Below are 461,373 nucleotides of genomic sequence, written 5' to 3' on the forward strand. Positions count from 1 at the left end.
GCCGAAAGGCTCCTTTTTGCGTTATTCGTGCTGATTGGCTTCAAGGTTCAGAGCTTCGACTTCGGCCATGAATTGTTTAAATTCTTCCCGTGACTCTCTGGATTTGGTAAGTAGCCAATGACTGTATTCTACCATTGCATTTCCCATGGATTCTTTGTCCTCATCCGACGCCGCTCGGTAAAATGCGAGCCATTCCTCGTTGGCTTTTGTGAGAGCAGGCATCGTTTTTGCGTCATACAAGGCTTGCGTCAACTCTTCCTTTTTCATCGCTTTCATGATCGTTATTTCGATTGTCTTAATACCTTCTCTAAAATCTCTATGTCTTCATCCAGTAAGCGCAACTCATCGAGAAGTTGATTCTGGGCTTGCTCTGTTAGTTTGTCGACTACCAGCAGATTACTTAAAGCAAATTTGATTTCAGCTTTTTTGTAAATCTTCACGGCAATGGGATGCCTTACTTTTTCTTTCATAAACTGATAGTGCATGTGAATCGTACCTAAATTTAATCACCTTTCACTTCTAAATCAAGCCACTTCAAATCGCCAAAAGGTTACAATTTTCAAAGACTCCATTTCGTAAATCCCGAAACATGAGGTATTTTTATAACGTTTTTGAAATTATCTGCATCATCAAAAATTCGTTTTGAAACAATTCCCTATCGTGAGATCTGCGTGGTGTGCTGCGTGCCTTTTTATTTCCCTTTCATTCCAAGGTTTTAGTCAAGTTGTTGATTCATTGGTAGTTGTTGATCCCGATAGCGCCTATGCGGCATTGTCGGAGACAGAACGGCGATTTTCGCGTAATGCCGTAGCCGGCGTGCAGGCGGCGGCCGGGCTCGAAGCGACACTCTTTGCCTCGGAACCGAATGTGATTAACCCCATCAACATCGATGTCGACCATCGCGGGCGCGTGTGGGCGTGCGAGGCGTACAACTACCGGCCGGCCGTGAATGGGAAATCGGAGCTCGGGCAGGGCGACCGGATCGTGATCATGGAGGATAAGGATGGCGATGGTAAGGCAGATGTTACCAAGGTCTTTTACCAGGGCCCTGAGCTCAATGCGCCGCTGGGCATTTGGGTGATGGGCAATAAGGCGATTGTTTCGCAAAGCCCGTACGTATGGCTTTTTACCGATACCAATGGCGATGATAAAGCCGATACGAAAGAAGTTCTGTTCAAAGGAATTGGCGGAACACAAAATGATGCCGGTGTGCATTCATTTGTGTTCGGGCCGGATGGAAAGTTTTATTTCAACTTCGGTAATGCCGGTCGGCAGTTAGTGGATGGCCAGGACCGCCCGCTGCTCGATAAATATGAGAGGCCCATTGATTTCAGGCAATATAAGCAAGGCGTAGTCTTCCGCTGCGAGCAGGATTTCACCAAAGTCGAGATCATGGCCGAAAACTTTCGCAATGGTTGGGAAGTGGCTGTGGATAGCTACGGCACGATGTGGCAGTCGGACCAGGAGGAGCCGGGCAATGGGGGCGATCGAGTGTCGTATGTGATGGAGAATGGTAATTTCGGTTATATCGATGAAATAACCGGTGCAAGCTGGCGTCTCAACCGCACAAATCTTGAAGATGAAATTCCGCGCCGCCACTGGCACCAGAATGATCCCGGCGTAGTGCCCGATTTGCTGGAAACGGGTTCCGGTTTTCCAATGGGTATGACGATTTACGAAGGCGATTTGCTGCCACGCCGCTATTGGGACCAGATTTTGCTCGCCGATGCCGGTCAGGGCTATGTGAGTGCTTTCCCCGTGCAGAATGATGGTGCAGGTTATAAATCCACCGGCATTATTCCCGTTCTGGAAGGCAAACGCGATAAATGGTTCCGGCCCACTGACGTTTGTGTTGCGCCGGACGGTTCACTCATCATTTCGGACTGGTATGACCCCGTGATCGGCTCCAATAAAATGAAAGACCGCAGCCGGGGCCGTATTTTCCGTGTTGCGCCAACGGGGACGCCTTACAAAATTCCGGTATTCGACCTGTCGATACCCGAGCAAGCAGTAAAAGCGTTGCAAAGCCCGAACTTGTCGCAGCGTTACCTGGCCTGGAATGCGTGTGTGAAGCACGGCTGGGCGGCAGAGCCGTTTTTGGAAGAGCTTTTCAGATTATACAATGGTAACCCCAAACTCCGGGCCCGTGCCCTGTGGGTGTTGAACCGCATCGAGGGTTTCAACTACCGAAACCTCGACATCGGTTTTCGTGAATTGAACCCAAACCTGCGCATTACTGCCTTGCGCGCCGTACGCCAGCGCAACAGCGATCCAACGGAATACATTAAGCGGCTAACCTCCGATCCCGATCCTCAGGTACGTCGCGAGTGCGCATTGGCCATTAACCATAACCATACCTATGAGGCTTTGGACGTGTGGCTGCAATTGGCAAAACGATACAAAGGCAACGACCGCTGGACGGTCGAAGCGCTCAGTATCGGAGCCTATGACCAATGGGAACGACTGTTTCCGGCCTGGCTGGAAAGGTCGGGGCCGAAACCGTGGATGACCGACGCGGGAAAAGACATTATCTGGCTCGCCCGCACGCGTAAGGCTATTCCATATTTGAGTGAACTGGCGGCTGACACCTCGGTTAGTTTCAAAAGCAGGCTGCGCTATTTCCGCTCCTTTGACTTCTTCCACGCAGGTTATGAGAAAACCCAGGCGCTATTGAGTGTTTTGAATGTGCCCTCCTCCGACCGGATCGAAGTAAGTAAACTGGCCTTGCTGCATTTGGATAAATCATTTGTAACCAACTCGCAACAAGGGTTGACGGCGCTGAACAAACTTCTCGACGAAACTTACGGTACTGAGCACTATATCGACCTCATGACACGCTATGAGCTCGAATCTGAAAACGACCGGTTGTTAAAGCTGGCTTTGAGCAAGTCCGACGAGGTGATCGGTCGCGACGCAGGCGCGCTGCTGCTCGAACAGGCGGGAATATCGTACGTTACCCAGAAACTCGCCGGTATGAATGAGACGAAAAAATCGGCCTTGCTGGCTTCCATTCAGACAGTCGGCAGTTCAGAATCTATTTACCTGTTAAGATCGACGTTATTAAATGCAGGAGAACCGATCAGCGTGCGGAAGGATGCCGCGCGATACCTGGGCGCGAGCTGGCCGGGGGAGGAAGCGGTTGTGAAGTTGCTCATAGCCAACCAGATCGATGGCGAGGTGAAAGAAGCGGCATTGGAAGGCGTAAAGAATGCATTCCGGGAGGAAATCAAGGCGCAGCTGGCCCCATATTTCCCCAAACCTCCCGTGGAGGAGGTGGTCGCTACACCGGAAGAGCAACCTAAAAGTGGTAAAAAGGAGCGTCGGAAACGGAGAAAGAACCAATAGGACGAAGATTCAGGGGCGATTTTGGGGTATATTTCCGGACTGTACATCTTTACAATCTGAAACAAAAACATCGAAACATTTATGCTCCGCAGAAATTTTGTAAAATCTACCCTTGGTTTGGCTGGTGCCGCAATCGTAGCAGGGGATGCATTTGCCTCCGCTCCGATGGCCAAAAACAAGTTTAAGCTAAAATACGCTTCTCACTTCGGCATGTTCCAGAACAGCGCCGGAAAAGATGTGATCGACCAGCTTAAATTTATGGCAGACCAGGGATTCATGGCATTGGAAGACAATGGTATGATGGGCCGTCCGGTGGAGCAGCAGGAGGCCATTGCCAAAGAAATGAGCCGTTTGGGTATGGAAATGGGTGTGTTTGTGGTAGATAAGGGCGGCAATGGCGCCAATACGCTTGCTGCGGGCAAAAAAGAATATATCGATATCTTCCTCAATGGCTGTAAAAAAGCGGTGGAAGTGGCGAAACGCGTAAATGCGAAGTGGATGACGGTCGTACCGGGCGATTTTGAAAGAAACCTGCCCATCGGTGTGCAGACAGGCCATGTGATCGATGCATTGCGACGGGGAGCGGAAATCCTGGAACCACACGGGCTGGTAATGGTACTCGAACCGCTGAGCGACTCACCGAATTTGTTCCTGAGAACTTCTGATCAGACTTACGAGATCTGCCGCGGTGTGAACAGCAAGTCGTGCAAAATCCTGTACGACATTTACCACATGCAGAAAAACGAAGGCCGCCTCATCTACAATATCGACCGGACGTGGAGCGAGATCGACTACTTCCAGATCGGCGACGAGCCCGGCCGTAAAGAGCCGACAACCGGCGAGATCAACTACAAAAACATCTTCAAATACATCTACGACCGGAGCAAAAAAGAAGGAAAGTCGTTCATCATGGGTATGGAACACGGCAATTCTCAGCAAGGAAAAGAAGGAGAGGAAGCGCTGATTAAAGCATACGTGGAGAGCGATAGTTTCGCGATATAGCTTTAAGCTGTAAGCTATAAGCAATAGGCTTAATATAACTATAGGCATTAAAAAACCGGGAAATGCTTCCCGGTTTTTTGCTTATGGCCTAAGGCCTAAAGCTTACAGCCATTAAAGTACCACCACCGAATTCTCGGTAGCGTCAACGCCTGCGGGAACGTATTTGTCTGCTTCCCAGTCATTTTCCCACTTCTCACCGTCGAGGATATAACGGAACTGATATTCTCCGGCCCCCAGTTCGAGGCTGGTTTTAAAAGAACCGTCTTTTTGTTTTTTCAATGCGATGGCTTCTTCCGGGTTCCAGCCATTGAACTCGCCCACAAGAGCAACTTTCTTCGCTTCCGATGCCGCCTCAGCAGGAACTGTAAACGTTACCTTGTAAACAGATTTACTCTTTACAAACTGTTTTGCTAATGCCATAATAAGTAGTGTTAATTAGTTGATGGCTCAAAGATACAATCAAAAATTATTCAAATCAATGAATATCAACATGCTAAATGTTTTCGATCTTTGAAAAGTCATATAATAACATTTCTTTCGACATTTTTCGTTAAGGCGCCTCCGCCTCATCTGAGCGTGTACCTGACCCCCAAAAATGCCCTTATGCCCTGGTTTGGCGCAAAAACATAGGATGGGTCGAAGGTTAATCGGTAGGGGTTGTCGGGCGTGGCAATTACCTGTCCTTGCTCGTCGAATTTTACGTTTTTGTCGAACGGATCATTCGCGCGGGCGATCGAATTGGCGGGCGGCGTGAAGTTGAGCAGGTTTTTGACACCCCCGTAAATTTCCAGTCCATTATCAAATTTTTTGGTCATCTGGATGTTCTGCAAAGACCATACCGGCGAATTCGCGGCGCGCGGATCGTCGTCGCTCAGGATCGGCAGGCGCATAGGACCGTAGATGTTACCGGTATAGTCGAACGAGAGCCCGGCCTTCTGCATTTCGTAGGAAACCGACCAGGTACCGGTGAATTTCTCGGTAAGAACGGGCCTGAAACGCACGCCGTTTTCTTTCTGGTAGTTATCCATGTAAGTACCGCCCGCAATGATCTTCAATGGGAAGGGGAAATTGAAATCGAGGTTGAGACTAATGCCTTTGGAAACCGCGTAACCGTCGAGGTTATCGTAAATAATCTCGTTAGGGTTGGTATCGTAATCGGGCAGGATGCGGTTAGTGAAGTGTGTATAAAATACCGAAGCGTCGATGCCGATAAACGAATTGCCGGTAACGATCTTCTTGACGAAGTTGATATTTCCATTCCAGCTTTGTTCGGGTTTCAACGCTTCCTTCAAAATCACCTCGCGCGAGCCGGTCAGCGCGGCATGATCTTCGGTAAACAGGTTCACGATCCGGAAACCGCGGCCGATATTCAGCCGGACTACATCGGTTTGATTAAATTTATATTTATAGGCCGCTCTCGGAGTGAAAATGCTTCCATGACGACTATTGTAGTCGTAACGCGCGCCTAACAGAATGGAATGCGGACCACTTTTAATCTCGTCCTGGATAAATATGCCGGGCAGGTAAATCTTGTCGGCGTGGTCCTGGCCGTCGGCGTAACGGGTAGCTGGCGTATTATCATTATAAAATGTGTAGCGAAATGGAGTCCCCATCAGCAGGCTGTGCTTCCCTATCTCTTTGTCCCACAAAAACTGCGCGAATACGATTTTCTGGTCGGCATTGAAAGGAACATGGCCATATGCCGAATTCTGGTTATGGGAGCTAAAAGAGTATTGGAGCGTCACTTTTTCCGTCGTCGGGAGCTGATAGTTGCCGAGCAATTCAAAACGTTTGGTATAAATACTCTCTCCATAAACCTGGTCACCACCCCGGTACGACCGGTTCCATTGCATTTGCCCGCCCCAGCGGTCCTCATAATAGTAACGGGCCGCCACATTGGCCTGCCGGTTGTTTTTCAGGTCGAACGACCATTTGTTGAAGATCGAAATGCGGTTCTGAAGCGTGAGATCCGTGAAGCCGTCGTTATTATTGTCGACCGGGTTTTGATAGTTAAAATAGTTGATACCGAGCAACGAACTGCTTTTTTCGCTGGGAGTAAACTTGATACCAAGATCCACATTGTAATCGCGCCAGGTGGTGCTGAAAACGTCGGCAGATAAGAGGGGCGCTTTGGATGGATTTTTGGTGATAATGTTGATCAGCCCGCCTACCGCCTCCGAACCATACAGTGTAGACGCCGGCCCTTTCACGATTTCTACACGCTCGATCAGGCTGTTTGGGATGCCCGAAAGACCGTAAACCGTCGAAAGTCCGCTTACCATCGGCATGCCGTCGATCAGTACCATGGTGTAGGGACCTTCCAGCCCGTTGATGTGGATATCACCGGTGTTGCAGACGTTGCAGTTCAGTTGCGGCCGCACGCCATTTACGTAACTTAATCCTTCAAATATGCTGGGAACCGGGTTTTTGTAGAGGAATTTGGAGGTAATTATATCAACCGGTACAGGGCTGTCGAGTTTCGAGACTTCCTTCATTGTACCAGTCACAACCACCTCTTCCAATGCATTGGCGCCCGATTTCATGACAAAATTCCTTCTGAGGTCCCGGTCGATCCGCACATTCTTTTCGGTGATGGTGGGCAACGAAATGTAGCTGACGCGAATCGTATAGCTACCCTTAGGAATGCCGTTCAGGCGAAAATAGCCTGCAGTATCCGCCGTTGTTCCGGTTTTCAATTCATCGATATAGATCGACGCGCCGAATGCCGGATCACTCTGACCTTCCAGTGAAATCTTTCCGGAAAGTGAAAACTGTGCGCAGACGGTAAATGGCAAGCAACTGAGCAATAAGAGTATGCGTAGTATCATAGTATGGTCGAATTATTAATTTCCTTTTCTCTGAATATAAATTTAGACAAACCTAAAAATAAAACTTGATATATGAAAATTAAAAATTCGGTTACAGGAAACCGAATGGGAAACTATCTTCGGCACGGCATTGGTTGTAACCTTTGCGAATTCATTGATAAACCAAATTAACTCACTATGCTTAAAAGATTTCTGAGACCGATTAAACTGCCTGGATCGGTGGATTGGGCTGTTCTGATCCTGCGGGTTGGGGTTTCCTGCCTCATGCTGACGCACGGTTATGCCAAGCTTACAACGTTCCTTAGCGGCGACCATTCGTTCGCCGACCCGATCGGGATTGGTGAGGAACTTTCGTATGTACTCACAATTTGTGCCGAGTTCGGTTGTTCGATCCTGATTATCCTCGGCCTCGGAACACGTGCGGCACTCATTCCGCTGATAGTCACAATGATTGTGGTCGTGGCGATTGTGCACGCCAAAGACCCGTTCGATATGAAAGAACACGCGCTGTTGTTCCTCATTCCTTATATTACGTTGTTCCTTACCGGCCCCGGGCGGTTTTCGGTCGATAGCAAGTTGTATCGTTAAGGATTCCGCGCATTCAAAAACAAAATGCCTTCCGGTGGTGGAAGGCATCTTGTTTAAACAGCTATTGCGACCATTTGGTAGGCTGGCGGTCCCAGCGGTGGGCTTTCATTTTTTCGGCCACTGCCGGATCGAGCTTCGTGCCATCGCTCACGGCAACGTTGGCGCGTACATTTTGAAGTCTGCGCATGCCCGGGATCGTCGTATGCACGTCGGGGTTGTTAAGGATGAAACGCAAAGCGAGTTCTGCCATCGTCATGCCTGCCGGAATGTCGGCGCGCAATGCTTCCGCATGATCTACGCTCGCATTCAGGTTTTCAGGCACGAAATAGGTCGAGCGCCAGTCGTTGGCGGGGAAAGTGGTTTCTTTGGTCAGCGTTCCGGTCAACGTTCCCTCGTCGAACGGCACGCGGGCAATCACGCCGATGTCGAGCTTCCGGCAGAGGGGGAATAAATTATCCTCCGGCGCCTGGTCGAAAATGTTATAAATCACCTGCACGGCGTCGATCAGGCCAGTTTCGAGCGTTTTCAATGCATTGTCCGGCTCCCAACGGTTGATACTGATACCCCAGGCACCTACTTTTCCTTCTTTCGTCAACTTTTGAATGGCTTCTTTCCATTCGTCTTCCTCCGCCCAGGCGTCTTCCCATACGTGGAATTGCAGGAGGTCAATTTGCTCGGTACCGAGGTTTTGAAGGCTTTTTTCGGTGTATTCCACAATGTAATCGGCAGGGAATACGTCTTTCAACGTGAATTCGGGGCGCGATGGCCATTGGCGGTTTTTAGGTGGAATCTTGGTAGCGGCGTAAAGCTTCTTGTCGGGATAGCGTTTAATCAGCTCGCCGAGGATGCGCTCGCTCAGGCCTTCGCCGTAGCCCCAGGCGGTATCGAAGAAATTGACACCTGATTCGACGGCCAGGTTGAGAGAGTCATCCGTTTCCTTGCGGTCGGAGCCCGTCCAGCCCGCCAGTCCCCACATTCCATAACCTACTTCGCTGATTTCCCAGCCAGTTCGTCCAAAACGACGTTTTTGCATTGTAATCTGTTTTTAGTGTTTGACCAATAAAGAACTTCTCTGCATTTATTTAACATAGAACGGGTACCTTTGCAAGGCTTTTTTATTAGTGAGCCTTCTCGCTATCGTTCTTCAAAACAAGGTTTAAGTGAAAGAAAAAGGGTTGATTAATGTATTGTTGATGACGTTTAAAAGAATTGCCGGGATTGTGTTGGTGATCTGTATGGCCGGTTTGACAAACCAGAGTGAATCTTCCGATAAAATTGCGGAATACTGTGCAGTTTTCCATCAGATCCAGATGGATATCCGCGATAATGTGATCACCCCCGACTCGGCGCGTGCGGCATTTGGAGCTGTAATGCGGAACCTCAGGGCTGAATTCAGAAGGGATACTTGCAGGTCAATTGACTCATCCTATTTCGTTTATCCCATAAGGGGTTATACGGCCAGGGAGTCGGTAGGAGCGGGAGGCCGCGGCTACCGCCCCAATGGTTTTGATCTTTTCGATATGAATGTGACCGGCAGCCATCCCGCCCACGATCTTTTTGTACGCGACAAAGACCAGGACGTACTCGACGACCGGACCTGGCAGCCGATCGACGTGCTTGCATTCACTTCGGGTCTTGTCGTAGCCACCGAAACAAGCTGGAAGTACGACAGCGAGTACCGCGGTGGCAACTGGATATGGATTTACGATCCATGCCTGGACGGTCTGTTTTACTATGCGCATAATAATATTGTGGAGGTACAACCTGGTCAGTGGGTCAATGCAGGCGACAAGATTTCGGAAATGGGCCGCTCGGGCTACAATGCGTATCAAAAGCGTTCGCCGACGCATTTGCATTTGATGTTCCTTCAACTCGATGTCGACGGGCTGCCTATGCCCGCCAACACCTACGAATGGTTGAAACAGGCGACTGTAAACGACGGTTTAGGGGCTGAGTAGTTGGGTTTGAAGTAGATATTCAATATATTGTACTTCACTCCAATACTATTCCTTAAATAAAATTTTATGAACAACCGCCGTTCTTTTTTCCGGAAGAGTGCTGCCCTCGGTATGGGTGCTTTCGGGATCAACAGCCTTTTCAATCAGCTTCACGCCGAACAATTCCTCGAAGCAGAAAAAATTTGGAACCCAGCCAGCGAAAGCAACGAAGAGTACTGGTCCGTAATCCAGGATGCTTACACAGCGAGCAAAAGCGAAATCATTATCCTCAACAATGGAGGCGTTTCTCCCTCGCCGACCGTAGTACAGGAGGCTTTGGACAAATATAACAAAGCTGCTGCGCAGGGCCCGTCGTACTATATGTGGCGCATTATCGACAAAGGGCGCGAACCGCTCCGTCAGCGCCTGGCGAGGCTCGCAGGTACCGATGCGGAGGAAATCGCGATCAACCGCAATGCGACCGAAGCATTGAATACCATTATTTTCGGTCTGCCGCTCGAAAAAGGCGATGAAGTGATAGGTACTCTGCAGGACTACCCGAATATGGTGCAGGCATACAAACAGCGCCAGATGCGGGATGGCATCGTCTACAAGCAGCTGTCCTTCGATTTCCCCATTGAAAATGACGAGCAGATCGTGAAAGCCTATGCTGATGCAATTACGCCAAGGACTAAAATCATTCACGTAACCCACATTATCAACTGGGTGGGCCAGATCATGCCCGTGAAAAAGATTGCCCAAATGGCGCACACCAAAGGCATCGAAGTAGTGTGCGACGGCGCGCATACATTCGGTTTGCTCGATTATAAAATCCCTGATTTGGAATGCGACTATTTCGGCACCAGCCTGCACAAGTTTCTGAGCGCGCCGGTAGGGAGCGGCATGATGTGGATCAAGAAGGATAAAATCGAGAAAATATGGCCGTTGCTTTGTAACAGCGAACCGAAAAGTGGCAATATCCGCAAGTTTGAAACGCTCGGTACGCGCAGCTTTCCGATCGAGCAGGCCATTGGGGAAGCAATCAATTTCCAGGAAGGCATTGGTAGCAAGCGAAAGCAGGACCGGATCCATTACCTGAAAAAATACTGGGCTGAAAAAGCCGCGCAAATTCCGGGCGTGAAAATCCATACCTCCCTAAAACCGGAATTTTCCTGTGCGATAGCCGGTGTAAGTATCGAGGGTATGAAACCCGAGGAGCTCGACGGCAGGCTGATGAAAGACTATCAGATCCACACAGTGGGTATCAACTGGGAAAACATCCATTGCGTGCGCGTGACGCCGCACGTGTACACGAAAACGAGCGACCTGGATAAGCTGGTAGGCGCGATCGAGAAAATCGCGAAAAAGGCCTGATATTGTTATTCATTAATGTACATTGAGCATAGCTGGCTGAGTTGCCGGTTATGCTCAATTTTTTTTGCCGCCTGTAAGTCCGTAGGTTACGATATCCACCGGAAAAACCATTGACACGATTCATGGCCCTGCGGCAGTTTTCATGCATTACTTTTGAGAAATCCTCAACAGAAAATCAACATTATGATACAGTTACGAAAGGGTTCTTTTATCAGGAAGGTGAAAGATATCAGCATGGGCGGTGCATTGGCGCTGGCATTGCTGTCGGGAACGGCGCTTGTTTCCTGTTCTTCGAATGATGACGAATCAGATTACAGTTATGAAGAGACGACTTACGGAAAGGGGATCAGGTCACATATCAAAGAAGTAAGCCCGGGCGAATTCAAGATCATCAGCGAAGAAAACGTTCCGGCAGATAGTTCGATGGCGATCGTTTCCTACCTGGATGGCCACAAAGATACGCTCAACCCCATGGCAGCCAAGGCGTTGATCGACCAGGAAATCCGGTCGAACCCGCACATGGGTTATCACAGCGGACTTTCGAGCATGCTGCTTTATGGCGGAATGGGGTACCTGCTCGGCCGGAACTCTTCCTATTCTTATATGAACAACTACCGCGACAGGATGGGCGCGGAGCGAAGCAGGTCGTATTACGCTAACCCCGGCGCGTGGGCGAGCTCACGCAGCGCAGCGTTGGGCGTGGAAACTTCTCGCTCCGTGCGGACAGTCACGACGAGGCCTGCGGGAGGCCGTAAAGGTTTCTTCGGAAGGTTGTCGGGGCGAAGTGGGGGCTAGGAAGTTTAGAGTTTATGAGTTAAAAGTCCATGCGTTAACTGTTCATGGACCTATCGCCTTACTCATAAACTCATTAACCCTAAACTCATCACGCTTGACTTTATGAACTTTAAATTCCAACGATGGTAAAATTGAAATCACTGCCCAATCCGCCACAGGATGCATTGCAAAAAGCCGGCTGGGACTGGGCGCTTGGTACAGACACGACACCTTATGTGGTGAATGATATGGTCGTCGTAACCGAGCAGCAGGCCGAAAGCTATTATGAGGCGGCGGGTACATTATATGATATGCTGGTTGAGGCGGGGCAGTATGCGATCGATCAGGATCTTTTCAAAGAAATGGGGATCCCTGAGAACCTCATTGATCTGATCAAAGTCTCGTGGAGCGACGACCGGCAAATCCATCTCTATGGTCGTTTCGATCTCGCCGGAGGCTTTGACGACGAGCCGGTCAAGCTGATAGAGTTCAATGCCGACACAGCTACCTGCATTCCTGAAACGGCGGTTGTGCAATGGGCGCATTTGCGTATGAACGGAATGGACGAATCGAAGCAGTTTAATACGGTTTTTGAAACGTTGGTAGGCCAGTTTGTTTATTTAAAAGAAGAAAACGCCGACCTCAGCCCTTCAATGTTATTCTCGTCAATGCGCGGTTATCCCGAAGACGATACCAATGTTGCTGTGCTGATGGGGGCGGCGAAGGAAGCTGGATTCGACGTCGAATTCGCCTATGTCGAGGATGTAGAGTTTTCCAATGGCGAGGGGATATTTTACCAGGAAGCGGAACACGGGCATTTTGTCCGGTTTGATTTCTGGTTCAAACTGGTGCCATGGGAGTACATCGGCACCGACGAGCCGGAATTGGCGGCAATGCTGACGGAAATCGTAAAAAACAGAAAGGCAGTGGTTCTGAACCCGGCCTATACATTGTTGTTCCAGTCCAAATACATTCTGAAAATCCTGTGGGACCTTTACCCATATCATCCATTACTGCTACAAACCGAACGTTACCTGCTATCGCACAAAAAATCGGTGAGCAAGGTGTTGCTGGGCCGGGAGGGCGCTAATGTTGCCATTCACGACAAAGGCGGCGAGGTGTTGGAAACTGCGGCGGGAGAATACGACGGGCAATCACGCATTTACCAGGAGTATGTTGAACTGCCAACTGACGCTGACGGCCATACCTATCAGGCAGGGGTGTTCTACGCGGGCGAAGCGTGCGGGCTTGGGTTCAGGCGGGGCGGGAAGATTCTGGACAACACCGCGCAATTTGTGGGACACGTAATTGATTAAGGCAATGCGTAAATTTACTTGCCTATCAATCAGATCGTTACCGAAGGATCATTGAATCGACCGTTTACTAATCAATTTGCCGGAATGTCCATGGCAGCAGCGAAGTTTGTACAAGTTTTTCAAGCGCTGCTGGTATGAAAGTTTTAAGGAAGCCGGAAACTTGGTCAGCAGTTCAGCATATTCATCGATCCTTAATTGTTAAAAAGACAGTCATGATTCACGAGAAAATTTTCCAACTAAAAAGCGGCAGGGAGGTTAAAGTCGTCGTAAAGAGTTACTTCCTCCACGATAATCCGCAGCGCGATACCGATTGCGAGATTTTAATCCGCGAACCCAAAGAGAAGTACTTTCGCACACCAATCGGGGTTAATCACCCTCAATACTGGAAAATGAAGCGGTCCAGCGCACAACAGGCCAAAGTCATTCTGATGGAATACAGCGGAATCACGCAACGTCAGATCAACCAGGCAATTACCGAATTTAACCGTATTCTCAGCTACCCGCCAGCACACATCGGAATGCAATATGAAAGCGAGCTGGTTTAAAGCAAAGGTTAAGTTTTTTTACATCAGGCACTGAATAGGAGATAAATAACGCACACACTGAATACCGGGCAAGGTTGGACATGATAGTCTGATTATTGCCCGGTTCTGTTTTTATATATACCCGAACTCTTTCGCTTCGCGAATCACTGAATTTGCTAACTTAACCCCTTATGTATCTTTTCCGGGGTTTTATGAAATTAAAACGTGTTTTGCTCATCGCGGGGCTCATATTGACCGCTACCTTAGTAATCTATTTTATGCGGTTCTCCTCGCTTTTTAAACCGGACAGTTACTCCAAGGATGTGCTGAATGCCGCTTTTGCAGAGCAGCTGGTGGGATACATCAATCGGGCGGATTCTTTTGGGGTGAGTAATCCGGGTCTCCACCATATTTCAATTCAGCTTCACCCAAATACCACAGATGCACCACTTGCTGCGGCATTGAAAGGCCTCGCTGAGGACAAGGACTTGTTGCTAACGGTCGTGGCCGGACAGGAAGGCGCGCTGGGTATGGTAGCAGATGGTGAATTTGATGACGCGCTGCGCTCATTGTGCGGGCTTCTGCCTTCTACAAAACGTGTTTACCTGCGCTGGGACCCTGATATGGAGGTGCCCGTGCAACGCTATTCATGGCAATACCAATCTCCAGCCGATTACATAAAGGCATTCAGGCATGTTGCCAAAACTTGCAGAAATGCAAAGCCTTCGGTACAAATCATGTGGTCGCCAGCCGGTTATCCGGGGACGGAGGAATACTGGCCGGGAGATGATGTGGTCGATGCCATCGGAATTTCGATAAATGGCCAGAGTGAACTCTCGGCGACAGCTTTTCCAAAGGATCCCAACCGGCGGACGGAACTCCGGAGAAAATTAATCCGGACGAGGTTTATGAATAAACCGGTTTGGGTGTTGGCTTCCGGTGGCGATAGTCTTGTGAATGGGCTGCAAGTCGATCTGAAAGCAGCCTCAAAAGAGAACCAGGGCGATTCTGCGTGGCTTTTTCAAAAATATGTGATTAATCAACCAAAAGGCAGGCCCGCAAATGCGTTGCCGCTTTTGGGAGTGTATGATCCCAGGCAGGCACTGACGGGTTCCAAAGACGTGCGGGTGGAGCATTTGTTTGTCGACCTGGTGAATATTCAAACAGGCAGCTTCGAGAGGGATTTCGATGCGGTTGTGCGACGCGGACATCAGGTAATCGTGTCGGTAGAGCCCTGGCGGGACGGCAAGGCCCGAAAGGACTCCGCCGTGTTGCAGAATACTGTTTTGGGTGTTTACGACGAGGAGTTCAAATCGCTGTTTCGTACGATATCGAGGACTAATGTCCCGGTTTACGTTCGTTTTGCTCATGAAATGGAAATACCGATTCACAGGTATTCATGGCAAAGCCAGGACCCTGTTTTGTATATCAAAGCCTTCCGGCATTTTATGGAACTCGGAAAGGGCATTGAAAACGTGAAAAAAGTTTGGGGGCCTGCTGGTGACCGGGGTTCCATGGAGTGGTATCCGGGCGGTGATGTAGTCGATTTCGTCAGTATCGCCATTTACGGCCTGCCCGACAAGAATATTACCGATCCGGCAAGGCAGGAATCTTTTCAGAGGATTTTCGATCGCAAGGCGTGGCGTATGCGTTTTGCCTCTAAACCCATTTTTATTACGGAATTCGGTGTAAAAGGCCCGGAAGACTTTCAGGCCGAATGGCTCGAACAAGCCGCAGTGACATTGACAGCCCATCGGGAGGTTGTAGGTGCGTGCTATTTCAATCTCGCTGATAATCCAAAAGTTTGGGGGGATATACCCGCGCCGGATTGGGGGATCAGCAAGTCCACGTTTAACCGCTTTGTGCGTGCACTGGAATCCGGACGTTAATCAACCTGGGACTTTTGCGCCGGTTCCAGCGGTGTATTCAGCTGTGATTTGATGATCTCACTCACCTTCTCTCCTTGTAGCACGTACAGGTACAACTGATAGAGGGAAGGATGTTTCGGAATGGTCAGAGTCAATCGAGCCCCGTTCCCGACATCGGTCATTTCGACGGGATTGTTAAAACCATCCGTTCTGACAAGTTTCCATTCAAACCGAATACCGTTCGTTGGCCCCTTAAGGACTTTCCATTGGCCATTTTGCCGCATAATCGCATGGTAGTCCTGCATGGAGCCTTCAAATGTACCCACGGCTGGTTTGAGGATTTTGAAATGTGGGGCAGGTGACGGACTATCTCCCCCGTTCCATATTGATTTCAGCATTTGCAACGAATACTTCGGCCGACCCGCATAGTCGTGCAGGCCATCGAAACTTACGTGCTCAACGATCTTTTCGTCCTGCCAGTTGGAAATAAATGTCCCGGCCTGCCATTCGCGAACACCCGCGAATGGCTCAGCGCCAATGTAGCTGAAATAGCAAGGGGCATTGATCTTCCGTAGGGTGGCTTCATCGGGTTTCTTTTGATTATCCGTCAAAACAAGCCCTAATCCATCGATTCCAGGCGCTACCTGCCTGATCAGATAGGCAAGCTTTTGTGTTTCGGCATTGAGTACAATGTCTACAGTGACCGGGCGAGAACCGTCGATCCTTTTTATGGCTTCGCTGGTTCCTTTTAACCAATATAAATATTGCTTTTGCTCCGCGGTACTTTCTGAACGGAGATGGCGTTGAATGGCCGCATTACCAATGTTCCAGGATTCAATGTGCTTTTGATATCGGAGGCGGCTCACAGTGGCCAATATCTCGCTGGCAAAATCTTCGGCGCCGTCTTTGTCCGCTGCAAAATCAAGTGTTTCGGGTACCCAAAAAGTATAATGCACCCGGATTCCGGCTCGTCTTGTGGCCCTCAGGATATTGTAGTCATAAATACCGGGGCCGAAATGCCGGATCGCGTTGATGCCTGTCTGGCGCATTTGAGCGAGGTCCGCTTCGAGCTCATGCTTTGTAAATGCCGGGTAACGACGCGACCAGTTGTGGCCTTTGGTATAGTTCACCCCCCGCGTTCCTTTGAAAAATGCGATGGATTTTTGTGAACTTGTTGTGTCCGGCTCACGAACCCCCATTGCGCGAAAGAGAGCCGGAATGTCAGGTTGCTGTGGTGGACGTTTTTTTAGGCTGAGCGCGTATGCCTGGTTTTCGCTGGCGACGGCCAGACTATTTTCAAACTGGGGATTGAAACGTCTGAAGTAAATAATGAGGCTGATAAGCAGTAGAGTGATCAGGAAGGCCGAGGTTCGCACGCCACTGTAAATGCGCCGACGCAAAATCCAGAAATTGCCCTTCAATTCCTTGATCGCCGCGAATGCGGAGTTTAGGAAACGCGAGGAGCCTGAAAATTGACGGAGTTGCTGCTGCCGGCTCGCTGCGATGGTGAAGCACATGAAGAAACAGTTCAGCCCCGCAAACCCAGCCATAATCAGGTTGTAGGGGTTCAGGTCCTGATACAGGCCGTAGACAATGGCCAGTAAAGATGTGCCCAATACCACCAGGTTAGGGATATTCAAAGGCCAGTTGTTGGCTTCATTACCATCCTTAGGCGTAGGTACATAAGGGATTTTTTTGCCCGAAATCGTGTACAGAACGCCCAGAATGAAAATCCACCACGTTCCGATCATCAGCAGACCGCCTACCACGTGAAATCCGCGTTCTTCATCCTCCATTACCCACCATTGCACGAAATGCCGGATGAGGACGATGCAGGAAACCATCGGCAGACTGGCCAGAAGGAAGTCGGTGAGATCGAAATGCATCGGGCTTACGTCGAATACCAGCGCCAGAAGAGGGATAAGGAAATTGGCCAGGAAAACAAAGCCGGATAAATAATGCAACGGTATCGTACCGTAATGAAGGCGCTGTCTCCACGTGAACTTCGAGAAGAGTTTCGGATACACGTGGACAAAGAGGTCGAACACCCCTCGCGACCATTTAAGCTGCTGCTTGTAATAGGCCGACAATGTCGAAGGTACCAGCCCGCGTGCCAGCACGGCAGGTACATACGCCGACTGCCAGCCCTTTGCATGCAACTGCATCGAGGTATGCATGTCTTCTGCCAGTCCCGCCGCATGGCCACCTATGGATTCCAGCGCAGTCCGGCGGAAAGTACAGTTCGCCCCGATGGCCAGCACCGTCCCGTAGTGATTCATGGTCATCATCATCGGGCCGTAAAACTGGTAGGTCTGCTGGGCGGCACCTTTGGCGATAAGACTTTCGTCGTGATTCTTATAGGCTTGCACAACTTGCACGTAGCCGATTTCGGGGTTGTCGAAATGCGAGACGATCGGATCGAGGAAATTGGGGAAGGGGACGTGATCCGGGTCGAGTACCACACAAAGTTCTCCTTTGGAAATGCTTAATGCATTGTTGATATTCCCGGCTTTGGCGTTCCGCTTGTCCGTGCGCGTTACGTGATGTACACCCAGTTGCGCGCACACGTCCCGCAGGTAAGGATCGTCGGCTTCGTCGCACAAGTAAGTTTCGTGCGGATAGGTAATAGCCTGAATAGCAGTCAGCGTCTCGACGATCATTTCATAAGGCTCTCCGGCGCAGAAAGTCGTGAAAATGTCGACCGTGTACCGGCGAGTCAGCGGTGGCGTTGGTGGAACGGTGATGAACAGGTAATGGTACCATTCATGCAATACCTTCAGGCAGGTGAAAACGAACGTCACAACGAGCATCCAATACAAAGGCGCATAGCCCCTGACTGCGCCAGAGAGGATACTGGAGAGAAAAAATCCCATCGAGACCAATCCGAAGAAGATCATCAGCCGCAACATGACCAGTTGCTTTCGGGTGGGAGGTTTTACATATAATGCTTGCTTCATAGCGCCCCTACGACATAAAATGGAGTGTTACACGAAGCGAAATTTCCCTCATCGTCATAAATCGTTGCAAAAATCCGGTATGGTCCTTCCTGCGGTGGCGTCGGAAAGGTCAGCCTTAGATTTTTTCCCGGGCTTTCCGCCGTAGCGATCGGGATCAGTTTCCGGGTGCTGTTGATCTGGTTTTCGCGGTACCAGTCTTCCCGAAAGACCTGCCAACGGATCGAACGGATGCGGTCGTGTCCTTTGAACAACAGCACTTCCGCCGATGCGGGAACCGACGGGTTCAGCAGCACATTATCTCTCGCGCCCTGGCCATTTAGCAGCATATATTTTATCTCGGGATAAACAACCGGCGACGGCTTGCCGGTCCATAGCGCCTCCATCGCACCTACGGTCGCCGAAGCATTGCCGTTTTCATCGAAAATGCTGAACCACGTATGGGTAGTTTCCTGCTTGTGTCCCCAGAAGAAAACACAGGCGCCCAAAAAACGCGGGTCTTTCAGGGGCATGTACCGTCGGTAACGCTCCTTATAAATATCGGCTTTCTTTTTGCTGGTATCTTCGATGTATGCGCCCCAGGCAGTCTGTTCCGTTCCCTGCCATGGGCCGTTGATACCCCATTCGAGCAACATGTAGGGGCCTTTCCAGAACCAGGCCAGATCCTCGAGATTTCCGCGCAGCAATGGCAGCGTGCTGAAAATATTGAAAGAGATCAGATCGACGTCGCACCGGAGCAGGATATTGAAAATGTATTTTTTGTTGAAATTCAGGACGGTGGTTGTGACCGGGTGGTCGGGATCCTCCGTGTGGATCATATCGGTAAGCTCGTTGAACGAGTTGTAAAAATCTCCGTATGTCCATTTATAAGGGAAGTCCAGCTCATTCCCGAGGCACCACATCAGTACCGCAGGATGGTTTCTGAACCGTCTGATAACCGATTGTATGGCCCGGTACCGGGTTTGGGTAAATTGAGGATTATTATAAAAAGAGATATCGCCGCTATTGGGTATCGGAAGGCCAACGATCACTGCCACATTATACCTTTGGGCACTATCAAGAATTTGTTCAAGGTTTGTGGTATCCCAGGTTCGGAGGGTATTTCCGCCGGCGGCGTGGAGTTCACGGAAATGCGAGTACCCTCCTGCACCCCTGATATTGTAGGGTTTTCCGTTTCTGATAACAGTATACCGGCCATCGTGCTGGTCGATATATACTTTGGCGGATTTGTTTGGTTGTTTTTCGCTCCAACAGCCCGACAACACAGTTGAAAGCATTAAAGCCAGCAGCAGCAATGATGGGGCAGGGATGAACAAGATGGAGTGTATTTGTAACCAGGCGAAATTCTGATAGTAAAATACGGTAAAAATGGCTTAAAATTGAAATAGTTTCCAAAGTATCTGTAGAAGTACATGGATGCTATACAGATTCAGAAGTTTATGATTATTGCTTACCTTTATACGAATATTTTGGTTTACTAAATTTTGAATTATTGTTTACATTGGAATGAAAGAAGACTCACTTTCGAACAGAGCATACACAGAATTGCGGAAAAAGATCCTTTCAAACCAGCTCACCTCGGGAACAAGGCTCAAAGAGGATGAATGGTCCAAAAAGTTGGATGTCAATAGGATGGCTATCCGGGAGGCATTGACGCGGCTTTTGGGAGAACAGCTGATCGTGCAGGGGGAAAAAGGCGGTTTTTTTGTAAAGACATTAACCCTTGAAGATAGCCACAAAATCCGTGAGCTTCGTGAGATCCTGGAAGTGGGTGCATTGCGGTTGCTGATCCAGAAGGTAACAGCCGTGCAAATTGCCGAACTCGACCGTATTTGTGACGATTTCTCTTCTATGGTTGAACGGGGATATTTCGGCGGGGCGTGCGAGGCAGATGTTAAATTTCATGAAACTTTAATAGAATGTGCTGATAATGAGAGGCTTGTTGAGTTGTATCAGGCCAGTAATATTCCTTTGTTCCACCAAAAACTGGGCAAAACCCAGACACATATGGACGACTACGAACTAACGGATCAGGAGCATCGCGAGATCGTGGCGGGGATAAAGGATCGTGATATCAAACGCGCAGAGGAAGCGCTCATGAAGCACCTGATACGCGGTGAAGTAGCGTCGCTCGATCTGGCGTAACAGTTCAATTAGCACATTTTATACTTCAATAGGCCTGTTTCAACCTCTGAAACCGGCTTTTTTGTGCCATAGGAATTTCTGCCGGATAGGGCAACAGTCGACAGGTATTTTGCAGGCGACCATAAATGCGATAGATCGTTTGCTTCAAATCAGAAATAATAATTTTTTCTGAATTTTTTTGTTGACAAAAAAATAATATATTTGTTGACATTATTTGATAGCCTCTTGCACACTGACCCCAATCGGGGATCGGTGGTTTCATTGCCCTGTTAAACCCATTACTGTTCCGAAATCTTCGTTTATGAAAAAATCTCTAAAATTCCTGGAATCCCTTCCTTCCGAGATTCCTTTGCTGCGGTTTTGTTTACGTAGCCGCTTTCGGGTTCTTTCGCTGCTGATATGTATGGTTGCAGTTACTGCCCATGTCGGTCAGGCCTACGCACAACAGAGTAAAAAGATCACAGGGAAAGTCATCGATCAGAAAGGTGCGCCGGTGCCCGGGGCGTCTATCGTGGTAAAGCACTCTACGCTGGGTGCCATTGCCGATTCGGACGGGCAGTTCGATATTACGGTGCCCGGGGATGCAACTGCCATCGTCATCTCGTACATCGGGATGAAAACACTGGAAGTGCAGATCGGGAATCGGAATGAATTAGGGAATATTACCCTGGCCGATGATGCGATGGGCCTGCAGGAAGTGGTCGTGACGGCGCTGGGTATCGAGCGGGCAGCCAAGACGCTGACGTACGCAACCCAGAAAATAGGTGGCGACCAGGTGAATGAGGTACGCGATGCCAATTTTACCAATACACTTTCAGGAAAAATTGCCGGGCTTACGATCACACCGTCTGCTAACGGCCCTGGCGGTGCCACCAGGATCGTTTTGCGCGGTAACCGGTCGATCCAGGGATCGAACAATGCGCTGATCGTCGTGGACGGTGTGCCTATCGACAACTCTACGCCTGCCGGCCAGGTGGGCTACGACGCGGGCGGGCACAGCGGCAGCGACGGGGCGTCGAGCATTAACCCTGACGATATCGAGTCGATCAACGTGCTGAAAGGCGCCGCCGGCGCCGCACTTTACGGCAGCCGTGCCGCGAACGGGGTGATTATGATCACGACCAAAAAGGGAAAAAGCGGCAAAATTAATGTGAATGTCAATTCGGGGGTAACCATTGACAAGGCACTTGTTACACCGTCCCTGCAGAATACTTACAGCCAGGGTTCGGGCGGTACGTACTCTTTGCTGACTAACGGAAGCTGGGGTGCCCGCATTACCGGTCAGAGTGTGCAGGATTGGGCAGGAAATACCGTTTCGCTCAAAGCATATCCCGACAATATCAAGGATTTTTTCAAAACTGCGATATCCACCAACAACTCCGTGGGGGTGAGCGGCGGTTCGGAAAACGTGCAAACGTATTTTTCCTATGCCAACAACTATATCAATGGCATCGTCCCGCATAACCGTCTGGCCAGGAATACTTTCAACGCAAGGCTTAGCTTTGATATCACGAGCCGGCTTTCGACGGATGTTAAGGTGACCTATATGCTGCAGAATATTTTCAACAAGCCGGGCGTGGGAGGTGATGGTATGGTGGTAGCCAATACATACCGGATGCCGCGCAGCGTTGATCCCGAAACACTTAAATCTTACAAAAAGGTAGATGTTTCGGGCGTGGAAACACCTACTTTCTGGACTACTCCCGATGCCGTTTATATGAATCCTTACTGGACAATCAATAACACGCATCGCGATGAAAATCGTAGTCGCGTTACAGGATTGTTTGTTTTGAGATATAAACTGACCGATTGGCTGAATATCCAGGGACGAGTGAGTTCGGATAGTTACAATGACTTTATCACCCAGAAATACGCCAACAACACCGTCAACTATGCCCGCCAGCCCGGGGGATATTATTCAGAGGGCAATGATTATATCGCGGAGCGTAATGCCGATCTTTTGCTGACTGGCACGGACAACATTGCGCCGGACCTGAAAGTGACGTATAACCTTGGGGGTTCGATACTGAACCGGAGTATGCGGCACCGTATCAATGCGGCGGACGGGCTCGGTTTTGCCAATAAATATGACCTGAGCTACGCAACGACACTCAAAACGGAGACCGCGACGGCAAAAAGACAGTTGCAGTCCGTCTACGGAACTGTACAGTTCGGATATAAGGATTACCTCTTCCTGGACCTTACTGCCCGGAACGACTGGTCGAGCACGTTGCCTTCGCCGTATTCGTACTTTTATCCTTCGGTAGGTTTGTCGGCCGTCATCTCCGAGATGGTCAAGCTTCCGCAATGGGTAAATTTGGGCAAGGTGAGAGGATCGTTTACAAAAGTCGGTAATGATGCGGATCCTTATCTGCTCGGGCAGACGTATACCTATATCCGTGGGGGTTTTGGAGGGTACATTAGCAGCAGTAGCATCAAAGCGATTGCCAATTTGAAGCCTGAACTAACCCAGTCGATTGAGTTTGGTACTGAATGGAGGTTCTATAATAATCGTCTGGGCGTCGATTTGACCTATTACAAAACAAACTCCAAAAACCAGTTGATCAGAGTGGCATCGCCGGCCTCGTCAGGCTATTCGACATTGAATATAAATGCCGGGAACATTCAGAACAATGGGTTTGAAGTGGTATTAAGTGCGAAACCGATTGTTGTAAAGAATTTTACCTGGAATATGGGGCTCAACTATGCTTTGAATAAAAGCAGGGTGGTGGAATTGTATGACGGGGTAAGCCAACTGTACCTGGGGTCGTCTACGAGCGTGCGCACGGCAACCCCGCTGATCAAAGAAGGCGGTGCGTTCGGAGATTTGTATGGTTTTAAATGGAAAACACTGAATGGAAAGTACGTGGTGACCGATAAAGGGGTGCCAGTTAAAACGGATGCGATCGAGAAGTTAGGTAATTATAATCCAAAGTTTTCGGCAGGTTTCAGCAACAATTTCAATTACAAAAACTGGACGCTGAATGTACTCGTGGACGGCAAGTTCGGAGGGGTGATCACGTCTGGTACTGCTGCACAAATGGCCGCTAACGGAACGGGTATCGATACTGAAAAGTACCGTGATGCAGGCTCATGGGTAATCGAGGGTGTAACAGCCGAGGGCGCTCCCAATACGGTACCGATCAATGCGGAGGCGTTCTGGCAGACGGTCGCGCAGGGGGATTACTCGTGGGGAGAGTTTTTTACCTACCACGCCACCAACGTCCGTGTACGCGAATTGTCGCTCGGTTATGATTTCAAAAACCTGCCTGGTTTACTCAGTTCGGCGAGGCTGTCGATCGTTGCCCGCAACCTTTTCTTCATTTACCGCGGCAATGCGATTCTCGACATCCCGGGCATTGGCAAACGGAAAATGGATTTCGATCCTGAAATGAGCTTTGGTAACAGCAACTATCAGGGCATCGAATATTTCAATTTGCCATCGACCAGGAACATCGGATTGAACCTCAAACTATCATTCTAAAAACAGCTCATTATGTTGACCAGGATTAAAAATATAGGTCGGGGACTCACGAAAATGCTGCCGGTGGCCATTGTGGCTATGCTGGCCGGCTGTACCGACAATTTCGATTCGCTGAACACCGACGCTACCAAGATCAGCAGTGTTGGCAGCAAGGAATATCCGTTCATGTTCGCCTATGCGTTGATGAGCCCAACCCTCAGTCCCGACAACTTCGAGGTAGGTGAGGGGACGATCGCTTCGGTGTATTCGCAGTTTTTGTCGCAAGCCGCGCATTCATTCCCGACCGACCGCTATGTGATCCGGCAGGACTGGATGCCTGCGTGCTGGAACCCGGTGTATACGGCGGCGGCTCCCCAATTGAAAACGATTATGGCCGGAACGGAAACCCAGAGTGCGGAGAATGCATTGGCGAATATCTGGTGGGTCTGGATGTTTCATAGGGTTACCGATTATTTCGGCCCGATACCTTATTTCGATGCTGCTTCGGGTAAGCGTTATGTCTCCTACACGCCGCAGGATTCTGTTTACTATGATTTTTTCAAACGCCTCGATGCGGCCTCCACGGTCCTTAAATCGCACTCCGGCGAAAAGCCATTTGGCGCTTATGATCTGGTTTACAACAAAAATGCGGCGCCGGCGACAGCCTGGATGAAATTTGCCAACACCCTTCGCCTGCGATTGGCGCTGAGGATATCGAAGGTCAATCCGGAAATGGCCCGGCAGCAGGCCGAGGCGGCGGTTGCGGCAGGTGTGCTCACCGAGATCACCGACGACGCTTATATGCCGAAATCGACGACAACTTATGCCGAATACAATGGCCTGGCCGTTACTGCTGGCTGGGACGATGTGCGGATGAGCGCCTCGATGGAGTCGATTCTGAAAGGATACGGAGATCCGCGGTTGCCTGTCTATTTTCAGCCGTCCGTTTCGACGGGCACTTACGAGGGTGTCCGCAATGGGTTGTTTACTTCTGAAAAAATCGTCGATATCAATTCGCGGCTTTTCAATTCCAATATGGGTACCCGCTGGGCCAACTGGGTGGGCAGCGATTGGAAAACTACCTACAATGTGCCCCAGGACATCCTGCATGCGGCCGAGGCTTATTTTCTTCGGGCGGAAGGGGCGCTTAATGGCTGGAATATGGGCGGAACGGCGGAGGATTTTTACAAAAAAGGCATTCAGGCTTCCATGGCACAATGGGGTATTTCCGACCAGGCGGCTATTGCAAAGTACATTGCCAACACAGCCGTGCCCATCGCCCCAAAGGATGGCATGAATTCGCCGGCGGTAAACGACTATCCCGTCAAATGGAGTGCGTCGGAAAGCATGCAGCGGAAACAGGTAGCACAGCAAAAATGGCTTGCATTGTTCCCGGATGGCATGGAAGGCTGGGCAGAGGTGAGAAGGACAGGGCTTCCAAAGCTCTATCCTGTCGTTCACAGCGAGAATTCCGATCTGCCGGAAGGTACATTCATCCGTCGTATGCCTTTTCTGGATACCGAAAAGCAAACGAATGCAGCCGAGGTAGAAAAAGCTGTCAAAATGCTTGGCGGGCCTGATAACGCCGCTACGCCGCTTTGGTGGGACAAGAATTGAAAGTTCACGAGTTCAGAGGTAATGAGTTCAGAGTTAATGAGTTTAAAGTTAAAAATGAATTGATTACTGTGGACTCTGAACTCTAAACTCATACACTCATAAACTCTGAACCCAAAACTCAAAACGATGTTGCTTCGCCTGCTGTTCGCTTGCCTGCTTATAAATCCTGTTTTTGCACAAAATACGCCTGTGCTTCTCCCGCAACCGGAAACGATACGCTATACGGGGGAAAGATTCCCGGTGTCGCAGCTGACCGTTTGGGTCCCTGCATCCGCGCCAAACGAGGTACGGTTTGCTTTGCAGGAATTGAAAACGGCGATGGGCGAGCGGGCAGGGCCAGGTGTCAAAAATGCGTCGTCTACCGCTTCGGCAACATTTCAGTGGGTTGTCCGGGCGGAAGGCGGTGCATTGCCGGAAGTTTCAGAAAAGAACGGCCGGAGTGAAAGGGAGCATTACAAGCTGACCATCTCGCGCACGGGGGTTCGTGTGGATGCGCAAACTTCCGCGGGATTGTATTATGCCGTGCAAACGTTGCGGCAGCTGGTAACTGGCGAAGGTAAAACTGCATTCATCCCCGGAGCCGTGATTGAAGATCGCCCGAAAATGACTTACAGGGGAGTCATGATGGATTTCGCACATGGGGGTTTGCCTACTGTCGCCGAAATCAAGCGGCAGATCGACTTTCTTGCGAGGTGGAAGACCAACCAGTATTATTTTTATAATGAGGTTAGTATTGAGTTGAAGGGCTATCCGACCATCGGGTACCGCTCGGGTTACACTCAGGCGCAAATCCGCGACATTATCGCTTATGGAAGGCAGCGTCATATGGATGTGGTGCCGTTTCTGAACCTGTACGGGCATCTGCACGAGCTGCTGAGGAGCGAGCAATATGCCGATCTGGCTATCGGACAGTATGGCCACGAGCTCGACCCGCGCAAGCCTGCGACAAATGCACTGTTAAAAGATTGGATCGGCCAGTACGCGGATCTTTTCCCGGGGCCATTTATCCACGTGGGGTTTGACGAAACCTGGGAAACGAAGCGCATTGGAGATGATCAGGGCGCTCGTATCAATTCGGAAGACCTCTGGGTGCAGCAGCTTACATTCGTACAGGGCGAGTTAAAAAAATATGGTAAAACCGTGCTGGCCTGGACGGACATGAACAATTATTATCCTGACATTATCAGGAAAATTCCTCAGGAAGTAATCCCGGTCTTGTGGGAATACAAACCCGATACCGTCGAGATAAACCGGTTTCTTAACCCGATTTTAAGGGAGAAGAAGCCGTTTTTTATCCAACCTGCCGTGTCGGGCTGGGGGCATATTTATCCCGACGCCGACTATACTTACAACAATATCGATCTCTGCCTGCAAGCCGGGATGAAACATCATGCCCTCGGGTTCATTCATTCGGTATGGACAGATCCGGTAGAGCCGTTTGTGCGGGCTTCGTGGCTTTTTATGGCATATGGCTGCATTGGAGCTTGGCAGGGAACGGTGCCTGAGAAAAGGAGTTTCACCCAAATGTACAGTCGCGTAATGTATCCGCAGGTACACGGGGAGATGCAGAAAGCGTTCGATCACCTTGCTGCTTCCAATGCTGCGCTCAATAAATGTCTCGGGCGCAACACCAATGGCATGCCCCGCGGGACAATCGTCGAAAGCTGGTCGAACCCGTTTTTGCCGTATTATCTCAAAAATACGAACGCGCACACCTCCGATTTCCGGAGTGCGCGTAAATCAGGCGAGGCAGCGCAGGCGGAATTGATTGGGGCGTTGGCAAAATGCAGCCCTAAGGACACGGCGTTCATCCACTCCATGATCGTTACCGCAAAGTTGATGGCCTACACGGCAACACGTTTTCTGTGGGCAAAAAGGGTGTGCGACCGGTGGAATGAATCGATGCTGGTGCGGAAGAAGAACGATTTCGTGGCTTACGACCTCGCGTATCCCTGCCATGGCCTGCTGGTGGATGTGATGGACGAAGCTGGTGAGCTCAAAACGGCCTATTCCGAAGCCTGGCGTTCGGAATACATGCCCTACCGGCTCAATACCATGCTCGGCAGATTTGATGTGGAGTATGGTTTATGGCAAAAGCTTTATCTTAAGGTTATCGGCTACCGGATCGAGAATAAATCGGATCACGTCGCAGACGAGGCTTTTGAAACATTGTTCAAGCCTGACTTTTAAGCTCTTGAGTAGAAAAATAGCCAGCCTGTTGCTAGGGTTGTCTTTATGAATTTGCCATTGAGAATTGGTAATAAAAGAAGTCTGAAAGTTTTTTGTAAACTATTTTGTATAAATTTTGTAAACAAAAAATTAATCAATACTTTTGATCAACAGCCTGTCCTGAACCTCCGTTATGTTATTCGACAATCTGAACTATCCATCGATCCGGGCATTGATTGAAGACGTGGTGGTAGTGCTTCCACTGGGGGCTACCGAGCAGCACGGGCCACATATGGCGGTGTCGACGGATACGGATATCGTTACGCATCTCGCCAGAACGGCCGAAGCGTCGCTGCCCGACCGGATATTGCTCTGCCCGGCATTGCCATATGGTTCAAGCCATCATCACTTGTCATTCGGCGGGACGATCAGTATCAATCCGGCATTATACACACAGGTAATTGTGGATATGGTGGGTATGTTGCTGCAAAACGGCTTTCGAAGGATCGTGTTGCTGAACGGGCATGGCGGTAATATCACGCCCGTGAAACAGGCCCTGGCGATCCTCAGCAAGGATCTCGATCAGACGCCCCCCGCGAATATCGCATTGGTAACCTATTGGGAGCTGGCGGGCAAGCCATTCGCGGGCGAAGCGCCGATGGAAAGTCCCGCGCTGAGCCACGCCTGCGAGTACGAAACGAGCATGATGCTCCACCTTTTTCCCGAAAAAGTATGGATGGAAAATGCAGTACGCGCACGACGGCCTGCCAGTAACGGCTACATTGCTTGGGAGGACGACGAACCCTACCGTGGCGTAACGCTCTTTAAGCAAACCGCTTACATTTCCAGCAATGGCAGCAGCGGGGAGCCGCAGAAAGCCACGGCGGAAAAGGGGGCACATTTGATTGGCAAGGCGACAGAGGCGTTGGTGACGTTTTTGGAAGCATTCGCCGGGTGGGAGGTAGGCGGGAGGCTTTAAGCTGTATGCTATATGCTGTAAGCTATATGCTATAGGCGTTAAGCTTTTCGGGTCAGAATTGTTCAGTTTTTTAATAGCCTATGGCTTACAGCCTACGGCATAAAGCATCGTCATTCAAATGCCCAAACAAGAAATCAAGCACCCGGATAAAAGTGTCAGCACCGGCGCATATTCTGCCGGTGTTTTGAAAAACGGCCTGTTGTTTGTGAGTGGACAGGGGCCACTCGACCTGACCACCGGAGAGGTGAGGCAGGGTACCATCGAGGAGGAGACACTACTCACCCTCGAACACGTGAAGAAGGTGGTGGAAGCAGCGGGAGGCACGGTCGATGACATTATGAAATGCACCGTGCATTTAAAGGATATCAATGATTTTGACCGCTATAACGTGGCTTACGCCTCATTTTTCAAGGGTATTCTGCCCGCCCGGACGACCGTTCAGTCGGTATTGGCGGACGGGATCAAAATCGAGATCGACGCCATTGCGCTGATCGGCTAGTTCACGCATTCAGTTTTTGTATTGATAAAATGAGTTTCAAGCAACGTATCGGTACAGTCGGCCTGGGGTTAATGGGTAGCAGCATTGCAACCTGTATTCTCGCAGCCGGACATGAGGTTACCTCCCTGGTGAAGGAGCAAAACGAAGCCGCGCCGGCGCGTGCCCGTGTCCTGGGCTTCCTGATGGAGTTGCATGCCGAAGGAATGCTGAAAGAGCTCCCGGAAGCGGTGGCGCAGCGCATTACCATTACGGCCGACGTGGCGGAACTGGCGGGGCACGAGATAGTGATCGAATCCATTACGGAGGATGTGGAAGCCAAGAAAACAGTTTATAATGCATTGGAAATGGTGCTTTCGCCTACCGCCATTATCGGCAGCAATACTTCTGCAATTCCGGTTTCGGTTTTGCAGGACGGATTGCAGCACCCTGAACGCCTGCTGGGCATTCATTGGGCGGAACCGGCACATATTACACGGTTTATGGAAGTGATTTGTGGAAAAGATTCGGAGCTGAAATACGCGGAGCAGATCGTGAAGCTGGCCGAAAGCTGGGGTAAGGAGCCGTCGCTGCTACGCAAGGATATTCGCGGGTTTATTACCAACCGTATTATGTATGCCATGTTGCGCGAGGCATTCAATCTGGTGGAAAACGGCTACGCGACGGTCGAGGACGTCGACCGCTCGCTGCGCAACGACCTGGGTTACTGGATCACATTCGCCGGGCCGTTCCGGTTTATGGATTTGACGGGCATCCCGGCTTATCTGACGGTAATGAAGGATCTTTTTCCAGACCTCGATAACCGGCAGACGGCCCCTGAAATGATGGAAAAACTGGTAGCCTCGGGTGCCAGGGGCGTGAGCAATGCGCAGGGATTTTACCCCTATAATAAAGAGAGCGCCGAGGCATGGGAAAAGGCATTTATTGAATTCAGCTACGACATCCGGAAGCTGGCTGAAAAATACCCGCAGGAATGACAACAATCGTATCGGTCCGCGCCACGGAAGTGATCGTGCCGGCCAGGCCCGGAAGCCTGAATTCCGAAACGGTACTGGATAAGGACAGCGCATTTGCACAAAAATTCCTCACCGGCGAAAGCTGGACGGAGTTTGCCAATCAGCCCAAATGGATCGTCGAAATGACCCTCGCCAACGGGCTCACCGGCATAGGTGAAACTTACCGCAGCGCTTCCGGCGACCTTCTTCGCGAAAGTATGGGGGAGTTCGTAGGCAAGGATGTGCTGAAACTAAACTGGCGTCGGCTGCCCGTGACCGACCAGCGCATTTACGAGGCATTCGAAAGCTGCGTGCTGGATTTGGCCGGAAAACTGCTTCACGTGCCGGTGTACCAGTTGCTCGGAGGTGGCTATCGCGACACGGTCGATTGCATGGGCTGGACAGGCCGGCGAACACCCGAAGATGCCGCGCAGAAAGCATTCGAAGCGATGCAGAGAGGGCATAAGGTATTCAAATTCAAATGTTCCGACGAGGATCCCGTGCGGCTCTGGACGGAGGAGATCAAAAAGAAATGCGGTGACGGTATTAAAGTCCTCCTCGATCCGAACCAACGCTGGAACGATGTCGGCACGACGATGAAACTGATGGAAGGAGTCGAAATGGGGGTAATGCTGGGGCTGGAAGACCCTGTTCAGCACGCAGATGTGGAAGGATTTAAATATCTCAAAAAACATCTTGGCATACCACTGTACCGGCATATTTCGCTCCCGTACACGCAGGACATCCGCGACATGATCACGTTCGTGCGTGCAGATGCGGCCGACGGGTATAATTTCAATGGCTCCGCGTACAATTGCCTGCTGCTGGCAGAGATCGCGCACCTGGAAGGTAAGCCTTGCTGGCGAGGGTCGGAAGTGGATTTGGGGATTTCGGAAACGATGGGCCTGCATATTGCGGCCGCTAGCATCAACTGTACCATTCCGTCGGATATTTTCGGGGAGCTGGTGCGGGTAGACGATCTGCTAGCCGAACCGATTGCATTTGAAAACGGGGCCGCAAAAGTGCCGCAGGGTGAAGGACTGGGCGTTGCGCTGGATTACGAAGCACTCACAAAATATCAAACCGGGAAAATCCTAACCGCGCATTTATGAAGAAAGCCTTCTTTTCGTGGACGATCCTTTTCCTGTGCAACCTGATCTGGTCGTTCCACTTCACGTGCATTAAGCTGACGCAGGACCAAGTGGGGCCTTATTTTACCGTGTGGCTGCCGATGTTACTGGCCACGATTTTCCTCGCGCCCTATGCATGGAGGGATTTCAAAAAGGGAAATAAAAAGATCAAGGACGTACTCATTTTCGTGCAGCTGGCGGCCATCGGGGCATTTCCTTCACAGGTACTCATGACCTGGGGAACGCAATATTCGCTCGCCAGCAATGCGGCAATCCTGATCCTCGCATTACCGGTCGTGACGGCGGTTTTCGCATTTTTCATTTTAAAGGAAAAGATGAACCGCATCCGGTGGATCAGCTTCGCGATCGCGATTGTGGGTGTGCTCCTCTGCTCAACCGACGATATCCGCAATATGGATATGAGCTCGCAATATGCGGTGGGTAACCTGCTGATATTCCTTGCGATACTAGGCAACGGCTATTATAATGTCGGCTGCAAGAAAGTCGCCGAGCAATACAGCGAAATGGAAATGGTGTTTTACACTTACCTCGTGATGGTGATCCTGCTTGCGCCGCTGGTCTGGTATTACGAGCCTGAAATGTTTTCCGTGATCCCGGATTACACCGCCAGGACCTGGACCGGTATGATTGCCTTGACGCTCTTTCACAACTTCCTGTCGATGCTGCTGTTCTTCAAAGTGCTCAGGTACCTCGATGCCACGCAGGTCGCATTGTCCAATTACCTCATTACGTTCATGGGATTGCCTATCGCGGCTTTCGTTTTGGGCGAAACATTGAAGACCCAGGCTATTATCGGCGGCGTTCTGGTACTCGCTTCCACATTGATCCTCACGATTGTGGACAGCAGGGCCGCGCGCCAAAAAAAGGAGGAAGAACTGGTTAATGTCAATCCATAAAAACCCTAAGAGTATGAATGCAGATAGCGAACTGTTCGGCGTCGTGCCTATTATCCCGACGCCATTTACGGAAAACGAGGAGATTGATGAAGCAGCCCTTCGGGACCTGATCGACTTTGCCGTTTCGTGCGGGATCGAGGCGGTATGCCTGCCTGCTTATGCCAGCGAATTTTACAAGCTGACCGACGATGAAAAATTGCAGGTCGTGCGTGTGGCGGTAGCGCACGCGGCCGGGCGGTTGAAGATCGTCGCGCAGTCTAACCACCCGTCGCTGAAACAGGCGATCAGGCTGGCGCAGGCGAATGTGGCGGCGGGAGCGGATGTGGTGTCGCTGGCGGTGCCCCGGATTTTCAGCTTGCCGGAAGAATCGCTCAAAATCTATCTTTCCGAATTTTTACAGGCCATACCCGATACACCGGTATTAATTCAGGATTTCAACCCGGGCGGCGCCTCAATCAGCGTCGGTTTCATCAGCGAATTGATGGCCGAAAACGCAAATTTCAAATACCTGAAACTCGAAGAGCCGCTTTGTGCGCCGAAATTTGAAAGCATTATCAGGGAAACGAGCGGTAAAATCGGGCTTTTTGAAGGCTGGGGTGGTTTGTACATGCTCGAACTGATCCCGCTCGGCATTCGCGGCGTGATGCCGGGGCTTGCGGTATCGGATATTTTGCAGAAAGTGTTCACCCTTCGTAACCAGGGCGCGCACCAGAAAGCATTCGACCTGTTCGAAAAGGTTATGCCGCAGATATTCTTTTCCCTGCAAAATATGGAGCTCTTCCATTATGCGGAAAAGGAGCTGCTGATGGCGCGCGGCATCCTTAAAAACAGTATTGCCCGTAAAGCGGCGTATATACCGGACCCTTCTTCGGTTTCCTATATCAAGGAACTGAATCAGAGAATTTTGGATGTGATCAACGACGAAACGTGGGAAATCAAATCATTGGAAACAACCCTGTTAAAAGCGTGATAAAAAACGGAGAAAAAAGTACTTTTAAAACCAGCAAGGCTAAGTCCACATCTAAACGCGCTGGTAAAATGAACACTTTCGAGCATCAGGTGGCCGTCATTACGGGTGCCGCTTCCGGTTTGGGTCTCGTGATAGCCCATAAGCTCCTGAATGAAGGCGCCAGAATAGGGTTGCTTGATTTGAACGAGCAGGCATTGAACGATGAGTTCGTAGGAAATGAGGAGCACGAAGAGCTTATCGGCGTGGATGTTACCGACGAGCAACTGGTTGCAAAGGCGGTGGCGCGGGTGGCGGAGCGTTTTGGCAAGATCGACATCCTCATCAACTGTGCCGGGATAACGGGCGCTACCAATATCAAAAGCCACGAGGTCGATACTGCCAACTTGCAGAAAGTGTTCAATATCAATTTTATGGCCAGCTTTTATACGGCCAAGGCGGTGCTTCCCTACATGCTTCAAAACAACTACGGCCGGATTTTGCACATCGCGTCGATCGCCGGAAAGGAAGGAAATGCCGGGATGCTGGCCTATTCGGCCTCGAAGGCGGCGGTGATCGGGATGACGAAAGTCCAGGGGAAAGAATATGCCGAGACCGGCATTACCGTTAACGCGCTGGCGCCGGCGGTTATCCGGACGCCCCTGGTGGACGCGATGCCCGAAGAGCAGGTGAAGTATATGACCGACAAGATCCCCATGAAACGCTGCGGCACGCTCGAAGAAGCTGCTAATATGGCCGCATTCATCGTTTCGCAGGAGAATAGTTTTACTACGGGGTTCACGTTCGACCTCTCGGGAGGCAGGGCGACCTACTAACGATTTTCATCATGCAGAATACCCCACTCAACTTCATTGCTCCCATTGAAGGAGATGTTCTCCATGCCTTTGACGGCGGTTTTTTGGAGGGTAAATTGAAAATTACCGTAAAGATAGCGGCACCGGAAAATGCTGAATTAGTCGTAAACGACGTGCCGGCTTTGCGTGCTGACGGGCATTTCGAGGCGCGGGTTGTTTTGGAAGGATATGAAAACAGACTGGAAGCGGTAGACCAGCTGAGTGGAGAAAAAACAGCAATCCATGTTTTTTTACTCCCAAATTTCGCAGGGTATTACCGGTTGTCGATCGATGATAATATCTGGTTTTTACGTGATATTCAGCAAAATAAAGCGCATTATCACTCACTTTTCGATAACCCGTACCTCGGTTTTTTGAAACAGGTCCATGCGGAATATGGGACCAAAATCCACCTGAATTTATTTTACCAGACCGACGGTTTCAACCTCTCCGATTTCACGGACCAATACAAAAATGAATGGAAGGCGAATGCGGACTGGCTTCGGTTGAGTTTCCACGCATTGCAGGAATTTCCCGATATGCCGTATGTGCATGCCGGTTATGACGAGGTAAAACGCGATTGCGACCTGATTATGAATGAGATTAGAAGGTTTGCGGGAGAAGAAGTCATGCATTCGGTAACCACCATTCACTGGGGCGAGGCGACGGTCGAAGGTTCGCGGGCGATGCGCGACGCGGGCTACGTAGGGCAAGTGGGGTATTTCAATGTAGATGACAACCTGCCTTCGGCTTCCTACTACCTTACCGAACAGCAGCGGAGGCATCTCAAAAAGCGTTTTGTGTGGCGCGATACCGCCGAGGATATCACTTTTGTACGCGCCAGCATCGTGATCGATACTAAAAGGCTGGAAGACATTCGTCCGCACCTGAATTCGCACGGGAAAAGTGGTCACAAACCTCCTTACCTCGATCTGCTGGTGCATGAGCAGTATTTCTATCCGTTTTATTTCAATTACCAGCCTGATTTTCGGGACAAAATCCTCACGGCAGTCCGCTGGGCGAAAGAAAATGGTTATACACCGCAGTTTTTGAGTGAATCCATTTCTAATGCATAGCCTATACCATCGATGAACCAGCATCGCAGAGATTTTATCAAAATGACAGGCCTTGGATTGGCATCGGCCGCATTGCCATCGGGTACTACCGGAATGCCGTCGGCACCCGCGACCAATCCGCAGCCATTCAATATGTGCAATTACTCGGCTCCGAAACTGGAAACGGTGCGGGTGGGCTTTATCGGCCTGGGTAACCGGGGAATGGCGGCGGTGGAACGTATTAACAAGATCGCCGGGGTGGAAATCAAAGCGGTTTGCGATTTAAGGGAAGGGAAGGTTGATGAGGCAATAAAACTCGTCGCCGGAAATGGCCATAAGCCCCAGGGGTATCATAGTCATGCAGATGCCTGGAAAAAACTGTGTGAACGCAGCGACCTCGACCTCGTTTACATTGTAACGCCCTGGGCATTGCATACACCGATGGCCGTGTTTTCAATGAACCATGGCAAGCACGTATGTGTGGAGGTACCTGCGGCCAAGACGATCGACGAATGCTGGGAACTTGTCGAAACTTCGGAAAAGACGCGTAAACATTGCATGATGACCGAAAACTGTTGCTATGACTTTTCGGAACTGCTTACATTGAACCTGGCGCGCAACGGGTTTTTCGGAGAGATCGTCCATGCGGAAGGTGCTTACATTCACAATTTGCAGGAATATGTGTTTGACAAAGAGCGGTTTTATCAGTTTTGGGAATTGAAAGAACTTTCACAAAGAACTGGTAACCTGTACCCTACGCACGGTCTCGGGCCTATTTGCCAGGTGATGAACATCAACCGGGGCGACGCCATGGATTACCTGGTGTCGATGTCGAATAATGATTTCGTCATGGCTGATACAGCCCGGCGCCTGGCGGCAAATGATCCGGATTTTAAACCGTTTGTCGGAAGGCCGTTCAATGGAATGATGAACACCTCCACGATCCGCACTAAAAAAGGCAAAACGATCATGGTACAGTTCGATGTCGCGTCACCGAGGCCATACTCCCGCATTCAGCTCGTGAGTGGTACCAAAGGCGCTGCATTGAAATACCCGGAGCCGGCCCGCATTTCCAAAGGCCACGAATGGCTTTCGCCCGAAGAATACAAAGCGCTCGAAATTGCCCATACACCGCCAATTGTGAAGAAAATAGGGGAGGTGGCCAAACAAGTAGGTGGCCACGGCGGAATGGATTTCCTTATGGACTGGCGTACCATCGACTGCCTGCGCAACGGCCTTCCGCTGGACCAGGACGTGTACGACGCCGCGTTATGGAGCTCAATCGGCCCGCTTAGCGAATGGTCGGTAGCGCACCGTTCCAATTCCATCGACGTCCCCGATTTCACGCGGGGCGCCTGGAAAACCAATGCGCCCATCGACATTTCCATGGAAAAAGGCGGAACAACGGCTGTGAAACTCTGACGTTACGACTGCGCTTTTTCGAGCTCGATAAAATCCTGGCGTGCCGGGGTGAAGCAGTCGATTACCTTGCATTGCGTATGTGCGATCGCCGAATGCGGCGCGTGCGGCGGAATGTGGGCCGTCATACCAGGAGTAAGGAGCATGGTCTCGCCGTCGACGGTGAATTCCAGTTCTCCTTCCAGCACATGGCACCACTGTTCGTGAAAATGGCTGTGCTCGGGAAGTATCGTTCCGGCATCGATCGTGAAATGCCCGAAAGTCTGCTGCTCCGAATGGCCCAGCGTGCCGTAGATACCATCCCAGACTTGGACTACTTTGTTGGTTTTGAAATTGACGAAAGGCATTATTTTGACTTGCTTAATGAGTTTTTGATAGGGCAAATGTAAGTTTTAGGAAGGCAAGGGCAATAAATAATCGGTGTGTGCCAAAATTTTTGCCTGACGACTCGCCAATTTCATTGCCATTTCTATACATTTGTATAAACTGCATAAAATTTCAATATTTCAACATTGCGCAGGATCATTTCCATATTGCTGCTGGGGCTGTTGCTTTACAATATGGTAGGCTATTCGATAGTCTACCTGTCGGAGGAGCGCTATACCATCGCGTCGGCAAGCAGGGGCCTGGTGGAGCAAGCGGCAGGTTCTGCGGATATTGTGATCAAAGTGCCCGTTGCAGTGCCTTATCAGAACAACTGGGACGCGCCCGAGCCGGCCCAGGGGCAGATTGAGCACGAGGGGCAGTTTTACCAGATGAAAAGTCAGCAGCTGATCAACGATACCTTATATGTGCATTGTGAGTTTGACCAGAATGCGCGTGACCGTTTTTCAGACCTCGTTTCTAAAATAAACGATCAGATAACCGGCCAGGCATCGGATTCCCGGAATGATGCGCATTCAAGCATTTTAAAGAACTTCCTTAAAGAATACATGACCGCTGGTCGCCAGCATACTTTTTATGTGCTGGAATGGGAGCCATCCAAGGATTTGGCCCCGCAATTTCCCGTCAGATCTATTCTGCCTGAAAAATATTCTTCTATACCATCCCCGCCGCCAGATCTGGCTTAGTTAATCTTTTACTTTCTTCCTGGTAATTGCTTTGCGTTCCCGCGTGTGCGTTGTATGCATCCGTTATGCGTATATACACATGGTTGCACATAGGAACGCCCGCGTGCAGGAAGAAAAACTGATTTACTAACCTGAAATCTTCCTTCCAATGGCGCATATATCCCTACCCGACGAATCGCTGCCTGGCATTGTCGGACTATTTAACTTCCGGCCTGAAACGGCTGGCCCGCTGCAATTGCTGGCAGAAACGCTGCTGCGCGGCGAATCACCGCTCACAAGTGGAGAGCGCGAACTGATCGCTTCTTACGTGTCGCTCCTCAACGACACCCATTTTTGTCATACATCCCACGGTTCGGCCGCGATGGCGCATTTGGGCTATGACCTTAGCCTGATTGACGATATTAAAAATGGCTTCCAGGTGATCGAAGTATCCCCTAAACTCCGCGCGTTGCTGAATATCGCTGCCAAAGTGCAGAAAAGCGGCAAAGCTGTGACTGACGAGGATATTGCAGCCGCCCGCGCAGAAGGTGCCGGAGACAGGGATATCCATGACACGGTACTCATCGCCGCGGCATTTTGTATGTTCAACCGCTATGTGGACGGACTGGGCACCTGGGCGCCGCAGAGCAATGAGGCATATCGTGAAATGGGGCAACGTATGGCGTTTACGGGATATGTCCGGTATCCCGTGAAGCAAGATGCCGTCGGGGTGTAGTATCGTCAGGCGTGGTCAGTTATGGTCAGGTGTAGTCAAGTATAGTCAGGAATGGTCAGATGTGGTCATTTCTAGTCATTTGGTTCAATTGTTTTTCTCAAAAAACATGACAATACCTAACCATTCTGACAACTTCTAACCATCCTGACAACTCCTGACCATCCTGACAACTTCTGCCCACCCTTGACAACACCTGACCATTCCCGACCAGCACCAAATCGTTCATACAACACAGAAACGTACCATGCCACACATCCCACTACCGGAGCATTTGCCCGGCATTACCGGTTTGCTCGAATACAGCCGCGTGACGGCCGAGCCTATTCGTCAGTTGACGCAATTTATTTTGCGAGGCGATAATTCGCTGACGCCTGCGGAGCGAGAGCTGATCGCGACCATTGTGTCGCATCACAATGAATGCCGGTTTTGCACTGCTGCACACACCGCTGCCGCCGATCTGCTGCTGGGCGAAACCGAAACTTGCGAGAGCATGAAGCAGGATATTGACGCTGCGCCGGTTTCCGACAAAATGAAAGCATTACTTAAAATAGCGAAGCAAGTGCAGGTGAGCGGTAAGGCAGTGACGCCCGAATCGGTGGCAAATGCCAAAGCGGAAGGGGCCACGGATGTCGAAATCCACGATACGGTGCTGATTGCCGGGCTTTTTTGCCTTTACAATCGCTATGTCGATGGTATGGCGACTGTCGCCCCTGCTGACCCGCAGTTTTACACCGGCCTCGGCGAACGTTTAGTAGAGTACGGTTACAACCGCCTGCCGAACGGCTATGACCATTTGAAAAAGCAAAATCAACCTTCCTGATCGATAAAAACCGAACTTATGAAAAGACTTTTACCCATCCTCTATATCATCATTCATTTGTGTTTCGCGCAGATCGCAGTCGCGCAGATGACTAAAATTTCAGGTTATATCTTCGATAATGACTCCCAAAAGCCTGTTTCTGGTGTTTCGGTTTCCGTCAAGGGAAAGAACACCGGTACCATTACCAATGCGGAAGGTTATTTTGAATTAAAAACCAATACACCTGCGACGTTGCTCATTTCACTTGTGGGTTATGCAAGACAGGAAAAAGAAGTGGCTTCTTCCCAAAGCCTGCGGATTAATCTGGTACCTGCCATTGAAGAACTGAGCCAGGTGGTGGTAACGGCTTCCAGGGTGGAGGAAAGTATCCTGCGGTCACCGGTGAGCATCGAGAAAATGGACTCCCGCGCTATTCAGCAGACGCCTTCTGCCAATTTTTATGATGGTTTGGTAAACCTGAAATCGCTCGATATGGTAACAAGCAGTCTGACCTACAAGCAAATCAACACCCGGGGGTTCAATACGACCGGCAACAGCCGTTTTTTGCAACTCGTGGATGGCGTCGATAACCAGCCGTCCGGACTGGGTTTTGCGATGGGCAATCTTTTCGGACCGCACGATATCGACGTCGAAAGCGCGGAATTGATCCCCGGCGCCGCTTCTGCATTGTACGGGCCGATCGCATTCAACGGAATGCTCAATACACGCACCAAGAATCCTTTTGAATACCAGGGACTGAGCGCCCAGACGAAGTTCGGGATCAACCATCTGGGCGATGGCACCGACCTCGGAGCGAAACCGCTTTACGACCTGGCCATCCGATATGCGAAAGCCTTCAACAACAAACTGGCATTTAAAGTAAACGCATCTTACCTGAAAGGCACCGATTGGTATGCCAACGATTACACCGACATTGACCCGAATACCAATCCTGAAAACCGAGGGCCCAACAACCCTGGCCGCAATGCGTTGAACATCTACGGGGACGAAGTGGCTCAGGCATTGCCGAACATCGGCCGGGTGTCGCGCACGGGTTACGAGGAAAAAGACCTGGCTACTTATGGTGTTTACAGCCTCAAACTGAGTGGCGCGCTCCATTACCGCATTAACGACAAGCTGGAAGCGATTTATCAGGGTAACTTCAACCAGGGAACTGCCCAGTATACCGGTTCGAACAGATTTGTGATCAATGATTTCAAATTCGTGCAGCACCGGTTGGAACTCCGCGGAAGCAATTTCTACGTGCGTGTCTACACGAATCACGAATATTCCACCAATTCTTATAACACCCGGGCGCTGGGCCAGCAGATCAACCGTACCTGGGTGAAAGACCTTGCAGGCAATACCGTAGCGCCAAACAAGGCCGACTCGACCTGGTTTGCACGTTATGCGGCTGCTTACAATGGCGGGATCACCGGTGTGACGCAGCAAAACCATACCGCTGCACGCGCATTCGCGGACGAGGGACGTATCGCTCCGGGATCCGATGCATTCAATACGGCCAAAGACCAGTTGATCAAAACGCGCGGACTGGCCGGAGCGGGCATTCTCAGCCAATGCAGCCTGAACCACGTGGAGGGAATGTATGATTTCAGTTCGCTCCTGAAAGTGGTCAATTTCCAGGTCGGCGCTAACTACCGGAAGTATTTTCTCAATACCGGCGGGACGCTTTTCGACGACAAGGATAAAAACCTGACCAATGAAGAATACGGGGTTTTTGCCCAGGCTTCGAAATCGTTTTGGAAAGACCGTTTAAAACTGACTGTCTCGGGCCGGTACGATAAGAACGAGAACTTCGATGGCCGTTTCACGCCGCGGGCTTCCGCCGTTTTCTCCCCCAACGAAAACCACCATTTCCGTGCATCTTACCAGACAGGCTTCCGCAATCCGACGATCGGCGATCAGTATATTAAGCTGAATGTGGGTCCGATCATCATTCTTGGCGGAGCACCCGTGAATTCGGCCGGTATGAATGCCTATTCAAACTCGGTGACGATCGCATCGTTCTCCGCATTCGCTTCGGCATTCGGTGCCGACATGCAAAAGGGAGTTCCGTTCCCACAGGCCGTTGCGAACAACAAGGATAAGCTGGTGAAATCCAATGTGCCTTACATCAAGTCTGAAAAGGTGAAAAGCTATGAGGTAGGTTACAAAGGGCTGATCGCGAAACAGCTGTTGCTGGACGTGAACTACTATTACAGCCAATATACCGATTTCATCATTAATACAGTAGTGGCGGCCGCGCCTGCGAACATCCTTGCTGCCGACGGATCGGTGAGCCAGGATGCTGCAACTCAGTTGTTGGGAGCGGGACGGCAGTTATATCAGTTGTATACCAATGCAAAAGACAAAGTGTCGATCCAGGGTGTAAGCGCCGGTTTGACCTATTCCCTACCTAAAAATTACAAAGTATCGGCCAATGCGACCTGGATAGATTTCAACATGGGCGAGGCCGATCCGAATAATATTCCTGCATTCAACACGCCGAAATGGAAAACCAATGTCATGTTCGGCAATGCACGCCTGACCGATCGCTTCGGGTTCAATGTAGCCTGGCACTGGCAGGAGGCATTCGACTGGTACGGCACATTTACGGAAATGCGTCCGGGGCGTGTGAATGCCTACAACTTGCTCGACGCGCAGGTCAGCTACCACATTCCCAGCCTGAAAACGGTTGTAAAGCTGGGCGGTTCCAATATCACCAACAAATATATCGTGCAGGCCTACGGCTCACCGGCTGTGGGCGGGCTGTATTATGTAAGTCTGAACTTTGACGAACTTTTCCGCTAAACAGCTATGGAAACATTGGAAATAACCCATTCAGAATCTACCAGCGTAAGCCGGAAGTGGCTGGCATTCGCGCTTTGCGTGGTCGCATACACGCTGAGTGGTACAGTATCGACGCTGATGTCGGTGTACCTGCCGGTAGCCATTCCGGAGCTGAAAGGCTCGGCGGTGAGCGAGGCGGAACTGGGCGAAATAGGCGCTTATGTGAATGCGGTTTACCTCTATGGCTGGATGTGCGGCGGGTTACTGTTTGGCGTGGTAAGCGATCGCATCGGCCGTAAAAAGTCATTGACGCTCGTGACCGCTTTGTATGGCGTTTCGACTTGCCTGGTAACGCTCGTACCTGACTGGTATTCGCTTCTGGCAATCCGTTTTGCCGCGGGGATGGGCGTAGGCGGCGTTTTGCTGATCAGTACGGTTTACATTTCTGAAATATGGGAAGACCGGAGCCGCGCTGTAATCCTGGGCGTTCTGGCGGTATGCTTCCCGATCGGCATTGTGGCTACCGGCAGTCTGAATTTATTGTTTTCAAACTGGCGCACGGCGTTTGGTATCGGTTTAGTACCTGTTGCTGTCGCATTGCTGATCTTCCTGCTTTTACCCGAATCAGACCGCTGGAAAGGTGTCGGAATGGTCAGGAAAGATCAGGGAAGTATTTTCGATGCTCAAAACGGGCCGAATGTGGTCCGTGGCTCCCTGATTTTTGGAGCGGTACTGATCGGCCTCTGGGGCATATTCTCCTGGCTTCCCACCTGGGCGCAGTCGTTGCTCGCGAGCGGGGAGGACGGTCAGAAGGAACGCGGATTACTGATGATCCTCCTTGGAATGGGCGGCATAACGGGCGGTATTTTTTCCGGCATTCTGATGAACCGCTTTGGCAAGAAAAATACGTTGATGGCCACATTCACCGGCTGCGTGGTACTATGTGGCGTCCTGTTCATTACCAACCGCACTTTTTCCAATATTATTTACATCGAAACCGCGATGCTTGCCTGCTGTTTCGGCATTAGCCAGGGCGCATTGTCGAGCTACATTCCCGAGCTGTTTCCCGTTGCGGTACGTGGCACGGCCACAGGTTTTTGTTTCAACGTTGGGCGATTCTTTACCGCTACGGCTGTGTTTTTCATTGGCTCTCTGGTGACGGTACTCGGAGGTTTCGGAAATGCCTTGCTGGTATTCTCGTTGCCTTTCCTGGTAGCTTTACTGGTCACATTCAGAAGCAAATGAGTTGGTTTTGCGTATTATCATAGGTTAATATATTGGGCAAACGGGTTCGCCGCTTGGCGAACCCATTTCTTACAAGTCTTTGGGTGCATTGCACCTTTTCCGCTGACGTTTTATCGAGATAATATATATGAAGAAATTGTTTTACGGGGGCATTACCGGCATTATCCTCTACGAAATCGCGAAGGTCTACTTCATCATGCCCATGCCGGGAAGTCAGCAGATGAACAGCATTGATGCAGCCTATATACTTCATACCTGGCGCTGGCCGCTGCGGATATTGTTCTGGGCAATGATCGTGATCGGTTCATTTTCAGTGTTTTCTGGTAAAATGAAATGGCTGCCCGCCATTTTCCTGCTATTGGCGGCAGGTATCACCTACGCAATGAACTTCGAAATGGCGGCGGACACGATGTTTTACCAGCCCTCCGCGGTAATCCAGCACGATGCAGCCAGCAACAAAGTAGCAAAGGACCGCCTGGTGATCGGCGTGGAGGCCAATGGCGAGGCAAAAGCTTATCCGATACAGTTTATAGGCTATCACCACCAGGTGCGCGACGTACTGGGGGGTAAGCCGATTATGGTAACCTATTGCACCGTATGTCGCACAGGCCGCGTCTTTGAGCCGGTTGTCGATGGTAAACCGGAGGTTTTCAGACTGGTGGGAATGGACCATTTCAATGCGATGTTCGAAGACGGGGAAACCGGTAGCTGGTGGCGGCAGGCCAATGGCGAAGCAATCGCCGGTCCGCTGAAAGGTAAAATGCTCCCTGAACTGGCCAGTACCCAGACTTCATTGAGCCAATGGCTGAAACTACACCCGGATAGCAAGGTCATGCAGCCTGATCCCGTTTATCAGGCCAAGTACGACTCCATGAGCCGGTACGAATCCGGCCGGGGAAAGTCCGCACTCACCAAAACCGACACCGTATCGTGGAAAGAGAAATCGTGGGTGGTCGGAATTCAGGCCGGCGGGGCAGCCAGGGCATTCGACTGGAACCGGCTTAAAAAGGAACGGATCATCAACAGCCAGGTAGGGGCAACCCCCGTTGCATTGGTACTCGGTGCCGACAACAACAGCTTTTTCGCATTCGGCAAATCAACCGCCGAGCCATTCACATTGAGAAACGACACGATTTTTACCAAAACCGGGGCCCACGACCTGCTTGGCAAACGCCTTACCGGCACCGGGAACGACCTGAAACGGATCAATGCCTACCAGGAGTTCTGGCATAGCTGGCGCACTTTTCATCCCGGTACTGAAAAGTATTGAAGGTTATCAGTGCCTGCTGGCAGATACAAAGTACAAACGCTAGCAATGAAACGACTATTTACAACAACTATCCTCCTGTCAGGCTTATTAAGTTTCCAAACTGCCCGGGCTCAGGAAAAGCAGAAAGAATACGATAAAGTTCTTGACCTCAACGAAGTAACGGTGGGAGAGCGCAAGAATACCATCCACACGGAACGCCTTCCGGATGTACACAATACCTACATTATGGCGGGCAAAAAGAGTGAAGTGATCCAGATTGAAGGCGTAAACGGCAACATCGCCGAAAAAACCGGGCGGCAGATTTTTGCCAAAATCCCGGGGGTATTCGTGTACGATATGGACGGCAGCGGCAACCAGGTCAACATTTCCACCCGCGGCCTCGACCCGCACCGTTCCTGGGAATACAACATCCGCCAGAACGGCATTATCACTAACTCCGATATGTACGGCTACCCTGCGAGCCATTACAGTCCTGCGATGGAGTCCATTCAGCGCGTGGAGCTCGTAAGGGGAACGTCTTCATTGCAATACGGCGCGCAGTTCGGCGGGATGATCAACTACGTCACCAAAAGCCCGGACACGACCAAAGCATTTGCATTCGAAACCATCAATTCCGCCGGTTCTTTCGGTCTTTTCAGTTCCTATAACGCCATTGGCGGCAAGGTGGGCAAGCTGACGTATTCGGCCTATTACCAAAAGCGCCACTCCGACGGTTACCGCAAGGGCGCGAAATCCGATGCACAATCACAATATGTGAGCCTGATGTACGAATTCAGCAAGTCGTTCCGCGTTAAAGCGGAATTGGGCCGTTCGGAATATGTATACCGGATTCCCGGGCCGCTTACCGACGCGATGTTCAGGGAGGACCCGCGCCAGGCAACCCGTTCGCGTAATTATTTCAATCCCAACATTTACGTGCCGTCGATCGTTTTGGACTGGAAACTCAACCCAAATACACAATTAAAACTGACTACTTCCGGCGTCTATGGCGCGCGGAACAGCGTCATGTTCGATGCATTTGCCAATGTGCCCGATACGATCAGTCGCGTTACCAATGCCTACCGGGCGCGCCAGGTGGATATCGATAATTTCAAAAGCTTCACTTCCGAGCTGCGGCTTGTACACCAGTACGATTTCCTGGGTTTGCGCAATGTCGTTTCGGGCGGGATTCAGTATATGCACAACAAGCTCCGCCGTCGCCAGCTCGGCAAAGGCACCACAGGCAGCGATTTCGATCTCACTGTCACCGATCCGCAGTTTGGTCGCGATATGTGCCTGACGACCGATAACCTAGCCATTTTTGTCGAAAACCTCATTTTTATAACCCCGCGCCTCAGCCTTTCGCCGGGAGTCCGCGTGGAGAAAGGCGGTACTGACATGACCGGCAGGATCACTTACTATGATCCGCAAAACCTGCCCAACACCATTAAACATAGTTTTCCGCTCTTCGGGATCAGCTCGCAGTATCAGCTAGGCAAGAAGAGCAGGGCTTACGCGGGTTTCTCACAAGCTTACCGACCTGTCGTGTTTAAAGATATTATTCCCGGATCGGTTTTAGAAAGAGTTGATAAAAACCTGAAAGATGCCACCGGCTATAACCTGGAAGCGGGTATAAGCGGAAATATCGGGGATATTTTGAAATACGATGTCGGGTTATTCCAGGTGATGATCAATCACCGGATGGGAACAGTGTCGATGAAGGATGAAAACGGGACTGCCTACCTGTACCGCACCACCACCGGCGACAGCAAAACACGCGGCGTAGAAGCGTATCTTGAATACACTGCATTCAGGCGATACAATGGTGGCGAACCCCAGACCGAACTGTCTTTTTTCACTTCCACATCCTATTTCGACGCCAAATACGTCCGCGGGACCGCCGTGCAGAACAACGAAAACAAAAGTGTAGCCGGTAACCGCGTAGAGGGTGTCCCGACCTGGATTTCAAGAAATGGCATTCAATTTCAATACAAAAAGCTCTCGGTTACTGCTCAATACAGCTATGTAAGCGCCAACTTCGCCAACCCGTTGAACACCGTGGAGCCGTCTGCGAATGGTACCATTGGCAAAGTACCGGGTTACGGCCTGCTCGATCTGAATGTTACCCTCCACCTTGGCCAGCATTACAAATTGCGTTTCGGGGCAAACAACATTACCGATAAGCAATACTTTACCAAACGCCCCACCATGTATCCCGGTGCCGGGGTATGGAGCTCGGATGGGAGGAGTCTGGGGATTTCGTTTGGGATTAAGATTTAGTTATGAATGACTGAATGACTGAATGATTGAATGATTGAATGGGCCTCCGTGGTACGGGGAATGATTTGAATGTAAATCTTTATAGTGAGATCGTAAATGCCGCCAGGCATGCAATCTTGGTAGCAAGTTCGTGGCCTCCGAATGGCGATCAATGCCCTTGGGCATGTAACTGACTGGCAGCGTTACCCCCGGCGTTATTTTTGGAGTTACATCCCTGCCGGGATTTACAATACCCTGATCCTGTTCCGTTGCTACCAATGTTACATCGCTACGCGATTTAATTCGGAATAGTAGAATCGCCGGATGTAATTATTAGGTAGTAAGCAGTTATCCAAAGGCCTCTGGCCGGTCCTACATGCGGGACCAGCCAGAGGCCTTTGGACATTATGCACGAAGCGGAGCTTCGCGCCATTCGGGTTTGTAACCGGTTTTGTATCAGATTTGAGTTTAATGATTTTATAATCAGTGTGTTATGATGATTAAAAAGAAAATATTTTTAAATTAATAGTGACTTTTCCCTCTTCTTCACGACTTACCCATGCTAACAGAAATCGGTTCTCCGGATTTTCCATTGATCCAGGCTATCAAAAACGGCAATGAAAAGGCCCTCGAGCTTTTTTACAAGGACAACTTTGGCAAGATCCTACACCTGGTCCTGAAAAACAGCGGAAGCGACGACGACGCACGCGATGTGTACCAGGATTGCATGATGGAGGTCGTTTTGCAGATCAGGAGTGGTCGGCTGGACCAGTTGAGCAGCAGACTTTCTACCTATTTGTACTCGGTTTGCTATTACAAGTGGATCGACCGGCTGCGGCAGAAGGGAAAGTTCATGCAGACGGGTTTTGATGATGATCTGGAAACGGCGGTGATCGAGGAGGAGGACGGCCCGCCATATCTGCCCGCGCTGGAAAAAGTGCTGGCGCAGATAGGCGAGAAATGCATGATGCTGCTGAAAGCCTTTTACTACGAAAAGCTGACGATGACGCAGATCGCTTCGATGCTTGGTTTTGCAGATGACAATTCTGCCAAAAGCCAGAAGAACAAGTGTATGGACAAAGCGCGATTTCTGGGAAAAAATGTGCTGAAACAATATTACAGCTGACCCATGGAAAACGAAGACCCAACCGAGCGCATCGACCGCTACCTCGACGAAGTGCTCTCACCCGAGGAAAAATTCGCATTTGAGAACGAAATGGCCGCAGATCCCAACTTCCGGCTGGAAGTAGGGGCGCAGGAAGCTGTTCGAAGCCTCATTAGCAGTCAGGCTGAAAAAGAGGACCTCCGGAGCTTGTTTGCCACATTCCATTCCGAATTAAAGCCGGTACCAGTTGCCGCGGATGAAGAAGAAGACGGCAGTTCGAAGCGGAAAAAGGGCATTCAGCGCAAATTGCAATGGGGCAACTGGTCGTATAAGGCCATTGCAGCCTCTGTGGCGATCCTGATCATCGGCGTGTGGACAGTTTGGAATAACCTGAATCAGACCGGTAGCGATGTGACCAGCGGCCAGGAAATCCGTGTGGATGAACGCAACGAGGTATTCCGCGTGCCCTTGCTAAGCTGGAAAACTGTCGATTTCAAACCCGTTTTACAAGATAAGCAGATGATCGACGCTACGATCATCAGAAGCAAGGAGTACCGTTCGCATTACCGCTTCACCGACATTCTGGAAATATACTCCGACAAGCTGACTGAAAAACAGCAGAAGATCAGCATCGCGTACGATGTGGTCACGAAGCAATACCGCCTCCATATCGGGAATAACAGCTACCCCATCCGCAAAACGGACGAGATTACACCTTTGACGCAACCCTGAGAACATTTAGCCCATCTCTACCATGAGTTCGCAGAAATTACGCATCGGCCGCAAGCCGGATAATGATATTGTAGTGGACCATCCGAGCGTGAGCGGGTACCACGCCCTGGTAACCCTCGGGCCCGACCATTCCGGTATCCTGGAAGATAATGACTCGTCGAACGGCACATTTGTGGACGGCGTCCGCATCCGGAAGACGCAGTTTACCCCTCGCAGCAGCATTCTGCTCGGCAAAATGCCTTTTGAAGCCAGCAAGATATTCCGTTTCGACAAGCAGCCCGACGACTACGTATTTGAATTCAGGGAAATGCAGCCTGTCTGGCAAAAGCTCGAAAACGACCGCGTCGCGATGATCGATATTCAGAAGAAGATCGATGTGATGTTGGCCATACCCTACATCGGGCGGTTGATTATTTTACTCATGAACAGACATTACGGCCTGGAAAACCGGCGCGTGAAATGGAAGGAAGATATGCGCCGCCTGTGGGTATGCCCGGCTTGCCAGCAACCGCTTCGGGACTACGATTGGCTGACATGGAATGACTGCGAGCACCTCAAAAAGTGCCCGAAATGTAAAGCGAGATGGTTTTAGAAATTTTTTCAAAAAATCGGTGACCTTCCGGACGAGGCTCCGATAAAGGTTCAAACGATCTAAAACTTCTAAAATCTAACGACCATGTCAGAGCAAACACAGATTATCGAAGAAAACAGCGAGCTGTTGCAGGATGCACCGGCTACCCCCAAAAAATCAAAAACCAAAGCAGGTGCTGCCGTCGCTGCGGGCGTTGCTGTCGGCGCGGGCGCGATCGCGTACGATGCATATGCGGGGGACGATTCTAAAAAGGATGAAACGCCGTCGGGCGGTGTTCCGTCCGACGGCGCGCCGGCTGGTGATAACGAAGAGAAGTCGGATAGTACCGAATCCACCGTTTCCTCGGATTCGGTGGTTGCACAAAATAATCCGGTACAGGACTCGGTTCCGGCCAGCCAGCCTGATGTTCTTCTCATCCCCGATCACCTCAGCATTGTGAATGCACCCGATGATATGAGTTTTAATGAAGCATTCGCATGGTCACGCGAAAAAGCGGGGCCGGCGCAGCTTTTCGAATGGAAGGGCGAATTGTACCACACCTGCCATCCCAACGAATATGCGGCATTACCGCAGGAAATGAAGGAGATTTTTCAGGATATGTGGCTGGATAACGCATTCGGGTATTCCGAACTGCCTGCCGAAGGCTCCATGGTAAGCTATGACTACGAAATGGGCCCCGCTGTGGAAGAGGTGGCCGACGTGACAACCGATACCACCACGACGAGTCCGACCGACGCAGTTGTGGCCGAAGACGATAGCGTGAGCATGGATACCGACGAATACGACATTGTGTACACCCAGGAGGATTACGACAGTGATTTCGACGGGCTGGACGAGTGGGTAAACCCCGAAGACATCGCGTAATAGCCACATTCAACCGCAATAGTTATGATCGTTGTTTGTCCATCGTGCCAGGCGAGGCTGAGGGTTAATGAAAAAGCATTGTCACCGCAGAATCCTGTGATTGCCTGCGTCCGCTGCCAGTCGCCTGTTCGCATTGAGATGCCCGTGACGGAACGTCTGGCTTCCGAAGAGGCGACCCTTATTTTCGAGCCCGCCGAGGTAGGCTGGGTGATCGTCCACGATGAATACACCGAATCGCAGACACTTCCTCTGAAACCCGGCTTGCAGATTGTGGGCCGGTTTTCGGAGAGCAAACCTTGCGAGGTGATGATCCAATCACAGGACCGGTACATGAGCCGACGGCACCTGGTGATAGAGGTCGTCAAAAGTAGGGAAGGTGTGTACAAATACTGGGTCTCCGAACACCCCGATTGCACCAATCCTACATTTATCGATACCTATCCGCTGAAACGCGGCACGACCGTCGAGCTTGTCGATGGGGTCATCATGCAATTGGGTAAAACCAAAGTGGCATTAAAAACTGCCGCCGCTGCCGGAACTGCCCGCAAGGCGACCGAAACCGTGGTCAATACTGATTTTGCCAAAACAGTACTTTTCTGACGACTTATGAAAATCCAGATAAATCAGCCCGTTCCGGTTCACGGATTGGGCAAACGGGCCAATAATGAAGATAACCTTTTCCCCCCGCCTGGCGCGGCGGCTACCGGCGACACATTGTTTATGGTGTGCGACGGGGTAGGAGGCAGCGAAAAGGGTGAAATAGCGAGCGACCTGGCTTGCCGCTCCGTTGCGGCGTATTATCAGCGTCACCGCATTACCATGAGCGACGATGCTGCTGTCCATAATGCCGTGGCATTTGCCCAGTCGGAGATCGAACGGTACGGGAGGGACAATCCGGGTTCGCAGGGAATGGCAACCACGCTCACGCTCCTGCACCTGCACGAGCGCGGGGCCACGGTGGCGCATATAGGCGACAGCCGCGTGTATCATGTGCGCAATGGGAAGGTGCTCTGGTGCACGCGCGACCATAGTTATGTGAACGACCTCGTCAAAGCGGGCGTGATCACCGAGGAGCAAGCCCTTACGCACCCGCGAAGGAACGTGATCATGCGCGCGCTGCAAGGCGGCGACCCCGACATGCAGGCCGATATCCACCACATTACCGACCTGGCCGCAGGGGATTATTTCTTTCTGTGCTCGGACGGCATTCTCGAAAGTGTGGACGCAAATGCGTTGCTGGAAATCCTTTCGGCGCCAATGTCGGACAATGCTAAAATGGAGGAGGTGCGGAAGCTTTGCGAGCAATTCAGTAACGACAATTTCACTGCCTACCTCGTCCCGATCCATTCGGTTGAAAAGCTGACGGTGGAATTGTTGCCTTCCGAAACAAATGCACAAAACAAGCCTGCGAAAAACGAATCTGCCCCTAAATCTTCCGGGATGAATGTGTGGATTGTATTCGCGGTGCTGATGTTTTCCTCGGGCTGGTATTTCTGGCATTATCGTGAACCGGCCGCCGTGCCGGCGAAGCCAAAACCAGCGCATGTGGTCGTTGCGAAAGATTCGGCGATCGCATTGCATCCGGTGAAACCCGCGAAGTCCGTCAAACCGGTTAAGGCCAAGGGGCATTCGAAAAAAGATAAAAAAATGCGGTGACCTCCCGCCGGAACCTCCGATAAAGGGCAAAAGAACTTCAAATCCCTACGATCATGACTTACGAAGAATTTTTGAAACGATACGAGTTCGATACCCAGGACCAGAAGGCAATGCTCGGTGCGGGAGGTTTCGGCTCGGTTTACAAGGCCTTCGATTCAGTGCAGAAACGGTTTGTAGCTATCAAAGTGGCCGAGGTGAAGCATGAAAAATTCAATTTGCTTTATGAGAAGCAGATCGTCGACGAGCTCGACTCACACGAGAATGTGGCGCGTTACGGCAATTGCTATCGGTTCCAGTTTATGCCCGTCCGTTACGATTTTGCGGTCCTTACCTTTTATCAGGAAGGCAACCTGGCCGATGTTCTGAAGAAGTACGCATTAACCATTCCTCAAAAATATCAGATACTCGAAGGTGTCCTCAAAGGCGTAGGCCATTTGCACAGGCACCACATTATCCACCGCGATATGAAACCGCAGAATGTGCTCATGGACCGGCAAGGCGACCGATGGGTGCCCAAGCTGACGGATTTCGGGCTAAGCAAGCTGGCGGATACGAACACACGCTCGGTAGAAAACTCGTCGATTGGGCTGTCCGTTGCTTATGCCGCTCCCGAGCAAATCCAGAACCGCGAGATCAGGCATAATGTGGATTTGTGGGCGGTCGGGATCATTGCTTACCAGATGTTCGTAGGCGATCTGCCGTTCGATGCTTCGCGTTCGATGAGCCAGGAGAGCTGGAACCTCGAAGTGAGCAAGCTGATCGTAAAAGGCAAAGTTTCCGAAAAAATTAGCCAGGTACCAGAGCCGTTCAGGACCATTATCAAGAAATGCCTGATGCCTGATAACGCGAAACGGATTCAGCGGGCAGAGGAGTTACTGGAAATCCTGGGTAGCCCCGCCATTCAAATACAAAAAGAAATACCCGCCAACGACGAAAATACCATCCGGATCGACGAGCCTTTTGCCAATACCAGAGAGCTGACAGCCCGCGCCGATCACTTAGTTCAATTGGCCGAATCAAAAACCGGTCTTGAAAACGAACAGGCATTGCGCGATGCCATCGGGTTGTATGAAGAAATCCTGAGGCTCGATCCGGCACATATGCATGCCCGGTACCAGATCGTGCAATGCAATATCAAATTGAAACAGAAACCGCCCTTCGAAATACCCAGGTTACTCTCTAAAAAAGGAATGATCGCAGCTGCGGCAGTGATGGTCGGGATGGGCCTGGTGTATTTTTTTTTATGGCGCTCTACTGCCCGTAAAGAACTGGCTTGGGCGAAGTCTACCTACTATGCGAGCATTCCTTATGCCGATACTGCAAGGACGTACGCGCAGATTTACCAGATATTCGACAAGTATGCAGGCACATTGGCAATGGACGATACTACCAACAATCTGCTCGGCTATTTCCACCAGTTGGGCCGGGGCGGAGCGGAGCTTGACTATGATAAGGCGATGGGTTTCTTTGAAAAGGCAGGCGATTACGAATGGGCCAAATACAATATTGCCTACTTCAATTTTTGGGGCCTCGGAAGGATCAAAAACTATGAAACTGCTGCGGAATATTTCAAAGAGGCTTATGACAAAAAGCAGCTCGTGGGGGCGGCCGACTACCTGGGCTACATTTATAAAGAGGGTGGTTACGGACTTACCAAAGATTACAATCTCGCCAAAAGCTGGTTTGAGAAAGCCGTAGCAGGGAATTCAAGTTACAGCCAGTTCGAGCTTGGGAAAATGTATGAGATGGGCAAGGGAATGCCCGTCAATGAAGCCCGCGCTAAATACTACTACAACCTCGCTGCCAACCAAGGCAATCGAGACGCCCGGCAGGCATTGAACAACCTCAATCGCGGCCGTTCGAATGAAGCATTAGCGCAGGCAGGCACGCCCTATCAGGCCAACACCAAGCCGAAACAGCAGCGACCCAAAAGCAATGCCGGCGCATTCTGGGAAAAAGTAGGTACCGAATTATTCAAGCAAGCTGCGGGAAGATGATTACCTAAACTGAATCGATCACTTTAAGACTTTTACTACAATGAAAAATATAACCAACATCCTCATTTTCGTCGGTGTGGCCATCGGGATATTCTATGGATACAAATGGCTGAAAGGCGCGAACTTCAACGGAAACCAGGGAAGTACATACGCCGTAGTTGTCGGAATTTCTGACTACCTCAACGGCTCGGACCCTCAAAGCGGCGTCCAGGCGCAGCTCAACGATCTGCGGTTTTGCGACGACGATGCCCGAATTTTCTATGATTTTTTGAGAAGCGAAGCCGGAGGATCGGTACCGGCCGAGAACATCGCGCTGCTGATCGACAACCAGGCGGGTAAGCGGGATATCATCAGTCAGATGGAAACGTTTTTCGCTAAATCCGGTCCGGACGACCGCGTCATATTCTACTTCGCCGGCCACGGTGCCAACGGTTTCTTTGCAAGTTATGATATCGATATGCGCGATATGAATACGAGTCTAGGACATAAAGACATAAAAGAAGTGTTCCGGAAATGTCGGGCGAAAACGCGGCTGTGCTTTGCGGACGCATGTATGTCGGGAAGCATGAAGAACCGCGCGCGGGATATCGTCGAGGTAAAACCGGTGCCGGTTTCAGTGCGGTCGTTCGAGGATGAGCAATCGGGACTGGTGGTGCTGATGGCTGCGCGTTCTTACCAATATTCGAGTGAAAATGTGAGCATAGGTCACGGTTATTTTACCAAATTCCTCGTCGACGGCCTGCAAGGCGGGGCTGATAAGAACAAGGACGAGCTGGTAACCATTAAAGAGGCATTCGATTATTTGTACCTGCACCTGGCATCGCTTCCAAAACACGGCCCGGAAGATAAGGGACAGGTTCCCGTGATTTTCGGGAAATACGATCCCGATATGCCGGTGGCGAGGTTGAAGGGCGCGGCGTAGGGGCCGTAGGCGCGAACGTCCACGTTCGCGCTATTTATTCGTAGGCCTCTGGCCGGTCTTGCATTCCTGACCGGCCGGAGGCCTACGAACAGTAGGCACGAAGCAGAGCTTCGCGCCATTTGATCGGCGGTCCGTTGTCATTTGACCAGAAACCTCAGCGACACTTGCATATTGGGAGTTTTAACACTTTTGAATCCCTTTAACGACAAGTTCGATACAGGAAAGGTCGTCATCCAGGCAAGCTGTAATCGATTATTAAATACACTGGGTGAATGGACTAGTATCCCGGCACGGATGTTCCATTGATGCGGACGGATATATGATTTTAACGCGTCCTGGCTTTTTGCGGCCAAATGCTTTTCCGTCGTGACGAAGCCTGTGGAGTACTCGACTTCCCTGAGAAGGAATGCGGATGAATATTTGGCGTAGGAGACACCACCCACCAACGAAAACTCGGAGAATACCCGATATTGATATTGGAGGGAAAAATTCATTCCGAACGATTTGATGAAATTGGTATTGTAACGATTAACAAAGTAGGTCGAATCCGACATACGAAGCGTGTCGAGGCGTTGAGCGACGCGCTCTTTATCACCAAAGTAGGAGTGCAGCGGATTGAAAATGAACGTTGCAGTATGTTTGTTCCAGCTTCTGGAAACAAATATCCCGGGAATCGCCAGCCGGGCGGGACGTTTGATACTGTCGGCGTTGGTGAATATGTAATCGGTCGAAACAATAGACCGGTTGATGTTCCATTCCGGCCCGAAATGAATGTCTTGCCATATCGAACTGCGGGCTTTGGCCGGCGGTTGCGGTGCATTTATCACCTTCGGCTTCTTAACAAGCCTGCCCAGGTCATTATTCCTGCTTTTAAAGTAGCCGGAGAGTGGTTCCAGGCTGTTGAGCGACATGTTTGCCATTGCCGCATTGTTATTTTTTTCAAGGCTAAAAGATGAGACTGTTTCTTGCGTGGACTGTGCGGCGCCCAATCGGTTTGTGGGGGATGCCGCTTCGGTTTGTCTGGTAGCAGGGCTGGACAATGCGCCGCGCCCATTAGCACCCGCGTTTGCTGATATGTGTGTGTCACTTGTGCGGGTAACGCCGGCTTGTGTGTTGCCAAGCAGCTGACCGGAAGGACGTTGGCCGCCAGACCGCTGGTCACCGGATTGCGTAGTGCCCGATCGCGTGCCGCCCGATCGCGGGTCGCCCGAATGCGGGTCGCCTGTGCGAGCGCCTTCCGAACGTGTACCGTCCGTCCGCGTATCACCCGTGCGCGAGATGCTTGTATGCGTGCCGTGCGTACGCGTATTGACTGTATGCGTGCCTCTTGCACGCGTGCGGCGGGAGCTGGTCGCGGCGGTTGGCGAATGTTTGCTTTCTGCTTCGATGCGTTCATCTTCTGAAATGACGGGATCCGCAGAGGCTATGGGGTTTGGAGCGTCGGCAGTCTTTAATGATGCAGTTTCGGATGGAGTGCCAGCAGCGCCGAAATGGGTTGAGTCAAGTTGCAGGGCAGGAGTTTTGATATCTATTTTTGCCTGCGCTGAATCTTGAATTTTTGAACTGATAGAGGAGGTGTTTGAGTTAACGGGTTGATTATTAGTTAATTTTTGATCTTTTGTTTCAGCATTCAAAACAATTAATAAAACCACCGCAGACGTTACCCCCAACGAAACGCCGATCAGTAATCCTTTGAACTTACCTAACGACTTCCACAGCCTTGAAAGCTGGCCCTGACCATTTGCTTCCTGGCCTGTGGTAGTGTCCAGCATATCGCTCATACCCGCCCACGCGTCGTCCGCCGGAACTTCGGGGTCCGGGAGCGGCTCGTGGAGAAATTTGTTGATATGTTTGTCTTTCCTTTTCATCAGAGAGGGTTTTCAAAAATTACTTTCAACCTGTTCCTGCTCTCACTTAAATGCCACTTGACCGTGCCTTCGCTGATGGCCAGTGAACCGGCTATTTCTTTTACCGAAAAACCATCCATATAATACAAACTGCAAATGCGGCGTGTGGCGACGGGTAGTCGCATCAGGTACAAGTGGATGTCGTTTGCTGAGAGTTGCTCAAATGGGTTTTCCTGTGAGACAAAACCCATTTTATCCTCGATTTCAACGTAGTCGAATGCCTGCGTTTTCCGGTCCCGGAGCATGGTGAGTGCGGCATTGCGGACGGTGGTGTACATCCAGTTGAAAAATTCTCCCTTAGCAGCGTCGTATTGATCGATATTCGCGAACACTTTCAACATACCGTTGTTGATCGCGGTGACGATGTCGTGTTTATCCTCAAAAAAGTTCTTGCAAAGCGCGAACAGGACAGGATAAAATTGCTTGTACAATTTTTCCTGACTCTGGCGCTCCCTCCGCCTGCAACCCGCCAATATCTGGTTTAATGGATCCAAATCATTGTGAAATGCATGACCGGCAATTTGCTTGGCCGGCCATGCTGGTTTATGTCTAATAAAACGTTAGAACGGCTTTTGTAGCCGCCGCGGCAACTTTCAATGAATGGTTTTGAGACGGACCAAAGCTTTGGGAAGAGAGGATTGAAGCATAGCATTCAGGCTATCCGAGAAAGAACTGTCGGCGATGGTACTGTCCCGAACGATCGTGTCCGGGAAAATGCTGTCTTTCCCAATGCTATCCTTCCATATACTATCTTTTATGATCGTATCCGGGGGAATACTGTCAAGCCTTGTACTATCTGCCCCCGTCCTTGCCGAAACGGGCACCGGCGCATTTTCTTCCATTTTTCCCCGTTCGCAGGCGACCAGCTGGATCAGCAACAATGCAATGCATAATACCAGCCATTTTTCTGTTTTCATCACCATCAGTGTTTAAATTTAAAAAGATGTAAAAGCAGGTGGCCACCCGTCAATAAAATAAACTGCGTCGGAAGGCGCGAAGGTTGGGTCGCTTTGGAAAAAATATTCGCGATGTCGATTAACGGATGCTTTGCCAGTAAATACCGGATATTTACGCGTTTTATTTTGAAATGAATACCCCAAATACTTCTCATGAAACGAATAGCCCTTTTCTGCATTCTGCTTATTACCCGCTATCCGGTGTTGGCCCAGAACTATGACGAAGCGAAAGTCCCGCATTACACGCTGCCGGATGTTTTGAAAACCACGTCGGGCAAGACCATACGTAACGAGGAGAAGTGGGAGAAGCTGAGAAGGCCGGAAGTACTGAAACTGTTTGAGGATCATGTTTACGGGCAAATGCTGACCGATTACGACAGCATCCGCTACGCGCTGACAGAAGACGACGGGCCGGAAATGGACGGTAAGGCGGTTTTGAAACAGATTGGCGTTACTGTATTCAGAAAAGGGAATTCGGTGCAGATCAACGTTGTGCTTTTTGTGCCCACGCAGGCGAAGAAGCCGGTGCCGGTATTTTTACTGATCAATAACCGCGGAAAAGAGAATACCGACCCGACGAGAGCAAAAAAGAGCGAATTCTGGCCAGCGGAAATGGTCATAGACAGCGGTTTCGCGATCGCGGCATTTCATGTGAGCGACCTTGCGCCTGACAATAAGGATACATATATGACGGGCATTTTGCAAAAACTCTACCCCGAACAATTGAAAAAGGACAATGGCATGAAGGCGATAGGCGCCTGGGCATGGGGCGCCAGCCGGGTGATGGATTACTTTGAAACGGACAGAGACATCGATGCCAAAAAAGTGATCGTGGTTGGGCACTCCCGTGGAGGAAAAACATCTTTGTGGGCGGCAGCGCAAGACCGGCGCTTCGCGGCTTGCATTACCAATTGCTCGGGAAATACGGGCGCGGCATTGGCCCGGCGTCAGTTTGGAGAACGGATCAGCCGCATCAATGCGACCTTTCCTCATTGGTTTAACAATAACTACAAGAAGTACAATGACAAAGAGAATGCCCTACCCGTAGACCAGCACATGCTGATCGCGCTTATCGCGCCGAGGCCCGTATACGCGACCAATGCTTCCAAAGACCTCTGGGCCGACCCGAAAGGCACATTTCTGGCGTTGAAGGCGGCGGAACCTGTGTATGCATTGTACAAAATCAAACCGGAGTTGCCAAAAGATCCTCCGGGAATCGGGAAGCCTGTTATCGGTCCGCACTTCGGGTACCATAATCGGGAAGGGGAGCATAACATGACAGCCTACGACTGGGGGAATTTTATCCGGTTCGCAAAAAGATTCTGAGGTTTTGACTGGTTAATATTGATTAAGTGCAACGGTTTAAATTAGATTTAGCTCTAAGTAACCGATACATCTCTATTTACCTCTATCACCTTCAGTACTTATGTTTCAAAAGTTTACGATCGCTTCGCTGTTCGGGCTGTTGCTCATTGCGGGTTGTGCCCCGAAAATCAGGACAAACATTTCTCAAAAGTACCAGCCGCTTGACTACAACGAAGAGGTTTGGGTGCTTCCCAAAGACTCGGCCGGCGTGGGTTTGGCAGAAATCCTGGGAACCGTGAAAGTCGGCGATGCCGGCATGACGACCAATTGCAGCTACACAGTCGTGTTGGAAAAGGCCAAGGAAGAGGCCAGGAAGTCGGGCGGTAATGCAGTGCGGGTGATTGAACATAAAACCCCTGATTTTATGAGTTCGTGCCACCGCATCACAGCGGAGGTTCTACGGATTAACCAGGATCAGATTGCGACACTTAAAAACGTCGAAACAGAAACCGATTCACTCATCGACCATGCTATTCTTTACATTTACCGCAGTGGGGGTGCCGGGGCGCTGGTTAGCTACAATCTGAATCTCGGAGACTCGGTAATATGTCGTGTTACGAATAAATTCCACCAAAAAATTGAAATCCGGAAGGAGGGAATGCAGGAACTCTGGGCCAAAACCGAATCGAAAGCGTCGGTACCTATCGACATCAAAAAGGGCCGTACCTATTACGTGCGTTGCGGTGTGGGAATGGGCGTGGTCGTAGGCCGCCCGACCCTCGATCTGGTCGATAGCCGGACTGGCAAGGTCGAATACATTGGCAAAAAACGTAAATAGGCCTCCTGATGAAACACTTTCTTTTAGCAATCCTGATCGGTCTGATCGGGGCTAACGCCGCTTATGCGCAAGACCTTATTGTTACCACCGCGGGTGACTCCATTCCATGCAAAATCACGCGTGAACGCGACGGTTATGTGTATTTTACCTACAAAAAACTTGGTGTGCCGACGAAAACCCTGATAGCCACCACCAATGTTGCGGATAAGCGCATTGACTTTTATGATACTCCTCTCGAAATAGCCTCGAAGCCAACATTCAGCCGCTGGCAATATCGTTTTCAGGGAGGCTATTCACGACGCATCGCCCGGACCAGCGACCAGGTTCCCTCAGGCGCCAGGAGCTACATTAATAAGATGAAGTCCGGCTACACATTGGGCGGAGATATTCACTACTTCATCTCGGAGCCGTTTGGGTTAGGTGCGAAGTACAGCCATAGTCATTATCAATACAAAGCGGATGGCTTCGAAGACAAGGTTAATCTCAACTATTTCGGATTGTCCGGGCTGAACAGGTTCATTCTCAGGTCAGGAAGCGAAGTGTATATGGGTGGAAATATTGGTTACCAGGCTTATAAAGATCGGTTGAGTGCCAACGGTGCATTGGTAAATATTACGGGTGGAACTGCGGGTGTTGGACTGGAAGTCGGTTATGGGATGAAGGTTAGCGACGGGTCGAAGTTGTACCTGAATCTTTCGCTGCTGAGCGGCACCATTATGAAGGTAAAGGTGGACGATGGAGGAAGGAAGGAGACCATAAAGCTTGAAAAAGAAGAATATGAAAGCCTGTCCAGGCTGGAACTGACGCTCGGCGTTGTTTTCGGTCATTGATTAGCGCGGGCATAAAATTTGAAGGTAATGAGTAAAGGAGGGCAGAAATGCCTTCTTTTACTCATTACAAACGGCAATGATGAAAGATATGAAGCTTCCCGAAGACCAATCGCTGGTTTTGTTTACCGACATGAACGGCATTCCCCGTGAAGGCACTTATAAAAAGGCTTCGAAGGCATTTATTGAAGCCATCGGAGATGAAGGTCCCGAGGATACCGGCAACATTTACCCGGAAGAGGACATCGTATCCTGGGAATATCTCGATAAAAAAGACCGGCCTAACCCGGACATTATGATAATCCTTTAAAAAGCCAGCAGGGCTTTGCTGGTTGCAGAGGGTAATTTCGCCGGGCGTGACGACTTTCGGACGATCAGGACATTGCCCGGATCGGCGGGGTCGATGTCTACTGTAATCACTTTCCCCGTCATCAATTCGCGCCATTCCGGATAAGAGGCGTCGTAGCCAAACTCGACGACAAGTGGCTTCTCTGCCAAAATCTGCACCTTCAACCTGATATTTTCCGTGTTGAATATCGAAGGCTTGATCGACCGGGCGTCGAGGATGAGCGCCTCATATTCCCTGCCGTTTCTTAATACCCGCGTCAATTTTCTGTTTTCGCGGATCCGAAGCCATTTGCCGCCGCCGATAAGTATTAATGCTGCCAGTACGAGCGACGCGATCGTGTAGAGTGTGAGCATAGTCATTTTGTGGATAGTGTAAAGGTTCGCGAAGTTGCAGTCTGTGTGGGGTAATGGCAAGAAACAGTTAGTGAACGGAGCTTTTGGGATATTTTTGGGGAGGTGTCAAGATGGTTGGGAATGGGAAAAGCACCTTTTTTGGAGGTGCTTTTTTTGACCCGGACGAGAGATCCTGTAATGTTTGTTCTATTGAACCACTAGTTTGCATACCGAGTGGTCGTTTTTCGCTCGTAAGTCCACAATGTAGATTCCTGGATGCAGCTTCGAGATATTTAATGAAGTCTCAGCAGTCTCCACCGTCAGTAGTCGGATCAAATTCCCATTTTTATCAAACAGGCGGGCCTCTACTGGAAAATTCCATTCACCATCCAGACTGAGTGTGACTGATTCGGAGGCTGGATTGGGAAAGATTCCAGCCGAGCTGATCACCTTTTCGGGCCTTTGGTAAGCAGCTCGTTTCTTGGCGGAATAGGTAAATGCGACAGCCTTTCCAATGAAAGCAGGTTTGCTCAGATCGACCGTCGTACTTTGACTGGAAGGGTTTAATGCAGTGAGCAAGCTTCCCTTTTGAGAAAAAGTGAAGCCTTTGTGCGGCTGACTCAGGTCTTGTAATTGTGCATTTGCCTTCAATGAGATCAGCACTAAGGTAACGGTGATGAAAAGCGACAGTAAAGTTTTCATAGGCGTCCCGTCACAAGACGAAAGCCAGTTTTGCCTTGATTTCGTTGTCGAAAGCTATTTTCGGTTTTCAAAATTGACATTTGAATAAGCTTCCCTGCAAAAGCCCCCCCAATGACAGGGCCGTTATCCGCTCAATTTCACCTTTCAATACCATAGCGGTATCAATATCTTCGCTTAAATTATCTTGTCGTAATACTTGATGAAAATCTTGTCCATCTTAGGCATCAGTTCCTTATCAAGCCCGTCTTTATAGCACTTTGTGGCCCTTTGCTCCATGTCGTTCCTTACGACAGAAATGATCATGTTGTCGATGTCCGATCGCTGCCTACATAGTTGGGCCAGTTCGCTGTACTCATTAAGGAAGGTCTATCCGGCCTGTCGAGCTCTTCTGAGCTGCGCTTAAAACCGATTGTCGACGGCCTTGTGGGAACTGGTGTACCATACTGACCGCTGGAAAAACCGCAAAATTAACGTGAATAAATCGAGTCGTAAATTGATGTTATGTGCACCAACTAAAAAAGCACCTAGCTTTTTATTGCTAAGTGCTTCATTTCCTATTGTGGGCCCACTTGGAATCGAACCAAGCACCTACTGATTATGAGTCAGTTGCTCTAACCGAATGAGCTATAGGCCCTTTTCCAAACCTGTGTTTGGAGTGCAAAATTAGCGAATCGGTTCAATTCTCCAAATGAATACAACAAGATTAGCTTCTTTTGTCCGTTGGTTGTTTATTACTTTTGCCAAAAAATTGATTTTGAATAAAAGGAAAATCATTAACGATCCGGTCTACGGGTTTATATCCATCGCGTCGGATCTGCTCTATGATCTGGTCGATCATCCTTACTTCCAGCGCCTCAGGCGGATAAGGCAGCTTGGCCTGGCCGATATCGTTTACCCCGGTGCCCTTCACACACGTTTTCATCACGCGCTCGGCGCCATGCACCTGATGAGTCAGGCATTACGGACTTTGCAGGAAAAGGGGCATATGATCTGGGAACCCGAATCGGAAGGCGCACAGGCGGCTATCCTGCTGCATGACCTGGGCCATGGGCCGTTTTCGCACGTGCTGGAAAGCGTGGTAATACCTGGCGTCCCGCACGAGTCCATCACATTGACAATGATGAAGGATCTCAATCGCCAGATGAACGGGCGGCTCGACATTGCGATCCAGATGTTTGAAGGCACCTATCCGCGCAAGTTTTACCACCAGATGATTTCAAGCCAGCTGGATATGGACCGGATGGACTACCTGAACCGAGACAGCTTCTACACGGGAGTAATCGAAGGTTCTATCGGTGCAGACAGGCTCATTAAAATGCTGGATATCAGTCACGATCAGCTGGTTGTGGAGGAAAAAGGGCTTTTGAGTATCGAAAACTTCCTGCATGCGCGTAGGCTTATGTACTGGCAGGTGTACCTGCACAAGACGCTCCTGAGCGCGCAGGCGATGCTCACGCAGATCATGCACCGCGCCCGCGAACTTGCCGCAGCAGGTGAGCAGCTTTTTGCCACGCCCGATTTCGCCCGATTTTTATACAATCGGTTTACACTTGCGGATTTTGACAGCGAACCCGATTTACTGGCGGCATTTAACGGGTTGGACGATAACGACGTATGGGCATCTGTGAAAGGCTGGAAAACCCATCGCGACCCCGTTTTATCGACGCTTTGCGAGATGCTTTTGAACAGAAACCTGTTTAAAATCACCTTTTTTAATGAACCGCCGGGCGAAGAAATGCTGGCACCACTCCGGGAGCGTCTGAAGGCGGCCGGTGTTTCCGATAACGATATGCAGTACTTTCTGGTCACCGGCGAAACCACCAACTGGGCCTACGCAAAGGAACAGGACCCGATCCGGGTGAAAATGAAAAAGGGGAATTTAGTGGATATTGCCGATGCGTCCGACATTCCGACCATCGAGGCCCTGACTAAGATTGTACGCAAGTACTATGTATGTTGGGGTAAAAATGTATCTTTGCGTGGTTAATCAGGACGCTAAAAAGAAAGCCGGATTTAATAATTTTTACGACGTACTCGAATACTATTACCTGAAATTAGCCGATAAAATATGAAATTTACTGTCAGCGAGATTGCTCAAATGCTGAATGGAAGTGTTGTTGGAGATGATCAGATTACAATTATTTCGGCTGCAAAAATTGAAGAGGGCCTGCCGGGTTGTATATCTTTTCTGGCCAACAGCAAATATGAGCATTATATCTACTCCACACAGTCTTCGGCAGTAATTGTCAATAAAGATTTTGTTCCTAAAAAAGATATTTCTGCGACGTTGATCTACGTCGATAATGCCTACACCGCCTTCACGATACTACTGGAAGAATACCAGAAACGCATTGCCGGCAACAAATCCGGTGTTGAGCAGCCCAGTTTCATCGGAGACAACAGCAAGATAGGGGAGAACTGCTATCGCGGAGCCTTTTCGTATATCGGCAAAAATTGCGTGATCGGAAAAGAAGTGAAGATTTACCCGCAGGCCTGGCTGGGCGACGGCGTTGAAGTAGGCGATTATTCGGTGATCCATCCGGGCGTAAAAATCTATGACAACACGGTGATAGGGAAAAACGTCACCATTTTTGCCAACACGGTGATCGGCAGCGACGGTTTCGGTTTTGCGCCGCAAGCCGACGGTAGCTATAAAACGATACCGCAGCTCGGAAATGTGATCATCGAGGATAATGTGAGCATCGGTGCGAATGCGACGATCGACTGTGCGACGATGGGTTCGACCATTATCCGCCAGGGAGCGAAAATAGATAACCTGGTTCAGATCGCACATAATGTAGAGATTGGAAAAAATACCGTAATTGCGGCCCAGTCCGGAGTGTCTGGTTCCACTACCATCGGCGAGCAATGCGTAGTTGCCGGCCAGGTTGGTATCGTTGGCCATATTACGGTAGCAAACAATACTAAGATTGGGGCACAAAGCGGCCTGGGCAAATCCATTAAAAAGGAAGGCTTGTCGCTGTCCGGCTCCCCCGCCAGGGACCTGAACGAACATTTACGGTCCATGGCATTGGTGCGAAGGCTGCCTGAGTTGGAAGAACGACTGAAGGACCTGGAACGTAAGCAGGAAACCTCTGATTTTCAGTAATCCCGGTCATGCCCGATCGCACCTTATTTAGAAAAGGAAATAGATATAATGAACGAAAAACAACAAACCATTTCTAAGTCTGTATCCGTAACTGGAGTGGGTTTACATACTGGTGTTGTCGCCACGATGACATTCGTGCCGGCACCAGCCAACCACGGATACAAGTTCCAACGTGTTGATTTACCCGACCAGCCGATTGTAGATGCAGATGTCGATAATGTGGTGGACCTTTCCCGCGGTACTACCATCGAGCAGAACGGCGCGAGGATCCACACGGTTGAGCACACACTTGCCGCCCTTGTAGGTTTGCAGATCGACAACGTGCTGATCCAACTCGACGGCCCTGAGCCCCCGATCATGGATGGCAGCTCGATCAAGTTCGTCGACGCATTGCTGGATGCAGGTATTGAGGAGCAGAATGCTTACCGCAACTATTTCGAGGTTCCGGAATACGTACATTATAAGAATAAGGAAAAAGATACCGAACTGGTTGCACTTCCGCTTTCGGACTACCGTCTTACGGTGATGGTTGATTATAACTCTACCGTAATTAGCAGCCAGCACGCATCCCTGAACGATATCACGCTTTTTAAAGATGATATCGCAGCCTGCCGCACGTTTGTGTTCCTTCACGAGCTGGAAGCACTTTACAAGCAGAACCTTATTAAAGGGGGTGACCTTACGAACGCGATCGTGATCGTGGACCGGGAGGTGAAGGATGGAGAACTGGACCATCTGTCACAGCTTTTGAACAAACCAAAGGTGAGCGTCGACAAATCCAAGGGTATCCTTAACAATGTAGACCTGCATTATTCCAATGAAATGGCGCGTCACAAGCTACTTGATCTGATAGGAGATCTTGCATTGGTTGGACGGCCTATTAAAGCGCAGATCCTGGCAGCGCGCCCGGGCCATGCTGCTAACGTGGCATTGGCGAAAAAGATCAAAAAACTGATCAAATCCGGCAAAGGAGATATTCCGCAATACGATCCTAACAAGGCTCCGGTTTTCGATATCAATCAGATCGGCCAGTTGCTGGCTCACCGCTATCCGTTCCAGATGATCGACAAGATCATCGCTCTGGATGAAAACAGCGTGGTGGGTGTGAAAAATGTGACGATTAACGAACAGTTTTTTCTTGGACACTTCCCGGGCAACCCGGTAATGCCCGGCGTACTGCAATTGGAGGCGATGGCGCAGACCGGCGGCATCCTTGTACTATCCAGCGTGCCGGACCCCGACAATTACTGGCCCTACCTGATCGGGATCGACGCATGCCGCTTCAGACGCAATGTTTTCCCCGGTGATACGGTTATTTTTAAATGTGAATTCACATCTCCGATGAAGAGGGGAATCGTCAAAATGAGTGGCCGGGGATACGTAGCCGGACAGCTGGTGTGTGAAGCCGATATGATAGCAAGCCTGGTAAAGAAAAAATGACTCAATCATTAGCATATATCCATCCTGACGCTAAGATTGCTCAGAATGTTGAAATTGAACCGTTTGCAATGATCCATGCCGATGTTGAAATCGGGGAAGGATCCTGGATAGGATCACACGCGGTAATCAATTCAGGAGCGCGAATTGGCAAAAATTGTAAAATCTATCCCGGTGCCGTCGTTTCGGCTACGCCACAGGATTTAAAATACAATAACGAATACACCCTGACCATCATTGGTGATAATACGACGATCCGCGAGTATGCTACGATCAGCCGTGGTACCGAGGAACACTGGAAAACCGTTGTCGGCTCCGACTGCCTGATCATGGCGTACGCTCACGTAGCGCACGATTGCCGGGTAGGAAGCAACTGCATTATAGGTAATAATGTGCAAATGGCAGGCCACGTGCATGTGGGCGACTGGGCGATTGTAAGCGCATTAAGTGCCGTACATCAGTTTGTCAAGATAGGTATACACGCATTTGTTTCGGGTGCATCGCTGGTTCGCAAGGATGTTCCGCCTTTTACAAAAGCCGCCCGCGAGCCTATTTCTTATGTAGGTATCAATTCAGTAGGTTTACGGAGAAGGGGATATAGCAACGAAAAAATTGTCGATATCCAGAATATTTACCGCTACATCTATATGAAGGGCTATAACAACGCCGAAGCGCTTCAAAAGATCGAGTTGGAAATGCCGCCTTCGAACGAGCGCGACGAAATCATCAACTTTATCCGTAACTCGGAAAGAGGTATCATGAAAAGCCCTTTTCAGACAACGGGCACCAGCGAGACGGAAGCCCAGTCTTGATAAAGTATTGGTTTATAAGTAAAAAGGTCCGCTAGCGGACCTTTTTTGCTATTCAAGGATCGTAAGCCGGTCACCTACTTTCAGTTCTCCGAAATCCTGCGCAGTTACATTTTGCCCGAACAGTATCTTATTGCCATTTCGCCGGTACGTTGCCAGGGTTTTTAGCGGCTCTGCACCTTTCTCGGCGGTTTCCGGGTTAATGGTCGTGAGCACGCAGCGTGCACATGGCTTCACCACTTCAAAATGCAGGTCACCGATGGTAATGCGCTTCCATTGATCTTCGGCAAACGGCCCGGTGCCGGTGATGACGAAATTGGGGCGGAAACGTCGCATTTCAATCGGCTCGGCCAGGCGGCCGTTCAGATCGTCCAGTGAAGCCTGTGAAATGACAAGGTAAGGGAAACCGTCGGCAAAGCTGACATTCTCATGATGGTGCGCGTAACGCGGGTCCGCCTTTCTTTCGGTCGAATCCGGCATTACCACCAGCCGGAGGTTGAGGCCGAGCTGCCGGCTGAGCCATGCATCGGCTTTGTCGGAAACGGTGAGCGCACCGGCGGTATCGTCCCATACTTTTACCGTGACGGGCAGCGCGGTGACTGGTTGGTAGGGCACCAGTACAAAATCGTCCGGATCGGCACGCAGGAATATTTTCAATCCCTCGTCCAGTAATGCGACGTCGATCAGCGCCATTTTCTGATGCGCACGCTGTGTGATAAATACGTTTTCGTCATCGATGATCATCCACCGGCGATCGTATTGTAGTCCTCTTTCTTCTGTCAATGCTTTGGTAAGCCTGATCCCGCCGAGCGACTTGACAGGATAGACCCAGATTTCTGATAATATCATGGCCATGATTATTCGATGGTCAGCTTGCGTATACGTTGGTTGGCTGAATCCGTAACAAAAAGATTTCCGTCTTTGTCCAAAGTGCATCCCTGCGGATGTTTAAAAAGGGCATTTTCTCCGGGACCTTCCTCATAACCTTCGATCCCGCCCTTGCCTGCGAGCGTAGTAACATACCCGTCCGGATACACGAGGCGGATGCAATGGTTCCATAGGTCGTTCACATAAAGATTACCCAGTTTGTCGATCTGGATGTTGCAAGGCTGGTTGAACATCGCCTGGCCCGCTTCCCCATCGCGGTAGCCGTTTTTGGTGGGAGTTCCGGCAAATGTTGTTACCATGCCGTCGGCTGCGATTTTCCGGATGCAATGGTTGTGCTTGTCGGCGATGAACATGTTGCCTTTTATGTCGAAATTTAAATAGGAGGGCATATAGAACTTCGCTTCCAGGAGTTTGCCGTCGGCATATCCCGGCGTACTTCCTGCAAATGTGGAAACCTGGCCTTCGCGTGAGACTTTTCTGATCACGCCGTTTTCAGTGTCACAAATCCAAAGCGTACCTAGCTGATCGAATTTTACTCCATAAGGGGCTTTAAAACGCGCTGTTGCCAGGTTGCCGTCCACGAGCCCGGGGCGTTCGGGGTGGCCGGTGACGGTTGTGAGCATCCCGTCCGGAGACACTTTTCTGATGGCGTGGTTTTGATGGTCGGCAATGTAGATAGAGCCGTCGGGTGTGAGTTCAATACCGATCGGGAACTTCATTAATGCCTGATCGCCCTTGCCGTCCTTGAAGCCCGAATGCGGCGAACCGACCACGGTGGAAGTGCTGCCGTCGGTTTCGATGCGCCTCACCAGGCAATTGCCCAGGTCCGCGGCGAACATAATGCCCTCGACATTGGTAGCAATGTTATACAGCGTACCGAATTTTGATTTTTGCGGTGTTCCATCCTCATACCCGGCCTCACCGCCTGAAAAATAGCTGGTAGTAGCCGTATAGAGATAGCGGAATGCCGCCTCCGAGGTGACTTCCTTGCTGTTTACAGTTAAAACCACTTTTCCCAAACCGCATTTGTCGGGCACAACGGCAGTTATTTCCGTATCGGTAACTGCATTAACGACCGCTTTCAGCCCATTGATTTGTAGCAAAACTTTCGAAGCATCGCCCCCGAAATGCTTGCCCTGGATCTTGATAATAGTCCCTTTCTTGCCCATTGCGGGGGTGAAACCGGTCAGTTCAGGCGCTTCATTGCCACCTGCTCCGGGGGGTGTCGGGGAAGGCGAGTCGCCGCACGACAGGCATACAGCCGAAATAATGATGAATGCAAGCCGGACAATTGTTTTCACGGGACGATAAATCTGGTGGTAACCTGGTGTTGCTGTGACTCGACTTGGAGCAGATAAGTCCCCGCCGGAAGTTTTGACACATCCAGCTCCGTTTTGCCGTTTATTATTCTGTTTTCGCGGATCACCGCGCGGCCGACCATGTCGGCAACGGTCATTTGCACATTTTGCTGCATTAATGGCCCGTCAATCTGCATTTTGCCGTGGACCGGATTCGGGTATACCGTGAACGCATTGCGCGTCGGTTCCAATGCGGTGACCACTTCTTTTGGAAAACTGATTTCCCATATCTGTCCCTGGCCTTCCAGCACATATAATTTGTTATCGACGATCTCCGCATCCGTAGGCTGGAAAAAATCGGCGGCAATGCGGTAGGCATTCAATGTATAATCGTCGCCGGCTGCATTTTTCTTTAAATCCAGCATCAACAAGTCCTGGCCGGGGTCTTGCATCGGTCCATAAGTGGCAGAGCCTTCCTGAAAGTTCAGCACAAATCCCTTGCCTTTGTACTCGCCTCCAAAACCGGATTTTGTGTCAAAAACCAGCCCCAGTGGCGATCTGTGAGCGGTAAATGTGCTGATGGACCCGCCCGTTTCGCTCGCGTCCATCACTTTTCCGGTTGCAGCGTCGCGGTACTTGTCTGCATCCGGACCGGCGTTTTGGATCGGTTTGTAGAAAGTCAGGTTCTGCGGTTTTTTAGGATATTGTTTGTCGTCATGAAATGCACCGATCTGGTAGGCTGTGTAATTGCGGTTGATAAGCTTGTCGTCAGCTGGCTGATAGCCTGCAAACTGCATAGGGGTATCATTTCCACCCATTTCCCAGGGGAAGCCGTAATGCGCGCCGGGCCTGATCCAGTTCATTTCCTCGGGATCGTCGCGGTCGCCGGAATTCTCCACACTGAATAGGTCGCCGTTGGCCGCGAATGCGAGGCTAAATGCGTTGCGCACCCCCCGCGCGTGCACATAAGGCGCGAGCGCAGCCGAGTCGTTGGGAAGGAGCAGGTTTTGGGTATTAGCGGGTATTTTGAAAATGCAGGCGGTCAATGGTACTTCGCGCAAGCCGGGGTATCGGCCTTCATTGTCCTTTACTTCGCCATGATCGGTGCGCGAGCCGCTGGCAATGTACATATCCTTACCGTCGGGCGAAAAGCAAACGGCGCTGAACGCGTGGTCGAAAAGCGTTTTGGAAGAAGCGTGTTCCGCTGTTTTGAAGATCTCGGTCCAAACGAGTTGGCCGCCTGTCAGCCTGGCTTTGACAGCCTTGCCATAACCCGAAACTCCTTGCGCAATTACCACATTCCCTGCCAGGTATACGTTACCGTCGTGTAACGCGAGTCCTTGCAGGTAGTTGATACCGTGGTCCTCCGCCGACGCCAGCCTGGTGACACTATAATTTCCCGAGGCGTTCAGGGTAAGGCGGAACAGGTCGCCGTTCCAGGCAATGGTGTAAAACGACTTGTCGGAAGCGTCGTATGCGATCCGGGTTTGCGTATCGGTGCCATCGATGCGGAAAAATGGCTTGATCGCCAGGTCGTTGCGGAGTACGCGTGCCGTTTGTGAAAAAAGCGGATTGGTTATGCCCGTCAGGATCGAAAGAAATAAAATGCCCAGGCAAAAGTGTTTCATACAATCCCGTTTAGGTTAGTAATGCTTCAAAACTCCATTCTTGCAAGCGGGCTGACGGTCTGGTCGCAGAATTGGCCGGCTTCAAACTTGTAATGTGCCGCAATGGCGATCATGGCCGCATTGTCGGTACAATATTCGAAAGCAGGAATATACACATTCCAGCCGAGCTGGTCGCCGAGTTCTTGCAGCGATTTGCGCAAACCTGAGTTAGCGGATACGCCGCCTGCGATTGCGATTTCCTTTATACCCGTTTCGCGAGATGCTTTTTTTAGCTTTTTCAGTAGAATATCAATCAATGTAAACTGAATGCTTGCACAAATGTCGGCGATATTTTCCCTGATAAATTCCGGGTTCTGACGGACCTGTTTTTGCAGAAAATACAAAAAGGATGTTTTGATACCACTAAATGAAAAGTCCAGTCCCGGAATTTCCGGAAGCGGGAATGGATAGGCTTGTGGATTTCCCTGGGCGGCATATTTATCGATCAGCGGGCCGCCGGGATAGGGCAGGTCGAGGAGCTTGGCTGTTTTGTCAAAAGCCTCACCTACGGCGTCGTCGCGCGTTTCTCCGATGATTTCCATGTCGAGCGGGCCGGTAACTTTCACGATCTGCGTATGCCCGCCGCTCACGGTAAGGCACAAAAACGGAAAGGCTGGCTTGGGCGCGTTGATGAAGTGCGCGAGCACGTGCGCCTGCATGTGATTGATCTCGATCAACGGAATATCCAGGCCCAGCGCCATTGATTTCGCGAACGAAGTGCCTACCAGCAATGCACCCAACAAACCCGGCCCCTTGGTAAAAGCAATGGCATCCAGGTCTTTTTTTGCTATTTTTGCGTCATTCAATGCTTTGTCCACCACAGGCAGAATGTGTTGCTGATGCGCCCTCGAGGCCAGCTCGGGAACTACGCCGCCGTACTGGGTGTGGATGAGTTGCGTAGCAACAACATTGGAGCGGATATTCCCGTTTGTTATAACAGCTGCGGAGGTCTCGTCACACGACGATTCAATTGCGAGGATATTCATACTGTGGAAAATATTCGCAAAATTAAGCATTAACAATAAGATAAGCAGTATCCCGCTGCGAAGCTGTATATGTTAAAATTCCTGAAGGCGCTTGGTAATGGTCTGATCGTGGTTGTCATCTTCGCGCTGCTGGCGCTTGGGATTGCTACCACCGCATTGCAGCTGCCTTCGGTTCAAACCTGGGCCGTAGGGTACGTAACGGCCGATATATCAGGTAAACTCGGGTATCCTATCACGATCGGGAAGGTCAATATCAAATGGTTTGATGTGGTTTCGCTTGAAACCGTTTCAGTGAAAGACTCTTCGGGCGCGGATATGATCGATGTCGGCCGGATCGATGTAAATCTGAATGTCAATAACATCATCCGAGACTCGGCGAAAGAGATATTTCTCGATGAGGTCAACGTCTTTCAGCCGAATGTGCATCTGATCATTGTCCCCGAATCGGGCGACCTGAACATCGACGGTTTTATAGCCCGTATCAACGAACTGACTGCTCCCGCGGTACCCAGGCCGCCCAATGCGCCCGAAAACAACACCCCTTTCATCATCGGTAAAGCGAAGGTTATTGACGGAACCTTCGGCTACGACGATCCCCGCCAGCCCCGCGACCGTGGCTCGAGGGTGTTCGACTACTCACATTTCAGCCTGAAACACCTCTACGGCGAGCTGAGCGATTTTCTTGTTCAGGGGGATACGATTGCCTTTCGTGCCAAAAACCTGAAAACGATCGATAAGCAAACCGGTCTGGAAATGCATGACCTGGATACGAAATTCCTTTTTTGCCAGAAGAAAATGGAGTTGAAGGAGCTCGATGCGCACATCGGTAACTCGCATTTAAAGGACGAAGTAATATTCTACTACAACCGTTCAGGAGAGTTAGGCGATTTTAACCATAAAATACGGATGAAGGGGCACCTGGTCGGCAGTCGGGTGGATTCGCAGGACCTGGGCCTGTTTTCGAGTTATATTGACGGGTTGGATGAAACCTGGCAAATATCAGGTGATTTCAACGGCAAGGTCGACGATTTCCTACTCTCCAATACGGACCTGCATTTTGGGAAGAACAGCAGGCTCATCGGCGATATTGGCTTCAAAGGGCTTCCTACGATCGAGGGGGTGTTAATGGATATCCGGTTATCGGTTTCTAAAATCGATCCGACCGACCTGGTGCAATACTACCCCGAATGGGACATGCACCCCGATTTGCAAAAATTTGGGTATACGCTGCTGGATGGCACATTCAAAGGAACGCTGAAAGATTTTGCCGTGAATGCATCGGCGTCGTCCGAGCTCGGCGAACTATCGGGAAACCTGGTATTCCACATTGCGGATGCGAAATCGACTACCTATTCAGGGGAAGTAAAAACGTCCTCTTTCGGGTTGGGAACATTATTGGAAGATGAGGATAACTGGCAGGAGCTGGATTTTGAAGGGGAAGTGTATGGAAAAGGGTTGGAGCTGTCGGTCGCTTCCGCGGATATGAATGCGACCGTTCACCGGGTTGGCTTTCGGAGTTATGATTACAAAAACATCCGGTTGAAGGGCAATCTGCAAAATCAGTATTTCAATGGTCTCGTAAGCTCCCGCGACAGCAACCTGGTCGTGAACCTTGACGGTGAGTTCGATCTTTCCAAACAGCAGAACATGTTTGATGTCAGAGGACTGATCGAAAGGGCTAACTTGAAAGAACTAGGTTTCAGCACGGACCCGATCACCCTTAGGACGCAGTTGAATATCAATGTAACGGGGAATACAGTCGACGAACTGGTAGGCGATGCCAAACTGCTCAATACCTATCTGGTAATGACGAATAAGGAGCGCAACCTGGTAGTGGATACGCTCGTATTTTCTTCAAGAAATCAGCTCGGTAAGCGTCGGTTGCAGCTCGATAGCGAGTTCCTGACAGCCAGGGTGGAGGGTAACTTCCTGCCAACGCAGGCATGGAACGATGTGAGTAGGGTTTTGGAAGAATATAAATTGTATTTCTTTGAAAACGAGGCCAGCAGGAATGAGTATTATGCTAGAAAGCCCTTGAAGATGCTATCGCGCAGGTATGAGATCGACTATTCGGTGGAAACCCATAATCTGTCGCGCTTCCTGGCATTCCTTAGCCCGGATATTTATGTATCGCGGGGGGCGAAGGCCGAGGGGATTTTCAGGATGGACAACACGGCCGTATTGACTTTCAATGCCGTGTCGGATACGGTGAGTTATGGTAAAAATCAGTTTATGAAAGCGGAGGTGGACGTTACTACCTCGAAATTCGTCAACAGTGCCGAAGTACTCGCCTCCATTCTCGTCACGTCCGACAAGCAGCAGATCAGCAAGATGGTGCCAACAGAGAAGATGGAGCTGGAAGGTACCTGGGACGTCGACCACATTGATTTCAACGGTGCCATTCACCAGGTCAAAAGCACCAACCTGGCGAACCTCGCAGGTGAGATACGGTTCCTGCCGGCAGGCCTGGATATCGGTTTCAAAAATTCCAAACTCAATCTGCTCGACGAAGAGTGGAATGTGCCGTCTGAAAGTCTTATTTCGATTGTCGGCAATGACTTTACGATGTCGAACCTTGGTCTGGTGAGCGGAAAGCAGCGCATTTTCCTCAGCGGTACGGCGTCCGAGGATCCGGACAAGAGCCTTTTGCTCGACATTAAGAACTTTAAGCTGGCAAGTTTAAACCCCGTTTTTAACACAAAACTATCGGGGATCATGGACGGCTCTGCTAAGGTGAAGGATATTTATAACAGCGTGATTCTCGATGCAAACTTTGCCATTGAAGGTCTCGGTTATGGTCAGTATGAGTTCGGAAACCTGCTCGGTACGGGCGACTGGGACCAGACCACCAGCGAGTTGCAGGTGGATGCCCAGCTTAATAAGAATGCGAGGCGTGTATTCAGCCTCGTCGGTTCGTACCGCCCGAAACTGGAAACAAATACGCTGAACCTGAAAGCGATTTTCAACCAGGCGGATTTTAAAGCGCTCGAACCGTTTGCGGAGGGCTTGGTGTCCGATATCAGCGGTACAGCGCAGGGAGTTGTATCGATCAGGGGTGTTGTTGATGCGCCGGTTCTGGAAGGATCGCTTACGGTAGACAAGGGCCGGATGAAGTTCGATTATCTCCAATCGGTATTTACATTCAGCGACAAAATCAATTTTACGGAAAGTGAAATCACAGGCAACAATATCCTGGTTACCGACTCCGACGGCAATACAGCCACGCTGCGCGGAGGGGTTTTTCATGATGGTTTCAAGTACTTCTCCCTCGGTTTCAATGCCGACCTACGCAATTTCAAGATATTGAATACCAATGCGAGGGATAATGATATGTTCTACGGAACAGCTTACGTAACCGGCCCTGTGGCAGTTTACGGCCCGATCGACAACCTGAATATCGAAGCCAATGTAACCAGTAATAAAGGCACGCGCATCTACATTCCGCTGGACGGTGCCACCGAAGTGGTGACGCAGGATTACATTCAGTTTGTAAGTAAAATGGCGCCGCCCGACAGTACGGCCGGCGTCCCCGTCGATTCCATCGCCCGGAGCCAGATCGCCGGCGGGATCAAAATGGATTTCAATTTCAACCTTACACCCGACGCGACTTGTGAGATCATCTTCGACAGGCAAACCGGCGACGTGCTGCGCGGCAACGGTAGCGGCCGTCTCAACCTGAATATCGATACCCAGGGCGATTTTACGATGGCAGGTACTTATGAAATTGAAAAGGGAGAGTACAATTTCACATTGCAGAATGTCATCAACAAAAAGTTTAATATCAAGCCGGGCAGCAAGATCGTCTGGGCAGGCGATCCGTACGCCGCACAGCTTGATGTAAAGGCTGGCTACACGCAGATGGTGTCGCTGGCAGGCGTACTGCCGAATACCAGCAACCTGGGTACCGGCAGTGGGGATGCATTATCAAGAAGGTATCCGGTGGAGGTTACCATCGGCTTGTCGGAGCGGCTGATGTCGCCGACGATCCGGTATGATCTTAAAATCCTCGATAACCCTTCATTGAGCACGTACCGGGGTCAATTGGAAGCATTTCAGAACAAGCTGAAGTCCGACGAACAGGAGCTGAGCCGGCAAGTTAGCAGTCTGTTGGTGGTGAACCAGCTTTTGCCCGAAACCAGTCTGGCAACGGTTGGGGGTCAGAACTTCCTCGGAAGCAGTATCAGCGAACTGGTATCGAACCAGATCAGCCGCTGGGCTTCGGGGATCAATGAAAACCTCGAAGTAGGGGTTTCGGGTCTGTCGCTGGACCAAAATGCTTTGAATAACTTGCAGTTGCGCTTCTCGTACCGGTTCCTGAATGACCGCTTCCGGGTAACGCGGGACGGGCGCTTTACTTCCGGCACACAATCGCAAACCGGCGCCTCGCAATACGACGCCGCGAGCTTACTGGGCGAATGGACATTGGAATACTGGCTGAATGCCAAAGGTTCGGTGCGCGTAAAAGCCTATAACCGGAATATCCAGAACAACCTCATGTTCACCAGCGGTACCTTCACGACCGGTGGCGTGAGCATGCAGTTCACCCACAGTTTCAACCGTTTCACCCGCGCCCCGAAACCGGGCGTGCGGGTACCTTTCCTGCCACCGGATTCTACCAGGCAGGATACGACGGGGAAATTGATCTCAGAAAAAGATACTACGCATTAGCGTCCGCCGCAAGCTCCTGCTTGATCGCGTGGATGCGGTCGTTGAAATGCAGGTTTGGGAAATCGAGGCCCGGTACGCAGGTTGCGCCCAGGTAGTCCATAACTTCTTTCGGGTGTGGTACGCGCTGCCCGGTGGAAATGCTGATATGCTTGGAAGTAGTCCAGAGTACGGTTTTAAGCTCGGTACGCAGGTCGTTGGTCATAAAGTACTCTGTCACCATCGTGTCTTCATTGTAAAAGATCACACGCGATGTGATACGTACCCACTCGCTGATGCGCGCGGGCCTTACGTACGCGATCTGGTGCTGGTACACGACCCAGCTCGTACGCAATTCGCGGAACATCGCTTCAAAACTGAAACCATACAACTTAGAAACCTGGTCTTCCCGTGCATTGAAGAAGTAATCGAAATACTTGGAGTTGTTCAAATGCATCAGCGGGTCGCAATCCTGAAAACGGATAATCACCCTCGATTCCGCCTCGACAGGCATGTCGGATAGTTTGGCAGTAAACAGCATGGTTTTTCGTTTATCTTGTTAGAAGTGTTATTCTCCACGATACCGCACAGCCAATCCGCTCAGCATATAGCCTTCCTTGTTCACGCTCGTGTAGTATTTATATTTGACATTGATAATCGCGTCAGCCCCGATTTTCTGTGCTTTCATAACCAGGCGCGCGGTCAGGAGCTCCTTCGTTTTGGCATCATTTCCCCGGAACATCATCCTTTTATCTTTCGTCTGGTCGGCCGTCAGCGAATCCTCGCTGCCGATCTCCACCACCGCGAGTTCTGAATAGGGGCGTTCCAGCGGTTCATTGTCGTACAAAACCTCGATTGGGTATTTGGTATTGGATGAAATTGGTATGCCGGAGCCGGCACAGGCGGACAGCACAACAGCTGCCAGGAAGGAAAACAAAAGCGGGGCCTTTTTAATCTTGATCATTCTCTTTCAATGAGGGACATATTTAAAAACTGTTAGTGGCACCGGATAATTCCTGAAAACCAATCGCGGGTGACCATTGCATGCAACCCATACACGCCGGATACGACATTATGTTGCAACGTATATTATTTTGCCATTTGTCACCAATCGATTGTTAAATGTGATATTGTACATTATTTTCAAGGATTGTAAATCTAAACTAATTGATTTTAATATGGTCATGAAATCTGGAAGAACAAATTTGTTCAGGCGGAGCTCGCTCGCCGGAATCGTGCTTGCCTTGGTGCTGGCAATGCCTTCCGAAGCACAGCAACTACCGAAGGGCGTCACAAAAGTGACATCCGTTGAGGGAATTACGGAATACAACCTTGAAAACGGCCTCAAAGTACTGATGTTCCCCGACCCGTCGAAGCCGACGATTACCGTGAATGTGACCTACCTCGTGGGGTCGCGTCATGAGGGTTATGGAGAAACCGGTATGGCCCACTTGCTGGAACACCTTGTATTCAAAGGCACGCCGAAGCATACCAACATCCCTCAGGAGCTTACCGAGCACGGCGCGCGCCCGAACGGCACGACCTGGTACGACCGCACCAACTATTTTGAAACCTTTTCCGCTTCCGAGGAAAACCTCAAATGGGCGCTGGACCTGGAATCCGACCGGATGGTGAACTCGTTCATCGCGAAAAAAGATCTCGACAGTGAGTTCAGCGTCGTCCGTAATGAGTTTGAATCGGGGGAAAACAGCCCGTTCCGGGTACTGATGCAAAGGGTCATTTCAGGAGGTTACCTGTGGCACAACTACGGCAAATCAACAATCGGTAACCGTTCCGACATTGAACGCGTTCCTATCGATAATTTGCAGGCATTCTATAAAAGATATTACCAGCCCGACAATGCCGTGCTGACCGTCGCCGGAAAGATTGATGAACCCAAGACACTGGCGTTGATCAACGATTATTTTGGTAAAATCCCGAAACCGACCCGCATTCTTCCGCAATCGTATACGGTGGAGCCTACCCAGGACGGCGAGCGCTTTGTGGAGCTGAAAAGGACTGGTGATGTGCAAATGCTGATGGCGATGTACCACATTATGCCTGGCTCGCACGCCGACTATCCTGCCATGGAGGTGCTGACCGAAGTGCTTACCACCGAGCCAAACGGCAGGTTGTACAAAAATCTGGTGGATACCAAGAAAGCGTCGTCGCAATTCGGATATACTTTCCAGTTGTACGACCCGGGTTTCGTTTTGTTTGGGGCTGAAATCCTGAAAGAGAAGTCGTTGGAAGAGGCGAAGAAAGCATTTACGGCTACGCTGGATTCGACAGCTATGATCAAATCTTCGAAGGAAGATGTTGAAAGGGCGAAAACGACGATCCTTAAAAACTGGGACCTCGAATTCCGGAACTCGGAAAGGGTAGGGCTAAGCATCAGCGAAGCCATCGCTACGGGTGACTGGCGCCTTGCATTCCTCTTCCGTGATAATATTCGCAAAGTGACGCCTGAGGACGTGGCCCGGGTTGCTCAGTATTATTTCAAACCGTCCAACCGTACACTCGGAACGTTTACGCCGGAATCTAATCCGGTAAGGGCGGAAATCCCCGAGGCGCCGAAAGTGGCTGACCTGGTAAAAGATTACAAAGGCGAAGCCGTGGTAGCCGAAGGCGAAGCATTTGATCCGTCGCCCGCGAACGTGGAAAGTCGTACCGCGCGGGTAGAAAAGGCCAATACCATCGAAACAGCATTGCTTCCCAAAAAGACACGCGGCAACGTGGTAGCTGCACGCATTACCTTGCGTTACGGGGACGAAAAAAGTCTGCAAAACAAAACGGCCATCTCCGACCTGACGGGCTCGATGCTCGACAAAGGCACGAAAACCAAGACCCGCCAGCAGGTCAAGGACGAATTCGATCGCCTGAAAGCGCGTGTAAGCTTCTTCGGAGCAGCCAACCAGGCGGGGGCAAGCATCGAGACAACCAAAGAAAATCTGCCTGCGGTAATGAAACTGGTGGCCGAAGTTTTGAAAACTCCTGCATTCGACGAAAACGAGTTTGAAAAACTGAAACAGGAAGAGCTCGCAGGCATCGAATCGCAGCGCAGCGAACCGCAGGCTATTGCATTCAACCAGTACCGCCGCCTCGTGTCCCCATATCCGAAAAGCGATATCCGGTATGTAGGTACGTTCGACGAGGATGTGGAGAGTATTAAAACTACCACGATCGATCAGATCCGCCAGTTCCACAAAGATTTTTACGGAGCAAATAATGCATCGGCAACAGTGGTGGGTGATTTTGACAAAGATGCGATCCAGAAAATCCTGAACGACGAGTTCGGAAGCTGGAAGAGCGCCAAACCATTTACACGTATCGCATCGCCATACCAGGCCGTGAAATCCGAAAACAAATCGATTGAAACACCCGACAAGGCGAATGCCATGTTTGTGGCAGGTTTGAATATGCCATTGCAGGATACCGATCCCGATTATCCGGCGCTCATCATGGGCAACTACATGCTCGGCGGTGGCTTCCTGAACTCACGTCTGGCCACACGCATCCGTCAGAAAGAGGGATTGAGCTATGGCGTAGGGTCGCAATTCTCGGCGAGCCCGCTGGATAAGAATGGTACATTCATGTCGTATGCTATTTATGCCCCGCAAAATGCCGAAAAACTGGAAGCGGCATTCAAGGAGGAAATCGATAAAGTAATGAAAGAAGGGTTCACAGCCGATGAATTGAAAGCCGCGAAATCGGGTTACCTGCAATCTCGTCAGGTGGCGCGCTCGCAGGATGCTTCGTTGACAAACACCCTTACCAGCAACCTTTATCTGAACCGTACCATGCAGTGGGACGCGGATTTCGAGAAAAAGATCGAAGCGCTCACACCGGATCAGATCAAGGCGGCATTCAACAAGCATATCGATTACAATAAGCTCGTGATCATCAAGGCGGGGGATTTTGAGAAAGCTAAAAAAGGTGCCCAGTCAGCCGGCGCACCGGCCCAGCTCGGCGGAAGCGATAAAAAGTAAGATTAAAATTAAATTAAGATTCAGGAAGCCGGTCGTGAAAAGCACGCCGGTTTTCTGCTTTTAAACGTAGTACATCTTTATCTTTGCCGAGTACTTACACGGAACCTTACTGCTGTCAATAGCATCACCATGAAATTGATCTACCATCCGCTTCTCAGAGTTTTGTTCGCCGGGCTCGTTCTCAGTCAACCGGTTTTTAGTCAAACCAAATCTAAAACGGCTCCCGAAGCCGCTAACAAACTGACCAGGCCCAAACTGGTAGTGGGCATGGTTGTTGACCAGATGCGCTACGATTACCTTTACCGCTATTACGACAAATACAAGGAGGGCGGTTTGAAACGACTGATCAATGAGGGATTCAATTGCCGCAACAACCACTATCATTATGCGTTGACGGTGACTGCGGCGGGCCATTCGGCGGTTTACACCGGCTCGATGCCAGCCATGAATGGCATTGTAGGTAACGATTGGTACGATGCCGCACAGGCCAAAAATGTGTATTGTACCGATGACAATACCGTTGCGACGGTCGGTAGCAGCAATGTGACGGTAGGCAAAATGTCGCCGAAAAACCTGCTGGTAACCACCGTGACTGATCAGCTGCGGATAGCCACAAATTTTCGGTCCAAAACTATCGGCGTTGCGATCAAAGACCGGGCGTCTATTCTGCCGGCAGGTCATGCGGCCTCTGGTGCCTACTGGTTTGATTCCAAAACCGGGAATTTCGTAACGAGTACCTATTATATGAACAGCCTGCCGCAGTGGGTGACTGATTACAACAGTCTGAAAAAGCCCGCCGAATACATGGGGAAAGGCTGGAATACGTTGCTGCCGATTGCAGAATATACCCAAAGCTCACCGGACGACGTGCCCTGGGAAGGGAAACTTTCAACCGCCACGAAACCGGTATTCCCGCACGACCTCACGGGCAATGCAGGCGATGCGTACGGTCCGATGACGACCTCTCCCTGGGGCAATACGATTACGAAGGAAATGGCCATTGCGGCGATCAAAGGAGAAAATCTGGGGAAAGGTAAAGAAACCGACTTCCTGGCCGTAAGCTTCTCTTCTCCTGACCGTATCGGGCACATGTTCGGTCCCAACTCTGTGGAACAGGAAGACGATTACTTGAAGCTCGACATGGAATTTGCCGATTTCTTCAACTTCCTCGATAGCTGGGCCGGAAATGGCAATTACACCGTATTCCTCACCGCCGACCACGGTGCAATGGACGTGCCTGCATTCTGGCAGGAGCATAAATTACCTGCCGGATTGATGAGTGCCACCACTTTGACGCGCACCATCGTAAAGGCATTGAATGACGCATACGGAGAGGCTGAATATGTTTCTGCATTTGAGAACTATCAGATATATCTTAACAAAGCGGTCCTGAAAGAGAAAAAAATTACTGTTGCGGATGTGTATCAGACATTGCGTGATGCATTACTTGCCGTTGATGGCGTGGCTGATGTGATTAACCTTCGTGACATGGGCAAAGCGCCGTTGAACACTTACCAACTGGAGTTGTTCAAGAACAATATCAATGCGAAACGGAGCGGCGATTTGCAGGTATTGTTGCAACCAGGCTGGTTTGCCTCCACGATGAGCACCGGTACCGACCACGGCACACCTTACAACTACGACACGCACGTGCCTTTCCTGCTTTATGGCTGGGGTATCAATAAGGGCGAAACGCTTCGCCGTACTTCCATTGCCGATATTGCGCCTACCATTTCTGCATTGCTGCACATCCTGCCGCCGAGCGGAAATGTCGGTAATCCCGTACAGGAAGCATTGAAAAAGTAGTCTCAAAAGAATATCCGCCGCGGGGCCGTATGGTGCTCCGCGGCTTTTTGTTTTATCTAAACCCCTTAAATTGTGAGAAAACTCGCTTGCTGGGTATTAGCAGCAATGGCTACAACGGCCGTTTCTGCGCAAACTCCCAAGAAGGCCGCAGCCGCGAAGGCCGCCGCCGCGAAGGCGTCGACCATTGCCCGTCCCAAACTGGTTGTAGGAATTGTAGTGGATCAAATGCGTTACGATTACCTGTATCGCTACTATGACCAGTATACCGAGGGCGGTTTCAAAAGAATGATGAATGAGGGTTTTAACTGCCGCAACAACCATTACAGCTACGCACTTACCGTGACGGCCGCCGGGCACGCTTCGGCATACACGGGCTCAGTTCCAGCAATCAACGGGATCGTTGGCAATGAATGGTACGATCCCATTGCGAAGCAGGATGTGTATTGCGTGGAAGACAGCACGGTGAAAACCGTGGGTAGCAATAATGTAGCAGTAGGCAAAATGTCTCCGAAAAACCTGCTTGTTAGCACGGTGACCGACCAGCTCCGCATTGCTACCAATTTCCGTTCTAAAACCATCGGGGTAGCCATTAAAGACCGCGGTTCGATCCTTCCTGCCGGCCACGCAGCCAATGCGGCATACTGGTTCGATTCGAAAACCGGTAACTGGGTGAGCAGCACCTATTATATGGATGACCTGCCGCAATGGGCCAAGGATTATAATGCAAAGAAAAAGCCTGCGGAATATGCGCAAAAGGGCTGGGATCTTCTTTTGACTGCCGATGCTTACACACAAAGCTCTCCCGACGATGTGCCCTGGGAGGGGAAACTGCCCGGAGCGAAAAAGCCGGTATTTCCTTACGAACTCGTGGGAATGTCGGGCGATGCATTCGGCATTGTGACTGATACGCCGTGGGGTAATACGATCACCAAAGAAATGGCGATCGAAGCGATCAAAGGCGAGCAACTCGGGAAAGGCAACGATACCGATTTTCTCGCTATCAGCTTTTCTTCGCCGGATAAGATCGGGCACCGGGTTGGCCCGAACTCGATCGAGCAACAGGACGATTTTCTGCGTTTGGACCGTGAATTTGCGGATTTGTTCAACTTCCTGGATGGCTGGGTAGGAAAAGGAGAATACACGGTGTTCCTCACAGCCGACCACGGCGTGGTGGATGTGCCTGGTTTTGCAAAGGAACATAAACTGCCTTCGGGCCTTGTAGACCGTAAATTGCTGACCAATGCCGTTACCGACGCGCTGAACGAGGCATTTGGAAAAGACAAATATGTGGTGGCCACGGATAATAACCAGCTTTATCTCGACCACAGCCTTTTGAAAAAGAAAAATATTACCCTTGCCGCCGTACATAACGTGGTACGGGACGCCGCATTGACGGTACCGGGCATCGCCGACGTGATCGATCTCAGCGACATGGGCAAGGCGCCGCTGAATACCTATCAGCTGGAATTGTATAAAAACAATGTCAATGCGAAACGTAGCGGTGATTTGCAGGTGATTTCGCAGCCCGGTTGGTTCTACGGAACTTCCACGGGGACGTCGCACGGCACGCCTTACAACTATGACACCCAGGTGCCGTTTGTCATGTTCGGATGGGGAATCAATAAAGGGGAGACCGTTAAAAGGACTTCGGTTTGCGACATTGCGCCTACCATTTCCGCATTGCTGCATATCCTGCCAGGCAGTGGAAATATCGGGCTTCCGGTAGAAGAAGCGCTGAAAAAGTAATTTTGATCAGGAATAAAAAAGCCGTGAGCACGACCCGATCGTGTTCACGGCTTTTCGCTTTTATGTATTTCAGGTCAGGATTCTTCCACTATCAGGACAATCCCTTCTGTTTTCTTGATAACAACTTTGCTACCGGCCGGAATATTCCGGTGGTTCTCGGAAATAGCCTTCCATTCAGCGCCGCGATAGTAAATGCGACCTTCGCCATTGCCGGGAATGTCGCGGATCACCATGGCGGTTTCGCCTTCAAACTCGTTATATTCCGCTGCTGAACGTCGTTCGAGCAACCTGCGGGCATGTTTGCGTAGTACAAGCAACGAAAAGAGGGAAATCGCCGAAAAGGCGAGTATCTGGCTTTCGGTGCTGGGCAGCAGACCGATGGAGGTAAGGAGGGAAGTTAACAATGCGCCTGCCGCGAAAAAGACGAACACGAGCATGACGCTGACCAGTTCTGCCAGGAGCATCACCAGTCCTACGATGAGCCAAATTTGTGGTAAGGTCAAATCCATGATACTAGTGCTTCTGTTCAGACGATTTGACTACGGTTAATGCGGTGGCGATCAGCGAACCCATGTCGGCCAGGTTGGCAGGAAGGATCAGTGTATTGCCTGCTTTGGCGATCTTGCCGAACTGCTCTACATAATTTTCGGCCACTTTCAGCTGCACAGCTTCCGCTCCACCTTCTTCGCGGATCGCCTTTGCTACCAGCCGGATACTCTCGGCAGTAGCCTCTGCAACCGATTTCAATGCCGATGCCTCACCTTCTGCTTCGTTGATTTGCCGTAAACGAATACCTTCCGATTCCAGTACCACTTTCTGTTTTTGCCCCTCGGCTACATTGATCGCCGCCTGCTTTTCACCATCCGATTGCAGGATCACCGCCCGCCGTTCACGTTCCGCCTGCATCTGTTTTTCCATCGCAATCAGTACGCTTTGCGGAGGTGTGATATTCTTGATCTCGTAGCGGAGCACCTTCACGCCCCAGCCTGTTGCGGCCTCGTCGATGGATTCCACGACGGCACGGTTAATGGTCATACGTTCTTCAAATGTCTTGTCCAGGTCCAGCTTGCCGATCTCGCTCCGCATGGTGGTTTGGGCTAGTTGAATGACGGCAAAAGTGTAGTCAGAGATACCGTATGCCGCTTTTCTCGGATCGATTACCTGGATAAATATAACCCCGTCCATACGCACCTGCACATTATCGCGGGTGATACAGATCTGCTCGGGAATGTCGACGGCCGCTTCTTTCAGCGTGTACTTGTAGGCAATCCGGTCGAAAAAGGGAATGATGAAGTTAACGCCCGGTTGAAGCACCGCGTAAAATTTTCCCAAACGTTCCAGAATGTAAGCACTTTGCTGCGGGACAACCTTGACGGTCATCAGAATGGAGAGTACAACCAGTACGAGCAGAACAATGAAAGGGGTCATAACAAGTCGGTTTAAGGTCTATGGCGAAAATAACACGAAGGCACCGTCATTCCTACCGGTCTCGGACTAATGTAAGGTAACGGTGCCCGTCGGTCGAACCGCCGGATAAATGGTTCCCTGGCTAGGGGATTAAAACCCTTTGCCTGCCGAGGTCTTCACTTTCCTTTCCGTACAGTCGAATGACATACACGCCCGAAGGCAGCCCGATGATTTCAAATGAGAGCCTTGGAGTGGAAATTGCCCTGACCGCGACGCCCATTTCGTTGTAAAGCCTGGCGGTGTAACGTGAGCCTTGATTATCTGCACCGTTTTGAAATATAATCCGGTAGGTATGACGGCCCGCCGGGACCACAAACCAATCCACTTGCTTGCAACGCAGCCTTGCGAATCGGATGGACGATCTTTCGAATGTGCCGTCGACGTCTACGATCCGGAGGCGATAGTAGTTGGTCAGGTTGGGTGAAGCGTCGTCAAAAACGTAATGCAGGGCTGTTTTGGAAGTTCCGGTTGCTTTAACCCTGCCAATCTCCCTGAAATCCCGTCCATCTGTACTCCGCTCGATAGAAAAGTAATCTGCGTCGGTTTCCTCGGAGGTGTTCCACCGCAGCCTGAGGTTGCAATCGGTGGTTTCTATTTCAAATTTTTCCAGACGTACCGGTAACGCCTCGTTGACAATGCTGCTGAAAAATGCAAAGACCGCCGCGGTAACACTTATTTCCTGCACGGTAAATTCGGCCATTTCCACGGCCTGGCGTGCATCGGTGTATCGCCGCAGCACAGGATAAGGATCTTCTTTACGATAGCCTAGCGGGTATCGGTTCTGCGGGTCCTGAATAGCAAAGCTGGAAGGCCTGTTCATCAGCAGTGAGGCCGCCGGCCCGAATACCGGTACGCCAGGGACCGGCTCGGGGAACTTGCCGGGCACCGTCGACCAATGCAGCGGGTATTTGGGAGAATACTTGCCTGCGCCGGTAATGAAGCATTGCGAGAGTGGGTTAACGCCGAGCGGAATATCGAGTTGAATTTTGGCATAATCCAGCAATTCCGGCTTTTGGAGCAACGAAGCAAAGAGGATGTAATCGAATGCATAGCTCTGTGCCATCCCGAACGAACCGTACCCGATGTAGCCTTTGAAATGGTGGTAGGCACCGTGGTAGGCGTGGATTTTCATCGTGCGATTAAAATAATTGACTAGTACTTCGCTGTTCAGTATGTTTTTGAACTCATCCACCAATGCCGCATTCACAGTAAAAGACGTGGTGGCATAGGCCCAGGCGGCTTTGAAAGTGTGCTGCTGCCAGCTCATAGTCGCGTGGAACTGGTGTGGGATCTGCCCATACCACTCGTTGAAATCTGTATTGTAGAGGTTTTCTCCCGTTGTTTTGTAAAGCTCCGCGGCTGCCCAGGCCCGGTTATCCGCATCGATCGGATCGGGGTAGGGACCTGCATTTATACCGGGCACATTAACCGGCGGGGTCGGTGTGAGATGATCTTTCAGGAACGCCCATGCACTGCGGGCTTTTTCGAGGCAGGACGAGGCGTAAGTCGCATCGAATTTCTTGAAGTTCCGGGCAGCCATAGCCATCGATGCGGCGAAGAGCGCGGTGGATTGCGTAGTTTTTTCGGAAACATATAATGTATTGTGCTCGTCGCCGGGCAGGCCTTGCGACCATGTTGCCGGGGTGACCCGAAAGTATACCCCGCCGTCCGGTGCCTGCATTTGCATGAGCCAGTCGGTTTCATATCTGGCCTCATCAAGCCAGTCGGGAATTCCGTTGCCGCTTTCCGGGGAGTTCAAATGCTTGTCGGGGAATTTTTCAGGATAGAGTTCAAATGCTGTGAACAGAATGAATAATGCGCTCGCCGCTGTGGGTACGTAGCGCCCGTAGTCGCCCGCGTCCAGCCACCCGTATTGCATAGGAATATTGGTTCCGGGCGGATAGTCTGAAGCGGAATGTAGGGGAGAATTGAAATGTGAGCTATGAATTTGCGCCGTTTGGGATGGTAAGCCTTCGCGTGCCCATGTACCCGCATGTGCCGCTTCGAGCTTCCCCGATCGCTGGTAGTACAATGCTCTAGCCGTGTTATAATAAAGGTCATTGTAACAATCGGCGGATATGCTAAAAGTCTCCGACCTGCCATAGCCAGGGATGTAGATATAGTATTGACCGGGCGTTTGCCATGACGAAAAATCGATTTCAAATACCCGTTCTCCACTGAATGCGGAGTCGGATTTGAGATATTGGCAGGTCCCGCTGAAAACGGATTGCTGGTCGGTCCCGATAAGCTGGAATGCCGGCGGTGAGATGGTATCGACAGGCATGAACGAGGCGTCGCCCAGAAACCTTCCCAATTTCCCTAATTTCGGGCTCTCCGGCAGGTATCCGACCTGATTTGCCTTCACGTTGCCACGGATTTCGGTATCATTGAAAGTAACTGTGGTATCAAGGTCCGTTTCATTGCCGTCGGTATCGCGTATCGTACCGGCTTGCAGGCGATAGGAATTGCCGTTTTTGAATGGTTTGTCAAAGATCAGGTATAGTTCAAAAACAATGTCCGGCTCGCCCGCAGACGAAAGCCCTTTTACAAAACTATGCAGACCAACAAGGACCGGATTAGAAGTGGTTTGGTAACCTGGGTCCATCGTTGAATGCACCGAGTAACGATTTGTGTCGTGGCATCCTGTGGTATCGAATCTTTCGCTGATTGTCAGCAGCATAACGCGGTCGGAAACCGGTGAAGATGTTATGGACGGATTTCCGGGCAGTGAGCCGGCTTGCCACGCATTTGCACTGCCGGCCACCAGCATAATCATCAATAAAATCGCTCTTCCCATCACATTTCATGTTTAGTTCAGGATAGGTAGAAGCAATACCTGTGCCGTTTTAACAGTAAAATGAATGAGAGCTTCCAACCGGCGATGCTTATTTATCAGCCGGTTGGAATAATAAAAACAATACCTAGAAGGAAAGTGAAGGAGATTTCTGAACGGGCACTTAGTTCCTCAGTATCTCCTTGGAAATCACTATTTTCTGTATTTCGCTCGTGCCCTCACCGATGGTGCAGAGCTTGCTGTCGCGATAGAATTTTTCGGCGGGGTAGTCTTTAACGAAGCCATACCCTCCGAAGATCTGCACCGCTTCATTGGAAACGCGCACTGCTGTTTCCGACGAATGGTACTTGGCCACCGAACTTGCCAATGTTACTTTTTCGCCTGCATCTTTCAATGCGGCGGCATGGAAAGTGAGCAGCGAGGATGCCTGCACATCGGTATACATATCGGCCAGTTTGAATGCAATAGCCTGAAAATCACAGATCGCTTTGCCGAATTGCTTACGCTCTTTGGAATAGGCCAGTGCAGCCTCATACGCGCCCCAGGCCGTGCCTACGCCCAATGCCGCAATAGAAATGCGGCCGCCGTCCAGCACTTTGAGCGACTGGATAAATCCGTCGCCGATTTCACCAAGTCTCTGGCTGTCGGGAATGCGGCAATCCTGAAAGAGCAGTTCTACAGTTTCGGAGGCGCGCATTCCGAGTTTGTCTTCCTTGCGGCCCGGGCTGAAGCCCGGGGTTTTGCTGTCGAGTACAAATGCCGTGGCGCCATGTTTGTCGCCGGGTTCGCCGGTTCTGGTCATGACTACGAGCACATCGGCGCTTTTGCCGTTGGTTATGAAGTTTTTAGACCCGTTAATGACCCAGTCGTTGCCGTCGCGCACGGCCACTGTTTGCATATTGCCCGCATCGGAGCCGGTATTTGGCTCGGTCAGGCCCCACGCGCCTACCAACGAGCCAGTTGCGAGGCCGGGGAGGTACTTTTGCTTTTGTTCGTCGCTACCGAACATGTATATATGATTGGTACAAAGTGAATTATGCGCCGCCATAGACAATGCAACCGACGGATCCACCTTGGCCAGCTCGACAATCGCCGTAACGTATTCGCGGTAGCCGAGGCCCGCGCCGCCCAGGTTTTCCGGAATGAGCATTCCCATGAGTCCGAGCTCCCCCAATGCCTTGAAAAGTTCTTTCGGAAAATGTTGCTCCTCATCCCAGGTGCGGATGTGCGGCTTGATATGCAGCGCGGCAAAGTCCCTGACCGTGTGTTTGATAAGGTTACAAATTTCGTCGGAAGGGTTTGCAGTCAGGTCTTTTTCTCGTGTGTCCATAGATGTTGATGCTTATATTTGTGTGAGTACCCAATGATAGTGAGAATGCGACAAAATCGCTAGCCAGTAACGAACAAATCCAAATGGCAGCGGTGTAGATTCACTTAAAAAAATTACTTTTGCAACCGTCCCGACGTACTGGACTTAGTTAAGTACAATTCCCGGATTTTATTTACGAGTGCCAAAACAGCTATATAATAATTAACCGTTTATGAAAATTGCAGTAGTAGGAACAGGATACGTTGGTTTGGTGACGGGTACCTGCTTTGCCGAGACCGGCAACCAGGTGACTTGCGTCGATATCGATGTCAGAAAGGTTGAACGCCTTCAAAAAGGAGAAATACCCATTTATGAGCCAGGTCTCGACGTTCTTTTCGACCGCAACGTGGCCGAAGGACGCTTGGTGTTTACGACCAACCTGGCCGAAGGTATCAAGGATGCGCAGGTGATATTCCTCGCATTGCCAACGCCTCCGGGCGAAGACGGCTCCGCCGACCTTAAATATATTCTCAAAGTTGCCGACGACCTCGGGCCGATCCTGGACCAGTACGCGGTGATCATCGACAAAAGCACGGTTCCTGTCGGAACAGCTGAGAAAGTACGGGCCGCGATCGCTAAAAATGCGAAAGTGGATTTCGACGTGGTATCCAATCCGGAGTTCCTGCGCGAAGGCGTAGCTGTGGAAGATTTCATGAAACCTGATCGTGTAGTGGTAGGTACAACCTCGGAAAAAGCCAAAAAGGTGATGGAGAAATTGTACGCGCCGCTGGTACGCCAGGGTAACCCGGTTATCTTCATGGACGAACGCTCGGCCGAGATGACCAAATATGCAGCGAACTCGTTCTTGGCGATGAAGATCACCTTTATGAACGAAATCGCGAACCTTTGCGAGAAAGTAGGTGCCAATGTGGACGATATTCGTCGTGGTATCGGGACCGACAGCCGTATCGGCAAGCGCTTCCTGTTTGCGGGTATCGGATATGGCGGTAGCTGTTTTCCAAAAGACGTTCAGGCCCTGGCCAAAACTTCACTGGATTACAATTACGATTTCCGTATCCTGAAATCGGTGATGGATGTAAACTACGATCAGAAGAAGAAGTTGCTTCCGATGGTCGATAATTATTTTGCAGACGGCCTGAAAGGAAAAACCATCGCGGTTTGGGGATTGGCTTTCAAGCCTTATACCGACGACATCCGCGAAGCTCCCGCATTGGAGAACATCGAAGCATTGCTGGCAGCGGGCGCGAAGGTGACTGTTTACGACCCGGAAGCGATGAACAACGTGAAGGGTGTTCTGGGCGACCAGGTTACATTCTGCCACACGCCTTATGCGGCTTTGGATGATGCGGACGCATTGATGATCTTTACAGAATGGCCTCAGTTCCGCACGCCGGAATTTGAAAAAATGGGTAAACTGCTGAAAAACAAAGTGATTTTCGATGGCAGGAACCTGTACGAACTCGACCAGATGCGCGAAATGGGCTATACCTATTACAGCATTGGGCGCGAGAAAGTAGTACCGGCCTGATCATAAACTAATAGATACTTTAACTTACTCATCTTAATGAAACGTGTTTTAATTACGGGAGCAGCAGGTTTCCTGGGTTCGCACCTCTGCGAGCGTTTTTTAAAGGAGGGAATGTATGTGATCGGGATGGATAACCTGATCACCGGCGATATGCGCAATATCGAGCACCTGATGCCAAACCCGAATTTCGAGTTTTATCATCATGATGTGACCAAATATGTGCACGTACCGGGCGAGCTCGATTACATTATGCACTTTGCTTCTCCCGCCAGTCCGATCGACTATCTGAAAATTCCTATCCAGACGCTCAAAGTAGGGGCAATGGGAACGCATAACCTGTTGGGACTGGCCCGTGCTAAAAAATCACGTTTCATTATTGCTTCCACTTCGGAGGTGTACGGCGACCCGCTGGTGCACCCACAAACCGAAGATTACTGGGGCCATGTAAACCCGATCGGGCCGCGCGGCTGCTACGATGAGGCGAAACGTTACCAGGAGGCGATCACGATGGCTTATCACCGTTACCACGGCCTCGAAACCCGTATCGTCCGTATCTTCAATACCTACGGCCCACGAATGCGCCTCAACGACGGACGTGTGCTGCCAGCATTCATGGGTCAGGCGCTGCGTGGCGAGGACATTACCGTGTTCGGCGACGGTACGCAAACCCGGGCTTTTTGTTATGTGGATGATCTGGTGGAAGGTATCTACCGCCTGTTGATGAGCGACTACTCGTTGCCTGTCAACATCGGTAACCCCAAGGAAATTACGATCGGCCAGTTTGCTGAAGAGATTATTAAGCTGACAGGTACCGACCAGAAAGTGGTCTACAAGCCGCTTCCGCAAGACGATCCGAAACAGCGCCAGCCGGATATATCGAAAGCGAAAGAAATTCTTGGCTGGGAGCCGAAAGTATCCCGTGAAGAAGGCCTGCGCATTACTTACGACTACTTCCGCAGCCTGCCGAAAGAGCGGTTGTATGAAGAGTCGAACCACAGGGGATTCGAAGGATTCTCGGCGAAAAAGTAGTTAGTACTTCGGCTGTCGGCAGTCGGCTATCGGCCTTTTTAGTTCGATAACCGACTGCCGTCTTTTTTTACACCCCAAAAAAGCCGACTGCCGAAAGCCGACAGCCGAAGTATAAAAAAATCGACCGCCGAAAGCCGACAGCCGAAGTTTGGTTAAGGTAGGGAATCAGTCTATACTTCCATGATCTCCTTTTCCTTCACGGAGAATATCTGCTCGATTTTTGAAATGTAGCTGTCGGTCAGTTTCTGGACGCGGTCCTCGCTGGATTTAACCAGGTCCTCGGCAACGCCATCTTTCGTCAGCTTACGCAGTGAGTTGTTCGCATCCTGACGGATATTGCGGATGTTGATCTTCGCTGTTTCGATCTCGTTTTTAGCACGTTTTACGAGTTCGCGGCGGCGTTCTTCATTCAATGGAGGAACAGAAATCCGGATCAGATCACCGTCGTTGGAGGGCGAAAAGCCCAGGTTACTGTTGCGGATCGCCTTTTCGATATCGTTGATGATCTTTTTCTCAAAGGGCTTGATCGCCAGTGTCCTCGCGTCGGGCGTGTTGATCGTCGCCACGTTCTGGATAGGTGTCATTGAACCATAGTAATCGATCTGAAGACCTTCCAACATTTGAGGGGATGCTTTTCCGGCGCGGATTTTACCCAATTCAATAAGAAGGTGTTTGATCGCACCGTCCATGGTATCCTTGGCGACGTCCAGATATAATTCTATTTCTTCCATTGTTATATAGTAAGCTGTATTTTCTGTTAATTCGAGATCAATGTGCCGACTTCGCCACCCATTACCAGGTCATAAAGATTGCCGGGTTTGTTCATATCGAATACAATGATCGGCAGATCGTTTTCCTTGCACAATGTGAATGCGGTAAGGTCCATGATCTTGAGGTTTTTGGATAATGCCTCGTCAAATGTGATTTTTGAATACTTCGTGGCCGTGGGGTCTTTCTCGGGATCGGCTGTGTAAACGCCGTCGACACGTGTCCCTTTCAAAACCACTTCCGATTCCGACTCGATGGCACGGAGGCCTGCGGTAGTGTCGGTTGTAAAATAAGGATTGCCGGTCCCTGCTCCGAAGATCACCACACGTCCCTTTTCGAGGTGACGAACGGCGCGGCGGCGGATCAATGGCTCGCAAACCTGCTCCATTTTGATTGCCGACATCAGGCGCGTGTTCATTCCGTGTTTTTCCAGTGAGCTCTGAATAGCCATCCCGTTGATCACGGTCGCCAGCATACCCATATGATCGCCCTGAACCCGGTCGATCCCTGATTTTTCCACGGAAGCCCCGCGGAATATGTTTCCACCACCAATTACGATTGCAACCTGCACGCCGACCTCGGTAATCCTTTTGATTTCCTTGGCATAATTATCGAGAATATTGAAGTCGATGACCTGGGCTTTATCGCCCCCGTTGAGTGCTTCTCCGCTGAGTTTCAGTAATAAACGCTTGTATTTTGGTTCCGGCATGGTTGTGATGTGGTGTTTTGATCCGTAAAAATAAGCGGACGAAGTTCAGATTCACAAGTAATTTAGTGAAACTCCAATAATACCTGGTTTTTTTCCACAATCTGTCCGGGCATCACTTTCAGCGTTTTAATAACCCCGCTCCCTGAGGATTTGATTACATTTTCCATTTTCATCGCTACCAGCACGAGCAGGTTGTCGCCTTTCGCAATACTGTCGCCCTCAGCCACCGCAATGGACTGGATCAGCCCGGGCATTGGGGCTTTCACATGATTGATCTTCTGGGAGGAATTGTTCTGCATTCCCATTTTTTCGAGCAAGAGGTCAAGGTCGTCCTTCGCTGTGGTGTGGTAATGCTGGCCGTTGATGAGTAAATGCGTCGTTTTATCGGCCGGGTTCCGGTCGAGGACTTCGATATTGTAGGATTTGTTTTTCCAGATTATGTGGAAATGGTTATTGCCCAGTGTCGCAATGTCGCCGTCGAAGGCTTTGCCATCAATAAACCAGCCTTCCTTGCGCGGATCAACTTCAAATGTGCTGGCCTCTTCCGGCTGTTCGCCTAGCGGCTTATTACCCACATGTACTTTCAGCATACCATTTCGCTGTAATCGTTGGAGATTTCTTTGAGGATGCTGTCGAGTTCGTCGAACGTTGGTGCTTCCACGAGGCGCATTCTGTAAGGTTTGAAGTGTTCCAGCCCTTTAAAATAGTTGGTATAATGCCTTCTCATTTCAAAAACACCTGCAACCGGCCCTTTCCAGCGGATAGAGAATTCGAGGTGCCTGCGGCAGACATCCACGCGCTGCTCCATCGTAGGCGGCGGCAGTTTTTCGCCCGTTTTAAGATAATGCTTGATCTCGTTGAAGATCCATGGGTTGCCGATCGTCGCACGACCGATCATAATGCCGTCGACGCCGTAGCTGTTTTTGTATTCCAAAGCTTTCTCGGGCGTATCAATATCGCCATTGCCAAAAATAGGAATGGTAATGCGCGGATTTTCCTTGATTTTCGCGATCAGCGACCAGTCGGCGGAACCTTTGTACATCTGCACGCGCGTGCGGCCGTGTACGGATAGGGCTTTGATGCCGATGTCCTGCAAACGCTCCGCTACTTCCTCGATATTTTTGGTGTTCTCGTCCCATCCCAAACGTGTTTTCACGGTCACCGGCAAATGCGTCGATTTGATCACCGACTCCGTCATTTTGACCATTTTGGGGATGTCCTGCAGCAATGCAGCACCCGCGCCGCGGCAAGCGACATTCTTCACCGGGCAGCCGTAGTTGATATCGATCAGGTCCGGGTTCACGCGTGACGCGATCTCCGCACACGAGCCCATCGTTTCCACATCGCTGCCGAAGAGCTGGATGCCCACCGGTCTTTCGTACTCGAAAATATCCAGTTTCTGAACACTTTTGGCAGCATCCCGAATGAGCCCTTCCGACGACACGAATTCCGTGTACATCAAATCGGCCCCATTTTGTTTGCATACCGCACGGAAGGGCGGATCGCTCACGTCTTCCATTGGTGCCAGCAGCAACGGAAAATCACTCAGTTCTATATTTCCAATCTTAACCATAATCCTTCAACACCGCTTCGCAGTAATATGTCCCACGGGGCACCTCCGGAGAGGTAACCCTTCGAGCCGGGTCGCCGGGCCGGTTTGCGAAGCCCTTATTTATAAATTGATAATAAACTGTAAATTTACACCAATTATGCAAAATAGTAACCCGAATCTGGTTGTTTCCCGTGTACCCGGCACCTGGGGCAGTTTATTGGTATTGGTCGGCTTCATGCTCATCGGTATGGCTGTGGGTAACGTACTGGCGGTTATGGTCCTCGCCATTTACCTTGGCGCGGACACGGAAAGTGTAACTGCGCTGCTTACCCAGCTTTTTGCCCAACCCGAAAAAATACCAAATGGATGGAATGCACTGATGATCATGCAGGGAACTGTTCATTTCTTTTCCTATCTGCTTCCGACGCTTATCTACTGGTTCTATATCGAACGCCGGACGATCGGCGACCTGAGTACCCATCGGAAACCCGCATGGCCTATCTGGGTGCTGGCCTTTGTGCTCGTACTGGCATTTATCCCGGTGAACAGCAAATTCATCGAGTGGAATGCGGCGATGGACCTGCCCGATGCACTCTCGGGGCTCGAAAAGTGGATGCGGGATAAGGAAGACCAGCTTTCGGTCATGACGGAGTTTCTGACGAGTTATAAAAGTTTTGGTCAGCTGCTGATCGCATTATTCGTCGTGACGCTGCTGCCGGCCTTGGGGGAGGAGATGCTTTTCCGCGGGGTAATCCAGACGAAGCTTTTCCAGGAATTGCGTAATATCCATGTCGCGATCTGGCTGTCGGCGGCTATTTTCAGTGCTATTCACTTTCAGTTTTACGGCTTTTTGCCACGGATGATGCTTGGTGCATTGTTCGGCTATCTGTATTATTGGACCGGCAATTTGTGGGTTGCAATCCTTGCACATTTCGTCAATAACGGTTTTGTGCTGGTAATGATGTACTTGCACAATGTGGGGCTTGTCAAGATCAATATCGAAGAATCGAAATCGATGCCGTTCGTGCTCATTCTGGCTTCGCTGGTGGTTTCGACAGCCATACTCGGGGCGATCAGGAGGAACGGACAAGTGGCGGGACCAGGTGTGCCCAACAACTTTTAAGATAATTTAACATTTCAAAATAATGGATGATAATTGGGCGAAGGCCTACCAGAGCGGACAGGCGATCCGGGCGGAAATAGCCCGCGAAATTTTGGAACAGAACGGGATCGGAGCGGTGATTGTGAACAAGCAGGATAGCAGCTATCCCATCTTCGGAAACTTTGAAGTGCATGTGCCCGCGGCTGATCTCGAGAAGGCCCAAACAATATTGACGAATGAAGAAGCGCTTAAACAACCTGAGTAATTTACAGCAAAGGACCATCACCGGGTTAGCGGGCGTATTTGTCATCATTACTTGCATTGTTTATAGTGAATGGTCGTTTCTGCTCCTGTTTTGCGCCATCAGTTCGCTCACGCAGCTCGAATTTTACAAACTGCTCGGCCTCGACGGCAACCAGCCCCTCACTTATTACGGCACGTTCTGTGGCACAGTCATGATACTTCTTGCGTATTTGATTGAGCAGGACATTGTGAAGTTTGAAAATTACTTCATTATCAGCCCCTTGCTGTCGATGATCTTTTTTATCAAACTATACAAAAAGAACGACCTGAAACCTTTCACAAACATCGGTTTTACGTTCCTGGGCATTATTTACGTGGCATTGCCGTTCGCAATGATCATCGTAATGGCCCTGCGAGGTGGAACGTACAATTACGAGATCGTGCTGGGAAGTTTATTGTTGCTTTGGGCGTCGGATATCGGAGGGTATTTTGCCGGTACCAAGTTTGGGAGAAGGAAGCTTTTCGAGCGTATTTCACCTAAAAAATCCTGGGAAGGATCGATGGGAAGTGCGGTTTTTGCGGGCATTATCGCGTTTGCGCTGGGGTATTATTTCCGTACCTTCGAACCCTGGAAGTGGTATTGCATCGGTGCGATTATCGTCGTGGTAGGCACTTATGGCGACCTGGTGGAGTCGCTGTTCAAACGGAGCATCGCGATCAAGGATTCGGGAAGTAGTATTCCCGGTCACGGCGGTTTTCTCGATCGTTTCGACGGGCTTTTACTGTCGGCACCATTTATTGTTACATTTTTGAAGTTATTTTCCTGAGTAAAATCGCTTTGTATCAAACGCAGAGCAATGCCCGGTTACTCGGGGCGTTTGTAAAATAAGGAACGGAATTTTTACAAGCTTTCGGCAGACACTATTTGAAGGAAATTTATCATCGTGCTAATCAAAGTCTCCGGGTGTTTCGGAGCGTAATCTGGAAGGAATGAAACGGAGTCTTTTAATATTTTTCCTCGTGCTTGCGGGAATGTTAGGTGGGCGGGAAGCAGTTGCTCAAGGTGAACAGAAAGCGATTATCTTCTCGGGGGTAGTCGTTGGAGGTAAAACCACCGAGCGCCTGCCGGGTGCTACCATTTTTATCGTGAACGCGGGACGGGGAACGCTTGCCAAAGCGAATGGTGAGTTCACGATTCCGGTTTTTCCTGGCGATAGCATCGTGTTTAGTTATGTGGGTTATAAAAAACAATATCATATTGTTCCCCGAAACTACAATGCGGAACTCTATTCGGCGATTGTCGCCCTGCGGGAGGATGTAGTGACCCTTTCCGGCGTGACGATCTATCCTTATTCCACCGAAGAGGAATTCAAGAAGGCTTTCCTTGCACTTAAATTGCCTGATCAGGCGGACCGTGACGCATTGGCAAGGAGTACGGACCCGGATTATATTAACCGGCTTGCCGCTCAGATGCCCAACAATGCACAAACCAACTACCGGTACTCGATGGATCAGCTGATGTTCGGACGTGAGTCCGCGGCCAATAAAGGCTTTGCGACCAGCTTTCCATTCCTGAACCCATTCGCATGGGCCAAGTTTATCAAGTCGGTAAAAAACGGGGATCTGAAGCAAAAGGATTGGAGCAAGGAATTGAATGCTACCCCGCGTGAGAATATCACGAAGCAGGATTTCATTCAGCCTAGCCAAAGCGAAGTGGAGGCGGCCAAGAAAAGGAGCAATAATTAAGCTAGCCCAGCGCCGGTTCGTACTTCTTTAACTGCACATTATTCCCATCAAATACCGCATAATGCTGCTGGGTGACCCATTCGCCGAGGTTAATATACCTTGATTGTGCACCGACGTGCATATCCAGTACGAGATGCCGGTGCCCGAAAATGTAGTAGTCGTGATGCTGAGACGTCTCGACTTCCCTGCAGTATTGGAATAACCATTCATTGTCGGCGCCTAAAAACCGCTCTTCGCCCTTGTTTACGTTGGCCAGCCGGCTGCGTTTCGACCATTCGGAGGCGATCCACATGCCCATATCCGGGTGCACGACGCGGAAGAGCCATTGGAAAAACTTATTTTCGAATACTTTCTTCAAAAACTTGTACGTATGGTCGCCCGGCCCCAAGCCGTCGCCGTGGCCGACAAGCAACTTCTGCTGCCCTGTTTTTGACGTAACGGTAAAATTCACCGGATTGCGATAAATAGGAGCGCCGAGTTCTTCCGTCAGGTAGCCCGACATCCACATATCGTGGTTTCCTGTAAAAATAACCAGCTCGATCCCATCGTCGGCCAGCTCGGCCAGTTTACCCAGCAAGCGCACAAAGCCCTTCGGGACTGCCCGGTTGTATTCAAACCAGAAATCAAAAATATCCCCCACCAGAAAAATCACCTGCGCATCGTGCCGGATGGATTCCAGCCAGCTTACAATTCTTTTTTCGCGTTCACGGCTCGCGGAAGCGGTGGGCACTCCGAGATGGAAATCCGAGGCGAAGTAAATGCGCCGCCCGGGGGCAAGGGTAATGTTTTTTTGCTGGAATAAAAGACTCATGTAGGTATGACAAATGCCGTGCAATTTACAACGTTCGAGTCAAATGAGTGCATAGGCGGGGACGTGACCAGTAACTCAATTAATAATCAGCTAGTTCTGATAAATGTGTAAATTTAGTATAGTGTTCACCCCATTCAATTATGCACATGAAGAAGATAGCAAACTGGGTTACCGGCGTCGTTCTGATGCTGGCTGTAACCCCGGCGGTTTCTGTTGCGCAAGTAAGGATCAACGATCCGGGCCGGGTGGTTGAAAGGCAGGCTGAGAACCGGGCGAACCGGAAGATCGATCAGGCGGTAGACAAGGGTTTGGATTCGGTAGAAGAGGGAATTGGGAATTTATTTAAAAAGAAAGATAAAAAAACAGCTGAAACGCAGCCGAAACCGAGCGGGCAGGCGGGTAATGCAAATGGTAATGCCGACAACGATCCGGCAGGCAACGGCGACAACGCAGCTAATGCCGATGCAGACGGAAAACCAGCTAAGCCGACGCTCAAATCATACAGCAAATTCGACTTTATTCCGGGAGAAAAAATTGTGGCCATCGAGGATTTCTCCCAGGATGCAGTCGGGGATTTTCCCGCCAGATGGAACACGAACTCGTCCGGCGAAGTGGTGACGATAGAGGGCACCGAGGGGAAATGGCTTATGCTTGGGCCGGAAGGCGTGTTTCATCCCGAATTCATAACGGCATTGCCGGAGAACTTCACCCTGGAATTCAACCTAGCTACCACTACCGAATTCAGCTTCTACTCGGGCTATCTGAGAACGGTGATCGCCGAAGTGGCGGTACCGGCGAAGGAGTTTACCAACTGGAAAGGGTTTGACGGCGGCAAAAAGAACGGACTGGAAATTGCTTTGCACCCCAAGGATGCGGGCGGCAGCCAGGGACTCTCAGCATTTAATGTGTTTGGCGAGGACGGCGCTTCCATGATGAAGAATGAAAAGAGCATACCCGCATTTCACACGCCCGACCATAATGTCGTGAAAGTATCGGTGTGGCGGCAGAAAACAAGGTTGCGGGTGTATGTCGACGATTACAAAGTCTGGGACTTACCCCGGGCTTTCGACGCCACGCGCAAGTACAATTTCATCGCCTTCTCCAATCAGGGGTACCACGAAGAGGCGAACCGCTATTTTGTTTCCAATCTGAGGCTGGCCGTCGGGGCGCCGGATACGCGCAGCAAGCTTATCACGGAAGGGAAATTTTCCACCACCGGCATTCATTTCGACGTCAGTTCAGCGACCATCAAGCCGGAGTCTTATGGTACACTGAAAGAAATAGCGGCCGTGCTGACGGAAAACGCCGGCGTGAGCGTGAAAATCATTGGTCATACCGATTCGGACGGGGATGATGCGGCCAATTTTGCATTGTCAAAAAAGCGTTCCGAGGCTGTCAAAGCCGCATTATCCGCTGATTTCGGGATTGATGGTTCAAGGATGGAAACCGATGGCAAAGGGGAAGCCGAGCCGGCCGCACCCAACACGACGGCCGAAGGCAAAGCTGGCAACCGGCGCGTCGAATTCGTGAAAATGTAGGGATGGTATGGTTTTTCAGCACGCTCTTTCTAGCTTGCATCCATTTTAAAGAACCTGCGAAATGAAACGTTACCTATTTGTTTTGATGCTTTCAATATGCCTTTTGGCAGTACTGTCTCCCGCATTTGCCCAGGCCCCGAAGAAGATGCCAGCCGATAAACAGCGCGTAATGCTCTGGAAGCCCGACAAAGGGCAGTACTATTTCAGTCACGCTTTGGTTTTTAATTATCAAAACAAAGCCGACAAGAGTACAGGCACGATTAAAGTACATCTGGACCCGGTTACCGGCGCGATGTGTTTCGTAAAAGAGACCAGCTTCGGTCAGGGCGGTAAGAGTTTCGATTTCGTGATCGGTTTCCCCGACGGGAAGTACATTTTCTGCGGTACCGACGAGGATGGGAAGAAAGTCAGGGTTAATGAGCTGGTGAAGGAATTCAAACCTGATGTGGATACCAAAAAGCAGCAGCAGGACGATTTCAAAACGTACGTTGTGCCAACGGAAAACAAACGGGAGGAGTTTGGCCTGACCAGTACAGAATACGATCTCACATATGCGACCTCGGGCACGCAGGAGAAAATCTGGCTCACCAAAACGCCATTCAGCGTGTACCCCCTCTATGGTCTCGAATTTGTAGAAAGCGCCGTAAGCCTGCCGGTTTCGTTCGACTATATGAACCTGTTGCCTTCGGATCTGCTGCTTTCGGAGATCAACTCGAAGGATGTGGTCTTGAAATTGAAGAGTTTTGGGAAAGACCCTTACACGGCGAATGCGAAGGGGTATACTACGTTAAAAGTTAATGACTAGTGTCGGATGTATTACCCTGAGCATTTTTTGTCACCCTGAGCGCAGTCGAAGGGCATGCACGTTACTGCCTTACGGACTGTCTTCGACTGCGCTCAGACTGACATTTTTCATGCTAAGGGTGCCACAGAATTATGCATTCTCAGTTTGTACACTTTCAGTCGGTGCGCTCTCTACCGGCACAGCTTCGGCTGCTGCATTCTCGGTTTCCGCGCGCCCAGCCATCACTTCGGAGAGCGGCCGCATATTGGCCGGGATTTCGGGTTCCTTATCTTCATCCGCCGAGTACGGGAACACGTCGAGGATCGGTGTCAGGTTAATATCCGTCACTTCGTAAGGGATCAGGAAGTTGCGCATACTTTCGTTGATCCGGTCCAGGGCCTGCTGGATACCTTCGGAGTTCACCAGCATATAGTTCACGATCTTTTTCTCCTTGCCGCTTTTCTCGTCAACCGAGAAGTAAATAACCTTCGCTTTAAACCATTGTTCGCCGTCTTCATAGGCGAAAAGGTCGGCCAGACGCATTCTGCTGATGGCGGTTACGCTGAAATCGCTGGCGTCGGTGACGATTTGCTTGTACAGCCTCGCTTCCGACTCGGTGTATGAAACGGCATCTACCAGATACGTCTCATTGATCGTTTTCAACCTTCCTGCTTCATCTTCTTTTTGATACCGAATTTTTCCTAAATACCAGCTGGCCATTGTTCGTGTTGATTGGGTGAAAATTAGAGTGTGCAAATGTAGATGCTGGCTTGAAAGCACGCAAAAAAATAACACCAGAAACTAATAATCCCTGCCCGGGGTATGCGTTGTGATACCTACTGTTTAACTTGCGTAAAATACATTGGAATGAAAAAACACATTTGGATGGCCGTAATCGTACTTGTTGCGACTGTAATTACAAGTTGCGGCGTGAGTCGCCAGGTTTCAGAAGCGAAGGTTTTTGGAGATTGTAAATATGATATTGCTTCGGTTGACAGCGTCTACCTCGCCGGTATCGACATTCGTGAATTCAGGAATCTCAGAAGTTTCAATGATTTCGACCTGGCCAGATACCCGGGACTGGCTATGGGCCTTTTAAGAAAGAATGTCCCGTTGAACCTGCGGGTGAATGTCGATATTACCAACCCCACCCGTAAGCGAGCGGCTATCAATCAATTGGAGTACAAAGTATTGCTTTCCGAGAGCGAGATCTTTAACGGATATTTGAGCCAGCTGATCGAAGTGCTGCCCGGCACGGCGCCTACCCGCGTGCCCGTGAGCCTGCAAACGAATGCGTACCAGCTGCTTTCGAATGACCAGACGCGCGACCAGTTTATCAATATGATCCTCGCGCTGACAGGAAAATCCGACGCTAAACCATCGAAATTCGTTGTTAAAGTGAGACCGACACTGGATATTGCCGGAAAGCAGGTCAACTATCCCGGTTATATTACATTTGAAAAAGAAATAACGAGTAAGATGATCACCGGAACGCGGTAGTTTCCGGCAGGCTCAATCAGTTCCCAAATACCACAAAGTTTTGAAGCTATTTCTAGAAGATCCTCATTTGTTTGAGTATTACAGCGTCGTCGTTGCCTTGCTGCTGCTGTTTGGAGCTACGTTTTTGATTGATAAAATTGAACGCTGGCGGCAATGGATCGGAGTCGGCCTGGTCGCGGCACCTGTCGTTTATTTCTTTATCCTGCTCGACGCACACCTCGTCAACATTCCATACACCGACGATTTCAACCTGCTCGAAACGGTTCAAAAGCTGCGCAACTCGGGAAGTTTCGTAGAAATGCTGAAAGCACTTTTTGAACAGGTCAACCAGCATCGATTTGGCTTCGAGCGCATTGTAATGCTGATCATGTTCGTGCTCACGGGCACGATCAATATCAAAACACAGATCATCATCGGGGACCTTTTTATGCTGGGAATTGGGTATTTGCTTTACCTGAGCCTGAAAAAAGAGCACATTTCGTGGTATTGGTTCATACCTGTTCCCTACATACTGTTCAATCTCGTTTATTTTGAAAATGCCTATTGGGGAATTGCCGCACTGCAAAACACGCCGCTGATCTTTTTTGCCATGCTTACTGCCTACGGCCTCGCGCGGGAGGATGAAAAGGGTTTCCGGATCGCGCTGATCGCCGCATTACTCACCACCTTTACGAGCGGCAGCGGATTGCTCGCGTGGATCGTTGGAATGATGATACTGGCCTTTCAAAAACGTTTCAAAGGATTGTTGTGGTGGATTGCAGGTAGCGTCGCGGTGCTGCTTTTCTATTTCTTTTTCGATTACCAGTTTATCAGTTCACAGGGTGAAAAGGTTTGGGATCACCCTGTTTTCAATGTGATCTTCGTGTTGGCATTCTGGGGAAATGCATTGTTCCTGGACACCCGTCATCCGCTGGTACCGGTGTTTCACAAGGACATCATCGCATGTGTCGTGCTTGGGGCCGGTATTGCTCTGGTGTTTGTGATTTGGGCGGTCAGGATATTGATGGCACGGAAGCCTGGCCGGGCAGACTGGTTCCTTTTGGGAGCGATGATGTTCATCATGGGAACAGGAGCGATGTTCGTCATAAGCCGGCCGATCAACAACTATGTCATGTACGGCGGTACCGCGTTTTCAAGGCGGTATATGATATTTGGCGTCGTACTTGCGGCCGTCTGCTATGTATGCGTAGTAGTGGTTTTAAAGAACTTCAAGCCATGGAAAAACCTCGCTGCGACGGCGGCGATGTTATTTTTTGTCGGATTGAATTTTGTAAGTTACTTCACTTCCATTGCATCGATCAGGAAGCTGCATGATGAACTGGTGATTGACAGCTATTTCTGGAAGAATTATAAGACGTTCCTCACAGTAGGAGAGTTGTTTAAGGACATTCCGTTCTGGAACCACCCAACGAGGATGCGCGACCTGATCATCGGGCTCGAATCGCAGGGAATCACGGACTTCTACCAGTTTTACGACATGCCGGCACAGGAAGAGCTGATCAGCAAAACAGCTGTAAAGGGTGTTTTTACGGGTACGTTCGACGCTCAGTTCCAATACAGGAACGGCGATTACAACCGCTACATGAAGTATTTCAAATTTTCAGTTACACCGGAAAACGATCAAAAGGTGCCCTTTTACATAGTCCTCCAATCTGCCAGGCATAGTGTAGTGCTCCCGGCGGTTCCGGTGCCCAACGCGGTTTTCGATTTTTTAAAAAAAGGCTCATATTACAGTAACAATTATCAGTACGCGCTTTATAAACCAAAGCTCCCGGAAGGGAAATACCGTGCCTGGATTATGTCCCGCGGCGGCTCCGGCCAATGGGAATCCCTCTATACCGGAAAGCAAGTGCTGTTTTACTAAGCCGCAAACGGCTACCCTCATTTATGCAAATACTTACCTACAATCTGAACGGCATCCGCGCCGCATTAAAAAATGGTCTGCTCGACTGGCTTCAAACGACACCGGCCGATATCCTTTGTTTTCAGGAGGTAAAAGCAACCCCGGATGTAGTCGATCTGTCGGGCTTCCGGGCGCTGGGTTACGAGCTGGCGGGCTGGCATGCGGCGGAGAAAAAAGGTTATAGCGGCGTGGCCATATTTTCCAAAATCAAACCTGATAACGTCGTCGCCGGTTGTGGGATTCCGGCATATGATTCGGAAGGCCGTGTATTGCGTGCGGATTTCGGAGATATCACCGTGCTGAACTGCTATTTTCCGTCCGGTACCAGCGGAGACGTAAGACAGAGCGTTAAAATGCGCTTCCTGGCCGATTTTTATATTTGGGTAAATGAATTGAAAAAAGAGCGGCCTAACCTGATCATTTGCGGAGACTATAATATCGCCCACACTGAAATCGATATTCACGACCCGATCCGAAACCGCAAGTCGTCGGGTTTCCTGCCTGAAGAGCGCGCCTGGATGAGCGAATGGTTTGCGAACGGCTACACCGACGCATTCCGCTTCATGAACCCGACGCTGCGCCAATATTCCTGGTGGACCTACCGCGCCGGTGCCCGCGGCAATAACAAGGGCTGGCGTATCGATTACATTTCCGTCGCCGAGCCGATCAAAGACCGAATCATCGCCAGCCGCCAGTACAACGACGCCGTCCATTCGGACCACTGTCCGGTATGGTTGGAAATTGAGTAGGGCATTGGTCCTAATGCGGTTTTCAATAGCGCCGATATTTGTTTAAATTTGATAGAGGTAAAAACCAGATGTTCCAATACTTCCTCATCTACAAGCCTTTCGGAATGCTCTCGCAATTCTCCCGCGAGGGTGATCATCAGACGTTAGCCGATCTCGATTTTATATTTGCCAAAGACATTTACCCCGTTGGCCGCCTCGACGCGGATAGCGAAGGGCTTTTGCTTTTGACCAATGACAATTTCCTCAAAACAAAACTCCTCGAACCTCGCAACAGGCATACACGCACGTATTATGTGCAGGTCGAAGGCGAGGTGACCGACGAGGCTTGCCGCCAGCTTTCAAGTGGAGTGACGATCTCCGTCAATGGAAAACAATACAAGACGTTACCCGCGACGGTGTCGAAAATAGAAGAACCCCAGCTGCCCGAGCGCAATCCGCCGATCCGTTTCAGGAAGAGTATCCCTACTTCGTGGCTGTCGGTTACATTGCATGAAGGCAAGAACCGGCAGGTCCGGAGGATGACGGCGGCGGTCGGTTTCCCGACGCTCCGGCTGCTGCGATGGTCTATCGGAAAAATTTCATTGGCGGATAAGGGAACAAATTTTCCTAAACCGGGGGACGTATGGGAAGTTACGCCAAAAGAGGCTAAACTTTTTTATGAAAGGACCTTTTGACGAGGCTATAAATCATTTGCCCTGACTTGCCAAACCGGAGAGAAGGCTTAATTTTGTACAAATCCTTGTTCTTAAAATTAGGCTGATAATTGGCAAAGGCACACAAAGAAACTCCGCTTAATAAACAATACAATCAGATCAAAGCCCAATACCCGGGAGCGCTCCTGCTTTTCAGGGTTGGTGATTTTTATGAGACTTTCGGGGAGGACGCGGTAAGGGCTTCCAAAATTTTAGGCATTGTGCTTACGCGCCGGAATAATGGCGGCTCGCATGAAGAGCTGGCGGGGTTCCCACACCATTCACTGGATAATTACCTGCCCAAACTCGTCCGTGCCGGCGAGCGCGTGGCCATTTGCGACCAGCTCGAAGACCCCGCAACGGCAAAGGGCATCGTGAAACGCGGTGTTACCGAACTGGTAACTCCGGGAGTGTCTTTCAACGACAATGTACTCGATATCCGCAAAAACAATTACCTGGCGGCTATTCATGTCGGTTCCGACGGCCTTTACGGGATCGCTTTCCTCGATATTTCGACGGGCGAGTTTATGGCTTCCCAGGGCAACGCAGCCTATATTGATAAAATGTTGCAGGGCTTCGGTCCGGCAGAAGTGCTTTACTGCAAAAAGCACAAGCAGGAATTCAACGAGTTGTTCGGAGGTAAATACCATACTTTTCACCTGGAAGACTGGTGCTTCGGCTATGATTATGGTTATGAGCAGCTTACCGGGCATTTTCAGACGTCGACTTTAAAAGGTTACGGCATTGAATCGCTGCCGCTCGGCATCATCGCTGCCGGCGTGATACTGCATTACCTGCGCGAGACCGAGCACAGAGAAGTGGCGCATATCAGCCGCATTACGCGGTTGGAAGAGGAGAAATATGTGTGGCTCGATCGTTTCACAGTACGTAACCTCGAACTTGTATATGCCCAGCAGGAAGGCGGTGTTCCACTGATCGATATCCTGGATTATACGGTGACGCCGATGGGTGCCAGGCAGCTACGGAAATGGATGGTGCTGCCGCTGAAAGACAAGGCGCCAATTGAAGAGCGCCTCGGCGCAGTTGCACATTTCCTCACACACGAGGAGCTTCATGAATCGCTTGTAGGGTATTTCAAACAGATCGGCGACCTGGAACGCCTGATTTCCAAAGTGGCGGTGAGGCGTATCAATCCGCGGGAATTGGTTCAGCTTAAAAAATCCCTGAAACAGATCGCGCCCGTGAAAGACCTTTTGGCGGGCGGTATACTGGACAAGTTCGCCGATCAGCTCGATGCCTGCGAAGCATTGGTCGGGAAGATCGAACGGGAGCTCCGCGAAGACGCACCTGTGCTGTCCAACCAGGGCAGGATGATACAAAGCGGCGTGGACAGCGAATTGGACGAATTGCATGCTATTTCCTACGAAGGCAAGGATTATCTGATCAAACTTCAGAATCGGGAGATCGAGCGGACGGGCATTGGCTCCCTTAAAATCGCGTACAATAAGGTTTTTGGCTACTACCTCGAAGTTACCCATGTTCACCAGAATAAGGTCCCTTCCGATTGGATCCGCAAGCAGACGCTCGTGAATGCGGAACGATACATTACCCCCGAGCTGAAAGAATACGAGGAAAAGATCATGAATGCGGAGGACCGTATTTCGACGATCGAGTTCAGGATATTCAGTGAAATTGTTCAAAAGGCCTCGGAATATGTGGCAGCTATTCAGCAGAATGCGCAGATGATCTCCGCGCTGGATGTGCTGAGCTCATTTGCTGTGGTAGCCAGGAAAAACAAATATATCCGACCGGTTATCAGCGATGGTAACGAGTTGGATATCAGGGAGGGCCGCCACCCGGTGATCGAGCAGCAATTGCCCGTTGGGGAAAATTACATACCGAACGACGTTTATCTCGACGATTCCAGCCAGCAGATCATCATCATCACCGGTCCGAACATGGCCGGTAAATCCGCATTGCTCCGCCAGACGGCGCTCATTGTGCTGATGGCGCAAATGGGTTGTTTCGTTCCTGCCAAATCGGCCACAATAGGGTTGGTGGACAAGGTTTTCACGAGGGTAGGAGCCAGCGACAACCTTAGTAAAGGAGAAAGTACATTCATGGTCGAGATGACGGAAACGGCCAGCATCCTGAACAACCTGAGCAGCAAAAGCCTGGTGTTAATGGATGAGATCGGTCGAGGAACGAGCACTTACGATGGTGTTTCCATCGCCTGGGCCATTACCGAGTACCTTCATAGCCAGTCCAATTGCAGGCCCAAAACGCTTTTTGCAACCCACTACCACGAATTGAATCAGTTGGCCGAAGATTTTCCGCGCATCAAAAACTTCAATGTGGCCGTAAAGGAAGTGGACAATAAGGTGGTTTTCCTACGAAAGCTGAAACCGGGCGGCAGTGCGCACAGTTTCGGTATACACGTGGCACAGATCGCAGGTATGCCGCAGCCGATCGTCCTCCGCGCGAGCGAAATCATGCAGCATCTTGAAAAAGACCACGTTGCGCATGAGCACAAAAAGCGCGTAAAGGAAATTCCTAAAAACAATTTTCAGCTGAGCATATTCGAACCCGCCGATCCGAGGCTGGAAGAATTGAAAGAGAAACTTCTGCTGGTGGACGTCAATACATTGTCGCCCATTGAAGCATTGCTGAAACTGAACGAGTTCCAGAAGCTCGTCAAGAAATAAATCTATCTTTAATGTTATACCAATCAATCTCCTATAACCGCTAACCTAGTTTATGAAAAACTCGACCCGCTTTCAGTTGATGGCCATGATGTTCCTGCTCTATTTTGTATGGGGCTCGTGGTACGGGCAAATGAGCAAGTATATGTTTACCGAATTGGGGGCAACCGGCACCCAGGTGGGAAATGCTTACGCGGCTTTTTCCATCGCCATGATCATCGCGCCATTCTTTGTGGGAATGATCGCCGACCGTTACTTCGCAGCACAAAAGGTATTGGGGGTGCTGAGTCTCGCCGGGGCGGCAATTTTGTATGTGCTGTCGGAAGTTAAAGACCCCGACACATTTTTCTGGGTAATACTAGCCTATTGCATCACGTTTGCTCCTGCAATGTCGCTGACGACCTCCATAGCCATGCAGCAGGTTACCAATTCCGAAAAGGACTTCCCCGCAATCCGCGTGATGGGAACAGTAGCGTGGATCGCCGTGACGAACATTATCGGTTACTATGAAATCGGCGGTACCGCGTTGATCTTCAAAATTTCCATGTTCACGGCTGCATTTCTGGGTGTATACTCGTTCTTTTTGCCTGATACCCCTCCAAAACCGACTTCACACACTTCGTTTTCGGATATCCTGGGCCTGGACGCATTCAAATTGTTCAAAGACCGGTCTTTCGCGATCTTCTTCATTTCCTCGCTGCTGATCTGTATCCCGCTGTCGTTCTATTACGCCATGGCAAACCCATCGCTTACCGACTCAGGTATGACCAATGTAGAAAATAAAATGTCTTTGGGGCAAGCGTCGGAAGTAGTATTCATGTTGCTTATTCCGCTTGCCTTCGCACGTTTTGGTGTGAAATGGATGCTGGTAGTAGGACTTGTCGCATGGATCATCCGTTTCATCGGCTTCGGCTATGGCGATGCTTCCAGCGAATGGCTGCTTTACCTGGCAATCGTGCTGCATGGTGTTTGTTATGACTTCTTCTTTGTAACAGGCCAGATTTATACCGATAGCAAGGCTGGCGAACAATACAGATCGTCGGCACAGGGACTGATCTCCATCGCTACCTACGGTATCGGTATGGGCATCGGTTCGTGGATTTCCGGTGTGGTAGCGGATATGTACACGGTCGACAATGTGAAGAACTGGACGTCGATCTGGATGGTGCCTGCCGGCATTGCCGCGGTGGTACTGGTCCTTTTTGTACTTTTCTTCAGAGATAACAAAATAAAGGCAACTGCATGAAATCCTTTCTGACCATTGGCCTTTTGATATTGTCCAACGCTTTCATGACGATGGCATGGTACGGGCACTTGAAATTCAAGGAAATGGGTTGGTTTAGTAAACTCGGGCTGTTCTCCGTGATCCTCATCAGTTGGGGAATAGCCCTGTTTGAATACTGCTTCCAGGTACCTGCCAACAGGATCGGTTTTAAAGAGAATGGCGGGCCGTTTTCATTAGTCGAGCTGAAAGTAATCCAGGAAGTGATCACGCTGGTGATTTTTACGATTTTCACCCTGGTCTTTTTCAAAACGGAGACTTTCCGATGGAACCACTTTGTAGGGTTCCTCTTTTTGGTCCTGGCGGTTTACTTCATATTCAGGAAATAGAAAAAAGGCCTGCAAGTTTTTTCACTTGCAGGCCTTTTTTCTATTATATCAATCCCAATCGTCGTCGCTGCTGCCATACCTGCGGCTGTAATCTTTTGAGCCGCCGCCACCTTTTTTGGAGGTATAACGGTCCTCCATTTTAGGCTTGCCTCCCTGGTGACGATTGTGGTCATGTCCGCGGTCGTGATGCCCTTTGTCGCGCTGCTTGTCGGGCTGGCGGAAGTTGGCCCCACCTCCTGAAAAGCTCCGTTCGCCAAAGCTGCGTTCAACTGGCTTGGCCGGAGGAATGCCCGGAGTATCGTCATCATCCTGATCGTCATCGTCAAGCGGTTCGGTCCGGACGTAGTCTCTTCCTGTATTTCTATCTGCCGTATACGGTGCTCTGCTGCCAGGAGCGTCGTTTCCCGCCGGTCGTGGCCGGTTAAAGCCTTCCCGGTTGCGGTTGTCGGGCCGGGGAGCTCCGCTGTCGCCTCTGGGTTCTCTCTTTTGGGATTCATTCACAACCAGCGGTCTGCCATACATGTCTGCCCCATTCAATGCATTAATGGCGGCTCTGGCCTCCACTTCATCGGGCATTTCTACGAACCCGAAACCTTTGCTTTGACGCGTGATCTTGTCAATGATAATTTTCGCCGAGCTAACTTTGCCATACTTTTCGAAAGCTTCACGCAGCTCGCTTTCCTTTAACTTAAAAGAAAGACTCCCAACAAAAATGTCCATGAAACGCCTTGTTTTTTATTGATTTAGATGTAATAAATATATTTACTTTAATTGATAAGCCACGACATTGTTTTTCATGAAAGTCGGGACGTAAACGATCTTCTTCACGGGGTCGTAACCGATATCGGCAGAGTTTGTTTTTTCAGCGCTCGTATCGAGCAATTTCTCTGTCGTTCCGTCCGATTTCACGTAATACACCATACCAGCCCAGCACGAAACGATGTATTCTCCGGGCTTCACCTGTTCGATTCCATCGGTACTTTTGTCCATTCCTTCGGCGATAACAGTAATTTGCTTAGAAGGCGTCAATTTTTTCAAAGTGCCATTGTCGGCGATCAAAAGGTCACTGCCCACTGCCAGCAAACCATTCGGGCGCGTCAGGTCTTCGAAATAGGTCGATATCTTGCCGTCTTTGATTGCATGTACCTTCTTAGTATCAGAGTCTGAGACATAAATAGTGCCTTTGGAGTCGATAGTAAGGTCGTTCAGGAATTTGGCGCCTTCGATTTCATGCTTTTTGTCAATTTTGCCCGATTTGATATCGATCTCCACCACCTCGGTAACATCGGCGACAAATAATTTGCCGCCTTTAATGCCCATTCCCTTCGGTGCATTCAGGCCGGTTACCCAATCCTGTGCGATAATCTTGCCGTCCAGGCCAACTTTGGCTATCCCGCCCTTACCATCCTTCTCACCAGCCTTGCCATCGATCTGTGCTACATATATGGCTTTGCCCGACGCACTGTACAGCACCGACTCAGGAACCGGCAGGGTGGCTTCTGACGACCACAGCTGGGTAAGCGAATGTTGTGCCTGAGTTGATAGGGCTGAGAATGAAGATAGAAGTGTTACGAGCAGGAAATGTTTGGTTTTCATATAGTTTGATTTTGAAAATAAGATCTGTCGGTTTCGAACAGAGATTCATTTTCATATCAAGAGCCAAACTAGGCTTATTTACTATTCTTGATCTTGATTTTCTGATTATTATATCAAAGCTAAATAAAATTGCCCAAAGTGATCCAAGGGGGCATTTTTTAATTTTTTTCTATAATTTGAGTCTTACATCATAAACGAAGTCCCGGACCGATTGAATGGAGTAGATCAGCACTTTGCGGAAAAGTGGGTTGAGTAGGTAATTGAATTCGTCGTCCATGATCGCCGAAGGGATTTTAATGATCCCGTAGTCGGCTTTTCGCAGTAATGCAGTGCCAAAATCCTTCGTCGAGGCCGGTGCGGGGGCATTTTTCCAGTCCCCTGGTAATGCACTTACGGGCAATTCGATCAGGAAGGCAGGGTCTATCTGAAATGTGGTAATGCTGAGGGCTCTTGGGATATCGTCGATATTGACGTTGGCTGTATATTCCAGTAATGCCAGCGCGCGGCTTTCGGATGTGTAAATGCAGGGTGTAAGCGGGTGGTTCCAGCGGCCGCCGTGCAGCCGTGCCCCCTCGCCATCGAGGTCGCTGGCGTAACGCGTGCGACCGACTCTGTAAACGATCATAGGCTACGGCTCTTAGGAATAAACGCCGTAGTCGATCCGGCCGATCAGGTTCTTGACCTCTTCGCGGCCAAACTGATTGTCCAGAAAATCAAATGGCCGCTGACCGCCCAAAGCCTGATTGGGCCTGAAAACCCAGCTATTAAACCGCCCTATGTCTTCAAAAACTTCATATCCGTAGGAATAAATATCCGCCAAGCTTACAATGCGCTCACTCAAAGCCTGATTGAATTTGTCTTCGCCCTTTTTGTTGATGAGCGTCGCGCGCGCCACCGATAGTGCGTTCGCCATTTGGTCATAATCCAGCCCCGCTTTGTCCTTGAAGCGCTCAAAGTCGGTCTTGCTGATGCCCCTCCGGATCATATCGATTTTCTGGAAGCCGGTCATCTGGCTTTCCGGGCGTTGCAATGCTGATTTGAAGATGATGCCCGGATGCTGCGCGCCATGGTAGGCCGCATAAGGTTCATTAAAAGTGCCCGGAGCATCGTCGCTCTCGGGGTATGGTTTAGGTGTGTGCTTTTTCATGATAATTTAAATATCTACTGGTTTCAGTATAATTTTGTACTAAATGTACGAAAATAAAAGTGCCCCGCAATCTTCGCGGGGCATTTTTATCACTTTTTCTTCTTAGCTTTTTTCTTTCCTGTCTCAACCGGCTCGGGAGCCATTTTGGTCAGGTCTTTAACGCGGATATTCCTGAATTTCAGTTCGGAGCCGTGGCCCAGGAATCCGAGGTGCCCACTCGTTCTTTTCAACCCCGGGTGGTCTTTATGGTCGGCCGTGCCGTTCTTGCTGGCCTCGGCGAGATCGCCGTCGAGGATAACCGTGCCGTTCAGGGTTACTTTAATTTTCGAGCCCTGCACGCGTACTTCTTCGTAGTTCCATTCGCCAACCGGTTTCAGATAGCCCCTTTTGGCAGGAATAATGCCATATGCCGAGCCGTGGTACTGGTATTCATGCAGGTCCTTATAGATATCGGCGTCATTGTCCAGGATCTGGATTTCAGTACCGACGTAGGCGGCGTCGCCTTCCATGGGTGTCCGGATGCCCAGACCATTGTTGGCTCCCGGCGTAAGCTGGAACTCGAAGCGGAAATCAAAGTCGCTGTATTCATCTTTCGTGTACAGGTTACCTTTGCCGCCCTTTTTAGGGTCAACGACGAGCTCACCGTTCTGGATGAAATAGTCGGTCTTGTTGCCAACCCACTCAAACATATTGGTGCCGTCAAACAATACTTTGAAGTCGTCTTTCTGCTCGGCTTCCGGCAATGTAAATTCCGGACGGGGGATTTCGCGGACGTAAATGTCGCGGTAATGGATTTCGTTTCCGTGCGCCTGTAATTCAAGTTGCTCTTGGGCAAAAATCGGCAGGTTACGGTCCCAGTAGTTTTCCAGCACCACATTGTCTACTACATTCTCTCCGTTCAGGTCGACCGATACGCGGTCGCCGATCATGGTAATATGGAAGGTGTTCCATTCGCCGATCGCATTATCGGCTACTTTGGAAGGCTTGCTTGGGTTTTTCTGGTTATTATAAAGCCCTCCCGAGCCCACCTGCGCACCTACGCTCACACGTGAGGTATCCCAGATCTGCACCTGGGGCGTGCCGCGAAGGTAAATGCCCGCGTCACCGTCCTTCTGGATCTTCCAATCGACGTACATTTCAAAATCACCGTATTGTTTCACCGTGCAGAGGTTATCGCCATGACCCGAGAAAACGAGTTCGCCGTCTTTGGCAAACCAATCCTTGAATGCTGCTTCATCTGCTTTTTTCTGCTTGAAAGCCAGCGAGTCGGCGCTCATTTTGCGGCGGGCGATCGGATTCTGTACCAACCCTTTCCATCCGGCAAGGTCTTTACCGTTGAACAACGAAACGAAGCCTTCGTCGGCAGGCATTTCTGCCAGATGCTTGCGGATCGATTCTCTCTGATAATCGGCGTCCTGGCCTTTCAGGATGGGAGCTGCTTTGGTCAAAAGCTCGCGGATTTCAGCACTGTACAGGTTTTTATTGGATAATGCAATGCTCATAACTGCTTGCGCCGCTGCTTGCTGCGTGGCCGGGTTGTCCAGGTATTTGCCCGCCAGCAATAACGCATTGAAAGTCCGGTTTCTTCCCAATTCTTTCAAAATCGCATCTTTCTGAGCATCTGTTTTGGCGATAGCGAGTGCTTCGCGAAGCATGATTACTTTATTGGCCGCTGTCTTACCGGATTTTGCCGTTGCCCCTACATAGCCCATCAATGCTGAGTTGAAATCGTCGGCGTCATTGGTACTCCGCGCAATGGCAAGCAATTCCTTGGCCGCGCTCGCATCTGCCCATGCCGAAAGTGCCGCAATAGCCGATTTCTTTTGGATCGCGTCGCCTTTGGTGGAAGCTTCCACTACCGAAGCCAATGCTTTTTTGCCACCGATGCTCGCCAGTATCGCAAGATAGTTGCCTTGTTTATCAGCAGGAGAAGCCTGCATTTGTTTCAAAACAGCTTCTGTCTGACTGTTCGTATCGCCGGTTTCCTTGATAGCCGCACTGATCGCCTGCTGCGTGGCTATGACCTCTTCGGCGGTGTTGACACCATTCAATAGTGCATACAATTGAGGTAGGTCGTTGCCGGTAGCTAGCGATTTCAACGCATTGAATACTGCTTTCCTCACTTCCGGGTTCGTGCTCTTCAATTGGGCCGAAACGACCGGTAGCTTGGAACTGGCCGAACGCGCCGCCAGCACATCAATCAACGCCGCCTGTGCAGGTGCAGGGAGGGTAGGGACTGCCGTTGCTACCTGGTCGACCAGCGAAGCGCCTTTGATGGTCAACAGGCTGTTTTTTACCGTTGCGATCTCATCTGCATTAGCAGTTTTCAAAACTGGGATCAGCTTTGCAACGCTGTTTTCCTGGCCTATTCTGCCGGCTGCCCAAATCGCCGCTGTCCTGACTTTGCTATCCTTAGAGGAAAGCGCTTTCAATACTACCGGCAATGCATCTTTCGATTCTGCACGGCCGAGCATCGTAATGATCTCCGCCCGAACGGTTGGATTGGCCTTTTTGAATGCATTCAGCCACGGGGTAGTGCCATCGGCCATGAGGTATTTCTGTCCGAGTTTCAACGCCGCGGCACGATATTGAGCGTCGGTGCTTTGCAATGCGCTTACCAGCACAGGCACGGATTCCCTCTTTTTGATATCCGAATAAATCTTCAATGCCGCAGAGCGTGTCGCGGATTGCTTCACTTCGGGCGTTGCTTTGATCAGCGCGAGAGCGGCTTTTTCGGCCGGGGCATTATTGCCGTTTGCGGCCAGGTGCGCAAGGTATTTGAGGTAAACTGCGGTGGCATCCGATTCGTCGTAGCCGAAGGATGCCTTTTGCGCGGCTCCCACCAGAATGCTTTCCGACGAAGGGGCACCAATTTCAGAAAGTGCGTACAGGCTCACCTTTCGTAGGTTCAACTCGGAGCTGGCTGCGGTTTTTTCGATAGCAGGCGCAGCTTCTTTATAATGAGCACCACCCAGCGCCTCTGTAATAGCGAGTTGCGCGCTTCCACCGGCATTACCCAGTGCCTGCAGCAACGCAGCACCTGCTGCCGGTGTGCCAATGCGCGACAATGTCCGTGCGGCAGGTTGCGAAAGTCTTTCGTCTTTAAGGTAACCTTTTAAAACTTCCACCGATTCGTCCTTACCTACTGTTTGAAGCTGGTAAATGAGGAAATTTTTGCTGTCAGGGTCATTTACTTTGGACAATGCTTCGCTATAAGCCTCCGCGGCATCCTTCCGTAATGCCTCCTTGCCAGCCTGCGAAGCATAGTAGGTAAATCCGCCCAAAGCGAACTGGATTTTGGTATTATCTCCCTTACCAAGCGGCGTGAGCATGGACGCGATCTGCACCAGGCCGGGCTTACCAAGCTGTGCGAGTTCCTCCATGTTTTTCTTCAATGCCGCCTCGTTCTGAGAAGGAAATTTTGACAAGACCGCCTTGACTTTGGCATCAAGCGAATTGTCGGTTTGGGCCATCAGCTGAGAACTTGCCAGACAGAGGGCCAGAATAGGGTATAGTCTTTTTTTCATCGGATATGCCGGTGCTGTGAGCCGCAGCTTGCAGCTTAGCTGTTAGGTTCTTAAATGGTCCAAGGAGCGCGCATAGGCTGGTTGATCAGCCGGTTTGCACCTTCGTCGTCGACAAATTCCTGCTTGTCAGGATCGAATTTCAGCGAGCGGCCCAGGCGCAGTGCGATGAGGCCCATATTGACGATCGTACAGGAGCGGTGACCGTTTTCTTCGTTCAGTGCGAATTTCTTACGGTTTTTAACGGCGTCCACAAAGTCCGTAACCTGCGGTTCCGGATCGGGGAATGCGGCGAGTTTCTTTTCCAGATCAGGGATATCCGATTTAAAATTAGGATACAACTTGCCTTTCGGACCTTCAATGTATGCGACCTTCTCGTCTTTGGCTTCACCGTCGAGCACGATCTGGCAGCCATCGGCGTAGGTGTAGGTAATGCGGCGCCAGGTACCAACAGCTTCGGTATGCTGCTGAGGCGCATCTACTTCCACGCTCACCGGGCTGGTATCGTCTTTGCCGAGGAAATACTGAATGGGGTCGATGTAATGCTGGCCCATATCGCCGAGACCGCCGCCATCGTAATCCCAGTATCCGCGGAATGTCTGGTGCACGCGGTGCTCGCTGTATGGTTTGTAAGGAGCTGGTCCGAGCCACATATCATAGTCGAGTTCGGCCGGTACCGATTGAGGGGCATTGTTTGTTTTACCTACCCAATAAAATTTCCAGTCGAAGCCGGTATGCTTGCTCACAGTCACTTTCAACGGCCAGCCGAGCAAGCCGCTCTGAACGAGCTTTTTAATGGGCTTAACAGTGGTATTCATTCCGTAGAAATTGCTTTCAAAACGGAACCAGGTATTAAGGCGGAAAACCCTTCCGTGCTGCTGGACGGCCTCTACAAGGCGCTTTCCTTCACCGATTGTACGGGTCATAGGTTTTTCGCACCAAACGTCCTTGCCGGCACGGGCAGCGTCGGCGGCGATGATGCCGTGCCAATGCGGAGGGGTTGCCACGTGCACGATATCCACTTCGGGAAGCTGGATCAGTTCGCGGTAGTCAGAAAAGGTTTTTACGCCCTTTTCCACCATGTTGACGGCAATGTCGAGGTGTTTTTTATCCACATCACACAATGCAACCACTTTGGTGCCTGCGTAAGGGATGTGGCCGCGGCCCATGGAGCCTGTGCCGACGATGGCTTTCGTGAGCGTGTCGCTTGGAGCGAGGTAACCCTTCCCCAGCACATGACGGGGAACGATCGAAAACGTAGCCAGCGTCGCAAGCGAGCCTTTGATAAAGCTCCTTCGCGAGGGGCTCCCTCCGGAGGCGCTTTCCCGGGACGCGGAAGTTCCTTTCTCTTCTTTCATTCGTTAAGGTTCTTTAGGAAAAAATGATGGTTAAGTGCTGGTGAAATTATGACAATATTCAGAAGGCGCCAAAGCATTCCCCGGCATTCCCCGATATTAATTGGGTAATGCTTCGGAATCCACTGTAAAATGGTGCAAAATGGCCAATACGCTCTGCGTGCTCGTTACAATGGAATATTGCCGTGCTTCTTTTTGGGCAAAACAGCAACCTTGTTTTCGAGCATTTCGAAGGCCCGGATGAGCTTCGCGCGGGTTTGATCGGGATATATCACCTCATCGATATAGCCCCGGTGCGCAGCGCGGTAGGGATTGGCAAATTTGGTCGTGTATTCATCCACTTTCTCTTTCAATTTCCCCGCCGGGTTTTCAGCCTGCGCGATCTCGCGTTTGAAAATGATTTCAGCCGCACCGCTCGCGCCCATCACGGCGATTTCGGCGGAAGGCCACGCGAAGTTCAGATCCGCCCCAATATGTTTGGAGTTCATTACATCATAGGCGCCCCCGTACGCTTTGCGCGTGATCACCGTAATGCGCGGAACAGTGGCTTCGCAGAATGCATACAGCAGTTTTGCTCCGTTACTGATGATGGCGTTCCACTCCTGATCGGTACCGGGCAGGAATCCGGGAACATCTTCCAAAACCAGCAACGGGATGTTGAAACAATCGCAAAACCGTACAAATCTTGCTGCTTTCTGGCTTGCGTGAATGTCGAGAACGCCTGCCAGCACGGCAGGTTGGTTAGCTACAATGCCGATACTGCGGCCTGCGATGCGTGAGAAGCCGACAACGATATTTTCGGCGAAATTTTCGTGTACTTCAAAAAAGCTGTCGGGATCGGAGAGTTCTGCAATCACTTCCCGCATGTCGTAAGGCTGGTTGGCATTCTCGGGAATGAGGGTATTCAGTGCGGGACGGAGCTCGTCGCCGGCCGTGTAGGGATACCGCGGTGCGTCGTCCTCGCAGTTTTGGGGCATGTAACTCAACAATTTCTTGATAGACAGCAGGCATTCCACCTCGTTAGCCGAAACGAAATGGGTTACGCCCGATTTGGTAGCGTGCGTCATTGCGCCGCCCAGTTCTTCGGATGTTACTTCTTCGTGCGTCACCGTCTTGACGACGTTTGGGCCCGTTACAAACATGTAGCTGGTATTTTCGACCATTAAAATGAAGTCAGTGATCGCAGGTGAATATACGGCACCGCCGGCGCAGGGGCCCATTACGGCCGAGATTTGCGGGATTACCCCGGACGCCAATGTGTTTTTATAAAAAATATCCGCATAACCTGCCAGCGAGAGTACACCTTCCTGAATGCGGGCCCCGCCCGAGTCGTTCAGGCCGATGAGTGGTGCGCCGTTTTTCATAGCCAGGTCCATCAGCTTGCAGATTTTCTCGGCATGTGTTTCCGAAAGCGACCCGCCGAAAACCGTGAAATCCTGCGCGAATACATATACCAGCCGACCATTGATTTTGCCGTAACCGGTTACGACGCCGTCGCCCAGGTAATGCTCTTTGTCCAGCCCGAAATCTTTGCTGCGGTGCATTACAAACCGGCCTATTTCTTCGAAAGAACCTTTGTCGAGCAATATGGAAATGCGTTCGCGGGCTGTGAGTTTGCCTTTTGCGTGTTGCGCCTGGATCCTGTTTTCGCCACCACCCAGTTCAGCCTCAGCATTTTTTTGGTCTAAAAGTTCTTTTTTTGAAACGGCAGCTGATCGGGATTCCATGTAATGCGGGGATATGGTTACATTTGTTGGTGAACGGTTATAAATATAATTGCATTTTAATGATTCGGGAAATTATTGGATGTTTATGAGGTCGACAGGCTGCGGTTTGCTTTTCCTGATTACATGGCTTTGTTCGCCGTGGAATGTGTCGTTCGCACAGGTTACAGGTGGTCGCACCCGTCTCGATTTCCTTCAATTGCCTACCCAGGCGCGTAGTACTGCATTGGGTTCCAATCACATCACCGCCCAGGGGAACGACCCTGCACTGTTCCTCCAAAACCCTGCATTACTCGATTCGGCGAAGATCAATAATGTGTCGCTGAACCTGATGCCATACCTGGCGGATACCAAGTTCGTGAATATGGGGTATGCCAACCGCGTACGTAAGACCGGCGGCATTTGGGCCATCGGGCTGCAATACCTGAACTACGGAACGATGGAGGAAACCGATGATGTCGGCAATGTGGTAGGAGAGTTCCGTGCGGCCGATTACGGACTTTCCGCAGGATATGGGCATACGCTCGGCGCATTTACATTAGGCGCGACCGCTAAATTCGTAGGCGCATCGATTGAAAGTTACCAGACCTGGGGAATGGCCTTCGACTGGGGCGTTACGTTCCGGCACCCGCGTGAAGATCTCACGATTGGTTTCGTTGCTAAAAACTTCGGGTTTTTAAAACAGAATTTTCATGGAGGCAACACGCCGGTACTGCCGCTGGATATCCGGGTGGGAGTAACTTTCAAACCCCAATATATGCCGGTAAGGGTGTCGCTGACGGCCCATCATTTGAATCGTTTCGATATGGTTTACAATGATCCCAACTTGTTTTATACCTACGATATCAACGGAACTAAACTTCCTAAAAAGGTTGGTGTTGCCGAAAAGCTGGGTCGGCATTTGTCACTTGGGGCGGAAATACTGGCACATCCCAATTTCCGGATCCTGCTGGGATATGATCATTTGAAAAGGCAGGAGCTTCGCCTGGTAAACCGTGGCGCATTAGCCGGCTTTTCCTTTGGTGCGTGGTTGCGCATCAAGCGGTTCGAGATTGGCTACGGCCGGGCGCAATATGTGCCGGGTTTTGGCAGCAGTTCGATTTCGATCGTGATGAATCTAAAAAACGGGTTCGCTAGGGAACGTGGTCGGGAGTAGTTATTTGTAGTCAGGAGTGGTCATGAATAGTCTCATTTCTCTCAAGGTCAACCAGAACAATTTCTGATAATACCTAACTACACTTGACAATACCTGACTACACCTGACAACACCTGACCACACTTGACAACCCCTGACTATACCTGCCGCTCCACAACCTTCCCCTTTTCGAGTTTGAGATAATGCGTCACACAGCTGGGAATCTCATTCGGGTAATGCGAAACGTAGATCAATGTCCGCTGGTCGGTATCGCAAATCGCATTCACAACCGATTTAAAATAGTCGATCGCGTCGGCATCCAGTCCCTGGCACGGCTCGTCGAGAATGAGCAATGGTGGGTTTTTAACCAAAGCCCGCGCCAGCAATACCATCCTTTGCTGGCCTTTTGATAGTTGAGAAAAGTCTTTGTCGATCAGTTCATGCACGTGAAGCAGTTCGGCTACCTCGTGTACGCGCTCGATCTGAGTTGCGGTGAGTTTTTTAAAGAAAACGCCGGTAGCGTCGAAAAAGCCGGATGCAATGGTTTTGAAAACTGTCGTATTTCTCGGGAAATATAAATGCAGCTCCGGCGAAACGTGCCCGATCTTTTGCTTGATGTCCCAAATCGATGCGCCAGCGCCTCCCCGCTTTTGATCGAACAGGTCATAATCATTCGCAAAACGCTGCGGATTATCCGCTGTGATAATGCTTAGCAAAGTTGATTTGCCTGAGCCATTAGGGCCGGATAAGGCCCATTTTTCTCCCTTAGCGATTTTCCAGCTGACACCGTCAAGAATTTGGTCTTCGCCATATTTAACCCGGACATTTCGCAAATCCAGGGCATTTTGAAAGTCAGTAAATTCGGGATGACCGAAATGTGCCAGTTTCTGCGGGTCGGGCTGCGGGAAATGCGGGATATGGGGTCCGGCTGTTTTAAACTGTGCCACAGGTTTTTTGCTCATTACTTTACCGGCTTCGAGTTCCAGTACGTCTGTAATGCAAGGGGGGATTTCGGTGGCCGTGGTCGCCATGACTACCGTTACACCCTGTTTGGTCAGTTCTGTCAACGCATTGCGCAGCACTTCCCGGGAATGCACGTCGAGGCCGCTGAATGCATTGTCGAGCATTAGCACCTTCGGTTTTTTTAGCAGTGATTTCGCCAGCAGCATTCTTCTCGTTTCACCATTAGAAAGCGTTACAAACGGATGGTCGAGCAGGTGGGAAATGGATAACAGCCCAGATACCCGAGCCAATTCCTCATCACTTACTTTGGATGGCGGGAGTGTCACAGACTTATCGTCGACGGTCCCCACCGGCCTCAGCTGGTCGGTCAGGATCGCACGCACGCTGGGTGCGCGCTCGGATTCGTACGCATGGAAGCGTTGCTGATAGTATTCAGCGCCGGCACTCACGATGCGGTTGAAGGAGTAGTCGTTCGATACAAGTTCGATATTCTCGCGGACAGGAGTTGTCCATTCGTAGGTGATTTTACCGGATAGCACTGGCCATTTTCCGGCTATTATTTCCAACAGCACCGATTTTCCCGAGCCGTTCGGGCCCACTATCGCCCAGTTTTTTCTTTGTTCAATATTCCAGTTGATTTCAGAGAGGACTGTTGATTCGTATTTGCGGACGGATACGTTTTGAAGCGAAATGAGTGTCATGCGAAAACCAGGTAATGAAAGGGCAAATACCAAAATTTTAGCTTTAAAAGGAAACAAAAAGAGCATCCGTTGCGGGATGCTCGTGCTAAGCGTTTGAATCTGTGGCTGGTGCGGTTAATGATGCAATTCCATATTGAATTCCTTAATCATCGTGTCGACAAAAGCCGAAAGATCGTCGGTTGTGCGGCTGGTGATGAGGCCGTTGTTGGTCACCACTTCCTGGTCCACCCATATCGCGCCGGCATTTTCCAGATCATGCCGGATGGCGGCATAAGAGGTAAGCGTGCGGCCCAGTACCACGTCGGCATCGATCAGGATTTGCGGGCCGTGGCAAATTGCAGCCACCGGTTTCCCTGCAAAAAAGAACGAGCGGACAAAGTCAACCGCCTTTTGATTAACCCTCAATGCATCGAGGCCCATCACCCCGCCCGGAAGCAGGAGCGCGTCGTAATATTCGGGACGCGCCATATCGAGCGGAACGTCGACGTGGTGGTTCTCGCCCCAATCCAGATGACTCCATCCTTTGACAACGTCCTTGTTTGGTGAAATGACGTGGGTTGTCGCTCCACATTGGTTTAGGACTTTTCTGGGGCAGGTCATTTCCACCTGCTCAAATCCATCGGCAACCAGTATCGCGATTTTGATTGAATTCAGTGATTGTTCCATGGATTTAGGTGTAGATTAGAATATTAGATTATATGAGCAATTAATTGTACAAAAACTATGCCAAAAAAATGCTTCATGGTTGGGTCGAGCACGCGGTTGACCGGCGATGCATAGCTTCCACAACGTGGGAATGGAGCATGTGGCAATTCGCAATTTGGGGAAAACAAAAAGAGCGGCACTGCTGCCGCTCTCTGTATTAGCATTTTTCCGCGATTAGATCTCTACGCCTCCGACGTTTTCGAAGACCAGCTCACCTTTTGCGTCGAGCTCCATCATGATCACGGCATCCTTCGCAACTTGTCCGCTGAGAATGCCTTTCGACAATTCGTTCAGGATTCTTCTTTGAAGTACCCGTTTCAGCGGACGTGCACCGAATGCCGGATCGAAACCATCTTCACCGAGCTTGGTAAGCGCTTCGTCGGTTGCATCGAGCGTGATACCCTGCTCTTTCAGCATGTTTTGGATGCCTTTGAACTGAATATCCACGATTTTGCGGATGTTCTTCATAGTCAGTGGTTCAAAGAGTACGATCTCGTCGATACGGTTGAGGAACTCGGGCCTTACCGACGCTTTCAGCAGATCCAATACCGCCTGTTTGGCCTCCTCGATGATCAGCGTGTGGTTCCATCCCTCATCTTCCGCAAATTTCTCCTGGATAATGTGGCTGCCAATGTTCGACGTCATGATGATGATCGTGTTCTTGAAATTCGCAACACGGCCTTTGTTATCGGTCAACCGGCCTTCGTCCAGCACTTGCAGCAGTATATTCCACACATCCGGGTGCGCTTTTTCGATCTCGTCGAGCAGGATCACGCTGTAAGGTTTGCGCCGTACAGCTTCCGTGAGCTGGCCGCCCTCGTCGTAACCCACATATCCCGGAGGCGCTCCCACGAGCCGGCTTACCGCGTGGCGTTCCTGGTATTCGCTCATATCGATGCGCACCATGGCATTCTCGTCGTTGAAGAGGTATTCTGCCAATGTTTTCGCGAGCTCGGTTTTACCTACCCCGGTGGGACCCAGGAAGAGGAAGCTGCCAATCGGCCGTTTTGCGTCCTGCAAACCTGCGCGGCTGCGGCGTACGGCGTCGGAAACGACTTCTATCGCCTCGTCCTGACCCGCCACGCGCTGGTGCAGGTGCTCTTCGAGTTGCAGTAGCTTCTCGCGGTCGCTTTGCAGCATTTTGCTGACAGGGATACCCGTCCATTTGGCGACTACTTCGGCAATATCTTCCGGCGTGATCTCTTCCTGCATTAAGCTTTCCGCGTTTTCGGATTTTTGCAGCTCTTCCAATTTGGTCTGAACCTCGGGAATGCGTCCGTAGCGGATCTCGGCTACCTTGCCAAAGTCGCCTGCGCGTTCGGCCTGTTCTGCTTCCAGGCGCAACTGTTCACTTTGTTCTTTCAGCGAACGTACCTCGTTTACCTTACCCTTTTCATTTTCCCACTGGGCTTTCAGGGCATTGCGCTGCTCGCTGAGGTCGGCTATTTCTTTATTCAGAACCGTTTCCTTGTCCTTGTTATGCTCGCGGCGGATCGCCTCGCGTTCGATTTCGAGCTGCATGATCCGGCGGTTCAGTTCATCGAGTTCTTCGGGAACGCTGTCCATTTCCAAACGGAGTTTGGATGCAGCCTCGTCCATCAGGTCAATGGCCTTGTCGGGGAGGAAACGGTCGCTGATATAGCGGTTCGAAAGCTCTACCGCCGCGATTACCGCGTCGTCCTGAATGCGGACACCGTGGTGTAACTCATATTTTTCCTTAATACCCCTCAGAATGCTGATAGCGTCGGGAATATTAGGCTCGTCCACCATCACGGCCTGGAACCGGCGCTCCAAAGCCTTGTCCTTCTCCATATACTTCTGGTATTCTTTCAGCGTGGTAGCGCCAATTGCGTGCAGCTCACCCCGCGCCAATGCCGGTTTCAACAGGTTAGCGGCATCCATTGCACTCTCGCCACCGCCACCGGCGCCTATCAGCGTGTGGATCTCGTCAATAAAGAGCACGATCTCGCCTTCCGAGTCTGTTACCTCTTTAATGACCGCTTTTAGCCTTTCTTCAAATTCACCTTTGTATTTCGCACCTGCGATCAGCAAACCCATATCGAGCGATACAATCGTTTTCGATTTCAGGTTTTCGGGAACGTCGCCCTGCACGATCCGCTGTGCAAGGCCCTCCACGATGGCGGTTTTACCCACACCCGGCTCACCGAGCAGGATCGGGTTGTTTTTGGTACGGCGGCTGAGAATTTGCAGCACCCGCCTGATTTCTTCGTCGCGGCCGATCACCGGGTCGATTTTGCCGGCTTTGGCCAATTCATTCAAGTTTTTGCTGTACCGTTCCAGGGAGCGGTACTTGGCTTCTGCGTTTTGATCTTTCACAGGGTTATTCTTTCCTCTAAGTTCTTTGATTGCATTGATCAGTTCCTTTTCATTGAATCCCAGCTCTTTCATCATGTTGGCTGTGGAATCTTTTCCGCTGAATATACCCAGTATCAGCAATTCGATGCTGATGAATTCGTCGCCGAATTCTTTCAGGTAATTCTGTGCCTTGCCACTGGCTGCGGCCATATCGTTGCCCAGATAGGGCTGTCCTCCGCTCACGCGCGGGTAACCGTCCAATATCTTTTGCAAACGGTTGTTGAGTACGTCCGCGCTGATATTGAGCTTATTCAGTAAAAATAACGACGTATTCGGGTCTTCCTCCAAAATAGATTTCAACACGTGCCCCGTCTCGATAGCCTGCTGCTGGTTGCCCTGGGCCATCTGGGCTGCGTGCTGGATCACCTCCTGCGCCTTAATGGTGTATTGGTTAAAGTTCATGGCGTCAATCGCTTTGTTAATGATATAACGCAATGTGAAAAAGGCTGTGCCGATCTGCTAAATCGGAAATTTTGTCTCAAAAGAGTGACTTTGAGGAGCTGCGCCGGACAAAATGGCAAGAATCAGTGGCTTTTCTTTTCGATTTTCTTGTGAATTTCGAGCGTCTCGGCCAGGGCGGCAGAACCGTACCACATCAGCAATTCCATATCCAGCAGCTTTGCCTGAACAGCCGGATCGCTTTCAACCAGCTTTCTACCTTCCTCGATAGAATCCGCATTGAGGATAAAAATGCCACGGTACTTGTCGTTTTTGAAGAATGGGCCGGCTACCACCAGCTTGCGGGATTCGGCCAGGCGGTTGATATTTTGCATGTGTCCGGCAAAGGCACTGTCCGACTTGCTCTTGGGAACATTCGTCGCGCTTCCGGTTTTGAGGAAAACCATCACATATTTTTTCATGCCGTACTCATCCGCATTCAACTTTCTGGCGAGCGTAGAGTCATAAGCCGTGCTCGTTGATTGGGCTTTGGACGCTTTCGAGGCGACCAACAGACAGATTAGCAGGAGTGTGGTGTACAGTGTTTTCATTGGTGATTGATTTGAGTAGGTTAATAGATAAATGTATTGAAATTTTGACTGAAAATGAATGCACAAAGGCCTCAAAAGCAAGAAGCTGCATGGGGTTGTCCGATGCAGCTTCTTAATATCTGTTTTAACTAAACTTAAAGGTCTGTTTGCGTTTTGAGCAAATCCTCCATCGTCTCCCGACGCCTTACCAGCTTGGCTACTCCATTGTCGATCAGCACTTCGGCGGGACGGAAACGGGCGTTGTAATTTGAGCTCATCGTCAATCCGTACGCACCTGCATTCAGGAACGCCAGCACATCGCCCTTGCGGACCTCCGGCAATTCGCGATCGGTGGCAAATGTGTCGGTTTCACAAATGTACCCTACCACATTATAGTGTTTCAAATCGCCTTTTGGATTGGAAATATTGAGAATATGGTGGTAGGAGCCATACATCATCGGACGGATCAGGTGGTTAAGGCCTGAGTCCACGTGTACGAAGTTGCGCGCTGGGTCTTCTTTCACCACATTAGTAGTCACAAAAAGGAAACCTGATTCGCTTACGAGAAACTTGCCCGGCTCGAACCAGAGCTGCAATTCGCGGCCATACTCCTGGCAGAACAGCTGGAAGCGTTTGGAAATCTTTTTGCCCAGCAGGTCCATATCGGTAATGGCATCGCCCGGCAGGTAAGAAACTTTGAAGCCGCCACCCAAGTCGATCACCTGAAGATCTGGGAAATGCTTTGCGGTTTCAAAAAGAATGTCGGCCACTTTCAGGAATGGCTCGGCGTCCTTGATGTCGGAACCGGTGTGCTGGTGCAAGCCGATAACTTTAATGTCGTATTGCTTAATCACTTCCAGGATCTGGTCCAGAAGCAGGACAGAGATGCCGAACTTGGAATCGGCATGAGCAGTCATGATTTTGGTATGCCCGCCGGCCGCCACATTGGGCTTGATACGGATCATACAAGGCCTGGTATTTCCATAAGTCTGACCGAACCATTCGAGCAACGGAAGGCTGTCGACATTCACAATCGCGCCGGCTTCCACGGCTTCGCGCACTTCTTCAAAATGCACGCCACTGGGCGTAAAGGTGATCTGGCTCGCTTCATAACCCGCGATTTTCCCCATTTCAAACTCTCCGGGGGACACCACATCCAGTTCCACACCAATTTCACGCATCAGCCGCAGCACAGCCAGGTTCGTGTTGGCCTTGCATGCATATTTGATCTTCATATTCACGCCTGCAAAGGCATGCTGAAGTTCCGCGGCTTTCCGGCGGATGGTCGCGCCGTCGTACACGTACAACGGACTTCCGTATTGATTGATTAACTGAATTGGGTCGATTCCCTGAATGGAATAGGGGTAATGGTCAGAAAGTTGCATTTCGATATAGGGATGGTACGCGAGGTGCCGGAGTTGATATTATGATAAGTATCTGTCGAGGTAAACGGCCATCTCCTGTTGGAGCGCGGAGGCTTCCTGTTTCGCTTTCTCCGCGAAATCGGTTCCGTTGCTGGCGTAGATGATGCTCCGCGAGGCATTGACGAGGAGCCCGCAGTTCTTGTTCATACCAAACTTCGAAACCTCTTCAAGGTTGCCGCCCTGCGCGCCCACGCCTGGTACGAGCAGGAAATGATCGGGGATAATGGTTCGTATCTTCTCAAAATCGGATGCCTGCGTGGCGCCTACGACATACATCATGCGCTCCGCGCCCACCCAGGTTTGCGACGTACGCAGGACGTTTTCGTATAATGCCGAGCCCTCAGCATCAAGCCGCTGGAAGTCGGCACTGCCCGGATTGGAAGTTAATGCAAGCAATATCACCCATTTACCTTCGAATGCGAGGAAGGGGGTTACCGAATCGCTGCCCATGTACGGAGCCACCGTGATGGAATCGAAGTCGAGGCCAGACGACGATTTGTCGAAAAATGCCCTGGCGTACAAGCCGGATGTGTTCCCTATATCGCCGCGTTTAGCATCGGCGATCGTAAAATGGCTTTTTGGAATGTACTCGACGGTCTTTTGAAGGCTCTCCCAACCTTTTGGTCCTAACGCTTCATAAAACGCGATATTGGGTTTGTAAGAAACGCAGTAATCCACCGTGGCGTCAATGATCTGTTTGTTGAATTCAAAAATCGGATCGTCGGTTTTCAATAAATGCGCCGGGATTTTCTGGATATCGGTGTCCAAACCCACACACAAATAGGACCTTTTAGTCGAAATTTGCTGGAAGAGCTCTTGATAAGTCATGATTTTGTAAATATTGCGACGAAATTACAACCTCTTCCAATAGATTCATAAATTTGCGGCAACATTAAACTTTGCTCCAACCAACACATAACGACTATATGCAGATTCGAGAAACTTCCATTGCCGGTCTAGTTGAAATTTTGCCAAGGGTCTTCTCCGATGACCGTGGGATGTTCTTTGAATCGTATAATGAGGAGATATTTGCCAAACTCGGCCTGCCCGTAAACTTTGTCCAGGACAATCAGTCGTTTTCGAAAAAGGGGGTGGTAAGAGGTCTGCATTTCCAGAACGCACCTTTCGCACAAGGCAAGCTGGTGCGGGTGATCTCGGGTAGAGTGCTGGATGTGGCTGTCGATATCCGCCCCGATTCACCAACCTTCGGAAAGCATGAAGTCTTCGAATTAAGCGGGGAGCAAAACAACATTGCTTACATTCCCGAAGGATTTGCCCATGGTTTTGTGGCTTTGGAAGATTCGATTTTCAGCTACAAATGCACGAATCTTTATAATAAGGCATCCGAATCGGGCATACTGTGGAGCGATCCGGATCTGAATATCGACTGGGGAGTTACTGATCCGATCGTTTCTGAAAAAGACCTGATCCTGCCTACTTTCCGCGCACTTTTCGGTGAGTTGATCCGGTAAAAGCTAAATACTACTTTTCAAAAAGTTCTTCCAGGGCTTTGGACGCTACTTTCCGGGCTGAATGCGAATTCTGTCCCGTAATGAGCCGTTCGTCCATTTCGATGAATTCCACAAACGGGATCATGGCTTTCGTATAATGCGCGCCACGTTCCTTTAATTTATCTTCGAGGTAGAAGGGGACTTCACTTACAAAGCTCACAAGAGCTTCTTCTACATTCGAGTAGGCTGTGACGTATTTGTCCTGGATCAGCGGTGCGCCGTCGGAAAGCCTGATATTGAGCAATCCGCTAACGCCGTGGGCTATGGCAGTTACCATGCCGTTTCTTTCATAAATGGTTTTTGCAAGATTCTGCAATTCGGCATTTTCGGGGAAATCCCACATGGCGCCGTGGCCGCCGGCGAAGTAGATCAGCCGGTAATCATTCGGAGCAATTTCCGATGGTTTAAAGGAGTTTTGCAGCTTTTGGCGGAAGGAAGCGTCCTCCCAGTAACGGGCGTTGCATTCGTCTTTGAGGTCGAGACTCCGTTCGTCTACCGGTATGGTGCCACCCAGCGGGCTGACGAAATCCATCATGATGCGTCGTTTCGCCAGTACATCATAAAAGTGCGTCAACTCGCTCAGCCAGAGACCTGTTTTGGAGGTTTTGGCCGGATAAGTATCGTGGTTAGTGCAGACGATCAGGGCTTTCATAGCTGTACATGGAATGGCTCCGGGAAATATAGCATAAACCCCGGAAGTTTCCATCATGAAAGCATTACGCTTAGCTCAGCAGCTGATTTTTGTACGCGAACGCGACAGCCGCCGCAGTGCTTTTGGTACCCGTTTTTTCCAGGACCCGCAGTCTATGCCCTTCAACCGTCCGTACACTGATGAATAGTTTGTCGCCGATCTCGGTGGTTGACAGCCCGTCGCAAATCAATTGAAGCACTTCTTTTTCGCGCGATGAGAGCGCTACGTTACATGCATTCGGAAAGAATGGATGCTTGTTGACATGCCGGTTTACCATTTTTCGGTGCATGGCCTTGGAGACGAAGTCGTTGTAATAGAAACCTTCCTCGTGAACCCTTCTGATCGCTTTTTCGACCTCGTCGGGGCTGGTATCTTTCAGTAGATAACCTTGCACGCCCTTTTCGAGCATGTGAATCACGAACCGGTCCTCGTTATACATCGAAACGACGATGATTTTGATATTCGGGAAGCGTTCGAAGGCGGCTTCTGTGGCCTGAATGCCATCCATAACGGGCATTTGCAGGTCCATAAAAACGATGTCAGGCGTGTTGGCGGGCAGGCGGTCCAGTAGTTCCTGGCCGTTGCCGGCTTCCAGTATAAATTCGAAATCGGGAATGCCGCTCAGCATGGAGATAAACCCCTTTCTGAATAGTTCGTGGTCGTCGGCAATTCCTAGTTTAAGGGTGCTCATAGCATTAAATATTCACTCGTTCCCGGCGGAATGGATGTAGTGGTTCAGGTTTATTACCGGATGCCGGGTTCACCGGTATCCTCGCGATGGCACTGGAACCGCCCTTGGCTGGCTGTTCGTACTGGACTGTTCCGTTTACGATGGCCAACCGGCTTTCAATTCCCAGCAAACCCAGCCCTGCCAGGTTGCTTTCCTTTATTTTTTCGGGGTCGAAACCGACACCATTGTCGGTAACCCGCAAACCTATCATTTCTTCATCAATTTCCAGCACAATATCGATTTTTGTGCAGCTCGCATGCTTGATCGCGTTGTTGACAAGCTCCTGCATAATGCGGTAAAGCGTCAGTTCCAGTTTCTGGCCCTGACGCGGAAATTCCTCGGTATTGGATTGGAAGGCGATGACGAGATTGTTGTCCTCTTCTAACTTGTGAATAAATTCCTCGATCGCCTCCATCAGTCCGAACCGTTCCAGGGTCGTAGGTACCAGGTCACGCGTGATGCGCCGCACGTGCAGGATCGTCTCTTCGACAAGCGACTGCGACTTTTTCATAATGCTTTCTTCCTTCTCGTCACCTGAATTGCCTACTAATTTACTCAATTGGTTGAGACTTAGTTTGGTGAGTGACAGCATGGTGCCTATATCGTCATGCAAATCCTGTGCAATCCGCCGCCGTTCTGTTTCCTCTGAATTAAGCGCCGTATCGAGAAGTAAGCGATTGTAGTTTTTTTCGATGTCGCTGATTCTCTTTTCTTCCTCAAACCTCCGTTTTTGATAATACATCACAAAGGCGATCATGCAAAACGCCATGGCCAGCATAGCCAGTGAGGCTATCAAAAGTGCCCATTTTAGTTCTTCACTGTTTTGCATAATCCTTTGGTGAATAATGATAAATGCCTACGCTGAAAAGGAGGGCACAGATAATTTCAAAAATGCTGGGAATGAACTCGGTTATCCCCAGATCCATCGTATTGTTCCAGGTGTATGCATAATGTATGACTGGTGCTATAAATATAAGACTCGAATAATAAAGCAACAGTCCTGAGCATATCCAAAAGAAGGGGAATGTCAGTAAATTAGGTATTTGAAGAGATTTAATAAGTTCATAAAAGTATAGTAAGATCAGCAGGATCATCAAAACGCCTTCAACGGTTTTGGAATAAAGTACAACCCTGTGTTCCCGCATGTTATGAAGGTCTTGATTAGAGTTGACTACATCCCAGGCACAAAAGAAGAAAAGTCCGATAATGGATGCTATTAAGAATCTCCTCTGCGACCTTCCCTCGAACTTGAAATAAAACATCCCGCCGAGTAGTGCGTAAAAAAGCGGGATGCTCAGATTGTAAAATATAATGTTGTTTGTCCTGTTCGAAGCTAAATGGAGCATCGCAAGATCGATTACCAACTTTGCCAAAAGGTAGCAGAAGAGCAATCTTAGCGACTGATCTACAAATGCTCTTCTTACAATAGTGAGTGTTAATGGTAAAACTGTGACAAATACTGCAATAGAAGAAATGGGATTATTGACAATATATGCAAAGTGACTATCGAACATACATTAATAGATTAACGAACTTTCTCGTTCCTAACACTGGCGTGGGCAAAGTGGGCCACCCGTCATAGCTTCGCCTCCGGTGGGCATGTCTTTCAATCCGCCCAATTGTGCTGTCCTAATAATATCCCTTCCATCGGCATCGACAGGCACTAGCACTAGCCGTGGCGTAGGCTTCTTGAATTTTGCAGCCAATGTATCGTTGTCTTCTTCTTCGTCCCTTAGGCCATAGTAGACCCGAAATCCTACACAGTTGTCGCCATGCAATTTAATCAACTCATTGAAAGTGTGAATGCCGAAGAACTCTGCCTTTACGTAGTTTTCGCCCTTATCGGTGAAGTAACGTTCCCTTTTTTGGTGTGGAGTAGTAAGTTCCTGGGCTTCAGTCGCCGAAATCAGCCGACCCTCTCTACCTGTAAATTTTTTGCTGTCCATAGTTTTCGTTAAAAATGTAACAATTATGCAACGTAAATGTAAATAGCCGTTGAGGTAAGGTCAAGCCGCTACATTGCAATTGATTTAACGGTTGTTTTGTAACTAATTGTAAGTCAGTCTAATTTGTTCCATGCTACTTAAAATCACGTAATTTTACGTATACCTGTTGAGCAATACTACGAGGTCGCACTTGTAATGCTACCCGTGCTGAAAAACGGGGATTTTGACGCTAAAATGCTTGGTGAGAGCGCTGTACATTTGTAAAGCGTTAGGGAAGACTTTTCGAAAGGCTTTCTCATCAAGATTAAAGGGTTAGGTTATAGTCGAAAGCCGCGAGGGAATGTCCTTCGCGGCTTTTTTGATTCTATGCCTCCAATTCCGACTTTTGGCATTTATAAAAACGACGACATGAAACCGACGATAGAAATCGAATATTGCCCCAAATGCGGATGGCTCCTGCGGGCTGCCTGGATGGCACAGGAACTGCTTACTACTTTTACCGATGACGTGCATGCAGTGCAACTTAGGCCCTCCGAGGTGGCCGGAAGGTACACAATTACGATAGGAGAGGAGCTTCTGTGGGATCGGAAGCGTGAAGGCCATTTTCCCGAACCGAAGGAATTGAAGCAGCGGGTGAGGGATATTATCGCACCTGATCGCAATCTGGGGCACAGCGACAGGTGAGGTATTTATGGTGTATTTGTGTCAATTTGGCGGGTCAGGTCGGGCGGAATTGTCATTTTGGCACTTGTCCTATTCCCGGTTTGCAGAGGGGGCAATAATTTCCAGTGAAATGTGCTGATTTACTTCATAACGGCCGTTTTGTAGCGTGCAAGCACTTTTCCATAGCATTGAACTACATAGTTTTTGGCTGAAAAACGATCTTTGGCACGCAGTTTTTCGTTAATAGGTAAAACTTGTGAACCTAAAACGCGATAGCTATGGAAAGCAAACTGAAAATACCCCGGGAGATGTTGATGAATATAGATTTTATCAACACGGTGAACGGTGGAATGAGTGAGCCCTCTATCAAGCTTGACAAAGGGTCGGACGGTTTCGAAGTAGTTGTGAAAATTCCAGGCATCGAGGTTGAGGATCTGCAATTGGAAGTTGTAAAAGGAAAAAGAAACTCGAATAACTTAAAGCTTTTCCACTTACTGCCCATATTTTCACAGGAAAATTTGCCCGACGACGAGCAGTGGAAGACAATCCGTTTCATCAATACTTTCGTCATTCCTGATGGAGTAGATATAGATAATATATCAGCAAGATATGACGACAACCGTCGTCAGCTGGTGCTGTTCCTTCCCTTCGGGGACGAACAAGGCGATTATCACCGTAAGGTTGATATCGAACGTTGGTAAAAAATAAAGAGGTATTACTACAAAAACCCGGTGTCTGACCGGGTTTTTCTGTTATAAAGGATTGTTTTCGACGAACTGTTGGAAGTAATATAATAAGGGTTTGGTATTAATCCTTGCGGAGTTTGTACGGTTCTAATAGAATGCATTAAGATTGAGTAAAGATTCCCCACTTTTTCAAAAAAGGAATTTCATATCTGTATCTTGCATTAGAATCCCACAGTGCTCCTCATTCTCAACGTTATGAAAAAGTCAAATATTTTCGCTTTTATTGAACTAACAAAGCTGGTTGAAGAGCTTAAAGTAGATCAGCCAAAACTCAGGCAGAAACTGAAATCGCAGTCGGCCTACTTCAATATTATTGAGCCCAGGTATTTTTCAGAAGGCTTGGTTGGTGAGTGGGAGAGTATACTCGCCGTGATCAAGCAGAAAGGTGCCAAAGTGAATGAAGAAGGCCGGATAGTTTCGAATGCCGTAAGCAACACGATCGACCATTTGACAGACCATGAGTGCCTGTTGCTGGTGGAGCGGGTGCATTCGATCTATGATTCGGTACGCAAAGAGTTTCAATGAAAGAAGGCCCTGCATGGTACGACGCCGATGCAGGGCCTGTAAGCTTAGTTAACGGTTCCGCCGTTCCAGACATCTTTTCCTGGCTGGACAAATGCAAGGCTACCGTCCCGGTCTTCGGCCATAAGGATCATTCCGTGGCTTTCCATTCCCATCATCTTTCGTGGAGACAGGTTTGCGAGGTAAAGCACTTTTTTGCCGATCACTTCCTCCGGTTTAAAATGTTCGGAGATTCCGCTCAGCACAGTGCGTTGTTCTGAGCCGATATCGATCCGTAATTTCAGCAGCTTTTTACTTTTCGGTACATTTTCGGCTTCGAGAATTGTTGCAATGCGGATGTCCATTTTCGCGAAATCATCGTACTGAATCTCAGGTTTTACCGGAAGGACTGTTTTACCTTCCAGTTCATTCAGCCGTTTGGCATCGTGCAGTTTCTGTACTTGCTTTTCGATGATATGATCTTCTATTTTTTCAAAAAGCAGCTTTCCTTCCAGGACGGGCTGGCCGGGTGCAAGCAGATCAGGATTGCCCGCATCCTGCCAGTTTTTGCCTGAAAGGCCAAGTTGCTCCTGAATCTTGGCCGCAGTGAATGGCAGTACCGGCTCGGAAACGACCGAAAGCGTTGCCGAGATTTGCAATGCTATGTTCAGAATCGTATTCACACGCTCCGGATCGGTTTTGATCACATGCCAGGGCTGGGTATCGGCCAGGTATTTGTTTCCTGTTCTTGCCAAATCCATAATAAGTGCAAGTGCCTCGCGGAAACGGTAATTTTCCATTGAATCGGCTATTTTTCCGGGGAACTTGCCCAATTCGTCGAGCGCGTTGCGGTCGATATCCTGCAATTCGCCACGCTGCGGCACTTTTCCTTCGCAGAATTTCTGCGTCAGCACCACCGCGCGGTTGATGAAGTTTCCGTAAATGCCTACTAGCTCGCTATTGTTGCGGGTCTGGAAGTCTTTCCAGGTGAATTCGCTGTCTTTGGTTTCGGGCGCGTTGGCCGTGAGTACGTAACGAAGTACATCCTGCTTATCGGGCAGTTCTTCGAGGTACTCGTGCAGCCATACAGCCCAGTTACGCGAGGTCGAGATTTTATCGCCTTCGAGGTTCATAAACTCATTGGCGGGCACATTATCCGCCAGGATATAGTTGCCTTCGGCCATTAGCATGGCCGGGAAGATGATGCAATGGAAAACGATGTTGTCTTTTCCAATAAAATGTACCAGCTTGGTTTCGCCTTCCGAAGCGTCTTTTGCGGGCTGCCACCATTTTTGCCACCCCTCGTCGGTTCCGTTCTTCTGGATGAGCCAGTCTTTGGTCGCCGAGATATAACCGATCGGCGCTTCAAACCATACATATAGTACCTTGCCTTCTGTGTCTTCGACGGGCACTTTAATGCCCCAGTCAAGGTCGCGGGTCATGGCGCGTGGTTTCAGGCCGTCTTTCAGCCACGACTGGCATTGCCCGAAAACGTTTGTCTTCCATTCGGGATGGCCGTTGACGTATGCTTCAATCTGGGGCTGCATTTTGTCCAGTGGCAAATACCAGTTTTTGGTCGCTTTCAACACAGGTTTCGCTCCTGATAGCGTCGAGCGCGGATCTTTCAGTTCCAGCGGACTCAATGTAGAACCGCAACGCTCGCATTGGTCGCCGTAGGCATTCGGGTTTGCACATACGGGGCAGGTGCCTACAATGTACCGGTCGGCCAGGAATTGCTGCGCGGTTTCGTCATAGTATTGCTCGGTCGTTTCTTCGATGAATACCTTTTTATCATACAAATCCCTGAAAATCTCGCGGGACGTTTCGTGATGAACGGGCTTGCTTGTGCGGGAATAGACATCAAAGGAAATGCCCAGCGATTTGAACGAAGCATCGATCTGCTCGTAATATTTATCTACGACCTGCTGAGGTGTCAGGCCCTCCTTTTTCGCGCGGATGGTAATGGGGACGCCATGCTCGTCGGTACCGCTGATGAACGCTACTTCCTTGCCCGAAGACCGGAGATAGCGAACGTATATATCAGCCGGTACGTAACATCCCGCCAAATGACCGATGTGGATCGGGCCGTTGGCGTAGATCAGCGCTGCTGTGACGGTATATCTTTCGGGATTTGAAATCGGCATTTGAAATCAAGGATTTGAATATGGTTCAAACATAGGAGCAAAGTCGCTCCCCGGGTGTGGCCGGGGTGTAAAATTAGTAAAAAGGCTTGCAATGGTGTGACAAACTACTTTTTTACTGCGAACTTTGACCGAAACAATTTGTTTTGCTTACATGAAAGTACTCATTACCGGTGCGACGGGCTTGGTGGGCAGCGCAGTAGCCAGGAAATTCTTGTCGGAAAACCATGAAGTTTTCGCACTGGTACGCCCGGGAGCGGACAAGCGCCTGCTTGCCGTAGATCATCCGAAACTGAACTGGGTGGAAGGCGATATCCTGGATATTTTGTCGCTGGAAAAGGCGATAGAACAGGTTGATTATGTGGTCCACACGGCTGCCGTGGTGTCGTTCGTGCCGCGCGACCGGAAGATGATGTATAAAGTGAATGCGGAAGGGACCGCCAACGTGGTGAATGTATGTTTGAAATACAAAACACAAAAACTGGTACACGTCAGCAGCATCGCGGCTATTGGCCGTCCTGATAAGCGTAAGCAGGCAGGTACGCAGGCCCTGGTTCTGAATGAAGAACAACGCTGGGAGGATTCACCGGAAAATTCGGAGTATGCTAAAACCAAGCATATGGCGGAACTGGAAGTCTGGCGCGGTATTGCGGAAGGGCTCAGTGCCGTAATAGTGAACCCGACGCTGATACTGGGCGAGGGCGACTGGGAGAAGAGCAGTACGCAGATTTTCAGGTACGTATACAGAGAAAAGCCTTTTTACACGGAAGGCATAGCGAATGTCGTGGATGTGAAGGATGTGGCGGAGATCGTGTACCGTTTGGCCGGCTCCGACATTGCCGGCGAGCGCTTCCTGCTTAATGCGGGGAGCATTTCCTATCATAATTTGTTCAATATGATAGCGGACAAAATGAACCGTAAAAGACCGTCCTTTAAGGTCGGTCCGGGATTGGCGGGGGTGATCTGGCGGGTAGAGGCATTACGGACCTGGTTATTGGGGACAAAGCCGCTGATTACCAAGGAAACGGCACAATCTGCTGCCAGGAAAATCACCTACGACAATACCAAAGTCAGGAAGGCATTAGATTTTCAATTTCAGTCTATTGAGGAAACCGTGTCCCGCATTAGTGAAAGTTTGCCCGGGGGGATTTGAAATCCGGGGAATTATTTTATAACTTTCTTTCATTAATAGTGGTGCGTTTGCCCTCGATTCTAACCTAGCGGTTCGTATGATGGAGAAAAATTTCGGTGAAAGGAAGGACTATATGAAGGAGACACTGCTCAGGTTCGAGAGAATGCTGAAAACCAGCGAGCCGGTCTTTTTTGATTTGGATACTTACGAAAAGGTTACAGTACATTACATTGAAAAGGGGGATTGGGAAAAGGCTTTTAAAGCTTGTGAGATGGGCCTGTCGGACTACCCCTATTCGCTCGACCTGCTGCTCAGCATGGTTCAGCTGCACGCCAACCGCGGCGAGCACGAATTGGCCCTCGAAATATTGGAGCGCGCATCCCTTTTTCACCCCGGCGACATCGAAATTTCTTTCATGCAGGTGGCGGTAGCCAATATGATGGGAGAATATGAAGAGGCGATTGAAATCCTCGAAAATCTGCTCAGCAGGGTGGAAGACCGCGATGAAATTTATTTCCAGATCGGTCAGACTTATCAGAACTGGGGTAAATATGAAGATGCGATCAAGTACTACAAACGGTCGCTCCGCAATAATCTGAATAACGAAAACGCGCTTTACGAACTGGCCCATTGCCTCGATCTGGTAGGCCAACTGGAAAGCCATTTGGAATATTATAATGACCTGGTCGACCGCGACCCTTTCTCGCACCATGCCTGGTACAACCTCGGTATTGCGTTTAGCAAGCTGGAACGGCACGAGGACGCAGTACACGCATATGAGTACGCGACACTGATCAAAGACGATTTCGCATCCGCTTTTTTCCAGCTCGGTAACTCCTACATGAACCTGGAAAAATACGAAGATGCCAAAGTTCAGTATCTCCGTGCGATCGAGCTTGAAGGTGATCAGCCTGAAACTTGCTGCTGCCTGGGAACGTGTTACGAGAAATTGGGAGAATTTGAAACTGCTATTAAGTATTACCGGCAAACGGTGAAGCTGGATAGCCAGTGGGACGACGGATGGTATGGTCTGGGAATCTGTTTCAGTGAGCTGGGGCGTTGGTACGAAGCGGTTGGTTTTCTGAGAAAAGCGATCCAGATCACGGAGTTGAACCCCGACTATTGGCTTGCCCTGGCCGAAACCGAATTCAAGGTAGGTAATGTCGTTTCGGCATTCGAGGCATTTGAAAAAGCGGCAGAAATAGAGCCTTCAAACCCGGATATCTGGCTGAAATGGTCCTATGTGTTGTTCGAGCAAGGCAACTATGCCCGCGCTTGCGACTTGCTGCAAGCTGCGATCGATGAAATGTCCGAAGAAGCGGACCTATATTACCGCATGACCGTGTATCAGATTCACGCCGGACAATATCGTGAAGCATTGGTAAACCTGGAAATCGGCCTGACGCTGGATTATGATGGTCACGAACAGCTTTTCGACTTTTTCCCTGATCTCGAAAAACAAAAAGCATTGTACCGGATTATCGAACAATACCGCGAAAAATAGTTAAATGCTTTTATAAAGCTGAATAAGCTGCCCGGCGATATGCTTTCCCGCAAACTGCTGAACATGCAGCTTTCCCGCTTCCGATAAAGTATTCCTGAGATGAACATCAGTGACCAGTTTTTGTAGCTGTTCGCTGATGTTTTCTGTTTGATAGGGATCCGCATACAGTCCGCCCGGGCCGCCGGCCTCTTCCAGACAGGAACCTTTGGCTGCGAGCACGGCCGTTCCGCTGTGCAACGCTTCGACGATGGGAATGCCGAAGCCTTCGTAGATAGAAATGTAAGCAAATACGTCCGCGGCCTGATATAATGCGGGTAAATCCGGTGTAGATACGTTGTGGCGCAGAAGCACCCTGTCTTCCAATTTCAACCGCTGGATCGTTTCCTTAATCTTTTGCAAATAAGCGGTGGGTTTTCCTACCAGAACGAGTTTGAAATCATGGTTCTTCAATCCGGCAAATGCTTCGACAAGCCGGTGCTGGTTTTTACGCTCTTCCAAAGTGCCTACACAAAGGATAAATGGCCCGTCGATACCGTACTCAGCGCAAATGCGGGTTCTTTCTTCTGCGGCCAGCTGTTTTTGAAATACCGGATTACAATCCTGGTAAATGACTTTGATCTTTGTATCGTCCACACCATACAATTCGATCAGGTCACGCCGGGTCTGATCGCTTACTGCAACCACTGCATCGGCACGTCTGCAGGCCGATTTGAATTTGTGGCGGTAAATGGCGCGGTCGACTGGCTTGAAAAGATGCGGCAGCCTTTCAAAAATGAGATCGTGAATGGTTACTACCGAGCCGATACCGGCAGCTTGCAGCCCTTGCGGAATTTCGTTGCTGAGGCCGTGGTAAATCCCCACTTTTTCCTCGCGAAGCTGTCGCGTAATGCGGGCGTAGCGCCAGTACGCCGATAATTTTTGATCGATAAAGTTTTTCGGGTAATGTATTGACCCCGCGGGAAATCCGTCGAACAGATGGCGGTTGTTTTTGGGGGTGTAGGCAAAATATTCATGGACCGGTTCATGCACCATTAATGCGTCGAGAACGAAGCGGCTGTAATTTCCCAGACCAGTTTTATTGGCAAACGCTCTTTTGGCGTCAAATCCGATGCGCATCATGTGTAACTGCAAGGCTTTCCGGGCAAAAGTCCGTATTTTTGCGGATACCACCGAAAATTATTGGTGGCGATTTTGTGTTAAAAAGGAATGAAGAGAAACAATGTCCGCAAGCGGGGCAACCCCAAAGCATCCTCCCTTACGTTAGCCGAAGAATATCAGATACACACGCTGGCCAACGGGATCCGCATTGCACACAAGCAGGTTCCTTACACGCAAATAGCGCATTGCGGTATCATGCTCGACATCGGCAGCCGCGATGAATTGCCTCATCAGCAGGGACTGGCCCACTTCTGGGAGCACATGGCCTTCAAGGGTACTGAAAAAAGAAGCTCCTACCACGTCATCAACCGGCTTGAAAATGTAGGTGGCGAGCTGAATGCCTATACAACCAAAGAAAAAATCTGCTTCCATGCCTCGGTACTCGACGATCATTTCGAGAAGGCGCTGGACTTGCTCGCCGATATTACTTTCCACTCTGTTTTCCCTGACAAGCAGATCGAGCGGGAGCGGAATGTGATACTGGAAGAAATGTCGATGTATATAGATTCACCTGAGGATGCTATCCAGGATGATTTCGACCAGCTGATTTTTCCGGAACACGCACTGGGCAGTAACATTCTCGGTACGGCCGAAACGGTCAATTCATTCGGCCGAGAGCATTTACACGAATTCATCAATCACAATATCGATACCGAGCGCATTGTCGTGTCGTCGGTGAGCCGTTTACCGTTTTCGAGGGTGATTCGTATGGCAGAGAAGTACCTGGGTGGCGTACCGCATCGCACCACTAGCAGGAAACGGAATGCACCGGTACTTTACACGCCCGTACGCCTGGAACGGGAGCGCCCGATCCAGCAGGCACAATGCGCGATGGGCCAGCCGGCTTATTCATTACTGGACGAGCGCCGCCTGCCATTTTTTATGCTGGTCAACCTGCTTGGCGGGCCGGGAATGAACTCCCGGTTCAACCTTTCGCTGCGTGAGAAGTATGGTTTTGTATACTCTATCGAGGCGAATTACACGCCTTACCTTGATGCAGGATTTACGGGCATATTTTTCGGTACTGAAAGAAAACAGCTGAACAAGAGCATTTCGCTGATAAACAAAGAATTGAAGCGCATCAGGGAGGTGCCTCTTACCACGCTTCAACTGCATCAGACCAAAGTGCAGCTTATGGGACAGCTCGCTATGTCGGAGGAAAGCAACATGAGTTTTATGCTCATGATGGCTAAAAGCATCCTGGATACTGGTAAAGTCGATTCGCTCCCGGAGATTTTCGGCGAAATCGAGCAGATCACCGCCTCTCAATTACAGGAAATTGCGAGGGAAATGTTTAATGAAGAGAATTTCAGTTACCTGACATTCCTGCCCGAGGATTGAGTTTCGATGGGATTTATACAAAAAAGCGCTTACCGGTCCGGAAGCGCTTTTTTCTTGAATACTAAGAGCTATTTAGCTTCTGCCCTGTAATACATCGTCGAGGTATTCTCAGGTCTCAGGATATTTTTTGCCGCGTTATGAATATCGGCAGGAGTCAGTGCCCTTATAATCTCTGCATCGCTATTGGCCCAATCCACATTGCCTGCATTTGCTGCAAATGCCAGGTTCATCGCCCGGTTGAGCAGTTCGACTTCCGAAAATGCCAGCGATGCCTCAGATTGGTTTTTCACTTTTGTTACCTCTTCCTCGGAAGCGCCATTTTCAACAATTTCCCGCAAAATTTCCGTCACCGCAGCATCGGCTTCCTCTAAGGTGATACCGGGGTTCAGGTTTCCTTTGACCATTATTAATCCAGGGTCCAGAGAAGAAACAATGCTCGCGCTAATGCTGTTGAATAGCGCGCGCTCTTTCAATAATTTCTGATATAAACGCGAAGATTTCCCTCTCCCCAGGACGTCGCTGAGCAAGTCTCCCGCATAAAAGCCCGGCTCATATCTGCCGGGCATATGGAAAACCTTGATCAACGAATTAAGCGGAACCGCGGCTGAGACTTCGAGATGTCTGGCTTCGGTTTGTACCGGCTCGACGGGAAGGTTGCGGACATAAGCCGGCCCGGCAGGGATACTTCCAAACCATTTTTCGGCCAGTTCCTGCACTTTTTCAAATGTTACGGCACCAGCGACCACCATCACCGCATTATTGGGACGGTAGAAACGGAAGAAAAAATCCTGGACGTCGTCCATGGTAGCGCGTTCGATATGACCAATGTCTTTACCAATCGTGGCCCAGCGGTAAGGGTGCTTTTTGTAGGCTAATGGCCGTAATTTCAGCCACATATCGCCGTAAGGTTGATTAAGATACCGCTGCTTGAATTCTTCGATTACCACCTTGCGCTGCACTTCCAGCACATTAGGGTCGAAAGAAAGGCTCAGCATTCGGTCCGATTCCAGCCAGAATGCCGTTTCTACATTATCGGCAGGTAATGTGATGTAGTAATTGGTGATATCCGGAGAAGTGAATGCATTGTTTTCGCCGCCCACATTCTGCACGGGAACATCGTAGCTGGGAATGTTTTTGGAACCTCCGAACATCAAATGCTCGAACAAATGCGCAAAGCCGGTACGTTCTTCGTCTTCATCCCGGGAGCCTACATTGTACAGGATATTAACCGCAGCCATGGGTGTTGAAAAGTCTTCGTGGACAAATACCCGAAGGCCGTTACCCAGTGTAAACTGCTTATAGCGAATCATATTGTCAAGTAAGGAAGTTGATTAGGTACAATTTGACCAAAATAAAGCGTGAGGCCGAAACCCGCACATTCAATTATGGGTTATAAACAAAGCTACTGTTCAGCTGGGATACCACCAAACCAATTTGAGTCGAAAGCCATGCAAATTACACTTCGTTCCCTGGGCCTGTGGGTTTTTCTCGCCCTATGCTCATTTCAGTCCCATGCACAAATACTCAATGACCCAGCCTCGTTAAAGAACATCCAAAACAGCCTCGATAAAATATATAATTACGAGTTCGATGAGGCCGTCCAGATTATAGACCAGGTGGAGAAAAAGTATCCTAATCACCCGGTTTCCTACATTCTCGACTCATTTATTTTGTATTGGAAATACCTGCCCATCAAGGACAATCCTTCCAAATCGAAGGAATACATCCAAAAGCTCGACCAATGCCTGGAAGCAATCAACAAGCGTTATGGAAAGAATAGCCTCGATCCGGAAGCAGTTTTTTACACAATGGTAGCGAGAGGTTATATGGCGATGATCTACAACTACCGCGGGGAAATGATGGCGGCGGCAGGCGAGGGGAAAAAAGCGTATAATGCTTTCGTTGAGGGTTTTAAGCTGCTGAATAAAAACCCTGAATTCTACTTCACGTCCGGCATGTATAACTATTATGTGGAAGTGTACCCGGAAGAGCACCCGATCGTGAAGCCGCTGCTGGTTTTCTTTAAGAACGGGGACAAAGCATTGGGTCTAAAGCAGATCGATACGGCCACGAAGGTAGGTACGATCACCAAAGCGGAGTCTTGCTATTATATTTCACACATTTACCTGAAATACGAAGCCAAGCCTGAAAAGGCGGTTTTTTATATGGAAAAGCTCGTGGATTCGTACCCGAGAAACCCTATTTATCTGATGAAACACGTGGAAGCACAGTTGCTTTCGGGGAAATACGACCAGGCGCATGAAGGCGTGCAGCTTCTTCGTAAACAAAGTGCCGGGTTTTATCCGGTCGCCTGGCGGACCTTTCAGGGGATTTTAGAAGAAAAGGATCGAAAAAATGATGCGGCCGCTCAGAAAGAGTATCTGGCAGCACTCAAAACGCCGCACGACGACCAGTACACGAAAGAATATCACGCATTCGCCTATGCAGGGCTCGCACGCATTTCCGCGCGGGCAGGCAATAAGGCCAAAGCCAGGGAGTATTATAAAAAATGCCTTGGCAAAGCGGAGTACCGGTCGGTCATACGCGAAGCCAAGGCATTCAAATGAGGCCGACTAGTTAGGGAAAAGGCTTTTGTCGAGTCCCGGGATGATTTTCAATGCGTTTTTATAATAGAGCTTTTTCAATACCTCGTCGGATAGCCCCATACCGTACATGCGCCAGAATGCGTGGTATTTTTTGTGGTAAGGGAAATATTCATCCTCGGTTTCGAGTACACGGAAGTAGGTAGCGTATTCGGACGGTACCCAGCTGTCTTTCCCAAAAAGGACACGGTCCTGGTATTTATCAAAAAACTTCTTCGCGGCGCGTGGCTGACGGCCTAGTTCGGCTATTACCGCGCCTATTTCCACATACATATTAGGGAAAGCGATCATCAGGCTGTCGAGCTTTCTGAGGTTGTTGGGATACCAGCCCATATGCGCATTGATGAACGTCGTTTTCGGGTTCATTCTGAAAATGTGGTGTTGCTCGGCAATCAGCGAATCGAACGGGATCGGATCGTTGGCGCCACGCCGGCGTCCCGGATGTGTTTTCAGTTCCAGCCAACGCTCGTTATAACGGTCCATGGGATCCCAAAAGGACGGTACGTCGGCTGTGTGGATCAATACCGGGATACCCAGCTCGCCGCATTTCTGCCAAACCGGCTGTAAGCGCGGATCGCTTACCGGCACGCGGTTGCCTTTGTCGTCCTTAATACCTGCGAAACCAAGGCTTTTGTAGATTTTCAAGCCTTTGGCGCCCATTTTTACATCTTCCTCCAACTGTTTCACAGCCTTCTGCGACCAATCTTTTTCGCCGAAACCTTTGAATTGCAGGTTCGTAAAAACAGCGATACGCTTTGGCTCGTTTTTGGCCACGTTTTCCAGAGAACCCTTCAATGTAGCCGTTCCCTCCGCCCATTCCTGCGACCAGCCGCGACCGCTGAGGTTCACCATGATTCCCATATTCAACTCGTCCATCTGCTTCACGAGCCCTTTCAGGTCTTGTGTCGGCATTTGATATTGGTGATTGTGCACGTCGATAAACGGGAATTTCGCTCTTTTCAGCGGGTGTTCTTCCACTTTGAGCGTGGAAATAGGGTCGTATTCTTCAAATCCGAGTGGTTGCTCGGTAAGCGGCGCAGATTGTTGCTGAGCGCAGGCGGAGAAAGAGATACCAATGCTAACGGAGAGTAACAGTAGTGTTTTTTTCATGCAATCTATTATTTAACAGGATCGTTGGCTAGGCAATACCCGGAAATGCCCCGGGTTTATAAATCAATGCAACACAGTGCGCGGCAATACCCTCTTCCCTTCCCACAAAACCCAAATACTCGGAGGTAGTTGCCTTGATAGAAATAGCTTCTTCTGAGATGCGGGTAACCTCGGCCAGGCAGCTTTTCATAGCCGGGATATGTGGATTGAGTTTCGGGTTTTGCAAAACGATCGTCACATCTACATTGCCGACTTCATATCCTTTTTCACGGATCATTTCCAGGACTTTGGCGAGCAGAATCTTGCTGTCGACGCCCTTCCATTGCGGGTCTTTGTCGGAAAAATGGTAACCGATGTTGCGGAGATTGGCCGCGCCCAGGAGCGCGTCGCACATCACGTGACACACCACGTCGGCGTCGGAGTGCCCTTTGGCTCCATGGGTGTGTGGGACTAAAATACCGCCGAGCCAAAACGGCCGGCCTTCTACTAATTGATGAACATCGTAGCCCTGGCCTACGCGGAATGGGAACATATTAATTTGTACTCTCAGTTATAGGTTATCTAACTTTCTTTTAATAGCCTCGATACTATCATCAAGCTTTTTGGTTTTGCCTCTATGTTTCGCCAATGCCGCTTCTAGCCGATCGGTATGCTCCTTCGCCAGATCGAACTTTCTCATCATGTATTCGTACAATAGCGAAAGGTCGTCCTTCGCGAGCGTGTTTCTTGCGTAGTTCTCAATATTGATGGCGTTTTTTCGGGCGATTGCAAATACGTCAAGAAGCGTTCTATGCAACTTGGCATGTTTCATCTCATAAATTTGCTGTTGACGCTTCGTCCGCGCGGCCACGGAAGCGACGGATCGGATGTCGTTTGCCATGTTAATGTCGAGCAAACGTATCTTATTGAGATCATTATCAATTCTGTCGAGGACAAGGTAGATATCTGCCGTCATTTCTTCCAGGTTACTGATTCTTTCGCTGTCTTTCATAAAAGATAGGTTAACAAATATAACAATTCTTTCCTACCTATACGGAAGAACAGTGCTTTGGTAACGATATATCATGCAGCAATTTTCCTGCGGAAAAAAATGTCAGTAAAATCGCATTTTTTGACATTGCAGGGCAACTTTTTATCAATTAGCTTTGGTTACGTATATGAGCCTACACAATTAACAACAGCAAATACAAAGACGCATGAAAACCAACATCGGAATATCGGACGAGCATACCCAGGCCGTAGCCTACCAGTTGAACAAGTTGCTCGCCAACGAGTTTGTACTTTATACCAAAACCCGCAACTATCACTGGAATATCGGTGGAATGAATTTTTTCGAATTGCATAAGCTTTTCGAAGGACAGTACGAGCAATTACAGGTGATCCTGGACGATATTGCAGAACGTATCCGCGCCATCGGCCACTATTCGGAAGCGCGCCTGGTGGACATTCTTAAACTGACCGACCTCCTCGAACCGGAATATACCACCGACGAAAAAACGCAGTTGCAGAACCTGCTGAACGACCACGAAACGATCATCCGCCTTCTTCGTCCGTTAGTGACCGAATTTGCAGATACTTACAAAGACCTCGGGTCAAGCGATTACGTGACCGGCCTTCTCAGAGAACATGAGAAAATGGCCTGGATGCTCCGCGCATTCCTGAAATAAGCGAGGGTAACTAAAAGGAAAAAGCCGGTCGGATCGTAATGTCCGCCGGCTTTCGTGTGTACAGGTTAATATTTTTACTTGTTGTTCAGCTGCATTTCAGTTTTAATCCTTTCGATTTCCTCCTGTTGTGCGACCGATTTGAAATAGAAATACAATCCGGCGATCAGGAAAATTTTCGACAGGATGAAAACGGCAATAAATGCCGGACGCCACAGTTTATGCACTTTCATGTGCGTATCGTTCACCTCTACGTCGAGGTATTGCCTGGCATAGACCGGTTCTCCCATGTCGGAACTGCTACGGCCTTTTTTCTCGCGAATGCTTCTAAGCAATATGATTTCCCTCACATCCTCGGGTGGTGGTACTGACCCTTCCGCAAAGTAGCGTTTGATATTTAATTCAAGATCATTTACATATTCGGACATTGTCTGATCGGACAGCATCATTTCTGCCACGAGTTGCCGCTCCTCTTCGTTGGCGAGTCCCATTAAATGTGATTCGAGAATGCCGCTCTCGATAAATTCCTGCTTGCTCAATGTGTGTAAGATTTATGCGTTGCGGTATGATTTAAAAAACTCGTGAAAAGAACGAAGCACTTCGCTTTTGGATATGTTCAATTTGCCGGCGACTTCCTCTGGTGTGAATCCCTGACGGAACGCAAGGTCGAAAATGCTTTGCGGCGAGGTATCGCCATTCGCATAATCGGCGCCTACGGGCGCAAGGGCGGTTAGCTTGCGCTTGGCTTCCACTGCTTTGGCCCTCGCCAGCTTGATCACGCACGCGGCAAAGGTGAAGGGATAACTATTGCAAGATTGTAATTGCGGCGAGGAAAACACACTTACCAGCACTTCCTGAGCCAGATGCACCTGGGGCAGGATTTGTAAAATAATCCCATATGCCATGGCTCCGTACTGATCATACACTTCAAGGGAAGTGAGCGTTTTTGGCTTCGAAAGTGCGCTACCGTCGAGTCCATTTTCAGCTCGTTCTAATTCATTCATATATGCGGGTAATTGATCGGATATTTGGTGGGGTAAATCAGGAAGCTTTTTTATAACATTGAATTTAAGGAAGTTTTGAAGAAATAGTGTGAGGCGTGACGGGTAAATTTAATGGAATGCTCAGTAAAAAGATCAGTTGTTTGTAAAAAGTTAGCTTAAAGTTGTCAAATTATTTCAATGATTGTACTCACTTTTAGTGCGGCATTTCATTTTCAGGAAGGTTTTCTGATAGCTAACTTTGTCGGATGAAAGAAAAATTAGCAGTCATTTTCGATATGGACGGCGTAATTGTCCATACGAACCCGTACCACTCCCGCGCATTCCGTGAGTTTTTTTCAAAACGGGACCTTTCTCCTACCGAAGAGGAATTTGCACAGCATATGTATGGCAAAAGCAATAGCTATATTTTAAGCCATTTTTTGCAGCGCGTGATCGAAGGGGAAGAGTTGTTGCAAATGGAAGAAGAAAAGGAAGGTCTTTTCCGTGAATTGTATGCACCTTACGTGGAGCCTATCAAAGGTATTGTCGGATTTATGCAGGATTTGAAAGCAAATGGGGCGGTACTTGGCGTGGCTACCTCTGCACCCCGGGCTAACCTGGATCTGATCCTCAGCAAGGTACCCATCCGGGAGATGCTGGGCTCTATTCTGGCGAGCGAAGACGTGAAAAAGCACAAGCCCGACCCCGAAGTTTACCTCACCTCTGCCCGGAACCTGGGTGTTACCCCGGACCAATGTGTTGTATTTGAAGATTCATTCTCGGGTGTTTCGGCCGCGCTCAACGCCGGAATGCGCGTGGTGGGCGTGCTCAGCTCACACACGCGTGAGGAACTGCCGCCGTGCAACCTGTATATAAATGATTACAGCGACCTCTCCTACGAAAAGATCGCTGCGCTCTTCTGAAATGCCGTAATCTGAAATGTTATAACGTGACCGGATCGGTGACCTTCACGTCGAAGGCGCCGGTCAGCACTTTTTCATTTCGCTTGATTTGAAGGAATATCCGGTACTGACCGCCTTTCGGGAAGGCATACGGGAACGAAATGCGTGTACCATGCTCCATGCCTGTCATGCCAGCTTCGGTGACGTTGTACATACCCATCTCTTTCATCAGGAATATTTCGCGGTCTACGGTCGGCATGGCTTTGAGATTAGCCAGGTACCGGTCGATGCTGTCCCGGAAAACGTCTGGCCTGGGCCATTTGGCGACGCGGGCAGTATCCGAAATGCGATCTTCGAATGATTGCCCCGCGGCCATCGAATAGGAGCCGCTCGGGTGCAGGTGAATGTAAACCGAGCCATCGGAGCGCATGATTACCGCATGTCCGAGCATTCCGAGGTACGGTTCCGGGAAGCAGGGGCTATTGTCGGGATTGAATATTTCAAAATTGAGCTGGTAAGGTTTTCCCGCTTCGAGTGCCTTATCCGGCTTGCCCTCCCAAATCGCATAGGAGCCGTCTTTAAACACGGTCTTGGTTCCGGGTTTTCCGCAAATGACGACGTTTTCGCCCATCGGTATTTTGCCGGGTGTGTCGAGCGGATCTGTAATAATATAGGTGTCGTCTTCGGATAACGCCTTGGTGAGGCCGATCGATGGTTTTGCGCCGATCACCAGCGTGTCGACGATCGTCTCCGCGAAACCGGAGTATTGCACAATGTCCGAGTAAACCAGGTATTTGCCCGCCGGAAGGTCCGGTAATGCGGCCTCAAAGGTAAGGCTATCCTTGCGGTCGGGATGGACGTGTGCGAATGCGTCGAGCCCCGGCGTGCGGACAAGGAACGTGTGCATGATCTTGCCGTGGTCTGGGATCAAGGTGCTCAGCATACTTCCCTTCATGCGGCGGTCCCATTTTGTGGTGTCTATTTTTAATTGAAAAACCCGCTGGGAATCTGCGTCGAAGACTACGGTTTTAGCCTTCAAAGGCTTGTAGAGCCACTGTTTGTACTCGGCCGCCCAGCTATCCCACCAACTGCTTCCGCCATATAGAATCAGCGAGCATACCACTGTGGCGATGCCCATATTAATCCAGCGCTTCCGTTTTTGGGCCGCGGTAAGGTTTTGGCCTGGTTTTAAAAGCCCATCGCTCACGCTCGCACCGATGGTCGTGATCATGAGCAGAAAAAGCAACAACCCCAGGATGCTTAGCCCGATGCCAAGACCTTTGGGCATTTCGCGTTCGGCGGTTGAAACGGCTACAATAGGGATAATCAACTCAGCGTCACCCTGCATACCCTCGATGCCTATCTGCGCACTGGACGAGCCTGGTTCCATCAGCCATACCGCTCCCTGAAACTGGCCTTTTTGCCCCGGGACAGGTGTCAGCGGGTCGGAAGTAGGTGCACCTTTATCGCCCGAGTAAAAGTAAATCGGCCGTACCGACACTTTGCGGGCTTCGCCGTATTGAATAAAAACAGAAACCTGGGCCGTTCCGGGAATTACGTCCGGAGGAGTGACGCTCACGAGGACTTTGTAGGCGCCGGCCTGTGCTTGCATTTGCACACCTGCGCTGCCCACGTGCGCATACGAAGCGATACCCGGTAGCCAGAAAAGTAATAAGTATAGATATTTTTTCATCGTTGAATCTTGTGCATCCAGTTGCCCCACGCCAGTCCGATGCGGGTTGAGATTAGTGTTAATGCCAATGCAATACCCAGCCCTTTGAGTAATTCGGGTGTTTTCTCTACCATCCACGGACCGAACTTGTATCGGTATTGCCAGTCGGGATCATTCCCGAAATACCAGTAGTGGCTTCCGAAAAACCAGTTTCGGGCATACGGGGATTCCATCAAAAACCCACCGAAAAACCATTGAACTACAAAAAATACGCTCAGAAAGGCTACGCCGAGCAATAAGGTTAGTTTCCAGTCATTCCAATGCGCGAAGCGATCGCGCAGGATATCGATTACAATGGCCGGGACGATCAGTAAAAGCGGGAAATGAAAGCCCTGGTAATGGGTAATGTGGTTCAGGATCGGGCCCAGTTTGGGCTCGGCAGGGAATAGCGGGATAATCCAGAGCGTACCGAGCATTAAAGCAGTATAAACACCGGCGACTGCTGTAGCGGCCCATTTGTGAGAAACCGCCTTACCTATGGCAGCTAGTAACAATGGAAATGCAGCTCCGGCAAATATGTAATAGCTCGACCGGTGCACGCGCATCCTACCTAATTCCTCGGATATTAGTGTGAACCAAATTGTCAGGAGGAATCCCGCTGAAAGCGCAAACAGCCAGAACAGCGTTTTATCCAATACTTGGGCACGGTCCTGGGCAAAACCATCGAAAAGTTTCATCTGGTTTTTCACCGCAATCACGCTGATCATCGCACCGAACTGGATGCCGATAATTCCGAGGATCAGCACGGTATGCGGAGGGGAGAGTATCGTAACATCGAGGCCATAGGTATTATGCCACCAATCATCGAAAGGAGCGGAGGTAAGCATCGACAGCGCGCCCCAAACGCAGAATAAGGAGCCGAGCGAACTGTAAAAAAAGCCCCAGATTTTGACGCTGGCCGCTTTTTCGGTTTCATTTCCCCAAAATGTTTTCCTTAAAATCTCATAGCCCGAGAATAGTCCCGCTACCACGGCACCGAGGTAAATGACTAAATGCGGCGGCGACAGCAATCCGTCGCGGCCAATGCTCATGTGCCAGCAAATGTCCCAGATGAGTCCGGTAATGACGCAAAAGGAGGCGAAAACGGTGGCATAAATGTAAACGGGAATGCCCGGACTGGCCTGCATTGTTAAAATCCGGTCGCCGTACCTTGGCGGAGGCGCTATGGTGTCTTGCATATTAAGGGAGAGGAAACTGAGTTATGACTGCAAATTTCGTAAAGGACAATCACATTCCATGCTACCCCTATGGCAGTTCTCAATTTTATTCAGGCCGGGTTTATGAACGGTCGGAACGGCTCAGAAAGGCCGCATGGCTTTGACAAAACGCCCCTTGAAATAGGTGGAAAACAGGTTGTCCTCCCTTACACCCCGCGATGTGGAGGCGTGGATAAATATGATCTCGTCCTGTCCTCGAACGTCAGTAACAATGCCGGCATGGGATACATAACCTTCCTTACCGGCCTCAGGGACAAAAAACAGCCAGTCGCCGGGCTTGATTTCCTCGATCTTGCCGATTTCTTGCCCGAACTCGGATTGCTGCCACGATATGCGGGGTACCTTAACGCCCATTTCGGAATATACCTGACAGATCAGGCCGGAGCAGTCGATACCCTGTTTATCATTGCCTCCGGAGCGGTAGGGGGTGCCGGTATAAGTGCGGGCGATTTGGACGACTTGCGGGATATTGGCGGTATTTGCCGAGCCGGGCCGCGTGTAAGTGGAGGGTCGGGTAGTAGCGGGCTTGCGTGCAGGTGCCTTTGATATGGGTCTGCGGTCAGACGTTCTGCGGTCAGACGTTCTGCGGTCAGACGGTCTGCGGTCAGACGGTCTGCGGGCAGGGGAAGTGCGTCCGCGGGAGGCGGTGCCGCGCGATGACGTACTTCTTTCAGGTGTTTTGCGGAGTGTGTCGCAGGAGGAGAATAGTAACGTAGTGATCAGGAAGATAAAAATGGTGCAGGACCGGGGTTGGAAAAGGTACTTCTTCATGCGTAAGCGGAATATGGCCTGATTACTTTTTCAAAAATAGACTAAAAATTTCTTTGTGTTAGCAGTACGCATTTGCAATTCATGTTCGCCGGCGGGACGCTGGCTGCATGAGCGTAGCTGACGGGACGTAGGTGCCAATCATTATTTTAACTGCATTAGGGCTGAAAAATTGTGGCAAATATTGTGAGGCCCCGGCTTTGTAAGTAGCTTTGTCCCTGACGTTCATTCCTTTTAAATTAGCATTGACCCCTGATGAAAATTATTTGTGTCGGCCGGAATTACGCAGAGCATATCGCCGAACTGAACAACCAGACGCCCGATTCCCCGGTCATATTTCTGAAACCTGAAACCGCACAGATCCGCCCCGGAGATGATTTTTATTATCCCGATTTTTCAAAAGACGTCCATTACGAAGTAGAGCTCGTGGTGAAGATTGATAAGGTCGGGAAGAATATCGAAGAGAAATTTGCACATAAATATTACAGTGAAATCGGAATAGGGATCGACTTTACCGCCCGCGATTTGCAATCCGAATTGAAGGCCAAAGGGCTGCCCTGGGAGCTTGCGAAGGCATTCAACGGTTCGGCGCCGGTTTCAGAATTTGTTCCGGTTTCAGATTTTGCAGACATTCAGAATGTCAATTTCAGCCTTGATGTGAATGACGAAACGCGGCAGAGTGGCAATTCTTCAATGATGATCTACCGCATCAACTACCTGATTTCCTTTGTTTCGAGATTTTTCATGCTCAAAAAGGGCGACTTGATTTTTACCGGAACTCCTAAGGGCGTTGGCCCGGTGAAGGTGGGCGACAAGCTGACAGCCTCGATCGAAGGCAAGAAGATGCTCGAACTCTTCGTTAAGTAAACCGTACTCTTCATATCACCCGGTCGGCGTACCGGTTATTCATGCACTTTTTCATGCGTCATTATTTTCGGGCATTTGTCCGTTCGGGGTTATTTGTCTTGGGTTTGGCAGGTGTTGCACGGGAGTCTTTGGCCCAGAAGCAATCGTATCCAAAAGGTTATTACCAGTTTCCGATCCGTCCTGGCTTGCCCAACTCACTGGCAGGTGGCCTGGGCGATTTGCGCAGCAATCACTTTCACGCCGGGCTCGATATCCGCACACAGCAGCGCGAGGGGTTGCCCGTGTACGCGGCTGCAGAAGGTTATGTTTACAAAGTGGCCGTACAGCGTACCGGTTATGGTAATGTAATCTATTTGCGCCATCCCAACGGACAGACCACCGTTTATGGCCATTTGCTGAAATTCAGCGATCCGCTGGCTAGCTGGGTCCGGCAGGAGCAGTATAAAAAGCAGACATTCGAGATTGACCTCTTTCCGGAAGCGGGCCAGTTTGCATTCAAAAAAGGTGAGGACATCGCACTCTCGGGGAATACGGGAGGTTCTGCGGGGCCGCATTTACATTTCGAAGTCCGCGATTCGAAGGATAATTATCTGAACCCGCTATATTTCGGCTTTAACGAAATCAAAGACATTACCCCGCCGAAATTTGTCAATATAGCCATTCGGCCCATGGACATTAATGGACGGGTGAATGGACAATTTGATCGTAAAGTGTATACGCCTGTCAAACTGAAAGACGGTACCTGGCATCTGCGGGATACCGTTTCAGCAACAGGTATCGTAGGCCTCGACCTCATTGCCTTCGATCAGATGACCGGCACTGGCTTTCGCTATGGTTTGCAGTGCATCGAGATCAGGATGGACGGGCAGGAAGTGTTTTCCTATAATATTGAAGTGTTTCCTAACGCTTCTACCCGTGATTACAACAACCTTATCGATTACGAAACCGAGCAGGCGACAGGCCAGCGTTTCCTGAAATGCTACGTTCCGGACGGAAATCAATTCAATTTATACAAAACCAATGCGATCAACGGCAAGTTGAATATTGCCGATACGCTGGACCATGAAGTGAAGGTCCGGATTTCGGATTCTTATGAAAATTTCTCGGAGCTGATATTCACTGTCAAAGGCGAGCCGCAAAACCAGCCGCTGCCTGCATTCAATACCGAGGTGAATCCGGAATATGTTCAAACCGAAGTGTGGGAGAATACATTGGTCGTAAAGGCCAAATACTACCGCAGCCAGGATCCGACCGCCACATTTTATATTCAGGGAAGGCAGGAAAAGAAAGTGCCTGATTTGTACGCGGGTGAATCAGCGGTTTTTTTGACTGATTTAAGGAAAGAAATGCCTGATTCGGTGAAAGTGGGCACTACAACGGTAAAGACCTTTCTCCGGAGTCAGGTGCTGCCGGGTATTGCTTCGTCATTCAAGGAGGCTAAATGGTCGGTCGATTTTGACAATACCAGCTTGTTCGATACGCTTTTCCTGATGGGCCAGCGGAATTTCAATGCATTGACCATCAATAACCGCGGCACAGCATTGAACGACTACATTCATGTTGCATTTATGCCTGAGAAAGTGCCCGAGGATAAATCGCGGACTTTTGTGTATCGCTACCTCAACGGCGACTACCGGTTTCTGGGCGGGAAATGGGACGGAGAGATGATCCGTTTCGATACGCGCGAGCTTGGTACGTTTGTGGTCCAGGAAGATACGGTGCCGCCCAGGGCGCGGCTCGTCGAACACAGTAAGCACCGCATACGAGGGTATGTAGGCGACGGCATGTCGGGGATTGCCAGTTTCAAGGCGCTGGTAAACAACGAATGGGTTTTGTTGAATTACGACTTTAAAAAAGGCTATGTATGGTCGGAAAAACTGGATGATAGCCAGCCATTTGAAGGAGAACTCGTGTTGGAAGTGACGGATAGGGCGGGAAATAGTACTATCTTGCGAACAGAATTGGTAGACCTGGTTGTTAAACCTAAGAAAACCAGAAAACGCAAAAGATAGATTATGGGACTACAAGTCGGTGACCCCGCACCCGCATTTTCAGTAAAAGACCAGGATGGAAAAGAAGTAAAACTATCGGATTTGAAAGGAGAAAAAGTCGTTTTGTACTTTTATCCCAAAGATAACACCCCCACCTGTACCAATCAGGCTTGCAATATCCGTGACAATTACGGATCGCTTCTAAAAAAGGGATACAAGGTGTTCGGCGTAAGCCCCGACAGCGAAAAATCGCATCAGCGGTTTATCAAGAAACATAGCCTGCCGTTCCCGCTGCTAGCCGATACCGAGCATAAAATGGTAGAAGCCTACGGTGTTTGGGGAGAAAAAACATTGTTCGGGCGCACTTACATGGGTGTACTGCGCACAACTTTCGTTATCAACAAAAAAGGGATCATTGAAGAGATTATTTCCAAAGTGGAATCATCGAAACACACTGATCAAATTCTTGGAAAAACTGAATAATAATCAGTCATTTTAACATTCCGAATAGCAGGACATTTACGCCGCCTAAATAGTCCCGAGCTTCGGTAACCGGATTAAGGACAGTCCAATAGAAAATAAATAAAAATGGAAATTGAACAATTAGAAAAAGTAGCATCCCAGGTTCGCAGGGACATCGTACGAATGGTACATGGTTGTCAGTCGGGGCACCCTGGCGGGTCGCTGGGTTGCACCGAATTGTTGGTAGCATTGTACTTTGAGCGCATGAAGCTTAAAGAGCAGGATGGTAAGGTTGTATTCGATATGGACGGCAAGGACGAAGATCTTTTCTTCCTTTCGAACGGTCACATCTCCCCGGTTTGGTACAGCGTATTAGCACGCAAGGGATATTTCCCTGTATCGGAGCTGGCTACTTTCCGTAAGCTGAATTCACGTCTGCAAGGACACCCCACCACGCACGAGCACCTCGAAGGTATCCGCATCGCGTCGGGCTCACTGGGTCAGGGATTGTCGGTAGCGCTGGGTGCGGCAACCGCTAAGAAACTGAACAACGACAAAGGAACGGTATATGTACTGATGGGCGATGGCGAGCAGCAGGAAGGCCAGGTTTGGGAAGCCGCTACTTTCGCACCGCACCACCAGGTGGACAACCTGATCGCATTCATTGACCTGAACGGCCAGCAAATCGATGGCCCGACTGTCAAGGTAATGAACAACCGCGATTTGGGTGCCAAATATGAAGCATTCGGATGGGAAGTAATCTCTATCGAAGAAGGAAACGACATGGCGGCAGTGCTGAAAGGCCTGTACGAAGCCAAAGGCCGCCTGGGACATGGCAGACCGATCATGGTATTGCTCCACACCGGCATGGGCTACGGCGTCGATTTCATGATGGGCAGCCATAAATGGCACGGTGTAGCACCCAACGACGAGCAGTTGGCGGCGGCATTGGGTCAGCTCGAAGAAACTTTGGGAGATTATTAATATCCGGACCAGCGGCAGCAATGCGCGCGGTTTCATAAACAGACAATATTCAAAATGAAAAAATACACCTTCACTGAGAAGAAAGATACGCGTTCGGGCTTCGGTGCCGGAATGCACGTGTTGGGACAGCAAAATCCCAACGTCGTGGCGCTTTGTGCCGACCTCGTTGGTTCTTTGAAACTGGAACCGTTTATCAAAGAAAACCCTGATCGTTTTATCCAATGCGGTATTTCCGAGGCGAATATGATCGGTGTTTCCGCCGGGTTGACTATCGGAGGTAAAATTCCTTTCGCTACTACTTTCGCGAACTTCGCGACTGGCCGCGTTTATGACCAAATCCGTCAGAGCGTAGCATACTCCAATAAAAACGTGAAAATCTGTGCTTCGCATGCAGGTCTTACTTTGGGAGAGGATGGTGCTACCCACCAGATCCTGGAAGACATTGGTATGATGAAAATGCTCCCGGGAATGACTGTCATCAACCCTTGCGATTACAACCAGACCAAAGCAGCTACTATCGCTATTGCTGATCACGACGGACCAGTTTACCTGCGTTTCGGTCGTCCGGTCATCCCAATTTTTACGGATGCGGATCAGAAATTCGAGATCGGAAAGGCGTGGATGGTTAATGAGGGAACTGATGTAACCATCATTGCTACCGGCCACATGGTATGGGAAGCGATTCAGGCTGGCGAGATCCTCGAAGCGGAGGGTATCAATGCCGAGATCATCAATATTCACACCATCAAGCCGCTGGACGAAGAAGCGATCCTGAAATCTGTTGAAAAAACGGGTTGCGTGGTGACTGCTGAGGAACACAACCGCATCGGTGGTCTTGGCGACAGCGTTGCGCAGGTTCTGGTGAAAAACAAGCTTGTTCCGCAAGAATACGTAGCAGTGAACGACAGCTTCGGAGAAAGCGGCACACCTGCACAGCTCCTTGAAAAATACGGGCTGGATGCAAAGCATATCGTTGAAGCGGCAAAACGTGCCATCGCGAGAAAATAATATTGCCTTGCCGTCGATTTAGGTCGGTGGGTAACAGATTAAATAGATTGAGCCCTGTCTCTGCAAAACTGGCTTTTTGCATAGGCAGGGCTCTTTTTATTTGGCCTGAATCAAAAAATAAACTATTATTGATCGGCGTTGACTCCGGGCTTAGGTAACAGATATGGTCCCGCAGATTTTCCTGTAAGTAACGATCAGGTTAACACTGATTAAATGTCCGACGAAGAATTATTATCCCTTTTTGAAAATCCCGAAACGCGGAGGAACGCTTTCAATCAGCTGGTGCGGAAGTACCAGCAAAAAGTATATTGGCTGGTAAGGAAGATGGTGGTCGATCATGATGATGCCAATGATATTACCCAGGATGTTTTTATTAAAGCATGGACGGCGCTGGAAAATTTCCGTGGCGATGCCAAGCTGTATACCTGGCTTTACCGCATTGCCAGCAATGAGGCCATTAATTTTCTCAACAAAAAGCGGCGGAAATATTTCATCCCGATCTACGACGTCGAGAACGAGCTGAGCGAAAAACTGGAAGCAGATCCCGAGGTGAGCGGCGACGCGATCCAGCTGAAATTGCAGAAAGCAATATTAAAATTACCGGAAAAGCAAAGGCTGGTGTTTAACCTGAAATATTTTGAAGATTTGCCCTATGAAGAAATTTCTGAAATCACGGGAACGTCGGTAGGAGCGCTAAAAGCCTCATATCATTGGGCTTCAAAAAAAATTGAGGATTTTTTGAACGACACGGATTAAACTATTTGCATTCACTTTGGTCAAACCTTCACAAGACAGGAAATATAAATAATCATGGACAAAAAACGTATACGGCTGGATGATCTGAAGAGGGAGACGCCCTTTTCCGTGCCGGAAGGTTATTTTGACAAGCTGCCGCAAATGATCCAGTCCCGGATCCCCGCGGAGCCCGTCCGTAAACCCCTCGTGAGCTGGTCGTGGCAACGGTCTGTCGGACTGGCAGCTGCATCTGCGCTGATTCTCGTGCTGGTGTGGATAACGGTACCGGAGCGTCAGGGATCGCTGGGGCAGGAGCCTCTGAGCGGCATCAGCAACGCCTCTATCATCACTTACCTGGAAGATCAGGACATTAGCTATTACGATCTGAGCGAACACAAGGTGGTTCAGAAAGCATTCGAATCCGATTCGACGGTGCTGAATTACCTGGATGGCCTGGAAGACGATATTCTTCGCCAGCAGTTGGAGGAATCTATGGTCGCCCCGGAGAAGATTTGACCCTAACGAACAATCGAAATGAACTTACAAATTGAATTCAAACGGTATCGGAACACTTTTGCCCTTTTACTCCTATTTATCGGGGTCGCATCGACGACAGCCCATGCCCAGCGCCGTTCCGAGGAAGAAATAAAGAAAATCCAGGATGCGAAGGTGGCGATCATTACCAATCGCCTCAATCTGACACCCGAGCAATCCACCGGTTTCTGGCCGATGTATAATGAGTATGCCCAGCGAAGAAGGGAAATCCACCGGGCCCAGCGCAAGATCATTAACGACAAGAAAGCGGAGGGTCAGAACGACGAGGCTGTATTGAATAATCTGAAAGAAGTTCAGGAGCTGAGACAAAAGGAGCTCGATCTTGAAAAAGAATATCAGAACAAATTTCTAAAAGTCATTACAGCAAGCCAGGTAATCGAATTATACAAGGCGGAACGTACTTTTAACGACATGCTGATCCAGCGGTTGAAGCAAAAGAATTAAGTAACCTGCTTATCGAATTATTACAAAACAGAAAGGCCCGCTTTCCACTGGAGGCGGGCCTTCGTATTGAGTTATGTAGCTATTAATGTGCGCCTACGGCCTGCACTTCGCCGATTCCCCGTGTCTCGACAGTAATGCCGCGTAACGGCGCCTGGTGTTTCCTGAAATCCTGGATGATTTCAAGCACGTCGTAATCGATATTCATCGATTTGCTGCCGTCGATTACCACCGTAGAGCCGTCGGGCAGGTTATCCAGCGTAGCGCTGATGCTTCCCTTATTGAGAAAGGTGACCTCTTCCGAAAGCAGAAGCGTAATGACCTCGCCGTTGCGGTGCTCTTCTTTGATATAATGGTATGAATGCTTGTGATTCTTTTTCAGGATAAAATAGATTGCCACTACCATTCCTATGCCGATACCTTTGAGCAGATCGGTGCTCAGGATCGCGATAATGGTTACTACAAAAGGGATAAACTGTTCGAGTCCCAACTTGTACATGCCTTTAAACAGCTCGAATTTCGCCAGTTTGTAACCTACCATCAGCAGGATCGCCGCGAGGGATGCCAGCGGAATGTAGTTGAGGTACCTGGCGATGAATACTGCAGAAATAAGCAGGATAGTGCCGTGGATGATCGTACTCATGCGTGTTCTGCCGCCGGAATCAATGTTGGCCGAGCTCCTGACGATCACCTGCGTTACGGGCAATCCACCGATCAGCCCCGAAATCATGTTACCGGTACCCTGGGCGATCAGCTCACGATTGGTAGGCGTTGTGCGCTTGAACGGATCGAGACGGTCTGTTGCTTCTACGGAAAGCAGCGTTTCGAGGCTGGCAACAATAGCGAGCGTCAGCGCTACGGTGTATACCTCAGGCTTGCTGAATGCGGAGAAATCAGGCGTTTTAAAGAAACTGAAAAACTCGGATGCATTCGAAGCAACCGGAAGCTGCACCATATGTTCACCGCTGAGCATCCATTGTGGTGCCACGGACCCGAATACGAGGTTCAGGAGGACGCCGGTTATGACGACGAACAAAGCGCCCGGGATATACCGGAACAGCTGTATTTTCTTCATGAACGGCTTGTCGAACAGGATCAGCATTGCAAGCGAAACCAAAGAAATGATGATCGCCCCTGTGCTGTTGTAGCGCAGCGAATAGTAAACTTCCGTGAAGGTATTGCGGCCGTCTCTCTGTGCGAAGGCCTCGTCGCCCATGAAGTCGGCATCATAGCCGAATGCATGTGGTATTTCCTTTAAAATGAGTGTGATACCAATAGCGGCCAGCATTCCCTTGATCACGGAGGACGGGAAATAGTAGCCTATAATACCGGCTTTAAGCAAACCTGCTATTATTTGCAATAGCCCCGCTAGGACAACTGCGAGCAAAAACGCCTCGAAGCTGCCCAGCGTATCGAGCGCATTGAGTACAATCACAACCAGACCCGCTGCCGGACCTGCCACACCCAGGGAGGAGCCGCTCAGCGAGCCTACTACGATTCCACCTACGATACCGGCGATAACGCCCGAAAAAAGAAGATCGGAGCGTCCGGTCGAGGCTAGCGCAATACCGAGGCATAACGGCAGCGCTACCAGGGATACGACAAGCCCGGAAGGTAAATCGTATTTGATATTGGCGAACAAACTTTTATTATTCAATGACATACGATTGATTCAGTAAGGATCATTTATTGTACTACTCGGAATGCAGAACCGCTGATTATACTAATTGCGGTATGTCAAGACGGTATACGTCGTCGGCAAAATTGGTAGCGTCGATCGTCACGTCCATGTCCTTCAGGATGCCGTTGCCGATATCGTACACGACACCGTGGACTTGCAGTCTCTTGCCATTTGCCCAGGCAGTTTGTACGATGGTCGTTTTGGCAAGGTCACGTACCTGCTCCTGAACGTTGATCTCCACAAAGCGGTCAGCTCTCAATTTTGGATCTTCAATTTCATTCAGTTCACGTGCGTGAAGGCGGTATACGTCTTTGATGTGGCGCAGCCAGTTATCGATAAGGCCCACTTGCTTGTTGCCCATTGCGGTAATGACCCCGCCGCAGCCGTAATGTCCGCACACCAGAATGTGCTCTACTCCGAGCACGTTTACCGAATAGTCGAGTACGCTGAGCATGCTGATATCCGTGTGGATCACCATATTGGCGATATTACGATGTACGAAGATGTCGCCGGGCTGGGTGCCGGTAAGTTGGTTAGCTGGAACGCGGCTGTCGGAGCAGCCGATCCAGAGGAATTTGGGCGCCTGTCCTTTGGCCAGATTTGTGAAGAACTCCGGATTTTCCCTGGTTGTTTCTTCCGCCCACTTTTTGTTGTTTTCGAATAACTGATTATAAGCCCTTATCATGATTTTTTGATTAAAATTTGGAATAAAAAATAGAGGAACAGCGCGTAATGACACGGAAATACCGCATCGTGTTACGACGGCAAAGAACTCGGATGAGTTTTAAATCAAATAAAATCAGATAAGCTCCGGAGGCGGAGAAAGGAGATTGCGGTAAATTTCGTTATCGAAATTCGCGGTGTAGAAGAATGAGCTTTTGACCGGGATTAAGGCGACGTAGTGGTCAAAATGTACGTTATGTGAAATCAGTAACTGGTCGTCGTTTAATTTTTCGACCTCTGTTTTTTCCTCGTTGTCGCAGGTTTCCGAATCACAAACCACAGATGCCTTTTCCTTGGCCAGCAGCAAACTGGCAACATCTGTGGCTTTACAGATGAGGAAGGCCGTAAGTAGTATGAGACAAAGTGTTCTGAACACGGAAAAACAGTTTTCTGAGAACCAAGGTAACACCCAACGCGTCTAAAACGTTCAGCCGGTCACTTTTTAGTGTGGCGCTGAAATCATATTTCTCTTATGCGTTAAGCCAGACAAATAAAAAAGGGTCGTATTAACAACCCTTACTTATTCGTTTTCCATTGCTTTTCATTGTTCTCCAACCAACGTCCAACCAGGAACGCGGCGCTAAGAAGAACCACATAAAAAGCAATCATAATAATGGTCATTGTCATAGTTGTACTCGATTATAATGCAACGTAAGATGGGCAAAAATAGCTAAAAAAAGCCACATCGGCTCGCTGTTAGCAAAAAATTAAAGCACACCTTTGGTCGACGGCATGAAATCCAGCGCTTTAAGATCGCGTTTAACGGCCATTTTAATCGCCTTGGCAAATGCTTTGAAAATCGATTCGATTTTGTGATGCTCGTTGTCGCCTTCGACTTTGATGTTCAGGTTTGACAGCGAAGTGTCTGAGAATGACTTGAAAAAGTGGAAAAACATCTCCGTAGGCATTTCCCCGATCTTCTCTCTTTTGAACTCTGCATCCCACACGATCCAGGGGCGACCGGAAAAATCGATTGCTACCTGTGCCAAAGCTTCGTCCATCGGTAGCAGGAAGCCATAACGGCTGATTCCGCGTTTGTCGCCGATCGCCTGGCGATAAGCTTCACCCAGGGCCAATGCGGTATCTTCAATGGTATGGTGCTCGTCGATATGCAGATCGCCTTCGACGTGGATAGACAAATCGGCTCCCGAATGACGCGCGAGCTGGTCGAGCATGTGGTCGAAGAAGCCGAGGCCTGTATGAATATCGGATCGGCCGCTGCCATCAAGGTTCAGGTCGACTTTTATCTGCGTTTCCTTGGTATTTCTTTCTACAAATGCCTTGCGGGAAGGAAGTTTCAAATGCTCGTAAATCGTGTCCCAGTCGCTGCTAACCAATGCGGTGCTTTCGTTCATTTGGTCGGTAATGCCTTCCTCAGGCATTTCGGAGCGGAAAAGGATCGCCTTCGCGCCGAGATTTACCGCGAGTTGAACATCGGTGAGGCGATCGCCGATCACATAACTGTTGGCCAGATCGTATTCATTCGAAAAATAAGCAGTAAGCATTCCGATGCCCGGCTTGCGGGTAGGGAGGTTATCTTCGGGAAAACTACGGTCGATATGCACGTCAGCGAAACGGATGTTTTCGCCTTCCAGGGTTTTGACCATCTTGTCCTGGGCCGGCCAGAAAGTATCTTCCGGAAAAGAGCCGGTGCCGAGGCCGTCCTGGTTGGTTACCATGACCAATTCATAATCGGTTTCCTCCGCGATTTTGCGCAATGCGGAAATGGCTTTGGGAAGGAATTCGAGCTTTTCCAGGGAATCGACCTGAAAATCGGTAGGAGGCTCGACAATGATCGTACCGTCGCGATCAATAAATAGGACTTTTTTCATCAACAGATTTGGATTACAAGCACCTTACCGCGAATTCCGCAGCGCTTATTTCCCACAAAGTTCGCAAAGAATGCCTAATTGAAAAGCAGTAGGTCACGAATAATGGCAGGGACGGGAATTTTGTGTGGTAGGAGAGCGGTTAGGAAATTGTAACTTTGCATTATAATCGGATATTAAAATGTTTACAGGAATCGTAGAATCAATCGCCGAGGTGATGAATGTCGAAACGGAAGGGACTAACAAGACCTTCACTTTCCGCTCGACGATTGCCAACGAGTTTAAAATAGATCAGAGCGTAAGCCATAATGGGGTTTGTTTGACCGTCGTAGCTGTCGATGGCGACCAATACAAGGTAACAGCCATTGAGGAAACACTTTTGAAAACCAATCTGGGCGACCTTACACCTGGCAGCAAAGTAAATCTCGAACGCTGCATGCCGGCAAACGGCCGTTTCGACGGACATATCGTGCAGGGTCACGTCGACCAGATTGCCCGGTGCACGCAGATAGCGGAGCGCGATGGGAGCTGGCTGTTCGATTTCGAATACGATGCATCGACCGGCAATATTACCGTCGAGAAAGGCTCGATTTGCATTAACGGCGTGAGCCTCACGGTTTTCAATTCAGAGGAAAATGCATTTCGTGTGGCTATTATTCCTTACACCTATAACTTTACTAATTTCCATTCGTTAAAGGCCGGAGACACGGTGAACCTCGAATTTGATATTCTGGGTAAATACATCAGGAGAATTCTCGGTTCGTATGCTGTTTAGCATATTGGCATCTTGGAATATTACGTTTATTTTTACCCGTTTATAATCCCAAAGCGCATCTAAATACATTCATGGCCAAAATAAGTACACAGTCCAGAACTGATCTTTTCATACATATCGGAATTATTGTCTCGCTGCTTTTGGTCCTTTTTCTGGGGTTTTTCTTCGTATACCTGCCTTTTACAACCAATCATGGTGAGGCGATTACCGTGCCCGACCTGAAAAAGAAAAGCGTGGAAGATCTCGAAGACTTCCTGGGCGACCGCGACCTGCGCTATGAAGTCGACTGTACTTTTGTGACCAATGTGCCTGCATTGACCATTATTTCGCAATACCCGCTGCCCGGCTCGAAAGTGAAGGAAGGCCGAAAAATTTATGTAACGGTGGTTTCGCGTACCGCGCCGCTGATCAAAATGCCAAAGCTGACGGACATGACGCACCGCAGTGCGCAGATGTTGTTAAAGAGCGTTGGCCTGGAAGAGGGAAATATCTCTTATGTTCCGGATATGGCGCAAAATGCCGTTTTAAGGCAAATGTATAATGGTAAGGAGATCCTTCCCGGTCAACCGATCGCGAAAGGCTCGAAAATCGACCTGGAACTGGGAGAAGGGCTTGGAACGGCACAGTTTGAAACGCCGTCGGTGATCGGGATGCCTTTGGATGAAGCAAAAATAGCGATTGTGGGAGCAGGATTGAAAGTGGGCCAGGTAATGGAAGTGCCGGCAGAGGAGGGCCAGGCACCAGGCTCGATCGTGCGGCAGAATCCCGACGCGGGTAATAAGGTAAGAATAGGGGACGTAATCGACTTGTGGGTTACCCCGCAGGCGCCTGAAACGACGGATAATGAAAATCAACCGGAGCAGTAAAAAATTCTTCACACACAGGATTTTTCTTTGGATTTGCATGCTGGCCATGGCACAAAGCCAGATCGTTCATGCGCAACTAAGCATTGTGCCGATCGATCAGGCCAGGTACGGTGATGACGACGAGTCTGAATCCCGAAATCTCCGAACCCAGGCATCGATGAGCCTGCCTTTCTTTGATGATTTTTCTACCGCTAAAACGCTTTCGCCCAGCGCGAAATACTGGCTGCCGGGAAGCGGGGTTTATATCAACAACACACTTACTAATTCGCATCCGTCGGTCAATGTAGCTACGTTTGATGGTTTGAATGCCAATGGTGTTCCCTACAACCTCGTAAATCCCCTGACACAGGGCTATACCGACACACTTACTTCCCAACCCGTCAATCTGAACGGAAGAGTGGCGGCCGACTCAGTTTACCTCAGTTTTTACTGGGCTGCAAAAGGCCTGGGAGAACTACCCGATTCCAGCGACTTCCTGCAACTGGAATTTTACAGTAAAGCAAAGGAATGGGTGCCGGTTTGGGCGCAGCTGGGATATGAAGTAGATACGCTGTTTCACCAGCAGTTCATTTCCATTAAGGATCCCAATTATCTGCATGATGCTTTCCAGTTCAGGTTCAGGTCTTATGGCCGCAGTTCAGGTCCTTACGATACCTGGCATCTGGATTATGTGTATTTGAATACAAAAAGATCTGTAAAGCAGCCGTACTTGTTCGATGTTGCTATGCGCAAGCCGGTGTCCAATATCCTGAAAAAATACACGGCGATGCCCCTGCGGCAGTATCGTGTGAACCCGGTCGCAGCGACTGCCGACTCGGTCAAGACCGATATTGTTAATCATTTCAACAACTTCAACGTCCTTACGAGCACCTATACGCTCACGGATGCCCAGCGCGGTACCGAGTTCGCGCGTAATGTGCAGCGTTCGATCGTTGTTGATGCGTTGAAGTCGCAAGTACTGAGAGTCAGGATAGCGCCCATTAATGCGGCCGCTCAGGTCGACAGCCTGCATTTGATCAGCAAATTTTTCGTGGCCACTACGGATACCATTCCGGGCTCGAACCTCAAAACAAATGACACCATCGTTGCAAAGGCTGCATTAACAGATTATTTCGCCTACGACGATGGCAGTGCCGAATATGGCGTGCAGGTGAACCAGAAGCTCGGGCGTGTGGCCGTTCGGTATGTGCTCGCCAAGGCTGATACGATCGGCGGGGTACGGATGTCGATGGTTTCTTTTAATAAAGATATTTCAGGACAGGGCTTTACCATCCAGATTTATAATAGCAAAGGCGGTAAGCCCGATCAGGTGATTGCCCAGCGGTCGGTTGCTGTGCGTTACCCGGCAGTGCGGGATGGATTTATCGATTACGCATTTGCGACACCCGTGGCCGTAGCCGACACTTTCTATATCGGTTGGCTGCAGATTAACGACCAGCCGGTGACTGTGGGCTTCGACCGCAATTCGCTTTTGGGCAGTAGTGCAGTATATTACAACCTCGGAACCGAATGGGCAAAAGAAACCTCATTGAAAGGTTCGATCATGGTTCGTCCGTATCTTGGCAAAAAAGCACAGGGAATCATCACAGGTAACGAGCCGCTGGATCCGGTAAACGCTATTTTCTATCCTAATCCTGCAAGAGGCGAAGTAAGTTGGAATAATAAATCGCTTAAAAAAATCGAAGTTTACAGTACCGGTGGCAATCTGGTGCATGCGCTGGAACCAGCACGCGATCAGCAATCGGCCACAGTCGACCATTTAACCCAGGGCATTTATATATTTAAGGCCACCGACGGGAAACGTTCTTTTGTACAAAAAATGTTAATTTCTAAATAGACTCAGTCGTCACAAATTTTTGAAATATGGATATTACCGTTGAAGAATTGAAAGAGCGCCTCGAAAAGGGCGAAGATTTGCATTTTTATGACGTTCGCGAAGAACACGAATACGAAGAGGATAACCTGGGCGCAATATTGATCCCCTTGGGAGAGCTGCCAGATCATTTGGATGAGCTTGAACCTTTGAAGGATGAGGAAATCATTATCCATTGCCGTTCCGGTGCACGTAGCGGCAAAGCAGCACGCTACCTCGAATCGCAGGGTTTCTCAAATGTACGCAATGTACTGGGAGGCATTCTGGCTTACCGCGAGCTCGAAGACTGATACCACAGCATTTGACGGGGCCAGCGCTCCGTCAAATGTTTTAAAGTAAACCCGCCTGTAGCCTTACATACTCCAGAATACCGTCATACTCATCGGGATGGAACCACTCGAAATTCCCCTGATGCCTGAACCACGTGAGCTGCCGCTTGGCATAACGACGTGAGTTCTGTTTTAAAAGCCGCACCATTTCCACTTCGTCATACTCGCCATCGAGATAGCCGTATACTTCCCGGTATCCCACCGTTTTGAGTGCGTGATGCTCCCTGTATTTAATCACACTTTTAGCTTCTTCTACCAGCCCTTCTTGCAGCATGATATCCATTCGCTGGTCTATTCTTTGATAGAGCTCCGCGCGGTTACGGTCAAGAGCGATGTTAATGGGATGAAATGGCCTGCTACGGGCATTGTTTAGTTTAAACTGACTGATGGGCGTACCGGAGGTGTAAAACACTTCCAGCGCTCGAATCACGCGCTGAGGGTTTGCTATTTCCGGTGTAGCGGCAAATTCGGGGTCGATGCGGCGTATTTCTTCCTGAAGAGGTACAAGCCCATTGTCGTTCAGCTTCTCCATGAGTGATTCGCGAAGCCCGGGAAGTGGGGTCGGGAGGTCGTCGAGGCCTTGCAGCACCGCTTTGACATAGAACCCGGAGCCTCCGGTCATGACCACCATGTCATATTCTTGAAAAAGCTGATCGAGCAGCGCCAATGCGTCGCGTTCGAAGTCGCCTGCGCTATATGCCTCCGAAATAGAATGAGAGTCCACGAAATGATGCTTGGCCTGTATCAACTCTTCAGGCGTTGGCTTGGCCGTGCCAATGCTGAGTTCGCGGAAGAACTGGCGAGAGTCGGCGGATATGATTTCGGTACCGAGGTCCCGGGCAAGTCTGATCGATAATGCGGTTTTTCCGACCGCCGTAGGACCAGCCACGGTTACCAGATATTTCTGTGGGCTATTTGGCATTGTGCCGTTTTTATTTGAATTTTAGTCAGTACAAAAATAGAAATATGGATTCCACTACACTATTTTTTTTGATCATTACCCTTGTTGCCGGCGGTTTAGCCGGTGCTGCACTCAATACCTGGTTGCAGAACAGGAAATCGAAGAAATATGTGTCGACGCAGGAAGCTACCGTGCTGATTGAGCGGATCGAGAAGGTTTTTAAAGTAGTGATGGCCGAAGGCTATTTTACCGAGATATACAACTACCAGAATGACAAGAATATCTGGAATCTTATCAATGACAAAAAGAAGGCACTGATTATCGCCAAAGCCAAGGTTCTGGTAGGTTATGATTTTGGCAAAATGAAATTCCATCGCCCCGATGGCGAACGTAAACTGGTTATTGACTTCTTCCCTGCCCCTGAAATCCTGTCGATCGATACCGACTACAAGTTTTACGACATCGAGCAAGGCTGGCTGAACCGCTTCCACAGTGACGACTATACCGCCATTCTGAATGAGGCCAAGCAGACGATGAACGACAAGGCTATGGAAAGCGATTTGCCGCGCATAGCAGGAAATCAGGTGCAACTGATGATTTTTCAATTAGCTGCTTCTATGAATTGGTCGGTAGAGATGAAGCTTCCGGATGGCAATGTGGCAATGCTCAAAGAGATGACACATTACCGTACACTGGAAGCGCAAGTCGATTCTTTGGAAAGCCGAAAGGAATAGTTGTTTTTTTTGTATAATTTATGCGTTAAACGCCTCTGCCCTCGTCAGAACGGGATTTGCCTGCGTATTGGCTCGTACAGTTTCTTATTAATCACTTTCTAAACTTTAACAGTTATGTTCAAAAAATTATTACTATTTGCCTCTGTGGTGTTGATGATTGCTATGGTAAGTTGCAAGGGGGACGATGGCGCTGTTGGACCGGCAGGTGCGGCGGGAGCACAGGGACCAGCCGGGCCAGCGGGACCAGCAGGTCCAAAGGGAGAAGATGGAGCCAGCAGTTCGGCATTGATTATTTCAACAGGTCAGGTCGATACTGACAGTACAGGAGGTTTTATTACAGGTGTATCAGACCTTACTCCGGCAGAGGATAGTGCTTTTAGTTCTTCGGTTGTTTTGGTTTATCTGAAAGCACAGGGTGTTTACTGGCCAATGCCGGGTCTTATCAGCTTCGGAGGCGGAAAAATAAGTTCGTTTACATTTGTTCATGCCGTTGATGACGCCACATTCTTTGTTCAATTGATCCCTACCGACTGGAATGAGACTCAGAACACGGCTCCCAAAAGAACTTTTGAGGACATTCGTGTCGTGATTGTTCCCGGCGAAATAGTAAGCGGTGGCCGTTTAAGTGCTGAAATTCTCAAAGATTATAACAAAACTATTGCTGCGTTAGGCTTGACGGATGCACAAGTAAAAACGGCAAGTAAATTGAAGTTGAAGCTGAAAAGAAAATAAAGGATTCAGCAGGTTAACCAGAATAAAGGCATTGAAAAGATGAAGGTCAGTTAGAGCGGATATAACCGTTCTAACTGACCTTTTCTTATGCTGGACACATGCCCAGAAACGGACGCGTAAGTCAATAGCTTTTTCAAGCAATGTAAATCAGGTTATTTTGAAGTGAGTATAAACAGAAAGAGCCTCCAATCGGAAGCTCTTTCGTATTTTGATATCTGTTTGTCTTAGTATTCCCAAAGACCGTGTTCCAGTTCCATCAGTTCCTGTTCGTAGTTCAGGGATTTGATAAGAGCCTCTTTTTCGCCGTTGTAGATGTCGAGGAAAGCCTTATCATTGGCATTTGAGAACTTGGTAATCCGTCCGTAGAACAAGCGAAGATCGAATGCATCGGCCAGGTTCTTGTTTTGAGCGGTATTATGGGTGTTATACCAGATATATTTCTTAGGGTCACTTCTGAAAAGCCTTTCAACATCTTTCCAACGGAACGAAGCGACTGGCAATTCAAGCCCTGTGGCAGTCTGGTCAGAAGGCAGAACGATTGTAATTGTTTGGATATCGTTGTACAAACGTGAGCGTTTCTTGTCGAAAACCCAGTCTTCTTTCACTTCCAGAATGCTCAACTGATCAGGGAAATATTCTTCTTCCGATGCAGCTACCTGCTGTGTTTCAAAAGAAGTGCTGTCCGGTTTCGGAGCTTCAACTTTCGGTTCTTCTTTCGCTACCTCAGTTTTAGCCCCTTTTTTCGAAGATTTCTTCTTAGGAGGACCCCAGCCGTCATCTACCGGTTCGGCTTCTTTTTTAGTATCCTTTTTGGCATTGCCCCAGCCATCGTCAGCAGCAGGAGCCTGCTTGCTTGGATCTGTCTTGGCTTTTGAGTCCCAACCATCCGCTTTTGCAGGTTCTCCGAAACCTGCTGCGATTTCCTCTTCGGAAAGACCAGCTGTTTGGTTAGGTATAAGAATGCGCTTATGCAGCTCATCACCACCGATTTTGGTTGCGCAGGAATCGTTTGTATACGCGTCGATCAAACCTGCTTTCGCCGCGTCCAACAAGTAGCGTGTGATCTCATTGTTTTTAGAGAACATGGAAATGTTCTGCTTTTCTTTCAAATCGACCCGTCTCCAGAGCGTTCTTTTCATCATCACGTCGCCGTCGGCTATGGGGCGCGACGAGAACTGATTCGCAGTCGAATCCTCTTTCTCCTGCGCAAACGCGGCAGTACTTGCAAGAGACAGCGACAGCAAAGACCATGCAATCGTTTTTCCGTTCATTCTTCTCATATCATACATAAGTTGTATTGTCCAATCAACGACTAAAAGAGGTGGATTAGTATAGCGTCACACTACGAGTTTGGTTACCCATTTCTACCTCGCTTACAGCACCCTTAAAGTTCTGGCGTTCCACTTTCAGAATTGAAATTACGTAACGGTCACCTGGTTGTGCTTGTTGGGCCAGAGAAGAGATAGAACCTCCTCCGCCGTTCAATGTCACGCCATTGATCCTTCTAGGGCCACGGGCCAGAGAAATCTCGACCTGTGATACTCGGAATTTAGCGTCTTCGGGAGAGAAGTTCTTGAAGCTCTCGTCAGGAACGGCAACTACCTGGATACTTCTTGTACCAGAAGCAGGAGCACCACGACGTTCGTCAAATACGGCCCCGTTTACGCGTACTTCCAGAGAAGGTTTCGGCACACGGTTTACGCGGAAAGGCTCGGAGCCCAGTACATTACCTCCATTACTCACCGTAATATTCAGGCTCGCTTTGCTAGGAACAATCGTGAATTTACCTTTCTGACCGCTATTAATGATCTCACCGCCATCTGTTGAGAAGCTAGGTGCCCAAAGTGGCCCGAGCGCAGGGCTCTGAATGCTCAATTTGTTGGCGCAACCCAAATACAAAGGAGGCAATGTTCCTGTTTCGATCTGGTAGGAAGGCTTCACTACGAAGTACTCCTGGGTCATAGTATAAGTAGTGTCTTTGCCCGATGGGGTAGGGATAGTGATCTGTCCGCGAAGCTCTCTCTTAGCGAGGCCTTCTGCATTATAACCACCACCTTGTGCAGTGAATTCGATGATACCTACTCCATTTTCTACTTTAACAGGTGATCCGTTCAGGCTCATGCGAGGGGTGATACCCGAAGCAGAAGCGGCGATGAACATTTGACCTTTGAATTTGGTGCCTGCTACTACTGTTTTTGCATCGGCACTCACCATGGCAAGTACGCGGTCGAATTTGATATCGGCAGCACCTACTTTGCTGGCGAGGTAGTTCAGTACTTCGCCTTCCATCCGACGGATGTCCGTTTGTTTCTGGCTCAATACAGCCAGTGCCGCTGCAACTGGGGTAGATTCGAAGTTCAGTTCTGCAAAGTCTTTGTTACGCTGATCTTTGTTTCCTTTTGCAACAGGATCTTCACGACCGTCAAGCGCGAGTCCGGGAAATTTGTTAGGGGAATAGTTGTTAAGCGATGCTGTGTAGGAGTTCAGTGTTTGCTTCAACTGATAGGCCTTACCATTTTTTCTGACACCAATCATCAATTCCGCCACTTTGGCTTCCTCTTGCGGGTTTTTGATACCACCTTCTTCATTAAAACCGCCACCGGCCTTTGTAATGATCTCCTGTTTCAGGGCATTCAGTTGGTTGGTCATGTCCGATGAAAGTTTGCGCACTTCATCCGCCTGCTTGATCACGGCGACGTCAGCTGCGCGGTTACCCGATTTCTCAACTGCGGCCTTGATTTTAAGGACCGTTTCCTGATTGATTTTGTTAGCTGCTCCGGAGGATAGTTCCAAAGAATTGTTCAGTAGGATGAATTTTTCGATGATAGCTGAACTTACCTGCAATGCGAGCATCGCCGTAAGCACCAGATACATCATTCCAATCATCTTTTGACGGGGTGTTTCTTTTCCACCTGCCATATTATTGTGTAATCAGTTTCAGTGATCGAATTATTTAACTAACGACAATGACCCTGTGACCCGGGTAAACCACGGATGGGACCACAGAGTCATTATCTGAGCGCTGTTACGCATTGCCGCCGCGCATTGCGGTCAGCATATTCCCGTAAATGCCGTTCAATGAAGAGATGTTATTGGTAAGTCTCGCCATTTCGCTCTTGAACACTTGTGATTCCTTCGTAGCGTCAGCCATGTTTTCCATAGCGGCTGTCAGGTTGCCATAGAAAGCATTCATCGCCTTCAGGTGTTTGGTAGTGTCCTGCAATTCCAGTTCGTACACAGCGTTCAATGCACCCATGTTTTTGGTGATTTGCTGGAACTGGTCGCGGTATGACTGTGCATCTTTCGTAGCATCGGCCATCGACGACATTGCGTTGATAGCAATTCCGTAAGACTTGTTCATGTCGTTGATCGCGGTTGAAGCGTTCTTGACATTTTTTGCATAGTCGTTTGTAGCTACTGTTGCGTCGGTAAGGTCAGTGATTTTGCCTACTGTTTCAGACAGGTTTCTGAAACCTTTGCCCAGACTATCGAAAATCTCAGGAGAGATTTTGGCATTATCCAGCATGTTATCCAGTTTGGCAGTGATATTGCTGCTAGGGGCTGAGCTTCTTGAGATAGCTGGTCCGTTATAATCGTCAGCAAGTTCAGGATAAACTCTGGTCCAATCCGGATCTTTATCTGTCGATTGGGTCAAAGTTTGCAATGCATAAAGCAAAAAGATGAGAACCTCGGTTCCCAGACCTGCGGTCAAAAGAGGGCCACCGAAATCCCAGTGTTGAATTTTTGCCAAAGCTCCTAAAATTACGACGGCAGCACCCGCACTGTATATTGTTGGTACAAGTTTATCCCAAAAAAAATTAGGTCCGCTACTCTTAGCCATGTGAATTGAAATCGGTTACAGTGAAAAAATTATAGTAAGAAAAGTGTTGGATTGATTCAGTCAGATCGTAAAAAAGAAGCAGTGTATGAACGCTGCTTCTTTGAATGTGAAAGTCTTGTTTAGCGACGACGGGCACGAGCTCCTCCGCGGTCATTTACATTATCCATGACACAACGGAAGCCGATGAATGCACGGGTTTCAGTTTCGAACTCGTAAGTACGGGTACCGGTTTGCAGGTAATAAGCGATGTCTTTCCAAGAACCACCTTTCACCACCTTGCGGGGCTCGTTAGGGTCGCTGTATTTAGGGTTCATATCCCATACGATCGCTGTTGCATTGTCTGTGTAAGCATCTGATGTCCACTCAGCGACGTTTCCTGCCATGTTATAAAGTCCGAAATCGTTCGGATTGTATGCATTGGCCGGGCCTGTGTAAGGATAGCCGTCTGCATCGTAGTTACCACGTTGCGGCTTAAAGTTTGCCAGGAAGCAGCCTTTTGCATTCATGGTGTAAGGGTTACCCCAGGGATATTTGGCGACTGCACGTCCGCCTCTGGCTGCCCACTCCCATTCTGCTTCGGTAGGGAGGCGGAAGCCAGTCGAATTGAACTGTCCTTCTTTGTTCTGGAAGTCATGGAGCAGATTGGTGCGCCATGCTGAAAAATAGGTCGCAGCGATCCAGCTAACACCTACCACCGGATAGGTATCGAAGCCAGGGTGCTGATAGTAATATTCTACAAAAGGATCTCCGTTGGAATAGGCAAAGTCTTTTTTCCAAACGGTTGTATCAGGATAGTACTTGGCCATGATTTCTTCTTCGCCCAGTACGGATACGGAGTCAACCAGCAACGCGTTCACGAACTGACGGTACTCGTTGTTGGTGATCTCAGTGTCATCCATAAAGAATGAACTGATAGTTACCCGACGGTTCATGTTGTTCATGGAGGAAGCGATGTCTTCGTCTGCCTGGCCCATCACAAAAGAACCTGAGGGAATCACGACCATCCCGGCAGGTGTGGTCTGCTTGAATCCCTTGCGGGCAGTAGCAGTGATTTCACCGTTTTGAATACCGCTTTCTTCTTTTCCTCCCTTGCCAAACTTGCTCTTGAGAAAACCGCAGCTTTGCAAGAGCATTAATGCGGCTACCAGAAGCAGGCTTTTGACTCCATCCCGATAGAACACTTTCACATTCATAGTGGTTTTGTAAATTTTGATAATAAAATGCTAGCCTAAAAACGTCAACGAATGATATCTAGTATACTTGAAATAAAACAAAATGTGAACGCCTGCCAGTATGAGTACTGCTTGATTTCAACGCTGAAATCTCGATGGATCGAATACTAAATCAGGTGTTTATCGACTAAACGTAAGAATAATGCAATTGGTATGGAAGCCGAACATTTTACAAATATAAATCAAAGTTTCGCAAACTGATTCACACGACTTACCAAGAGGCTTGTAAAAAACGTCGATTTGACATTCAAATCTTGGATTTTTAATAATTTGGTGATAAAATATTACTATATCCGAAGCGCTTGGGCGAATCTGCTAGAAACGGAACCGTGGCGTGCGGATAGGGGCCTTTTTGCCGAATTTCGGCGAAGGCAACGCATATGAAAGCATTACCTCGAAGGAAGAAGGTGACTTGGTTTTATTCCCGCCTACAACCATATCATACGCGCCCGAGAGCCGCAAAGATTGATCGGCCAGCAGATAAATGCCTCCCATGATGATGAAGTAAGTGTCCTGTTGCCGGTAGGTACCGCCAATCCAGTAACGTTTGTTGTAAGTAAGGGTAGCACCTCCTTCAACCGAAACGGTGTTGATATCCGATTTGACAAGTACGATCGGTTGAATATCCAGCAGGTAGCCAAGTTCCAGATTCACGCCGGCATTAAAATAAAGTGTACGCGGCAGCGGATTCGTACCGGTTTCGGAGCCGAGCTGGTATTTTGGTTTCAGGAAGTGGTTCAGAGAGAGACCCGCATAGAACGTCTCGTTTTCATAGCGTGCCCCGACGGAGAAATCAGGATTGATTTCGGAGATGGTTCCTGTCTGGATCAAAGGATCGTCCGGGTCACGGGCTCTCAGTTTACCGTAGTCGATCGCCTGGCGAAACAGGCCGGCGCTAACACCCACGCCCAACTTGCCCCCACCCAGGGGAATATGATATGCAGCTGAAAGTTTGAAGTCCTGGTCTGTCCTGGGGCCGCTCTTATCATTCAATGCGTAAAAGCCGATACCGAAATTCTTGATCGGCATACTAAATGAAAAGAGCTGTGTCGAAAGTGCTCCGCCCGTGTCGTCAATATTAGTTCCCTGATAACCTGCATATTGAGTCCTGTGCGTGAGCTGAAACTTCGTCAGCCCATCGGAGCCGGCAGCTGCCGGGTTCAGGTAAAGTTGGTTCAGCGAGAACAAACTGAACTGCGCGTCCTTCTGGGCGATAGCGCAGAGCGGTAGAAAAAGCAATAGTGCAAAGGGCCGGATATATCTGGTACTTCGAATAGTAAAAGTCAAAATCATGCCGCAGGAATAGATTTAAGGATCACGCTGATATGCTTTCGGATTTAGATTGATAACGCATATTGCTTAAAAAAATTGATATAAACATGAAAAAGCCCCGGATTTTTTCCGGGGCTTTTGGTGCCTTTGTGAAGCAGTTTATACGTTGTTCGCTTTGCGGATATACAGGTCGAGCGCGCCTGTCATCGAAGGGGCATTCGGCAGCGGTGCCTGAATGTCCAGAAAGAGTCCGGCGTCTTCCACGGCTTTTGCCGTCGTAGGGCCAAAAGCGGCAATACGGGTATTGTTCTGCTTGAAGTCGGGGAAGTTGTCAAAAAGCGATTTGATCCCCGACGGGCTGAAAAACGCTATGATATCGTAGTACACATCTTCCAGATCCGATAAGTCCGCAGAAACTGTCTGATACATAGTTGCCTCTGTGAAATGAAACTCCTCTATGTCCGCAAACTCGGGAATGTCGTTCTTCCTGACATCTGAGCACGGGTAGAGGAACTTCTCTTTCTTGTGTTTGCGCATGAGTTCGATCAGTTCGGCCGCCGTCTTGGTGCCTGTGAAGATCTTTCTCTTGCGGATCACGATGTATTTCTGAAGGTAATTGGCCGTTTGCTCTGAAATACAGAAATATTTCATCGTAGCTGGTACTTCAACACGGCCTTCGTTACAAATACGGAAGAAATGGTCAATCGCGTTACGGCTTGTGAAAATAACAGCCGTGTGATCCAGAATGTTGACTTTTTGCTTGCGAAAGTCTTTGTAGGAAACTCCGTCGACCTGTATGAAAGGCCGGAAATCAACCTTGATATTGTACTTTCTGGCTAATTCGTAGTAAGGTGAATTCTCGTCTGCTGGTCGGGATTGACTTACCAAAAGACTGGTTACTTTTTTAAGCCGGTCCTGATCAAAATTGATGGTATCACTCATGTATAATCCTCATTAGTTTATTCCCAATTCATGTTTCCTGACTATAAAGCAAACTTCATACTCACAATGAGCGGGATTATTTCGATGACACAAAGGTAAGAAAATAAATAGAGATTAATCAACGAGCCGACTGGCTTGGCTACAACATATAGTGCGACGAACCGGGCCACATAGAAAAAAAGAAAAGGCAGAAGTATATATGGTCTGCTTGTTTCCAGCCAGTTGATATGGTTGGAATATAAACCAAAAATGACCAGAAACACCAACGCATAAAACAGGTACGATGATTGTACTATTTTGATGAAAATAATGTCGACCTGCTTGTCCAGATTGAGCATATTGCCCGCCAGGACCATGAATATGTACTTGGCGTATACCAGAAGAAAGAAGATCAGCGAAAGAATGCAGAAGTCTCCCAGAATTTGAAGCGTGTTAGCTTTTTCGGATAGTATCGTACTGACGGAGAATAGATTAAGTCTGTTCGCCGAGAGGTAAATGACCGTAAAGCCCATCATCATCGAACTGATCACGACAAAGAAGATTACGGTGTTGCTGTACGGCTTATTGATCTTCGAAAGCTGGTCGCGCGGGTCGTTGTTAAAAAATTCGATAGGATTTATCAAACGGATAAAAGAAAGCGGGTTCAGATTGTAAATCCACGCATTCATTATCAAAATAATGATCAATGCGATTCCCGCAAACGTGCCGAAAGGCGTGAAGGAAACCGGCTTGATATTGATGAACCCTGAACGAGACGGTGAGGGACTTTCGGAATCCGTCAGTTTTTTCTTGTTACAGATAATGACCGTCTTGTCGGAAATGCCCGGGCTGCCGTAAATAGTCAGAAGCAGTTCATCCTTGCGGTAAATACGGTGCAGGCTATCGAGGTTCAGCTCCTGCCATTTGCCTGCCGCAATGCGGTTTTGTAATGCGCCTTCGAGAAAAAGATAGCTCTCGCTCTCAGAATGGACAAGGAGGGAGTACCTTCTGTTTTTGACCAGATCGACGTAGATGCTTGCGAATCGGGTGCCTTCATTAACGCCCTGCGAAAACGGGACGTAGTTTTTGTATTGCTCGCTGTACACAAGCCAGTCGTCCTGGTAATTGTATACCGGAAAAAACTGGCTTGGCGGGTTTACTTTTGCCGCGCCCTGCGCCAACGACCCTAGTAAGGTTATTGCCGTGAAAAAAGCCCAAAAAACAGCGGGAAATATGGACTTCATCGGTACAAAAAAGGCTGGGTTTCCCCAGCCCTTTGATCAAAGTCAGTTAGCAATGATTATTTCTTTCCAAGTGCCAGCAACATCGTTTCGCCGATCAATGCAGGCGATTCTGCGACGAAGATGCCCGACTCTTTCATAATTCTGATTTTTGCTTCCGCAGTATCGTCCGCGCCGCCGATGATCGCACCCGCGTGACCCATGCGACGTCCTTTCGGTGCAGTCTGTCCAGCGATGAAACCTACGACAGGCTTTTTGTTGCCGGTCGATTTGATGTATGCAGCAGCGTCCGCCTCCATGCTTCCGCCGATTTCACCGATCATTACGATCGCTTCAGTTTCGTCGTCGTTCATCAGGAGCTCAACCGCTTCTTTCGTAGTGGTACCAATAATAGGGTCGCCGCCGATACCGATAGCCGTAGTCTGGCCTAATCCTGCGCGTGACAACTGATCTACCGCCTCGTAAGTAAGCGTTCCGGATTTTGATACCAGACCGATCGTTCCTTTTTTGAAGATAAAGCCAGGCATAATACCTACTTTACATTCTTCCGCGGTGATAATACCAGGGCAGTTAGGGCCGATCAGACGTGTGTTTTTGCCTTTGATATACTCTTTCGCCTGCATCATATCCTTGGTTGGGATACCTTCGGTGATACAAACGATCACGCCGATACCAGCATCAGCAGCTTCCATGATCGCGTCAGCGGCAAAAGCCGGCGGAACGAAAATGATCGAAACGTCTGCACCGGTAGCGCGTACGGCAAGGTCAACTGTATTAAAAACAGGTCTTTCCAAATGAGAAAGCCCACCTTTGCCAGGCGTAACACCACCTACGACATTCGTACCGTATTCAATCATTTGCTGGGCGTGGAACGAGCCCTCCGAACCGGTAAATCCCTGAACTATAATCTTGGAGTTTTTATTAACTAAAACGCTCATGTTGGTAAATCAGTTTTTTCGGTAAAAGTAGGACGAAAAGCACGAAGTAGCAAAATGTAGGCATAATTTGTAAATTGCTTTTTTGACGACATGATGGCTGTTTATGAACATATTTCTGAATCCGCACATATTTTCTAACCTCGTTCTGACGATCACCAGTTTATTTATCTTCATCCGGTATTTCAGGCAGCAACCCGTTCTGATCAGGTGGCTCTGGGGCATTTTCTTCGGAAGCATTTCGCTCGTCGCCTTGACTGACTTTCTGTTTTATGCCGGTGTTGAAGGGCTGGGGATGGCCCGCGAGATATTCGAAGCGGGGGAGATGACGCTCGGTGCGATGTGCCTGGTCACGGCGTCGTGGTGCCTGATCATGCGCTATCAGAGCGGCAAATACCTGTTTTATTCCACCGTTGGTCTAGGCGCTTTACTTTTCTATTGCATTACCTGGTTCCGGGTGGAGTATGTCGGATTGATCATCAAGGCGTTCTGTATCCTGGTAGCACTGCTGATCTCCTGCGTCGGCCTCGCCAACCGTCAGAAGAGCGCATTGTGGACGTTGTTTTCAATGATGCTGCTGGCACTTTCTACGAAGTCGGGCAAGCTGCCGTTGCCGATGGACCCGGTGGATATCAATCACTATATGATGGTGTTATCGGTTATTTGCGTCGGAATGGCCGTTCGCGACCAGTATAAGATCCTCTTTTAAGTTCAAACAATTGTTAATGGATTGTATTTTTCAGAACCCGTGTCGTAAATTGCACCAGTTAAATCTTAACCAACAAAAGTTTACTAATACTCAGAATATGAAAAGGACCAAGTATGGCGTAATGCTTCTTGCCTCTGTTTTGGCTTTCGGAGCAGTTACATTGAACCCTGTTTCGGCTAAAACATCTCCTGCAAAAGAAGTAGCAAGCGATGTGAAGCAAGCTAAGGCGATCGTGATCAAAGGAAGCGATGCAATGCAGTTCGACCTGAAAGAGATCAAAGTGAAGGCTGGACAAAAAGTGAAACTTACGCTGACACACTCAGGTAAACTTGCGAAAGCTGCTATGGGTCACAACTGGGTTCTGCTGAAACCAGGTACTGATGTAGCTGCATTCGGTTCAAAAGCTGCTGCTGCCAGGGAAACAGATTATATCCCTGCATCAGAAAAAGCCAGCATCATCGCGCATACCAAGCTGGTAGGCGGTGGAGAAAGCGATACTATCGAGTTCACAGCTCCTGCAAAAGGGACTTATACATACATTTGCAGCTTCCCAGGCCACTATGCGCTGATGAAGGGTAGCTTCATTGTTGAATAAGCTAACCTGAAATTGATATAAAAGGCGTCATGCACATTGCACGACGCCTTTTCTGTTTTATATCGCAGCCAATTGCTTCTCGATGAGCTCAATCACTTCGGGCCGGTCCCATTGCGAGGCGCCTATCTCCTGCGCCAGTATCTTTCCCTTATATATAATGTAGGTTCTCGGGATTGCATTGCCGTCGAGCGCCTGCGGATAAGCGCCGGCATATTGATAAAACGGAAGATCATAGCCTTTCCGGGCGATGAAGGGATTTACCGTTTCGGCATCCTCATCGGATATAATGTAGAAGGCGATTTTCCCATTGTCCTTGTATTTGTTGTACAGGGTTTGGATGCCCGGCATTTCCATGTTACACGGCCCGCACCAGGTTGCCCACACGTTTACGAATGCGATCTTGTTCTCGTCCATCGCCACTTCCTTGCCTGTAAGGTCGGTGAGCGGCAGATAAACCGATTCCTGCGCGGCAGGTGCTTCGGCGAGTTCGTTGTTTTGCTGCACGGGTGATTTGAAAAATACGAAATAAACCGCCGCGCCGGCTATTATCAGCATTAAAACAAGCAATATTTTCCTGGTGGTTGAAGACATAACTGGTGTGGTTCTGGTGAATGGATGTGGATTGGAGCTATTCCAAAAATAGGGCTTTTCTTTTTTTGATGCTGACTCGGAATTTGAATACTTTTATACACTATTTAAAAAACATTGATTTGAGGAAAAGGTTTACATTCATGAGACTTCAATTTACGGGCATTTCATTTCTTTTTGCGTTTATCTTCCATTGCCCCGCTTTCGCACAACGTTCAGCAGCCGAGTACTTCGAAGACGGTAATACCAAAGCCGGAACAGGTGATTTCAATGGGGCAATGCAGGCCTACACCTCGGTGATCTCCATGAATCCTGACCATGCGCCCAGCTATTTCAACCGCGGGCTCGCCAAGGCCAATCTCAAAGACTACCGTGGAGCGATGCAGGATTACGACAAAGCCATCGAACTGAATCCCAAGGAAGCACTTTATTATCAAAGCCGTGGTGTAAGCAAGAGTTTGCAGGAAGATTTTCGCTCGGCGATCGAAGATTATTCGAAATCTATAGAGCTCAATCCCGAAGAGCCTAAGGCTTACTACAATCGCGGTGTGAGTTATGCCAAATTGAAAAATCACCGCAATGCGCTGATCGACCTGGACCACGCGCTCGCACTGAACCCGGACGAGCTTGCCGCATTATATGCGAGAGGGAACTGTAAGCAGGATTTGCAGGAATACGCCGGCAGTCTCGCGGATTTTACCCGTGTGATCGAGCTTAGTCCGAAACGAACCGGCGCATATGCCGGCAGAGGCTTGGCCAAACTCGAACTCGGAGATTATCAGGGTGCCGCCGCCGATTTTACCCGTGCCATCGAACTGAGCCCGAACGACAGCGAATATTACAGCAACCGCGGGTTTGCCAAGAATAAACTCGAAGATTTTCAGGGCGCTATTATCGATTTTGACAAAACGATCCAACTCGACCCCGAAAACTACAATGCCTATTACGGCCGCGGATTTGCCAAAGGGAAGCTAAATGACCCCCGCGGGGCTATCGCAGATCTTTCCAAAGCCATTGAAGTGAAAAACGCATATACCGGCGATCCTAAAAAGAACGCGTTTACAGGAAAAATCAATAAAGAAAAGCTGGACGAACTGCGCGACCAGGTACAGACACACGTAAAGATCGAAACCCTCACGAACGAGCGCGCGGAGGCATATTACGTACGCGCGATCGCAAAGTCGAAGGTAGGGGAGTTGAAAGGCGCGCTGGCCGACCTGACGACTGCCGTCGAACTCAATCCAACCTATTCAAATGCCTATTTCTCACGGGCGATGATCCGCTCAGCATCGGGCGATCAAATGGGTGCGGTGCTGGATTTTACCAGTTCTATTAAACTGCGTTCCGATTATCCGGAAGCCTATTATCTGAGGGGAATTATCAAAAACAGCCTGGGGGAAATCAACGACGGCTGTCTCGATTTAAGCAAAGCCGGTGAATTGGGTTATCAGCAGGCTTATAAGGTGATTGGGGCTTACTGTAATTAGATTTTTGAAAGGGAGGAAGAATTGTATTGTCTCCCTGAGCGGAGTCGAAGGGCGTGCACAACGGTAATCCGCATGGACTGTCTTCGACTTCGCTCAGACTGACATTTCTTCGCTCAGATTGATATTTCTTCGTTTTTAAGCTTTTTTTAAATTCTCAGCAACCTTATCCCAGTTCACCACATCCCAGAACGCCTTGACATAATCCGGGCGTTTGTTTTGATAATGCAGGTAATAGGCGTGCTCCCAAACGTCGATGCCGAGGATTGGTGTTCCTTTGAAATCGGAAACGTCCATCAATGGGTTGTCTTGGTTAGGCGTGGAACCTACGGCGAGTTTTCCACCTTTTGCCACGAGCCAGGCCCAGCCTGAGCCGAAACGGGTAGTTGCAGCTTTGCCGAACTCTTCTTTGAACTTGTCGAATGAACCGAACTGGGCATTAATGGCGTCGGCAACGGCACCGGTTGGCGCAGCGCTCTTCTTAGGACCCATTACTTCCCAGAAGAAAGTGTGGTTCCAATGCCCGCCGCCGTTGTTACGGATTGCCGCGGGAGCCTTGCTGATCGATTTGATGATATCTTCCAGGGACTTTTTCTCCCATTCTGTTCCTTTTACCGCATCGTTGAGGTTTTTGACATATGCAGCATGGTGCTTTCCGTAGTGGATCTCCATGGTCAGCTTGTCGATGCTGGGCTCCAGTGCGCCAAAGTCATAAGGAAGCGGGGCCTGCTTGAATGGAGCGGTTTCCACCAATATGTTGTTGGATGTTTTTGCAAGTGATTGCTCAGCCAATGCGCCAACAGTAAGTGCGCTGCCGGCGAGTGTCCGCAAAAAGTCTGTTCTATTCATGATAGTACATTAAGTGTTTAGTGTTAATCGTAAGCCACCCGGCTTACAATGCTGCGGCCGAGTGTGATCTCGTCCGCATATTCCAGGTCTCCGCCGATGGGGATACCTCTTGCGATAGTGCTTATTTTGACTCCGGTGGCCTTCAACTTTTTTTGCAGGTAAAAAGCAGTGGTATCACCTTCCATGGTTGGGCTCAATGCTAATATTACTTCCCGAACCGGCTCTTCTCCTTCGGCATTGCCTACTCTTAACATCAAAGAATCGATTTCAAGATCTGATGGGCCGATGCCTTCCAGCGGCGAGATGATGCCGCCGAGTACATGGTATAAGCCCCGGTACTGGTTCGTCGATTCGATGGCGAGCACGTCACGCGTATCCACGACGACGCATATGGTAGTCTGATCGCGCTTGTTATTGTTACAAATATTGCAAAGTACGTCGTCGGCGATGTTGTGGCAGCGGGTACAGTAAGTGGTTTTGGTACGCATGTTCACCAGCGCATCGGACAGCGAGCGTGTCTGCTCCTCGTCCCTTTTCAGCAAATGTAATGCCAGGCGTAATGCCGTTTTTTTGCCGATCCCCGGCAGGCGGGAGATTTCGGCGACGGCTTCCTCAATAAGACGTGAGGGATAATTCATAAGAAGATGCTGAGTGATGGGTTTGAGCGGACATCAAAACCCGTTTTGTTGATGCTGGCAGTGCGGTGGCGGGCGAAATTAATGCACTTCCGCTGAAATGCCCCTCCGGCATATTTCGTTGCGCATCCCGGCGAGCTCGTCGAAAGACCCTTCCTTAACAGAGCATTTGCCTTTATAATGGATAATAATCGTGCATTGTTCGGCTTGTTCGCTGGTGTGGCCGCAAACTTCGACCAGCGTATCGATCACCCAATCGAAGGTATTCACGTCGTCATTGTAGATTACCAGCTTTTTAATGTCCGTATCTACGGTTTCTTCCAGAATTTCCAGCTCTGTATCTGTGAGCGCTTGCATAACAACCAAATTTCTGTTTGATTAGCAAATCTAATTAAAAACGGAGACTATCCGAAGCTTTTAAGCGCCTTTTAATCCACTCCTGAATCCCCAAATACCCACTTTAATGAACCCTTATATTTCCCTGGTGATACTGGTAGTTTACTTTGGAATGCTGATCACAGTGTCCATTTTTACTTCCAGAGGCGCGGATACCAACACTTTTTTTACAGCTAACCGGCAGTCGCCCTGGTATCTGGTGGCATTTGGGATGATCGGCACTTCGCTGTCGGGCGTCACATTCGTTTCTGTCCCGGGTGCGGTGGTGAATATCCAGTTTTCCTATTTCCAGGTGGTGATCGGATATATTCTGGGGTACCTGGTGATTGGTACGGTGCTGATGCCTTTGTATTACCGGCTGAACCTGATTTCGATCTACTCCTATCTCGAACAACGTTTTGGCTTCTGGTCATACAAAACAGGTTCCGGCTTCTTCCTGCTCTCGCGCACGGTGGGGTCGGCGGTGCGCCTGTATGTGGCTGCGCAGGTATTGCAGCTTGCGTTGTTTAAGCCGTTGGGCATTCCGTTCGAAGTGGCGGTAGCCATTACCATTTTTCTGATCTGGATTTATACTTTTAAAGGCGGGGTTAAAACGATCATTGTTACCGACACGCTGCAAACCTTTTTCCTTATTACCGCCGTCATTCTTACGATCGTATTGGTTTCCAGCGAGCTGAATTTGCATGGGATCGGCGATATCTGGACCAGCGTTCAAAACAGCGGCTATTCCAAGATATTTTATTGGGATACCAACGATCCAAAAAACTTCTTCAAACAATTCTTCGCGGGGGTATTTATTGCCATCGTAATGACCGGCCTCGATCAGGATTTAATGCAGAAGAACCTGACTTGCAAAAACATTGGGGAAGCGCAGAAGAACATGTTCTGGTTTGTGGTGGTACTGGTGATCGTCAACTTCCTTTTCCTGTCGCTTGGAGCGTTGCTTTACGTATATGCAGAGGCGCAAGGCATACCCACACCCGCAAAGACAGACGATTTCTATCCGATGCTCGCATTGAATCATCTGGGATTGGTGGTAGGCATTACCTTCCTTTTGGGCATAACAGCCGCTACCTACGCCAGTTCCGATTCGGCTCTCACTGCGTTGACAACCGCGTTCTGTATCGATTTCATGAATATCGAGAAGCGGCCCGAGGAAAAGCGGTCGTCGATTAAGTTCTGGGTCCACGTAGGCTTTTCGGTGGTCTTCTATCTCGTAATCCTGATATTCAACAGGATGAATAACAAGGAAGTGATCACAGCGGTATTCGACCTGGCGGGCTATACCTACGGGCCGTTGCTCGGGCTGTTCTCGTTCGGCGCGTTTTTGAAACGACCAGTGAAGGACCGCTTCGTACCGTTCGTCTGCATTCTTGCACCGATATTGACCTACATTATCAACGACCACTCTGCCGAATGGTTCAATGGTTATAAATTTGGATTTGAACGGCTCATAATCAATGGGTTAATTACTTTCATCGGCCTTTGGCTACTGCATGATCGGGCCGCAAAACGTTACGTTCCTCAGGCGTAAACAGGCCGTAAATTTTAGAAAATATATTAATACTCAGAATCCCTGGAAACGGTTACACAATTCCAGGGATTTTTCTTGCATATATTCAAAAAAATCTTAACTTTCTGATAAAATCAGGCGTGTAATTCATGCCACCTGATGGATGTTTTGTTGAAAGATTGAGTTCGGTTATTTATTTAACAAACTAAACTTTTGCAGTATGAAGACACTGTCAGTTATTTTATTAGGCATCGTACTTTGTGTTTCTTGCAAGGACAAAGCCGCAGAAGAGGAAGCTGCCCGTCAGGCTAACCTCGAAAAGGAAAAACAAGCCATTAAAGCTGTCATAGAGAATGAAACAAAATCATTTTTCGCGCGGGATTTCAACGCCTGGAAATCGAATTATGCGCAAACCGACTATGCCTTTCAGGCTTGGAGCAATGATGACGGTACTTTCGATTCCAATGTAGGTTGGGCAGATATAAACAAGCAGGTAGGGAAATATATCCAGGATAATCCCGAGCCCGTATCCAGCCACCCGATCGTGGAACGGAAAAACATGATCTTCAAATTTTATGATGATGATGTGGCTTACCTTACCTGGGACCAGTTCAATAGCGATAAATCCGAAAAGAATTTTCACCATAGTAAAGAGGTAAGGCTGCTTGAAAAGATCAATGGCGAATGGAAGATCGTATGCGTGTCGGCATTCTGGGACTATCGTCACCCGATACCCGCCAGCAGGCTGCCAATGATTCAGAAGATTGCGAATGAAAGCAGAGGAAAGATTTAACTCCGTGCAACCACGTGTAAAGCGTTCGTTTTCAGGCACAAATGTTCGGTACCGAACAGCCTGTTGTGAAAATGGAAGTAGCTGAAAAATTTTTGAAAATAATTGTAAGCTACTCATCGTCAGTGTATTAAAAGTGTGAAGTGCCGCAGTTTGGTTTGCAAAAATCAGGTGTGGCACATCCTTTTTTTATTTAAAGTCAACTGTGCGATTGTACAGGAACAAACTTTAAATACTTATAGCCATGAAAATCTCCATTGTTTCCATCCTGACCAGCGCCTTTGCGCTCACTTTGTCTTTCACTTCTTTTGCAGCAGACAAAAAGAAAAACAAAGAAGAAAAAGAAACCGCCAGTGCGGTAGTTTTTGACGCTGCATTGTATAAAGTAGGCGACACCAACAAAGTACGGTTGTCGGTTGACAAAAATGCAAATGAAAGACTGCGTGTAGTGTTGAAAGACAAAGCTGGTAAAATCTATTACTCGGAAGTATTCAACGAGCGTGAATCAAAATACCGCCGCGTGTTTAACCTCGATGAAATGAGCGACGGAACTTACTATTTTGAGATGTCTCACAAGAAAGACAAAAAGGTGAAAGAAGTGAATATCGAAAGCACCAGTTCAAAAATGATCTCGCTGCAATGAATGCCGAACCCATAAAAAATCCCGGCCTTTTCGGAGGTCGGGATTTTTTATGTCAATGCAATTCCTTTTCGGGATCCCAGAAGCATTGTTCCCAATTTACGATGCGGTTGTTTTCTACTTTCACGCCCTCGCTTTCGAGCCTTTCCTGCATGGTAGTGGGTGTTTCAAAAAGCTGGCTTGCGCTAAGCTCTCCCGCTTTGTTCACGACGCGGTGAGCCGGAATGCCTTGTTCATGGTAACTGCTACCCATCGCCCAGCCGACCAATCTTGCTCCCCGCTTGTTACCGAGATATGCGGCGATCGCTCCGTAGGAAGTCGCTCGTCCTTTCGGGATTTGCCTTACCACGTCGTAAACGTCATTGAAAAAGTCATTTCCCTTTTTCATGCTCGTTTGCGCGGGCCTGTTGTCTGTCGTCGATTTCATTCGAAAGTTGTCGGTACCAATCCTCTCCATATGCGCGGATAAGCGGGTCTTTCAGGAATTTGTAAACCGGAACTTTCAATTGCTGGCCCAGGCTGCATGCGGGGCTGCATATTTCCCAGCGGTCGTAGTTGAGCGCGTGGTACTGCTCATATTTCGTGACCCTGATAGGGTACAAATGACAGGAAATCGGCTTTTTGTAGCTGATCTTGCCATCATTATAGGCCTCTTCGATGCCGCATTTGAGAATGCCTTTCTGGTCGTAAATGGCGTATGCGCATTCGCGGCCGTTGATAATGGGCGTCACGTAGTCGCCATCCCAGTCTTTGGTCCAGGTGCCTTCTGCGGCGATTACCTTTTTGCCAGCTTCGGACAGGTAGGGCTCAACTTCGGGATAGATCTCATCGAGAATCGCGAGTTCCCCCTCATCCAGCGGTGCGCCGGAATCCCCCTCCACACAACATGCACCTTTACATTTGTCGAGATTACAGACAAATTCCTGGTCTTCGATGTCGTCGCTAATGCACGTATTTTCAATGAGAATCATAATGATAACAGCCTATTGCTGAGGTATTTTGAGTTTTTGTCCCACCATAACACTATTTCCGGACATATTGTTTAATTTCTTAATGTCTTCCACATTGGTATGGTAATTTTGGGCAATGCGGAAGAGTGTCTCGCCCGGCGCAACAGTATGTGTTTGTGCTCCCGACGGTTGGCTAGCTGTTTCTGCTTCACTTCCCTCACCTCTTCTCACACGCAGTTTCTGCCCCGATTTCAGTCGATCCGAATCGCTCAAGTTATTCAATTCGAGCAGTTCTTTGATAGAAATATTGTAAGCTTTTGAAATACTGTAATAAGTCTGGCCGCTCTGAACGGTATGAAACTCGCTGCCCGGTGTCGCCGAAAGGCGTGTCTCTTCCTTGATCTCTTCCGGTGTTTTGAATGTAGCAGCTGGTGCGGGACGTTCTACGGCCACTTTGGTTGGAGCGGGAGCCTCGGTGCGTACGGTTTCTTCACCTGATTTCGACACAAGCAGCCGTTGCCCTGATACCAATCGGCTTTGCGCAGACCGGTTATTGATCGTCAGCAATTCGCGCAATGACAGATTGTACTTGCTGGCAATACCAAAATAGGTATCGCCGGGCTCAACGGTGTGATAGGTGGGCGATGCCGAAGCGGTAGTCACGTTTTTCTCGTCTGCACTGCTCCAATTGGCAGGCTCGGTTTGTTTCCTGGCCGGAGCTTCTTTTTCAGCTTCTCCCGTACGTTCCGAACGCATGCGGGTGTAGACAGAGCCGGAAGAGGCGGTAGTCCGGGTAGTGTTTGGCGTTACGACTTTGCTCGCGGTGCCGGACTTGGCATTCGGTTTCTCTTCTTCATTCGATTTGAATGCGCTGTTGGTATCCTCCTGCGTAATAATCACGACTCGATCGTTGGTGTTTGCCGCGGCGGCAGGTGTTTTGGCCGCAGGAGCAGACGGTTTATACAGATTGGCCGCATTGGACGCAGCCTTTTCGCTAGATGCGCTGGAAGCGGCAGGCGTTGGAGAAGGTTCTGTTTCTTTTGCTACGCTGCTGTCATTTTTTTCCACTAAAACCGGGGTGTATTTCTTGCGGCCCGATGGATTGCTCGGAATGTTACTGTTCGTTCCGGCCGGTGAGGTAGTAGCGGAGACAGGTGCTTTTTCCGGAACGACCGATACGCCGGCGGCCGCAATGATTGAATCCTTTTTAGCAGGGGGATTTTGTTGCGGTGGAGCAATAATCTCGATAGGCTGTTTGCGCGGCCGTTTTTTCGTCAGGAATAGCACCTGGCCGGTTTGAATAGGGTAGTTACGGCTCGTGGTACGGTTAAATTTCAAGAGATTTACCAAACGGATACCATATTGCTGGGACACGCTCAGCCAGGTATCGCCAGGGCGGGCCGTATGAGATGGCGTGGCCGCTTTTTTGTGCTTGCGCGAGAGGTAATATACCTGCCCCGGAACGAGCGGCATGTCTGCCAGCAGGTCGTTGTAGCGCATGAAACGCGGGGTGCGGATACCGGCCGCTTTCGCCAGAGTCTTGGGCTTATCGCCGACGCGGGCTTCGATACCCGGCAAGCCATTGATTTCGTAAAGTGTAGGGGAATTAGGCTCTTGCAGCTGAACAGCCGATTTTTTCAGGACTGGAAACCCGGTATCCTCGTAAACCGACGCAACGGACGCCTGACGGGGCGGCAGCGATAGCTTTTCGCGTACGGTCGCAACCTGATCGACGGGTACCGGCAGTGTAACGAGGTACTCGCGGTCGTTGGGCACTTTATCATCGTTGAGCCACTTGTTATGGTTTTTCAGTTCCGCTGCGGGAACTCCCAATGATCTGGCGATTTCATCAAGCGATTGCCCTTTGCCATAATCCGATTCCATCAAAACAAAGGCATTAGGCGACTTGTAACGCTCGATACCCGATTCCAATGCGATTTTATGGGCAAAAAAACGGAGCATATAACGGTCGGTTTTGCCATTGAGCGTCACCTCACGTGCGTATGCCCAACTCGCGGGAACGACTTTCTTCACGCCACCTGCTCCCTGATAATAGGAATACAGAGTAGTAACCCAGTTGTTGAATTGCTGGTTATTCTTTTTCAGATACCATGCAGCAGCGTGTGTGGAGGAGCTGATATTCTTTCTTTCATCCACATCATTATCCACACGCAGGTTCAGTTCACGCGCGGTTTCCGGCTTAAACTGCCAGTAACCGACCGCATTTGAGCTCGAAACCACATCGGGGCGGAAAGAACTTTCCTGAACGGCCAGGTATTTAAAGTCGATAGGCACTTCCTCATCCATTAAAATGCCTTCTACGATAGGAAAGTGCATAATGGCGCGGTCCATTTTTTCTTCCCAGAATTTCCGGTTCGACATCAGGCTTTTGACGTCTTCCTCGATAATATCCTGCGCGCTCCTGTCGAACTTGACGGTAATGCCGCCGAAAGAGACGCTGGACGGGATTTCGGGAGCCTGTGCGTAAACCATATTGCAGGTCAGCAGCAGGACGATAACAAAAGTGATAATGTTGTTAGTGGAAGTTCTGGCCATAAAAAGTAAAAACGCCTGACTATTGAGTACTATAATTTCTGAAGAATCATCAATCCGTCGCGGATTGGTAGCAGGATATTGGATACCCGGGGATCTTCATGGACCATCCGGTTGAAATCCAGCAATGCCTGCGTGTCTTTGTCAACCTTTTTCAACTGCTCAACGACTTTGCCGCTCCATAGCACATTGTCGGCGATAAGGAACCCGCCCGAGCGTACTTTTTCGAGGCAGAGGTTAAAATAAGAAGAATAATTGATTTTATCCGCATCGATGAAGACGAGGTCGAACGTATCGGTGAGCGTAGGAATAATATCCAGCGCATTGCCGACGCGGTAGTCGATCTGGTCCTTAAAAGGCGATTGATCGAAATATCGCCTCGTGAAGCTCTCGAGTTCTTCGTTTACGTCGATGGTAATGAGCTTCCCACCGGGGTTCAGCCCCTCACAAAAGCAAATGCCCGAGTAGCCGGTGTAAGTGCCGATTTCCAGAATGCGGTCGGGCCTGATCATCCTGGAAATCATTGAAAGGAACCTGCCCTGTAAATGGCCCGAGAGCATACGGGGGCTGAGAACGTTGGCGTGGGTATCCCTGTTGAGAGATTTCAGCAATGCATTCTCTTCCTCCGTGTGGGCTGCGGAATATTCTTCGATTTCCTCTACCAAAAACTTCATTCGAATAGGATAATGTGCTACTGCCGGTGCCGCTGCCCGTCAGGCATTGGCTACAATGCGTTCCAGATAAGTGCCATAGCCGCTCTTCAAAAGAGGCCTGGCGATTTCACGCAATTGTTCTGCATTAATAAAGCCCATGCGGTATGCGATCTCCTCAATGCAGCCCACTTTTAAACCCTGCCGTTCTTCGATCACCTGAACGAACTGGCCGGCCTGCATGAGCGACTGGAATGTGCCCGTATCGAGCCATGCCGTGCCGCGGTTAAGGACGCCTACTTTCAGCTTGCCGCGTTCGAGGTAAACCCGGTTCACGTCCGTGATTTCGAGCTCGCCGCGTGGTGACGGAGGGATCGTTTTAGCGATTTCAACGACGTCGTTGTCGTAGAAGTACAAGCCCGGCACTGCATAATTGGATTTCGGTTCCACGGGTTTTTCCTCAATGGAAATCACATGATTGGATTTATCAAATTCTACAACGCCGTAACGCTCCGGATCGTGTACCTGGTACGCGAAGATCACGCCGCCTTCGGGATCGTTGTTGGATTGAAGCAATGTCGAAAGGCCCGATCCGTAGAAAATATTGTCTCCCAGGATCAACGCCACTTTATCATTGCCAATGAATTCTTCACCGATAATGAATGCCTGCGCGAGGCCATCCGGGCTCGGTTGCACGGCATAGCTGAACTCGCAGCCGAGGCGGCTTCCGTCGCCAAGCAGCTTCTCGAAATGCGGCAGGTCATGCGGCGTCGAAATGATCAGGATTTCACGGATACCCGCCAGCATCAGGATTGAGAGCGGGTAGTATATCATCGGTTTGTCATAAACAGGCATGAGCTGTTTGCTGACTGCCAACGTAAGCGGGTGTAACCTCGTACCGGAACCGCCGGCCAGAATAATGCCTTTCATAAATAGAGTTTCAATTGAGTAAAGAAATGACCGGATTATCTATCCTGATACATTTCATCATAATATTTCTGGTAATTACCGGAGGTTACATTGTTCAGCCAGTCCTGGTTGGTAAGGTACCAGTCAACCGTTCTTTCCAGGCCTTCCGCGAATTGCAGAGAAGGTTTCCAGCCCAGTTCTTCCGACAACTTTGTGGCATCGATCGCGTAACGCAGGTCGTGCCCGGCGCGGTCGGTTACGTAAGTGATCAGCTGCACGCTTTCACCCTCGCTACGACCGAGCTTGCGGTCCATAATGCTGCAAAGCAGGTGCACGAGGTCGATGTTCTTCCACTCGTTGTGCCCACCGATATTATAGGTATCGCCATTCGTCCCTTTATGGAAAATCACGTCGATCGCGATCGCATGGTCTTCCACGAACAGCCAGTCGCGGATGTTTTCGCCTTTTCCGTACACGGGAAGTGGTTTTTTCTGGATGATATTGTGGATCATCAGTGGGATCAGCTTCTCAGGGAAATGGTTTGGACCGTAGTTGTTGGAACAGTTTGAAATGACTATCGGCAGCTTATAGGTATTATGATATGCCCTTACAAAATGGTCGGACGAAGCTTTCGAAGCTGAATAAGGCGAGCGCGGGTCGTAACTGGTTGTTTCCACGAAGAATGTGCCGGGATCGTGCAGTTCCCCATAAACCTCGTCGGTTGAAACATGGTAGAAACGGCGGCCGCTGAAATCGTCCTTCCATGCCTTTTTAGCAGCATTTAAAAGGTTTACAGTTCCAACTACATTCGTCATGACGAACGACATAGGATCAGTGATCGAACGGTCGACATGACTTTCGGCTGCCAGGTGGACAACGCCGTGGAAATCGTTTTCAGCGAACAACTTGTCGATAAATGCCGCGTCGACAATATCGCCTTTTACAAATGTATAGTTCGGCGCATTCTCGATGTCGCGCAGGTTTTCGAGGTTACCTGCGTATGTAAGCGCGTCGAGGTTATAAATATGATACTCTGGGTGAAAGTTGACAAACCGGCGAACAACGTGTGAGCCGATGAAACCCGCACCTCCCGTAATCAAGATTTTTTTCATTTTTCAGCTTTTAGTTTTAGTTGCCAGTTCCATGCGTCGCGAAGCGCGTCAGCCATGGTTTTTTCGGCACGCCATTTCATTACATTATTTACCTTATCGGACTGAGCGTAGATTTTCTCGACGTCCCCTTCGCGGCGTGGCCCGATGGTGTAGTTGAGTTTCACGCCGTTTACTTCCTCAAAAGTATTAATCAATTGCAAAACGGTATAACCTTCTCCCGTTCCTACATTAAATACATCATAATAGTTAGTATCCGTCTGCGATTCGAGCAGGTCGAGCGCCTTCACGTGAGCCTTCGCGAGGTCTACCACGTGGATGAAGTCGCGGATACAGGTGCCGTCGGGCGTGTCATAGTCGTTGCCGAACACAGTGAGCGACTTGCGAAGACCGGCGGCAGTTTGCGTAATGAATGGTACCAGGTTGCTCGGCACGCCATTCGGCAGCTCACCGATCAGCGATGTTTCGTGCGCGCCGATGGGGTTGAAATACCGGAGCGAGATCGCCTTAATTCCCGGACCTGAATGCACATGGTCGCGGATAATGTCCTCGGCAATCGCCTTGGTATTGCCATACGGCGAGTTGGCCGGCAGGCGTGGAGTGCTTTCGGTTACCGGCAGTTTTTCGGGCTGGCCGTATACCGTGCACGAGGAGGAGAAAACGAACTTATCGACATTGAATTCCTTCATGGCGCGAAGCAGTACCAGAAGTGAAATCAGGTTGTTTTCGTAGTAGTTCAAAGGCTTTTCAACCGACTCTCCCACAGCCTTGTACGCTGCAAAATGGATAACGCCGTCGAACTTTTCCTTTTCAAACAAGGCCCTTACCTTGTCGGCATCATTGCAATCGATTTCGTAGAATGGAAACGTTTTGCCGGTGATTTTTTTGATTCCTTCTAAAACGTTGAGATTGGAGTTGTACAGGTTGTCGATAATGACCGGTTCGAACCCTGCATTGTGCAACTCCACCACGGTATGAGAACCGATAAATCCGGCCCCTCCGGTAACGAGAATTTTCATGCGTTATGTGCGTTTTTTATAAAAATATGGTGGTATAGATGGTATTCAAAAAAGACTCCAAACAATGCAGCAGGACGCAAATAGCGCACAGTTACCATGAAAAACGCGGTTTCGGGCCGTCTTTTTTTCCGGGCAAAAGTAGAAAATTTGACGTCCATTAAAAAAAAATGTTTTTATTTATCCGTTGGTTGTAAAACGCAGATTTGAGGAAAATGGACCAGAAAGAAATCAAGGCACTGATATCCTTACTTGATGATGAAGATCATGAAGTGAGTCAGCATGTTGAAGGGAAGATATTATCGTTGGGAGGGACAGTGATACCTTTTCTGGAGACTGAATGGGAAGAGAGTTTCAATCCGATCGTGCAGCGCAAGATCGAGGAACTGATCCACGAATTGCAGCTTAGTATCATGATCGAACGGTTGCAGGCGTGGAAAAACGGCGGCGGGCTCGACCTGCTGGAAGGTATGTGGATCATTGCCACCTACCATTATCCCGACCTTTCAATCGAAAAGCTCAAAACGACGATTGAGCAGCTTTACTATGACATCTGGATCCAGTTCCAGGAGGAAATGAATGCGGTAGACCAGGTTAAACGCATTAATAGTATCTTTTTCGGTGTGATGAATTTCGCGGCAAACACCAAGAATTTCCACTCACCGACCAATTCGATGATCAACTCGGTGCTCGAAAGCCGCCGCGGTAACCCCATTACTTTGTGCGTGATCTATTTATTGATTGCGAGAAAGCTGGGAATGCCGGTGTATGGGGTCAATTTGCCTAATCTGTTTGTGCTTACCTATAAGAGCGATAAGACCCAGTTCTATATTAATGTATTCAACCGCGGGATCATTTTTTCCAAAACAGATATAGACCATTATATCGCCCAATTGAATATCAAATCCAAGGATATTTTCTACCAGCCCTGCACCAATCTGGAAATCGTGCAACGGGTATTGCGTAACCTGATCCTTTCCTACGAAAAAACCAGCGAGCAGGACAAAATCAGGGAAATTGAGAAAATACTCAAATCGACGCTCGACGAGTTTCCCGAAAGCTGATATCAAAGCGCGATGGCCAGGCAATGGCCATCGAACCAGCGAATGTGAATGTTTGAGGGAACGATGATGTCCTCGTCGGTAAGGCTTCCTCTCAGGGTAATGTCGGAGTTTTCAAACGGGCTGATGAAAATAGAGTCCCGGAAACTGATCTTTTTCTTTCCGTACAATTTATACAAAGCCTCTTTCGCGCACCAGTACATGCAAAGGCGGTCAATTTCGTCCCGGGCATGGTCGTACTCGGGTGGGGAAAGGTATTTTTTCGAGGTACGCTGCAGTTTTGCATCCGTTTTTTCCATATCTATCCCGATGGCGGCTGCCGGGTTAATGGCCACGGCGACAAACTCGGCGGTGTGGGTAATGGAAATATGCGAATCGTTGTCGATCAGGAACGCTTTGCCGTGCTCGTCCTTGTGAATGCCCACGTAGTTGATCCCAAACTGTTCGGCCAGGGTCTTGATCAACATTCTGCTGGCGAGCCATTCGCGTTTTTTTTGCGGATGGGATATTTTGTCGAGCTCCTCCTGGTTAAAGCCGTTCCCCAGAGCATTTTGAAGTTCCGCTTCGGTTTCCGTCAGTTTCCAGAGCAGTAATGTGCTGCTATCTTGTATCTTTTCGGAATGAACGAGGGGCATGGTAATACTGTTTGCTACAAAACTATCAAGATGAATATTCGCAAAGTAGATACTTTTTCCGGTCATAGGGACAGTGTTTATACAATTATTTCTGATGAAACGGGGCGCGGCTTTTACTCCGCGGGGGCCGATGGCTTCGTAATCCAATGGGATTTGCAAAAGCCCGATCTTGGAAAGCTCGTCGCACGTGCGGGCACATCCGTATATGCGCTCGCATTGCACGAGAGGAGCGATTCGCTATGGATCGGGCAGAATTTTGAAGGTATTCAGGTTTTGAATATCAAAGAAAATGCCATTGAAAAGACCTCGAAAATAACCACTTCGGCCATTTTTGACATTCGGTTTGCCGGAGACAAAGCGCTTGTTGCATTAGGTGACGGCGTGGTGGCGGTGATCGACGTTCCGTCCTTCGCCGTTCAGAAGCATATCAAAATCGCAGACAAGAGTATCCGCAGCATTGCGGTGAATATCGATACCAATGAATTCGCAACCGGCGACAGCGATTGCAACGTGCATATCTTCGACCTGGACGGTTTTAAATTAAAAAAGACAATTCAGGCGCATACAAACTCGGTATTTTCCGTTAAGTATTCACCGGATGGCAAATACCTCTTTACGACCGGTCGGGACGCGCACCTGAAAATCTGGGACGTCAACGATGCATACGGCATTGTTTCCGACATCCCCGCGCACATGTACGCGATCAACGACATTACATTCAGTCCTGACCGCTCCCTCTTTGCTACCTGCAGTATGGACAAGTCCATAAAATTGTGGGACGCAGCCACATTCAAGCTTAAAAAAATTATCGACCGGGCACGTCATGCGGGCCATGGAACGTCGGTCAACAAACTGCTCTGGACGGGTTATGAAAATCAGTTGATTTCGTGCAGCGACGACCGTATGATATCGGTTTGGGAGGTCTCGTAAGCCAATACTTATAATATGGTAATGTTGGTAAATACTTTGAAAAATGATTCATATATCTTTAACTTACACGACCGTTTTTAACTAGGCATCAAAGCATAGAATGCATCATGAAAATATCCGCTATAGAGATACGCAAGCACACTTTTGAAAAGATTTTCAGAGGTTATGACCCGGACGAAGTAGATGCTTTCCTGAACTCTCTGTCTCAGGAATGGGAGCGGTATTCAAGCGAAAACAACTTGCTGAAGATGCAGCTGGAATACGCGGAGAAGGAATTGGCGAAGTTGAAAGATATCGAATCAACCTTATTCAGAACCTTAAAAGCAGCCGAAGATACCAGTAAGTTAATCGAGAAAGAAGCCAACGAAAACGCGGAAAAAAGAATAGAAGAGTCGCGTACGGCGGCGAACGACCTGGTAGCGGAAGCGGAACAGCGCACGAGCCAGATCATCAAACAAACCGAGGACCGGCTGGCGCGTTTCAAGGAGGATTTTGCACAGGAAGTAAAAATACAGGAACGCGATTTCCGCGCTATCGAGAACTTCCGGGATAACCTCATTGTACAACTGAGCTCACTGGCCAACAGCGCGCTGGAGACAGTGGAGCGCTTCGAGCAGAAATACGACAAGGAGTCCGTCCTCAATAAAATGGAGGACATTAAAAAGCACATCGCGGAAATCGAGATTCCTAAGAAGATCGTATTCCAGCAGCCTGTGAAAATAGAAGTAGAAGAAACAGCCGAAGAGCCCGAGGCACAGGTAGTGTTGCAGGACGACAAGCCGGAAGTGGTATTTGAAATCGCGACAGAAGAGCAACCTGAACCGGAAGCAGTTTTTGAAGTCGATCCAGAATTGCCGGAGGCGGTTGAGCCGGAAGAAGAAATACCGGCAGTAGCCCCTGTCGCGGCAATTTCCGAGCCCGAGCCTGCGCCCGTTCCGGAACCAGAGCCTGTCCGCGAAGAACAGGTTGCCTTCAACAGGCCAAGACAAACACCTAAAACCGCCGCGGAAGAAGCCGAAGAGGTGCTGGCGGAAATGCATAAGGTGGCAGAGAAAGCGAGAGATTCTTCGACGGGCGTCAACCGGCCGAGAGAAAACAGCCAGCCGAAAAAATCAGGCGGCGGTTCATTTTTTGATCAAATTTAATAGACACCCTTGGGAACGATCAGTCTTGAAGGACTCGAATTTTTTGCATATCACGGCTATTATCCCGAAGAGCAACGCATCGGAAATAAATACGCCCTGGATATTACCATTACCACGGACTTTTTCCGTGCCGCACAACACGACAAGCTGAGCGAGACCGTCAACTACGAAACCATTTACCAGCTAACGGCCAAGGTCATGAAAGAGCCGGCCAAACTTTTGGAACACATTGGTTTTAATGTAATTGAAAAAATACGGGAGCATTACCCGACGGTAGAGAAAGTCACCGTGAAAGTCTCAAAATTCAATCCGCCGATAGGAGGGGTTTGCACCCGGGCGGTGATAACGATGGAAGGATAACAAGAAAGGCGGTTTTTAAAACCGCCTTTCTTGTTATATCAATATTCGTGGGGAAGTTCGATGTCCACCGCTTCATGCCACGGCAGTCCATGAACGTTCAGCAGCGCCATGAACGGATCCGGATTCAATTCCTCTACATTATAAACACCCGGCTTCATCCATTCTTCGTTGGTGAGCATCAGCATGGCACCAATCATCGCAGGAACGCCTGTCGTGTAGCTAACAGCCTGCGCCCGCACTTCGCGATAGCATTCGGCGTGATCGCAGTTGTTCCAAACGTAGTAGGTTCTTTCCACACCATCTTTGATACCTTTGATCTGGCAGCCAATGGAAGTCTGGCCTGAGTAGTTCTCGCCCAATGTGTCGGGTGCGGGCAGTACCGCTTTCAGGAATTCCAGGGGAACAATGTCAATACCATTAAATTTGATCGGCTTAATGCTCGTCATACCTACATTTTCGAGCACATTCAAATGCGTAATGTAAGCCTGACCGAAAGTCATCCAGAAACGAGCGCGTTTCAGGGTCGGGAAGTTCTTCACGAGCGATTCGAGTTCTTCGTGGTAGAGTACGTAGCTCTCTTTCGGTCCGATGCCGGGATAATCGATCGGTTTATGGATAGACATCGCGGGGATCTCAACCCATTCGCCGTTTTCCCAATAGCGGCCCGGCTGGGTGATCTCGCGGATGTTGATTTCCGGGTTGAAGTTGGTCGCAAATGCTTTTCCGTGGTCGCCTGCATTACAGTCGATAATGTCCAGGTAATGCATTTCATCGAAATGGTGCTTGGCAGCGTGGGCAGTGAAAACCTGCGTGGCACCCGGGTCGAAACCGCAGCCCAGAACGGCCATCAGTCCTGCTTCTTTGAAGCGCTCCTGGTAAGCCCATTGCCAGCTGTATTCGAATTTAGCAACGTCTTTCGGTTCGTAATTGGCAGTATCGAGGTAATGTACACCGGTTTCGAGGCAGGCCTCCATGATCGTTAGATCCTGGTAAGGCAACGCCACGTTGATGAGCACTTTGGGTTGGAAACGCTTGATAAGCAGTACCGTTTCGGCCACGATGTCGGCATCGACCTGTGCGGTCTGGATGTCAACGCCATGCATTTCCTTGATTTCGGCTGCTATTTTATCACATTTCGCCTTGGTGCGGCTGGCGAGCATTATTTCGGTGAAAACATTGCTGTTCAATGCGCATTTGTGTGCCACTACGCTTCCGACACCTCCTGCGCCAATGATAAGAACCTTGGACATTTTAATAGGTTTAAATTTCCGGCAAAGATAGGACGACCGGTTAATTTTTCAATTTAAATTTCCGTTAACCACCTTCATCACTTTGCCTCCGCCGTAGTTCAAATAGTATACTTCCCCCTTGATATCCTGCCCGAAAGATGAAATAGCGCCCTTACCTTCCATGATCAGCGTGTTGCTCTTCCGGGTATCGCCGTCGAGTTCGAGTGCCCAGATGCGACCGCTGATATAATCGCCGTAAATGTACTTGCCGGCAAGTGCAGGAATGGCCGAACCACGGTACACGTAGCCGCCGGTGATCGAGCGGTCGCCATTGTTCTGGCTGTAATCGTATACCGGACCGATAAGGCCTTGCTGGTCACAATTGGATGAAGGATTATAGCAATCGATACCTTCCTTCATGCGCCAGCCGTAGTTGCCGCCTTTGGTAATAATGTCGATCTCTTCCCGTTCATTCTGGCCCACGTCACCTGCGAAAAGTTTGTCGCTGCCCATGTCAAAGCTAATGCGCCAGGGGTTACGAAGGCCGTAAGCATAGATTTCGGGCAAATTTCCCGTAGTTCCAGCCACAAATGGATTGTCGGCCGGAATGCCGTAATGGCCTTTCGAAGTCCCGTTCACGTCTACCCGCAGGATTTTGCCCAAATGGCTTTTCAAATTCTGGGCATTGTTCTGTGGGTCACCGCCGCTGCCTCCATCACCGGTGGCAACATAGAGGAAGCCGTCTTTCCCGAATTGCAGCGAGCCGCCATTGTGATTATCGAATGGCTGGTTGAAGGTAAATAAAACCACTTCGCTTGCCGGATCTGCCTGCGTAACGTTGGTCGCCTTATACCGAGATATCACCGTTTTCAGCGGTGTGCCGGACGTGTAGTTGACGAAGAAATAGCCGTTGGTTTTAAAATCAGGATGAAATGCGAGGCCTAGTAACCCGCGTTCGCCACCCGACCGTACTTTGCTTCTAATGTCCAGAAAAGTAGAGCTGGCCGAGACATTTTCAGCATTTGAAAACATTTTAATAACACCACCTTGCTCAACGACGAAAAATTGGCTGCTATCGCCCGGCGCTTGCACGAGATCGACCGGCTGGCTGAATGTGAGTGCAGGAAAGACGTCCTTGGAATCGATAGAATCCTCTGGGAAACGATCTTCGATTATTTCGGGATCGTCGGATTTGCAGGCTAAAAGTGCAATGATAATAGCCAGCGGAACGAGCGTTAGGCGAAATATGGCTTTCATGAGGTCGTAGTAGTAAGTTTCTAAAACAACGTCATGAAAGCCTATTTGTTTTTGGAATGGGTTTTAAATCAGGTGTTTCCAGATGACATCGTATACATCTACCGCTTCCAGTTTGGACTTTTCAGTGGCCTCGTCTGTGACGATGATCGGGTAGTATTCTTTCGGAATGTTAATGCCGCCGTGCGAGCCTTTGACCAATGTAGCGTCCAGAGGAATTACGTCCATTAAATACCTGAATCCAAGCAATTTGCGGGCCAGTTTATACCCGGCGCGGAGTTTGATGAACGGATTTTTGGGATCCATAAACATCTCGACGGGATCGTAACCCGGCTTGCGGTGAATGTCCACCAGGTGCGCGTAGTCCGGTGCTTTGGCATCGTCGAGCCAGTAGTAGTAGGTAAACCAGCTGTCGGGTTTGGCAACAACCACAATGTCACCCGAGCGTGCGTGATCGATGTGGTATTCCTTTTGGGCTTCCTGATCAAGAACGAGATCGATGCCCTGTGTTTTTTTCAAAACCTGCATTACCCGCTCTTTTACGGAAAGATCATTCAGGTAAATATGGGCGATCTGGTGATCAGAAACGGCGAATGCTTTGGAAATGCCGGCATCCAGCAGCTCATACCAGCGCTCTACACGGACGGAAATAAGGCCTTCATTGCGAAGAATGCGGTTAATATGGATCGGATTGTTTACCGGATTAATGCCGTATTCGGAAAGCAGAATGATCTTCGCGTTTCTGGCTTCGTAGAATTGGATCAGATCTTTAACAACTTCATCGATCTCATTCAACTCCTTACTGATTTTGGAGAAATCCGGACCGAATTTTTGCAAACAATAATCCAGGTGCGGCAGGTAAATGAGTGTCAGCGTAGGGTTATGCTTTTTCTCGACCGACATAGAAGCGTCGGCGATCCAGCGGGTGGATTTGATATTTGCATTAGGCCCCCAAAAGTTGAAAAGCGGGAACTGACCGAGTTCGGCTTGCAGCTCATCTCGCAACTCGGGCGGGTAGGAGTAGCAGTCGGGTGCTTTCACGCCATCGGCGTGGTATTGCGGGCGCGGTGTTACCGACCAATCGGCGGTGGAGTACATATTATACCACCAGAACATTTTCGAAACGGTGAAATTCGGGTCGACTTTCCGGGCATTATCCCAGATTTTATCGCCCTGCACGAGCTTGTTCGACTGTTTCCAGAACTTCACCTCAGAATCCTCGCGATCGTACCAGCCATTGCCGACAATACCATTCTCGGCAGGCCATTTGCCTGTTACATAAGTGCTTTGCGAAGTGGTTGTAACAGCCGGAAGTACCGGTTTAATGGGCGTAAGGTGGCGCTTTTTAACATAAGCATCCAGAAACGGCGTATGTTCGCCGATCAGGTTGGCGCTCAACCCTACGATATCTATAATTACGGTTTTATTCATAATTCAGTACTTTCTTCACCCATTCCAGCTCACGAACGATGGACTCGCCGATGGGCTTCTGCATATCTTCCGGCAGCACGCCCCATGTGTAGGTTTCCACTTCGAGGTAAGCGGAGAATGGATTCTCTTTCTGCAATGCAAGCGTCTGAACAATATCTCCCTGGGTGGAATCCAGCACGCCGTACGTGTTAACAAAAAGCGGTACGTGGAAATGCACGCGCCATTCTTCATGGGTTTCATCCCAGTCGTTCAGTGCTTCTTTTAAATCGGGATAATGCGTGAAATGGCCGTCATTGTGGTGGGCTACTACCTGGTGCAGGTAAACAGGCTCGTCGAATGTCTCGATGGCCTTGCGTTTAATCTCCCGCTCGCTGGTGTAATTCACTTTCAAAGCCGAACTCACCTGAATGCGGCCAACTTGAATGCCGAACTCATTCAGAGAATCGAGAATATCTTCCGGTTTTTCAAAGCCTACTGCCGCATGACAAATATCATAGCACAATTGAATGTGTCTCAAAATAAGCGCCTGCGCCTCGTCTCCGTCGATCCCGTGTTTTTCCACTAAATAAATAGTGCCTTTCGGGAGCAGGAGATTCGTATACCAGGTTACGAAGTCCTCCGTGTTATCGAGAATGCCGTCCGGTTCAGGTTCAATGTCCAAATGCAGGAACTTGCCCGTTTCCTTTTCAATGAAAATCAGCTCGTCGAGTAGTTCGAGAATGTGATCGGTGGCTTTTTCGGTTGCTTCAAGCTTTTCCGTTTCGGTTTTCCACCAAAGACGGTAGGAGAGCGGCGGGGTCGAAACGCCGCCGTGCATATCTGCCGGCAATAATGCGGCGAGAATGTTGAAAAGTCGTTTGGTATAGGCCAGGCGATCGACGGTCGTCCAGTCGGGCGTATGTACGTCGTCCTTTACGCGGGTGTTGTGAAAGCCGCCATAGGGGAAGCCGTTAATCACAAAAACATACACATCCTGTTCGGTAAGCCAGTTTTTGAACTCTTCCAGCACTTCCGGCTTGCTCAGCTCGATCGACGCCTCATTGGCAACGCGCAGGCCAAGGCCAAATGGCTTGCCGGGCGCCAGTTGCTGCCGGATGTAGGGAATGCTTTCGCGCAGCGAGCGGAAATGGTCTTCCCATTTTTCGCCGGGATGGATATTGCTGCAATAGGTAAGGTGTCCGTAAGGCGTGATCATGCAGGGATAATTTTTGAACTTTCGAGGTAATCCACCGACAATGCGATAATGTCGGCATCCAGTTCATGCACTTCTACTCCTTTGCCAATCTTTTCCAGCAGCATGATCGTCAGCCTGCCGCCCAAGTGCTCGCGGAATTCCTGCAAGCCGTTGCGGAGGTTGATTTTATCGTTTTCAGCCAGTTTGGAATGGTATAGTTCAAAACCAACTTTGGTTAACACATCCAGAATGCGGTTCAGATCACTTTCAGCCAGCATGCCTATTTTATGGGCATACACACAATCCAATGCTATGCCAATGGCTACCGCTTCACCGTGACGAACTTGAAAACCGGTCAGAAATTCCAGCTTATGTGCAGCCCAGTGACCGAAATCCAAAGGACGCGACGAGCCGAATTCGAACGGATCGCCACCAGCAATGTGGTCGGTGTGCATTTCGGCGCAGCGGTGGATCAGGTAGGCCATGGCCTCTTCATCGCGGTTGGCAAGCGCTGTGGCATGCTCTTCGATCCATTCGAAGAATGCGGCATCTTTGATCAATGCAACCTTCACCGCTTCTGCGATTCCGCCGCGCCAGTCGCGGTCGTCGAGCGTGCGCAGGAACGTGAGGTCGTTGAAAACGGCCACCGGCGGCGCAAATGTGCCGAGGAAGTTCTTTTTACCGTGAAAATTAATGCTGTTTTTTACGCCGACACCCGAGTCGTTTTGCGCGAGTACAGTGGTCGGAATGCGGATCAGCTTGATGCCCCGGTGCGAAACCGCTGCGGCATAGCCTACGAGGTCGAGCACGGCACCGCCGCCGATCCCAATGACAAATGAATGGCGGTCGATACCAAACACATCGACGGCTTCCACAAGCTTATCGAACTGTGCCGGATCATTTTTGCAGGCTTCTCCGCCCGGTACCACGATAATCTCGGGTGCGAGCTGGATATGCGTCACATTTTGTGCAAAATAGGCACGGATCTGATTTTTCAGCTCCGGCTGCGTCTGCTCAAACCCCTCGTCCACGATCACAAGTGCTTTGCGTTGAAAGCCTTGTTCGGTATATGCTTGAAAAAAATCTTTCAGTAACGGGTTCTTAGCGTCAAAAAGGTGCTGGGTGAAGAATACGGCATAATTGTATTCCACCTGGAAACGTTGTTTTATGGTTTGCATTGAATTCTGCATTACACTAGCAAAGTGGGTATTTGTAAATAAAACGTTTGAAAACACGATCCGTTCAAACGCGGCTCAAAATCATTGATATAAAGACTAAAATTAGCAGGTTTTCCCCGTCCTGCCATCCTGCATTTTAATTTAAAGCCCTTCCTCCCTTCTCCTTCTTCCCTTCTCCCTTCCTAAGTCACCGCAAATGCTTTCGCCAAATACATCGAAAGCGGCAGCAAAGCCAGCACGGCCAAAGCGATAGGAAGCAAGCCAAAAGCTGCGCACCAGGAGGCATTCATTACGATAAGTGAAATAACCCCGGCTTTCACCGCCTTACCGATCAAAGGGCCAATCGGATTTTGCACTGCATTCCAGAGCGGCCGGAAAATGAACCACGCATGCAGCAATACAAATGGAATAGTAAAGAGAAGATTTCCCTTGCCCTGCGCAATCGTGAGCTGCGCCGCCAGCACGGCCAGGTAAAGGAAAGCGGCAATATACAAGGTACGTTTCTTGCCCCCATGCACCTCGTCCTGGCTGATCAGCGTGATCGCACCGATGTACATGATGGGGAAAATGGCGATAAAAGCCCATTGCTGAAACGATTCGGGCAGTACGCTCATACCGAGGATCAGGTTGCCGCCCCGGCACATGCCCATCACCAGCGGACCGAAGAACACGTGATGTTTGGCAAAACGGTTGTACAAAATGGTGAGCATCGCCACCACTATGGCGATCATTCCACTTTGTAAACTGAATGCGCCCGCGGCGATAATACCAAGTAGCAATAGCGAAATGCCCATTGTTGCTGCCGAAGCAAGCGGTACCTTTCCGCTTGGGATGGGCCGTTCAGGCCGTTCGATGGCATCGAGTCTCGCATCGAAAACGTCGTTCATGACCACCCCACCACCATAGAGGCCGAGCGTGGAAAGGACGAGCAATGCGGGCGAAAAATCCGAGAAGGTAAACTGCGCGATCGCCATACCGGCCAGGATGTCGGCAATGGCGGTTACCAGGTTAGCCGGGCGAGTCAGTTGCAAATAGGGTTTAAGGCTGCTCACTTTAATTAATCACTAAAGAGTCTTTCACCGGAGCGGGCTGCTGGCCACCTCTCAGAATACTGTTACCATGGAATTTTGCGGATTGATCCACCGCATAGCCCGATTCGAAATCGCTCACGTCGATCTGCCCGCTCTTGCCGAACGCGTCGATCGCATTCTGGTAGGTTACCAGGCGGATCGTTTCGTCGGAAATACCGCGCATCTTCATCAGCGCAGCCGTTTTCGGGATCGCTAATGGATCGGAAATGCCCCAGTCGGCAGCGGAGTTAATCATAATGCGCTCGGGACCGTATTGTTCCACCACTTTCACCATCCGCTCATTACCCATTTTGGTAAAAGGGTAAATGGTAAATGCCGCCCAGAAACCCTGGTCGAGTACGCTTTTCACTGTTTCTTCATTGTTATGGTCGACGATCACCCACGACGGGTCGATGCCGTGCTCCAATGCAATGGCCATGCTGCGCTCGGTACCCTTTTTCTTGTCGCGGTGCGGTGTGTGGATTTGTACAGGCAGTTTCGCTTCTTTGGCTAATTCAAGTTGAAGGCGGTAGTATTTTTCTTCGGCGGGCGTCTGGTCGTCGAAACCGATCTCGCCTACGCCTACCACGCCTTCCTTATAGATGTACAATGGCAGGATCTCCATCACCTGCTCCGCCAGCGGCTCGTTGTTGGCTTCGCGGGAGTTGAGGCCCATGGTGCAGTAGTGTTTTATCCCAAATTGCGAGGAGCGGAATCTTTCCCATCCTACCAGACTGCTATAATAATCTTTAAATGTCGACAATCCCGTCCGCGGCTGACCCACCCAGAATGCAGGCTCGATAAGCGCCACGATGCCAGCCTGGTTCATAGCCTGGTAGTCGTCGGTGGTGCGGGAAACCATGTGGATATGCGGATCGAAAAACCGCATTCCCTTGATCAAGTCTTTGTAGTCGTTCCAGGCAATGTCGCGGTGTGCGGGGGCCTGGTTGGCTTCTTCGCTGTCTTCGAAATGCGAAGGGTTCGGGGTTATTTCTGTGTGATTAGCGCACATATTGTCAATGTTCGAGGTCGGCCCAGGTTAATGCGCCGGATTTTACTGATTTTTCGAGATCTGTGTACTTGGCGAGCAGGTAGTTAGCTGCCGGAAGCGATGCTTCGCCACAGGCCAGTGCCGCCGCCTGGCGGTCTTCTTCTTTTTCCGAATCAAACAAATGCTGTATATCGTTCAGAAGGGTCGGGTTCAGATACTTGCCGGTGAGTCTCCATACCTGCGCAGGTACGCTACGTCCGGCCGCCCAGCGCTCGTGCGCGAAGTCCGACAGCGTCACCGCCAGTCTCTCATTCGAGCGGTTTTCAAGCCCTTCTATCAAATGAACGGGTTTGTCGTTGAATATCGTTTTGAGGACCAGTTGGTTCCATGCCAACTCGGAGAAATACTTCTCCGGGTAAGGGTTATGCAATGCAATCGCATCAAATACAAAACCCATATTCGACCGTACTGCATCCGTAGCTCGGAAAAGCCATTGATCGGGATAGGAGAGCAACGGCAATGCCGAATAGAGTGCCACCAGTTCGTTCATTTCTGCCGTATCGAACAGTGTTTCAATGTTTTTGACATATTCCTCTTTTACCGAAGGGTCCAGTTGCGTGAGCAGCCACACGCGGCTAAGCCTCACGAGCGACCAACCCTCGACGGAAAAACCAGGTATTTCGAGGTTAAGCGCGGCCTTTTCAGCTTCGGTGGTATTGATGATTTTTTTAGACAGAAACCTGGGCGCCGCCACGAAGGCGGTCATCAGCTCGATAGGGGTGGAAGATACTTTCTGCTGCAACCATTCGGCCTCGCTGGCCGAGGCCCGGGAAGCGATGATCTCCCAAATTTTTTGTTTAATAATGTCGGACATAACTGTTGTCTGTGATCCTGTTCACCGGCTCGGGCCGTGTAAATCTTGGAGGATGCCGGGTTATTGTTATAATGCCTGTTTGCCTCTATAAAGTTTCCCTCCGGCTATTTATAACGTAGCAAAGGCATTTTTGGCTCAATTTGCGGGATGATTGATATCAGTTTTAATGGAAAACTAATATCATTTGTAACTGATGGTTAAAAATCAAATTCGAGAATATCGGGGTCGTTGAGGAGGTGGTGGGTTAGCTTTTCGTGCTTTCTTTCGGATCCCTGCAATGTCCAGCTCCCGGTAATGTGGGTGCCGATACGGCTCTGCTCGCCTCGCAGGATTTTCAGGTCGTACTCCTTGAATAGGTTCTCATAGGTTTTCAAGGTTTTTTTCTGATAAACACACATCAGCCGGTAATTACGGATCTGGCTTTTCCGGCGGATGAATTTCTGGACCGGCGATAAGATCACGAGCGTCATGCCCGAAATCAAAAAACACATGATCGTCACCTCATAAAACCCGGCCCCGATGCCCATTCCCAAGGCTGCCGTCACCCACACGATCGCCGCAGTGGTAATACCGACGACCCGGTTGTTTTCCCGGAAAATGATCCCTGCGCCGATAAAACCGATCCCCGTCACGATATTAGCCGCGATCCGCCCGGCATCGGAACTGATCTTGATCGACAGGATCGTAAACAGCGTAGAGCCCATCGCGATCAGTATCAGCGTTCGCAGTCCTGCCGATTTGCTTCGGTATTCACGTTCCGCGCCGATGATGCCACCGAGGGTGAAGGAGATCAATAGTTTGTAAATGTCTTCGGGTAGCAGGTCCATTCAATGTAATTTGTATTCATAAATAAAGCCGGAGAGGTGATGAATCTCCCGGCTTTGTATTTTGGCAAATATTAACGTCTGGCTATGCAGCAGTCCGCGTTTCGACCCAATCGATGATGCGTTCGGCTTCCTGCATTCCCAGTTTCGCCAGATCTGCACTTCCCGCACCGTCGTAAGCCATATCCAAATGCAGGACCTGGTAAGCGGTTAGGAAGGAATGGAGCACTTTTTTATCATGAGGGGAAAGGTTCTGTTTGTACCAGTCAACGTCCTTCCTGCCTTTTCCCTTTTTGCCAAAATACTTGTCCAATGCAAAGAGTACACCGGTGTAAGCAGTATGCCCGGCCATTTTTACGTATTTGGAATCCTGATAATAGCCGTCTTCCTTCCTGGCTTTATCACGCAGGATTTCCTTCGCATTGTCGAGATAACGTTTTGCTTCACGGACAGAATCTTGCATCGAGAGTTCTTGTTTTGCCATTTTAAGTGTATGTGATTAAGTGAGATGATAAAATTACGAAACAGATCGCAGACCTACGCATTCATCCACTCCTCAATCGCCTCCGCTTCCAAAGGAATATCCGCCATCAAATCCACATTTCCATTCTCCGTGATCAAAATATCGTTCTCCAGACGAATTCCCAGCCCTTCCTCGCGAATGTAAATCCCCGGCTCGCAGGTGAAAACCATGCCAGCTTCGAAGCGGCGGTATTTGTTGCCGACGTCGTGAATATCGAGGCCTAGGAAATGGGACGTCCCGTGCGGGAAGTACTTTTTGTAGGCAGGCAGCTCCGGGTCCTGTTTGGCTATGTCTTCTTTCGTGATTAGCCCGAGGCCAATGAGCTCGCTTTCCATAATGCGGCCGATTTCCTGGTGGTATTCGTCCCAGATATTACCCGGTACAAGTAACCCTTTGGCAGCTTTGAAAACGCGCAAAACTGCATCGTACACATCGCGCTGGCGCTTGGTGAAGCGGCCGTTTACGGGAATGCTGCGGGTGAGGTCGGCGCCGTAGTTGGCGTATTCAGCGGCTACGTCGAGGAGCAGTAGGTCCCCGTCTTTGCAAATCTGGTCGTTCTGTATATAATGCAGCACGCACGCATTGGCACCGGAAGCGATAATGGGTTGGTAGGAAAAGCCTTTCGAGCGGTTACGGACGAATTCGTGCAGGAGTTCGGCTTCGATCTCGAATTCATGAACACCGGGTTTGACAAACTTCAGAACCCGCTCAAAACCTTGCTTGGTAATATCACAGGCTTTTTGAAGCAAGGCAATTTCCTCGGGCTGTTTCACCGCGCGTAGCTGGTGCATCAGCGGAGCGAGGCGCATCAGGTCATGCAGCGGATACCGTGTTTTGAAGTCCGCTATGAACCTGGCATCGCGCGACTGCACGTACGAGTCGTTGCGGGTGTGCTCGTTGGTATTCAGGTACACATGCTCGGCTTCGAAAACGATATTCCCAAATACGGCTTCATATTGGTGCGTCCAGTAAATATTTTGAATGCCAGTGGCAGCGCGGGCTTGTTCCTTGGTCAGTTTTTCGCCTTCCCAAACGGCGATGGTTTCATTGGTCTCACGCAGGAAAAGGACTTCGCGGAACTTTGGGTCGGGGTGTTCCGGGAAAATGAGCAGGATGGTTTCCTCCTGGTCGACGCCGGTGAGATAGAACAGATCGCTGTTTTGCTTGAAACCCATTGTGCCGTCCGCATTGGTAGGCATAATGTCGTTGGCATTCAGAATTGCCAGGGATTTTGGTTTAAGCAAAGTCGTTAAACGGCGTCTGTTTTCGATAAATAGTTTTTGGTCGATGGGCGAATATCGCATGTCTGTATTTTTTCAGATCAGGTAATTTAATTTGTAAAATTACGTTTATCTTGTTCAAAAATTCTAAACTTCTGCCAGCACACAGAATAGCATAGCGTGGCGTAAATGCAGTTTTGGAAGTAATATTATACCAAATTGATTAAGAATACCTAACTAATACCGTTGATGAGAAGATTGCTTTTGCTTGCATTTGTATTTGTGCCGTTGGTGTTGTCAGCAAGCCCGAAATATTGGATTTATCTGAAAAATAAGGATCTGAATGCAAGCCCGGCGGTGTCGGCATTGACGCTGGAAAACCGGCAGAAGCTGGGCCTGATACTGTCGGATGAAACCGATTTGCCGGTTAAGAAAGAATATGAAGCGGCATTAAAAGGGCAATCGGTTAATATTATCAATCGCTCGAAATGGCTTAATGCAGTTTCGGCCAATCTCACGAGCGAGCAGGCTATGAAGGTAAGGGAGCTCGATTTCGTGGCGGATGTGGTGATGATCGATCCCGGCTTTTATATTGCCAGGACGCAGCCGATCGAAAAAGCACAAATGGCGCCGGTAATGTCGCAGGTTCAGGCAAATGCGTTTTTAAAAGAAAACATCACGGCAAAGGATGTTACCATCGGTGTTATCGATGCCGGTTTCTACGGAGCCGATTCTTCTCTCTCGCTTTCTCAGGTATTTTCTAACAAAAGGATATTAGGCGTTCGCGACTATGTGAAGCCTGGCCGCCCCGGCGATCTGCTTTTCAGTACGGCCGAGTCGTTTTCCGATATGCATGGTACCGAGGTCCTCGCGGCGATTGCAGGGATCGATTACCAGGACCAGGTGCAATATGGTATGGCCACGAATGCAAAGTTCTACCTCGCCCGCACCGACTATTCCATGCGCGAATACCGGGGCGAAGAGGATAACTGGATCGCGGCGATGGAATGGATGGATAGCCTCGGAGTGCGCCTGATCAACACTTCGTTAGGTTATGCCAAAGGCTTTTCGGATCCGAGAGAGAACTATCAGCCCTCACAAATGGACGGTAAAACCAGCGCTATCAGCAAAGCAGCGCAAATCGCTTCCGATAAAAAAGGCATTATGATCATCGTTTCCGCGGGAAATGAAGGTGATGATAAAAGCTGGGGTATTGTTTCTGCTCCCGCCGACGCGAAAGGTGTACTTTCGGTAGGCGCCACGAATGGCAAGCTCTGGAACCGTATTGGTTACAGCAGCGTCGGGCCGGAGTTTTTGTCGTATGTAAAACCGAATGTTTCCTGTTTTTCGCTGTATGGCACGTCGCTTTCGGCCCCGGTGATTACCGGTTTTGCAGCCTGTTTATTGCAGGCCAATCCGCAGCTTTCGAACAAGGAATTGATCTCGCTGATCGAGAAGTCGTCGCATCTGTATCCCTACGGCAACAATTATATAGGCTACGGTGTGCCGCAGGCGTCTCGTGCACTCGCACTCGCAAAAGCGCCCTATTTACCTAATAATTCCAAACTGGTTACCGCCAAGGGGCGTACCTGTGAAGTAGAAGTGACCAGCCAGGATTCTATGGTGGCCGTTTACCGGAAGAAAAACGAAAAGGACGTCATCGCTCAACAAGTGGCGAAGGTGCAAAATGGCAAGGTCTCGCTCAAACGCCAGAATAACGAAAAATTCACTACCATCGACCTCAGGGATTATGTGGTGGAAGTGCAATGGAACTGATCCTCTTCATACAGGGAGCCCCCGCATTAGGGTGACCTTCGGAGCCTTGCTTCTTCGAGATCCAGCTCATGTTCCTTGGTTTTGATCAATTCGTTGGAACAAGTTCTTTCTTGCCGCAGTTTCAGAATTTCTTCTCTTTTTACCTCGATGATTTCGAGCAGCATCTTGCGGTATTTCCGTACGTAGCTGACCGACGTGTCGTCGTCTGAATGCAGGAGTTTGTAATCCGCCATTTCGATGATCTTTTCGTAGCGTTCTTTCAAAAGCCTGAACGGTTCGAAATCCTGTATTTCTCCGTCGTAGTTGGATTTCATATAGTCGAGGCTCACTGTCGCCAACCGTGAGTTCATCAGGGCATTCTCTTTTTCGAGGTTATCGTCATTGTCTTCGATTTTAAGCCATTTTATCAAATAGGGCAAGCTAAGTCCCTGGAATACCAGTGTGAACAGGATCACTACAAAGGTGATAAACAGAAACAAATCGCGGTGCGGAAACGCCTTTCCATTCACGAGCAATGGTATTGCCAACGCCGAAGCGAGCGACACCACCCCGCGCATTCCGCTCCACGCGACGATAAAAACGGGCTGCCAGCCTGGTCTCGCCTCTTTCTCGCGAATGGATTTGAAAAGTATACGCGGAATATAAGTACTGGGAAAAACCCAGATAATGCGGATCAGGATTGTCACGATGCTGATAATGACGGCATAGGTGACTACTTCGGTTAGGGTATATTCGTTCAGCCCTTCGATGACTTCGGGCAATTGTAACCCGATCAGAATGAATACAATGCCGTTCAGAAGAAATACCACCGTTTGCCACACATAATTGGTTTGCATCCGGGATTGATAGGTAAACAGCTCATGCGCCCGGAAGCTCAGGAAGAGCCCGCCGCTTACCACCGCCAGCACGCCCGAATAATGGAAATGCTCGGCCGTGATATACATTAAATAGGGGGAAATGAATGTTAGCGCTGTGTCGATACTCGGCGTCGTCGGAAAGAAACGATGCACGACGTACAGTACATGCGCGATGGCCAGGCCGATTATAATACCCATTGCTGCCACCATGAGGAAGTCGGCGCCTGCCTTCCAGAGTACGAAATTACCCGTTTCGATCGTTGCCAATGCTACCCGGAATACGATCAGTGAGGAAGCGTCGTTAACAAGGCTCTCTCCTTCGAGGATCGTCACAACGCGTTTAGGAACTTTTAATCCATGCAAAACTGACGTGGCCGCCACAGCATCAGGAGGGGAAATAATACCCCCGAGTAAAAAGCCCATGGCCAACGTGAAGCCGGGAATGAGTGCGTGTGTAATGTATGCCACGGCGGTTGCCGTAAATACGACCAACCCGATGGACAAAAGGCCGATGGCCCGCCTGGAGGCCCAGAAATCCTTCCATGAAGTATTCCAGGCAGCTTCATAAAGTAGTGGCGGAAGAAAGATGAGAAAAACCCAGTCGGGTTCGAGTTGTATGTGCGGCATCCCAGGCACGACGCCGATCAGCAGCCCTGCGATAACCAGAAAGATGGGATAGGAAATACCAATTTTTTCGCTCAGCATGGTGAGCATTGAAACGACAAAAAGAAGCGATATAATGAGCAGTAAATTCTCAAGGACCATATTCAGGAAATAGCAGTTAGAAGATATAAAACTACATAAATTGTAAAATCAACATGTAATAACTTTTGTGTGTGGTCGAGCACGCAAATGGAAATTTTGGTTTATATTAGCAGGAAATATTGCGGTTTTGCATTAACTTTAATGCCTTCAAGATCCTGGATCACTGGCATTATCAACAGGAAATTCAACAAAAACAGTCATTCCATCACCTAATCCTTAATTGACAATGAGTACTTCTCGGAGAGATGTTCTGAAAATGGCGGGAGTTGCATTGGCAGGTAGTACATTACCAACCTTTGCAATTCTGAACCCCAATCGCGCTTTTGCAGGTGTAAACGCCGATACCCTCAAAGTAGGTTTGATCGGTTGCGGCGGACGCGGCTCCGGTGCGGCTAACCAGGCTTTGAAAGCTGATCCAAACGTGGTTCTGTGGGCTATGGGCGACATTTTCAAGGACAAAATGGATGCGTCGCTCGAAAACCTTACCAAAGTGCACGGTCCGAAAGTGAAAGTGGATGAAGGACGCAAGTTCATTGGGTTCGATGCTTTCAAAAAAGTATTGGATTCAGGTGTGGATGTGGTTTTGCTTGCTACGCCTCCTCACTTCCGTCCTGAACACCTTACTGCCGCTATCAATGCAGGCAAGCACGTTTTCTGCGAAAAACCTGTGGCCGTAGATGCCCCCGGTGTCCGCAAGGTACTGGACGCAGCGAAATTGGCAAAACAAAAGAATGTATCCCTGATGTCGGGCTTCTGCTGGCGCTACCACGAGCCGAAACGCGCAAGCTTTGCACGCATCCTCGATGGCGCGGTGGGCGATATCACGGCAATTTATAACACCTACGATACCGGCACTTTGTGGTCTTTCCCGCGTGTATCGGGCTGGACAGACGCTGAATATGTACTCCGCAACTGGACGTATTATACCTGGCTTGCCGGTGACCACATTGTGGAGCAGGCTGTTCACAGCATCGACATGATGGCCTGGGCCATGGGTGGCAAACTACCGGTTTCCGTTGTGGGAACAGGCGGCCGTCAGGTTCGCACCGACTCGCTGTTTGGTAATATCTTCGACCACTTCTCGGTCGTTTACGATTATGACAATGGCGTAAAAGGTTTCCATCACTCGCGCCAGCAAGCCAACTGTGAAAACAGTTACCTCGTACAAACACTCGGTACAAAAGGAAGCGCGATGGTGAACTGTGCACGTAACGTACACGAAATTACCGGCGCCAATCCGTGGAAATATGAAGGTGCTCAAAACGATATGTACCAGACAGAGCACAACGAACTGTTTGCGTCTATCCGTAGCGGTAAGCTGATCAACGATGGCGAATTCATGGCGCACAGCACATTGACGGCCATTATGGGTAGAATGGCTGCCTACACCGGCAAGCGCATTACCTGGGATGAAGCATTGAACTCTACTGAGAAGCTGGGCCCTGATTCTTACAGCTTTGATATGAAACCACCGGTTGTTGAGGTGGCGAAACCAGGTATCACAGCATTCTCCTGATCCCCATATGCAAAGAAGAGAATTTATTAGAAACACCGCCATGGCAGCATCTGCCGTGGCGGTGGGTTCTTCGGTGCTGCCCGGCGCCGAAGCAGCGCCGGCCGTCGCCGCATCGACGGCCGCCGCACGCCCGATGGTGAAAAAGAGTTTGATGTGGGGGATGATAAAGGAAGATTTATCAGTAATGGATAAGTTCAAATTACTGAAAGATCTGGGGTATGATGGTGTTGAGCTCGATTCTCCCGACAAACTGGATATGAAAGAGGTCCTTGCGGCCAGGGATAAGACTGGTTTGTTGATTCCGGGTACGGTAAATTCAATGCACTGGAAGCTGCCATTGTCTGACCCTGATCCCAAGAAGCGGGAAGAATGCGTTAAATCAATTGAAAAGGCACTGTGGGATACGAAGGAGTATGGTGGCAGCACGGTACTTGTAGTGCCGGGAGTAGTGAATGCTACTGTAACTTATGGTGAAGCATATGAACGTTCTCAGGCTGAGATCCGTAAGCTACTTCCCATAGCCGAAAAAACAGGTGTTAAAATAGCTATCGAAAACGTCTGGAACCAGTTTTTGCTGAGTCCGCTGGAAGCAGCAAAATTTGTGGATGACTTTAAGCATCCGATGGTTGGCTGGTACCTGGATGTCGGAAATGTATTGCGTTACAGCTGGCCGGTCTCCTGGATTGAGGCACTGAACAAACGTATTTTGAAGCTTCATTTGAAAGAATTCAGCATCAAAAAGCAGAATGATCTGGGCCTCTGGAAAGGCTTTGACGTAGAACTGATGGAAGGGGACTGCAACTGGCCGGAAGTGAACAAAGCATTGCAGAAGGTCGGCTACTCGGGCTGGGCTTCGGCAGAAGTTTCCGGCGGCGACCGCAAGCGTTTATTGACCATCCGTGAGAAGATGGATCTGGTATTTAATGCGTAATTACAGTTGTTACAAATAAGAAGGAAGCCCGGTTGTCCGGGCTTTTTTTGTGCCCGGTTTGTAGTATAGAAATATTGGTGAAAATGTTCAAATTGCGACCAGATCAACACACTATATACTATGTATTACGAATTTATCTCTTCCCTGGGAGAAGCTCTGCCTGTCGAAGATCAAACCCGGATACTGTTTCAGCAAAGGCTCAAAATAATAAAAGTCCCGAAAGGCCGCGTCCTGCTTTCGGATGGGGAGGTTTGCGATAAATTGTGGTTTCTGCAATCGGGGCTGGTGCGGGGGTACCACCTTGCACCGGACGGCCAGAACAACTTCCGTGACGTAACGGATTGGTTTGCAGGTGAGCACGACTTCTTCCATGTAGCCGACAGTTTCGTGAAACAGGTGCCGTCACGCGAATGCATTGAAACACTGGAACCTTCCGTGCTTATTTACATTACCAGATGTGATCTCTACGAACTCTACGCAACCCACCCGCAGGCCTGCTGCATTGGCCGCATCATCGCGGAGCGACTAGTGCTTACTCATCAGGAATTGCTCCGGGATATGCGCACCCTCTCGGCTTCCGAAAAGCTGGAATCATTTCGCACACGGTCGCGTGACCTCTTCAACCGCGTACCGCAAAAGTACATCGCGTCCTATCTCGGCATCTCCGAAAACTACGTCAGCAAGCTCAAAGCGAGACCCTGAATTTCCTTCCTTTTTATAGGTCCGATCCTGTTTTATCCCAGAACGGGTGTGGTTTGTACTCGTTTTATTTGTACAAAAAATATAAATAATATGAGAAAGGCTATTCAATCACTTGGATGCGGAGTTTGTGCTTTGGTTTGGGCCGTCGGAATGGCGAGAGGACAACCGCTCGATGCCGTTGTAAAGACGAGGGAGTACATTGATCAGGATGTAAAACGGCACCGTTGGGAGCTAACTGTGAATGCGGGTAATTTGTTTAAGTTGGGTTACTCAGGTACCTACCAATATTTCTATCTGATCAAGTGGAACTCGAAGAGCGTGAAGGATAACCGCGGACACGCATGGAGAATTTCGCTAAGCCCGCAATTAGGTAGCGCTGAAATATTGCCCACCGGTGACACTTTGTCCCAGGGCTCTCGCGTGGTTAACGACTACAATTTCAAACCTCTTTTTGCAATTGGACATGAATGGCAACAAATTCATGGTAGGACAATGCTATTTGGGGGAATTGACTTCGCCGGAGTGCTTAATTGGAGCAAGGGAACCGCTTATGACGCTCCTTCGCCTCGGGAAGGTGGAGTTTCGGGGACGTCGGTTGTTCACTACCGCAAGCACATCATTTGGTTTGCACCATTCTTGGGAGCCAAAATTTACTTGAATCACCGGATTTCAGTGTCGGCCGAAAGCCACGTGCAGTTCGGCCGGGGGATTGACAGCTACCGGTCTTCATTCGACAATGAATTTATTGCCAGAAGCAAATTTACCTGGAAGCTTATTGAGCCAGCGCCATGCTATTTTATTGGTCTTAGTTATAATCTTTAAAACACACCTTAGTATGAAAGCAATTCAATTAATTGTCCTCCATTTTATTTTTATTTCGTTGTCTGTAACCGCTCAAGCGGCCGTTGATCCGATAGTTTATATACAGGGCAGTCGCGCAAGTTCGATATTTGATGGAATCGATTTTTATGGCTTGGAGCCAAGCGGTGGTACTTATTACAATGAATATGTATACTATCCTACGGTAGTATTTGATCTTCAAAACAGCAGCGTACCACAAAATGCGGCAGTAAGTTATGAATGGACTGTGGTAGGAGGTACTGCCATCAGTGCAAAAACAGTATCTTATTTTAGTGCCAAATGGAATAACTCCGCGAATTACAGCAGTGGAATTCCAACAAAGACAATCCGATTGAAGGTTACTTATACATGGACACCACAAGGAGGCAGCAAGCAAACCAAGGTCATCAACAGCGTCCGAGCTAACGGAGCGAACGAAGCCCAGCCCATCGAAGTGAAATATATTAGTGACCCTTCCACGATCACTTTTAATGGTTCGACACTCAGTAACAACAACACTCTTTCCTATGCTTGTGGCGCGGCACAGAAAACTATCTCAATTCCCGCAGTTGCAACAGATCCGGGCGCGCCCGTAACTTACTATTTCTTTTATCCGAATGGTTGGACAGGGCCGGCAAGCTCAAATGTGCCGTCAGTTACTGTCAATACGCATGTCAACCAAGGAGGTACGATCAAGGTGGAAGCAAAGCGGAACGATAGTAACAATTTTAGAACTAAAATTTCCATCACGATAACCAGGCCCCTGCCGACAAAGCCGGTCATTAATTCACCGGATATATTGTTATGCAGCCCTCAGACTATAACTGCCAGTGCCAGCAATGCTACAAGCTATAATTGGACTTCAACCGGAGGAATCACGGCAAACTCGCCTGGAAACACCAATTCCGCGCAAATTACCGGTGTTTCCGATGGAACAGTGATGGTCTCCGCGACTTCCTCGGTTTGTGCGATGACCACTGCAAGTAGCACCCCCATCAACGTCAAAAGAAGCGCCCCATTGCCCGCTTCACTACTCGTCACTGCCAATGGCGGCGGTTCGCCCGACTTCATGTGCAATGGCGCAGGAGTAATGCTGAACGCCTACACCGCGGAGCCCGGAACACAGTTCGGGATATGGACGTCCAGCGACCCTGGGAACACAATCCTCAATTCAAATGGCGGCACGGCGTATTTCAATTCCTATGTCAACAACTGTTACGGTATTGATATTACCGTAAGCAACTGCTTCGGCTCGGTGCAAAAGGGCATTACGATTTGTGTCGACAATTGTGCGAAGGGAACACCGATATACAAGGTATTCCCTAATCCGGCAAAAGATCAGGTTAAAATAAAGTTTGACGATGCAAACACGACAGAGCAACTGCCGCAAGTCATCAAACTGTTTAGCGAGGCCAGCGCAAAGGCGGTTAGGGGACTTCTGGCAACCGAGGAATATGCAACAGCCGCTTTTGAACAAGATAGGACCATCACAATGTCGGTCGGCGATTTACCGAGAGGAACCTACTATTTAATGCTCGTCAGCCGCGACGGCTCTTCGGAAAAGGTAAGGCTCGTTTTAGAATAACCCATTACCTGGAAACGCCCTCGAACTCTCCGTTCCTTACTTACTCACCCGATACCGCGCCCTTCCATAATACTTCAAAGTCGAAATCTTCAACTGCTTTTCCTTCAAAGCAATCAGTTTATATTCCTTAAATTCCCCCTGCTTATCCAGGAAACCCACAATGCAGGATTGTTTTTCAGGTCCTTTGCGGATTTCTACCTTGGGCATAATGCCGAAATTCGGGATCGTGAGTGTGTCCTCCGCTTCCTGCACCATGTATTCGATCTTCATCAGGAATTTGAACGTCTGTTTCGTTTCGTAAATATCCACCGCCAGTCGCCAGTCGTTCAGTGGGTCCTTTACCTTTTCGCTGTAACTCGCAACGGGGCTGTTTTCCACATTTTCGCGGGTAAGCGGGATGGTGTCGTTGATGGCCTTCGTTGGTTCGCCGTCGTTTGCAGATGCGGTTTCATCGCTGTTTTTAGGTTTTTTGCAGCACAATAAGGCCAAAAGGAGTAAAAAGCTGTAATGCTTCATAGAAAATCGTTGAGGTTTGTTGATAGGTCTACCTGTTTGCAATATACTTTTGTTATTTGCATTAAAAGAAATATTTTACTCAAAGCATTATAAACAAATCATTACTATTTCCGCCTTTTGCACCCCTTAATCTGATATGGCTTTAAATTATATTTTCGTTGCCTTTTTCGTCATCGCCTTCGCGATTGCGTTACTGCAATTTGTCTTTACAGGTGATGTTCAAACTTTTAAAGCCATTACGGAAGGGATGCTCAAAATGGCCGAAACGGCCGTCATGGATATCGCATTGCCGTTGACGGGAGTGATGACATTCTTTCTGGGTATTTTGAATGTGGGTGAAAAAGCAGGGATAATCCACGTAATCGCCCGTTTCATAGGGCCTTTTTTTAACAAACTTTTTCCCGAAGTACCGAAAGATCATCCCGCCAATGGACAGATGATCATGAACTTTTCCGCGAATTTCCTGGGCCTCGATAATGCGGCCACGCCATTTGGTTTGAAGGCCATGCAAAGCCTGCAAGAGCTGAACCCCAGCAAGGATACGGCGTCTAATGCGCAGATCATGTTCCTCGTGCTGCATACTTCCGGGTTGCAGATCATCCCGCTCTCCATCATTGCCCAGCGTGCGATCCTGGGTGCGGAAAGCCCGTCCGACGTGTTCATTCCCTGCGTAGTAGGAACGTATGTGACCACCGTGGTGAGTATGATCATCACGGCGACCTGGCAAAAGATCAATCTTTTCAATCGGACGGTGATGCTCGGCCTCGGCAGCGTGACGACGATGATCGCATTGATTTTGTGGTACTTGTCTAACCTGCCGAAGGAGCAGATCGAAACAATTTCGATCCTGGCCGGTAACTCGGTGCTGCTCTTTGTTGTAGCGGGTTTTCTCGGGTGGGGGATGTTTAAAAAAGTCAATGTTTTCGAAGCATTTATAGAAGGAGCTAAGGGTGGGTTTACAACCTCGGTCACGATCATTCCTTATCTGGTAGGACTCCTGGTAGCCATCAGCGCATTCCGCAGCTGCGGGGCGATGGATTACCTGATCGACGGTTTGAAATGGGCTTTCGCAGCCACGGGTTTGAATACCGACTTTACCGATGCATTGCCCGTCGCGCTCATGAAGCCGCTCAGCGGTAGTGGAGCACGTGCGCTGATGATCGATGCCATGAAGCAATTCGGACCCGATTCTTTCGTCGGAAGACTTGTATGTATTTTCCAGGGATCGGCGGATACTACATTATATATCGTCGCCCTTTACTTTGGATCCGTCGGAATCAAGAATACCAGATATGCCATCGTAGCGGGTCTGATCGCCGATTTAATAGGCGTCATAGCAGGAATTTGGCTCGGTTACCTGTTTTTCCACTGATCCGGGAAGTACCTGCGGTAAATCGCCCTTTACCACGGAAATGCAACCGTCCGTACCAAATGGATGGTCGCATTTTGCCGTAAGCACTAATATTGATCATCTAACTCTAAACCGCTTATGTTTCATTCTTTACGCTATTCCGCACTGGTTTTGGCATTGTTTTGTGGAATGACAGTCCCGGAAACCGTCCAGGCGCAGCAAAATGTGAGTCAGCCGGCCAATACCTATTCGCTGGAAGATTGCATCCGGATCGCGCTGGAAACCAATCCGCAGGTCAAGCAATCTGAAATTACGGTGCAGACCAATGGCAACACCTTCGAGCAGTCGAAATGGCAGCGGTGGCCCAGTATCAGTTTCAGCGCGAGCCAGGGCTTCCGTTCGGGTCGTAACATCGATCCGTTTACCAACCAGTTCGTCCAGCAGAATGTCAGCTCGAACAATTACCAGCTCGGCGGCCAGGTGACACTTTTCAGCGGCTTTCAAATCAGCAATAACATCAAATTCAATAATGCCAACTACCAGGCCAGCGCCAAAGACCTGGAGGCGACCCGTAACGACATTATGCTGAATGTGGCATTGTCCTACTTGCAGGTGGTTACCAACGAGGAACTGATTATGGTGGCACAACGGCAGGTGGACGCGTCTCTCTTGCAGGTCGAACGCACGGCCAAACTCGTGGAAGCGGGTACACTTGCGGAAAGTAATCTCCTCGACCTGAAATCGCAGCTGGCGAATGACGAACTTTCGCTCGTAAACGCCCAGAATAATCTTGAAACTGCCAAGCTTAATTTAAAACAATATATGAATATGCCTGGCAGCGAGGTGATCAACGTCGTGAAAATCCCCGTGAAGGATCCGACCATGCAGGCATATGATGCTACCATTCAGGAGATTTTTGAAACTGCATTAAACAATCTGCCACAAATGAAGGCGGCCAATATGCGGATCGAAGCTTCCAAAATCAATGTCGACCTCGCGAAAGGTGCGGGAATGCCCACATTGACTTTAAACGGCGGTATTTATACGGCCTATTCCAGCGCGGCACCCAAGCAGCGGTTTGTTGGCGACGGGACGGGCAATACAACCGTTATCCTCCCCTCCGAAACCGACTTTGTGGTGATAGACAATAAGCAGGTGCCGATCATGCAGCGGGTGACCGCGCCGAATGGTTCCGTTCAGAATTTCCGCTATTTCAACCAGCTCGACTTCAACCGTAACTCGGCAATCAACCTGAATTTGTCGATCCCGATCTTTAACAATTTCAGAACGAAATACAATGTGGCTAATGCGAAATTGCAGCAAAAGACCTATGAATACCAGGCCCAGCAAGTGCAACTGACGATCCGCAAAAATGTGGAACAGGCCTATATCGATATGTCTAATGCTGCCAAACGCTATTCGGCGACTGCCAACCAGGTGAGGGCGTTGCAGGAAACATTCCGCGTTGCGCAGGTGCGATTCGATGTAGGGGCTATCAACTCGGTTGAATACAATATTGCCAAAGCGAATCTCGATCGGGCAAATGGTAACCTGGTACAAACCAAGTACGACTATGTTTTCAGGACGAAAATCCTTGACTTTTATATGAACCGCCCGCTCTCCGATTTCTAGAATTCCCGTACTATCAGCAACCTATTTTAAAAAACGTAATCAGAAAAATATGGCACGTAAATCTTCGAAACAGATCTGGTGGATAACAGGAGGTGTCGTGGTGCTACTTATCGGCGGGTTATTCGGGGCCAAGCAGGCAGGCTACATCGGTAAACCCAAAACGACGGAAGTAGAGTACGCGGTCGTCAAAAAATCGGATATCATTGAACGGGTGAGTGCGTCGGGAAAAGTGCAGCCGGAAGTGGAGGTGAAGCTCAGTCCGGACGTTTCAGGTGAGATCATCGCATTAAATGTGGCCGAGGGTGACTCGGTGGTAAAAGGGCAACTACTTTTGAAAATACGCCCCGATAACTATGAATCACTCATGGCCCGGGCGCAGGCGGCAGTCAATTCGAGCAAAGCCAATTATGAGCAAACCAAAGCGATGGTAGCCCAAGCGGAAGCGCGGCTCGTGCAGGCAAAGGCCAATTATGACCGTAACAAGAAACTCTATTCCGACAAGGTGATATCGGCAGCCGATTTCGAGCAGTTCGCATCCAGCTTCGGCGTAGCCCAGCAGGATGTCGAATCATCCAAAGCGAATGTAGCAGCAGCTCTTTTCAATATCAAGAGTGCCGAGGCAAGCTTACGGGACGCCGTAGAAAACCTTCGGAAAACCAGCATTTTTGCTCCGGTAAGCGGTATTGTTTCGCTTCTGAATGTGGAAGCGGGTGAGCGCGTGGTTGGTACCTCGCAAATGGCGGGAACGGAAATGATGCGCATCGCGAACCTGGCTGATATGGAGGTCCGTGTGAATGTCAACGAAAATGATATCGTGCGGGTGTCGATCGGCGACACGGCGGAGATTGATGTCGATGCTTACAGCTCCTCAGGTCGCAAGTTTAAAGGAGTTGTAAAAGAGATCGCGAATACGGCGGCAGGCCTTGCGTCGCTTTCATCGTCGACTTCATCCGCAGCAAGCACGTCGGCAGATGCCGTGACGGAATTTCAGGTAAAAGTGAAAATCCTGAATGAATCGTTCAAGGATCTGATGACTGCGCGTTCGAAGAAATCCTATCCTTTCAAGCCAGGTATGACGGCATCGGTGGAAATCATCACAGAACGTAAAAATGGCGTCGTTTCGGTACCTATCGCAGCGGTTACCACACGTGGAGGGGCACCGCAAGTAATCCCTGGTTCGGGTGATGGCTCCAATAACAATGCCCCGGTAAGCGAGGAAGATGATAAGAAGCCGAAAAAGCAGGAAGTGATCAAGGAAGTGGTCTTTATCGACGTAAATGGTAAGGCGGAAATGAAGGAAGTGAAGACGGGTATCAGCGACTTTGAAAACATTGAAATCCTTTCAGGTCTGAAGCCGGGCGACAAGATTATCTCCGGGCCATATATCGCGGTGTCCAAAAACCTCAATAACGGTGACCTGGTTGAAAAAAAGAAAGAAGATCCGAAAAAAGATGGAAAAAAATCAAATGAAAACCCGAACTGATGCGTTGTAAAAAAGTAATAAGTTCGATTTAGTTTAGGTTAAAAAGGAAAATCCTTGCGGCTTTGCTGCAAGGATTTTTTATTTTCAGCTATTTTGGCCCCATATTTCAGCCAAATTCTGACATTCTCGCTTAATGAGTTTTTTAAATCATACCAAAATTGCCGTGATAGGCGGAGGCAGCTGGGCGACCGCGCTGATCAAGATCCTTTGTGAACAAAATCACGTGCAGATTCGCTGGTGGCTTAGGAATGAGAAGGACATCGACCATATCCGGAAGTTCAACCATAACCCGAGCTACCTCAGCGATGTGGTGCTCTCCCCGAAGAAAGTTAAGGTTTTTGAGAAAACCACTGATGCTGTCAAAGGAGCAGATTACATCATTCTTGCGGTACCGGCCGCATTCATTCAGGAATCCCTGCAACATTTGTCGGCGAAGCATTTGCAGGGCAAGCGCATCGTCTCGGCCATCAAAGGCATGGTACCCGGCCAGAATGCCCTCGTCACCGATTGGGCGGCAGAGGCTTTTGGCATCGAAATGAAAGACACCTGCGTGATCGCGGGCCCGTGCCATGCAGAGGAAGTTGCCTTGGAAAAACAATCCTACCTCACGATCGCTTCCACGGAATGCCCTGCGGCCGAGGATTTTGCGGAACTGATGACCTGCCGGTATGTTACCGCCAATGCGTTGGACGATCTTTACGGTGTTGAGTACGCCGCAGTGATGAAAAACATTGTCGCGCTTGCTTGCGGGATCACGCACGGACTGGGCTATGGCGATAATTTCCAGGCTGTTCTGGTGTCCAATGCCATGCAGGAAATAGGGAGCCTGGTGACGGCTCTCGACCCGCGCGAAAGAAACCTGAGCTCGTCCGCCTATCTTGGCGATCTGCTCGTAACAGCCTATTCGCAGTTCAGCCGTAACCGGTTGTTTGGCAATATGATCGGCCGCGGGTACAGCGTTAAGGCCGCCCAGCTCGAAATGAAGATGGTCGCGGAAGGTTATTACGCCACGAGGAGTATCCACGAGTTGAATAAGACTTATCACGTTAATTTGCCCATTACCCAGGCGGTTTACAGCATTCTTTACGAAGAGCAGGCTCCTGCTGCGGTCATGAACGAATTGAAGAAGTTGCTCAAATAATAGCCTCTTTTCGGTTCGTCAGGGTATTCTGCAAAACGTTCAACCTATCTTTTAATCTATGCTACAATACAAAATGCAATCTTTCCGGTCCGCTGCACGGTGGCCGGCAATCCGGCTGGCGGCTACTATGCTGATGGGTTCACTTGTGCTGACATCCTGCGGTTCGAAAAAAACAGAAACAGCTGAGGACAAGAAACTGGATTCGCTCGCGAACGAGAAGGAATTTGTGTTCGGCGATCAGCGTCCGTTTCCGCAATGTCACGCATCCACACTCGTACGGCTCGATGACGGTCAGTTTCTGATAGCATGGTTTGGCGGCACGGAAGAAAAGAACCCGGACGTAGGTATATGGCTCTCAAAAGGCAGGCCCGGCAAGTGGAGCGCGCCCGTAGAAGTGGCCAAAATTCGCGAGGATGCCCATTGGAACCCGGTTTTGCAAAAGACGTCCGATGGTAAAGTGATTTTGTATTTCAAAGTAGGGAAGGAGATTGCGCAGTGGGAAACGTGGGTGAAAACTTCTTCGGATAATGGTGAAACCTGGTCGGAGGCTTATGAGCTGGTGAAAGGCGACAAAGGCGGCCGTGGTCCGGTTAAAGACAAACTGATAGAGCTTTCGAACGGCGATTGGCTGGCTGGCGCTTCCAACGAGGTGAATCGCTGGGAGGTTTTTGTAGACCGCAGTACGGACAAAGGTAAAACCTGGACAGCTAGCCCCTATTTCAAAATCGATACGATGGAAATCAAAGGAAAAGGCGCTATCCAGCCTACCTTGTGGGAGTCTGAGCCAGGCAATGTGCATATGCTCGTGCGCACGACGGGCGGTGTGATCGGTCGGAGCGATTCGAAGGATTATGGTAAAACCTGGTCGACCATTAAAAAGACGTCGTTGCCTAATCCAAATAGCGGCATCGACCTGGCCAAACTTTCGGATGGCACGTTGGTGCTCGCTTACAATCCCGACGACCACAATTGGGGCTCCCGCTCACCACTTTCATTGATCCTTTCTTATGACGACGGCCAGAACTGGACCGATAAGATCGACATTGCGACGGGGAAAAAGGAAGATGAATATTCGTACCCCGCCGTGATCAGCTGGGGCGATTCCGTGGCGGTTACCTACACCTATAACCGCCGTAAGATCGCATTCTGGACAGGAAGCAAGAAGGATATTGTCGATCTGGCAGCCAAGAAAAAGTAGTATTAGTATCCCCGCAGCTCGATGTCGTAAGACTCCATCATTTCTACACGCTTGCCCATCTTTTTTTGGATAATGTTGAAATGGTGGACGTCTTCGGGGCAAACCAGCGATATGGCCTCTCCCGGATTTTCGGCACGGCCCGTCCGGCCTATGCGGTGGACGTAATCCTTGGGCGACCGTGGTAATTCGAAATTGATCACATAGGGCAAAAACTGAATATCGATCCCCCTCGAAGCGAGATCGGTAGCCACCAGTACATTCAATTTCCCGGATTTAAACTTATTCAAAGCCTCGGTGCGTGCACCCTGGCTTTTTTTGCTATGCATGGCCATCGCGTCCACACCGTTCTTTTTCAACTTTTCGACCAGGTTATCCGCCGTCCGTGTTGCCGATACGAACACCAATACCTGTTTCATTCGTTGTGATTTGATCAGGTACCTCAATAGCGGGCCCTTCCGATCGGGATCTACGAAATAGCCGGTTTGTTGGATGAGATCCAGGTTTTGCTCCTCCTCCGCGATCTCAATACGGACCGGGTTTTTCAGCTGGTTTTTATTGATTTTGTCAACTTCATCCCCCAACGTGGCGGAGAATAATATACTCTGCCGGTTTTTGGGAAGTAAGAAGAAAATGTCGCGCATCTCATCCGCGAACCCCATATTCAGCATTTTGTCTGCTTCATCGAGTACGAGCATGCGCGTTTCGGACAAACTTAGCGCTTTATAGGAAATCAGTTCAAGCAGTCTGCCTGGCGTAGCTACAAGGATCTCCACGTTCTGCAATGCGATCATCTGCGGATTAATAGACACCCCGCCAAATACTGCCAATGTTTTTACCTTGCGCGGGAGCCTTTCACCGAAAGTTTGAAATACAACACCGATCTGCACAGCGAGCTCGCGCGTGGGAACGAGTACCAGCGCGGTAATGTGCCGGTTTTTCGCAGGAGGCAGTTGTTGAAATAATTCCAGAATGGGCAGTACAAAGCCCGCCGTCTTTCCGGAACCGGTTTTGGCAATGCCGAGCACATCATTTCCTTTCAAAATGGCTGGAATTGCGGCCTGCTGAATGGGATACGGTTGAGTATAATTCTGTTCAGCAATGGTTTTTAGTAATGGTTCGGACAATCCAAGCGATTGGAAGGAAGTTGAGGTCTCCGGCATGCGGTCATTTGTTTTGTGATTGGTGCAAAGATAGAACTACCTGGGCAAAAGCTACCGTTCCGGCCACTAACGAGAAACTTTCGATCACCAGCCATTATAGGATCATGTCATACAATCGCAGGGAATTCCTTCAAAAATTAGGGCTAGGTGCCCTTCAATTGGGCGTAATAAGTGCTATTCCTGCGTCGGCCTGGGCGTCCTCGCTCAGCTACGGACAATTGCCCCGCAGCTCGCCGGAAGCGCAGGGAATGTCCGCTAAGGGCATTCTGGATTTCGCCAATGCCGTCGAGACCGACAGGCTGAACCTGCATAGTCTGATGGTACTCAGGCAGGGAAAAGTGGTTGCGGAGGGCTGGTGGGCACCTTACGCACCTGATTTGAAACATACTTTGTATTCCCTGAGCAAAAGTTTCACTTCTACGGCCATCGGCCTCGCCGTAGCAGAAGGCAAACTGAAAGTGGACGACAAAGTGATTTCGTTCTTTCCGCAAGACAAACCCGCGACCGTCAGCGGTAATCTCGCGGCCATGCGCGTACGCGATCTGCTCAGTATGTCCACAGGTCACGATAAGGACACGACCGGCAAATTGCGTGAATCGGGTAGTGATAATTGGGTGAAGTCATTTTTGGCCCAGCCTGTCGAGCATGAGCCGGGGACTTTCTTTGTATACAACAGCGGCGCTACTTATATGCTGTCGGCCATTATTCAAAAACTGACCGGCCAAACGTTGCTGGAATACCTCAAACCACGTCTCTTCCAGCCGTTGGCGATTGAGGACGTAGATTGGGAAGTGGATCCGAAAGGCATTAACACCGGCGGGTGGGGATTGAGGGTGAAAACGGAGGATATTGCCAAATTTGGGCAGTTGTATCTGCAAAAAGGCGAATACAACGGCAAGCGTATTCTGCCCGCCGCGTGGGTCGAGGAGGCAACCCGTTCGCATATCATGTCAAAAGGGAGTAACCGCAAGCCCGAGGACGACGATTGGCAGCAAGGGTACGGCTACCAGTTCTGGCGCTGCCGGAATGGCGCGTACCGTGGCGACGGTGCTTTCGGGCAGTATTGCATAGTAATGCCGAAGGAAGATATGGTGGTCGCCATTACGAGCGAAACCGGCGATATGCAGGGCATCCTTAACCACGTGTGGAACCATATACTGCCAACCGTGAAGGCGACCGGCGTTCCTGCCGACAAAGGGGTTCAGTCGGAAATGCAAAAGAAACTGGGTTCGCTGGCATTGCCGTTTACGCCCGGGAAACCGGCTTCCGAGCTGTCGGTGAAAATGAATGGAAAATCTTTCAAACTCGCCGATAATGAATTGAAGATTAACAAAGTCTCTTTTGAATTTGACAAAGGCTGGTGCTTGTTCCGGGTTACCGACGACAAGGGCGAGCACCTTGTGGTAAATGGTTTGGGTAGCTGGAAAATCGGTCTTACCGACTTGTCGACCATGCCCCTCAAACTGGTACTCACTCCTGTGCCTGGCGAAAAGAAGACCAAAATCGCAGCTAACGGAGCGTGGATCGACGACACGACCTTCGAAATGACCTGGCGGTTCATTGAAACTGCGCATTATGAAACCGTGCGATGCAAGTTCGAAGGCGACAACGTGCAGGTCGAATTCAAAAGAAGTCTCGCGATCATCGGAAACACCAAAGATCCGCGGCCTGTTTTGGTTGGGAAAGTGGTCGCATAGCACTTTCCCTATTATGAACATTCAAATCTCTAACAATAAAAACTTTATGAAAAAGAACATCTTCCTGGCCCTTTTGATGACGGTAGTTGCATTCGGGGCGAATGCGCAGAAATTCAGAGGACTGGACAAAAGCCCCCGCGATATTGCCTATTTTCCTGACCATTTCGCACACGACCGAAAAGACGGCGAGAAAGCGTTGGTAAAAGTTTCATACAGCCGCCCTTACCTTCAGGGTCGCGAGATCTTTGGCAAAAAGGAGCCCTACGGCAAGGTCTGGCGCCTCGGAGCGGATGAATCAACAGAGATCAGATTCTATGAGGATGCGACTTTCGGCGGTAAAAAAGTGAAAGCTGGTACCTATTCCATGTTCGCGATTCCGAATGAAAAGGAATGGACGATTATCCTCAGTTCGGACGTCGACTACTGGGGCGCTTATAAATACAAGGAAGCCAATGACGTGCTGCGTGTGACGGCGCCGGTTAAAAAGGCGGATGCACCGATCGAGAATTTTTCTATCGTGTTTGAAAAGGTTTCGGATAAAGCTGCGAAAATGTATCTCGGCTGGGAAACCACTATCGTAGAAGTGCCTGTATCGTTCTGAAACCGCTGATGGCACGGTTCTTTCCCCGGATCGATATCTCACCAACAGACTAGTAAGATGGCAGATATCAATGACCAGATCGAACAATTCTTTGAAGCATATGAAAAGCGGTTTGCCGAAGGGCTTGCCGGTAATGCGGTAGCGGAGGAAACCGCGAAGGTTTTCGCGGATTTCTTTGTCGAAGCCAGTCCGGTAGGTATTTCGGGGGGTAAAAATGACCAGGGTTTCCTCGACGCCGTGCCGAAAGGCTATGATTTTTACCGCTCCATCGGCATTACTAAAATGGAGATCACGCAGCTGGACATCACTGAACTGAACGAGCTGCATTACATGGTGGAAGTGTACTGGAAGTCGTCTTACGAAAAGGACGAGCAGCCGGATTTCATCGAGTTCAGCGTGATTTACTTCTTGCAACATCTGAACGGGACGCTGAAAGTGTTCGCTTATATTACCGGCGATGAACAGGCTGTTTTGAAGGAAAGAGGCTTGGTATAGTCGCCGGATACTGGCATTATTATTGTAAAAGCTGGTCGGGAGTTTGAAGCTCCTGACCAGCTTTTTATATTAATATTCATCCATATGAAGAAACACCACTTCACTTTCACAGGTTTGCTGGCCCTTGCATTGCTTGTGGGCTGCAACAGTGAAAAGAAAGAAAAGGAAGAAGCGGCTCAAAGCGGGCCCGACTCCGTTGCTACCGCTGTTGACAGTCTCTCACTACCTGCGCCGTTCGCTACCGAGTCCGTGGAAAACAGGCCGAAGGAAGACGGATGGCCCGATGGCAAAATGCCCGTCGCACCGGAGGGTTTTGTTGTGACGCGGTTCGCCGACAAATTCAAAAGCCCGCGCTGGACGTACATTGCGCCGAATGGCGACATTTTTGTGGCGGAATCCGGTACGAAAAACAGTGCCGACAGGATCACGCTCCTGCGTGACGTGAACAAGGACGGTATGCCGGAAATGCGGGAGATTTTCCTCGAAAAACTCAACAAACCGCTCGGTATGCTGGTACTGAATGGGTTTTTCTATGTGGCGAACACGGACGGCCTTTACCGCTACCCTTACAAAGACGGTGAAACCAAAATCACTTCAAAAGGTCAAAAAATCGTGGAGCTGCCCGCAGGCGGTTATAACAACCACTGGACGCGTAACCTGCTGGCTAATGCGGATGGCAGCAAAATCTACATTTCCGTCGGCTCGGCAAGTAATGTGGCCGACCACGGGATGGACGAGGAGAAACGACGGGCGAATATCCTTGAAATTAATCCGGATGGCTCGGGCGAGCGCGTGTACGCGAGCGGGCTGCGTAACCCCGTCGGAATGGACTGGGCGCCCGGTTCCAATGTGTTGTGGACAGCAGTAAATGAACGCGATAAGCTGGGCGATGATCTCGTGCCCGACTACATTACAAGCGTGAAGGAAGGCGGTTTTTATGGCTGGCCGTATGCTTATTTCGGTCGGAACGAAGATCCGCGCAGGAAAGGCGAGCGACCCGACCTTGTGAAGAAGACCCTTGTACCCGATGTACCGGTTGGATCTCATACAGCATCGCTGGGCCTGGCATTTTATAACAAAACCCAATTCCCGGCCAAATACCATAACGGTGCATTCGTGGGCCAGCACGGCTCGTGGAATCGCTCGAAACTTTCGGGATACAAAGTAGTTTTTGTGCCTTTTAAAAACGGAAAGCCGGCGGGTAAGCCCGAAGACTTCCTTACCGGTTTCGTAGAGAGTGAAAAGAAGGTGTATGGCCGGCCCGTAGACGTGACGGTAATGAATGACGGCTCGCTGCTGGTAAACGACGATTCGGGCAATGTTATCTGGCGCGTGAGTGCCAAATAGAAATTGTTAGCTGTGGGAATAAAATAGCGGCCTGGTGAGTAATCAGGCCGTTTTTGTGGAGTATAGGAAAGATTTTTAAAAGTTTTTTCGATTTTACTTGGAAAAATATACCGATCAGTATATTTTTGTCATGTAATTCTGTTCAACAGAAGGAGCCGGGCCAATTCCGGTTTTAATTTTCAAAAATAAAATACCAATCGGTATATTTTAAACTCGAGAAACAATGAAAACTACTGGAAATACAATTCTCATCACCGGCGGAAGTGCCGGTATCGGTTTCGAATTCGCAAAAGCATTCACCTCAAAAGGTAATCATGTAATTATCACCGGCCGTAATGAAGAACGTTTGCAAAAGGCTGCGGCGCAACTTACTAATGTAACGCCTATCGTGTTCGACGTGGCCGACAAACAATCTACCGACGAATTAGTGGCCCGCCTGAAAAATGAATTCCCCGAACTGAATGTCGTGATCAACAATGCTGGGAAAGCGTCTTACTATCAGCTGGATGGCAACGAGGACGCCGCAACGCTGGCCGAGGAGGAAATTACGACCAATTACCTGGCTATTATCCGACTGAACCAGCAACTATTGCCATTGCTCCAAAAAGCGGATGAGGCGGCTATCGTAACGGTTTCCAGCATCGCGGGCCTTGTTCCAAACCATTTCCTGCCGACCTATGCGGCAAGTAAGGCAGCATTGCACTCTTACACGCAATCGCTTCGCATTACGCTAGGCAAAGCTTCCAACATTAAAGTATTCGAAATACTGCCTCCGCTCGTCGATACCGAATTCTCGGCTGAAATCGGTGGTGCTACGAATGGCATTCCTGCCAAACAAGTGGCCGATGAACTCGTGGAAGCATTTGAGAGCAATACGTACGAAATTCTGACAGGTCGTACAGCTGATGTTTTCCAGCTATTTTTGAGTAACCCGGCAGCGGCCCTCCAAGCGATGAACCCGGGCGTCGAGGTGCAAACTGTCTGAGACAGGCGTTCCGAAAAGTAACCTCTTAGACACAATAATCACATCGGATATGAGACAGAAAATCGCATTTGCCATGATCATGGGCGTCATTACGACGGGCATAATTTCCTTCGCTTTGATCTCCCTAAATATTGGATTTGTTGCCAATTTTTTGGTGATTTGGCTCAAATCTTGGAGCATGTCGTATCTGATCGTCATCCCGGCAATCCTGCTGATTGGCCCGAAGGTGCAGAAACTGGTCGACGATATCTTCAAAGATACACTGACTCAGGAGGTTGACTAAGCGCTTCTGATGTCTTAGATCAAATAATCAAACTGTATGAAAAGAGTAGTAGTTACCGGCCTGGGGGTTATTTCTCCGCTGGGGAATTCTGTGGACGAATTCTGGCAAAATATTGTGAATGGTAAAAGCGGTGCGGCTACCATTACTAAAATGGATGTTTCCAAATTCAAAACACAGTTCGGCTGCGAAGTGAAAGACTTCAAACCCGAAGATTATATCGAGAAAAAGGAACTCAAAAAATACGATCTGCATACCCAGTATGCGATTGCAGCGTCGGATACGGCGATCAGGGACGCGGGACTGGATTTTACGAATATCGATCTGGAAGACCGTTACGATATGGGCGTGATCTGGGCTACCGGAAATGGTGGTATGGGTACTTTTGAAGACCAGTTGCTGGAATTCCACGCATCGGGTGGGGTGCCGCGTTTCAATCCTTTCTTTATTCCCAAAATGATTGTGGATATCGCCGCTGGTGTGATCTCGATCCGCCACAAGCTGCACGGCCCTAACTATTGTACCGTTTCTGCCTGTGCTTCTTCCAACACGGCATTGATCAGCGCATTTGATACGATCCGCATGGGTAAAGCCAAGCTGATGGTGGCTGGCGGCTCGGAAGCGGCCATTATTTACTCCGCATTGGGTGGTTTCAGCGCGGCACAGGCACTTTCGAAAAGAAATGATGATCCCGCAACCGCTTCAAGGCCATTCGATAAAGATCGCGACGGTTTTGTCATGGGCGAAGGAGCTGCCGCATTGATCCTCGAAGACCTGGAATATGCCAAAGCGAGAGGCGCGAAAATATATGCCGAAATCGTCGGCGGCGGAATGGCTGCGGATGCTTACCACCTCACAGGAACACCCCCTGATGGTATGGGGGCTGCATTAGGCATGAAAAAGGCCCTGAAAGAAGCCGGAATCACCGCTGATAAAATCGACTACGTGAATGCGCACGCGACGTCCACCGGCCTGGGGGATATGAGTGAATTGCATGGAATGAAAACGGTATTTGGCGATCATCCGGTAGCGATCAGCGCCACCAAATCCATGACCGGCCACTTGCTGGGTGCTGCGGGAGCACTTGAAAGCATCGTTTGCGCCCTGGCGGTGAAGAACGATATCATTCCGGGTACGATCAACACCGAAAACCTCGACGAGGCGATTCCCGAAGGCATGAATATCGTATTGGGCAAATCGCTGAACCAGACGGTGCATTACGCGCTGAACAACACCTTCGGTTTCGGAGGGCATACAGCGACTTCCATATTCAAAAAATATACGGAGTAGGGCGTTGCCTTACTCCGTGATTTCCGAAAGGATTTCTACTACCCCGTTTTCATCGTTGCTTTTGGCGATGAAACGGGCTATTTTTTTGATATCCGGATGGGCATTCGCCATTGCGTACGAGTAATGCGCCTTTTTGAGCATTTCAAGATCGTTGAGGTAATCCCCGAACACCATCGTCTGCTCGGCCGTAACCTTGAATTTTTCCTGCAAAACCTCCATTGCACGGCCTTTGTTGGCCTTTTTGTGCGAAATATCCAGCCATATCGGCCCGGAGACTTTTACTTGCAGGTCGTCTTCGTATTTCTTGTAATGCGGGTAGCTGTTCACTTCGGAGCCAGCCAGGTCGCATAGTGTGAATTTCAAAAACTTGTCGTCTGTAATTTCGAGCAGGTCGTTCACCACCTCGTATCTTTCAAAATAGAGTTTGAGGTGATTGATAAACTCCTCGTCGTCATTTTCAACGTAGGCCTTCTTTTTTCCGCAAATGATCGGATAGGTGTTTTTGATCTTTCTTGAAATCAATATCAGCTCGCGGGTAACCTCGGGGTCGATCGCCTGAATGTGGATTTCTTCGCCTCTAAACACGACATAGCTGCCATTTTCGGCAGCAAAAATGACTTCGTCCTTCACCGCATCGAGGGTTTTGACGAGGTTGAAATACTGACGACCACTGGCTGCTACAAAAATGATCCCGTGATTTATAAGCTTTCGAAAAACGGGGAAAAAGGATTCGTGGATTTCATGTTTGGAGTTCAACAGCGTACCGTCCATATCGGTAGCCACCAGCCGGATGTCGGAAAATGTCATACTTGATTAAATATTGCCTTACTAATCAAGCCAAATAAGCCGGCTATGGTTCCTCTTTTACTGCTTTTCTAGAATATTCGGTACTGTACGCCTACGCGCCAGACACGCATGTAAAGCTCGGTTGGGCCGCCTGCCCAGCCGTTAAGCCAGTTTGTAACCCCGTGCGAGTAATTGACGGTCAGGCCGAGCCGTTTCCCGGATATTTTCGCCTCGATCCTGGGACGGAAATCAAGCCCGGGTGCGAGGCCGTCGCGATCGGTGTATTGGTCATCTTCAAATACTTCCCGCACTACCAGCCGACTCGAGCTGCTCAGTCCTACCCCGAAATCGGCCCCTCCACGGAGGGAAATGTCCAGGTTCTCGGCCAATGAAAAATTATAGCCGACACTTGGGAAAATGTTGATGAAATGGTTTCGGGTAATACTGTAAGCATTTTCGGTGTTAAAGATCATGTCGTCAATCTGGTAGTTCTCTACATTGATCCGTGTTCGGAGGTTCTCATAGCCAGCTTCCAGGCCCAGCAGGAAATGATTTTTATACTCATACTGCATAGCCAGGCTTGCACCGTAAGTAGTCGCGGGCACATTGCCCAGGTAACTGGCTTCGCGAAGAGCGCAATCACAGAAAGGACCACCAGTGCCGGACGAAGTCGTTTTTTGGGCGCTCGGGCCGGCAAAGCGCGAAATTCCGCTGTTAAGACCGACAGAAAGGGTGGTCCGCTGGGCAAGGCTGAGCTGGCAAAACAATAGAAATGGAAGGATGTAAAAGATTTTCATGGACTTAGGTTTTGGAGTGGAAACTGCCTGGTTGACACGGCGTGTCTACCAACGGTTGCATTATGAGGGAGTTAATTTTCGAAGACTAATATCGTTTTCGGGCGAACTGACACGAACCCGGCTGCATTTTTTGCTGTTTCAAAATCAGCTTGCTACACCACATCCACAGCCTGATGAAATTTTCGAAGTACTACCTTACCGCATTTGTTTCGTTTGTGATCTGGGGCTTTTTTAGTCTTGCCCTCAAACCTTTGAAGGACTATCCATCGCTCGATATCCTATTTTACCGCGTGTTCATGTGTGCTGCGGTAATGGGCGTGATCAGTTTGCTGGTACGTGTGAAGGTTTTGAAAGAAAGCATTGCTGCATTTAAAGCGATGCCTAAGCCGCGGCAACGTCAGGTCGCATTCCTTACGTTGATCGGCGGGGTACTGCTGACGGCCAACTGGTTTTTCTTTATTTATGTGATGAACCATATCAGCGTCAAAGCCGCTTCGTTCGCCTACCTTGTCTGCCCGATCATGACAACCGTGATCGCTTTTTTCGTACTGGATGAAAAGCTCAGTAAATGGCAATGGACGGCGGTAATGCTTAGTGTTTTGAGTTGTATACTATTGTCGTTCAATAATATAGCCGATATTCTTTACAGTCTGATCGTAGCAGCTTCTTATGCACTCTACCTTGTGAGCCAGCGCAAGAATGCGGGAATCGACAAGTTCCTGGTTCTCACGATTCAGATCGTGTTTTCTGCCCTGTTGCTTCTGCCGTTTTATCCAAAATACAGCGCCGAGCTGCCCACAGAGGTTTCATTTTACGTACTGATCACCCTGATCGCCGTCGTTTTTACGATCATTCCGCTGTTTATGAATTTGTACGCATTGCAGGGAGTGACCTCGTCGACCATGGGTATTTTGTTGTATATCAATCCTCTGATGAACTTTGCCATAGCGCTGTTCTACTTTCACGAACCGATTAATGCGACGCAGATCACGGCCTATTCGCTGATCCTGCTATCGATCATCATTTTCAACGAGCGCTTTATTTTCGGTCGGGGCCGCACCGCCGTCGCCTGATTTGCGGTAGGCAGCCGAACGGATGAAACGGCCGAAATGGAAGCTTTCAGCAGTAATCCGGAAGTTGTAGGTTTTAAAGAGAGCCTGCATATCGGGTAGTTCATTTGCTTCCACGTGACTGATATTCTTAAAGAAAACATACATCGAGCGCAGCAGGGCCTTCTGCCAGAAGCGATTCATGCCTTTGTCGATATGAAAATCGGTAAAAAGCCACCAACCGCCGTTTTCAAGCATATTATTCAATTTTTGAAAAACTAGCTGCGCCCGCTCGCGGCTGAAATTGTCGAAAAGAAAAGGCGTCATGACAACTTCATAGGCAGTCGGCGCAGTGTAATCTTCGATTGCCGCATGAATGAATGCGACCTGATTTTGCTTGAAATCCCTTTTTCTGGCCAGATCCTGCATATTCGAAGAGATTTCGACATAGTCAATCGCTAATCCTGATGGATGAACCCTGGCTATTTCTTCGAGTATCCAGCCCGTGCCGCCGCCCACGATGAGCACGCGTGCGGGAGGAGCCAGGAGCGGTACCAATGATTGCTGCGCACGAACGATCGCTTTCCCGAATACCAGCCTGCTCAGTCTGTCATAGTTGGCGGCAATGCGATCGTAATTGTTTACCATATCCCGTGCAGATTTTGATATACAAAAAAACTGCCCGCGATCCCGCATAGTGCCTTCACCAGCAACAGTCCGTCGATCACGATAAGATAGAACAAAATGCTGTGTCGCCGCTGCAGCGAGAATGCCACTGCCAGCAGGCACACAAATGGCACCATATTGAAGAGTATCGTCGGAATGCCGAAATGCCGGTAAACTGCAAATGCCAGGAAAGAAAGCAATCCTACGAGCAGAAGGGGAATCAGTACGAGATAGATTGTATTCCGCAGCCCCATTCTCACTGCAAATGTTTTCAGTTGGATATTTGCGTCGTCCTCATAGTCTTTCATATCGAACATAATGGCGTTGACGGTACAAAACATCCAGTTTTTTGTAAAAAGCCAGACCATCAGCAAGGGTTCCGCGGCCGTAATGCCCTGTTCGGTTTTCGATGCCGCCACGGGGAAAAGGTTTACGCATCCCGCCCATACGAACCCGATTACAAACGCTTTCAACCAGCCGGTCCGCCTCAGGTTAAAGGAAATAAGTGATTTGGGAAGTAAACCATAATAAAGCACCGCGGCAAGCGGCACCACCGACAAAACCAGCCAGTAATGGAGGGGCAGATGTAGTATCCCATCGATATTTTCCACCAGGTACCAGCTTCCCAGCGCCGCGCATATGCTGAACAGGGTCAGCTGGCTGACCCGCACGAACCGGTAATGCAACCGGTACCATTCGGTCCTGGGATTAGCAGAGACTTTCGGCGCTACCGGCCCCGAATAGGCAATGGTGTAATAGAATACCGTCGTACAGAAGAGGAGAATGTAATAGGCGGGGGAGTTGAGGGGGATATTCAGTTGAAAGGCCGTTTCGACAGATAATGCCACCGCCAGCAGTCCGACGAAGTAGTTGGCAAAAAATACGAATGCGGTAATTCTGTTTAACATATCTGCCTGTAAACCAGCGTCGGGCAAATGCCTGATGCCGGAATAATATAATTAAAATATCAATTTAGAATTTTTTAAGAGCGTGCGGAAAGCATCATCGTGATTTCCTACATTAGGCAACGATATTTCTTAAACCACCAATTACATGAAAAAAATCTATTTACTCCTGACCCTTTGTCTCTCCACCCAGGCAGGTATTGTTTTCGCGCAAAATAAGGAGCCTGTCGGGAAAGACCCGGTCAGGATTGACCCCGTGGTTGAAAACATCGTGAAAGAGGCCACAGAAAACTCACAACTTGAAAAACTGGGCCACGAGTTGATGGACGTGATCGGTCCGAGGCTCGTAGGATCGCCGCAAATGCAGCAGGCACACGAATGGGCGGTCGCTAAATACAAAGGCTGGAATATCCCGGCAAAAAATGAGAAATGGGGCGAATGGCGGGGTTGGGAACGTGGCGTGTCGCATATCGACATGGTGGCGCCGCGTGTGAAATCGCTGGAAGGAATGCAGCTCGCGTGGAGCCCCGGAACGAACGGTAAAACGGTCACCGCCGACGTGATAATTCTGCCCGACGTGGCCGATTCCGTGGCATTTCAAAAGTGGCTGCCCACTGCGAAAGGCAAATTTGTACTCATCAGCATGAACCAGCCCACCGGCCGGCCGGATTACAACTGGCAGGAATTTGGCACGAAAGAGTCATTTGAGAAGATGAAAAAGGAACGCGATGCGCAGACCGAAGCATGGGCGAACCGGTTAAAAAAGACTGGCTATACTTCCCGCACATTGCCGCCGGCATTGGAAAAGTCGGGTGCTGCGGGTGTGGTCATGTCGTATTGGTCAAAGGGTTTTGGTGCTAATAAAATTTTTGGAGCTTATACCAAAACTATCCCAACGGTAGATATTTCACTGGAAGATTACGGATTGCTTTATCGCCTTGCCGAATCGGGGCACACGCCGAAAATCAGCGTGCGTGCGGATGCGAAGGAAACAGGAATAAGCCAGACATTCAACACGGTAGGAGAGATCAAAGGCACCGAAAAGCCGAACGAATACGTGATCCTCTCCGCGCATTTCGACTCTTGGGATGGCGGTACCGGCGCCACCGACAATGGTACTGGTACACTGGTGATGATGGAAGCCATGCGGATTCTGAAAAAGGTATATCCCAATCCTAAAAGAACTATTCTCGTAGGCCACTGGGGAAGCGAGGAGCAAGGACTTAACGGCTCCCGCGCATTTGTGGAAGACCATCCGGAAATCGTGCAAAATATCCAGGCGGTATTTAACCAGGACAATGGCACGGGCCGGGTTGTTAATCTTTCCGGCCAGGGTTTCCTGAATGCCTACGAATACCTTACCCGCTGGCTTTCCAAAGTTCCTGAGCCGATCCGCACACCTATCGAGACCAAATTTCCCGGCGCTCCCGGTACCGGCGGTTCCGATTTTGCCTCGTTTGTAGCGGCTGGCGCCCCGGCGTTTTCGCTGAGCTCATTGAACTGGTCGTACGGCACCTATACCTGGCATACCAACCGCGATACTTATGACAAGATCGTATTTGATGATGTTAGAAGCAATGCGATCCTGGCCGCCATCCTGGCCTATCAGGCGAGTGAAGACCCTGTGAAGACTTCACGCGACAAGAGTATTTTGCCCATCGACGCGAAAGGCGTACCCGGCGCATGGCCGGAGCCACGCAAGCCTACACGTCGCGGGGGACTGGATTAATAGCTGCATAACCCATTTTTGAAAGCAAAGGCATATATTGTCTTTGCTTTTTTTATTCAACCGAATTCCACAAACAATGCAAATAGAGATCATAGAGGAGCCAATTGAAGAAGTACTAGTTGTCCGCCCGTTTGAACAGGACGCAGGACCCGCCAACCAGGAAATGTTTAAGGGAGAGAAAGGGGAATTATGGTGGTATTCCTCGAAAGAACTCTGGCTAGGATTGGGCAAGACCCCCAAACTTCCCGCGATCACGAAAATTTTCAGATCTGTTTTTTTCAAAAGAAAAGACCGCTGGCCAGTGCACATGGTACTCGACGCGCGCGGACGGGGAGCGGAATGGATAGGTAACGCCGTAAACGGCATTGTTTTGGGTGGATATGACCTGCAACTCTACAAAACTGAGCCGAAAGCGATGAGTGCGTTTTTTAAATCCGGCAAACTATCGATTTTATCTGATGAAAGTTCGGAAGTTAAACTGTCGGCCTGGAATGCCTTAAAAACAGCATTGGTGCAGATACGGGTAATGGATTTGATGAACGCACCCGCCAACTATAAAAAGCCGGCAACGCTGGCGGAATGGGCCCGGAACTCTGGTGCGGAGAATGGATATTCGGTTCAGATATTGGAGAAAAAGCAATTGGAAGAACAGGGAATGCATGCCTTGCTGGCCGTAAATAAGGGGAGCGACGAGCCGCCGGTGATGATCGTTTCGGAGTATAAACCGGAGCATTATACGCAAACGGTGGCGCTGGTAGGTAAAGGCGTCACATTCGATACGGGCGGCATTTCCATTAAACCATCCGCCAATATGCATTTGATGAAAAGCGATATGGGCGGCGCGGCGGCGGTTCTCGGTACGGTTGAGCTGGCGGCACAGTTGCAATTGCCAATTCGGATAATCGGCGTAATACCTTCCACTGAAAATTCCGTCGATGGCTCGGCGATGAAGCCTGGTGATGTAATAGGTTCCTATGCCGGCAAAACGATCGAGGTGATCGATACCGATGCGGAAGGCAGGCTCATTCTGGCCGATGGCGTGCATTATGCGGTCAAAAATTATCAGCCGGATGTACTTATTGATCTGGCGACGCTTACCGGCAGCATTATCCAGACGCTCGGTTACGAGGCGGCTGGCCTTTTTACACCCAACGACACTCTTGCGGCAGCGCTCACCCAGGCTGCGGATGAAACCGGGGAGCGTTTGTGGCGACTACCGGTTTGGGATGAATATAAGGAGGAAATCAACTCCGACATTGCGGATGTGAAGAACTACCATGGCAAGCCGCTCGCCGGGGCGATCGTGGCAGCCAAATTTCTGGAAGTATTTACAGCCGGGCATCAGGCCTGGGCGCACCTTGACATTGCGGGAATGGCATTCGGGGACACTGACTTCGCGCCCGGCCGTGCCGGAACAGCCTATGGTGTCAGGCTGCTCATCAACTACCTCACGAAGCTGGCCGTTTAGCAATGGGACCGCGGGGTTGTTACGGAAATTTAACCGGGGCTTTTCTTGCCAAAATGGTTCTTTTTGCTAGATTTGAGAATATATGCTTATAGGCAACGCTTGTCCATGAAAGCAGTGACCGTCCACCAAACTTCGTTTTATGACCCGAACTCTGACTTTTCTCTGCATTTCCACCTATTTCAAAGGCAACGACTTTTTGAAGGCGCTTAAAGATGCCGGCAACACGGTATTTTTGATTACTGCCAAAAAACTGGAAAATAAACCCTGGGTCAGGGAAGCCGTGGATGAGTTTTTCTATGTGGAAGAGGAGGAAGACGGGACTTACAACATGAATGAGATCATCACAGGTCTCGCGTTTGTGATGCGTACGCGCCCGATCGACCGTGTCGTGGCACTGGATGATTTCGACGTGGAGAAAGCCGCGCATATCCGTGAATACTTCCGTATTCCGGGCATGGGGCAGACGACCGGCCGCTATTTCCGTGACAAGCTGGCCATGCGTACGAAAGCATTGGAATCAGGCATCCTTGTACCCGGCTTTTCAGCGCTTTTCAATGATGACCAGGTCAACCGGTTTATCGAGAAATATCCCGGCCCGTGGATGATCAAGCCGCGTTCGGAGGCGTCGGCATCAGGCATTCAGAAGCTGAGCACGGCTGAGGAACTTTGGAATACCATTCACGAACTGGGAGATAAGCGGCATGCCTACCTCGTAGAACAATACAAGCCGGGCGATGTCTACCACGTCGATTCGATCTCTTACAACGGGATTGTCATATTCTCATGGAACAGCAAGTACCTGGCCCCTCCATTCGACGTGGCGCATGGCGGCGGTATATTCCGCTCCGTTACCGTACCGCTGGATTCTTCCGAGGAACACGCGTTACAGACGCTCGCCGTGGATTTGCTTAAAGCTTTTGGACTGAAACACAGCGCTTCGCATACGGAGGTAATCCGTTGCTATGACGACGGGAAGTATTATTTTCTCGAAACATCGTCCCGCGTCGGCGGCGCGCATCTTTCGGAAATGGTAGAAGCGTCGTCGGGCATCAACCTCTGGAAGGAATGGGCACGGATGGAAACGGCCGAAGCCAAAGGGGAAAACTACAAATTGCCACCTGTCAGGAAAGAATATTCCGGCATTATCATTTCACTGGCGCGCCAGGAATGGCCTGATCTGTCGGTTTTCAACGATCCGGAGATCGTGTGGCGAATGAACGAACCTTACCATGTCGGCTTGGTCGTAAGATCCAAATCGCGCGATAAGGTGCTCGAACTGATGGATAAATATGCGGCCATCGTCCAGAAGAAATACCACGCCTCCGCGCCGGCACCGAAGAAACCGGCGCATTGACAACTATTTTTTGGGGATAGGCGCATTGGTAGCCAGGTAATTTTCCAGGCTTTTGAGCTGAGCGGTCCAATATTCCTCAAACATCCCGATCCATTGCCGGACTTCGCTGAACCCGTTCTGGTTCAGCACGCAATACCGTTCACGCCCTTTTTCTTCAATATTTATGAACCCCGCATTTTGCAGGATTTTGATATGTTTTGAAACCGCCGGACGGCTGATATCAAAATTCTCGGCAATCGCGGTGATCGAGCGCTTCTCTTTGGCCACCATCATCAATATTTCCCTGCGCCCGGGATCCGCGAGGGCCTGGAAAGGGTCCACAGTTTCCGTACTCATGCGAAATGTGCTTCAAAAGCCTTTTTGAAAGCTTTGTTGACAATTTTCTTCCAACCCATTTCCATGATGAAGCTGGTGAGCATATTCTTCGGTCCTGTAAATCCGGTATGTTCCAGCCGCAGCTCGGTACCTCCGTCTTTGGGTTCTAAGATCCACGTAACGACGGTTTCCAGCGTAGTAACACCCGGCTTTGGCCCTCCCTTGAAACTGTAAGAAAGCCGTTTCAGAGGCTCGATTTCCAGAATTTTGTGATACATAATCCCGTCCCAATTCTGTGCGGGCCGCGGCTTTTGCTGCGTCTGGCATTCAAATCCTATCTCTGGCTTGAAGTCCTTCATCGGGCTCCATTTAACAAGGATCTCCGGATTGGTAAGACATTCCCAGATCATTTCGGGAGGGTAAGGATAAAACCATTTGAGTTTAATATCGCGCTTCATAATGCGTAACTTTTTTGTTACACAAATTTATATGTAACTTTTTTGTTACGCAATTTTTAAGAAAAAGTTTTTTGTAGAAGTGTGTTACCAAATGGAAGATGAGACGTCTAAATGGGTGGATTAAAACATCACCAATATGGAAGAACTCGGAAAGTCGGAATTGCTAAGCGCAGTGAGGCAGCTTATTGATGAAAGCAGGCGAAGTGTAGCGTTAGCAGTGAATGCCGAGATAACTGTGCTGCATTATCGAGTGGGACAGCAGATCAACCAGGAAATTTTGAAAGACAGTCGGGCAGATTATGGTAAGAGGGTTTTACGCGAGTTGAGTGTCAGGCTCGTAGCAGACTATGGGCCAGGATGGAGCGAAAAGCATTTGCGGCATTGCATCAAGTTTGAGTCAGTTTTTCCTGACTATTCGATTGTCTCCGCGCTGCGGAGGCAATTCAGCTGGACGCATTTAAAAACGCTAATGTATATCGAGAATCCGGTGAAACGCGAGTTCTACATCGAAATGTGTAAAATTGAGCGATGGTCGTCCCGGCAGTTACAAGAGCGTATCCAATCCATGCTCTACGAGCGTACCGCCATCAGCAAAAAGCCGGAAGACGTGATCATCAACGACCTGGAAAAGCTCAAAACCGAACAAAAGCTGAATCCCGACCTGGTTTTCAAAGATCCTTACTTCCTGGATTTTCTGGGCCTGAAAGATGCGTATTCTGAGAAAGATCTTGAAGCTTCGATCATCGTGGAATTGCAGCGCTTCATCATTGAAATGGGCAGCGATTTTGCGTTCATGGCCCGGCAAAAGCGCATTACCATCGATCATCGCGATTATTTCATCGATTTACTTTTCTATCATCGACGACTCAAATGCCTCGTGGTAGTAGATCTGAAAATGGGCGAGTTCGAAGCCGGCTTTAAAGGACAGATGGAGCTTTACCTGCGGTTTTTGGAAAAATATGAGAAGGTAGAAGGCGAGAACGACCCGATCGGGTTGATACTGTGCTCCGGAAAGAGCAGCGAACATATCGAACTGATGCAGCTGGACAGAAGCAATATCCGCGTCGCCGATTATCTGACGGCTTTGCCTTCGCAACAGGTTTTGCAAGACAAATTGCATAAGGCCGTCGAGATCGCGCGGCACAAAATGGAGCAGCCCGATTTCCCGAAAACAAAAACAGGCCTGCCATTCGAATAGCAGACCTGTCGGTATGTTTTAGAAACTTCTTACATCAGTTTGAATGCCTGGCGGCCCAGCAATACCCAGCCACCCTTTGCCTTTTGGAATACCATTAGTACCCCAAGCTTCACCTGTGCCGGATCTTTGCCCTTGTTGTGGGTGTCTCCGAACAACTTGTGACGAACCAATGCCACATCGCCGGAAATGGAGATGGTCTGCTCGGTCAGGTCGATTTTGGTGAATTTGGATTCCTCACTTACGAGCGCACGGATGAATTCTTTCTGATCTTCCAAAAGGCCATTCGAATGTCCGTAGGAAAGCGAGGGCGAGGTGAGCTGCTTTAATTCGGCCTCGTTGGCGCTGATAATGGCAGTTTTGAGCTTTTCAACGGTCGCGGCAACGGCTTTTTCATCAGCACTTTGAGCAAAAACAAATGCATTGCCGATCAAGAGGAACGCAAGGAACAAGAATGGTTTTTTCATCGATAAATAAGGAATTAGGATTGAACTTCGGCTGTCAAATTTCGGCTGGCAAGTCTACAAGCGATCAGGTATGATAGCCGACGGCCGAAAGCCGAAGTACTATCTATATATCCACCCGCTCCATTTTTGGCGAGAAAACGTGCATTACTCCCCATGCAAGCAGGTATGCAAACCCGCAGATGATGAAGATGACATTGTATCCGCCGCCAATGTTCCCCGCTGCCTTGTAGTTATCCAGAATGATCCCTACCAAAAGAGGAAACAGGATACCACCTACTGATCCGGCCATTCCGCCGATTCCGACGACCGAACTTACAGCCTTTTTAGGAAACATATCCGAAGCCGTCGTGAAAATATTTGCGCTCCAAGCCTGGTGCGCCGCCGCCGCCAGACTGATCAGGATCACTGCCTGCCAGATATTGGTGGTGTATTGGGCCAGCATAATGGGCGTGACAAGAAACGCGAAAATCAGCATGGATGTCTTTCTTGCCCTGAACACCGGCCAGCCTTTTTTGATAAAATAACCCGACAGATACCCGCCGCCAATGCTGCCGATGGTGGTGGCTGTGTAGACCATCACCAGCTCGGGACTCGGTTTGGAAAGATTGAGCTTGAATGCTTCTGCGAAATAGGAAGGCAGCCAATAAAGGAAAAACCACCAGATCGGGTCGGTGAGCATTTTGCCGAATACAAAGGCCCAGGTTTGGCGGACTTTGAATAGTTGCAGCCATTTGACGGGCGCTTCTTTGCTGGTATCGGGTTCATTATCGCTGTGAATGTAGTCGAATTCGGCTTGGTTAATGCGGTTCTGCTTCGCTGGAACTTCATAATAGAACCACCAAAATATCAACCAAACAAAACCAATTGCACCGGTAATCAGAAATGCCTCCTGCCAGCCATACGCGCCCAGGATCCATGGTACCATAATTGGCGCCACGACGGCCCCGATGTTGGCCCCTGAATTGAAAATACCCGTTGCCAATGCCCGCTCCTTCTTTGGAAACCATTCGGCGGTGGCCTTGATCGCCACCGGGAAGTTGCCTGCCTCGCCGAGGCCGAGCATGGCCCGCATCAACCCGAAGCTGAATGTACCCGTGGCGACAGCATGCAGCATCGCAGCAATGCTCCAAATAACCACCGAAATGACATAACCGATTTTAGTGCCAATTTTATCAATGATAGCCCCGAAACCGATCAGTGAAACGGCATAGGCAGTTTGAAATGCCATTACAATGTGGCTGAAATCGGATTCCGACCAGCCGAAATCGGCTTCCAGCGTCGGTTTGAGCAGCCCCAGTACCTGCCGGTCGAGGTAATTGATAGTCGTTGCACAGAATAGCAGCGCTACGACGCGCCAACGGTAGCTTGTTTTCGGGGTCTCCACTCGGAGTTCCGCGGGTTCAGGATTGTGAGAGAGCATATTCCGTTCTTTCTAGAAGCGTTTTAAGTGTTTCAATGATACCGTTTTGCGCAATGGATTGTAAATGTGTTACAACCGAACCGTGGACAGAACCGATTTTATTCAAATCGCGGCCCCAGATCGATTGTTCTTTCAGTATCACCTGCACCATGTCGGGCAGCGATGCCATTTGCCATTTCTGGTAAAAGAATGGGGCTTTCGGGTCCTGGATCAGGTAAGGGACGCCGTCCAACCGGCCGTAGTAACTGTCGCCCTCTTTTTTAACAGCTTTCATAAAATGAATGAAAACCGCCAGCCCGAACGTCATGTACTCCGGCGGGTAGCCGTTTTTTGCTTCGTAGTTAAGAAAAGTTGGTATAACCCGTGAAAGAATTTTTGCTGAATAGTTCTGATTGATATTGAACCACTTATGTAAAATATGCGGGTTCCGGAAACGATCGGCGACCTGGCGGCTGAATGCCAGTGCCACATTCGGGCGGACATCGTAAGGAATGGCCGGGGCAATTTCGCTTTCCATTAAATGCGTGATGAATGCCGAGAAAAACGGGTCGTTCATGGCCTCCACAACGGTTTTGAAGCCGCACAAATGCGCAAGCCCGCCGCCTAATGTGTGCGCGCCATTCAGCAACCGGAGTTTGAGTTCGCGGTATTGTTCAATATCCGGCTCGATGATCAGCCCTTCGTCGACTCCGTAAAAGCCGATCTTCTGGCGGATGCGTTCGTCGCCTTCGATCGCCCAGAGGTGGTAATGCTCGGTGGTGATCAGCAGCTCGTCGCGGTAACCCAGTTCTTCTTCCAGCTCTTTCAGCCGCGTTTCGTCGGGTGTGCCTGGTACAATGCGGTCCACGAGTGAATTACAGAAGAAATTGCATTGCTCAATCCAATCGATGAAAGTGCTTTCCAACCCGTTGCGATGGGCGAGTTCGAGGATGATGGATTCGAGTTTCTTTCCGTTGTCGGCGATCAGTTCTGTCGGGATAATGACCACGCCGAAGTCGGCATTGCCGCTGAATGCCACGTAGCGCGCGTATAGAAATGCGAGTAGTTTGCCGGGAAACGACACCGGCGGCCATTGGTAAATATCGTCCTGTACGAGCTGAATGCCGGTTTCCGTAGTATTGGAAATCACTACGCTCACGGCGGGATTCTTGGCCAGGTCGAGCACGAGCGACCATTGTGTTTTAGCCGAAAGTACCCGGCTGATAGCCGAAGAAATGATGTTTTCTTCCTTCGCTTCGCCGTCCTGAATGCCCCGCGAGCAGATGGTGTAGAGGTTGTCCTGCCGCTCGAATGCCTTGGTATCGCCCTGATCGGTGGATTTTACGACCACAATGCGACCGTTGAAAATGCCCTGGCGGTTGGCTTTATCGATGAAATAATCGGCCAGGCCGCGGAGAAATGCGCCGGTGCCGAACTGCAACACTTTTTCGGGCAGCTGGAAAACGGAATCATCTGCCACGACCACCGCGGGCTGGCTCCTGAGCTGGCGAAGGTTTTCCCGGAAGAGATGGCCCATAATGTTGAGATTTACTTTTTAACAACCTGTTTCAACAACCAACCGGCGAGGTCTTTGCCAGCTTCAAAATTCTCGAAGCTAGTATCGATCCTTCTGCCGTCAACATATTCATTATAAAGCCAAGGGTCGCCGACGGCGAACACAGTGCCTTTTCCGTATTTCGAAATCCCGAAAATGACGTCGCCGTGGTCGGTCAGCAAAGGTTTTGCGGGGGGCGTCAGGCTGAGCGGTGAAAGCTCTTTGATATAAATTTTTTCAGTGGTTTTAAAAACCGATTTTGCGTCGGCGGGGATCATCAGTTTGCCTTGCTCAAACTGTGTTCCCTGTACCATGTTCCGGTTCTTATTGGTGAATTGAATACCGAATTTGCACGCCAGCCTGTTGAAATGCGGGATTTCGCAATTGGCGGTGTCGTTCGCCATCAACACCAGCACACCGCCCGCTTTCACCCACTGTTCGATCTCCGCAATGGATTTGTCGTCGATGAAATGCGGCTCCGGGGTTTCTTTTTTAGTGTCCGGGTCGACGATGATGTAAATGTCAATGCCTTTCAGATTGGCAGTGTTTGGAGCGGCCGGGAGCGAAACTGTTTTGGCGCCCAGCTCGCGGAAAGTATTCCCCCAAAGCCAGAACCCCGAATGCATCCGGTCCTCCCAGGTGTAATGAAACTGCTCGGGAGCGCCGGTTAGGTCCTTGCGGGTTTCGTGGTTGAAATAGTAATCCAAGCCTACTGTCTTGCCTTTGCCAACGGTATTTTCGGCCGCAATCTCCATTTCCACACTCGCAAAAATGAATGGCCCGATGCCTTTTAGGTCGTTCTTCCGGATGGGTTCGCTGAGGTAGTATTCATAAGTGCCATCGCGGTAAGGTGTGCCGCCGAGGCCACCTACGCTCACGGTTTTGTTCAGGCTGAGCGATCCGTTAGCTTCTTTTTCTACAAAATTTTGGAGAATTCCCTGATAACCTTTCTTGGCGGTTGCTGTGAATTTTTCAGGAATGTAGCCCATACGGGCACCTTTCGCGAGCGCATATACGAACATACACGAGGCCGATGCTTCCAGGTAGTTGCCAGTCCGACTACCCTGGTCGATTACCTGGTACCATGCGCCGGATTGCGGGTCCTGGTACTTTGCCAGAACGGGCGCCAACCTTTGCAGATAGCCGATCAGCTGTGCCCTGCCGGGATGTTCCCGCGGCAAATAGTCAAGTACATCCACGATCGCGATCGCATACCAGCCGATGGCACGCGCCCAGAAACTCGGTGAGCGGCCAGTCTTTTTATCGGCCCATTTCTGCTCCCGGCTTTCGTCGTAGGCATGGTAAACGAGGCCTGTTTTTTCGTCTACCGCATATTTTTCAATCAAAGCAAATTGCTTTACAATGTCGTCGAAATGTTCGGGATGATGGAAAATGAGGCTGTACTCCGCCGCAAATGGCTCGCCCATGAAAAGGCCGTCGAGCCACATCTGGTTAGGATAGCGCTTTTTGTGCCAGTAACCGCCCTCTTTGGTGCGCGGCTGCTCTTCCAGTTGCTTCCAGAGCAGGTCGGCGGCTTTTTTGTATTTGTCTTTATCAGGCTGCGACTGCTGGTAAAGTGTCAGCAATGCGCGGCCGGGAGGAATGTTGTCGATATTGAATTCATCGGCACGATAGGTGCGGATGCTGCCGTCGGGACGCACGTACTGGTCGATGTCCTTTCGGATGTATTCGAAATACTTGCCTTCTCCCGTCCGGTACCACACTTTTTCGATGGCTTTCAGCATCAACCCCTGCTCGTAGTCCCATTTCGTTGCCGTATTCTTGCCGACCAGAATGGAGTCTTTGTGATTGGCTATAAAAGAATCGACCATTTGCCGGGAAAGCGGTAGTTCCTGCGCAAACGACCCGTGCGCCGCAAGGCAGGTGAACAAAAATCGACAAAAGCGGGGTAGAGAAATGGTCATCCGGAATAGGTTATACCTTTGAAATACTTACAAAATCCTCCCGCATGGGCGTAAAAATATCCACGAGCATACCCGCTGAAAGACACAATGCACCATGCACGACGTGGGGTGGAATGTAATACACATCGCCCTGCGCCATCACCTGTTTCCGCTCCCCGATCGTGATCTCGAATTCGCCACTTTCCACATAGCTCATCTGCGTGTGAAAATGGCTGTGCAATGTACCTATGCCGCCTTTTTCAAATGCGACTTTGACCATCATCAGGTTGTCGTCGTAAGCCATGATCTTGCGTTTCAAGCCTCCGCCAAGGTCTTCCCAGGCGAGCTCGCTATCGGCGACGAATTCTTTTGCTTTGAGTGCTTCCATCATCTGAGATCGCCGATTAGTACCGGGTCCATATCTGTATAATCTTTGTTTTCACCGGCCATTCCCCATATAAATGCGTAATTGGACGTCCCGCAGCCCGAGTGGATAGACCATGGTGGTGAAATCACTGCCTGCCGGTTGGACACCCATAAATGCCGGGTTTCCGAAGGTTCGCCCATTAAATGCAATACCCGCTGGTTTTCAGGCACATCAAAATAGCAATAGGCTTCCATACGCCTGTCGTGCACGTGGGAAGGCATGGTATTCCAAACGCTGCCCGTTTGCAGCACCGTCAGTCCCATGACGAGCTGGCTGCTCTGGATGCCGTCTATATGAATGTACTTGTAAATGGTGCGGTGGTTTGACGTTTCCATACTTCCGACGGTCGCCGGCGTCGCATCTTCCTTGGTGAACAACCGGGTAGGGTAGGTTTGATGCGCTGGCGAGGATAGCAGATAGTAAGCGGCCGGTTCGGCAGGATCGTTGCTGGTAAGCAGCACTTCTTTGGTACCTTTCCCCACATACACGCAACCCAGCTTACTGATCGCGAAATGCGCACCGTCGGCAATAACCTCACCATCGCCACCGATATTGATAATGCCGATTTCGCGTCTTTCGAGGAAATAAGAGGCTTTCAATGCATCGAATACTGGAATCGCAAGCGGAGTGGCAAGCGGAATGGCGCCGCCGATAATGACGCGGTCGTAATGGCTGTACACGAAATGGATCTCGCCATCCCTGAAAATATCTTTCACCAGAAAATTATCCCGTAATGTTTCCGTATCCATTTGGGAAACTTCTCTGCGACTGCTTTCGAATCTGATCTGCATGTTTTGCGGCAACTTTTTGAATTTCTTTTTTACTATCAGAATTAACTACCGCCCCATCCAGCCGCCGTCGACGGTCAATGTCGTTCCATGCACGTAGCTGGCGGCTTCCGATGCGAGGAAGAGCGCTGGGCCCTTGAAATCTTCCGGTAATCCCCACCGCCCCGCCGGGATGCGGTCGAGAATCGACTTGCTGCGGACCGGATCGTTGCGTAATGCTTCGGTATTGTCCGTATTAATGTACCCCGGTGCGATGGCGTTCACATTCACCCCCTTACCGGCCCATTCGTTGGCTAGTGCCTTTACCAAACCACCGATAGCGCTTTTCGAAGCTGTATAACCGGGTACATTGATGCCGCCCTGGAATGTGAGCAGCGATGCTGTAAAAATGATCTTGCCCGATCCCCGTGCGATCATTTCCTTCCCCAGTTCGCGGGCGAGTATGTAAGGTGCATCGAGGTTAATGTTCAGCACCCGATCCCAGTACTCGTCGGTATGCTCGGCAGCGGGTTGCCGCAGTATGATACCGGCGTTGTTTATAAGAATGTCGATCACCGGATGGTCTTTTTTTACCTGGGTAATAAACCCATACAGCTTCTCCCGATCGCCCAAATCGGTCTGGTAGGGATAAAATTTCCTGCCAGTTTGCCGGATGGCGCGTTCCGTTTCGCTACCTTCCTTGAATTCCGAGGACGCTACACCGATCATGTCAGCACCGGCTTCGGCCAGCGCTTCGGCCATGGCCTTTCCGATACCACGGTTGCAGCCGGTTACCAATGCAGTTTTACCGGTCAGGTCAAATAAATTAACGGTGTTCATGAATGAGTTTGCAATTTGTCTTTTTCGGGGTATCCGATAATTTTAGCGTCGGTAGAGAATAGACCCCAGCCGAACGATGTTAGACTGAATAATCAGAAAAATCAAATAACGAATTGTCTTTTTTTGTGCAATCGTTATCGGGAACGTTGTCAGTTGACCCGGATAGATGTAAATTTTGAGATAATTTGACAGGTGGGCAGGGAAAGGCTGAGGAGTAAAGGATATTTTGAAACGAATAATAAGTTGGAGTAAACCAATTTTCTATTGGAAACCATCACCATAAAGGATATTGCAAAGGCACTGAATCTGTCGACTTCGACGGTCTCACGTGCATTGAGAAATAGCTACGAGATAAACCCTGAAACCAAAAAGCTGGTAATGGAATACGCGGAGCGGATGAATTACCGTCCCAATCCCATTGCATTGAGCTTGAAGGACAGCAAGAGCAAGTCGATTGGCGTCATCATTCCCGAAATTGCTAACCATTTTTTCTCACAGCTCATCAACGGGATCGAGTCCATCGCTTATAACCTGGGCTATCATGTGGTGATTTTTCAAAGCCATGATTCGTATGAAAGAGAGGTAGCGAATACGAATTATTTGGTTTCCAGGAGAGTGGATGGATTACTTGTCTCTTTGGCAAGCCTTACCACCAATCTCGTGCACTTTCAGGAGTTGATGGAAAAAGGGCTGCCGATTGTGTTCCTCGATCGCGTACCCAATGATATCGAGACGCATAAGGTGGTGGCCGACAATTTCACGGGAAGCTACGAGGCTACGGAGCACCTCATTCTCTCAGGCCGCAAACGCATCGCACACCTTACCAGCCCTATTTATTTGTCGATCACTACCGAACGGCTGGCTGGCTACAAAAAGGCGCTGGAAGATTACGGGATTCCTTTCGACGAATCGTATGTGAAGTATTGCCTGTATGGCGGCAAAATCGAGGCGGAAAACGAAGCGGCCATCGAGGAAATGCTGAGTTTGCCCGAACCTCCCGACGCCATATTTACGGCGAGCGATCGGCTTACTACCGGCTGTATGTCGGTATTTCAAAGAAAAGGTATCCGTGTGCCGGAAGAAATCGCGATCGTCGGTTTTACCAACATCAGCGTGGCTAATTTGCTCAATCCGCCTTTGACGACTGTGATGCAACCCGCCATGGAAATGGGACAGCAGGCGGTGGAATTACTGATCCGGTTGATCGAGCATCCGCAAAAAGATGAGAAATTCGAAACGCGCTCGCTTAAAACTGCACTGACAATACGGGCTTCGTCTGTTGGAAAATCCGTAGTTTAGGGCAAAAACCACATTACGGATGATCAGCCTGCGCATCGATGGAGCATTGTTCAATTACAGGGTCGCTGGCGTGGCGGTACTGAATGGGAAGGTGCTTTTGCATAAAACCCCCTCCGACAATTTCTGGACGCTCCCCGGCGGACGTTGCGAGCTATTTGAATTTTCAAAAGATACGCTGCAACGCGAAATGCAGGAGGAAACCGGTATGGACGCCGAAGCAGGCGACATGCTGTGGGTTTCCGAGAATTTTTTCCTGTATAATGGAGACAAATACCACGAGATCGGTTTTTATTTTGAAATGCAAATCAAAAACCTGCCCAACCAGGATGATTTCCTAGGTTCGGAAGGACAGGATGAGCTATTGTTTCACTGGCACGATGTGAGCGACTTGCATTCAATCAGGGTCTACCCGGAATTTCTTGTAGAGGTTTTGGCTAAAAAGCCCCTCGAAAAAGGACATTTCAGCTCCGCTTTCCGCGACCTGGACGTCCCTATTCAGTCATAAACCGCCAGGTGACATTGCCTATCGTATTCGGTTTGCCATTTTCCGGTCCTGAAATACTGCCTTTGAGTTGTCCGCCGGGCTGCCGTTCAACTTGGACAGTACGCCAGGAAAATGCTCCTTTTTCGTAAGCGAATGTCTCGCCGTCGTCGTCGTATAGCTTATAGCTGGAATTTTTTTCACCATAATGTCGGATTTCAATGTCCGTTTTTGCCCCCGAACGCGGCGCGTGGAGCGCGGGCGGCATCATAGGGATAATGCCTCCGTCTTTGACGAAGACGGGAATCTGGTCCAATCCCGGGGAAATGGTGATCACCTCGCCGTCGCCTGCTAATTTGCCCGTGTAGAGATCGTACCATTTGCCTTTGGGTAAAATGACTTTGCGCGAAGTTTGCCCCGTAAAAAGCGGTGCTACCAGCAGGTATTCGCCCGCCATATACTGGTCTTTCACCTCGCGGGTTACTGCTTCTTCATAAGGGTTTTCTTCCAGGTTGGTGGCCGTCTTTTCCTTTTTCATATTTACCCCAAAACCTTCTTCCAGGTTCATCCCGCGGAAAGGCGGCGTGCCATTGTAATGGTATTTGGCAAATTCGGAGTACCAATAGGGCATCATCCGCATCCGCAGCTCGGCCAATGCCTTGATTTGCGGTGCTACTTCCGGAAAAGTCCAGGGCTGCATGCTGCTCGACCACGCATTAATCATCGCCATGGGAGAGAAGCACACCGTTTGAAAGCGCCGCAGCCATTCTTCGGCGGTTTTCGAAGCGCGTACCTCGGGCGTCCAAAGTACACCCGCAAAGCCGCTGTTGATAAGCGCCGTGATGAAGTCTTCGTGACTGTAATTGTCATTGTAAATCACATAAGGGAACGACGCTCCGCCTGCGTTGGATGCACGCACGAGCCCATACGTGCGCATGTTGTTGCGACGGAACATCTCAAAACTGTGTTTCTGAACGAGCAACCCGTAAGTCTGACGGATTTGCTCCGAGGAGCGGCCGGACGGGAAAGTGGCCACATCGGGCCAGAGGTATGAGTCGAAGCCATCGACCTCATCGATCTTATAGCCGCTCACGCCGATTTTTACGTGCTCTTTTTCAAACTGATCGAACAGGATTTTACGGGCCTGTGGCATAGAAAGGTCGGGCACAATGCCGTTCCACACCGTGTGCGTGCCGGTATAGGGCAATATAGGTTTGTAAATGGAAGCATCCGGAGAAACATAAGGATTCGTCCAGAGATTGATTTTGACACCCATTTTATCCATATCCTTCACAAAACCCGCCGGATCGGGGAAGCGTGAGTGGTCCCATTCAAATGTGCAGGGGTAGGATTTGGTTTGCCAGCCCGGTTCGAGGCCGATGAAATCGAGCGGGAACCCTTTGTCTTCAAATGCTTTTGCTTCCTGTTTCACCTGATCGGCGGTATAGAGCCGGTGGACGCGCTGTGTAAAACCCAGCCCCCAACGCGGCGGCAAGCAGCCTCCGCCACTCAGCAGGTTGAAACGTTCGATCGCATTGACGGGTTTGGGTCCTGCAAAAACGTAGATTTCAATGCCTTCCGCCGGTATCAGCATTTCCACGGCGTCGGAATAGGGGTGCGCTTCCCAGTTTTTGTCGGTATTGCGGTCCATGATCTTCGGCGGGTTTTTACTATCCTTGCGCACACCCGAGCCTGCGTAAACATCAATGTATTTCGCAGAATTGACAAACACACCATAACCCAGCGACGACACGTAAAATGGCACCGGTGCATGCGTACGGCCGTTGTCGGACTTGCCGTAATGGTCGGTGTGGAGTTGCATAATGCGGCCACGCTGGTGGATAGTCTGGAAATTGAGCCCGAAGCCGTAGAGCTGCTCGTTTCTTTGCAGCGGCAGGCGCAGGTAGGATTTGCCGTTGTTCAACTGAAACGAAATGGCCGACTTATCAAGCGGGAACTCCTGCCGGGATAGCTTCTCCATGGCTGGCGACGCCACCGATTCCGCCGCTTTCAGCAGATCGTAAGCGTCGGGTTTGCCTGCGGTGCCCTTCCAGACGCCGGGATGGATTTCTTTCCAGGTGATATTCTGCCCGAATAGCAGGGCGGGAATGAGGAGGAGCAGCAGAATAGAAAAAGCTTGTTTTAGGCGGCGCATGGGGTTCAGTGGGATTTTGATTGATATTATAAGCACCTATCGAATATTTATACTAAAAAATTATGGTGGTAAAATAAGTCTATTAAATTTGTAGGATATATAGATTAATAATAAATTTGAGCTTCGAAATCAGAAGACCCCTGGCATTATGTACTACGAAATTGAAGACGAACTGGGCAACGTATCCACTTTGCAACTCAAACAACGGGTAGCGGAAGAGCAGACCGAGCCACCGAAAGAGGGCGATCTGGCGCCGCTATTCTATCTCCGGAACGAGGACGGCTTCCCGGTGACGTCGCTTACGAACGCTTCGCCCGACAGCGAATTGCGGTCTATTCTGGATCTGGTAAAATTTAAACCGCTGGTACTGAGTTTCTATTGCAACTGTTGGGGGAGCTACGCACCGAAGCACCTCGAAGGCATTAAGGCGCTTGCCCCGCAGGTGGAGGCATTGGGCGGGCAGCTGCTGATATTGACGAACGAATCCCAAAAGGAAATCGAGCGGATTGGCAGGAAGCTGGATGCCGGGGTGCCGATTTATCATGATAAAAACTACAATGTGGCACGCTCCTATGGCGTATATTCAGAAACTTCCCCGATCTGGGACCGCATTGCCGGAATTTCAGAGGAGGTTTTCACGCCGTCGCTTTTCGTCCTGGGCCGCGATCGTCGTGTCGGATATGCATTCATCGATGAAAACTTTGATAATGTGCCCGACATAAAAACCATTTTGAAGGCGGTGTACGACGGCCGCTAACGGAATTTACATACTTTGGCATTCTTACCGTGTCAGCCTGGCAACCATGCATTATATTTGGTTTTGCCGCTGACACGGTATTTGTTTCATACGATTTTTGGATATGTTATTGAAAAACAGGTTGCGATCGAAACTTCCCAATGTCGGGACTACCATTTTTACTAAAATGTCGGCGCTGGCCGAAGAACACAAGGCGCTGAACCTGGCACAGGGCTTTCCGGAGTTCGATTGCTCGCCTGATTTGCAGCGACTGGTAGATAAGTACATACGGTCGGGAAAAAACCAGTATGCCCCAATGCCTGGCGCATTGCCGCTGCGGGAAGCAATCGCGAAGAAGACTTTTGAGGCATCCGGCCGGGAATATCACCCGGTAACCGAGATTACCATCACGAGCGGTGCTACCGAGGCATTATTTGTGGCGATCAGCACGGTGGTGCATCCCGGCGACGAGGTGATTGTTTTTGAGCCAGCCTATGACAGCTATGTCCCGGCGATTGAGCTTAGCGGTGGAATCCCTGTTTTTGTAACGCTTGAACCCCAATACGATTCGATAGACTGGGAGGCTGTGAAGTCGCGCATTACGGAAAAAACACGCGCGATTATCATCAATACGCCACATAACCCGACGGGGAAGGTCTGGGCAGCATCGGATTTACGGGCGCTGGCTTCACTGGCAGAAGAGCACGACCTGATCGTTATCAGCGATGAGGTTTACGAATACATTGTTTTCGATGGCCGTGATCATATTTCGGTGGCATCCATTCCCTCGCTTGCGGAGCGCAGCTTCGTTTGCGGATCATTCGGGAAGACATTTCATACCACGGGCTGGAAACTTGGTTATTGTCTGGCGCCTGCACATCTTACCTCCGAGTTTCGTAAAATACATCAGTTCCTCGTGTTCAGCGTGGTAACACCCTTTCAATTTGCGGTAGCCGAATACCTCGGCGAGCCTGAGCATTACTTGTCGCTTTCCGCATTCTACGAGCGCAAGCGCGACCTGTTTAATGAAGCGATCAGGGATATTGGTTTTGTACTTAAACCATCCGAGGGCAGTTTTTTTCAGAATGTTTCCTACGAAAATCTTTCGGAGGAAAACGACCTGGCACTTGCCGAGCGGCTGACGAGGGAAACCGGCGTCGCCTCCATTCCCGTCTCTGCATTTTATGCCGTGGAAACAGATTTCAAAACGCTGAGATTTTGCTTTGCCAAGAACGACAACACCTTGCTGAAAGCCGCAGAATTACTGAATACAGCGCGTTGGTAAATGGTATTCCGAATTACGGTAGCACTTACTTCTTGAATAATAATGCCTTAATCGGCTGAATCCGTGTGATGATGAGCGTCGGGATGAGGAGAATTGCCGCGGTGATAATAACCGTAACGACGTTGACTATCGCGAAAATACCCCAGTCGAATACGATAGGGACGGTGTCCATATAGTAATTGATCGGGTCGAGCGGGATTAGTTTGAATTGATATTGCAGCCAGCATAACAGCAACCCGGCTACGTTGCCTATGAGGATGCCTTTGCGGACCATATCGAGGCCGACCTGGAAAAAAATCATCCTGATTTGCCGGTTCGGGCTTCCAAGTGTTTTGAGCAATCCGATCAGCGGCGTCCTTTCCATGATCATGACCAGCAGGATCGAGATCATATTGAAGCAGGCGACGAAAAGGATAAGCACGAGAAAAACGGCAGTGTTGCGGTCGAGCAGGATGAGCCAGTCGAAAATCTGCGGAAACAGGCTGGTGACTTTTTGCAGGAACAGTCCCGGGGGAAGTTCACGCCGGAGTTTATGAGTCACCAGGTCGAGGTCGTAAAAATCTTTGAGGTAAATTTCGTAAGTACCGACGGAATCCGGCCCCCATCCATTGAGCCGCTGTACCAGGCCAATATCCCCGATGATCAGGTTGTTATCAAACTCCTCCATCTCGGTTTCATAAATACCCGTAATGACCAGTTTACGCGGCCTTGGCGGATTTTGGAGCGAATACATGATCACATCGTCGCCGGTTTTCAGGCGCATTTGGGTCGCTATTTTCCGGCTGATCAGGATTTCGGAAGAATAGCCGTATTTAATGGAGGAAGAATCCGTGCGTCCGATCAGCTTGCCATCGACGAGGTTCGGTTTGAACGTCTCCCAGTCATAATCCTTACCCACGCCTTTCAGAATGACCCCTTTGATTTCATCCGGTGTTTTCAGGATACCCGATTTATGGGCCACGGCCTGCCAGCGCCTTATCTCCGGAATGGTAGGTAGCACTTCCGATACCGGATTTTTCAGTGGCAGCGGTCCTTCCTCGTAGGTATTGCCCTGTGAAAACGCATTTACATTGATATGCGCGCTGAAAAGGAATATTTTTTGCTGGATGGTTTGCTTAAAGCCCAACAGGACGGCAAAAGCGATGATTCCCACTGCAACACCAATGGCGATACTGGCTACTCCGATCCGCGAAACTGTGGCAGAAAAAGATCCTGCTTCGTTATGGCGTATTCGTTTGGCGATGAATGAGGGAAACTGCAAGAGGAATCTGTTCTTTAAATTAGTTGTTGACAAAAATAGGAAAAAACCTTAGCGGTTCGAAAAACGCAATTTTTTATTAAGTTGCCTGCTTTGATTTATCACACAGACATTACCAAGTCGAAAACCATACCACCGTCCATGCCATTGATTAAAGTCGCTTCCGGAGTTGTAAACCAGACACCCATGGCCTGGGAGGCCAATACCCGAAATATCGTCGACGCGATCAGGGAAGCCCGGAAGCAGGATGTAAGCCTGTTGTGCCTGCCCGAACTGTGTATTTCGGGCTATGGTTGTGATGACTATTTCTTCGCGCCCGATATGGTTGAACAGGCGCAACGGTGCCTGCTCGAAATAGCCGAAGAAACGGCGGGGATAATCGTGGCGGTGGGCCTGCCGCTCCGGCACAATGGCAGCCTGTACAATGCGGCATGCCTGATTTCCAACAAGCAGATCGCCGGATTTTACTGCAAGCAAAATCTGGCCAACAACGGCATTCATTACGAAGCGCGGTGGTTCAGGCCATGGCAGCCCGGCGTAGTGGAAAGCATCGAAGTCAACCAGATGTTTTACCCGATCGGTGATGTGATTTTTGATGTTGCGTCAGGCCCGATCCTCGGTGGTTCGCACGGCGTGAAGATCGCATTTGAAATTTGTGAGGATGGCTGGGTAGCCAACCGTCCTGCACGCAGGCATTATGAGCGTGGGGTGGACATTATCCTGAACCCGAGCGCGAGCCATTTTGCATTTAACAAATTTATGGTGCGTGAAAAACTGGTAGTAGATGCTTCCAGATCGTTCTCATGCAGCTACATTTATACAAATCTCCTTGGTAACGAAGCTGGAAGGGCGGTGTACGACGGCGACGCGATGATTGCTTCCAATGGCGATCTGCTGGCATCCAGCCCGCGGTTCAGTTATGAGGATTATGTGATCACAACGGCCGTTATCGATACGGAATACACCCGACTGAGTCAGGTTCAGAGTAAAATCGCAATTCCTTCAAAAGAGCGGACGTGGAGAATACCCGCCCGCTTCGATTTTCCGGAGATTGAGCCGGTACTACCTCAGATTCCTGATATTGAGCCGTTTGAAAAAGGTGGTGCAATAAAGGAAGAGGAGTTTGCAAGGGCTGAATGTCTTGCATTGTTTGATTACCTGAGGAAAAGTCGTTCGAATGGTTTCACCATATCGCTTTCCGGCGGGGCCGATTCCTGCGCCTGCACAGCATTATGTGGGTTAATGATCCGGTTGGCCGATGAAAGTATCGGTATGGACCGTTTTAAGCAGAAATTATCGTATATCAAGGAAATTCAGTCGGCCAAAACAGAAGAGGATCTTGCCAAAGTTTTGATCCACAATATTTACCAGGGAACAGAAAACAGCTCTACCGACACGCTGGGATCCGCGCAGTCGCTGGCGGAATCGATCGGTTCCACATTCTATAATGTGAATATCAATGGCCTTGTCGAAACCTATAAAGGGCTGATCGAAGACCAGATAGGTCGGAAACTGACCTGGGAACAGGATGATATCGCATTGCAGAACATCCAGGCGCGCGTGCGTGCCCCGGGCGTGTGGCTGCTGACCAACCTGACGAACCACCTGTTGCTCGCCACTTCGAACCGCTCGGAGGCGGCCGTTGGGTATGCTACGATGGATGGCGACACTTCGGGCAGTATCAGTCCGCTTGCGGGGATCGACAAGCATTACCTGCGCCAATGGCTCCGCTGGCTCGAAACGGTGGGCTGCGAGGTAAAAGGCAAGCACATACGTATCGAAGGGTTGAAAAAAGTGAACAGCCTGCAACCGACCGCAGAACTCCGCCCACTCGCACAAACCCAGACCGACGAAGCAGATTTAATGCCATACGAGTTCCTGAACGACCTGGAAGGGCTCGCTATCCGTGACAAAAAGTCGCCTGTGGAGTCTTACAAAAATCTGTATGTACGCTACAAAGGCATTTACAGCGTCGAACAGTTGCTGGGCTGGACGGAGCGTTTCTTCAAACTCTGGAGCCGCAACCAATGGAAGCGCGAGCGTTATGCCCCGTCATTCCACCTCGACGACCGTAACCTCGACCCACGTTCATGGTGCCGCTTCCCGATCTTATCCGGAGGTTTTGAAAAGGAGCTAACCGAGCTACGCGCCTATGTGAACGGCGCTGCCGTGCAGAACGGAAGGAAGCGGATCGGGTTTTAATGGAGGAGAGGTGTAGAATTGCTATATTTATGAAAATAACCACATAAGATCATGGCTACATTAACCGTAGAGGTGGATGACAAGGAGCTACGTTTTTTACGTGACCTTTTGAACAAGTTTCCCTTCGTGAGAGTAAGCGAAGAGACGGAGGAGGACTCGTATGAAGAAGTCCGTGAAAATATCAGAGAGGGAGTCAGGCAGATGGCTTCGGTTGAAAAAGGCGACTTGAAAACCCGCCCGGCAAGAGAGTTCTTGAAGGAATTATGAAATTTGAAGTCGAGGCTTTACCGAATTTCGAAAAAGAAGCTAAGAGACTCAAGAAGAAATTTAATTCATTAGGAAGCGAACTCCTGGACTTGATAGAACAGCTTGAAATTGATCCATTCATTGGGACGGCGCTTCCGAGGGCTTTTATAAAATCAGGTTATCGATCAAGTCTAAGGGAAAAGGGAAGCGTGGCGGAGCGAGGGTGATTACCAATGTGAAAGTCGTTCAGAACAAATTGTACCTGGTGTCCATTTATGACAAATCCGAGCAATCGGATATTTCGGATGAAGAAATGAGCAGGCTTTTGGGAGAAATACGCTGAGCATTTTCATCAGATCTTATTCAAAAACCGTATCCCTGCCTGAAATCCAACCCAGCCGTAATTCCTTGTAGAACTATCGGGCTTTTTCCCTAACCAGACGGGAGAAAGCCCTTTTTTTGCTTCTGTCTTAATTAATCCTGCATCTTTGGCAAAAAAAGTGCTGAGCGAAGGGCCGACGAACAATGCGAAGCGGGACCCAATTTTCTTTTCGATCGCCAGGGCGAATTTTACGATTCCCTGGTTGATGTCGTCGTTTCGGTCGGTGTTTAAAAATACGAAGCTGCCGGTAAGATCTGCATTGGCGCTCCAACCTCTACCCAGACGTTGTGCCGTACCGAATCCATAACCGATGGTAAGCAGCGGCTTGTCTTTTGCATCCCCATTGAAACCGAGGTTGAAAATGTTGTAAAACCGCTCTACGCCCGTTTTGAATGCAGTATTGAAATAGTTGAACTCATCGGTCGAGAACTCGTAGCGGCGGTACCCATTACTGTGCACCCAGCTAAACAGCCCGAAAGGCACTTTTCCGGTAGAATCCGCATAGTTGACAAAGCCGATCTGATGACCTTTCCGCACTGTATGCGCATAATTATAGCCGGCTGAAAACTGGTAACCCTCCAAAACGCCCACAACCACATTGCCAACACCCGCGACCTGGAAGCCCGAAAAGTTCTTCCCGGTATAGTTGATAAAGTTAGTCCCTTGAAAACCGTTGAAGTTGCCAAGCGTCATGTTGAGGAAGTTGGCGTATTGGAAACCCGTCACATTGTTCCCCACGACATTGGCCACGCCGCCAAGCTGGAAACCCGTCACATTGCCCCGTACCACGTTGATGAGGCTGCCGACTTCGAACTTGGAAACACCGAGCGAGTAACCGGCGATGAGGTTAATCGAGTAGTCGTTCACGATATTCCCGCTTAGCTCGTGGTTGGTGCCCAAAAACGGCAGGATCGATGCCTGGAACGGTGCATACAGCGTGTCTTCGATGTTGCGGGTGTGAACGGCCTGCTTGGCGGATGCAAATGCACTCACAAATTTGTTTTGGGCGCGACGGTATTTTTTGCGAAGCGTCTCGTAGTCGGCCCAGGTGATGGCTTTCCCGCTTGCCGAGCTGTCGATAAACATCGTGTCGCGCGGTAACTCTGCTTTTGCAACTTCGAATTGAGGTACGGCCACTTTGGTATGAAGCGAGTCCACCTGAACAGGTGCGTGTGTCGCCACTTTTCCCGAAATGGGCTTCAACGTATCCGGATTAAGGGAAATCTGCAAATAGGTGTCCTTGCGTGTGGGAATAGGAATGGATTTGCCGATGTAGTCTTCCTTCCTCACTTCCAGCCGTAGCGAGGAACGCGCTGCCGGAAGGCGGATTTTGTAATAACCATATTGATTGCTCACCGCGGAAGCCAGTGTCACCGATTCGTAAATACTGGCATTGGCCAGCTTTTTGCCGGTTTTATTGTCGATGATATAGCCATTCAGGTCAAAATCTGCCGGTTCCTGAGGCTTTTCGACTTCTACCGTTTTTTGCAGGATAATATAACGGCGGCGTTCTTTAAATGTGACTTTGCCCTGAAAGATCGCATTCAGTATTTCGCGGATGCTCCGGTTGATGGCCTGTATCGACACCCGGCTCTTGATGTCGATCATATCCGGACTGTACGAAAAGCTGAAACCGCCCAGATCGCCGATTTTCTGTAAAGTTTCGTCGAGCGGCTGGTTGGTAACCCTCAATGTAATGCGCTTTTCCAGCAAATCCTGGGCTAAAATGTGCCCCGGGAGCAGACAAACGCAAATACACCAGAATGCAAACCTGTAAAGTTGTTTCAAAGCAGGATAACTTGATGGTTCTATTGGCAACCGTTCCCGTCGAGCCAGTAAACCTTGCCTTCTTTGCGGAGGTTAAGGTCGAGGGTTTCGGCGATGACGGACAATGTGGCGTCCACGGGTTCTTTTTCGAAGCGGATCGTGAGCCTGCATTGTGCGATCTTATCATTGGAGAGCCGCACATCCACATGGTATCCGTCGCGGATCGAGCTCACAACATCCACCAGATCGGCCGCATTAAATTCGTACACCTGCGTCCGGTAGCCCATCAGGTTCATATTCGCCTGCAGGCTGCGGATCGAATCTTTCAGCACCTCGGCACCCTGGCCTTTCACGAGTTCGACGCGGTGTTGATCTTTGCTCACGCGTACTTTTCCGGTTGCGACGTCCACCCGCACAGGGGCCTCTTTATATGCTTTGACATTGAAAGACGTTCCGAGAACGCGGATCTCTGTGCCGTTGGCTTGAATGACGAATGGATGTTCAGTATCGCGTTTCACATCAAAAAATGCTTCCCCTTGCAATGAAACCGTCCGGAGATCGCCGTTGAAGGCTTTCGGGTAGGTTAATGTAGAATTGTAATTGAGGAAAACCTTGGTACCGTCGGGTAGGAGCTGCTCGGTCGTATTGTTGGTTGTGGCGACATTCAGCGACTCGGGTGTTTTGTCCTTCATCAGGAAAAACCAGCCGAATGCAGTCACCAGCATGGCGATCATTGCCGCTGCCCACACCGTAACCGGTAACCGGCGCTTCCTTACCTCTGGCCGGAATTCAATCGTTCGTGCTTCCCAAGTGGATACTTCCGGCGCGGGTACTTCCGCGGGAGTAGCGGCCAGCTTCGCACTGGCGGCCATTTTGCCCTTCATTTTATTCCAGGCGGCATCGGTATCCACTGCCGAGCCGCTTTTTTTCATGGAAGCCGTGTGGTCCCATATCAGCCGGTAGGTGGCCAGTTCCCGCGCATTTGCCTCGGACTCCGCCAGCCAGGCTTCTACTTCATTTCTTTCCGATTCGGAAGCTGTGTCGCCCAGGTAGCGTGCTAACAGTTCCTCCGATATGTTTGCATGAGATGATTTCATGGTTACGATCTGATTAACTGTTCAACAATGCTACAACACAACCAAAGCGTAACCGGCAGGTAATCTGCCAGTTCCGCGCGCAGAATTTTCAAAGCTTTCCCTATCTGATTTTCCACCGTTTTAATGGATATTCCCAACTGATCTGCAATTTCCTGATATTTCAATTCCTCAAAACGGCTCAACCTGAATGCCTTCTGGCATTGCTCCGGTAAGGTGCTCACCGCCCTCTCAATGCGCTCTTCCAGTTCGCTGGCGTGGATCACCTCCGTCACCGAATCGTACGACCCGCTCGAAAAATGCATCGTATAATCCTTATGCGCCTCGCGCACGGTGGCGTGCTTGAAACGATTGAGGCAATGGTTATGAACCGCGCGGTACAGATACGATTTCAGTGAAAGCGTGATTTCGAGGTCTTCCCGCTTTTCCCAGATCGTCAGGAAAACCGTTTGCACGACTTCCTCCGATTCTTCTTCATCTTTGAGCATCGTGCAGGCATAATTGCATAACCTCGGATAATAGGTCCGAAAAGTCTGCTCAAAGGCCTGTTCATCGCCCCGCCGAATCGCGCTGACTATTTCTGGGTCGCAAGAGTACACCGTTATCTGTTTTTGATTTTCGGTCAAAAATAGATAATCTCTTTCGATTAGCGGTTCCTGATATAGAAGAGCGGTCATTTTGGATGTCCTTTGGAGAGAGACAACTTAGCCCGCGTACACCCCTATGTGAAAAAAAATATTTTTTAAATAGGGGGAAGCAGGGAGCCGCTTGTCATAGCTGCAAAACATCTTTTAGCCATGAAACAAATTTTTCTTAAACTTTCCATTGCGCTTGCGATCGCTTCCGGTTTTCAGTCCTGTGTTTATATTAACAAGGATGAGGACATTTTGCCAAGAGGCGAGGCGACCCGTGACTATGATTTCCGGAATTTCGACGAGTTAGAAATTGGCCATGCGATGCGGGTGCACGTGGTGGCCGGAACTTCATTTGAGGTAACGGCCACGGGCGAGCGCAACGACCTGGACGACCTCAATATATTCGTTCAGGATGGCAAACTGACCGCCCGCTACAACAATTCCTGGAAGAAACGCCAGCGGATGGACATCGACATCACGATGCCCGACCTGGCGGGGGTGGATTTCTCGGGTGCCGTCAATGCAGAAATAGCCGATTTTGAAAACCTGCCGAGCATCGAGATCGACCTTTCAGGAGCTTCACAATGCGATTTCGACGGCAGTGGTACCACATTGAAATTCGAGCTCAATGGTGCGTCCAGGCTGAATGTGTTCGGGAAAATGAAATTCCTGGACGGCGAAGCGTCCGGAGCCTCGCAGCTGAATGCATTCGATCTGGAAACCGAAGAATCGGACCTGGAAGTTTCGGGTGCCAGCAATGCGAAAGTTTGGGTAACCCGTCTCCTGGATGTGAAAGCCAGCGGCGCGAGTAATGTGCGTTACCGCGGCAACCCGAAAGTCGAAAAGGAAGTTTCTGGTGGGAGTAGTGTCCGTGCTGAATAGATTTTTCAGGGGATCATTCCGTATTTAGCCCGGGCCTGTGCTTTCGACATCCCGTCGAAATGCCACCATTCCGTGGTATTGACCTTGAATCCCACCTGGGTCATCACGCTTCGCAAAAGCTGACGGTTTTCAAGTTGCTGGACCGTCAGCTTTCCCTTTTTCAGCATTTCCTGTTCGGAGCGCGGGTAAGCCAGCGGGCCGAAAAAATCGAATTTTGTGCCCATATCGAGCGGAATGCCCTTTTCGTCGGCAATGGTAAGGTCGACCGCGCATCCAAAATTGTGGTTCGAACCCATTTTCGGGTCCGCTACATATTGCGTTTTGCTCCGTGCAGGGATTTTTAGGTGGTCCAATGCATTCCAAAGGTCGTACTGGGCGGAATTCGGCCGTGCCGCGTCGTAGACGAGCAGCTTATAACCGGGTTTCTGCCGCTTCAACAATGCACTGGCTTTGGCAAGTCTTTTCGCCATTTCGGGTTGCAGGTACGCACGCGTAAGCTCGCCGTACACATCACGCCCGATGAAATTGTCGGTGGTAGAGTATTTCAATTCCACCAAAATATCCGGGTCGGCTTTTTGAACGTCCACCAATCCGCGCGCTACCATTTTCTGCTCGATAGGAGGAAGTGATTTTGGCGACTGTGCAGTGGTTTGGAATGCAGCGATGCTGATCAGCAGCAGGCAAATGGCAGTTTTAAGCATAAAAAAATATCCTTGCAAAGGCTGCAAAGATATTCTTTTTAAAATTCGAAAGGCTGCTTAGTACCGCTTGATATTAATGCTCGTCAACCCGCCTTCATAATGTACAATGACTTTTTTCGCTGCGGTATCGAAGTTCGAGGTGCGATAATGGCCGTCGCCTACTTTGCTCAAACCGTCCATGTTTTTGGCATTCAGCGCGCCGTCCATGTACATTTCGCAACCGACGGATTCAGGCACTTCAAGTGTTACCGAGGCAACGCCGGCTTCGATATCGACATTGGTGGCAGGCATTTTATCCCCCAGGCGGATGTCCATATCGGCCACTCCTGTACTTACTTTCAGTTTTTCAACTTTATAATTACTGAAATCGAAATTGCCTTTTCCTGCTCCGATACCCAGGTCGATATTCCATACAGGCTTCTCATTTAACTGAATTTTGGCCTGATTCGACATTTCACCATCTTTGATTTTGACATTACCTTCCTCCATTTTTAAAGTGACGGTCGCCGAATTATCCAGCTTGTTCACAGAGGTATTGGAAAGAAAGCCGACGATCGTGCTTTTGGTACTAGCCTCGAACAACTTGGCGGTATTACCATTCAGGGAGAAGGATCCGGCGCCACCTTCGAGGTTGAAGTTGGCCTTTTGGATAAAATCCTCCATTTCGTGGTTATAGGTGCCGTTAATGGGCCGGTCGCCGCTCTTCCACTTTTCTTTCTGATAATCGTCATCCTTTTCGTCGTCGTCATCATCATCGTCGTTATCGTCGTGATGATAGCCATAATTGTGATCGTCATCATCGTCGTCCCAGCCGAAATGCCAGTTGTCGCGATCGTCGAACGCCTGGTGTGTTTTGTTGACAACACCGCCAAAGACGGCCAGTGTAATGAGCAATGCCACGATGCCGCCCGAACCGCGTTCCCGCCCGGCCGCCATCAGGATCGCACCGGCGAGGATCAGCAGGACGGGCCAGTAAGGCAGTACGGCGTCCCAGTCGACATTCAGCAGGTTCATGCTCCGGAGCAGCCAGATTACGCCCAAAATGACGAGCAAACCACCCCAAACGATACCTCTTGAGTTTTTCATGATTTTAAATGTTTGATCGGTTAGTACTGTCGGAATTCAGGAAATTGCGCAACAGCAGCAGCCCGCCGGTCACGATCAGGATAATGGGCCAGAAGAAGCGGCCGAAATCGAAGGCAGTCAGTTCCTCCACCAGAAACAGCGATCCGATGACAATGAGGATTACACCCCAGAAAATGTTTTTGAAATTCATGGCTTTGTGGTTTTATGTTAAATGCGGGAAGGAATGCACTAGTTGACTTTGATGACGTCGTCGTCGCCGTTTTCAGGCTTTTTCAGCTCAGGATCTTCCGGAAAATGCGTTTCCGGTGAAGTACTTGGCGAAAATGGCGTGTAAGGCTGCGGATCGGGACCAGGATCGACAGGCTCCACCGGTGGAGGCGTGGTCGGGTATACGGTTGCCTTGTTTTCGTGCTCCTTATCGCGCTGACGCAGGATCAGGAATGCACCGATGCCGATCAGGGCAATGGGCCAGAAATACTTTTTGAACTGGTACCAAACCGGCAGGTCGTCTATCAACATCAGGGCGCCGAAGAAGATCAGCACGCCACCCAGTATCATCATGGTTTGATCGGACCTCTTTTTTTCAAACAGCGGCTCGGATGGTTTGGCAGGCTCGGAGCCGAATGCCGTATGGGTTGTATACACCTCCCCGGCAGGACCGGTCGGCAGCACGGCCCACAGGATAATGTAAATTAATCCGGTCATTCCAAAGCCCGGAGGCAGTATCGGCAGCGCCATTACTACGAAGATAACGCGGACGATTACCACGTCAATTTGCAGATACTGAGCGATTCCTGCGCAAACTCCTCCGAAAACTGCCTGGTCAGGTATGCGATGCAATTTCTTTTCCATGATTAGTTTAGTGTTTATTTGTAATCAAAGGTAGTAGGTAATGCAAGATACTGTAAACCGGAAAATTATTATCGGTGAGAGGGCGTGTTAAGCGGATGTTTTTAGTGAGAATGTGTTTTAAATGCGTGAAAAACGGCGTTATTGCTCTTCCAGCGCTTCCAGAATGTCCATCATCGATCCAAAATCCTTATAACCGGGCCGGATTTCTTCACTTCCACGCAATGCGATGCCGATGTTCGGCAGCAATTCGGTGAGTGCGCTGACTGTAAATTCATTGTCGAGCCCAAAGCCTACCAGTACCGGGTAATCGGCCTCGATTGTGCCCAGTACCTGCATCCATGATTCGGATAGTTCTGCTTCATTGTCGCTTTCGAGGAGAAAATGCGTCACTTCGCCTTCATACCGGCTCAGTATCGCTACGATTTCGTCCGCTTCATACAAATCGACGCTTACACGCAGTAGCAGCGGTAAGCCAAGTTGGGTGCGGAGATAATTGAGCAAACCCGGATCATTCACCTGAACGGCATGCACGGGATAATCCGCCAGGGCGGTAATGATCGCGTCGGGATCGGTCTGAGCCGTTTCGGCGACCAGCGTCACCCCGGCGAGCCAGGAGCAGATATCTTCGAACTTTTTAGGAGAAATATAATTGGGAGAATCTTCGTCAATAGAAAAACCAAGCATTTCAACGCCCATGCCCGCACAATAGCGCGCGTCGGAGAGGTTGGTAACATTGCTGATTTTTACGGTTTTGGTAAGCATTGGGTATACATAAATGCGGACTGCCGTCCGAATGTTCAAAAATTATACCTCAAAATTAGACAAAAGCTGTAAAACTCATTCAATCTTTCCGGCGTGCAGCTGCTCCACCGGGAAAATAAGGTCCCAGTCTTTTCCCCAGACAATGTTGCCCCGTTCAATTTTGAATTTTTTAAAATGACCTGGATTTTTGTATTTGTCGTACTGCGGATGGGAATGGTCCGTCAGGAAAGGGCCGAAGTCGACAACCTGTTCGGTCAGGTCAGAAAAGCTGATCAGGATTTTGTAGCCCGCCAAATGTTTCGCTTGAACGACTTTCATATCCTTCTGGTGATTTTTAAACTTTTCACTTTCTTTTTGAGAACAAAAAAATCAGTCCATTTATTCACAATGTCCTGCGCATAATGCTCCACCACTTTTTGAGCTTCCTTAAGTTGCGTTGTAGGAAGAGGTTCCTGTCCGCCCGACTTTCGTAACAGAACTTCCTTTAAAACTCCGTCTTCAAAGAATATCTCGAAAACACTTTCGCATTCATTGTAAGAAACGTGAATATGGATGGGAAGGTGCTCATTGGAATAAAAGTAAAATATCATTCCGAAATATTCGAGGACTTTGGGCATAGTCTGTGTAATTAGTGCAACCAAAGCTACCCCAAATCCCTGCAAAAAAGAACGGGCATTGCCAGCAATGATCAGCCGGCAATGCCCGTCATATCGAACGGCAAGTAGTGATTACTTCGCCGAAAACTTATACTTCGTAGTGGTATGGTAAGTCTGTCCCGGGTTGAGTGTTGTGGTAGGGAACTGTGGCTGGTTTGGTGAATCGGGGTAGTGCTCGGTTTCGAGACACAGGCCGAAACGTTTTACGTAAGTGGCTCCCTTACCGGTCAGTTTGCCGTCGAGGAAGTTGCCGGTATAGAACTGAACGGCAGGTTCAGTCGTGAAAACTTCCATTATACGGCCACTTTCAGGTTCGTGCACGGTCGCGAATTGTACCAGGCCGTCGCCGCTGCGTTTCAACACCCAGCAGTGGTCGTATCCACCACCGGCTTTGATTTGTTCATCTTCCGTTTTGTTGATACCAGCTGAAATTTTGGTCGGCTTGCGGAAATCGAACGGCGTTCCTTCCACTGCGCGGAGTTTACCGGTAGGGATAAGCGTGGTGTCCACAGGTACGATACTATCCGATTCAATGGTCACTTCATGGTCGAGGATGTCGCGTTTCAGACCGGTAAGGTTGAAATACGAGTGGTTGGTCAGGTTTACTACGGTTGGTTTGTCGGTAGTGGCGGTGTAATCGATCGTCAGCGCATTCTCGTTGTCAAGCGTGTAAACCACTTTTACGGTCAAGTTGCCTGGATAGCCTTCTTCCATGTCCTTACTGGTGTATTCCAGTTGCAATCCTACCACGGAATCTTGCTTGATCTCGGTCGCTTTCCAGATCACTTTATCAAATCCTTTTGTACCGCCGTGCAATGCATTCGGGCCATTGTTGATCGCCAGTGAGTATTCCTGGCCATTCAGCTTGAATTTTCCTTTCGCAATGCGGTTGCCATAGCGGCCTACCAATGCACCGAAGAACGGATGGCCGCTCAGATAGGGGGCCAGTGAATCGAAACCCAACACCACGTCGGCCCACTGCCCGTTTTTGTCGGGCGCTGTCAGTTTCGTGACGATCCCGCCGTAGTTGGTGATGTTGACGGTCATGCCGTTGGCGTTGGTCAGTGTGTAAAGGTCAGCCTGCTGGCCGTCGGGAAGTTGGCCGAATGCCTCTTTGGAGATAGTACTGATCATTTTTTCTTCATTCTTGGTTTTTGAGCAACTGAAAATGGCCAGGCCAACCAGTGCGGTGAGTAAAAAAGGGATTCTTCTCATAGTCAAAGGTTAAGAGTTTGTGTAAATGGTCAGATTATGCCAGTGCGACTTCTTCGGTCCCGTCGGTGATTTTCACCCGGTAGCAAGGCAAGTCGATTTTGTATTTTTCAAGATAAGCTTGCTTCATTTTGGCTTCAAAAGCCTCCACATCGTCTTTCTTTACCAAATTGATCGTGCAACCACCGAAGCCACCGCCCATCATGCGCGCGCCGAGTACGGAGTCGTCGTCTAAGGTCTGCGCCACGAGGAAATCGAGTTCCGGGCAGCTCACTTCATATTCATTTTGAAGCCCAAAATGGGTTGCATACATTTTTTTACCAAAATCGGGCAGATTGCCTTGTACGAGCAGGTCGCAGGCATCTTGCACGCGCTGGATTTCTTCTGTGATGAACTTACACCGGCGGTACACGACGTCGCCCATTTCGTCCTTATGTTCCTCCACCAATGCAGGCGTCGCGTCGCGCAGGCTCAAAACGTTGGCATCATATTGCTGCAAAATCGCCGTCCCCTTTTCACATTCCTGGCGGCGGGTATTGTATTCCGAACTGGCCAGTGAATGTTTTACCATCGTATCGCAAAGGACGATCAGGTAATCGTCCATCGGGAATGGGAAATACTCGTATTCGAGCGAGCGGCAGTCGAGGCGGATCACCGATTCTTCCTTGCCAAAAGCAGAAGCAAACTGGTCCATAATGCCGCACTGCACGCCTACATATTCGTTCTCGGCTTTCTGTGACATTTTTACAATGTTGAAACGGTCGAGGTTCAACCCGTAAATTTCGTTCAATGCAAACAGCAGACAGCATTCCAGTGCCGCCGACGACGAAAGCCCGGCGCCTACCGGCACATTACCGCCGAATGCCGCCTGAAAACCGCCGATCTTTAAGCCCTTCTTTTGAATTTGTTCCACAATACCAATCTGATAATGCGGCCAGGACTTTTCCGGTTTGGAAAGATCGTCGAGTGAAAATGAATAGGTCTGGTCGAGGTCGGCCGCGTAGAGGATCACCTGATCGTCTTCCCGCGGCGCGATGACGAAATACACCGCTTTATCGACGCTGGCAGGCAGTACGAAGCCATTGTTGTAATCGGTATGCTCGCCGATGAGGTTAATGCGGCCGGGCGAACGGAACACGCGCACGACTTCGCGCGAAGCGGTGCCAAATTTCAAAAAATATTTATCCTGGATACCTTCTGCGATATCGGTTTCTGTCAGTAGCATTTCAGTTTCGGTCGGTTTAATAGCCTTTTACAAGGGTCACTTCATTGGCGATGTTGGCGCCGCTTTGTATGGCAAAAATGTTATTCAGAAATAAATCTACTTTACCCATGTGCTCATTTTTGTGCCCGCCGCCGGTGTGCTGGGTCAGGATCACATTGTCCATTTGCCACAGCGGACTATTGGCAGGTAATGGTTCGATCTCGGTCACGTCGAGTACTGCGCCATCGAGTTTCCCTGATTTCAAGGCATCGATCAATGCATTTTCGTCCGTTGTGCTGCCCCGTCCCACGCTTGCATAAACGCTCTGGTCTTTCATGGCCGAGATAAATTCCGTGTTCACAAAATGCTGCGCGGTCCCCGGCAGGGTATTGATCACGAGATCGGCGTGCGGTAGTTCGTTAAATAGATCTTCCTTGCTGTGAAGATCGGCCTCCTGCGATGTTCGCGCCATTAAATGGGTTGTACAGCCAAGTCCTTTCAAAATCGCATTCACCGATTGGCCTATCGTTCCGGCACCGAGCACGATGACATTCTGCTTATACAAAATCTTCAACTCAGCACGTAACGGCGTTCCGATCCACTCCGATTTCTGTTTCAGAAGCGTAAGCTTGTCCAGGCCGCGATACAGGGCGAGAACACCGCCTACGATCGATTCGGCGCAAGGACGTGCAAACCAGTCGCCCATATTGGCCGTTTTGATGTGATCGGGAATGGCTACGGACGAATATTGATCGAACCCGGCGGAATCGAGTTGCCAGAATTTCAGGTTGGGAGGTACGCTTTCAAACCAGGCCACCGGCGGGTTGCCGAGGATGTAGTCGGCGCTGGCAAACCAGGATTTAAGTTCCTCATTGCTGGCCGTCTCGGTGCGAAAATGGATCTGATGCTGCGGGGTAAGCGCTTCGCTCAGTTTGGCATTGAGCGAGCCGTCGAGTAAGGCATGGCAGTATATGATCATCTATTGTTTTTGTTTAAAGAAGCAAGGTAAAATGATTTACCTGTAATATCTGCTAGTCAGACGGTGAAATGGGCCGTCAGCCTTCACAATCAAGTTGATTTTAAATCTTTTTCAGGATTTTCCGGGCCCTCGACTGGAATGCAGCCTGCTCGAATTCAACCGATTCTTCCAGAAATACGCGCAACTCCTTTTGGATCTCCGGGTAAATTTTGGATAGGTTAAAAAGGATGGTCAGGCAAAACGTTCGAATTGCAATGGCTATCTGGCGATTTGCTATGATCCCGAATGCAGCATCCATCAGCTCACCGTGAAATTCATCGGGTATGCTGATATCCTGCAAAATGCGCGCACTGTTCCGGATCACAGCGTCATGAATATCCGTGCGTTTCAACTGGCTTACCAGCACGCCGATGTACGGATGGATCAGCTCCGGCCGCCCTCGCGTAGCAATGCTCACGCTGTACGCGGCTCGTTGCGCCAGGCGGTACTCGTCGGATTCGAAGCAGTGCATCAATTGCCTGAATGCTTCATCCGAAGTACAGGCATACATCGCAACTTCTGTAGCCTTCCGTTTGGACTGGTAGGGATCGGCTAGTAATTCGTTCTTGATATTCATGATATTAAGAGGTCTAAATGCAAATGCCCTACGTTTTCGGCAGGGCATTCGCAGACATTATTTCAAGTTCGATCGGCTATTTGATCTCACCCACCATGTCTTCCGGTTTTACCCAGGCATCGAATTCTTCGGGCGTCAGGTAGCCCAATGCAACAGCCGTTTCTTTCAACGTAGAACCATTTTTATGAGCCGTCTGCGCGATTTCGGCGGCCTTATAGTAACCGATTTTGGTGTTCAATGCAGTAACCAGCATTAAAGAGTTGTTCACGTGCTTCTTGATATTCTCATGCAAAGGCTCGATACCCACTGCGCAGTTATCGTTGAACGAAACGCAGACATCGCCGATCAAACGGGCCGAATGCAGGAAGTTGTAAGCCATTAACGGTTTGAAAACGTTCAGCTCGAAATGGCCGTTGGAACCGCCGATGCCGATCGCTACGTCGTTACCCATTACCTGTGCAGCCACCATCGTCATCGCTTCGCATTGGGTAGGGTTCACTTTACCCGGCATAATGGAGCTTCCTGGTTCATTATCGGGAATATGGATTTCGCCGATGCCCGAGCGAGGGCCGGACGACAACATCCGAATGTCATTACCAATTTTCATCAGGCTTACCGCAACGGTTTTCAATGCACCATGTGCCTCTACGATCGCGTCGTGCGCTGCTAGTGCTTCGAATTTGTTCTCGGCAGTGATAAATGGCAGGCCTGTCAATGCAGCAATGTGACGGGCTACATTTTCCGAGTATCCCGGAGGGGTATTAATACCCGTTCCAACGGCTGTACCGCCCAATGCCAGTTCAGAAAGGTGTGCCAACGTATTGTGAATGGCTTTCAAACCATGGTCGAGCTGCGAAGCATAGCCTGAAAATTCCTGACCCAAAGTCAGCGGCGTAGCGTCCATGAAGTGCGTACGGCCGATTTTAACGACATTTTTAAATGCTTCGGATTTCGCTTTCAATGTGTCGCGCAGCTTGGTAATGCCCGGAATGGTGACGTCCACCAGGATTTTGTAAGCCGCAATGTGCATTGCCGTAGGGTAAGTGTCGTTCGACGACTGCGACTTGTTTACATCGTCGTTCGGGTGCAAAAACTTGGTCTTGTCGGCCAGGTCGCCGCCTTGCAGCACGTGCCCGCGGTATGCGATCACCTCGTTGCAGTTCATATTCGACTGCGTTCCTGAGCCGGTTTGCCACACTACCAATGGAAATTGGTCGTCGAGCTGGTCGGTAAGAATTTCATCGCAAACTTTTCCGATGAGGTCACTTTTTTCCTGTGGAAGAATGCCTGCCTCGTAATTGGTGATAGCGGCTGCTTTTTTCAGGTATGCGAAGGCTTTGATAATCTCCTTCGGCATTTTATTGATATCCTGAGCGATAGGAAAGTTTTGGATCGAGCGTTGCGTCTGGGCGCCCCAGTATACATGCGCAGGGACCTGTACTTCACCCATCGTGTCTTTTTCTATGCGGTATTCCATTTTTGAAGTAGAATGATAATGTAAAATGAACAATGCGCGGTAAAGTTAGGATCGGGTTTGCAGTTTCTGGAGTTTTTTGTGGATAAATGTTCATGTCTGAAAAAAGATTGTTTAGATTGACCAGCCTGTATCCTAAACACCACTTTTCATGACACCTAAAATCAGTATTTATCCCAGCTATGCCATGATGAGTTCGGCCGCTGCCGAGCGTGTGATCGATCTGATGAACCACAAACCGGAATCGGTTATCTGTTTTCCGTCAGGTAGTAGTCCCAAGGGCATGTTCGATGCGTTGGTGGCCGCCAACCAGAACGGCCGGGTAGATTTCTCGAAATGTATTTTCGTTGGTCTGGACGAATGGATAGGTCTCGGCGCCGGCGACGACGGCAGCTGCCGCGACCTCCTCGACCGTGATTTCCTCAAACCCATCGGCCTCCGCCCCGATCAGATTGTCTTTTTCGACGGCAAAGCATTCGATCCGCAAGCGGAATGCGATCGCATCAATAAAATCGTAGAAAGCCTCGGCGGCCTCGACCTTATTATTTTAGGTGTTGGAATGAACGGGCACCTCGCGCTCAACGAGCCAGGCACTTCCTGGGACAACTACGCTCACATCTCCGAACTTGATCCGATTACAGTGGAAGTAGGGCAGAAGTACTTCAACCAACCTACCACGCTTACACGCGGCATTACCGTAGGTATCCGTCACATTCTGGATGCACGAGCCGCCATTTTGCTCGCATCAGGCAGCGCAAAAGCGCCGGTAATCCAACGCGCGCTCGCATTCCCCGTTTCGAAGGACTTCCCTGCGACGGTCCTGCAAAACCATTTGAATGCCGAGTTTATCCTGGATGCGGACGCTGCGGAGTTGATTTCATAGTCGGTTGTTTGTAAATTGTAGAATGAATGTTAATCGGATTAGATGATGGCGGCTGTTAGTCCAAATAGAAAAGAAAGACTCTTACTCGATGTTCTTGTTACTACGGTTCAAAAAGATGCTTTGTTGAGTGTTCTCAAAGCACTTGATATTGATGTAACGGAGCGTGTCCTGTCGGAAGAGGAAGAAGATGTCGCGCTGATGGCGGCAATGGAGGAAGGGTTAAAAAGTGGCATTGCAACGGAACAAGAAAAGAACGATTTCGAATCATTTCTTTCCGCCAAATAGGCTATGAAATATGAGTATACCAATGCATTTATTAAGGATGTAAAAAAATCTTCACCTGAAATACAATCACAAGTCCGGGACCTGGTGGAAGAAATCAGGAAGGTGGATCGACTGGTTGAGCTACCGAATGTCAAGAAGATGAAAGGTTTTTCGAATGCCTTCCGGATAAGGTTAGGAGAGTATCGTGTGGACATTTTTCTCGAAAATGGCACTATGATTTTGGCGCGGATGCTGCATAGGAAAGAAGTATATAGGTATTTTCCATAAAACCTGCATTTACAAAATCACTTTTAAGGGCAATGATTCGAGCGCAAAACAGATATTTTATCCAACTGCAAATACTAATTTTTCCTTGCTTCACTTAAATCGCGACGCTGATTCCGGCCGAATGTCTTCCCCGCTTAAATTTGACGCAGTTCTTTGTGAACGCCCGTCAATCGGGGTAATGGTTTTTGCCTTTGGATCCCTCAGCCAAAATTGAGCAAAACAAAAAGGAACCGTGTGCAATTCACGGGCAGTCGTGCTACTGTAAGTATCCGTCTTGACGTTTCAGGACCTGTTTTTACCCTCGCGTCCCATTGCAGCGCCCCGGCGTGGCGAGAAGGGCGGTAAAAATGATACAAGCCAGGAGACTTGCCATTACCCTCAATGGTTTCTCCCTCACGGGTGGGGAGCAGTCAAGTATTGATTTACCACATTTTATTGCAGTGCCGCAGGCTTCCCGGCTGGTTCGGGGGGAACTGTATCTGTTCGTTTCGCAGGGTAGCCGTGTGTTGCCGCGATGGGATGAAGTATCGACCAGCGTCAGCAACAGGCGTTAGTCGGGATGGGAGGGTGTTTTCACAGGGTTTTTATTAACTCTTTAAACACAAAAAAGTATGTTGTCACACAACCTCGGCTACCCGCGTGTGGGAAGCCTCCGCGAGCTCAAAAAAGCCAACGAACAATTCTGGGCCGGCAGCATCGACCGCGATGCATTGCAGAAGATCGCCCGGAAGATCCGCCACCGGAACTGGGAAACACAGCAAAAAGCGGGCATAAGCCTCATTCCCTCCAATGACTTTTCGCTCTACGACCACGTCCTCGACACATCACTGATGGTAGGGGCGATTCCGGAGCGGTACCACCAGTTGCTCGATGGGAAATCCAATAAGGAACTCGATCTCTATTTCGCAATGGCCCGCGGTTACCAGAAGAACGGGCTGGATATCAATGCCATGGAAATGACCAAATGGTTTGATACGAACTACCATTACCTCGTTCCCGAATTTGTTAAAAACCAGAAATTCAAGCGGTATTCTGAGAAGGTTTTGCTGGAATTTGAAGATGCATTGCAAAAAGGGATTTTGACTAAACCCGTCTTGCTCGGGCCTGTTACCTACCTTCTTTTAGGCAAGGAAAAAGAAGCCGGATTTGATCGTATCGATCTGCTGGACAGCCTTCTGCCTGTTTATATATCAATACTAAAAGAACTCTCCGCGAGAGGAGCCGAATGGGTGCAGCTTGACGAGCCGGGGTTGGTACTGGATTTAAATGAAAGGCAAAAACTGGCGTTTTTGAGCGCTTATAACCAGATCAGGGAGGCGCTTCCGAAATTGCGTATTCTGGTGACGACCTATTTTGGGCCGCTGGAAGATAATCTTGCAATTGCCACGGCTTTGCCGGTTGATGCGTTGCATATCGATTTGACGCGCGGTGCGGAGACATTGCCGCAAATCCTGGTGGATGAAACGTTTGTGGCTTCCACCAAAAAGCTGTCGTTGGGCGTTGTGGATGGCCGGAATATCTGGAAAAACGACTACCGGAAGTCGCTCGAATGGATTCAGGTGGCTGTAAAAGTGCTGGGAGAAGACCGGATTCTGGTTGCACCATCGTCGTCACTGCTGCATAGTCCTTACGATCTGGATCTCGAAAAGAATGAAGCCGTGCTGACGCCGGAAATCAAAAACTGGATGGCATTTGCAAAGCAGAAACTCAACGAGGTAACCACGCTGGCCAGGCTGGCTACGCTGGAGTATGCTACGAACCCTGACTATTTGCTCAATCAGGAAGCGATTGAAAGCCGGCGTACATCCGCGTTGATCCACAAACCGGCGGTCAAAGCACGGGTTAGCGAAGTACGTGAACCGGATTTCGACCGGCAGAATGTATTTGCCATCCGGCAGGCCATTCAGTTGGAAAAACTGAAATTGCCATTGTTTCCGTCGACAACCATCGGTTCGTTCCCGCAAACCGACGAGGTGAGGCAGCTGCGTGCGCAGTTCAAGAAAGGGGTACTGACATTGGAGGAATACGAGTCCCGCATTCGCGAAGAGATCGTAGAATCGCTGCGCTGGCAGGAAGAGTTGGGGATCGATGTGCTGGTGCACGGGGAGTTCGAACGGAATGATATGGTCGAGTATTTCGGGGAGCAGCTTTCCGGGTTTGTTTTTACACAAAATGGCTGGGTACAAAGCTATGGTAGCCGGTGTGTAAAACCACCGGTCATTTACGGCGACGTGGAGCGTGAGAAACCTATGACGGTTAAATGGTCGGCTTTTGCGCAGGCTAATTCCGAAAAACTGGTGAAAGGGATGTTGACGGGCCCCGTGACGATCCTGCAATGGTCGTTTGTGCGCGACGATCAGCCCAGGAAAGATACCACTTTCCAGATCGCACTGGCGATCCGCGATGAAGTGGTGGATCTGGAAAAAGCGGGAATCAAGGTAATCCAGATCGATGAGCCGGCGATCAGAGAAGGTTTACCATTGAGAAAACATGCCTGGCAGACCTACCTGAAATGGGCCGTGGACGCATTCCGCCTGAGCGCCGCAGGCGTGGCCGATCAGACGCAGATACACACGCACATGTGCTATTCGGAGTTTAACGACATTATCGATTCTATCGCCGCCATGGACGCGGACGTGATCACGATCGAAACATCGCGGTCACAAATGGAGCTGCTGGATGCGTTCGCGCAATTCAATTATCCGAATGAAATCGGCCCGGGTGTGTACGATATCCATTCGCCACGCGTACCAACAGTCGATGAGATGATCCATTTGCTCGAAAAGGCATTGAAGGTGATCCCGGCACGGAATCTGTGGGTTAACCCGGATTGCGGACTCAAGACCCGCAAATGGCCCGAAACCGAAGCCGCTTTGCGTAACATGATTTCTGCGGCTAACTTGCTGCGCGAATCGGTCGAAGTCGCAAGTTAGCGGGAATCGTCACGGTAGTCAGGTGTAGTCAGAAAATTGTCAGAAATTGTCAGGTATAGTCAGAAATTGTCAGGTATAGTCAGAAATTGTCAAGTGTTGTCAGTCTGTTCAGAAATTGAGTCGAGAGAATTACAAAATGACTGTAATAACCACTCCTGACCAAACCTGACGACTCTTGACCACACCTGACAATGCCTGACCACACCTGACTATTCCTGACCACACTTGACCACACCTGACCACTTCCGGCCAAAACATCGTAACCATACCATTAACACATATCATTTTGACATTAGAAGAAAGAATTTCCGCTTCGGAAACCCGCGTTTTTAAAACTGTTTTCCCTAACAACACCAACCATTACGATACCCTTTTCGGTGGCACCGCGCTATCGATGATGGATGAGGTCGCTTTTATTGCCGCGACGCGTTTTTCCAGGTTGCGGTGTGTTACCGTTTCGTCGGACCGTATCGATTTTACACATCCTATTCCTGCCGGGACGATTATCGAGCTGGTGGGCCGCGTGGAGACCGTCGGGAATACCAGCATGAAGGTCCGCGTCGATATTTTTGTGGAGAAAATGTATGAGGAGAGCCGTGAGAAGGCAGTGACAGGAATTTTTACGTTCGTGGCGCTCGACGAGCACCATAAACCGACTAAGATCTTATAAGGACTTCGTTTGAAAGTGAATAGAGCGCGATGTTATGTCGATGAAATTGTAGAATTTATCATACGGCAAGAAATTGCGTAGTAAAGATGTCGCGTATTCAAAGTGGTTCATAATTAATCAATTAACGTGAAGTAGGATGGCGAAACTGTTAAGATTTGACTGTCCGAGCTTTTTATTTGATTGATTCCGAACCGTTTAATAGAATTATGATCGCAGCTGGCCCGGGCTGCCCGGTTGTAGCCTTGTTCAAAATGCTTATCTTGCACGCCTTTTGGACGGTGTAGGTCGAAACTGTACACATTATTCTAATCACTCATTAATGAAAATTTTAGGTATCTCGGCTTTCTATCATGATTCGGCCGCGGCTCTTATAGATAATGGCGAAATTGTTGCCGCAGCACAGGAAGAGCGTTTTACACGCAAAAAGCACGATCCTGGTTTCCCCTCTAATGCAGTTGCCTTTTGCCTCGAATATGGCGGGCTATCGATCAACGAGCTGGACGCAATCGTTTTTTACGACAAGCCGCTTCTGAAATTTGAAAGACTTCTCGAAACCTATTACGCATTTGCCCCCAAAGGTGTAAGATCGTTCCTAACCGCCATGCCGGTGTGGATCAAGGAAAAAATGTTCCTGAAAAGGCTGATCAACGAGGAGCTGGAAAAGCTGGGTTACGACAAAAAGAAGAAAAAGGTGAAAATGCTGTTTCCTGAGCATCACCTCTCGCACGCTGCCAGCGCATATTATCCCTCTCCCTATGAAAAGTCGGCCATTCTCACGATTGATGGCGTGGGTGAATGGGCCACGGCCTCGATCTGCCTGGGTGAAGGAAAGGATATCAGCATTCTTAAGGAACTCCGCTTCCCGCATTCGCTCGGGTTGCTTTATTCTGCATTTACTTATTTCCTCGGATTCCGGGTAAACTCCGGGGAGTATAAACTGATGGGCCTCGCACCTTATGGCAACCCGTCTTCTCCGGATGTCAAGCGTTATGAGGAAATTATCCTGAAAGAACTTATCGATTTGAAAGAAGACGGATCTGTTTGGCTCGACCAGGAATATTTCGACTATGCCACTGGCCTGAAAATGGTTAATGAACACAAATGGGAGGCATTGTTCGGATTCAAGACCCGCCGGCCGGAAGATGCACTCGAGGCTGTACATTGTAACCTGGGTCTCGCCATTCAGAATATCACCGAAGAAGCGGTGGTGAGGATGGCCAAAGAAGCCAAACGCCTTACCGGCGCCGATTACCTCTGTATGGCGGGTGGTGTTGCATTGAACTGTGTATCAAATGGCAAGCTTCAAAAGGCAAATATTTTCAAGGATATTTTCATTCAGCCGGCCGCTGGTGATGCGGGAGGTGCATTAGGTGCTGCGCAGGCAGCTTACCATATTTATTTCGGGCAGGAAAGAAAGATTACCTGGAAGGCCGACGCCATGCGCGGATCTTACCTGGGGCCTACTTTTTCTGATCTCGACGTCGCTTTGACGGCCAAGAAATACAAGGCCCATTACACCTACTACGAGAATTTCAAAGACCTGACGCTGGAAGCTGCAAGGCTTTTATCGGAAGGCAACGTAGTTGGCTGGGTGCAGGGCCGGATGGAGTTCGGGCCGCGTGCATTGGGTGGGCGCAGCATTTTGGGCGATCCGCGCAATGCCGAAATGCAGAAGAAACTGAATTTGAAGATCAAATACCGTGAGTCGTTCAGGCCGTTCGCGCCTTCGGTACTGGCAGAAGATTGCCACGACTATTTCGACTATGATGGTATTTCACCTTATATGCTGCTGGTACATCCGGTTGCGGAAAGCCGTAGAAAGCCGGTTCCCGCGAATTACGGCTCGCTGGATTTGCGCGAAAAACTCTATTTCGAACGTTCCGATCTGCCTTCGATCACGCATATCGACTATTCGGCGCGGATCCAGACGGTGCATAAGGAAACCAATCCGCGTTACTACGATCTGATCGACGCATTCAAGGCATTGACAGGCTACGCGGTGATCGTAAATACAAGTTTCAATGTCCGCGGGGAGCCGATCGTTTGTACGCCGAACGACGCATACCGCTGTTTCATGCGCACGGAAATGGATTACCTCGTGGTGGGTAACTATATTTTTGATAAAAAACAGCAGCCCGAATGGCTGGAAAAAGATAACTGGAAGGAAGAATTCGTTCTTGACTAATCCTGTATTCATAGAGCACCCAAAAGTAATGACATCTAAAATTGTTACCAGTATCATCCGCATCCTCTTCCTGGGACTGCTGTTTGTGTTTTTGTTCTATCCGGACAAGTTTCACATCAAATTCGATTACCCGGGATATCCTCAGAGCGATAGCTGGCATGTTCGTCTTGCCAAATTTGCATTCTGGTTCCTGCTGATCATCGAAATCCTCCGGATATTCTATTACGGGGTGGTAAAAAGCAAAGCCAAAGGCTTGGTTGCTAATATTGTAACCATCATCACGCCATTGATCGTCGTGCTGATTTTCCTTGAAATCATATTTATGTACGTGCCGCAAAGCCACGAAGGTGTGCTTTCGAAAGCGTCGCAGATCTGGTGGGAGAAATATTGGCACCCTGTCAACGCGCTGGGTTACCACGACAAGGAGATCCAGAACGAGCCGGGAAAAAAGAAGGTACTTGTAATCGGTGACTCATTTGCAGCTGGTCACGGCTTGAAAGACGTGAATGAGCGTTTTTCAAATATGCTCGAAGCCAAGCTCGGAGCAGATAAATATACGATTTACAACCTCGGAATGTCGGGAGCGGATACGCGCGACGAGGTAAAGCGTTTGCAGGATTTCCCCGTAAAGCCCGATATCATCATTCTGGAATACTTCCCGAACGATATCGAAAAAGTAGGCCGGGAAAAAGGATTGACGCTTACCGGTACCGAGCCATATGCCGACCTTAAAGGTCCGGCCGCGACCATCGTCAAGCGATTTTACCTGCCCAACTTCATTTACTGGCAATTGCCGCATACCGGTTTCAGTACCTTTGAGAAGTTTGTGCAAACAGCCTATACCGATACCACGGTGCTTAATGCACATTTAAGAGATCTTTCAGGAATGCTGGCTTATCGTGACAGTACGAAAGCGCAGATGTACGCCGTTTTTATACCGTTCCTGTTTCAGGTCGAGAAAAGTGCAGGATATACCAAACCGGTGGAAAATTATCTGAAATCGAACAATGTAACGGTAGTGGATATAAACGACGGCGTGGTTAAGATTCCTGAGAAAGAGCGCGTTGTAGGAAAAAATGACGGCCATGGCAGTGCAGCGCTGAACCAGCTGATCGCCGACAGGCTTTATCAGGCAATGAGCAAACGATAACTCAGATTTAAAGGGTTAGAAGTGGCAAAAAGGTAATTAAGTTCTAAATTTGAGTTTTAAACACTATATAGAAGATGGATTTTTTGACAGATTTGTTTGCATTTATGAAGGAGCGTAAGAAGTGGTGGCTTGCTCCTGTGATCATCGTTCTACTGCTCATAGGTGTCCTGATCGTGATCGGAGGTGGTTCGGCTGTTGCGCCTTTCATCTACACATTGTTCTGATTTTCAGTACAGCACAGATCAATCCAGTTCTTATCTGAAACTTCGCCCGGCAGCGGTGCATAACGCGTCGCTGCCGGCTGTAATATCACATTATCAAAATGAGTGAATCCGAAAAAGTCAAAGCGCAGCTGGTGATCGTCACCGGGTTGGTTGTTCTATATTTTATTTTTAAATCCCAATACCCCTATTTCCTGATCGCTGCGGCGGTGATCGGCGTTTTCAGTTTGGCTATCCCCGTTTTTGGGGATCTGGTGGTAAAAGGCTGGTACAAGATCGCAGAAGTGCTGGGCGCCATTAACGGAAAAATCCTTCTGTCGATTGTGTTTTTCGTCATTTTGTTCCCGGTTGCGGCCATTGCAAAGCTGACCAAGAAAAACCCGCTTCATTTGAAGAAGGAAGATAGCGACACTGTTTTTACGGAAAGAAACCACAAATATTCCGCGAAGGATCTGGAACAGGTCTGGTAATGCAGGAGAAAGAAATATCAAAATGCAAAAAGGCCTGGTTTCAGGCCTTTTTTTTGCGGCATGCGCGCTCGTAGAGCACTTGGAGCATGCCGTCCTTCAAGCCTACATCGGGCACGTGAATGACGTCTGCGCCTGCCCAGCGCATAGCGGATGTATAAATATCGCCCGCCGGCACGATCACGTCCGCGCGATCGGGATTGAGTTGTAGTTTATTGATACGGTCTGCGAGAGAAAATTGATCGATATAATCGCGCATCCGCTGTATTTCTTCGAGACTGGTCGAGCTCTCGGTAAGTTTGGAAGAAAGGTCAAACAGCTTATTAATGTTACCTCCCGTACCTACCGCTTGAATAGGCTTGCTGTAATCGACATTCTGGTTGATCCATTCCTTAATCTTCAACCAGGCATTTTTAGACTCCTTTCCTTCCAAAAGGCGCACGGAACCCAGCTTGAATGATTTGGCCTTGATCTTCTGCCTGTCCTGGTACAGGTTCAGCTCGGTACTACCGCCACCCACGTCGATGTGAATGTACTGACCGTCGCTCAGCGATTGTACTACCACATTGTTAACCAGTTCGGCTTCTTTCTGGCCGTCGATGATCTGGATATGGATTCCGGTGCGTTGCTCAATGTGGTCGCGGACTTCCTGGCCATTGGCTGCTTCGCGCATGGCGGATGTGGAGCAAGCCATAAAATCATCGACTTCATGGAGTTCCATCAGAAGTTGATAGGCCAGCATGAGCTTCATCATGCGGTCTTCACTTTGCGGGGTAATGAGCCCCTGGGTAAACACATCATGTCCGAGGCGGAGCGGGAACCGGACGTATTCGACCTTCTTGAAGCGTGAAATGCCTTCGTCCTGCAAAACGGATGAGATCTGCATACGGGCACCATTGGAACCGATATCTATGGCTGCGAATTTCAAAAGCTCGTCAAATAGGGGAGTTAATAAAGGCCAAAAATAGACTTTCGCGGACAAGTTTCAATGCCCTGCCCGCGAAACTTCGTAGGCAGACGCTACATTTGACGGCCTATCTGATACAATAGCTTTACTTTCAGGCCAGGGCCGGCCCCTTGCCTGAGCGGTGATAGCGGTTTGAAGTAATTGACCCAGTAACCTTCCGCCTGGACGACGATCGGATGCCAGCTTTTCTCGATCCCCACGCCGAAGTTCATCGAAGTGACCGGGGATACGTCGCCTTTTTTGGAAAAAGTCTGGTTAAAAAACTCGTTTTTGGGTCCACGGCAATCATAGGAAATGGTTTCTTTGGAGGATACCTTAAAATTGGTACCTACGCTCGCATAATATGCCCAATCGTCTTTCAAAGTATTCCGGAATGCCAGCGTAAGCGGGATCTGGACTACATTCTGGTCAATTTTAATATTATACAACTGAAAAATAAGCGGCACCTGGCCCGGATGTGTTTCCTTGAAATCCACGCGTGCCTGAGCTCTGAATACGTTTTCCGTAAAGAACTCAGCCCGTTTGGCTTTGAGCCACGTAATGCCCGCCGCGAGCGAAAATTTCTTCTTGATGATTACCTCTCCCATCACCGTTTTGCCCCGGCCGTTGCCCTCGATCTGATATCCTGCACCGAACCGGTAAGGTGTTTTCAAAGGGAGTTTCGGGATAACACTTTCCGTCTGGGCGACCTGCTCAGCCTTTTTGCCACTAACCGGTGCTTTGGCGACCGCCATATTATTGGCTATCAATGCTTTTTGTACCTGCCGCGCTGTCAGTTTGCTGGCGAGTTCATAATGCATTTTCCGCTTTTGGGACATATCGGGTTGTATTTCCACCGGTGTATTGATCGCGGCAATACTGAAATCGCTGTCGAATGTCCTGCCGTTCGGATTGTAAGAACCTTTTGGTAATTGATTAGCTGCATCAACATGGCCTGGCGCAGCGGGTTCTGTCGTGGAAACAGCTGCATTCGTACCCTGGGCAGTGGCAAGCGCCCCAGCCGGCTTTTCGCGAAGAGTATGGCCAGCCTGACTAGCTGCATGGACGGGAGCAGCTTCCACCTGCGCATCCGTACCTGCTTCCGCGCCGTCGGTCTTAACGGAAGGCGCTGCATAGGCGAGCTCTTCGTTGTCAGAGTCCTGGCGAAGGCGGCTGTGCGAAGTATATCGGCCGTAATCCCGCAGCTGCGCGCTGGCTTGGAGGCTCTGGCCGTCGGGAGCTGTTTGCATTACATATACCGTGTCGGTTTTCGCCACCGGTGCCGACTGGTTGCGGATTACCTCGATCTGGCTTTGCAGGTTTTTCACATCCTGCACCAGATGGTCGTTCTGCGAGAGCTGATTTACGTACATATAGGCCATTACCGACGTTACCGATGCGGCGGCGGCGTACCCGATCCAGGAACCGTATTGTCGGAGGAACGAAGGTGGCGTCTGGGCTTGCATGTAGTTTTGCATACGAGCCCAGTCCTGCTCTTGAAAGTCCGGTTCAATACTCTCTAATTTTCGGCGTATAGTATTTTCAAATCTATTAGTTTTCATTGCCTCTGAATGACTTAACAGCCCAATCACTTGGGAAGAGATGTGGGTAATATTGTTTGATCAAATGCTGCAAACGAGCCCGGGCGCGCACATAATGCGATCTTACCGTTGCCTCGTTGATTTGCAGCAGGTCTGCTATCTCACGATGATTGTAGCCATCTACCACGTATAACAAAAATACATTCTTATAAACCGGTTTGATCCGTTGGATCAGGCCCAGTATTTCCTCGGCAGTGATCTGGCTTATCACATCTTCATCAAATTTGGGGTAAGGGGCATCTTCCAGTGCGATCACATCTTCCGTGTGTTTCTTGTGCTTGCGGTAATAGCTGATGGCCGTGTTTACCATGATCGTCCGCAGCCACGCCTTGAAAGGGTGATTGGCATCGTACTTCCCCAAATTGTTAAATACCTTCAAAAAACCTTCATTCAAAACCTCCTCCGCTTCTTCCGTCGACGATGTGTATCGCAGGCATATGCTTTTTGAATAGCCGAAGAACTGTTTGTACAGATGCCTCTGCGCCTGATTATCCCCGGCAATACATGCCGCTACTACCGACTCAAAGTCGTTTTCGTTAAAAGATATTTTTCTTTTAAAAAGCAAGGTCAGGGTATCAAGTTGTCAGGGATAGAATTTCTCACTTTTGAATACGTTCCTGCCCGTTAATCTGTTGCAAAAAATTACGAAAAGTTTTGATGCTTCGGAAATGCAGGTTGGGCTGAAAAAAATCGCAAAAAAATCCTTCGGCATGCAACATGGGCATCAGAGGGGGCGTAAAGGCAGAAAACAGTTTGATACTTTCACAAAAACCCGTGGGTATATCATGAAAAAAGTTTCACTTTTACTGATGGTGTTGATAGGCATCTGGTTTACGGCCTGTCAGAAGAGCGGCGAGTCGTTGAGCCCTGAAACTGAGGCGAGTGATTTCGAAAGTGTGGTTGAGTCGGCGGCGAGGTACGCCGTACTGACCGACTCGGTAACGTTGGGCAGATGTAAAGGAAAACTGACGGAAGTTGCGACGGAAGATTTGCCCGCGATGGTGACCACCTACATCGACAGTGCTTATGCCGGTTCTGAAATCAAATACGCTGCAAAAGACCAATCCGGAAAGATTGTGGTCGCTGTTACCCTAGCCGATGGATCAGTAAAAGGTCTGCTTTTCGATGCGGACGGTACGTTTAAGGCCGAACTGAAACAGCATGTGCCAAAAGCAAAACTGACTAAAATCGAGGTGAGCGCATTGCCTTCGAATGTTACCACCTACATTACTGCCAATTATACGGGAGCGGAAATCAAACTCGCGGGAACCAACGATGCCGGGGAATATTATGTGGCAATATTGGTGGATAAAAAAGTGAAAATACTGCTTTTCAACGCGGGCGGATCTTTCAATAAGGAGCTCGAAAAGCCTATTAGGCGCCATAAAAGACATTAACAGATCAATGCGATCGTAAAAATATTTTGTTAGGGGTGAGTTGGAATACGGTGCTGGATTTTCCGGTGCCGTATTTATTTTTTGGGGGATAGCATTTCCAAAGCCGACGAGTTCTTGATCTCACCCATTACAAAAAGGCTATGCGTGCTGCCGATATTTTCCAGCGAACCCAGTTTTTGCATTAAAAATTGTTGGTATTGCGACATGTCGTCGACGACTACTTTCAGCAAAAAATCATAATCCCCGGAGATATTGAAGCATTCCATCACCTCCGACATCGCGGAAATGGCTTTTACAAATTTTTCGCCCATCACCTTCGAATGTTCCTTCAATGCGATGTTGCAAAAGGCCATTAGCTTTTTGCCGACTTTTTCCCGGTCCACCAGCGCTACATATTTTTTGATAATACCCTCTTTTTCCAGCCTGCGTACACGTTCATATACGGGCGTGTAGGAGAGGTTCAACTTTTCCGACAGTTCACGTGTTTTCAAAGTAGCGTCCTGTTGCAGCAAATGCAGGATTTTGGCGTCAATATCGTCCAGATTATGCATAGATAGAATATCTTTATTCACTTCGAGATCGCTTCGAATATAGATAAATAATTTAGGTTTGGTAAAACTGTCAGACTTTTAATCTGAATTTTTTGATTTTATTGAACAAAACATCTATTGGCTTAAATTTGTCAATTCAAGAAGCATGTGCTTTTCCGGCGAAATGATAATCATACATTTAAAACACTTATGGTAGCAACTCAAAAAGCAGATATCCGCGAAATTCTCAAAAACCGTATTCTGGTACTGGATGGAGCTATGGGTACGATGATCCAGCGGTATAAATTGGAGGATCACGACTACCGGGGGGAACGGTTCGCAGATTGGCCGCACGATGTGAAAGGGAACAATGATCTGCTCTCGCTCACACGTCCGGACATTATCAAAGAAATTCACGCCGCTTATTTTGCGGCAGGGGCAGACATTGCCGAAACCAATACATTTTCAGGCACGACCATCGCCATGGCCGATTACGGCATGGAGGAGATCGTGTATGAGCTCAACTACGAATCTGCACGGCTTGCGCGGCAGGTTGCGGATGAATTTACGGAGCGTGAGCCGCATAAGCCCCGTTTCGTGGCCGGTTCCATCGGGCCAACCAACCGTACCGCATCGCTTTCGCCGGATGTAAATAATCCCGGTTTTCGGGCCATCAGCTTTGATCAGCTGGTGGAAGCCTACTATGAGCAGGTAAAAGGCCTGACCGACGGAGGTTGCGACCTGTTGCTGGTTGAAACGATTTTTGATACACTGAATGCCAAAGCCGCACTTTTTGCGATAGATCAATTCTTTGTGGATGCAAAGGCTGGTAAAGTTCCACACCTGGATTCATGGCGCATTGAGCCGGGGCAGGCATTGCCGATCATGATCTCGGGAACAATTACCGATGCTTCCGGAAGGACGTTGTCGGGTCAGACGACCGAGGCATTTTTGACTTCGGTGTCCCATTTACCATTATTATCAGTTGGTCTGAACTGTGCATTGGGAGCCGATTTGATGCGCCCTTACGTGCAGATTATGGCCAAGGAATCGCCTTTCTATACTTCTGCGCACCCTAATGCGGGCCTGCCGAACGAAATGGGTGAATACGATCAGACACCGGAGCAAATGGGCGAGATCATTGACGGGTTTTTGAGGGACAACCTGATCAATATCATCGGCGGATGCTGCGGTACTACGCCCGATCACATTCAGGTAATTGCCGAAACGGCCCGGAAATACCGGCCAAGACCATTGCCGGAAACGGAAACGGTCATGAAACTTTCGGGCTTGGAACCGGTAAAGATCAATGCACTGACCAATTTTGTGAACATCGGTGAGCGTTGTAATGTAACCGGCTCCAAGAAATTCGCCCGCCTGGTACGTGAAGGCAAATATGACGAAGCGCTCACTATCGCGCGTGAGCAGGTGGAAAGCGGAGCACAGGTGATCGACGTGAACCTCGACGAAGGTATGATCGACGGTGTGGAGGCGATGAAGACGTTTGTGAACCTGATCGCATCCGAGCCGGACATTTCTAAGGTGCCGTTGATGATCGACTCTTCGAAATGGGAGGTTATCGAATCGGGCCTGAAATGCGTGCAGGGAAAATCCATCGTGAACTCGATTTCTCTCAAAGAGGGTGAGGAGAAATTCAAAGAATCGGCGAGGACAGTGCTCCGTTACGGTGCAGCTACGGTTGTAATGGCATTCGACGAAAAAGGTCAGGCTGATAACTACGAACGCAGGATCGAAATCTGCGAGAGGGCTTACCGTATTCTGGTAGACGAAGTCGGTTTCCCGGCAGAGGACATCATTTTTGACCCCAACATCCTGACCGTTGCTACGGGGATGGAGGAACATAATAATTACGCGGTCGACTTTATTAACAGTGTGAAATGGATTAAGGAAAACCTGCCGCATGCGAAAGTGTCGGGTGGTGTTTCCAACGTTTCATTCAGTTTCCGGGGTAATGAGCCGGTCCGTGAGGCGATCCATACCGCATTCCTCTACCATGCGATCAAGGCGGGTATGGACATGGGTATCGTGAATGCGGCACAGATTGGCATTTACGATGAAATTCCGAAAGATGTGCTGGAACTTGTTGAAGATGTATTGCTTAACCGCCGCCCGGATGCGACCGAGCGTCTGGTAACCTATGCGGAAACGGTTAAGGACAAAGGGAAAACCCAAAATGGCCCCGACCTTTCGTGGAGAGAGCTTCCAATTAAAGAGCGCATTTCCTACGCATTGGTGAAAGGTATTTCGGATTACGTAGATGAAGATATTGAAGAGTGTCGCCACTTGTTCGCACGTCCGCTTGAAGTAATCGAGGGACCTTTGATGGACGGGATGAGTATCGTCGGCGACTTGTTTGGCGAAGGTAAAATGTTCCTGCCGCAGGTTGTGAAATCGGCTAGGGTCATGAAGAAGGCGGTGGCATATTTGCAGCCGTTCATCGAAGCTGAAAAACAAGAGGGCAATTCATCGGCCGGTAAAATATTGATGGCAACAGTAAAAGGCGATGTACACGACATTGGAAAGAATATTGTCGGTGTGGTGCTGGGTTGTAATAATTACGAGATTATCGACCTGGGCGTAATGGTACCGACGGATAAGATTCTGGCGGCTGCCGTGGAACATAATGTGGATATTATCGGTCTTTCCGGCCTTATTACACCGTCGCTCGACGAAATGGTGGGTGTTGCCAAGGAAATGGAGCGCCGTGGCATGAAAATGCCGTTGCTGATCGGCGGTGCTACTACTTCCCGCATTCACACGGCGGTGAAAATCGACCCGAACTATTCCGGGGCGGTAATCCACGTGCTTGATGCGTCGCGTTCGGTACCTGTGGCAGGCAAGCTGATCCAAAGCGCGCAAAGTCAGGCAGATGTTTTAGCGGATATCAAAGCAGAGTATGCCAAACTGCGTGACGATCACGCGAAACGGGGCGGAGAAAAGGCGCACGTCACTATTGCTAAGGCAAGGGATAATAAGGCAAAAATTGACTGGACAAGCTTCCAGGCCGTGAAACCTCAGTTCCTGGGTACCCGTGTGTACGACGATTACGATCTGGCAGATATTGCGAAATACATTGATTGGACACCGTTCTTCCAGACTTGGCAATTGCACGGGAAATACCCAAAAATCTTCGATGACGCAGTCGTAGGTAAGGAGGCGATGAAGTTGTACGAAGATGCTGCTGTTCTTTTAGGAGAAATCATTCGTGATAAAACCTTGAAAGCGCGGGCTGTGGTCGGTTTCTGGCCGGCCAACTCGATCCAGGACGATATCGTGCTGCACCATTTCGAGGAAGAAACCCGTGAGGTACCTTGTGAACGTCATGGCTCGCACCAGCATATCGAATATAAGATCAGTCAGCAGAGCGTCGCAAACCTGAATGCAGGCGAATTGGTAGCGGATACCGCTGCCGTATTGCACCATTTACGTCAGCAAAGCCAGAAAGCGGCTAACCTGCCGAACTACTGCCTGTCAGATTTTGTGGCTCCGCTGGAATCCGGCCATACCGACTATATCGGTGGTTTCGCGGTTACGGCAGGTGTTGGCATTGAGGCATTGCTGGACAAATATGAAAGAGATCACGACGACTATAACAGCATCATGGTCAAGGCACTGGCCGACCGTTTGGTGGAAGCCCTGGCAGAACTAATGCATGAAAAAGTGCGCAAGGAATTGTGGGGTTATGACAAAACCGAAAGCCTGACGAACGAAGAGCTCATTAAGGAAGAGTACAAGGGCATTCGTCCGGCGCCAGGCTATCCTGCTTGCCCTGATCATACCGAAAAGCGTCGTTTGTTTGATCTGCTTGGTGCTGAAGAGCTTGGTATTACCCTCACGGAAAGCTTTGCAATGTATCCTGCAAGTAGTGTGAGCGGTTGGTATTTTTCACATCCGGACAGCCGTTATTTCCCGGTTGGTAAGATCTATAAAGACCAGGTTGAGGATTATGCACGCCGCAAAGATATGCCGGTCGAAGAGATCGAGAAATGGCTCTCGCCGGTGCTCGGATACTAGAACGATTTTATTTAAAAAGTACAAAAGGAGAGTAGTTCGTTGCTATTCTCCTTTTTTTGTGCCCAAAATATACTAATTTTTACAAAAGGGCGTAATTAGGTGGTATGGCGTGTCTTAATCAGGTATTTATACGCTATTTTTTGACGTTTGAACGCCTGATATTTGCATTACTTAAGTGAGAACTTAATAGTTTATTAGCCATGAAAAGAAATATCTCAGTTTTCATCCTTCTCATACTACTGGCATCGTCCTTCAAATACAGGACTATGACGAGAGAAAATGCCCAGCCCGTTATTACCGCAGGGTACGGAAGCAAGCATGTGACCAAGGAAATGGTAGCATCTTCCCTGGATGCAGCGGTTGCTGACCTGCACAAAGCCAACCTCGAAATGGCGAAAGGCAATCCGGCATTTTTCAAATCGTTGTGGTCCCACCAGGATGATGTTACTATGTTCGGAGGTATTGCAAATGCCGATTCCAAGGGCTGGAAAGCTGTTGAAGCAAGCCTGAACAATGCCGGAAGCATTCCCGCGAAAGATGTGACGTATACATTCGAAAAAGTCGCAAGCCAGGAAGGCGCTACACAAGGCTATCTCATTCAAAAAGAGCATTACCTTTTCGCGGATGGCCGCCAGGCCGATTTGCATGTGACAGTCCTTTTCCGGAAAGAAAATAATGTCTGGAAAATCGCCCATCGTCAGGCTGATTCCATTTCAACTGATGTAAAATCAGACAAAACTTCTAAATAATTGCCTCTCTTCCTGATATTTTGAGTTAGTTGCAGCCAAGCGACTAATTTGTTGTTATTTTGCACCTTTGGTTAAAAAGTGACAACAAACTACGCATGGAGAGATTTACAGGATTGCTGGGTATCGTATTGATCCTGGGCATCGCGTTCGCGATGTCGAATAACAGAAAGGCTATCAATTACCGTACCGTCGTCGTAGGCCTGGGCCTTCAATTCGGGCTTGCAGTCTTTATCCTCCGAACCGACATCGGCCAGTCGATTTTTCAATGGCTTGGCGACAAAGTCCAGAAATTGCTTTCTTTTTCGGATAAAGGTGCCGATTTCGTTTTCGGCACATTGGTAAGACCTGAACTGATGCAGCGAGCATTCGGACCGGGTAACGATTTCGTCTTCTTTTTTAAAGTAATTCCAACGATCATTTTTGTGGCTGTGCTGGTGAATATGCTCTACCATTTGGGCATTATGCAGCGCGTCGTGTCGGTGATTGCACGCGGCGTATACTGGCTTATGGGCGTGAGCGGTGCGGAAGCACTTTCGAACGTGGCTAGTACGTTTGTCGGACAGGTGGAGGCGCAGATCATGATCAAGCCGTATCTGAAAAACATGACCAACTCCGAACTGATGGCATCGATGACAGGTAGTTTTGCCTGCATTGCCGGTGGGGTAATGGCCGTATATATTTCATTGGGTGTACCGGCGCCCTATCTCATCGCGGCAAGTCTGATGGCCGCTCCCGGCGCCCTCGTCATTTCGAAAATCGTTTTCCCCGAAACGGACAAGTCTGATACGAAAGGAATGGTGAAGCTGGAAATCCAGAAAACCCACGCCAACCTGCTCGACGCCATTGCCGCGGGGGCGAGCGAAGGCCTTAAAGTAGGTTTTAATGTAATTGCGATGCTGATCGGTTTTATCGCGCTCGTGGCATTACTGGATTACCTGCTGGGCTACATTGGCGGTCTGTTCGCATTTCCGCAATTGAGCTTCAACTTCATCCTAGGTAAGATATTCTCTGTTTTCGCATGGGCAATGGGCGTTCCGGCGAAGGACATCGAGGCGGCGGGCTCATTGATGGGTACCAAAATGGTAATTAACGAATTCGTAGCTTACCTCGACATGGTAAAGCTGAAAGACACGCTTGACCACAAAACCATCGTCATTACGAGCTTTGCATTGTGTGGTTTCGCCAATTTTAGCTCCATCGCGATTCAGGTGGGAGGGATTGGAGAGCTCGCACCTTCCCGTCGTGCCGATTTGGCCAGGCTTGGGTTTAAAGCATTAATTTGCGGTACATTGGCCTCTTACATGTCGGCTACCCTTGCGGGATTGCTTTTGTAAAACGAGGCCGTCAAAAAGGTATTCAATTGAACACAAAAAGAGCACAACGGTTGCTCTTTTTGTGTTTTTGAAGGTTTCATTGGCGAAAAAGCTGTGCTTACCTGGCATAAAAGTTTTTACCAACATCCTGTCAACATCTGAAAAATCGTATCAACACATTGTACTATGAAACGTGTCAAACTCTTCTGGTCTTTACTCAAAGATAGTTTCGAGGAATTTCTGAACGATAATGGCATGAAGCTGAGTGCCGCGCTTTCGTACTATACCATTTTTTCACTGGCGCCAATGCTGCTGGTGATCATTTCGGTTTTCAGTATTTTCTTTGGCAAGGATGCGATCCAGGGTGAACTGTTCGGGCAAATCAGCGGATTGGTAGGCGCTTCCGCCGCTTCGCAATTGCAGGAAATTCTTAAAAATGCCGAACTGTCCAATAAATCGGGTGTCGCGGCGGCGATAGGTATTGCTACCCTGCTGATCGGTGCTACGGGGGTCTTTGCCGAAATGCAGGATTCCATCAACTTTATATGGGCCATCAAAGCGAAACCCAAGAAGGGCTGGCTCCAATACCTGAAAAACAGGCTGATATCGTTTTCTCTTATCCTGACGCTCGGTTTTCTGCTGGTGGTTTCGCTGGGAGCGAGTGCGCTGGTTGATCTGCTAAGCTCACGGTTGGAAGCGTTATTCTCGGAGGCGTCGGTAGTGGTGTTTTATATTGTCAATCTGGCGCTGGTGCTTTCGATCATTACTGCATTGTTTACCGTAATTTTCAAAGTGCTGCCCGACGGAGAACTACGCTGGAAAGAATGTCTCGTTGGCGCCGCATTTACCGCCGTTTTATTCCTGGTCGGGAAATTTATCATCAGTTTCTACCTTGGGCAGTCGGATCTTGGGGCGGCATATGGTACTTCGGCCTCGATTGTGATCCTGCTGACCTGGATTTATTATTCGTCAATCATCCTCTATTTTGGAGCGGAGTTTACCAAGGTATATGCGCGTCTCGATGGTGTAGCTATCGCACCCAATAAGCATGCGGTGCTGATTGTCCGGCAGGAGCTCGACCGGAAGACCGGTGCCACGATTACCGACTAAAAAAGCCCTTCCGGTATCAGAAGGGCCTTTTAATCACAAAAGAGAATCAGAAACTAGCGGATCACCATTTCGAATGGCATGCGGGCCTGCATTCCGCCCATATTCATTAACTTTTTATACATTTTCACATATGGAGCCATATCGCCGAGCGCCTTGTTGGTGGCCTCTTCTTCATTGTCACCCAATAGCTTTTCGACCATTTCATTAAATGGACGCTTTTTCTCAGGATAATAGCGTACGCGATAGTCTCCCTCTTTCAGCTTGGCGGCCTTTGCGGCAATTTTAATTGCATCGTCCACACCGCCGAGTACGTCGACAAGTCCGTTCTGTTTGGCCTCGACTCCCGACCAAACGCGGCCTTGCGCAAGGCCTTTCAGTTTTTCGACAGACATTTTGCGGCCTTCTGCTGCTTTCCGGGTGAACGTTTCGTAGCCTTCGTTAACGCTTTTCTGGATCATACTCTTTTCAAAATCAGTCATTTCGCGGGTAGCGGTCGGCCAGTCGGCGTGGGGGCTGGTGCCGACGCCATCGAAGGTAATGCCTAACTTGTTGTTCATGAAGTCGGTCACATTGAAAATCAACCCGAAAATACCGATTGAACCGGTGATGGTATTAGGCTGGGCAACGATGGTATCGCAACCCATCGCCATGTAGTAACCGCCGGAAGCGGCTACGTCGGACATGGAAGCAATAACGGGTTTCTTTTTTGCGGTTAGCTGAATTTCGCGCCACATTACATCCGATGCCAATGCGCTGCCGCCGGGTGAATTGATGCGGATCACCACCGCTTTGATCTTGTCATTTTCACGGATTTCTTTCAGTTCCTTCACAAACTTCTCGGAACCGATATTCGAATCGCCGCCGTCACCACCGGTAATTTCTCCTTCCGCGACGAGCACGCCTACTCTTGTGTTGAAATCACCCTTCTCGACAGCGCCGGACCCTTGCAGGTACTTGTTTACACCAACATAGGAAATCGACTTGTCCGCATCGATTTTCAGGTCTTTTTTCAATACTGTTTCAAGCTCATCCTGATAACCCAGGTTGGTAACAAATTTGTATTTCAACGCCGATTTCGGGTTTTCTACGGCCAGCGAATCGGCCAGATTTTTGAGTTCATCGACGGGAATATTGCGGGAAGCCGAAATGTTTTTCAGGAAGTTGCTATTGATGGCGCCGATCAGTTCGATGGATTGCTTTTTGCTCGCCTCGCTCATGTCCTGGCGAGAGAACATCTCGATTGCGCTTTTGAACTCGCCGACCCGGAACACCAGTGGCTTGATTTCCAGCTTATCGAATGTGCCTTTGAAGAAACTATACTCCGCCGAAAGACCGTTCCATTCGATGCCGCCGGCGGGGTTGAGATAAATCTTGTCGGCTACGGAAGCAATGTAATAGCCCTTCTCTGAATAGCTCTCTCCGTAAGTGACAACGAACTTCTTCGATTTTTTAAATTCCAGGAGCTGGTTCCGGATTTCTTCCAAAGTGGCCCAACCGGCCTCCGGACCTTCCGTTTTCAGATAAATACCTTTGATTTTATCATCGGTCTGCGCGCTTTTCAATGCATCTATAATGTCCTTCAGACCCACTACACTTTCTTCGCCGCTAAAAGGCACTCCAAATTCCGACAAGGGATTGTCGACGCCTACTTCCTTGATCGGCTGGTTCAGATCGAGCCTCAGTACCGATTTGTCTTCGAGCGTTACTTTTTCCTCCGAAGAGAAAAGCGAACCAATGCCGGCCAGAATGAAAAAGGAGAGGAACAGGAAGAGGATAATGCCTACGAAGGTCGCCAGGACATATTTAAGGAATTGTAACATAATCTATTGCTAATGGATTTCGTCTCTATAAGTTGATTAAGGAACAAAATTACGTATTAATTGTCGCGGTTTGTGGATGAAATAATGTCAAAAGGTCGTTTATGCCTATTAAGTGGTTGAAAATGACTGCTCCAATTTTTCAGTCTGAACCAGCGGTTTTACATAAGCAGATTATTTACTTTTGGAGAAAAAATCAGCACATGAAAAAGACCCTCATTTTAGTCCGGCATGCAACCGCCGAAGACCAGAGTTTCAGAATCAAAGATTTCGACAGAAATTTGAACAGCAAAGGTCTGTCGGAGTCGATTGCGATGGGGAAATGGCTGGTTGGCGAGGGGGTGAAACCTGATATTTTTGTGTCCAGCCCCGCTTCACGGGCGTATAAGACGGCCGAGATCATCGCCGGTCAATACAAACTGCCGGTTGATGTCATTCAGACAAAGGAGGGAATCTATGACGGTGGCCCCAGGGCGTACCTGCAGGCGGTGAACACCGTATCAGAGGAGCATACGACGCTGATACTGTTCGGTCACAACCCGGACATTACTTATTTCGCGGAATATTTGTCGGGTGACAGTATAGGGTCCATGAAAAAGGGAAGCGCAGCATTTATTGAATTCAAAGATCAGAAATGGGAGGAAATATCTGCGAAAACCGGTGATCTGGTGCTGTACAAGACACCCAAGCAGGTAAGAGACGAAGAGTAAAATGGAAAAATCAAACCGGAACAAGAAGATATTTATCGTCGTTTTTATCGCGTTCGTAGCACTGTTCGCATACATTTCGTACGACATGTCGAGCCGCACCACCGCGCCCTGGAACAAACCCAAGCAACTAAAAAGGGCACTGCCGGGAGCTACCCCGGATGCCGATTCGTTGAAACTGGATTCATTGCTGAGGGAAGTAGAAGAGTAACGGCTCAGCTTCTGGGGTGAAATTCAGTGATGATTTGCCTGAGATAATCACGGTCGAGGTGTGTGTAAATTTCGGTGGTGGTAATGGATTCATGTCCCAGCATTTCCTGCACTGCGCGCAGGCTCGCCCCGCCCTCGATGAGGTGGGTAGCAAACGAATGCCGGAACGTATGTGGACTGACGTTTTTGTGAATACCCGCCTTTTCAGCCGTATCCTTGATCATCAGAAAAATCATCACCCGCGAGAGCTGGCCGCCGCGCCGGTTCAGAAATACGATATCTTCGCTTCCTTTTTGAGGAGCAATATCCCCTCGCACATGATCAAGGTAGATTTGGGTATACTTAATAGCCTCTTTCCCGATGGGGATCAGCCGCATTTTGTCGCCTTTTCCGATAATGCGGAGAAAACCGATATCGAAATGACAGTTGGTAAGCTGCAAGTCCGTCAGTTCCGAAACGCGTAAGCCCGAGCTGTATAAAACTTCCATGATCGCCCGGTTCCGTGTGCCCTCAGGCGTAGAATGGTCAATAGCGCTTAGCATTGCTTCGATTTCTTCATACGACAGGACATCCGGCAGTTTGCGTGGCAGGCGGGGGGATTCCAGCAGTTCGGTCGGATCTTCCGAAATTTCGTTTTCAAGCATTAAATACTTGAAAAATGCTTTGATGCCCGACAGCATCCGTGCCTGCGAATGCGCGGCCAGGCCCATCTCCGCGACGTATTTGAGGAAAGCCGACAGATGTTCTTCCTGTATGCGGGCAGGACCAAGGTCGATCTTACTTAGTTCGAGAAATTCTTCCAGTTTTTCCACGTCCCGCACATATGCCTCCACGGAGTTGCCGGAAAGCGAACGTTCAAGTCTGAGGTAATTTTTAAAATGTTTGATGTAGCTTTGCCACATAGCGAAGGAAGAATTTATGAATGCTACAAAGCAAATGAAAAAGATATTGATCCTGAACGGCCCGAACCTGAATCTTTTGGGCAAAAGAGAACCCGGAGTGTATGGAAACCAGTCGTTCGAAGACTATTTCGAAACGCTCAAAGGGATTTTTCCCGAAACGGAGCTGCATTATTTTCAATCGAACCACGAGGGCGCTTTGATCGACAAAATCCATGAAGCAGGGTTCTCCTTCGACGGGATCGTCATCAATGCGGGCGGCTATACCCATACCTCCATAGCCCTGGCGGATGCATTATCGTCTGTTACCACGCCGGCAGTTGAGGTACACATTTCAAATATCCACGCTCGCGAATCGTTCCGGCACCACAGCTACCTGACATCGCGCTGTAAGGGAATAATTGCCGGGTTGGGGCTGAAAGGCTATGAGCTGGCGGTGCGGTATTTTAATGATTGAATGAATTTTGAATGACTGAATGACTGAATGACTGAATGAGTGAATGATTAGTTGGTCAATAGTTATTGCTGTAAAAGCTAGTTATTAGTCATATGCCTTCGATTCATTAGTTCAGGCTATCTATTTCAATTATTTGAAACTCAGCTATTCAAGAGTCAGCTATTCTGTCTTAGCTCGCCAATTCATTCAATCATTCAATCATTCAATCATTCAAAATTACCTAAACACCGCATTTCCAAACAGCAGTTTGCCTTTTTCCAGCATTGCACGAAACACCGGGTCGTCCATGAGGTAAATTACCTGCCCGCGGCCTAATTCCTGGGTTCCGATGATCAGGGTATTTTTTAGCTTGCCGGCCATTTTGATACCTACAAATCCGGCTTTGTAATTGTCTTCCTTCAGATAGCCTACATTCCAGCCGTCTTTGAGATAATCGCGCTCATAGGCGTCGCGTACGATTGTGAAATATTCATCCCCGCATCCGAATGCAAGCGGATGGGTAGCATCCATGCTGACCTGGTACATACTCCCCGGCGAGGAGTCGCTCGCTTCCTGACGTTGCTGTTCGCCATATTTTTTGAATGTGTCTTCATCCCTTTTTTTTTCGGAGAATTTCTTGGTTAGACCAAAACCGGGTTTGTTGACCAACGCATCGGTTGCATGCTCCATGGCAATCAGCTTGCCGCCATTTTTGACCCAGCCTTGAATAGTGTCGAGCAATTTGTCGGAGATCATATCGCCATAGCGGCCGTCGGGCAGGATCAGCACGTCGATTTCGTTCCAGGGCAAACCAGCCAGTTTCGCAGCATTGACGATTGTTACCGGGTATTTAATCTGTTGTTCGAAATAATGCCAGATGGCGCCAAATGCGGTCGGAGAAACACCATCGCCAGCTAATGCAACCACTTTTGGCGCTTTGAGGGCAACAACATGATCATTGCCGAAATCGGGGCCCGTGCTCACAAAGCCGGTTTTGACGGGAGTGAGTTTCACGAAATGTTTGTTTGCCAGCGAGGTTACCACTTTATCGAACGGAATGCGCTCGTTGCCTTTTCTGGTGATGATCAATGTGCCGGCCGGATAACTTATCTTGTCCATTTCAAACGGCGTATTCGAGGTTTTGACCAGCACGCCGCCTTTGAGAAGCTCTGCGAGGAAAGTTGCATCCTCTGCATTCGACCAGTTTGCAAGATAAGCGTAAGGTGCTGCGGCTGGTATGATATTCTCAATCGCGGCTGGCTGAGCGGCAACTGGAGTCAGTTTTTCTTTTAAACCATAAGCTTTCAACCCAAAAATATAGGCGAGGCCCCAGCTGGTAACATCGTACGTCACCGAGTCTTCCAGGGCCGGTTTAGGGTCGAAAAGAATGCGGAGTAAATTGGATTTAGGTTGATAAGCGCTGATCAGCAGGTCATCATTGTCTATTTTGATCATTTGCTCGGCAGAAGATGTCAATTCCGTGCCCTTGGCGGACATAGCTTTACCCGCGATGCCGTAGTTAAATCCCTGCCGGTCGAGCCAGTTCCTGAATGACCGGATGTTCTCATTATTGCCCGTTTTAATGAGGTAAGTTTTAAAATTACCCGTCGGCGCGCTGGCGGCATCCTGATGGAATCTGATAAACTCCGCTACAATCTTTTCCTTTTGGGATAATACTGCTTCCAATGTAGCCAGACTCGTCGCATAGTGGTGTGCAATGCGGTCGTTGAGTGTCAGTGTATCGTGCTCGTTCGCGCGTTCGAGCGCGAGGCCTGCGCGTCCGCTCCCGCCTTGCTCGTACGTGACGCCGATGGCGCCATTGGCGGTGGGCCAGGTGTCGCCGTAGCTGGGATAAAACAGGTCATAATCGTTCCGGGTGAAATAAGCCCAGTTGTTTTTGTCAAAATATTTGCGGCAATACTCGCCTATCAGCTCGTTGAACTGCCTTTGCCAGGCCGTTACGTCCTTGTTGTAGGGCTTGGCAGCCGGTGGGAAGTAATAGCTTCGCGAAGGGCTCATTTCGTGGAAATCGGCATGGAAATGGGGCATCCATTGATTGTACAATGCAATGCGCTCCTGTGTCTCTTTTTGGGTTTGCCAGGCCCAGTCGCGGTTGAGGTCGAAAAGATAGTGGTTGAAACGCCCGCCCGGCCAGGGTTCTTCATGTTCAAGCGCAAAGGGCGTTACATCCGGCGTCGCATTCCGGACGCGGTTGTACCATTGTGTATAGCGCTCGTACCCGTCGGGATTGATGCACGGATCGATAAGGACTACCATATTTTTGAGAAAATCCTGCGTAAGCGCATTGTTCCTGTTTAGTAGCTCATAAATCACTTTCATGCTCGTATTGGCCGATACAGCCTCATTGCCATGCACATTATAGCTCAGCCACACAATCGGCGGGACACTTGCGTCGGCTTTTCCCGGCAGCAAACCGATACTTTTCAGGTGATTCGTCCGGATCGATTCCAGTTTGGCTATGTTCTCGGGCGACGACACGAATGCGAGCATCAGCGGGCGACCTTCGTTGGTAGTGCCATACCGGACCAGCTTCATTCTGTCGGTATTCTGTGACTGAACCGATTTGAAATAATCCACGATCAGGTGATGATATGCGAATCCGGAACCGAGCGGGAAGCGCAGGAACTCATCTGGCGTCTGGGTTTGAGCGAATGCAGTTTGGATGGAAAACAAAAAGAAGAGGAAGTGTATCAGTCTGGTCATAGGAAGCGAAATGGCGTAGGTGGTAACCCAAAGTTAAAAAGATACCTGAATTACGCTCCACTCGATAGAGAGATAAAAAAAGTTTGTGTTAAATGTTGTTGAAAATGAGTTAACTAAAAATTAATTGATTTTTATTTGCTGCCAGATGTTGCTTTTTTAAATCTGACCCTGCATCTTTGCACCACGTTTTCGGAACAGGGAAACGAAAAGTGAAAGAAAGTAGTTGAAAAAACGCACGAAGTAGGAGACCAGTCGGCCCATTCGTCTAGCGGTTAGGACACGACCCTTTCACGGTTGAAACAGGGGTTCGATTCCCCTATGGGTCACAAAACCGTGCGAAACAGCACTTTCAATCATTCAAAAAACCGCTCAGATTTTGAGCGGTTTTTTTGTGTCTACTCCCTATATATTTTTTTGCTGAAAGAAAAAGTTCGACGGTTTTTTACATGGGAAAGTCAGCTAGTTTTAATCTTAATTCGAATTAGTTAGCGCTAGTCCTCAGTTAGTTGCATCCCCGTAATATTTTCATTTTTATTTTCCTCATCAATTTTAGGATTCGTTTGTCACAAAAATTGCGTCTAGCAATTCATTAGACCCAATTTTGCGGATTTTTCTCTTTTTGAATGGAGTGTCCCAGCGTTTTCGCAAGCAATATTATTCTACAAGTATAAAATATTTTCTAAGTCTTTGTAGTATATTTGGAACGAGCGAGAAGATTGATTTCTAAATTGTATTACAATCGATTACCTCGTTCGCATCGCCCACTTATTTTTTACGCTCTATGAAATTTTTACTGAAACTTGTTTTTGCGGGAGGAGTGATAAGCTCAGTGGCAGCGGCTCCTAACAATGAAGCTGGAAGCAGGGTTTTGCCTGTGGACAGCGTAACTGTGGAAAGCAGTATTGCGAGTGACCTGAACGGTTCTTACGAAATCAGGAATCCCTACGCAGAGTCTGCGGACGAATCTTTTACTATTGCGGCCAAAACGGCTGCGCCTCTGGCTACGCGGGTTTCCTGCGGAGGCCGGATTTGGACACATGGCGAGTTTCTGGGAAGAACAGGTGACGACCAGCCAGTGTACACGCGCATTACGGAGAACCGGATTTACCTCAACTGGAATGGCAAGGTAGCCGATAACATTTTTATTCTTTTTAACCTGAAAGAGAACACTTTTCCAAACAATCCTACCAACGACGCGATGATCAGCGCCTGCGTGAATCCCGTTGACCCGAGCACTGCACCGGTGAATATGTTGGGTACGAACGGAAGCGGTCAGATCACTTGTAATGGCGTGGTTATGCCGGATGGTAACAGGCTGGGTGTTTTTGTGGGAAGTACAGGGAATACTTATCAGTTTATCAAGTACGTGAATGGCTTTTTGCGTGTCATGATCAAACAGGGAGAGAACGACACTCGTACAGATAACTACTATATGGGGTTGCTCGGCGAAACGATCGAGGGGAGAAATGGAAGTTACCTGGACCCGCAATGGAGAGGTGTATTGACCACCACTATGGCGAATAGCTGCTTCTGGCCAGCAGTGCCCAAGTCTGCGACACCGCTGCCTGACAATAACTGCGCATCCGGCCCAGCAATCGGCAATGTTACCAATATCAGCCAGACTGCCCTCACGGTTTCTTTCACCGGTTCCGGCGTAAGCAGCCTGAAATGGAGTATCAAATCAAATGGTAGTTCGGTAAGATCGGGAACGACGAACGATTTCGGCAGCGCTACTTCGACTAATTTGACGTACAGTTCACTGGCTCCGGGCAATTATACATTAGAAATTGAAGGGAATAATTGTACTTCGGCAGTGAGCAGCCGTGCATTCACGATCAACGAGCCTGTGGTAACCATTCCGGATTGCCAAAATGGCCCCTCAGTGACCAGCGTCGCCTCAATCACCCCGAGCAGCGCGACAATTAACTTCGGCGGAACCAACCTGCATGTATTTTCATGGAGAATCCTGGACGGCAGTGCCAATGCAGTGGCAAGTGGCAAAACGGGCACCCTTACTTCTAATGCAGCCAACCTGACATTTAACTATCTGCAAAACGGCACATACACGTTCGAGTTGAAAGCCGAGGATTGCAAAGCGCCAGCTGTGGCAACAAAGAGTTTCAGCGTTTCTGCGACGGACACGCGTACGGCGTGTACACGCGGACCAAGTCTGCAGTCGATCGTATCCTCAGGCGAAACATCGCTTTCGTTCCTTTTCGACGGCGATAATGTGTTTGCGATCGACTGGAAGATCAAAAAAGATGGTGCTGTGATCCGCCAAAACCGGGTTGCGCCTACCAGCAACACACCTTCTATCAGTTACAACACGCTGACGACCGGCATTTATACCCTAGAAATCCAAGGCGGAAACTGTAAATCGACACCCACGTCGACAGCATTTGGCGTGAATGTTCCGCTGCCCATTTACATATCGAATTTTGAAGGGAAAACCGTCGAGAAAGGCGTTGAGCTGACCTGGAATGTAGTTGAAGAGAAGGACGGGAAGGAGTTCGAAATACTACGTTTCGATGACCGTATGCAGAACGAGGTAGTACTTGGCAAAGTAGCTCTCACAGACCAGCGCATAGGCAAATACAGCTTCCTCGACGAAACCCCATTGCTTGGAACAAATTATTATCAATTGAAACAGATTGATATTGACGGCACTTACACCAAAAGTAAGCTCGTCGCGGTCAATCCTGGCATTATCACCGGTACAGTTATCGCACCAAACCCTGCTCAGGATTTCGTGAACGTTCAATTCTCGTCACGTACTGCCGGAACTTCGGATGTGATGATCTACAACCTCGCCGGACAACCTGTAAGCAGCTCCGCGATCCGCATTTCGGAAGGCAAAAATGCCCACCGCATTAATGTGAAGAAGTTGGGTGGAGGACATTACTTCATGAAGATCAACCACGGTGGCGAAGCGACGAAGCTACGCTTTATCAAAGCCGATTGATGGGTGAAATCCACTGATCGACGAATAATGCAAACAGCCGGGCTTTGAGTCCGGCTGTTTGCGTTTAAACCTGGCTGGCAACGATCCTAGATAGGCGAAGGGGTAATGCCGGCAATCCTTTCAAGTCCCAATGTTACACGCTCTATGCGGTCGACATTCCCCCGCCTCGGATCCGAATAAGCCTGTGCCACCGAGCGCATATAGGCCTCGCCCATGCGGGTATCAAAAAACGGGTCATGCTGCGCCAGGCTTTCGCGCCATTTCGGCCCGACTATTCCCTTCGCTTTCGAAAACCGCAGCAGCAGTCGCTGCTTGATCGGCACCAAAACCCGATCGGTCAAACTTGTTTCGATGTGCATAATGTGTAATTTGCGGTTAACAGATTGTGTTTTATCAAATTTAATTCAATTTAAATTAATAGCAATTCAAAGTGAATTAAAATTGTGACTCTTTTTTAATAATGTTTGACTATCAAAGAGTTCGAAGACTTCGCGAGCATTTGCAACTTAGTGAAACCCAGTTTGCTAAGAAGATAGGTGTTGCTCAAAGTACCTATCATAGATTTGAAAAGGGCACGGCAAGTTTGACGGCCGAAGCCATCAGTGAGATCATCACCGAATTTGATGTCGATCCCTATTGGCTGCTGGTCGGACACGGAGGAGATGAACCTGAATTTGTTGATAATGCTGATCTCATCACGATAAGTAAAAACGAATACATCGATTTGCAGCGCAAGGCATTGCAAAACCAGGACGAGCGGATAGCGGAGTTGGAGAGGGAGTTGGGGAAGAAGTGATGAGTAGGCCAATAAGGGCTTTGAAATTAATCAAACACACTATGATAGAGACAATTACCCATAAGGGGCTTAGCCTCTTGTTTGTGTACGACAATCCTTCCAAACTTAGCGCTCATCTGGTGGAGCGCCTACGTGAAATCCTCTCAATGCTCGACGCCGCCGAGCGTATCGAGCAACTAGATTTTCCGGGTTATCGGCTACATAAACTTTCTGGTGAATATAAGGGTTACCACTCCATTAGAGTCAATGCAAACTATCGGATAATTTTTCGTTTTGTAGATGGGAATGTATTTGATGTGGATTATATTGACTATCACTAACAGCGCGCATTATGATAAAGAAAGGAATGCGTCCGAGTCATCCGGGCGCGATATTAATGGGAATGATTGAAGGACTGCGGGAGGAAACGGGGAAGGAGTTCGCCGTTACTGAAATAGCTTCCGGCCTTGGCGTGAGCGAAGCAACACTTTCTTCAATATTAAATCAAAAATTGGCCATTAACGCCGAAATGGCTGTAAAACTGTCCGAAGCATTCAACTCGAGCGCGGACTTGTGGTTGAATTTGCAGCGCAACTACGATTTATGGCTGGCTGAAAATAAGGTCAATCGCGATGAAATCACGCATTTCGTCGCGAATGAAGGTCGCTCCGGACTGCTTTCAGCTTAGACGTACTTTAAAAGATCAAATTTAATGGATCAGGCCTCACCGGGGAGGATTCGGCTGGGATGCCACCCCGATACTGCTCTGCCACTTCACCATTTTCATCTAAATAGCCAATTTCTTGTAGCCGCTTTCTGGATAGTTCCGCAGCATTGGGAGAATTTTCAAGTTCCCTTCTTCTTTCGGCCACATAAGCCCGCACTTTATCAACCAGTTCCTGAGTCATTTTTGTAGTGTAGTGTGTTAAGGGAGAATCTCCCGGTTGTCAGATAACCAAAGTTCAAAAATATCCAGCTCTTTTCCTACCCCTCCGGCTGCAACCGTGCCTCCTTCCACCATTGCGTAAATACCTGATCTCCTTTCAGATCCACCTTCTGGCCGATCAGCGGCGTTACGAGCGGTATGTTCTGTTTTTGCGCTTCGGCGCTTGCGCGGAGGATGGGCTCGTTCCAGTCGTGGATGGAGAGGGCGAATTTGGCCCAGTGTACCGGCATTAATTTCCTTGCTCCGAGTTCGCGGGCAGCTGTTACGGTTTCTTCGGGCATCATATGGATGTATTTCCAGGCTTCGTTGTACTGACCGCATTCGAGCAAGGCGAGGTCGAACGGCCCGAACTGCGCGCCGATCTTTTTGAAATGGTTGTCATAACCCGAATCCCCGCCGATGAAGATCTTCATGGTCGGCGTTTGCAACACGAATGATACCCATAAAGCTCGGTTACGGCTGAAATCGCGACCTGAAAAATGCCTTCCGGGAGTTACATTCACTTTAAAACCACCGCCGAGGTCGGCACCTTCGTTCCAGTCTTTTTCGATAATGTTGGCTAAATCATAGCCCCAATATTCGAAATGCTCTCCCGTGCCGAGGCCGGTTATGACTTTTTTGACCTTGGTTTTGAGTTTCAGGATCGTCTCGTAATCGAGGTGGTCCCAATGGTCGTGGGAAATGAAGAGATAGTCGATGACCGGGAAATCTTCAACCTGATAAACGTCGGTGCCTTTGAAGCTCGGCGTGGTGAATTTCAGGGGCGATGCGCTGCCACTGAAAACCGGATCTACGAGCATGGTTTTGCCGTCGATCTGCATAAAATACGACGAATGGCCGAACCATACCAGCACATTTTCCTCCGGTTTTAAATGCAGCAGATCCGTTTTTTGAGAAGGGATCAATGCGCCCGGAACGTTGTATTTGCTCTTACCGAAGAAAAACTTCGTGATCACCTTCAGATAACTGTTACCCTCGGCTAGATCGGGGGTGAAGCTCTCGTTTTGAAACTGCCCGTCACGGTAATGAGGCGACTTTTTGATCCTTTCGAGCCGTGCGCCCGAGGGGTGTCTTCCAAATAACGGCTGCTGCATGAATACAACCGTGGCAAGGACTATCAATCCAAGAAAAATGAAGAATATCATGAAGGAAAATTTAATGATCCGTTTACTCATAGTATGTGGAGGAGTGTTGAAAGTTTAAACTGGACGAATGTACGGTTTCTTATGTATTTTTGAATTTACTAATCCAAACAAAACCAACGAGTCATGAAAAGAAGTGTATTGCTCTATTTGCTATTCCTTTTGTCGTGGGCGGCCATCGCCCAGAATTCTGCCCCGGACACGAGCTGGATCAAAGCCAACTATAACAAAACAGAGCAATACATTACCATGCGCGACGGCGTGAAGCTGTTCACGGCGATTTATACCCCCAAAGACGATTCGCAGGCTTACCCGATTATCATGCAGCGCACGCCCTATTCGGTGCGGCCTTATGGCGAAGGCAACTACCGTCGCACGCTTGGGCCTAATGCGCACTTAATGCGCGAGAAGTACATTTTCGTGTACCAGGATGCCCGGGGCCGCTATAAAAGCGAAGGCAATTTCCGCGAAATGACTCCCGCGATCGAAAACAAAAAGGGTAATAAGGACGTTGACGAGTCGAGCGATACGTATGACACGGTTGAATGGCTTTTGAAAAACACCAAAAACAATGGTAAAGTAGGTCAATGGGGTATTTCGTTCCCCGGGTACTATTCCTCTGCGGGATTACCGAATGCGCACCCTGCCATGGCTGCCGTTTCACCCCAGGCACCGATGTCCGACGAGTTTATCGGTGACGACTGCTACCACAATGGTGCGTTCTTTTTAATGGATAACTTCGGATTTTACAGCGGTTTCGATGGCCCCAAAACCAAGGATGGCACGGGTTACCAAAGCCATTTTAATGCGGAATATAACGACGCTTACAAATATTTCCTTGACTTCGGCCCGCTGAAAAAGACTAATGCCGCACCCTATTTCGCCGATCCCAACAGTATATGGCGGCAGACCACCGCGCACCCGGTTTACGACGAATTCTGGCAGTCGCGGAATATCAAAAAGCATTTGAAAAACATTAAACCGGCCGTGCTGGTGGTAGGAGGCTGGTTTGATGCGGAGGACTTGTACGGGGCATTGAAAACTTATGCTGCCATTGAAAAGCAAAGCCCGGGCAACAACAACCGGCTTGTAATGGGCCCGTGGACGCACGGTGGCTGGGCCGCACCCGCATGGAAAGGGTTTGCACAATACCAGTTTGGTGCGGACGTGAACAAATACTATCAGGAAGAGATCGAGACGAAGTTTTTCAATTTCTATCTCAAAGGAAAAGGTGCATTTGAACAGTCGGAAGTCACTGTTTTTGAAACCGGGACGAATCAGTGGAAGCATTACGACACCTGGCCACCGGTTAACAGCCAGCCAACCACTTATTATTTTGCTAAGAATGGAGGAATGGCTGTTGCTAAACTGTTATCGGAGCCGAGCTCTACTACCTACGAAAGCGATCCCGCCAAGCCGGTACCATACACCAATGTCATCAGCGGCCACCGCAACAACGAATACATGGCCGAAGACCAGCGTTTTGCATCACGCCGTCCCGATGTGGTGAGCTTCCAGACAGATACGCTAGCAGAGGATTTGACATTGACCGGAGAAATAGTAGCTAATCTGATGGTTTCGATGACCGGCTCCGATGCCGATTTTATCGTGAAAGTGATCGACGTATGGCCAGCCGGATCGACGGTGCCCGCGGCGCAGGAAGGCGGAAAACCGGTGATAATGGATGGTTACCAGCAAATGGTGCGTGCGGAAGTGCTGCGCGGGAAGTTCCGGAACAGTTTTTCAAAACCGGAGCCATTTGTGAAGGATAAGATTGAAAAAGTGACTGTCAAACTGAATGAAGTGGCGCATACCTTCAAAAAAGGTCATCGTGTGATGGTCCAAATTCAAAGCAGCTGGTTCCCGCTCGTAGACCGCAATCCGCAGAAGTTTATAAACATTTTCGAAGCATCGGAATCCGATTTTCAGAAATCGCGGATCACCATCCACCACGATGCTAAGCATAGCAGTAGCATTACTTTGCCGGTAATGCGCTGATATTAAGTCAATACCCTTTTAGTCCTAAATCCCTAAATCCTAAATCCAATGAAGAATGTATGCCGGAAAATCCCGGTTTGTTTCGTCGTGCTATGGCTGGCTGCCAGCACGACGGGTGTTTGGGCACAAACCAAACCCAGGTTTCATGTTCTGGCCATGGCGGAGCCTGGCGGTCATCACATAGCCTATTCCAAAGCAGCCCGGCCCTGGCTGGACTCACTGGCTGCCAAAGAGCATTTTAGTATTGATTATATTGATAAAACAGATCCGATAAACGAGGCATATCTGTCAAAATACCAACTCATTATCCAGCTCGATTATGTGCCGTATGGCTGGAAACCGGAGGCGGTAGCAGCATTCGAAAAATACATCGACGAAGGCAAAGGCGGCTGGATAGGCTTTCATCATGCAACGCTGCTGGGCGAATTCGACGGGTACAAAATATGGCCCTGGTTTTCGGATTTTATGGGCGGCATACACTACAAGAACTACATTGCTGATTTTGCCGCAGCGACGGTGAAAGTGGAAAACAGCAAGCACCCGGTTATGAAGGGGATACCTGGGTCGTTTCCGGTTCAGAAAGAGGAATGGTACATCTACGACAAAAGCCCGCGCCCGAATGTGGACGTGATCGCGAGCGTGGATGAATCGACTTACCAGCCCGATTCGAAGATCAAAATGGGCGATCACCCGGTCATTTGGTCTAATCCGGGCAAGAAAGCGAAGAACGTCTACATTTTCATGGGGCATTCACCCGTGCTGTTCGAAAGCGAGGTCTATAAAACCATTTTCAAAAACGCGATCCTCTGGGCTGCCCAAAAATAACCGGTTATGCTGAAAAGAATTTTAATGCTTGTGCTGATCGTAAGTCGTTTTACCTAGAACGAAATGCCAGCCCTTTCACTTTACTTAATCCCCTTGCGTTTTTTATATTCCTGATAACGCTGGTTATATTCTTTCAACTCTTCTTCCTTGAAAGTCTTCATATAATGCTCCGGTAAATCGAGCCGCTCTTTCATTTTCAAGGTATTCGAAAGCTCTGCGAGGGTATTCACGCCGTTTTTATCTTTATTCAAATCAAAAGCGTCGTACAAATCGCCGTTGACGGTAAAGGCTTTGAATGAAAGCTTATTCCGATCGATGGTAATGGCCTGGTATAATTGCGTGTTCGAAGCGGCGCGGTCCATCCAGTTTTGCAGGCCGATGTCATACATTTTCGGGCCGCTCACCGACACTACGTAAATAGGGCCATCAGGCTTTTTGCGGCTTTGGCCAACCGGAATATTCAGGCCGCGACCGTAGGTGTGGTCGTGGCCTTGCAGCACGATATCGATCCGGTGTTTTTTGTACAAGGGCTCCATTTTAGCGCGCCATTCGTCGTTATCACGGCCGTTCTTGGTAGAATAGATCGGGTGATGGTGTATCACGACCGTCCAGCGGTTCGGATTATTGGCAGCGATTTGCTCAAACCATGCCGCCTGCCTTTTAAGTGTTGTCGAATCCAGGATAGCCGCCTGCGAATCGAGCGAAATGAAGCGAACACCTTGGTAATCCACGTAATAGGCGGTTTCGGAAAGTCCCTCCGGGCCGTTTTCAGGCAATGCGAACTGCGGTTTCCAATGTTTTGAAACAAAAAGATTACGTTTCTCGTCACGGAAATACTCGTGGTTGCCCGGCGTGGCCAGGTTTGGCACCATACCATTGATCCAACCGCCCGCTTCAAACCACTCGCCCCATTGATAATCCGCATTGGAATTGTTAATAAGGTCGCCTGCGTGGATCATCAGATTCGCTTTCGGCAATGTCTGGAACGCGCCCCGCACCGCCCGCGACCATAGCGAACGAATATCGTTCTGCGCATCGCCAAAATAGAGAAACGATACCGGTTCAGGCTTGTCGGACGCCGTTTTGAAATGGAACCATTCACTCCACGATTTTCCGTCGCCGACGCGGTAGACATATTGTGTGGACGGTTTAAGATCGCCGAAATTGGCTTCGTGGTAATGTGCGGTTTTGCCTTCAATCACCACTTTGTGCGTGGCCGCCTGGACGGTTCGGGCTTTGGAAGGGAAATCGGGTGACGGGTCCGCCTCGTGAATCGCTGCAACGGCTGCCGTTACGGTGGAATCCGTACGCCAGTTTACCGCCTGCGAAGTGGCGGGATTGCCTTTGTAACCCAATATGATCCGGTCCGGAAAGGACGAGGGCGGGTAAGTTTTGTTTTGCTGCGCGAGCGTAGTGCCGACAGTTAGTAGCATTCCCGCAAGGAGGAATTTGGAATATAAATGACTGAAAGGCTGCATAGGGACTGTGGCGAGTTGTCGTCGCAATATTACCCGTTTGGAAAGCAATCGGGCTAGTCACTATCTTTATTTTACATTTTGATAATATTCAGAGCCATGAAACGATATTTACGACCGATTTTTACCCTCTGCCTATTCCTGGCATCCGTTAGCGCTTGTAAAAAGGACAAAGACCCCGGGCCTGTCGTAGAGGAAGATCCTGCGAAGAAGTTTGTGAAGATCCTCGACGATTCATTGAAGGGAAAAGGCTTCGGTTACAGTTTCGCGGTTTATAAGAAGGATCAGCTGATCGGGAGCGGGGCTGGTGGCTTTCAGGCCAGGAGTGTTGAAGTAAAAGAAGACAAGCTTGTGACTCCCGACACTAAAATGCAGATCGCGAGTATGACTAAAACCATTACCGCGGCCGCTTTCCTCAAACTGGCGAAAGAAAGAAATATCAAAGCGACCGATAAGATCATCGACTATCTGCCCAAGACCTGGGTCAAAGGCCCTAATATCGAGATCATTACATTTAAGGACCTTCTCACGCACACAAGCGGAATTGTGGGAATGGGCGAAAACTGCCGGAACGGTGCATTCACCGAGAATGTATGGTACGGTTTGAAGTTGCTTGTCGAAAATGGTATTAAAAAAGAAAATCACGGATCAAGCTGTTACCAAAACGCCAATTTTGGGCTTTTCAGAGTGCTCATACCATCCATTAACGGACTCAAATTTACCGGTAATGATGAAAATGATGCATTGCTTGCATTCGCGGGATATGAAGAATATGTCGAAAAGAACATTTTTGAAAAGGCGGGCGTAGTTGCCGGAGATTTCTTTTCCAATGGTGTCCCAGTGCCCACTTTCGGCTACGATTTCCCTTATTCGGGCGAATACGGTTTCGATCCGGGTGATTTCAGTTCGACTACGGGCGGTTATGGCATTTACCTGACGGCCAACCAGGGCGTAAGGCTTTATGCGGCACTTTTCTCGCCCGAGAACAATGCTGTTATCACGCAGGAAATCCGTGATGAAATTGTGAACAACGGATTGGGCAGTTACAGCGCCGTAATGCCCGAAGGAAAATTCAGCTACCACGACGGCTGGTGGTATTCGGGAATGGGTGTCCTGAATCCGAAGGGTTTCAGGAGCGTATGGATGCACTGCCCGGAAGACATTACGGTCGTGCTCTTCACGAACGCATTACGCAACGGCGACGGTCTGTTCCCCATCAGTTCGGGTTTTTACCAGGATATCACTTCCTACGTATTGTGGGCGTTCTCCCGGTATAAGGATCCGGGGCGAGGCAAGCGAGTACGGCAGGTTAATTTTCACGAGTATCTGGAACATCCGGAGCCGCATTGATGGCACTGCTAGGCAGGCAATGCGCCCGGAAGCATCATCAAAAAACGGTCAGCTTTCGTAAAATCCAATTGTTCGTAGAATATCCCGAGCCTATTCAGGTTTAGGTAGTATTCGTCGACATGCCGGTAATAATACTGCTCCGATTGGATGTACCAGGCAACAGGCCCTAACTTGTCGGAGAGAAACCACTTTTCAAGTAACCGTGCCGCCCGCCCGTTGCCGTCATTGAATGGATGAATGCAAACGAACAGTAAATGAATGAAGGAGGCGTAATAGAAAGTTTCCTCTAAGGGCAGATCAGCATGCAAGAGAAAATCGATGTCCTGCCATAGTTTCTCCATTTCACCTTCCAACAGACGTGCGGAGGCGGCCTCGAACTGGATTTTTCCGGTTTTGTGCTCCATTACCACCATTTCATTTTTGCGGTAAACGCCGCGTCCATGTTCGGGCAGCAGATGCTCGGTGAGAAGGCGGTGCGCTTGTAGAAAATGGTTACTGGTCAGCCTGTTCTCTTTTGCGTAAATGTAAGCCCGGAAGAGATCATTTGGCTTTTCCGTGAGTTCCGGGAGGTATTCTATATGCTGGATTTTGTGTTTGATGTAGCTATCGACTTCCATTGGCTCACCTTCGATTTTGGAGGAAGTTATGACGGCAACAGAGGTGTAAAAGTTGAAAGAATCGGCACGCACGAACGTCGCATCCAGCCGGCGCAACGCTTCGGAGAGACCGCGTCCAAGTTCGCTTTTGTATTTTTCCAGTAAAATGTCCGAAAAGATTCTTCCCATGGGGTAGGTTTTCTTCTGTGTGCGTTATGCCCATGCCGACACATGAAATGCCAACCAGCCAAGTTACCAGTATTCTTTCAAATCCAAAACCCCTACCTTTGTACCCTAGAAAACGCGCATCCGTGAAAAAGAAGATACTCCTGGTTACCCCGCCATTTACCCAACTCAACACACCTTATCCTGCTACTGCCTACTTAAAGGGTTTTTTAAACACCCTGGGCAGGGAATCGTATCAGGCGGATCTGGGTATTGACGTGATCCTGGAATTGTTTTCTTCGAAAGGATTGAAAAGACTTTTCGCGATGCTCGAAGCATCGGATATCGAGCTGACCGACAATAGTTTCCGCATCTACGCACTTCGGGACGAGTATATTTCGACGATCGATCCGGTGATCCGTTTTCTGAAAAACAATAACCCCACGCTGGCCCACAGCATCTGCGACCGCACGTATTTGCCCGAGGCGGGCCGTTTCCAACAGCTGGAAGACCTCGACTGGGCGTTTGGTACAATGGGTATCCACGACAAGGCCCGGCATTTGGCGACGTTGTATCTCGAAGACCTTGGCGATCTGATCCAGGAAGCTGTCGACCCGCATTTCGGTTTCAGCCGGTATGCGGAGCGGCTGGGACGATCTGCTACAAGCTTCGATGAAATGGAAGCAGCGCTTGAATCGCCGGATACCTTGCTTTCGCAGACCTTGAAAGATGTACTGGAACAAAAACTGAGACAGTACCAACCCGACATAGTGTGCATTTCGGTGCCATTCCCCGGCAATTTGTATGGCGGGTTTAAATGCGGGCAGTACCTGAAAGCGCATTATCCGGACATCAGTATCGTGATGGGCGGCGGTTTCGCCAATACGGAATTGCGTTCGCTGGAAGAGCCGAGGGTTTTTAATTACATCGATTTTGTGTGCCTTGACGACGGCGAGGCACCGTTGCAATCGCTTTTGGCGCATTTGGACGGCGAACGCGACCTTGCCAGTTTGAAAAGGGTGTATTCGCGGGTTGAAGGGAAGGTAATGTACCACAATGGCGCGAAGGAAAAGGATGTACCGCAGCGCGAGACGGGCACGCCGGATTACAGCGATTTGCCGCTGCACGACTACCTTTCGGTGATCGAGATCGTGAACCCGATGCACCGCCTTTGGAGTGATGGCCGCTGGAACAAGCTGACGCTCGCACACGGCTGCTATTGGGGTAAATGCTCGTTTTGCGACATTTCCCTGGATTACATCCGCCGCTATGAGCCCATGACGGCTTCGTTGCTTTGCGATCGCATCGAAGAGATCATCGCACAGACGCAGCAGAACGGTTTCCATTTTGTAGACGAAGCAGCCCCGCCCGCATTGTTGCGGGACCTGGCGTTGGAAATTATCCGCCGGAAGCTCACCGTGGTGTGGTGGACGAACATCCGTTTCGAGAAAAATTTTACTTACGACCTCTGTCTGTTGCTGAAAGCCTCGGGCTGCATTGCGATTTCCGGCGGGCTCGAAGTGGCTTCCGACCGGTTGTTGGAACGCATGAAAAAAGGCGTCACAGTCGCGCAGGTGGCGCGTGTGGCGGACGCTTTCACGCAGGCGGGCATTATGGTGCACGCGTACCTGATGTACGGGTTCCCTACGCAAACCGCCCAGGAGACGATCGATTCGCTGGAAATGGTACGCCAGATGTTTCAGTTGGGCATTGTGCAGTCGGGGTTCTGGCACCGGTTTGCGATGACGGCGCATAGTCCGGTCGGTTTGCATCCGGAAGAGTTCGATGTTATGAAGCTTGGACCGGACCCCGGCACGTTTGCCAATAACGATCTGGACCATAACGACCCGCTGGGCGCCGATCACGACCGGTTTGCCGAAGGTTTACGTAAATCTCTTTTCAATTATATGCACGGTGTTTGCCTGGATTTTCCATTGTCCAAATGGTTTGAATTCCGAACGCCGCCCACCTCCATTCCACCAAATTATCTTGAAAAGAGCATTCAAGAGCCGGCGGAATTGGTGGCGCGACCGAATGCGATAATCGTATGGATGGGTAGTTTGCCTGAAATGGCCGTATTTGAAGAAAGAAAAGGCAAGACGGTACGTGAAATAGCAGAACTCGTTTTTTATAATAAGAAAAAAGAATGGGCCATTGAAGCAGACGTTGAGATAGGGGAGTGGCTGACGGAAATGCTTCCGAAGTTGCTCATTGCCAATCCCGAACCTTATGCCTTCGAGCAATTTAAAAATGATTTTGAAACAGCCGGACTAGGGCGTTTTGAGACATTCCTCAACTCCCGCACGTGGCAGGAGTTGAAAAAAGGAGGTATGCTCGTACTCTAAGCTATTAGTAGCGAAGTACTTTGAAATTTTCAAGATTGTCGTCGAATGTGGTGAACGCTGCGGGGAAGCCCGGCGCGATGCTTCCGATCTTGTCTTGCAGGCCTAATGCGGTTGCAGGGCGTATAGTCGCCATTTCTATCGCTTCCTGAACGGGTATTCCAATCATTTCTACCGCATTCCGGACCGCATCGCCGAGCGAAATAGTGGCGCCGGCAAGGTTACCATCCGAGTTGATATACTTTCCGTCTTTCAGGTATGCATCAAATTCCCCCCATTTGAACTGGGTGACCTTTTGGCCTAGAAACAATGCATCCGAAATCAGGAATAACTTGTCTTTCTTGATTTTATAAGCGACGCTGGCCGCACCGAAATCGCAGTGCACGCCGTCGATGATTACCGGCGCGTAAACAGAATCGGTATCGAAAGTGGCACCGACCAGTCCCGGAGCACGGTGGCCGAATGCCGACATGGCATTGTACAAATGTGTTACAAGATGAATCCCCTGGTCGAATGCCGCCATTGCTTCGCCGTAAGTAGCATTGGAATGACCGGCGGAGACGGTTATACCCGATTCGAGCAGCATTTGCAGCTGGTCTTCGGTGAACATTTCCGGGGCGATGGTGATCAGGCGGATCACGTCTTTGCCGTATCGAATGATTTCTTCGAGCTCGGCATTCGTTGGTTTGCGGACAAATGCCGTCAGATGCGCGCCCCGTTTGATGGGATTCAGAAATGGCCCTTCCAAATGCATTCCTAACACGCCGGATTCGGGATTTTTTGCCATGTAGCCACGCGTGGCCTCAATGCCTTTCAGAATATTATCGTGAGGCGAAGTAATGAGGGTAGGGAGCACGTATGCGGTGCCGGTGTTGAGGCTCGCTTGATAGATATCGTCGATCGTTTCCTCGTCGGCGCGCTCAGTGAAATAAAATCGCTCGCCTCCGTTGATATGACTATCGAAAAGCCCCGGCGCGAGGTTGGTTACCTGCGGCATACCGGTTTTCGGCGTACCACTCTCCACGCTCTTAATGCGGTTGTTTTCGACAATAATAATCTGGTTGAACAGGACTTCTGTTCCGGTAAAAACTCTCTCTGCAAAGAACTGGGTGGACATAATCAAAGGCTTGGTTTAGAAGCGCCCAAGAAACGAAAAATGGGCAGGCAGTCAAAGCACTATTTGATAATTATGTCGAATTTGGTTAAAAGCCCGGCCAGGTCCGATGAGAGGAATTTGGCTTTGCGGATATTGTTGGCTGTGGGGTCGATGGTGAAGTTCTTGCTGGTGGAAAAATCGGCGCCTGCAAGGTTGGTACCGTCAAAAACTGCGTCCCAAAAATCGCAGTTATGCAGTTTGCATTTCGACAGGTCGGCCTGCGTAAAATCCGCATTGTGGATTTTGGAGTTACTGAAAACGGTTTTATTCAGTTTTTTCCTTTCAAAAATGGCATAGTCGAGAATGCAGTTTTCGAAAACGACGGCAAATGCGAAGTCTTTGCTCTCCGAAAAGTTGACGCCGGTAAGCTTGCAGTTGACAAACCCGATATCGGAAATTTTACAATTCCGGACCGACGCATTGCTCAGGTTGCAATCCTGAAAGACGCAGTCGATGAAATCAATGCCGGCCAGATCAGTAAAGCTGCATTGTACAAAGCAGACCTGTTCGTAGCTGCTTTCCAGCAATGGCTCAATGCTAAAATCCTTATTTTCAATAATGAAGAAATCGCGGGTGTTACGCATTGAGCCAAAGGGATATTAAATGTATTGCTTGATAACGGATTTCAGCTGGTCGGCCTGTACCACGCCCGACTGGCGCCAAAGCGGCTTGCCGTTTTTGAAAACGATCAGTGTAGGAACGCCCTGAATGCGGTACGCCTGCGCCGCCGACTGGTTTTTATCCACATCGACTTTGATGATCGTCGCGGAATCACCCAAATCTGCCTTTACTTGTTCAAGGATCGGTTTCATCATCTTACAAGGGCCACACCATTCGGCCGAGAAGTCCACCAAAACCGGTTTATCGCTGTTGATCAATTCTGAGAATGTTGCCATAATGCTGCTGTTTTGTCTGAAAATATAACCCATTCGGGCGGCGAAAGGTTTATTTTAGCGCCAGTTGTCCCTCAGAAACTTGCCCACACGCTTTTCCACCAGTTCATAAGTGAAATGCGAATACAGGATGGTGAGGCCGATCGAGCTAAGCAGCGAAAGGGCGAACATTACCTCGTTTTCGGGCAATTTGAGGAACCTGAACAAAACGATATTGATGAATATGAGAACGATCGCGTGGTTCAGATAAATGGAGTAGGAAATTTTGCCCAGATATTGAAACGGTTTGCTGTTCAGCATCTGCGTGACAATGCCAGCCGAACTCGCGAAAATGACAATGCCGATGGAGAATATGAAAGGGAAAACGAGTTTCCAGAGGTTCAGGTCCCATTGATGTACAATATACATTGCGGCGACCATCAGCAAAAGGAACGGGATCTCGAATGCGGAAAGCTGGTAGGTTTTACGGCTTAACAATCTTTGCGTAAATATGCCCAGCGAGAAACACAAAAGTCCCCGTACGTAACCATAGTCGTAAGCGAGCAAATACTCTCCCCTCGAATAGATGAAAATGGCGGACAGCAAGCCGATGACGGCAAAAGCCGCATATTTAAACCTGGGTAGTGTCAAAACAACCAGTCCGAATACAACATAGGAAATCATCTCTGCGGAAATGGACCATGACGGATAGTTATTACTGATCCATCCTCCGAACACCGTGCTGGAACCCATAAACGTGAGGGCGTCCAGGGAGGTGTATAAATAGTAACTTAAACCCATTCCGCCGACGTTTTTCAGTGGGCTGTGTTCGCCAAGCAGGTTGGCCAACACGAAAACGACTTCAGTGTAGAAGAGCAGCGGATATAATCTGATGAAACGCTTTTTCAGGAAGGTCAGAAAATCGCCGGTGCTATGAATGCGGTCAACATAGTTAAGTGCAATTACGAACCCGCTCAGCACGAAGAAGAAGTCAACAAACAGGCTCGCGTTGATGACGAAAAAGTTGTTATAGAAAATCGATTCTTTGAATGCATTGTGATGGTGGGCGATGACCAGGACAGCGAATATGCCCCTTAACCCATCCAGTTGTTCAACTCTGTTCTTCATGCGCGAAATGCTGGAAACCTTAGGGAAGGTTCCACGGCTCGGGGGAGCGTATCAGGTGGTTATGGTGCTTACGGGTTGTGGTTCGGTCCTTACGACCTTTCTCAGCCGGGGAATTGCGTCCAGATATTTGATGCCCAGGAAACGGATCATTACCGAATACGGGAACCAGAATGCGATATCGTAGGGCCGACCACCGGTAAAGAGCAGGACCATCATCGACAGGAAGAAATACGCGAGGAACGTCGTCAAAGGATTGGTATGGCGGCGCACTTCACGGATGACGTACAGGAGCATGAAGAAGTTGAAGCTCGCGAAAAAGATGAACCCGAAAATCCCGTGATTTACCCACGATTCAAGCAACGGAACGTCCAGATAATCGTTCTTGTAGCCTCTTCCGAGAAAAACATCCCAGGAAAACAACGTTTCCATAAATTCTCCAAATCCACTTACGCGGCCCATGGCCGAATAATCCACATCCGCTTCTTCCGAAAGCCTTACCCCGGTAGAGGTGAAGATCACGTTCATGATCCGGTCCTGGAAAATATCCCAATACCCCAGAAGCAGGTTCAGAATGTCGCCATAGCGTGCAAGGAAATAGTTCACGACCAGTAAAATCGCGATGATGAACACCATATTCCTGAACTTGAATGCACTGCCGATCGCCGAAGAAATATCCGAAAACTTGAAATGAAAGAGGAAATAGGCGCCAAATGCTATCCCCAAGCCTAAATAGCTTGATTTTGCCAGCGATATCACCACCACGCCCAATCCGAAGAACACCGAGAAGAACAAGAATAGCCTGGTTAACAAGTGCTTGGTATTACCCAGCAAAATGAGTGCGGACAGCAGGGTAATGACTCCATTGCGCGCCGTAATGTGCGGGTTACCACCCGGTTGGGCACCTTCATTGGCAAAGTTTACCGCGGCCCGCATCCCCGGCGTCCAGTTGGGGTCGGTAATGAGCGAGTAAACGAGGGTAATGTTGGTAAAGAATGAAAAGAGAAAAAGTACCTGTATCAGCGTGTCCTTTACGTCGTTTGGGACGTGCATGAGCAAAGCCAGGAACCCGAAAGTGAACACGAAGTTACCGATATCGGCCACCGCTTTGCCCTGATGGTTCATGAACATGAAGTACCAGAGCGTCAGCAGAAGAAATCCTGCTCCAAGGTTGATCAGGATAATATTTGGCTTGTAAAGTCTTTTAAAAAGTGTAGGCGGTACCATCAGTATCAGCGCCAGCGAGAAGAAAATTGCGGTAAAAACACTGCTGGCCGGCCCGACTCCGAGTGTGTCGCGGATAAAAAATATCAGCGGAAACCCGTTGAACATCATCGCGATGCCCACCGAATACCGTAGATAGTTAAAATTATTGGCTACATTAAATAAGCTCCAATTCATCTGGAAAGCCTGAATCTTATGTACTGAATATCAAACCGCAGAACGAAATAGGCGATTTTACGGACACGGCACCAAAGATACTTGATTTTGTTGACTACCGGGGAACTGTTCGTTGAAATGTACAATTTTTGTACCCTCGCATGTTCTTCTCTGCCGACGGTCGTGGCGATGGTAGAAGACTTCGCCTCCGCATGTACGCGTAACGCGCCTCCGAGTCCGTCGATCTTTTTGGTCGTCGTCGATTTGTGCGATGTGTACCGTGTGATGAAGTCGTAATCGAAAGCAAAACGGAACGATTCGTCGAACATGCCATACTTTTCCACGAGTGAGCGCTTGAAAAACAGCGACTGGTTGTGGATCTGCATCCCTTCCAGGATCTGGCAATCGAAGTCGTACGATGTCGTTTTGAGTATTTCGGTCACTTCGTCGTCGGTGGTGATCATATAAAGGTCGCCATACAGGATATCGACCGGGTATTTCAAAGCTGCTTCTCCAAAACGAGCGAAAGTGCCGGGAAAATATACATCGTCCGAATTTTGGAAGCTGATATACTCACCTGTGGCCCGTTCCAAAGCCTTATTGATGGCATGAACCTGCCCGCGGTCCTTCTCGGAAACCCACCAGGACAGGTGTTTTTCATACTTTTTAACGATCTCCACACTGCCATCGTTCGAGCCGCCGTCGACGATGATATATTCCAGATTCGGGTAGTTTTGGTTGAGTACACTCAGGATCGTCCTTTCCAGGAATGCAGCCTGGTTGTAGGAGGGAGTAATGACCGTCAGTTTCGGGTACCGTTGTGCATTGGCCGTTACGGTAGCCGGTTGCAATGCTGATACGGAGTTCCGCAGGTCCTGTGTGATTTGTTTTAAAAAATGCATGGAATCCTGTTTAAAACTGATCGATATAAATAGTCAACTCCTTCAATTTTGCGGCAATGCCTTTTCGCATTAACCGGTTGGGAAGGATATTGGCATGTTTTCCGAATGCCGGCTGGCCACTGATTTCCAATTCGTATTTCTTTTTTACTACAATGCGTTGGTATTCCATGAATAATGCCTGAAATGCCTTGTTCTCGGTGACTAATGCCGCGTGGTCCGACCAGATCGGATCAAAATATCCGAGTCCGGCAAAGTCGAGCGAAATCAGCGGCTGTCCATCGGCCTCGTAGCCGTCATTTTTTGCAACGAGCGTTTTATTCAATACCGCATTCAAACCATAATGCCAGCCGGGATGATGAAGCGTTTTCGTTGCAGGTACCCAAACAGGCACGTAGTTGAGCCAAAGCTGATCGGTATTCATGCCATTGCAAAGGTCGAAACTGGCTCGATCGATGGTACGGTGTGCCCACCATTCCAGCATAGCGATGGTTTTTTCCGAAGGTTTCAACGTCCAGCTTCCCGAATGATACATGCCGGCATTGAGAATGCGTTTGTCATCGAGAATGGACGATTTTTTTAAAGGAGCTGAAATATTTGGTGTTAAAAACATTTCAGAACCGGTATCAAGCAGGCTGTCGAACGACTTTTTAAGCTGAATAGTCGGAGAAAGGAATGTCAGTCGATTGCAGTCCGGGTGCTTTTTGAGCAGTTCGAGCGCGAACCATGGACGGCAGGCGGGCAATAATTCGAAATCAAAGTATCCCGCAGCCATGTTTTCCCAACCCGGGATCGTCAGCTCTGAAACCGTTAGCAGTTGAACGGATCCGGGCAGATTGTCCGGAGCAATGGAGTCAACCAATCCGATGTAGAATGCATCACCAGGCTGGTGCTGTAACACAGAATCCGCCAGAGCCAGTGCATGCGCCAGGTTGGTTCGGTTACAAACTGTGTATATAATATTCATGAACGATTATTCCGTTTCAGGCAAAGTTTTAAAGTAAGGTATTTCGTGAATGTTGTCACGCGAAATACCCGTGAGAGCAAAAGGTAACGTTGTGCCATTTTGATACTGGACACCATATTGCGCAAAATGGCTGCGCACGATATCCGTGGGCTTCCTTAAATGTGGCAGAAAGCGATTGGCTTCCAGCTCCCAGAACACCGAATCCGCATTGGGCAAGTTTGGGTTATGGCGGTAATCGTGTGCCACTCTCCGCTTGCTTTTCAAAGTGGCTGTCATCCGCTCGATCCGGCAAAGGTAAAGCCCATTGCCCGCATAACCCGATCCGTATAATCGTTTTTCTTCCTCTGAAAGTCCGGCAATGCGTTTCAGCATACCGGGTGCATCACCGGCATTAGCCAGTAAAGGGCCTGTTTTGCAATAATCATAGCCTTGTTTGCACCAATAATACAGCTCATCTTTAACAACCCAGCTGTTCAGTTCATGGATCAGCAAAAAGTCGCACCAGTTGAACCGGTCATAAAAATCGGACATCAGAAATAGCTGACCCAAATGCCGCCTCGATTCGAAAAAGTGCTTTGGAAAGTGCACGACATCGATATTTTCGGTGTGCTCCCGCACTACCGAAAGATCGGCCCCTTCTCCCGCGACGAATATGACCGGATATTCCCTCAGAATATCCAATGCGTGGTGCAGCAGCTTTTCCTCCGTGGGATTAATCTGAGCTTCAAGAATAGGAATAATAACGGTGACCAGTTCTTTCATCAGATCGTTTGCAGCTTGCCGATCAGATAGTTGACAGGCATTTTGAGATATTTCCTCACGCGCTGGTAACGACGCACAGGCGCAGGCTTGATATATGCGCAGGGAAACTGGCGGTAATAGGCGTTACCGTTGCTGATCAGGCTGTTTTTATATAATGCAAAAAGCTCGGTCAGGTCGGTACGGGCGCTCAGCTCGAAGCGGTTTTGGTATTTTGAAAGAATGTCGGGTTTGGCAGGGTCATAGCCGCTGTAATGAAAGAATATCAGCGGGTTCTCTTCATTGACATACCAATGGCCGTCGCGCTGCGTAAATGTCCGCTCGTGCAAATTCCAGTAAGCCGCATTGTAGCCGGGATTTCTTTCAATATGGGTATCCGGCACGAACACTGGCAAGAAATTCATCCAGTTCTGATCTACAAAAAGCCCGTTGCAAAGGTCGATCAGGCATTCGTAACGCAGTTTTTCTTCCCACCAAGAAATGAAACGGTCATTTTCTTCCGAACGGCTGAATGCGACAAAACCCAGGTTATAAACGCCGGTGTTGAGGTGATGCAATTCGTTGGGGACCAGCCGGTCGCTGATCGGCGTGTTGATATGGGGCGTAAGCACGGCATTGTGCTTCGCCAAAGAGTCGGTAAGCCCTGTTAACGGTTGAAATACAATGATATCCGGGTCGAAATAGATGACATTCTTCGCCTCGGGATAATGTTTGAAAAAGTAGGTGAAATAAAACGGCTTTACTGCGGTATTAAGCTCTGTGATATTATAGCGCGCGCACATTTCTTCGAAATCCCGGATTTCGATCTTGTCGATCTCGATCATCGGGTAATCGGGGGCATAGGCGTTTTCAAATGCAACGCCCTGAAGCGTGTCCACCAGGCCAATGAAAAACCGGACATCCGGGTTGGTCGCTTTGAGCGAGTCTCCTAATGTCCGGGCTTGCGCGAGGTAATTGATGGAGCAAATGGTAAAGGCAATGGTCATTGATTATGCTGTTCCGAAACCTGCAAAGGTAAATACTTTTGAATAATGGCTTCGACGCTCGCTACGCTTTTGTCCGTGTTATGCCTTTCCAATACTTTCTTACGGGCATTCTGTCCCAATGTGTTCCGCAGCGATGGATCGAGGATCAGTTGGATGATCGCGTCCGAAGCTGCCGAGATATCCATATACGGAACGACAAATCCGGCATCTCCCTCGATCAGTTCCGGTGCGCCGCCCGCGTCTTCAAAGCAAACGACAGGAATTTCCTGTAACGCGGCCTCCATTACCACGAGCGGATACGGATCTTCGCGGGAGCTTAGCAGCAGTACGTCGAAGCGGTTAATGTAGTCGAGCGCGCGCGGGGTCGGCGGAACGAGGATGATCTTGTCGCTCAGCCCCATAAGCCGGATGTCGCTTTCGATCAACCCGTAGATCTCATGCTGTGGCCCTGCGCCTACCCACACGAAATAAACGGGCAAAGGCTGCGTTTTGCGGATCACCCTGCTGGCGATCCAATTAAAAATGTCATTGCCTTTGCGCCATTCGGCATTTCCGCAGCCGCCTATTACGATGGCATCCTCCGGTATTTTATAGGTTTTTTCAAGAATATCGTGCTGTACCGAAAGCAACCGCTGATCGATACGCTCATGGTCGATCAGTGTGAACGTGCTGACGTGCGTCGACGGGAAGTCGTATTTCCGGATATAGTGATCGGCTACCGCATTCGAGACGGCGATCAGGTGATTGGTCTTTTTGAGCAGGAAAGCCAGTTGCTCTTCCTGTGTATAAATCTTCACGGACATGGCCAGTTCATGTACAAAAAGCACGAGCGGCAGATGGTGAAAGGATTTTAGAAAATCATAGTAAACTTCCGCGTTGGCAATGGAATTGACGAAAATGAGGCCGATATTCTGCTGTTCCAATTCCGCCAGGACCCTCTCGTTGCCCCTTTGCAGGGAGCGTTCTTCGTAGATTTTCAGCAGGTTCGTTTTGCGGAGCAGTTTGCCGGTGAAGGGAGGCGTCGTGATCTTTTTGTTTTGATAAAGGCGCGTGACACCTACAACATCCTCAAATTCCGCTTCAAGTTCACCACCGTTACAGAGCAGCAGGTGCATCGGAACGCCTCGTTCTTTTAATAGCCTCAATAACTGCAGCAACAGCAACTGACTTCCTGCCCTGTTAGCATCATGACTTACAAAAAGTATTTTCTTCTGGTCCATTACCGATATTAGCTAGCTCAAACTTTCGTCACCGGGGCGCCTCAATAAGCTTCGTAGCTCATTTTTCCAGGTACTTTTTTCGCGGGATTTCCGACATAGACACCCCATTCTTCGGTTTCTTTCATGATGGCTGATGCCATTCCCACAAGTGTTCCCTGCGCAATGGTCGTGTAATCGCGGATGGTAGCATTTACTCCAAAGAAAGAGTACGGTTCTACCACACAATGCCCCGAAAGCACCACATGCGAAGTAAAGAAAACGTGATCTTTGATCTGGCCGTGATGGCCGATATGGTTGCCGCTCCACATAACCACGTTATTGCCGATGGTTGTGAATGGCTGGATAGTGTTGTCTTCAAGAATGAAACAGTTTTCGCCGATCACATTGTCACACACGGTCGCGCGGGAACTGATATACGAAATGAATTGGTAGCCCTTTGCTTTGGCGTGGTTGTAAATCGCCTCGCGGTTCCGGTTCATGTTACGACCGGTCATGGGGGCAAAAAACTTGTATTCAGAAGGTGGGAACAATGTTTCCACATCTTCGAAAGCTACAACGGGCAGGCCGTGGAAAGTATCCTGTTCAATGAATTGGCGATTGACGGCGAATGCAACAACCTCATGCTCAGAGTCATGGGTTAGGTAGTAGTGCGCTAGTTCTGCTGTGTCGAGTACTCCAAAAACGATAATCTTCGCCATTCCTAAATTAGTTCGTATGCCTCTAATTGTTTCCTGAAGTCATCTGGGCCGTTAAACATCAGAACGTCTATAACAGACAACCAAGGTACGAAAGCATTTTTAAATTGGGGGTACGGGCTAGATATACTTTTTATGAAGTCCAGTCTTATTCCCTCGTTTTCAAATTTCCCTTTGTCGTACAATTCCACTCCGCCAATCGGATTGATGTAGTGGTTTGCTTGCTCCTGTTTACAGATATCCAGAATCCGGTCCTGTCCTTTCAGGTGTTTATTGTTATATATCGTTGAAGAGGGAACAATCTCCGTGCCTATCCCCATGTACGCGCAAGTTTTTTTCAATGCGTGAATGGCTAGCTCGTTGATTGAATCAACTTCTAAATTTACGATTTCTTCTATCAGTTCAAAAACCTTTTGATAACAGGGGGCCTTCTGATACGATTGCTGAATGGTTTTCAATAACTTTTTCTGCCACTGCTCATGCCTGGCAAGTTCCACTTCGAAGATGAGCTTGTTCTGGCTGGCATCTTTCAACGGAATGGTAAAGAGATGTGCCTTTCCGCCGACAAGAAGATTGTTCCGGTTGATCCAGCCCTTGTTGATGAAGTTCACATCGTCGTAGATGATAAACTTGTCCACGGCATTGATCAGCTGGAAATAGCCGATATATGGAAAAATATACGGCTGCATGATGGCAATTGTCATGGCTTGGGCTATTTGAGTTTTCTCAGGTAATAATCTTCCCCTTTTTCGATCAGACCGGTCATGGTGGTGTCGGAGCCGAGCCGGATGTCGGTCGGTAATGCACGGATCTTGCTGGTGTCGTTGATCACCTTGCGGGCATAAAACAGGTAGTCCGCGTCTTTGGGAATAGGTCGCAGGCCTTCTTCAAACGGGTTGATGGAGATCAGTTTCCTCGTCAGATCTTTGCCGTAGAGCGGGTATTCAAAATCGCTGTTTACGGTAGCGAGCGCGACGGTCGCATTCTCCGGTACGATAGAATCGAAACGCATGTAAGCCTTTGTAATGTCCGGTCTTGCGAATGTCTGGTAAGGAATGCGGTCCATCGTCAGCGCCGACTCCATTCCGTACGATGGGAGCGGAAGGCAGCGGATGTTCAGGTAAACGGCCATAATGCCCGAGATACAGGCCAGTCCGACAATCACCATGATATAGCCTTTCCAGACATTCCTGCGTGGCTTGATAATCGACAACCGGTGATGGGAGAATAGCAGCAGCAGGAACAGGACACCGAAAATCCCGGCTTCCATAAAATACCGGCCTTTGAACGGGTCATAGGCCGCGGAATAGGAGATTGCAGCGAGGTTGAGACAGAATGCGATCACGAGGAAAAAATGCACGCGTGATCTGAAAACACGTATCAGCACGAGGAACATCAGCGGCAGGATCAAGGCAAATCCCAGCACACCCCAGTAGGGATTCGCATTGTAATAATAAAAACCCCGTTGGAAAGAGAATGGGACGATGGTGAAGTCGGTTTCATCGTCGAGGCGCATATGTAGCTTGTCTTCCAACACCACCAAAGGTTTTCTGATAACGGTATTCAGGTCATAGCCCCATTGCGCATTCCGGATGCCGTCGAGGTTGCAAAAATCGTAGGTGTAACGGATCACATTCCGACTCCCCTGTTCGAAGAGGTTGGCCGGGCCGCCCGCACGCTCGTACGACTGGTGGTAACGCGCCGTAGGAGGGCCGATCGGATGCCCGAAAACCTGAATATTGCGAATGTAGCCAGTGGGAAGCGTATAAATCAATACAAAAAATGCGATTGCGAGGCCCAGTCTTAATGTTCTTTCAAAAAAGGTCTTAAAATCCGGAGCAAGGAACACCGTGTAGATCATGATCACGAAAACGGACGGCATAAGCAACGCAAAAGTCGCTTTATGACCGGTAACAATGGCGAATGTGATCCCGGCGAGGTATAAATAGCGGTTGTCGCGGTTGGTATAGTATGTAAAGAGGAAATACAGCAGGCAGCTCAGGTAGGCTGTCAGTACAATGTCGGTTTCCGTCGTAACAGCCTGCATGAGGAAATCCAGGAACATGCTATATGCCAGGGCACAGAAAAAGCTGGCCGACAGGTTTCTGCCAATCCTTTGTGCAATACCAAATACCGACACCAGCGTCACGTAATACGATAGCTGGTGAATAAGTTTAAATGCATTCTCAATGTCCCCGCTGATCAGGTAGGAGTAGATGTGGATCGTTGTAAGGCTCTTCGGATAGGTATCCATATTCCAGTTGGCCCCGCCGAAATGTTCCATGGTGCCACGCTGGATGTAGCGGATCGCACGGTTCAAATGGCCTGTCATGCTATCCCACTCATTCGGAGCGGTAAATAGCACGAGTATCAGGTTGGTTATCCCAATAATTGCGAATGTCAGGAACATCGCACCGAAAATCACTTTCAGGTAGAGGGATAGCTCCCTGGTCCAGAGCCGGAAAGTGCCCATCCGGTTGGCGATCAGCCCGCGAATGGTATAATGTGCCTGTTGGGGAACCAGCTTGGTCCAGAGGACATACTGTAATGCCAGTATGACGAAAGTGCCGCCGATCCACGCGAAGACGTTCGCAGTGAGATCCAGCGCCGACAAAATAAAGCCGGTAGGGATAATGCTACCGACGAAAAGAATGAAGAAGGTGATAATCAGCTCCGTCAGCGAAGGTTGAGCAATCTTTTTTGCGACAAAGCTGACACCGTATAAAAACAGGAAAAAGGTTAGCCAATAAAAAATGACCATGCTACTATGGTGATAAATGACCGTTGATAATGCGGGAAATCCTTTCAATATCTTCGTAAGGAAGCCCTACATATAATGGCAAACTTAACACTCTTGCCGCGATATCCTCCGAAACAGGGCAGGCAATTTGCCTTGGCATGAATGAAAGGGTGTTAAGCGACGGATAAAAATATCTCCTTGGAATGATTTCTTCAACTTTCAATGCTTCCATTACCTTGAACATAACAGCCTCGGAAGGAAATACCACCGGGTAATAAGCATAGTTATATTCAATGTCAGCACTCAACGTAGGTTTATATAAAAGATCCCAGTTGAGCAGACTGTCGTAAGCGGCGAAAACGTCCTTACGCGCCTGGATGATCGCCGACACCTGCGGGAGATTTACCAAACCCATGGCCGCATGGAACTCCGAGTTCTTCCCATTGATCCCTGCGAATTCGTAATGCTCGTCGCCCTGGTGGCCGAATGCACGCAGTAAATGCAGCTTGCGATCAAGTTCGGGGTGGTTGGAGATCAATGCACCACCTTCGATCGTATGGAACACTTTTGTAGCATGGAAGCTGCAAGTGCTCAGGTCACCGTAAGAAAGTAGTGATTTGCCTTTATAAGTCACGCCGAACGCGTGCGCGGCGTCGTAGATCACTTTCAGGTTATGTTTTTGGGCAATCGCCTCGATCGCCTCCACATCGCAGGGGTTGCCATACACGTGCGTTGCGAGGATCGCCGAGGTCGCCGGTGTAATGGACGCTTCGATCAGTTTCGCATCGATATTGAATGTAGCTGCATCGATATCAACGAAAACCGGCGTGCAGTTTTCCCACAGAATCGCATTGGAAGTCGCGCAATAGGAGAAGGGCGTCGTAATGATCTCGCCTTTCAGTTCCAGCGCCTTGATGGCGATTTGCAGAACGATCGTTCCATTACCACAAAAGTAAAGGTAATCGACGCCCAGATATTCTTTAAGCTGTCCTTCAAGCTGTTGTAAAAGCGGTCCGTTGTTGGTCAGATAACCACGTTCCCATATTCCACGGACATATTGCAGGTATTCTTCCTGATCAGGTAGAAAGGTTTTAGTGACGTTAATCATTCACTACGTGTTCAGTTTGGCGAATGGAAAAATTGAGTTGAGGGCGAATATATCCGGGCCATTTGCCATACCAGGTCACATTTTCACGGTAATCCTCAATATCAAAAACAAGGGCCTCCTCCATATTGTAAAGCACGGTACTCGTGTCTTTCACGATCATCATCGAAACGACGTAAGAGCCGTCGTTCAGGAAGTTGCCCGGAATTTCGCAGGTGCCGCTTACAATACCCTTCGAAAAGTTTTCGGCTGCGGTGCCTACATTGAAAATACATTCGCCTGTGAATGTGTAAAGGTGCATGCTCAGGTTCAGCGAAGCGCCTTCCACCAGGTTCCAGAATTCAAACTGGAAGTTGATCGGCGTACGGACGTCAATATGGGTAAGGTCATCCTGGTATTCCGGGAAAAGCTTGAAGCTTTTCACTCGTACCTGGTCGTTGCCCGGAGCTGATTCGATATTGTCCCAATGCTTTTCAAGGGATTTGTGCGAAACCTTGCTGAGATAGTTCGTAACAATGTGCGTTGTCTCTCCCTGATCGATCAGGCGGCCTTTTTCGAAATAGAACGACTTGTTGCAAAGGGCCTGGATGGCGGTCAGGTTGTGGCTCACAAAAAGCAATGTGCGGCCACTGTCTGAAACATCTCGCATTTTACCGAGACATTTCTTCTGAAACTCGGTATCACCCACTGCGAGCACTTCGTCGACGATCAGGATCTCGGGATTAAGGTGTGCCGCGATGGCGAAACCAAGGCGGACATACATACCCGATGAATATCTTTTTACAGGTGTATCCAGGAATTTTTCAACTCCCGCAAAATCAACGATAGCGTCAAATGACTCACGGATTTCAGCCTTTGACATTCCCAGAATAGCTCCATTGAGGAAGATATTCTCGCGTCCTGTCAATTCCGGGTGAAAGCCCGTACCTACTTCCAGCAAGCTGGCAATGCGGCCATCGATCTTGATCTGTCCGGTGGTAGGCTCGGTAATGCGGCTGAGGATTTTCAACAACGTGGATTTCCCCGCGCCGTTATGGCCAACGATACCGATGCGGTCGCCCTTGTCAATAGAAAAGTTGACATCCTGCAATGCCCAGAACTCCTCTTTCTCTGCGAAACCGTTCTTCTCGTGTTTGCCGAACAATTTGTTGACCGTCTCGGAAACAATGTCACGTAAACCGGAAGAGCCGTTTTTGCGTTGGTGGTCGATGATATATTTTTTGCTGATGTTCTCAGCTACAATTACAGACATGCCCAAGTGTGATTGTTTCAGATATAATCAACAAAAGTATTCTCCTTTTTGCGGAAATAGATCAGCGACATGATCAGTATAATCATTGAAATTGCTGCTGTGGAGTACAGGCTATCCGGATTAAAGTAAGCCTTATCTCCCAACAGGCACCAGCGGAAACCGTCGATGATCCCCACAAGCGGGTTCAGATTATAGTATTTTTCAAACCATGTGCCCTGAGCCAGCGTGCTGCTGTAAGCGACGGGGCAGGCATACATTCCGACTTGAACTAAAAAAGGAATCAACTGCCCGATATCCCGGAAACGTACATTTAACACCGCAAAAAACAGGCCAAAACCCATTGATGTAATAAATGTAAGTAAAATGAAGCAAGGAAGAAATACAATTTGCCAGCTGATAGGGTACTGAAAGGCGACCGTCAGCACAATAAAGATCACAAAAGTGATGAGAAAATCGACGAAACCGACGGCGATCGAACTGAGCGGCATCAGCAATCTCGGGAAGTAGACTTTCGAAACGAGATTGGAATTAATGAGTATACTGTTACTGATTTGCGTAAACGTGTTCGCAAAAAACGTCCAGATCGTCAGTCCGCTCAAAACCATCAACGGGTAGGGGATGTCCGGGTCGCTTTTGATTTTGGCCAGATAACTGAACACGAACACCATCACGATCATCGTCATGAGCGGGCGCAGTACGCTCCACGCAACGCCCAGGAGCGTTTGTTTGTAGCGAACGGAAATATCCCTTTTCGAGAGGATCCAGAGAAGCTGCTTGTTTAGCCAGAGGTCTTTCCAATAATCCTTTTCAGACCCGCCGGCCTTGATTGTAATAGAGTGTTGAGTTGCCATGATTACGCCGTTACTACTTCCTTACGCACGGTAGTGGTGGTCGTAGGTGAAGAAAACACTGTTCTGAAATAGACAAAGATCAGTGCGATCATCAAACCTGCGAGTGCCCCGATTTTAGCATTACGCTTGTCCTCATATTTTACATCCAAAGGCACTTTGATACCTTCGATTTCTGTGAACAACGGCGCTTCCTTCACGAGTGAAATACGCATTTTCTCGGCATTGGCCATTGCTTCGTAATACAGCTGTTGCAGGAACGAAGATTTTCTTTCCATGCTGTTGGCCGATACTTTGGCTTCCGGCATCATGATCTGCGCGCTGTAATCGAGCTGACGGGCAAGTTTATGTTCCGCGATACCCAATACCGCAGCAAGTGAGTCGGCGCGGTGTTGAAGCAGGCGGAGTGTTTTCCGTGTTTTCTGCGTCTGGTTTTCGGTATACATTTCCTCAACGGTCTGCAGGAGCGTTGTTACCCACAATCCTGCCAGATGCTCATTTTCCATTTTGGTGGAAAGCGATGTGAAAGACGACTTCCGGTCGAGTGACGCGATTTCCGTTGCCTCGGCGGCGCGCTTAACGATCGTGTTCAGGTTTATGCGCGAATTGAGGTCCATTTTCTTGATATCATTCGTCGCAAAATGGAACTTCTGCAAATCGGGATAGTCCGCCCAGTCGGAAGTTTTGATACCGCTTGAATCAATATAGAAGTTGGCCAGAATCTGCTTTTTTCCGTTGATTTCCAGCTCTTTCATCAGGTTCCGCTCCAATACCGGCCGGGATTTTACGAAATAGAAAAAGTTTTCGCCGGTAAAGATATTCGCGTCAGGCTGAGCACCCAATCCAAGCAGGCCTGCCACGTCGCCGAAACCAGAACTCGCTCCCGCTGCACCGAGGTTAAACACGACGTTGGCTTCGTAGGTAGGCGGTTTATTTTGATAAGTATCCATCGCATAACCGATACCGAAGCCTACAATAGGCAGGAGCAGCATCCATTTCCAGTTACGGATCAATGCATCTTTAACTACCAGTACTTTCTCGACGACTTCCTTTGGAGATAGCTCGTCTTCCGGGATTTGTTGTGTGGTCGCTGTCGCCATAGTTACTTAAGTGAACGGAATGCCAATACTGTTACAATTAGCCCCATAATTGAGCTCAACAGGGTTGTAGCTGTCTGAATGCTTTGCTGTGTGTTAAGTGCAGGAGCGGCTCGTGTCGGAACGAAGATTTCAGAGCCCGGCTGTACTTTGGGATATACATTAAAGAACAGGAACCTTCTCGTGCGATCGATGTTTCCGTTTGGATATTTAATGTATGAGCTCTTTCTAAGCGACTGCACCGTAAAACCTCCCGATTGTGAGATGTAGTCGGAGAAGTTCATTCCTTTGCCGTATTTAACAGTCGTAGGATAAAGTACCGAGCCAGTTACCTGAACGGTTTCAAGTCGCTTCGGAATGCGGATGATATCACCTTCCTGTACCACAAGGTCTTCGAATGAACCCGGGTTTTTGAGGATGTTTTTCAGCACAATACCGATTTTTTCTTCTTTGACATTCGGCAGGTCGCCGGTGAGCGTTCCTTGTTTGATTTGCTTTTCTGTTTGCTCAACTTCTACATAATCCACGGGCTGATCGAGATTTTTGACAATCGTCCGACGCAAAAGCGTAGCTCCTTCCGGATAAGCCAGCTCGGTAAGGCCGCCAGCTCTTTTGATAATGTCGCTGATTTTGTCATTTTTATTGACAATCGTATAAGGTCCCGTTACCAATACTTCGCCTTCTACGAACACCGTCTGTTGTTCCACGTAGTTAGGTGATTTACGAACGATAACCTGGTCGAACGGGAACAATACAAAGTTGGTTGCCTTGGAATTCAGGGATAGGTCCCGGTTTACATTGAATTTATAAACTTCCGAAATCTGCGCATTTGCAGCGCCGGCTACCGAGTTTCTCTTTCTTCTCACCACTTCAACTTCCGAGGTATAAGCCGATTCTTTCAAACCGCCTGCCTGTACCAGCACATCTTCGAGTGTCATGTCGGTCGTGTAGGGGAACTTGCCTTCATTCTCACCGATTTTGGTATTATTAACTTCTCCTTCAACGCTTACAAAAGCAGTCTCCGCCATTTCGAACCTCGAAGGCACTATTACCTGGTCGAGGCGGGTTAATACGAGGTCGGGCGTTACACCGTTCAGGACATCGGTATAGTTAATGGGGATCGTTTGTATAGTCAGATCTTCACGGGTACGCAATACGTTCAGGCGACCTACAAAAGCATCTTCGCGCATTCCCTGCGCATTTTCGATCAGCTTTTTTAATGTCGGGCTGTTGTCGAGCGAATACTGGCCCGGCCGCATCACTGCCCCTTCAATATTAACAATGTTCTCGAAGCGGTCAAGTACAGTTTCCACATTGATCGAATCGCCGGTTGCCATTTCAAAACTGTCATACTGGTCTTCCGGCACGTCCAGGATCTTGCGTTCCTTGGAAGTAATGCGTTGTATTTTCAATCTTGCGCGATAAGCCTTGTCGCTGAAACCACCTGAATAACGGAGCACATCGCCCAGTTTTTCTTCCGGTTTCAATTCATAAATACCAGGGCGTTTCACCATGCCCGCGATTTCGGCGCGTTTGAGGTAGTAGCCGACCACGATATTGTCATTTTCCTGAACGCGGATATCGCCGTCAATCTTACCATTTACAAGGTAATCGTAAATGTCCATTCTCGATACGACTTTGCCCTGACGAACGACACGCACTTCACGGAAAGATCCAATTTCGTTGGGCCCGCCGGCCTGGTACAAAGCATTGAATGCGGAGGACAGGGATGATACTGTGTAAGTTCCCGGGTTGATCACCTCGCCCGTTACAAAAACTTTCACTGATCGTACTTCTCCAAGCGTAACCATCAGTTTGGTACGTGCGGTTTCACCGCCTGTGCCGATCATTCCCGGCACGAATTTGGCAAATTTGTCGATCAGGATTTTCTTGATTTCTTCAATCGTACGACCGGCAACCATTACATTGCCGACACGGGGAATGCTGATGAAACCGTCTTTATTAACGATCGTTTCGTAGGTGCTTTCTGCGTAGTTATAGAGATAAATCTTCAACTCGTCACCAGGGCCTACGATATAGTTTGTTGGTGTAACGATCTGTAAATCAGGGATTGGTGCCAGATTTTTATCCGCAAATATCGAATAGCCATAGATTTTCTGACGCATCGCCTCTTTGGCTTGGTCTTCGGGAGTCAGCTTGGTGCTAGTGCTGGTGTTGATCTTGCTCTGATCACCGCCGTCCTGACCGTTCTGGTTAGCAGCATTTTTGCCTTTATCACCTCCCTGGCCGTCGTTTCCCTGCTGCTGGTTACCCGATTGCTGGTTACCTCCCTGCTGATTTCCGCCTTGCTGGTTTGTGCCTTGCTGACCTCCCGGCCCCGATTGTGTATTACCCGAGCCTGTTGTGCCTGTGCCGTTGCCTCTCGGGCCCGATTGCGTAGTGCCTTGTGCGCCTGTCGACGTAGGGGCAGTTCCGGAAGGGGCTGTTGGAGCGGTAACCTGTGAAAAAGCGGGTAACGAAATGATTAAACTCAGGAAATAGGGAAGTATAGATTTATAACTTTTAGCCAACCTGGATCTGTTCATAAGAAGAATTATTGTACTATTGAAAGTCTGAAAATTCATTAAAACTATGTATAAGACTAGTATTTTTGAATTTGGGATTCGAGTACACGTAATATTGTGGTAGTGTATATCATGGCAAAGTAAATTAGATTTTTCCTATTTTTAAAGAATTTCTATTAATCGGGCTTGCTTCACTGGCAACCCCGCAAAGGTATAACAGGGTAACGACAAAAGATTCAATTTATTAAAATACCGGCTTCAAAAGCGATAATACTCCTAAAAGAATAGTTATAAATATGGAAAGTACAAATGTTCAATACGACGAGAGCAGTATACGGTCGCTTGACTGGAAAGAACACATCCGGCTCAGGCCCGGGATGTATATCGGAAAGCTCGGTGACGGCTCGTCGGTGGACGATGGAATTTACGTGCTCGTGAAAGAAGTGGTCGATAATTCGATCGACGAGCACATGATGGGCAATGGCAAAACGATTGAAATAAAGATCTCCGAGCACCGTGTGGAAGTACGCGATTACGGCCGTGGTATTCCGCTTGGCAAGGTCGTGGACTGCGTATCGAAAATCAACACCGGCGGTAAATACGACTCGGGTGCGTTCCAGAAGTCGGTGGGACTCAATGGCGTGGGCACCAAGGCGGTTAATGCGCTTTCTGCTCACTTCAAGGTACAATCGTTCCGCGACGGCAAGACGAAAAGTGCGGAGTTTAACCAGGGAGCACTTTTGAACGAATCGCCGGAAAGCCCCACCAGCCAGCGCAACGGTACGCACGTGGCGTTTGAGCCGGACGGCGCTATTTTCAAGAACTTTCGGTACATCCCTCAATACCTTGATAATATGATCTGGAACTACTGCTATCTGAACGCAGGGTTGACGATCAATTTCAACGGGCAGAAATACTTCTCGCAAAATGGTCTTCTCGACCTTTTGAAAAGCAAATCCGACCCGGAAACGTTGCGGTATCCGATCATTCATCTGAAGGGTGAGGACATTGAAATGGCGATGACTCATGGTAACCAGTATGGTGAGGAATACTACTCTTTTGTGAATGGTCAGTATACGACACAAGGAGGTACCCATCTCGCTGCATTCAGGGAAGCAGTTGTTAAAGCAGTGCGCGAACATTTTGGTAAAGATTACGCGCCGGAAGACATCCGTTCGTCGATCATCGGCGCCATTGCGATCCGCGTTCAGGAGCCGGTTTTCGAGTCTCAGACCAAAACCAAGCTCGGTTCCAACACCATCACGCCCGACCCGAACAGCACGACGGTAAGGACATTTGTTAATGATTTCGTAAAAGAAAGGCTGGATAATTTCCTGCACATGAACCCCGAGGCACGCGATGCATTGAAAAAGCGGATCGAGCAATCGGAGCGGGAACGTAAAGAACTGGCGGGAATTAAAAAGCTTGCCAACGACCGCGCAAAAAAAGCCAATCTGCATAACAAAAAACTCCGCGATTGCCGCCTGCACCTCACAGACCTGAAAAGCGATCAGCGTTACGAAACCACGCTTTTTATTACGGAAGGAGATTCGGCGAGCGGTTCCATCACCAAGTCGAGGGACATTCAGACGCAAGCTGTATTCAGTTTGCGCGGTAAGCCGCTCAATTCGTTTGGGCTTACCAAGAAGATTGTTTATGAAAATGAAGAGTTTAACCTGCTCCAACATGCATTGGACGTGGAAAATGGGGTGGAAAACCTTCGCTTCAATCGCATTATCATCGCTACCGACGCCGACGTGGATGGCATGCACATCCGTTTGCTGCTGATGACCTTTTTCCTGCAATTTTTCCCGGACCTGGTGCGGAACGGGCACTTGTTTGTGCTCGAAACACCGTTGTTCCGTGTCCGCAACAAGAAAGAGACGATCTACTGTTATAGCGTCGAAGAAAAACAGGCGGCGATCGACAAGCTGGGCAGCAAGCCGGAAATTACCCGTTTCAAAGGGTTAGGAGAGATTTCCCCGGAGGAATTTGGAAGGTTTATCGGTGAAGACATGCGTGTGGAACCCGTGATCCTGCAAAAGGAAACTTCCATTCAGAAACTGTTGAGTTATTTTATGGGTAAGAACACGCCTGAAAGACAGCGTTTTATTATCGATAACCTTAAAGTAGAGAAGAACGTTGACGAACTCGCACTCGCAGGGTAGCCCGGCCGTGCATTATCTTTGAGCTGGTCAAGTAATATCAGGCCGGGAAGTTCTTTATTCAAAAAACAACCGTACCTCCCGGTTTGAACAACCTTTTAAAGTGTCTTTGTGGAATTACAGGATTTAAGAAACAGGATCGATGGGCTGGACGACCAGTTGCTGAGCATTTTGAACGAGCGCATGGAGCTGGTCAAAAAGGTAGGCGAGCTGAAACGGTCTTCCCAGTCGATTATTTACCGCCCCGAAAGAGAGAAGCAAATTCTCGACAGGCTGGCTAAACACAATGACGGGTTGCTCACCCGCCAGGCGATCGACGCCATTTTCTTCGAAATTTTCGCGGTATCCCGTAATCTGGAACTGCCGGAACGGGTGTCTTACCTGGGTCCCGAGGGAAGCTTCACGCATCAGGCTGCCGAAGGCCGTTTCGGAGCAATGAGCGAATACCTGGTGTTGCCTACGATTCATTCGGTATTTGAAAGTGTAGAAACAGGCCGCGCCAAATTCGGGGTGGTGCCTATCGAGAATAATCAGGAGGGGATCGTCGTTGAAACCGTCGATTTCCTGCGGGAAAAGAACCTTTCCATTGTTGCGGAAATGCTTCTGAAGGTGCATTTTACTTTCGCGTCGCAATCCGACAGTCTGAAATCGATCAAAAGGATTTATTCCAAAGACATTGCGTTCCGGCAATGTGGTAAGTTTATCAACGAATACCTGGAAGGCATGGGCATCGAGCTGATAGCTGTGGATTCCACCTCCAAAGCGGCCAAGCTGGCTTCCGCGGAGCCCGATTCGGCGGCAATATGCTCTTCCATCTCCGCGAGGCTGTTTGGGGTGCCTATTCTTTTTGATAATATCGAAGACAGCGACCAGAACCAGACACGCTTCCTGATCCTGGCCAAGGAGTTTACCAATATGAAGAGTAATGATGACAAGACGACGATCATCGCCAATCTGCCCAATACCAACCGCCCCGGCGTGCTGTACGAGTTCCTGAAAGATTTCAACGACCGTGGTATCAACCTTACCAAGATCGAAAGCCGGCCGTTACGCGGCGAAGCCTCATTCAGGGCGTGGTTTCTCGTGGAGTTCCTCGGGCACATGGACGACCCGCAGGTGCAGGAGATCATGCACAAGTACGGGACGCATTTGAAATGGCTCGGCAGTTATGTAAAAGTGGCCTGATAAGGAGTTTGTATAAAAGCAGAAAGCTCGCCGATGAAGCGAGCTTTCTGCTTTTATAATGTATTTCAAAATTATTTCTTCAATGTCCCGCGGTAGAGCGACGGCCAGTTGCCATACAACTCGATTTCTGCTTCCACACCATCGGGCAGGCGAATCTTCATTTTCCGCTGGGCCGAAGGCTGTTGGAACGAATCGATGGCGAGTACGACGATCTGGTTTCCTTTCACAACAGATGTGATAAAAGGCTGCTTACCATCGATAGCCAGCAATGCCTGCTCTTTTTTCGGTTGGACCCATTGCCCGTTCAGCTGAAATGCCAGGTCCTGGGTTTGTCCACCGACAATAACGTCCTCCACTTGCTTGGCCATCCAGTTGCCCAGCGCGTAATATTCCGTCGGGAAATCCCAGTAAGGAGCGGCAGTCCCGCCGGTTGTGTTGCGGCCGACCTCGTTTTCCGGCGTCTTGCCATCAGCGGGATACCATTCGTAGCCCCAGCCCCACATATCTTTCGATACCTTATAGGCGTTCGGGTTTTGCGCACTCGGAGCGCCGTCGTGCCAGAGGTAATAGCCGTCGAATAGGATTAATGAGAATAATGAAAAGCTCAATGCCTGACTTGCCGGCATCATTTCGAGCTGGTTCATAATAAGCTCGCCTTTGGGGTCGGAGAGCTGGTAGTTCCAGGGAACGATCGGGTCCTTATACAAAGGCATGTACCGGTTCCAACCGTAGAAAATGAATTTATTGTTTTTCTGATAGGGAAGTAGCTTATTGATGCGCAATGAATGGATCGCGGAGAGCAGCACGAAGTTATTTGGAGAATTACCGGCGTCATCGATCGCAAACATTGGCTTAGGATACACGTCGATAGGGACAGTATTGAAAATTTCCCGGAAACTGTCGCCATTTGGCAGCGGATCGAAGTTGGAGTTGTTGGATTTCGGCTCGCTGTACTCTTTGATAAAATCCTTCGGGTTAGCTCCGCCTACCGTATTAATATGCGGATTGGTGTAGGCCCCACCACCCCAATAATCCATCAGGTGCATATTGGGATGGTTCTTTTTGACCACTTTTGAGAACCAGATCAGCCGCTGGATCACCTCTTTGGAGTAATGCTGGTTCCAGAACTCGAAGTCGTACGCATACACGCCGAAGCCCGGTATGCCCGCTAATGCTTCAACCTGTTCTTTCGAGAGGCTCGCAAACCATTTTTCGTCCTTATCTCCAAAGTAATTAGGAGTGGCGGTGTAATGCAGCTTTTCCGCAGGATATTCCTTTTCAGTATTGGACAAAAAACCGATGCCGCGTTTATAATAGTTGTCGGAAGGAACATAGTTATTCAGCCGGTACTGCATTACCAGCTTGTCCTTAATAGGTTCAAATTCGGGGAAGCGCGTGTCGAAATCGACGTTGATGGTGCGTGAAGGCGAAAACCAATCCGGGATGCTGATGCGTGTCAAAGCATTTGAACCTGCCTGGCCGGGCTTGCCGGCGATGTAGATGTTCTGCTGGCGGACCGCACGGTTTTTGGCCGCATTCCACCAGTCGTTATAAGGGGCGTCGATCCAGCGGGCGGTTACCGAATACAGGTAACCCGGTTTTACTTCGATCCCATTTTCCAATCCTTTCACGACAATGCCGTCGATCATGACCACTTTTGTGCGGTTATCATTGTAGTTGGCAAAGTCGCGGAGCAGAAGTTTGCCGTCTTTGCGAACGGGCCGGACGTCCAGCCAATTGTCCTTACTTCCCTGCCTGATCCACTCTTTCGCGTCGACAACCTCATTGGCCATCGCGGCTTCGAAATTGAATGCGGCGGTCGTCTGACAGCCCTGCTGGCCGAGGCTCACTACATTAATCTGCACCTCGCCGCCTTTGGCTTGCACACCGGGGATCGTGAGCCATGTGCCGTAACGATGCGGGACGGCCTGGAAGGTTTGCGTTGTGCCGTTCTGGGTGATTTTTACGTCGTAAGGAGAGAGCCCGCCTGCGTTCGCTGCCAGCTCGAACTGCATTTCCCGGCCGATCTGGCGGTAACGCCGGATCGTGAGATCGCACGCATTAGAGGCGGAGTCGAGCGTCCGCGCCATGGGGAAGCTTTCAGTTACTTGTACATAAGTTTTGTGGCCGCTGGGACCAAAACGGTTCCAGGCCCAAAGCCCGGAACCGATCAGGAATGCGAGAATGCCACTAAGCCAGATAAGCGATGTTTTGGTCAAAACCTTCTTTTTATGTGTCACGTTGCTTGCTTTACCACCAACGATAGAATAGGCCTATCGAACCGTTCACGGATGATATGCCTTTGTTGATGTAGTCATATTTATATGCCGTGCCATCATATTTGACACGAACATCGAGGCCAAACGTCCCATCTTTCTTGAAGAAAAATTTGGAACCGGCGCCGACGCCGTATTTAAAACGTACTGCCTGATCCTGCGATGACAATGTGCCGTAGTAAACGGTATAGTCGATAATGCTCGCGCCGGCGCTCACCTGCACGTAGGGCTGTACCTGCGAATTGCGGGGCAGGAAGTGGTAGTTCGCGAACAACTCAACGGGATATTGCGAAACCGTGCGCGTTTGAACGGCCGAAATAGTACCGTCCTGGCCTTCGTACAATGCTCTCGGAATGCGCTTTTCAAAATAGGTAGAGCCGATTTCACCGCCCACGGAAAGCTGTGAATTTCTCAGGACCCATTCAATGGAGATAGAAGCATTCTGGAACGAAGACTTGTCGACATAATTATCCTTGAAAGAGCCCATAGGCACTGCGCCTATGAAGCGCGCGGTAGCAAGGTAATAGGTGTACCGTTCAAACGGTGAGGCAATGGTATATAACCTGGGTTTTTCCTGCGCCAATGCGGGCAGTACACTTCCAAGAAAAAGGGCAATGATGATGATTCTTTTCATTTGTTACTTGATTTTGAGATAACCGGATTGCCCGAAAATAGCATCCGCCATTTTGTCGATGAGGTTTTGGTCGCCGATGGCCGAGCCACGGATCTGAGCGTCCCAGATCACATTGAAAGTCTTGCCGGCTGGCGTGGTCTTCGGGTTTTTGAAATCGAGCATCGAGATCATCCAGGAGCTTTCGCTGGTTTCGTAATAGCTGTAATAGCTCGGGTAGCCATAGCCGTAACCGCCCCAGTAACCCCCGTAGTACGAAGAAAGTGGCTGATATACATTGAGGTAGGTGTTGGTGATCCACGATACGTTGATACCGACGTCGGGGTTGTCCTTCCGGCTCACATACTTGTAACCCATATTTTGCATGTTGGTAATGAGCCGTTGCAACATGGCACGGTCGATGTCATCAAGGGACGTGCCGCTGCGATTATTTTCGACGATCAGCACGGAATCCACGATGCTGAATGTTTTGTACTGACTGAAGTTGGCAGATTGATCGTGATTTGTAATGTATACCAACGACTCCTCATTGGAAAGGTCGCTGATCGGATCTTTCGAACACGACATCAACCCGAGGCCGACGATCAGTAAGAGGAAAGAGGCTTTCTTGAACATTTGAGTTGTATTTTAAAATTTGTTAAATAAACGAAAGTTGAAATGTTTAAAGTTTATGAGTTGAGAGTTTATGACCTTAAAGTTTAAGAGTTTATGAGACCCAGCTCAATGACCAACGATTCAAGACAGCATACTTTCAACTCATAAACTCTAAACTCATAGACTCCTAAACTACGACGGTATCAGCGTGCGATTGGTTGCAAGAGTATGGATGTTGGCAAAATGTCTCTTAATATTGAAAACACATTTGGACAATCTTCGTCCGATTCACCGTAAATTTGCAGCTGTTTAATCTAATCATAATGGAAGCAAAAGAAGAGATTTTAAGAATCATAGATGTACTCAACGACACTTACGAAAGCGAAGAGGCATGGTATGGACCGTCGGTGGTGGAAGCGCTGCGCGATGTAACCCCGAAAATCGCGGAGACACGCCTGAGCAGCAATACACACTCTATCGCAGAAATAGTGTATCACATGACCACCTGGCGCATTTTTGCCGTTCGCAAGTTGCAGGGCGACGCCGAGTTCGATATCAAGACGCAGGACAAGGACTGGAAAAAATTTCCGGTCGTTGACGAGTTCGAATGGGAGGCCATTCAGATGGAACTCAGCCTTTCGCAGGAAGAGCTGGTTTCGGAACTGGAAAAGATCGAAGACGACAGTTTCCTCGAAGAGTTTGTGCCGGGCCGCGACTACTCTTATTACACATTGATCCACGGTGTGATCCAGCATGACGTTTATCATGCAGGCCAGATTGGACTCATTAAAAAAGCAGCTAAGGCAATGCGTTTGGAAGAAGACGATGATTACGGCACTTACGGCGACCGTACAGACTATGACAATTCCGCAGATTATTACTGATACTTGTATGAAATTTTGTAAAAATAGGCAACTACCTATTGTTTATAATTTAAATTTTATATTTTGCATTATAATGGAACGTGGGATGTTGAGAAATACCAACGTTCCAATGGTGTGGATATAGACAAAAAGGCTGTCCGATATTTCGGGCAGCCTTTTTTTAAGCAAAAAATCTGTGCAACATTTGGCACTTCAAATCGCCTGAACATTCTATGAAAATATTAATCGTTGAAGACGAACCGAAACTCGCAGGTTTTCTCAAAAGAGGCCTCGAAGAGCAGTCTTGGGAAGTGGAATTGGCTTACGACGGACAAGTCGGTAAGAAAATGGCCTCCAACTACCGGTTCGACGTGATCATTCTGGATGTGAACCTGCCGCTGCTCAACGGTTACGACCTTGCCAAACAACTCCGTGCCGACGGCCTCACGACCCCGATCCTGTTCCTGACCGCATTGGGTACGATCGATGACAAGCTGGATGGTTTTGAAGCCGGCGGCGACGATTATCTGGTAAAGCCCTTCGAATTCCGTGAACTCATCGCGCGTATCAAAGTGCTTTCGCAGCGCAACAGTGTCCGTGAGCAATCCAGCCAGGTGCTCTCACTGGCCGATCTCGAACTGAACCTTGACGAAAAAGTTGCCAGAAGGGGCGGTAACCGCATTGACCTCACTGCCAAGGAATTCGCTTTGCTCGAATACCTCATGCGCAACCGCGGACGTGTAGTCTCCCGCGTGGACATCGCCGAGCAGGTGTGGGACATCCGTTTCGATACGGGTACCAACGTGATCGACGTATATATCAATTTTCTCCGTAAAAAGGTCGATAAAGACTATCCTACCAAGCTCATCCACACGGTGGTAGGCATGGGCTACATTTTCAAGGAAGAATGAACATTAAATCGCGCCTGACGCTGCTGTTTACCCTGTTGGTAGGCTCCATCATGGCGCTTTTCTGCCTTGCTATTTACTTTTTCTACGACCAGTACCGCGAAAGGCAATTTTATTCCTTTCTGAACGAACGCGGACAGACCATCGCCCAGCTCGTGGAAGCGAGCCACGGCATCAGTAAGGCAGATATCGAAAAGATCGAGAAGGAGAATAAGACGATCCTGCTCGATGAGGAGATCACGATTTACGACGGCTCGGATTCGGTCATATTCGTGAGCGGGAAAGAGAATTTCAGGCTTTCCAGGCCGATGCTGACCGAGGCGCGCGCAGGGAAGGAAATCCATACCAAGCATCAGAAGAAAGAGGTGATCATTATCCGGCACATTTTGCAGGACCATCGGAAACCGTGGGTGGTGGCTGTGATCGCAAATGATTATCTCGGTATGAACCAACTGAACCGTCTGCGCGAAATCCTGTTGATCGGATGGCTGCTGTCCATGATTCTCGTCGGCGTTGCGGGCTGGCAGTTCTCAAATGACGCAATCAAGCCGGTGGCGGATATTATCGACCAGGTGAACAACATTTCGGCTGGTAATTTGCATGAGAAAGTGCGGGTGGGTCGCGAAAAGGACGAGCTCGCATTGCTGGCAGAAACATTCAACCAGATGCTTACCCGGCTTGAAATCGCATTCGTGGCGCAGAAAAACTTCGTCTCGCACGCGTCGCACGAGCTGCGCACGCCACTGGCGCTCATTATGAGCGAGGCCGAACTGAGCCTGATGAAAGAGCGCTCCCCGGCAGATTATCAGGATGCATTGAAGGGTATTTGGTCGGAAGCGAAGGAAATGAACGAGCTGGTAAGCCGCCTGCTCGAACTCGCGCGGACAGAGGAGACGGCCTTCCGGGTTACGTTCTCGAAGATCAGGATCGACGAGGTACTGTGGCAGGCAAAAACATCCGTCCAGCAAAAGAATGCGGGCTACCAGGTGCATATTCATTATGATAAAATTCCGGAGGATGAGGAACAACTGAAACGGTTCGGTGACGAAAGTCTGCTCAGAACGGCATTCCTGAACCTCATGGACAATGCCTGCAAGTATTCGCCCGACAAAACCTGCAATGTCTTTCTTGAAATCAAAGACAGGTTGATTGTCGTTTATTTCCGCGATATGGGACTCGGTATTGCGCAGGAAGAGCTTCCTTATATTTTCGATACCTTCTACCGTAGCCAGTCCACGATCAGCAAAGCGGGCTATGGTATCGGTCTCGCATTGACCAAGCGCATCATCAATATGCAGGGCGCGAGCATCGAAGTGGAGTCTGCATTAGGCTCCGGTACCACCTTCATTTTGAAGTTCCCACCTTTTTAATTCCTTTTTAATTCAGCGTTAATGCCTCTTTAACAACGGAAAAGCTCTTTTGTAACGTAAATCGCGTGTTCAGATTTACGTATGCCGGAAGGCATTTCCAGTAGCTTTCACCCGTTGGTTTTCACCGTTTTTTGCAGGTCGTCATCCATTTTTTTCAGATAAAGCGGTACCTGTGACGATGTGGGAAAGAACGGATCAAAATATTAAAGAAAAACTGTATTGAGTTAAATTGAGTTAGGTGAGTAGTAAGAAAAGACTGGCCTTCGGAACTTCCGGAGGCCAATTTTTATATACCGGTTTCGGAAATTTTGAATTTTGTCTGGTTAGGCTCCTCCACGCGGGTAGCGGGCAGGGCCTCGGGATGCTCATTTACAATAAATTCGATCAGCTTTTCCCGTACCAGGCAACGCAGGTCAAAAGTTTCGCTGGAATTTCGCGCCGACATCAGCGCGCGGACGACCATTAGCTGCCCCTGGGTATCGGTAACCTGCAGCGCCCATGCGCGCCCGTCCCAAAGTGGCGTACTATCGAGGATTTCCTTCAACTTGGTGCGTAGCTTGTCGACAGGCGTGTGATAATTAAGATAAAAAAATGCAGCGCCGGTCAATGCGCTCTCATTTCGCGTCCAGTTCTGGAAGGGTGTTTCGATGAAATAGGTAATGGGCAGCACAATGCGTCGCAAATCCCAGATATTGACCACCACGTACGTCAGGTTGATCTCCTCGATACGTCCCCATTCGCCTTCTACGATCACCACGTCGTCGATTTTGATCGGCTGGGTAAATGCGATCTGTATGCCGGCCATCAGGTTTGCCAGCGATTTCTGCGCCGCGAAACCGATGATCACCGATGCGATACCGGCGGAAGTCAGGATCCCGACACCGTATTGCCGCACACTGTCAAAGCTGAGCAGTAATATGGAAACGCCGATCAATACGACCATGATCACGACAATGCGTTTCACGAATTTGATCTTTGTAAAAAGCCGCCGAGCCTGGTTGTTGTCGGGCGTATTGAAATCGAGCTTGTCAATCAGTATTTTTTCGACGATGATCACGATTCGCGCCATGAGCCAGGTCGTAATACCAATCAGCGCCGTTTTGCTTAACGCAAAAACCCAGTCGTACTGCGGGTTAGAGTAGGTATAGGTTTTGGCCGCAGCTGTAATGAGCACGATGGGAATGAAGAAATGCAGTACGCTGGTAAGGTTTTCGCGGACTGCCCGCACCGGGGTCCAATCTTTCTTGGAAGCCGTTATTTTGATGAGGCTGATGATGAGAATGCTGATAACCAGTCCAATGGCGCCTGCCAGCAGCAGCAATAACCAGGGAGAATTCCGGTAATTAATCAGGTCGGTTAAATCCATTCACTAATCAGATATCGTTGAGCCGGGCCACGATCATGCCCGTGTGTTTCGGAACGGAAGCTACGTATTCGGCCAGGGGGACGTTCGTCATGATCACCTTCTTGCCCGTGAGCGAGGCATGGATCAGGTATGCACGGCTGCCTACCTTCGATATGATGCCCATGTGGTTGACATCCAGCCCTTCCACCGACGAAGTAAATGCGACGATATCGCCGTCGTGCAGCATAGGTTCGGCTTTCTGGATGGCGTTTTTGGGAATGTAGCTGTGTTCCCTTGAATTGATGACCGCCTCCTGTTCTTTCAGCTTTTCATACACTTCGCTCGCAGCCAGAGAAGGGTACAGATTGGCGTGGGTGGTCATGAAATTGATTTCCTTGGTAAATGGCACGCCGCCCACTTTTGCCGTGATGTCTTCGAGACGTCCGCGTTTCTGGTTTTCATACATCCAGTCGAGAATGTAATGCAGCCGGGAAGGGTACCCGTCGATCGTCCCGTCGCGGTAACGGAGTTTGGTCAATTCGTTTTTATATTCTTCAAAGGTCGAATTTTCGGTTTTGGCCACCGCGAGTGCGATCACGCTTTCAACGAGGGTGGTGCAGTCAAGCCCGTCGAACTTGCAGACCAGCCGTTCGGTAGGATTGCCCTCCAGCGTGCCCGCGACGTAGGGCGTACCGAGGAATGACTCGCTCATACGGAGTACCTGTGTGCCGATATCCGGACTGGCGGGCAGTTCCATTTTCTGCACGAAGGTTTTTTGCAGGCTGGCTTGCCCAAAAGAGCGGAAGGAACCGAGCAACAAAATGGAAAGCACTACAAATCTGATCATACTTGAATTCTTTAAACCAGGGTACGTAACGGCAAAATATTTGCCAGCATTAAAAACCACAAAATCGCGGGCAGTGTAAAATTAATGATCATAAGCCCCTTTTGCAACGGCAAGCGGGCCGGAGACCTTGCTACTTCGGCACAATCTCGAAAGCGAATGCCGAAATCGGGGGGAGCTCGATGTGCACACCCGTAGATGTAATGTCGGCCGCTGGCAGTTGTACCTGAGGCACTTCGAGTGGGAATACCGGTTTGAGTTTATAAGAGCCGGTATTCCCCAGTTTCAGTACGTTCGTCCATGCGTCCTGCGGTACCTTGATGAACGTTTCTACGGTTCGCGACTCGTGAAAATTGTATACAAACAGCAATTTTTGGTTGTCTGTATACCGCAAATAGCTGTAAATGACCGTTTTGTCATAATTGAACGATTGCCCGTCGACATTCACGTACTGCAAATCATAAAATCCACCGGCATAGACTGCCTCATTGTTCAGGACAAACGCATTGAGGTTGCCGTAAAACTCACGCAGTGTCTTCTGCTCGGTCGTCAAGAGTTCTTCGTTGAACTTGCCGCCATTTACCCACTTCTGAAATTCGGGCACGCCCCAATAATCAAAAATGGTAGTCCGGCCGTCTTCCCCCTGGAAACCCTCTTGCTGGGTTGGATCCACGCCGAGTTCCTGTCCGAAATAAAGCATTAGCGGCCCGGTATGTAACGTGGCGCTCAACACCATAGAAGGCAATGCTGTCCATGGGTTTCCGGCAAAATAGCGTGAAGCAATCCGCTGCTCGTCGTGGTTTTCGAGGAACCGGAGCATATGCTCGCTAAAATCGCCCGATTCTTGCTGCCAGATGCGCGTAATATCCTGGGCACTCCCGTGGCCTTCGATGATCCGTCGCAGCGAATTGTACAGTCCTACTTTATCGTACAGGTAATCAAACTTCCCGATATTGATATAATTGCGGTATTCAAACGGATTATAGATTTCCGCAATAAAGATTACGGCCGGATTTTCTTGTTTGACTTCCGGGATTACCCAGCCCCAGAACTCGACGGGTACCATCTCGGCCATATCGCACCGGAAACCGTCTACACCTTTCTGTGTCCAGTAAATGAGAATATCGCGCATTTTGAGCCATGTGGACGGGATAGGGTCAAAATGGCGGGACCGGCTATCGAGGTAATCGATGCCGTAGTTCAGCTTGATCGTTTCATACCAATCGTACTGACTTGGTTGCGGCTGGAAAACGTCATTGCCCGTAGCTTTGGCGGGCCGTTCGTGATAAGGCGCAGTGACGGGCACGGGCGGCGTGTGCCCTTCCGGTACCACGAAATCGTGGTTCGGGATGTAATAAAAGTTGTTGGAAGGTTTGAAAGTGACGGTATTATCGTCGTCCTCGCCAAAATCCCGGACGCCTTCGGGCCGTACGTCCGAATGATATTGCCTTGCGACGTGGTTCGGGATAAAATCAATGATCACTTTCAGGTTGTGCGCATGGGTACGTGCGACGAGGCTTTCAAACTCCTGCATCCGGTTCGGTATATCCACGGCCAGGTCGGGATCTACATCGTAATAGTCTTTCACGGCATAGGGCGAGCCTGCAATGCCTTTCACGATCAGCGGATGGTCGGGATTAATGCCGAATTGCGAATAATCGGTGAGTGTAGCATGTTCGAGTATGCCGGTGTACCAAAGGTGGGTCACCCCGAAACCTTTCAATGCGGCGAGCGCAGTGTCGTCGATGTCGTTGAATTTTCCGCACCCGTTTTCTTCGATCGTACCGTAGACTTTGTTGGTCGTTTTCTGGTTGCCGAAGAGGCGTGTAAATAGCTGGTATATAACGAATTTATCCTTGTTAACGACGGACATCTCTTTCGGTTTTGTGAATGTTCTGGGAAAGCTTGCGACGTGGTCCGGCGTGGCCGGAGAGCTCGTATTTTGGCCCTGGCGCAGCAAATTGCTATTTTTTACTATTTTGCAAGATATTAAATTTGAAATGATATGCCCTCAATACAAGCTTGCCTTTTTGATCTCGACGGGGTAATCGTTGACACTGCTCAGTTCCATTACATCGCCTGGCGCGAAATGGCGCAGGATCTCGGTTTCGACCTTACGCGTGAAGAAAACGAACGCCTTAAAGGCATCAGCCGCATGGAATCGCTCGAAATCGTATTGTCGATCGGCGGAATTCAACTCTCCGACGATGAAAAGCTTCGCCGCGCTACCGCCAAAAATGCCCGTTACCTTGACCTTTGCATGCAAATGACGTCTGACGACGCATTGCCCGGCGTGCGCCGTTTTCTCAACGAGCTGAAACAAAACGGCATCCCGAGCGGTCTCGGATCGGCAAGCAAAAATGCGAAGGTGATTCTCGAAAGGATCGATATGCTGGACTACTTCGACACGATCGTCGACGGAAACCGCATTACCAAAGGCAAGCCCGATCCCCAGGTGTTTCTGATGGGCGCGGCCGATTTGAATGTGGCACCGACGCATTGTGCGGTATTCGAGGACGCTGTGGCCGGTATCGAATCGGCAAAGGCAGCAGGAATGCTGGCGGTTGGCATAGGGGAAGCGTCGGTACTGACGGAAGCCGACATTGTAATTCCCGGTTTTGAAAACTTTGGTTTGCCTCAATTGGAAAACATATGAAGAATTATATCACTCACGATGAATGGTGCATCGTAGAAGAAGGTTTTCACCCCGAACACAACGAAATTACTGAAAGCCTCATGAGCCTCGGCAATGGGCGGATGGGCCAGCGGGGCAATTTTGAGGAAGGATACTCAGGAAAAACATTGCTCGGTAACTATGTAGCAGGCGTTTATTTTCCCGATAAAACAAGGGTAGGATGGTGGAAGAACGGCTATCCCAACTATTTCGCCAAAGTACTCAATGCCTGTAACTGGACGGGTATCGAAATCCGCGTCGGTACGGAATTGCTCGACCTTAATACCTGCAAGATCGAAGAGTTCCGCCGCGTGCTCAACATGAAGGAAGGGGTGCTCGAACGTACGGCAACCGTAACGCTATCGGGCGGCAGGAAGCTACGCATCCATTCCAAACGTTTTTGCAGCATGGCCGACGATGAATCCGCTGCGATCAGTTACAGCATGGTACCGCTCAATTTTACCGACCATTTCAGCATTACCCCATTCCTCGACGGCCATATCCGTAACCGGGACTCCAATTATGACGAGTCGTTCTGGAACGGCATCGCGCACGAGGCGCAGGGACAGGAAGGATACCTGGTGCTCGAAACGAAAAGTAACCCTTATCAGGTAGAACAGTTTCGCGTCGCGACGGGGATGAAGTTTGATATAAAAGTGAATGGAGTGCCCGTAACGGCGGCCGTGCAAACTTCTTCAAGGGAAAAATATGTATCCGGTACCGTGCAGGCCGAGGTGCGGGAAGGGCAGGAGATTGCGATTTACAAATATGCCGTAAACCTGTCGTCGGCCAACTACGCGCACGATGAGCTCATTTCCAAAGCCAAAGCTTACATTGCCCGTATTGCGGAAAAGGGCTTCGACCGCATGTACGCGGAGCAGGTGCAGGCGTGGGCGGGGAAGTGGGAGAAGAACGATATTACCATTGCCGGCGACGTTGCCGCACAGCAGGGTATCCGGTTCAATATATTTCATTTGGGACAAACCTACACCGGCGAGGACGAACGCCTGAACATAGGACCCAAAGGGTTTACCGGGGAGAAATATGGCGGAAGTACTTATTGGGACACTGAGGCATACTGTATTCCGTTCTACCTGTCGACGGCGGATGAAAAAGTGGCGCGTAACCTGCTCGTTTACCGCTACAAGCATCTGCAAAAAGCCATTGAGAATGCGGCGAAACTCGGTTTCACGGACGGCGCCGCCCTTTATCCGATGGTGACCATGAACGGCGAGGAATGCCACAATGAATGGGAGATCACATTCGAGGAGATCCATCGCAATGGTGCCATTGCTTACGCCATTTACGATTATACCCGCTATACGGGCGACGAAAGTTACGTCACCGGCGAGGGCCTCGAGATGCTGATTGGAATTTCACGGTTCTGGAAGCAGCGGATCAACTGGTCGGAAGAGAAGGGACAGTACGTAATGCTGGGCGTCACCGGTCCGAACGAATATGAAAACAATGTCAATAACAACTGGTATACCAACTACATCGCCTGCTGGACGCTGCGCTACACCCTGGAAGTGATTGATAAGCTCTGGAAGGAAGATTCGCGGAAATTGAACGACGTCATTTTCAGGACTAACCTGCAACTCAATGCCGAACTTGCTGATTGGAAGCATATTGTAGATAACATGCATTATCCGTTCGATGACAGCCGGCAGGTGTATCTTCAGCAGCAGGGTTTCCTGGACAAGGAGCTGCTTACCGTTGGCGACATCGCCGGGCAGCGGCCCATCAACCAGCGCTGGTCGTGGGACAGGATATTGCGTTCGTGTTTCATCAAGCAAGCAGATGTATTGCAGGGCCTATATTTCTTCGAACACGAATTCGACGCGGCGACTATCCGGCGGAATTTCGAGTTTTATGAGCCGATGACGGTCCACGAGTCGTCGCTTTCGCCTTGCGTCCATTCGATCCTTGCTGCGGGGCTGGGCATGCGTGAAAAAGCGTATGAAATGTATCTGCGAACAGCCCGGCTGGACTTGGATGATTACAATAACGACACCGAGGATGGTCTGCATATTACTTCTATGGCGGGGACGTGGATGAGTGTGGTAAAGGGCTTCGCAGGACAGCGCGTAAAGGACGGCATGCTATCTTTCAAACCTTACATTCCGGAGCAATGGGAAGGATATTCGTTCCGGATCGGTTTCAGGGGCGTTCTGCTGAAAGTGACTGTTTCCAAACAAGCCATTTCCATTGAAAATGTGTCAGAAAGTGCTCTCACTGTACTGGTTAATGATAAAAAGGTATTCATCGACGCTTTGGCATCAGTGCGTATTTAAGTACTGAGGGGTTACTTAAAATAAAGTTATTTATTTAAAAAATTATATTTTACGTGTAATTTATCAAACGGTCTTAGCAATAATTGTAATTTTCCCTGATTACTTGTAGGTTAGTGGCTTTTGAGCCATTACGCACCCCTATGGTACAGAAAATTCACTTACTTGTGATGACAGGTATGTCGCTGATGTTGATGGTGTTAGCACCTCGACAGCTCTCAGCCCAGGATTTTAGTGAGTGCCAACGAATTGTAAAAGAACTTCTACCCCTTTTTAATAAATCATTCGAAGAAAATAATCCTTCGTTACTGCGTGGCGAGGAATATCAGCGGGGTGTCCGCAATCTGCAGGCCGCCTATGCCGCTTACCATAAGCAGGCTTTTCAATCTTCCGATTCAGTTCAACGGATGAACAACGAGGCAGTCATCCTCGCACTTTCCGGTAACTATCAAAAGGCATTACATATCATGGAAGCCCTGGACCTGGGCCAGGGCGACCCGCAAATGCATTACAACCGTGGGCTTTTTGCGTTGTTGTCGGGAAAATTCGATGCTGCGCGCAACGACTTTTCCGATTCGCCGAACGGTACACAGGCGACGTTGAATACCCTGGTCGCCCTGGGCAAGCAGAAAAAATACCAGGAAGCGACCAGCTTCGCGAGCGATAATTCAGCGAAGAATACCGATGGTAAATGGAATTTTAACCTGGGTATGGTCCATAAATACAGCGGCCGGATGGAGGAAGCGGTGGACGAACTGACCACGGCGATCCGCCAGAAGGATGAAATGGCCTACCGCTTGCAACGCGGGGACATTTTCATGCGCACCGGCAATGAAAAACGGGCCGTGAAGGATTTCGAGAAGGTGGCGCGTACGCACGCGAAGGCGCAGATACGCTACGCAAACGCGCTGCTTTCGCTGAACCAGTTCGGGATGGCCAGGGCCGTTTTTGAAAAGTATCTCGAAACCGACGACCGGACCTTTCGCGGCGATGCTTATCTCGGGATGGCGCACTCGTGCTACGGGCTGCACCAGATCAGCGAGGCGCAACGGTACTACAAACTGGCATCGACCTTAAAACGGGAGACGCCCGCGTTGCAATCAGGGATTGCGAATACCCATCTCAGTAAGCACGAGTACCAGACAGCATTCACTCTTTTTGACAGGGTCATCAAGAAGGATTCGACGTATTTGCCCGCATACCTTGGAAGGGCCGTCGCTAACTACGGGCAAAAGAAATACGACCTCGCACTGAAAGATTTCAAAAAAGGGGAGAAGGCATTGAACGAGGATAACAAGTTCTTCGCCGATCTTTTTGTCACCAAGGCCTTTTCGGAATATTATCTGAAAAAGACGGCTGAGGCACAGGAGGATTTTCAAAAAGCGATCAAGCTCGACCCGATACGGTACGAAGCACTGGCAGGGTTGAGCGGTATCATGATCGATCAGAAACGGTACTCGGAGGCCGGGCAATATCTGGCAAAAGCACTGCAATATGAGCAGGGTTACGACCTCATGTGGAGTAATTACGGGAACCTGCTGCTGCATTTCGATATGTACAAAAAGGGCTACCAGGTCTTCAAAAAGGCAGTTTCACTAAACCCGGCGAACGTCAATGCGCAGAACGGGTGGGGGATTGCGCTGCTGGAAAACGACCAGCTCGACAAGTCTATGGCGGTATTCGACAGCCTTGTCCGCGAGAAGCCGGAACTGCCTTTCCTGCACAATAACCACGGGATCGTGCAGGCTTACATTGGTAACCGGCATGCCCAGAAGCACCAGGTGAACGAGGCTAATGCACGGTACGATGGGGCTTTTGAAGACTTCAAACTTGCCATGGCAGCGGCGCCCAGCCGGAAGTTTTATAATGTGAACCAGGGAAATGTGTACCGGTATATGGAGCGTTTTGACGATGCGAAGCTGAGTTATCAGAGCTACCAGGACAAAAGTGCGCTCAACAATACCGCGGTAATGTACGCAGGGCAAGAGCGGCTGAAAGATGCAAAGTACTACCTCGGCATCGCGATTCAGATCGACTCGCTCCACCGTGTTTTCCAGTACAATATGGCGGTGTTGATGAAGGGTAAACAAAAGGAGATGATGCGGCTCGTAGCGTCTTCGGACGAAAACAGCCCGTTCTCGGACATCGGGATCAAGTACAGCCGTGACGGTTTCGTAACGATTTATCTCTATGACTACGAATATGATGTACTGACTTTTCCCGGCCGTCACTACATGCCTTTGCCAGTGGCCGAATACAAGGAAGACTATTTTATTCCCGAATACGATTTGAAACTGGTTCCCTACGAAAAAAAGAAAGCCAATCCGGAAAAGAAAAAGCGGGTCCGCTACCACAGCCAGAGAGTAAAAATGCCCGGAAGCAGGGCAAGGTCGGGCACTAAGTGTCCTGTTCTGTTTTAAAGGTTAACTGCCATTTAACAGATGAAGTGGCCACTTTGAGCAATATTTTCCACGACCAATCGAGGGTAATCCCCAATTAATGTAACTTTTTCTACTATTTCGATGTGGTGTCAGTCACACTCAGCTCAGACATCACTGCCGTGTTTTGTGAAGATATTCTTGACTTCTACGAAGCTTATAGGTTTATCGAGAAAAAAGTCGGCGCCATTTCTGAAAGCTTCCTCTTTCAGGTTGGTCATGGCGCTCATCATCACCACTTTTGCACGCTTGCCAGGGTGAGCATCGCGTATTTGCCGGATAGCTTCTACGCCCTTACCGTCGGGTAAGTTGTTGTCTATGAATATCCAATCCGGAATCATATCCCTGACACAGTCCAAGCCTTCGGTTAACGAAGCGACCACCCGGACCGAACCCTCCGGTGTTTTAATATTCAGTTGCCTTATTAGAAAATTGCGCATCAACACTCCCAAATCCCTTTCATCTTCGATAATAACAATTTTCATAGCATTGTGTGAGAAGTAAAAATTTCAGCCATTGGTAGTGGAGGTATATTCCTGCGCCATTTGTGGCGCATACGGATTATAAGCTAACCTTTGAGGGTATCTTAGGCAATAATCCTGCCATATGCGGGGTAAAGCAGGGTATCCGTTGGTACAAGATTTTCCTTGCTTTGAATGAACAAAATGATCCACATTAAAATCGAATGTGTTATGTCGACAAACAAAATCGTGTTAGGACTGGTAACAGCGGCAGTGGCAGGAGCGGTAATCGGCCTGTTACTTGCGCCCGAGGATAGCAAGAAGACTTTCAGGAAACTGAAAAAGAAAACGAATAGCCTGGCCGGCGATTTGATCGCTGCGCTGGAGAAAAGTAAAGAGAAAGCGGTCGATGCGGCGGGGAAGCTCAAAAAAGAAGGGGAGGCTTACGCCGGTGAAGCCGGAGAGTATGTAGACTCCGCCCGTGAACAGGTAGGCAACCTCTGAGGAAAACAGCTATGGAACCAAACGGTGAAACGGGGAAGTCTCAGAAAATAAAGGAGACGGTCTCCGAAACGGTGGATTATTTCAAAGACCTGATGGCTGCCGGCCCGACGGGTATCGCGGGGCGTGGAATGGAGATCGGGTTAGGTGCATTGCTGGGGCGAACGGTATTGCGGCGGCTTCCCGCACCATTCAACCTGATCGCGCCGCTGCTGATTGAGAAGGTTATAATGAAACATGGCGTTGAAGAAGGCCGTGAGTTGCTGCTGAAAGGTTTGTACTGGGTCAAGAACGCGACCGACGACAAACCGGTGCAGCCGGTCTGATTTAATGCGTCTGAAAATACGGAACCCTCCCTTGCCGGAGGGTTTCGACGTTTAGGGGGTAGGCAAGGGTTTTGCATTTCGTATAGTATTGTTTCGATATGTCCGATGAAGCTTGCGCAGCATCGGACTTCCGGGAAAAGGAGACAGTAAGCGATTTGAAAATACGATATCTTTTGATTCTCAGTAAGATGCAGGAGAGGGCAGTTGGGCAACGCCCGGATACTTCTGCTGGAAGTTGTGGGTTATGCAGCCACGCGAAAGCCAACCAGGGAAGCCGCGGATGCGTTTTTAGATGGGGATTAGCGCTACATTCTGAATTATAATACTCAGTATGTGGAAATAACTACGCAATCTTCGGTAACGCACCTCTCTGTTAAGCCAACATTGGATAAAGAGTCGTAAATTTAAAGCACCAAGAGAATGTAAATTTTACCCTTAGTTGCTATATGCAAAGACAGACGCAGACGCAGAGACAGACTTTAAAATACTCTCCCTTGCAAATTCAGATGCTGAATTTACTGCACCTGACTACAATGGAGCTTGAACAAAGGATTAAGGAAGAACTCGAAGAAAACCCTATACTGGAAGAAGGGAAGGAGGAGAGTACGTCGGAGGAAGCGCCCGAAGAATTCGATGATGCAGACAATTCAACGGGTGGGGAAGACAACTCCGTACAAGATTATTACGACTGGGACGAGTTCCGGGACGACGATATTCCGGACTATAAAACGTACGCCAACAACCAGTCGGCAGACAACGAATTATACACCCGGCCGATGGTGGAGACGATCTCGTTCAGGGATGATCTCAAGCAGCAGGTACACTTTCTGCAACTGGATGAACGTCAGCAACTGATCGCCGACTTCATTCTCGACTCGCTCGACGAAGACGGGTTCCTCAGAAGGGAAAGCGATGTGATTGCGGACGATATTTCATTTGCTAACAGCATGTTTATCGATACCGAGGAAGTGAACACAATGCTGAAAATCATCCAACAGCTCGATCCGCCCGGAATTGCGGCCAGCGATTTGCGGGAATGCCTGTTCATCCAGCTGAACCGCATGGAAAACCATAACGACACCTGGAAATGGGCCTATAAGATCGTTACCGATGCCTTCGATGAGCTTGGGTCCCGCAACTACGACAAGATTATGCGGATTACCGGGCTGGACGAAGAATCTTTGAAGAAAGCCATCCAGCTGATCACCACACTCAATCCGAAACCGGCGTCGGGCCTGCGCAATGACTCTATTGTCAACGAAAGCATCAAGCCCGATTTTATGCTCTGGTACACCGAAGATGGCGAAATCGAGGTGCAGCTAACCTGGGGAAACAGCCCGGCCCTGAAGCTGAATAAAGTATTTACCCAAATGGCGGAGCAGAAGCAGGACAAAGCCACCAACCAGTTTCTCAAAAATAAGATGAACTCGGCGAAGTGGTTTATCGATGCCATTAAGCAGCGCGAAAACACCATGCTGAATACGCTGAAAGCGATCGTGAGGCTTCAATATGATTATTTCCAGACAGGCGATATCAAGAAACTGCGCCCGATGATCCTGAAAGATGTGGCGGAAATCATCGATATGGATATTTCTACCGTGTCGCGTGTGACGACCAACAAATATGTACAGACGCCGTTCGGCATTGTATTACTCAAAGACCTCTTTACCGAAGGCGTAACGAATGAAGACGGGACGGAGGTCTCAAACCGTGAGATACAGGAAGCTATCCGCGAAATTGTGGTAGACGAGGACAAACGTCACCCCTACAATGACCAACAAATTACAGATATGCTTGCCGAAAAAGGCTATTCCGTTGCCAGACGAACGGTAGCCAAATACCGGGAGCAATTGAACATACCCACCGCGAGGTTGAGAGTCACTATTTAAGCAAACCAAGTTAAGCCCTTATAACAGGCATGAAAAAAATAGTTGTTGTTGATGATGAAGCGGATATTTGCTTCCTTTTGAAGCGTTTTTTATCAAAAAATGATTTTATAGTAGAAACAGCCCAGAACGGTAAAGATGGTCTTGCTTTGATAGAATCTATTTCTCCGGACCTGGTCATGACCGATTTCAGGCTGGGAGATATTACCGGGACGGAATTGTTGACGGCGATTAAGTCCAAAAGACCCAACGTTCCCGTTCTGATCATCACCGGTTATTCGGATATCAAAGTGGCGGTGAACGTGATGAAACTCGGCGCTTACGACTACATTACCAAACCGCTGTTCCCCGACGAGATTCTGGTTACCGTAAAGAAGGCTATTGCCGACGCCGAAGCATCTCAAAACGAAGAGCAGCAATATGTTGCCCCGGCGTCGTCCGACGGCAGCCCTGACCCTGTAAAACCCGCCCGCAAGAGCAGCTTACGTACCAAAGCCGGTTATGTTATGGGCAATAGCGAAGTTTCGGACAATCTTTTCAGGCAGGTCGACCTCGTGGCTCCTACCAATTTCAGCGTGATCATTTACGGTGAAAGCGGTTCCGGGAAAGAGGCGATTGCGCAGGAAATTCATAACCGGTCGAAACGTAAGGACATGCCGTTCGTGGCGATGGACTGTGGCGCCATTTCAAAGGAATTGGCGGGCAGCGAGCTGTTCGGGCATGAAAAAGGCTCTTTTACCGGTGCATTGCAAACCAAAATAGGCCATTTCGAGCTGGCAAATGGCGGTACGCTGTTCCTGGACGAGGTATCTAACCTATCCTACGAAATCCAGGTAGCGCTGTTGCGCGTCGTGCAGGAACGCAAGATGCGCCGCATCGGCGGATCGAAAGAGATCGATCTGGATGTGCGGATCATCGTTGCAAGTAACGAGCGGCTGCTGGATTCGGCACGCAACGGCAAGTTCAGGGAAGATCTTTACTACCGTTTCAACGAGTTCACGATCGAAGTGCCTGCATTGCGTAACCGCAAAGACGACCTGATGCTCTTTGCCAACTCATTCCTGGAAACCACCAATGTGGAACTGGGTAAGAACGTAAAAGGATTCTCGGAGGAAGTCAAAAACGATTTCGTGAACTACTCATGGCCGGGCAACCTTCGCGAGCTTAAAAACGTGATCAAACGTGCGACACTGCTTTCGGACGGTGAACTGATCGAAGAAAAAGCATTGCCGTTCGAGATCGTGAATTATAAACGTCTGAAAGACCTGGACGAAGAGCCGGCTCCGGCCGCAAATTCGGGAGGATCGCTGCTATCGGACAATGCCGATGGGGATGAAACCAAGCCGAGCCTGAAAACAGTTGCCAACGAAGCGGAATATGACATGATCATGCAAGTGCTGCGGGATGTCAATTTTAATAAAAGTAAGGCGGCACGTTTGCTCAACATCGACCGGAAGACGCTTTATAACAAGATGAAACAATTTGATATCTGACAGTGACCAGCATTGTGAAATGAATAATAAACTGATCAGGGTATTGTTGGTGGATGATGATGAGGACGATTATTTCCTGACCCGTGAATATTTTCAGGATCTGGTTAACTGGAAGTTCGATATCACCTGGTGCGCCACTTTCAGGGATGCCGAGGCGGAGATCAGAAACAATAAATTCGATCTGTACCTGTTTGACTACCTGCTCGGAGGAAATACCGGGATAGACCTGATTGAACTTGCCTGCACTTTCGAATGCGAGGAACCCATTATCCTGCTGACTGGGAAGGGCGACACCAAGATTGCCGTCGAGGCGCTACGCCTCGGCGCTGCGGACTACCTCATTAAAAGCGAGCTGGATGCCGAAAAACTGGAACGAAGCATCCGGTATGCATTGGAGCGGACGTCCGTTTTGAAAGCATTACGCCACAGTGAACGACGCTACCGCCGTGTTTTCGAAGAATCGAACGATTTCCTGTTTATCAGTGACCTCGAAGGAAATATCATCGACTTCAATGATGCAGCGATTGTCATGACAGGGTATTCGCGCGACCAGTTGAAGGAAAAAAAGATTACCGACCTGGTAGAAGATCCATTGTTCGCGGTGCGCTGGAAAGACATTGCCGATCAGCCGATTCACGATCATGAAGTGCGCTTACTGGCAAAAGACACTGATAAAAAATACTGTCTGCTTTCGGCCTCGGTGGAAGTGGATGACAACCATCCGTATATCCAGGGCCGGCTGCATGATATGACCGCCCGCAAGCAGTCGGAGAAAGAGCGGTCGTTTTCCGAAAAAATGGCAGTGACCGGCCGTCTCGTGCGTATGCTTGCACACGAGGTGCGTAATCCGCTCACAAATGTGAACCTCTCCGCCGAGCAGCTGGAAATGGAGCTCGCGGACGAAGACCAGAAGTTTTACACACAGATCATCAAACGCAATTGCACGCGTATCAACGACCTTATTACGCAGTTGCTGCAACCATCGACTTCGGAAGATATTGAGCTGGTGGAAAACTCCGTACATGCGGTGCTCAACCAGGCGATCAGCGCTGCGCTGGACCGGGTGCAGCTCAAAAGGATCCAGATTGTAAACGAGTTTGCCGATGAGGAGCTCGCATTGCCGCTCGATCGTGTTTCACTGCAAATGGCTTTTCTGAACCTCATTACCAATGCCATTGAAGCGATGGAAGAGGATAAGGGTATTCTCCGGATCACGACCCGAAACAATAACGACCACATTCAGGTCATGTTTATCGACAATGGGTCGGGAATCAGCGAGGAGCATATGGACAAGATTTTCGAGCCGTATTTCACGGGCAAAAACAATGGAATGGGCATTGGTTTATCCACAACCATGAGCATTATCCATGCCCATCACGGGCGCATAGAAGTACAATCGGAACTGGGGGTGGGGACAACTTTCACCATCAACTTTCAGACTGCGAAATAATCGCCGCCGGCCTTATCAGTCGGCTTTTTTCATGCAACGATCGGGTTTGGATGTGCGTAAGGACAGAAAAAACAGCGCACTTGTATGAAACCCATTTTTACAATCCTCTTCCTTACCATTTCCCTTCACGCCCTGGCGCAGGACGCGGATTACTACCGGAAAATTTACACCAGGCCCATTGGCGAAAAGCCATACAACACCGAATCGCTGCTCAAAAAGTTTGGTGATGTGAAGGTGCGCGATCGTTGGTATCTGGGCGTGAGCGGTTTTGTCCGGAATGATAAAAATACGATTGATAACGATTTCGATGAACTGATCGGTACCGAATCGCCTACTGTATCGGCCTGGGGTGTTACTGCGGGATGGGTTTTCAGGGAGCAATGGAATGTGGAGCTGGCCTACGATCGCTCGGCCATTCACAATGTGCTGATGATTTACGGCGACAATCCACTGAAATATCAAATGGAAAACGACAAGAACAGTCTGATTCTCCGCGGAAAAACACGATTGCTTTTTGGTAAACCTTCGGTCCGCAAATCAGCATTCTGGATTAGCGCCGGTGCCGGGCTGGTGCCCAATTCAGGCAGGTTAAAAGATTATATGGAGTTCTCGGGTTACCGGGAAAAAAGACGCCGATTGGGCGTCGATACGTTGTTTATGTCGAGCGACACCCGCATTGCCAAATCTATGACAGGCCTGGTAGAGGCATCGGCGGAATATGTAATCAAAGTCGCCAAATCAATCGATATGTCGCTTTTTGCCCGGAAGCAATGGGGAATGGGCAACTCGCTCACAACCGATTTGGTATACAAAGTAAATGGGGTGGAAACAGAACACGCCCGCATCGAAGGCGATGGTTCGGGGTGGAATTTTGGCATTTCGCTCCGATACGTTTTTCATATTCATTACGATTTCTCAAATCTGAATCACAATAGCGGTAAAATATAGGCGGCATATGATTGAGCTGTCAGCCTGAGCGCAGTCGAAGGCCGTCGCCATACCGCAATGGCCTTCGACTGCGCTCCTGACAACAAAGAGTGATTTTACCCTTTTACTGCAATCTATTGCTCTCAGGCATATTGTGAAACCTTGATCTTCCGGTTGAAGAACCCGTAAATGATCGGGAATATCAGCAGCGTAAGCACCGTGGCGGTGATAAGGCCGCCTATTACTACAATAGCGAGTGGTTTTTGTGTTTCAGAACCAATGCCGGTTGAAACCGCAGCGGGTAGCAACCCGATAGCCGCCATTAATGCCGTCATGATCACCGGCCTGATGCGCGACTTCACTCCCTGCCGTATCGCCTCGTCCAGCGTCATCCTCGCAGCCAGGTTTTTGTTAAAGACTGAAATCAAGATCACCCCGTTCTGGACGCAGAGACCGAAAAGGGCTATGAAACCCACCCCGGCAGAGATCCCAAAGTTCATGTGCGTGACGTGGAGGGCGAGGATACCACCGATCAACGCGAACGGAACGTTGATCAGGACCAGTCCCGCATCCTTCGCATTGCTGAACATGATGAAAAGCAATATGAATATACCGATCAGACTGATGGGAACTACCTGGCCCAAACGCGCGGTAGCCCGAACCTGGTTTTCGAATTCTCCCGACCAGCTTACCGAATAACCTTTTGGCAACGAGGAGAGCAAAGGCTTCACTTTCGACTGTGCTTCGGCAATGGTACTGCCAAGGTCGCGCTCGCGGACGGAAAATTTCACCCCAATAAAGCGTTTGTTATTGTCGCGGTACACGAATGCCGGCCCGGTGACGGTGCGAATCGTTGAAATTTCTTTCAAAGGGATCTTGCCGCCTGTGAGGGTGGGTACCATCAACTGCTGAATGTCATCGACCGTGCGGCGGTATTGTTGTTCGTAACGCAGCCTGATATCGAACTTGCGCTCACCTTCGTACAGGATGGATGCCGTTTTGCCGCCTATCGCCATTTCGATTACCGCTTGTGCATCGGCTATGCTTACGCCGTATTGGGCCATTTTATGGTCGTGCAGGATCACGCTGATCTCCGGCTGGCCGATGTTACGCAAAATACCCACGTCCTTGATCCCCGGCACATCTTTGATTGCTTCCAGTACCTGGTTGGCCTTGTTGTTCAATGTTTCGAGGTCGTCGCCGTAAATTTTTACTGCATTACTCGCATTCATCCCGGCCACAGCCTCCGCCACATTATCGATAATGGGCTGCGAATAGTTGTAATTGATTCCCTGGAACTGTTTGAGCTTCGCGTCCATCTCCTCGATCAGGTCATCCTGGCTTATCTTTCGCTTCCATTCATCCTTGGGTTTCAGGTTCACCTGCATTTGTACATAATAGAAGCCCGATGGGTCTGTACCGTCGTTGGAACGGCCTGTTTGGGACAACACGCCATTTACTTCAGGAAATTCGTTGAGTTTCGCGCGGAGTGTGGTCACCATCTTCACGGTTTCGGCCAGCGAGCTGCTCATCGGCATTTTGGCTTCCACCCATAACGCCCCTTCATTGAGCGTAGGCAGGAATTCGGTGCCCAGGAATTTGGCCGAAAAGAGCGTGATCCCGAGGAATGCCGTAGCTAGTATGACGCTCAGTTTTTTACGCGCATAACACCATTCAAAGCCCCTCGTCACGGTATTATCGAAGAAGCGTACCACCGGATTGCTCTTTTCACGCACATTCTTTTTCAACAGGATAGAACATAACACCGGCACCAGCGTAAGCGTGTACAGCAATGCGCCGAGCAATGCAAAACCCAGTGTGTAAGCCAGCGGCGTGAACATTTTACCCTCCACTTTCTGGAAACTGAAAATGGGGATCAATGCCGTGATAATGATCAGTTTGGAAAAGAAAATGGCTTTGCCGAGCTCACCGCCGGTACGTTTGATCAGGCCGAGTTTCGAAAGCTTGTTGAATCTCTCCATGCCGTTACGGTGCGCGAGATGGTCGAGCGCTACGAATATGCCTTCCACCATCACCACGGCCCCATCGATGATGATCCCGAAGTCAATCGCCCCCATCGATAGCAGGTTGGCCGACATGCCCTTCAATTTCAAACACATAAATGCAAACAGCAGCGCCAGGGGAATGATGATCGACACGATGACAGTTGTCCGCCAATCGGCCATGAAAAGGAACACGATCACCGTCACGAGCACGATCCCTTCCACAAGGTTGTGCTTTACGGTGTGCGCGCAGAAGTCGATCAGGTTATCACGGTCGTAAAACGTGACCATTTTGACATCCGGCGGGAGGATTTTGGTATTTAATTCTTCAATTTTATCCTTCACCCTGGCCAATACCTCGCTCGGGTTTTCGCCTTTGCGCTGCACAACAATGCCTTCCACGACGTCGTCGTTCCCGTCGAGCCCAACTTGTCCCACACGTGGCATATCCGATTCGCGTACGTCCGCGACGTCCTTTACGAGTACCGGGTTGTCTTTCACATACTCGACAATGATGTTCTGAATGTCGGGGATGGAGTTCAGTAACCCGATACCCCGTACCACATATGCCTGCCCGTTCTTTTCGATCACATCGCCGCCGACGTTGATATTGCTTTTGGTTACGGCCTGATACACTTCCAGGGGCGTAATATTGTATTTTACCAGCTTGGTAGGGTTTACCTGCACTTCATAAATTTTATCGCGACCACCGAATGCGACGACGTCCGCGACGCCCGGAACGCTCCGGAGCTGCCGGTCGATCACCCATTTGTGTAAGGTGAGGAGCTCACGGCTGTCGCGGTCCTTACTTTGGAGGGTGAAACGGAAAACTTCGCCGGTAGGGCCGTAGGGTGGTTGCACGTCGGGCTCAACGCCATCGGGAAGAGAGACCGTGCGAAGCTGGTTATTGACCTGTTGCCTGGCAAAAAAGTCTTCCACATTATCATCGAAAATGATTTTCACAATGCTCAGACCGAACATGGTGGTGCTCCGGACATTGGTTTTCTGTTGCACGGAGTTCATAGCGACCTCGATAGGCACCGTGACAAAACGCTCGATCTCCTCCGCGCTGCGCCCGTTCCATTGGGTTACGATGATAATCTGGGTATTGGTCACGTCCGGAAACGCTTCGAGCGGCGTGTTCTGGTAACTGACAATGCCCGAAATGATCAGCAGGCCTGTCATGAAGAATATGAAGAACCGGTTCTTGAGCGAAAAGCCCACGATGCCTCGGATGAATTTGTTCATTGGAATTTAATGATTGAATGACTGAATGATTGAATGACCGAATAATTCCTTGTTGAATGAGCGATTTCGGGAGTGGCTGAATGAGTACTCAGGTGTAAGCAACATTCAGTCATTCAATCATTCGGTCATTCAAAATTGGAATCAGTCATTCAGCGCGTCATAAACCAGCAGTTGATTCTTCGAAATGATGGTCTCGCCGGGTTTGAGGCCTCCGCTGACGTAGGTGGTATTGGCCAGGGAGCGGTACACTTCTACGGGGCGTGTTTCGATTTTGGTGCGGCTGTGGTAAACCATCACCCAATTTTTGCTGCGGTCGAAAATGACGGCTTGCGACGGGATAGCCTGCATTTTGTCGCCTTCTTCAAAGTTGAGGGTGACAGTAGCATGCATTTCGGGTTTGAGTTTGAAGCCGACATTCTGCAACTGAATGCGGATTTTCATAGCCTTGGTGTCAGGGTCGAGGACGTTGTATATTTTATCGACCTTACCCTTAAAAACCTCGTCGGAAAAGCTGATCGTGCGCACTTCTGCGGGCATACCCAGCTTCACACGCGGAATATCGCTCTCATTCACATTGGCCATCACCCATACGTCGGCGATCTGGCCCACTGTGAACAGGCTTTCCGAATTATCCGAGCGGAGCTGCATGCCGCGGTTTACATTCTTGTCGATGATAAAGCCATTAATCGGCGACTTTACGGTATAGTTGGTGGATTTGCCCAAACCATAAATAGAGAAGACCTCTTTCACACGGTGCAGTTCCGCTTGCGCTTTATCGACGATCTGACGGGCCGAAATCACATCGCGTTCAGGCACAAGCTTGCTTTCGAAAAGGTCTTCTGTCGAAGAAAGGTTTTTCTGTGCAATGAGCAGATCGGATTGCGCCTGGATCATCTGACGCTCAAAATCGGCCACTTCGCCCGAACGGATCGTTGCCAGCTTCTGGCCCTTGCGGACGTTGTCGCCCAGTTCCACGTCTACCTCTTCTACGTTACCACCCACCAGCGGGTATACTTTAATGACCTGGTTCTCGTCCGGGACGACCTTACCCACGAGCGTGAGTTCGTTGCGAACGGCCTCGGTGCGCACAGTATCGATCTTAATGCGGCTCATCATGGTGTCCGAAAGCATAAAGGCCTTCGATTCGTCGTTTTCAGCCTTTTTTTGTTCGCAGGACGTCAACCATACGCCAATAGCGGCCAGGACGACAACATACAGTGAATTTTTCATTGGAGAATGCATTAATGGCAATGCCGTGAATAAGTTGTGTTCAGTTTGAATGGGTTAGTTGAATAGCTCTTCGCCGACGACGTAGTTCAATTCCTCGTATACTTTGATGCGGTCGGCTTGGAGGCGGTTATATTCCTTGATGCTCTCGTTGTAGGTTTCGATGAAGTCGATGAATTCGAGTAGGGAGATGTTCCGCTTTTGGAAATTGTCGTAAATGCCGTTACTCAACAGCTGGAACTGGTCGGTAAACTGCCCTTCGACGCTTTGGAAGGCCTTATCTGCAATGCCTACTTTATGCACGGCCGCATCTACCTCATTGCTTACTGCATTCTGTTTGGCATTTTCGGCCGTTTTATAATAGCTGATACCGCTTTTGGCAGCGCGGATATTACCCTGGTTCCGATTGAAAAACGGCAATGCAATGGATGCGTTCAATCCAAAGTAGTTGTTCTGGTAGTTGCTGGCCTGGTCATACACCGCACCTATCTGGACATCTGGTTTAGCCAGCGCTTTCTGTAAGGTGTAATTCAATTCCGCCTGTTTCGTTTCCGATTGCGCTACTTTCAAATCGGCGCGACTTTGTAATGCCTTCTCTTTTAATGTGACCAGGTTGTAGCGGTCGAGGTGATAGCGTTGAATTTCAGTGCTGTCGACGATGGATTTGACGGGCCGTTCGGTGCTAAGCAGGGTTCGGAGATCGCGCTGGTTTTCCTGCAATTCAAAAAGGATATTGGCGCGCTCGTTGGTCAATTCGAAGAGGAGGGCTTTCAGGCGAACAACCTCTTTCAGGGAGATGTTTTTGCGGTTATACTCCTTGTCGAATGCGTTGACGGTCGTTGTAAGCGTCGATATCTGGTTGTCGTAGAGCGCAATGGTCTGTTCGAGGTAATACGACTCGAAGAAAATCTGGCGCAGCTCGAATTTCAACGTGCGGATCAGGTCGTAAAACTGGAATTCAGTTTTATGCGTCGATTCCACATCCAAAGCAACCTGCTTGTTGCGTTTGCCCGCACGGGTGATGAGTTGCTGGATCGTGAAAGCTTTCTGGCCATTCCTGCCCACATCCAGCGCCCCGCGGGAAGGGTTATAGGCACTGATTTCAACGCCGAATGTCGGGTTGTTCCAGAGCTTGTCCTGGATCTCCACCGACTTGGCGATGTCGATCTGGTACTTTTCGGCCAGGATTTCAAGATTGTTTTGTAAAAACAGGCTGTCGGCCTGCCGGATGGAGAGCCGTAGTGTGTCCTGCGCTTGCAAGGCGGTGACGAGTAATACAAATAGCCCGGTGAAGTAGGTTCGCATAAGTTCCGTGTTAGAATATGCGATATTCCGACACCGGTATTACACCAGCCTTAAAATAACCTTAGAAAAAAATTAGAATGCCTTCCGGCGTCAGATATGGTTCAGCTGCACCCGAAATTCGCTGCCCTTTCCGACCTCGCTGGTAACTGAAATAGTCCCGTGGTGCAGCTCAACAATCCGCTGGCAAATGGACAGGCCGATCCCGAAGCCGGGAAGCTCGGTGGCATTGGCCGATCTGAAAAATGGGTTGAAAATGTGCGGGAGATCGTCCGAACTGATGCCTATGCCGCGGTCGCGGAATTTAACGATGCAGGATTTGTCGTCGGAAGAAATCAATATCTGCGCGCTGTGATCGGACGAATATTTACACGCATTATCGAGCAGGTTGGTGAAAACCCTTTTTAATAATTCCTCATTGCCTTCGATCACCGTTTCGTTCTCGTTCTCGGGGATCGTCTCATAGTCGATCACGACATTATAATTCGGATGGGAAGAAAGCAATTCTTCTTTTGCCAAAAACGCGAGATCTTCGATATGGATATGCGTCATTTTCATATTGCCCATATTCTCGTAGGAGCGGGCGAGGAAAAGCAGGTTATTGGTAATGCTGATGAGCCGTTCAGTATCCGAGAACAGATTTGCAAAAACCTCTTCAATTTCCGGGTTATTCTTGTTGAAACGCTGTCCGAGCTGGATTTCGGATTTCAGGGCCGCCAAGGGTGTCCGGAGTTCATGGGAAGCGTGGGATACGAAGCTTTTTTGTTGTTCAAATGCCTTGTTGAGTCTGTAAAGTACGGTGTTAAAGTTAATTGCGAGCTGCGCAATCTCGTCCTTCCGGTTGCCTTCGTCGAGCTTTTGGGATAAATTCTGAGCTGTAATGAGCGATACCTGCGCATTAATCCGGCTAATGGGTTTCAATGCATTTCCCGCAAAGTAAATCCCCAGTCCGACGGTCAGGGCGATTCCCGCCAGTAATCCCCAGCCGAGAGTACTTCTCAAATTCTGCAATTTGCTGTGCCCGAATGTGTCATAGGCGGAGGCCAGCACCACAAGCGGGTCGTCCCCCTCCTGGTATAGCAGCCCGATTACTTCGTTTTCACCCTGGTGAAACTCCATATATTGCCTTTCACGAACTTCATTGAGCAGCGAAGTGTGGTAAGTAAGCAACTTGTCGTCCACGCTGGAATAGATCAGCTCGTTTTTCGAATCAAAAATCAGCACTTTTTCGTCGAGCATTTCCGAAAGCGTGTTCTGATCGATCGCTTTGAGCAGATCTTTATCGATACCTTTCACTTTCACCAGCAGCCGGCATGTCGTGCGTGCGCGGCCACGCAGGCGGTCGAAAAACTCCTCCTGGCGGTAATGCTCCGAAACGCTGTAAATGGCAATGGAAAATACCAGCAACACCCCCGCAACCAGCAGCGTGAATTGAAGGGCGATACGGTCTTTGATTTTCATGATAGCCTATTCTTCTTTCATAATGTACCCCATTCCTGGCCGGGTATGGATAAGCTTGGTAGAGAAGTCTTTGTCTACTTTTTTGCGTAAGTAGTTGATATATACCTCTACCACGTTGGTTCCCGGGTCGAAATTGAGGTGCCATACATGCTCCGCAAGATCCATTTTCGAAACCACCCGGCCGCGGTGCAACAGGAAGTATTCCAGCAGCGCAAACTCCTTGGCTGTCAGGTCGATCACATTGCCTGCGCGCTTCACCTGCTTGGTGCCAAGATTCATTTCAAGGTCGGCAATACGCAGGATTTTGTCCGAAGTTTCGGGGTTCATCAGTTCGGAAACCCGAAACGCGGCGTTGACACGGGCCAGCAACTCACGGAAATCGAACGGCTTCACAATATAATCGTCGGCCCCGCTGCTAAGCCCCTCCACTTTGTCTTCAATCTCGCCAAAGGCCGTGAGCATAATAATGGGCAGCGACGGCTTGTAAATCCTGACCTGCTGGCAAACATCGTAGCCTTTCATCCCCGGCAGGTTCACATCGAGCAGTACCAGGTCAAATTTCTTGTCGAGGGCCATTTGCTTGCCCGTAATGCCGTCATAGGCAATCTCCGCCTCGAAATTTTCGGCGACTAATCCCCGGAAAATGTTCTGGGCGATCCTGCGGTCATCCTCAACGATCAGGATTTTTTTCATGGTTATTCCAAATAATGGGAAGGGTCAAGTTACGAAACCGCGACAGAATGCCAAAACTCCCGGGAACGGTAAGGCTGATCAGGAAACCGCTTTCGACACAATTTCCTTTACTTCGGGTTCGGCGGGCGTCTGGAAAACAATGCCTGTTTCGAGCGAATGGAGAATCGCCTTGTTGCTATGCGCGAAATAGCAGGTGTCTATCCCCAATTCCTGGATGACTTTCAGCAATGCGGCAGTATGGGGCTTACTTCGCCTGCGCGTCTGACGCACGTAAACGGCGCGAATGCTTTGGGGAAATGTCCGACAAATTTCTTCGTAAATCTCAGGATCTTTCTGCGAATCGTCACCGAGTAATATAAACTGCAATTCGGGGTAAAAGTTGATGATATTGTGGATTTTTCGCAACTTATGTTCATGTGAGCCGCTGCCCGTCATGACGAAATCGTCCAGCCCCGATTTGATTTTTTTTAGTTTCAGGACCGCTTTTGGCAGGCCATTCAACTCCGCAAACCGGACGATCATATCATACAGGTTCCATTCGCTGCTCGATACATAGAAGAAGATATTGTTGTCCTTGTGTGGGTGGACCCGGCTGGCGAAGGAAAGCAGCTGGTAATGCTTCACCACATCATCAAATGGCTTCCGTGACTGCACGTTTTTGGAAAGTAAAACAAATAACTTCCTGAACGACCGGCGACTGTGCGAGATCAGGAAAGTATCGTCGATGTCGGAAATGATGCCATAGGAGCTTTTATATGGCAGGAAAAACTCTTCCGAAGCCTCTGCATGGTACTTTTTACCGTTGATTTCGTCGTCTAGCGTAACACGGTAGGTATGCCAGCCGCTGGGCATTTCTGTCAGCGGCACCTGAAAACGGAAATAGCCATCCGCCTCAGCAGTCGTCTCGAACGTCTTTTCGCCGAGATGCAGCGTAATCTTTAAAAACGGAATAGTTTTAATAGAGAACAGCTCGATAATCGTTTTTGCATACCGAAAGCCGCGTCTGGTATATTTCCGGTCGCCCGAGGGGTATTTTTTTACCACGTGACCAAATACGACCAATTCCCTTTTGTTGGCGTAGCCACGGTACAGTTTTAAGTCACAACGTTTCATATACTATCTTTATCCTCTGCGACATCAGGTCCCTAATTTATCGAATATGTCTTCACAACCGAAAGTTTTGCTGGTAGTAAATCCCATTTCCGGGGACGTGAATAAGGATGTTATTTTTGAAAGGGTTATAGAAAAATCGGAAGCGGAGGGTTGTGATCTGCGTATTTACTCCACTACCGGTGAGGACGATCAGCAGACCATCAGGGAAATGGTTGAAAATATCAGGCCGGAACGTGTGCTCGTGGCTGGTGGGGATGGTACTATTTCCATGGTAGCACAAACATTGCACGGTACGGACGCCATCCTCTGCATTATTCCTGCGGGTTCTGCCAACGGTCTTTCCGCCGATTTCGGATTGTCGGGCTCCATTGATCAGGCATTGGAAGTGGCGTTCGAAGGGGAAGTTTCCGCCATTGATGCAGTTTCAATCAACGGCGAAATCAGCCTCCATTTGGCGGATATTGGATTGAATGCGTTGCTCGTCAAGAATTACGAAGACAGCGATACCCGTGGCAAACTGGGCTATGCCCGTGAAATGCTGAGAACGCTCAGTGAGCACGAAAATTTTGACGTAAAGATCACCACAGGGGATGAGGTGCTGGAAACCGAGGTATTGATCGTCATAATAGCCAATGCCAAAAAATATGGTACCGGCGTGAGTATCAATCCCATCGGCGATATGTGCGACGGATTCTTCGAATTGGTGATTGCCAAAAAGCTGGATTTTATCGAAACGGCCAAAATCCTCGCAGGCAGCACCGACTTTAACCCGGAAATTATGAAGGTGATCTCAGTGGAAAAGGCAAAGATTGAATGTGTTCAAAAAGCCGCGCATTTCCAGATCGACGGGGAGTATAAGGGGCTCGTGAAGGAACTGGAAGCGATCATTTTGAAGGGATATGTGAAAGTTGCGATCCCGGTGGGGTTGCGGGAAGAACAGTAACCGTCGACGGTGCATCAGCGACGGCTGGAAGGGAACCCAGAATGGCGCGTTGCACCAATTATAGGCGTGCTGTAACAGTATTCTCACCTTCTGCCGTGCTTTTCTGTCCAAAATCGACATCCAAATATGAAAATCGCATATGCCATCCTTATAGGTGTTCTTGGCCTCGGATCCACCTCCTTCGCCCAACAAGCCGAACTATGTCAGGGCGGCTATTTTACCGAAGAACAGGGCAAAGCATTCCTCGATAAACACGTCCCTACCTCCAAAGTCGAATGGGAAGCGCGGGCCGCCCAGATCCGCCAGCAGATCCGCAACGGGATGGATTTGCAGACATTACCTGAGAAACCGGCTTCAAAACCCATTATGCATTCAAAAAGGGAAATGGACGGCTATTCGATCGAAAATGTGGCATTCGAAAGCATGCCTGGTATTTATGTGACGGGTAACCTCTACCGACCATTAAAGCAACAGAAATCTTACGCGGCCATCCTCGCGCCGCACGGCCATGGCGAGAACCCCCATGGGCGTTTCCGCGAGCAAACGCAGAAGCGCTGCGCCACGCTCGCACGTATGGGCGCCATCGTGTTCGTATGGGACATGGTAGGGCAGGGAGATGCCAGGCAATGCGAGCATAAAATGGCGAAAGCATTGAAATTGCAGACTATCAATAGCATCCGCTCTCTCGACTTCCTGTTATCGATTCCGGGCGTTGATCCTAACCGGGTAGCCTGCACGGGCGAATCGGGCGGCGGGACGCAAACTTTCCTGCTCGCCGCATTGGACAATCGTGTGAAAGTTTCCGTGCCGGTGGTGATGGTTTCCGCTTATTTCTTTGGTGGCTGTGTGTGCGAAAGCGGGCTGCCTATTCACAAAAAAGGCGACTACCAGACCAATAACGTGGAAATAGCAGCATTAACCGCACCCCGGCCGATGATCATGATCTCCGACGGCGGCGACTGGACTAAGAACACGCCGGAAGTGGAATACCCGTTCATGCAGAAGATCTATTCACTTTATGACAAAAAGGGTAATCTCGAAGCGATGCATCTGGCCAACGAGAAGCACGACTACGGTCCATCGAAGCGGAAAGCGATGTATGCATTTATGGCCAAACACCTGAAACTTGATCTGAAAGCCGTAACAACTAAGGACGGACAAATCGATGAAGAACCTGCCAAAGTGCTGGAACAAAAGGATCTGGCCGTTTTTGACGACAGTCATCCACGTCCGGCTAATGCCGTAATGGGCGACGAAGCGGTGCTTAAACTCTTGTAAGCACATGATCTTCGTCATCGTTCTGGCCGCTATTGCGTTTATTGTTCTCAGTTCCACGGTTTTGAAAATGCATCCGCTGATCGGGCTGTTGCTGGCTGCTATTGGGGTCGGTGTTTTTGCGGGGCTGCCTATCGATAAGCTGGCTGAGACTATCGGGAAAGGCTTTGGAGAACTGATGTCAAAGATCGGGCTGATGGTGATCCTGGGCTGTGTGATAGGCGCTATTCTTGACAAATCCGGGGCTGCCATTAAAGTTGCTGACGTGATATTAAAGCTATTCGGTGAGAAGCGGCCTGCGTTTGCAATGTCGGTGATCGGTGGTATTGTAGGTATTCCGGTTTTTTGCGATTCCGGGTTTATTATTTTGCATAAACTGAACCAGATCGTCGCCAGGAGAACCGGCAAGCCGCTTGCCACCATTGCATTATCGCTATCCGGCGGACTATTTGCTACCCATACACTCGTACCGCCGACGCCTGGACCACTATCCGCAGCGGGCAACCTGGGTATACCCGATTCAATTGGCCTGGTAATACTGATTGGCTTGATCGTTTCCGTTCCCAGCCTTTTTCTCTCGACCTGGTTTGCCGGGAAATATGCCGCAAATGTAAAGCTGATCGACGACGCAGCCGTTGAAGAGCCGCGCATGATCGAGGAGCAGTTACTACCCGCGGCATGGAAGGCATTCATGCCTATTGTGCTCCCTATTTTGCTGATAACGCTGGCATCCTTCGCTAAAATCCTGCATTTCCCGGAAGAGCTGACCCGCTGGCTGAGCTTCCTCGGCAGCCCATTGGTGTCGTTTCTGCTGGCAATTTTTTTCAGCTATTCCCTTTTCCCGGAAAATGCTTCGCAACGTATGATGGCTTGCTTCAAAAGCGGTATTGAGCATTGTGGCACTACGCTCGTGCTGGTAGGTGCGGGAGGTGCATTCGGGGCTATTTTAAAGGAGACTTCTTTGAAGGATATGGTCAGCGAATGGCTGCTGCACAATGAAATGTCGGGCGGATACCTGCTCGTGATCGCTTTTTTGATTGCTGTGTTTTTTAAGACAGCCCAGGGATCTACCACGTCGGCCATGGTACTCACCACGAGCATTCTGGCGCCACTACTGGCTTCCCTCGGTTTTGTAACGCCCGTTCAAATAACATTGGTGGTAATGGCGGTCGGAAGCGGCGCGATGATCGTTTCGCATACGAATGATGCATGGTTCTGGGTAGTATCGCAGTTTACCGGCATTTCTGCGAAGGATACCTACCGCACACATACCATTCTGACAGGGTTACAGGGTGTGGTCAGTTTTGCGACGACGATGGTGTTGTATTTGATATTGGGTTAAAAACGAATGTCACCCTGAGCGCAGCCGAAGGGTAAATGCGACATCGCATATGCCCTTCGACTGCGCTCAGGGTGACATAACGTTATGCTATATCAGCCTGAGGCTGGTTTCTTAAACGCCCAGCTCAGCCAGAACTTCGGAAACTTTTGCAGCAGCTTCTTTGAATTCGATCGCTGAATACACTTTCAGACCGGATTCGTTGATAATGCGCGCACCTTCTTCCGCGTTGGTACCTTGCAGACGAACGATGATAGGCACCGGAATCTCGCCGATCGCTTTGTAAGCTTCCACAACACCCGCAGCAACACGGTCGCAACGAACGATACCACCGAAGATGTTGATCAGGATCGCTTTTACGTTAGGATCTTTGAGGATGATACGGAAACCTGCTTCTACGGTACGTGCGTTCGCGCCGCCGCCCACATCGAGGAAGTTGGCAGGCTCTCCGCCTGAAAGTTTGATCAAGTCCATGGTAGCCATCGCCAGACCGGCTCCGTTTACCATACAACCTACGTTTCCGTCCAGTTTCACATAGTTCAGGTTATTGGCACCTGCTTCTACTTCCAATGGATCTTCTTCGTTGGTATCGCGCATTTCAGCCAGTTCAGGGTGACGGTACAACGCATTGTCGTCCAGGTCAACTTTGGCATCAACGGCAAGGATTTTGTTATCGGATGTTTTCAAAACCGGGTTGATTTCGAACATCGACGAGTCGCTTTCCGCGTAAGCTCTGTATAATGCAGAAATGAATTTCACCATTTCCTTGAATGCATCGCCTTCCAGGCCCAGGGCAAATGCCACTTTACGCGCCTGGAACGGTTGCAATCCAACTTTGGGGTCGATCCATTCTTTGATGATTTTTTCAGGAGTATGTTCTGCTACTTCTTCGATGTCCATACCGCCTTCGGTACTGGCCATGATTACGTTGCAGTTTCTGCCACGATCCAAAAGGATCGACAGATAATATTCTTTCGGCTCGCTTGGGCCTGGGTAGTATACGTCTTCTGCAATCAGGACTTTATTTACTCGCTTGCCTTCTGCACCGGTCTGGTGCGTTACCAATACTTTACCCAGGATATTATTGGAGATGGTCCTGACATCTTCAACAGACTTAGCCAATGCCACACCGCGCTGCTCGCTGCCGACGATACGGCCCTTGCCACGACCACCTGCGTGGATCTGGGATTTTACAACATACCATTTGGTGCCTGTCTGCTGGCTCAGCTCACGTGCAACCTCCACTGCTTTATCCGGAGTGTCGGCTACGAGGCCTTCCTGAATACGCACACCGTATTTTTTAAGAACGCTTTTGCCTTGATATTCGTGAATATTCATGAGTATAAAAGTAAATTGGTATTTTCACGGCAAATTAAGGAATTAATCAAAACGGGCGAGTTTTCAGCGCAATTATCTTTTCATTATGGAGCTACTTCGGGCGAGCGGGATCAGGCGTACTTATGGGTCTTTGCAGGTTTTAAAAGGCATTGATCTGGAAGTAAAAAAGGGAGAGGTAGTAGCCATTGTCGGGCCGTCGGGAGCGGGAAAAAGTACCTTCCTCCACATCCTAGGAACACTCGACAGGCCGGAGCAGGGCGAGGTGTTTATCGAGGGTATTAATGTATTTACCCAAAAGGACAAAGAGCTCGCTCGATTCCGGAACGAGAAGATCGGTTTCATCTTTCAATTCCATAACCTGCTGGCGGAGTTTACTGCATTGGAGAATGTATGCATGCCGGGTTATATCAATGGGAATATGAATGAAAAAGACATTCAACAGCGGGCAAAAGAGCTGCTTGAATTGCTGGGCCTCGGCGGTAGGATGGACCATTTGCCGTCACAGCTATCAGGAGGTGAACAGCAACGCGTAGCCGTTGCGAGGGCATTACTCAACCGTCCGGCCATTGTACTTGCCGACGAACCGAGTGGCAACCTCGATTCGCATAACGCATTGGATCTGCATCAGTTGTTTTTCAAGCTGCGCGAAGAAACCGGGCAGACATTCATTATCGTAACACACAATGAAGAACTGGCCGAAATGGCCGATAGGAGGTTAATCATGCAGGACGGTTTAATGGTACAGCATTCAGTGTAAAAACCAGATTCTTTACATAGCCCGATGCTGCTCCGCGAGGAGCATCTTGTTTATAGCGACGAATCGATTCGACAAACAGACGGCCGCCTGCGGCCCAATAAAAAACGGGTTGCCAGTTTCCTGACAACCCGTTTTTATATTTTCCGAAGAAACGGACGCTTGATTACATCATGCCGCCCATTCCACCGCCGTGGCTGTGGCCACCTGCCGCAGGAGCTTCTTCCGGCTCGTCAGCGATCACGCATTCTGTTGTAAGCAACAGACCAGCGATAGATGCTGCGTTTTCAAGAGCCAGACGGGATACCTTCTTAGGATCGATAATACCTGCTTCGAGAAGATCTCCGTAGGTATTGTCTTTCGCATTGTATCCGTAAGCACCTGTTCCTTCTTTCACCTTCTGAAGCACTACTGATGGCTCCTGGCCTGAGTTGGAAACGATGGTTCTCAATGGAGCTTCCAAAGCAACGCGGATGATATTGATACCGGTCTTTTCATCTTCGTTTGAACCTTCAACGCCTTCAAGGGCAGCAGTAGCACGAATGTAAGCCACACCACCACCTGCAACGATACCTTCTTCAACGGCAGCGCGGGTCGCGTGCAATGCATCGTCAACGCGGTCTTTTTTCTCTTTCATTTCAACCTCAGTAGCAGCACCGATGTAAAGGATAGCTACGCCGCCAGACAATTTGGCCAGACGCTCCTGAAGTTTTTCGCGATCGTAGTCAGATGTTGTGTTTTCGATCTGCGCTTTGATCTGGTTAACACGTGCCTGAATGTCTTCAGATGCACCGCTTCCGTTAACCAAAGTAGTGTTGTCTTTGTCGATAATTGCTTTTTCGCAAGTACCAAGGTATTCCAAAGTAGCGTTTTCCAGTTTGAAACCACGCTCTTCGCTGATAACAGTACCGCCGGTGATGATAGCGATATCTTCCAGCATTGCTTTACGACGGTCACCGAAACCAGGAGCTTTGACAGCAGCTACTTTCAATGCACCGCGGATTTTATTTACTACCAATGTAGCCAATGCTTCTCCGTCAACATCTTCTGAAAGGATAAGCAAAGGACGGCCGGTTTGAGCAACTGCCTCCAACACAGGAAGAAGTTCTTTCATAGAAGAAACTTTCTTCTCAGAGATCAGGATGAACGGACGTTCCAGTTCAGCTTCCATTTTCTCGGTGTTGGTTACGAAGTATGGAGACAGGTAACCACGGTCGAACTGCATACCTTCCACAGTTTTAACTTCTGTTTCGGTTCCGCGAGCTTCTTCAACGGTGATAACACCTTCTTTACCCACTTTCTCCATTGCCTCAGCGATCATGTTACCGATCTCTTCGTCATGGTTTGCAGAGATGGTAGCAACCTGAGCGATTTCTTTTGAGGTAGAGATATTTTTTTTCTGAGCTTCCAGATCTCTTGTAATCACTGAAACCGCTTTGTCGATACCGCGTTTCAGGTCCATTGGGTTAGCGCCGGCCGCTACGTTTTTCACACCGATCGAGTAGATCGCCTGTGCCAGGACAGTAGCAGTAGTAGTACCATCACCTGCCGAATCAGCAGTCTTGGAAGCTACTTCTTTCACCAACTGAGCACCCATGTTTTCGATAGGATCTTTCAGATCGATTTCTTTGGCAACAGTAACACCATCTTTGGTGATGCTTGGAGAACCGAACTTTTTGTCGATTACCACGTTACGACCGCGAGGGCCCAATGTAACTTTAACGGCGTCAGCCAGAGTGTCCACACCGCGTTTGATCTTGTCGCGGGCTTCTGTGTCAAAAAATATTTTCTTAGACATAATTGTTTTGAATTTGAAAAACTTTAAGAGAAACTATTGAATCTGAGTGGTTTGGATTAACCTATGATGGCATAGATATCCGACTCGCGCATAATCAGGACGTCTTTCCCTTCATATGCCAATTCAGTGCCTGAATACTTACCGTACAATACGGTATCTCCAACTTTTACTGTAAGCGGCTCATCTTTTTTACCGGGGCCAACGGCGAGAACGGTTCCGCGCTGTGGCTTTTCTTTTGCAGTATCAGGGATAATGATACCAAATGCAGTTTTTTCTTCGGCTGGGGCTGGTTCGATCAGAACGCGGTCAGCTAGCGGTTGTACATTCACTTGTATTTCTGCTAAAGTTGACATAAATATTAAACGTTTATTTTTAATTGTCAGTAATGATTAGACTTCCATCCCGTTAGCACAATTCGTGCCAGCCTGTTTGCTCTGACATTTTTTCCGGCTAGTGTGACAAATTTGTACTCAGTCGTGTCGTTATAGTATTATAATGTCATTTGTGTGTCAGGAATGCTGAAATCTTGCTTTCAGCGATGGAATTGATTAAATTTTATCGACACCAAATTAAGGACCCTATGTCAGAGCTCGATAAAAACTGGCTTACCGAAGGAATTTTTGATTTTGAATACAAAAAATATGTGCTGATGGCCTACTTTCAGCACGTCCGAGAGCAGTTTACACACAACCGGCTGCACCCTTTTCTGCCAGAATTGAAGTGGCACCTCGACACTTGTGTCAGCGTTCGAAATAACAAAAGCAGGATCAGGACGGGTTTACCCAAAAATCTGACAGGTATTGACGTCAAAACATGGCAGTTGCAGTACGAGGAGACTCACCAGGACGATCCGTTTATGTCGGATCTGAACTACATTCTCGATTTTGCGATCCCGCGTTTTTCCCAATCCATTGAAGAAGGCTCGGAGCGGTTTTCGGAAGTGGAAGAGAATGTGCGGGTTTCGCCGGTAGGCATTGTCCCATTACATTTACAGGAAGGTTATCTGCTGTTTATGCACACCTTTCAGCCGCTGGTCAGCATATTTCAATACCAGCTTGCCTTGTATAATGCATTGAAGGAACGTTATCTGATAACCAGCTATGTTGACACCGTCCGTATCGGCATCGGAAACACGATTTCGCAGATCAAGGTTGACCTGACGAAGCAGAACCGGGCGATGCCGAATCCTGCGACTTATGTAGTGGAATCTAAATATGAATATCCTTTGCACGAAACGCTGCTTCCGGTAGCGGAGCGGCTGGTGCTGCGGGAGATCAATGTGGCATAAAAAAAATCCTGCAAGAGCATTGCAGGATTTTTTTTTGGACCAGTGCTCCGATTATTTCTTAGCTGTGTCGGCAGGAGTAGCAGCGGGTGTTGTGGTTCCGGCAGGAGCAGCGCCTTCCTTCGCAGCAGGTGCGGGAGCAATTTTGCCACCCGGTACGACTGCATTCTGAGCTCTTTCTACGTTCACACTGTTGATACCGGCGCCGGTATTGTCACCGCCAACCATAATATAAGATGCGAGTGAAATGATGATCACTGCGCTTGCCAGCCCCCACGTGATTTGTTCGAGAAGGTCGGTAGTCTTTTTAACACCGAACATTTGGGTAGTGCCTGCTCCGCTAAATTCGCTCGAAAGCCCTCCACCTTTTGAATTTTGGACCAAAACGACCAAAATCAACAATACTGCAACAATGGCAACAAGAATAATTAAACCCAAATACATGCTTTAAATAATTTTGAATGATTGAACGACTGAATTTTGAATGACTCAATGTGTGAATGTGTGAATGTATTATAATTTCCTGACCTTCTGACTTCTTGACTTTAAACTTAAGAACTCGGAACTCCTTACGACCTCGCGTACAGTTCGCTCAATTTTTTCGCAAAGTAATTCCTTTTTTCCGGTTTTTTCAAAATCAATTTTTGATAGACGTCTATCGCCTTTTCAATTTTGCCCTGTCGGATAAGGATATTAGCAAATGCTTCGGTTTCAATACTGCCTTCCGTGCTGACCGCTAACCGGCTGCTCAGGTCGATACTGACCGGTTCCAGGTTGTTGTCCTGGCGGGCAATACGCGGGTTCTTTTTCATAAAACCCTGAATGATCTGTTGTTGCCGACGCTGTTCTTCGGACCGTTGCAATTCCGCAGAAGCTTGTTGCTCAACGGTGGTGATCAGAATATCGTCACTGTCGAGTGGCTCCGGCGTTATCTGTGGTTCGAGGATATCGTCCACATCGACCGTAGCGTCGTAACGTTCATTGTCGCTCTCCACCAGTTGCTGTAATGCTACACGGCTGAGCGCATATGCAGCCGCACGTGGGCGTGCTTCTTCCAGTTTTTCGGTACCGGCAAGGCTCGATGCCTTGGCCAGCATCGAATAGGGGATCTGGCAATATGGAAATGCCTTGATCGTGGCTTCCAGCTGCGGGATCACATCTGCCGTGATCAGGCCCGGTTTTTTCACCAGCTGATCAAATGTTTCCTTATCGATGAGCGCCATATTCCGGTTATTAATGAGAAAGTCGAGTTATTGAAATTGAAAGTTCGTGCGGGGCTTTTCCTACCAGTCGGCAGCGGATTTATTAAAGATCTGCTGCACGAGGTTTTCCCGGATCGTCGGCAAGAGCCGTGCCTCATTCTGGTTAAGCGTTTGATCCTGAGGGAAATCGGCGTAGTAAGTGAACGATTGGTCGAAGTTTTTCGTCTCGTCTTTTGCATTGGTATAACGCACTTGCACGGTCACATTCAACCGGTTCAGGCCTGCCTGGTCGTTCGCTGTCGGTGCCGCAGGTGTCACGTCATAACCGGTTATGGAACCTTCGAGTACGAGGTCGCCCCCGCCCGGTTGGCTAACGAGGCTGGTGTTCCGTTGAAAGTATTCCTTCAAATCTTCTGTCAATCGCTGCGGTAAATCACTTGGGCCGCCTGCCGTACCCATCGTGAAGTTGAGCACGCTGAACGTCTTGATGTCGGGAGAAAGGTTGGTGCCGGTAAACGAATAAACGCCGCAGCCCGACATGAAAACGGGGCAGATCAGTATCAGGAATGCCCACATTTTCCGGGCGGTACTATTATTCTTCAATGTCGTATTGTTTGATCTTCCTGTATAACGTGCGCTCGGAAATGCCCAATGCATTTGCAGCGTATTTTCGCTTGTTATTATTTTTCCGAAGCGCCTTGATGATCATTTCCTTCTCCTTATCTTCCAGGGAAAGCGATTCTTCTTCGGCAGTTACGTGCATTACATCTTCGATTTCATCGCGTTCCTCTGAGTAGCGGTCGAGGTCCACAGTTCGGGATGATGGCTGGGAGAGCAGGCGTGCCGGCTCGATAGTAGGCGTGGTAATCATTGGCTCCACCGTATTCAGCGAACTGAACAGTTCCTGATGGTCTTTGAGAATGTCGCCACCATGCTTTTCATTTTCAAGCACATTTCTGACGAGTTTTTTCAACTCGGTCATATCCCGCCGCATATCGAAGAGTACCTTATATAAGAGCTCTCTTTCCGAAAACGAAGTGCCGTTGTCGTCGCCCGAGCGCAGCGGTACCAATGCTCTCCGGCTCGATGGCTGCACAGGGTTCAGGTAATGGTTCAGGGTTTCGACGCTGATCGGCAGTTCTTTGTCGGTTTCGAGTATGGTGATCTGCTCAGCGATATTTTTAAGCTGACGGATGTTTCCCGGAAACGAATATTGCACCAGCAAATCGCGTGCTTCGGCGTCGAGCCTGACAGGCTTGGTGCGGTAACGTTCGGAAAAATCATTGGTGAACTTCCTGAAAAGCAATAGAATATCTTCGCCACGATCGCGCAGGGGAGGCACGTAAATGGGGACTGTATTTAGGCGGTAATATAAATCCTCGCGAAACTTTCCATTGTTCACAGCGTCGAGCAGGTTGACATTCGTGGCCGCAACAACGCGGACATTTGTCTTTAAAACTTTGGAAGAGCCAACCCGGATATATTCCCCGTTCTCCAAAACACGAAGTAATCTGGCCTGGGTACCAAGTGGCATTTCGCCTACTTCGTCCAGGAATATTGTCCCGCTGTTGGTGGTTTCAAAATACCCTTTGCGCGCATCGAGTGCACCGGTAAATGCACCTTTCTCATGCCCGAACAGCTCCGAATCGATCGTGCCCTCCGGGATCGCGCCGCAGTTAATGGCAATGAAAGGCCCGTGTTTGCGAGCGCTAATGCTATGGATGATTTTTGAAAACGATTCCTTTCCGCTACCGCTTTCACCGGTGATCAAAACCGTCAGGTCGGTCGCCGCGACCTGCACGGCTACATTGATCGCGTGGTTCAGGCCCGACGAGTTGCCGATGATCCCGAAGCGGTTCTTTATAGCTTGTATTTCCGATGAATCCATGAAATATCTGAGGGCTTCCGACAGGCGGAAAGCCTTAGTTAATTGTCAAAACGGGTTTAAAAAACGGGGCAATGCATTAACCCAAAACCGGCTCGGACAGCAACACGCGTCCAAGCAGGGTAGCGGCGTTGCAATCGGTAATGAGCACGTCAACATATTGCCCTTTTTGATGATTTTCGCGTGGAAATACGACCATTTTGTTCTGGTCGCTCCGCCCGCTGAAGTCCTCATCCGATTTTTTGGAAGGGCCTTCGATCAGCACTTTCTGAACGGTGCCCAGCAATCGCTGGTTACGTTCGAGTGAAAGGCGCCGCTGCAATTCAATAATTTCCGCAAGTCTTCTTTTCTTGACATCTTCCGGAACGCCGTCTGCAAATTTCTTTGCAGCGAGTGTGCCGGGACGTTCGGAATAGGTAAACATATAACCGAAATCGAATCGGGCATATTCCATCAGCGACAGCGAATCCCGGTGCTCTTCTTCGGTCTCAGTGCAGAAGCCGGCGATCATATCGTGGGAAATACCACAATCTTCACCGAGGATCCGGCGGATCGCGTCGATGCGGCCGAGATACCACTCGCGTGTATAAGTCCGGTTCATGACTTCCAGCACGCGGGTATTGCCGCTTTGCGCGGGTAAATGTATGTGGTTGCAGATGTTGTCGTACTTTTTGATGGTATACAACACCTCGTCGGTAATATCTTTCGGGTGCGAAGTGCTGAACCGGACGCGAAGTTCGGGACTTACTTGTGCCACCATTTCGAGCAGATTGGCAAAGTTCACCAGGACCTGGCCGGAGGTTTCATCGACTGCATTTCCTTCCGATTTCCATTTGTAGCTATCGACGTTCTGGCCCAGCAGCGTAACTTCCCGATAACCGTCGCGGAATAACTCTTCGGCTTCTTTAACGATCGAGTAGGGATCGCGGCTGCGTTCGCGTCCGCGTGTGAAAGGCACTACGCAGAAGCTGCACATGTTATCGCAACCACGCATGATCGAAACAAATGCCGATACGCCATTGGAATTCAGGCGGATAGGGGAAATGTCGGCGTAAGTTTCTTCGCGTGAAAGGAATACATTTACACCTTTTTGCCCTGTTCCTGCTTCTTCTACCAGTCGCGGAAGATCGCGGTAAGCATCGGGTCCGGTCACGATATCGACCATCTTTTCCTCTTCCAAAAACTTCGTTTTGAGGCGTTCGGCCATACAACCGAGTACCCCTATCAGTGTTCCGGGTTTATTCTTTTTGATGAAATTGAGGTGCCTCAGACGGTTCCTTACCTTTTGTTCCGCATTATCACGGATGGAGCAGGTATTGAGAAATATCAGATCCGCATCATTGACGTCCGAGGTCGTGGCAAAACCGGCTTCACGCATGACGGAAGCGACAATCTCGCTATCGGAGAAATTCATCTGGCAACCATAGCTCTCGATAAACAGTCTTTTCTTTCCTGAAACAGGTTCATTTTCTGAAACCCGCACTGTTTCACAGGCTTCCTTGTCCGCCTCTGTCAAAATTTTTAATGAATCTGCAATTCTATGCTCCATGAGAAGGAATTCTTAAACGCTCAAAGCGCAAAGATAGGAAAATTTCGACGAAAACTGACAAACTGTCATACGCCGGCAATGGCCGGAATACGGTCAGAAGGGGTAACCTACGCCGAGATTGATATTCAGGGAATTGGCCTCCGTGCGTCTGAAAAGGTGTTTCAGTTTTAATTCATCGAGTACGAACCGCTGCAATGCCGGATCGTATACTTTAACCCCGAAATCAAAGCGAAGGACAAAGAAGGAAAGGTCATAACGGATCCCGAATCCTGTTCCGACGGCAATTTCCCGCAGAAATTTATCGGCTTTAAGCTTCTGGTCATCCGAAGTTGCATTGCCTAGCCGCCACACGTTTCCGGCATCGATAAACAATGCGTAATTGATGTCGCCGAAGAATTTTGCCAGAAATCCGCGCCATTCCAGGTTACCTTCGAGCAGGAACTCGCCTGGGGACTCAATCGAAAGATTGTTATAAGTAATCGGTTGGGCAGAGCCCGGGCCAAGCCGCCGGGGTAGCCATGCCCGAACGCTGTTCGAACCTCCCGCAAAAAAGTACTTTTCGTACGGAGGGACCTTATTGTCACCATAACTGTAAATCGCACCCGTATTAACGCGGGCGACGAGTGCCGATCTTCTTCCGGCCGGCCAATAACGACGGTAGTCGGCATTCCAGCGAATGTATTTGTAAAATTGAAGACTGTCACCAAACACGTTCCTGATCACTTCGCGCTGCCGGGGTAAAAAATTCAGCGTCGTACCACCCGACTCGACAGCGATCCGAAAGTAGTGGGCTTTCTTCTGCGGCCCGATGAGTGAATTGGTATTGTATACAAAGTTGGCATTGAGGTCGGATACGAACGCGGATTTAAAGCTGTAAATCAGGTTGTTGCCTTGTTCCTTCAATTCATTGAGCAGTGAATCGAAGTCAGAGCGCAGGTAGGTGTTATTCAAAATGTTAAGGTCAACCAGTGACACATTTACGAGCGTATTGTGGGTAGGCTGCCATGAGTAGTTGGTGTTGATCTTGACATTGGTACGGGTGTATTCCGGCCGGTTCACATAATTGTAACCCAGACTTAACTGCGTACGCGGGTTATTGTTGGCGGTTTGCCTTTTGAATAAATTCTGCGGCGTGAGCAGCCGGGGAAAGGTCAGAGACGCGTTGACGCCGATCTCTTCGCTCTTGTAAATCTCCCGGTTACCCACAAAATTCGGCACCAGTTCGATTCCGCCCCTGATGTTGGTTTCGAAGTTTTCCATTCCATTGAACACATTCCTGATCTTGTACGACAGGTTGGCAAATGGCCCCGGCGTGCCTTGTAATTGAATTACATTAAGGCCCAGGTCGGTTGAGATCTGGTATTTGTCGAGCGGGATGGCTTTGAAATAGCTGTTAATACCACGTCCGGTTGAATCGAGAGTGTAGTTGTAATTGACAAAGCGGAACTGGTCGGTGAGCGACAATTGCTGTTGGGTATCGCGCTCTTTTTTCTGGCTGTACCAGGTATGAGGACGTACCTGCATTTTGGTGTCGAGCACTTTCCGGGAAAATTTTTTGTCCGAAAACACATATTTGATACCCTCAAACACGCTGGTATCCTTCCGGAAAATCGAATCCGGCACGCCTGAGGGCGGTAGCACCTCAAAATTGACCGAATTGACCGAATAACGCCTGCTGGCCTGTGCCGGCATATCGACCCGGACCTTTACATCCACCGATTTGAACAGGCTGTCGGTAGGACGGTTCGTAATCGTATCGTTTACAATGTAACTGATGTTCTGCCGCGAAAAGCCCATGTAGCCCTCATTTCTGAGCAGCGTTTCAATACGGACGCGTTCCTCCTCGAAGGCGTCGCCGTCATAGCGTTTGCGGGGAAGTAATTTCGCGTTTTTTGTATCTGCTTTGATGAGGCTATCCGCCAGCTCGTTGGTGACCTGGTAGTGGATCTTGCGGATCATCGTCGCCCGGTTTTCGGTAACGAGATAATTGACCCGGATCCTTTTAAAAATCGTGTCGGGGTCAAAGGTGACTTTTGCGTCGAAAAAACCATTGTTGTACAGGTATTTCTGCATTTTCTCGGCATTCTGAACCACATCCGCCTGGACGTAATATACGGGAGCTTCGCCCAGTACCCTCATCCAAAAGTTGCCTTGCGTGGCTTTTATCTGTGCTTTTTCAAGCTTTTTAGCATACCTGGTCTGGATTCTTTCAAGCTTTCGGGGAGAATCTGCGTGTTCCTGGGATTCTTTCTGGTAATTTTGCGTCACCTCGATCACCTTGCGCTGCCTTTCCTCGCGGTTGTAAAACAGCTCGCCGAAACGGTAGAGGCCAACGTAGGGGAAGATGGGAAAGCCCAGCAACCGTCGGTTAGGTTTTTGCGGGATTAATGCGTCCAATTCCGAGTCGCTTACCACGCGATTGCCCTTGATGGAAGAGGTGCCCAGCAAATAGCCTTTGGAAGTGGGTTTGGGTGCGCAGGAAAATAGCCCCGTCAGAATCAGGAGAATCAACCAGCCGTATATAGTCCTACAATTACTGTTCAATGTTGTCAAAAAATCGTATCAAGTATATCAACTCGCTGAAAATCAAGAAGTACAGGCAGCTTCACGAAGCCTTCATTGTAGAAGGTGCCAAAAGCGTACTGGAATTGTTTGAATCCGACTTTGAAATCGAGTTTGTACTGGTAACACAGGAATTTCAGCAAAAATACTCAAGTATTTTATCCCGGCATAACGCGGCCATCGAAACGGTCACTGCCCAGGAGCTGGAAGGGCTGGGATCTTTCCAGACCAACGATTCTTGTCTGGCTGTCGCTAGAACGAAGGAAAATGTGTTTTTGTCTGCTGCACCAGGTGAATATATGCTTATGCTCGACGACGTTCGCGACCCGGGCAACCTTGGTACCATCATACGCGTCGCCGATTGGTACGGCATTACCAGGATCGTCTGCTCGCGCGACACCACCGATGTTTACAATCCCAAAGTGATTGCCGCAGCCAAAGGCTCATTTACACGTGTGAACCTCTATTACACGGATTTGATCCAGTATTTTGAAGAAATAAATGGAGCAGATCAGCGGATCATCGGGGCATTTCTGGGAGGCGATTCGCTGTACGAGTTTGCATATCCTGCCAATGGAGGGATTATTGTCATGGGCAATGAATCCAATGGTATCAGCGAAGAGGTCGGTCAATTCGTAACCGATAAAATCATGATACCGAGGTTCGGAGCGGCCGAGTCGCTGAATGTCGGTATCGCAACGGCCGTTATGCTGGATAACATGCGTAGACAGGTGCCGCTTTAAGCCAACTACTCATGCGCGGCGTGGTGCGAAAGCTCCTCCGCGTACTCTTTGCCTAAGTAATTGTCGATGAAATAGTGAGCGACATACAAAAGCGGCGTCAGCAGGATCGCTACTACACCTTTATACAGGTAATTAATCGTTCCGACCGAAAACACCAGCTTCAAATCCCAGTTTCCGAAAACATAGAACGCGATCCCGATTACCACAAAGCTGTCGATAAGTTGTGAGAACATCGTGGAACCGGTCGCCCGAAGCCAAATGAAACGACCACCTGTTTTTCGGCGAAGCCAGGAGAATACCAGGATATCCAATAATTGCCCAAGCAAAAAGGCGGTGATCGAGCCGATCATAATGCCTAGTCCCTGGTTAAAGATTTTGGAGAACGCATCATTGATATTGAACGTGTTACCCTGGCTATCGGTGTTGTTGAGGTCCAACCAGAACTGAGCCGGAGGGAGTTGGGTAGCTCCGTAAATGATCATGAAGGTGTAAACGATCAATGCGGAAGTTAAATAGGAGATCCTTTTAACGCCCTTCCGACCAAAATATTCATTGATAATGTCGGAGGTGATGAAAACCACCGGCCAGCTGATCACCCCCGCCGTCATATTGAAATCAAGCTTTTGGCCACCGATCGGTAGCTGGGCTGGCGCGATGCCCAAAAGAGTTTCCACTGAAAATATCTTACCGCCGATGATCTCCGCGATGAGCGCGTTGGTGAGAAAGATACCGCAAAGGAGGAGGAACAGCCGTTGGCGTTTAGCCTCCTGAATGGTTCTGTCGGGTATGGTCATCGGGCGATATCTACTTTCAGTGGAGGTTTAGGTTATCTTTTACTTATGCAATAATGTCTTCAACCGTACGGGTCGACATGATGCGGCGGTTGGTCAGGAAGAATTCCAGTTTGTCCATCGCCTGGTTCAGTTCGTCGACCGTGGGCAGGAACACGATGCGGAAATGTGGCGCCAGGTGATAATTAAATCCGGTCCCGCCCACTACCAGCACTTTTTGGTCGGCCAGCAGCTCGTAAACGAATTGATCGTCGGCTTTGAAACCGAACTTTTTCAGGTCGATTTTTGGAAAGACATACAAGGAACCCTTGGGTTTTACACAGGTAATGCCCGGAATAGACGTCAGCCTGTCGTAAACGAGGTTCATCTGCTTATACAAACGCCCGGTGGGAACAACGTGCTCTTTGATACTCTGGTACCCGCCCAGTGCCGTCTGGATCGCGTATTGCGTAGGCACGTTCGCGCACAGGCGCATGCTTGCAAGCAGGAGCAGGCCTTCCGCGTATGATTTGGCTTTTTGCTTAGCGCCGCTGAGGATCATCCACCCGCCGCGGAAACCAGCCGAACGGTAGTTTTTCGACAACCCGCCGTATGACACGCAAAGCGTATCTGTCACGAAAGAGCCCATTGGATAATGCGTAGCCCCGTCGTAAAGGATTTTGTCGTAGATCTCGTCTGAAAAAACGATCAGGCCATGTTCTTCCGCCATACGTGCAATACGCGCAAGTACTTCTTTATCGTAAACTGCACCTGTCGGGTTGTTCGGATTAATGATCACAATCCCCTTCGTACGTGAAGTGATTTTCTTTTCCAGATCATCCAGATCGGGATTCCAATCGGCTTCTTCGTCACATATATAATGTACCGGTGTGCCCCCACTAAGCGAGATCGCCGCCGTCCACAATGGATAGTCGGGAGAAGGGACCAGTATCTCGTCGCCAGGGTTGAGCAATGCCTGCATAGACAGCAGGATTAGCTCGCTTACACCGTTACCAATAAAAATGTCATTGATTTCAACATCTTGAATACCAATTGTTTGTGTATAGTGCATGATCGCCTTGCGCGCCGCGAACAAGCCACGTGAATCCGAATAGCCTTGCGCATTGCGGATGTTCATGATAATGTCGTGGACGATCTCGTCGGGCGAATCGAAACCGAACGGTGCGGGGTTACCGATGTTCAGGTTATGGATTTTGTAGCCCTGGCTTTCAAGCTCTAAAGCTTTCTGGTAGGTAGCTCCGCGGATCTCGTATTTAAGATGATTCAGGCGGTCGCTTTTTAGAAATTCCATTTTTTCAAGAGTTGGATAACCCTCAAAGTTAAAGAAAATCAAATGACACGACGACAGAAGGCCATTGTTTTGAAGACTTGGACAGGATTTTTTGCAAAAAAAGTTCAGCCACACGAACCGCGTGGCTGAAAATGCACTATCGGGAAACTTGTAATTTATCTTGCTCTCTGGAATTTCCATTCTTCCTCCCAGGTCGTGCGGATGTGTGGAGGGGCGGTCACAACACTAGGTTGCAGCATCCAATAGCTGATTTTGATGGTTTTAGTACTCGTATCGTAGGTATTTATTCCCGTAGGGTTGAGCTGTGCCGAACGGGTATTGGCGGCCGGTTGGCCATAGAAGTTCCTGACGCTGATGATCTTGTTTGTCTCAGGGTCAAATTCAACAACCGGTGAAAAGGTGCCGTAGCCACTTATACCTGTTCCCGTCCAGATCGGAACATAGGCTGCTCCGCCCCAATTAATGTGGTCTGTCACGACGCATTCGGTAGCGGATATGGTTTCGAGCGTGTATTCCACTTTTTTACCAACCGTGTAAAGTCCTGCAAATGCCGCGTTGGACGCATCGGACATTTTGCCTGTTACGGTATACACGCCGTCATATTTGTTTTTCGCATTGACATTCAGGAGGATCGTTCCAAAATTTCCGCTTATCGTGCCGCTTGACGCCGACTGGATTTGTATCGGAAGAACATAGCTTTTGCTGAAATCGAATGACGAGCTTTTGAATTTCAGTTTCGCGACCGCAGTCCGCTGTCCTTTGGGTATGACTACAGACGGCACGAGGGTGTAAAGGTGTTCGTCAATCAGGTCATAATCTTTGTGTTGCTCGGTATTATATTGGCTCAAAGCCGCAGTATCGATGCCGAGTTTCACGGAAATGTCTTCGGGTGCAAGGTGCGCGCCTGAGTAGCTGACGGTAACAGCATATTCATTCTCATCTGCAAGGTCGAAGGCTTTTGTGTATAAAGCGTACCTGCTTCCGGCAGGTGAAACAAAGCTGGAAGGGTTCTTGAATTCGATGACATTGGTAGAATTGGCCGGGTCCAGCGTCATTTCATCATTCAGGCAGGAGCTAAACATGCTAACAAGGCAGATTAGCATCATCCATTTTACTATTTCTTTCATATTTCGGTATCAGTTTGGGTCCCAGAATATCAGGTCTGAAAACTGGTTTACGGATTTATAATTAGTTGCGTTGTACGATTGTTCTGATGAAGGGTACAGAATGCGTGAAGGCAGCTTGTCGGGCCGTGTGGAACTGGAAAGCAACGACGAAATATTGTGGTAGGCATCACCCTTTGGATCACTGGCGGGGTAACCGGTCCGTCTAAACTCATTCCATGCTTCATCGGAATTGATCATGTTCAGCGCGATGTATTTTTGCGTGATAATGGCTTCTAGCTTTTCCGCCGTGGTTTTAGCGAGTGATATGTTCACGAGATAGCTATCTGGATTGTCTTTTTTGTAAGTTTCTACGTCAGCGTTCACATCGTTTGTCACGGCAACAGCGTTGGTTACTTCCTTATAGAGAAACCGGAACGAGGCTTTGATTCCTTCATTGAAACTTTCGGCCGGATCGCCCGTGAGAAAGCCTTTCAGTCGGGCTTCGGCTTGCAGGAAATGCGACTCTGCCAGGAGCATTAACGGCTGGCCCTGGGAAGGGCCTTTCATAATGCCAAGCGAATTGCTAATGCTGGATGCACTGCCAAATGTACCGGTATACCAAGTGGGGTAGTTTGTGATTACGGTAGGGGCGTCCACTTCGTTGCCAAGCTGATTAACGGGAGTGTTGGTTTCGAAATTTTTATAAATAACACCGCCTCGACCATTGTCCGTCAGTTTCTGGCCTTTGTAAAATGCGAAAGCGAACTTGGTGGCCGTGCGCGACGAATTGGATAGCGTGCCGACGATGGAGTAGGCCCAACTATTCCAAAGGGGGGTGGGCTTGTCTTTAACGTAGCCGGGATTGACTATGGCATCATCAGAAATGAAGCCAATACTCATGTCCATGCTTTTGAGACCTTTTTGCGAAAAGTCAGCGAGTGCCGGTACGGATGATATCCGTATCAACATCCGTAATTTGAGCGTGTTAGCAAACTGTTTCCATTTCGTCATGTTGCCGCCAAATAGCGGATCAGACGACGCATTTAGATTCTTCGGATATTTTGCATTGGTAATAACAGCAATAGCGCCATCCAGTTTTGAGATCAGATCCTGATATATGCTGGCTGCGTTGTCATATTTGGGCGTCAGGTTGCCATTATTCTTTAATGCTTCCGAATAGGGGATGTCGTTGAACGCGTCCACCAGCCGTTGGTAGCTTAATGCCGTCATGATAGTTGCTGCGGCATTCGCGTAGGCCAGTTCGTCGATCCCGGCGGTTTGTTCGATTACATATTGATAATCCTGCAAATTGTCATAGGTGTTCATCCACATAAGATTGTAGTCGCCCGGAACGAGCTGGTAATTAAAAAGGTTACCAAAGCCCGAAAAGCCGCCTGCATTGGCTACGTATCCGCCAAAATGCCCGCCATAGGAATTGAATGCGTTTGCAACTGTTGCGGATGCGGTGATGGCTTGCGGCAGCACCAGCGATGCTGAGGCGCTTGTCGCGAGATTGGGGTTTTCGTTAATGTCCAGGTAATTGTCGCAGGACGCGCAACCCACGAGCGTTGCCGCAAGGAGGTAGTTTTTAAATAGTTGGAACATCGGCTTGGATTTAGAATGTGAATGAAACGGTTGCGCCGAAATACCGGGCTGGCGGTGTCTGTGCCAGGTTGGTGAAGCCAACTGCATTGCTTTCCACTCCGTTCTGGCTATATTCCGGATCGGTGTACAAATTGGATTTGGGCACCCATATAAACAGGTTTCTTCCCTGCACGCTTACCGTTACACCGTGTATGAACCTGGTTTTGCCCAGTAACGACGCTGGAAGATCGTAGCGCAGGGATGCTTCGCGGAGTTTCCAGAATCCGGCTGAATTAGCATAGTTCTCACCGATACCTCTGTTTTTTGTCGCATCAGTCCAGAAATCCGCTCCACCGCTTCTCGTTGTGATGTTCGTATTGGCAATGTATTGACCGTCGGCAGTTTTGTAGGATGAATTAGGTATTACAAACCGGTCGCGATTATACCAGGCGGTGCGAATTCCGGCCCCCGAAAAGTCATAACCGGTTGAAATAGCATTGTATATATAGTGTCCGTTGCGGTATTCGAACAGGAGATTCAGTTTGAGCTTCTTGAATTTAATCGTCCCCGTCAGACCAAGAATGTGTGGTGGATTGGTAATCCCAACATCATGAAAAGTACCGTTGGTTGAAGGGTATCCGGTTACCGGATCGACAATAATGCGGTTTTCAGGGTCGCGGGTATAGCGGGTCGTTTGAAGCAGTGGAAAAGGGGAGCCAACCTTCGCGATGATCCGTGCGGTATTACCGTCGCTAGCCAAAGTCATCTGATCCGATTGCTTCGATAACGATATTACTTTGTTGCGGTTAAAGGTATAGTTTGCTGATAATGCTACTCCAAACCCATTGGACGTTTTAATGGGTGTGATATTGAAATAGCTTTCCAGTCCATTGTTGACCACTTCTCCAACATTGGTCGTAAGTGTCTGATAACCGGTTGCGGAGGAAATGATTACGGATATGGTCTGGTTGACAGTATTTGTTTTGTAAAAGGTCAAGCCGCCTGAAATTGCGAGCGGTGCCAGTTCGAAATCGAAGCCGGCTTCTTCGCCAATGGTCATTTCCGGTTTAATGTCTGCCGCGACAAGATTGTTGTCCAGCGTAAAACCTGCGCCGCTGGAATAAGGATACCCGGAAGCCTGTGAGAATGTGCTGCTTAATGAGTAGGCGCCGAGATTGAACATATTCCCCAAGTTCACCTGACCGACTTTCGAGTATCCACCGCGTAGTTTTAGTGTTTGTAGAAAACCCGACTGTCCAAGGACTGGTATCGCATCGGTCGCAATGAAAGAAATGTCAGCGGATGGATAGAAGAAGGATCGGTTGCTTTTGGAAAGAACAGATCGCCAGTCGTTTCTGCCGGTTACATGCAGATAAATAAATTCTTTGAATCCAAGCCTTGCCTCCCCATATACGCCAATTTGCCGCGTCCTGAAATTCTGCTCGTTGGCCATTGGGTTGCTTAGGCTATTACCGATGTTATATAAATCATTGACAACCAGTCCGGTGGCAGAGATAAAGATGTTTTTGTTGCTATTTTCCCGAACGGTCGTGCCAATAGCCGAACTAAAACTGAGATTTGGGAAGAGGTTAGTCTTAAATTCAGCTATGAAATCGTTGACAAGCTGGTTTGTGAATGCGCTGAAGTCCCCCACATTTCCAGGAATATCGGTTTTGGAGCTACCCGAAATGCTTTTTGTATAATCTGAATAGGTGAATTTTCCTGTATGTGTTTTGCCGGAGTAGTTTTTTGTCGTTATGCCTGTCCTATATGTAACCGTCAACGAGCGGATGGGATGCCACTTCAATTCCAGGTTGCCTTGAAAATAGTCGTATCTTGATACACTCCGATTATTGGCAAGCGTGAAATAAGGATTTGTGAAATATTCATTGAAGTAGCCATTAGGATTGGCAAATGGATTGTTTTGCCAGTCTTTGTATTGCGTGACATCCACGTGTGATGGCGACATCAAAAGGTTTTGATAAGCGGTTGCTGTCGCGTTGCTGACATCACTTCGTGTAGCCAGGAAATTTGTATTGAAAGATGCGGTGAGGTTTTGATAAATATGGCGGCTACTGTTTGCTCTGGCACTGTAGCGCTTGAAAACTTCGTATGGGACCGTCGAATGCTGGTTTGAATATTGGGCGGAGAGGTAATAAGTGCCTTTTTCATCGCCCGAAGAAATGCTCAGGTCTGTTTGATTCGTTAAACCGGTTTCCCAGAAGTCCTCCCTTGAATTCCCCGCCAAATAGGGCACGTTTTGAATGGATCCATCTTGCAGCGGCTTGCCTATATTGACGACTGAACCATCGAATGCAGGGCCAAATTGCTGATTTTCATAAGGGGTGTACGTCGGTACGTCGTCAGGGGTAGTACCTGATCCAAAACCTGATTGCAGCTTGGGAAGAAAGGCAACTTTTTCAACAATGGCGCTGTGTGCCAGCCGTATCTCCGTCTTGCCGGACTTCCCCTTTTTTGTCGTGACAATCAAGGCGCCGTTTGAAGCGTCAGATCCGTATAAAGCCGCCGCACCTGCACCATTGAGAACCTGGATGTCGTCGATATCCTCGGGATTCATGTTTGCGAGTATATCGTTTGTCGAAATCATATTGTCTATAATAACCAATGCCTGATTGTTGCCCGTGAGTGACCTATTGCCCCTCAATACCAGCCTGAATGCCGGATTGACCCCACTGCTCACGCCCGATACCAGCAAGCCAGGGACTCTACCTGCCAAACTGGAAGCAACACTGGTAGGCCTGCCCTGGGTTAGCTCTTGTGATTTGAGTGTTGTCGACTGGCTCCCCAATTCACGTCGTTGGGCCGTAAGACCACCTGCCGTAATAACCACCTCGTTCAAGGATAATTCGTCGGGCTCCATTTTGACATTAAGCATGCTGGACGCAGAGGAAATTTTAATGCTCTGGTTCTGAAAACCTACAAAAGAAAATAGTAGTGTCTGGCCTGGAAGAGCCTGTATGGCATATTCGCCTTTTTCATCCGTGAGCGTTCCGGACTGGCTTCCGGCAATTCTGACTGTCACACCCGGGAGCGAGGAACTGTCGGCTTTTGATATGACTTTGCCGGTTATTTCCCTGGTTTGAGCATGAACGGCGTGGGAGATCAATAGGCCAACCGCCAGAAGTAGTAGTTGTCGTTTCATCAAAGTCAGGTTTGTAGGTGGAAGGGCTTTCGAAAAACCTTATGACTCTGAATTTACAATCATTGAATGCGAATATCGGACATGTATCCAGCCTCCGGCAGGGCTGGACTTTTAACCGGTATACTATCTCTGAAGGGGTTTTGATTAATACAAAAACAGAAAGGCGGACCGAAGCCCGCCTTTCTGCATATTCCTGGTTGGATATCAGAATTTATCCCACCATAATTTGGTCGTAGCGAGGTCGCCGCCGATAGCATCTGCCGCAGCGCTGCGGTTAGCACCGTTGAGGGTTTGTTCGTTGATCGGATAGATCATACGAACAGGGATCGCTAGCCCTGCCGGTGCATTACCACCGGTTGGAGGAGAAAGTTTTGGAGCATCAAGTCTTCTCCATTCGATCCAAGACTCCCAGCCACGGTTGTACAGAGCGATCCATTTCTGGAAGCCAATTTTGTCCTTGTAGGTACCGGGAGCAGTGGCGTAGGCTATTTTCGGCTGTGCCAGATAAGTAGTTGCTTCCGCCGCAGTTCCACCCCAGTAGACGATCGAAGCCGTCACCGCATTGTTATAGTAGCTAGCTGCACTGCCGGTGATAAATCCCCTTTCGACAGCTTCTGCCAACAGGAACTGAACTTCCGAATAATCCAGGAACAGACCCTCGAGAGTAGGAGCTATCACTTTGTCGGAAACGTGCGAGAAGTTGGTGTATGCATTGGCAAATCCATAGTTCCCACCAACATAAGCACCATTTTGCAACGTGAAGAAATCATCTCTTCGTGGATCGCTAAACTCGTTCATTGGGTTAACCAATGTCGCAGCGGGAATGAAATCCTGACGCGTTGTGAACAAGATGTTCAGGTTAGCCGAAGTCGGGTTTTGGTTTGGAGGGGTCGCGATGTAAGGGAAAGCAGCTTTGTCCGCAATTGACGTGAATACATTCGGAGCAGCAGCAGCAACCAGTGCTTTTGCCTTGGCCTCGTCTGAATCTGCAATAATCATGGCCAGTTTCAGTTTCAGCGAGTTTCCGAATTTCAACCATTTGCTCATGTCGCCATTGTAAATCACGTCGCCACCGCCGGCGAAACCGCTTGTGGTAGTGGTGATGGTAGGCAACACGGCATCCAGGCGTGTTAGCAGCGCATCGTACACAGTTTTTGCGTCGTCATACTTTGGAAGCGGGTTTTCCGGGTTCATCGACTCGGTGTAAGGGATATTTCCGAAAGTGTTTACCAACGCAGCCCAGCTCATGATCTCCATGATTTCGATAGAGGCTAGTTGATTAGCCTTCATTTTCGCTTCGAGGAGGTTGTCCGAATTCAGTAGTCTTTTGGACTCGTTCAGATCGGAGATAACGTCGCGGTAGATCGCTTGCCAGAAACCTTGCGGGATCGTACGCGCTGTTACGTTGTAGCGCGGTTCATCCAGGTAAGTAGTGGTTGACCAGTGCTGTACGTATAAACGGTAGTTGTTCAAGTTAACGCTCGGCGTCGTGACGATATCCGCCAAGCCTTTCAGCGCGTTGGTGAAAAGGGTGACCGGGGGGACCACAGTAGCCTTCTTTTCGTTGATGTTGTAGTCATCCAGGCTGTCTACGCAGGATGTCATTAACACGATTGGTAGTATAAATGGAATTAATTTTTTCATATCGATGATTAGAAGCGGAATCTTACGTTGAAACCATAGTTTTTAACTGCGGGATAAGCACCCGTCTGGTAGCCGCCTGCACCTGCCAGCAAGCCTGAGCCAAGGCCTTCTTCCGGATCGGCGTACTTCATGTTTTTGTGGATAATCCAAAGGTTGCGTCCGATCAATGAAAGATCGATTTCTTTGAATGCTCTCAGTTTGCCTACGATAGATTGCGGTAGAGCGAATGTGAGGGATACTTCTCTCAGTTTCACGTAGCTACCATCGTAAATGTACATTGCTCTCGGAGGGTTTGCAGGATAACCGTACGCGGTGTTTCCGTTACCATCGCTATTGGCTGCATACACCGTGTTAGGAGAGCCGTCTGCTTGTACTCCAGGGAACAACACGCCACCACCGTTCGCAACAGGGTCACGTTTTGGATTACCTTTGTCGTTCAGGCCGGCAGTTTCGGGATACATACCGGTTCCTTCTCCGTACCATTGGTCAAGTGACCAGATATCACCACCATGGCGCACGTCGATCAAAAAGCTCAATGCGATCCCTTTGTATTTCAATGTGTTGCTCAAACCACCAATCCAGTCCGGGTTAGGGTCACCGATGATCTCAGCTGAGCTGGAAGAAGCCTGGTACATACCGTTGGCTTTCACAATTTTCTGTCCGTTTTCGTGGTAAACGAAGTTGGTACCGCGGATCAGACCAAAAGGCAGACCTTCAATAGAGCCGTCTGAATTTTTCTTGAATGCAGCATTCAATGTCACACCACCTTGCAATGAAGCGATCTGAACATTTTGTACGTCTCCGTAAAGTGAAACGACCTTGTTACGGTTTCTTGCGAAGTTTGCGTTGATTGTCCACTCGAAGTCTCCTGTACGGATCGGTGTAATGAATGCGGAAATTTCAACCCCCTGGTTTTGGACCTCTCCGGAGTTTACATAACGCTGTGTGTAGCCGGTCGCGGCAGTCACGTCAACAGGGATGATCTGGTCGAGTGTGCGAGATTTATAATAAGTTACGTCAAATCCGAGACGCTCCTGCAGAAAGCCCATTTGAAGGGTCAACTCGACGTTTTTGGTTCTCTCCGATTTCAGGTTTGAGTTGTTCTTAATATTTGGAAGCGAGAAATAGGGGATAGAGCCCAGCGCGGTAGGTTTGTCGTAAATATCCATTACTGCACCAAATGGCGCATCGTTTCCTACCTCGGCATAGTTGGCACTAATCTTACCTGTACTCATCCAGTTGGCGTTCGCTTTCAGGCCTGGAAGTTCAGAGAAAACAAAGTTTGCACCTACCGATGGGTAAAAGTAGGTATTGTTGTTCAACGGCAGGGTTGTCGACTTGTCCTGACGGGCAGTCAGCTCGAGATTTACCAATTCTTTAAAGCCGAATGAAGCCTGCGCATACAAGCCGTCCACACCAATGCGGCGATAGATTTCGGTAGGAGGTTCTATCGGGTTTTTAGAGTTTTCGAGAGAGAACAAACCTGGAACTACCAAGCCGCCGTTTGTGCTGGCGCGGATCGACGTTTCTTTCGATCTTCTCATGCTTCCACCTACCAAACCGTTAAAATGGATGTCCTTGGTAATGTTTTTTCTGAAGTTGAAAATCAGGTCGAGATTGGTTTCGTTAAATGAGCGGTTGTAGCGGATGTACTGGCCGGGAGCCTGGCTACCCACAGCAATGCGTTCCTCCTGCATGTCCGAGGTTCCGTTGTACCCGAAACGTCCAGTAAAGTCAACCCAGGGAGCGATTTTGTATGTAGCAGTCGTGTATCCAAAGAAGTTGTCACGGCTGTCGTTCGAGAAGTTCTCGTAACGTGACCAGTATGGGTTGTCCGCGTAGATCGGGTAGTTGGTTGCAAATGGTCTGTTCGGGTAAGCCCAGTTCCAGGTAACGTTTTGTTTGTTGCGGAAATAGGAGTCTCTCAGTTCAAGAACATCTACGTTGGTCTGGAACCACTGGCGGAATGCCTGGTTAGGGTTTTTGCCGCTGTAACCAGTTCCGAAACGGCCCAGGCCTTTTACCTGTGAGTAGTTCACATTTGCGCCGACAGTCAGTTTTTTGTTCAGGTCGTAAGTCGCCGAGAGGTTGAAAAGGTTTTTGCCGATTTTACTATTTGGCAGCACGCCTTTTTCATCGTTGCGTGAATAACCGATTTTGAAGGTGGAGTTGTCGCTGCCACCTGTGATATTGATGCTTTGCAGCGAATTTACCCCGGTTTGGTAAAACTTATCGGGGCCGTTTTGAGCGCCAACCCAGGGACGAGCCTGTTGATAGTAAGGCGAAGAAGGATCAATGGCGTTCCATTGATATACTAACAGGTTTGGATCGAATTTGGGGCCGAATGAGGCGTCCGCATCAAATGCTGCCACAGGATGTTCTCCTGATCCTAGGTCTGACGGATCGTAGAAGTCGGTTGCACCGCCATAACCTGCACCATATTCCTTTTGGTATTTCACGTAAGTAGATTTGTCGATCCTACCCCATGTAACACCGCTGTTGACGGTTACATCGAAGCTATTTTTACGTCCCTGCTTAGTTTTGATCAGGATTACGCCGTTGGCAGCGCGCGATCCGTAAAGTGCAGTTGCCGCGGCGCCTTTCAATACAGTGATTTCCGCGATATTGTCCGGGTTAATGTCCGCAGCAGCGTTGCCGTAGTCGGTTCCGGTTCTGCCGGTTTGCTGATCGTTGGTGTTAGTGTTTGCATTGGAAACCGGAATTCCATCGATCACATACAGGGCCTGGTTGTTACCAGTGATAGATTTGTAGCCACGGATAATGGTGCTCGTAGAACCGCCCATTGTATTGCTGGCTTTGATCTGCAAACCCGCTACCTTACCGGCAAGCGCATTCATCATGTTGGGGTTCCGGCCCTTTGTTAATTGTTCTGCCGTCACTTGTTGCGCAGCATACACAAGTTCATTTCGTTTTTTCTCCTGACCAAGCGCGGTCACGACCACTTCCTGCAGCTGACTGACATCACTTTTCAGCACAACGTCCACCACTGACTGTCGGTTTACAACTACCTCTTGTGTTTGAAAGCCGATAAAACTGAATACTAACGTGGCACCGGAATTCGCTGAAATAGTATACTCGCCCTTTGAATCGGACGTAGTACCGCGAGTAGTACCTTTCAAAGAAATGTTAACGCCCGGAAGTATCGAGCCGTCGTCTGCGGTGACCTTGCCGGTCACGGCGAGATCTTGGGCATGCAGCTGCGACATTAATAGCAGCAGACACCCCATTAAGGAGCATAAAGTCTTCCTCATAAATTAGTTTTAAAGTTAGGTTTGTTATGTAAACATACTGTTGCAAAAATAACTATTAGTTTAACCATTACAACCATTTCATTGCGAAACTTCAAAATTTACTTTGGCGAGACGGGGACATTGGGAGAATTTTCTATGTAGAAATCGTGATTTTTTGCAATTTTTTCAAATGTGGTAATTTTTCAAAAAGACGCTTGATTTTAAGTAATTGTTAACTACCACCCCTTTTTTTTGAGGATTTTACATTTATCTGGGGCAAACATGCCAAATGGTGTTAATATGCGGGCAAAAGGTACGGTAGGTATATACGCTGTGTTTTGAAAGAATGAATCTAAATAAAGTTGCGGCGAGAAATAAAGCGAATTAACAATGCCCCTGTACCGGGGAGTTTTTGGTAAATATTTGTATTTTTTTAATATTGTTTGTACATTAATATAATTTTTTTCGGCCTCCAAACCGGCTCATTTGAGGCCGGAAATCGCACCTGCCGTAGCACGCCACTTTCAGCAATTGTTTGAATTGTTTGAAAATCATCTAAGGAAAGAGGGGAGGCGTTGCAATTTTGGTTGCCAATGTGGCGAAAGTGTGAAGTTCTAATAAATACGTTTGAGAAGGTGTTTTGCTGCTTCCTGCTAACAAACTGACAATGAAATTGGGTTTATGCCAAATTATATTCTGGGCATTGATTTGCACGGCATTGTAATTGATTGAAACAACGATTAGTTTTGTAACCTTGACGCAATTAATGTCCTATTTAAACAAACTTTAAATCCTTTGTATGAGAAAGACTCTACTGTTTCTATTCTTAGGGTGCTTATTGATTCCTGGCTGGCAGGCATTTGCCCAGGATAAACAAGTATCGGGAGTTGTGACCGCAGATGACGGAAGCGTGCTGCCCGGTGTAAACATCACCCTAAAAGGTACAACCAGAGGTATCACAACCGATATCGACGGGAAGTACACCATTTCGGCCCCTTCTTCCGGAACACTCGTGTTCTCGTTTGTAGGTTATGTGAGCCAAAGCATTGTGGTTGGTTCCAAATCGACGATCAACGTTACGCTGGCAGCCGATGCCCAGCAACTTGGTGAGGTTGTCGTAACCGCACTCGGTATTTCGCGCGAGCGCAAATCACTCGGATATAGTACCGCCACCATTTCCAATACTTCGATTACCGAAGCCCGTAACACCAGCCCGCTCGATGCGCTCAACGCCCGTGTGCCTGGTCTGTCGGTCAATACCGCTTCGGGAGCACCGGGTGCGTCGACGGTCCTGAACATCCGCGGTTTCAACTCTGTGACTGGTAACAACCAGCCGCTGTTCGTCATCGACGGTGTGCCGATGAACAACCGTGGTAATACTTCATCGACCAATGCGCAGAACAGCAACGACGATTTCAACCGTTCGATGGACTTCGGTAACCAGATGAACGATATCAACCCTAACGAGATCGAAAGCATTACCGTCCTGAAAGGTATTTCGGCATCCGCCTTGTACGGAAGCCGTGCCGCTAACGGTGCGATTTTGATCACGACCAAGAGAGGTAAGTCGGGCAGGACACAGGTTGATATTTCATCTTCCTTTGCACAATCGCAGGTTCTGCGTGTTCCACACCTGCAAAATACTTATGGTCAGGGATGGAGCGGCTTGTTCGACCCTATCGAGAACGGTTCATGGGGACCTAAACTGGATGGGAAAACACGTCTTTGGGGTAATGTTGTCGATAATTCCCAAATGCTGAAACCTTTCTCGGCACAGGAAGACAACCTCAAAGATTTCTTCGACAAAGGTTATGAGTGGAACAACAGCATTGCCGTTTCGGGTGGCACAGAAACTGCCAACTATCGTGTGGCATATTCCAATGCAACGGCCGACGGGGTAGTACCTACCAATGCTGACTCATATAAACGTAACACGTTGAGCCTTAATGGCGGTCTGAAACTGGATAAGTTCTCTGTGAACTCCAACATCAACTATGTACATAAAAATCAGAAGGCAGTAGCAACCGGCCAGGGCGACGATGCCGGCGGTGGTAAAGTAGTGTGGCAGGAGATCATCCAGATCCCGCGCGACCATTCGATCGTGGATTCGAAAGCATTGCTGGATCCGAGCAGTCCGTACTACAAGTTCATGACGCTGGATAATTACTTCACGCCTTACGCTCAGAACCCTTACTGGACATTGTACAACCAGGGTAACAACTACGACGAGGACCGCATTTTCGGTAATATCGAGTTCGGCTATCAGTTATTCAAAAACCTGGATGTGAAATACCGGGTGGGTGGCGACTATTCCGATGCATTCCAGAAAGACTGGGGTAATGTTGGGAAGATTTCCGATGGCACGCCAAACAGCACGGCTAATGATGTTTTTGGAAGTGTTTCGCAACTGGCAAGACAAAACCGTCAGTTCAACAGCGACCTGATCTTGAATTTCAAACACAATTTCGGGTCACGTTTCGATGTGCAGGCTTTCTTTGGGCATAACCTGAACGAGAGGACCGGACAAACCAACTTCGCGAAAGTTACGAACCTCGATCTTCCAGGGTTTTACAACCTTTCGAACAGCTCTGTGACACCCACTACATTTGCGACAACAAGCAAACGTCGCCTTGTGGGTATCTACGGTCAGGCCACGTTTGGTTTCGACAACTGGTTATACCTGACAGTGGGCGCTCGTAACGACTGGACCAGTACATTGCCAAAAGGTAAAAACTCTTACTTCTATCCAAGCGCGAGCATTAGCGCCGTGTTGTCGGACGTGTTCAAGCTGCCGGCGGAAATTCCTTTCGTGAAAGTACGTTTCGCGGCTGCATCAGCGGGTAACGACGCCGATCCTTATCAGGTATATTCAGTGTACGTGCCGGGCTCCGTTCGTGCGGGTGGTTTTGGTAATATCAACTTCCCATTCGGCGGTCTGAACGCTTATGAGGTTTCAAACAACCTTGGAAACCAGAATCTAAAACCTGAGATCTCGACCGAATATGAAGGGGGTCTTGAATTAGGCTTCTTCGGAAAACGAGTGGGTCTCGACCTGAGCTACTATAACAAGTTGACAAAAAACCAGATTATCAGCCTTGCACTTGAACCTGCGACAGGTGCTACCACTCAAACGGTCAACCTGGGTAGCGTAAGAAACAAAGGCGTTGAATTGGCATTGAACCTGATCCCTGTACGTACCGAGAAATTCGAATGGGGTGTGACCGTGAACTACAACAAGATCTGGAACGAAGTGGAATCGCTGGGTCTGGAAGGCGGACCTGGAAACATTCTGCTCAACAGCAGCTATAACGTAAAACTGCGTGCGGTGGTGGGCAAACCGTTGGGAGCTATCTACTCGCCTGACGTACAGCGTGATCCGAATGGGAACATTATCGTGAATGAAACAACCGGTTTGCCGTTGGTAAGCTCGGAAGAAACATACAGAGGTTCAATCAACCCGAACTATACGCTGGGTGTTTCAACTTACCTGGACTATAAAGGGTTCAAATTCAGCGCGAATGGTGACTACCGTAATGGCGGAGTGTTCTACTCTTATACCGCCCGTCTGAATTACTTCAACGGAAACGCCTACATGACCCAATACAACGATCGCGAGCCGTTTGTCGTGCCGGGTTCGGTAGTCAAAACCGGCGATAATACTTATGCAGCCAACACGGTTCCGGTATCCCGCGCAGACGTTTTTACTTACTATGGCGGATCGACATCGGCTAATGAATACAACCACGTATTGCCGAAAACATTCTTCAAACTGAGAAATGTGTCGCTCACCTATTCTGTACCTAAGAAGGCATTGGAAAAACTGCCGGTTAGAGGTGCATCCGTGGGTGTTTTTGGCCGTAACCTGGTTTTGTGGACGCCTAAGGGCAACCACGTAGTAGATCCCGAAGCCAACACGTTCGGAACCAGCCTGAAAAACCTCTATGGTGAATTCGCAGCCGGTCCTTCTACCGCAACGTACGGCGTTCAGTTAAATCTATCATTCTAATTAGGATTCAAATGAAAGGTATTATAAAAAACAGTGTTCTGCTGCTTGCGGCGCTTTCACTCGGCTCCTGCAATGACTGGCTGGATGTAAACGAAGATCCCAACAACCCGACCAACGTAGCACCGGAATTCGTGTTGCCGGCCGCGCAGGCTTCAGTGCTTGGTATTGTTGGCGGAGATTTTGCCATTATCGGCGGGCTTTGGTCGCAACATTGGACACAATCCAATGCAAGTAACCAATATCGTGGCATCGATTCCTACGACCTCCAACCGTCCGACTACAATACCGCATGGACGGAATTATATGCCGGCGGTTTGAACGATTTCGAAGACGTGAAGAACAAGGCAACAGCATCCGGCAACAACAACATGGTGCTGCAGGCGGTGGCCGTACAATCTTATGGTTTTCAAATGCTGGCCGACTGGTTCGATAAAATTCCTCTGACCGAAGCGTTACAGGTAGAAACCATCAAAGCGCCGAAATACGATGACGGTCCGGCCGTTTACGCAGAATTGCTGAAAAGACTCGACGCCGCCGTGGCACTCGATTTCAACAACGGCAAATCAACGGCAGTTGCCTCTGACCTCGTTTTTGGGGGAATGAGCGCGGAGAATCAGATCGATCACTGGAAACGTTTCGCGAACACGTTGAAGCTGAAAATGTATCTGCGTCAGACCGCAAGCCCTAACTCCGCTCAGGCTATCGCAGCTATCAAAGCAATGCTTGATGCGAACACGCCATTGCTGGAAGACGATGCGGCGGTTACCAAGTTTGTAGATGAACCCAACCGTAGCAACCCATTGTACGAGAACAACGTACGTCAGTTGAATACGGGAACAAACCTGCGTTTGAGCCGTACGCTTCAAACGTATTTGCAGGCAAACGGGGATGATGCGAGGCTTGCCGCTTACTTCACACCGGGCACCGGAGGCCAGGCTGGCCTGGAACAAGGCGATTTCCTCAGTGGGGTCGGCGTGAATGTGCCTAGCGTAGCCAAAATGACCGCTACTGATCCATTCTATTTTTTCAGTATTGATGAAGTTTATTTCATGCTCTCGGAAGCTTATTTGCGAATCGGAAACGATGCGAAGGCGAAAGAATTCTATGACAAGGCGGTAGCTGCTGCATACGCAAAATTCAATATTGCGTTTGATGCCAAGAAGATCGCAAAAGGCGGCGCCTACGAATATCCATCAACGGGTAACATGGAGGCTAAACTGAAAGCCATCATTTATCAAAAATGGGTTGCCATGTTCCGCCAGGGATACGAGTCCTTCTGGGACCAGGCACGTACCGGCTATCCTGAGAAATCGCCAGTGGCTACGACCAATGCGAGCTACGTTCCCGGACAATGGACAGTTGCCGCGAAATCCGTATTGGAAAAAGGTGCACTGCCTAAGCGCATTCCTTACACCTCGGCTTCTCGGGATGGTAATGTGAATACGCCGGCGTTGACACCGTTAACTGCCAAAGTTTGGTGGATGAAATAATCAAAGGTCATTGATAACTGATATTATGAAAAGAGGATTTAAACTAATAATCATAGCCTTGACCTTGTTTGCAGCGTTTTCGTGCGAAGAAGATAAGGTGACGGAAGGCATTTCGACCATTACTTTTTACCCCATCATCACGCTGAAAGGCGAGCAATGGAATGTGGTAAAAGTAGGTGGTTCGTTTACGGACCCGGGTGCCGGTGCCAAGGAAGGGGATAAGGACATCGAGGTGAAAGTAACCGGAACGGTGGATACTAAAACGCCGGGCGTTTATACGATTCAATATGATGCGGTGAACAAGGATGGCTATTCGTCGACGGAATACCGCTACGTAGGGGTTATTTCGAACGCTGCGTGGGGTGTAGACATTTCTGGTTCTTACAAACGTAATGCAGGTGCTTTCGGGGTTTCCACCGTGACAAAAGTGGCGGATAACCTGTACAAGTCGAACAACGTCGGTGGCGTAGCAGTCCCGTCTCCCGGCGATGCGGTTTACTTTTATTATTTCGATAAAGGCAAACTAGGCGTTCCTTACCAGCTGACACCGGGTAATGCATTTGAATGTACCAATGCAACAATCAAAGAAGGGGTGTCTTACAGTTGGGTGGTAATCAACCCGGGCTTCGGTACAGCGCTTCGTGTTTTTGAAAAACAATAAAATTGACGTTATGAAATATATAAAGTATTCTCTGATATTATTGGTTTTTGGTCTTCTCTCCTGCGATTTGGGTAGTGAGCCAACCATAGAAGGAACCAAGTTGAAGGCAATGTGTGGTGAGTGGTGGATCAGTATTTTGGTCGACGGTGAAGATATTGGCGCCGGATTCCATCTCGTTACCACCTCAAATACGGCAGCGAACAACGAAACCGATTTGATTCTTGACGACCATGAAACATGGCCTGCTAAAATCATGACGAAAGTAAATCTTCCCGCTATGACTTTCGATCCTGCAAAGGATCTTGCAAATGCGTATAGCGACAAGATAAAAGTGTCGGTTATTGAAGGTAAAATTCTCAAAGGAGCGGCCACTACACCCGGTGGAAATAAAACAGACTCACTCTATGTGAAGTTCGAGTTTTCCGACGACCCCGGCGTTCAGTATGAATACGCGGGCTACCGCCGTACCGGTTTCCGCGAGGACGAGCATTGATTTCAAATACTTGCAGACATAAGGCCTTATCCGTCATGGGTAAGGCCTTTTTTATTTCGGGAGAAAAAGATTGAAATGCGGTTTGGCAAGTGGTACACTGACGATTCAGGTTTGGAACCCTAGAATTTCTTTCCGATCTTGAAAAATCTGGTTCTTTAACAACACAATATGACAACTCCTTTTACTCGCAAGACTTCAAACAAAATCTTCCGGATGTCAGCAGCGGTCCTGATTTCGGTTATCACCGGATCGTCGGTTTCTGCACAATCTTCATTGGCAAAGGCTATCGATCAGAAAGCACCGGCATTGGAAAAGAAACTAATAGAATGGCGCCGCGACTTTCACCAGAACCCCGAGCTAGGCAACCGGGAATTCAAAACGGCGGAGAAAGTGGCGAACCATTTGAAACAGCTGGGCATTGAAGTAAAGACCGGCGTTGCGCATACCGGCGTGGTCGGTATACTGAAAGGTGGCAAGCCGGGGCCCGTGGTGGCTTTGCGGGCTGATATGGACGGCTTGCCGGTTGCCGAGCGGGTGGATGTCCCGTTTAAATCGAAAGTTACAACGGAATATAAGGGTCAAACTACGGGCGTAATGCATGCGTGCGGGCACGATACGCATGTAGCGATACTCATGGGCGTGGCAGAGGTACTGGCATCGATGAAGAACGAGCTTCCGGGAACGATCAAATTTATATTTCAACCCGCCGAAGAAGGCGCTCCGGAAGGCGAGGAGGGAGGGGCTGAGCTGATGGTGAAGGAAGGGGTCCTGGAAAATCCAAAGGTCGATGCGATTTTCGGACTCCATATCGACTCTCAGATCGAAGTAGGTAAGATGGCTTACCGCCCTGGCGCGACAATGGCTGCCGTGGATTTTTTTAGTATTGATGTCAAAGGAAAGCAGACGCACGGTGCCTACCCGTGGTCGGGCGTAGATCCGATCGTGACTTCCGCACAGATCGTGAATGCATTGCAAACGATTGTGAGCCGTAACCTGAACCTCACACAGGCGCCCGCAGTGGTGACGATTGGAGCCATTCACGGCGGGGTACGTCAGAATATCATTCCGGAGTCGGTCAAAATGATCGGTACCATCCGGACTTTCGATGAAACAATGCATTCGTATGTGCACAAGCGTCTCAATGAAATCTCGTCCAACATTGCGGAGAGCGCCGGTGCAACCGCGTCGGTCGATATCGACGTTATGTATCCGGTTACTGTCAACGACGAGCCGCTTACCGCTAAAATGATCGGAACACTGGAAAATGTGGCAGGAAAAGAGAATGTAAATGTCATTCCGGTCAAAACCGGAGCGGAGGATTTCGCCTTTTACCAACAGAAGGTTCCTGGTTTCTTCTTCTTTTTAGGAGGTATGCCAAAGGGTAAAAGTGTTGCAGAAGCCGCGCCACATCATACTCCCGATTTCTATGTCGACGAAGGCAGCCTCGTGCTCGGCGTACGCTCTATTGCCCGCCTTGCGACCGACTATCTCGAAAAAGCGAAAGTGAAATAGTATTACTCGGGAATGTTCTTCCTGACCTGGTCGAATAGCAGGTTCGGGAAGAACCTTTTGAGATAAATAGCGGCAACTTCTTTGAACCCGCCGATATAGATTTCCTTTTTGTCCTTTCTGACAGCGTCCAGTATCTTTTCTGCGCAAACGTCGGCCGGAATGCCTTTGGCCTGGTTGCTGTCCATTTTGCCGAATTTGTCGCCCGACGCATTCAACGCATTCAACGAAATGTTCGTGCGGATGTAGCCGGGACAAATGGTAGTCACTTTGATATGATGCTGATAGCCTTCGGCGCGCAGTGAATCATAAAAGCCCTGCAAGGCATGTTTGGCGGCATTATAGCCCGAGCGCATAATGGTACCGATTTTCCCCGCTACGCTGCTCATCACAATGAAATGCCCCGATTGGCGCGCGATCATATGCGGCAACACCGCCTTGGTAAGCGCAACCGTGCTGAAAAAGTTGACATTCATCAGGCTCTGATATACTTCCAGATCGGTGTCATGGATGTACGAACGCTGACTTACGCCAGCATTGTGGACCATCACATCAATCTGCCCGAAATGCGCGATCACTTTATCGGCAGCCGGCCCGGCCTGGTCGAACTGGGTGACGTCCAGCGGAAGGACGAGTACATCTGCGTCGGGCAGTGCCGTTTGTTGTTTTACCCGTTCCAGTTCCTCACCGCGACGGGCGGTTAGCACCAGTTTCGCCCCTTCTTTGGCAAATGCCATGGTCAATGCCTCGCCGATGCCCGAGGATGCACCCGTGATCCAGACGACCTTGTCCTTGAAGTTTGTCATATCTTTTAACTATTCAGCCGTGGAGGTTGATAAAAAACGGAGTTGCACAGCATGCTCCGACACGCTCAATGCAGCCTGCATGCCCACGCCCATTGCACGGTTATCGCCGACGTGGCCCACCGGGAAGTTGTAGCATACCGGATACCCGAACCCAGCCACATGCTCAGCGATAATCTCATAAGAGTCCTTCCCGAATGTCGGACTGTTATTGTCCTTCATGTCTGTAAACTGCCCCACGATTAACCCGGCCAGCTTATCGAGTTTGCCCGATCGTTTCAGCTGGATCATCATCCGGTCGAGGTTGTACAGGTATTCATTGATATCCTCGATAAAAAGGATTTTCCCGTCGGTATCGGTCTCCGTTTCCGATCCGATCATGTGCGCGAGCAGGCAAAGGTTTCCGCCAACAACCTGCGCTGTGGCATTTCCGAAGCGGTTTAGTGGATGTGTCGGCACCTCATAAGCAGGTAAATCTCCAAAAAGCATCTGTCGGAGTGATTCCGCCGCCACTTCCGCGCCTGCACAAGTAATGGTTTTAGCCATCGGCGCATGAATGCTTGCATAGCCGAGTTGGAAAGTTCTGGCAAGAAAGGCCGTCAAATCGCTGAAACCGACGATCCATTTCGGATTTTTGAGAAATTGATCAAAATTAAGCCTGTCGACGATCCTCGAACAGCCATACCCGCCGCGGGCAGCGATTATGGCTTTAATGGAAGGATCATCAAGCATTTGCTGCACATCAGCCAGCCGGTCCTCATCAGAAGCCGAAAATTGATTAAAAGAAGTTCTTAAAGTTTGCCCTTCCGCCACTTCCAGGCCCCATTGTTCCGCAAACAACTTAATGCCGGGGATTACATCCTCATACTTCACAATACTCGCCGGAGCCACCACCCCGACACGGTCACCGGGTTTCAAAAATGCAGGAAACTGGATTGAATTCATTCAGATTAATATGCAGTGCTAAACAAAAATCACATCCTGCACGAGGTTGCTGCCCATTTCGCGGTTGATGAGCTCGATGATCTTAGCTTTCGCGCGGAAAAGTTCGTTGCGCAGTGGCGCGGATTCGATTTGCAGGAACAGGGTGCCGTCTTTGATATACACTTTCTTGGTGCGGGAAGCAATGGCCGAACCCATGATCTTGTCCCAATGCGCAACCACGTAGGATTGGTCGAAACGGTTACGAAGCTTGTACCTGTCGAGCATTTGATCAATAGCTTCCTTCAACGGCGTGATTCCGGGCCGTCGCGACGCTTTTTCCTTGTCAAATCGATAGTACATAATATAACCTTGTTCGTGAATTACAAAGGTAGCAAGTTCGGAGTTCGGCGCGAGTAACCCGGGTTACTTTTTTAAAAACTGCTCATAAACCACGTCCATAATCGACGTCCGGATATTCATCGTAGAAATCTTATTGTTCTCACGCGTCGGGTACACCCGGTTCGACAAAAAGACATAATTCAGTCCCCACGCAGGATCCGCCCAGGTCATAATGCCCGTGTAACCTGTATGCCCGAAGCTCGATGGGCTCGCATACCTCGGCGCATTGCCGGTATATTTGAAAGTCGGCTTGTCAAACCCGATACCGCGACGGCTTCCCTCTTCCGGGTATTGGTACCGCGTAAATTCGATCAGCGCGTCTTTACTCAGCAGTTGCTGCCCGCCGTAGTAGCCATCTTGTAAATACATTTGCCATACTTTCATCACATCATTGGAAGTACCGAAAAGGCCGGCATGGCCGCTCAGCCCGCCCAGCATTGCTGCCGCTTCGTCATGCACCTGGCCGTGCAGCTGCGTCATGCGGAAGAACGTGTCGCGCTCGGTTGGTACGATGTCGTCCAGTTTGTAGAAGCGTTTTGGATTAAAAGTAAGCGTATTAGCGCCGAGTTTGTGGTAATAATGGTTTTTGACATAATCTTCAAAATTTTCACCGCTCAACCGCTTGACAATCTGCGGATAAAGAATGAATGAAAGGTCACTGTAAACATAGCCTTCCTTTTCATTCAGAGGAGAATCGCGGATCGATTTGAATATCGTTTTGTCGTAATTCTTGAAAATAAACAGGCTGTCACCCACCACCGAAGTCGGGTAGCGTTTTGATTGCTTCGTGCTGAACGTCTTCTTTTTCCAACTGCCGTCGGGCTTTTGTGCTTCTTTCCAAAGTACGATGAATGCTTTCAGGCGGGCACTGTGCGTGAGCACACGGCGCCATTGCAGATCTGCTTTGTTGGAACCCTCGAAATCGGGCAGGTAATCCTTCATCGTCGCATCCAGATCGAACTTTTTCTCGTCCCAAAGGCTCATCAATGCAAGTGTGGAGGCTGTAATTTTGGTGACCGAGGCGAGGTCGTACAAATCTGTTAACTTTACTGGGTGATTGCCCTCGTAGGTATGTTTTCCGTACGCTTTCCGGAAAAACACTTTGCCGTCTTTAGCCAGCTGCACGACGCAGCCCGGAGTAGCCTTTTGCGTCACCGCCGCATTGGCAATGGAATCTATTTTAAAGGTAATAACCTTCGAATCCAGCCCAAGCTCTTCCGGAATAGTGTATTTCAACCGGCCCAGCGCCGGAGTCTGGATGCCCGCATTGTAAGGATATTGCGCATTGACAGTCACCGGCAGCTTGCCCAGCGCCGGAATGGCACCGAAAATCAGCTGGGCCGACAAATCCTGTGTGTAAGGCGTGAGCTGGTAGGCCATTACCAAAGCTTTTGCATCGTCGGTTTTGGGTATTTTGTTCAGAGCATAGGGATTCCCAAAAACGGATACCACTGCTTTTTTGGTCGCGATCAGTTCCTGTAAAACGGTGCTCATAGGCTCGGTAAGGCCATAGTTGGCCCGCGGGGAAATGCTGCTTAAATGCACACCCACCAGGAGCAGGTTGTAAGCATTCAATTTCGAACGGACCGCTTCAATTTGCTCAGCCGTAGCCTTGGCGGGGATTTGGAAATGGTCGACGGTGGTGTACAGGCCTAATGTATTTTGAAAAGTAGTCACCGTATCGGCTCCAACAGAAATAGAGGCGATTTTCAGGGTATCCAGCTCGCGCAGCGGGAGAATACTGTTGTCATTTTTGAGTACCGTAAGAGCCTTTTCAGTGAGCAGACGGTTAGTCAGTTCGGCGGCTTTCGGATTGAGGTCTTCGTATAAATTATTCAGGTCAACCGGTTTGTAATGATTAAGGCCCACCCAGGCTTTGGCTTCCAGCACTTTGCGGCACCGGAAGTCTATCTCCGCCTGCGTTATCTTACCCTCTGCGATGCTCTTTTTGATTTCTGCAATGGATTTGTTCACATCTTCGGTAAATTCCAGCAGGTCCATGCCCGCTTCAAGTCCCATTGCATCGGCTTTGCCTTCGGGGAAATATTTGGTTACCCCCTTCATATTCATTGCATCGGAGTAAATCAGCCCCTCAAAACCCAGTTGGCTGCGCAGCAAATTGGTAACAATCGGTTTAGAGAGTGTGGAAGGCAGGTTGGGCGTTTTATCCAAAGCCGGAATGCTCAAATGCGCGATCATCATACCGCTCAGTCCGTTGTTGATAAGTACACGGAACGGGTAAAGTTCCAGTGAATCAATGCGTTGCGCTGAATGCGATATCAGCGGCAAGTCATAATGCGAATCGGTACCGGTATCGCCGTGGCCCGGGAAATGCTTGGCGCTCGTGAGCAGGCCATTGTCCTGCATCCCGCGCATGTAGGCAACCGCCTTTTCTGCCACCTTATATTTGTTTTCTCCAAATGACCGGAAGCTGATCACAGGATTATTCGGGTTGTTATTCACATCTGCGACCGGTGCAAAATTGATATGCATTCCCAGCCGTCGCGCCTGCTTTGCGAGCTGCGCGCCCATTTCATAAATGAGGTCGTTATTGCCCTGAATGGCGCCAAGCGTCATCTGGTAAGGATAGCGAACGGTACTGTCGATCCGCATTGCCAGGCCAAACTCCGCGTCCATCGCCACAAGCAACGGTACTTTCGAAATCGATTGATAGTAGTTGGTAAGCCGCGCCTGAGGCACTGGTCCGCCTTGGAAAAACACGACGCCACCCACTTTATTTTCACGGATCAGTTTTTCAACCGCCGTCGGGCTGCTGGTTTTCGGGTCGATCAACGCCCGTTTGGTGTCCGACACAGCCGCGACCATGATGAGCTGGGCAATGCGTTCATCGGGTGTCAGCGTAGCAAAAACAGAATCGACCCATTGCCGGGAAGCGTTGGTTTTGTGTTGCAAAAAGCCGGGAGGCGTACTGATCTGGGCTTTTGTAGTAAATGCTGTTAGGAAAAGGAGAGTTAATAGGGCTAGGTGGTGTCTGGTCATTGGGGTTGCGAAACGTATGCTGGTACTATTATTTATTCATTTACTGATTTTAAAACTCTTTCAATGAGGCTTGGCTTGATTCAAAAACCGCATTAATTAACTAGTATTTCGATCACCGGCTTTACGGCATTTATATACTTTTTCTCCTTCGCTTCCGCCAGTGCACCCAAGGTCCCGATCACAGATAAACCCATCTGAGTAGCGACGGCCCGGCACTTTATTTCGTCAATCAAAAGTAAATCCGCACCCAGTTCTGTCGCGAGCACAATTGCTTCTGCCTCACCGGGATCAAGAACTTCGGTTAGCTCGTTCAAAAGAGAAGTACTTGGAACTTCTCTGATTTCGATCCAATCCAATTCAAGTTTATGCCGGAACTCGGCATATAAGTCCTGCAATTCCAGATATACTCAGTTCGGTATTGTTATCCGTTGATAGAGATTTTGGAGGACGTGTAAATATCCCGATTGCACAAGTCCGCTGATAACAGAGGTGCCACTTATTACGATCACTGGAAAGCTTTCTTAGAGTTTCCAGATCTGCTTCGAAGTCCTCGATATCATAATGCCAAGCAATTTTGCGTTTTCCGAGTTCTTGCTGGAAGCGAATACTACCCAACCCGGTCATGGTGCCGCCTTGGCCGACAGTAACTTTACCATCTTCGTACAGACGCACGGCGAGTTCGATTCTTAGTTCGTCATCCGTGAGCCCGGTGCTGTTGATTACATTATCATTGAGTTCCAGAAGCATATACCTTCGTGTTGAATTTTGCAATGAAGTCTAAGTAAATATACACAACGTTTCCCGTTCTCCCAGCAAAATGCCTAGAACAGCAGCCCCAGCAACAACCCGGCCAGAATGATCACATAGGAGGGGACCTTGCCAAATGCGACAACAATGAGTGTGGCGATGACGGTAATGACGGGCTGAATGTTCGTCATCATCGGCTGAAAGAGTGAGATCGCGGCGGCGATAGTGAGGCCGCAGCTGGCGGCGTGGATACCTTCGAGGGAGGCCCGGATGCCGCGGTAGCGTTTCAGCTGGTCCCAGAATGGGTAGGCGAAAAAGATGAAGAAGGTGCCGGGTAGAAAGATACCCGCTGTCGCCACAAATCCGCCGACGATCTGACCAAACCAGCCGTGCGTTTGCAGCGAAACACTTCCGACAAATGTGGCGATCGAAAATACAGGCCCCGGCACAACCTGCGTAAGTGCCATGCCCGCGAGGAACTCCTGTTCGGTGAGGTAATGTTTGAATTCGACGAATTCGTTGTAAAGAATGGGGATCAGGACCTGTCCGCCGCCGAATACGAGGCTGCCGTTCCGGTAAAAGTTCTCGAAGAGCCTTACCGGTAATGAGTTCGTGATCTTACCAATGATAGCAGCCGTGATTAATACTGAAATCCAGAAGATAATGGGCCGCCATTTGATGCGGATCTCGGCCTTTTCCATCTTCTCATGCTTCTTGAAATTGAGCGAGGACGCTACGCCCCCGCACACAATGAGCACGGGCGTCATGTAAGGCGACGGGTACATGTACGCTAGGATGGTCGAAATGACGAGGAAAGTCCAGCCCTGAGTGTTATGGATAACCTTCCTGGCAATGGAAGAAGCGCCATACATCAAAAATGCAACGGCCATAGGTCCCACAAACCGCGTGAAATCAAGCGAAATGGCATTACGTTCGAGGTAATGGATGCCGATGGCAGCGAGTGTCATCAGGATCATCGCCGGCAGCGACCATACCAGCAATGTCAAATAGGCGAGCGGCTGCCCGCCTATTTTAAGGCCGATGGCTGTGACTGTCTGCGTGGAACTTGGGCCGGGCAGGATGGAGCAAAGTGCCTGTAATTCAAGCAATTCTTCTTCTGTGACATACCTTCGCTTGTGTACCAGCCGCTCGATCATCATCATCAGGTGTACCTGCGGTCCTCCGAATGCCGTCAGCGACAACAAGAGGATGTCCATCAGGTAAATGATGTAACGAAAGCGGCGGATGGGTGGATAGGACAAGCTGAGGGTACTTTTATTTTTTCAAACCGAGCTCCCGTAAACGTTCATCGAGAAACTCCCCGGCAGTCATGTTGGTGTACAGCTTCGGATGTTCGGCGGTAATGCAGCTTTCGAGGCTGGTCAGGTCCATGTCGGCGCGGGGGTGCATGAAAAACGGAATGGAATAGCGCGACGTCCCCATTTTCTCGCGGGGCGGGTTTATTACCCGGTGAATGGTGGATTTGAGCTTGTGGTTCGTCAGCCGGTCGAGCATATCGCCCACATTCACGACGATTTGGTCGGGTAATGCGGTAATGGGGATCCATTGACCGTCGCGTCGGAGCACTTCGAGCCCTTCCGCGCTGGCGCCCATGAGCAGGGTAATGAGGTTGATATCGCCGTGCGCCGCCGCCCTTACCGCACCTTCCGGCACGAGCTCGGGGTTCGGAATAGGGAAATAATGCAGGGCACGCAGCAGGCTATCGCCGTTTTTGACTTTGTCTTCAAAATAATCCTCCGGCAGATCCAGGTAAATGGCGATGGCGCGGAGCAGCGTTTTGCCGGTATTTTCGAAGGTATGGTAAACTTCGAGGGTATACTTTTTAAAATCCGGGAATTCTTCCGGGAAGATGTTGGAAGGCATCTGGCCGATCGGCTCAGGTTGCCCTACATGATAAAATTCTTTCAAATCGGCTACTTTGAAACCTTTTGCAGTTTCTTTGCCTTTGCCAATGTAACCGCGCTGACCGAAAAGCTCAGGGAACTCGTACTTTTTTTTGACTTCGTCCGGTTGCGAGAAGAATATCTTTACATTTTCGTAAAGATCGTTACGCAGCGCGTCGCTTAACCCGTGATTTTTAATGGCTACAAAACCGATGTTGGTAAATGCCGCGCCCAGGTCTTTTACAAATTGCTGCTTGCGTTGGGCATCTCCCGATGTAAAATCGGCCAAATCGAGCGACGGGACTTCATTCAGTAGTGCTGGTTCCATGTTGATTGCTTTTTTTGATGCAAAGTAAAAAGTATCTTCAGACTTGACAAATATGCGGCCGCATCCTACATGCCGGTATAAAAATAGGAAGAAGAAACAGGAGATATTTGATAACTTTATTGGATACTCATTACATTTAAAGCCCGTTTTGGAGAAATGTTTTCGGGAAATATGCATTGAACTTTGAGTTATGACACATTCAGACCCGGACCATGATACCTGGCTACGCTTCATTTCCGGCGATTCCGATGCGTTTAGCGACCTTTACGACCAGTATGCCGACGAGCTGTACGCATTCGGAATGCGGTACAGCGCCGATCGTGACCTCGTGAAGGATTGCATTCACGATCTGTTTATCGATTTGCACGGGTACCGGAAAAACCTGGCACGGGAAGTCAATGTGAAATTCTACCTCCTGAAATCACTCCGCAGGAAGCTGCACCTGGCACACCGGAAATCGTCGATGCTGCGTTTCGACCGCTGGGACACGGAGGATTCGCTAGCCATCCACGCGTTTACGTTCAGCATAGAGCAGGAACTGATCACGGACGAAAAAGAGCGTGAAATCCTGCACTATCTTGCGGTGGAGATCAACCAGCTCCCCGATCGTCAGCGCGAGATCCTTTACCTCCGCTTCCACCAGGACCTCGATTACGACGAAATCGCCGCAATCATGCAGATTTCCGTTCCTACCTGCCGCACATTTGTTTACAGGGCACTCAAAGAGCTGCGCGGTAAGCTGGAATTTGGCGCTATCTTCTTGATAATGTGCTGTTAATAAAATATTTTCTGTTTTTAGTTAAAATAAATCCTTTCAGAAGTCTATATCTAATGCATGTTGTGCTCTTGTAGTTCAAACAAGTGCTTCCATGAAAAGAAAAAACAACAAGCAGGAGCCGTCGCCGGATCCGGGTCATCTGTCCGAAGAGGAGAGAATAGCCGGGGAGCGGGCGAAGCTGCTGTTTCAAACCCTCCGTAACGAAACATTCGCCCCGTCTGAAAAAGAGGTGCTCCGGAACCAGATAGAAGAATCTGTTTCGCAGAAAAAGCAAAAATCGTTCAGTACCTTCTGGATCGCGGCAGCGGCTTCGGTGACATTACTGTTACTGGCGGGCGTCGGCTACCTTGTTTTTTACGAGGATTCGGCACGTGCAATGCAGGAAGTGGCCTTTCGCGCGAAAGGCGCACCGGAAGAAACCCGCCTCATCCTCGCCGACGAACGTTCAGTGAGCTTGCGGAAAGAAAATTCGAGCGTAGAATATAAAAACGATGGTGCGCTCATTCAGGTTGACTCTTCATCAACAATTGGCCAGCAGGTGGCCGGGGATCAGCAATTTAATATGTTGATCGTCCCATACGGCAAGCGATCGGTGCTGACGCTTGCCGACGGGACGCGTATCTGGCTGAACTCCGGCTCGAAGCTGGTATACCCGTCGCGTTTCGACAAGCGCCTGCGTGAGGTTTACCTCGAAGGCCAGGCGTTTTTCTCTGTAACACATGCCGAAGACGTGCCGTTTTATGTGCATACCAAAGATATGGAGGTAAAAGTACTGGGGACGGAATTCGATGTAAGTGCTTATGATGACGATCCTTACACGGCAACAGTGCTGGCGAAGGGCAGTGTGGAACTCACCACCCAGCGGCAGGCATTGTTCGGATCGACAAAAACGAGGATCACGCCGGGCACGCGGGCGGTTTTCGACCAGGGGCGGGCAGCATTGCAAACGGAGCAAGTGGATGTGCGCGAATATGTTTCCTGGAAAGACGGCTACCTGATCCTGAACAGCGCGCCATTGACTGAGATCTTAAAGAAATTGTCGCGATACTACCGCGTCGATATTGTACTGAAACAACAGAAACTTGCGGGCGTGACATTTGGTGGTACACTCGACCTTCAGGAGGACATCCGCAGTACTCTGGAAGCGATTTCCGTGATCACATCACTCAATTTCAAACAGCAACCTAACGAAAGGAGGTACGTATTGGAGGAAAGCACTATCAAACCATAAAAAACGGGAAACGCGGCAACGTTTCCCGATCCTTCACACTTGCCGGCAAGCAAGTGATCTTTAAACCATTGTATTCACAAAAGTCCATTCAAATTTATGAAAAAATTTGACCAAAAAGGGTATTGCCCATTGGGAGAATTGCACCCATCAAAATTGCTGAGAATCATGAAACTAACAGTACTGCTGTTATGGGTCGCGATGATGAGCGTGCATGCAACGGGGTATTCCCAGAAAAGCCGGATGGATGTCAAAATCCGCAACGGAAATCTGGCTACACTGTTCAGGCAGATTCAGGAACAGACCAGTTACCGCATATTTTACAGGGATGACCATTTTTTGGGAAAGCAGGAGCCTACGCTTAACCTGAACCTTAAAAACGAAACTGTGCCGGCCATTCTGAATGCGGCGCTCAAAGGAACAGACCTGACGTATAAGGTAATAGGTAAGCAAATCGCGATTTACAAAAAGGAAGAAAATAACGGGCCCGGGCCCGTTCAGAACATCAGTATGCCGACCATGCCCGAGGTAGTGATCCGCGAGATCACCGGCACGATTACAGACGCGAAGGGTAACCCTTTGCCCGGAGCAACGGTGATTGTGAAAGGGACGGATAAGGGAACGTCGGCGGATGCGAGCGGGAAGTTTACCGTGGAAGCCGAGCAGGGGGATGTGCTGGTGGTTTCCTTTATTGGTTATCTCAAAAAGGAGCAACCGGTAGGCGCGCAAACGACGATCAGCATTCAGCTGGAAGAAGACCTGAATGGCCTCGAAGAGATCGTGATTGTAGGGTATGGCTCTCAGCGGAAGGCGACTATTACCGGTTCCATCGCGACCATTACCACCGAAGATTTGAAACAGAGCCCGACGGCGAGCATTACCAATGCCTTGGCGGGAAGGTTGCCAGGTTTGTTTGCTAACCAGTTCAGCGGCGGGGAGCCGGGTGTGGACCGGAGCGATATTTTCATCCGCGGGACGGCCACTTACGGAAACAAGGCGCCGATCGTGATCATCGACGGGCTGGAAAGGAGTATGGATTACCTCGCACCCTCCGAGATCGAGACATTTACCATTTTAAAAGATGCCTCAGCCACAGCGCCGTATGGTGTTCGCGGGGCCAACGGGGTGATCCTCATCACGACCCGGCGGGGAAAGGTGCAGGACAAGGCGACTGTGAATTTCAAGGCTTCTGTCGGGATCAACAAACCGGTGAAATTTCCAACTTACCTGGGCTCGGCTGACTACGCAATGCTGTATAATGAGGCAAGGAGAAACGACAACCCGGATGCCGACCCTGCGACGTTGAACCTCTTTTCGGAGCAGGCCATTGCCGATTTCCGTAAGGCAAAGGGTGATAACTCCGACGGGTTGGGCTACAACTGGAATTATTTCGATTATGCATTCAAACCGGGTGTGCAGCATGATTACAGTTTGTCTATTAGCGGTGGATCGTTGAGGGCCAGGTATTTCGTCCTGGCCAACTACTTCCAGCAGGATGGCAACTACAGGCACACGGATCTGACCGCTAATAATACGCAAGCTGTTTTCAAACGCTACAATTTCCGTTCGAACATCGATATCGACATTACGGACAACTTTTATGCGAAGCTGGACATCGGGGCCCGCATTACCGACCGTAATGCACCAGGTACCACGGCAAACCGCATTGTGGAAATGGCCAACACCCAGCCTTCCTATCTGCCGATCGTCGTGGAATCGAATGGGAACCCTGCCAACAAAGTGTACGAAGCGAATAACCCGCTCGGAATGCTGTATGGAGACCAGATTTACCGTTTCAATATCCTGGGAGAACTCAGCCGTACCGGTTTTTTGAACGACAAAAACACTTACCTGAACGGCTCTTTTTCGCTGGGACATAAGCTCAATTTCATTACGAAAGGGCTTTCCATCGAAGGAATGTTCTCCTATGACGCGGCTAATGGAGGCTGGATCCGCCGGGACGTGACGACCTACTCGGAAGGGTATCGCGAATACCCGGGCTATGCGACTTTCGTTCCGGTAGACGGTGCGGACGTGTTCCGGACGCCGGGGCATTACACCGGTGCATATAAGTCGGGCAACAAGTACGATATTGACCAGACGATCCGCAATGAGTTTGACCATAAGGATGCCGACAGCCGCTCCTATGTACAGGCCAAGCTGGATTATATGCGCAATTTCGGGCTGCACGACGTGTCGGGAATGGTACTTTTCAACCGGTCGAGACGCATTATCAACAACCAGGTTCCATTTAGCTATCAGGGCATAACAGCGCGTGCGACCTATGGTTACGACGACCGTTACCTGTTCGAGATGAATGCGGCCTATAATGGCTCGGAAAACTTTGCGAAAGGCAAACGGTACGGTTTCTTTCCTTCGGTTGCGGCAGGCTGGGTGGTTTCCCAAGAGAAGTTCATGACCGGTGCGCAAAGCTGGCTGAATAACCTGAAAATCAGAGGTTCATATGGATTGGTAGGAAGTGATAAGGTGCCTAATGACAGGCGGTTCATTTACCTTCAGTACTTTACCCGAAGGGACAATGACTACAATTTCGGTACGGATAATTTCGGCTCGGGTGCGGGCGGGTACTTGCAGGAAGGCGACCTCGCAAACCCTGACCTGACCTGGGAAAAGGCCAGAAAAGCCAATATTGGTATCGATGCGACTTTCCTGAAGCACCTTACATTGACGCTCGACATTTTCCGCGAGCACCGTTACGACATTATTACCGACATGAGCGGCGGGAATAAGCTCGGCTTCCCGGATATTGTGGGTAAAGATGCGCCTTACCTCAACTCAGGGATCGTAAACAACCGGGGTTTCGATCTGGAAATCGGCTGGACCGGTGCCGTCGGGAAGGACTTTACCTATTTTATCAGACCTAACTTCACATTTGCGCGAAACAAGATCATTTTCATGAACGAAATACCATATGCATCGCCAGGCCGGGCCAATACGGGCAAGCGTATCGATGAGCATTTCGACTATATTTTCGACCGTTTCGTGGCCAACCAGGAAGAAGCCGACCAGTTGAATGCCATGAATAGCGGTAGCGGCTTTCAGTCGTTTGGTACGCTGCGCCCCGGCGATGTGATTTACAAGGATTTGAATAATGATGGGAAGATAGACGACCTGGGCGACCGTACGGCCGTCGGTAACCCGCGCAACCCCGAGATCATGTTCGGTTTGCCGGTGGGAGGGCGTTTCAGAAATTTCGATTTCAGCGCACTGTTCCAGGGAGCAGCGAGGGCTTCGGTACAGCTTTCGGGAGCGGCAGTTTACGATTTCCCCCTGTTTAACCAGGATAAATATGGGAAGGTGAAACCCATGCACCTTAAACGATGGACGCCCGAAACAGCAGCTACGGCCACCTATCCTGCATTGCATTTCGGAGACCACAGCAACAACAAGAATGGCGCCAGCAGCCTGTTCCTCTATGATTCCAAATATGTCAGGCTTAAAACCGTGGAAGTTGGCTATAACCTGCCAAAAACGGCGATCAAAAAGATCGGTATCGACAACTTCCGCATTTACGTGCAGGGTATGAACCTCCTGACATGGGATGGCCTCGGTGAGGCGGATATGGATCCCGAGACCCGCGAAGGTAGCGGCGACTGGTACCCCATTCAGAAGGTGGTGAATTTTGGTGTTGACATTTCATTCTGACAAACCGACTATTTATGAATAGCAAGAAAATTTATATAGCAGCGATACTTAGCATCACATTCCTGTTTGCCGCGTGCCAGGAGGACTTTCTCGACCGGAAGCCTGATGATCAGATCGACGCCGAGCAGGTATTTACCCGGTACAATAAAATGAACCAATTGGTAACCGATTTGTACGACAATATCAAAGGCTCCAACAGTCCGCTCGTATTTTTCTCTCACTTTTCGTCGGCACCCGTTACCGACGAGGCGGAGGGCTCGACAGCCGAGGGAAGTCTGACCAACAAGTTCAACACGGGCGACTGGAATCCGAACTCCATGCCCGACAGAAGCAGCCGGGGACAATACTGGTGGGATTTGTATGCAAGGATCCGGAAAGCAAATGTGATTCTGGAAGGCATCCGGAAATACAACACTCCCGATAACCCGTTGCAGGCAGGCGATCTCGAAAAGCGCATCGGCGAGACCTATTTCATGCGTGCCTACCTGCATTACCTGGCCGCGCGCATGTACGGGGAGGTGGTTTATGTCGACCACACCATTCAACCTACCGATCCGATGGATTTCAAGCAGGAGTCATTCCACACCATTGCCGCGAAGATCAGCGCGGACTGTGATTCGGCAATGGCATTGGTGCCGGGCAGTTGGGGCGGTGCGGATTTTGGCCGGGTGGATAAGGGAGCTTGCCTGGGCCTGAAAGCGATGATCGCATGGATGGCGGCCACACCGATGTGGAACGGCGGCTCGTTTCCGAATGATACCCGGCAATTTGCCTCGGAATATACTTACAACGTTGCCCGCTGGGTGAAAGCGAAAGATGCTGCCAAAGCGGTGATCGATTTCAAAGTAGACGGGCGCCAGCGTTATAGCCTGTACCAGGGCCATGATGCGTCGGATTTCCGCGACGATGCGGGCGTGAACAATAACAATTCTAAAGTACCTGCGCGCCTCTGGGATTTGTACCACGATATGCAGGCATTCCAGAATGAAGCTGTTTTCTTCGTGACCCGTGATAAAGACCACAACTGGCAGGGTGATATCTATCCGCCAAGCTGGGGTGGAAGCTCTCGGCAGATGCCTGTTCAGGAGCAAGTAGATGAGTACGAATACATTGCACCTAACGGCTATGGTTACCCCGTCTACGGAACACGTGCGAAAACCGACGGATATGATGACGGTAACCCTTATGAGAGCGTTAAAAGGGATCCCCGTTTTTACCGAGATATCGTGTATCACGGCTCTACATTCAAAGGAAAGATCATTAACACGGCCAGTGGTGCGGATAAGATCGGCGCTTCCAACTCTTCGACGACTGGCTATTTCCTTCGAAAAATCCTGCGCGAATCGTGGAACCGCGACAAGAGCTTTGCCATCAGCGGCCCGCCGGTGTGGCGTTTGCCGGAGTTCATTTACATTTACGCGGAGGCGGTAAACGAGTCGGCCGGTCCGAATGCAGAGATTTACCAAATGCTGAATGAAGTGAGGAAGCGCTCGTTCATGGCGCCCATTCCGCCAGAGGCACAGACTAACAAGGCATTGATGGACGAATATATCAAACGGGAAAGAAGGGTGGAGCTGTTTTATGAAAACAACCGGATCTGGTCGTCGCGCCTGTATCTGGAAGCCAGTTCATCCAAAGAAATCGCACGCGAACAAGCCTGGCAGGGCGCGGGTGCAACCAACGAGCAACGTTCACAGGCATACTGGCCATACCCGAAAACGCAACGGATGATCAATGGAATGAAGCCGGTGGAAGACCCCAATGGCAAGATCGTAATTGACGGTAAAAAGTACAGGATGCAGCGTTACTTCGTAGAAAGCCGTGTCTTCGTAGCACCCAGGCATTACCTCTTCCCGATCATGCAAGACGAATTACAGCGCACGCCAACTTTGAAGCAGAATCCGGGGTGGTGATGTAGGGAGGAAAGGGAAGAAGGGGAGGAAAGGGAGGATGGAGTAAAGGGGAAAAATGTCAGTCTGAGCGAAGTCGAAGACAGTCCGTACAGTGAAATTGTTACGTACTGCATGCGCTTCGACTCCGCTCAGCGCGACATATTGCTATTCCTTAATACTCTTAATATAAGCAATCGTCTGCGGGATCTGCTTCAAGTAGGAAGGACTTTCGTCTTCGATAAAATAATGTTTGATACCCACTTTCTTCGCCGCTTTCAGCGTGGCAGGAATATCGATCTGGCCGGTTCCCAGAGCTACGTCGTTGGTGGTTGGAGTGCCGCCTGAGAGGTCGCCTTTAACACCTTTTTTGAGGTCTTTGAGGTGCATCAGCTTCCATCTTGTAGGGTATTTCAAAAGCAGCTTCGCCGGATCCTGGCCTGGGAAAGCCGTCCAGAGCACGTCCATTTCGAAGTTGACGTATTCAGGATTGGTGTTTTTAACAATATAATCGAACAATGTACCATCTTCGTAAGGCACGAATTCGTACCCGTGGTTGTGGTAGGTTAATGAAATGCCCGCTTCTTTCAGCTCCTTACCGGCTTTGTTGAAATCGGCTACTGCTTTTTTCGCGGTTTCCAGGTTGAAATTTCCTTTTTCGTGAGGAATCCAGGCCACCATTACATAGGTAGCACCCAGGATTTTGGCATCTTTGATCGTTTGAGCGGTGCTTTCGCTCAGTTTCTTGTAATCGGCGCCAATGGAACGCATTTTTATCCCGCGCTTGTCGAGTTGCTTACGGAGTTCTTCGGTGGTCATCCCGGAGATCGGGCCGCCTTCCATTTCGGTAACACCGAGTGATTTGATGGTGTCCAGCGTCGCCTCAATGCCGTTGCCCCAACTTCCGCGGAATGTATATGCCTGTAAGCCGATCGGCGCGGTGTACACCGGCTTTCCCTGTGCAAAGAGGTCGCTTTCGCCCGTCAGCAATGCAGCCGCCAGACAGCCCAGACCGATTAGTTTTTTCATTGTCATTGGAATTGATTGTTTTAGATAGGTATTGCTTAAAGGTTACCGGGTCCCCGGACGTATTTTAAAGCATTACCTATTAATGATATACTAAAATCCGTCGGCCTTGATCTGCTTTTCGCTCAGCTCTCCGTACTTTTTGACCTGCTCTTTGATCTCTGATGCCTTTCCTACGAATACAAATTGAAGCTTGTCTTTCGGGAAATACGTGGCAATAATGTTCTTCGCCTGCGCCACCGTCAGCCCGTCGACCTTTGATTGGAAGGTATTGATGAAGCTTTCGTCAAAATTGTACACGAACATATCTGTCAGCAGCCTCGCCAATGCCCCGGCCGATTCGTAATCCGGCGGGAAATCGCCCTTCACGTACGCCTTAGCGGATGCGAGGATCTCCTCGTTAATGCCGTTTTTGTGAAGGCTGTCGAGCACATTCAATGCCATGTCAATCGCCGGAACGGTGGTAGCGTTTTTGGTAAATGTGCTGATCCCGAATGTTCCCGCATATTTATAGCGGGTGAAGCGACTGCCGGCGCCGTAAGTCAGGCCGGAATTGACCCGCAACGCATCATTGAGCCAGGACGTAAACCTGCCGCCAAGAATGGTATTGATCACCGTCACCGGCACATAATCGGGTGAATTATAGTCAATTCCTTTACCGCCGATCATAAATGTAGTTTCGCGGGCGTCGTCCTTGTTCACAAGCAGAACGCGGGCTTTGTCGAATTCCAGGTTTGGGGCGACGCGTTTCACCATCCGCGCAGGGGCGGTTTTCCAGGCGCCGAACAATGCTGTTACTTTTTTCTTCATATCCGCCGCTTTAAAGTCGCCGACGATCGAAATGGCGCCTTTTCCCGTGGTAAAGTTGCTTTGGTAAAATGCCTTCACTGCCGCTACATCAATTTTTTCAACCGTCGATTTGCTACCGGTCGTGGGCGTCGCATACGGGAAGTTGTTGAACAGGAATGCATTGTAGTAGTTACCAATCACCGAGCGGGGGCTTTCCTTCGCCTGGGCGAGTTCGAGCAGCGTCCGTTGTTTGTGTTTGTCAAATTCGGTCGCATCGAAAACCGGGTGAATGAGCACTTGCTGGATCAGTTCAAAAAGCTTGTCCTGGTCTTTCACAGCAAATGAAGCCGCAAGTCCCGCATTATCTTTCGTTGCGTAGGTCGAAAGGCTCGCGCCGACATAATCGGTCATTTCCTCGATCTGCGCTTTGGTGTATTTCTGCGTACCGAAAAGCAATGCATCTGCGGTCAGGCTGGCCAGCCCGTAACGCTCACCATCGTTGATCGAACCGGCGTCGAATACCGCGGATACGTTGATCAGCGGTACTTCATGTTGCTCCATAATGTAAACGGTCAGCCCGTTTTTGAGCTTGAATGTCTCGTAAGGCGGTACTTTGAAATTATTCTGCGCCTTTGCCGTGAATGCGCACAGGGCAAGTACCAAAAACATGATATTTTTCATTCCTATTTTATTTTGAATGGCTGTTATTTCGATTTTTCGGGAAGCAGGTAACCTACCGTACGGTTGCGCTCAGTGAAATATTGGGCCGCAACCCGCTTAATGTCGTCTACCGTCACCTTTTTGTAGTTTTCCGGGGCTTCGAACATTTTTTTATAATCACCAAAAAATACGTCGTACGTTCCGAGACTGTTGGCCTTTCCGTTAATGGTTTCCAGCGTGTGATAGAACTCCATCAGCTTCTGGTTCTTCACTTTTTGCAATTCCGCGTCGGTCACGCCATTCTGAATGATCATATCGATCTGTTTTTCAATGGCTTTTTCGAGGTCCGGGGCTGAAACGTTGTCACCGGCCACACTGAAAACGGCGAAGAGGGTGGGATCGAAGCCATTATCAAGTCCTGTGGATACGCTGGACGCGATGGTGGTGTCCATGACCAGCGATTTGACGAGCCGTGAAGAATTGCCCGAGCTCAGCAGGCTGCTGAACAGGTCCAGCGCATAGTAATCGGCGTGGGCAGTTTCGGGGACGTGGTACGCCAGGATGATATTCGGCGTCGTGATGTCCTTGTAGGTGGTCACGCGGCGTTCGCCGTTTTGCGGCGGCTCCACGGTACGGATCTTCGGCGGCAAACCGCGTGCAGGAAGCGGCGCCATATATTGATCGGCCAGCTTTTTGACCTGATCGTATTGAATGTCGCCCACCACGACCACCGTCGCGTTGTTGGGCGAATAGTAGGTTTTGAAATAATTCTCCAGATCGGCCTGCGTCCAGCTCTTGATATCCGACTCGAAACCGATTACCGGGAACATATAAGGATGCTCTTGGAACGCAACCGATTGAACGAGCTCTCCCAACAACCTGTAATTGCTGTTTTCCAGCCCTGTACTACGCTCGGAAAGTACTACACCGCGCTCGCTTTCCACCATTTTGGGGTCGATGGAAAGGTGGCCGATGCGATCGGATTCGAGTTTGAAGATCGTTTCCAATGCGTCTTTCTGGAACCAGTCGGTGTAGACGGTGACGTTTTCGCTGGTGTAGGCATTATTGGATCCGCCGTTGGCTTCCATAACGCGGTCGAACTGTTTCGGGCCGTAGTTTTTGGAACCGTTGAACATCATATGTTCGAAGAAATGGGAGAGGCCGGTAATGCCGTGGACCTCGTTTCGCGAACCGACCTTCCAAAACAGGTACATGTTGGCGGTCGGGATCGAATGGTCTTCCAGGACGAGGAATTTCATGCCGTTGGCCAGCGTGAAACTTTTCACGTCCTCCGGTCGGGTTTGCGCGTGCGCGCCGCCGAGGCCCGCAAGTGCGGCCGCGGCGAATAGAATTTTTCGGAGCTTCATGAAGCAGGGATTGTTAATGAATGTGTAATGATAACGAAAAATGCCCTTCGGGTCGAATTTTGATTGCACGATAAACTTAATAGGGCTTTCGGGAGGCATTAATTCAGGTTTCAAACGCTATTTTTGACCCATTACTAACCTTAATCTTCGTACCACCGATGAAAAAGTATTTTCTTTCTATTTCCATTCTCTTATCCATCAACGTACTAGCCGGAACGTTGCCTGACCAGCCTGTCAAAAAGCAGCGCTTCAAAGTAATGACCTACAATATCCACCACTGCAATCCGCCGTCAGCTGGTGATAAGATTGACGTTGAAGCGATTGCAAAAGTGATCAATGCCGAAAAACCCGATTTCGTGGCTTTACAGGAAGTGGATGTGAACACGGAGCGTTCTGGGAAGGGTAAGAACCAGGCGCAGCAACTGGCCGAACTGACGGGCATGAAATTCTATTTTTCCAAAGCGATCGATCACCAGGGCGGGGATTACGGCGTGGCCGTGCTGACCAAATTCCCGATCGTCGATTCGGCGAAGTTTGCATTGCCTATTCGCCCGGAATTGAAAGAGGAAGATCGCGCCATCGCCGCCGTAACCGTGAAGTTGCCTGACAATCGTAAACTGATCTTCGCGAGCACCCATTTGGGTCTGAAAGAGCCAAACCGGATCCTTCAAGCCGAAACCATCCTGAAACATTTCGGGGATACACAGCTGCCCATGATCCTCGGTGGCGATTTCAATGCAACCCCCGAGAGCCCGGTAATCGCCTATTTCGACAAATATTTCACGCGTTCCTGCACCGATTGCAAGCCGACCATCCCGGTAGAAGTACCTAACAAGACCATCGATTTTATCATGCACAAGCAAGGCAGCCAACTCAAAAGCGCCAACACGAAGGTGATCGACGAGAAATATGCTTCGGACCACCTGCCCGTGACGGCGGAGTTTACATTAAATTAATGTCCTCCCTGATCCAGTTCACTCGAACGATCCGGCTCTGCACGCCGTGCTCGGCAAAGAAATGCTGCCAATGCAGCTGCCGGGATGAAAGGTGGTCGGTGGGCGATTTGATTTCGATGAACGCATAATCATCGTCGTTCCAAACGAGCAAATCAGGGAAGCCGCGGGTGTTTTCACGGAGGTTGAGCGCCATTTCGAGCATGATCTTGTGGATCTTTTCGGGGCTCAGGAGCGAGGTAAGGGTTAATACCTTGTCCAATGCGCCTTCGTACCAGGGCACCAGCACGTTGGTAATGCCGTATTTGTCCGCAAATGTCTGGCTGACGAGCTCGTCGATGATTTCCCGCGAATGTGCGGCGGCGAGCCGTTCCTTCAACTGTTCCGACCGTTTGAAATAGAAATCGGGCAGGAAGAAGTCCGACGGAATGCGTTGCAGCGGGTTATGGATCGTCTGCACATTGGTATCGTAAATAATATCCCAGAATAGCAGTCCAAACAATGCACGCCACGGCTCGTTTTCGCTGAAAAATGCATTGTAGCCCTGCTCCTGGTAATAAGTGATCGCACCGAACTCCACGCGGAAGCGGTAGGAAATCGGTACCTCGATGGCTTCCGCAGCCTTTAAAGCCTGGGTCGTCCGTTTGACGGTCCGGGCTTTTTTATTTTTGATTTTCTCATAAAAATCAAGGCTGAAAAAGCGCTCGTCGGCGTTTTGCGGGCTTTCGGCGATTTCCTCGCATAATGCCAGGGCTTCGTCGATCTCGCCCAGGTTATAAAGCAATCTTACGCGTCGCTCGCGGGCGGGAGCGTCGCTGGTGAGCTGATAAATGGTGAGCGCCTGCGAGAGCATTTTCTTCCGTTCCAGCCATGCGCTTACTTTTAATATGAATGAATTGAAAGAAGGTAATGCCTTATGGCTCAGCCCGGTACCGCTGGCTACGTGCCAGTTCATAAACCAGTCGTAAATCTCTTCCGGCGGCAGGTCTTGTTTGATGATGTCGAAGGTTTCTTTCATCAGCGAGACCATCAACGTATCATCGGCATCTTTCCGGGTATCGAATTGAATGGAAAGGTATTGTTCGTCAAAAGACTGAAACCGAACATGTCCCAGGTCGCGGACGACGAATTCGGTCATATCGGCATAGCGGTTGCCGAAGAAGAGGAATTTCATCAGCATTACCTCGGCTTCGAACGATACTTTCACCACCGGCTCCATCTCGCTGATCACCTCGCAAAGCACTGCGAAATCATATTCATATAGCAACCACCGCACCAGATCGGGTTTCTTTATGCTTTTGGAAGGCATAATATCCGGTTGCAGCAGCCTGGTTACTTCCAGCAGTTCCGGCTTGGTAAAAAGCTCGATAACCTCCGTGAAGCGGTTTTCATGGGCTTCGCAAAGCGTTTCGATGAAATTGCGGTCGTGCAGTTCGGTGAGCACGGCGGCCATATCTTCGATTTCCGAATAGGAGAGGCTGTTGGTGCGGAAAAACGATTTGCTGCGGTTACTGAAACGGATGAAGAGGCATTGTGCGTCTTCGGAAAGCGAGTCGTAATTGTCCAGAAATTCCAGCTCGCGTTCGTGCAGGATGTGGGCATAGCGCTTGCGTACGAACGCGAGCACGTAATTGAAATATTCGAGATAGTACTTGGGCGGTAAATCCGTAGGAAACACCTGTTCCTGGGCAAACGGATCGGGCAACTCGGCGGACAATACGTTCATTTTTTAGTTGATGAAGAAATAAAGTTACCAAAAATATCTTTTTCGGGATATTAAAATTATCAACTCTTTCGATGGCAAAAACAGGCGGATACCATACGGGTGGTAAGGCAAAGGATGGTTTATATTAAAATTTGGTTAATTCTTATTTTTATAGAAAAATGAAAGGTAAAAATAGGATTATAGCTATTATAGGCGCCGCGTTTTCTGAAAAGCATAGTATATAATTAAGAAATTGATTTACATTTGCTCTCTATGGAAAACAATTTTACCTGCCCATGACAACATTAGATTCTTATGATTTTTCAGGGAAAAAAGCCCTGGTACGCGTGGATTTCAATGTCCCGCTTAATGAAAAATTTGAGATCACGGATGATACCCGTATCCGTGCGACCATTCCTACAATCAGCAAGATTCTTAATGACGGTGGTTCCGTCATTTTAATGTCACACCTGGGTCGTCCCAAGGACGGTCCTACCGAAAAATACTCCCTGAAACACCTGGTGAACCCGCTTTCGCTCATCCTGGGCAAGACGGTGAAGTTTGCCGACGATTGCATCGGCGATAGCGCGAAAGAGCTTGCCGCTGCATTGCAGCCGGGTGAAGTTCTGTTGCTCGAAAACCTGCGTTTTTATAAAGAAGAAGAAAAAGGTAACGAAGAATTCGCTGAAAAACTCTCGAAACTGGGAGATGTTTGGGTAATGGATGCATTCGGTACCGCACACCGCGCGCACGCTTCCACAGCTGTGATTGGAAAGTTCTTCACCGACAAAGTTTGCGGTTATGTCATGCAAGCGGAGCTGGATAATGCTGAAAGACTTCTGGAACATTCGGAAAGACCTTTCACGGCGATCATGGGCGGTGCGAAAATCTCCGATAAAATCCTGATCATCGAGCGCCTGCTTGACAAAGTCGATAACCTGATCATCGGTGGCGGAATGTCCTATACATTCTCCAAAGCGCAAGGCGGAAGCATCGGAAAGTCGTTGCTGGAAGCCGACAAGCAGGAGCTTACGCTTGAATTGGTTGAAAAAGCCAAAGCCAAAGGTGTAAACCTGATTTTGCCGCTGGATACGGTGATCGCCGACAAATTCTCAAACGATGCGGAGCGCAAAGTGGTAGAAGCAGGCAGCATTCCCGACGAATGGGAAGGCCTTGACATCGGTCCAAAAACCATCGAGATTTTCGCGGATATCATCAAAAAATCAAAAACGGTTCTCTGGAATGGCCCGATGGGCGTATTTGAGTTCCCGAACTTCGCGATCGGTACCGATGCAATCGCCAAGGCGGTAGTAGCCGTAACCGAAGAAAACGATGCATTCTCTCTCATCGGTGGTGGGGACTCTGCTTCTGCGATCAACAACGCAGGCTACGGTGACCGCGTAAGCTACGTGTCAACCGGTGGTGGTGCATTGCTCGAATACATGGAAGGCAAGGTGCTTCCGGGTGTTGCCGCACTGCAATCATAAGCATTCCTTTTTTTAGGTTTATATCAAAAAAGAAATCCATCCCGCACATCGCGGGATGGATTTTCTGCATAACAAACCTAACTAATTTATGAACACTGGTCTCGTTCGACCGGAATTCCACTCTTAATTGCCACCTGCGCGCTTCTGCAAATCATCAGAGCCGGTATTGCGCTGGCGGGCACCCTTCACATTCTGGTTACCGAAATTATACGTGAAGGTCAATCTGAACTGGCGGCTTGGCCACTCGGAACGCACTTTGAAATCGATATCCTTGTACACCGCCGTACCATTGAAGCGGTTGGTCCAGAAGATGTCGTTCACATTCAAGCGGATCGTTCCTTTTTTGTTCAGAATGCTCTTTTGCAGACCTGCATTGATCATTCCCATTGGACGGGCTGCGTATAATCCGTAGAACTGGCGGCTGTTGTACCATCCCGAAAGCTCAGCGGACCATCCCTTTCCGATCGTAAACTGATTGCTGGCGTACATATTCCACGATACCTGCTTGATTTCGAGCTGTTGTTCGAGATAATATGATTTGTAATGGTTGTACACCCCCGTAAAGTTCGCCTGCACTTGCCACCATTTAGTAACCGGTACCGGGAATGAGACCGTCAGGCTGATGTTGTCCTGGTTGTCAAGATTGTCCGACGTTACGAATGTTTTGTTCTCCGAAGCGATCTGCTGGGGCAATTCATCCGCGATCATATCCTTGATACGGCTGTAAGCCAGCGTGGTATTGAGTGCATTTTTGTAAACGTGTACCAACTGGAACGAATGCGTGTATTGTGGTCTCAGGTTCGGGTTACCGCGCTGGAAAGTGTACGGGTCGAGGTAAAACTCGAACGGGTTTAGCGACTGGTAATTCGGACGGTCGATCCGGCGGCTGTACGACAGGTTCAGCACGTTGTTGGTATCCAGCTGGTTGGAGAGGAACACGCTCGGGAAAAAGTTTAGATAATTTCTGTCGCGTTTCTGGTTCAACGTCACCGAGTTACCGATCGAATGCGTATGCTCTGCACGTACACCGAGCTGGTATTTGATTTTTTTCGAAAAGGCCCCCGCATAGTTCGCATAAGCCGCATTCACGTTTTCGGTGTATTTGAAGCGGTTGGAGCGGCTTGGATCAAGCTGCCAGCTATCGACGAAGGTTTCAAAAACCATATCATTGTCCGAAGTCACGTAGCTCGATTTCAAGCCGGTTTCGAATTTCCCTTTGCCGATTGTCTGCGTATAATCCAGCTTCGCCATGGCGATATTGATGTCCGAAGGCATATCGTTGCGCACGGCTTCCGTCGCCGCCTCGTCGGGCGTGCCGTTGGCATTGAAATAGCGGGTATCCAGGTCGCTTTTCTTTTTGCCGCCGTAATGCACGTAGTCGAGGTCGAACGTCAGTTCCTTTCCTTTGTCGTTGAACTGGTGTTTCAGGTTCAGGTTGGTACTGACATTGTTCATTTTGCCGCCATTGAAAACGTTGGTCCGGAAAGTCCGCTGAAGGCTCAGGTCTTCGTTCAGGATGCGGGTGTTAGTCTGCCCGAACGGGTTGCTCCAATCGTTGTAGAAACCGGAAACCAGTACGCCCACCGTGGTTTTGTCCGTTGCAAAGTAATCGATGCCGGCGCGTACATTATAGTATTCCGATTCATTGATCCGCTCCGTTTTCTGGTCGAAAATCGTCACCTTATCCTCGTAGGGAATGGTGCGGTAGATGTCGTTGTTGTTAAATCCTTTGTTATAAAATGCGCCTGCGCTGATGAATGAGCTTACTTTTCCAGCCCGGTGATTCAGCGTTCCGTTCACATTCGCACGACCGTATTTCGCCCACGCGCCGCCGAGGTTGATATTTCCGTTGGTGCCGTAGTTTTTGTTACGCTTCATTTTAATATTAATGATCCCCGAGTTCCCGGCCGCGTCGTATTTGGCCGATGGGTTGGTGATCAGCTCAATTTTCTCAATATTATCGCTGGGTGTGTTGCGCAGCAGCGTGATGAGTTCTTGTTGGGATAAAAAAGTCTGTTTGCCGTCAATCTGAACGATCACCCCTTCTTTACCACGCAGTTTCAGTTGCTCATTCTGCTGATCGACCGTCACACCGGGAGCGCGTTCGAGCACTTCCAAGGCCGTTGCGCCAGCGGACACAATGCTGTTTTCCACATTTACCACCGTCCGGTCGATCTGCTGTTCGATGAAGGGTTTTTTGGCAACGACGGTCACCTCGTTCAGCGACTTTATATCCGTTTTGAGGCTGACAGTAGGAAGGTTTACGGGAGCGTCTTTCACCTGGAATGGGTCGCTGTAAGCCTTTTGATAGCCTACCATCGAAATCAGCGTCAGATATTTACCGGCGGTAATCTGATCGAATGCGTACTTGCCATCCTCGTCGGCGGCAATCCCTTTTACAAGCACCGAATCTTTGGCTTGCAGCAGGAGAATATTCACAAACGGGAACGGCTGCGACTTTTCATCCAGCACCGCGCCGGTGACTTTTCCTTTTCCGGTAAGAGGCTGGGGAGCTTGTGCGTGCACAAATCCACTGCCCAGCAGCAGCGCTGCAGTTAGGTTCATTAAGGTTTTCATGGCTAATAGTTGAAGTTCAGCGTACCGGTGGGTGAGTTGTCCATTGGGTACACTGCAAAGATAGGTACTTGGTATAACATAGAACCTTTGATTACATAAAAGGTTCTAATATTATATAAGTGGTGTGTGTCTATCTTTCGGTTTATAGATACAAAGGGATAAAAGGAAGTTGCATATAGGTCGGAAAAAAGTTTAAACGGTTAAATAGCGGTTTGAGCGACAGAAATGGCGAAGTTTCAACTTCATTTTTTGCTTTTCCCCCAATCTCCCTACCTTTGCGTTTTAGATAGCATATATATATGACTGAACAAATTCTGATTTTAGATTTTGGCTCGCAGTACACCCAGTTGATTGCACGCAGAGTTCGCGAACTGAATGTTTATTGTGAAATCCACCCATACAACAACTTCCCCGAACTCACTCCCAACGTCAAAGGCGTAATTCTTTCCGGAAGCCCCTGTTCGGTAAGGGACGAAGACTCTCCCCGGATCGATCTCGATAAATTTCGCAAAACAATCCCCCTGCTGGGTGTATGCTACGGTGCGCAATTGCTCGCGCAGGAACTGGGCGGCGATGTGAAACCTTCGCAGCACCGCGAATACGGCCGCGCACGCCTGGAAATCGATGATACCGATTCCTCATTGCTCGCCGGTCTGTCGGAATCCTCGCAGGTATGGATGTCGCATGGCGATACGATCGTTCGTGCGCCTCAGAACTTCCATGTGATCGCTTCGACGGAATCCGTGAAAGTGGCTGCATTCAAAGTGGAGGATGAATTGACTTATGGGATTCAGTTCCACCCGGAGGTAACACACACCACCGAAGGCAAAAAGCTGTTGCATAACTTCGTGGTCAATATCTGCGGTTGCAAGCAAGAGTGGACTTCCGAATCTTTTGTAGAGCATACGATCGAACAACTCCGTCAGAAACTGGGTAATGACAAAGTTGTAATGGCCCTGTCGGGAGGAGTGGATTCTACGGTTGCCGCGACGCTGGTTCACCACGCGATCGGTCAGAATTTATACTGTATTTTCGTAGATAACGGCCTTTTGCGTAAGGATGAATTTGAGCAGGTGCTGCATTCTTACCAGGACATGGGCTTGAATATCAAAGGTGTGGATTCCAAATCACACTTCTACAAGTCGCTCGACGGATTAAGCGATCCCGAAGCAAAACGCAAGGCCATCGGAAAGTCGTTTATCGATATTTTCGATCAGGAAGCACATTTGATCGAAGACGTGAAATGGCTCGGACAGGGTACTATTTATCCCGACGTGATCGAGTCCGTTTCCGTGAAAGGCCCTTCGGCGACGATCAAGTCGCACCATAATGTAGGTGGTTTGCCCGATTTCATGAAATTGAAAATTGTAGAGCCACTGAACACCCTGTTCAAAGACGAGGTTAGAGCGGTTGGACGCACCCTGGGTATCGACGAAAAGATCCTCGGCCGTCACCCATTCCCGGGCCCGGGTCTGGCGATCCGTATTCTGGGTGAAATCACGGCCGAAAAAGTCGCGATTTTGCAGGAGGTCGACGCCATTTTCATCGGCGGTCTTCGTAAATGGGATCTTTATAAAGACGTTTGGCAGGCAGGTGCGATGCTCCTGCCCGTTCAGAGCGTAGGCGTAATGGGCGACGAGCGTACCTACGAGAGCGTAGTAGCGTTGCGCGCGGTAACTTCGGTTGACGGCATGACAGCCGACTGGGCGCATTTGCCGTACGACTTCCTCGCAGAAGTTTCGAATGACATTATCAATAAGGTAAAAGGGGTGAACAGGGTCGTTTACGACATTTCATCGAAGCCACCGGCTACCATCGAGTGGGAATAACGAATACGAAAAAAGCGGACACCAAGTCCGCTTTTTTCATTTGTTGTATCGTCGAAAGTCGTCAGGATCGCCCGACGCCACGGCTCAATAAGCTTAACACGAAAAGAACGAGGAATACGAAGAAAAGAATTTTAGCAATTCCGGCTGCACCTGCGGCTATTCCGCCGAATCCAAGGATACCGGCTATGATAGCGATAACGAGAAATATTACGGTCCATCTAAGCATGATTGACAAGTATTTAGGTTTTTAATTATTGATTTCTGATTCAATAACTACCAAATATGTGCCAGCAGCGCATAACCCCTCCAAATGCTCTAAACGGCTGGAATCGCTTAAAAATGAGGTTTTTTGTGGAGAATGATGCACAGTTTCAGGGGATTCCGTTAATTTGCGGTTTAATCAAATTACGAACGTTCGAATGAAGTTTAATTTAGCTGTGCTTTTGCTGGTCGCACTCGCGTTCCGGGTTTCAGCACAAAGTGACCGTTGGCAGCAGCGCGCGAAGTACCAAATGGAGATTGATTTTGATGCTGTCAAACACCAGTACAAAGGCACCCAAAAACTCGTTTACACGAACAATTCCCCTGATACGCTACAAAAAGTTTTTTATCATTTATATCTGAACGCGTTCCAGCCGGGCAGCCAGATGGACGTCCGCTCACGGTCGATCAGCGATCCCGATTCCAGGGTGAAGGACCGTATTTCCAAATTGTCGCCTGCTGAGATTGGCTATGAAAAGGTGTTGTCCCTGAAACAGAATGGCAAGCCGTTGAAATACGAAGTGGTAGGGACTATTCTCGAAGTCACTTTGAACGAGAAGATCCTCCCAAAATCGCAGCACACTTTTGAAATGGAATTCGAAGCGCAGGTACCCCTGCAAATCCGCCGAACCGGCCGCAACAACAGCGAGGGGATCGACTACTCGATGGCACAGTGGTACCCCAAAATGTCGGAATACGATTATGAAGGCTGGCACGCCAATCCTTATATCGGGCGCGAATTCTACGGGATCTGGGGTGATTTCGATGTGAAAATCACCATGGACGCCGCCTATACCATTGCCGGGACGGGCTATCTGCAAAATCCGGAAAAAATTGGCCACGGCTATTCTACCAAAAATGTAAGCCACAAACCCGGCACGCGGCTAACCTGGCATTTCATTGCACCGGAAGTGCACGATTTCATGTGGGCGGCCGACCGCGATTACCAGCACGACGTCGTGAAAGTAGACGATAACCTCGATCTGCATTTCTTCTACCAAACCGACACGCTGGCGAATGTGTGGAGGCAAATGGAGCCGCTCGCGGTACGATCGTTCAAGACAATGAACGAACAGTTTGGGCGCTATCCTTATAAGCAGTATTCTGTGATCCAGGGAGGCGACGGCGGTATGGAGTACCCGATGGCGACGCTGATCACCGGCCGGCTGAACCTCCATGCATTGACGAGCGTGACAGTCCATGAATCGATTCACAGCTGGTTTCAGGGCGTTTTAGCGACAAATGAATCCAAGTACCCGTGGATGGACGAAGGTTTTACGACCTACGCGCAAAATATCGTGATGTCCGAACTCTTTCCCTCAAAAGGAGACCCGCAACGGCCCGCTACTACCAGTTACCGTAGTCTGGTAAAGTCAGGTACCGAAGAGCCGCTCACCACTCATTCCGACCACTATAATACCAATAAGGCGTACAGCATTGCCAGTTACAATAAGGGCGCCGTTTTCCTGAACCAGCTCAATTATATCATGGGTAAGGAAGTATTTCAACGCGCCATGAAGCGGTATTTTAATGAGTGGAAATTCAGGCATCCCAATCCGACCGATTTGAAACGGATTATGGAGAAAGAATCAGGGCTTGAACTCGACTGGTTTTGGGAGAATTTCGTAGGAACCACTAAAACGATCGATTACAGCATCCGTGAAGTGGTGGCCAATGCAGCTAAAACCGACATAGTACTGGAAAGGGTCGGTCAAATGCCGATGCCGCTGGATGTGGTGGTAAGCTACAAGGACGGCACGCAGGAGAATTTCTATATTCCGCTTGAAATCATGCGGGGCGAAAAGAATGAGAAGTTATATTCGAAAACCACCCAAATGGCCGACTGGGGCTGGACTTATCCTGAATATTCCTTCACCATCGAACGGAACATTTCCGACATTCAGACCATCACGATTGATCCCAGCCAGCGCATGGCCGACATCGACCCCGATAATAATATATGGCCAACCGTCCCTGAAACCACGCCGCGTTTCAAGGCTTCAAAAGTGAAGTAACTACCGTCCGAACCGAAAGGAGGCACCGATGCGCCATCCCATACCCTGGAAATGAGGGCCATGGAATTGCGCAACGGCCTCCAACCGGACGATCCGCATGATATTGTCAATTCCATAAACTGCTTCCGAATAGTTTCGCATCGTGGGTACACGCAGGTAATGCAGCTGCAACGTCTCCGAAATGCCCGTCACGCGCAACGCCTGCACGCGTGTGAGCAGGAAATGCTGCATCGTCCAGGTGAGATGTGTCTGGAAAAACCACTTTGACGTACTGTAACGGTAATAGGGCAGCATCCGGAACTGATCGGGCGGATAGACGTACTGGAAGAAGAATTCGTTGCCCATAAAATGCTGATAATCGGGAAAATACATCTTTTTTGTACTTAAAAATCCACCTCCGTTGACCAGGTACTCAAGGTTGCTGCGCGGGCCGAGGCTCAAATCCTGCCGGATGGTACCTTGCAGCATGGAATAATCGGAATCCCCCCAAAAACCAAGTCCGCTTTTGTAATTGACAACAAAAGCAGGTCCCCGACTCCTCAGATACCGTTTTTCGCCGTTCCTTATCAGGTATCTTCTCCACGGCCGCAATGTCGCGGTTACATCGAGTACCCAGGCATTATGTTCCGGAAAGCCCGTATTATCCAGCTCGCGGTTAATGGGTCGGTTGGGCGTAAACCCGAACTGGCTCCAAAAGATGATCGGCCGGGCACTTTCCTGGTTGAAAAGCTCTTTGCGATGCTCGAAATCCAGGCTTGCATTCAGGCTGAGAATGTCACCGATATTGCGAAGCGTGTATTGAACGTGGCCGTATTGTTTTTGATACACCTTCATCAGGCTGCGGTCGACAAAACGTGCGGCAACACTGTTCGGCAAGGGCGGAATCGGGTCGCGGTTATTAATCTGTGAAGCCATTTCCCCACCTGCCAATTCCAGGTTCCAGTTTTTACCCCCGACATTGGTTTCCAGATTGCCATACAGCCTCTTACGCCCGAACGAATAGCGTACGAGCGGCCGCACGCTCAGGTATGACGATTTTTCCCAGCGTTTCTGCCATTCAGTTATAAAATTGATGGCATTACCCTCGACTGAATTATAGCTAATGGACAACAGCGGGCTTTTGAAATAAAAAGAATTCCGGTTGCCCAATGCATACGTATTGCCAAGGACCAGGTGCACGGGCTTGAAATGCGTCGAATCGGGCTTGGTTTTGACCCTGATAGAATCCTTGACCACTTTAATGCTATCCTGCGTCACGTAGCTCGAAACTTCCGATTTTGTGAGCGGAATAGGGCGCAATGCCTGCCAGTAGATAGTATCGCGTTTGTTGGCCATTGAATCTATCACAATAGAATCCTGCCGCACGAGCCGGTCGTTGCCCAGTTGTTCCTTTTGTTCCTTTTTTTGTTGCTTTTCGTATTGTTTGGTGAGTTTCCTGAAATTTTTGGTTGAAAACTCCTTTTGTGCCAGGATGAGCTGTTCGAGGTCTTTGCCTCCTTTTACTTTGGGCGCTTCTTCCTTTTTATGATCGGCGATGTTGATATCCTCCCGCAGGCCGGGATCCACATCGAGTTTTTCATAGGTCAATGAAACGAGGTACCGGAATTCCCCGGCGAAGCCGAGGTAACTGCCGTTCAACCGGAACTGTTGGTTAACGGGAATCCATACGCCCTGAACGGGACTGAAAATCTGTTTGGCGGAAATGTTCAGGCCGCTGGTAGTAGTTTGCAAATCGTAGCTATGGATTGCCCAACGGTCTTCGAGTATAAAAAGACTTCCTTTGAAAACCCCTTCACCGTAGGCTTTCGGGATCACTTTGATCTTGTTGACAATCTCACCTCTTTCTTCGAAGTACCCTTCATATTCGAACTTATAGTAGGCGAACGACTTAGGCGATAGAGGCGAAATGGTACCGGCAATTTCGGGGCTGTACAAACTGGCCAGAATGTACTCGTTTGGAGAAGGAATGCTGTTGTCGAGGCTATTACGTGTGGAAATAATGTGCTGACTGTAGTTATTCGGTCGCCGGTATTTGATCTCCGCCACACTTTCGTTCAGAATGGCTTTACCCAGCTGCACACCCTCTTTTTTTAGCCTTTTTTGAAGCAGGAAGGGGATTTTGGTGGCTACCCCTGTGCTTCTTGAATACACTTTCGCCGTATAACCGCGTACCTGCAATTGGTGAAAGCGTGCCTTAGCAATGGCCCGCCGCATAATGCTGTAAGCCGGGTCTTCCTTTGACTTTCCGACGGTAGCCTCCTGCAAGCTCAGCGCCTGCTCTTCCATGGTCACATTCAACTCCGTAAAATCGTTGCCGATTGTGAGGGTTTTGGAAATGCTTTTAAAACCCAGATACTGAAAAATGATCTCGTAGTTGCCCGGTGCAAGACTGAACTCGTATTCGCCTTCTTCATTGGCCATCGTCCCGTTGCTCGTACCTTTTACGGCGATGCCTGCGTAGGGGAGAGCCTCGCCATTTTGTGTGGTAATGCGGCCCCTGATCCCGCCGGCCCGGGAGATTTGTTGCACTACCAGAAAGAGCATCAAGAATGCCAGAAAGCGCATATAGTCGGGTGTAAAGTGCTGATAGCGGTGGTTGAGGGTCTTGTATTTTTATGCAACAAATTATCGCAATTAGCACAAATTACATGACATTCCAGACCAGCGCTATCTACTTTACTTATAGAACCGTACCAGCAATAGGGCGAGACATAAAAAAGCGGCATGCCGGAGTGCCGGTATGCCGCTTTAGACAAAATATTTGGGATCTAGTCACATTCGCCGTCGATGGTGCAATTTGCGCCATTGGCCAGGCTCACGAGCGGCTTTGGATTCGCCTTTTCCCACTCGCCGAATGATTGCTGCAATGCGCCCAGGAATGTTTCGGTATGTTGTGCGCCGGAAACCGCGTATTTGCGGTCCAGTACGAAAAACGGAACCCCGCGTGCGCCCACTTGCTGTGCTTCGTAGATATCCCTGCGGACGTCCTCGCTGAAACGGGTGCCTTCCAGAACGGCTTTCAATTCAGCGGCATCGAGGCCTATCGCTGAACCGAGTTCGATCAACGTATCGTGATCGGCCGTGTTTCTGCCATCCGTGAAATACGCTTTGAACAACTGTTCCTCGGCGGCATCGCCCAGGCCTTTCGTTTTGGCAAACTGCAAAAAACGGTGAGCATCGAATGAATTCGCCAACACCGCTTTGTCCATATTGTATTCCAAACCCACCTCGGCAGCCATATTCGTCACATAGTCATTCATTTGCTGTGCATATTCAGGCGTCCAGCCTTTAGCTTCGGCCAGGTACTCGTTAATGCTTTTACCCGGTTCGGTTTTCATTTGAGGATTCAGCTGGAAGCTTTTCCACTCCACCTGGATTTGGTCGCGTTGCGGAAACTCCGCCAGCGCACTCTCAAAGCGCCTCTTGCCGATATAGCAAAACGGGCACATTACGTCACTCCATATTTCGACTTTCATAATATCACTTGTTCGTAATTGTAACATTTGGAGGGGAGTGGTGTATTGTCATGTATTGTCATTTTTAGTCATGTGTTGTCACGAGTTGTTCTACCAATTCCTGACTACTCTTGACCATTCCTGACCGCACCTGACTACCTCCTGACCGCACTTGACTACCTCCTGACCACACTTGACCATTTCCGACCTTCAACCTCCCGTTAAGGATAATGTCAGATCGATATGAAAAGTTCTTCATGCGGGCGGCGGACTTTCTTGGCATTCACATACGGGTCTTTTTCGGCATCGCGGTAGCCCAATGCGAGGATCACCACGCTGCGGAGCCCTTTTTCACGAAGTCCGAGTATTTCATCCACTTTGGCCGCGTCAAAGCCTTCCATTGGCGTAGCATCCACTTCTTCAGTAGCCGCCGCCACAAGCCCGTGGCCCAAAGCGATGTAGGCCTGGCGTGCAGACCAATCAAAATTCACATCTTCGCTGCGGCTGAGGATGCCGCCATTAATGCTGCTATGAAATCCCGCCAGCGATTCGATGCTCACATTCCGGGTGGAAGCAACCAGCTGGAGATAATCTTCTATGTGCTGTGACGTCACCTTTTCCCACGCGGCGAAAATCAACAAATGCGAAGCATCGGGAATTTGCGCCTGGCGGGTTGCTGCTTCATGGTAAATTTTATCTTTCAACGCCTTGTCCTCGACGATTACAATGTTGTAAGGCTGCAAACCCACAGAGGAAGGCGCCAGTTTGATCGCTTCAAGGATATTGTCCAGTTTTTCCTGAGGAATGGTTTGTCCGTTCATGCGTTTAGCCGCATAACGCCAGTTCAATTTTTCTATTAACTCGCTCATTTTTATCTAAGTTTGATGTGCCGTTGACTAAACGACATGCAAACTTAATTAAATTTACTATACATTTGTAAGTAGTATACAAAAGGATAGTGAAAAATTCAGCTATGGGAAAAACAAAGGAAACGAACCAGCACACCCTTGACGAATGCACGAAGAGCATTCTGCCTGTGCGCGATGCACTGGAAGTACTGAGCGGCAAATGGAAGCTGCCCATTATCATATCGCTCATGTTCGGCAACAAACGCTTTTCGCAAATTGCCAAAGAGGTGCCCGGTATTACCGACAAAATGCTTTCAAAAGAGCTGCGGGAATTGGAATCGAACGAACTCGTAAAACGGACCGTGTACGGCTCGATCCCCGTTGTCGTGGAATATTCTTTAACCGAATACGGGCATTCATTGAAAATTGTGATCAAGACGCTGCGGGACTGGGGCGTGGCGCACCGGAAGCGGATGATGGTGGAAAGTTAGAGCATTGAAAAGCAGCCCCCGGCTGCTTTTTTTGTTGCTGGGTAAGTTTGATAAATGATCGCTGCTGGTTGCACATCGGATTTCCGATGCTAGGGGCGATTGGTTAAAATGCGGGCAACTGTCGGTTTTGGGTGGTCGTTACATTTTAACCTCTGTCGGGAATGAATAAGCTGTTTTTGGTAATTGCATTACTATGGTGTTCCCCGCAGGTATTCAGCCTTTCCGTAATGGGAAGCCACCTTGAATGGGAAACCATACCCGGATCAAATGAGCGGTACAAGGTAAGGTTAACGCTCTGTCTTGATGCGACAAGTATCGAATTGGCGCAACAGCAACAGCGTATTTACCTTTTTAAGAATAACAGACACTGGGAAACTGCTAAGCGATGGGTCTATTTTGACTCATTTTCTCTGGAACGAACATCTTCCATAGAAATAGATCAGGATACACTTGCTTGTGCGGGAGCCGGTCACTGGGAGGACTTTGATGGTCAAAGGCGTGTTTACCGGAATGTCTACGAAAAGATACTACAACTTTCCGACTTGTTGATGATATTTACGAGTGACGACATTGTTGTAGCATGGCATTCCACTGGAACTCGTGACGGTAAGGATACCAATTTTATCAATTCTGCAGGTAAGTTTGAATGGGTAACGACCTTCATTCCTCCGATAGCCGTGAGTGGCCAAAGTATACGGAACTCGAGTCCGATAATCGGAGATATAAACACTTTCTTTGTTTGTAGGGATGACCTTGTATCTATTAAAGTCCCAACTGTTGATGCCGATGGTGATAATCTCAAATACAAGTTATCGAAGCCAAGTATGATTCTTACAACTGGCGCGGGCAAGTCGGATGAGGTAATAACAGTTGGTGATTTGGATTGGGCAAATGGTTACAATGATCAAAATCAGGTGCAAGGCACCCCAGGGCTTACGATCAATGAAAATACCGGCGAAATAACAATTAAGGCTGATGAAGCAGGTCAATACTTGATAGGCATCTCCGTCGAGGAATATCGAAATGGGCGGAAAATTGGCTCAGTTAATTTCTATTATACCCTCACGGTATTGGATTGCAACGAGCAGCAAGTTCTTGACAAAAGTATTTACAAAGACACTACCTCAATCCAAACCCTAACCATCTGTCAGGGCTCGGAAGCGATACTAAGTTCCAAACAAACCTTCCCCGACCCGCAGCCCGAATTCCAATGGACGAGAAACGGCAAAACGATCTGGGGCGCCAATGAACAAAGCATTACCATTTCCGAAGCAGGCGAATACCAACTGCTAACATCCAAAATAGACGGTTGCCCCGATTCCTTCGAATCGGAAGCCGTGCGCGTCAGTGTCATCTCATCGGGAGCGGAAATGGATAGCATTCCGCCTATTTGCGATACTACGCTGTCAATCGCATTGCATGCGACTCCACCGGGCGGGACGTTTGAGGGCACAGGCGTAACCGGCAGTACGTTCGATCCCAAAATTGCCGGTGAAGGAATGCACGACATTCAATATGTGATCGAAGGCTCAGAGGCATGGCCGGCTGCGGTCGCGAAGCGTGAAGTAGTTGTAAGTCAGGCGCCGAGGCTGGATTTGCTGGATGTCCTCTATACTTCCCGTGACAAGCCCATTCTCATTGGTGTCAAAGATTCGCTGAATGTGGCCTATCGCTGGACTCCGCCCGATTATTTGAACGACGTCACCTATGCCAATCCCATCTCTACACCTTCCGCAGATATTACCTACACGGTAACGGCCACAAATGCGTATGGCTGCGTGGGTAGGCGGGAGGTCAAAGTAAAAATCACCGAAAGCATTCTCATCCCCGACGCATTCACGCCGAACAAAGACGGCATTAACGAAATCTGGGAATTGAAAGGCATCGAAGGTTATCCGAAATGCCATGTGACAATTTACAACCGCTGGGGAGAAGTGATATTCCATTCAATAGGCTATCAAAATGCGTTTGACGGAACGGTCTCCGGCGCGCTGCAAATGCCCGGCGTGTACGCGTACAAAATCCGACTGACGGAGCACGGTCCTGAACTAACCGGCTCGCTGATGTTAATTCATTGATTTTTAGCTATAAGCAAAAAGAGCAACCCGCTAAGGTTGCTCTTTTTAAATGCCTAATTCAGCAGAAAAATCATCCCAGCTGATTAATGCAGTTCAAATCTTCGAACGCCACTTTCAGACGGGCGATCATGCTTTCTTCGCCTTTGCGTAGCCATACGCGTGGATCGTAGTATTTTTTGTTGGGCGAATCTGCACCTTCGGGGTTGCCGAGTTGTGATTGCAGGTAGCCTTCTTTGGATTTATAATAGTTGAGAACACCTTCCCAGGTCGACCATTGCATGTCGGTGTCGATGTTCATTTTGATTGCGCCGTACTCGATCGCTTCGCGGATTTCTTCGCGGGATGAGCCTGATCCTCCGTGGAATACGAAGTTAACGGGCAGGTCGCCGGTTCCGAATTTCTGCTTGATGTATTCCTGTGAGTTACGGAGGATTTTCGGCTCCAGTTTTACATTACCTGGCTTGTATACCCCGTGAACATTACCGAATGCAGCTGCAATGGTGAAGTTAGGGGAGATTTTAGAAAGTTCTTCGTAAGCGAACGCCACTTCCTCAGGCTGCGTGTACAGTTTCGAGCTGTCAACGTCAGAGTTATCAACACCGTCTTCCTCGCCACCGGTTACACCGAGTTCGATTTCGAGTGTCATGCCCAGTTTCGCCATACGCTCGAAATATTTAGCGCAGATCTCGATATTTTCCTCGATAGGCTCTTCCGAAAGGTCGAGCATGTGCGAGCTGTACAATGGCTTACCATATTGATCGAAATAACGCTCGCCCGCATCCAGCAAACCGTCGATCCACGGAAGGAGTTTTTTCGCGCAGTGGTCGGTGTGGAGGATTACCGGAATTTCGTACAATGCCGCCATCTGGTGTACGTGCATCGCGCCCGAGATACCGCCTGCGATAGCCGCCTGCTGGTTGGCATTGGAAAGGCTTTTTCCTGCATAAAATATAGCGCCGCCATTCGAAAACTGAATGATAACGGGGCTGTTTACCGCTTTGGCTGTTTCCAGGACCGCATTTACCGAGTTGGTACCTACCACGTTAACTGCCGGAAGGGCGTAGTTGTTTTCGTTGGCATGGCGGAAAATTTCACTAACTCCATCGCCGGTTACAACACCGGGTGCAAAGCGTTTTGTCGTTTCGCTCATAGTAATAAAGGATATTTTTTCAAGAATTAATTTTACAATTCAAGTGTCGGCCCTGAATTGCACGGCAATCCTTGCAAGTTAGCTATTTTAGGCAAAATGGCCGAGTTATGTATGGTTTATTCTGCATTGAAACGAAGATTAATCCAGCGTTGACCGTTTTGGCGCAATCTGTGTATCTTTGAAAATCATTGCAAAAAATGGGGCCGCTGTCCCGTATGTTTAAGAAGAACCTTCATTAATGAATTCCAAACTGATCCGGACGATTTTCCTGGCCCTTGCATTCGGCTTTCTCGCATTGTGGGTGCTCGAATTCCGGCGCGCCGGGCTTTTAGAGAGCTACTGGCTGCTACTGTTGTGCGTTGTTTGCTTTTTGCTATTTCAATTCAGCCGGTTGAAAGCTGCTACGCTTGCAAAACAAGCGGGTGAATCCCAGCCGACCGTGAAAAGCAGCCTCTCCAAACCTGGTAAAAAACCGAAGAAATGAACCTGATATTCCTGGTTACGACCATTTTATTCTTCATGCTGGCCGGCTATTACGGGGCCGTACGGTCGGTGTTGCTGGATGTGTGGATCGACCGGTATTCCCTCCGGCACGAAAAGAGCGAGCAGGTGGAGCAGACACTCTACTGGCGCCGCATTCTGCGGATGATACGCCTGCTGGCCGTCGCATTGGGCTGCTTTATGGGGGTAGTCACGGTATTTCCCTTGTTCGAATTGAATACAGGCACCCAAAACTGGCTGTTGATCATCGCTTTGTTTGGGGCGCTGGCGGTTTTGTGGATGAGCAGCTATTCGAGTTGGGTCAAAATCGGGCGGAGCTTTCCGAAAGTGCTGGACCTGAAAGCATTTCCCGTCCGCTTCGGAGAATGGCTGATGACGCCCCTGTACTGGGTGATCGAGCCGTTTGTGAAGGAAAACATATTGTCGCCCTCGCTACGCGACGATATTATTTCTGCGGACGATCCCGATTTCGACGACCATAGCATTGAAGAGAAGATGTTTATCAATGCATTGGATTTCAAAGATTTGCGTATACGTGACTGTATGATCCCGCGTACGGAAATTTCGGCTGTAAATGTGAATGCGAGTATCGAGGATCTGCGAACGGCGTTTCTTACAAGTGGTCATTCCAAAATCATTGTACATAAAGAATCGGTAGACGAGGTACTGGGCTATTGTCACGCATTGTCGCTGTTTAAAAAGCCGAAAGAAATCAGCAGCATCATTACGCCCATCCTGATCGTGCCCGAGGCTATGCCCGCGCGTGATTTGATGCTCCGCTTTTTGGAGGAGCGCAGGAGCATTGCATTGGTAGTGGACGAATTTGGCGGTACGTCGGGGCTCGTGAGCGTCGAGGACGTGGTGGAGCAGATTTTCGGGGAGATCCAGGATGAATATGATACGACGGAAGACTGGACGGAACGCCAGCTTGACGATCACACATACATGCTCAGCGCACGTCACGAACTCGATTATCTGAATGAAAAATATGGCTGGGAGCTTCCCGAGGGCGATTACGACACCATTGCCGGGATGCTGATCCATTTCTACGGCGATTTGCCCGACGAAAACGATGTCGTGGAGATACCGCCCTATTCTTTCCAGATCGTTTCCGTTCAGGATACGCGCATTGAACTGGTGAAACTGACGATAGAAGACCGGAGATCCGAACGCAGCGGTCATAATTAATCCGATTTTATCCACCTTAAAACCATTTACATGATCAGATTTGCCCGGATTTTAGTTTTAATACTGCTTTTCCCGATCATGACATTTGCCCAGCAGGCAAAGCTCAAATCCGAGGTTGAAATCATCAGCAAGCAAGCTAGCGGTATTGTGGGTGTAGGGGTAATGAATTTTCAAACAAAGGAAACGCTGCTGATCAACCAGGACCACAAGTTTCCGATGCAGAGCACATTCAAGTTTCCGCTGGCCATGGCCATACTGGATCTTGTGGATAAAGGGAAATACAAACTGGATCAGAAAATTCACGTTAAAAAAGCTCAGCTCGACGAGGAAACGCATAGCCCGATGCGAGACAAACGTCCGAATCAGGATTTTGATATTACCATCGGCGAACTCCTGAGCTACTCGGTTTCCGAAAGCGATAATAATGCCTGCGACATTCTTTTCGAACTTGCGGGCGGGACCAAAAAAGTGAATGACTATATTCATTCCCTGGGCGTGAAGGATATTGCGATCGTTGCTACCGAAAAGGAAATGAAAGCAGGCTGGGACGTGCAGTATACCAACTATGCCCGGCCTTCGGCTTACCTTCAATTACTGCAAATCGCGTATGAGCGCAGGAAACTGTCGAAAGCGAGCCACGATTTTCTCTGGAAAACGTTGACAGAAGGCCCTACCGGCTTGAAAAGGATCAAAGGACAGCTGCCGAAAGGCACCGTAGTGGCGCATAAAACGGGGACATCCGGTACGAACAAGGGCATAGCAGCCGCGACGAACGATGCGGGCATTATGGAGTTAGCCAATGGGAAGGCCGTTGCGACAGTCGTGTTCGTTTCGGACGCGACTGCGGATTTGGACACGCGCGAACTGGTGATAGCCCGGATTGCGAAGGCCGTTTGGGATTATTACGGCAATAAATAACGAAGAACTTTATAAAGAACCAGTGCGGATTACAGTCGAGAAAATAGGGAAGAAGTTCATCAAAGAGTGGATTGTCAGGAATGCCAGCTTCGAGCTCGCTGCTGGTGAAAAATACGTATTTGTGGGTCCGAATGGAAGCGGGAAATCGACATTGCTGCAACTATTGACCGGTATGATCCCGGTTTCGGAGGGTAAAATCGCTTATACCGATCATGCCGGTAAGGAAATCGAGACCGACCATTGGTATAAACACATTGTAATCGCGGCGCCTTATCTGGAACTGATCGAGGAGTTTACATTGCGGGAGCAGATCGAGTTTCATAACAAGTTCAAGCCCTTTAAAAACGGCATTTCGGCAAAGGATTTTGAAGATTTTATTCAGCTTCCGCATGCCAGCGGGAAAATTATCCGCCATTTTTCCTCCGGTATGAAGCAAAGGGTGAAACTAGGGCTCGCATTCCTTTCAGATGTGCCGGTGGTTTTTCTGGATGAGCCAACAACTAATTTGGATGTGCAAGGCATCAATTGGTACCTCGATCACGTAATGGCTAATACGCAGAACCAGTTGGTTTTACTAGGTTCAAATGTGCAGCAGGAATACGGATTTTGTGAAAATATCATCTCGGTTTCTGCGTTCAAATAGAAAAAACATGCCGCGCGGACTATGCAGAAAACTTTACGGCTTCTCTTCATATTGTTTCTGATCATCGTCCGCACAGCCGACTATTCCCGGGCTGCTTCGGCCTATTTTATCGAAAACAAAGGGCAATGGGACAAGGATATCCGCTTCCGTGCCGCTATCCCGGGTGGTTTCCTGTTTTTGAAAGAACATTCCCTGGTTTATGTACTTTATGAAGGTTCGAAAGTCGCCGCGATGCATGCGAAGGGACATAGCCCTGCTGCGGTGGCACGGGAGGACGTGTCAGCTATTCGTGCGCACGGAGTGGAAGTATCTTTCCTGAATGCGTCTTTAAATGTCCGATCGAAGCCCTTAAAGGAAAGTAAAGGGCGTTTCAACTATTTTTTCGGAAATGACGGCAGGACCTGGGCAAGTGGCGTGAAGGGTTACGAGGAGGTTATTTACGAAAATATTTACCCGGATATCGATCTGCGCATTTACCTCAACCAGGCGAAGCTCAAATATGAATTTATCGTGAAGCCCGGCGCCGATGCGTCCAGGATCAGCTTCCAATACAAAGGCGCCGATAAGGTGTCGCTCAATGCGTCCGGGCAGATTGAAATCAAGACTACGGTAGGGGATTTCAGGGAAGCGCAGCCCTATTCGTTCCAGCCCGCGAGCAATGCCCGTACGACGGAAGTGCTCTCCACATTTCGCCTTTCCGGTGATAATATCGCCCATTTTGAACTGCCGGCAGGTTACAACAAATCATTACCGCTCACCATAGACCCGGAATTGATCTTCTCGACCTATTCGGGCTCTGAGGCCGACAACTGGGGCCACACTGCGACGTATGATGGGGAGGGTAACCTGTATTCGGGCGGTACGGTGTTCGGTACCAATTTCCCCGCCACGTCGGGTGCTTTTCAGGTCAAATTTGAAGGAACTGTCGACGTCGCGATTATGAAATTCAATTCTGACGGTACCGACCTGCTTTATGCTACCTTTCTCGGCGGCGACAATACCGACTTGCCGACCAGCCTGATCGTCAACAGTAAAAAGGAGCTGCTGATCCTCGGGACAACATCCTCGAAAGACTTTCCGATCCGAACCAACGCCTCGCAAACCGCATTTGGCGGCGGAACCCGCACAACGCCCATAGCAGGGCTCGAACTGGTCAACGGCAGCGATCTGTTTATTTCCAAACTCAGTTCCGACGGTACGCAGCTTACGGGCTCCACATTTGCCGGTGGAAGCGGCAATGACGGCGTTAGTGTGACGGATAATGTGACGATCCGAAATTATGGGGACAGCTTCCGCGGTGAAATAGGGTTGGATCAAAACGATCAGGTGTATGTCGTTTCATCAACCAATTCGGCCAATTTCCCTTTGAAGAATCCTGCACAAGGCAAGCTCGGTGGCGGACAGGATGCTGTTGTCCTGAAATTTTCGGCCGGCCTGGATCAGCTTCTTTGGTCGAGTTACCTGGGCGGCGACAAATGGGACGCCGGCTACTCGTTGAAGGTGGCCGCCAACGGAGAGGTATATATTGCCGGAATTTCACAAAGCGGCAATTTGCCGGCAAAAGCGGGGGCCTATCAGGCAACGCTCAAAGGTCTGGAAGACGGGTTTGTGGCCCGTTTTGTCAATGATCAGCTGTCTGCATTGAGCTATCTGGGTACAGACAAGGAAGACGGAGCTTACCTGCTCGATATCGATCAGGCGGGGCAGGTGTATGTTTATGGAACCACGACGGGCAGTTATCCGGTTAGCCAGGGCGTTTACCACAATGCGAAAAGCGGGCAGTTCGTGCACGCATTGAATGCTTCATTGTCCCAAACCATTTTTTCCACTATCATAGGCTCAGGCCGTGGCACGCCGGATATTTCGCCTACGGCCTTTCTGGTAAGCGAATGCGGGAATATTTACCTGGCAGGCTGGGGTGGCAATGTCAACAGCGGCACCGGCAACAACACAGCCAGCAGCACAACAGCCCTGCCGGTTACCGACGACGCCATTCAGCCTACTACGAACGGCAATAACTTTTACATCGCGATTCTCGAACAAGGGGCTAAATCACTGCTTTATGCCACATTCTTTGGGAGCCTTAGTCGCGATACCCGCCTGCAAGGCGATCATGTCGATGGCGGTACGAGCCGGTTCGATAAAAACGGCATGATTTACCATGCCACCTGCGCCTGCGGAGGTAGCCATTTTCCTGCAACCCCGCAGGCATGGTCGGAAACCAACAATAGCGATAACTGTAACAATGCGGCATTCAAGATCGATATCGATCGGTTGAAAGCGGACTTCGACGTTTATGCCGGGAAAACCAAAGACGTGCTGCGGGGATGCGCGCCGCTGGAACTGACATTCGTCAATACGAGTGAAGGCGGCGTGGACTACATCTGGGAGGTCAATGGAAATACAATTTCGAGGGAAGAGGGGCAGTCGGAATATGCTTTTACCAAACCGGGTGAATATACCGTTACGCTCACGGCCTATAACCGTTTGAGCTGCAAGCGAATGGATGTGGCTGAAAAGAAAATCGTTGTCGAGACGCTGGCTACGAAAGTAACAGGCGATACGACGGTCTGCGAAAACAGTACCGTGAAGCTGAGCGCCAGCGGTGGTACGCAATACAAATGGTCGCCAGCGGCCGGGTTGGATAATGCGAACATTGCGGCGCCGGTCGCGACGGTTAAAGAAACAACCGAATACACGGTGGAAATCAGTAATGGGGTAGGCTGTAAAGTGACACAGCAGGTAAAATTGGATGTGGAGAAAAAAGCAGACTTTGTGGATATGCCCGATACGGAGGTTTGCCAGGGGGCGACTGTAACGCTTACCGTCTCGGGCAACGCTCCTCAATATAAATGGCATGCCACGACAGGTTTGCAGGAGACAACAGGCAAATCCGTCACCGTAAAACCGACGCAAACGACTTCTTACATTATCGAAGGCATATATGACGACGGTTGCCGGCCGCTTCGTGAGATTACAGTCAAGGTTGACCAATCCTATGCGCCCGATTTTGACGTAGCAAAGTCCGGTGGTGCCTGTAACGAGCCGTATTCCTATTCATTCACCAGCAAAGGCGGAAGTGCCCAGCGCTACGAATGGAATATGGGTACCGGTAATCCCATGACCGACCGGGAAGTAAAGAACTACATTTACGAGATTCCCGGCGAATACACCATCACACTCACGGCCTACAATGCAGCCGGCTGCTCGCTGACGGCCTCCAAAAAAATCAGTGCCGAACCTGCATTTACATTAACCAACGTCATTACCCCGAACGGAGACGGAAAGAACGACTTTTTCATCGTCCCCGTCGCCTCGTCCTCGCTGGAAGTTTTCAACCGCTGGGGGAAATCCATCTTCAAAACCGCCGACTACAAGAACGACTGGGGTAAGGGCATTGCCAATGGAACTTACCTTTATGTAGTCGACACACCGCAGGGTAATCACTGTAAAGGTTGGGTAGAAGTGCTGGAATAAGAGGGCTTTGATTGTTGTGAGAGAGGTGTTAACTTTATGTTGATCATTCACTTATTGATATGGAACGGATTGTTTTGGAAGTAAATGACGAGTTGGCCCGTGCATGGCGCATGGCACCCCGGCAGTTTAGGGAACGACTTGAAAAGGATCTTGAAAGCGAGATTTTAGAGAAAATACGTCAGGCCGAACGGGAAAACTTCTTTCAACTTCTGCAAGAAGTACGGGAGGAGGCTCGGCAGAATGGACTCACACACGATAAACTTGAAAGTCTTCTGAATGACGATTAGCAGATTCATTTTTGACACAAACACCTTAATTAGTGCATTCCTGCTCGAAGGTGGCACTACCAGTCTTGCGCTCACCAAGGCGATGAATATAGGGAAAGTGATAACAACTCAGGTAATAAAGAGAGAGTTGGCCGATGTTTTTCTGAGAAGCAAATTCGATAAATACGTTTCCTTTGAAAAGCGTGTTCATGTCTTGGGTTTTTTAGACGAGCAATTCGAAATGTGGCCAGAACCCGAAGAGAGAGTTGAAATATGCCGAGATCCGAAGGACAATAAGTTCTTGGAACTGGCTGCACTGGGCAATGCGGTTTGTATTATTACAGGGGATGAGGATCTATTGGTATTAAATCCTTTTAGAAACACTACTATTTTGAATTCAAGGGATTTTTTGACACACTTTTAAACATTCAACCAAAATGAAAAAACTCCTTTCAATACTCTGCTTGATATTAACAGTAACCTTCGCAAATGCTCAAAGCAACTTCGGGAAGCAGATTGATGATAAAAAAGCGATTGCGGCGACAGCCCTTCCGGCGACGATGGGCGATAAAAACGCAATGCAAGCGAAAGTAACGGGTACCGTCGAGTCGGTTTGCCAGGCAAAGGGATGCTGGATGAAGGTTAACCTGGATAATGGCGAGACAATGCGCGTTGTATTTAAGGATTACGCGTTTTTTGTGCCAAAAGACATAACCGGCAAAACGGTGGTTTTCGAAGGGGAAGCGAAGAAGACGACCGTGCCTGTCGAGCATTTGAAGCATTATGCCCAGGATGCCGGCCAAAGCAAAGAAGAAATAGCGAAAATCACCGAGCCAAAGGACGAGCTGACGTTTGTCGCCGACGGCGTTATCGTGAAATAATCACTTCCCAAACGGGAGAAACGGGACAACGGACACTTTTGTAGCGATACATCGGTGTCCGTTTCTCATTTTTATGCTTTTCAGATCTGTTTCAAGTTTGTGCCTGGGCCTGTTGCTGAGTGTCCAGGTTTTAGCACAGAATAGCCAGTATGTTTGGTGGAATCCACAATCCGCACCTTTTCCTGTCGTCGAAGGGCAAGCATGGCCTAAGGAGCTGAAAAATGCGTACGACCGTCTGCCGGCGCGTGCCGAAAAGCAGGTACGGGATGTGGTATGGAATCTGTCCAATCAGTCGGCCGGGTTAATGATCCGGTTTCGCGCCAATTCTTCCGAAATCAAAATCCGTTACGCGGTGGGAGGCAAGCATGCACTCCCGCACATGCCCGCGACGGGTGTGAGCGGTGTTGACCTGTACGCGGTAAGCAGTGATGGCGAATGGCGCTGGTGTGCCGGAAAATATGCATTTGGAGATACGATTACCTACGATTTCAGAAATCTGTCCCCAAACGATAATTACCATAAACACGGCAGGGAGTACCGCTTGTTCCTTCCGCTTTACAATAGTGTCAAATGGCTGGAAATAGGCACACCCGAGGGAACCGGGTTCATACCGCTCGCTGTGCGGCCCGACAAGCCGATCGTCATTTATGGTACGTCTATCGCGCAAGGGGCCTGTGCATCCCGGCCTGGAATGGCCTGGACGTCGATATTAAGCCGGAAAATGGACCGGCCACTGATTAACCTCGGTTTTTCGGGAAATGGGAGACTGGAACAAGAGGTGGTAGACCTGGTAGGGGAGATCGACGCGAAAGTTTATGTGCTGGATTGTCTTCCCAATCTCACAATAAGGCCGGATTCGAAACTTGGGCTTACGACCGAAGAGATCAAGAAAAGAGTGATCAACACCGTGGCCGCATTGCGCCAGAAGCGGCCGGATGTCCCCATCGCCCTCGCCGAGCATGCAGGTTATACGGACGAGGACATTAACCCGCAAAGCAAGCATTATTATGTTGAAGTAAATGAAATCCTGAGAGATGCTTTCGCGGCATTGAAGTCGCAGGGGTTTCAGAATATTTACCTGATCCCGAAAGAGGATTTCGGACAAACCTACGAATCGACGGTAGACGGAACACATCCTACCGACCTAGGAATGCTGCAGTATGCCGATGGTTATGAAAAGCATTTGAGAAAGATCCTGCACGAGCCTTCCGGCGAGTATTCGACGACCCGTCCGATAATCCAAATGCGCGAACTGCACAATTATGATTGGGAGAAAAGGCATTCGGAAATACTGGAACTGAATCGCAAAATATCGCCTGCGATAGTGGTGATCGGTAACTCGATCACGCATTTCTGGGGAGGAATGCCAAAAGGACCGAGGGCGGTAGGTGAGCCGTCATGGGCCAGTACTTTCGGAAAAAATTCGGTCAATATGGGCTATGGCTGGGACCGCATTGAGAATGTACTTTGGCGCGTTTACCATGGTGAACTCGATGGTTTCAAAGCGAAGCAGATCTTCGTCAATATTGGGACCAACAACCTGAGTTTAAACAGTGATGAAGAGATTGCAGCGGGCTGGAAATTGTTGATCGAGGCGATCAAATACCGCCAGCCACAGGCGCAGATCGTGATGATGGGCATTTATCCACGCCGCCAGCAAGAGGAACGCGTAGCTGGATTGAATGAAAAACTGGTACAAATTACCGGTGAAACTGATGTAATGTTTGTAAACCCCGGGAAAGTGTTCCTGAAATCCGATGGTAAAATCGACGAATCGCTGTTTTCGGATGGTCTGCACCCTAATGAAAAGGGTTACAGACTGCTGGGCGATGCGATCAAGCCTTATGTGAAATAGCAATCAAAGTACAATTCCGATCCCAAAAAGGATCACAAAAAGCAGGGTCGAAAGCGCCATTTGTTTCAGGTAGGGATCCAGTTCGCTGGCTTTGGTAAGGCGGGAAATCGCAAGACCGTTTTTTACAAACAGCGGGAAACTCAGAAAGAATATGAGGCTGGTGTAGCTCGAAAAATGCTGGGCCGTGTAAACGGTTACACAAAGCATTCCGATCAGCAGAATACACCAGTGGTAAACGATCGCTTTTTCGCGGCCGATACGTACCGGAATTGAATTTTTGCCCGTAGCGCGGTCGGAATCGATGTCGCGTATGTTGTTGATATTCAATACGCCCACTGCGAA

407 protein-coding genes, 2 tRNA genes and 1 riboswitch (1 of these 410 only partly in view) are annotated in these 461,373 nt (G+C 49.4%); of the genes, 202 read left to right on the forward strand and 207 right to left on the reverse strand.

Annotated elements, in window-relative coordinates; translation table 11 throughout:
* Positions 1–21: 21 nt before the first annotated feature.
* Together AAHB90_RS00005 and AAHB90_RS00010 are read right to left on the reverse strand one after the other, a co-directional pair.
* Complete coding sequence (locus AAHB90_RS00005) at positions 22–276, reverse strand: hypothetical protein (RefSeq protein WP_342082849.1); 255 nt, start codon at positions 274–276, stop codon at positions 22–24.
* A gap of 5 nt (positions 277–281) precedes the next feature.
* A complete protein-coding gene (locus AAHB90_RS00010) occupies positions 282–470 on the reverse strand; it encodes a hypothetical protein (protein ID WP_342082850.1) in 189 nt (62 codons plus the stop codon).
* 265 nt (positions 471–735) lie between these two features.
* Here AAHB90_RS00010 and AAHB90_RS00015 point away from each other — a divergent pair, with 265 nt between their 5' ends.
* Both AAHB90_RS00015 and AAHB90_RS00020 read left to right on the forward strand, forming a co-directional pair.
* Positions 736–3,345, forward strand: a complete 2,610-nt coding sequence (locus AAHB90_RS00015) for a PVC-type heme-binding CxxCH protein (RefSeq protein ID WP_342082851.1) — start codon at positions 736–738, stop codon at positions 3,343–3,345.
* Positions 3,346–3,426: 81 nt separating this feature from the next.
* Positions 3,427–4,347, forward strand: coding sequence for a hydroxypyruvate isomerase family protein (locus tag AAHB90_RS00020; protein WP_342082852.1), 921 nt, complete (start codon positions 3,427–3,429; stop codon positions 4,345–4,347).
* A gap of 111 nt (positions 4,348–4,458) precedes the next feature.
* Here AAHB90_RS00020 and AAHB90_RS00025 read toward each other — a convergent pair whose 3' ends face one another.
* On the reverse strand, positions 4,459–4,767 hold the full coding sequence (locus tag AAHB90_RS00025; protein WP_342082853.1) for an isoamylase early set domain-containing protein: 309 nt from the start codon (positions 4,765–4,767) through the stop codon (positions 4,459–4,461).
* Positions 4,768–4,913: 146 nt separating this feature from the next.
* Positions 4,914–7,175, reverse strand: coding sequence for a TonB-dependent receptor (locus AAHB90_RS00030; protein WP_342082854.1), 2,262 nt, complete (start codon positions 7,173–7,175; stop codon positions 4,914–4,916).
* 177 nt (positions 7,176–7,352) lie between these two features.
* On the opposite strand from AAHB90_RS00030, the gene AAHB90_RS00035 reads away from it, so the two are divergent.
* The gene (locus tag AAHB90_RS00035; RefSeq protein ID WP_342082855.1) at positions 7,353–7,763 is read left to right on the forward strand and encodes a DoxX family protein; all 411 of its coding nucleotides are present in this window, start codon (positions 7,353–7,355) and stop codon (positions 7,761–7,763) included.
* Positions 7,764–7,824: 61 nt separating this feature from the next.
* Here the strand turns inward: AAHB90_RS00035 and AAHB90_RS00040 are convergent, their stop codons facing one another.
* Complete coding sequence (locus tag AAHB90_RS00040) at positions 7,825–8,796, reverse strand: aldo/keto reductase (RefSeq protein WP_342082856.1); 972 nt, start codon at positions 8,794–8,796, stop codon at positions 7,825–7,827.
* A 160-nt stretch (positions 8,797–8,956) separates the two neighbouring features.
* Between AAHB90_RS00040 and AAHB90_RS00045 the strand changes: the two genes are divergently transcribed.
* From AAHB90_RS00045 to AAHB90_RS00070, 6 genes are all read left to right on the forward strand, one after another.
* Positions 8,957–9,721 carry a M23 family metallopeptidase gene (locus tag AAHB90_RS00045; RefSeq protein WP_342082857.1) on the forward strand — a complete coding sequence of 255 codons (765 nt, stop codon included), beginning with the start codon at positions 8,957–8,959 and terminating at the stop codon, positions 9,719–9,721.
* 66 nt (positions 9,722–9,787) lie between these two features.
* Positions 9,788–11,074 carry an aminotransferase class V-fold PLP-dependent enzyme gene (locus AAHB90_RS00050; RefSeq protein WP_342082858.1) on the forward strand — a complete coding sequence of 429 codons (1,287 nt, stop codon included), beginning with the start codon at positions 9,788–9,790 and terminating at the stop codon, positions 11,072–11,074.
* Positions 11,075–11,257: 183 nt separating this feature from the next.
* Positions 11,258–11,869 (forward strand): hypothetical protein, encoded by a 612-nt coding sequence (locus AAHB90_RS00055; RefSeq protein ID WP_342082859.1) that lies wholly within the window; start codon positions 11,258–11,260, stop codon positions 11,867–11,869.
* Between the two features lie 122 nt (positions 11,870–11,991).
* On the forward strand, positions 11,992–13,164 hold the full coding sequence (locus AAHB90_RS00060) for a glutathionylspermidine synthase family protein (protein ID WP_342082860.1): 1,173 nt from the start codon (positions 11,992–11,994) through the stop codon (positions 13,162–13,164).
* Positions 13,165–13,376: 212 nt separating this feature from the next.
* Positions 13,377–13,709, forward strand: a complete 333-nt coding sequence (locus AAHB90_RS00065) for a hypothetical protein (RefSeq protein ID WP_342082861.1) — start codon at positions 13,377–13,379, stop codon at positions 13,707–13,709.
* A 191-nt stretch (positions 13,710–13,900) separates the two neighbouring features.
* Positions 13,901–15,577, forward strand: coding sequence for a glycosyl hydrolase (locus AAHB90_RS00070; protein WP_342082862.1), 1,677 nt, complete (start codon positions 13,901–13,903; stop codon positions 15,575–15,577).
* On the opposite strand, the gene AAHB90_RS00075 is transcribed toward AAHB90_RS00070, so the two are convergent.
* Together AAHB90_RS00075 and AAHB90_RS00080 are read right to left on the reverse strand one after the other, a co-directional pair.
* Positions 15,574–18,513, reverse strand: a complete 2,940-nt coding sequence (locus tag AAHB90_RS00075; RefSeq protein ID WP_342082863.1) for a glycosyltransferase — start codon at positions 18,511–18,513, stop codon at positions 15,574–15,576. The genes AAHB90_RS00070 and AAHB90_RS00075 overlap by 4 nt on opposite strands.
* A complete protein-coding gene (locus tag AAHB90_RS00080; RefSeq protein WP_342082864.1) occupies positions 18,510–19,826 on the reverse strand; it encodes a glycoside hydrolase family 2 TIM barrel-domain containing protein in 1,317 nt (438 codons plus the stop codon). The genes AAHB90_RS00075 and AAHB90_RS00080 overlap by 4 nt, the downstream gene beginning before the upstream one ends.
* 190 nt (positions 19,827–20,016) lie before the next feature.
* Between AAHB90_RS00080 and AAHB90_RS00085 the strand changes: the two genes are divergently transcribed.
* Entirely contained in the window at positions 20,017–20,655 is a 639-nt protein-coding gene (locus AAHB90_RS00085) for a GntR family transcriptional regulator (RefSeq protein WP_342082865.1), read from the forward strand.
* Between the two features lie 25 nt (positions 20,656–20,680).
* Here AAHB90_RS00085 and AAHB90_RS00090 read toward each other — a convergent pair whose 3' ends face one another.
* Complete coding sequence (locus AAHB90_RS00090; RefSeq protein WP_342082866.1) at positions 20,681–20,917, reverse strand: hypothetical protein; 237 nt, start codon at positions 20,915–20,917, stop codon at positions 20,681–20,683.
* A gap of 39 nt (positions 20,918–20,956) precedes the next feature.
* Between AAHB90_RS00090 and AAHB90_RS00095 the strand changes: the two genes are divergently transcribed.
* From AAHB90_RS00095 to AAHB90_RS00150, 12 genes are all read left to right on the forward strand, one after another.
* On the forward strand, positions 20,957–24,139 hold the full coding sequence (locus AAHB90_RS00095) for a SusC/RagA family TonB-linked outer membrane protein (RefSeq protein ID WP_342082867.1): 3,183 nt from the start codon (positions 20,957–20,959) through the stop codon (positions 24,137–24,139).
* A gap of 12 nt (positions 24,140–24,151) precedes the next feature.
* Entirely contained in the window at positions 24,152–25,735 is a 1,584-nt protein-coding gene (locus AAHB90_RS00100; protein WP_342082868.1) for a SusD/RagB family nutrient-binding outer membrane lipoprotein, read from the forward strand.
* A 126-nt stretch (positions 25,736–25,861) separates the two neighbouring features.
* Positions 25,862–27,925: a glycoside hydrolase family 20 zincin-like fold domain-containing protein gene (locus AAHB90_RS00105; RefSeq protein WP_342082869.1), complete on the forward strand. Its 2,064-nt coding sequence runs from the start codon at positions 25,862–25,864 to the stop codon at positions 27,923–27,925.
* Between the two features lie 172 nt (positions 27,926–28,097).
* Entirely contained in the window at positions 28,098–28,883 is a 786-nt protein-coding gene (locus AAHB90_RS00110) for a creatininase family protein (RefSeq protein WP_342082870.1), read from the forward strand.
* 118 nt (positions 28,884–29,001) lie between these two features.
* Positions 29,002–29,382 carry a RidA family protein gene (locus AAHB90_RS00115; RefSeq protein ID WP_342082871.1) on the forward strand — a complete coding sequence of 127 codons (381 nt, stop codon included), beginning with the start codon at positions 29,002–29,004 and terminating at the stop codon, positions 29,380–29,382.
* A 29-nt stretch (positions 29,383–29,411) separates the two neighbouring features.
* A complete protein-coding gene (locus AAHB90_RS00120; RefSeq protein ID WP_342082872.1) occupies positions 29,412–30,356 on the forward strand; it encodes a 3-hydroxyacyl-CoA dehydrogenase family protein in 945 nt (314 codons plus the stop codon).
* Positions 30,353–31,486, forward strand: a complete 1,134-nt coding sequence (locus AAHB90_RS00125) for a mandelate racemase/muconate lactonizing enzyme family protein (RefSeq protein WP_342082873.1) — start codon at positions 30,353–30,355, stop codon at positions 31,484–31,486. Before AAHB90_RS00120 ends, AAHB90_RS00125 begins: the two co-directional genes overlap by 4 nt.
* Entirely contained in the window at positions 31,483–32,421 is a 939-nt protein-coding gene (locus AAHB90_RS00130) for a DMT family transporter (RefSeq protein WP_342082874.1), read from the forward strand. Before AAHB90_RS00125 ends, AAHB90_RS00130 begins: the two co-directional genes overlap by 4 nt.
* 13 nt (positions 32,422–32,434) lie before the next feature.
* The gene (locus AAHB90_RS00135) at positions 32,435–33,391 is read left to right on the forward strand and encodes a dihydrodipicolinate synthase family protein (RefSeq protein WP_342082875.1); all 957 of its coding nucleotides are present in this window, start codon (positions 32,435–32,437) and stop codon (positions 33,389–33,391) included.
* Positions 33,392–33,459: 68 nt separating this feature from the next.
* Positions 33,460–34,203, forward strand: a complete 744-nt coding sequence (locus AAHB90_RS00140; protein ID WP_342082876.1) for an SDR family NAD(P)-dependent oxidoreductase — start codon at positions 33,460–33,462, stop codon at positions 34,201–34,203.
* Positions 34,204–34,214: 11 nt separating this feature from the next.
* The gene (locus AAHB90_RS00145; protein WP_342082877.1) at positions 34,215–35,297 is read left to right on the forward strand and encodes a hypothetical protein; all 1,083 of its coding nucleotides are present in this window, start codon (positions 34,215–34,217) and stop codon (positions 35,295–35,297) included.
* Positions 35,298–35,309: 12 nt separating this feature from the next.
* A complete protein-coding gene (locus AAHB90_RS00150) occupies positions 35,310–36,698 on the forward strand; it encodes a Gfo/Idh/MocA family protein (protein ID WP_342082878.1) in 1,389 nt (462 codons plus the stop codon).
* A gap of 2 nt (positions 36,699–36,700) precedes the next feature.
* On the opposite strand, the gene AAHB90_RS00155 is transcribed toward AAHB90_RS00150, so the two are convergent.
* Positions 36,701–37,042, reverse strand: a complete 342-nt coding sequence (locus AAHB90_RS00155; RefSeq protein ID WP_342082879.1) for a cupin domain-containing protein — start codon at positions 37,040–37,042, stop codon at positions 36,701–36,703.
* A 165-nt stretch (positions 37,043–37,207) separates the two neighbouring features.
* On the opposite strand from AAHB90_RS00155, the gene AAHB90_RS00160 reads away from it, so the two are divergent.
* The 15 genes from AAHB90_RS00160 (at position 37,208) to AAHB90_RS00230 (ending at position 54,690) form a co-directional block, all read left to right on the forward strand.
* Positions 37,208–37,765, forward strand: a complete 558-nt coding sequence (locus AAHB90_RS00160) for a hypothetical protein (RefSeq protein ID WP_342082880.1) — start codon at positions 37,208–37,210, stop codon at positions 37,763–37,765.
* A gap of 148 nt (positions 37,766–37,913) precedes the next feature.
* Positions 37,914–38,480, forward strand: a complete 567-nt coding sequence (locus tag AAHB90_RS00165) for a carboxymuconolactone decarboxylase family protein (protein ID WP_342082881.1) — start codon at positions 37,914–37,916, stop codon at positions 38,478–38,480.
* A 244-nt stretch (positions 38,481–38,724) separates the two neighbouring features.
* A complete protein-coding gene (locus AAHB90_RS00170) occupies positions 38,725–39,300 on the forward strand; it encodes a carboxymuconolactone decarboxylase family protein (protein WP_342082882.1) in 576 nt (191 codons plus the stop codon).
* Positions 39,301–39,318: 18 nt separating this feature from the next.
* On the forward strand, positions 39,319–42,090 hold the full coding sequence (locus tag AAHB90_RS00175; protein ID WP_342082883.1) for a TonB-dependent receptor: 2,772 nt from the start codon (positions 39,319–39,321) through the stop codon (positions 42,088–42,090).
* 6 nt (positions 42,091–42,096) lie between these two features.
* Positions 42,097–43,314 (forward strand): MFS transporter, encoded by a 1,218-nt coding sequence (locus tag AAHB90_RS00180; RefSeq protein WP_342082884.1) that lies wholly within the window; start codon positions 42,097–42,099, stop codon positions 43,312–43,314.
* Between the two features lie 127 nt (positions 43,315–43,441).
* Positions 43,442–44,584: a DUF3179 domain-containing (seleno)protein gene (locus AAHB90_RS00185; protein ID WP_342082885.1), complete on the forward strand. Its 1,143-nt coding sequence runs from the start codon at positions 43,442–43,444 to the stop codon at positions 44,582–44,584.
* Between the two features lie 45 nt (positions 44,585–44,629).
* The gene (locus AAHB90_RS00190) at positions 44,630–46,843 is read left to right on the forward strand and encodes a TonB-dependent receptor family protein (protein WP_342082886.1); all 2,214 of its coding nucleotides are present in this window, start codon (positions 44,630–44,632) and stop codon (positions 46,841–46,843) included.
* 538 nt (positions 46,844–47,381) lie between these two features.
* Entirely contained in the window at positions 47,382–47,948 is a 567-nt protein-coding gene (locus tag AAHB90_RS00195) for an RNA polymerase sigma factor (RefSeq protein ID WP_342082887.1), read from the forward strand.
* Positions 47,949–47,951: 3 nt separating this feature from the next.
* Complete coding sequence (locus AAHB90_RS00200; RefSeq protein WP_342082888.1) at positions 47,952–48,659, forward strand: hypothetical protein; 708 nt, start codon at positions 47,952–47,954, stop codon at positions 48,657–48,659.
* Positions 48,660–48,681: 22 nt separating this feature from the next.
* On the forward strand, positions 48,682–49,251 hold the full coding sequence (locus AAHB90_RS00205; protein ID WP_342082889.1) for an FHA domain-containing protein: 570 nt from the start codon (positions 48,682–48,684) through the stop codon (positions 49,249–49,251).
* Between the two features lie 84 nt (positions 49,252–49,335).
* Entirely contained in the window at positions 49,336–50,115 is a 780-nt protein-coding gene (locus tag AAHB90_RS00210) for a hypothetical protein (RefSeq protein WP_342082890.1), read from the forward strand.
* 24 nt (positions 50,116–50,139) lie between these two features.
* On the forward strand, positions 50,140–50,715 hold the full coding sequence (locus tag AAHB90_RS00215; protein ID WP_342082891.1) for an FHA domain-containing protein: 576 nt from the start codon (positions 50,140–50,142) through the stop codon (positions 50,713–50,715).
* Positions 50,716–50,721: 6 nt separating this feature from the next.
* Positions 50,722–51,771 carry a PP2C family protein-serine/threonine phosphatase gene (locus AAHB90_RS00220; protein WP_342082892.1) on the forward strand — a complete coding sequence of 350 codons (1,050 nt, stop codon included), beginning with the start codon at positions 50,722–50,724 and terminating at the stop codon, positions 51,769–51,771.
* 53 nt (positions 51,772–51,824) lie between these two features.
* Complete coding sequence (locus tag AAHB90_RS00225) at positions 51,825–53,768, forward strand: serine/threonine-protein kinase (protein WP_342082893.1); 1,944 nt, start codon at positions 51,825–51,827, stop codon at positions 53,766–53,768.
* A 40-nt stretch (positions 53,769–53,808) separates the two neighbouring features.
* Positions 53,809–54,690, forward strand: a complete 882-nt coding sequence (locus AAHB90_RS00230; protein WP_342082894.1) for a caspase family protein — start codon at positions 53,809–53,811, stop codon at positions 54,688–54,690.
* A 137-nt stretch (positions 54,691–54,827) separates the two neighbouring features.
* Here the strand turns inward: AAHB90_RS00230 and AAHB90_RS00235 are convergent, their stop codons facing one another.
* The 3 genes from AAHB90_RS00235 to AAHB90_RS00245 form a co-directional block, all read right to left on the reverse strand.
* The gene (locus AAHB90_RS00235) at positions 54,828–56,558 is read right to left on the reverse strand and encodes a hypothetical protein (RefSeq protein WP_342082895.1); all 1,731 of its coding nucleotides are present in this window, start codon (positions 56,556–56,558) and stop codon (positions 54,828–54,830) included.
* Positions 56,558–57,091: an RNA polymerase sigma factor gene (locus tag AAHB90_RS00240; protein WP_342082896.1), complete on the reverse strand. Its 534-nt coding sequence runs from the start codon at positions 57,089–57,091 to the stop codon at positions 56,558–56,560. Before AAHB90_RS00240 ends, AAHB90_RS00235 begins: the two co-directional genes overlap by 1 nt.
* Positions 57,092–57,190: 99 nt before the next feature.
* Entirely contained in the window at positions 57,191–57,514 is a 324-nt protein-coding gene (locus AAHB90_RS00245; protein ID WP_342082897.1) for a hypothetical protein, read from the reverse strand.
* Positions 57,515–57,706: 192 nt separating this feature from the next.
* On the opposite strand from AAHB90_RS00245, the gene AAHB90_RS00250 reads away from it, so the two are divergent.
* From AAHB90_RS00250 to AAHB90_RS00265, 4 genes are all read left to right on the forward strand, one after another.
* A complete protein-coding gene (locus AAHB90_RS00250) occupies positions 57,707–58,879 on the forward strand; it encodes a glucuronyl esterase domain-containing protein (protein ID WP_342082898.1) in 1,173 nt (390 codons plus the stop codon).
* A gap of 100 nt (positions 58,880–58,979) precedes the next feature.
* Positions 58,980–59,696, forward strand: a complete 717-nt coding sequence (locus AAHB90_RS00255) for a hypothetical protein (protein WP_342082899.1) — start codon at positions 58,980–58,982, stop codon at positions 59,694–59,696.
* Between the two features lie 8 nt (positions 59,697–59,704).
* Positions 59,705–60,526, forward strand: coding sequence for a hypothetical protein (locus AAHB90_RS00260; RefSeq protein WP_342082900.1), 822 nt, complete (start codon positions 59,705–59,707; stop codon positions 60,524–60,526).
* An 88-nt stretch (positions 60,527–60,614) separates the two neighbouring features.
* Entirely contained in the window at positions 60,615–60,833 is a 219-nt protein-coding gene (locus tag AAHB90_RS00265) for a hypothetical protein (protein ID WP_342082901.1), read from the forward strand.
* On the opposite strand, the gene AAHB90_RS00270 is transcribed toward AAHB90_RS00265, so the two are convergent.
* The 3 genes from AAHB90_RS00270 to AAHB90_RS00280 form a co-directional block, all read right to left on the reverse strand.
* A complete protein-coding gene (locus AAHB90_RS00270) occupies positions 60,830–61,225 on the reverse strand; it encodes a hypothetical protein (RefSeq protein ID WP_342082902.1) in 396 nt (131 codons plus the stop codon). The genes AAHB90_RS00265 and AAHB90_RS00270 overlap by 4 nt on opposite strands.
* Positions 61,226–61,411: 186 nt before the next feature.
* A complete protein-coding gene (locus AAHB90_RS00275; protein ID WP_342082903.1) occupies positions 61,412–61,906 on the reverse strand; it encodes a T9SS type A sorting domain-containing protein in 495 nt (164 codons plus the stop codon).
* 560 nt (positions 61,907–62,466) lie between these two features.
* Positions 62,467–62,540 (reverse strand) — tRNA-Ile (locus AAHB90_RS00280).
* Between the two features lie 117 nt (positions 62,541–62,657).
* On the opposite strand from AAHB90_RS00280, the gene AAHB90_RS00285 reads away from it, so the two are divergent.
* The 4 genes from AAHB90_RS00285 (at position 62,658) to lpxA (ending at position 67,264) form a co-directional block, all read left to right on the forward strand.
* Complete coding sequence (locus tag AAHB90_RS00285) at positions 62,658–63,893, forward strand: HD domain-containing protein (protein ID WP_342083967.1); 1,236 nt, start codon at positions 62,658–62,660, stop codon at positions 63,891–63,893.
* 81 nt (positions 63,894–63,974) lie between these two features.
* Positions 63,975–65,015 (forward strand): UDP-3-O-(3-hydroxymyristoyl)glucosamine N-acyltransferase, encoded by a 1,041-nt coding sequence (lpxD, locus tag AAHB90_RS00290; protein ID WP_342082904.1) that lies wholly within the window; start codon positions 63,975–63,977, stop codon positions 65,013–65,015.
* A 48-nt stretch (positions 65,016–65,063) separates the two neighbouring features.
* Entirely contained in the window at positions 65,064–66,455 is a 1,392-nt protein-coding gene (locus AAHB90_RS00295) for a bifunctional UDP-3-O-[3-hydroxymyristoyl] N-acetylglucosamine deacetylase/3-hydroxyacyl-ACP dehydratase (RefSeq protein ID WP_342082905.1), read from the forward strand.
* Positions 66,452–67,264 (forward strand): acyl-ACP--UDP-N-acetylglucosamine O-acyltransferase, encoded by an 813-nt coding sequence (lpxA, locus tag AAHB90_RS00300; RefSeq protein WP_342082906.1) that lies wholly within the window; start codon positions 66,452–66,454, stop codon positions 67,262–67,264. The genes AAHB90_RS00295 and lpxA overlap by 4 nt, the downstream gene beginning before the upstream one ends.
* Positions 67,265–67,312: 48 nt before the next feature.
* On the opposite strand, the gene AAHB90_RS00305 is transcribed toward lpxA, so the two are convergent.
* The 4 genes from AAHB90_RS00305 to tsaD are packed head-to-tail and all read right to left on the reverse strand — an operon-like array spanning position 67,313 to position 72,100.
* Positions 67,313–68,110 carry an MOSC domain-containing protein gene (locus tag AAHB90_RS00305; protein WP_446717864.1) on the reverse strand — a complete coding sequence of 266 codons (798 nt, stop codon included), beginning with the start codon at positions 68,108–68,110 and terminating at the stop codon, positions 67,313–67,315.
* Between the two features lie 8 nt (positions 68,111–68,118).
* Entirely contained in the window at positions 68,119–69,450 is a 1,332-nt protein-coding gene (locus AAHB90_RS00310) for an IPT/TIG domain-containing protein (RefSeq protein ID WP_342082908.1), read from the reverse strand.
* Positions 69,447–71,075 (reverse strand): T9SS type A sorting domain-containing protein, encoded by a 1,629-nt coding sequence (locus tag AAHB90_RS00315; protein ID WP_342082909.1) that lies wholly within the window; start codon positions 71,073–71,075, stop codon positions 69,447–69,449. Before AAHB90_RS00315 ends, AAHB90_RS00310 begins: the two co-directional genes overlap by 4 nt.
* Positions 71,076–71,101: 26 nt before the next feature.
* Positions 71,102–72,100 (reverse strand): tRNA (adenosine(37)-N6)-threonylcarbamoyltransferase complex transferase subunit TsaD, encoded by a 999-nt coding sequence (gene tsaD, locus AAHB90_RS00320; protein ID WP_342082910.1) that lies wholly within the window; start codon positions 72,098–72,100, stop codon positions 71,102–71,104.
* Positions 72,101–72,169: 69 nt separating this feature from the next.
* Here tsaD and AAHB90_RS00325 point away from each other — a divergent pair, with 69 nt between their 5' ends.
* The gene (locus AAHB90_RS00325) at positions 72,170–76,768 is read left to right on the forward strand and encodes a translocation/assembly module TamB domain-containing protein (RefSeq protein WP_342082911.1); all 4,599 of its coding nucleotides are present in this window, start codon (positions 72,170–72,172) and stop codon (positions 76,766–76,768) included.
* Here AAHB90_RS00325 and AAHB90_RS00330 read toward each other — a convergent pair.
* Positions 76,758–77,285, reverse strand: coding sequence for an acyl-CoA thioesterase (locus tag AAHB90_RS00330; RefSeq protein ID WP_342082912.1), 528 nt, complete (start codon positions 77,283–77,285; stop codon positions 76,758–76,760). The genes AAHB90_RS00325 and AAHB90_RS00330 overlap by 11 nt on opposite strands.
* 27 nt (positions 77,286–77,312) lie before the next feature.
* Positions 77,313–77,708: a hypothetical protein gene (locus AAHB90_RS00335; protein WP_342082913.1), complete on the reverse strand. Its 396-nt coding sequence runs from the start codon at positions 77,706–77,708 to the stop codon at positions 77,313–77,315.
* Between the two features lie 214 nt (positions 77,709–77,922).
* On the opposite strand from AAHB90_RS00335, the gene AAHB90_RS00340 reads away from it, so the two are divergent.
* From AAHB90_RS00340 to pafA (AAHB90_RS00350), 3 genes are all read left to right on the forward strand, one after another.
* Complete coding sequence (locus AAHB90_RS00340) at positions 77,923–80,733, forward strand: M16 family metallopeptidase (protein WP_342082914.1); 2,811 nt, start codon at positions 77,923–77,925, stop codon at positions 80,731–80,733.
* 129 nt (positions 80,734–80,862) lie between these two features.
* The gene (gene pafA / locus AAHB90_RS00345) at positions 80,863–82,539 is read left to right on the forward strand and encodes an alkaline phosphatase PafA (RefSeq protein ID WP_342082915.1); all 1,677 of its coding nucleotides are present in this window, start codon (positions 80,863–80,865) and stop codon (positions 82,537–82,539) included.
* 105 nt (positions 82,540–82,644) lie between these two features.
* The gene (gene pafA, locus AAHB90_RS00350; RefSeq protein WP_342083968.1) at positions 82,645–84,285 is read left to right on the forward strand and encodes an alkaline phosphatase PafA; all 1,641 of its coding nucleotides are present in this window, start codon (positions 82,645–82,647) and stop codon (positions 84,283–84,285) included.
* A 74-nt stretch (positions 84,286–84,359) separates the two neighbouring features.
* Here pafA (AAHB90_RS00350) and AAHB90_RS00355 read toward each other — a convergent pair whose 3' ends face one another.
* The 4 genes from AAHB90_RS00355 to AAHB90_RS00370 form a co-directional block, all read right to left on the reverse strand.
* Positions 84,360–84,794: an NfeD family protein gene (locus AAHB90_RS00355; RefSeq protein ID WP_342082916.1), complete on the reverse strand. Its 435-nt coding sequence runs from the start codon at positions 84,792–84,794 to the stop codon at positions 84,360–84,362.
* Between the two features lie 4 nt (positions 84,795–84,798).
* Positions 84,799–85,713 carry an SPFH domain-containing protein gene (locus AAHB90_RS00360; RefSeq protein ID WP_342082917.1) on the reverse strand — a complete coding sequence of 305 codons (915 nt, stop codon included), beginning with the start codon at positions 85,711–85,713 and terminating at the stop codon, positions 84,799–84,801.
* 121 nt (positions 85,714–85,834) lie between these two features.
* Positions 85,835–88,549: a glycoside hydrolase family 9 protein gene (locus AAHB90_RS00365; RefSeq protein ID WP_342082918.1), complete on the reverse strand. Its 2,715-nt coding sequence runs from the start codon at positions 88,547–88,549 to the stop codon at positions 85,835–85,837.
* A 160-nt stretch (positions 88,550–88,709) separates the two neighbouring features.
* The gene (locus tag AAHB90_RS00370) at positions 88,710–89,876 is read right to left on the reverse strand and encodes an acyl-CoA dehydrogenase family protein (protein WP_342082919.1); all 1,167 of its coding nucleotides are present in this window, start codon (positions 89,874–89,876) and stop codon (positions 88,710–88,712) included.
* Between the two features lie 211 nt (positions 89,877–90,087).
* On the opposite strand from AAHB90_RS00370, the gene AAHB90_RS00375 reads away from it, so the two are divergent.
* Together AAHB90_RS00375 and AAHB90_RS00380 are read left to right on the forward strand one after the other, a co-directional pair.
* Positions 90,088–91,404, forward strand: a complete 1,317-nt coding sequence (locus AAHB90_RS00375; protein WP_342082920.1) for a UDP-glucose dehydrogenase family protein — start codon at positions 90,088–90,090, stop codon at positions 91,402–91,404.
* Positions 91,405–91,440: 36 nt separating this feature from the next.
* Positions 91,441–92,433: a UDP-glucuronic acid decarboxylase family protein gene (locus AAHB90_RS00380; RefSeq protein WP_309989442.1), complete on the forward strand. Its 993-nt coding sequence runs from the start codon at positions 91,441–91,443 to the stop codon at positions 92,431–92,433.
* Between the two features lie 170 nt (positions 92,434–92,603).
* Here AAHB90_RS00380 and frr read toward each other — a convergent pair whose 3' ends face one another.
* From frr to dusB, 4 genes are all read right to left on the reverse strand, one after another.
* A complete protein-coding gene (gene frr, locus AAHB90_RS00385; protein WP_342082921.1) occupies positions 92,604–93,164 on the reverse strand; it encodes a ribosome recycling factor in 561 nt (186 codons plus the stop codon).
* Positions 93,165–93,190: 26 nt separating this feature from the next.
* On the reverse strand, positions 93,191–93,910 hold the full coding sequence (gene pyrH / locus AAHB90_RS00390; protein ID WP_342082922.1) for a UMP kinase: 720 nt from the start codon (positions 93,908–93,910) through the stop codon (positions 93,191–93,193).
* Positions 93,911–93,972: 62 nt separating this feature from the next.
* A complete protein-coding gene (locus AAHB90_RS00395) occupies positions 93,973–94,500 on the reverse strand; it encodes an acetyl-CoA carboxylase biotin carboxyl carrier protein subunit (protein ID WP_342082923.1) in 528 nt (175 codons plus the stop codon).
* Positions 94,494–95,483, reverse strand: a complete 990-nt coding sequence (gene dusB / locus AAHB90_RS00400) for a tRNA dihydrouridine synthase DusB (protein WP_342082924.1) — start codon at positions 95,481–95,483, stop codon at positions 94,494–94,496. Before dusB ends, AAHB90_RS00395 begins: the two co-directional genes overlap by 7 nt.
* 136 nt (positions 95,484–95,619) lie before the next feature.
* Between dusB and AAHB90_RS00405 the strand changes: the two genes are divergently transcribed.
* The 4 genes from AAHB90_RS00405 to AAHB90_RS00420 all read left to right on the forward strand — a co-directional run bounded on the left by AAHB90_RS00405 (position 95,620) and on the right by AAHB90_RS00420 (position 98,553).
* A complete protein-coding gene (locus AAHB90_RS00405; RefSeq protein WP_342082925.1) occupies positions 95,620–96,585 on the forward strand; it encodes a CPBP family intramembrane glutamic endopeptidase in 966 nt (321 codons plus the stop codon).
* 22 nt (positions 96,586–96,607) lie between these two features.
* On the forward strand, positions 96,608–96,829 hold the full coding sequence (locus AAHB90_RS00410) for a putative signal transducing protein (RefSeq protein WP_342082926.1): 222 nt from the start codon (positions 96,608–96,610) through the stop codon (positions 96,827–96,829).
* A complete protein-coding gene (locus AAHB90_RS00415) occupies positions 96,801–97,634 on the forward strand; it encodes a phosphatidate cytidylyltransferase (protein WP_342082927.1) in 834 nt (277 codons plus the stop codon). Before AAHB90_RS00410 ends, AAHB90_RS00415 begins: the two co-directional genes overlap by 29 nt.
* Positions 97,635–97,797: 163 nt before the next feature.
* On the forward strand, positions 97,798–98,553 hold the full coding sequence (locus tag AAHB90_RS00420; protein WP_342082928.1) for a carboxypeptidase-like regulatory domain-containing protein: 756 nt from the start codon (positions 97,798–97,800) through the stop codon (positions 98,551–98,553).
* Position 98,554: 1 nt separating this feature from the next.
* Here AAHB90_RS00420 and AAHB90_RS00425 read toward each other — a convergent pair whose 3' ends face one another.
* The gene (locus tag AAHB90_RS00425) at positions 98,555–99,364 is read right to left on the reverse strand and encodes a UDP-2,3-diacylglucosamine diphosphatase (RefSeq protein WP_342082929.1); all 810 of its coding nucleotides are present in this window, start codon (positions 99,362–99,364) and stop codon (positions 98,555–98,557) included.
* A gap of 146 nt (positions 99,365–99,510) precedes the next feature.
* On the opposite strand from AAHB90_RS00425, the gene AAHB90_RS00430 reads away from it, so the two are divergent.
* Both AAHB90_RS00430 and AAHB90_RS00435 read left to right on the forward strand, forming a co-directional pair.
* Positions 99,511–100,902, forward strand: coding sequence for an OmpA family protein (locus AAHB90_RS00430; RefSeq protein ID WP_342082930.1), 1,392 nt, complete (start codon positions 99,511–99,513; stop codon positions 100,900–100,902).
* A 61-nt stretch (positions 100,903–100,963) separates the two neighbouring features.
* Positions 100,964–101,707, forward strand: coding sequence for a hypothetical protein (locus AAHB90_RS00435; RefSeq protein WP_342082931.1), 744 nt, complete (start codon positions 100,964–100,966; stop codon positions 101,705–101,707).
* A gap of 129 nt (positions 101,708–101,836) precedes the next feature.
* Here AAHB90_RS00435 and AAHB90_RS00440 read toward each other — a convergent pair whose 3' ends face one another.
* Entirely contained in the window at positions 101,837–102,406 is a 570-nt protein-coding gene (locus tag AAHB90_RS00440; RefSeq protein ID WP_342082932.1) for a DUF4494 domain-containing protein, read from the reverse strand.
* A gap of 147 nt (positions 102,407–102,553) precedes the next feature.
* Here AAHB90_RS00440 and AAHB90_RS00445 point away from each other — a divergent pair, with 147 nt between their 5' ends.
* The 7 genes from AAHB90_RS00445 (at position 102,554) to AAHB90_RS00475 (ending at position 110,804) form a co-directional block, all read left to right on the forward strand.
* On the forward strand, positions 102,554–103,186 hold the full coding sequence (locus AAHB90_RS00445; protein ID WP_342082933.1) for a hypothetical protein: 633 nt from the start codon (positions 102,554–102,556) through the stop codon (positions 103,184–103,186).
* Between the two features lie 40 nt (positions 103,187–103,226).
* Positions 103,227–105,050, forward strand: coding sequence for a hypothetical protein (locus AAHB90_RS00450; RefSeq protein WP_342082934.1), 1,824 nt, complete (start codon positions 103,227–103,229; stop codon positions 105,048–105,050).
* Between the two features lie 23 nt (positions 105,051–105,073).
* Positions 105,074–105,838 (forward strand): exodeoxyribonuclease III, encoded by a 765-nt coding sequence (locus AAHB90_RS00455; protein WP_342082935.1) that lies wholly within the window; start codon positions 105,074–105,076, stop codon positions 105,836–105,838.
* A gap of 68 nt (positions 105,839–105,906) precedes the next feature.
* On the forward strand, positions 105,907–106,512 hold the full coding sequence (locus tag AAHB90_RS00460) for a pseudouridine synthase (protein ID WP_342082936.1): 606 nt from the start codon (positions 105,907–105,909) through the stop codon (positions 106,510–106,512).
* Between the two features lie 89 nt (positions 106,513–106,601).
* Entirely contained in the window at positions 106,602–109,196 is a 2,595-nt protein-coding gene (gene mutS, locus AAHB90_RS00465; protein WP_342082937.1) for a DNA mismatch repair protein MutS, read from the forward strand.
* Between the two features lie 52 nt (positions 109,197–109,248).
* Positions 109,249–110,439, forward strand: a complete 1,191-nt coding sequence (locus AAHB90_RS00470) for an MFS transporter (protein ID WP_342082938.1) — start codon at positions 109,249–109,251, stop codon at positions 110,437–110,439.
* A complete protein-coding gene (locus tag AAHB90_RS00475; RefSeq protein ID WP_342082939.1) occupies positions 110,436–110,804 on the forward strand; it encodes a DMT family protein in 369 nt (122 codons plus the stop codon). Before AAHB90_RS00470 ends, AAHB90_RS00475 begins: the two co-directional genes overlap by 4 nt.
* A 48-nt stretch (positions 110,805–110,852) precedes the next feature.
* Here the strand turns inward: AAHB90_RS00475 and AAHB90_RS00480 are convergent, their stop codons facing one another.
* From AAHB90_RS00480 to AAHB90_RS00510, 7 genes are all read right to left on the reverse strand, one after another.
* Positions 110,853–111,524, reverse strand: a complete 672-nt coding sequence (locus AAHB90_RS00480; protein ID WP_342082940.1) for an RNA-binding protein — start codon at positions 111,522–111,524, stop codon at positions 110,853–110,855.
* Between the two features lie 42 nt (positions 111,525–111,566).
* Entirely contained in the window at positions 111,567–112,400 is an 834-nt protein-coding gene (locus AAHB90_RS00485) for an SMP-30/gluconolactonase/LRE family protein (protein ID WP_342082941.1), read from the reverse strand.
* Positions 112,401–112,569: 169 nt separating this feature from the next.
* Positions 112,570–113,025 (reverse strand): RES family NAD+ phosphorylase, encoded by a 456-nt coding sequence (locus AAHB90_RS00490; RefSeq protein WP_342082942.1) that lies wholly within the window; start codon positions 113,023–113,025, stop codon positions 112,570–112,572.
* Positions 113,026–113,037: 12 nt separating this feature from the next.
* The gene (parS, locus tag AAHB90_RS00495; RefSeq protein WP_342082943.1) at positions 113,038–113,547 is read right to left on the reverse strand and encodes a type II RES/Xre toxin-antitoxin system antitoxin; all 510 of its coding nucleotides are present in this window, start codon (positions 113,545–113,547) and stop codon (positions 113,038–113,040) included.
* An 89-nt stretch (positions 113,548–113,636) separates the two neighbouring features.
* Positions 113,637–117,074: a DUF1080 domain-containing protein gene (locus tag AAHB90_RS00500; RefSeq protein WP_342082944.1), complete on the reverse strand. Its 3,438-nt coding sequence runs from the start codon at positions 117,072–117,074 to the stop codon at positions 113,637–113,639.
* Between the two features lie 50 nt (positions 117,075–117,124).
* A complete protein-coding gene (locus tag AAHB90_RS00505) occupies positions 117,125–118,429 on the reverse strand; it encodes a Gfo/Idh/MocA family oxidoreductase (protein ID WP_342082945.1) in 1,305 nt (434 codons plus the stop codon).
* Positions 118,430–118,593: 164 nt separating this feature from the next.
* On the reverse strand, positions 118,594–120,153 hold the full coding sequence (locus tag AAHB90_RS00510) for an acyl-CoA carboxylase subunit beta (RefSeq protein WP_342082946.1): 1,560 nt from the start codon (positions 120,151–120,153) through the stop codon (positions 118,594–118,596).
* Positions 120,154–120,238: 85 nt separating this feature from the next.
* Between AAHB90_RS00510 and porQ the strand changes: the two genes are divergently transcribed.
* Entirely contained in the window at positions 120,239–121,306 is a 1,068-nt protein-coding gene (porQ, locus tag AAHB90_RS00515; RefSeq protein ID WP_342082947.1) for a type IX secretion system protein PorQ, read from the forward strand.
* Between the two features lie 137 nt (positions 121,307–121,443).
* Here porQ and AAHB90_RS00520 read toward each other — a convergent pair whose 3' ends face one another.
* From AAHB90_RS00520 to pyrF, 6 genes are all read right to left on the reverse strand, one after another.
* On the reverse strand, positions 121,444–122,949 hold the full coding sequence (locus AAHB90_RS00520; RefSeq protein WP_342082948.1) for an ATP-binding cassette domain-containing protein: 1,506 nt from the start codon (positions 122,947–122,949) through the stop codon (positions 121,444–121,446).
* A 114-nt stretch (positions 122,950–123,063) separates the two neighbouring features.
* Positions 123,064–123,615, reverse strand: a complete 552-nt coding sequence (locus tag AAHB90_RS00525) for a type 1 glutamine amidotransferase domain-containing protein (RefSeq protein WP_342082949.1) — start codon at positions 123,613–123,615, stop codon at positions 123,064–123,066.
* 213 nt (positions 123,616–123,828) lie between these two features.
* Positions 123,829–126,432: an ATP-dependent chaperone ClpB gene (clpB, locus tag AAHB90_RS00530; RefSeq protein ID WP_342082950.1), complete on the reverse strand. Its 2,604-nt coding sequence runs from the start codon at positions 126,430–126,432 to the stop codon at positions 123,829–123,831.
* A 122-nt stretch (positions 126,433–126,554) separates the two neighbouring features.
* A complete protein-coding gene (locus AAHB90_RS00535) occupies positions 126,555–127,019 on the reverse strand; it encodes a YciI family protein (protein WP_342082951.1) in 465 nt (154 codons plus the stop codon).
* A gap of 134 nt (positions 127,020–127,153) precedes the next feature.
* On the reverse strand, positions 127,154–128,383 hold the full coding sequence (gene lysA / locus AAHB90_RS00540; protein ID WP_342082952.1) for a diaminopimelate decarboxylase: 1,230 nt from the start codon (positions 128,381–128,383) through the stop codon (positions 127,154–127,156).
* Between the two features lie 39 nt (positions 128,384–128,422).
* Complete coding sequence (pyrF, locus tag AAHB90_RS00545; RefSeq protein WP_342082953.1) at positions 128,423–129,250, reverse strand: orotidine-5'-phosphate decarboxylase; 828 nt, start codon at positions 129,248–129,250, stop codon at positions 128,423–128,425.
* A 98-nt stretch (positions 129,251–129,348) separates the two neighbouring features.
* On the opposite strand from pyrF, the gene rfbC reads away from it, so the two are divergent.
* Positions 129,349–129,894, forward strand: a complete 546-nt coding sequence (gene rfbC, locus AAHB90_RS00550; RefSeq protein ID WP_342082954.1) for a dTDP-4-dehydrorhamnose 3,5-epimerase — start codon at positions 129,349–129,351, stop codon at positions 129,892–129,894.
* 10 nt (positions 129,895–129,904) lie between these two features.
* Here rfbC and AAHB90_RS00555 read toward each other — a convergent pair whose 3' ends face one another.
* From AAHB90_RS00555 to AAHB90_RS00575, 5 genes are all read right to left on the reverse strand, one after another.
* The gene (locus tag AAHB90_RS00555; protein WP_342082955.1) at positions 129,905–130,585 is read right to left on the reverse strand and encodes a type 1 glutamine amidotransferase domain-containing protein; all 681 of its coding nucleotides are present in this window, start codon (positions 130,583–130,585) and stop codon (positions 129,905–129,907) included.
* Between the two features lie 70 nt (positions 130,586–130,655).
* Complete coding sequence (locus tag AAHB90_RS00560; RefSeq protein WP_342082956.1) at positions 130,656–131,315, reverse strand: response regulator transcription factor; 660 nt, start codon at positions 131,313–131,315, stop codon at positions 130,656–130,658.
* 4 nt (positions 131,316–131,319) lie between these two features.
* Positions 131,320–132,183 carry a sensor histidine kinase gene (locus AAHB90_RS00565; RefSeq protein ID WP_342082957.1) on the reverse strand — a complete coding sequence of 288 codons (864 nt, stop codon included), beginning with the start codon at positions 132,181–132,183 and terminating at the stop codon, positions 131,320–131,322.
* Positions 132,170–132,868, reverse strand: a complete 699-nt coding sequence (locus tag AAHB90_RS00570; protein WP_342082958.1) for a hypothetical protein — start codon at positions 132,866–132,868, stop codon at positions 132,170–132,172. Before AAHB90_RS00570 ends, AAHB90_RS00565 begins: the two co-directional genes overlap by 14 nt.
* 30 nt (positions 132,869–132,898) lie before the next feature.
* Positions 132,899–133,300 carry a hypothetical protein gene (locus AAHB90_RS00575; protein ID WP_342082959.1) on the reverse strand — a complete coding sequence of 134 codons (402 nt, stop codon included), beginning with the start codon at positions 133,298–133,300 and terminating at the stop codon, positions 132,899–132,901.
* 408 nt (positions 133,301–133,708) lie between these two features.
* On the opposite strand from AAHB90_RS00575, the gene AAHB90_RS00580 reads away from it, so the two are divergent.
* The 3 genes from AAHB90_RS00580 to AAHB90_RS00590 all read left to right on the forward strand — a co-directional run bounded on the left by AAHB90_RS00580 (position 133,709) and on the right by AAHB90_RS00590 (position 135,234).
* Positions 133,709–133,984, forward strand: coding sequence for a SelT/SelW/SelH family protein (locus AAHB90_RS00580; RefSeq protein ID WP_342082960.1), 276 nt, complete (start codon positions 133,709–133,711; stop codon positions 133,982–133,984).
* A gap of 257 nt (positions 133,985–134,241) precedes the next feature.
* Complete coding sequence (locus tag AAHB90_RS00585) at positions 134,242–134,664, forward strand: Hsp20/alpha crystallin family protein (protein WP_342082961.1); 423 nt, start codon at positions 134,242–134,244, stop codon at positions 134,662–134,664.
* A gap of 240 nt (positions 134,665–134,904) precedes the next feature.
* Positions 134,905–135,234: a hypothetical protein gene (locus AAHB90_RS00590; RefSeq protein ID WP_342082962.1), complete on the forward strand. Its 330-nt coding sequence runs from the start codon at positions 134,905–134,907 to the stop codon at positions 135,232–135,234.
* Between the two features lie 44 nt (positions 135,235–135,278).
* Here AAHB90_RS00590 and metG read toward each other — a convergent pair whose 3' ends face one another.
* Positions 135,279–137,354 carry a methionine--tRNA ligase gene (gene metG, locus AAHB90_RS00595; RefSeq protein WP_342082963.1) on the reverse strand — a complete coding sequence of 692 codons (2,076 nt, stop codon included), beginning with the start codon at positions 137,352–137,354 and terminating at the stop codon, positions 135,279–135,281.
* A gap of 151 nt (positions 137,355–137,505) precedes the next feature.
* Here metG and AAHB90_RS00600 point away from each other — a divergent pair, with 151 nt between their 5' ends.
* Both AAHB90_RS00600 and AAHB90_RS00605 read left to right on the forward strand, forming a co-directional pair.
* On the forward strand, positions 137,506–138,504 hold the full coding sequence (locus AAHB90_RS00600; RefSeq protein WP_342082964.1) for an NAD-dependent epimerase/dehydratase family protein: 999 nt from the start codon (positions 137,506–137,508) through the stop codon (positions 138,502–138,504).
* A gap of 76 nt (positions 138,505–138,580) precedes the next feature.
* The gene (locus AAHB90_RS00605; RefSeq protein WP_342082965.1) at positions 138,581–139,987 is read left to right on the forward strand and encodes a tetratricopeptide repeat protein; all 1,407 of its coding nucleotides are present in this window, start codon (positions 138,581–138,583) and stop codon (positions 139,985–139,987) included.
* On the opposite strand, the gene AAHB90_RS00610 is transcribed toward AAHB90_RS00605, so the two are convergent.
* Positions 139,988–141,106: a glycosyltransferase family 4 protein gene (locus AAHB90_RS00610; protein ID WP_342082966.1), complete on the reverse strand. Its 1,119-nt coding sequence runs from the start codon at positions 141,104–141,106 to the stop codon at positions 139,988–139,990.
* Between the two features lie 87 nt (positions 141,107–141,193).
* Here AAHB90_RS00610 and AAHB90_RS00615 point away from each other — a divergent pair, with 87 nt between their 5' ends.
* Complete coding sequence (locus AAHB90_RS00615; protein WP_342082967.1) at positions 141,194–142,486, forward strand: M16 family metallopeptidase; 1,293 nt, start codon at positions 141,194–141,196, stop codon at positions 142,484–142,486.
* A 68-nt stretch (positions 142,487–142,554) separates the two neighbouring features.
* Here the strand turns inward: AAHB90_RS00615 and AAHB90_RS00620 are convergent, their stop codons facing one another.
* Positions 142,555–143,796: a M16 family metallopeptidase gene (locus AAHB90_RS00620; protein WP_342082968.1), complete on the reverse strand. Its 1,242-nt coding sequence runs from the start codon at positions 143,794–143,796 to the stop codon at positions 142,555–142,557.
* Between the two features lie 138 nt (positions 143,797–143,934).
* On the opposite strand from AAHB90_RS00620, the gene AAHB90_RS00625 reads away from it, so the two are divergent.
* Entirely contained in the window at positions 143,935–145,053 is a 1,119-nt protein-coding gene (locus AAHB90_RS00625) for a tetratricopeptide repeat protein (RefSeq protein WP_342082969.1), read from the forward strand.
* Between the two features lie 6 nt (positions 145,054–145,059).
* Here the strand turns inward: AAHB90_RS00625 and AAHB90_RS00630 are convergent, their stop codons facing one another.
* From AAHB90_RS00630 to AAHB90_RS00640, 3 genes are read right to left on the reverse strand one after another with little or no spacing between them, the layout of a single operon-like run.
* On the reverse strand, positions 145,060–146,199 hold the full coding sequence (locus AAHB90_RS00630) for an amidohydrolase family protein (RefSeq protein WP_342082970.1): 1,140 nt from the start codon (positions 146,197–146,199) through the stop codon (positions 145,060–145,062).
* A 28-nt stretch (positions 146,200–146,227) separates the two neighbouring features.
* Entirely contained in the window at positions 146,228–146,731 is a 504-nt protein-coding gene (ispF, locus tag AAHB90_RS00635) for a 2-C-methyl-D-erythritol 2,4-cyclodiphosphate synthase (protein ID WP_342082971.1), read from the reverse strand.
* 18 nt (positions 146,732–146,749) lie between these two features.
* Positions 146,750–147,190: a hypothetical protein gene (locus AAHB90_RS00640; RefSeq protein WP_342082972.1), complete on the reverse strand. Its 441-nt coding sequence runs from the start codon at positions 147,188–147,190 to the stop codon at positions 146,750–146,752.
* 205 nt (positions 147,191–147,395) lie between these two features.
* On the opposite strand from AAHB90_RS00640, the gene AAHB90_RS00645 reads away from it, so the two are divergent.
* Positions 147,396–147,866: a Dps family protein gene (locus AAHB90_RS00645; RefSeq protein ID WP_342082973.1), complete on the forward strand. Its 471-nt coding sequence runs from the start codon at positions 147,396–147,398 to the stop codon at positions 147,864–147,866.
* A gap of 74 nt (positions 147,867–147,940) precedes the next feature.
* Here AAHB90_RS00645 and AAHB90_RS00650 read toward each other — a convergent pair whose 3' ends face one another.
* Together AAHB90_RS00650 and AAHB90_RS00655 are read right to left on the reverse strand one after the other, a co-directional pair.
* On the reverse strand, positions 147,941–148,402 hold the full coding sequence (locus tag AAHB90_RS00650) for a hypothetical protein (RefSeq protein ID WP_342082974.1): 462 nt from the start codon (positions 148,400–148,402) through the stop codon (positions 147,941–147,943).
* A 12-nt stretch (positions 148,403–148,414) separates the two neighbouring features.
* Positions 148,415–148,867, reverse strand: coding sequence for a hypothetical protein (locus AAHB90_RS00655; protein WP_342082975.1), 453 nt, complete (start codon positions 148,865–148,867; stop codon positions 148,415–148,417).
* Positions 148,868–149,112: 245 nt separating this feature from the next.
* Between AAHB90_RS00655 and AAHB90_RS00660 the strand changes: the two genes are divergently transcribed.
* The gene (locus tag AAHB90_RS00660) at positions 149,113–149,769 is read left to right on the forward strand and encodes an HAD family hydrolase (RefSeq protein ID WP_342082976.1); all 657 of its coding nucleotides are present in this window, start codon (positions 149,113–149,115) and stop codon (positions 149,767–149,769) included.
* A gap of 19 nt (positions 149,770–149,788) precedes the next feature.
* Here AAHB90_RS00660 and AAHB90_RS00665 read toward each other — a convergent pair whose 3' ends face one another.
* The 3 genes from AAHB90_RS00665 to AAHB90_RS00675 form a co-directional block, all read right to left on the reverse strand.
* Positions 149,789–151,441 carry a hypothetical protein gene (locus tag AAHB90_RS00665; protein WP_342082977.1) on the reverse strand — a complete coding sequence of 551 codons (1,653 nt, stop codon included), beginning with the start codon at positions 151,439–151,441 and terminating at the stop codon, positions 149,789–149,791.
* Positions 151,438–152,658, reverse strand: coding sequence for a hypothetical protein (locus tag AAHB90_RS00670; protein ID WP_342082978.1), 1,221 nt, complete (start codon positions 152,656–152,658; stop codon positions 151,438–151,440). Before AAHB90_RS00670 ends, AAHB90_RS00665 begins: the two co-directional genes overlap by 4 nt.
* Before the next feature lie 120 nt (positions 152,659–152,778).
* The gene (locus tag AAHB90_RS00675) at positions 152,779–153,468 is read right to left on the reverse strand and encodes a C40 family peptidase (RefSeq protein WP_342082979.1); all 690 of its coding nucleotides are present in this window, start codon (positions 153,466–153,468) and stop codon (positions 152,779–152,781) included.
* 252 nt (positions 153,469–153,720) lie between these two features.
* Here AAHB90_RS00675 and AAHB90_RS00680 point away from each other — a divergent pair, with 252 nt between their 5' ends.
* The 8 genes from AAHB90_RS00680 to AAHB90_RS00715 all read left to right on the forward strand — a co-directional run bounded on the left by AAHB90_RS00680 (position 153,721) and on the right by AAHB90_RS00715 (position 160,511).
* Positions 153,721–154,332 carry a fumarylacetoacetate hydrolase family protein gene (locus AAHB90_RS00680; RefSeq protein WP_342082980.1) on the forward strand — a complete coding sequence of 204 codons (612 nt, stop codon included), beginning with the start codon at positions 153,721–153,723 and terminating at the stop codon, positions 154,330–154,332.
* Between the two features lie 53 nt (positions 154,333–154,385).
* Positions 154,386–156,344: a M23 family metallopeptidase gene (locus tag AAHB90_RS00685; RefSeq protein WP_342082981.1), complete on the forward strand. Its 1,959-nt coding sequence runs from the start codon at positions 154,386–154,388 to the stop codon at positions 156,342–156,344.
* Between the two features lie 3 nt (positions 156,345–156,347).
* A complete protein-coding gene (bcp, locus tag AAHB90_RS00690) occupies positions 156,348–156,806 on the forward strand; it encodes a thioredoxin-dependent thiol peroxidase (protein ID WP_342082982.1) in 459 nt (152 codons plus the stop codon).
* A 105-nt stretch (positions 156,807–156,911) separates the two neighbouring features.
* Complete coding sequence (locus AAHB90_RS00695; RefSeq protein WP_342082983.1) at positions 156,912–157,769, forward strand: transketolase; 858 nt, start codon at positions 156,912–156,914, stop codon at positions 157,767–157,769.
* 54 nt (positions 157,770–157,823) lie between these two features.
* Positions 157,824–158,777 carry a transketolase family protein gene (locus tag AAHB90_RS00700; RefSeq protein ID WP_342082984.1) on the forward strand — a complete coding sequence of 318 codons (954 nt, stop codon included), beginning with the start codon at positions 157,824–157,826 and terminating at the stop codon, positions 158,775–158,777.
* A 213-nt stretch (positions 158,778–158,990) separates the two neighbouring features.
* Entirely contained in the window at positions 158,991–159,533 is a 543-nt protein-coding gene (locus AAHB90_RS00705) for an RNA polymerase sigma factor (protein ID WP_342082985.1), read from the forward strand.
* A 54-nt stretch (positions 159,534–159,587) separates the two neighbouring features.
* Positions 159,588–160,028: a hypothetical protein gene (locus tag AAHB90_RS00710; protein WP_342082986.1), complete on the forward strand. Its 441-nt coding sequence runs from the start codon at positions 159,588–159,590 to the stop codon at positions 160,026–160,028.
* An 18-nt stretch (positions 160,029–160,046) separates the two neighbouring features.
* The gene (locus AAHB90_RS00715) at positions 160,047–160,511 is read left to right on the forward strand and encodes a hypothetical protein (protein ID WP_342082987.1); all 465 of its coding nucleotides are present in this window, start codon (positions 160,047–160,049) and stop codon (positions 160,509–160,511) included.
* A gap of 82 nt (positions 160,512–160,593) precedes the next feature.
* Here AAHB90_RS00715 and AAHB90_RS00720 read toward each other — a convergent pair whose 3' ends face one another.
* The 4 genes from AAHB90_RS00720 to hisB all read right to left on the reverse strand — a co-directional run bounded on the left by AAHB90_RS00720 (position 160,594) and on the right by hisB (position 164,744).
* Entirely contained in the window at positions 160,594–162,171 is a 1,578-nt protein-coding gene (locus tag AAHB90_RS00720; protein ID WP_342082988.1) for a SulP family inorganic anion transporter, read from the reverse strand.
* Between the two features lie 55 nt (positions 162,172–162,226).
* Positions 162,227–162,874 carry a carbonate dehydratase gene (gene can / locus AAHB90_RS00725; RefSeq protein ID WP_342082989.1) on the reverse strand — a complete coding sequence of 216 codons (648 nt, stop codon included), beginning with the start codon at positions 162,872–162,874 and terminating at the stop codon, positions 162,227–162,229.
* A 114-nt stretch (positions 162,875–162,988) separates the two neighbouring features.
* Positions 162,989–163,288: a hypothetical protein gene (locus tag AAHB90_RS00730; RefSeq protein ID WP_342082990.1), complete on the reverse strand. Its 300-nt coding sequence runs from the start codon at positions 163,286–163,288 to the stop codon at positions 162,989–162,991.
* Positions 163,289–163,619: 331 nt separating this feature from the next.
* Entirely contained in the window at positions 163,620–164,744 is a 1,125-nt protein-coding gene (hisB, locus tag AAHB90_RS00735) for a bifunctional histidinol-phosphatase/imidazoleglycerol-phosphate dehydratase HisB (RefSeq protein ID WP_342082991.1), read from the reverse strand.
* Positions 164,745–164,922: 178 nt separating this feature from the next.
* Between hisB and AAHB90_RS00740 the strand changes: the two genes are divergently transcribed.
* From AAHB90_RS00740 to AAHB90_RS00755, 4 genes are all read left to right on the forward strand, one after another.
* Positions 164,923–165,516, forward strand: coding sequence for a riboflavin synthase (locus AAHB90_RS00740; RefSeq protein ID WP_342082992.1), 594 nt, complete (start codon positions 164,923–164,925; stop codon positions 165,514–165,516).
* 71 nt (positions 165,517–165,587) lie between these two features.
* Entirely contained in the window at positions 165,588–166,382 is a 795-nt protein-coding gene (locus AAHB90_RS00745) for a PASTA domain-containing protein (protein WP_342082993.1), read from the forward strand.
* A complete protein-coding gene (locus tag AAHB90_RS00750; RefSeq protein ID WP_342082994.1) occupies positions 166,360–168,219 on the forward strand; it encodes a T9SS type A sorting domain-containing protein in 1,860 nt (619 codons plus the stop codon). The genes AAHB90_RS00745 and AAHB90_RS00750 overlap by 23 nt, the downstream gene beginning before the upstream one ends.
* Before the next feature lie 26 nt (positions 168,220–168,245).
* On the forward strand, positions 168,246–168,545 hold the full coding sequence (locus tag AAHB90_RS00755) for a rhodanese-like domain-containing protein (RefSeq protein ID WP_090374863.1): 300 nt from the start codon (positions 168,246–168,248) through the stop codon (positions 168,543–168,545).
* Between the two features lie 40 nt (positions 168,546–168,585).
* Here the strand turns inward: AAHB90_RS00755 and miaA are convergent, their stop codons facing one another.
* Positions 168,586–169,506, reverse strand: a complete 921-nt coding sequence (gene miaA / locus AAHB90_RS00760) for a tRNA (adenosine(37)-N6)-dimethylallyltransferase MiaA (protein ID WP_342082995.1) — start codon at positions 169,504–169,506, stop codon at positions 168,586–168,588.
* 44 nt (positions 169,507–169,550) lie between these two features.
* On the opposite strand from miaA, the gene AAHB90_RS00765 reads away from it, so the two are divergent.
* Positions 169,551–170,219 carry a DUF4230 domain-containing protein gene (locus AAHB90_RS00765; RefSeq protein ID WP_342082996.1) on the forward strand — a complete coding sequence of 223 codons (669 nt, stop codon included), beginning with the start codon at positions 169,551–169,553 and terminating at the stop codon, positions 170,217–170,219.
* Between the two features lie 114 nt (positions 170,220–170,333).
* Positions 170,334–170,951 (forward strand): hypothetical protein, encoded by a 618-nt coding sequence (locus tag AAHB90_RS00770; RefSeq protein ID WP_342082997.1) that lies wholly within the window; start codon positions 170,334–170,336, stop codon positions 170,949–170,951.
* Between the two features lie 224 nt (positions 170,952–171,175).
* Here the strand turns inward: AAHB90_RS00770 and porN are convergent, their stop codons facing one another.
* The 8 genes from porN to sucD form a co-directional block, all read right to left on the reverse strand.
* On the reverse strand, positions 171,176–172,240 hold the full coding sequence (gene porN, locus AAHB90_RS00775; protein WP_342082998.1) for a type IX secretion system ring protein PorN/GldN: 1,065 nt from the start codon (positions 172,238–172,240) through the stop codon (positions 171,176–171,178).
* A 37-nt stretch (positions 172,241–172,277) separates the two neighbouring features.
* A complete protein-coding gene (gene porM, locus AAHB90_RS00780; protein ID WP_342082999.1) occupies positions 172,278–173,870 on the reverse strand; it encodes a type IX secretion system motor protein PorM/GldM in 1,593 nt (530 codons plus the stop codon).
* Positions 173,871–173,976: 106 nt separating this feature from the next.
* On the reverse strand, positions 173,977–174,792 hold the full coding sequence (porL, locus tag AAHB90_RS00785; protein ID WP_342083000.1) for a type IX secretion system motor protein PorL/GldL: 816 nt from the start codon (positions 174,790–174,792) through the stop codon (positions 173,977–173,979).
* 119 nt (positions 174,793–174,911) lie between these two features.
* On the reverse strand, positions 174,912–175,985 hold the full coding sequence (porK, locus tag AAHB90_RS00790) for a type IX secretion system lipoprotein PorK/GldK (RefSeq protein ID WP_090374870.1): 1,074 nt from the start codon (positions 175,983–175,985) through the stop codon (positions 174,912–174,914).
* Between the two features lie 354 nt (positions 175,986–176,339).
* Complete coding sequence (locus tag AAHB90_RS00795; protein WP_342083001.1) at positions 176,340–177,317, reverse strand: PorP/SprF family type IX secretion system membrane protein; 978 nt, start codon at positions 177,315–177,317, stop codon at positions 176,340–176,342.
* Between the two features lie 138 nt (positions 177,318–177,455).
* The gene (locus AAHB90_RS00800; RefSeq protein WP_342083002.1) at positions 177,456–178,238 is read right to left on the reverse strand and encodes a uroporphyrinogen-III synthase; all 783 of its coding nucleotides are present in this window, start codon (positions 178,236–178,238) and stop codon (positions 177,456–177,458) included.
* A 41-nt stretch (positions 178,239–178,279) separates the two neighbouring features.
* Positions 178,280–179,461, reverse strand: a complete 1,182-nt coding sequence (locus AAHB90_RS00805) for a DUF4271 domain-containing protein (protein WP_342083003.1) — start codon at positions 179,459–179,461, stop codon at positions 178,280–178,282.
* 56 nt (positions 179,462–179,517) lie between these two features.
* Positions 179,518–180,396 carry a succinate--CoA ligase subunit alpha gene (gene sucD, locus AAHB90_RS00810; protein ID WP_015812376.1) on the reverse strand — a complete coding sequence of 293 codons (879 nt, stop codon included), beginning with the start codon at positions 180,394–180,396 and terminating at the stop codon, positions 179,518–179,520.
* 103 nt (positions 180,397–180,499) lie between these two features.
* On the opposite strand from sucD, the gene AAHB90_RS00815 reads away from it, so the two are divergent.
* A complete protein-coding gene (locus tag AAHB90_RS00815) occupies positions 180,500–181,102 on the forward strand; it encodes a hypothetical protein (RefSeq protein ID WP_342083004.1) in 603 nt (200 codons plus the stop codon).
* 97 nt (positions 181,103–181,199) lie between these two features.
* Positions 181,200–181,697 carry an azurin gene (azu, locus tag AAHB90_RS00820; protein ID WP_342083005.1) on the forward strand — a complete coding sequence of 166 codons (498 nt, stop codon included), beginning with the start codon at positions 181,200–181,202 and terminating at the stop codon, positions 181,695–181,697.
* 57 nt (positions 181,698–181,754) lie between these two features.
* On the opposite strand, the gene AAHB90_RS00825 is transcribed toward azu, so the two are convergent.
* Complete coding sequence (locus tag AAHB90_RS00825; protein WP_342083006.1) at positions 181,755–182,288, reverse strand: TlpA family protein disulfide reductase; 534 nt, start codon at positions 182,286–182,288, stop codon at positions 181,755–181,757.
* A gap of 140 nt (positions 182,289–182,428) precedes the next feature.
* On the opposite strand from AAHB90_RS00825, the gene AAHB90_RS00830 reads away from it, so the two are divergent.
* Positions 182,429–183,772 carry a tetratricopeptide repeat protein gene (locus AAHB90_RS00830; protein WP_446717865.1) on the forward strand — a complete coding sequence of 448 codons (1,344 nt, stop codon included), beginning with the start codon at positions 182,429–182,431 and terminating at the stop codon, positions 183,770–183,772.
* A 135-nt stretch (positions 183,773–183,907) separates the two neighbouring features.
* On the opposite strand, the gene AAHB90_RS00835 is transcribed toward AAHB90_RS00830, so the two are convergent.
* The 3 genes from AAHB90_RS00835 to AAHB90_RS00845 all read right to left on the reverse strand — a co-directional run bounded on the left by AAHB90_RS00835 (position 183,908) and on the right by AAHB90_RS00845 (position 185,610).
* Positions 183,908–184,618 (reverse strand): superoxide dismutase, encoded by a 711-nt coding sequence (locus tag AAHB90_RS00835; RefSeq protein ID WP_342083008.1) that lies wholly within the window; start codon positions 184,616–184,618, stop codon positions 183,908–183,910.
* 23 nt (positions 184,619–184,641) lie between these two features.
* On the reverse strand, positions 184,642–185,256 hold the full coding sequence (recR, locus tag AAHB90_RS00840; protein WP_342083009.1) for a recombination mediator RecR: 615 nt from the start codon (positions 185,254–185,256) through the stop codon (positions 184,642–184,644).
* 78 nt (positions 185,257–185,334) lie between these two features.
* Positions 185,335–185,610, reverse strand: a complete 276-nt coding sequence (locus AAHB90_RS00845; RefSeq protein WP_342083010.1) for an ATP-dependent Clp protease adaptor ClpS — start codon at positions 185,608–185,610, stop codon at positions 185,335–185,337.
* A 106-nt stretch (positions 185,611–185,716) separates the two neighbouring features.
* On the opposite strand from AAHB90_RS00845, the gene AAHB90_RS00850 reads away from it, so the two are divergent.
* The 3 genes from AAHB90_RS00850 to AAHB90_RS00860 all read left to right on the forward strand — a co-directional run bounded on the left by AAHB90_RS00850 (position 185,717) and on the right by AAHB90_RS00860 (position 188,595).
* The gene (locus AAHB90_RS00850; RefSeq protein WP_342083011.1) at positions 185,717–187,183 is read left to right on the forward strand and encodes a sodium:solute symporter; all 1,467 of its coding nucleotides are present in this window, start codon (positions 185,717–185,719) and stop codon (positions 187,181–187,183) included.
* 199 nt (positions 187,184–187,382) lie between these two features.
* Positions 187,383–187,955 carry a hypothetical protein gene (locus AAHB90_RS00855; protein WP_342083012.1) on the forward strand — a complete coding sequence of 191 codons (573 nt, stop codon included), beginning with the start codon at positions 187,383–187,385 and terminating at the stop codon, positions 187,953–187,955.
* 241 nt (positions 187,956–188,196) lie between these two features.
* Complete coding sequence (locus tag AAHB90_RS00860; protein WP_342083013.1) at positions 188,197–188,595, forward strand: hypothetical protein; 399 nt, start codon at positions 188,197–188,199, stop codon at positions 188,593–188,595.
* A 52-nt stretch (positions 188,596–188,647) separates the two neighbouring features.
* Here AAHB90_RS00860 and AAHB90_RS00865 read toward each other — a convergent pair whose 3' ends face one another.
* The 7 genes from AAHB90_RS00865 to galE are packed head-to-tail and all read right to left on the reverse strand — an operon-like array spanning position 188,648 to position 195,782.
* Positions 188,648–188,980 carry an MGMT family protein gene (locus AAHB90_RS00865; protein ID WP_342083014.1) on the reverse strand — a complete coding sequence of 111 codons (333 nt, stop codon included), beginning with the start codon at positions 188,978–188,980 and terminating at the stop codon, positions 188,648–188,650.
* Positions 188,964–189,563, reverse strand: coding sequence for a DUF3109 family protein (locus tag AAHB90_RS00870; protein WP_342083015.1), 600 nt, complete (start codon positions 189,561–189,563; stop codon positions 188,964–188,966). Before AAHB90_RS00870 ends, AAHB90_RS00865 begins: the two co-directional genes overlap by 17 nt.
* Before the next feature lie 12 nt (positions 189,564–189,575).
* On the reverse strand, positions 189,576–192,098 hold the full coding sequence (locus AAHB90_RS00875) for a LysM peptidoglycan-binding domain-containing protein (RefSeq protein WP_342083016.1): 2,523 nt from the start codon (positions 192,096–192,098) through the stop codon (positions 189,576–189,578).
* Positions 192,099–192,127: 29 nt separating this feature from the next.
* Positions 192,128–192,769 carry an O-methyltransferase gene (locus tag AAHB90_RS00880; RefSeq protein WP_342083017.1) on the reverse strand — a complete coding sequence of 214 codons (642 nt, stop codon included), beginning with the start codon at positions 192,767–192,769 and terminating at the stop codon, positions 192,128–192,130.
* Between the two features lie 39 nt (positions 192,770–192,808).
* Entirely contained in the window at positions 192,809–193,675 is an 867-nt protein-coding gene (gene rfbA, locus AAHB90_RS00885; protein ID WP_342083018.1) for a glucose-1-phosphate thymidylyltransferase RfbA, read from the reverse strand.
* A gap of 35 nt (positions 193,676–193,710) precedes the next feature.
* Positions 193,711–194,766: a dTDP-glucose 4,6-dehydratase gene (gene rfbB / locus AAHB90_RS00890; RefSeq protein WP_342083019.1), complete on the reverse strand. Its 1,056-nt coding sequence runs from the start codon at positions 194,764–194,766 to the stop codon at positions 193,711–193,713.
* Positions 194,763–195,782, reverse strand: coding sequence for a UDP-glucose 4-epimerase GalE (gene galE, locus AAHB90_RS00895; RefSeq protein WP_342083020.1), 1,020 nt, complete (start codon positions 195,780–195,782; stop codon positions 194,763–194,765). Before galE ends, rfbB begins: the two co-directional genes overlap by 4 nt.
* 212 nt (positions 195,783–195,994) lie before the next feature.
* On the opposite strand from galE, the gene AAHB90_RS00900 reads away from it, so the two are divergent.
* Entirely contained in the window at positions 195,995–196,843 is an 849-nt protein-coding gene (locus AAHB90_RS00900) for a transglutaminase-like domain-containing protein (RefSeq protein ID WP_342083021.1), read from the forward strand.
* A gap of 2 nt (positions 196,844–196,845) precedes the next feature.
* On the opposite strand, the gene AAHB90_RS00905 is transcribed toward AAHB90_RS00900, so the two are convergent.
* Positions 196,846–197,475 (reverse strand): 4'-phosphopantetheinyl transferase family protein, encoded by a 630-nt coding sequence (locus tag AAHB90_RS00905; RefSeq protein WP_342083022.1) that lies wholly within the window; start codon positions 197,473–197,475, stop codon positions 196,846–196,848.
* Positions 197,476–197,505: 30 nt separating this feature from the next.
* On the opposite strand from AAHB90_RS00905, the gene AAHB90_RS00910 reads away from it, so the two are divergent.
* From AAHB90_RS00910 to folB, 3 genes are all read left to right on the forward strand, one after another.
* Positions 197,506–198,405: a WD40 repeat domain-containing protein gene (locus AAHB90_RS00910; protein WP_342083023.1), complete on the forward strand. Its 900-nt coding sequence runs from the start codon at positions 197,506–197,508 to the stop codon at positions 198,403–198,405.
* Between the two features lie 107 nt (positions 198,406–198,512).
* Positions 198,513–199,550, forward strand: coding sequence for a DivIVA domain-containing protein (locus tag AAHB90_RS00915; protein WP_342083024.1), 1,038 nt, complete (start codon positions 198,513–198,515; stop codon positions 199,548–199,550).
* Positions 199,551–199,559: 9 nt separating this feature from the next.
* Positions 199,560–199,910 carry a dihydroneopterin aldolase gene (folB, locus tag AAHB90_RS00920; RefSeq protein WP_019940367.1) on the forward strand — a complete coding sequence of 117 codons (351 nt, stop codon included), beginning with the start codon at positions 199,560–199,562 and terminating at the stop codon, positions 199,908–199,910.
* A gap of 38 nt (positions 199,911–199,948) precedes the next feature.
* Here the strand turns inward: folB and AAHB90_RS00925 are convergent, their stop codons facing one another.
* The 11 genes from AAHB90_RS00925 to AAHB90_RS00975 form a co-directional block, all read right to left on the reverse strand.
* A complete protein-coding gene (locus AAHB90_RS00925; RefSeq protein ID WP_342083969.1) occupies positions 199,949–201,205 on the reverse strand; it encodes a saccharopine dehydrogenase family protein in 1,257 nt (418 codons plus the stop codon).
* 3 nt (positions 201,206–201,208) lie between these two features.
* Entirely contained in the window at positions 201,209–202,396 is a 1,188-nt protein-coding gene (locus AAHB90_RS00930) for a PQQ-dependent sugar dehydrogenase (RefSeq protein ID WP_342083025.1), read from the reverse strand.
* A 63-nt stretch (positions 202,397–202,459) separates the two neighbouring features.
* The gene (locus AAHB90_RS00935; protein WP_342083026.1) at positions 202,460–203,824 is read right to left on the reverse strand and encodes an alkaline phosphatase family protein; all 1,365 of its coding nucleotides are present in this window, start codon (positions 203,822–203,824) and stop codon (positions 202,460–202,462) included.
* On the reverse strand, positions 203,817–205,019 hold the full coding sequence (gene eboE / locus AAHB90_RS00940) for a metabolite traffic protein EboE (RefSeq protein ID WP_342083027.1): 1,203 nt from the start codon (positions 205,017–205,019) through the stop codon (positions 203,817–203,819). Before eboE ends, AAHB90_RS00935 begins: the two co-directional genes overlap by 8 nt.
* Positions 205,016–206,176 (reverse strand): 3-dehydroquinate synthase, encoded by a 1,161-nt coding sequence (locus tag AAHB90_RS00945; RefSeq protein ID WP_342083028.1) that lies wholly within the window; start codon positions 206,174–206,176, stop codon positions 205,016–205,018. The genes eboE and AAHB90_RS00945 overlap by 4 nt, the downstream gene beginning before the upstream one ends.
* 182 nt (positions 206,177–206,358) lie before the next feature.
* Positions 206,359–207,228, reverse strand: a complete 870-nt coding sequence (gene eboC, locus AAHB90_RS00950) for a UbiA-like protein EboC (RefSeq protein ID WP_342083029.1) — start codon at positions 207,226–207,228, stop codon at positions 206,359–206,361.
* Position 207,229: 1 nt separating this feature from the next.
* Complete coding sequence (locus AAHB90_RS00955; RefSeq protein WP_342083030.1) at positions 207,230–208,258, reverse strand: TatD family hydrolase; 1,029 nt, start codon at positions 208,256–208,258, stop codon at positions 207,230–207,232.
* A 4-nt stretch (positions 208,259–208,262) separates the two neighbouring features.
* The gene (locus AAHB90_RS00960; protein WP_342083031.1) at positions 208,263–209,111 is read right to left on the reverse strand and encodes an EboA domain-containing protein; all 849 of its coding nucleotides are present in this window, start codon (positions 209,109–209,111) and stop codon (positions 208,263–208,265) included.
* A 197-nt stretch (positions 209,112–209,308) separates the two neighbouring features.
* On the reverse strand, positions 209,309–209,938 hold the full coding sequence (locus AAHB90_RS00965; protein ID WP_342083032.1) for an MgtC/SapB family protein: 630 nt from the start codon (positions 209,936–209,938) through the stop codon (positions 209,309–209,311).
* A gap of 82 nt (positions 209,939–210,020) precedes the next feature.
* Positions 210,021–210,419 carry a DUF5618 family protein gene (locus tag AAHB90_RS00970; protein WP_342083033.1) on the reverse strand — a complete coding sequence of 133 codons (399 nt, stop codon included), beginning with the start codon at positions 210,417–210,419 and terminating at the stop codon, positions 210,021–210,023.
* A gap of 53 nt (positions 210,420–210,472) precedes the next feature.
* Positions 210,473–211,762 (reverse strand): aminopeptidase P family protein, encoded by a 1,290-nt coding sequence (locus AAHB90_RS00975; RefSeq protein ID WP_342083034.1) that lies wholly within the window; start codon positions 211,760–211,762, stop codon positions 210,473–210,475.
* Between the two features lie 165 nt (positions 211,763–211,927).
* On the opposite strand from AAHB90_RS00975, the gene AAHB90_RS00980 reads away from it, so the two are divergent.
* Positions 211,928–213,454 carry a S8 family serine peptidase gene (locus AAHB90_RS00980; protein ID WP_342083035.1) on the forward strand — a complete coding sequence of 509 codons (1,527 nt, stop codon included), beginning with the start codon at positions 211,928–211,930 and terminating at the stop codon, positions 213,452–213,454.
* A 26-nt stretch (positions 213,455–213,480) separates the two neighbouring features.
* Here AAHB90_RS00980 and AAHB90_RS00985 read toward each other — a convergent pair whose 3' ends face one another.
* Positions 213,481–215,076 (reverse strand): Na+/H+ antiporter, encoded by a 1,596-nt coding sequence (locus AAHB90_RS00985; RefSeq protein WP_342083036.1) that lies wholly within the window; start codon positions 215,074–215,076, stop codon positions 213,481–213,483.
* 256 nt (positions 215,077–215,332) lie between these two features.
* On the opposite strand from AAHB90_RS00985, the gene AAHB90_RS00990 reads away from it, so the two are divergent.
* From AAHB90_RS00990 to AAHB90_RS01010, 5 genes are all read left to right on the forward strand, one after another.
* Complete coding sequence (locus AAHB90_RS00990; protein ID WP_446717876.1) at positions 215,333–216,592, forward strand: Gfo/Idh/MocA family protein; 1,260 nt, start codon at positions 215,333–215,335, stop codon at positions 216,590–216,592.
* A 40-nt stretch (positions 216,593–216,632) separates the two neighbouring features.
* Complete coding sequence (locus AAHB90_RS00995) at positions 216,633–217,523, forward strand: sugar phosphate isomerase/epimerase family protein (RefSeq protein ID WP_342083038.1); 891 nt, start codon at positions 216,633–216,635, stop codon at positions 217,521–217,523.
* Positions 217,524–217,643: 120 nt separating this feature from the next.
* The gene (locus AAHB90_RS01000) at positions 217,644–218,225 is read left to right on the forward strand and encodes a Crp/Fnr family transcriptional regulator (protein WP_342083039.1); all 582 of its coding nucleotides are present in this window, start codon (positions 217,644–217,646) and stop codon (positions 218,223–218,225) included.
* A gap of 90 nt (positions 218,226–218,315) precedes the next feature.
* Positions 218,316–219,047: a hypothetical protein gene (locus AAHB90_RS01005; RefSeq protein ID WP_342083040.1), complete on the forward strand. Its 732-nt coding sequence runs from the start codon at positions 218,316–218,318 to the stop codon at positions 219,045–219,047.
* 13 nt (positions 219,048–219,060) lie between these two features.
* Positions 219,061–220,650 (forward strand): hypothetical protein, encoded by a 1,590-nt coding sequence (locus AAHB90_RS01010; RefSeq protein WP_342083041.1) that lies wholly within the window; start codon positions 219,061–219,063, stop codon positions 220,648–220,650.
* A gap of 36 nt (positions 220,651–220,686) precedes the next feature.
* Here the strand turns inward: AAHB90_RS01010 and AAHB90_RS01015 are convergent, their stop codons facing one another.
* Positions 220,687–221,166 carry a hypothetical protein gene (locus AAHB90_RS01015; RefSeq protein WP_342083042.1) on the reverse strand — a complete coding sequence of 160 codons (480 nt, stop codon included), beginning with the start codon at positions 221,164–221,166 and terminating at the stop codon, positions 220,687–220,689.
* 136 nt (positions 221,167–221,302) lie between these two features.
* Here AAHB90_RS01015 and AAHB90_RS01020 point away from each other — a divergent pair, with 136 nt between their 5' ends.
* The 5 genes from AAHB90_RS01020 (at position 221,303) to AAHB90_RS01040 (ending at position 227,971) form a co-directional block, all read left to right on the forward strand.
* Positions 221,303–222,538 (forward strand): nucleoside recognition domain-containing protein, encoded by a 1,236-nt coding sequence (locus AAHB90_RS01020; RefSeq protein ID WP_342083043.1) that lies wholly within the window; start codon positions 221,303–221,305, stop codon positions 222,536–222,538.
* Between the two features lie 117 nt (positions 222,539–222,655).
* Entirely contained in the window at positions 222,656–224,149 is a 1,494-nt protein-coding gene (locus tag AAHB90_RS01025) for a TolC family protein (protein ID WP_342083044.1), read from the forward strand.
* A 49-nt stretch (positions 224,150–224,198) separates the two neighbouring features.
* Positions 224,199–225,632: an efflux RND transporter periplasmic adaptor subunit gene (locus AAHB90_RS01030; protein ID WP_342083045.1), complete on the forward strand. Its 1,434-nt coding sequence runs from the start codon at positions 224,199–224,201 to the stop codon at positions 225,630–225,632.
* Between the two features lie 133 nt (positions 225,633–225,765).
* Positions 225,766–226,773 (forward strand): NAD(P)H-dependent glycerol-3-phosphate dehydrogenase, encoded by a 1,008-nt coding sequence (locus AAHB90_RS01035; protein ID WP_342083046.1) that lies wholly within the window; start codon positions 225,766–225,768, stop codon positions 226,771–226,773.
* Positions 226,774–226,831: 58 nt separating this feature from the next.
* A complete protein-coding gene (locus tag AAHB90_RS01040) occupies positions 226,832–227,971 on the forward strand; it encodes a sialidase family protein (protein ID WP_342083047.1) in 1,140 nt (379 codons plus the stop codon).
* A 2-nt stretch (positions 227,972–227,973) separates the two neighbouring features.
* Here the strand turns inward: AAHB90_RS01040 and AAHB90_RS01045 are convergent, their stop codons facing one another.
* Positions 227,974–229,131 carry a DEAD/DEAH box helicase gene (locus AAHB90_RS01045; RefSeq protein ID WP_342083048.1) on the reverse strand — a complete coding sequence of 386 codons (1,158 nt, stop codon included), beginning with the start codon at positions 229,129–229,131 and terminating at the stop codon, positions 227,974–227,976.
* Positions 229,132–229,235: 104 nt separating this feature from the next.
* Here AAHB90_RS01045 and AAHB90_RS01050 point away from each other — a divergent pair, with 104 nt between their 5' ends.
* From AAHB90_RS01050 to fabF, 7 genes are all read left to right on the forward strand, one after another.
* Positions 229,236–230,828 (forward strand): serine hydrolase domain-containing protein, encoded by a 1,593-nt coding sequence (locus tag AAHB90_RS01050; protein ID WP_342083049.1) that lies wholly within the window; start codon positions 229,236–229,238, stop codon positions 230,826–230,828.
* Positions 230,829–230,874: 46 nt separating this feature from the next.
* Positions 230,875–231,429: a DUF2911 domain-containing protein gene (locus AAHB90_RS01055; RefSeq protein ID WP_342083050.1), complete on the forward strand. Its 555-nt coding sequence runs from the start codon at positions 230,875–230,877 to the stop codon at positions 231,427–231,429.
* Positions 231,430–231,486: 57 nt separating this feature from the next.
* The gene (locus AAHB90_RS01060; protein WP_342083051.1) at positions 231,487–231,924 is read left to right on the forward strand and encodes a hypothetical protein; all 438 of its coding nucleotides are present in this window, start codon (positions 231,487–231,489) and stop codon (positions 231,922–231,924) included.
* Between the two features lie 84 nt (positions 231,925–232,008).
* Positions 232,009–233,271, forward strand: coding sequence for a PQQ-dependent sugar dehydrogenase (locus AAHB90_RS01065; protein ID WP_342083052.1), 1,263 nt, complete (start codon positions 232,009–232,011; stop codon positions 233,269–233,271).
* Between the two features lie 223 nt (positions 233,272–233,494).
* The gene (locus AAHB90_RS01070; RefSeq protein WP_342083053.1) at positions 233,495–234,256 is read left to right on the forward strand and encodes an SDR family oxidoreductase; all 762 of its coding nucleotides are present in this window, start codon (positions 233,495–233,497) and stop codon (positions 234,254–234,256) included.
* A 49-nt stretch (positions 234,257–234,305) separates the two neighbouring features.
* Positions 234,306–234,539: a DUF2798 domain-containing protein gene (locus AAHB90_RS01075; protein WP_291043064.1), complete on the forward strand. Its 234-nt coding sequence runs from the start codon at positions 234,306–234,308 to the stop codon at positions 234,537–234,539.
* 36 nt (positions 234,540–234,575) lie between these two features.
* Complete coding sequence (gene fabF, locus AAHB90_RS01080) at positions 234,576–235,826, forward strand: beta-ketoacyl-ACP synthase II (protein WP_342083054.1); 1,251 nt, start codon at positions 234,576–234,578, stop codon at positions 235,824–235,826.
* Positions 235,827–235,835: 9 nt separating this feature from the next.
* On the opposite strand, the gene AAHB90_RS01085 is transcribed toward fabF, so the two are convergent.
* Together AAHB90_RS01085 and AAHB90_RS01090 are read right to left on the reverse strand one after the other, a co-directional pair.
* On the reverse strand, positions 235,836–236,633 hold the full coding sequence (locus AAHB90_RS01085) for an HAD family hydrolase (protein WP_342083055.1): 798 nt from the start codon (positions 236,631–236,633) through the stop codon (positions 235,836–235,838).
* 68 nt (positions 236,634–236,701) lie between these two features.
* Positions 236,702–237,409, reverse strand: coding sequence for an outer membrane beta-barrel protein (locus AAHB90_RS01090; RefSeq protein ID WP_342083056.1), 708 nt, complete (start codon positions 237,407–237,409; stop codon positions 236,702–236,704).
* Positions 237,410–237,582: 173 nt separating this feature from the next.
* Here AAHB90_RS01090 and AAHB90_RS01095 point away from each other — a divergent pair, with 173 nt between their 5' ends.
* The gene (locus AAHB90_RS01095) at positions 237,583–238,482 is read left to right on the forward strand and encodes an EamA family transporter (RefSeq protein ID WP_342083057.1); all 900 of its coding nucleotides are present in this window, start codon (positions 237,583–237,585) and stop codon (positions 238,480–238,482) included.
* Here AAHB90_RS01095 and AAHB90_RS01100 read toward each other — a convergent pair.
* Positions 238,420–239,106: a class I SAM-dependent methyltransferase gene (locus tag AAHB90_RS01100; RefSeq protein WP_342083058.1), complete on the reverse strand. Its 687-nt coding sequence runs from the start codon at positions 239,104–239,106 to the stop codon at positions 238,420–238,422. The genes AAHB90_RS01095 and AAHB90_RS01100 overlap by 63 nt on opposite strands.
* On the reverse strand, positions 239,100–240,032 hold the full coding sequence (locus AAHB90_RS01105) for a UbiA family prenyltransferase (protein ID WP_342083059.1): 933 nt from the start codon (positions 240,030–240,032) through the stop codon (positions 239,100–239,102). The genes AAHB90_RS01100 and AAHB90_RS01105 overlap by 7 nt, the downstream gene beginning before the upstream one ends.
* 145 nt (positions 240,033–240,177) lie before the next feature.
* On the opposite strand from AAHB90_RS01105, the gene AAHB90_RS01110 reads away from it, so the two are divergent.
* The 3 genes from AAHB90_RS01110 to AAHB90_RS01120 all read left to right on the forward strand — a co-directional run bounded on the left by AAHB90_RS01110 (position 240,178) and on the right by AAHB90_RS01120 (position 244,580).
* On the forward strand, positions 240,178–241,758 hold the full coding sequence (locus AAHB90_RS01110) for a M20/M25/M40 family metallo-hydrolase (RefSeq protein ID WP_342083060.1): 1,581 nt from the start codon (positions 240,178–240,180) through the stop codon (positions 241,756–241,758).
* A 76-nt stretch (positions 241,759–241,834) separates the two neighbouring features.
* Positions 241,835–243,226: a leucyl aminopeptidase family protein gene (locus tag AAHB90_RS01115; RefSeq protein ID WP_342083061.1), complete on the forward strand. Its 1,392-nt coding sequence runs from the start codon at positions 241,835–241,837 to the stop codon at positions 243,224–243,226.
* A gap of 139 nt (positions 243,227–243,365) precedes the next feature.
* Positions 243,366–244,580 carry an ATP-grasp domain-containing protein gene (locus AAHB90_RS01120; RefSeq protein WP_342083062.1) on the forward strand — a complete coding sequence of 405 codons (1,215 nt, stop codon included), beginning with the start codon at positions 243,366–243,368 and terminating at the stop codon, positions 244,578–244,580.
* Positions 244,581–244,583: 3 nt separating this feature from the next.
* Here the strand turns inward: AAHB90_RS01120 and AAHB90_RS01125 are convergent, their stop codons facing one another.
* A complete protein-coding gene (locus tag AAHB90_RS01125; RefSeq protein WP_342083063.1) occupies positions 244,584–244,916 on the reverse strand; it encodes an ArsR/SmtB family transcription factor in 333 nt (110 codons plus the stop codon).
* Complete coding sequence (locus tag AAHB90_RS01130; protein WP_342083064.1) at positions 244,913–245,353, reverse strand: SRPBCC family protein; 441 nt, start codon at positions 245,351–245,353, stop codon at positions 244,913–244,915. The genes AAHB90_RS01125 and AAHB90_RS01130 overlap by 4 nt, the downstream gene beginning before the upstream one ends.
* 136 nt (positions 245,354–245,489) lie before the next feature.
* On the opposite strand from AAHB90_RS01130, the gene AAHB90_RS01135 reads away from it, so the two are divergent.
* Positions 245,490–246,551 (forward strand): PDDEXK nuclease domain-containing protein, encoded by a 1,062-nt coding sequence (locus AAHB90_RS01135; protein WP_342083065.1) that lies wholly within the window; start codon positions 245,490–245,492, stop codon positions 246,549–246,551.
* 29 nt (positions 246,552–246,580) lie between these two features.
* On the opposite strand, the gene AAHB90_RS01140 is transcribed toward AAHB90_RS01135, so the two are convergent.
* From AAHB90_RS01140 to AAHB90_RS01170, 7 genes are all read right to left on the reverse strand, one after another.
* The gene (locus tag AAHB90_RS01140; protein WP_342083066.1) at positions 246,581–247,015 is read right to left on the reverse strand and encodes a nuclear transport factor 2 family protein; all 435 of its coding nucleotides are present in this window, start codon (positions 247,013–247,015) and stop codon (positions 246,581–246,583) included.
* 103 nt (positions 247,016–247,118) lie between these two features.
* Positions 247,119–248,435, reverse strand: coding sequence for an MFS transporter (locus AAHB90_RS01145; RefSeq protein WP_342083067.1), 1,317 nt, complete (start codon positions 248,433–248,435; stop codon positions 247,119–247,121).
* Positions 248,416–249,951, reverse strand: a complete 1,536-nt coding sequence (locus AAHB90_RS01150; protein ID WP_342083068.1) for a tagaturonate reductase — start codon at positions 249,949–249,951, stop codon at positions 248,416–248,418. The genes AAHB90_RS01145 and AAHB90_RS01150 overlap by 20 nt, the downstream gene beginning before the upstream one ends.
* A gap of 11 nt (positions 249,952–249,962) precedes the next feature.
* On the reverse strand, positions 249,963–251,894 hold the full coding sequence (locus AAHB90_RS01155; protein ID WP_446717866.1) for a glycoside hydrolase family 88 protein: 1,932 nt from the start codon (positions 251,892–251,894) through the stop codon (positions 249,963–249,965).
* 10 nt (positions 251,895–251,904) lie between these two features.
* Positions 251,905–252,261: a cupin domain-containing protein gene (locus tag AAHB90_RS01160; protein ID WP_342083971.1), complete on the reverse strand. Its 357-nt coding sequence runs from the start codon at positions 252,259–252,261 to the stop codon at positions 251,905–251,907.
* Positions 252,261–253,091: a 5-dehydro-4-deoxy-D-glucuronate isomerase gene (gene kduI, locus AAHB90_RS01165; protein ID WP_342083069.1), complete on the reverse strand. Its 831-nt coding sequence runs from the start codon at positions 253,089–253,091 to the stop codon at positions 252,261–252,263. Before kduI ends, AAHB90_RS01160 begins: the two co-directional genes overlap by 1 nt.
* Positions 253,092–253,136: 45 nt before the next feature.
* Complete coding sequence (locus AAHB90_RS01170) at positions 253,137–253,907, reverse strand: SDR family oxidoreductase (protein ID WP_342083070.1); 771 nt, start codon at positions 253,905–253,907, stop codon at positions 253,137–253,139.
* 264 nt (positions 253,908–254,171) lie between these two features.
* Between AAHB90_RS01170 and AAHB90_RS01175 the strand changes: the two genes are divergently transcribed.
* On the forward strand, positions 254,172–255,206 hold the full coding sequence (locus tag AAHB90_RS01175; protein WP_342083071.1) for a LacI family DNA-binding transcriptional regulator: 1,035 nt from the start codon (positions 254,172–254,174) through the stop codon (positions 255,204–255,206).
* A gap of 19 nt (positions 255,207–255,225) precedes the next feature.
* Positions 255,226–255,711, forward strand: coding sequence for an NUDIX hydrolase (locus tag AAHB90_RS01180; protein ID WP_342083072.1), 486 nt, complete (start codon positions 255,226–255,228; stop codon positions 255,709–255,711).
* Here AAHB90_RS01180 and AAHB90_RS01185 read toward each other — a convergent pair.
* Positions 255,698–257,842 carry a glycoside hydrolase family 31 protein gene (locus tag AAHB90_RS01185; protein ID WP_342083073.1) on the reverse strand — a complete coding sequence of 715 codons (2,145 nt, stop codon included), beginning with the start codon at positions 257,840–257,842 and terminating at the stop codon, positions 255,698–255,700. The genes AAHB90_RS01180 and AAHB90_RS01185 overlap by 14 nt on opposite strands.
* A gap of 148 nt (positions 257,843–257,990) precedes the next feature.
* Between AAHB90_RS01185 and AAHB90_RS01190 the strand changes: the two genes are divergently transcribed.
* Complete coding sequence (locus tag AAHB90_RS01190; protein WP_342083074.1) at positions 257,991–258,599, forward strand: peroxiredoxin family protein; 609 nt, start codon at positions 257,991–257,993, stop codon at positions 258,597–258,599.
* 103 nt (positions 258,600–258,702) lie between these two features.
* Positions 258,703–259,863: a methionine aminotransferase gene (locus AAHB90_RS01195; RefSeq protein ID WP_342083075.1), complete on the forward strand. Its 1,161-nt coding sequence runs from the start codon at positions 258,703–258,705 to the stop codon at positions 259,861–259,863.
* Positions 259,864–259,888: 25 nt separating this feature from the next.
* On the opposite strand, the gene AAHB90_RS01200 is transcribed toward AAHB90_RS01195, so the two are convergent.
* Positions 259,889–261,124: an ABC transporter permease gene (locus AAHB90_RS01200; RefSeq protein ID WP_342083076.1), complete on the reverse strand. Its 1,236-nt coding sequence runs from the start codon at positions 261,122–261,124 to the stop codon at positions 259,889–259,891.
* 138 nt (positions 261,125–261,262) lie between these two features.
* On the opposite strand from AAHB90_RS01200, the gene nadE reads away from it, so the two are divergent.
* The 4 genes from nadE to AAHB90_RS01220 are packed head-to-tail and all read left to right on the forward strand — an operon-like array spanning position 261,263 to position 263,912.
* Complete coding sequence (nadE, locus tag AAHB90_RS01205) at positions 261,263–263,323, forward strand: NAD(+) synthase (protein WP_342083077.1); 2,061 nt, start codon at positions 261,263–261,265, stop codon at positions 263,321–263,323.
* Positions 263,324–263,374: 51 nt separating this feature from the next.
* On the forward strand, positions 263,375–263,590 hold the full coding sequence (locus AAHB90_RS01210) for a hypothetical protein (protein ID WP_342083078.1): 216 nt from the start codon (positions 263,375–263,377) through the stop codon (positions 263,588–263,590).
* The gene (locus tag AAHB90_RS01215; protein WP_342083079.1) at positions 263,587–263,796 is read left to right on the forward strand and encodes a hypothetical protein; all 210 of its coding nucleotides are present in this window, start codon (positions 263,587–263,589) and stop codon (positions 263,794–263,796) included. Before AAHB90_RS01210 ends, AAHB90_RS01215 begins: the two co-directional genes overlap by 4 nt.
* A complete protein-coding gene (locus tag AAHB90_RS01220; RefSeq protein WP_342083080.1) occupies positions 263,793–263,912 on the forward strand; it encodes a hypothetical protein in 120 nt (39 codons plus the stop codon). The genes AAHB90_RS01215 and AAHB90_RS01220 overlap by 4 nt, the downstream gene beginning before the upstream one ends.
* 9 nt (positions 263,913–263,921) lie before the next feature.
* On the opposite strand, the gene AAHB90_RS01225 is transcribed toward AAHB90_RS01220, so the two are convergent.
* Genes AAHB90_RS01225 through AAHB90_RS01235 form a run of 3 tightly spaced genes read right to left on the reverse strand, consistent with a single transcriptional unit; the run spans position 263,922 to position 267,438 of the window.
* Complete coding sequence (locus tag AAHB90_RS01225; protein ID WP_342083081.1) at positions 263,922–265,739, reverse strand: STN and carboxypeptidase regulatory-like domain-containing protein; 1,818 nt, start codon at positions 265,737–265,739, stop codon at positions 263,922–263,924.
* Positions 265,740–265,759: 20 nt separating this feature from the next.
* Entirely contained in the window at positions 265,760–266,815 is a 1,056-nt protein-coding gene (locus AAHB90_RS01230) for a FecR domain-containing protein (protein ID WP_342083082.1), read from the reverse strand.
* 2 nt (positions 266,816–266,817) lie between these two features.
* A complete protein-coding gene (locus tag AAHB90_RS01235; protein WP_342083972.1) occupies positions 266,818–267,438 on the reverse strand; it encodes an RNA polymerase sigma-70 factor in 621 nt (206 codons plus the stop codon).
* 171 nt (positions 267,439–267,609) lie between these two features.
* On the opposite strand from AAHB90_RS01235, the gene AAHB90_RS01240 reads away from it, so the two are divergent.
* Complete coding sequence (locus tag AAHB90_RS01240) at positions 267,610–268,329, forward strand: head GIN domain-containing protein (protein WP_342083083.1); 720 nt, start codon at positions 267,610–267,612, stop codon at positions 268,327–268,329.
* Positions 268,330–268,334: 5 nt separating this feature from the next.
* Here the strand turns inward: AAHB90_RS01240 and AAHB90_RS01245 are convergent, their stop codons facing one another.
* The 12 genes from AAHB90_RS01245 to fumC all read right to left on the reverse strand — a co-directional run bounded on the left by AAHB90_RS01245 (position 268,335) and on the right by fumC (position 277,874).
* Positions 268,335–269,030, reverse strand: a complete 696-nt coding sequence (locus tag AAHB90_RS01245; protein ID WP_342083084.1) for a M15 family metallopeptidase — start codon at positions 269,028–269,030, stop codon at positions 268,335–268,337.
* 57 nt (positions 269,031–269,087) lie between these two features.
* Complete coding sequence (locus AAHB90_RS01250; protein WP_342083085.1) at positions 269,088–270,116, reverse strand: LiaF transmembrane domain-containing protein; 1,029 nt, start codon at positions 270,114–270,116, stop codon at positions 269,088–269,090.
* 4 nt (positions 270,117–270,120) lie between these two features.
* Complete coding sequence (locus AAHB90_RS01255; RefSeq protein WP_342083086.1) at positions 270,121–270,306, reverse strand: LiaI-LiaF-like domain-containing protein; 186 nt, start codon at positions 270,304–270,306, stop codon at positions 270,121–270,123.
* A 38-nt stretch (positions 270,307–270,344) separates the two neighbouring features.
* Positions 270,345–270,968 carry a PspC domain-containing protein gene (locus tag AAHB90_RS01260; protein WP_342083087.1) on the reverse strand — a complete coding sequence of 208 codons (624 nt, stop codon included), beginning with the start codon at positions 270,966–270,968 and terminating at the stop codon, positions 270,345–270,347.
* A 138-nt stretch (positions 270,969–271,106) separates the two neighbouring features.
* On the reverse strand, positions 271,107–271,730 hold the full coding sequence (locus tag AAHB90_RS01265) for a hypothetical protein (protein ID WP_342083088.1): 624 nt from the start codon (positions 271,728–271,730) through the stop codon (positions 271,107–271,109).
* Between the two features lie 75 nt (positions 271,731–271,805).
* Positions 271,806–272,048 (reverse strand): hypothetical protein, encoded by a 243-nt coding sequence (locus AAHB90_RS01270; protein ID WP_342083089.1) that lies wholly within the window; start codon positions 272,046–272,048, stop codon positions 271,806–271,808.
* Entirely contained in the window at positions 272,045–272,347 is a 303-nt protein-coding gene (locus tag AAHB90_RS01275; RefSeq protein WP_342083090.1) for a DUF4160 domain-containing protein, read from the reverse strand. The genes AAHB90_RS01270 and AAHB90_RS01275 overlap by 4 nt, the downstream gene beginning before the upstream one ends.
* Before the next feature lie 111 nt (positions 272,348–272,458).
* Entirely contained in the window at positions 272,459–273,601 is a 1,143-nt protein-coding gene (locus tag AAHB90_RS01280) for an aldose epimerase family protein (RefSeq protein WP_342083091.1), read from the reverse strand.
* Between the two features lie 34 nt (positions 273,602–273,635).
* Positions 273,636–274,823 carry a galactokinase gene (locus AAHB90_RS01285; protein ID WP_342083092.1) on the reverse strand — a complete coding sequence of 396 codons (1,188 nt, stop codon included), beginning with the start codon at positions 274,821–274,823 and terminating at the stop codon, positions 273,636–273,638.
* A gap of 16 nt (positions 274,824–274,839) precedes the next feature.
* Positions 274,840–275,781 (reverse strand): D-2-hydroxyacid dehydrogenase, encoded by a 942-nt coding sequence (locus AAHB90_RS01290; protein WP_342083093.1) that lies wholly within the window; start codon positions 275,779–275,781, stop codon positions 274,840–274,842.
* Between the two features lie 100 nt (positions 275,782–275,881).
* Positions 275,882–276,397, reverse strand: coding sequence for a hypothetical protein (locus tag AAHB90_RS01295; RefSeq protein WP_342083094.1), 516 nt, complete (start codon positions 276,395–276,397; stop codon positions 275,882–275,884).
* A 76-nt stretch (positions 276,398–276,473) separates the two neighbouring features.
* Positions 276,474–277,874, reverse strand: coding sequence for a class II fumarate hydratase (fumC, locus tag AAHB90_RS01300; protein ID WP_342083095.1), 1,401 nt, complete (start codon positions 277,872–277,874; stop codon positions 276,474–276,476).
* A gap of 148 nt (positions 277,875–278,022) precedes the next feature.
* Between fumC and AAHB90_RS01305 the strand changes: the two genes are divergently transcribed.
* The 10 genes from AAHB90_RS01305 to AAHB90_RS01350 all read left to right on the forward strand — a co-directional run bounded on the left by AAHB90_RS01305 (position 278,023) and on the right by AAHB90_RS01350 (position 286,935).
* Positions 278,023–278,754 (forward strand): glucosamine-6-phosphate deaminase, encoded by a 732-nt coding sequence (locus AAHB90_RS01305; RefSeq protein ID WP_342083096.1) that lies wholly within the window; start codon positions 278,023–278,025, stop codon positions 278,752–278,754.
* Between the two features lie 42 nt (positions 278,755–278,796).
* Positions 278,797–279,039, forward strand: a complete 243-nt coding sequence (locus AAHB90_RS01310) for a hypothetical protein (protein WP_342083097.1) — start codon at positions 278,797–278,799, stop codon at positions 279,037–279,039.
* A 3-nt stretch (positions 279,040–279,042) separates the two neighbouring features.
* Positions 279,043–279,306, forward strand: a complete 264-nt coding sequence (locus AAHB90_RS01315) for a type II toxin-antitoxin system RelE family toxin (RefSeq protein ID WP_342083098.1) — start codon at positions 279,043–279,045, stop codon at positions 279,304–279,306.
* Positions 279,307–279,468: 162 nt separating this feature from the next.
* A riboswitch (cobalamin riboswitch) is annotated at positions 279,469–279,694 on the forward strand.
* The gene (locus AAHB90_RS01320; RefSeq protein WP_342083099.1) at positions 279,654–279,860 is read left to right on the forward strand and encodes a hypothetical protein; all 207 of its coding nucleotides are present in this window, start codon (positions 279,654–279,656) and stop codon (positions 279,858–279,860) included. Its footprint overlaps the riboswitch before it by 41 nt.
* 57 nt (positions 279,861–279,917) lie before the next feature.
* Entirely contained in the window at positions 279,918–282,239 is a 2,322-nt protein-coding gene (gene metE / locus AAHB90_RS01325) for a 5-methyltetrahydropteroyltriglutamate--homocysteine S-methyltransferase (protein WP_342083100.1), read from the forward strand.
* Positions 282,240–282,525: 286 nt separating this feature from the next.
* A complete protein-coding gene (locus AAHB90_RS01330; protein ID WP_342083101.1) occupies positions 282,526–282,909 on the forward strand; it encodes an acyl-CoA thioesterase in 384 nt (127 codons plus the stop codon).
* Positions 282,910–283,228: 319 nt separating this feature from the next.
* The gene (locus AAHB90_RS01335; protein WP_342083102.1) at positions 283,229–285,094 is read left to right on the forward strand and encodes a carbamoyltransferase family protein; all 1,866 of its coding nucleotides are present in this window, start codon (positions 283,229–283,231) and stop codon (positions 285,092–285,094) included.
* Positions 285,095–285,122: 28 nt separating this feature from the next.
* On the forward strand, positions 285,123–286,244 hold the full coding sequence (locus AAHB90_RS01340; protein WP_342083103.1) for an SGNH/GDSL hydrolase family protein: 1,122 nt from the start codon (positions 285,123–285,125) through the stop codon (positions 286,242–286,244).
* A gap of 74 nt (positions 286,245–286,318) precedes the next feature.
* Positions 286,319–286,468: a DUF5989 family protein gene (locus AAHB90_RS01345; RefSeq protein WP_015812275.1), complete on the forward strand. Its 150-nt coding sequence runs from the start codon at positions 286,319–286,321 to the stop codon at positions 286,466–286,468.
* Positions 286,469–286,566: 98 nt separating this feature from the next.
* The gene (locus AAHB90_RS01350) at positions 286,567–286,935 is read left to right on the forward strand and encodes an SxtJ family membrane protein (RefSeq protein ID WP_342083104.1); all 369 of its coding nucleotides are present in this window, start codon (positions 286,567–286,569) and stop codon (positions 286,933–286,935) included.
* Positions 286,936–286,975: 40 nt separating this feature from the next.
* Here the strand turns inward: AAHB90_RS01350 and AAHB90_RS01355 are convergent, their stop codons facing one another.
* The 3 genes from AAHB90_RS01355 to AAHB90_RS01365 all read right to left on the reverse strand — a co-directional run bounded on the left by AAHB90_RS01355 (position 286,976) and on the right by AAHB90_RS01365 (position 290,044).
* Entirely contained in the window at positions 286,976–287,860 is an 885-nt protein-coding gene (locus tag AAHB90_RS01355) for a Ppx/GppA phosphatase family protein (protein WP_342083105.1), read from the reverse strand.
* 92 nt (positions 287,861–287,952) lie between these two features.
* Positions 287,953–289,344: a hypothetical protein gene (locus AAHB90_RS01360; protein ID WP_342083106.1), complete on the reverse strand. Its 1,392-nt coding sequence runs from the start codon at positions 289,342–289,344 to the stop codon at positions 287,953–287,955.
* 85 nt (positions 289,345–289,429) lie between these two features.
* A complete protein-coding gene (locus AAHB90_RS01365) occupies positions 289,430–290,044 on the reverse strand; it encodes an RNA polymerase sigma factor (RefSeq protein ID WP_342083107.1) in 615 nt (204 codons plus the stop codon).
* A 220-nt stretch (positions 290,045–290,264) separates the two neighbouring features.
* Between AAHB90_RS01365 and AAHB90_RS01370 the strand changes: the two genes are divergently transcribed.
* On the forward strand, positions 290,265–290,876 hold the full coding sequence (locus tag AAHB90_RS01370; RefSeq protein ID WP_342083108.1) for a hypothetical protein: 612 nt from the start codon (positions 290,265–290,267) through the stop codon (positions 290,874–290,876).
* A gap of 74 nt (positions 290,877–290,950) precedes the next feature.
* On the opposite strand, the gene AAHB90_RS01375 is transcribed toward AAHB90_RS01370, so the two are convergent.
* Positions 290,951–291,427: an Lrp/AsnC family transcriptional regulator gene (locus AAHB90_RS01375; RefSeq protein ID WP_342083109.1), complete on the reverse strand. Its 477-nt coding sequence runs from the start codon at positions 291,425–291,427 to the stop codon at positions 290,951–290,953.
* 189 nt (positions 291,428–291,616) lie between these two features.
* On the opposite strand from AAHB90_RS01375, the gene metH reads away from it, so the two are divergent.
* The 4 genes from metH (at position 291,617) to AAHB90_RS01395 (ending at position 298,613) form a co-directional block, all read left to right on the forward strand.
* Positions 291,617–295,441: a methionine synthase gene (metH, locus tag AAHB90_RS01380; RefSeq protein ID WP_342083110.1), complete on the forward strand. Its 3,825-nt coding sequence runs from the start codon at positions 291,617–291,619 to the stop codon at positions 295,439–295,441.
* Positions 295,442–295,641: 200 nt separating this feature from the next.
* Positions 295,642–296,190, forward strand: coding sequence for a nuclear transport factor 2 family protein (locus AAHB90_RS01385; RefSeq protein WP_342083111.1), 549 nt, complete (start codon positions 295,642–295,644; stop codon positions 296,188–296,190).
* Between the two features lie 95 nt (positions 296,191–296,285).
* On the forward strand, positions 296,286–297,524 hold the full coding sequence (locus tag AAHB90_RS01390; protein WP_342083112.1) for a NupC/NupG family nucleoside CNT transporter: 1,239 nt from the start codon (positions 296,286–296,288) through the stop codon (positions 297,522–297,524).
* A gap of 165 nt (positions 297,525–297,689) precedes the next feature.
* A complete protein-coding gene (locus AAHB90_RS01395; protein WP_342083113.1) occupies positions 297,690–298,613 on the forward strand; it encodes a YihY/virulence factor BrkB family protein in 924 nt (307 codons plus the stop codon).
* Positions 298,614–298,666: 53 nt separating this feature from the next.
* Here AAHB90_RS01395 and sppA read toward each other — a convergent pair whose 3' ends face one another.
* Complete coding sequence (sppA, locus tag AAHB90_RS01400) at positions 298,667–300,433, reverse strand: signal peptide peptidase SppA (RefSeq protein WP_342083114.1); 1,767 nt, start codon at positions 300,431–300,433, stop codon at positions 298,667–298,669.
* 200 nt (positions 300,434–300,633) lie between these two features.
* On the opposite strand from sppA, the gene AAHB90_RS01405 reads away from it, so the two are divergent.
* Together AAHB90_RS01405 and AAHB90_RS01410 are read left to right on the forward strand one after the other, a co-directional pair.
* The gene (locus AAHB90_RS01405) at positions 300,634–301,140 is read left to right on the forward strand and encodes a SixA phosphatase family protein (RefSeq protein ID WP_342083115.1); all 507 of its coding nucleotides are present in this window, start codon (positions 300,634–300,636) and stop codon (positions 301,138–301,140) included.
* Between the two features lies 1 nt (position 301,141).
* On the forward strand, positions 301,142–301,348 hold the full coding sequence (locus tag AAHB90_RS01410; protein ID WP_342083116.1) for a hypothetical protein: 207 nt from the start codon (positions 301,142–301,144) through the stop codon (positions 301,346–301,348).
* Between the two features lie 4 nt (positions 301,349–301,352).
* Here AAHB90_RS01410 and xerD read toward each other — a convergent pair whose 3' ends face one another.
* Entirely contained in the window at positions 301,353–302,249 is an 897-nt protein-coding gene (xerD, locus tag AAHB90_RS01415; RefSeq protein ID WP_342083117.1) for a site-specific tyrosine recombinase XerD, read from the reverse strand.
* 34 nt (positions 302,250–302,283) lie between these two features.
* Here xerD and aroQ point away from each other — a divergent pair, with 34 nt between their 5' ends.
* Positions 302,284–302,703: a type II 3-dehydroquinate dehydratase gene (aroQ, locus tag AAHB90_RS01420; protein ID WP_342083118.1), complete on the forward strand. Its 420-nt coding sequence runs from the start codon at positions 302,284–302,286 to the stop codon at positions 302,701–302,703.
* Positions 302,704–302,919: 216 nt separating this feature from the next.
* Here aroQ and AAHB90_RS01425 read toward each other — a convergent pair whose 3' ends face one another.
* Positions 302,920–305,406, reverse strand: coding sequence for a M14 family zinc carboxypeptidase (locus tag AAHB90_RS01425; RefSeq protein WP_342083119.1), 2,487 nt, complete (start codon positions 305,404–305,406; stop codon positions 302,920–302,922).
* 254 nt (positions 305,407–305,660) lie between these two features.
* Here AAHB90_RS01425 and AAHB90_RS01430 point away from each other — a divergent pair.
* A tRNA-Glu gene (locus AAHB90_RS01430) sits at positions 305,661–305,732 on the forward strand.
* A 455-nt stretch (positions 305,733–306,187) separates the two neighbouring features.
* On the forward strand, positions 306,188–308,368 hold the full coding sequence (locus AAHB90_RS01435) for a T9SS type A sorting domain-containing protein (RefSeq protein ID WP_342083120.1): 2,181 nt from the start codon (positions 306,188–306,190) through the stop codon (positions 308,366–308,368).
* Between the two features lie 86 nt (positions 308,369–308,454).
* On the opposite strand, the gene AAHB90_RS01440 is transcribed toward AAHB90_RS01435, so the two are convergent.
* Entirely contained in the window at positions 308,455–308,727 is a 273-nt protein-coding gene (locus tag AAHB90_RS01440; protein WP_342083121.1) for a hypothetical protein, read from the reverse strand.
* Positions 308,728–308,828: 101 nt separating this feature from the next.
* Between AAHB90_RS01440 and AAHB90_RS01445 the strand changes: the two genes are divergently transcribed.
* From AAHB90_RS01445 to AAHB90_RS01455, 3 genes are read left to right on the forward strand one after another with little or no spacing between them, the layout of a single operon-like run.
* Complete coding sequence (locus AAHB90_RS01445; RefSeq protein ID WP_342083122.1) at positions 308,829–309,164, forward strand: helix-turn-helix domain-containing protein; 336 nt, start codon at positions 308,829–308,831, stop codon at positions 309,162–309,164.
* A 41-nt stretch (positions 309,165–309,205) separates the two neighbouring features.
* A complete protein-coding gene (locus tag AAHB90_RS01450) occupies positions 309,206–309,484 on the forward strand; it encodes a type II toxin-antitoxin system RelE/ParE family toxin (protein WP_342083123.1) in 279 nt (92 codons plus the stop codon).
* Positions 309,485–309,495: 11 nt separating this feature from the next.
* Entirely contained in the window at positions 309,496–309,831 is a 336-nt protein-coding gene (locus AAHB90_RS01455) for a HigA family addiction module antitoxin (RefSeq protein WP_342083124.1), read from the forward strand.
* 7 nt (positions 309,832–309,838) lie between these two features.
* On the opposite strand, the gene AAHB90_RS01460 is transcribed toward AAHB90_RS01455, so the two are convergent.
* Positions 309,839–310,051: a hypothetical protein gene (locus AAHB90_RS01460; protein WP_342083125.1), complete on the reverse strand. Its 213-nt coding sequence runs from the start codon at positions 310,049–310,051 to the stop codon at positions 309,839–309,841.
* A 76-nt stretch (positions 310,052–310,127) separates the two neighbouring features.
* Positions 310,128–311,234 carry an MBL fold metallo-hydrolase gene (locus tag AAHB90_RS01465; protein WP_342083126.1) on the reverse strand — a complete coding sequence of 369 codons (1,107 nt, stop codon included), beginning with the start codon at positions 311,232–311,234 and terminating at the stop codon, positions 310,128–310,130.
* 123 nt (positions 311,235–311,357) lie between these two features.
* Between AAHB90_RS01465 and AAHB90_RS01470 the strand changes: the two genes are divergently transcribed.
* Both AAHB90_RS01470 and AAHB90_RS01475 read left to right on the forward strand, forming a co-directional pair.
* Complete coding sequence (locus AAHB90_RS01470) at positions 311,358–313,229, forward strand: CocE/NonD family hydrolase (RefSeq protein ID WP_342083127.1); 1,872 nt, start codon at positions 311,358–311,360, stop codon at positions 313,227–313,229.
* 48 nt (positions 313,230–313,277) lie between these two features.
* Entirely contained in the window at positions 313,278–314,054 is a 777-nt protein-coding gene (locus tag AAHB90_RS01475; protein WP_342083128.1) for a ThuA domain-containing protein, read from the forward strand.
* Between the two features lie 80 nt (positions 314,055–314,134).
* Here AAHB90_RS01475 and AAHB90_RS01480 read toward each other — a convergent pair whose 3' ends face one another.
* Positions 314,135–315,487 (reverse strand): fibronectin type III domain-containing protein, encoded by a 1,353-nt coding sequence (locus tag AAHB90_RS01480; protein ID WP_446717867.1) that lies wholly within the window; start codon positions 315,485–315,487, stop codon positions 314,135–314,137.
* 141 nt (positions 315,488–315,628) lie between these two features.
* On the opposite strand from AAHB90_RS01480, the gene AAHB90_RS01485 reads away from it, so the two are divergent.
* Positions 315,629–316,879 (forward strand): serine hydrolase domain-containing protein, encoded by a 1,251-nt coding sequence (locus AAHB90_RS01485; protein WP_342083130.1) that lies wholly within the window; start codon positions 315,629–315,631, stop codon positions 316,877–316,879.
* 8 nt (positions 316,880–316,887) lie between these two features.
* On the opposite strand, the gene AAHB90_RS01490 is transcribed toward AAHB90_RS01485, so the two are convergent.
* Positions 316,888–317,664: a Fic family protein gene (locus tag AAHB90_RS01490; RefSeq protein WP_342083131.1), complete on the reverse strand. Its 777-nt coding sequence runs from the start codon at positions 317,662–317,664 to the stop codon at positions 316,888–316,890.
* A gap of 122 nt (positions 317,665–317,786) precedes the next feature.
* Here AAHB90_RS01490 and AAHB90_RS01495 point away from each other — a divergent pair, with 122 nt between their 5' ends.
* Positions 317,787–319,985, forward strand: coding sequence for a B12-binding domain-containing radical SAM protein (locus AAHB90_RS01495; protein WP_342083132.1), 2,199 nt, complete (start codon positions 317,787–317,789; stop codon positions 319,983–319,985).
* Between the two features lie 4 nt (positions 319,986–319,989).
* On the opposite strand, the gene nagA is transcribed toward AAHB90_RS01495, so the two are convergent.
* The 18 genes from nagA to AAHB90_RS01585 are packed head-to-tail and all read right to left on the reverse strand — an operon-like array spanning position 319,990 to position 339,629.
* The gene (gene nagA / locus AAHB90_RS01500) at positions 319,990–321,099 is read right to left on the reverse strand and encodes an N-acetylglucosamine-6-phosphate deacetylase (protein WP_342083133.1); all 1,110 of its coding nucleotides are present in this window, start codon (positions 321,097–321,099) and stop codon (positions 319,990–319,992) included.
* A gap of 59 nt (positions 321,100–321,158) precedes the next feature.
* Positions 321,159–321,722 (reverse strand): pentapeptide repeat-containing protein, encoded by a 564-nt coding sequence (locus tag AAHB90_RS01505; protein WP_342083134.1) that lies wholly within the window; start codon positions 321,720–321,722, stop codon positions 321,159–321,161.
* 15 nt (positions 321,723–321,737) lie between these two features.
* Positions 321,738–322,034, reverse strand: coding sequence for a thioredoxin (gene trxA, locus AAHB90_RS01510; protein WP_342083135.1), 297 nt, complete (start codon positions 322,032–322,034; stop codon positions 321,738–321,740).
* 54 nt (positions 322,035–322,088) lie between these two features.
* A complete protein-coding gene (locus AAHB90_RS01515) occupies positions 322,089–323,138 on the reverse strand; it encodes an acyltransferase family protein (RefSeq protein ID WP_342083136.1) in 1,050 nt (349 codons plus the stop codon).
* A 51-nt stretch (positions 323,139–323,189) separates the two neighbouring features.
* Entirely contained in the window at positions 323,190–324,536 is a 1,347-nt protein-coding gene (locus AAHB90_RS01520; RefSeq protein WP_342083137.1) for a hypothetical protein, read from the reverse strand.
* The gene (locus tag AAHB90_RS01525; RefSeq protein WP_342083138.1) at positions 324,533–325,417 is read right to left on the reverse strand and encodes a glycosyltransferase family 2 protein; all 885 of its coding nucleotides are present in this window, start codon (positions 325,415–325,417) and stop codon (positions 324,533–324,535) included. Before AAHB90_RS01525 ends, AAHB90_RS01520 begins: the two co-directional genes overlap by 4 nt.
* Before the next feature lie 10 nt (positions 325,418–325,427).
* The gene (locus tag AAHB90_RS01530) at positions 325,428–326,381 is read right to left on the reverse strand and encodes a hypothetical protein (RefSeq protein ID WP_342083139.1); all 954 of its coding nucleotides are present in this window, start codon (positions 326,379–326,381) and stop codon (positions 325,428–325,430) included.
* 6 nt (positions 326,382–326,387) lie between these two features.
* Positions 326,388–327,143: a DUF5672 family protein gene (locus AAHB90_RS01535; RefSeq protein WP_342083140.1), complete on the reverse strand. Its 756-nt coding sequence runs from the start codon at positions 327,141–327,143 to the stop codon at positions 326,388–326,390.
* Positions 327,143–328,126, reverse strand: coding sequence for a glycosyl transferase (locus tag AAHB90_RS01540; RefSeq protein WP_342083141.1), 984 nt, complete (start codon positions 328,124–328,126; stop codon positions 327,143–327,145). The genes AAHB90_RS01535 and AAHB90_RS01540 overlap by 1 nt, the downstream gene beginning before the upstream one ends.
* Positions 328,123–329,346, reverse strand: coding sequence for a glycosyltransferase family 4 protein (locus AAHB90_RS01545; RefSeq protein WP_342083142.1), 1,224 nt, complete (start codon positions 329,344–329,346; stop codon positions 328,123–328,125). The genes AAHB90_RS01540 and AAHB90_RS01545 overlap by 4 nt, the downstream gene beginning before the upstream one ends.
* Before the next feature lie 41 nt (positions 329,347–329,387).
* Positions 329,388–330,044 (reverse strand): acetyltransferase, encoded by a 657-nt coding sequence (locus tag AAHB90_RS01550; RefSeq protein ID WP_342083143.1) that lies wholly within the window; start codon positions 330,042–330,044, stop codon positions 329,388–329,390.
* A gap of 2 nt (positions 330,045–330,046) precedes the next feature.
* Positions 330,047–330,745, reverse strand: a complete 699-nt coding sequence (locus AAHB90_RS01555; protein WP_342083144.1) for a WbqC family protein — start codon at positions 330,743–330,745, stop codon at positions 330,047–330,049.
* A gap of 8 nt (positions 330,746–330,753) precedes the next feature.
* A complete protein-coding gene (locus tag AAHB90_RS01560; RefSeq protein WP_342083145.1) occupies positions 330,754–332,802 on the reverse strand; it encodes an ArnT family glycosyltransferase in 2,049 nt (682 codons plus the stop codon).
* Positions 332,803–332,806: 4 nt separating this feature from the next.
* On the reverse strand, positions 332,807–333,889 hold the full coding sequence (locus AAHB90_RS01565; protein WP_342083146.1) for a DegT/DnrJ/EryC1/StrS family aminotransferase: 1,083 nt from the start codon (positions 333,887–333,889) through the stop codon (positions 332,807–332,809).
* Positions 333,882–335,138, reverse strand: a complete 1,257-nt coding sequence (locus tag AAHB90_RS01570; protein ID WP_342083147.1) for an ABC transporter ATP-binding protein — start codon at positions 335,136–335,138, stop codon at positions 333,882–333,884. Before AAHB90_RS01570 ends, AAHB90_RS01565 begins: the two co-directional genes overlap by 8 nt.
* A 17-nt stretch (positions 335,139–335,155) precedes the next feature.
* Entirely contained in the window at positions 335,156–335,989 is an 834-nt protein-coding gene (locus tag AAHB90_RS01575) for an ABC transporter permease (protein WP_342083148.1), read from the reverse strand.
* A gap of 2 nt (positions 335,990–335,991) precedes the next feature.
* Entirely contained in the window at positions 335,992–337,086 is a 1,095-nt protein-coding gene (locus tag AAHB90_RS01580; RefSeq protein WP_342083149.1) for a hypothetical protein, read from the reverse strand.
* Positions 337,087–337,088: 2 nt separating this feature from the next.
* The gene (locus AAHB90_RS01585) at positions 337,089–339,629 is read right to left on the reverse strand and encodes an SLBB domain-containing protein (protein WP_342083150.1); all 2,541 of its coding nucleotides are present in this window, start codon (positions 339,627–339,629) and stop codon (positions 337,089–337,091) included.
* 275 nt (positions 339,630–339,904) lie between these two features.
* On the opposite strand from AAHB90_RS01585, the gene AAHB90_RS01590 reads away from it, so the two are divergent.
* Both AAHB90_RS01590 and pheA read left to right on the forward strand, forming a co-directional pair.
* On the forward strand, positions 339,905–341,776 hold the full coding sequence (locus AAHB90_RS01590; RefSeq protein ID WP_342083151.1) for a DNA topoisomerase IV subunit B: 1,872 nt from the start codon (positions 339,905–339,907) through the stop codon (positions 341,774–341,776).
* A 108-nt stretch (positions 341,777–341,884) separates the two neighbouring features.
* Positions 341,885–342,958, forward strand: coding sequence for a prephenate dehydratase (gene pheA / locus AAHB90_RS01595; RefSeq protein ID WP_342083152.1), 1,074 nt, complete (start codon positions 341,885–341,887; stop codon positions 342,956–342,958).
* A 71-nt stretch (positions 342,959–343,029) separates the two neighbouring features.
* Here the strand turns inward: pheA and AAHB90_RS01600 are convergent, their stop codons facing one another.
* Genes AAHB90_RS01600 through AAHB90_RS01610 form a run of 3 tightly spaced genes read right to left on the reverse strand, consistent with a single transcriptional unit; the run spans position 343,030 to position 346,480 of the window.
* Positions 343,030–345,177: a hypothetical protein gene (locus AAHB90_RS01600; protein ID WP_342083153.1), complete on the reverse strand. Its 2,148-nt coding sequence runs from the start codon at positions 345,175–345,177 to the stop codon at positions 343,030–343,032.
* Positions 345,178–345,208: 31 nt separating this feature from the next.
* Entirely contained in the window at positions 345,209–345,868 is a 660-nt protein-coding gene (locus AAHB90_RS01605; RefSeq protein ID WP_342083154.1) for a hypothetical protein, read from the reverse strand.
* A gap of 3 nt (positions 345,869–345,871) precedes the next feature.
* Positions 345,872–346,480 (reverse strand): DUF4136 domain-containing protein, encoded by a 609-nt coding sequence (locus AAHB90_RS01610; protein ID WP_342083155.1) that lies wholly within the window; start codon positions 346,478–346,480, stop codon positions 345,872–345,874.
* Positions 346,481–346,782: 302 nt separating this feature from the next.
* On the opposite strand from AAHB90_RS01610, the gene AAHB90_RS01615 reads away from it, so the two are divergent.
* From AAHB90_RS01615 to AAHB90_RS01625, 3 genes are all read left to right on the forward strand, one after another.
* Positions 346,783–347,343, forward strand: a complete 561-nt coding sequence (locus AAHB90_RS01615) for a DinB family protein (RefSeq protein ID WP_342083156.1) — start codon at positions 346,783–346,785, stop codon at positions 347,341–347,343.
* Between the two features lie 212 nt (positions 347,344–347,555).
* Positions 347,556–348,233, forward strand: coding sequence for a response regulator (locus AAHB90_RS01620; RefSeq protein WP_188936103.1), 678 nt, complete (start codon positions 347,556–347,558; stop codon positions 348,231–348,233).
* A complete protein-coding gene (locus AAHB90_RS01625) occupies positions 348,230–349,600 on the forward strand; it encodes a HAMP domain-containing sensor histidine kinase (RefSeq protein ID WP_342083157.1) in 1,371 nt (456 codons plus the stop codon). Before AAHB90_RS01620 ends, AAHB90_RS01625 begins: the two co-directional genes overlap by 4 nt.
* 286 nt (positions 349,601–349,886) lie before the next feature.
* On the opposite strand, the gene AAHB90_RS01630 is transcribed toward AAHB90_RS01625, so the two are convergent.
* The 3 genes from AAHB90_RS01630 to AAHB90_RS01640 form a co-directional block, all read right to left on the reverse strand.
* Positions 349,887–350,966: a mechanosensitive ion channel family protein gene (locus tag AAHB90_RS01630; protein WP_342083158.1), complete on the reverse strand. Its 1,080-nt coding sequence runs from the start codon at positions 350,964–350,966 to the stop codon at positions 349,887–349,889.
* A gap of 7 nt (positions 350,967–350,973) precedes the next feature.
* A complete protein-coding gene (locus AAHB90_RS01635; RefSeq protein WP_342083159.1) occupies positions 350,974–351,792 on the reverse strand; it encodes an N-acetylmuramoyl-L-alanine amidase-like domain-containing protein in 819 nt (272 codons plus the stop codon).
* A 130-nt stretch (positions 351,793–351,922) separates the two neighbouring features.
* Positions 351,923–353,662 carry an alpha-amylase family protein gene (locus AAHB90_RS01640; protein ID WP_342083160.1) on the reverse strand — a complete coding sequence of 580 codons (1,740 nt, stop codon included), beginning with the start codon at positions 353,660–353,662 and terminating at the stop codon, positions 351,923–351,925.
* A gap of 132 nt (positions 353,663–353,794) precedes the next feature.
* On the opposite strand from AAHB90_RS01640, the gene pgmB reads away from it, so the two are divergent.
* From pgmB to AAHB90_RS01655, 3 genes are all read left to right on the forward strand, one after another.
* Positions 353,795–354,445 (forward strand): beta-phosphoglucomutase, encoded by a 651-nt coding sequence (gene pgmB, locus AAHB90_RS01645; RefSeq protein WP_342083161.1) that lies wholly within the window; start codon positions 353,795–353,797, stop codon positions 354,443–354,445.
* On the forward strand, positions 354,442–356,757 hold the full coding sequence (locus tag AAHB90_RS01650) for a glycoside hydrolase family 65 protein (RefSeq protein WP_342083162.1): 2,316 nt from the start codon (positions 354,442–354,444) through the stop codon (positions 356,755–356,757). The genes pgmB and AAHB90_RS01650 overlap by 4 nt, the downstream gene beginning before the upstream one ends.
* 140 nt (positions 356,758–356,897) lie before the next feature.
* On the forward strand, positions 356,898–359,174 hold the full coding sequence (locus AAHB90_RS01655) for a tetratricopeptide repeat protein (protein ID WP_342083163.1): 2,277 nt from the start codon (positions 356,898–356,900) through the stop codon (positions 359,172–359,174).
* Between the two features lie 125 nt (positions 359,175–359,299).
* Here the strand turns inward: AAHB90_RS01655 and AAHB90_RS01660 are convergent, their stop codons facing one another.
* The gene (locus AAHB90_RS01660; protein WP_342083164.1) at positions 359,300–359,677 is read right to left on the reverse strand and encodes a response regulator; all 378 of its coding nucleotides are present in this window, start codon (positions 359,675–359,677) and stop codon (positions 359,300–359,302) included.
* A gap of 207 nt (positions 359,678–359,884) precedes the next feature.
* On the opposite strand from AAHB90_RS01660, the gene AAHB90_RS01665 reads away from it, so the two are divergent.
* From AAHB90_RS01665 to AAHB90_RS01690, 6 genes are all read left to right on the forward strand, one after another.
* Positions 359,885–360,157 carry a YtxH domain-containing protein gene (locus AAHB90_RS01665; RefSeq protein ID WP_342083165.1) on the forward strand — a complete coding sequence of 91 codons (273 nt, stop codon included), beginning with the start codon at positions 359,885–359,887 and terminating at the stop codon, positions 360,155–360,157.
* Between the two features lie 11 nt (positions 360,158–360,168).
* Complete coding sequence (locus AAHB90_RS01670) at positions 360,169–360,480, forward strand: hypothetical protein (RefSeq protein WP_342083166.1); 312 nt, start codon at positions 360,169–360,171, stop codon at positions 360,478–360,480.
* A gap of 446 nt (positions 360,481–360,926) precedes the next feature.
* Complete coding sequence (gene rpoN / locus AAHB90_RS01675; RefSeq protein WP_342083167.1) at positions 360,927–362,369, forward strand: RNA polymerase factor sigma-54; 1,443 nt, start codon at positions 360,927–360,929, stop codon at positions 362,367–362,369.
* A gap of 29 nt (positions 362,370–362,398) precedes the next feature.
* Positions 362,399–363,859 (forward strand): sigma-54-dependent transcriptional regulator, encoded by a 1,461-nt coding sequence (locus AAHB90_RS01680; protein WP_342083168.1) that lies wholly within the window; start codon positions 362,399–362,401, stop codon positions 363,857–363,859.
* Positions 363,860–363,878: 19 nt separating this feature from the next.
* Positions 363,879–365,309 (forward strand): hybrid sensor histidine kinase/response regulator, encoded by a 1,431-nt coding sequence (locus AAHB90_RS01685; protein ID WP_342083169.1) that lies wholly within the window; start codon positions 363,879–363,881, stop codon positions 365,307–365,309.
* 84 nt (positions 365,310–365,393) lie between these two features.
* On the forward strand, positions 365,394–366,257 hold the full coding sequence (locus tag AAHB90_RS01690) for a hypothetical protein (RefSeq protein WP_342083170.1): 864 nt from the start codon (positions 365,394–365,396) through the stop codon (positions 366,255–366,257).
* Between the two features lie 122 nt (positions 366,258–366,379).
* Here the strand turns inward: AAHB90_RS01690 and AAHB90_RS01695 are convergent, their stop codons facing one another.
* The 6 genes from AAHB90_RS01695 to AAHB90_RS01720 form a co-directional block, all read right to left on the reverse strand.
* Positions 366,380–369,487: an efflux RND transporter permease subunit gene (locus AAHB90_RS01695; protein ID WP_342083171.1), complete on the reverse strand. Its 3,108-nt coding sequence runs from the start codon at positions 369,485–369,487 to the stop codon at positions 366,380–366,382.
* Positions 369,488–369,628: 141 nt separating this feature from the next.
* Positions 369,629–370,717 (reverse strand): efflux RND transporter periplasmic adaptor subunit, encoded by a 1,089-nt coding sequence (locus tag AAHB90_RS01700; protein ID WP_342083172.1) that lies wholly within the window; start codon positions 370,715–370,717, stop codon positions 369,629–369,631.
* A gap of 54 nt (positions 370,718–370,771) precedes the next feature.
* Positions 370,772–372,019, reverse strand: coding sequence for a TolC family protein (locus AAHB90_RS01705; protein ID WP_342083173.1), 1,248 nt, complete (start codon positions 372,017–372,019; stop codon positions 370,772–370,774).
* Between the two features lie 90 nt (positions 372,020–372,109).
* Positions 372,110–373,477: a sensor histidine kinase gene (locus AAHB90_RS01710; protein WP_342083174.1), complete on the reverse strand. Its 1,368-nt coding sequence runs from the start codon at positions 373,475–373,477 to the stop codon at positions 372,110–372,112.
* 6 nt (positions 373,478–373,483) lie between these two features.
* The gene (locus AAHB90_RS01715) at positions 373,484–374,170 is read right to left on the reverse strand and encodes a response regulator transcription factor (protein WP_342083175.1); all 687 of its coding nucleotides are present in this window, start codon (positions 374,168–374,170) and stop codon (positions 373,484–373,486) included.
* A gap of 78 nt (positions 374,171–374,248) precedes the next feature.
* On the reverse strand, positions 374,249–375,283 hold the full coding sequence (locus tag AAHB90_RS01720; RefSeq protein WP_342083176.1) for an App1 family protein: 1,035 nt from the start codon (positions 375,281–375,283) through the stop codon (positions 374,249–374,251).
* 46 nt (positions 375,284–375,329) lie between these two features.
* Between AAHB90_RS01720 and AAHB90_RS01725 the strand changes: the two genes are divergently transcribed.
* The 3 genes from AAHB90_RS01725 (at position 375,330) to AAHB90_RS01735 (ending at position 378,843) form a co-directional block, all read left to right on the forward strand.
* A complete protein-coding gene (locus AAHB90_RS01725; RefSeq protein WP_342083177.1) occupies positions 375,330–376,226 on the forward strand; it encodes a diacylglycerol/lipid kinase family protein in 897 nt (298 codons plus the stop codon).
* 126 nt (positions 376,227–376,352) lie between these two features.
* The gene (locus AAHB90_RS01730; protein ID WP_342083178.1) at positions 376,353–377,504 is read left to right on the forward strand and encodes an alpha/beta hydrolase family protein; all 1,152 of its coding nucleotides are present in this window, start codon (positions 376,353–376,355) and stop codon (positions 377,502–377,504) included.
* A 4-nt stretch (positions 377,505–377,508) separates the two neighbouring features.
* Entirely contained in the window at positions 377,509–378,843 is a 1,335-nt protein-coding gene (locus AAHB90_RS01735; protein ID WP_342083179.1) for a GntP family permease, read from the forward strand.
* A gap of 111 nt (positions 378,844–378,954) precedes the next feature.
* Here the strand turns inward: AAHB90_RS01735 and sucC are convergent, their stop codons facing one another.
* Positions 378,955–380,178 carry an ADP-forming succinate--CoA ligase subunit beta gene (sucC, locus tag AAHB90_RS01740; protein WP_090156836.1) on the reverse strand — a complete coding sequence of 408 codons (1,224 nt, stop codon included), beginning with the start codon at positions 380,176–380,178 and terminating at the stop codon, positions 378,955–378,957.
* Between the two features lie 85 nt (positions 380,179–380,263).
* Between sucC and AAHB90_RS01745 the strand changes: the two genes are divergently transcribed.
* Entirely contained in the window at positions 380,264–380,935 is a 672-nt protein-coding gene (locus tag AAHB90_RS01745; RefSeq protein ID WP_342083180.1) for an ABC transporter ATP-binding protein, read from the forward strand.
* Positions 380,936–381,098: 163 nt separating this feature from the next.
* On the opposite strand, the gene groL is transcribed toward AAHB90_RS01745, so the two are convergent.
* A complete protein-coding gene (gene groL / locus AAHB90_RS01750) occupies positions 381,099–382,730 on the reverse strand; it encodes a chaperonin GroEL (RefSeq protein ID WP_342083181.1) in 1,632 nt (543 codons plus the stop codon).
* 56 nt (positions 382,731–382,786) lie between these two features.
* A complete protein-coding gene (locus AAHB90_RS01755; protein WP_019940524.1) occupies positions 382,787–383,083 on the reverse strand; it encodes a co-chaperone GroES in 297 nt (98 codons plus the stop codon).
* A 227-nt stretch (positions 383,084–383,310) separates the two neighbouring features.
* Between AAHB90_RS01755 and AAHB90_RS01760 the strand changes: the two genes are divergently transcribed.
* Complete coding sequence (locus tag AAHB90_RS01760; RefSeq protein ID WP_342083182.1) at positions 383,311–384,018, forward strand: hypothetical protein; 708 nt, start codon at positions 383,311–383,313, stop codon at positions 384,016–384,018.
* 51 nt (positions 384,019–384,069) lie between these two features.
* On the opposite strand, the gene secG is transcribed toward AAHB90_RS01760, so the two are convergent.
* From secG to tamL, 6 genes are all read right to left on the reverse strand, one after another.
* Positions 384,070–384,459: a preprotein translocase subunit SecG gene (secG, locus tag AAHB90_RS01765; protein WP_342083183.1), complete on the reverse strand. Its 390-nt coding sequence runs from the start codon at positions 384,457–384,459 to the stop codon at positions 384,070–384,072.
* Between the two features lie 125 nt (positions 384,460–384,584).
* Positions 384,585–385,238, reverse strand: coding sequence for a hypothetical protein (locus AAHB90_RS01770; protein ID WP_342083184.1), 654 nt, complete (start codon positions 385,236–385,238; stop codon positions 384,585–384,587).
* Between the two features lie 60 nt (positions 385,239–385,298).
* Positions 385,299–385,820, reverse strand: coding sequence for an LptE family protein (locus AAHB90_RS01775; RefSeq protein WP_342083185.1), 522 nt, complete (start codon positions 385,818–385,820; stop codon positions 385,299–385,301).
* The gene (locus AAHB90_RS01780; RefSeq protein WP_342083186.1) at positions 385,810–387,105 is read right to left on the reverse strand and encodes a sigma-54 interaction domain-containing protein; all 1,296 of its coding nucleotides are present in this window, start codon (positions 387,103–387,105) and stop codon (positions 385,810–385,812) included. Before AAHB90_RS01780 ends, AAHB90_RS01775 begins: the two co-directional genes overlap by 11 nt.
* A 76-nt stretch (positions 387,106–387,181) precedes the next feature.
* Positions 387,182–388,651, reverse strand: a complete 1,470-nt coding sequence (miaB, locus tag AAHB90_RS01785) for a tRNA (N6-isopentenyl adenosine(37)-C2)-methylthiotransferase MiaB (RefSeq protein WP_342083187.1) — start codon at positions 388,649–388,651, stop codon at positions 387,182–387,184.
* Positions 388,652–388,744: 93 nt separating this feature from the next.
* On the reverse strand, positions 388,745–391,162 hold the full coding sequence (gene tamL, locus AAHB90_RS01790) for a translocation and assembly module lipoprotein TamL (protein WP_342083188.1): 2,418 nt from the start codon (positions 391,160–391,162) through the stop codon (positions 388,745–388,747).
* A 32-nt stretch (positions 391,163–391,194) separates the two neighbouring features.
* Here tamL and AAHB90_RS01795 point away from each other — a divergent pair, with 32 nt between their 5' ends.
* Entirely contained in the window at positions 391,195–391,956 is a 762-nt protein-coding gene (locus AAHB90_RS01795) for a TrmH family RNA methyltransferase (RefSeq protein ID WP_342083189.1), read from the forward strand.
* A gap of 5 nt (positions 391,957–391,961) precedes the next feature.
* On the opposite strand, the gene AAHB90_RS01800 is transcribed toward AAHB90_RS01795, so the two are convergent.
* The 7 genes from AAHB90_RS01800 to AAHB90_RS01830 all read right to left on the reverse strand — a co-directional run bounded on the left by AAHB90_RS01800 (position 391,962) and on the right by AAHB90_RS01830 (position 404,807).
* Positions 391,962–392,750 (reverse strand): queuosine precursor transporter, encoded by a 789-nt coding sequence (locus tag AAHB90_RS01800; RefSeq protein ID WP_342083190.1) that lies wholly within the window; start codon positions 392,748–392,750, stop codon positions 391,962–391,964.
* A 43-nt stretch (positions 392,751–392,793) separates the two neighbouring features.
* The gene (locus tag AAHB90_RS01805; RefSeq protein ID WP_342083191.1) at positions 392,794–394,038 is read right to left on the reverse strand and encodes a pyridoxal phosphate-dependent aminotransferase; all 1,245 of its coding nucleotides are present in this window, start codon (positions 394,036–394,038) and stop codon (positions 392,794–392,796) included.
* 155 nt (positions 394,039–394,193) lie between these two features.
* A complete protein-coding gene (locus AAHB90_RS01810; protein WP_342083192.1) occupies positions 394,194–395,165 on the reverse strand; it encodes a DUF1735 domain-containing protein in 972 nt (323 codons plus the stop codon).
* Between the two features lie 9 nt (positions 395,166–395,174).
* The gene (locus tag AAHB90_RS01815; RefSeq protein ID WP_342083193.1) at positions 395,175–396,749 is read right to left on the reverse strand and encodes a SusD/RagB family nutrient-binding outer membrane lipoprotein; all 1,575 of its coding nucleotides are present in this window, start codon (positions 396,747–396,749) and stop codon (positions 395,175–395,177) included.
* 10 nt (positions 396,750–396,759) lie between these two features.
* The gene (locus tag AAHB90_RS01820) at positions 396,760–399,891 is read right to left on the reverse strand and encodes a SusC/RagA family TonB-linked outer membrane protein (RefSeq protein WP_342083194.1); all 3,132 of its coding nucleotides are present in this window, start codon (positions 399,889–399,891) and stop codon (positions 396,760–396,762) included.
* A 204-nt stretch (positions 399,892–400,095) separates the two neighbouring features.
* Positions 400,096–401,496, reverse strand: coding sequence for a SusD/RagB family nutrient-binding outer membrane lipoprotein (locus AAHB90_RS01825; RefSeq protein WP_342083195.1), 1,401 nt, complete (start codon positions 401,494–401,496; stop codon positions 400,096–400,098).
* A gap of 47 nt (positions 401,497–401,543) precedes the next feature.
* Positions 401,544–404,807, reverse strand: a complete 3,264-nt coding sequence (locus tag AAHB90_RS01830) for a SusC/RagA family TonB-linked outer membrane protein (protein WP_342083196.1) — start codon at positions 404,805–404,807, stop codon at positions 401,544–401,546.
* A gap of 778 nt (positions 404,808–405,585) precedes the next feature.
* Between AAHB90_RS01830 and AAHB90_RS01835 the strand changes: the two genes are divergently transcribed.
* The 5 genes from AAHB90_RS01835 (at position 405,586) to AAHB90_RS01855 (ending at position 412,948) form a co-directional block, all read left to right on the forward strand.
* Positions 405,586–408,792 carry a SusC/RagA family TonB-linked outer membrane protein gene (locus AAHB90_RS01835; protein ID WP_342083197.1) on the forward strand — a complete coding sequence of 1,069 codons (3,207 nt, stop codon included), beginning with the start codon at positions 405,586–405,588 and terminating at the stop codon, positions 408,790–408,792.
* An 11-nt stretch (positions 408,793–408,803) separates the two neighbouring features.
* Complete coding sequence (locus AAHB90_RS01840) at positions 408,804–410,282, forward strand: SusD/RagB family nutrient-binding outer membrane lipoprotein (RefSeq protein WP_342083198.1); 1,479 nt, start codon at positions 408,804–408,806, stop codon at positions 410,280–410,282.
* A gap of 58 nt (positions 410,283–410,340) precedes the next feature.
* On the forward strand, positions 410,341–410,943 hold the full coding sequence (locus AAHB90_RS01845; RefSeq protein WP_342083199.1) for a DUF5011 domain-containing protein: 603 nt from the start codon (positions 410,341–410,343) through the stop codon (positions 410,941–410,943).
* A gap of 10 nt (positions 410,944–410,953) precedes the next feature.
* Positions 410,954–411,436 carry a lipid-binding protein gene (locus AAHB90_RS01850; protein WP_342083200.1) on the forward strand — a complete coding sequence of 161 codons (483 nt, stop codon included), beginning with the start codon at positions 410,954–410,956 and terminating at the stop codon, positions 411,434–411,436.
* Positions 411,437–411,649: 213 nt separating this feature from the next.
* A complete protein-coding gene (locus AAHB90_RS01855) occupies positions 411,650–412,948 on the forward strand; it encodes an amidohydrolase (RefSeq protein ID WP_342083201.1) in 1,299 nt (432 codons plus the stop codon).
* A 2-nt stretch (positions 412,949–412,950) separates the two neighbouring features.
* Here AAHB90_RS01855 and AAHB90_RS01860 read toward each other — a convergent pair whose 3' ends face one another.
* From AAHB90_RS01860 to AAHB90_RS01895, 8 genes are all read right to left on the reverse strand, one after another.
* The gene (locus AAHB90_RS01860) at positions 412,951–413,751 is read right to left on the reverse strand and encodes an SDR family oxidoreductase (RefSeq protein ID WP_342083202.1); all 801 of its coding nucleotides are present in this window, start codon (positions 413,749–413,751) and stop codon (positions 412,951–412,953) included.
* A 9-nt stretch (positions 413,752–413,760) separates the two neighbouring features.
* Entirely contained in the window at positions 413,761–414,693 is a 933-nt protein-coding gene (locus AAHB90_RS01865) for a S66 peptidase family protein (RefSeq protein WP_342083203.1), read from the reverse strand.
* 18 nt (positions 414,694–414,711) lie between these two features.
* Positions 414,712–415,032: a DUF721 domain-containing protein gene (locus tag AAHB90_RS01870; protein ID WP_342083204.1), complete on the reverse strand. Its 321-nt coding sequence runs from the start codon at positions 415,030–415,032 to the stop codon at positions 414,712–414,714.
* Positions 415,033–415,095: 63 nt separating this feature from the next.
* On the reverse strand, positions 415,096–418,071 hold the full coding sequence (locus AAHB90_RS01875; RefSeq protein WP_342083205.1) for a glycoside hydrolase family 3 N-terminal domain-containing protein: 2,976 nt from the start codon (positions 418,069–418,071) through the stop codon (positions 415,096–415,098).
* Positions 418,072–418,163: 92 nt separating this feature from the next.
* Positions 418,164–418,427: a hypothetical protein gene (locus AAHB90_RS01880; RefSeq protein WP_342083206.1), complete on the reverse strand. Its 264-nt coding sequence runs from the start codon at positions 418,425–418,427 to the stop codon at positions 418,164–418,166.
* A gap of 7 nt (positions 418,428–418,434) precedes the next feature.
* Complete coding sequence (locus tag AAHB90_RS01885; protein ID WP_342083207.1) at positions 418,435–418,818, reverse strand: UPF0175 family protein; 384 nt, start codon at positions 418,816–418,818, stop codon at positions 418,435–418,437.
* 74 nt (positions 418,819–418,892) lie between these two features.
* Positions 418,893–420,035 (reverse strand): chromate efflux transporter, encoded by a 1,143-nt coding sequence (gene chrA, locus AAHB90_RS01890; protein ID WP_342083973.1) that lies wholly within the window; start codon positions 420,033–420,035, stop codon positions 418,893–418,895.
* Between the two features lie 58 nt (positions 420,036–420,093).
* Complete coding sequence (locus AAHB90_RS01895) at positions 420,094–421,050, reverse strand: isopenicillin N synthase family dioxygenase (RefSeq protein ID WP_342083208.1); 957 nt, start codon at positions 421,048–421,050, stop codon at positions 420,094–420,096.
* Between the two features lie 190 nt (positions 421,051–421,240).
* Here AAHB90_RS01895 and AAHB90_RS01900 point away from each other — a divergent pair, with 190 nt between their 5' ends.
* The 4 genes from AAHB90_RS01900 to AAHB90_RS01915 all read left to right on the forward strand — a co-directional run bounded on the left by AAHB90_RS01900 (position 421,241) and on the right by AAHB90_RS01915 (position 428,635).
* On the forward strand, positions 421,241–421,828 hold the full coding sequence (locus AAHB90_RS01900; protein WP_342083209.1) for an RNA polymerase sigma factor: 588 nt from the start codon (positions 421,241–421,243) through the stop codon (positions 421,826–421,828).
* A gap of 91 nt (positions 421,829–421,919) precedes the next feature.
* Entirely contained in the window at positions 421,920–423,059 is a 1,140-nt protein-coding gene (locus AAHB90_RS01905) for a FecR family protein (RefSeq protein WP_342083210.1), read from the forward strand.
* Positions 423,060–423,224: 165 nt separating this feature from the next.
* Positions 423,225–426,722 carry a TonB-dependent receptor gene (locus tag AAHB90_RS01910; RefSeq protein ID WP_342083211.1) on the forward strand — a complete coding sequence of 1,166 codons (3,498 nt, stop codon included), beginning with the start codon at positions 423,225–423,227 and terminating at the stop codon, positions 426,720–426,722.
* Positions 426,723–426,736: 14 nt separating this feature from the next.
* Entirely contained in the window at positions 426,737–428,635 is a 1,899-nt protein-coding gene (locus AAHB90_RS01915) for a RagB/SusD family nutrient uptake outer membrane protein (protein WP_342083212.1), read from the forward strand.
* A gap of 144 nt (positions 428,636–428,779) precedes the next feature.
* Here the strand turns inward: AAHB90_RS01915 and AAHB90_RS01920 are convergent, their stop codons facing one another.
* The 3 genes from AAHB90_RS01920 to AAHB90_RS01930 all read right to left on the reverse strand — a co-directional run bounded on the left by AAHB90_RS01920 (position 428,780) and on the right by AAHB90_RS01930 (position 432,453).
* A complete protein-coding gene (locus AAHB90_RS01920) occupies positions 428,780–429,640 on the reverse strand; it encodes a sugar phosphate isomerase/epimerase family protein (RefSeq protein ID WP_342083213.1) in 861 nt (286 codons plus the stop codon).
* Positions 429,641–429,730: 90 nt separating this feature from the next.
* On the reverse strand, positions 429,731–431,107 hold the full coding sequence (locus AAHB90_RS01925) for a M16 family metallopeptidase (RefSeq protein ID WP_342083214.1): 1,377 nt from the start codon (positions 431,105–431,107) through the stop codon (positions 429,731–429,733).
* Between the two features lie 23 nt (positions 431,108–431,130).
* On the reverse strand, positions 431,131–432,453 hold the full coding sequence (locus AAHB90_RS01930) for a M16 family metallopeptidase (protein ID WP_342083215.1): 1,323 nt from the start codon (positions 432,451–432,453) through the stop codon (positions 431,131–431,133).
* 158 nt (positions 432,454–432,611) lie between these two features.
* Here AAHB90_RS01930 and AAHB90_RS01935 point away from each other — a divergent pair, with 158 nt between their 5' ends.
* Entirely contained in the window at positions 432,612–433,409 is a 798-nt protein-coding gene (locus AAHB90_RS01935; RefSeq protein WP_342083216.1) for an endonuclease/exonuclease/phosphatase family protein, read from the forward strand.
* Here the strand turns inward: AAHB90_RS01935 and AAHB90_RS01940 are convergent.
* Positions 433,396–435,132, reverse strand: a complete 1,737-nt coding sequence (locus AAHB90_RS01940) for a VRR-NUC domain-containing protein (protein WP_342083217.1) — start codon at positions 435,130–435,132, stop codon at positions 433,396–433,398. The genes AAHB90_RS01935 and AAHB90_RS01940 overlap by 14 nt on opposite strands.
* Positions 435,133–435,407: 275 nt before the next feature.
* Here AAHB90_RS01940 and AAHB90_RS01945 point away from each other — a divergent pair, with 275 nt between their 5' ends.
* Positions 435,408–436,598: a phosphoglycerate kinase gene (locus AAHB90_RS01945; RefSeq protein WP_342083218.1), complete on the forward strand. Its 1,191-nt coding sequence runs from the start codon at positions 435,408–435,410 to the stop codon at positions 436,596–436,598.
* A gap of 123 nt (positions 436,599–436,721) precedes the next feature.
* Here AAHB90_RS01945 and AAHB90_RS01950 read toward each other — a convergent pair whose 3' ends face one another.
* Positions 436,722–439,163 carry an outer membrane beta-barrel protein gene (locus AAHB90_RS01950; RefSeq protein WP_342083219.1) on the reverse strand — a complete coding sequence of 814 codons (2,442 nt, stop codon included), beginning with the start codon at positions 439,161–439,163 and terminating at the stop codon, positions 436,722–436,724.
* 311 nt (positions 439,164–439,474) lie between these two features.
* Here AAHB90_RS01950 and guaA point away from each other — a divergent pair, with 311 nt between their 5' ends.
* Positions 439,475–441,004, forward strand: coding sequence for a glutamine-hydrolyzing GMP synthase (gene guaA / locus AAHB90_RS01955; protein ID WP_342083220.1), 1,530 nt, complete (start codon positions 439,475–439,477; stop codon positions 441,002–441,004).
* 61 nt (positions 441,005–441,065) lie between these two features.
* On the opposite strand, the gene AAHB90_RS01960 is transcribed toward guaA, so the two are convergent.
* Positions 441,066–441,230 (reverse strand): DUF1328 family protein, encoded by a 165-nt coding sequence (locus AAHB90_RS01960; RefSeq protein WP_083769210.1) that lies wholly within the window; start codon positions 441,228–441,230, stop codon positions 441,066–441,068.
* Between the two features lie 193 nt (positions 441,231–441,423).
* On the opposite strand from AAHB90_RS01960, the gene AAHB90_RS01965 reads away from it, so the two are divergent.
* On the forward strand, positions 441,424–443,280 hold the full coding sequence (locus AAHB90_RS01965; protein WP_342083221.1) for a M1 family metallopeptidase: 1,857 nt from the start codon (positions 441,424–441,426) through the stop codon (positions 443,278–443,280).
* On the opposite strand, the gene AAHB90_RS01970 is transcribed toward AAHB90_RS01965, so the two are convergent.
* The 3 genes from AAHB90_RS01970 to AAHB90_RS01980 all read right to left on the reverse strand — a co-directional run bounded on the left by AAHB90_RS01970 (position 443,281) and on the right by AAHB90_RS01980 (position 447,604).
* Entirely contained in the window at positions 443,281–445,845 is a 2,565-nt protein-coding gene (locus AAHB90_RS01970) for a DUF5686 and carboxypeptidase regulatory-like domain-containing protein (RefSeq protein WP_342083222.1), read from the reverse strand.
* Between the two features lie 203 nt (positions 445,846–446,048).
* Positions 446,049–446,756: a DsbA family oxidoreductase gene (locus tag AAHB90_RS01975; protein WP_342083223.1), complete on the reverse strand. Its 708-nt coding sequence runs from the start codon at positions 446,754–446,756 to the stop codon at positions 446,049–446,051.
* Between the two features lie 212 nt (positions 446,757–446,968).
* The gene (locus AAHB90_RS01980) at positions 446,969–447,604 is read right to left on the reverse strand and encodes an NAD(P)H-dependent oxidoreductase (RefSeq protein WP_342083224.1); all 636 of its coding nucleotides are present in this window, start codon (positions 447,602–447,604) and stop codon (positions 446,969–446,971) included.
* 104 nt (positions 447,605–447,708) lie between these two features.
* Between AAHB90_RS01980 and AAHB90_RS01985 the strand changes: the two genes are divergently transcribed.
* On the forward strand, positions 447,709–448,074 hold the full coding sequence (locus tag AAHB90_RS01985; RefSeq protein ID WP_342083225.1) for a winged helix-turn-helix transcriptional regulator: 366 nt from the start codon (positions 447,709–447,711) through the stop codon (positions 448,072–448,074).
* A gap of 824 nt (positions 448,075–448,898) precedes the next feature.
* On the forward strand, positions 448,899–450,152 hold the full coding sequence (locus AAHB90_RS01990; RefSeq protein ID WP_342083226.1) for a T9SS type B sorting domain-containing protein: 1,254 nt from the start codon (positions 448,899–448,901) through the stop codon (positions 450,150–450,152).
* 70 nt (positions 450,153–450,222) lie between these two features.
* Here AAHB90_RS01990 and fbaA read toward each other — a convergent pair whose 3' ends face one another.
* A complete protein-coding gene (gene fbaA, locus AAHB90_RS01995) occupies positions 450,223–451,302 on the reverse strand; it encodes a class II fructose-bisphosphate aldolase (RefSeq protein WP_342083227.1) in 1,080 nt (359 codons plus the stop codon).
* 238 nt (positions 451,303–451,540) lie between these two features.
* Between fbaA and AAHB90_RS02000 the strand changes: the two genes are divergently transcribed.
* From AAHB90_RS02000 to AAHB90_RS02040, 9 genes are all read left to right on the forward strand, one after another.
* A complete protein-coding gene (locus tag AAHB90_RS02000) occupies positions 451,541–451,786 on the forward strand; it encodes a hypothetical protein (RefSeq protein ID WP_342083228.1) in 246 nt (81 codons plus the stop codon).
* Positions 451,783–452,991, forward strand: a complete 1,209-nt coding sequence (locus AAHB90_RS02005) for a hemolysin family protein (protein WP_342083229.1) — start codon at positions 451,783–451,785, stop codon at positions 452,989–452,991. The genes AAHB90_RS02000 and AAHB90_RS02005 overlap by 4 nt, the downstream gene beginning before the upstream one ends.
* 30 nt (positions 452,992–453,021) lie before the next feature.
* The gene (gene bla / locus AAHB90_RS02010) at positions 453,022–453,909 is read left to right on the forward strand and encodes a class A beta-lactamase, subclass A2 (protein ID WP_342083230.1); all 888 of its coding nucleotides are present in this window, start codon (positions 453,022–453,024) and stop codon (positions 453,907–453,909) included.
* A gap of 22 nt (positions 453,910–453,931) precedes the next feature.
* Positions 453,932–454,552: an ABC transporter ATP-binding protein gene (locus AAHB90_RS02015; protein WP_342083231.1), complete on the forward strand. Its 621-nt coding sequence runs from the start codon at positions 453,932–453,934 to the stop codon at positions 454,550–454,552.
* A 21-nt stretch (positions 454,553–454,573) separates the two neighbouring features.
* The gene (locus AAHB90_RS02020) at positions 454,574–458,029 is read left to right on the forward strand and encodes a DUF7948 domain-containing protein (protein ID WP_342083232.1); all 3,456 of its coding nucleotides are present in this window, start codon (positions 454,574–454,576) and stop codon (positions 458,027–458,029) included.
* Between the two features lie 59 nt (positions 458,030–458,088).
* On the forward strand, positions 458,089–458,316 hold the full coding sequence (locus tag AAHB90_RS02025; protein WP_342083233.1) for a hypothetical protein: 228 nt from the start codon (positions 458,089–458,091) through the stop codon (positions 458,314–458,316).
* Complete coding sequence (locus AAHB90_RS02030; RefSeq protein ID WP_342083234.1) at positions 458,306–458,719, forward strand: putative toxin-antitoxin system toxin component, PIN family; 414 nt, start codon at positions 458,306–458,308, stop codon at positions 458,717–458,719. Before AAHB90_RS02025 ends, AAHB90_RS02030 begins: the two co-directional genes overlap by 11 nt.
* A gap of 13 nt (positions 458,720–458,732) precedes the next feature.
* Positions 458,733–459,176, forward strand: coding sequence for a DUF4920 domain-containing protein (locus tag AAHB90_RS02035; RefSeq protein WP_342083235.1), 444 nt, complete (start codon positions 458,733–458,735; stop codon positions 459,174–459,176).
* 73 nt (positions 459,177–459,249) lie between these two features.
* On the forward strand, positions 459,250–461,031 hold the full coding sequence (locus tag AAHB90_RS02040; RefSeq protein WP_342083236.1) for an SGNH/GDSL hydrolase family protein: 1,782 nt from the start codon (positions 459,250–459,252) through the stop codon (positions 461,029–461,031).
* Between the two features lie 3 nt (positions 461,032–461,034).
* On the opposite strand, the gene AAHB90_RS02045 is transcribed toward AAHB90_RS02040, so the two are convergent.
* Positions 461,035–461,373: the 3' end of a 1,4-dihydroxy-2-naphthoate polyprenyltransferase gene (locus AAHB90_RS02045; protein ID WP_342083237.1), read on the reverse strand. Its footprint extends 555 nt past the window's final position; the window shows 339 of its 894 coding nt (coding positions 556–894); the start codon falls outside the window, past its right edge; the stop codon is at positions 461,035–461,037.

The sequence above is a fragment of the Dyadobacter sp. OTU695 genome (assembly GCF_038440355.1).
GTDB lineage: Bacteria > Bacteroidota > Bacteroidia > Cytophagales > Spirosomataceae > Dyadobacter.

Coding starts and splice junctions, on each gene's coding strand:
- AAHB90_RS00005 (WP_342082849.1), bottom strand. CDS start 276: ATGAAAGCGATGAAAAAGGAAGAGTTGACGCAAGCCTTGTATGACGCA.
- AAHB90_RS00010 (WP_342082850.1), bottom strand. CDS start 470: ATGAAAGAAAAAGTAAGGCATCCCATTGCCGTGAAGATTTACAAAAAA.
- AAHB90_RS00020 (WP_342082852.1), top strand. CDS start 3,427: ATGCTCCGCAGAAATTTTGTAAAATCTACCCTTGGTTTGGCTGGTGCC.
- AAHB90_RS00025 (WP_342082853.1), bottom strand. CDS start 4,767: ATGGCATTAGCAAAACAGTTTGTAAAGAGTAAATCTGTTTACAAGGTA.
- AAHB90_RS00030 (WP_342082854.1), bottom strand. CDS start 7,175: ATGATACTACGCATACTCTTATTGCTCAGTTGCTTGCCATTTACCGTC.
- AAHB90_RS00035 (WP_342082855.1), top strand. CDS start 7,353: ATGCTTAAAAGATTTCTGAGACCGATTAAACTGCCTGGATCGGTGGAT.
- AAHB90_RS00040 (WP_342082856.1), bottom strand. CDS start 8,796: ATGCAAAAACGTCGTTTTGGACGAACTGGCTGGGAAATCAGCGAAGTA.
- AAHB90_RS00045 (WP_342082857.1), top strand. CDS start 8,957: ATGACGTTTAAAAGAATTGCCGGGATTGTGTTGGTGATCTGTATGGCC.
- AAHB90_RS00050 (WP_342082858.1), top strand. CDS start 9,788: ATGAACAACCGCCGTTCTTTTTTCCGGAAGAGTGCTGCCCTCGGTATG.
- AAHB90_RS00055 (WP_342082859.1), top strand. CDS start 11,258: ATGATACAGTTACGAAAGGGTTCTTTTATCAGGAAGGTGAAAGATATC.
- AAHB90_RS00060 (WP_342082860.1), top strand. CDS start 11,992: ATGGTAAAATTGAAATCACTGCCCAATCCGCCACAGGATGCATTGCAA.
- AAHB90_RS00065 (WP_342082861.1), top strand. CDS start 13,377: ATGATTCACGAGAAAATTTTCCAACTAAAAAGCGGCAGGGAGGTTAAA.
- AAHB90_RS00070 (WP_342082862.1), top strand. CDS start 13,901: ATGAAATTAAAACGTGTTTTGCTCATCGCGGGGCTCATATTGACCGCT.
- AAHB90_RS00075 (WP_342082863.1), bottom strand. CDS start 18,513: ATGAAGCAAGCATTATATGTAAAACCTCCCACCCGAAAGCAACTGGTC.
- AAHB90_RS00085 (WP_342082865.1), top strand. CDS start 20,017: ATGAAAGAAGACTCACTTTCGAACAGAGCATACACAGAATTGCGGAAA.
- AAHB90_RS00090 (WP_342082866.1), bottom strand. CDS start 20,917: ATGAAACCACCGATCCCCGATTGGGGTCAGTGTGCAAGAGGCTATCAA.
- AAHB90_RS00095 (WP_342082867.1), top strand. CDS start 20,957: ATGAAAAAATCTCTAAAATTCCTGGAATCCCTTCCTTCCGAGATTCCT.
- AAHB90_RS00100 (WP_342082868.1), top strand. CDS start 24,152: ATGTTGACCAGGATTAAAAATATAGGTCGGGGACTCACGAAAATGCTG.
- AAHB90_RS00105 (WP_342082869.1), top strand. CDS start 25,862: ATGTTGCTTCGCCTGCTGTTCGCTTGCCTGCTTATAAATCCTGTTTTT.
- AAHB90_RS00110 (WP_342082870.1), top strand. CDS start 28,098: ATGTTATTCGACAATCTGAACTATCCATCGATCCGGGCATTGATTGAA.
- AAHB90_RS00115 (WP_342082871.1), top strand. CDS start 29,002: ATGCCCAAACAAGAAATCAAGCACCCGGATAAAAGTGTCAGCACCGGC.
- AAHB90_RS00120 (WP_342082872.1), top strand. CDS start 29,412: ATGAGTTTCAAGCAACGTATCGGTACAGTCGGCCTGGGGTTAATGGGT.
- AAHB90_RS00125 (WP_342082873.1), top strand. CDS start 30,353: ATGACAACAATCGTATCGGTCCGCGCCACGGAAGTGATCGTGCCGGCC.
- AAHB90_RS00130 (WP_342082874.1), top strand. CDS start 31,483: ATGAAGAAAGCCTTCTTTTCGTGGACGATCCTTTTCCTGTGCAACCTG.
- AAHB90_RS00135 (WP_342082875.1), top strand. CDS start 32,435: ATGAATGCAGATAGCGAACTGTTCGGCGTCGTGCCTATTATCCCGACG.
- AAHB90_RS00140 (WP_342082876.1), top strand. CDS start 33,460: ATGAACACTTTCGAGCATCAGGTGGCCGTCATTACGGGTGCCGCTTCC.
- AAHB90_RS00145 (WP_342082877.1), top strand. CDS start 34,215: ATGCAGAATACCCCACTCAACTTCATTGCTCCCATTGAAGGAGATGTT.
- AAHB90_RS00150 (WP_342082878.1), top strand. CDS start 35,310: ATGAACCAGCATCGCAGAGATTTTATCAAAATGACAGGCCTTGGATTG.
- AAHB90_RS00155 (WP_342082879.1), bottom strand. CDS start 37,042: ATGCCTTTCGTCAATTTCAAAACCAACAAAGTAGTCCAAGTCTGGGAT.
- AAHB90_RS00165 (WP_342082881.1), top strand. CDS start 37,914: ATGGCGCATATATCCCTACCCGACGAATCGCTGCCTGGCATTGTCGGA.
- AAHB90_RS00170 (WP_342082882.1), top strand. CDS start 38,725: ATGCCACACATCCCACTACCGGAGCATTTGCCCGGCATTACCGGTTTG.
- AAHB90_RS00175 (WP_342082883.1), top strand. CDS start 39,319: ATGAAAAGACTTTTACCCATCCTCTATATCATCATTCATTTGTGTTTC.
- AAHB90_RS00180 (WP_342082884.1), top strand. CDS start 42,097: ATGGAAACATTGGAAATAACCCATTCAGAATCTACCAGCGTAAGCCGG.
- AAHB90_RS00185 (WP_342082885.1), top strand. CDS start 43,442: ATGAAGAAATTGTTTTACGGGGGCATTACCGGCATTATCCTCTACGAA.
- AAHB90_RS00190 (WP_342082886.1), top strand. CDS start 44,630: ATGAAACGACTATTTACAACAACTATCCTCCTGTCAGGCTTATTAAGT.
- AAHB90_RS00195 (WP_342082887.1), top strand. CDS start 47,382: ATGCTAACAGAAATCGGTTCTCCGGATTTTCCATTGATCCAGGCTATC.
- AAHB90_RS00200 (WP_342082888.1), top strand. CDS start 47,952: ATGGAAAACGAAGACCCAACCGAGCGCATCGACCGCTACCTCGACGAA.
- AAHB90_RS00205 (WP_342082889.1), top strand. CDS start 48,682: ATGAGTTCGCAGAAATTACGCATCGGCCGCAAGCCGGATAATGATATT.
- AAHB90_RS00210 (WP_342082890.1), top strand. CDS start 49,336: ATGTCAGAGCAAACACAGATTATCGAAGAAAACAGCGAGCTGTTGCAG.
- AAHB90_RS00215 (WP_342082891.1), top strand. CDS start 50,140: ATGATCGTTGTTTGTCCATCGTGCCAGGCGAGGCTGAGGGTTAATGAA.
- AAHB90_RS00220 (WP_342082892.1), top strand. CDS start 50,722: ATGAAAATCCAGATAAATCAGCCCGTTCCGGTTCACGGATTGGGCAAA.
- AAHB90_RS00225 (WP_342082893.1), top strand. CDS start 51,825: ATGACTTACGAAGAATTTTTGAAACGATACGAGTTCGATACCCAGGAC.
- AAHB90_RS00230 (WP_342082894.1), top strand. CDS start 53,809: ATGAAAAATATAACCAACATCCTCATTTTCGTCGGTGTGGCCATCGGG.
- AAHB90_RS00235 (WP_342082895.1), bottom strand. CDS start 56,558: ATGAAAAGGAAAGACAAACATATCAACAAATTTCTCCACGAGCCGCTC.
- AAHB90_RS00245 (WP_342082897.1), bottom strand. CDS start 57,514: ATGAAAACAGAAAAATGGCTGGTATTATGCATTGCATTGTTGCTGATC.
- AAHB90_RS00250 (WP_342082898.1), top strand. CDS start 57,707: ATGAAACGAATAGCCCTTTTCTGCATTCTGCTTATTACCCGCTATCCG.
- AAHB90_RS00255 (WP_342082899.1), top strand. CDS start 58,980: ATGTTTCAAAAGTTTACGATCGCTTCGCTGTTCGGGCTGTTGCTCATT.
- AAHB90_RS00260 (WP_342082900.1), top strand. CDS start 59,705: ATGAAACACTTTCTTTTAGCAATCCTGATCGGTCTGATCGGGGCTAAC.
- AAHB90_RS00265 (WP_342082901.1), top strand. CDS start 60,615: ATGAAGCTTCCCGAAGACCAATCGCTGGTTTTGTTTACCGACATGAAC.
- AAHB90_RS00270 (WP_342082902.1), bottom strand. CDS start 61,225: ATGCTCACACTCTACACGATCGCGTCGCTCGTACTGGCAGCATTAATA.
- AAHB90_RS00275 (WP_342082903.1), bottom strand. CDS start 61,906: ATGAAAACTTTACTGTCGCTTTTCATCACCGTTACCTTAGTGCTGATC.
- lpxD (WP_342082904.1), top strand. CDS start 63,975: ATGAAATTTACTGTCAGCGAGATTGCTCAAATGCTGAATGGAAGTGTT.
- AAHB90_RS00295 (WP_342082905.1), top strand. CDS start 65,064: ATGAACGAAAAACAACAAACCATTTCTAAGTCTGTATCCGTAACTGGA.
- lpxA (WP_342082906.1), top strand. CDS start 66,452: ATGACTCAATCATTAGCATATATCCATCCTGACGCTAAGATTGCTCAG.
- AAHB90_RS00305 (WP_446717864.1), bottom strand. CDS start 68,110: ATGATATTATCAGAAATCTGGGTCTATCCTGTCAAGTCGCTCGGCGGG.
- AAHB90_RS00315 (WP_342082909.1), bottom strand. CDS start 71,075: ATGAAACACTTTTGCCTGGGCATTTTATTTCTTTCGATCCTGACGGGC.
- tsaD (WP_342082910.1), bottom strand. CDS start 72,100: ATGAATATCCTCGCAATTGAATCGTCGTGTGACGAGACCTCCGCAGCT.
- AAHB90_RS00325 (WP_342082911.1), top strand. CDS start 72,170: ATGTTAAAATTCCTGAAGGCGCTTGGTAATGGTCTGATCGTGGTTGTC.
- AAHB90_RS00330 (WP_342082912.1), bottom strand. CDS start 77,285: ATGCTGTTTACTGCCAAACTATCCGACATGCCTGTCGAGGCGGAATCG.
- AAHB90_RS00335 (WP_342082913.1), bottom strand. CDS start 77,708: ATGATCAAGATTAAAAAGGCCCCGCTTTTGTTTTCCTTCCTGGCAGCT.
- AAHB90_RS00340 (WP_342082914.1), top strand. CDS start 77,923: ATGGTCATGAAATCTGGAAGAACAAATTTGTTCAGGCGGAGCTCGCTC.
- pafA (WP_342082915.1), top strand. CDS start 80,863: ATGAAATTGATCTACCATCCGCTTCTCAGAGTTTTGTTCGCCGGGCTC.
- pafA (WP_342083968.1), top strand. CDS start 82,645: ATGGCTACAACGGCCGTTTCTGCGCAAACTCCCAAGAAGGCCGCAGCC.
- AAHB90_RS00355 (WP_342082916.1), bottom strand. CDS start 84,794: ATGGATTTGACCTTACCACAAATTTGGCTCATCGTAGGACTGGTGATG.
- AAHB90_RS00360 (WP_342082917.1), bottom strand. CDS start 85,713: ATGACCCCTTTCATTGTTCTGCTCGTACTGGTTGTACTCTCCATTCTG.
- AAHB90_RS00365 (WP_342082918.1), bottom strand. CDS start 88,549: ATGGGAAGAGCGATTTTATTGATGATTATGCTGGTGGCCGGCAGTGCA.
- AAHB90_RS00370 (WP_342082919.1), bottom strand. CDS start 89,876: ATGGACACACGAGAAAAAGACCTGACTGCAAACCCTTCCGACGAAATT.
- AAHB90_RS00375 (WP_342082920.1), top strand. CDS start 90,088: ATGAAAATTGCAGTAGTAGGAACAGGATACGTTGGTTTGGTGACGGGT.
- AAHB90_RS00380 (WP_309989442.1), top strand. CDS start 91,441: ATGAAACGTGTTTTAATTACGGGAGCAGCAGGTTTCCTGGGTTCGCAC.
- frr (WP_342082921.1), bottom strand. CDS start 93,164: ATGGAAGAAATAGAATTATATCTGGACGTCGCCAAGGATACCATGGAC.
- pyrH (WP_342082922.1), bottom strand. CDS start 93,910: ATGCCGGAACCAAAATACAAGCGTTTATTACTGAAACTCAGCGGAGAA.
- AAHB90_RS00395 (WP_342082923.1), bottom strand. CDS start 94,500: ATGCTGAAAGTACATGTGGGTAATAAGCCGCTAGGCGAACAGCCGGAA.
- dusB (WP_342082924.1), bottom strand. CDS start 95,483: ATGGTTAAGATTGGAAATATAGAACTGAGTGATTTTCCGTTGCTGCTG.
- AAHB90_RS00405 (WP_342082925.1), top strand. CDS start 95,620: ATGCAAAATAGTAACCCGAATCTGGTTGTTTCCCGTGTACCCGGCACC.
- AAHB90_RS00410 (WP_342082926.1), top strand. CDS start 96,608: ATGGATGATAATTGGGCGAAGGCCTACCAGAGCGGACAGGCGATCCGG.
- AAHB90_RS00415 (WP_342082927.1), top strand. CDS start 96,801: ATGAAGAAGCGCTTAAACAACCTGAGTAATTTACAGCAAAGGACCATC.
- AAHB90_RS00420 (WP_342082928.1), top strand. CDS start 97,798: ATGAAACGGAGTCTTTTAATATTTTTCCTCGTGCTTGCGGGAATGTTA.
- AAHB90_RS00425 (WP_342082929.1), bottom strand. CDS start 99,364: ATGAGTCTTTTATTCCAGCAAAAAAACATTACCCTTGCCCCCGGGCGG.
- AAHB90_RS00430 (WP_342082930.1), top strand. CDS start 99,511: ATGAAGAAGATAGCAAACTGGGTTACCGGCGTCGTTCTGATGCTGGCT.
- AAHB90_RS00435 (WP_342082931.1), top strand. CDS start 100,964: ATGAAACGTTACCTATTTGTTTTGATGCTTTCAATATGCCTTTTGGCA.
- AAHB90_RS00440 (WP_342082932.1), bottom strand. CDS start 102,406: ATGGCCAGCTGGTATTTAGGAAAAATTCGGTATCAAAAAGAAGATGAA.
- AAHB90_RS00445 (WP_342082933.1), top strand. CDS start 102,554: ATGAAAAAACACATTTGGATGGCCGTAATCGTACTTGTTGCGACTGTA.
- AAHB90_RS00455 (WP_342082935.1), top strand. CDS start 105,074: ATGCAAATACTTACCTACAATCTGAACGGCATCCGCGCCGCATTAAAA.
- AAHB90_RS00460 (WP_342082936.1), top strand. CDS start 105,907: ATGTTCCAATACTTCCTCATCTACAAGCCTTTCGGAATGCTCTCGCAA.
- AAHB90_RS00470 (WP_342082938.1), top strand. CDS start 109,249: ATGAAAAACTCGACCCGCTTTCAGTTGATGGCCATGATGTTCCTGCTC.
- AAHB90_RS00475 (WP_342082939.1), top strand. CDS start 110,436: ATGAAATCCTTTCTGACCATTGGCCTTTTGATATTGTCCAACGCTTTC.
- AAHB90_RS00480 (WP_342082940.1), bottom strand. CDS start 111,524: ATGGACATTTTTGTTGGGAGTCTTTCTTTTAAGTTAAAGGAAAGCGAG.
- AAHB90_RS00485 (WP_342082941.1), bottom strand. CDS start 112,400: ATGAAAACCAAACATTTCCTGCTCGTAACACTTCTATCTTCATTCTCA.
- AAHB90_RS00490 (WP_342082942.1), bottom strand. CDS start 113,025: ATGATCGTTTACAGAGTCGGTCGCACGCGTTACGCCAGCGACCTCGAT.
- parS (WP_342082943.1), bottom strand. CDS start 113,547: ATGAAAAAGCACACACCTAAACCATACCCCGAGAGCGACGATGCTCCG.
- AAHB90_RS00500 (WP_342082944.1), bottom strand. CDS start 117,074: ATGAAAAAAAGACTATACCCTATTCTGGCCCTCTGTCTGGCAAGTTCT.
- AAHB90_RS00505 (WP_342082945.1), bottom strand. CDS start 118,429: ATGAAAGAAGAGAAAGGAACTTCCGCGTCCCGGGAAAGCGCCTCCGGA.
- AAHB90_RS00510 (WP_342082946.1), bottom strand. CDS start 120,153: ATGGAATCCCGATCAGCTGCCGTTTCAAAAAAAGAACTTTTAGACCAA.
- porQ (WP_342082947.1), top strand. CDS start 120,239: ATGAGGTCGACAGGCTGCGGTTTGCTTTTCCTGATTACATGGCTTTGT.
- AAHB90_RS00520 (WP_342082948.1), bottom strand. CDS start 122,949: ATGACACTCATTTCGCTTCAAAACGTATCCGTCCGCAAATACGAATCA.
- AAHB90_RS00525 (WP_342082949.1), bottom strand. CDS start 123,615: ATGGAACAATCACTGAATTCAATCAAAATCGCGATACTGGTTGCCGAT.
- clpB (WP_342082950.1), bottom strand. CDS start 126,432: ATGAACTTTAACCAATACACCATTAAGGCGCAGGAGGTGATCCAGCAC.
- AAHB90_RS00535 (WP_342082951.1), bottom strand. CDS start 127,019: ATGAAAACACTGTACACCACACTCCTGCTAATCTGTCTGTTGGTCGCC.
- lysA (WP_342082952.1), bottom strand. CDS start 128,383: ATGCAACTTTCTGACCATTACCCCTATTCCATTCAGGGAATCGACCCA.
- pyrF (WP_342082953.1), bottom strand. CDS start 129,250: ATGACTTATCAAGAGCTCTTCCAGCAAATTTCGACTAAAAGGTCCTAT.
- rfbC (WP_342082954.1), top strand. CDS start 129,349: ATGCAGATTCGAGAAACTTCCATTGCCGGTCTAGTTGAAATTTTGCCA.
- AAHB90_RS00555 (WP_342082955.1), bottom strand. CDS start 130,585: ATGAAAGCCCTGATCGTCTGCACTAACCACGATACTTATCCGGCCAAA.
- AAHB90_RS00560 (WP_342082956.1), bottom strand. CDS start 131,315: ATGAGCACCCTTAAACTAGGAATTGCCGACGACCACGAACTATTCAGA.
- AAHB90_RS00565 (WP_342082957.1), bottom strand. CDS start 132,183: ATGCAAAACAGTGAAGAACTAAAATGGGCACTTTTGATAGCCTCACTG.
- AAHB90_RS00570 (WP_342082958.1), bottom strand. CDS start 132,868: ATGTTCGATAGTCACTTTGCATATATTGTCAATAATCCCATTTCTTCT.
- AAHB90_RS00575 (WP_342082959.1), bottom strand. CDS start 133,300: ATGGACAGCAAAAAATTTACAGGTAGAGAGGGTCGGCTGATTTCGGCG.
- AAHB90_RS00580 (WP_342082960.1), top strand. CDS start 133,709: ATGAAACCGACGATAGAAATCGAATATTGCCCCAAATGCGGATGGCTC.
- AAHB90_RS00585 (WP_342082961.1), top strand. CDS start 134,242: ATGGAAAGCAAACTGAAAATACCCCGGGAGATGTTGATGAATATAGAT.
- AAHB90_RS00590 (WP_342082962.1), top strand. CDS start 134,905: ATGAAAAAGTCAAATATTTTCGCTTTTATTGAACTAACAAAGCTGGTT.
- metG (WP_342082963.1), bottom strand. CDS start 137,354: ATGCCGATTTCAAATCCCGAAAGATATACCGTCACAGCAGCGCTGATC.
- AAHB90_RS00600 (WP_342082964.1), top strand. CDS start 137,506: ATGAAAGTACTCATTACCGGTGCGACGGGCTTGGTGGGCAGCGCAGTA.
- AAHB90_RS00605 (WP_342082965.1), top strand. CDS start 138,581: ATGATGGAGAAAAATTTCGGTGAAAGGAAGGACTATATGAAGGAGACA.
- AAHB90_RS00610 (WP_342082966.1), bottom strand. CDS start 141,106: ATGATGCGCATCGGATTTGACGCCAAAAGAGCGTTTGCCAATAAAACT.
- AAHB90_RS00615 (WP_342082967.1), top strand. CDS start 141,194: ATGAAGAGAAACAATGTCCGCAAGCGGGGCAACCCCAAAGCATCCTCC.
- AAHB90_RS00620 (WP_342082968.1), bottom strand. CDS start 143,796: ATGATTCGCTATAAGCAGTTTACACTGGGTAACGGCCTTCGGGTATTT.
- AAHB90_RS00625 (WP_342082969.1), top strand. CDS start 143,935: ATGCAAATTACACTTCGTTCCCTGGGCCTGTGGGTTTTTCTCGCCCTA.
- AAHB90_RS00630 (WP_342082970.1), bottom strand. CDS start 146,199: ATGAAAAAAACACTACTGTTACTCTCCGTTAGCATTGGTATCTCTTTC.
- ispF (WP_342082971.1), bottom strand. CDS start 146,731: ATGTTCCCATTCCGCGTAGGCCAGGGCTACGATGTTCATCAATTAGTA.
- AAHB90_RS00640 (WP_342082972.1), bottom strand. CDS start 147,190: ATGAAAGACAGCGAAAGAATCAGTAACCTGGAAGAAATGACGGCAGAT.
- AAHB90_RS00645 (WP_342082973.1), top strand. CDS start 147,396: ATGAAAACCAACATCGGAATATCGGACGAGCATACCCAGGCCGTAGCC.
- AAHB90_RS00655 (WP_342082975.1), bottom strand. CDS start 148,867: ATGAATGAATTAGAACGAGCTGAAAATGGACTCGACGGTAGCGCACTT.
- AAHB90_RS00660 (WP_342082976.1), top strand. CDS start 149,113: ATGAAAGAAAAATTAGCAGTCATTTTCGATATGGACGGCGTAATTGTC.
- AAHB90_RS00665 (WP_342082977.1), bottom strand. CDS start 151,441: ATGAAAAAATATCTATACTTATTACTTTTCTGGCTACCGGGTATCGCT.
- AAHB90_RS00670 (WP_342082978.1), bottom strand. CDS start 152,658: ATGCAAGACACCATAGCGCCTCCGCCAAGGTACGGCGACCGGATTTTA.
- AAHB90_RS00675 (WP_342082979.1), bottom strand. CDS start 153,468: ATGAAGAAGTACCTTTTCCAACCCCGGTCCTGCACCATTTTTATCTTC.
- AAHB90_RS00680 (WP_342082980.1), top strand. CDS start 153,721: ATGAAAATTATTTGTGTCGGCCGGAATTACGCAGAGCATATCGCCGAA.
- AAHB90_RS00685 (WP_342082981.1), top strand. CDS start 154,386: ATGCGTCATTATTTTCGGGCATTTGTCCGTTCGGGGTTATTTGTCTTG.
- bcp (WP_342082982.1), top strand. CDS start 156,348: ATGGGACTACAAGTCGGTGACCCCGCACCCGCATTTTCAGTAAAAGAC.
- AAHB90_RS00695 (WP_342082983.1), top strand. CDS start 156,912: ATGGAAATTGAACAATTAGAAAAAGTAGCATCCCAGGTTCGCAGGGAC.
- AAHB90_RS00700 (WP_342082984.1), top strand. CDS start 157,824: ATGAAAAAATACACCTTCACTGAGAAGAAAGATACGCGTTCGGGCTTC.
- AAHB90_RS00705 (WP_342082985.1), top strand. CDS start 158,991: ATGTCCGACGAAGAATTATTATCCCTTTTTGAAAATCCCGAAACGCGG.
- AAHB90_RS00710 (WP_342082986.1), top strand. CDS start 159,588: ATGGACAAAAAACGTATACGGCTGGATGATCTGAAGAGGGAGACGCCC.
- AAHB90_RS00715 (WP_342082987.1), top strand. CDS start 160,047: ATGAACTTACAAATTGAATTCAAACGGTATCGGAACACTTTTGCCCTT.
- AAHB90_RS00720 (WP_342082988.1), bottom strand. CDS start 162,171: ATGTCATTGAATAATAAAAGTTTGTTCGCCAATATCAAATACGATTTA.
- can (WP_342082989.1), bottom strand. CDS start 162,874: ATGATAAGGGCTTATAATCAGTTATTCGAAAACAACAAAAAGTGGGCG.
- hisB (WP_342082991.1), bottom strand. CDS start 164,744: ATGAAAAAAGTCCTATTTATTGATCGCGACGGTACGATCATTGTCGAG.
- AAHB90_RS00740 (WP_342082992.1), top strand. CDS start 164,923: ATGTTTACAGGAATCGTAGAATCAATCGCCGAGGTGATGAATGTCGAA.
- AAHB90_RS00745 (WP_342082993.1), top strand. CDS start 165,588: ATGGCCAAAATAAGTACACAGTCCAGAACTGATCTTTTCATACATATC.
- AAHB90_RS00750 (WP_342082994.1), top strand. CDS start 166,360: ATGAAAATCAACCGGAGCAGTAAAAAATTCTTCACACACAGGATTTTT.
- AAHB90_RS00755 (WP_090374863.1), top strand. CDS start 168,246: ATGGATATTACCGTTGAAGAATTGAAAGAGCGCCTCGAAAAGGGCGAA.
- miaA (WP_342082995.1), bottom strand. CDS start 169,506: ATGCCAAATAGCCCACAGAAATATCTGGTAACCGTGGCTGGTCCTACG.
- AAHB90_RS00765 (WP_342082996.1), top strand. CDS start 169,551: ATGGATTCCACTACACTATTTTTTTTGATCATTACCCTTGTTGCCGGC.
- AAHB90_RS00770 (WP_342082997.1), top strand. CDS start 170,334: ATGTTCAAAAAATTATTACTATTTGCCTCTGTGGTGTTGATGATTGCT.
- porN (WP_342082998.1), bottom strand. CDS start 172,240: ATGTATGATATGAGAAGAATGAACGGAAAAACGATTGCATGGTCTTTG.
- porM (WP_342082999.1), bottom strand. CDS start 173,870: ATGGCAGGTGGAAAAGAAACACCCCGTCAAAAGATGATTGGAATGATG.
- porL (WP_342083000.1), bottom strand. CDS start 174,792: ATGGCTAAGAGTAGCGGACCTAATTTTTTTTGGGATAAACTTGTACCA.
- porK (WP_090374870.1), bottom strand. CDS start 175,985: ATGAATGTGAAAGTGTTCTATCGGGATGGAGTCAAAAGCCTGCTTCTG.
- AAHB90_RS00795 (WP_342083001.1), bottom strand. CDS start 177,317: ATGATTTTGACTTTTACTATTCGAAGTACCAGATATATCCGGCCCTTT.
- AAHB90_RS00800 (WP_342083002.1), bottom strand. CDS start 178,238: ATGAGTGATACCATCAATTTTGATCAGGACCGGCTTAAAAAAGTAACC.
- AAHB90_RS00805 (WP_342083003.1), bottom strand. CDS start 179,461: ATGAAGTCCATATTTCCCGCTGTTTTTTGGGCTTTTTTCACGGCAATA.
- sucD (WP_015812376.1), bottom strand. CDS start 180,396: ATGAGCGTTTTAGTTAATAAAAACTCCAAGATTATAGTTCAGGGATTT.
- AAHB90_RS00815 (WP_342083004.1), top strand. CDS start 180,500: ATGAACATATTTCTGAATCCGCACATATTTTCTAACCTCGTTCTGACG.
- azu (WP_342083005.1), top strand. CDS start 181,200: ATGAAAAGGACCAAGTATGGCGTAATGCTTCTTGCCTCTGTTTTGGCT.
- AAHB90_RS00825 (WP_342083006.1), bottom strand. CDS start 182,288: ATGTCTTCAACCACCAGGAAAATATTGCTTGTTTTAATGCTGATAATA.
- AAHB90_RS00830 (WP_446717865.1), top strand. CDS start 182,429: ATGAGACTTCAATTTACGGGCATTTCATTTCTTTTTGCGTTTATCTTC.
- AAHB90_RS00835 (WP_342083008.1), bottom strand. CDS start 184,618: ATGAATAGAACAGACTTTTTGCGGACACTCGCCGGCAGCGCACTTACT.
- recR (WP_342083009.1), bottom strand. CDS start 185,256: ATGAATTATCCCTCACGTCTTATTGAGGAAGCCGTCGCCGAAATCTCC.
- AAHB90_RS00845 (WP_342083010.1), bottom strand. CDS start 185,610: ATGCAAGCGCTCACAGATACAGAGCTGGAAATTCTGGAAGAAACCGTA.
- AAHB90_RS00850 (WP_342083011.1), top strand. CDS start 185,717: ATGAACCCTTATATTTCCCTGGTGATACTGGTAGTTTACTTTGGAATG.
- AAHB90_RS00855 (WP_342083012.1), top strand. CDS start 187,383: ATGAAGACACTGTCAGTTATTTTATTAGGCATCGTACTTTGTGTTTCT.
- AAHB90_RS00860 (WP_342083013.1), top strand. CDS start 188,197: ATGAAAATCTCCATTGTTTCCATCCTGACCAGCGCCTTTGCGCTCACT.
- AAHB90_RS00865 (WP_342083014.1), bottom strand. CDS start 188,980: ATGAAAAAGGGAAATGACTTTTTCAATGACGTTTACGACGTGGTAAGG.
- AAHB90_RS00870 (WP_342083015.1), bottom strand. CDS start 189,563: ATGATTCTCATTGAAAATACGTGCATTAGCGACGACATCGAAGACCAG.
- AAHB90_RS00875 (WP_342083016.1), bottom strand. CDS start 192,098: ATGGCCAGAACTTCCACTAACAACATTATCACTTTTGTTATCGTCCTG.
- AAHB90_RS00880 (WP_342083017.1), bottom strand. CDS start 192,769: ATGAAGTTTTTGGTAGAGGAAATCGAAGAATATTCCGCAGCCCACACG.
- rfbA (WP_342083018.1), bottom strand. CDS start 193,675: ATGAAAGGCATTATTCTGGCCGGCGGTTCCGGTACGAGGTTACACCCG.
- rfbB (WP_342083019.1), bottom strand. CDS start 194,766: ATGAAAAAAATCTTGATTACGGGAGGTGCGGGTTTCATCGGCTCACAC.
- galE (WP_342083020.1), bottom strand. CDS start 195,782: ATGAAAATTCTCGTTACCGGAGGGGCCGGATTTATCGGTTCTCATACC.
- AAHB90_RS00900 (WP_342083021.1), top strand. CDS start 195,995: ATGGACCAGAAAGAAATCAAGGCACTGATATCCTTACTTGATGATGAA.
- AAHB90_RS00905 (WP_342083022.1), bottom strand. CDS start 197,475: ATGCCCCTCGTTCATTCCGAAAAGATACAAGATAGCAGCACATTACTG.
- AAHB90_RS00910 (WP_342083023.1), top strand. CDS start 197,506: ATGAATATTCGCAAAGTAGATACTTTTTCCGGTCATAGGGACAGTGTT.
- AAHB90_RS00915 (WP_342083024.1), top strand. CDS start 198,513: ATGAAAATATCCGCTATAGAGATACGCAAGCACACTTTTGAAAAGATT.
- AAHB90_RS00930 (WP_342083025.1), bottom strand. CDS start 202,396: ATGAAAGCCATATTTCGCCTAACGCTCGTTCCGCTGGCTATTATCATT.
- AAHB90_RS00935 (WP_342083026.1), bottom strand. CDS start 203,824: ATGAATAAAACCGTAATTATAGATATCGTAGGGTTGAGCGCCAACCTG.
- eboE (WP_342083027.1), bottom strand. CDS start 205,019: ATGATCACGCCTTACGGACACCTTACCTATTGCAGCAATATCCATCCC.
- AAHB90_RS00945 (WP_342083028.1), bottom strand. CDS start 206,176: ATGCAAACCATAAAACAACGTTTCCAGGTGGAATACAATTATGCCGTA.
- AAHB90_RS00955 (WP_342083030.1), bottom strand. CDS start 208,258: ATGTGCGCTAATCACACAGAAATAACCCCGAACCCTTCGCATTTCGAA.
- AAHB90_RS00960 (WP_342083031.1), bottom strand. CDS start 209,111: ATGTCCGACATTATTAAACAAAAAATTTGGGAGATCATCGCTTCCCGG.
- AAHB90_RS00965 (WP_342083032.1), bottom strand. CDS start 209,938: ATGGACCTGCTACCCGAAGACATTTACAAACTATTGATCTCCTTCACC.
- AAHB90_RS00970 (WP_342083033.1), bottom strand. CDS start 210,419: ATGGCAAAACAAGAACTCTCGATGCAAGATTCTGTCCGTGAAGCAAAA.
- AAHB90_RS00975 (WP_342083034.1), bottom strand. CDS start 211,762: ATGCGATATTCGCCCATCGACCAAAAACTATTTATCGAAAACAGACGC.
- AAHB90_RS00980 (WP_342083035.1), top strand. CDS start 211,928: ATGAGAAGATTGCTTTTGCTTGCATTTGTATTTGTGCCGTTGGTGTTG.
- AAHB90_RS00985 (WP_342083036.1), bottom strand. CDS start 215,076: ATGGTCCTTGAGAATTTACTGCTCATTATATCGCTTCTTTTTGTCGTT.
- AAHB90_RS00990 (WP_446717876.1), top strand. CDS start 215,333: ATGGCGGGAGTTGCATTGGCAGGTAGTACATTACCAACCTTTGCAATT.
- AAHB90_RS00995 (WP_342083038.1), top strand. CDS start 216,633: ATGGCAGCATCTGCCGTGGCGGTGGGTTCTTCGGTGCTGCCCGGCGCC.
- AAHB90_RS01000 (WP_342083039.1), top strand. CDS start 217,644: ATGTATTACGAATTTATCTCTTCCCTGGGAGAAGCTCTGCCTGTCGAA.
- AAHB90_RS01005 (WP_342083040.1), top strand. CDS start 218,316: ATGAGAAAGGCTATTCAATCACTTGGATGCGGAGTTTGTGCTTTGGTT.
- AAHB90_RS01010 (WP_342083041.1), top strand. CDS start 219,061: ATGAAAGCAATTCAATTAATTGTCCTCCATTTTATTTTTATTTCGTTG.
- AAHB90_RS01015 (WP_342083042.1), bottom strand. CDS start 221,166: ATGAAGCATTACAGCTTTTTACTCCTTTTGGCCTTATTGTGCTGCAAA.
- AAHB90_RS01020 (WP_342083043.1), top strand. CDS start 221,303: ATGGCTTTAAATTATATTTTCGTTGCCTTTTTCGTCATCGCCTTCGCG.
- AAHB90_RS01025 (WP_342083044.1), top strand. CDS start 222,656: ATGTTTCATTCTTTACGCTATTCCGCACTGGTTTTGGCATTGTTTTGT.
- AAHB90_RS01030 (WP_342083045.1), top strand. CDS start 224,199: ATGGCACGTAAATCTTCGAAACAGATCTGGTGGATAACAGGAGGTGTC.
- AAHB90_RS01035 (WP_342083046.1), top strand. CDS start 225,766: ATGAGTTTTTTAAATCATACCAAAATTGCCGTGATAGGCGGAGGCAGC.
- AAHB90_RS01040 (WP_342083047.1), top strand. CDS start 226,832: ATGCTACAATACAAAATGCAATCTTTCCGGTCCGCTGCACGGTGGCCG.
- AAHB90_RS01045 (WP_342083048.1), bottom strand. CDS start 229,131: ATGCCGGAGACCTCAACTTCCTTCCAATCGCTTGGATTGTCCGAACCA.
- AAHB90_RS01050 (WP_342083049.1), top strand. CDS start 229,236: ATGTCATACAATCGCAGGGAATTCCTTCAAAAATTAGGGCTAGGTGCC.
- AAHB90_RS01055 (WP_342083050.1), top strand. CDS start 230,875: ATGAAAAAGAACATCTTCCTGGCCCTTTTGATGACGGTAGTTGCATTC.
- AAHB90_RS01060 (WP_342083051.1), top strand. CDS start 231,487: ATGGCAGATATCAATGACCAGATCGAACAATTCTTTGAAGCATATGAA.
- AAHB90_RS01065 (WP_342083052.1), top strand. CDS start 232,009: ATGAAGAAACACCACTTCACTTTCACAGGTTTGCTGGCCCTTGCATTG.
- AAHB90_RS01070 (WP_342083053.1), top strand. CDS start 233,495: ATGAAAACTACTGGAAATACAATTCTCATCACCGGCGGAAGTGCCGGT.
- AAHB90_RS01075 (WP_291043064.1), top strand. CDS start 234,306: ATGAGACAGAAAATCGCATTTGCCATGATCATGGGCGTCATTACGACG.
- fabF (WP_342083054.1), top strand. CDS start 234,576: ATGAAAAGAGTAGTAGTTACCGGCCTGGGGGTTATTTCTCCGCTGGGG.
- AAHB90_RS01085 (WP_342083055.1), bottom strand. CDS start 236,633: ATGACATTTTCCGACATCCGGCTGGTGGCTACCGATATGGACGGTACG.
- AAHB90_RS01090 (WP_342083056.1), bottom strand. CDS start 237,409: ATGAAAATCTTTTACATCCTTCCATTTCTATTGTTTTGCCAGCTCAGC.
- AAHB90_RS01095 (WP_342083057.1), top strand. CDS start 237,583: ATGAAATTTTCGAAGTACTACCTTACCGCATTTGTTTCGTTTGTGATC.
- AAHB90_RS01100 (WP_342083058.1), bottom strand. CDS start 239,106: ATGGTAAACAATTACGATCGCATTGCCGCCAACTATGACAGACTGAGC.
- AAHB90_RS01105 (WP_342083059.1), bottom strand. CDS start 240,032: ATGTTAAACAGAATTACCGCATTCGTATTTTTTGCCAACTACTTCGTC.
- AAHB90_RS01110 (WP_342083060.1), top strand. CDS start 240,178: ATGAAAAAAATCTATTTACTCCTGACCCTTTGTCTCTCCACCCAGGCA.
- AAHB90_RS01115 (WP_342083061.1), top strand. CDS start 241,835: ATGCAAATAGAGATCATAGAGGAGCCAATTGAAGAAGTACTAGTTGTC.
- AAHB90_RS01120 (WP_342083062.1), top strand. CDS start 243,366: ATGACCCGAACTCTGACTTTTCTCTGCATTTCCACCTATTTCAAAGGC.
- AAHB90_RS01125 (WP_342083063.1), bottom strand. CDS start 244,916: ATGAGTACGGAAACTGTGGACCCTTTCCAGGCCCTCGCGGATCCCGGG.
- AAHB90_RS01130 (WP_342083064.1), bottom strand. CDS start 245,353: ATGAAGCGCGATATTAAACTCAAATGGTTTTATCCTTACCCTCCCGAA.
- AAHB90_RS01135 (WP_342083065.1), top strand. CDS start 245,490: ATGGAAGAACTCGGAAAGTCGGAATTGCTAAGCGCAGTGAGGCAGCTT.
- AAHB90_RS01140 (WP_342083066.1), bottom strand. CDS start 247,015: ATGAAAAAACCATTCTTGTTCCTTGCGTTCCTCTTGATCGGCAATGCA.
- AAHB90_RS01145 (WP_342083067.1), bottom strand. CDS start 248,435: ATGCTCTCTCACAATCCTGAACCCGCGGAACTCCGAGTGGAGACCCCG.
- AAHB90_RS01150 (WP_342083068.1), bottom strand. CDS start 249,951: ATGGGCCATCTCTTCCGGGAAAACCTTCGCCAGCTCAGGAGCCAGCCC.
- AAHB90_RS01155 (WP_446717866.1), bottom strand. CDS start 251,894: ATGACCATTTCTCTACCCCGCTTTTGTCGATTTTTGTTCACCTGCCTT.
- AAHB90_RS01160 (WP_342083971.1), bottom strand. CDS start 252,261: ATGGAAGCACTCAAAGCAAAAGAATTCGTCGCCGATAGCGAGCTCGCC.
- kduI (WP_342083069.1), bottom strand. CDS start 253,091: ATGCAGATCAGATTCGAAAGCAGTCGCAGAGAAGTTTCCCAAATGGAT.
- AAHB90_RS01170 (WP_342083070.1), bottom strand. CDS start 253,907: ATGAACACCGTTAATTTATTTGACCTGACCGGTAAAACTGCATTGGTA.
- AAHB90_RS01180 (WP_342083072.1), top strand. CDS start 255,226: ATGATCAGCCTGCGCATCGATGGAGCATTGTTCAATTACAGGGTCGCT.
- AAHB90_RS01185 (WP_342083073.1), bottom strand. CDS start 257,842: ATGCGCCGCCTAAAACAAGCTTTTTCTATTCTGCTGCTCCTCCTCATT.
- AAHB90_RS01190 (WP_342083074.1), top strand. CDS start 257,991: ATGTACTACGAAATTGAAGACGAACTGGGCAACGTATCCACTTTGCAA.
- AAHB90_RS01195 (WP_342083075.1), top strand. CDS start 258,703: ATGTTATTGAAAAACAGGTTGCGATCGAAACTTCCCAATGTCGGGACT.
- nadE (WP_342083077.1), top strand. CDS start 261,263: ATGCCATTGATTAAAGTCGCTTCCGGAGTTGTAAACCAGACACCCATG.
- AAHB90_RS01210 (WP_342083078.1), top strand. CDS start 263,375: ATGGCTACATTAACCGTAGAGGTGGATGACAAGGAGCTACGTTTTTTA.
- AAHB90_RS01215 (WP_342083079.1), top strand. CDS start 263,587: ATGAAATTTGAAGTCGAGGCTTTACCGAATTTCGAAAAAGAAGCTAAG.
- AAHB90_RS01230 (WP_342083082.1), bottom strand. CDS start 266,815: ATGAAATCATCTCATGCAAACATATCGGAGGAACTGTTAGCACGCTAC.
- AAHB90_RS01240 (WP_342083083.1), top strand. CDS start 267,610: ATGAAACAAATTTTTCTTAAACTTTCCATTGCGCTTGCGATCGCTTCC.
- AAHB90_RS01245 (WP_342083084.1), bottom strand. CDS start 269,030: ATGCTTAAAACTGCCATTTGCCTGCTGCTGATCAGCATCGCTGCATTC.
- AAHB90_RS01250 (WP_342083085.1), bottom strand. CDS start 270,116: ATGAAAAACTCAAGAGGTATCGTTTGGGGTGGTTTGCTCGTCATTTTG.
- AAHB90_RS01255 (WP_342083086.1), bottom strand. CDS start 270,306: ATGAATTTCAAAAACATTTTCTGGGGTGTAATCCTCATTGTCATCGGA.
- AAHB90_RS01260 (WP_342083087.1), bottom strand. CDS start 270,968: ATGGAAAAGAAATTGCATCGCATACCTGACCAGGCAGTTTTCGGAGGA.
- AAHB90_RS01265 (WP_342083088.1), bottom strand. CDS start 271,730: ATGCTTACCAAAACCGTAAAAATCAGCAATGTTACCAACCTCTCCGAC.
- AAHB90_RS01270 (WP_342083089.1), bottom strand. CDS start 272,048: ATGAAAGTCGTTCAAGCGAAACATTTGGCGGGCTACAAAATCCTGATC.
- AAHB90_RS01275 (WP_342083090.1), bottom strand. CDS start 272,347: ATGCCCAAAGTCCTCGAATATTTCGGAATGATATTTTACTTTTATTCC.
- AAHB90_RS01280 (WP_342083091.1), bottom strand. CDS start 273,601: ATGAGAAGAATCCCTTTTTTACTCACCGCACTGGTTGGCCTGGCCATT.
- AAHB90_RS01285 (WP_342083092.1), bottom strand. CDS start 274,823: ATGCTACTGACAGAAACCGATATCGCAGAAGGTATCCAGGATAAATAT.
- AAHB90_RS01290 (WP_342083093.1), bottom strand. CDS start 275,781: ATGATCATATACTGCCATGCCTTACTCGACGGCTCGCTCAATGCCAAA.
- AAHB90_RS01295 (WP_342083094.1), bottom strand. CDS start 276,397: ATGAATATCAAGAACGAATTACTAGCCGATCCCTACCAGTCCAAACGG.
- fumC (WP_342083095.1), bottom strand. CDS start 277,874: ATGGAATACCGCATAGAAAAAGACACGATGGGTGAAGTACAGGTCCCT.
- AAHB90_RS01305 (WP_342083096.1), top strand. CDS start 278,023: ATGACACCTAAAATCAGTATTTATCCCAGCTATGCCATGATGAGTTCG.
- AAHB90_RS01310 (WP_342083097.1), top strand. CDS start 278,797: ATGATGGCGGCTGTTAGTCCAAATAGAAAAGAAAGACTCTTACTCGAT.
- AAHB90_RS01315 (WP_342083098.1), top strand. CDS start 279,043: ATGAAATATGAGTATACCAATGCATTTATTAAGGATGTAAAAAAATCT.
- AAHB90_RS01320 (WP_342083099.1), top strand. CDS start 279,654: ATGATACAAGCCAGGAGACTTGCCATTACCCTCAATGGTTTCTCCCTC.
- metE (WP_342083100.1), top strand. CDS start 279,918: ATGTTGTCACACAACCTCGGCTACCCGCGTGTGGGAAGCCTCCGCGAG.
- AAHB90_RS01335 (WP_342083102.1), top strand. CDS start 283,229: ATGAAAATTTTAGGTATCTCGGCTTTCTATCATGATTCGGCCGCGGCT.
- AAHB90_RS01340 (WP_342083103.1), top strand. CDS start 285,123: ATGACATCTAAAATTGTTACCAGTATCATCCGCATCCTCTTCCTGGGA.
- AAHB90_RS01345 (WP_015812275.1), top strand. CDS start 286,319: ATGGATTTTTTGACAGATTTGTTTGCATTTATGAAGGAGCGTAAGAAG.
- AAHB90_RS01350 (WP_342083104.1), top strand. CDS start 286,567: ATGAGTGAATCCGAAAAAGTCAAAGCGCAGCTGGTGATCGTCACCGGG.
- AAHB90_RS01360 (WP_342083106.1), bottom strand. CDS start 289,344: ATGCAAGCCCAGACGCCACCTTCGTTCCTCCGACAATACGGTTCCTGG.
- AAHB90_RS01370 (WP_342083108.1), top strand. CDS start 290,265: ATGAAAAAAGTTTCACTTTTACTGATGGTGTTGATAGGCATCTGGTTT.
- AAHB90_RS01375 (WP_342083109.1), bottom strand. CDS start 291,427: ATGCATAATCTGGACGATATTGACGCCAAAATCCTGCATTTGCTGCAA.
- metH (WP_342083110.1), top strand. CDS start 291,617: ATGGTAGCAACTCAAAAAGCAGATATCCGCGAAATTCTCAAAAACCGT.
- AAHB90_RS01385 (WP_342083111.1), top strand. CDS start 295,642: ATGAAAAGAAATATCTCAGTTTTCATCCTTCTCATACTACTGGCATCG.
- AAHB90_RS01390 (WP_342083112.1), top strand. CDS start 296,286: ATGGAGAGATTTACAGGATTGCTGGGTATCGTATTGATCCTGGGCATC.
- AAHB90_RS01395 (WP_342083113.1), top strand. CDS start 297,690: ATGAAACGTGTCAAACTCTTCTGGTCTTTACTCAAAGATAGTTTCGAG.
- sppA (WP_342083114.1), bottom strand. CDS start 300,433: ATGTTACAATTCCTTAAATATGTCCTGGCGACCTTCGTAGGCATTATC.
- AAHB90_RS01405 (WP_342083115.1), top strand. CDS start 300,634: ATGAAAAAGACCCTCATTTTAGTCCGGCATGCAACCGCCGAAGACCAG.
- AAHB90_RS01410 (WP_342083116.1), top strand. CDS start 301,142: ATGGAAAAATCAAACCGGAACAAGAAGATATTTATCGTCGTTTTTATC.
- xerD (WP_342083117.1), bottom strand. CDS start 302,249: ATGTGGCAAAGCTACATCAAACATTTTAAAAATTACCTCAGACTTGAA.
- aroQ (WP_342083118.1), top strand. CDS start 302,284: ATGAAAAAGATATTGATCCTGAACGGCCCGAACCTGAATCTTTTGGGC.
- AAHB90_RS01425 (WP_342083119.1), bottom strand. CDS start 305,406: ATGACCAGACTGATACACTTCCTCTTCTTTTTGTTTTCCATCCAAACT.
- AAHB90_RS01435 (WP_342083120.1), top strand. CDS start 306,188: ATGAAATTTTTACTGAAACTTGTTTTTGCGGGAGGAGTGATAAGCTCA.
- AAHB90_RS01440 (WP_342083121.1), bottom strand. CDS start 308,727: ATGCACATCGAAACAAGTTTGACCGATCGGGTTTTGGTGCCGATCAAG.
- AAHB90_RS01445 (WP_342083122.1), top strand. CDS start 308,829: ATGTTTGACTATCAAAGAGTTCGAAGACTTCGCGAGCATTTGCAACTT.
- AAHB90_RS01450 (WP_342083123.1), top strand. CDS start 309,206: ATGATAGAGACAATTACCCATAAGGGGCTTAGCCTCTTGTTTGTGTAC.
- AAHB90_RS01455 (WP_342083124.1), top strand. CDS start 309,496: ATGATAAAGAAAGGAATGCGTCCGAGTCATCCGGGCGCGATATTAATG.
- AAHB90_RS01460 (WP_342083125.1), bottom strand. CDS start 310,051: ATGACTCAGGAACTGGTTGATAAAGTGCGGGCTTATGTGGCCGAAAGA.
- AAHB90_RS01465 (WP_342083126.1), bottom strand. CDS start 311,234: ATGATATTCTTCATTTTTCTTGGATTGATAGTCCTTGCCACGGTTGTA.
- AAHB90_RS01470 (WP_342083127.1), top strand. CDS start 311,358: ATGAAAAGAAGTGTATTGCTCTATTTGCTATTCCTTTTGTCGTGGGCG.
- AAHB90_RS01475 (WP_342083128.1), top strand. CDS start 313,278: ATGAAGAATGTATGCCGGAAAATCCCGGTTTGTTTCGTCGTGCTATGG.
- AAHB90_RS01480 (WP_446717867.1), bottom strand. CDS start 315,487: ATGCTACTAACTGTCGGCACTACGCTCGCGCAGCAAAACAAAACTTAC.
- AAHB90_RS01485 (WP_342083130.1), top strand. CDS start 315,629: ATGAAACGATATTTACGACCGATTTTTACCCTCTGCCTATTCCTGGCA.
- AAHB90_RS01490 (WP_342083131.1), bottom strand. CDS start 317,664: ATGGGAAGAATCTTTTCGGACATTTTACTGGAAAAATACAAAAGCGAA.
- nagA (WP_342083133.1), bottom strand. CDS start 321,099: ATGTCCACCCAGTTCTTTGCAGAGAGAGTTTTTACCGGAACAGAAGTC.
- AAHB90_RS01505 (WP_342083134.1), bottom strand. CDS start 321,722: ATGCGTAACACCCGCGATTTCTTCATTATTGAAAATAAGGATTTTAGC.
- trxA (WP_342083135.1), bottom strand. CDS start 322,034: ATGGCAACATTCTCAGAATTGATCAACAGCGATAAACCGGTTTTGGTG.
- AAHB90_RS01515 (WP_342083136.1), bottom strand. CDS start 323,138: ATGAAGAACAGAGTTGAACAACTGGATGGGTTAAGGGGCATATTCGCT.
- AAHB90_RS01520 (WP_342083137.1), bottom strand. CDS start 324,536: ATGAATTGGAGCTTATTTAATGTAGCCAATAATTTTAACTATCTACGG.
- AAHB90_RS01525 (WP_342083138.1), bottom strand. CDS start 325,417: ATGCATTTTTTAAAACAAATCACACAGGACCTGCGGAACTCCGTATCA.
- AAHB90_RS01530 (WP_342083139.1), bottom strand. CDS start 326,381: ATGAATATTATATACACAGTTTGTAACCGAACCAACCTGGCGCATGCA.
- AAHB90_RS01535 (WP_342083140.1), bottom strand. CDS start 327,143: ATGAAAGAACTGGTCACCGTTATTATTCCTATTCTTGAAGCTCAGATT.
- AAHB90_RS01540 (WP_342083141.1), bottom strand. CDS start 328,126: ATGACCATTGCCTTTACCATTTGCTCCATCAATTACCTCGCGCAAGCC.
- AAHB90_RS01545 (WP_342083142.1), bottom strand. CDS start 329,346: ATGGACCAGAAGAAAATACTTTTTGTAAGTCATGATGCTAACAGGGCA.
- AAHB90_RS01550 (WP_342083143.1), bottom strand. CDS start 330,044: ATGGCGAAGATTATCGTTTTTGGAGTACTCGACACAGCAGAACTAGCG.
- AAHB90_RS01555 (WP_342083144.1), bottom strand. CDS start 330,745: ATGACAATTGCCATCATGCAGCCGTATATTTTTCCATATATCGGCTAT.
- AAHB90_RS01560 (WP_342083145.1), bottom strand. CDS start 332,802: ATGGTCATTTTTTATTGGCTAACCTTTTTCCTGTTTTTATACGGTGTC.
- AAHB90_RS01565 (WP_342083146.1), bottom strand. CDS start 333,889: ATGATTAACGTCACTAAAACCTTTCTACCTGATCAGGAAGAATACCTG.
- AAHB90_RS01570 (WP_342083147.1), bottom strand. CDS start 335,138: ATGTCTGTAATTGTAGCTGAGAACATCAGCAAAAAATATATCATCGAC.
- AAHB90_RS01575 (WP_342083148.1), bottom strand. CDS start 335,989: ATGGCAACTCAACACTCTATTACAATCAAGGCCGGCGGGTCTGAAAAG.
- AAHB90_RS01580 (WP_342083149.1), bottom strand. CDS start 337,086: ATGGCGACAGCGACCACACAACAAATCCCGGAAGACGAGCTATCTCCA.
- AAHB90_RS01585 (WP_342083150.1), bottom strand. CDS start 339,629: ATGAACAGATCCAGGTTGGCTAAAAGTTATAAATCTATACTTCCCTAT.
- AAHB90_RS01590 (WP_342083151.1), top strand. CDS start 339,905: ATGGAAAGTACAAATGTTCAATACGACGAGAGCAGTATACGGTCGCTT.
- AAHB90_RS01605 (WP_342083154.1), bottom strand. CDS start 345,868: ATGAAAAGAATCATCATCATTGCCCTTTTTCTTGGAAGTGTACTGCCC.
- AAHB90_RS01610 (WP_342083155.1), bottom strand. CDS start 346,480: ATGTTCAAGAAAGCCTCTTTCCTCTTACTGATCGTCGGCCTCGGGTTG.
- AAHB90_RS01615 (WP_342083156.1), top strand. CDS start 346,783: ATGGAAGCAAAAGAAGAGATTTTAAGAATCATAGATGTACTCAACGAC.
- AAHB90_RS01620 (WP_188936103.1), top strand. CDS start 347,556: ATGAAAATATTAATCGTTGAAGACGAACCGAAACTCGCAGGTTTTCTC.
- AAHB90_RS01625 (WP_342083157.1), top strand. CDS start 348,230: ATGAACATTAAATCGCGCCTGACGCTGCTGTTTACCCTGTTGGTAGGC.
- AAHB90_RS01630 (WP_342083158.1), bottom strand. CDS start 350,966: ATGGATTTAACCGACCTGATTAATTACCGGAATTCTCCCTGGTTATTG.
- AAHB90_RS01635 (WP_342083159.1), bottom strand. CDS start 351,792: ATGATCAGATTTGTAGTGCTTTCCATTTTGTTGCTCGGTTCCTTCCGC.
- AAHB90_RS01640 (WP_342083160.1), bottom strand. CDS start 353,662: ATGTCCGTCGTTAACAAGGATAAATTCGTTATATACCAGCTATTTACA.
- pgmB (WP_342083161.1), top strand. CDS start 353,795: ATGCCCTCAATACAAGCTTGCCTTTTTGATCTCGACGGGGTAATCGTT.
- AAHB90_RS01650 (WP_342083162.1), top strand. CDS start 354,442: ATGAAGAATTATATCACTCACGATGAATGGTGCATCGTAGAAGAAGGT.
- AAHB90_RS01655 (WP_342083163.1), top strand. CDS start 356,898: ATGGTACAGAAAATTCACTTACTTGTGATGACAGGTATGTCGCTGATG.
- AAHB90_RS01660 (WP_342083164.1), bottom strand. CDS start 359,677: ATGAAAATTGTTATTATCGAAGATGAAAGGGATTTGGGAGTGTTGATG.
- AAHB90_RS01665 (WP_342083165.1), top strand. CDS start 359,885: ATGTCGACAAACAAAATCGTGTTAGGACTGGTAACAGCGGCAGTGGCA.
- AAHB90_RS01670 (WP_342083166.1), top strand. CDS start 360,169: ATGGAACCAAACGGTGAAACGGGGAAGTCTCAGAAAATAAAGGAGACG.
- rpoN (WP_342083167.1), top strand. CDS start 360,927: ATGCAAAGACAGACGCAGACGCAGAGACAGACTTTAAAATACTCTCCC.
- AAHB90_RS01680 (WP_342083168.1), top strand. CDS start 362,399: ATGAAAAAAATAGTTGTTGTTGATGATGAAGCGGATATTTGCTTCCTT.
- AAHB90_RS01685 (WP_342083169.1), top strand. CDS start 363,879: ATGAATAATAAACTGATCAGGGTATTGTTGGTGGATGATGATGAGGAC.
- AAHB90_RS01690 (WP_342083170.1), top strand. CDS start 365,394: ATGAAACCCATTTTTACAATCCTCTTCCTTACCATTTCCCTTCACGCC.
- AAHB90_RS01695 (WP_342083171.1), bottom strand. CDS start 369,487: ATGAACAAATTCATCCGAGGCATCGTGGGCTTTTCGCTCAAGAACCGG.
- AAHB90_RS01700 (WP_342083172.1), bottom strand. CDS start 370,717: ATGAAAAATTCACTGTATGTTGTCGTCCTGGCCGCTATTGGCGTATGG.
- AAHB90_RS01705 (WP_342083173.1), bottom strand. CDS start 372,019: ATGCGAACCTACTTCACCGGGCTATTTGTATTACTCGTCACCGCCTTG.
- AAHB90_RS01710 (WP_342083174.1), bottom strand. CDS start 373,477: ATGAAAATCAAAGACCGTATCGCCCTTCAATTCACGCTGCTGGTTGCG.
- AAHB90_RS01715 (WP_342083175.1), bottom strand. CDS start 374,170: ATGAAAAAAATCCTGATCGTTGAGGATGACCGCAGGATCGCCCAGAAC.
- AAHB90_RS01720 (WP_342083176.1), bottom strand. CDS start 375,283: ATGAAACGTTGTGACTTAAAACTGTACCGTGGCTACGCCAACAAAAGG.
- AAHB90_RS01725 (WP_342083177.1), top strand. CDS start 375,330: ATGTCTTCACAACCGAAAGTTTTGCTGGTAGTAAATCCCATTTCCGGG.
- AAHB90_RS01730 (WP_342083178.1), top strand. CDS start 376,353: ATGAAAATCGCATATGCCATCCTTATAGGTGTTCTTGGCCTCGGATCC.
- AAHB90_RS01735 (WP_342083179.1), top strand. CDS start 377,509: ATGATCTTCGTCATCGTTCTGGCCGCTATTGCGTTTATTGTTCTCAGT.
- sucC (WP_090156836.1), bottom strand. CDS start 380,178: ATGAATATTCACGAATATCAAGGCAAAAGCGTTCTTAAAAAATACGGT.
- AAHB90_RS01745 (WP_342083180.1), top strand. CDS start 380,264: ATGGAGCTACTTCGGGCGAGCGGGATCAGGCGTACTTATGGGTCTTTG.
- groL (WP_342083181.1), bottom strand. CDS start 382,730: ATGTCTAAGAAAATATTTTTTGACACAGAAGCCCGCGACAAGATCAAA.
- AAHB90_RS01755 (WP_019940524.1), bottom strand. CDS start 383,083: ATGTCAACTTTAGCAGAAATACAAGTGAATGTACAACCGCTAGCTGAC.
- AAHB90_RS01760 (WP_342083182.1), top strand. CDS start 383,311: ATGTCAGAGCTCGATAAAAACTGGCTTACCGAAGGAATTTTTGATTTT.
- secG (WP_342083183.1), bottom strand. CDS start 384,459: ATGTATTTGGGTTTAATTATTCTTGTTGCCATTGTTGCAGTATTGTTG.
- AAHB90_RS01770 (WP_342083184.1), bottom strand. CDS start 385,238: ATGGCGCTCATCGATAAGGAAACATTTGATCAGCTGGTGAAAAAACCG.
- AAHB90_RS01780 (WP_342083186.1), bottom strand. CDS start 387,105: ATGGATTCATCGGAAATACAAGCTATAAAGAACCGCTTCGGGATCATC.
- miaB (WP_342083187.1), bottom strand. CDS start 388,651: ATGGAGCATAGAATTGCAGATTCATTAAAAATTTTGACAGAGGCGGAC.
- AAHB90_RS01795 (WP_342083189.1), top strand. CDS start 391,195: ATGTTGTCAAAAAATCGTATCAAGTATATCAACTCGCTGAAAATCAAG.
- AAHB90_RS01800 (WP_342083190.1), bottom strand. CDS start 392,750: ATGACCATACCCGACAGAACCATTCAGGAGGCTAAACGCCAACGGCTG.
- AAHB90_RS01805 (WP_342083191.1), bottom strand. CDS start 394,038: ATGGAATTTCTAAAAAGCGACCGCCTGAATCATCTTAAATACGAGATC.
- AAHB90_RS01810 (WP_342083192.1), bottom strand. CDS start 395,165: ATGAAAGAAATAGTAAAATGGATGATGCTAATCTGCCTTGTTAGCATG.
- AAHB90_RS01815 (WP_342083193.1), bottom strand. CDS start 396,749: ATGTTCCAACTATTTAAAAACTACCTCCTTGCGGCAACGCTCGTGGGT.
- AAHB90_RS01820 (WP_342083194.1), bottom strand. CDS start 399,891: ATGAAACGACAACTACTACTTCTGGCGGTTGGCCTATTGATCTCCCAC.
- AAHB90_RS01825 (WP_342083195.1), bottom strand. CDS start 401,496: ATGACATCCTGCGTAGACAGCCTGGATGACTACAACATCAACGAAAAG.
- AAHB90_RS01830 (WP_342083196.1), bottom strand. CDS start 404,807: ATGAGGAAGACTTTATGCTCCTTAATGGGGTGTCTGCTGCTATTAATG.
- AAHB90_RS01835 (WP_342083197.1), top strand. CDS start 405,586: ATGAGAAAGACTCTACTGTTTCTATTCTTAGGGTGCTTATTGATTCCT.
- AAHB90_RS01840 (WP_342083198.1), top strand. CDS start 408,804: ATGAAAGGTATTATAAAAAACAGTGTTCTGCTGCTTGCGGCGCTTTCA.
- AAHB90_RS01850 (WP_342083200.1), top strand. CDS start 410,954: ATGAAATATATAAAGTATTCTCTGATATTATTGGTTTTTGGTCTTCTC.
- AAHB90_RS01855 (WP_342083201.1), top strand. CDS start 411,650: ATGTCAGCAGCGGTCCTGATTTCGGTTATCACCGGATCGTCGGTTTCT.
- AAHB90_RS01860 (WP_342083202.1), bottom strand. CDS start 413,751: ATGACAAACTTCAAGGACAAGGTCGTCTGGATCACGGGTGCATCCTCG.
- AAHB90_RS01865 (WP_342083203.1), bottom strand. CDS start 414,693: ATGAATTCAATCCAGTTTCCTGCATTTTTGAAACCCGGTGACCGTGTC.
- AAHB90_RS01870 (WP_342083204.1), bottom strand. CDS start 415,032: ATGTACTATCGATTTGACAAGGAAAAAGCGTCGCGACGGCCCGGAATC.
- AAHB90_RS01875 (WP_342083205.1), bottom strand. CDS start 418,071: ATGACCAGACACCACCTAGCCCTATTAACTCTCCTTTTCCTAACAGCA.
- AAHB90_RS01885 (WP_342083207.1), bottom strand. CDS start 418,818: ATGCTTCTGGAACTCAATGATAATGTAATCAACAGCACCGGGCTCACG.
- chrA (WP_342083973.1), bottom strand. CDS start 420,035: ATGGACATCCTCTTGTTGTCGCTGACGGCATTCGGAGGACCGCAGGTA.
- AAHB90_RS01895 (WP_342083208.1), bottom strand. CDS start 421,050: ATGGAACCAGCACTACTGAATGAAGTCCCGTCGCTCGATTTGGCCGAT.
- AAHB90_RS01900 (WP_342083209.1), top strand. CDS start 421,241: ATGACACATTCAGACCCGGACCATGATACCTGGCTACGCTTCATTTCC.
- AAHB90_RS01905 (WP_342083210.1), top strand. CDS start 421,920: ATGAAAAGAAAAAACAACAAGCAGGAGCCGTCGCCGGATCCGGGTCAT.
- AAHB90_RS01910 (WP_342083211.1), top strand. CDS start 423,225: ATGAAACTAACAGTACTGCTGTTATGGGTCGCGATGATGAGCGTGCAT.
- AAHB90_RS01915 (WP_342083212.1), top strand. CDS start 426,737: ATGAATAGCAAGAAAATTTATATAGCAGCGATACTTAGCATCACATTC.
- AAHB90_RS01920 (WP_342083213.1), bottom strand. CDS start 429,640: ATGAAAAAACTAATCGGTCTGGGCTGTCTGGCGGCTGCATTGCTGACG.
- AAHB90_RS01925 (WP_342083214.1), bottom strand. CDS start 431,107: ATGAAAAATATCATGTTTTTGGTACTTGCCCTGTGCGCATTCACGGCA.
- AAHB90_RS01930 (WP_342083215.1), bottom strand. CDS start 432,453: ATGAAGCTCCGAAAAATTCTATTCGCCGCGGCCGCACTTGCGGGCCTC.
- AAHB90_RS01935 (WP_342083216.1), top strand. CDS start 432,612: ATGAAAAAGTATTTTCTTTCTATTTCCATTCTCTTATCCATCAACGTA.
- AAHB90_RS01940 (WP_342083217.1), bottom strand. CDS start 435,132: ATGAACGTATTGTCCGCCGAGTTGCCCGATCCGTTTGCCCAGGAACAG.
- AAHB90_RS01945 (WP_342083218.1), top strand. CDS start 435,408: ATGACAACATTAGATTCTTATGATTTTTCAGGGAAAAAAGCCCTGGTA.
- AAHB90_RS01950 (WP_342083219.1), bottom strand. CDS start 439,163: ATGAACCTAACTGCAGCGCTGCTGCTGGGCAGTGGATTTGTGCACGCA.
- guaA (WP_342083220.1), top strand. CDS start 439,475: ATGACTGAACAAATTCTGATTTTAGATTTTGGCTCGCAGTACACCCAG.
- AAHB90_RS01960 (WP_083769210.1), bottom strand. CDS start 441,230: ATGCTTAGATGGACCGTAATATTTCTCGTTATCGCTATCATAGCCGGT.
- AAHB90_RS01965 (WP_342083221.1), top strand. CDS start 441,424: ATGAAGTTTAATTTAGCTGTGCTTTTGCTGGTCGCACTCGCGTTCCGG.
- AAHB90_RS01970 (WP_342083222.1), bottom strand. CDS start 445,845: ATGCGCTTTCTGGCATTCTTGATGCTCTTTCTGGTAGTGCAACAAATC.
- AAHB90_RS01975 (WP_342083223.1), bottom strand. CDS start 446,756: ATGAAAGTCGAAATATGGAGTGACGTAATGTGCCCGTTTTGCTATATC.
- AAHB90_RS01980 (WP_342083224.1), bottom strand. CDS start 447,604: ATGAGCGAGTTAATAGAAAAATTGAACTGGCGTTATGCGGCTAAACGC.
- AAHB90_RS01985 (WP_342083225.1), top strand. CDS start 447,709: ATGGGAAAAACAAAGGAAACGAACCAGCACACCCTTGACGAATGCACG.
- AAHB90_RS01990 (WP_342083226.1), top strand. CDS start 448,899: ATGATTCTTACAACTGGCGCGGGCAAGTCGGATGAGGTAATAACAGTT.
- fbaA (WP_342083227.1), bottom strand. CDS start 451,302: ATGAGCGAAACGACAAAACGCTTTGCACCCGGTGTTGTAACCGGCGAT.
- AAHB90_RS02000 (WP_342083228.1), top strand. CDS start 451,541: ATGAATTCCAAACTGATCCGGACGATTTTCCTGGCCCTTGCATTCGGC.
- AAHB90_RS02005 (WP_342083229.1), top strand. CDS start 451,783: ATGAACCTGATATTCCTGGTTACGACCATTTTATTCTTCATGCTGGCC.
- bla (WP_342083230.1), top strand. CDS start 453,022: ATGATCAGATTTGCCCGGATTTTAGTTTTAATACTGCTTTTCCCGATC.
- AAHB90_RS02020 (WP_342083232.1), top strand. CDS start 454,574: ATGCAGAAAACTTTACGGCTTCTCTTCATATTGTTTCTGATCATCGTC.
- AAHB90_RS02025 (WP_342083233.1), top strand. CDS start 458,089: ATGGAACGGATTGTTTTGGAAGTAAATGACGAGTTGGCCCGTGCATGG.
- AAHB90_RS02030 (WP_342083234.1), top strand. CDS start 458,306: ATGACGATTAGCAGATTCATTTTTGACACAAACACCTTAATTAGTGCA.
- AAHB90_RS02035 (WP_342083235.1), top strand. CDS start 458,733: ATGAAAAAACTCCTTTCAATACTCTGCTTGATATTAACAGTAACCTTC.
- AAHB90_RS02040 (WP_342083236.1), top strand. CDS start 459,250: ATGCTTTTCAGATCTGTTTCAAGTTTGTGCCTGGGCCTGTTGCTGAGT.